Raw genomic sequence first — 455199 nt, 5'->3', positions numbered from 1 at the left:
CCGCCGCTACGTCTCACCGGCCTGCAAAGACATCCTCGGCTACGAGCCCGAGGAGTTGATCGGGACGAAGCCCATCGACATGGTCCATCATGACGACCGGGATGGGGTGGCCGCCCTCCTCGCGGAACTCACGGACGGACGGCGCAGCCAGGCGCTGATGCGCCAGCGCTACCGGCGCAAGGACGGCGCCTATGTCTGGGTCGAAGTCAGCTACCAGATGATTCACGACAGCATGGGTCAGCCCGTCGGCTGCGTCGCTTCAACCCGAAACATCACGCCGCGCGTCGAGGCCGAGCAGCGCATTCGGGAAAGCGAGCACCGCTTCCGCCTGCTGGCCGAGAACACCAGCGAACTGATCATGCTTGGCCACGATGACGGCCGGCGCTCCTACATCTCACCCGCCTCTGAGCGCCTCTTGGGCTACACACCCAAAGAGCTCGGCGCGATGCGGCTTCGCGATTATGTCCACCCGGACGACTTGGAGTCCCTGTTCACCGCAACTCGCCCCCTTGCTGACAGCCAGGCAGAGGCCACGTGCGAATACCGGTCGCTGCACAAGACTCGGGGTTGGATCTGGGTCGAGGGGGTGTTCCGTCGCATCCCGGACGCCCAACCGAACGAAGCGACGATCGTCGCAACATTCCGCGACGTGTCAGAACGCCGGGTGCAAAGAGAGGCCCTGGCGGACGCTAAGGTCGCCGCCGAACGTGCGAGCGCGGCCAAGACCGAGTTCCTGGCTTCGATGAGCCACGAGATCCGCACGCCTCTCAACGCCATCATCGGCTTCACCGACCTGCTGGTCACCTCCGGCCGCCTGCCGCAGGACCTGCAACGCCCGGCCGAGTTGGTGCGCACTTCAAGCGCGTCCCTGCTGACGATCGTCAACGACATCCTCGACTTCTCCAAGGTCGAGGCCGGCGCCATCGAGCTCGACCGGCAAGCCTTCGATCCTCGTGCCCTGATCTACAACAGCCTTTCGATCGTTCGCGGCACGGCGGACCAGAAGGGCTTGGAAGTCCGGGCCGTGATCGACCCGTTAATGCCCAAAGCATTGGTGGGCGACGAGTCACGCCTACGGCAGGTGTTGCTCAACCTCCTAAACAACGCCATCAAGTTCACTCATCGGGGCTCCATCACCTTGAACGTGCAGCACGGGGGCACCACCGATGCCGGCGAGCGCCTACGTTTCAGCGTATCCGATACCGGCATCGGCATCGCGCGCGACCAGCAGGAACGCTTGTTCAAGCGCTTCTCACAGGTCGATGGTTCGATCGAGCGTGATTTCGGCGGTACCGGCCTAGGTCTGGCCATCTGCAAGCAACTTGTCGACCTGATGGGCGGCGAGATCGGCGTCCTCTCCGAGGCCGGCATCGGCGCGACGTTCTGGTTCTCGGTCCTGCTGCCGCGCGGCACGGTGGCGCGCACCATTGCCCTAGCCACGGATGCACCGGCAGCACGGCGCTCTGGCCACCTGCTCCTTGTCGAAGACAACGTGATCAACCAGGAACTCGCGCGCGCCGTCCTGGAGGTCGGGGGCCACACTGTCGACGTGGTCGCCGACGGCGAGGCCGCGATTCTGGCGGTGGAGCAGAGCCGCTACGACATCGTCCTGATGGACGTGCAGATGGCCGGCATGAACGGCATGACTGCGACGCGGCGCATCCGAACCCTCGGCACCGCCGCCTCGACGATGCCGATCATCGCCATGACCGCCAACGTCCTGGCCGACCAGATCCAGACCTTCCGCGCGGCTGGGATGGACGACCATATCGGCAAGCCGTTCAAGCGGGCGGAACTCTACCGGCTGATCGACAAGTGGCTGGCATGGGGAGTTGGAACATCACGATCCGATACGGCCGATGCGAGTAACCATTCCGGTCTCCTGGATCAGCGGATCTACGACGAGACGGCATCCGTCATTAGCTCTGAGCGGTTGGCCGGTCTGCTAGAGGCCCTTGGAGACGAGCTCGCCGGGAGCTTCCTCGGGAGCAGCGCCTCGATCGAGGACCGCGAACAGCTTCGCTTCGAGGCTCATACCCTTATGACTTCCGCCGGAATGCTTGGTTTTTCGGCTCTATCCAACGCCTGCCGGGACCTGGAGAGCGTCAACGAGCAGCGCGTGGCCAACGAGGGAGAGAGGGTGTTCCAGCACCGGCTGGAGCAGGCGCGCTCGCTTTGTCGCGAATCCCTGACTTTGTCGCTCACCCTCCTTCAAAAAGAGAAGCACAAATCAGATATGTCGCAACAACCATCTGAAACTCACATGAATTACGAATTTGTGGCTTCCATTCATTGACCGCCCGCAATTGGTATTGGTGTGCCGACCTAGAGGCTATTATAGACCTGAGCGTTCTGGAATCCAGATGAGGAGGCATGACCTCTTCGCGCCAAGCCTACCCGTCCGACGTTTCCGATGATGAATGGGCGCTGGTCGCGCCGTACCTGACGCTGCTGCGCGAGGATGCGGGGCAGTGCGAGCATTCGCTTCGCGAGGCGTTCAACGGACTGCGCTACGTGGTGAAGACGGGGGCACCCTGGCGGTGGATGCCCCACGACCTCCCGCCCTGGGAAGCCGTCTACCAGCAGGCGCAGCGCTGGCTGGCTGCAGGCTGCTTCGAGCAACTCGCCGACGATCTGCGGGCGCTGCTGCGCCTGGCTTCCGGGCGTTCGCTTCAGCCGAGCACGGCCATCCTCGACAGCCGAACCTTGCGTTCGACGCCCGAGAGCGGCGAGTGGGCCGGCTACGATGGAGCCAAGCGCAAGAAGGGCTCGAAGGTCCATCTGGCCGTCGACACCCTCGGCCATCTTCTGGCCCTGCACATCACCCCCGCCGATGCCGACGACCGGGCCCAGGTCGGGCATCTGGCGCAAGCCGTGCAGGCCGCCACCGGGGACAGCGTCGATCTGGCTTAAGTCGACCAGGGCTACATCGGGGAAAAGCCGGCCAAGGCCGCTCGCGAACACGGCATCGAACTGGAAGTCGTCAAACTCCCGGAGGCCAAGCGCGGCTTCGTCCTGCTGCCGCGCCGCTGGGTCGTGGAGCGTTCCTTCGCCTGGGCGACGCGCTTCCGCCGCCTCGTCAAGAATGACGAGCGCTATCCCAGCACACTCGCCGATCTCCACATCGTCGCCTTCGTCTCCCTCATGCTCAAACAGGCCGCTCAACTGGCACCCGGTTCGTAACAGCCTCTAGAGCCGTTCCCTTCTGGATTGAGTCGGGGGTAGCGGTGACGGGCGCATTCTGATTCGATGGTTTGCTTTCGAAGGAGAGCACCATGCCGTCAGCTCTGTCAGTGGATCTGCGCGAGCGTGTCATCGAAGCGGTTGAAGCGGGATCGTCGCGGCGGCAGGCGGCCGAGCGCTTCGGTGTCGGGAAGGCCAGCGCGATCCGTTGGCACGCGCGCTTCCGCGACGAGGGCGAGATCGCGCCCAAGCCCGCGGGCGGCGACGGGTCCCCGCCTGCCATCGAAGCCCATGCCGAGACGATCCTGGAGATCTGCCGCGCGCATCCGCAGATCTTCCTCCGGGAGTTGCGCGACACGCTGGCCGAGCGGGGTGTCCGAACCAGCACGAGCGGGTTGTGGCGGTTCTTCGGTCGCCACGGCATCACCCGTAAAAAGGGGCTCTTCACGCAGACGAGCAACAGCGCGAGAACGTGAGGGCGGCCCGGACCGCGTGGCTCGACGGCCAGCTCGATCTCGATCCGGACAGCCTCGTCTTCATCGACGAGACGGCAGCCGCCACCAACATGGTGAGGCCCTATGGCCGATCCCTACGGGGCGAGCGCTGCCGCATCTCCGCTCCGCACGGGCACTACAAGACCATCACCGTCACCGCCGCCCTACGCACGAGCGGCCTCGTCGCCACCACCTTGTTCGACGGAGCGACGAGCGGCGAGCGCTTCCTGACTTACGTCTCCGACACGCTGGTCCCCGTGCTGAAGCGTGGCGACACGGTCATCCTCGACAACCTGAGCGTCCACAAGGTGGCTGGGGTGAGGGAGACCATCGAGGCGGCGGGTGCCCGCCTCCTCTATCTCCCGGCCTACAGCCCGGACTTCAATCCGATTGAGCAAGCCTTTGCCAAGCTGAAAGCGCTCCTGCGAACGGCCGCCGCGCGCACAGTCCCAGACCTACGGCGCGCGATCCGAAACGCCTTCAAAGCCTTCCATCCTCGCGAATGCCGAAACTACGTCGCTGCCGCCGGATACGATGCCTTCGACCCAACATGAATGGGAACGGCTCTAGGGACGAGACTACAGAGGGCAAAGTATGGTGGGGCACGCGACCAGTCCAAACCATTCTCTGGCGCCGTTTCCCTGCTAACAGGGAAAACAACAGGGAAAACGGGGTGATGCAGCTCCTAATCTCGGTTTTGACCAGCAATACCGCAGCGAATGCAATGACTTAAATGGCAATTCCGTGTGCTGCGGAACAGGGAGTTGGTCCCAGTTGAACAGGGATGCGTTTCGTCGAAACAGGCAATCCGATCGGCCCGAACAAGGATCGGCACGGGGGCAAACGGAAAAAAGCCGGAGAGCTGTGAGGCTCCCCGGCTGCATGCAGTTTTGCGGATCGGGACAGGACGCTCAGGTACCTACGGGCTCCGACGAGACGTCGCTTGGGCTGACGAACCGAACCTCGATGCTGGGCGGATACTTTGGTTGATCGTCCAGGACGTCCAGCCATTCCTCATGGGACATGCCGTCGGGCTCCGTCTTCGGGTCCAGAGCCTTGATGGTATCGAAGAGAAGCTTGGCGGCCTTCATGTCGCCCTGCATGGCCTTCCGGGTGAGTGCCGGGCAAGCGCCTCGATCTGGGTTGTCCGGAGCGTGCGGCCATCCTTGGTGACTGCAATCTGCTATCGTACTTCCTGGGTGAGCGCGTCCAGAAGATCGCGTCGGCCGAGTAGCGCAGAGCCGCCTCGGGGCCGGCCGCGGGGATTGCCAAACTGGTCCTTCCGGAAGCAATGGTCGGCTGAATGTCAACGTGTACGAGAGCTGAAATACGAGTTCCAAAAAAACAGCCGTCCGTTGTACAACTCTGACTCTCATCAACTTTTCCGAAAGAAGATTCAGATTTGTTAAACTCCCTGACGGCAACGTAAGGGACATAAAGACACAAGGTATTCGTTAATGTATCGCGCCCTTGTCTGCCTAACTGAGCAGCATGACGGCTGGGTCTTGCCGCTTGCCGCTATGGTATGCTGGGTGTCAAGTCACACCGCCCTTCGCCTTTCCCGCCAATCGTTTAAAAGCCAGGAGCTGGAACCTTGGGCGTGGCTGTTGGCAGCGAGCTTTTCTGCCGGAGCCGGAGTATGGAGCACGCACTTCATCGGCATGCTCGGTTATGACCCTGGAGTCGTCGTCGGTTACGATACCCGCCTTACGTTGTTGTCTTTGATAGCAGCGATACTGGCGTCAGTGATCGCACTGAGCTTCGCACGTTGGGCTGTCAATTCAACCATGGCAGCAGTCGCCGGGATTATTCTTGGGCTGGGCGTAGCAACCATGCATTATGTCGGCATGGCGAGCATTCAGTTTCCTGGGGCGTTTGCCTGGGACCGAAGTCTTGTGGTCGCCTCGGTAATGATAGGTTGTCTTCTTTCCGCCGCCGCTTTCGTAGCCTTCAGACATCGGGAATTGAAGTACCCTAACGCTGTGGCCGCAACGCTTCTGACTGCCGCGATTGCGGGGCTACATTTTACCGCGATGGGCGCGATTGTGATCACCCCTGATGGGGAAAGACCCAATTTGGAAACGGGCTTGCCCCGCCTCGCACTCGCCACCGGCATTGCCGCGCTCATGCTAATGATCCTAGGCTTTGCCGTGCTCGCACTATTTGCCGACCGGATGCGCCGAGCCAATCGGGCATTGCGTACCAGCGAGGCCGCCTATCGGCTGCTCGCAGAGAACACGACCGACGTGATCATCCGGTCTGATCTAGACACAACTCGCCGATATGTGTCGCCTGCCTCCTTTCAAGTTTTCGGTGTTAGTCCTGACGAACTGATTGGAACTCAGCCTCTCGACACCGTCCACCCCGATGATCGTCCAGCCTATCAGCGGGTGCTTACCGACCTGATCCAGGGTCGGATCGACGGTGCGATAACGAGGCAGCGTTATCGTCACAAGGACGGGCGCTGGGTGTGGATCGAAGCGTCCTTTAAGGTCACCCGATCAGGAGATAATGCCGATCCGACCGGCTATGTAGCCTCACTGCGAGATGTCAGCGACCGAATGTTGGCAGAAACGGCTTTGCGGATCAGTGAAGAACGCCTAGCGCTGGCGCTCGATAGTGGTAGCGACGGTCTCTGGGATTGGGACTTCACAACGGGAAAGGTTTGGTTCTCAGATCGTTGGCAGACCATGCTCGGCTACGATCCGGGAGAGATCGAGGGCCATGCGCGCTCTTGGATGCAACTCACCCACCCTGATGACGTGGAAAAGTCTCGCAGGTCACTGAGAGATCATATCGAAAGTAGAAGCGCGGTCTACGAATGCGAGCAACGCATGCGCACCAAGAGCGGTGCCTACACCTGGTTTTTGTCACGCGGCAAGATTGTTACGCGCAATCCAGCAGGGGAGCCGCAGCGAATCGTTGGCATACATATCGATATCGCAGCGCGCAAGCGGGCCGAACTGCAGATCGAGTATTTGGCATTGCACGATGCGCTTACCGGATTGCCCAACCGCACCTTGTTTCGCGATCGCCTTGACCGCGAAATGGTGAGCGCCGAACGACGCGGGCATGTCTTCGCGGTGCTGGCCTGCGATCTCGATCGATTCAAGTCGGTGAACGATAGTATGGGTCATCCGGCAGGTGACAGCCTCCTCCGAAAGGTTGCCGAGAGACTACAGGCGGCCATCCGCGAGGGAGATACTGTTGCTAGACTTGGCGGCGACGAGTTCGCGATCGTACTGAGAGGCCTCGACCGCCCGCAAAATGCCAGTACCACGGCGCAGCACGTGATAGATGCGGTGAAGCTGCCCTTCGATCTCGATGGCCGCACAGTCAGCGTCGGTATCAGCATTGGCATTGCGGTCGGACCACAAGACGGCGGCGATCCAGAGCAGTTACTCAAGAATGCTGACATCGCGCTTTACCGCGCGAAGGCCGCCGGGCGAAGCACATACCGCTACTACGAACCTGAGATGGACGTGGCGATGGCAGCGCGCAATGCCCTCGAAATGGATGTGCGCGAAGCCGTTCGATTGGGTGAGTTTGAGTTGTTTTATCAGCCGACTTTGAACCTTGAAACCAATGCGACCAGCGGCTTTGAAGCGCTTATGCGCTGGCGGACGCCCGATCGAGGCTTCGTGCCGCCTGCCGAATTTATTCCGTTGGCTGAAGAGATTGGCTTGATCGTACAGCTAGGTGCCTGGGCGCTGAAAGAAGCTTGTCATGAAGCTGCGAAATGGCCGGGCGACCTTATGGTCGCTGTGAACGTCTCCGCTTTGCAATTCGCCGAGCCGGGTTTGGAACATGCCGTTGTGGCGGCGCTATCGGCATCCGGTCTCCCGCCGCATCGTCTCGAACTAGAGATCACCGAGAGTGTGCTGATGGGTGACGCAGAGAGCGCGATCAGTTGCCTGCATCGGCTACATGGGCTTGGAGTGCATATAGCCCTCGACGATTTCGGCACCGGCTTCTCGTCGTTAAACTACCTTCGGCGTTTCCCATTCGACAAGATCAAAATCGACCGATCGTTCATCAGTGAAATCGGCGATCCCGATACGGCTGCAATCGTACGCGCCATCGTAGGTCTGGCTGAACGGCTTGGCGCGAGCATCACCGCGGAGGGTATCGAGGACGAGATACAGCTTGCCCATGTTCGTCGGGAAGGCTGTACACATGCTCAGGGCTACCTGATGAGCAAACCACTTTCAGCGTCAGATGCTCTCCAGTTCGCCTACGTCTCGAGAAAGCAGGCAGCAGCATGAGACATGGCCTGTTCCCCATGAGCCGCCCCAATTCGGTGGCCCAGCTTCGACGTTAGTGCATCGCCGGTAGGATGGATTCGACTCTGTTTATGGTCCACGTCCTATGAAAGTTTCGGGCTATGACAGCTTGGTCGGCGAATGCTCGGGGCTTTAAGCCACCCAGGGCCGTGTGGGGTCTATCTCCGTTGTAGCGGGACTTCCATTCCTCGATGCGCTCGCGGGCTTCGGCCGGCGACTGGAACCACGAGGCGTTCACGCATTCCGCGCACCAGTGGCCGTTGAACGATACGACATAGGCTTTGTCGGTCGGCTTTCCTGGCCGGGAGCGCCGAAGGCGGGCGCAGGGCGATCAATTCGATCTCGACCCCGTTCAGGTAAGCCTGCTGGTCGAGCATGCGGCCGGCGAACTCCGGTCCACTATCCACCCGTAGGCTTTTTGCTCAACCTTGCAGCCGAACCAAGGCGTTGAGCGTCTCGGTCACTTGGAAAGCACGGAAGTTGGCTCTCGGTGTGAGCGAGAGCGCCTCTTGCGTGTGGCAATCAACGACGGTCAGGTTGGTCATCGTGGTGTTCGCAGCGTCAGCCATCACGCAGCCTCCTCGATCAGTGCAAGGGCGGTACGGGCCGATCGAACCCCGTCCCAGGTCTCGTCGGTACCGTCGAGGATGGCGTCACGGCCCGTGAACGCCTGCTAGCGCCGAACGGCGACATCGACATAGACCGGGTCGAGCTCCAGCACCCGAGCCGCCCTCCCCGTCTTCTCCGCCGCCAGGAGGGTCGTGCCGCTGCCCGAGAACGGATCGAGGATGATTGCGCCACGACGCGTGACGTCCTTGATCGCATCGACGACCAGGGCCACCGGCTTCACCGTCGGATGCAGCGCCAGATCGCCTGCGCCCTTGAAGGTATTGACCCCCTAATAGGTCCACACGTTCGAGCGGTTGCGCCCGTGCCGGCCGAGCTCGACGTTGTTGGTGTGGCTGGCCGTGCCGACCTTGTAGAGCGCGATTAGCTCGTGCTGCGAGCGGTACAAGGACCCCTGCCTCGGGTTGGTCTTGCTCCACACGATGAGGTTCTTCTGCTCTCCGTAGAGCGGGCGGGTCTTTGAATGGGTGCGGGCGTTGCGCGGGTTGGCTCCGAGAGAGGTCGGAGCCTGTTCGAGTATGGTCAGTCCCGCCACCTGAAAGGCAGGCTTGTTCGTCGTCATGATGGGAATTTCCTTGGAAAAGCGAGCACGACGACGAGCCCGCGTACCGAAAGGCAGCAGGGTAAAGGTCGGCGCGGCGGTTAGGTGGTTGGAGAGAAGGGCCGTTCAGGCCCGGAGACAGAAACGCCCCGGGGCAGGTGCCGCGGGGCGACGGGACATGCAATCGGGCCGCGGGCTGTTCGGGCGCGCTGTTAGACAAGTTTGACGATTGCGGAAAGGTCCAGGCCGGTCCACTGCGGGCATAATACTCAAGATCTAATGAAAATGCATTGTTAAACCATCGTGTTTCAAGATGGTTTTACCAGCTTTTCGACCACAAAGTAAAGTAAAAATGGGTGAAATAAAATTCAAGCACACGTTCGAAAGCTGTCATTGGAATCAAAAAACTGATTTATCTCAATTTCTAGGTGCGTTCGTAAAAGTAAAATAGTGTTTGGTCTTGGTATTGCAATTATCGATAGAAGTTATGAGCCATTGCATGTGGCATAATTTGGGCAGAAGCGGCAGACAGGGAAACTTCTTTACCCTCGAATATCACCGTGCGGCGTCCTGCAATCCGGGCAACTGCCCCGTACCGCACACAAGTTATTTCATCGCCTACTGGGATGCCCATCCGCAGGAAATCAGCGCGTGGGCGCCTTGAGCGCCGCTGGATGATCTCGTTTGGGATCAGCCCAGGATTGTCATCCACCTCTACAGTAACGTCCTCAGCACCCGCTTCGGTGCCAAGCAGGTGCAATATGGCTTCGACTTGGTAAGGCTCGATTTCGAAGAACTCCCTGTCCTCGCGTCGCCTGTAAGGCTTGAAGACTTCATGAAGGGCTCGCTCGACCGTAGAGCCATTAGGCACGCGATAGGCGACTTCAATCTCAAAGGGCTCAGGGACGCCCGTTGTATGAAGCTCTGCAGCGCGTGCTTGAGCGGTTCGTGAGGTCCAGCCAATCTTTACGAGGCCGGGCATTGAGGGGGTCGTAAGTACGTAGACGATGCTCGTCTCGAAGGTGATAGTGTCTCGTGTCATGTGCAAGCTTTAGTTCAGGCCAATATTCGGGCGAGCGTGGATGCGATCTGGGAGCCGCGCCACACTAATTTCCCTTGTGTGATCGGGATTTCACGGCGGATTAGTCCCCGAGCAACCGCTCGGCTCGACATAACTGATGCCAGGAGGCCCTAGATCACCGGAGCTAGATCGCAAACTGCCCGCCTGCCTTGATGCCCCTCACCGCTGCACTGGCCGGTCGTGCAAGGTGCCTGGCACCAGCGATGCCGCTCCGATTTCCTCCGAGCCGGCGAGTGGTCGGGGTCCACATGCCACTTCCAGGTCAGGCTTCAGCACCCGTCTGGAAATACCGCCATCCCGGCCGCTCAACCCTTGCCGGACATTATCGGACAGGCTCTCAAGCTCTTCCCGTGGCTTCCACGATTAAATCGGCGATACGGACGGGCTGCGATATCAGGGCGAGGTGACTGGCCTTCACTTCGATGGTCTTTGCGCCCATACGCTTGGCCATGTATCGCTCCAAGTCTGGATTGATCGTCCGGTCCTCTGTCGAGACGGCGTAGTAGCTGGGCTTCGTCCGCCAAGCCGCGACGGTCGTCCTGCCGGTCAGCAGGGCCTTCTGGAAAGGCTGCTGGACGGCATAGAGAACCCTTGCCCGGGCTTCCGGCAGGTCGCCGGCGAAGTCGCGCAGGAAGGCTTCCTCGCCGAGTCGTCCCTCGTCGCCATCGAAGACGATGCCGGCACTAGCTGGGGACGTTGGATAGGTTTTGGCCAACGCGGCGTAGTCCTCTCCGGCGTCGGGTGCCCGCGCGGCGACGTAGACCAAGGCGGAGACTTTCGGATCGACGCCGAGCTCGGTGACGATCATTCCAGAAAACGAGTGGCCGACTAGTACGGTTGGGCCGTCCTGCCGTGCGAGGACGCGTTTCGCCGACGCAACGGCGTCCTCCAAGGTCGTGAGAGGGTTCTGGACCGCCGTGGCGTTAAGACCTGCGGCCTGTAGGCGTGCGATGACCTCGGCCCAGCACGACCCGTCGGCGAATAGCCCGTGCACCAGCAGCACGTTCTTGGCGACCGGACGCTCCTGCGCGCGAGCGGCGCCGGGGGCAGCGGATGTCACAGCCGCTGCGGCGAGCAGGGTCGAGAACTTACGACGGTCGATCATGGCATAGCCTCCAGAGTTACGGTGAGGGACGGCGACCGGACGCACAGTGAGGCCGGTCAAAGCCACCGCATTGCGGCGCAGGGTATGAGTCACGCCGGAGCCGTGCCAGCAACTTCGAAGCCGAACGGTCTGGCAGCAGGTCGATGGGACGTCGACGTTCTAGATTGAACAGGATGGGTCCACTGCGCTGAACGCCCGAACCAGTCGCGTCGCCGGTATGTACGCGAGAAATTGCGGGCTGACGCCTAACTTTAACCCTACTAGTTCAACAGCGGTAAGATGCAGACCTCGCCAACAATGTTCGTAGAGCACAGAGCTTGGATAAGATCGGTGCTCCACGATTGGGCAACAGGTCAATTCGGGATCAGCTCTCGGGCAGGACCGCCGGTCTCCTGGCCCCTACCGCGCTCGTCGGAGGGCAGAGCAGGGTCCCTCGCGTTGCCGCCGTCTTCGTCGCCTGCGTAGAGAGGAAGATCCGAGGTCGTTGCCGGAATCCGGGCGGCGGCGCGCATGTTCGCCCAGCGAAGCGACGGGCCATTCTGGTGAGCGCCGTCGGCGGGAGCCATGTCCTGCCGCGAAGACTGGTCCGGGCTTTCGACGTTGGCACCCCAGACATGGATGGTCCGGGCCCCGTCTGCGAAGGCGGGAGAAGCCATGCCGAAGACGAGTGCGAGAGTGGTGAGTAATTTCTTGGTCATGATAATCTCCTGTTCGCAGGATGGAGACGAAACTGCGTTTCTGCGATGAACATGAAATATCAACCCGCGACAAATACTGGAATACACACCTTATGGCGCGGCGATCATCCAATGATATCGATTTTCATACCTAAGTTTAGGATGACGAATGATAGCGCTCGCCGAAATTTCCGCCACGAATTGCATTCTTTGGCGGATGCGACTCGCAGCGCGTCAGGCTTCCGTTATGCCCAAGAGTCGCCGAAGGTCGGGGGTGACGGCAGATGCGAGGCAAACGCGAGTGCGATGGTGGCAGACGAGCCGGTCATATCGTGCGGTGATCGCCCTGAACGGCTCGAGACGGAAGACCATCCACGCGATGGCGGTGCGACCGCGAGCAAAGACCGGCGACAAGGGGGGGCTTTCAGCGGACGTCGATCCGGTCACCGGCGGGTGGCAGTCTCCATCCATCCCACGATGTCTGCGACTAGATCGGATTCCATTCCGAGGTATCCATGCGGCGAGAGGGAGCCGCACGGTCTAGCGCATGAAGCGCCGCCCCTGACATGGAGCACCGTCACCGCCGGCGAAGCAGAGAGAGCGGAAGCGATCAGGTCAGCGTCCGCAGGGGGGCTCACCGCGCAGGCATCGCGTTCATTGGCAACGATCAACGCGGGGACATGCACGCGGTCAGGCGAGGCATCGAACACGGTCTCTCCGGATTTACCCATGCGGGATACGGACTCCGTCATTATGACGCCGGCGATCTGATCCGGACCCAGGCGGCTCGCGCCGTTCATCGCGGCAATGGAACCCTGGCTGGTCCCGAGGAGAAAGACCGGGCCCGGGGATTGCGCGTGAGCCAGCCTCACCAGATCCGCTACAAACAACCCGTAGGAAAGGGTGCTTCGAGCACCACGAAGCGACGCGTGGGACATCGTGTCGGGGATCAGAACGACGTATCCCCGTGCCAGCCATAAGGCCCGCGTCCGAACGACGAAGTTGTTGCCGTGCCTCAGGCCGCCGTCGCGCGCGATGCCAACGTCGCCGTCGCCGCCGGGTAGCATGACGATTGCGCCGCGCGGCTTATCGGGCGTGTCCACGAGCACGCGGAATACGAACCCATGGGACGGCCTGATCGTCGCGATCTGCTCGTCCGCAACCGCATGTCGAGGGGCGAGGGGCAACGCCGCGATCAGGGCGGCAATGGCCCAATGGTAAGAGCGCTTCATGCGCCGGGCTCCTGAAGACGAGCCGGCGCGCGAATCGCCCCGGACGCACTCAGACATCGAGCGCGCATCGCAAAGTGCCTACTATACGAAGGTATATAATAAATACCTGCGTATGAATTCAAAGCCACCGACAACCAGATTAGCATTGCATCGCTGATCATTCCGATGGCTGCAATTCAACATTGAGCATCGGCCAAGCAAGAATTCCTCATGGCGCGTTGCGGAACCAGACAATTCGCTCAGAGGTTTCGCGGTTTGTTGAGATGAAGGGGGACTGACAATGGACGACATCACGAGGCGACTTGTTCTGCTCGCGAGTACAGTCTCCGGTATGGCGGCCGCCATGTCCGCGAGCTCGGCCGCCACGTTCGGAAATCCGGACGAACCTCCCCAGGGCGCGATCAACACGCAGGACAATCCGCGCGGCCTGACGATCCCCGGCCCGCAGAACCCAATACTGTCAGGACAATTCCCGACCTCCGTCTCACCACCCGCAACCGATGTCGGGGCTCTCCCCCAGTTCTGGGCCTCGTTCAACAACGCCCAGCGGCGCATCCATAATGGTGGCTGGGCCCGGCAGGTCACGCAGGAAAGCTTCCCGATCTCGACGACCATCGCCGGCGTCGACATGCGTCTGGCCGCAGGCGGCATCCGGGAGATGCATTGGCACCAGGCAGCCGAGTGGGCGTTCATGACCTATGGCAACTGCCGCATCACGGTGCTCGATCCCCAAGGCAGAGCCTACGTGGCCGACGTCAAGGAGGGAGACCTTTGGTACTTCCCGGCCGGCTATCCGCATTCGCTCCAAGGATTGGAGCCGGATGGGGCACAGTTCGTCCTCTGCTTCGACGAGGGGCACCAGTCCGAGTACGATACGCTTCTCCTGAACGAGTGGATGGCGCACACGCCTCCCGAAATTCTATCGCTCAACTTCGGCGTGCCGGCAGAGGCGTTCAAGAATATTCCCCTGAACGATACCTACATCTTCCAAAGCCAGCTCCCAGGCTCGCTCGCAGCCGACCAGGCTGCGGTTGCGAGCCCGGCGGGTCCGCCGCCCAACCCCTTCGTCTTCTCGTTGACGCGTGGGCCGATCACGAAGGAAACCAAAGGCGGCAAAGTTCAAATCGCCGACAGCCATAATTTCAAGGTGTCGACGACCGTAGCCGCCGCACTCGTGACCGTGAAGCCGGGTGGAATGCGCGAGATGCACTGGCATCCGAACGCGGACGAGTGGCAGTATTATATCAAGGGCACCGGTCAGATGACGGTGTTCCAGACGGGACCGAAGGCGGTCACCACGAACTTCAATCCCGGTGACATCGGCTACATCAAGCGGAATCTGGGTCATTACATTAAGAACGTCGGCGCGGACGATCTGGTGTTCCTGGAGGTGTTCAGGACCGCCGAATACCAAGACTTCTCCCTGTCCGACTGGATCACTCACACGCCTCCGCAAATGGTCTCGGCCCATCTCAACCTGCCCGCGGACATGATCGCGAGGTTTCCGCAGACCAATGCCGGGGTCATGCCCCTCTGAAGGTCGCGCTTTGTCTGGATGTGATGGGCGCGAAGTCCGGTGATCCGTCCCAAACTTCGCGATCCGGCCGACGTCGATGCGGCCGGATCGATGGGGGCATTCGTCACGCCCGTTCCGGATGCCACCCACCTCCCGTTCCAACGCGGAACACGCCCGTGCCTAGGCTGAGGAACCGATGACCCCAATCATACCTGACGCACAGGGTCAGCCAAGCGCAGCTTCGGGCCGCTCCGGACGGCTATGGATCCTCGTCGCGTTGCTTGTCGGCGTTGGCGCTGTCCTTGCGGGCTATGTGGCCCTGTCACCGAGGGCGATTCCCGCCCGGACCGAGGCAGAGCCCTCCGTTCCCGTCGTCACGGCCGCCGTGACGCAGGAGGACGTGGCCATCGCCCTCACCGGACTCGGGACGGTCCAGGCGCTGAACAAGGCCGTGATCCGCAGCCAGGTGACGGGACTGCTGGAAGCCGTCGACTTTACGGAGGGAAAGGCGGTCAAGCGCGGCGACGTCCTGGCGCGGATCGACCCCCGGATCTATCAGGCCAAGCTCGATCAAGCCAAGGCGCAGCGCGCGCACGACCAAGCCCTGTTGGCGAACCAGCAGACGAACCTCCAGCGGGACGAACCCTTGCTCAGGAGGGGTTATGCCACGGACCGGCAGGTGACAGGCGAGCAGGCGGGGGTAGCCCAGACGGAGAGCACGCAGCAGGCCGATCAGGCCGCCATCGACGCCGCCGCGACGGAACTCGACTTCGCCACGTTGCGGGCCCCCTTCGACGGGGTCACCGGCCTGCGCCTCATCGACATCGGCAATGTGGTCCATCCGACCGATCCCGGTGGGATCGTCGTCCTGACGCAGGTGCAGCCGATCAGCGTGGTCTTCACGCTTCCTACCCACGACATCGGCGCCGTCCAAGCCGCCCTCGACCGCGGTCGCGTCTCCGTCACCGTCTACGACCAAGCCGGAACGAGACAACTCGACACCGGCACCTTGCTGCTCGTCGACAACGAGGCGGCGGCGAATTCCGGGACGGTCAGGCTGAAGGCCACGTTCCCGAACTCCGGCCGGCAACTCTGGCCCGGCGCCTTCGTCAACGCGCAGGTGACGCTCTCCATCGTCAAGGCAGCGCTCACGGTACCCACCAACGCCATTCAGCGGAACGACACCGGTCAATTCGTCTTCGTGGTCGGCCCCGACCAGACGGTTTCACCGCGCCTGGTCGAGGTCTCCCAGCGCGTGCGCGGCGTCGCCCTCGTCTCGGAAGGGCTGAAGGCGGGCGAAACGGTGGTGGCACAAGGCCAGTATCGCCTGACCCCCGGGGTCACCGTCGTAGCCGAGAGCCCGGCGAAGGTCGCCGATACGACGACCGCCAGCGCCGGGATGCTGCCATGAACATCTCCGCCGGCTTCATCACGCGCCCCATCGCGACCGCGCTGCTGATGGTCGCCATCGTCGTGCTCGGGGCGATCAGCTACACGCTGCTCCCCGTGGCGGCGCTTCCGGACATCGACGCGCCGACCTTCCAGGTCACGGCCCAGTTACCGGGCGCGGACCCTCAGACCGTCGCCTCGTCGGTGGCGACCCAGCTCGAACGGCAGTTCGGGCAGATCCCCGGCCTGCGTCAGATGACGTCTAGCAGCGGCACGGGTTTCACGCAGATCACCCTGTCGTTCGACCGCAGCCGTACCGTGGACTCGGCCTCGACCGACGTTCAGTCGGCCATCAATGCGACGCAGGGTCAGCTCCCGGCAGCGCTCCTCAATCCGCCGACCTACCGCAAGACCAATCCGGCCGACACGCCGATCCTGCTCATCGCCCTCACCTCCGACACCCTGCCGATCATGACGGTGAGCGATTACGCGTATTCTATCCTCGTGCAGAAGCTGTCCCAGGTTCCAGGCGTCGGCACCGTCGGCATCGGTGGATTGCAGCAGCCCGCCATCCGGGTGCAGGTCAATCCGGCCCAGCTCGCCGCCGAATCGTTGGATTTCGAGACCGTCCGCAAGGCCCTGGCCGCCATCACCGTGCTACAGCCGAAAGGGCAGCTCTACGGTGGCCAGCAGGCGGTCTCCCTGCAGTCGAATGACCAGCTCATGACCGCCGCCGGGTTCGACGACGTCGTCGTCGCCGATCGCGATGGCGCGCCGATCCGCGTTCGCGACATCGGTCAGGCGATCAAGGCGCCACACGATACGACGCTTGCGGGCTTCCTGGGGGAAAGGCGCGCCGTCATCCTCGCCGTGCAGCGCGAGCCGGGCGCCAACGTCATGTCGACCGTCGCGGCGATACGCAAGGCGCTGCCGCAGCTGCGCGCCTCCCTGCCGCCGGGTATCCATTTAGAGGTCGCCTCCGACCGGACGCAGACGATCGCGGCCAGCGTCGCCGACGTGCGCACCACGTTGCTGCTGACAATCGCCCTGGTGGTCGGCGTCATCGCGCTCTTCCTGCGCAAGCTCTGGGCGACCGTGATCCCCGCCGTCTCCGTGCCGATCTCGCTCATCGGCACTTTCGCGGTGATGTACGTGCTGGGCTACAGCCTCGACAATCTCTCGCTCATGGCACTCTCCATCGCCATCGGGTTTGTCGTCGACGATGCCATCGTCATGGTCGAGAACATCGTCAGGCACATCGAGGACGGAAAGACCCCGTTACAGGCAGCACTGGCCGGAGCCGGCGAGATCGGCTTCACCATCGTGTCCATCTCGATCTCCCTCGTCGCCGTCTTCATCCCGCTGTTCCTGATGAGCGGCGTCGTCGGGTTGCTGTTCCGTGAGTTCGCCGCGACAGTGGCGATCTCGATCCTCGTCTCCGTCGTGGTCTCGTTGACCTTGACGCCGATGATGTGTGCGAAGCTGTTGCCCGCCGCCGGCGAGGGCAACCCCGGCCGGGTTTCCCGCGTCCTGGAACGCGCCCTCGATTGGCTCGTCGCCCGCTACGATGGCGGCCTTACACGCGCGTTGAAGCATCGCCGGATCACCCTCGGCGTCATGATCGCGACGGTGGCGGCCACGGTGGGGTTGTTCGTCGCGATCCCCAAGGGGTTTTTCCCCCAGCAGGATACCGGCCTGATCATCGGCATCAGCGAGGCGGCCGAGGACGTCTCGCCCGACGGCATGAAGCAGCGGCAGCAGGCGATCCTCGGCATCGCGGGCCGGGACCCGGCCGTCTCCGACGTGGTCGGTTACATCGGGCCGGGCGGGCCGACGGTCACCGAGAACAACGGACGCGTGTTCATCACGCTCAAGCCAAAGGGCGAACGCGACGTCACCGCCGATCAGGTCATCGCGAGGCTCGGCATCGCTTTGCGCCAGGTCCAGGGCATGCGGCTTTACATGCAGGCCGCTCAGGACATCACCATCGGCGCCCGTCTGTCCAAGACGCAGTACCAGTACACGCTAACCGAAGTCGACAGCGATGCGCTTAACCGCGAGGCACCCAAGGTCCTCGCGGCCCTGCAGGCGCTGCCCGAACTCTCGGATGTGGCCAGCGACCAGCAATCCATCGGTCGAACCCTGACCGCACAGATCGACCGTTCCGCCGCCGCCCGCCTCGGCATCGATCCGGCCACCGTCGATGCCACGCTCTACGACGCCTTCGGACAACGTCACGTCGCGAGGATCTACACCGCGCTGAACCAATACTACGTCATCCTGGAGGTCGATCCGCGCTACCAGCTCGGACCTGACGCACTCCAGCGGATCTACGCCCGTTCCCGGGACGGAACATCGGTACCGCTCAGCCAGATCGCCGAGCTCGTCTCCGGCGTCGCGCCGGTGGCGGTCAATCATCAAGGCCAGTTTCCCTCCGTGACCCTGAGCTTCAACCTGGTGCCGGGAGCGACCGTCGGCGCGGCGGTCGCGGCGGTCGATAAGACGGTGGCGAACCTGCATCTGCCGCCTTCGCTCGCCACGAGCTTCCAGGGCAGTGCCCAGGCCTTCCAAAGCTCGCTGAGCAGCACGCCGGTGCTGATCCTGGCGGCCCTGCTCGCGGTCTACCTCATCCTCGGCATGCTCTACGAGAGCCTGATCCACCCGCTGACCATCCTCTCGACCCTGCCCTCGGCGGGATTCGGCGCCCTGGCGACCCTGATGCTCGTCGGACGCCCCCTCGATGTGATCGGGATCATCGGGATCATCCTCCTGATCGGCATCGTGAAGAAGAACGGCATCATGCTAATCGACGTCGCCCTCGTCGGACAGCGCCAACGAGGTCTGTCGGCCGAACAGGCGATTCATGAGGCGTGCCTCCTGCGCTTTCGTCCGATCCTGATGACCACGATGTGCGCGCTTCTAGGCGGGCTGCCGCTCATGCTCGGCACGGGGGTCGGGTCGGAATTCAGGCAACCGCTCGGTTATGCCATCGTCGGAGGCCTGCTCGTGTCTCAAGTCCTTACGCTATTCACCACGCCAGTGGTATATATCTACATGGAAAAACTCAATCGATTTTCATCAGCTATAAGCAGCAACAAATCAGGACAAATCATTCCGTCTTAATGAAGACGCGTTGTTTCACCGTATCATCCTTCGCGACCGTGTTTTTAAAGCATGTGAGCTTTGGCGATGCGCGCGAGTCAGAGAACTTATAATCGCCCGGGCAGATCAGCCAGGCTGAGGCGGCATGTGCGTTATTATCGAAACAACCCCCGGTTCCCGTAGATTATTCCTGAGCTGCGGCCAACCACGTAACCTCTTCTCCTCTCGATCTTGCACTTCTGGCCGCAAACGATGCGTTCTTCAAACCTTTGTATAGTTCCATAGGCCTTTATCTAGAGGCATGGTTCTGGCGAACGTCGGTCCGGCGACTGGTCTCCAGGGTACGGTTGAGGGGAGGCAGCGAATGCCTCAGGCAGCATTCATGCAGAACAAAAGCGACCCGACAGAGGCCACCATTCGAGCCGAAGCCGCCTATATGGCGACGTCTCGGCTGCTAACAGTTGCGGGGCATGACTTGAAACAGCCGCTTCAGATCGCCCTTATGGCCATTGGGGGTGTTATTCAGCGAAGCGTCGACTCAGCGATTTCTGAACGCCTCAACGTTGCGACCCGTGCCTTTCAACGACTGGGATCCGAGTTGGACGACCTCGCGCGCTCCTCCCAACTCGGTCGCGAGCCGAAGATGGTCCTCCAACCAGTACCCCTTCCGAAATTTTCGTTGATCTCGATACGCATTGGCGGGGCTACGCACAGGCATCTGGGATCAAGGTCAGGCTGAGGCCTCATCGTTGATAGTCGAGACCGATCCGATCATGCTGGCCGCGATCCTTCGCCACCTCGTTGGCAACGCGATCAAGTATTCAGCGCGCAGCGGCGACGTCCTGATCGGCTGCCGTCCTCGTGGGGACAAGGTGATGATTGACGTCTATGATCAAGGATACGGCATTCCTGCCTCGCGTTTCGCGACGATTTTCGATGCCTTCGACCGTGGCGGCCGGGAACACACGGAGCAAGGGCTCGGACTTGGACTGGCCATCGTTCGACAAACCGCCATGCTGCTCGATCACCCCATCGCCATAAGATCGATAGAGGGGGTGGGCTCGACGTTTTCTGTTACCGTCCCCATTGCTGCCCCAGCATATGAACCACGGAATGCCTGGGTTTACGCTTACGAGACCGGGAAGCTCGATGAATGCGTTTGCGCTCACTGATCGGGCAATACATCGTCTGATCGCTTTTGGCGGGCGATCCACGACGAAGGTTCCGCGCCGGTCGCATGAGAGGGCGTTCGGTATTCTGGCCATCGGGCTCGCGCTCGGGATCTTTGTCATTGATGCGTTCACGCCCCTCGAAGGAGCGGTCGCGGTCCTTTACGTCGTTGTTGTCTTGATTTCCGCCCGAGGGTTCGAGCGCGGCGGCGTGATCATCACCGCAGCCGCCTGCCTAACTATGACGACGACGGCTTATCTTCTTGCTCATGGTTTTTTCCAGAGCGATTCGGCCCTTCTACGGGCCTTGGTAAGCTTCGCCGCTATCGCGATCAGCACGGGGCTTGTTCTTCGCAATCAGTCGGCATCCGAGATCCTCGCTGAACAGGCTGCGCTGCTCGAACTTACTCACGATCCCATCTTCGTGCGCGAGCTCAATGATGTCGCGAAGTTCTGGAATCGAGCCGCCGAGGATTTGTACGGCTGGAGCCGGGACGAGGTGGAAGGGAAGAACGTGCATGCCCTTCTGCGTACGGTGTTTCCAGGCGACGGTGCCATGATCCGCGCGGAACTCATGCGGACCGGCCGTTGGGAAGGCGAGTTGATCCAGACAGTCCGCTCAGGCTCCACCGTCACGGTGGATAGTCGCTGGTCTCTCCAACGCGACGCGCACGGCAAACCTGTTTCGGTCCTGGAGACGAATACAGACATCAGCGAGCGCAAGCACGCCCATGCCGCCCTGGTCGCGAGCGAGCGGCGTTACCGTACGATCTTCGACACCACACGCGTTTCAATCCTTCAGCAAGACTGGACTCCAGTGATGGCGGCCCTCGACGCCTTGGCACCTGAGGACCTTCCTGCGCTTGAGAATTACATGGGCGCCCACCCGGAATTCATACGGCAGCTGCGAAATAGCGTGACCATCGTCGATGCCAACGCGGTCATGCTGCGCCTCATCGGCACCGCAACGGACGCGCCCTCGCCGCGCACCCTCGATGAGTTCCTGCCCGAGGATGAGCCAACTTTCACCCAGTCCGTCTTGGCGCTTGTACGCGGAGACACCTTCTTCGAGGGCGAGACGACAATTCTGACGCAAGCCGGCGGTCGAATTCCAATCCTCTTCGGCATCACGTTCCCGAAACGGGCGGACGGTTTTGGGTGTGTTCTGGTGTTCGCCGTCGACATCACGGAACGCAAGCAAGCTCAGGAATCACTCCTTGCCGTACAGGCTGAGCTTGCCCATTCGGCGCGCGTGGCAACCTTAGGCGAGCTGACCGCCTCCATTGCGCATGAGGTCAATCAACCCCTGGCCTCCATCGTCACAAATGGCGAGGCAGCTCTACGTTGGCTGCGCCGCGATGTACCGGACTTGGAAGAAGCTTCAGCTGCGGTAACCCGGTTGGTAGCCAGTGGAACCCGAGCCGGTGAGATCGTATCTCGCATCCGCGCCTTTCTGACAAAAGCACCGGCCCGTCGAGAATGGATCGACGTGAAGGAGATGATCGCCGAAGCCGCACTTCTGGTAGAACGGGAGATGTTGCGCGGAGGGGTGCGCTTCAGGGTTGAGGTCGCGCCCGATCTTCCACATGTTCACGGAGACCGCGTGCAACTTCAGCAAGTTGTGATTAATCTGATGGTTAATGCGATCCAGGCAATGGCGACGATTGTGGAACGCACACGGTGGCTCACAGTGATAGCAGTTGTCAGCGACGCAGTAGATGTTTGCGTGACCGTGACCGACACCGGAAATGGGATAACGGGTGACGCCATGGGGCAGGTCTTTTGCCCTTTCTTCACCACCAAGGCGGATGGCATGGGAATGGGGTTGGCGATCTGCCGTTCAACCGTAGAAGCTCACGGCGGCCGCCTTTGGGCGTCGGAACACGTTTCTCTAGGCGCGAGCTTCTCCTTCACGATACCTATTGCTGCTGGGAGAACGCAATGATCCGCTCCTCCGCAACCGTCCCGCCTGCGACAAGCAGGCCGACCATCTTCGTCGTTGACGACGACCCTGCAATCCGTGAGGCGATTTCTAGTCTGCTACGCTCGGTCGATCTCGGGTGCGCCGTGTTTGCCTCTGTGGCGGAGCTCCTTCTAGCTACCCGTCCTTACGGGCCGGGGTGTTTGGTCGTCGATGTCCGCCTACCGGGGCTAAGTGGACTCGAGTTTCAGGCCCAGATGGCTGCACATAGCGTCGATATGCCGATCATTCTGATGACCGGTCACGGCGATATCCCGATGTCCGTGAAGGCGATGAAGGCCGGAGCGGTCGACTTCCTGGCCAAGCCATTCCGTGATCAGGATCTCCTTGATGCGATTGGGACTGCTTTGACCCGGGATGAACAGAAGCGCCAAAAGCATGCCGCGCTTGATGGTCTGACCGCGGCCTATCGGACCCTCACTGATCGTGAGCGCGAGGTTCTCGCCCAGGTGACGACCGGATTGATGAACAAGCAGGTCGCCGGCAACCTTGGGCTCAGTGAAATTACCGTGAAGATCCATCGAGGTCATGCCATGCGCAAAATGAACGCAAGATCTCTCGCAGAGCTCGTGCGAATGGCGGAAGCGCTAGGCATCTCGCGGGAGGCAGATATCACACAAAGATAAACTTCAGTATAATTCCAAGACGATGCCTCGAGGTTCATATCTATAATGAGGCAAGCGAGCTGCATTTGCAGTGATCGCAACAACGCCTGCAAGGTCAATCAGATGCCATCGATTCCGGTAATCGCCATTATCGATGATGACGAGGATGTTCGCAAAGCGACCGAGAGCTTAATCCGGTCTCTCGGCTACGTTGCCCGCACTTATGCGTCAGCCAGCGACTATCTCAAGCCGTCGCAACAAAAATCCGCCGACTGCCTAATTACCGACGTTCAGATGCCGGACATGACAGGGATCGAGCTTTACCAAAGGATAATTGCCACAGGGTCTAAGATTCCTGTGATTTTCGTGACCGCGTTTCCGACTGAGGCGTTACGAAATAGAGCCCTTGCAGCCGGCGCCTGTGGTTTCCTGAGCAAACCTTGCGATGGAGCAACGATTATACGTTCATTGGAGGAGGCATTGAGGGGGCACTGATTCCTCTTACGGAAAGCAGAGACCACGCAGCAATGCATTGTGGCGCAAAATATTGGGTTAACGGATCACCCATTGGCGATGATGCTTAAGCTACATAGTTCTTACGCTTCAGTTTTTCTCTGATCTACACGGCTGCCATGCAATAGGCCATCATTTCGCTCGGTCCAAAGTACCTGTCAGTCAGTGGCGCCCACGTAAATCGCTTCGTGCTACGTCAGGATGTCCCGGGTGTCCTTAGTGACAGATGTAGGAAACGCCGCGTTAACTTGATCAACGCACTTCTTTGCCGCTACGCATTTATTCGAATCACCGACGAACAGACACTACGGGCGTACTCTTGCGAGAACGGCGGCTGGCCGGACGACCGCTTTCGGGCCAAGTTCAAACGACCTTAAACGGCGAGGTTGGGTCGGTTGCTGAACGTCCGCTTCCGGGCAGGTGGCCAACTTCCTATTTTGGCGCATGACGTAAGCGATTCCGGCTCCGAACGCTCGAATGGCGTTGCCTCAGGGCATCCGTTTGAGGCGAGTCCGCGCTCAGGCGGGGATCGGCGAGCCGTCCCACGCGAAAACGCCGCCGGTGTCGTCCGCGCTTAGACCTTTCAGCACGCGCAAGAGATGCGCTGCACTCTCCTCGGGCGAGAAAACGCCATCGGCAGTCGGGTCTGGTCGGAAGGGCTGCGACAGGCCGGAGGCGACCGTCCCCGGATGCAGGCCCACGACGATCGCCTCCGGTCGGCTGCGGGCAACCTCGATCGCGAGCGTTCGCAGGATCTGGTTCAGCGCTGACTTCGAGGCACGGTAGGTATACCAGCCGCCGAGTCGGTTGTCGCCGATCGATCCGACCCGCGCCGACAGGGTCGCGAACACGCATCGCTCCCGTCGCGCCAGCAGGGGCACGAAATACTTGGCAACGAGCGCAGGGCCGATCGTGTTGACCGCGAAGACGGTTGCCATCGTAGAGGGGTCGAGCGCTCCGACCGTCTTCTCGGGCGAGACGCCCGCTCGATGAAGAAGGCCGGTGGCGACGATAACCAGACCCACCGGTCCGGCTTCGCCGACCTGGGCCGCCGCCGCGGCAACCGTTGCTTCATCGCTGAGGTCGATTGGGAGGGTTCGGACGCTCTGCGGGACTGACGCCCCCGATCGTGACAGCGCGAAGATCGGCGCGTAGGCTTCGCCCTCGGCGAGCGCGCGGACTAGGGCCCCGCCTATGCCGCCGGACGCACCGACGACAACCGCGCTTGTCAGGCACGAGGTGGTCAAAGCGTGACCTCTCGGTCGACGGCGGAGCCTCGGCGCCCTCGGCGAAAGATCAGGCTGAGGTTGTTGGCGGGCATCGTGATGCGCTCTGCCAGATGCAGATCGTACGCTTTTGCGGCAGCCACGACCGCCTCGGTGTCGCGGATGCCCCAAGAGGCATTCCTCGCGCGCAGGCTGTCGTCGAACGCGGCGTTGCTCGACGTGGTGTGCGCGCCTTTCTCTCGGAAAGGACCGTACAGGTAGAGCACACCTCCCTCTGCGAGCGTCGCTTCCGCGCCAACCATCAGCCCTATGGTCGCGTCCCAGGGTGCGATGTGGATCATGTTGATGGCGACGATCGCGTCGGCCTGTGCCACCGGCCACGGCTGACGGATCGCATCGATCGCCAACGGCGACCGGATGTTCGCCAGCCCGGCGGCGCTGGCATGAGCGACGATGCTGCGAAGGGCTGCTTCATCGGGATCGCTGGGCTGCCAGACGAGCATGGGCAGCGCACGAGCGAAATGGACGGCGTGCTCGCCCGATCCGCTCGCGATCTCGAGCACGAGGCCGATGGGCGAGAGAACGCGCTTAAGGACTTCGGCGATCGGGGCGGCGTTGCGGGCCGCGGCCGGCGAGAACAAGGCTTCAGGCATGGGATACTTCTAAGGGCGGCCGATGCCGAGTGCATGCTCTTTCGTGTCGGCACGCCTGCTCCGAGGCGACGACGCGGCTTCCGTCCATAGGGAACAATCGCGGCAGGGCGGATCGCGGTGAGATGCTGATGCCTCCAGCAACGGAGTTCTATCATGACTTCGACCATTGACCCCACTCGCCGACCGTGGAACCTCGGCCGCCTCATCGGCCCCAAACCGCCGTTCAAACCCAAGCACATCTGGGCGATCCTCACCCCTCTGCAGCACGAGGATCGCACGCGCGACATAGCCCTGTTCAACACCGCCATCGACAGCAAACTGCGTGGCTGCGACCTCGTCCGCCTGCGCGTGGCCGATGTCCATCTCGGCGACGGCGTCCGCCTGCGCACCACCATCGTCCAGCAGAAGACTGGCGGGCCCGTACCCTTCGAGCTGACCGAGACCACCCGTGAGACCCTCGCGGCCTGGCTAAAGCTGCGGGGGGGGGGCGGTCCGGCGAATGGCTGTTGCCGAGCCGTAGCCGACCGGGCAAGCATCTGACGACACGCCAGTACGGTCGGCTCGTCGAAGAATGGGTAGTGCTGATCGGCCTCGACCCCGCGGGTTACGGCACGCACAGCCTGCGACGAACGAAGGTCGCGCTCATCTACCGGCGGACGGGCAACCTAAGGGCCTGTCAGTTGCTCCTCGGTCATACCAATCTTGAGAGCACGGTATGCCACCTCGGCCTCGAGGCGGACGACGCGCTGATGATGTCAGACCAGACCGACATCTGACACTCACCGCGGTGGTTTCGGGGCCGCCGCACCTACCCTCCTTCGTCCGAGAAGGGTGGGAAGCGGATCCTGGCCCTTTGCCTGAAACCGGACAGTTCGCCTCCGCCCTAGTCCCGCGATCCAACCAACTGGCCGATCGCTACTCCCGCCGCTGTGGCACCACCTTGCCGAGGATACGCCCGAGCTGATCGGCCGAGTAAGGCTTGTGCAGCAACTCGAAGCCGTGCAGCCCATCCTGGGCCAGCACGTGACTGTAGCCAGAGGTCAGCAGGACCGGCAGGTCCGGCATCAGACGCTGAAGCGTCTTGGCGAGCTCGATGCCGCCCATGCCGGGCATCACCACATCGGAGAACACAACGTCAAAGCCGGCGCCGTCCGACCCCAGCTTCTCCAGCGCCTCCTCGGCGTTGGCGGCCCAGCTCGTCCGATAGCCGATGTCCTCCAGGATCTGGGTTGCGAACCTGCCGACCTCGACGTTGTCCTCGACGACCAGCACCGACTGACCGCCACCGGTTGGGAAAGTCTCCGCGCCGAGGGCGGGTACCGGGCGATCGGGGGCGACCGCCACGATCATCGGCAGGTAGAGCTTGAACGTGGTGCCCCGTCCGGGCTCGCTCTCGACCTCGATGTCCCCGCCGGACTGCTTGGCGAAGCCGAAGACCTGGCTGAGGCCGAGCCCGGTGCCCTTGCCGACCTCCTTGGTCGTGAAGAAGGGCTCGAAGATCCGGCCGATCTGGTCCGGTGCGATGCCGGCGCCGGTATCTGTCAAGGCGATGGACGCGAATTGGCCGGATGCGGCGGCATGCCCGCGGATGGTTGGCAAGTTGCCCGTGTCTTCGAGCCGGAGGGTCAGCGTGCCCTCCCCCTCCATGGCGTCGCGTGCGTTCACTGCCATGTTGACCAGCGCCGTCTCGAACTGGCTCACGTCGGCCTTCACGAAGCACGGCATATCCGGGATCTCGGTGATGACGCGGATACGGGTGCCGGTCACGGTGTCGAGCATGTCGGCAATGCTGCGGAGGCGGTCCCCGACGTCGAACACCTCGGGCCTCAGCGCCTGCCGCCGGGCGAAGGCGAGGAGCTGGCTGGTGAGCTTGGCGGCCCGGTCGACCGTGTCGGAGACGGCGTCCATGTAGCGGGCACGACGCTCCTCCGGCAGGTCCGGGCGCCGCAAGAAGTCGACCGAGGAGCGGATGATGGTGAGCAGGTTGTTGAAGTCGTGGGCCACGCCCCCGGTCAACTGCCCCACGGCCTCCAACTTCTGCGATTGGCGCAGCGCCTCCTCCGCCCGGCTCAGGGCTGCGGCCTGCTCATGCTCGACGGTCGTGTTGCGGCCGGTGGCGTAGACTTGTCCATCCTCGAATACTCCCGTCCAGGAAAACCGGCGATAGGTGCCGTCCGCGTGCTTGAGGCGGTACTCGTACGGCGCGACCATCGGGGCCTTCAGGATGCGGTCGAGGGCGGCCTGCGTCGCATCCAGGTCGTCCGGATGCGTGAACCCGACGAAGCTTTGCCCGACGAGGTCGGAGACCTCCCAGCCGAGCAACGCCTTCCAGGCCGCGTTGACGGCGAGGAATGTCCCCTGCCTATCGGCGATGGCCAGCAGATCCGGCGACAGCCGCCAGGCTTGCTCCAGGGCGCGTGCACGGTCCGCGACCCGGGCTTCGAGGGTGGCGTTCAGGTCCCGCAGCGCGGCCGTGGCCCGCTCCGCGGACCGTCGCGCCTCCAGCATCTCGCGCTCGTAGCGCCGGCGGTCGGACGCGTTGAACACGGTGATCCGGATGAACCGGATCTCGCCCGCCTCGTCCCGGCGCACCACGGCGTTGATGAGGACCGGCAGGGTCGTGCCGTCCGCGCGCACAAGGTCGAGGGCCACCTCGTTGAAGAAGCCCTGCATCCGCAGGAGCGGCGCGAAGTGGGTCTCGTAGTAGACCTTGCCGGCGATGTTCAGCAGGTCGAGGAAACGGCGCCCCACGATCAGCCCGGACGGGTGACCGAGCCAGGTCGAGAGCGTGCGGTTGACCTTGGAGATGCGTCCGTTCGGCAGGGCCGAGGCGTAGCCGCAGGGTGCGTTCTCGAACAGGTCCTCCAGGTCGTCCACGTCCGGCGCCCGAGGGGTGGCGAGTGTGTCATCCACCGACCGGCCCTCGAAGGAAGCGGTCGATAGCCGCGATGGTCTCCTTTGGCGCGCTCAGGTTCGGACAGTGGCCCGTCGCGTCGAGCAGGGCGAACGCGCTGTTCGGCAGGTGGCGGTGGACGTATTCGCCGACCTCCTGGGGCGCGATCACGTCCTCCGAGCTTTGCAGGACGAGGCAACGCGCCGTCACGCCCGCCAGGTCGGCGCGGTTGTCGGCGAGGAAGGTGGTGCGTGCGAACCGCCTCGCGATGTCCGGGTCCATGCGGCAGAAGCTGTTTGTGAGCTCCTCGCCGAGTTCGGGCCGGTCGGCGTTTGCCATGATCGCCGGCGCCATCGCCTGCGACCAACCCAGGTGGTTCGTGTCGAGGAAGTCGAGCAGTTCCTCAATCTGGGGCGGACTGAAACCGCCGACGTAGCCGTCGTCGTCGAGGTAGCGCGGCGACGGGCAGACCAGCACGAGGCTATCGAATAGCTCCGGGGCCTTTTTCGAGGCGAGGACACCGATCATCGCACTGACGGAATGGCCGACGAAGACCCCGCTGCTGACGTCCAGGGCATGGCAAAGCTCGATTACGTCGTCGGCGTAGCCGTCGAGCGAGGCGTATTTTTCCGCGTCGTAGGCCGACAGATCCGAACCACCCGCGCCGATATGGTCGAACAGCACCGTGCGGTAGCAGTCCTCGAACGCGGGCGCCACGAAACGCCACATGTTCTGATCGCAACCGAAGCCGTGCGCGAAGACCATGGCGGTTCCGTCGGTACCGGCCTGCCTGACATTGTGCCGCTGAATGACCGACAAGCTCGACTCCCCTCCAAGTTGACGATCAAGCATGCATCAGCAGGCGGCGCTGCTTATCCGTACTACGTCTTGGTGTTGACAGAAGCCATAAAGCGGACCTTCCGACGGCCCGCAATGGGTCGGACTGGGATTGGAAATGCCCCGTTTTTGTGGACGGTCAGGGGGCTTAGGTGAACAGGGGCTCGGGTAACGGGTCCGGCTGGGTTTCCTGCTCGTAGACGACGGGCGAGCGGTATCCGAGCGCCGAGTGCCGGCGCAGCGGATTGTAGAAGCCCTCGATGTAGCTGAAGCAGGCCATCCGTGCCTCGGCCTGTGAGCGGAAGCGGCGGCGGGCGAGCAGTTCGCATTCGAGGGTCGAGAAGAAGCTCTCGGCCATGGCGTTGTCGTAGGCATCGCCGCCCGAACCCGTCGAGGGTCGCACGCCCGCCTCCTGACAGCGGCTACCGAAGGCCAGCGACGTGTATTGTGCCCCCTGGTCCGAATGATGGATCACGTCGCGGGGCCTGCGCTGGGTCACGGCCATCTCCAGGGCGTCCAGGACGAGCTCCGACCGGAGGTGGTTGGCCATGGCCCATCCGACGATCCGGCGGCTGAAGGCGTCGAGCACGACGGCGAGGTAGAGGAAGCCGGCAGCAGTCGGCACGTAGGTGATATCCGCCACCCAGAGCTGGTTCGGGGCGGCGGCGGCGAAGTTGCGGTCGACGAGGTCGGGAGCCGGACGCGCCTCCCGGTCCCGCCGCGTCGTCAAAGGGCCACCGCGCCGATGGCTGGCCCCGACGAGGCCGGCCTCGCGCATCAGCCGGGCAATGCGTTTGCGGGAATGCCGCTCGCCCTGCTCGCGCAGGTCGGCGTGGACGCGCGGCGCGCCGTAGGTCTCGTGCGAGCCGAGATGGACGGTGCGGATCCGCTTCAGCAGGGCAGCGTCCGCCACGCGTCGCGCCGAGGGCTGCCGGCCGGCCCAGGCATAGTACCCGGCCTTCGACACGCCGAGGGTGCGCGCCATCACCGTGATCGGGAAGTCGGCCTGGTTGGCGCTCATGAACCGGAAGACCCCGACGGCAGAACTCCGGTCTCTCGCGCAAACCAGGCTGTCGCGCGAGAGAGGATATTGCTTCGCTGACCTTCGGTTCGCGCTCCAGCTTCAGCTGCCGGTTCTCGCGCCGCAGCCGGACGAGTTCATCGCGCTCGACCGCTGTCAGGCCAGGGTCGGCAGGCGGTGGCTTTGCATCACGCCGTCCTTCGCTGCGGTCGGCCTCGGCCACTCAGTTGCGGATGGCCTGTGCGGAGGGCTCGAACTCGCGAGCCAGATCGTTCGGATCACGGCCTGCGCGGACCAACTCGACCATCTGTCGGCGGAACTCGGCAGGGTATGGGGCGGCTCTGGGGCATTGGACAAACACCTCACGCGAAAGCGTTCTCGGTGTCCTCCAAACCGGGGCAATCCCAATCCCAGTTCTATGAGTGGTTGGACGGCCTGGCACAGGGCACTCTGCCTGAGGGGCCGCCCGTCTGGATCTGTGGCGATTGCCACGCGGGCAACCTTGGCCCCCTCGCCGATGCGGACGGTCGAGTCGATATCCAGATCCGCGACCTTGACCAGTCCGTCATCGGTAATCCGACCCACGATCTCGTGCGTCTCGGCCTTTCGCTTACCAGCGCAGCGCGTGGCTCGGACTTACCTGGCGTCGTCAAGGCTCAAATGATGGAAGAAATGGTTCCGGGTTATGCTTGGGGTTTGGGCGGACGAAGCCTGAACGAACCACCGCCAGAGCCCGACGTCGTTCGTACAGTCCGTCGTCGTGCCCTAGGCCGGCAATGGAAACACTTAGCGCGTGAGCGCCTAGCAGGCCGCTGAAGAAGTCTGGTTTGGCCCTCTGCATGGATGATGTTGGCTGTTGTGGCGGGGACCGGCGCTTTCGAGGCGGTCCGGTTCGTCACCTTCGGCGGCACCTCCGTTTCCGGAGGTGAGTCCCGGCCCCGGGCCTACCCCTCATCCCGCCGACTGGGCCAGGAGCTTGGGCAGGCGCACGAGGTTGTAGGCAGCCGCCGCGAAGGTGAAGGCCGCCTCGACCTTGGGCTTTGACCGGACCTTTACCTTGGCCAACCCCGCCTGGGCCTTGATCCAGCCGAAGACCTCCTCCACGCGCTTGCGGCAGCGCAGGCTGATCGCGTAGCCGGGATGGCGCGTGGTGCGACCATCGATGGCCGTTTTGCGCGGCTTGCCGGATTTGGACACCGCCCCGTTGATGGCGATGTGGGGCGTGACGCGGCGTGCCCGCAGGTCGCCGACGAAGGCCCGGATATCGTAGGCCTTGTCCGCCCCCAGAGTGATCCGGTGCCGGCGCGGATGACGGTCGAGCATCGTCAGCGTCGCCTCGCGCTCGGCGGTCCCCGTGGCATGGGTCAGCGTCGCGTCCACCACGAGCCCGTTGCGGTTCTCCATCAGGGCATGGCCCATGAAGCACAGCCGGCTCTCCTGGCCCGCGCTCTTGCGATAGAGACGGGCATCCGGATCGGTGGTCGAGGCGTGGGTCTCGTTCGAGCGCGTCTCCTTGCGGAAGTCGCGTTCGCCGTTGCGGCCGGGGCCCGGCGGTTCGCCCGAGCCGTCCTTGGGCCGGAAGCTCTTCATGCTCGCCCAGGCCTCGATCAGCGTGCCGTCAACGGAAAAGTGGTCGCTCGACAGAAGCCGCTTGACGGGCTTCAGGGCCATCAGGCCCGAGAGAAAGGCGCGGGCGACATCCGCCTTCAGCAACCGGTCGCGGTTGTGCGTGAACACCGTCGGATGCCAGGCCACGGCATCCATTTCCAGGCCGACGAACCAGCGGAACAGCAGGTTGTAATCGATCTGCTCCATCAGCATCCGCTCGGACCGCACCGAGAAGAACGCCTGCAGCAGCGTCGCCCGCAGCAACATCTCTGGCGGGATCGAGGGCCGCCCCGCCCCCGAATACAGCGCCTCGAACCGTCCGTTCAATCCGGCCAGGACCTCGTCCGCCAGCGCCCGGATCGGCCGCAAGGGATGATCGGCCGGCACGCGCGCCTCCAGACGAACATAGCTGAACAGGCTCTCCGACCGTTCCTTACGCCCGCGCATCGCTCGACCCCCAACCCGCCACGGACAGAGTGAATCATCTCAGAGACAAGCCGACCAGCGACTTCTGCAGCAGCCTGCTAAAGAAGCCGAATGGCGAGCTTGAGTCGAAGATACGGGAAGTCGCGCTTCAGTCCGACGATGTGATCAAGCTCAGGAACTCGGGCGGCTATTTCCTGGTCAACCGCAAGACCGGCGCCATGGATCTGATCAAGGGTGAGAGCCCCAAGGTCGACAGGATCTCATGCCGCAAGCACGACAGCCTCATCCCGATTCCAGTGGACAAGCGTCCGGCGAACAAAATACTGAGCGACCCGTTTTTGCTCCCGACGCATTCGAGGAGGCGAGTATCCCCGACGCAGCTAACCCGCGCACGCCCTCGCGCCTGCGATCCATCACGCGCCTGATCGCCGCCACCGTCCTGCTGCCGCTCGCCATCATGCTGCTTGGTCTCTGGGAGCAGCAGCGCGCAGTTGGTAACTGGGCCGGTTTCGACGAGGAGCGGTTGCATCTGACGCAGATCGTCGAGGCTCTGGAAGCGAAGGCGCCACGGGACGGACGCGTCGACTACAGCATGCAGTTCCGCCGTAATGGCAAGCTGTACGGCGGGCCCTTCGCCCTCGTGCAGGCCCGTGCGGCACTCAGTGAGGTCACGACTTTCACCACGGTGATGGAGTGGCGCAAGCTTCTGCCGCCCTTCGTCATCGTGGCCGGCGGGCTTGCCGCGGCCCTGTCCGTCCTCGTCCTGATTGGGGGCGCCGCCCTGGGACGGATGGGGCGGAACTCGCGCGACGTGCTGGTCGGCGGCTTCTCCCTGGTGCGCCGCCTGCTGCCCCCGGTGCTCGCCCTGCAGGTCCTTTTCACGACGGTGGGCTCCGTCGCCGCCGTGATCTTCGAGGCCGGCACGCTCGCGCGACCCGGGCTCGGCAGCGGTGAGATCAAGATGCTGCTGATGGCCGCCGTCGCTGTCGGGGCGGTCCTCCTCGCGGCGGGCGCGACCGTGCTGGGCCTGCGCCGCGCGCTCTCCGCCTTCGAACCAGACCCGCTTCCGATCCTCGGCCGAACGGTCTCGCCCGCCGAGGCTCCGGGCCTTTGGCGGCTGATCGAGGGGCTGGCCGAGCGCCTCGGCGCGCTCGAGCCCGAGGCCGTCGTGGTCGGCCTCACCGGAGGCTTCTTCGTCAGCGCCGGCCCGGCCTTGGTCGAGCCGAGCGGCGCGCGGCTGACGGGCCGGATACTCTACCTGCCGCTGCCCTACCTTGCACTTCTGCGCGGTGACGAGGTGGCGGCGATCATCGGCCACGAACTCGCCCACTACGCCGGCGGCGACACCGCCTACAGCCAACGCTTCCTGCCGATCTATGCCGGGGTCGGGCGCTCCCTCGACGCGGTAGCGGAGGGGCATTCCGGATCGTTCGGACTGCTGAGCCCTTCCCTGCACCTCGGCGTCTTCGTGATGGATCGGTTCCACCTCGCCGTGCGCCACTGGAGTCGGGCGCGCGAGTTCGCCGCCGACGCAGCGGGCGCCGGGCCGACCTCGTTCGACGCCGCCGCCCGGGCGCTCCTGCGCACCGGCGCGGTGGGACCACGCATCGCCGAGACCCTCGGTGCAGCCGCCGAAGCGCCCGGCTTGGCCCCCACCGATCTCGTGGCGGCCAGCCTCGATCATGCCATCGCCCGCGGCCTCGACGACCCGGCGGCGCATCTCGAAGCGGAGCAGGCCCACCCCACCGATACCCATCCGCCGACCCGTGAGCGCGTGGTGGCTCTTGGCCGGACCCTCGACGCGGACCTCCTGGCCGCCGCCGCCGCCGTGCCGCCCCCGCACGCGCTCGGCCAGCTCGCCGCCTACTTCGCGGATCCTGCCGGGCTCAGCCGTGCGGCAACGGCGGATTTCCTCGGGGCGGTGCGGGAGCAGGAGGCCGCTTTCCGTGCGCATCTGGAGGCCACGGTGGCGGAGATCGGCACCGAGGAACGGGCGCTGCGCGAAAACACCCGCCCGGGAGCCATTGCGCTGCTGGTGGCCGGCGGCTTCCTCGCCGGGGTCGCCCTCCTGTGGATCGCCGCCGGCCTGCCGGGCCTCTCTGCCGATCAGGCGCGGCTCGTGGTGGCAGTGGCGCTGGCGTGCGGGACCATCCTGGCGGGCTTCGGCGCTTTCCGGCTTTGGCGGGGCGAGCGGACCACCATGTTCCTGGGACCCGAGGCCATGGCCATCCCCGGTCTCGACCGGCCGATCCCTTGGGACAGCGTGGCCGACCTCGACATGACCCTGGGCCGGACCGGCGTCGTTACCCGCCTGCTCCTGCCGCCGGAGGCGCCATTCCCGCAGCGGGTGCCGGGTGGGCGGAAGGTCAAGCTCGACGCCAGGCGCGGCATCGTCACCATCACCGCCGGCCTGCCCCGCAAGATGACGGTGCAGGACTTCGCCGACCTCGTCGGACGCTACCGCCACGCGGCGGAGGCGCGCCGGATCCTTGCCGGGACCGACGTCTCGTCGGCCCGTCCTGCCAACACCGATATCCCGGTTTCCGTGAGGCCCGCACCATGACCGCATCCGCGAACCGCACCGAGCCCCTGCGCCTGCCGCCGCCCAGCCAGGGCTGGGGCAACATCTTCTGGACCCTGTTCGGCCTCGTTGCCCTCGCGGCCCTCCTCGTCGCCTGCGCCGTCTTCACGGCCCCGCCGATACTGTCGGATTGGCAGGTCCGCGACACGGCACGCCCCGTCGCCGAGGCGCGGGTGACCGACGGTAAGTGCAGCGCCAAGATCGTCCTGCACATCTGCGACGTGACGCTCAACCTGCGCACCCCCACGGGCACCGTGGTGCGCCGGGTGAACACCGTGTTCACCGGCTTTCACGTCGGCGATTACAACATCCGGGTGATGGCCGATCCGGCGCGCCCCGACCTCGTCACCACCGACCTCGCCCTTGATCGGCTGTGGAACCGCACCATCACCCTCCTGGTCGTCGCCGGTGCGCTCGCGAGCATCATCGTGGCAGGGATCGCCGCGATGATCCGGAACCGGCGAGCCGCCTCGGGGACCATCGGCTGAGACCAGGGCGCTATCTTCGTCCTCGCCCGGTGAGGACGCGTCGTGACGGAACGAGCCACGACCTCCCCGGACGACGGCATTCCGGCAAGTTGCGAGGGGCCGAGGTAGGACCCTGCGTCCTGAAGTGCCACTTGGGCTGAGCTACCCGATCCGAACCTCGCGAAACAAGGTTGGCACATGGTCGTCTTCTGGCAGGGCCGCGGTTACTGGGTCGTCTTCCTCGCCGCGGCGGCGATGTTCCTCCCCCTGATCCTCCTGAGACAAATCGAAGGGCCGGAGGTGGATCGTGCGGTCTGCCTCACCATGAGCCTTGCCGCGCTCGCCGTCCTCGTCCTCGGACTTCGCTGGAACCACGGCACGACTTTCGGCCCGGCAGGGCGCGATCACGCCTTCATGGGGCTCCCGATGCAGGTCTGGGCATTGCCGATGATCGTCTTCGCGGTCCTGCTCGGTACCGGCACGATCACCACGGCGGAGACGCCGCGGTCGCGACCGGCGGTCCAGGACCTTGGCGGACGCTCGATCCCATAGGGTGGCGTCGGCTAAACCGGGGTGTGTCCTGCGTCGACAGGTCCGGGCGTCCATCCCGAGGCGCACCGAAACGGGGTTCACCCCCTCGTGATGTAGAACCAGTTCGGCGCAAGGCGGCGATCATCCTCCGCCCCGGAGGCAGCCGGAAAGGCATCGTCGGGCCGATACACGAAGGACGTCCCCCATGGCGTCCCCCCCGGCATCGGTTCGTCCAACGAGATCTCTCCGTCGGCACCTCGGCTGAAGCCCGACAGCGAGAGGTGTTCGAGGGAGGTCGTGAGTGTCAGATACCGCACGGGGGAAACACCGAGGTCCCGCAGGAAGTCGGCCTCGTACAGGGTCGATTGATACGCATCGGGCGCGACCTGCTCGCGATACCGGGTGACGAGCTGGGCGTTGATGAAGCGGTAGCTGTCAGATCGGCCCGTTCGTCCGGACCCCGACGGCCAGGGCTCGTCATGACCCAGTTGAAGCGACGTGAGAGACGGAACCGCCGTGATCTCGGCCACGAGTCCCTCCAGTCGGGATCGGTTCAGCAGGAAGTATCCGGCCGTCGTTCCGAAGGCCATCCAGATCAGGGGGGCGCAAACCGCCGACAGGCCGAGGGAGACGACGAGCCGCCTTCTCGCCGTGAGGGAAAGGAGCGGGATCGCGGCGGCGACGGACAGGACCGCCGTCATCCGCGCGTAGGCGATGATGGCCCAGACGAACACGGCAAAGGCCACGCAACCCGCGACCAAAAATCCTATTTGTGCTTTCTCACGACGCAGGAGGTCCATGGGATTTTTCTCAATCCGATCAGGGCTTCTACCTGACCATCGAATGCAACGCGCCGCCGCCACCCCGCTCGGGGACCCGGGTCGTCGCTTCAACCATCCGCGTCGTGCGTCCGGTCGAGGGTTTTGAGCACATCCGGTTGTCGCCTGTAGCGGCGCCGCAGGCGCCGCCCATCCGCTTCGACGGTGTCGCAGCGTAGGCTTCTCACGGCTTCGCCAATCTCCCGGCCGCGCGCCGCGTCGTAGGCGTCTTCCCCACCCCAGTGGTTGCAATCCATCCGCCGCGTCACGTAGGCTCTCGCGTCCGTCGGCAGGTCGGGTCCGGCCCGGACGGGCTGCGGTTCGAGAAGCGGAACGGTTAGGAGGATGGCCAAGGCCGTCCTGAGGATCATCCCACCCTGCCTTTCATCGAATACATGGGCTGGAATAGCAGAGGGTCGGCGTGAGACGGAATTGTTTCGCCCCTTGAGGGGAACCTGTCGCCGTCATCGAACCGTCGCACTGGGCCCGCACTCCAACATCGCAACCATACCTAGGAACCGCTGAATGATCTCACGCCGTCACGCCCTTGCCGCTACCCTCTTGGTGGTTCTGTCCGCCCCGTTGGCCAGGGCCGAGCCGACGGTCGGCCTCGCGGAGCGCCGGGCCATCGCAGCCTACCGCCAGGACCGCTACCCCGCCCAGGAGAAGGCGATGCAAGAGGCGGCCGGCTTTCCCATTCCGGTGGAGGTCGCGTGGGATCAGCTCACGATTCCGGGCGACGCCAAGTATTATTCCGACGAGGGCTACTTCGAGAAAACCATCTTCGAGCCACTCGCAGCCGGGCTGAAGGAGGTCGGCAAGGACCCGATGGGACGCGAGGCTTTGGCCAAGAAACTTAAGGCGATCCGCGTTCGTTTCGACGAGAAGACCGCCCCCGCCTCGAATTACCCCAACGGCCTGAAGTTCGACGGCGGTACCCTCGACGTGAACTGGCGTCCCTTCTCCAATGTCGCGGAGTTCAAGGACCGGGTCGAGGCCGTGGTGAAGGTCCTGGAGAAGAACCTCTGATGGCGCGGGGTGAGGACCGGGTCGCGACGTCGCGAACGGTTTGGCCCGCCTTGGGCCTTGCCATCCTGCTGGCCACTTGCGAAGCGGCGGCAGCCGAGCCGGCCGCGCGATCCGGCAACTACGAGAGCTTGACCCTGGCGGTCTCCGGCAGCGCGGTGGCGGGCGTCTTCGCCGAGCAGCGCGGGACGGCCGATCCCGGCGGCCCGCAGTTCAGTTGCATCTTCCTGCTGCGCGGGACCCTCGCGGGCGACGGGGCAACGGTCGAGACGTGGTATCCAGGCGAACCAGAACGCATCGCAGGGCACCTCGATTTCACCCTAGGCGGGGCCGCACTGACCCTCTCGGAGAACCACGGCGGCTGCCTGATGACCACGGGCACCATGGTGGGAATCCCCTACGCGCTCTCCCGGAACGCTGGCGAGGCCTCGATGGAATGGGTCGGCGTCGGCTTAGTGACGGCCAAGCGCACGGCCTTCCGGCACGAACCCGGGCCGGCCCCGGCGCGCGCGCCCTACCTCGTCCAATACGATCCGGTCGCTGTGCTGGAACGGCGGGACGGCTGGTTGCGGGTACGCTATCGGGGCGAGAAGGCTCCCGTCATCGGCTGGCTGCCGGCGGTGGACCTCGCCGTGGTCATGCCCTGAACGGAACGGGCCGGAAGTGCGCTTCGGTCCGGTGGCCATCGCAAGACCAAAAGATAGGACTTCACATGCGCCGCCCCCTTCCGCACACCGTCCTCCTGCTGATCTTCGCGAGCGCCCCCGCCATCGCCCAGGCGCCCGCCATGCCGCCGCGTCCCACGACCGTCTGGGTACCGGTCGAGGAGCCGATGAGCATGCTCCTCAACGGCGGCCACCGCATCGTATCCGCCATGGGTCCCAGCTTTACCGTGGAGCGCGGCGGCAAGTACGTGGTTTGCGAGATCCGGTCGGCGGCCGGGATGCGCGGAACACCTGAGACCACTTCGACCTGCCACCGCCTGAGCTGACGGCCGACGTGGGCTCTCCCCTCCGCGCGCGCTTCACCGTCGACGGATAGGCCGGAGCGGGCCGTGAAGGAAACCGGGTTCCATACCCATCTCCGCAGCGCGCTCCCCGATCACGCCCAGGCCGCCCATTAGGCCGGCGATGGGTGAGTCCTGCAGGCCGGGATGGTTCAGGGCCTTTCCGATCTGGCGGCCCTCCCACCAGAGTTCCGCGAACAGCAGGGCCAGGAGCCCGAACAGCCACCAGGTCACCAGCCCCTGACCGAGGAAATAGACGCCGTAGGGCGGCGACAGGAAGGTGCTGAGATGCGACACGCCGATGATACCGGCAAAGCCCAGGACGAGGATCGCTGGGAGGCGAAACAACATGCGCCGGTAGAGGCGCAGAGCCAGATCGAGTTCCTCGACGGATGACTGGTCCAGCCTTAATTGCATTCGATGTCCTTGCGTGAATGGCCAGAAAGATATGGCCGACGGGCGAAACGCCCGCAACCGAAGCGCGGGCGATTGCGTCCGACGTGTCCGTGGACGACGCAGCGGGCGAGACCGGTCCCGTTGGGCGCCGGAGGCATCCGATGAGTGGCGCGGCGTTCGGCATTCGCGTCGCCCTGATCGCGACGGCCGTGCTCGCGTCTCTTCCCCTCCCGGCGCGGAGTGCCGAGGCGGCCACCTTTCCCCTCGCCTGCCGCAACGTCTACGCCGACCTCGACCGTTACGCGCACTGCGCCCGCCGCGATGGCGTGATGGTCCGCATCGACCCCGCCTACCTCGCGCGCATGTGCTTCCACGGTGGGCTGACTGAGATCGTCGTCGACGGGGTCGGTTGGCTCTGGGCGCGTCGCGACGGGCTGGCGCTGCCCGTTTTCATCCTCGATAACGGGCCGGACCCCTTCGCATCGGGGCGCGTGCGTGCCTGGCACGCGGGCAAGGTCGCTTTTTATGATCGACGCCTGCGTCGTGTCCTCACCACCGCATACGATTGGTCCTTCCCATTCAACGCCCGTGGCGAGGCCCTGGTGTGCCAAGGCTGCAGTTCTGACGGCCGCGTACCGTCCTCAATGGTCGGTGGTCTGTGGGGGCTCATCGATCGGCGCGGACGCATCGCGATGCCGCTGGCCGAGGGCGGGCAGGCGTCCGACCGGTATTTCAACCAGCCCTGATGGATCGTTGTACGGCATCGTCGGGCGCGCACGTGCGGGAGGCGCTTCGGCATGACACGCACGCTGGTCATGGTCACGCTAGTCGGCTTGGTCGTTCTGCCGCCATGCGCTCCCTCAATCGTATGCAGCCAGTCCGATGTCCGGACGGATCCGCGTGCCCGATCTGCCGGGCCGATAAGTACCGGCCCCATCGGGGTGGCGACACAGGACCCGGACGGCAGCCTCGTCCTGATCCTGCGTGCGGAATCGATTGGAGGCGCCATGGGAGATGCTCGAGTCCGCTACGCCCCGTCGGATCCGGCCTATGCCGGCATCGCCCGGCATCTCGGGCCGATCCAGCCGGGCGGCTCCGTACCGGTTCGCCCCTTCGAGGAGCGGTGATCGAGATGCGAACAGTGGAACGCGTTCTCGTCGCCAATCTTGCCGGCTGTACTCTGAGCAAAGGCGCCGTCCATGCCTGATTGATCGCCGGGGCCGATCTTGGCCTATCGCTGACGATGACGGCGTGATGGGACGGCTCGTCATCGCGATGCTGGGTGGCCGCGAAACCTGCGGTTTGATGCAGGACCTAGTAGTCAAAATCTAACGAATCGAGCCCGCCACGAACGTCCGCGATGGGTGGTTTCGCGACTGTCCGCTTTCGCGCAGCATTGCGTCGGAGCAGACTTCGGTTGCTATCGTGCCGGCCTGGGCCGAGCTTACCAGGAATCCGAAGTGGTCGACGAAGTTCGAGATGCGCAGTCCAAGCTACGCGTCGTAGGTTCCGGCACATACCTGACCTCGTTGCACCGTGTCCGCCGGATGCGGAGTGAGGCAGCTATATTCTGCCCCGCCCTCACTCGATCGTCTCAGGCGGCGCGGACGGCGGCCAAGAACCGATTCACCTCGGCGTTGAGGTGCTCGGACTGGCGTGACAGCTCGGAAGCGGCGCCCACCTCTGGGCCAAGGCAGCTTGCACTGGTGCATTGGCCACTTATGCCAGCTGCCAAGATGCACTCGCGGCCTAAACACACTCTGACTCTGGTAACCGAACCGTCGCGGAGGCTTGGGCGGCGAGGCCCTCGGCGCGGCCGACGAAGCCGAGCTGCTCGGTGGTCGTCGCCTTGATGGAGACGGACGAGAGCGGCACGCTGGCGATCTCGGCGATTCGTGCCCGTATCGCCTCGCGATGCGCTCCGATGCGGGGCGCCTCGGCTAGGACCGTGATGTCGAGGTGCTCGATGCGGCCGTCGCGCGCGCGCACCAGCGAGACCGCATGGGCCAGGAACTGGTCTGAGGCGGCGCCGCGCCATCTCTCGTCGCTTGGCGGGAAGTGGGTGCCGATGTCGCCGTCCGCGATGGCTCCAAGTAGCGCGTCCGTGAGGGCATGCAGGACGACGTCGCCGTCCGAATGGGCCAGCACACCGCAGTCGGCGGGAATGCGAATGCCGCCGAGCCAGACATGATCGCCTTCGGTGAAGGCGTGCACGTCAAAGCCGGTGCCGAGGCGGGTCAGGTATTGGGTCATTATTGTTCACTTTCTCATGGTGTGTCGCGGGGTACGGGGACGTTCACCGATGTATGAGCATCACAACCAGGGTCGCCGAAAGGGCGGCGATAAGGCAGCCCTCGATCAGAGAACGGGGACCGACTTGATCCAGCCTGTGTCCCGCATCCAGGACGAACAGCATGACCGCCACGGCCAGGACCCGTGCGACGAAGATCCTCATCTGGTCGCTCCCCTTTGGGTCATATCGGTTGCCCATGGCCGCACGTTCGAAGCCGGTGTCCCGCTTCCTTCAGCCCTCTGACGAAGACTCTGGTTGCCTGCGCGGAGCCGTGCCGTTTGAGTCACCGGCGAGCTCGACGCGGGACAGTGTTCGGTCCTGGCCCCCATGAACCGGCGCAGGGACCAGGCTACCTTGCACACGTCTGCCCACCCACTGCGGACGCCCGGCCCGCCGTGGTCGCCGTCACCTGAGGTCCGGGCTCGGACCAACCGACGCGAGACGTCAGCCAAGTTAGCCACCCGCGTCTGGAACGAGGCGATGGGACGACGAGGACGTCCGGCCCTTCCGTGGACAGGACATCGTCGGTGACGCTTCCGAGAAGCGCCTTCCCCAGTCGGCTTCGCGTATGTGTGCCGATGACAAGGAGGTCCGAAAGCCCATCCTCGGCGATCCTGGGGATGGTCTCGCGTGGGCCTCCCTCCTCTATCTGCCTGGTCCATTTCCAATCGGACAGGCCTGCGCCGGCGAGGAACGCCTCGACGTCCCTTGCGGCGCGGGAGCGGCATCCCTCGACATATCCGGCGATCTGTCCGCGCGAGACGCCGGAGGCGCGCAGTCTCGCCTTTCCCGGCGCGAAGAAGGCATGCAGAACTGTCACGCGCGCGCGGTTCGCGAGACCGAGGTGGACCGTACTCTGCAGTGCTCGCTCCGATGCGTCCGAGAGATCGACCGGAACCAGGACCCGCGCGTAGGCGGCGGCCTTGCGCCTCACGAACAGGATGGGGCACGGGGCGTCGCGGATCAGGCTTCCGACGGTTCGCCGTAGGCCGAAGGTTGGCGCCCCGCACCTGTATCCAGCCACGATCAGGTCGATGCTATGGACGGTCGCGGCGGTGCGGATCGCATCGGAGGGCCGTCCCCTGGCCACGAGTGGCACGCACGGGACGCGGTAAAGCTGCGGCACCACGGCAATCTGCTCGATTGTCATCAGCCGTGCCTCGCGAAAGTCCTGCGCCGTCTCGGCACAGTCGGGGCCTTCCACGACGTGCATCAGGATGACCACCCCACTGTTTTGGGCGGCCAGGATGCCGGCACGCCGAACCGCCCTCTGCGAACGAGGCGAGAAGTCGGTGGCTACGAGGATGCGCATGGGTGCCACTCCTGGACGCAAGGACGTCAGCGAAGGCCTTGGTGGATCGTCGGGGTTCGGGTCGCCACGTTCGCGTGCCGGGCCCGAGGGAACGCAGGCCGCCGTTCGGGCTCAAGGTGCCTTGGCGGCTAGCCTGTTCGTCTCCATCGCGACACGAGCGGCCTTCTCGCCCGACCGGATCGCCCCTTCGATGCAGGCGGGTAGACCCGTGTCGGTCCAATCGCCGGCGATGAAGAGATTCCGGAATTCTGTGCGCGTCCGCGAGCGAAGACGAGCGGCCCCGGGCGTCGCGGCGAAGGTCGCACGTTTCTCGCGGATGACCTGCCAAGGGGGAGGCGCGTCCGAAAGGCCTGTCATGTACCGGCCGGTGACGTAGGAGACCTCAGTCCAGATCTGATGCGCAAGCTCGCGCCGGCTCATGACGTCGGGGTTCGCCGCGCTGATGGTTACGGAGATCCTTCCCGGATGGGCGAAGATCCAGTCGGACAGTCCGTTCACCACGCCGGTCAGCCGCGGCATGCCAACCGGGCATTCCATGCGGAAGTGGATGTTCGCGATCCCCCGGTGATCCATCGGAGAGTCCAACCCCGGGACGACGTCCGCCGCCGCCTTTGGCGTAAGCGCGAGGATGATGCCATCCCCAGGCGTCAACGGGATCGAACCGTTGTCGAGGACGAGGCCAACGACGCGGCCCCCCTCGTATGCGAGCCGGCGCAGGCGGCTGCCGTAGCGGACTACCGCGCCGCGCTGTTTCAGGAAGCGCAATGCCGGATCGACGAAGGCGTCCGAGAGGCCGCCCCGGGCGAGGACGGGCCTGCAGGCTTGCCCGCCCTCGCCGAAGGTCTCGCGCAGCACCTGCGCGGCCAGGGTCGCATCGGCCTCCTTCGGGTCGATGTTCAAAGCCGCCAGGAGGACGGGGCGCCAAAGCCGCTCGTAGAGCGGGCCCTCGCAGGACAGAACATCCGATACGGTCGTGCCCGGCCTTGCCGACAGAAGGCGCAGGATCGATGCATAGTCGGTGGCTTGCGTGCCCGGGACGCGCCGGCCTGGATCAAGAATCCACCACGGCACCCGCCCCTCATTAATGCGCAGCGTCCAGCGCTCGCCCGAGGAGAGGTCGATGAAGGGAAACTCCGCACGCGCATGCACGGCGACCGCCTCGCGGCCGCCGACGAGGTTCAGAAAGGCGAATGTTGCCCCGTTGCCCGACAGGACAAGGTGGTTGCCGTTGTCGATACTCATCCCGAGTTGCGGGTCGTGATAGGATCTGCAGCGGCCGCCGGCATGGCTGGCGGCCTCATGGACCATCACCGTACGCCCGGCTTCCACGAGACGCACGGCCGCGGAGAGCCCCGACAGCCCGGCGCCCACCACGTGAACGACGCTCGTCATCGTGTACCCCTTAACGGACGAGCACGTTGCGGAACTGCCAGGGGTCGCTGGTGTCGATGTCCTCGGGGAACAGGCCTGGGCGACCGGTCAGCGGCGTCCAGTCGGTGTAGACGCCGATGACGGGACCGAGATACGGGCTCTGCACCTCAAGGCAGCGACGGAAGTCCATCTCGTCGGCCTCGACGATGCCGGCTTCCGGGTTCTCCAGAGCCCAGACCATGCCGGCGAGCACCGCCGAGGTCACCTGCAGGCCCGTGGCATTCTGGTAGGGGGCGATGCGGCGGGTCTCCTCGATGGAGAGCTGCGAGCCGAACCAGTAGGCGTTCTTCTCGTGGCCGTAGAGGAGCACGCCGAGTTCGTCGATGCCGTCGAGGATCTCGGTCTCGTCGAGGATATGGTGCTGCTCCTGCACCTTGCCGCCGTTGCCGAACATCTCGTGCAGCGAGAGCACGGCGTCGTTGGCGGGGTGATAGGCGTAGTGGCAGGTCGGGCGATAGGCGGCGCGCTCGCCCTCCAGCACCGTGTAGTAATCGGAGATCGAGACGGCCTCGCTGTGGGTCACGAGGAAGCCGAACTGCGACTGGACCGTGGGCGTCCAGGAGCGCACGCGGGTGTCGGCCCCGGGCTGGAGCAGGTAGATCGCGCAGCGCGAGCCCTTCTCCTGCTCGCGGCCGTTCTCCGGCATCCAGGTCTCGTGGGTACCCCAGCCGAGCTCGGCCGGCTGGTTGCCCTCGGAGACGAAGCCTTCCACCGACCAAGTGTTGACGAACACGCCCATCGGCTTGGCCGACTTGGCGCGCTGGGTGTCGCGCTCGGCGATGTGCACGCCCTTCACGCCGACCTCGCGCATGAGGGCGGCCCAGCCGGCGCGGTCCTTCGGCTCAGGAGTCTTCAGGCCGAGATCGCCGGCGACGTTGAGGAGCGCCTGCTTGACGAACCACGACACCATGCCTGGATTGGCGCCGCAGCACGACACGGCCGTGGTGCCGCCGGGGCTGGCGCTGCGCGCGTCGAGGATCTCCTGGCGCAGAGCGTAGTTGGTGCGGTCGCCCTGGCTCCTGTTCTTGTCGAAATAGAAGCCGGGCCAGGGCTCGGCCACGGTGTCGATGTAGAACGCGCCGAGCTCACGGCAGAGCTCCATAATCGCCCGCGACGAGGTGTCGACCGAGAGGTTCACGCAGAAGCCCTGGCCGCCGCCTTCCGTGAGCAGCGGCGTCAGCACGTCGCGATAGTTCTCCTTGGTCAGCGCCACCTGCTCGAAGCGCAGGCCATGCTTGTCGGCCAGGGACTTGTGCGCGTCGGATGGCTCGACGACCGTGAAGCGGGCCTTGTCATACTCGAAGTGCCGCTCGATCAGCGGAAGGGCGCCGCGTCCGATGGAGCCGAAGCCGATCATAACGATGGGGCCAGTGATGCGGCCATGGACGGGCCATATGGGTTCGGTCATTGGTCGTGTTCCTTTTCGTGGGGAATGTTTGGCGGCGCTTTAGCCGCAACCGCATTGTCATCCGACTGCCGGAGGGGTCGGCTTCGGGATCGGATCGGGTGCCCGGTTCACGACCGGTCAGTCATGGATCGAGGGTGGATGGATTACCGGTCCCCCGCAGCATCGCGCTCGGCGATGACACGCGACAACAGACCTAAATCGACAGCCATTCAGAGGGTTGGGAGCCGAGCAGCAGCGTTGGCGGGGACGGCGGGCGTTAGGCCCTTTCGAGCATCTCATCGCCAGACCACGCGAAACCGCGCGTTTACGCCGACCGAGCCGGGAAACGGCCTGCGGGAATGGACGGAATGCTCTGAGGTTTCATCCCTGGTGCGGGCCACGCCTGAAAAGGCAGGCCGGGCGCCAGGGCTTAAGAGCCTGCTTGCAGGCTGCCCGCGCGCCCCAAGAGGCGAATGCTGCGTAGAAGGTTCGACATCGTGACGCCAAGCATAGGCTAAGCCGTACGGGTGTCAACGAAGTCCCGTCGAGGGAATTTCCAGGGTTGAGGCATTCGGCGATACCGGAATTGACAAGCCGGAGAACTTCCCGGAGATATGGGGAACCATGCACAATCCTTGGCCTCCCCATCGTGGCCTGCTCCGGGCAGGTAGACTCATCGCGGGCGAGTAGCCCCGAGCCAGAGGCGCACGCCTGCGCCGGCCGCTCGGGGATTTCGTGACGGCTTCGGCCGGCACCAACCAACATCATCGCGTATCTATCGGCGGGTAGGAGCCTATGCGGCTCGCCTGTCGGCCAACCTGCGTCGCGTCCCAGCCGTCGGATCGGCTGATGGCGCGTCATTGCGGAGTTCAAGCCATGGAAACTTCTAAGTCCGAGCCAAAGGCGCGTCCTGCACCCGAAACCCACGACGGCATAGGCGATGCGGGCGACGCAGTACCTGCGCGGAACGTGTTTCCGCTAGCACGCAGGGTGATTCCGTTCGCGCGCACAAATTATCCGCGTCCGCCTATCAGCCCGGGGGATGGGCGGTCCGACGCCACCACAAGCGAAGACGACGATCCGGGCCCGCGCGCCGCTTGATCGTTCCGGATTCAAATAGCTGCAGGGATTAATCGACCGTGTCTCAGAAGATGATGAAGCCGTCCATCAAGATGACGGCGGACGACCATAAGCACTTGGCGCAGTTGGCCTCGTTCGCCGCGGATCGCACGCCCGAGGTGGCTTCCTTCCTCGCCGACGAGGTAGACCGTGCGAGGATAGTCGGTCCCAAGGCCTGCGTTGCCGGCCTCGTGCAGATGGGGTGCGCGGTCGAGTTCAGGGACGATGCGACGGGCAAGGTCCAGACGGTGACGCTGGTCTACCCTGGCGAGGCGGACATCGAGCAGGGACGGGTGTCCGTCATGACTCCCATTGGCGCGGCCCTGATCGGATTGAGCATCGGCCAGTCGATGGACTGGCAAACCCGAACGGGAACCGTGAAGCAGTTGACGGTCCTCGGCGTGAAGGTGCCCGAGAGGGTCTAGGGAATAGCCTGGACGGTCCCTTCTTCGCGATGCCGAACCTCTCCCTCGGTATGTTTGCTTATTGTCTGCTGTAGAGGACGGAGGCTTCGCTATGACGGATCATGTCGCCCTCGGAAGATTACCTCACTTGGTCATCCCGGACACAGATATCTTTAGTCTGCGTCGGGCAGTGGCATGCAATCCTCAAAGCGATCCGAAGGTAGCCGCACTTACCTTTCTCGCCTCGGAGTTGGACCGCGCCGAAATCGTCAAATCGGACGAGTTGCCCTGGAACGTCGTGACGATGCACGCTAGCGCCGAATATCGGGACGATGTCACCAACGATGTCGGACGCCTGAAGCTGATCCACCCGGACGAGGAGCAATGGGACGGGACATGCATCTCGGTCCTATCGCCGCTCGGCGCCGCCGTTCTGGGCTTATCCGAAGGCCATTCGATCAGGTGGCGTACCCCCTCGGGCGGCATACGAGGCGTAACGATCCTACACGTCCTCTTCCAACCGTATTGGAAGAAGCCGAATTGGTATGGCTGGCAGACCGACAGCGCGCTGTTGTGAGATGGCGTGACGACTGACGCCGCTAAAAGGCCACTTCTCACGCCATGCCGACGTGCGTCGCCGTCCGAGCGAACGTCTGATTTCTCGACTTTGTTTCTAAAAAGCAGACCGGCAGCAAACCACCCGACCCAGTCGTAGGGCTCAGTTCTATCGAGCGCCCGAAAGCGGACCTTCCGACCTTCTGCAAAGGGTCTTGAGCGGAAACGTCCGTTTGTCGATCGTCTATCGAACACGGCGGGAATGACCGAGTTGGCTCGACACCGGACGGTCGCATACCCAAACCTAAATGTCGGCTACTGGGCCGGAGGCCAACTTCCGCTCTTGGCGCATTGCTGACGGAGCAACATGGCGATGAGCGTCCGTCTGACAGGACGGCATGGATAGTCGGGGAAGCAATGCAAACGCTCCTTCACGCTCCATTACTGCTACGGGCATCAGTGTGTTCGCTCCAGATCATTGATGCGTTCATGAGCGCGGAAATGCCGGAACCCTCTGGCAGGCTCCCCTCGATTGCCGCCTGAATGACGGACGAAGCGAGGAAGGCGAGGTTGAGGGTCATGCGCACCGAGCGCTCGCTGCAGCCTTCCACTACGGCGATCGCGTGGGTGTCCGCCGCACGGCCAGCGACAAGATCGTCGAGCCAGCAGCGCGCCTTGGCGATCCCGTCAATGAGACGGTCCCGGGTCTCGGCCCGCATCGGTCGCAGCGACGCTGACCGTTCATCTCCCTCAGCGCGTATGATCTGGCGCCGACGACGGCTCGGTCGGGATGACCACGGTACATGGAGGTGAGAGGGCTCGACCGCTCCTACTCCTTCCGTCCGGTCGTCTTGTCCGGCCTCCTCCGGCTCGACGAAGATGATCGCAAGATGGCTCGGGTGAACGACGATGCGGCTGACCTGGGCGAGCAGGGACGTCTCGTCGGACGCAGACGTACGATCAGGGGAGGCGGTTGCTGTCAGCGCCTTTCGCACGGCCTGCTCGATTTCGGGCGCCGACACCCGCGGGACCGAGCCGGCCTCGCTGCGCTGTCCCGTCTCGAGTGCGCGCGAGACGTAATAGCGGTAGTGGAGAGCGCCCTTCCTGGCCGAGCTCGGCGTCATCCGGTTGCCACGGTCGTCGTAGAGCAGCCCCGCCAGCCAAGAGCCGGTGTTGCCCCGGACCGAACCTTGCGCCTGCGCCTTCTCGCTCAGCGCCGCCTGGACCGCATCGAACAGCTCGCGCGGGACGATGCCCTCGTGCTCGCCGGGGTAATGCCGGTCCTTATGGATCACCTCACCGATATAGACCCGGTTGCGCAGCAGATAGGCCAGCGGCCCCTTGGTGAAGGCGATGCCGCCACGGACCGTGCCATCCCGGCGCGGGGTTCGCTTGGTTAGAATGCCCCGGCCCTGCAGATCGGCCGCCAGCCCGTTGAGGCAGCCGAGTTCGAGATAGCGCTCGAAGATCGCCCTCACCTGCTCGGCTTCGATCGGGCAAGGCATCCGCTTCTTGTCATGAACGCGGTAGCCAAACGGCACGGGGCCGCCCATGCGCATGCCCTTGCGCTTCGAAGCCGCGATCTTGTCGCGGATGCGCTCGGCCGTGACCTCGCGCTCGAACTGGGCGAACGACAGCAGGACGTTGAGCGTCAGCCTGCCCATGCTGTTGGTGGTGTTGAAGGCCTGGGTCACCGAGACGAAGGAGACGCCGTGCGCATCGAACAGTTCGACGAGCTTGGCAAAGTCCGACAGGGCACGGGTGAGCCGGTCGACCTTGTAGACCACCACTACATCGACGCGTCCCGCCTCGACCTCGGCGAGGAGCCGCTGCAGGGCCGGACGATCGAGGCTGCCGCCCGAGACCCCGCCATCGTCGTAGGCCTCGGGCAGCAGGCGCCAGCCTTCATGCGCCTGGCTCTTGATATAGGCCTCGGCCGCCTCGCGCTGGTTGTCGAGGGAGGTGAAGGCCTGATCGAGACCGTGCTCGGTGGATTTGCGGGTGTAGATCGCGCAGCGCAGGATCTTGGGGGCCTGGGGTTTGGGGGCCTGGATCTTCGGAAGCTGGGCTTTGAGGTGCGACGGCTTGGAGAGGGATGCCATCACGTCATCCCTCCCACGGCCACAACTATCGATGCCGCTTCGGCCCCGCTTGGCGCTCTGGTGGCTACCTTGTCCCGCAGGCCGAAGAAGCGGGGTCCGTTCCAGCGGGTGCCGGTGATCGCGCAGGCGACCTCCGACAGGCTCGCATAGGTCGTCTCCCCCCAGGCAAACCCACCGGTCACCACGGTGACGGTGTGGACCTCGCCGCCGAACTCCCGCACCAGCAGCGTGCCGGGCCGAAGCCCAGGCGTCGGGATCGGCGGGACGAGGGGCGGTGCCTTCGGCTTGGCGGCCCGCTCGGCGGCGGCGCGGCGGCGCAGGCGCTCCTTCGCGATCCGATCGAGCAGTCGGGCACTGTCGCGATCGAGGTCGCCCAACGCCTTGGCCTGGATGCGGTAGGCCAGGAGCCGCACCATCAGGGGGCGGGACAGGTGCGGGGGAGGAGCGGTTCGCAGGTGCTGCCGCCAGCGGATGCGCAGGTCGCCCAGATCGAGGGAAGCGAGCGCCTCGATCTCACGCTTGAGCTCGGGGCTGATCACGGCGGCCATCACCGGGCCTCCGTCGTGGCATCGTCGGTCAGGCGATAGACGGTCCGACCCTCTGCATCGCATCCCTTCGTGAGGGTCATCCCTCGCTTGCGCAAGCCGGTCAGGGCGGCGCGCGTCGAATGGGCGAGCCAGCTGGTGGCGGCCATCAGGTCGGCGACAGTGGCGCCCTCGTCACGCTGCAGCATCGCGATGATCAGCGCTTGCTTCGTGCCGGATCGCGACTTTGTCCCAGCCTTGTCCGGTCCGGCGTCGAGGCCGAGGCTTTCCCGACCGGTTGGCGCGAGGCGCAGTCCGATCGGACCGCGCTCATCGCTGTGCCAGTGTGGCTCGTCCTCGGTGACGACGACCTCGACCGCCAGCGCGGTCTTGCGGAGCTTGGCAAGCAGCGCTTTGGCGGCTCGGGCGTTCAGCCCGGCTGGACGGGTGATCAGTTGGTCGTGCGATTCGGCGGCTGCCTTCAGCAGCGCATGGTGCGTTTCGTCGATCATGAAGGTGGCCCGTGCGATGGTTGGGCAGCGGGTGTGCTGCCACTAGCGCAACCCCGCGGATCGCGAGGGATCGGCAGGGGTCGAGTGCGCACCGCGTCGGTGGCCTTGCGAACACCGACAGTTCCGCTCCGTTCGCAGCGCAAGTCCAGTCCGAAGTGATGGGATTGGCTCACACGCCAGTGCACGGCCGCCAGCGAACCTAGGCTCCGCTGGCCTACGAACTGGTCTCCAGCACGGCGAGCCGAAATGTTGCGGAAGCTGCACCTGCGGCAGGCGAGAAACCGGCGAAATTCGCCTGGAATCAGGGCAGCAACATCGCCCCGGAGATGGGGCCGCCGAACAGCAGCTTTTCGCTAAGTCCTTGAGATGGCTATCATCTCCCGCGAAACGCGAATTCACGTCGTTCGCGGAGAGTGAGTGGTGGGCCCGGCAGGACTCGAACCTGCAACCAGACCGTTATGAGCGGTCGGCTCTAACCATTGAGCTACAGGCCCTGAAGTGCACTCGCGTCGGTGGTGTGTCGATATCCGACGATGCCGCGATTGCGGTCATGGACTCACCTTTACGGTGTCCGGCGGGCGTCGTCACCGTCTGCGTGAGCCAAAATCAGGCGGAGATCCCAGGGGAAGAGTCGAAGAGGAAATCGTCGGCGACCGGGATCGTCACGGACAGGCCCGAGCCGTAGGCGGCTTTCGACAGGCGCCAGGGGCGATCGGCCTGGGCGCGTATGGCTTCGGAGGGGCGCAGGCGCCGCAAGGTGCCTGCGTCACCCAGTTCCTCGACGGTGAGAAAGCCGTAGACTTGCAGGCGGGCGGCGATCAGCTTGGTTTCACGGTCACCGGCTGCGACGGCCAGGGTTCCGCTGGCATAGACCGCATCCATGAGGGCACGCTGGTCGACGCGCCGGGCGGCGAGGGAGGGTGAAACGACGGGAGCCTGGGGCTGTGGCCTGCCGGGTCGCCGGAAGGGAACCACGTTGTCGATCGCCGTCTGAGCGCTACGCATACACCACTACCCTCAAAACCATTCGCGGGGACCGACGAACGCAGTCGCGGCCCCGACAATCGCTAGGTTTCGACGAGTCGGATTAATGGGCAGTTTACGGTAAACGGTCGAGCTGTCTCACAGGCCCGCGGTCGCGTACCCGGCGCCGGGAACACCACGCCGACGCCGGCGCCCGAGACTCGCCTGCCATCGTGCACCATGACCGGCATGCGTACCCATCGTTTCGGTGCTCGGGCTGCGACAGCTGGCGTCGGGCTCTATAGCCGGCGCAACGCCGCATGGGCGGCGACCAAGTCTGATCGATGACGCGACAGTGCCTCGACATGGGAGAGGGCCCTGAGATAAGCCTCCGATGATCGCAGGGGTCAGTGGTGATGTAAGCCTTTGTAATCGCATCGATTTCATTCGAGACGCGGGCTCTGCTTTCGCGGTTGATCCTGCCAGGGGAGATGACGAGTGGCGAATGACGACGAGGTGCTGGCAGCGAAAACGTTCCTGACCTTTCTCAGGAATGGAGACCGGGACGCGTTCCTCGAACTGGAAGCCGAGTTGCTCGGCCAGTCGGCCGAGAAATGGGGCGCGCTCGTTTCGGCGTATCGCGCTCTGCTGACCTTCGATGACCTGGCGGCGGAAGCCGATCTCGACGAACGCTTCCGTCCGAAGATCTGGTGGATGCGCAGCCCGTTTCCGGGCAATTTCGGCGATATCCTGACGCCCTACATGCTCTGGCACGCCTTCGGCGTGATGCCCCGCTGGTTCGACGCGAAGCAGGCGGACGGTCTCTGCATCGGCAGCATCGCCAAGTTCGCCCGTCCCGGCATGCATCTGTGGGGGACCGGCATGCCGCGCAGCACCGATGACCTCTGCCCGACCGCGATCTACGCGGCGGTGCGCGGCCCGCTCTCCCGCGATGCCGTTCTGGCGGCGGGTGGGCAATGCCCCGAAATCTACGGCGATGCCGCCATTCTGCTTCCCGAACTCTATTCACCCATCGTGGAGAAGACCCACACGATCGGCATCATCCCGCACGTTTTGCAGGAAGCCCGGATCCGCAAGGCTCTGACGGCGATCGGCGCCGACCACGTCAAGGTCATCTCCCTCCTGGCGGTGACGTTCGATGATATCGAACGTGTGATCCGAGACATCCTCTCGTGCGAGGAGATCGTTTCCACGTCGCTTCACGGGCTCATCGTCGCACAGGCCTACGGCATTCCCTGCCAATCGGCGCGTCTGTCTGACGGGAAGAGCGCGGCAGAGGATTCCTTCAAGATGCGAGATTACAAACAATCGGTCGGTCTTGCCGACGCAGCACTCGACTTGCCTCGCAAGTTCAAAGACTTGACCTGGCTCGATCGCCGCGCATGCGTGCTCCCGCCCTCCCCCCTCGACCCGAAGCCGCTGCGGGACGCCTTCCCGTTCCCGGTCCGCGTTCACGGACGGTCGACCGCGCGGGCGTGAGCCCCGCTTATGCAAAAGGCTCCGGATGCGGCGGCACCCGGAGCCTTTTTCCAACGCCGAACCCTTCGACGGAGCCGCAGCTCAGTTCAGCGCGACGGTGAACGCACCCTCGGTCTTGGAGCGGATCTCATCCTCGGTGACGCCGTCGGCGAGTTCGATCAGGATCATGCCGCCATCGCCCTTCTTGTCGATCGTGAAGACGCCGAGGTCGGTGATCACCATGTCGACGACGGCGGTGCCGGTGAGCGGCAAATCGCATGCGGTGAGGAGTTTGGCGCTCTCCGAGCCGTCCTTGCCCTTGGCGGTGTGTTCCATCACCACCACCACCTTCTTCACGCCGGCGACGAGGTCCATGGCGCCGCCCATGCCCTTCACCATCTTGCCGGGGATCATCCAGTTGGCGAGGTCACCGTTCTCCGCCACCTGCATCGCGCCGAGGATCGACAGGTTGATGTGTCCGCCACGGACCATGCCGAACGAATCGGAGGACGAGAAGTAGCTGGTGGTCGCCAGTTCGGTGATCGTCTGCTTGCCGGCGTTGATGAGGTCGGGGTCCTCCTCGCCTTCGAACGGGAACGGGCCCATGCCGAGCATGCCGTTCTCCGATTGCAGCTGCACCGACATGCCGTCGGGGATGTAGTTCGAGACCAGGGTCGGAATGCCGATGCCGAGGTTCACGTAGTAGCCGTCGCGCAGTTCCTTGGCGGCGCGCGCCGCCATCTGTTCGCGGGTCCAGGCCATGATGGTGTCTCCCTAGGATATCAGACGGCGGCGGAGGGGATGGCGGCCTCGCCGCGCTTGCGCGTCGTGCGCTGCTCGATCCTCTTCTCGCGGATCGCCACGTGGATGAGGCGCTTGATGAAGATGCCCGGCGTATGGATCGCGTCACCGTCGATCTCGCCCGGCTGGACCAGATGTTCGACCTGCGCGATCGTCACCTTGGCGGCGGTAGCCATCATCGGATTGAAGTTGCGGGCGGTCTTCCGGTAAACGAGGTTGCCTTCGGTATCGCCCTTCCAGGCGTGGACGATGGCGAGATCCGCGAATAGGCCGCGCTCCATCACGTAAGTCTCGCCGTCGAACTCGCGGATTTCCTTGCCCTCGGCGATGAGAGTGCCGACGCCGGTCTTGGTGAAGAAGGCCGGGATGCCCGCCCCGCCCGCGCGGATGCGCTCGGCCAGGGTGCCTTGCGGGTTGAACTCGATGGCGAGTTCGCCGCCGAGATACTGCCGGGCGAATTCCTTGTTCTCGCCGACATAGGACGAGATCATCTTCGCGATCTGGCGGGTCTGCAGCAGCTTGCCGAGCCCAACGTTGTCGATGCCGGCATTGTTGGAGATGACGGTGAGGTCCTTGACGCCCGAAGCCTGGATCGCGTCGATCAGTTCATCGGGGATGCCGCAGAGGCCGAAGCCGCCGGCCATGATCGTCATGCCGTCCTTGAGCACGCCGGCGACCGCCTGCGTGGCGTCGGAATATACCTTCTTCATCTCAAGCCGTCCTCCCGGAATCCGGTCCCTGTGGCCGTTGCCGCCCGCCGTGCGAAACCCAAGCCAAGCCCGTCCCGCCAACTCACCCGGCTCAGTCGAGTCGCGCCAGCCGGCTTGTGCGGTGCTCAGGTATACCAAGGCGAGGCGCTCGCCTATCCGTACCGTCTCTGCGCCAGGAGACCGCGTTTCGGCAAGATCCTGCGGAAGACGATCCTCCGGGATCCGAGACTGAACGCGAGACTTGTCGCCTCTCCGGCGGATCGAGCGGTTCTCCGCCCTCTGGAAACAACCCGGCATCCCCGTGCTCCACTGCGGAGAAATGATGCATGGCAGACAAACCCCGTCGCGACCGCTATGGGATGGAACGGGGGGCAGGTTTTGAAGATCGATCACGGCGGCTCGGCGAGGCCGCCCGTGAGGCCGCTCGTCGCGGTTTTGCTCTAGTAGGGAGAGACATGTCGCTCCGCCGCCTTCTGCCGGCCCTGTGTCTCGGCATCCTCGTGCTCGCCCTCATCGGTGCCTGTTTCCCGTGGTCGGTCGCGTCCGTTCGCCTGACGCGGGCCGTCGGCACGTCGCTGACGACCCAGTACGGGATCGCGATGAAGGCCGACGGGCCGGCGGGGATCGCTCTGCTTCCCCTCCCCCGACTGGATTTCGAGGGCGTCCGGCTCAACGCCGGGACGGTGGACGGCCCGCTTCTCGCCGAGGGCGGAACGCTCATCCTCAAGCTCGGCATTCGCGCGCTGCTCGCGGGCCGCATCGAGGTCGACACCCTCTCGCTCGAACGCACCACGATCACCCTCCCCGTCGATGACGCGGACCGGCGATGGGCCGAGCCTGTCCGCCGCCTGAAAGCCCATCTGACCGAAGATGGCGGCTCGCGGCCCCGGCGCATCAGCCTCACCGATGCCACCATCGTGGGCCGCGATCCGCGCGACGGCAGCGCCCAGACCGCGAGCGACGTCGACCTGATCCTGTCCTGGCCGTTCTGGTCCTCGCAGACCAACGTCGCGGGAAGCTTCCTCTGGAACGACACCCCGACCCAGTTCTCCCTCAGCGGCCTCCGGCTGGACGAACTGTTCTCGGGCCGGGAATCTCCCTTCTCCGCCTCCGTGACCTGGCCGGCGGGCCACCTCTCGGCGGAAGGACGCGGTATCTACGCCGGAGGCGTATCGCTTCGCGGCCAGGGCAGCCTGCAGACCCGGTCCTTGCGCGAGACCATGGACTGGGCGGGGACGGACGTCGCCCTCGCGCCATTCCTGGAGACCTTCGCCATCGACGGCACATTCGAGAGTTCGGGCCGTAACCTGCTCCTGCCGTCGATGCGCCTTCAACTCGGCGACAACCGCCTCGAAGGTGCAGGCTCGATCAGCTTCGGCGAGAACCGCCCGGCCCTGCAGGCGACTCTGGCTGCGGAGAACCTGAACCTCGCGCCCGTTCTGGCCACCCTGATCCGGGTCTTCGGCCCCGACGATACGCTGAACGCCAATGGCTGGAGCCGCCAGAGCCTCGCGCTGCGGCCCTTCACCGGCGGAGATCTCGACCTGCGTCTCTCGGCGGGAAGCGCCCGCCTCGGTCCGGTCGTGATGGAGGATGTCGCCTCCAGTCTCCTCGTGCGCGAAGGCAGCGTCGAAGGCTCTCTCAGCCGCGCTTCCTTGAGGGGCGGTACCATCAAGGGGCGGTTCGGCCTCACCACCTCGGCCAGCGATCGCGGCGAGACGGAATTGCGGGCGCAGGGCGCCTTCGATCAGCTCGACCTCGGCACGCTCCTCGTCGATATCGGGCAGGAGGGTTGGATTCTGGGCAACGCCCAGGGACAGTTCATGCTGGAGGGAGCGGGCCGCACCGCAGCCGGCCTCATCGGGCATCTCAACGGACGTTCGTCCTTTGCCATGGAGGGCGGCACTCTCACGGGTCTCGACCTTGCCGATGTGGTCCATCGCAACGGAGTCGCCGCCGATGGTGCCCTGGCCCGCCGGAATGGCCGCACCCCGTTCGAACGAGCGGGGGTGACCCTGCGCTTCGTCGATGGGGTCGGGGACATCACCGACGGGATGCTGAAGACGGCATCGCTCACCGCCTCGCTGCGCGGAACCCTGTCGCTGCCCGAGCGCAGTCTCGTCGCGAGGGCGGAACTGATGCCGCGAGCGGCAGGCGACACGACCTTGCGGCCGGGCGCCTCCCAGGGGCCGCCGCAAGGGTCGCTCTTCGACATCGAGGGACCGTGGGACGCCGTCGCCGTCCGTGCTCTTTCCCGTGAGGGTGGCTCGGATCTCGATTCCCGTGGAGGCTCGATCGTCGCTCCCAACGCGCTGCGCGTGCCGGCGACGGGCACCTTCGACCTGCCGATGCGCGTAAGAGCCTACGCGCCCTGAACGCCGGCCGGGCGTCGTCCGGTGAGGAACGAGGCCATGAGCACCACGAGGGTGACGCCGCCGACGAGGAGCGTCGAGGCGGCGTTGATTTCGGGGTTCACGCCGAGACGGACCTGACTGTAGAGGCGCATTGGCAGGGTCGTCGCGCCCGGCCCCGAGACGAAGCTCGCGATGACGAGATCGTCCAGGGACAGGGTGAAGGCGAGGAGGAACGCCGCCGCCAGCGCGGGCGCGATCAGCGGCAGGGTGATGGTCGCGAAGACCCGGAACGGCCCTGCCCCGAGATCCGCCGCCGCCTCTTCGAGCGAGCGGTCGAGCCCTTTCAGCCGGGCGCCGACGACGACCGTCACGAAGCCCAGGCCGAGAGTGGCATGGGCGATGACCAGGGTGACGAGGCCCCGGTCGAGGCCGAGTCCGACGAAGAGCAGCAGCAGCGACAGGCCGGTGATCACCTCCGGCATGACCATCGGCGCGTAGACGAGCCCGGTGAAGCTACCCCGTCCGGCAAAGCGGCCGCTGCGGTCGAGGGCCAGCGCCGCCGTCGTGCCGAGGAGCGTCGCCACCAGGGCCGCGAGCGAGGCCACCTTCAGGGAGACCAGGGCCGAGGCGATGAGCGGGCCGTCATTGACGAGGATTCCGTACCAGCGTGTCGAGAACCCGCCCCACACCGTGACGAGGGAGGAGGCGTTGAAGGAGAACACCACGAGGACGGCGATCGGCGCGTAGAGGAAGACGAGGCCGAGACCGAGGCTGAGGCGGTTGAGAGGAGTCACCGGCCGAAATCCTCTCGCTGGCGCTCCGCATCGCGGAACAGCACGATCGGCCCGACGATGAGGATGAGCAGCAGCACCGCCACCGCCGAGGCGAGCGGCCAATCGCGGTTCGAGAAGAATTCACTCCAGAGGACGCGGCCGAGCATCAGCGTGTCGGAGCCGCCGAGGAGATCGGGGATGATGAACTCGCCGACCATCGGGATGAAGCACAGGAGCGCGCCGGCGACGATGCCGGGCCGGGCCAGCGGCAGCGTGACGGTCCAGAACGCCCGCGTCGGGGTGGCTCCGAGATCGGCTGCGGCCTCCGTCAGCGCCGGGTCGAGGCGGGAGAGCACCGCGTAGAGCGGCAGCACCATGAACGGGAGGTAGGCATAGGTCAGCCCGATCATCACCGCCGCCGGGGTGTCCAGGAGAGCGAGCGGGCGGGCGATCACGCCGCTCCAGAGCAAAGCGGCATTGAGCAGTCCTTCGGGCTTCAGGATCGCGATCCAGGCATAGATGCGGATGAGGAAGCTCGTCCAGAACGGCACGATCACCAGGGCCACGAGGATCGGCTGGAAACGGGCCGGTGACCGGGCGAGCGCATGGGCGATGGGCGTGCCGAGGATCACGAGGATCGCCGTCGCCGTTCCCGCATAGACGACCGAGGACAGGGCCGCGTCGCGATACAGGCTGTCACCGGCCAGCGTCTCGAAATTGGCGAAATCCAGGGCTTCGAGGAACGCCCCCCACCCGTCGATGCCTGCGCTCCAGTCGAGCACCGGGAGATATGGCGGCTGTGCCGTCGCCGGTGCGGACAGGCTGATCTTGAGTGTGATGAGGCAGGGCAGCAGCACGAAGGCGGCGAGCCATAGATATGGCGCGAGAGGCAGGAGGCGTCTCATCAGGCCGCCACGACCGTCGCGGCCTCCGGCGCGAAAGTGAGACGGATTGCCGTTCCGCTCCCGGTTCCCGTGGGCAGGGTCGCTCGGAGCGTGCTGCCATCGGTCATGCGGATCTCGAGCCGGGTGCGGTCGCCGAGATAGGTCGAGGCCTCCACGCGCCCGTCGAGCGCATTTCGATTCTCCGCCATCGTCGGGTCGACGGGCGAAGCCGTCAGGCGCTCGGGGCGCAAGGCGACCATCGCAGGTGCGCCGGCAGCCGGGGCGCCCTCCCCCAGGGCGAGGATCGGCCCAAGGGCCGTCTCGACCTGTACCAGCAGGCCGTCGGCTCGTCCGACCGTACCCGGAATGAGGTTCACGTCGCCGAGAAGGCCGGCGACGAAGCGGGTGGCGGGCCGTTCGTAGAGCGTCTCGGCCCGGCCGAGCTGGACCAGGCGGCCCTTGTCCATCACGCCGATCCGATCCGCGAGCGCCATGGCTTCCGAGGGATCGTGGGTGACGATGACGAAGGCGGTGCCGAGGCGGCGCTGGATCGCGCGCAACTCTCCCTGGGTCTGCTCGCGCAGGCCCCGGTCGAGGGCGCCGAGCGGTTCGTCGAGGAGGAGCACCTTTGGCTCGCGGGCCAGCGCGCGCGCGAGGGCGACGCGCTGGCGCTGCCCACCGGACAAGGTCTCGGGACGCCGGTCCCCGAAGCCTTCGAGACGGACGAGGCGCAGCAGATCGGTGACGCGGGCCGTCGCGGCCTCGCGGCCGAGGCCCTTCAATCCGTAGGCGATGTTCTGCGCCACGCTGAGGTGCGGAAACAGCGCATAGGACTGGAACATCATGTTCACCGGCCGCCTGTGCGGGGCGAGGCCGGCGAGATCGGTGCCGTCGAGGCGGATCGTGCCGGAGCTGGGCGTCTCGAACCCGGCGATCAGGCGCAGGAGGGTGCTCTTTCCGCAGCCCGAAGGCCCGAGCAGGCATAGGATCTCGCCCGGGGGCATGTCGAGCGAGAGATCCGCCACCGCCTCATGGGCGCCGAACCTCTTGCTGACCCGTTCTAGGGTCAGGAACGGCGCCACGGCGGTTTTGCCCGTCAACTGTCCTCGCGCAAGGCTTCGGCGACCCGCGCCTCCAGCAGGTCCGGCCGGCGGATGACGAGGGCGCCGCGCGTCCGGTCGATCAGGCCGTCGGCCGCCATGACCGTGAATTCGCGGGTCACCTGCTCGCGCCGGCAGCCGATGCGGGCGGCGAGGACGTGATGATAGGGCGGCGGCGTCACCACCCGCTCGCCGTCGCCACCCGCACGCGGCACCGACAGGCGCAGCAGCTCGGCATAGAGCCGATGGCGCAGGTCGAGGAGCGCGTGCTCCATCAGGCGTGTGTTGAGTTCGCGCACCCGCTTGGCGAGCAGCCGGAACAGCCGGTCGGCGATGGCCTCGGAGGCGAAGATCATCTGCCGGAAGATCGGGGCCGGGACCACGCAGACCTCGCCGCGGGTCAGGGCGGTGACGTTGGCCGAGCGGCCGATCCCGTCGAGGGCCGCGAGCTCGCCGAAGAAAGCGCCCCCGCGCATCTCGCCGAGAATGACTTCCTTGCCCGATTGCGAGCGGTTGAGGATGCGGACTTCACCGGAGGCCAGGAAATAGACGTCGGTCGAGATGTCGTCGTAATCGACCAGCACCTCGTTCTCGTCGAACCGGCGCCAATGGCAGCGGGTCTCGTAGGTGGACAGCTCGATTCCCGGCTCCTTGAAGAAGGGGATTGTCGCCAGCCGTCCTGTGGTCACGCGTATCGTCTCCTAAAGCCGACCGATCGTTAAGCTGCCGGTCCCGTGGGTCAAGTCACTCGGGCGGGCCATCCCTACCTAAGTCGTGCCGCCGAGCTGCGTCGCCGGTCGCGACCGGATCATCGGCCTTCATCTCCTTTCGCTCATCGCGCGAAGTTTACCAACCCTCGGCGCCACACCGGTTAACGTGTTCTCGCGCCGGAGAATGAGCCGTCTGTCTCACGCCGATCCCGGTTGTTCGCGCCGAGGAGTCGAGACGTGCCGGGAGGGTCGAAGCCATGGCGGGAGATCGTCGGCGAAACCTTAGCCCCTCCTCCTCTCGGATCCATGGGCTCGAAGCGACGGGATTGGCGTCTTGCGGAAGAATGGAGTCCTGCGGAAGAATGGAGTCCTGGCCGCGCAGGATCGGCCCGGTCGCCGACCTGCATCGCCTCGGACTCGGTCTCCCTCTCGTCGGCAGGGCATGACGCGATGGCGAAGTCCTTCGCCATGTCGGTCGCACCTGCGCGAGACGCGGCCCTGCCGGGAGCGGGGTCCCGGCAGGCGACGCTGGCCGCGAGTTTCGGGCTGACGGGCTACGGCCTGCATACCGGGCGCCGCGTCACGGTGACGGTGGCGCCGGCCTACGAGGATCACGGCATCGTCTTCCGGCGAACCCTCGCCAATGGACGCGCCATCGATGTGCCGGCCTCGTGGAGGTTCCGCGAGACGCAGCCGCTCTGCACCGCGTTGCGCTCGACCGACGGGCCGCTGATCCGGACCGTGGAGCATCTGCTGGCCGCGCTCAGCGCGTATCGCATCGACAACGCGCTCGTTTCCCTCGACGCGGAGGAATTGCCGATCTTCGATGGAAGCGCCCTGCCCTGGTGCGCCGGACTGCGCGCAAGCGGCCGGACCGAGAGCGATGCGACGAGGCGCAGCATCCGCGTGCTGCGTCCTCTGGAGGTGCGCCAGGACCATCGGACGTTGAGGATCGAACCGGCGGATGCGCTCCAGATCTCCGGCCATCTCCAGCTCTCCCATTTCGACGCCATGCACTGGTCCGGCACGGTCACGCCCGAGACATTCACCGAGCAACTCGCCCCCTCGCGCAGTTTCGGGCGGGCCAAATGGGCGCTCCCCGCCAAGATCTACGGCGCCCTGTTGCGCAAGCCCCTGCTCCGGGGAGCGAACCTGTCATCGACCGCCTGTATCGTCGGCGGGCGCATCCTCGGCGGGATGACAGTGCCCGATGAGCCGGTGCGGCACCGCATGCTCGACCTGATCGGCGATCTCGCGCTCGCCGGATATCCGATCCTCGGCCGAATCGAGGCCTCGCATACCGGCCACGAACTGAACCACGCCCTCGTCGAGACCCTGATGAACGATCCCGCCGCCTGGGAACTGGCCTGAAGCGGGCCCCGCCGAAATGCCCTCAGCCGAGGCCGGTCAGGGCCAGGACGACGGCCAGGGCTAGGGGAAGCGCCACTCCGGCGATCACCGTCTGCGTCGCCGTGATTCCCGCCATCAGCGGTGCATCCCCGCCGAGCTGGCGCGACATGATGTAGGAGGACGATGCCGTCGGCAGGGTCTGGAACAGCAGTGCCGTCACCGCGGCCGGTCCATTGAGCCCCAATACGAGGCAGGCGAGCACGGTGGCGATCGGCATCAGCCCGAACTTGATCAGGGACGCCACGGCCACCGGCCGGACCCAGCTTCGCGCCGCGCCGAAATCGAGAGCGGCACCGACGCAGAGCAGGCCCAGCGGCAGCGAAGCCTGACCCAGCGCTCGCAGCATCGGTTCGATCCCCGCCGGCAGGCCGAGGCCCGAGGCCTGGAGTGCGATGCCGCCGAGGCTGCCGACGACCAGCGGGTTGAGTGCGATCTGCCGCGCGAGGCCGAGGGCCGTGGGGCGGCCCGCCGTCCCGAACCGGGCGAAGACGAGCACGCAGAGAACGTTGACCGTCGGCACGATCGCGGCATTCGCCACCGCCGCCAGGGCGACGCCCTGAGCGCCGTAGAGGCCGGCTGCCGCCGAGACGCCCACGTAGTTGTTGAAGCGGATCCCTCCCTGGAACACCGAGGTGAAGGCCGGCCCGCCGAAGCCGAGGTGCGGCCGGGCCGCCAGCATCAGACCCGCCACCATCAGGGTGGAGACCACCAGGACCAGAGCGAGGGCGCCCACCGGAACATCGGCGAGGCGTGCCGTGGCGAGACTGTCGAGGAGAAGGCTCGGCAGCAGTACGTAATAGGCGAGGCGCTCGGCCTGCGGCCAGAAGCCCTCGGCGAGGAAGCCGAGGCGGCGCAGGGCTGCGCCGAGCCCGATCAGGAGAGCGATCGGCACGAGGGCGCCGAGAAGCGTCAAGGTCATGGCGGCCGCATTACAATGCCTTGCCTCCGCCGGATATGGCCGTCCGCCTCCCCGCCTCTCGGCGACGCTCCCTATGCCACCCGCCCCTTGCCATCCCCCTCCTGCCACCCGCCCCTTGCAACCGTTGCCGCGCGCCGCCAGAAGCCTTCCATGCTCCGCGTCAACGACCTCACCTACCGCATCGGCGAACGCCTGATCCTCGACGGCGCCACCTTCGTCATTCCGGACCGCGCCCGGGTCGGGCTCGTGGGCCGAAACGGCGCGGGCAAGACCACGCTGTTCAAGGCGATCCTGGGCGAGTTGCCCACCGAGGGCGGCACCGTCTCGATGCCCAAGGGCATGCGCATCGGCGCGGTGGCGCAGGAAGCCCCGGCCGGCCCCGAGACCCTGCACGCGGTGGTGCTCGCCGCCGATACCGAGCGCGGCCGCCTGATGGCGGAGGCCGAGCACGCCGACGGCCTGCGCCGGGCCGAGATCGAGACGCGGCTCGTGGATATCGAGGCGCATTCGGCCCCGGCCCGCGCGGCCGCCATCCTGCACGGCCTCGGCTTCGACGCGGAGGCGCAGGCGCGGCCCTGCTCCGACTTCTCCGGCGGCTGGCGCATGCGCGTGGCGCTCGCCGCCGTGCTGTTCTCCGAGCCCGACCTGTTGCTCCTCGACGAGCCGACCAACTACCTCGATATCGAGGGCACGATCTGGCTCTACGACTACCTCGAGCGCTACCCGCGCACCGCCGTGATCATCAGCCACGACCGCGACCTGCTCGACGAGTGCGTCGACCACATCCTGCACCTCGATCGCGGCAAGCTCAGCATCTATCGCGGCGGCTACACCTCTTTCGCACGACAGGTCGCCGAGAAGCGCGTGCTGCAGTCGAAAGCCAAGGCCAAGCAGGATGCCGAGCGGGCGCATCTCCAGAGCTTCGTCGACCGGTTCAAGGCCAAGGCGACCAAGGCGCGCCAGGCCCAGTCCCGCGTCAAGCGCCTCGCTAAGATGGAGATCATCGCCTCGGTGATCGAGGACGACGTGCCGGCCTTCCGCCTGCCGAGCCCGGAGCGGCCCCTGTCGCCGCCCATCGTCGCGATGGAGCGGGTGCAGGCCGGTTATCCCGACCGGATCGTGCTGTCTGGCCTCAACCTGTCGCTGGCACCCGACGATCGGGTGGCGTTGCTCGGCGCCAACGGCAACGGCAAGTCGACCTTCTGCAAGCTCATCGGCGGGCGCCTGCCGCCGCTCAGCGGCGAGATGCGGCGCTCGGGCAAGATGGAGGTGGCCTATTTCGCCCAGCACCAGCTCGACGAGTTGCGCCCCGCCGAGAGCGCCTACGCCCATGTCCGCGACCTGATGCCGGACGTGCCGGAATCGAAGGCACGCGCCGCCGCTGCCCGGCTCGGGTTCTCGGGGACCAAATCCGAGACGCCCGTCTCGCAGCTTTCCGGCGGCGAGAAGGCGCGGCTGCTGATGGGGCTGGCGGCCTTCAAGGGCCCGCATCTGCTGATCCTCGACGAGCCGACCAACCACCTCGACATCGAGAGCCGGCAGGCCTTGGTGGAGGCGATCAACGATTACGAGGGCGCCGTCATCTTGGTGAGCCACGACCGCTTCCTGGTGGAGGCCTGCGCCGACCGGCTCTGGCTCGTCGCGAACGGCAGCGTGAAGGCCTTCGACGGTGACATGGACGATTACCGCCGCTTCGTCCTCGCCGGCCCAGAACGCGAGGCCGAGAAGGGCGCGTCCGAGATCGCCGGCGGGGTGAAGGCGCTGGAGCGCCGCTCGAATGCCGACCGCCGCGTGGCATTGGCCCCCCTGCGCAAGAAGCTGGAGGGCGTCGAGGCGCGGATGAAGAAGCTCACCGACGCCATGACCAAGATCGACGCCGCGCTCGCCGACGGCACCGCCTTCCAGACCAATGCCGCCAAGGCCGGCGAACTCGCCAAGATGCGCTCGGACGCGGCCACCGCTTTGGAAACGGCCGAGGAGGAATGGCTGGAACTGAGCGGGGAGATCGAAGGCGCGACGGCGTGATGGGTGCGAATTCCGGGAGCAACCGCGATCGCTCCGCGTTTCCCGGAGCCTGAACCAAGACCCGGACGCTTCCATGCCCGCACCGACCCGACGCGACAGGTCCGAGCCCCGCACGGGCCTCGCCGCCAAGCTCGCGCTCCTGCCCCTGGGCGCTGCGGGCGCATGGATCGCCTACAGTCGGTTCGGCATCGATCATCGCCGGCCGCTCCACCCGGCCCTGCCTGGCCGGCATGAATGCCTCGAGACGCCGGCCGGCGGGATCGGTCTCTACGGGAGTACTGCTGCGCCGGGCGTGCCGCTGCTGCTGATCCACTCCGTCAACGCGGTGGCCAACGCCTACGAGATCCGGCCGCTCTACCGGCACTATGCGGGCAGCCGTCCTGTCTACGCTCTCGACCTGCCCGGCTTCGGTTTCTCCGAGCGCAGCGACCGCGTCTACACCCCGCGCCTGATGACCGACGCGATCCACGCCGTCGTCGCGGAAATCCGGCATCGACACGGCGGCGGGCGGATCGATGCGCTCGCCCTGTCCCTGTCCTGCGAGTACCTCGCCGCCGCCGCCTTGGAGGCGCCGGGCGATTATCGCAGCCTCGGTCTTCTCAGCCCGACCGGGTTCGATGCCCGCTTCGTCGGCCGGCATCGCGACCGGACCCGGCATGGCGGCGCCGTCGCCCGTGCCATGTTGAACACACCGCTTTGGGGAGAGCCGCTGTTCGACCTCCTGGTGAGCCGGCCGAGCATGCGCTTCTTTTTGGAGAAGACCTGGGGTTCCAGCGACATCGACGAGGGCCTGCTCGCTTACGATCATGCTTCCGCCCACCGGCCGGGCGCGCGGCATGCACCGTTCTCGTTCCTGTCGGGCGCCCTGTTTCCGGATGCGCCGGGCCACCTCTACGAAGCCCTGCCCCTGCCGGTCTGGATGATCCACGGCGTGCGCGGCGATTTCGTGGATTATCGCTACGCCGGCCGCGTCGCGGGGCGTCCGAACTGGGTCGTCGATGTGCTGCCCACGGGCGCCTTCCCGCATTTCGAGGATCTCCCGGCAGTGACGCGGCACTACGATGCGTTCCTCGCCGAGTTCGGCGGATGAGGCTGGGGCTGGTCCGGCGTCGAAGGGCGGGCTACGTCCGGTACGACACGTCACTCATCGCCCCGGTAAACCGATGCCCGACCTGACCCTCCCCGCCGCCCAGACCATCGTCGCTACTGCGCTCAGGACGGCGCGCGAGCGGAGCCTGAAACCCCTCGCGGTGGTAGTCTACGACGCGCGCGGCGCGCTCAAGGCGATGGCGGCCGAGGACGGCACGTCGCTGCGGCGGGCGGAGATCGCCATGGGCAAGGCCAATGGCTGCCTCGCTCTGGGCCTCGGTGGCCGCGCCATCCACAAGCGGGCCGAGGAGCAGGCCTATTTCGTGGCGGCGGTGAGCCATCTCGTCGGTCCGGCCGCTTTGGTGCCGGTGCCGGGCGGCGTGCTGATCCGTGACGGCGAGGGCGTGGTGGGCGCCGTCGGCATCTCAGGAGATACGTCCGACAACGACGAACTCTGCGCGCTCGCCGGGATCGAGGCGGCGGGCTTCACCGCGCAGACCGGCGCCTGAGCGCCACCATGCGCCCGGATCGGCGCGCCTGTCTTCTCGGCGGCGCGGCCATACTCCTCGCGGGCCGTAGCACGGCGCGCGCCGCTCCCGCATCCGTCTACAGGCGCGGCAACGATGCCGACCCGGAGACCCTCGATCCGCACAAATCCTCCACCGTGGCGGAGGCGCATATCCTACGCGATCTCTACGAGGGGCTCCTCACCTACGACAATCACGGCGCCATCATTCCCGGAGCGGCGACGCATTGGACCGTCTCCGATGACGCCCTGACCTACACCTTCCACCTGCGCGGGGATGGACGCTGGTCGAACGGCGACCCGGTGGTGGCCTCGGACTTCGTCTTCGGGCTGCGCCGGATCTTGCACCCGGCGACGGCAGCGAAATACGCCGAGGTCCTGTATCCGCTGAAGAATGCCCGAGGCGTGAACCAGGGCGAGGCGCCGCCGGAGACGCTGGGCGTCGTTTCTCCGGATGAGCGGGTCCTGGTCGTCACCCTCGAACAGCCGACGCCCTACTTCCTCGAACTCCTGACCCACCAGACCTCGCTGCCGGTGCATCCCGCCTCCGTCGCCAGGTTCGGCGATGCTTTCACCCGGCCGGGCAACCTCGTCAGCAACGGCGCCTACGCCCTCGTCGACATGGTGCCGAACGACCGCATCACGCTGAAGCGCAATCCCCATTTTCACGCGGCGGCCGGCGTTGCGATCGAGACGGTCGCCTTCCTGCCGACGCCCGACCTCTCCAGCGCGGTCCGCCGTTATGCCGGCGGCGAGATCGATTCGCTGGCCGACCTGCCGGGCGACCAGATGGCCTCCCTCAAGGCGCGGTTCGGCCGTCAGGTCGTCCTCGGCCCGTCGCTCGGGCTCTATTCCCTCGCCGTCAATACGAAAAAGCCTCCCTTCGACGATGTCCGCCTGCGCCGGGCGCTGTCCCTGGTGATCGATCGCGAGTTCCTGGCCGAGAGGCTGTGGGGCGAGACCATGTCGCCGGCCTATTCCCTGTGCCCGCCGGGCCTCGACAATTATCGCACGCCGCCGGAACTCGCCGGGCGGAATGCGTTGCCGATCGACCGCGAGGACGAGGCGCGTTCGCTGCTCGCGGAGGCCGGGTACGGTCCCGGGAGGAAGCCGCTCACCATCGAGTATCGCTTCAACACCACCGACAACAACCGCAACACGGCGGTGGCCATCGCCGATATGTGGCGCGGCATCGGCATCGAGACGCGCCTCGTCTACACCGACGCCAAGACCCATTTCGCCCATCTGCGCGACGGCGGCGACTTCGATGTCGCGCGCATGTCCTGGTTCGCCGATTATTCCGATCCGCAGAACTTCCTGTTCCTGCTGGAGACCGGCAACGATGGGCTCAACCCCGGCCGCTACAGCAATCCGGCCTATGACGGATCGATGCGCGCTGCGGCCTCCGAGCGGGATGTCGCCAAGCGGGCCGATATCCTGTTCCGGGCGGAGACGATCGTCCTCGACGACCTGCCCTGGATTCCGGTGCTGCATACCCGATCGAAAGCGCTGATCTCGCCGCGTCTCACCGGCTACCACCCGAATCTTCGCAACGCCTCGCCCACGCGATTCCTCAGGCTCGACGCGTGACGGCGGAGATGCCGGAATGATCGGCTTCGTCCTGCGCCGCCTCGTCCAGGCGGTCCCGACCCTGTTCCTCGTCGTCACGGGCAGCTTCTTCCTCATCCGCCTCGCCCCCGGCGGGCCGTTCGATCTGGAGCGCCCGCTGCCGCCGGCCGCGATGCAGAACCTCGCCCGCGTCTACGGCCTCGATCAGCCCCTCATCGTGCAATACGGTCGCTACCTCGCCGCGCTGATGCGGGGCGATCTCGGCCCCTCCTTCTCCTTCCGCGACCTCACCGTGGCCGACCTGTTCGCCCGCGGCCTGCCAGTCTCCATGATCCTCGGCGGCCTCGCACTCGCCGGCGCTCTGAGCTTGGGGATCGGGCTCGGAGCCTGGGCGGCGTTCCGGCGTGGCGGATGGATCGACCGGTCCATCGGGCTCCTCGCCGGGCTGACCCTGGCGGTGCCCAATTTCGTCGTCGCCCCGCTGCTGCAGATCGTGTTCGGGCTGAGCCTCCGCTGGCTACCGGTGGGAAGCTGGGAGGGCGGAGCACCCTCGCATCTCGTGCTCCCCGTTCTTACCCTCGCGCTGCCGCAGATCGGTGCCATCGCCCGGCTCACCAGGGCATCGCTCGTCGAGACGCTGAGCGCCCAGCCGATCCGCACCATGCGGGCCATGGGCCTGCCGCCTCATCGCATCGCCCGCCACGCCCTGCGCGGGGCGCTGCCGCCGGTGATCGCGATCCTCGGCCCCATCGCCGCCGCGCTTCTCACCGGCTCCGTGGTGGTCGAGACGATCTTCGGTCTGCCCGGCATCGGGCGCGCCTTCGTCGATGGCGCGCTCAACCGCGACTACACCCTGGTGATGGGCACGGTGGTTCTGGTCGCGCTCTTCGTCACGCTGCTCAACATCGTCGCCGACATCGCCTGTGCCGTCCTCGATCCGCGCCTGAGGAAGGCCCGATGATCCGCGCCGCGAACCGTCTCGCGCGCAACAGGGGCGCCCTCGCCGCCCTCGTTGTCCTGGTCGCGATGATCCTCGCCTGCCTGGTCGGGCCGCGCTTCACCGGCCACGAGCCGGGACGGATCTATCCCGACCTCGTCCGCACCGCGCCGAGCCTCGCCGCGCATCCCGAGCCCGGCGAGATCGCGCCCGCGCTGACCCGCCTCGCCTTCCGCATGCGGGTCACGGTCTCCGACATCGCCGTGTCCGGCGACCGCGTGCGCCTGGTGCTCTCCGACATGGCCAAGCCCATCGACGAGCGCGTCCTCGTCTATCTCCCCCGGTCCGACCTGTTCGGCCCGGCCACTGTCCTCGATCGTCAGGATGGCGGGCGGCGCCTCGTGGTCGAGGCGCCGCTGGGCCGCCTGCGCTTCCTTCTCGGCACCGACATGCTCGGGCGTGATCTTCTCACCCGCAGCCTCGTCGCCGGGCGGGTGTCCCTGCTCATCGGCGCCGTCGCCACCGCCGTGGCGCTGCTCATCGGAATCGCCTACGGCGCGCTCGCCGGCTATCTCGGCGGCGTGGCCGATGCGGTGATGATGCGCTTCGTCGACATGCTCTACGCCCTGCCCTTCGTCTTCTTCGTCATCATGCTGCTGGTGTTCTTTCGCTCAGGATTGGGGCTGATCCTGGTGGCGATCGGCGCGGTGGAATGGCTCGACATGGCCCGCCTCGTCCGCGCCCAGACCCTCTCGCTCCGTGCCCGCGACTTCGTCCGCGCCGCCGAGGCGCTCGGGCTTTCGACGCCGGCGATCCTGCGGCGCCACGTCGTCCCGAACACGCTCGGTCCCGTCACGGTGGCGGCGACCCTGCTCGTGCCCAAGGTGATCCTGCTGGAGAGCTTCCTGTCGTTCCTGGGCCTCGGGGTGCAGGAGCCGGCCACCAGTTGGGGCGCCTTGATCGCGGAAGGCGCGCGCGCCCTCGAATCCGCGCCATGGATGCTCGCCGGCCCGGCCTCCTTCCTCGTCCTGACCCTGATCGCCCTCAACGTGCTCGGCGACGGACTCGGCGACGCCCTCGACCCGCGCCTTGCGGAGAGGTGACGTCAGCGGTCGGCCAGAAGGCTGGGATAGACCATTCGGACGGCCCGCCGCTCTGCCGGGAGGTCGGAGACCGGTCGATCCTTGATCACGGGAATTGTCGTCCCCGTCGTCGTCACGTCGGCCGGGCGGAGCCGCCAGCGCTCGGCGCCGCTGGGCTGGCCATGCAAGGCTTCGCCGGCTTGGATCGGCAGCGGCGCGAGCGCGGGATAAGCGAGCGCAGTCGTGGCCAGGATAGCGGAGAGAAGGCGGGGATTCATCGGTCGCGGCACCCGGAGACGAGCACCTTGAGTGAAGCGTGAACAGGTAAAGACGCCGACGGAACCGCGAGGCTTGGCCGTTCATTGCCAACAGCAATCGTGTTCCACAGTTAATGAGGCGTCGATGACGAGTAAGGTCGAGGCGAAGCCAGGTTCCGCCGCCCCCGAGCGGGTTCCGATGGGGACGGTCATCGATACCGATATCTCCGCCCGTCTCGACCGGTTGCCCTGGGGGCGCTTCCACGTCCTCGTCATCGTGGCGCTCGGCATCACCTGGGTGCTCGACGGCCTCGAAGTGACGCTGGCCGGCTCCCTGGTCGGCGCACTCCGCGCCGCGCCGATGAACTTCACCGAATTCGATGTCGGCCTGGCGGCGAGTTCCTACCTCGTCGGCGCGGTCTTCGGCGCCCTCGGCTTCGGCTGGCTCACCGACCGGATCGGGCGCAAGAAACTGTTCTTTATCACCCTGGCCCTCTACCTCGCGGCGACCGCCGCCACCGGCCTGTCCTGGAACATCTGGAGCTTCTGCATCTTCCGCTTCCTCACGGGGGCAGGCATCGGCGGCGAATATACCGCCATCAACTCCACCATTCAGGAACTCGTGCCGGCGCGCGTGCGCGGCTGGACCGACCTCGTCATCAACGGCTCGTTCTGGATCGGCGCGGCGCTCGGCTCCTTCCTCTCCATCGCCGTGCTGCGTCCCGGCATGATCGACCCCGCCTGGGGCTGGCGCATTGCCTTCTTCGTCGGCGGGGGCATCGGCCTCGTGATCCTGCTTTTGCGGACCTGGATCCCCGAAAGCCCGCGCTGGCTCGCGACCCATGGCTACGTCGCCGAGGCCGACCGGGTGGTGACGGCAATCGAGAAGCGCTTCACCGACGAGGGCATCACCCTGCCGCCGGTGGATGAATCCAAGCGCATGAAGCTGAAGACCCGCAGCCACACGCCGCTCAAGGAAGTGTTCGGCACCATGCTGATCGGCCACCGCAAGCAGACGCTGGTCGGTCTCGCGCTGATGGTCGCGCAGGCGTTCTTCTACAACGCACTGTTCTTCACCTACGCCCTCGTGCTCCAGCGCTTCTATCAAGTGCCGGGCGACCATGTCGGCTGGTACCTGCTGCCCTTCGCATTGGGCTCCTTCCTCGGCCCCGTGCTCCTCGGCCGCCTGTTCGACACGATCGGCCGCCGCCAGATGATCGCCTTCACCTACGGCATCTCGGCGGTGCTGCTGACCGTCACCGGCTACCTGTTCAAGATCGAAGTGTTCGGTGCCGTGGGCCAGACGGCGGCCTGGATGGTGGTGTTCTTCTTCGCCTCCGCCGCCGCGAGTGCCGCCTACCTCACCGTTGCCGAGACCTTCCCGCTGGAAATCAGGGCGCTCGCCATCGCGGTGTTCTACGCGCTCGGCACCGGTATCGGCGGCGTGTCGGGACCGCTCCTGTTCGGCGCATTGGTGGAGACCGGGTCACGCGACAACGTGCTCATCGGCTACGGCATCGGTGCCGCGCTGATGCTGATCGCCGCCATCGTCGGCGGCATCTGGGGCACGGCGGCGGAAGGCAAATCCCTGGAGGATGTGTCGAAGCCCCTGGCGGCGGCCTGAGCGCACTTTCTGCGCTCAACGCTCGCGCGCTCCATCGCGGTCGATGTTCCTCTGAAACGTCAGAAGCGCTCCACCCACGGGCGGAGTTCGATCTCCGAGGTCCAGGCGCTGCGGTCCTGCCGCAGGACGTCCCAATAGGCCGAGGCGATGGCGTCCGGATCGAGCATGCTGTCGGGCGCATCCGCCGGCTCGGGGCGGGACGCGCTACGGATGCCGCCGTCGATGACGAAATGGGCGACGTGGATGCCCTTTGGCTGGAGTTCGCGCGCGAGGCTCTGCGACAGGCCACGCAAGCCGAACTTGCCCATGGTGAAGGGCGCGGATTCGGCAAAACCCTTCACGCTGGCCGATGCGCCCGTCAACAGGATGGCGCCGTGGCGCCCTGGCAGCATGCGCCGCGCGGCGGCCTGGGCCACGAGGAACCCGCCATAGGCCGAGACCATCAGGGATTGGCGAACCGCGTCGGGGTCTAGATCGACGATGGGGCCGCGCAGCCTGTTGCTGGCATTGTAGACCACCACGTCGGGCGGCCCACCGAGCGCCGGTTCCATCCGCGCGAACAAGGCCTCCACCTCCGCCGGATCGGCGGCGTCGCAGGAATGAATGGCGGCCCCGGTCTCCGTCGTCAGCGCCTCGAGCTTGTCGATGGAGCGTGCGGCGAGGCCGATCCGCAGGCCTTCGCGGGACAGGCGTCGCGCCAGAGAGGCGCTCAGCCCTTCACCGGCGCCGACGATGAGGGCGCGTCGATAGGTCGGGACCATGGGACATCTCCGGATTTCAGGGCATCGTCGGCGAACGTCTTCGTTGCCGAACCTCGGCATGGGGCGGAAAGCCTTCGCGCCTGTCGCGAAAAAAATCGCGCAGGAGGGCCGCGGCCTCCGCCTCCCGCAATCCACCATAGACCTCAGGCGCATGGTGGCAGGTGGGCTGGTTGAAGATGCGGGGACCGTGCTCGACTCCGCCGCCTTTCGGGTCGAGGGCGGCGAAATAGACCCGGCGGATGCGCGCGAAGGAGATGGCGCCGGCGCACATCGGGCACGGTTCCAGGGTGACGTAGAGATCACAGCCGACGAGGCGCTCGTCGCCGATCTCGGTGCAGGCGGCGCGGATCGCCAGGATCTCCGCATGGGCGGTGGGGTCGCGAAGCGCCCGAGGGCGATTATGGGCGACGCTCAGCACCTTTCCCTCCCTCACGATCACGGCGCCCACCGGCACTTCTCCCTCGCCGGCGGCGCGGCGGGCTGCGTCGAAGGCGAGGCTCAAGGGGTCGTTCACAGGCACACGGGAAGAAGGCGCGTTCACGATGGTCGAGCTCAAGCTTTTGTCATCAATAAGGAATTCATCAAGTCGAGCTCCCGTGATCGCGCCGCGCAGGAACATCGCCGCGACGTGGCCGTTTCCTTCCCGAAGCGGCAAGCCCGCAGCATCTTTTCAGGAGCAGACGATGAGCAGCACCACCGACAAGATCAAGGGTCTCGCTAACGAAGCCGTCGGCAACGTGAAGCAGGGCATCGGCAATGCGACGGATAACGACAAGCTCAAGGCCGAGGGCAAGGCGCAGGAACTGAAGGGCGAGACCCAGAAGACGGTCGGCGACGCCAAGGACGGCGTCAAGAACGCCGCCGACACGGTGAAGAGCAAGCTCTGAGCATCAGTCTCCGCTCATGGAATGACGATCGAGAAGGCGGCCGCGAGGCCGCCTTTTCCGTGTGCGGTTGCAAGGCGCCCTTGCGCGAGAGGAAGACCGCACTAAGCGCAAGTGCTCGCAACCTTGCTTCCGCTCTGTTATGGGGCTCGGATGAGCGACAAGACAGACGAACAGACGGGCGGGTCCGAGGACGCGCCCAAGACCGACAACGTTTCCAACGAAGCGTGGTCCCCGGCCACCGATGCAGGCGTGCCCGGCCCCTCGGCCGAGGAGCAGCCGAAGCCGCGCCGGGCCGCGCCCGCCAGGGGCGGCGACGCCCCGTTGCGCCGCAAGGCGGCGTTGCCGAGGCCGCCGGCCAAGGAGGCGGCGAGCCCTAGCGCCGCCGATTCCGACGATGACGCGGTGCACGAGGGCGACCGCATCGCCAAGGCGATCGCGCGGGCCGGCATCGCGTCCCGCCGCGACGTCGAGGTCATGATCGCCGAAGGGCGCGTGACCCTCAACGGCAAGGTGCTGACCTCTCCGGCGATCAACGTGACGCCCGAGGACGAGATCACCGTCGATGGCGAGCCCCTGCCCGCCCGCGAGCGGACCCGGCTGTGGATCTTCCACAAGCCGCGCGGCCTCGTGACGACGGCCCGCGACCCGGAGGGGCGCCAGACCGTCTTCGAAGCCCTGCCCGAAGATCTGCCGCGCGTGGTGGCCATCGGCCGCCTCGACATCAACACCGAAGGCCTGCTGCTGCTCACCAACGATGGCGGCCTCGCCAAGGTGATCGCGCATCCCGATACCGGGTGGCTTCGACGCTACCGCGTCCGTGCGCATGGCGACACGACCCAGGCCGAGCTCGACAAGCTGCGCAAGGGCGTGACCATCGACGGCATGGATTACGGTCCGGTCGATGCGGTCCTCGACCGGGCGTCGGGCGACAACCTCTGGCTGACGCTGGGCCTGCGCGAGGGCAAGAACCGCGAGGTCAAGCGCATCCTCGAACATCTGGGTCTGGCCGTGAACCGGCTGATCCGCCTGTCCTTCGGCCCGTTCCAGCTCGGTGATCTCGAGGTCGGGTTGGTCGAGGAGATCCGTACCAAGGTGCTCAAGGAGCAGCTCGGCCCGGCCCTCTCCGATCAGGCCGGCGTCGATTTCACCAGCCCGAACCGCGAGCCCATCGCCCCGTTCGGCTCGCCGAAGGTGACCCAGCAACAGGCGAAGCAGCCTGCTCGCAGCGCCTCGGCGGCCGCTGCCAGAAGCGCGGGACGCAGCTATGACGACGCGCCGCGCGGTGGCGAGCGTGGGGGCGACCGCGACCGTGGCGGTGACCGGCCCATGCGCAAGCCCGCAGAGCCGGCACGGGTGCCCACCGGCGGCAACAGCGCCGGTCCCCGCCGCTCGGTCTGGCGTGCCGAAGAGGCCGCGCCGCAGGAGGACGGTCCGCGCCGGGTCAAGATCCCGCGCCGCGGCGCCGATCCGAAGGCCGAGCGTGAAACCGCTGCCGCTCGCGGACGCGAGCGCGTCGGTGCGATCAACACCGGTGAACGCCGCGTCCTGGTGGAGCGCCTGAAGGCGAGCCCGCAGGAGCCGGCTCCCGAGCCTCATCGTCGCGACCGGGGTGCCCGCCGTGACGAAATGGGCGCAGCCGAGCGTCCGGTTCGGACGTTGCGCCAATCCGATGCCAAGGCGGCCCGCCGCGAGGACGCCGATGCTCGGCCGCCTCAGCGCCGCTTCGACAACGATTCCCGGCCTCCGCGCAGGGACGACGCTCCGCGCGGCGGATTCGGCCGGTCGGACGGCGCCGAACGACGTGGCCCGCCACGCGGCGGTGACGAGCGGCCACGCAGCTTCAAGCCGCGTGAGGCCGGCCCCCGCGATGGCGGCGGCTTCAACGATCGCGCGGAACGGCCGTCCTTCAACCGTGGAGAGCCGCGCGGCGAGAGGCCATCGGGATTCCGCGGCGACAAGCCCGGCGGTTTTCGCGGTAATGACGATCGTCCCGGCGGCTTCCGCCCCGGTGGCGGCAAGCCGGGCGGGTTCAAGCCGGGCGGTTTCAAGGGCGAGGGCTCCAGGGGAGACGGTTTCCGGGGCCGTGCCGACGATCGCTCGGGGGGCGATCGCGACATCGGCGCCGAGCGCTCGGGAGCGGATCGCGGTGGTTTCCGTGCCGGTGGCAAGCCCGGCGGGTTCGGCAAGCCCGGCGCATCCGGCAAGCCCGGCGGATTCGGTAAACCGGGCGGTTTCAACAAGCCCGGTGGATCCGGCAAGCCCGCCGGCGCGGGCAGACCCGGTGGCTTCAAAGCCGGTGGCTCGTCCCGTCCCGGCGGTTCGGGCAAGCCCGGCGGCTTCGGAAACCGTAGCGGCGGCGCGGGTGGTAAGCCCGGCGGCGGTGGCGGACGTCCGCCCCGCGGCGGCTCCCGGTGAGGATCGTCGGCGGCGACCTGCGTGGACGCCGCCTCGCCACCCCGAAATCGGATGCGATCCGGCCGACGTCGGATCGCCTGCGCGAGGCGCTCTTCAACGTCCTCGCCCATGCCTATGACGATGCGGTCGCCGACGCGCGGGTGCTCGATCTCTTCGCCGGGACCGGGGCGCTGAGCTTCGAGGCGCTGTCCCGCGGGGCGAGTTACGCCCTCCTCGTGGACGAAGGCGCGGAAGCGCGCGGGCTGATCCGCGAGAACATCGATACGCTCGGCTGCGCCGGAAAGACCCGCCTGTTCCGTCGCGATGCGACCAAGCTCGGGCCGGCCGGCACCAGCGGCAGCTTCACCCTCGTCTTCTGCGACCCTCCCTATGGCCGCGACCTCGCGCCCGCTTCCCTGGCCTCGGCGGCTCGGGGTGGCTGGCTCGAGCCCGGGGCGCTCGTGGTGGTGGAAGAGGCGTCGAGCGTGCAGATCGCTCTGCCTGAAGGTTTCGCCGAGATCGAGCGCAGGGACTATGGCGAGACCAGCGTGACGATCTCGCGCTATGCGGGCCGCGCCGCGTCCGCAAACCCTGACGGTGCCATCCGGGCCTGAAGCCTTCAGTTCCGGTCTTCCGTGTTCGGAATCCGAACGGTGGCGATTTCGTCCCGGACCGCGAAAATCACCGCCGCCCGAACAACCGCTCGATATCGGTGAGCTTCAACTCCACGAAGGTCGGCCGTCCATGGTTGCAGGTGCCGGCGAACGGGGTCGCCTCCATCTCGCGGAGCAGCGCGTTCATTTCCTCTGGACGCAGGCGGCGCCCGGCGCGGATCGAGCCGTGGCAGCTCATGCGCGAGAGGATCGCGTCGAGGCGTCGCCCGAGCGGTCCGCCCTCGGTGCCGTCCGCGCTCCCGTCTTCCAGGCCGCTATCGTCGAGCGCGTCGAGGATGTCCTCGAGGAGGCGGCGGGTCGACGCATCGGCCAGGGCGACCGGGACCTCACGAACGAGAACCGCGCCGGTGCCGAAGGGCTCGAGGGTGAGGCCGAGCCGGTCGAGATCCGGGGCGGCGGCGATCAGGCGCTCGGCGTCCTGCGGCGCCATCTCCACCACGTCGGGGATCAGGAGGCCCTGTCGGGCGATGCCCCCGGCGGCTCGCTCGCGCTTCAACCGTTCGTAGACGAGGCGCTCATGCGCCGCGTGCTGATCGACGAGAACGATCCCATCCCTGGTCTGGGCGACGATGTAGGTCTCGTGGAGCTGGGCACGGGCGGCGCCCAGGGGATGGTCGCCCAAGGGATGATCGCCAAGGGGCGGCTCGATCTCCGACGGGCGGATATCGGCACCGGGCGGAGCGAACTCGCCCGACAGCCGCGCTTGGCGCGCTTCCTCGAACACGGCATCGGATCGATCGAAAGCCGCTTGACCGGCCTCTGACAGACCTTCGGCGGCCTCGAAACGCCGTGCCTGCGCGTATCCGGCGGGGGCACCGAAGGAGGGAAGCCCCGGCTGGAGCGGCGCCCTCCCCGACCAGGCGCCCCGGCCGGAATGCGCCGTCATCGCCGGTCGCATCACGGGCGAGGGATGGCTCGGGCGTAGGGCATCGAGGGTCCGTGCGGCGCCCGTGCTGGCGCTGCGCGCGCCGGCCTGCCGAAGGGTCTCGTGGATGGCACTGACGATGAGCGCGCGCACGAGGCCGGGCTCTCGGAACCGCACCTCGGTCTTGGCGGGATGCACGTTGACATCGACGCGGGCGGGATCGCAGGTGATGGCGAGGCCGAGCACCGGATGCCGGTCCGAGCTCATCGCGTCGGCATAGGCGCCGCGCACCGCCCCGAGGAGCAGGCGATCCCTCACCGGCCGCCCGTTGACGGTGAAGTGGATCTGGTTGCCCGCTCCGCGATGGTAGCTCGGCAGGCCGATATGGCCGGACAGGGCGAAGCCTTCCCGCGCCATGTCGAGCGCGGCCGAACTGGCACCGAAATCCGGCCCCAGCACCGCCGTGAGCCGGCGCAGGGTGGCGTCCTCGCCGGTCTCGGCGGACAACACGAGCGGATTGCCGCTCTCGGAGCGGAGAGAAAAGCGGATGCCGGGTTGCGCGACCGCGAGGCGGCGCAGCCCATCGGCGATGGCCGATGCCTCGGCGCGGTCGGATTTGAGGAATTTCAGCCGTGCCGGTGTCGCCGAGAACAGGTCGGTGACCTCGATCCGCGTGCCGCGCGGGCTCGGGGCCGGGCGGACCTCGCCCTTGATGCCGGCATCGACCACCAGGGTCGATCCGGTCTCGGCATCGGCCGTTCGACTGGTGAGGGAGAGGCGCGCCACCGCGCCGATGGAGGGCAGAGCCTCGCCGCGAAAGCCCAGGGAATCAATGCGGGTGAGGTCGCCGCCGGGGAGTTTCGAAGTGGCGTGACGCTCCACCGCCAGGGCGAGATCGTCAGCGCTCATGCCGGCGCCGTCATCCACCACCCGGATCAGCCGGCGGCCGCCCGCCTCGATCGTCACCTCGATGCTGGAGGCGCCCGCATCGATGGCGTTCTCGACGAGCTCCTTCACGGCGGAGGCCGGACGCTCCACGACCTCGCCTGCGGCGATGCGGTCCACGAGGATCGGGTCGAGGCGACGGACGGGGCGGAGCACGGGTGGCATTTCCGCCAACATAAGCGAGCGCGCCACGCCCTCAAAGCGGGTCGCGCCCGTCATCAACCGATTGGAAAGGCGATTCCGGAGGCGGCCTGGACCCATGCACCGATCGTCAGGCCGACGAGAAGCGATGCCGCTATTGCCACGAGCAGAACCCGCCTGCGTAGATTGAGGGCAATGATACCGGCGGCGGCGAGCGGGATGATCTGTTCGCCATGCATGCCGAGGAAATGAGCGATCCTGAGATCTCCGCCGGACCGGTTCCAGCCGAGCAGCGGCAGCCCGGCACCGATCTGCCCGACGGAGTGGCCGTGATGGACGCTGATGGCGATGCCGGTGGCCGCGCCGAGGATCACCGTCATCGCGAGGCCGAGCACTACGGCGAGGCGCAGTCCCGGCTCCAGCCCCCGGACCGGTCGGAACGCGATCTCGATCGCGAGGGGAATCTTGGCAGCCAGCAGGGTCAGGGCCATGATTCCCATGCCGGCGTAGAGGATCGCGTGGACGGCGTCGCCGTCGTTGAAATGCGAGCCTTGTCCGAGGGCAGCCTGCAGGGTGATGTAGCCGAGTTCGAAACTGGCCGCGCCGGTCAGCATGAGGCGCCCGATCCGCAGGGGGCGGCCATCGCGGCGCTTCGGGCGGACATAGCCGGTGAACCAGGCGAAGGTCAGGGCGTAGACGCCGACCGAGAGGAAGAACTTCGCAGGCTTGGCCCAGACGGTGATGCCGCCGATCGACCGCTCGTCGACGAGAGGCAGGGTGAGAGTGATGGCGGCCGTCAGCAGGCAGGCGAGGCCGAAGGCGGTGAGGCGCGGATCGGCCGCGCGAAGCCGTGCGAGAACCGTGGACGGAGACATCTTTACCGTGATGGAGGGGGCGATCACGATCTGTCCTCCAGGGTGAGCGTGCCGGTGCTGGAGCCGATGACGAGGGCGAGAAGCAATCCCGCCGGCCCGACGAGGAAGGTGAGGACGAGGCAGGGCAGGATGAGCAGCGGCGAGCGCCCTGCCACGGTGCCCGTGCGGGCAATCCAGGTGCCGACGAACAGATCGAAGGCGAGGTAGTGGATCCAGCCGGCGGTCAGTGCGTGGTCGTTGGCGAACAGGGAGCGCACGGCCGCGATGGAGTCGAAACCACCCGTCGCTCCCCCGGCAAGCCCCGCCGCCAAGGCACCGATATAGGCCACGGCGAGGAACGCCGGGACGACGAGGCCGGTGCCGATCCACGTCGTGCGACGAAGCGAAGGAACGAACAGGGCGACCGCCATGGCGCTCCAGGCGACGAGGGCGAGGCCGTTGCAGAGCGAGAACAGGCCGGCTGCGGAGATCATACCTTGTCCGGCTTCATCTTTACATCGTATAGATCGACCATGACGAGAAATCTTTACAGCGTCAAGAAGCCCGAGGCTTCACCGGCGGGCAAGGCTGCCGCCTACCATCACGGCGACCTCCGTGCCGCCCTGATCCAGGCGGCGACCGCGATTCTGAAGGAACGTGGGATCGACGGTTTCTCGCTGCGCGAGGCGGCGCGGCGCGCCGGCGTCTCGCCCGCGGCCCCGCAGCATCATTTCGGCGATGCGCGCGGGCTCCTGACCGCCGTGGCGACGGAGGGCTTCCGGCTGTTGGGTGAGGCGCTGGCCCGGGCCGACTCGGCCGCTGCGGACCGGGACGGGCGAATCCGCGGTCAGGGCCGGGCCTATGTCGCCTTCGCCCTCGACCATCCCGCCGAATTCGACACGATGTGGCGCTGCGCCCGGATCGACACGAGCAACGCGGCCTACGGGGCGGCGGCCGGCCAGGCCTTCGGGCTGCTCAGGGCGGCGGTGGCCGGCATCCCGTTCGAGGGGGGACAGGTGCCGACCGCTTCGGATCCGAAGGCCATCGCCTGCTGGTCCCTGGTCCACGGGTTGGCACGGCTTGCTCTCGATGGAGCGTTGGGGCCGGGCGAGGCGGCTCGCGGCGCGATCGATGCGATGCTGGAACCGGTCCTCGACTGCCTGACAGTGTGAGGAGCCGGTCAACCCGGCCTGACTTGTCGCCCTGGCGAGGCCGAGAGTGGGAGTCGCACCAGCGGCTCCGCGAATGAGGGACGCCGCTCGTCGAGCGGATCGCGTCTACGGTTCCGGTCAGGCGACTCCGGCCCGCAGGAGGTCGTGGTAGTGGACGAGGCCGACCGGGCATTCGTTCTCGACCACGATCAACGAGGTGATCTTCATCGATTCCTGGATCTCCAGGGCCTTGGCGAGAAGGGTCTCGGGGTTCACCGTGCGCGGCCTGACGCTCATCAGGGCCTCGACGGCGAGGCTGTCGAGATCGGCCCTGAACACGTTTCGGCGCAGGTCGCCGTCGGTGAGGATGCCGGCGAGGCGGCCGTCCTCCTCCACCACCACCACCGATCCGAAGCCCTTGGCATCGATCTCGGCGATGGCCGCGCGCATGGCCGTGCCGCGCCGGACCACCGGCAACTGGGCGCCCGCATGCATCACCTCGCGGACCTGCCGGAGGGAGGCTCCCAGGCGTCCGCCGGGATGATAGATGCCGAATTCGCGGGCGGAGAATCCGCGCGCCTCGAGCAGGGCGATGGCGAGGGCGTCACCGAGCGCGAGCTGCATCGCCGTCGAGGTGGTGGGCGCGAGCCCGTTGGGGCAGGCTTCGCGGGCTTTGGGCAGGGTCAGGCAGATGTCGGCCTCGCGCCCGAGGGTCGAGCCGGCATTGGCCGTGATGGCGATGAGACCGACCCGGTAGCGCCGCGCATAGCCGATGATGTTGGCGAGTTCCGTGGTCTCGCCCGACCAGGACAGGGCGACGACGACATCCTCCGGCTGGATCATGCCGAGATCGCCATGGCTCGCTTCCGCCGGGTGGACATAGAGGGCCGGGGTGCCGGTGGAGGCCATCGTCGCCGCGATCTTGCGGCCGACATGACCCGATTTCCCCATGCCGGTGAGGATGACGCGGCCCTTGGCACCGGAGATGCGGTCGACGGCATCCGAGAAGGGCGTGCCGAGACCGTTGCCGATGGCCTCCATGAGGCAGCGCAGGCCCTCGCACTCGGTCCCGATGGTGCGCAGGGCCGAGGCGATGGCGGGCGCATGCTCGGAATCTGGCTGAGAGATCCGCTTCTCCGCTCCAGCACCGCCCATCCGTGATCCCCACATCGCCCGCGGCGCGCGCGCCGCCGTTCCACGCCGCCTATGCAATCCGAATGTGGTCGGATGGGGGCTTGGGGCCGCAGGGGCGGCGCGCCATCGACGGGAGGGTCAGGGACGTGGCGGTGCCGTGTGCATGGGCTTGTCCCGGCCCTGCATCTGCGGTTCCTCGGCAGGGATGCCTCCGGCGCCGGGCGGCACCGGCACGGCATCGCCGCTCCTGATGGCCTCGGCCTCGTTGCGAGGGCCGGCGATGCCCTCCGTTCCGCCGGGCGCGGTCGCGGCATCGCGGCCCGACGGCGCGCCGTAGCTCTGCGCAAGAGCAACTGCCGCTGTTCCCGTGACCAGCAGTGCGGAGAGCGTGACGACGGTCGAGAGACGGATCATGGCAGTGCCTCGGCTTTGGAAAGGATTGCGTAGGAGCGGCGAGCCAAGCGGGGAGTGACTGGTCAGCGTTTCCGCCGGTGCATCCGATGATGCCGGTGCCGGTAGAGGACGCTCCGTCCGCGCACGCCTCCCGGTGCCGTCACTCGCGTTTGGCCGCCCGGCGCGACGAGGGTGCCCTGGGCGCGCACCGGCGCCGTTGTCGACGTGAGCCCCGCAGCGAGGATCCCGACGAAGACCACGCTCGAACAGAGCCGCACGAGGGCGAGATTCCTGTGAGGTTTCAAACTCGTATCGTCCCGCCCGTTCGAGGTCGCGCTTCCCGCGTTCGATGAGGCAAGGCACGTGCCGATCCTGGCGACATCGTCGGCGGAACTGGCCGGATCGGAGGCCAGTAGGATTGCAGCGGCACGCCGATCCGAAGGCGCCGGCCATACGCGGGCTCGTCCGGGGCTTCGATCCGCGCGTCCGATCGCACGGGAATCGGCTCCGATGGCGGCGAGGCGCCTTTCCGGATGCGGGTAACGACGGATTGGCTGAACGGAAGTCTCAGCTCCCGCGATAGGTCTGGTAGCTCCACGGGCTGGCGACCAGCGGCACGTGATAATGGCCCTCCGGATCGCTCACCCCGAAACGCAGGGTCACGATATCGAGGAAGGGCGGTTCCGGAAGTCCGGGTTGGGTCCGCCGGAAATGGTCGCCGATACGGAAGCGCAATTCGTAGGCGGCGATCGGCACCGGCCGGCCTCCGATGAGAGGCGCGTCGGTGCGTCCGTCGGCATTCGTGATCGCGGTGGCGACCAGGGCCGCCCTGTCGTCGGAGACCCATTCGTACAGGGACACCGCGACCCCGGCCGCCGGCCGTCCGGACGCGGTGTCGAGGACATGGGTGGAGAGACGTCCCGTCGTATGCAGGGCGCCCTCCCCCTCGACCAGGGCATCGAGGCGGATCGCGGCGATGCGGAAGACTTCTTCCTCCGCCGTCGCCCGCTCTATCTCGGGCATCGAGGCCACGCGCCGCTCGAACGTGCCGAGGAGCGAGGCGCGGCCGTGCCGCTTGATGCACAGGATAAAAGGGAAGCCGAATTTCTCGCGATAGGCGGCGTTCAGGGCCTCGAACCGCGCGTATTCGGCATCCGACAGCCGGTCGAGCCCGGCCGAGGCCTGTTCCGCGATGGAATCCGGGGCGATGGCGCCGGAGCGGGCGGCGCGTCCGGCAAGCTCGGGATGCCCGGTGAGAAGCGCGATCCGGTCGCTGTCGGAGGCCGCTTCGACCGCCTCCCGCATCGCGGCGAAGAGGTCCGTCACATTGGCATAGGGGCGCCGTCTGGCCGCGGCTTCGGCTACCCAGGGTGCGTGCTCGAAGATCGCGCCGAGCGCCGACACGAAATCCGGAAGCGGTGCCGCGTTGAGGCTGGCAAGGTCGAGGGCGGCGGGATGGGTCATGGCGTCCCTCGCTGATGGGTCATGTCGCTGCGCCGGCTCGCCCGCTGCTCCGAAGGTCTCCTCGTAGCAGGCAACGGGCCAGGGCCGGCAATCCCGCCGGATGTCGGCACGACATCGGTGACGGAATCCGATGTCTCCGTTCGGTCCGCTGGCACAGCGCTTGCGGATCACGGGCCGAGTGGAGAGGCCGCGCGCCGGCAGAGCGGCGGGGCCATGCCGGGAGCTGTGGCCTTGATCGAAAGCTCTCCCTCCGACGCCACCCGCACCACCTCCCCCGACGCGCGGGCGGACGCGAAAAGTCCCGCGTCGGTGGCGCCGGCCGCATTGCTCTTCCTCGGCCTCCAGCACGTCCTCGTCATGTATGCCGGCGCCGTGGCGGTGCCGCTCATCGTCGGGCGGGCGCTGGGTCTGGCGCCGGAGCAGGTCGCCCTCCTCGTCAGCGCCGACCTCTTCGCCTGCGGTCTCGCCACCCTGGTCCAGTCCTGGGGCCTGCCCGGAATCGGCATCCGCATGCCGGTGATGATGGGCGTCACCTTCGCGGCGGTGACGCCGATGGTCGCCATGGGGACCAATCCCGAACTCGGCCTCGCCGGCATCTACGGGGCGGTGATCGTCTCCGGCCTGTTCGCGTTCCTCGCCGGCCCCCTCGTCGGCAGGTTGCTGCCGCTGTTTCCCCCCGTCGTCACCGGCACGGTGATCCTCGTCATCGGCATCTCGCTGATGCGGGTCGGCGTGAACTGGGCCGGCGGCGGCGTCGGCAACCCGCAATACGGTGCGCCGCTCTTCCTCGGGATCGCCCTCTTCGTCCTCGTCGTGATCCTCCTGCTCACGCGTTACGCCAGGGGCTTCGTCGCCTCCGCCTCGGTGCTCATCGGCATCGTCACCGGCATGCTGGCCGCCGGCCTGTTCGGCCTGGTCGACCTCACCCGCGTCGGCACCGCACCCTGGTTCGACATCGTGCGGCCCTTCGCCTTCGGCTGGCCGAAATTCGACCTCGTGGCGAGCCTGACCCTCTGCCTCGTGATGGTGGTGGTGATGATCGAATCCACAGGCATGTTCCTGGCGCTGGCCGAGATCACCGACGACCCGGTCGACGAGGAGCGTCTCGGTCGCGGCCTGCGCGCGGACGGCCTCGGGACGCTGCTCGGCGGTGTGTTCAACACCTTCCCCTACAGCTCGTTCTCGCAGAATATCGGCCTCGTCGGGGTCACCGGCGTGCGCTCGCGCTACGTGGCGGTGGTGGGCGGCTTCATCATGCTCGGCCTCGGCCTGATCCCGAAGCTCGCGGCCCTCGTGGAGGCGGTGCCGCAATGCGTCCTGGGTGGCGCCGGGCTGGTGATGTTCGGCATGGTGGCGGCCACCGGGGCCCGCATCCTCGGTTCGGTGGATTTTGCGCGCAACCGCAACAACCTCTTCATCGTCGCCGTGTCGGTGGGGTTCGGCCTGATCCCGCTCGTCGCCCCGAACTTCTTCAAGCAGATGCCGCATGCGCTGCATCCGCTGCTCGAATCCGGCATTCTGCTCGCGGCCCTCGCGGCAGTGGTGCTCAACCTGTTCTTCAACGGCCTCGACGACGCGGCTTCGGCGCGATCCGAGGCGACCCGCATCGCCCATGCGGCCGAAGCCTGAGCCGAACGAGAAGGAACCGACCATGGCCCTGACGGCGTCGACCTACGGCAAGGGACGGGTGCGGGTGATGCGGCTGGGGCGCGACGGCGACCACCATACCCCGCGCGAACTCGACCTGAAGGTGCTGATGAAGGGCGCTTTCGACCGCGCCTGGACGGAGGGCGACAACCGGGCCTGCGTCGCCACCGACAGCGTCAAGAACATCGTCAACGTGACCGCCGCCAGGAATCTCTCGGCGGAGAAGGAAGCCTTCGTCGGCGCCGTGGCGTCCGTCTTCCTCGACACCTATCCCCAGGTCGAGGAGGTCGTGATCGAGGCGCGTGAGACGCGGTGGCTGCGCCATGCCTTCGCCGGCGAACCGCACGGCCACACCTTCACCCTCGACGGCAACGGTGTCGGCTTCGTCAAGCTCACCGCGAACCGCGCCGGATCGGTGCTGAAATCGGGCCTGCGCGGCTACACGTTGATGAAGACGACCCAATCCGGCTGGGCCGATTTCGTCGACGACCATTTTCGCACGCTGGCCGACACCACCGACCGCATCGCCGCCACCAGCATGGATGCGACCTGGACCTGGACGGGAATTCCAGCGGATTACGCCACCGCCAATGCCCTCGTGCTGGCGATCCTGATCGAGGTGTTCGGCACCACCTACAGCCACGGCGTCCAGGACAGCATGTACCGGATGGGCGAAGCGGTGCTCGCCGCGATCCCGGAGATCGCCGAGATCGCCTTCGCCATGCCCAACAAGCACTACATCCCGATCAACCTCGCGCCCTTCGGCCTCGACAACCCGAACGCGGTGTTCCTGCCCACCGACGAGCCGCATGGACAGATCGAGGCGACGATCGGGCGGGAGGGGTAGCGCGACGCACACTCTGGCGGGGCTGGCCGCTCGTCGACGAGGTTTGTCCGCATGCAGCGCGTGATCATTATGGGGCCGCCGGGAAGCGGGAAATCGACCCTGGCGAGACGCCTCGGCGCCGCCCATCGCCTGCCCGTCTTTCACCTCGATCAGGCCTATTTCCGTCCGGGCTGGGAGCCCATGCCGCCGGAAGAGTTCCGCGCCGAGGTGGAGCGTCTCGCGACCCTCCCGCGCTGGATCATCGATGGGAACTACACCGACACCATCGGGCCGCGCTTCGAGGCGGCGGACACCCTGGTCTATCTCGATCTGGCCGCTTGGCTGACGATGGCGCGGGTGATCCGCCGCCTGGTGGCGAGCTTCGGCCGGGTCCGGCCAGATGCGGCACGCGGATGCCCGGAACGGCTCGATATCGAGTTCCTGCGCTACGTCTGGACCTGGAACCGCAAGAGGCGGGCCCGGAACCTCGCCCTGATCGAGCGGTTCCCCGGCAAGGTCGTCATCCTGGCGAGCCGTGCGGAGCAGCGCCGGTTCGAAGGGGCATGAGCCTCCACCGATGGGCGCTCGCGGATGCGAGGGACGGCTGTCATCGCCGGCCCGCTCTCGCTAGAGTCCTTGCCGACATCGCAGGAAACCCGCGCCCGCCCATGCCATCAGCCCGTCCCGCCGCCAAGCACACCGAACTCGGTCCCGATTTCTACGACGTCGTCGCCGCCGCCGATTTTCCGAAGACGATCCTGCGGTATCGCAACCGGCCCTGGTCGGCGCGTGTCGGGCTCGACGATCTCTCCGACGCGGAGTGGGTCGCGCATTTCGGCCGGTTCCAGCCGCTGGCGGGCAGCCTGCCCCAGCCCCTGGCGCTGCGCTACCACGGCCACCAGTTCCGCTCGTACAACCCCGATCTCGGCGACGGGCGCGGCTTCCTGTTCGCGCAGCTCCACGACCTCGCCGACGGGCGCCTCCTCGACCTCGCCACCAAGGGCAGCGGCACCACGCCCTGGTCGCGCACAGCCGATGGGCGCCTGACCTTGAAGGGAGGCATGCGCGAGATCCTCGCCACCTCCATGCTGGAAGCGCTCGGCGTCGACACGTCGAAGACCTTCAGCCTGATCGAGACCGGCGAGGAACTGGAGCGCGGCGACGAGCCCTCGCCCACCCGGTCCAGCGTGCTGGTTCGTCTCAGCCATTCCCACATCCGGATCGGCAGCTTCCAGCGCCTGCTGGCGCTCGACGAGCCGCACAACACCGAAAAGCTCCTCGATTATGCGGTGCGGACCTACCTGCCGGAGGCGTGGCGCGAGGAGACCGGTCCGCGTGCCGTCGCCTTTCTGGAAGAGGTAAGCCGCCGGGTCGCCCGCACGGGCGCCCAGTGGATGGCGGCGGGCTTCGTCCATGGGGTGCTCAACACCGACAACATCAACATCACCGGCGAGAGCTTCGATTACGGACCGTGGCGCTTTGCGCCGACGAGCGATCCCGGCTTCACCGCCGCCTATTTCGATGTCCACGGGCTCTACAGTTTCGGCCGCCAGCCGGAGGCTTTGTTCTGGAACCTCAGCCGTCTCGCGGAATGCCTGATGCCGCTCGCCGACCGCGATGCTCTCGAAGGGGCTTTGAAGGTCTTCCGGCCGAGCCTGCAGGATTCCTTCGCCGAAGCCCTGCTTGCCCGCCTCGGTCTCGCCAAGCCGGCGAACGAGGCGGACCTGCACCGGTTCGTCGCCGCCTTCTGGGGATTCCTCGCGAGAAGTCGGGCCCCGTTCGAGCAGACCTTCTTCGACTGGTATGGCGGCCTCGCAAGCGCGGAGCGTGCCGCGGCGAGCCCCTCCGCCTCTCTCTACGAGAGCGAGGATTTCGCCGCCGTTAGGGCCAGCCTCGCAGCCCTTTCTCCGGCAGTGGGAGTGCGGCTCGACCACCCGTATTTCGCGCGACGAGAGCCCTGCACCATGCTGGTCGACGAGGTCGAATCCCTGTGGGACCCCATCGCCGGGCGCGACGACTGGTCCGCGCTCCATGCCAAACTCGATGCCATCGCCGAGATGGCGGAGGCCTATGGCACGGCGCCTGCACCTCTCACCTGACGGAACGCCCTGTTTCCGACACACGGCTGCGTAGTTTTCGGCAATGGCGGCGGGTGACGTTCGCCGGGACGGCACGATGACGGATATTCGGATCACAGCAGGCTCCTTCGGCGAAGGGGCGGCCACCTACGAAGACGGCGTCTTCCGCATGCCCAATGGGGACGTCCTCGGCGTGGAGGATCTCTCCGATATCGGCATGCCCGCCGAGCCGGCGCCTGAGCCGCATTGGAGCGGCGACATCGTGCGCGGTCTCCAAGGGGCGCTCGCCACTTCCACCAAGGCATTGCCGTCTCCATTCGGCTTCGCGGCTTCCTTCGTCGGCATCGGGCTCGACGCTTTCGAGGCTTCGGCCAACACCGCGACGATCCTCGTGGCGACCTTCGCCGACGACGCCAGCGCGACGATCCTCGCCGACACCGCCGTCGCAGCCACCATCCGGCGCGATCGCGAGGTGACCCGCCTCGCTCTCCTCCGGAGAACACTCGTCGTGCCGGCTTTGCCGTCGCAGGCGCCCGAGCCCCCGGCCTCCTCGCCGGCCCTCAGCGATCCGACCCTGACCTCGATGTTCCAGTACGAGAAGCGCAAGGGCCGCCTGCGCCGCGTCGCGTCCGAGCCGACGCCTAAGGAAGGCTGAGCCGCTGCGGCGGTCCGTCTCGATACCGGATCCCGGATCATCCTCTGCTTCGGTCCCAGAGTCCGGGCAAGGTGAGACGGGCGCGCGCTGCGCTACCCGTCGATGACGCTCACATGGGCGGCCACGACCTTCCACCCGTCGGGGAAACGGATCCAGGTCTGGCTCTGCCGGCCGATCTTTCCCGGTGATCCCTCGCGCCGGAACAGCGTCATCGCCACGGCCGCATCGCGCCCGTAACTGCTGATCACGGTGTCGGAGAGGGTGCGCTCCAGCCCGGCCGGCGAGCGGGCGCGGCGGAAGGCGCGGATCGCGTCCATGCCGTAGAGGTTCTCGCCTCCGCCATAGCGGATGGTGCGGGGATCGTCGTGGAACAGGGCCTCGAGCGTCGCCACGTCGTTTCCAACGAGGGCGGTCTCGTAGGCCGCGAAGGCGGCCTCGACCTCGGCGATCACGTCGGGCGCATCGATCTGCATCGGATCTCTCACAGCGCGGCATGCGGCGCGGAGACGACGCCGTTCCGCTCGAGGTGCCTCGCGACCCGAAACGCCAGGTCCTCGCGCCACGGGGCGGCGATGATCTGGACACCGAGCGGCAAGCCGTCATCGATCCGTACCGGCACCGCCACCACGGGCAGGCCGATGAAGGAGATCGGCTGGGTGAAGACGCCGATATTCGCCCGCACCGGCAGGGTCACTCCATCGAGGACGAAGCTGATCTGACCGGATTTCGGAGCCCGGCACGGAGTCGAGGGAGCGAGGATGATGTCGACCTCGCGGAACAGGTCGAGCATGGCCGCCCTGTACCAGCGGCGGAAGCGCTGTGCACGTTCGACGAAGGGGGCTGGGATCATCGCGCCCGCGATCAACCGGTCACGCACGGCCGGGTCGAAATCGGCGGCCCGGCTCCGCAACCGGTCGAGATGGAGGGCAGCACCCTCGGCGGCGGTGATGACGTAGGCGGCGGCGCGCGCCCGCGCGGCTTCGGGGATTTCGACCCGGCGCTCACAGTCGAGCGCCGCGACGACGGTGTCCACAGCCGCGAAGGCCTCGGGGTCGCCGCCACGGGCGAAATAACCGCCGGCGACCGCGATGCGCAGGTCGCCGATCCCGTCATCGAGGCTCGGCATGGTGAGGTCGTGCGCGCGGGTCGTCGCCACCGGATCGTCGGGATCGGGGCCCTGCATGGCATCGTAGGACAAGGCGAGGTCGGTGACGCTGCGCGCCATCGGACCGAGATGGTCGAGGCTGCCGACGAAGGGGAAGCTTCCCGCCCGCGTCAGCCGGCCGTAGGTGGGCTTCAGCCCGAAGCAGCCGCAGAACGCCGAAGGGACGCGGATCGAGCCGTTGGTGTCGGAGCCGAGCGCCAGGGGAACGAGGCCCGCACCGATGGCGCCCCCCGATCCTCCGGATGAGCCGCCCGACATGTGTCCGAGATCGTGCGGGTTGCGAGTCGGGCCGTCATGGACGTTCTCGCCGGTGAAATCATAGGCATACTCGCCCATGTTGAGGCCGCCCACGAGGATGGCCCCGGCCGACTCCAGCCGTCTCACCAAGGCGCCGTCGCGCGTGGCGGGGGCGAGGTCGCGGTTGATCCTGGAGCCCGCCCGTGTCGGCAGGCCCTCGATATCGATGAGGTTCTTCACCGCAAAGGGGACCCCGGCGAGCGGTCCCATCGCCTCTCCGCGGGTTCTCGCCGCATCGAGGGCATCGGCCTTTCCGAGGGCGCGTCCCGGCAGGATGTCGGTGAAGGCATTGACCGACGCATCCACCCGCGCGATCCGCGCCAGCACGGCCTCGACCACGCTGCGCGCACTGGTAGACCCATTCCCGACGGACCGGGCAATGTCGGCCGCGTGCATCGTGCTCGGATCGCTGTTCTCGTCGCCTCGTCCGCCGCTCATGCCGTGAAGACCGGAGCCGGCTCCGCCACGTCGGGCAGGGGAAATCCAGCGACGAGGCCGGACGCCGCATGGAGCACGGTGAGGTTCGCGCCCACCGCCGCGACCCAGGCGGGATCGAGGGGGATGCCCAGCAGGGCCGAGGCAGCATCGATATAGGTGTGGAGCCCGCCCGGTGCGGGCTCTGCCTTCGGTGTCTCGGCCATCGTCATCGCCATCGTCCGCCTATTCCGCCGGCACCGCTGAGGCGACCGGCAGAAGCGGCTCCTTGGCGGTCGCGCGTGACGCCGCATAGAGGAGCCCCGCCACCATCAGATAAGCAAGGGCCAAGCCGGGCTTCACGGCGATTCCCACGGCGGGGCCGTGCATGAAGCCGAAGTAGGTCATCACCGCCCCCACGGCGGAGAAGGCGGCCGCCTTGGCGAAGTCCCGCTCGATGATGAAGACCGCGATGGCGCCGAGGATCAGGCCGCCGAGGATCGCGCCCTCGCCGAGCACTTCGAGCCCGCCGTAGAGCACGCCGACCTGCCCGAGCTTGTCGAGGCCCACCGCCGCCGCGCTGGTCCCGGCCGCGCCGAGCGCCCCGTCGATGAGGGTCTTGGCCCAGGCCGCGAGATGCGGCGCGAAGGCCAGGACGATGGCCGGCGCATGGGAATGCGGCGTCTCCTGGAACGCCTGCGCCCCGATCAGCATGCCGATGTAGAGTAGGATCGGTGCGATCGCGACCACCGGCACGAGGCTTGAGAGCAGCGAGACGAGGTTGAGCCAGCACAGCGCCAGGATGACGAGGCCCGTGGCCACCGAGTAGCCGATCCGCCCGCCCATCGCCTTCCAGCCGGGATGGCCGATATAGACGGCGTTGATGAAGGGGTTGCCCATCATGCAGCCGATCAGGCTGACGACGCCGTCGGCGGTGAGTACGCGCGTGGTCGGATAGGAATCTCCGGCGACCTCGGCGCTCTCGACATTGTCCATGGCCTCGACGAGGTCGTAGATGCCGAAGGGGATCGCGGTCACGAGGATCACCCCGATGAACTCGAACCCGCCGAAGACGTGGCCGAAGGCCGGCAGGGGAATCGAGAAGCCGATCCCCTGGATGGCGCTGACGAAGCCGGGGCCGCTGACGCCGCCCATGTCGATGCCGAACAGTTTGGCGCCCCAGGCCACCGTCATGCCGAACAGGATGGCGACGAGACCGGCGGGAAGCCTGCCCGGGTAGCGCAGGCCGCCGAACCAGGCGAGGAGGATGATGGCGAAGGAGACGACCCCGATGATCGGCGTCGTGATCATCTCCAGTGCGGGCCGCATGGCGATGAAGGTGACCGAGACGCCGGCAAGGGTGCCGAGAAGCGCGGCGCGCGGCGTGATCCGGCGGATGACGGGGGCGACGAAGCCGCCGATCATCAGGATGAAACTCTGGATGAAGACCCAGGCGAGGCCGGCCTCCCAGCCCTTCACCGGGTCGCCGGTGGCGAGCTTGATTGGCAGCATGATCACGAAGACGACGATGAACATGTGCGGCACGCTGATGCCGGACGGAAGGGCACAGACGTCGTCCCGGCCCGTCGCCTTCGCCAGGCGGTAGGCGAGCCAGCCGTAATAGGCGGTGGAGAGGCAGAGCATCAATCCGATGGCCGGCAGGATGCGCCCGAAGGTGATGGAATCGGGCATGCCGAGGACGAAGCGCAGCAATCCGGTGAGCACCAGGAGGTTCACCAGGATGTTGGTGCCGAAGCCGAAGAAGGCGTTCCAATCCCCCGGCACCCAGGGGGCGGGGCGGAAGGCGCCACCGATCCCCGATGTGTTTCCGCTCGCAGACGATCCCGACGCCATGATCCACCCTCCCCGTTCTGCCGTCGCCCCAGCGTGTCGCCGCGTCCTCATTTGGCCGCCGCCAGGGCCGCCAGGACGGCGCCTGACGACGAGACCCAGCCGAAGATGCCGCCCTGCGCCTTGATCATCTCCAGGCCGACGCGATGGAATTCGGGGAAGTAGGAGGCGCAGCAATCCGAGAGCGCGACGCAGCGATAGCCGCGGTCGTTGCCTTCTCGGATCGTCGTATGCACGCAGACTTCCGTCGTGACGCCGCAGACGAGCAGCGTGGCGATGCCTCGCTCGGTGAGCACGGCCCCGAATGCAGTGGCGTAGAAGGCGCCCTTGCCGGGCTTGTCGATGACGATTTCGCCCGGCACCGGCGCGAGATCCGGCACGATGTCGTGGCCGGGTTCGCCGCGGATCAGGATCCGGCCCATCGGACCCGGCGCGCCGATCCGCGAGGTCGGTTCGCCGCGCTCGAGCTTGGCTGGCGGCGCATCCGACAGGTCTGGCTTGTGACCTTCGCGTGTATGCACGACGAGCATCCCGACGCTTCGGGCGGCGGCGAGGACGAGCTGGCACGGCGGGACCGCGGCAAGGAGGAGCGAGACATCGTTCCCCAGCGTCTCGCCGAACCCGCCCGGTTCGAGGAAGTCCCGCTGCATATCGATGATGACGAGGGCGGTCGTAGCCGGATCGAAGGTGAGATCGGCGGGTTCCGCGCTGAGCGTGACACTCATGGTCTTGCACACCCGGTCGTCCGGCACAGCGTTTCCCGAACGCGGCGAGAGTGCCGATTCGGTCGCGGAGCTGACGGATCATGTATGCAAGGAGGCGATCGTACACGCCCAAATTATGCGCGACTCTGCGTCGTTGCGCGCCACGCTGTGGAATCTTTACGCGGGCTCAGCGCCGCGATCGTTCCAGCCTGCCGAGGGCTGGCGCCGGCCTGGTCATGGAGCGCCGCTCGTCCTCCCGCTCGCGGGCCGTTTCGCGCTCTTGGGCCGGTACCGAATCCACGGTCTCGAACACGTCCTCGACGATGCTCATATGGATCAGCATCGCGGCATTGGCCGCCGCCGCATCGCGCCCCAGCACCGCGCGGACTACGGCGCCATGCTCCGCATGCGAGCGATGCAATCGTCCGGGAGCCTTGAACTGGGCCTTGCGATAGGGCGTCAGCCTCCGTCGAAGGGAAACCGCGATCTCCTCGACGACGCTGTTATGGGCGCCAGCATAGAGGAGCCCGTGAAACTCCTGGTTGGCGAGGATGTAGCCTGCCCTGTCCTCCGTATCCGCGAGCCGGGCCATGCCATCGTGGAGGGATTGCAACCGGCTGCGCTCCGTCGGCGTCATGCTGAGGGTCGCGAGGCGGGCGCAGGTGGCCTCGATCTCGCCCATGGCGATGAACAGCATGTCGAGTTCGTCGAGCGCCATCCTGCGCACCATGGCGCCCGCGCGCGGTCGCAGATCGATGAGGCCGGTCCCGCTCAAGAGGCGCAGCGCGTCCCGCACGGGTGTGCGCGAGACGCCGAAGCGCTTGGCGAGGACTTGCTCGTCGAGATGAAAGCCCGGCGCGAAGACGCCGTTCAGGATGTCGTTCGCGATCTGGTCCGCCAGGTGTTCGGCGCGGGTCTGGAGCACGGGCACCGGTGTCTCGATGGAGCGGGGACGAAGACGCCCGGATGGACGCGGTCGCACCCTAACGCAGTTTCTCGGGCCTTGAATGCATCGTCTTGTGATAAACAGCTTCATGCACACAGGCGAGGTGCTGAAACATCGCCGCGACTGCACGCTGCAATGCTTCATCCGCCAAAATCTGCGCTAAAAATCTGTACTCGAAAATATTTATATATAGATCTTGATAAAACTATATTTATAGCTTCAAATTCGTCTACAAAATTTGCATTTATACAGTTTGAATTATAACTTAATCCATCGAGATGAGTGGATCGATCTCGTTTAGCGGCCGCGCCCGTGATCGCTCCGAGCTTGTGATCGACGGCTGATCCGTGCGTATTTGTTGCATAATTGCAAGTCGACGCTCACGCAGTCGCAGATTCTGTCTAGGGCGAGTGTCCTGGCATATGGGTTGCAGTCCTCGGTCCCCAATGAGCGCGAAGCGTTTCGGGGGATTGATGATGGTGGGCATCTCGAAGCAGCTGACGGCGGCTTTGTTCTCGTTCGTGGCGGTCATGCCGGCCGTCGCCGCCGATCTCGCGAAGGCGCCGACGCCGGCCCCGGTTCCCGATGCGCCGTCATCGTTCTTTCTCTTTTCCGATACGCAGTTCAGCTATCGCTATCAGTTCCCGGCTTCCGAGCCCGGCGTTCAGGTGCAGAACCGCGACGGCACGTTCAGCACGCGCGGCATCCCGAAGCAGATCTACAATATCTCGCATGCCGATGCCTGGGCCTACGGCACGAACTTCTTCACCCTCGACATCCTGAAATCGTCCTCTCAGGATCCGGGCGGCACCACCAACGCACCGGGCGGATTCGCGCAATACGATTACGGCGCGACCGAAGCTTACGGCCTCTATCGCGGCACCCTGAGCCTCAATGCGCTCACCGGCACGAAGGCATTCACGGTGCCCGGCCTCATTAAGGACGTCTCGCTGTCCTACGGCTTCGACGCCAATGCCAAGAACACGGCGTTCGGTCCGCGCAAGCGCGACGTGGTCGGCGGCCTGAACTTCGCCTTCGACGTGCCGGCCGGCTTCATCAACGCCTCGGTCCATGCCTACAAGGAGTGGAACCGGAACGGCTTCAACACCTATCCGAACCGTGACGTCAGCTTCGATACGGTCCCGGAATTCGAGATCGTCTACAGCCTGCCGCTGAGCTTCACCGGCCTGCCGCTCAGCCTAGCCGGCTTCAACAACATCGTCCTGCCCAAGGGCCGCGGCATTACCGATGTCACCGCCTTCGCCTTCAACCCGAAGACGGGCCTCGAATTCCTCTCCCGCACCAACCTCGTGCTCGACCTCGGCAAGCTCGTCTACGACCAGCCCAACCGCGTCGATGTCTTCATCGGCTTCCAATACTGGCTGAACAAGTTCGGCGCGCAGGAGACGGCGACGTTCAAGGGAACGGAAGAGAAGAGCTTCCTCGCCGGCGTCTCGTTCCACGTCTTCTGACCGGACCGCTTCCGGGAGGGCCGCGTCTAGGACGAGGCGTCCGCCCGCCGTACACCGATGCATGACGAGGCCGGAGCCCGCTCCGGTCGTCCTCCGGCGAAGGGAATGACGGACATCATGGTCGAGACCGGAACAGCGAGGCGAATCTGGATCCGTAATCCGCTGGCGATCCTCGCAGTCGATGCGGGGGGAGGCATCGTCGTCGAGGGAACGAGGATCGTCGAACGCGTCCCGGCCGGGGCGCAGCCGTCGAGCCCTGTGGACGAGAGCTTCGATGCCGGTCGCCACGTCGTCATTCCCGGCCTCGTCAACACGCACCACCATTTCTTCCAGACGCTGACGCGCGCCCATCCGGTGGCTCTCAACAAGCCATTGTTTCCATGGCTTCAATCGCTCTACACGGTCTGGGACAAGATCACCCCCGACGCGTTCCGCCTCGCGACCCGGCTCGCCTATACCGAACTCCTGCTGTCGGGCTGCACCACGGCGGGCGATCACCACTACCTCTTTCCCAAGGGGCTCGAATCCTCCGTCGACATCCAGGTCGAGGAGGCTGGGCCGATCGGCATCCGCGCCTTCGTCACCCGCGGCTCCATGAGCCTGTCGGTGCGCGACGGCGGCCTCCCGCCCGAATGCCTCACCCAGGACGACGACACGATCCTCGCCGATAGCGAGCGGGTGCTGCGCCTGTTCCACGATCCGAGCCCGGGCGCGATGGTGCAGATCGGGCTGGCGCCCTGCTCGCCCTTCAACGTGACGAAGCGACTGATGCGCGAGAGCGCGGCGTTGGCCGAGCGGTACGATTGCCGCCTCCATACCCATCTCGGCGAGACCCTCGACGAGGACCGGTATTGCCTCGACATCTTCGGCCAGCGTCCGGTCGATTACCTCGAGGAGGTCGGCTGGATGCAGAGCCGGGCCTGGCTCGCGCATGGCATCCATTTCAACGACGAGGAGGTGGTCCGGCTCGGCAAGGCCGGCGTCGGCGTGTGCCATTGCCCGACCTCGAACATGACGCTCGCCTCCGGCCAGTGCCGGACCTGCGAATTGGAGGCCGCCGGGTCTCCGGTGGGGCTCGGCGTCGACGGGTCGGCCTCCAACGACAATTCCAACCTGATGGAGGGCGTGCGCCACGCCCTCATGATCAACCGCCTGACCTATGGCGCGGAGCGGGTCACCCATCTCGACGCCCTGCGCTGGGCCACCGAGGGATCGGCCGCCTGCCTCGGCCGCAAGGATATCGGCCGGATCGAGGAAGGCCGCGAGGCGGATCTCGCGCTGTTCAGCCTCGACGAACTGCGCTTCTCCGGGGCGCACGACCCGCTCGCGGCGCTGGTCCTGTGCGGGGCCTACAAGGCCGACCGGGTCATGGTGGCGGGGACGTGGCGGGTGGTCGACGGCCAGCCGCTCGGCATCGAGACGGGCCAGCTGCGCGAGGCCCATACGAAGCTCGCTCATTCGCTGCTCGGGGGACTGTGATGGCAACGGGCATCCTCTCCCGAAACACGGCGCGATGGCCGATGGATGCCGCCGCTGACGTCGGCGGGGCTCGTCACGGCGGTTGGTCGCGCGCGGTCCTCTTTCGCCGAGCGGTGCGAGGGGATGCCCGACCGACGGATCGATTTCGGTGGGGCAAGCCAGCATGACGGACGCGGTCGCCAGTCCCGTGATGCGGTCCACGGAGGGGCCGACTCCGTTGTTCGGCGCCTATGGCATCGTCAAGCGCTTCGGCGACTTCAAGGCCAATGACGGGGTCGATCTCGAGATCCGCACGGGCGAGATCCACGCCCTGCTCGGCGAGAACGGCGCCGGCAAATCGACCCTGATGAAGATCCTCTACGGGCTCCTCGAGCCGACGGAGGGAGTCGTGACTTATCGCGGCGACATCGTGAAGCTCGCCAACCCGGAAGCCGCGCGGGCGCTGGGCATCGGCATGGTCTTCCAGCATTTCTCGCTCTGCGAGAATCTGACGGTGGCCGAGAACATCGCCCTCGTCATGCCGCGCTCCATGAGCGCGAAGGCGCTCAAGGCGAAGATGTCCAATGTGGGCGCCACCTACGGCCTGCATCTCGACCCGGATCGACCGGTCTGGTCGCTCTCGGCCGGCGAGCGCCAGCGCATCGAGATCATCCGCTGCCTGCTGCAGGATCCGCGCCTCGTCATCCTCGACGAGCCCACCTCCGTGCTGACGCCCGGCGAGGCGGAGGGGCTGTTCATCGTGCTGGAGCGCCTGCGCGACGAGGGTCGGGCGCTGCTCTACATCTCGCATCGCCTCGACGAGGTGCGTCGCCTGTGCTCGCGCGCCACCATCCTGCGGGCTGGCCGGGTGGTCGGGGCCTGCGATCCGCGCGAGGAGAGCGCCCGGTCGCTCGCCGCGATGATGGTCGGTGTTCAGGTCGGCGAGGTGAAAGCGCCTTCAGGCATCCCGCTCGGGCCGGAACGGCTCGTGCTCGCGAACCTGTCGCTCGCCACGTCCGGCCTTCACGGCACGGCACTCGACGGCATCTCCCTCGCCGTCGCCGGCGGCGAGATCGTCGGTATCGCGGGCATCGCCGGCAACGGACAGGCCGAGTTGTTCGACGCCTTGTCCGGCGAGGCCGCCGCGCCGGAATCCGGCATGATCACCTTCGATGGCAAGCCCGTCGGACGCCTCGGCATCACCGAGCGTCGGCGCCGGGGCGCCTGTTTCGTGCCGGAAGAGCGCAACGGCCATGCCGCGGCACCCACCCTGAGCCTGTCCGACAACGCCCTGCTCTCCCGTCACGCCACGGCCGGCCTCAGCCGCTTCGGTTTCCTGCGCAGCGCCGCCGCCAAGGCCCTGGCTCAGCGGGTGACCGACGCCTTCGACGTGCGCAAGGCCGGGCCGGACCCCGCTGCCGGCACCCTGTCCGGCGGCAACCTCCAGAAGTTCCTGATGGGGCGGGAGATCATGGCCGAGCCCGGCATCCTCGTGGTCAACCAGCCGACCTGGGGCGTCGACGCCCTGGCCGCCGCTCATATCCGGCAGGCCCTCCTCGATCTCGCCGGACGTGGTGCCGCGCTGCTGGTCATCAGCCAGGACCTCGACGAGCTGTTCGAGATCGCGGGTCGCATCGCGGTCCTGCATGACGGGACGCTGTCGCGGGCGGTGCCCGCCGGCGAGACCAGCCGCGAGGCGGTGGGGCTTCTGATGGGCGGCTCCGTCGTCGGCGGTACGGACGCCGTGGCTTCCGTTCCGGTGAAGGAGGCCGTGGCCCATGCGCATTGACCTGTCGCCGCGCATCAACCGCTCGCCGCTCATGGATGGGCTGGCGCCGATCGTCGCATTCGTCGTCGCCGTGGCCATCGGCGGCATCGTGGTCGGAGCGATGGGCCGTTCGCCGGCCGCCGCCTTCGTGACCTATTTCATCGCGCCCCTGAGCGAGGTCTGGTCGCTGCAGGAGGTGGCGCTCAAAGCGGCACCACTCGCGCTCATCGCCATCGGCCTCGCCTTCTGCTTCCGCGCCAATGTCTGGAATATCGGCGCCGAGGGCCAGTTCGTCATCGGCGGCCTGATCGGTGGGTGGATCGCGGTGGCGACCCATGGGACCGAGGGAAACACCTTCTGGATCCTGCCGCTGATCCTTCTGGTGGGTACCCTGGCGGGCATGGCCTATGCGCTCGTTCCGGCGATCCTGAAGGTCACCCTCGGCGTGTCCGAGATCCTCACCAGCCTGATGCTGGTCTACGTCGCGGAACTGCTCCTCGACTACATGGCGCGCGGCCCCCTGCGCGATCCGGCCGGCTATAACTTCCCCCAGAGCGTCACCTTCGACGATGCGGCCCGCCTTCCCTACCTGATGGAGGGCGACACCCTCCATGCCGGCGTCCTGATCGCCCTGACGGCCGTGGTCGTGGCGACCATCGTCCTCGCCCGTACCCTGTTCGGGTTCGAGGTCCGGGTGGTGGGGGCGAGCCCGCGTGCCGCGCGCTTCGCCGGTTTCAGCGACGCGCGCCTGACCTTGGCGGTCTTCGCGGTCTCGGGCGGTGCGGCGGGACTTGCCGGGATCGCGGAGGTGGCGGGCAAGATCGGCCAGCTCCAGCCGTCGATCTCACCGGGCTACGGTTTCACCGCGATCATCGTGGCCTTCCTGGGCCGGCTCTCGCCCATGGGGATCCTGGTGGCGGCTCTGGTGATCGCGCTCACGACGATCGGCGGCGAAGGCGCACAGATCGATCTGAAGCTGCCCCTCGACCTCACCCGTGCCTTCCAGGGTTTGCTGCTCGCGCTGGTGCTCGGAGCCGACGCCCTGTCGCGCTACCGCGTCCGGTTCGTGCCCGGGACGGCGACATGACTCGGCACCTTTCCCCTTTCCCCGGCCCGCCCCTCGGGATGAGGCGTTCGGACGGGTCGGCAGGCCAGGTCGGGAGACACGCAGCATGACCCCCGACATCCTGCAGATGGTGCTCATCACCATCGTCGCCGCCGCGACCCCGCTGATGATCGCCGCGCTCGGTGAACTCGTCGTCGAGCGGTCCGGGGTGCTCAACCTTGGCGTCGAGGGCATGATGGTGCTCGGCGCGGCCACCGGATTCGCGGTGGCGGTGGAGACGGGCTCGACCCTGGCGGGAGCGATCGCCGGCGCCGGCGCGGGGCTCGCCCTCTCCGCCCTGTTCGCGGTTCTCACCGTGGTGCTCGCCGCCAATCAGGTCGCTTCCGGGCTCGCCATGACGATCCTCGGGCTCGGTCTGTCGGGGCTGGTCGGAGCCTCCTATGTCGGCATGAAGCGGGAGCCGGCGCCACATCTCGCGATCCCCGGCCTCACCGACCTTCCCGTCATCGGCCGCCTCGTCTTCGGCCAGGACGCCTTCGTCTATGCCGGTTTCGCGCTGGTCGGCGCCATCGGGTGGTTTCTGTGGCGGACACGGCCGGGATTGGCGCTGCGCGCCATCGGTGACGACCACACCTCGACCCATGCCCTTGGGCTGCAGGTCCGCAAGGTCCGCTTCCTCGCGGTGCTGTTCGGCGGCGCCTGCGCGGGGCTCGCCGGGGCCTATCTCTCCCTCGCCTATACCCCGTTCTGGGCCCCGGCCATGACCGCCGGACGCGGTTGGATCGCTCTCGCCCTCGTCGTCTTCGCCTCGTGGCGCCCCGTGCGGGTGATGGCAGGAGCGATGCTGTTCGGCGGGGCGACGGTGCTCCAGCTCCATGCCCAGGCGGCGGGTCTCGGCCTGCCGGGCCAGGCCCTCTCCGCCCTGCCCTATCTCGCCACGATCCTGGCCCTCGTCTTGCTCTCCCTCGGGCGGCGGCAGGGTGGCTCGCTGGCTCCGGCATCACTCGGTCGTGTCTTCACGCCGTTTCGATAGCCATCGGCCCGCAAAGCGGAATCCGCTTTTCGAACAAGGCCGATGGACGACACAGACTCAGACACATCGGCGCTTTTTCACGAGGAAGACGAGATATGGGGATCATCAAGGGGGTCGCCGTCTCCCTGGCGCTCGCGCTGGGGATCGGTTCGGTCCAGGCGCAGGAGAAGCCGGCCGGCAAGCTCAAGGTCGGCTTCGTCTATGTCGGCCCGGTGGCCGATTTCGGCTACTCGTTCCAGCACGACCAGAGCCGCAAAGCGCTGCTGGCCGCGATGCCGGACAAGGTGGAGACGAGTTTCCTCGAGAACGTGCCCGAGGCCGATAGCGAACGCTCGATCGAGAGCCTGGCGCGCTCGGGCCACCAGCTGATCTTCACCACCTCCTTCGGCTTCATGGAACCGACCCTGAAGGTCGCCAAGAAATTCCCCAAAGTGAAGTTCGAGCACGCCACCGGCTACAAGCGCTCGCCCAACGTCTCGACCTATTCGGCGCGGTTCTACGAAGGCCGCTACATCTGCGGCGAGATCGCGGGCCGGCTCTCCAAGACGGGGACGCTGGGCTACATCGCCTCCTTCCCGATCCCGGAAGTGGTGAGCGGCATCAACGCCTTCATGCTCGGCGCCCAATCGGTGAACCCGAACATCAAGCTCAAGATCGTCTGGGTGAATACCTGGTTCGATCCGGGCAAGGAGGCCGAGGCCGCCAAGGCATTGCTGGCGCAGGGCGCCGACATCCTGTCCCAGCATACCGATTCCGCCGCTCCGCTGCAGGAAGCCGAGAAGCAGGGCAAGCTCGCCTTCGGCCAATCCTCCGACCAGATGCGTTTTGCGCCCAAGGCCCAGCTCACCTCCATCGTCGACGATTGGGACGGCTACGTGGTCGGTGAGGCCAAGGCGGTCCTCGACGGCACCTGGAAGAGCCACGACACCTGGGGCGGCATCAAGGACGGCATGGTCGTGCTCGCGCCCTTCGCCAACATGCCCGACGACGTGAAGGCCAAGGCCGAGGCCAGCAAGAAGGCGATCGCGGACGGCACGCTCCATCCCTTCCATGGCCCCGTGCTCAAACAGGACGGCAGCGTGGCCGTGAAGGCCGGCGAGACCGCTCCCGATCCGATGATCCTCGGCATGAACTGGTACGTGAAGGGCATCGAGGACAAGCTGCCGAACTGAGTTCGCCGCCTCCGGCACCCGGAACATCCATCATCGCCAAGAACCGGCGATCGCCCGCGAGGCGGTCGCCGGTTCTTGCGTGTGTGGGGACATTGAAGAGTTCGCGGGCGGGCCGGGACAGGTCCGCGAATTTCCCCGCCAGAATGCCGCTTGTCTTATATTCTCGATGCGTCTAACTAATATGCATCGAGCATATAAGGCTGCCCCGTGACCGAAGCAGAATTCCTGGCGGATTACGATCCCGCCGCCTACGAGCGCCCTGCCCTCGCCGTCGATCTCGTCCTGCTGGGGCTGCGCGACGGGCGCCCGGTGGCCCTGCTCGGGAAGCGGGAGCAGCTTCCGCATGCCGGCCGCTGGGCGTTGCCCGGCGGTTTCGTGGGGATCGACCAGACCCTCGATGCCGCCGCCCTGCATGTCCTGCGCGAGAAGGCCGGCATCTCCGGGGCACATCTCGAACAACTCTACACGTTCGGTGCGCTCGCCCGCGATCCTCGCATGAGGATCATCAGCGTCGCCTATCTCGCCCTGCTGCCGGAGGCCGCCCTCGCCGAGGCGCTCGAGCAAACGCCCTCTCTCGTCGCGGCCACCATCGATGTTCCTTGGACGGGCGAGGCGGGTGGAGAGGTGACGGCGCTTTCGCCCAAGGGCGAGAGGCTTTCCCTCGCCTTCGACCACGCCGACATCCTGGCGATGGCGATATTACGGCTTCGCGGCAAGCTCGATTACTCGGCAATCGGCTTTGCCCTGCTGCCCGAGCATTTCACCCTGCGGCAGTTGCAGGACGTGCACGAGGCGGTGCTCGGCACCACGCTCAACAAGCCGGCCTTCCGGCGCCGGATGCTCGATCGGGGCTGGCTGGCACCGACCGGTTCGCGCGAGGCCGGGACGTCGTTCCGCCCCGCCGAACTCTACCGCTTTCAACCGTCTCGCTGATTGGACAGGAGGGTACCCATGGCAACGATCCGTACGATCGGCCTGATCGCACAATTGAAGAGCGAGGCGAGCAATTACGTCATCCGCTATCGCAAGGGCCGCATCCGCCAGAGTGGCCGCGGCCTCGTCTTCTGGTTTCGCCCCGAGACGTCGAGCATCGCCGAGCTGCCGATGGATGATCGCGAGATGACGTTGTTCGTCCGTGGCCGCAGCCAGGATTTCCAGGCCGTCGCCGTGCAGGGGACGATCGGCTGGCACGTGGTCGATCCCGAACGGTTGGCCAACCGCATCGACTTCTCGATCGGGCTCTCCAGCGGGAAGCTGCAGGGCGAGCCGATCGAGAAGATCGAGGCGCGCATCGCCGGCATCGCCAGTCAGGCGGTGCTGCACTATCTCGGCGGCAAGCCGGTGCGCGCCATCCTCGATGCCGGACCCGAACCCCTGCGCGGAGGCCTGGAGACCGTGCTGGCGGTAGACCCGTCCTTGTCCGAGATCGGCGTCGCGGCGGTCTCGGTTCGGCTCACCAACCTCGCGCCGACGAGTGAACTCGAACGCGCCTTGCAGACGCCGACTTTCGAGGCGCTTCAGCAGAAGGCCGACGAGGCGACCTTCTCGCGCCGTGCCCTCGCGGTGGAGAAGGAACGCGCCATCGCCGAGAACGAACTCGCCACGAGGACGGAACTGGCGCGCCAGGAGAAGCTGCTCATCGCGGAGGAGGCGGAGAATGCGCGAAGCCGCGCGGAGGGAATCGCGGAGGCACAGGGTGTCGAGGCGATGGCGGATGCCGAGCGCATCCGCCTCGTCGAGGGAGCCAAGGCCCTGGCCGAGCAGCAGCGCGTCGCCATCTACCGCGATCTGCCGCCCGCCATCCTGCTCGGGCTCGCCGCACAGCAACTCGCGGGCAAGCTCGAGACGATCGAGCATGTCAGCGTGACGCCCGATCTCCTCGCCGCCGTGATGGGTGAGTTCCACAAGTCCCGCCCGTCGGTCGGGGTGCGCTGAGCGATGCCCGCCCTCACCCATCGCGCGGTCTTCGTCATCCGCGAGACCGATTACGAGGCCCTGATCGCCCGGCACGCCACGAGCGGGCAGGCCCGCTTCTTCCTGGAGAGCCGGGGTCAGCGGCTGGAAGACATCGTGGAGCGCCACGAGCGCTTCCACGCCGTGCTCGCCAGGGCGCGGGCCTCGGTGCCGGACGAGTGGCGGCAGGCCCTGGTGAAGCGCGCCGACCTCGACCGCTTCCTGTTCGCGCCGGACGACGTCATCGTCGCGGTGGGTCAGGACGGGCTCGTCGCCAATGTCGCGAAGTATCTCGGAGCGCAGCCGGTCATCGGCATCAATCCGGCACCCGACCTCTATGACGGGGTTCTCGCCCGCGTCGCCGTCGAGCGGCTGAACGGGCTCCTGCCCGCCAGCGTCAACGGCGCGGCGGTGATGGAGCGGCGCACCATGGTCCAGGCCGTACTCGACCATGGCGAGACGCTGTTTGCCCTCAACGAGATCTACGTCGGACATCGCAGCCACCAATCCGCGCGCTACAGGATCGAAGCGTCCGGCGAAGCGGAAGACCAGTCCTCCAGTGGGCTCATCGTGGCGTCCGGAACCGGGGTCACCGGCTGGGCACGCTCCATCGCCGAGGCGACGCATCTCGTCGTGCCGCTCGGCACGGAAGAAGCGGCGGTGGGCTATTGGGTGCGCGAACCGTTCCCCAGCGTCGCCAGCACCACGCGCTTGCGGGCCGGAAAGCTCACCGATGCCGGGCTTCTCGTCACCTCGCGGATGAACGACGGCGGCGTCGTCTTCGCCGACGGTATCGAGCAGGACTTCCTGACCTTCGGATGGGGCTGCCAGGTCAGGCTGTCGCCGGCGGCACGCACGCTCAACCTCGCGGTCGGCTAGATGCGGTCGGCGGACCACGACGATGTCCGGCGCCACGGCAAAACCGGATCGGGCAAAGAAAAACCCGCTAAGTCGCGGACTTAGCGGGTTAAAACCTTGGTAGCGAGAGAGGGATTTGAACCCCCGACACAAGGATTATGATTCCTCTGCTCTAACCAGCTGAGCTACCCCGCCATCACAAAGGAGCCCGCGCGATGCGGACGCCCCTGAAGAGATCGGCGGTATAGAGAAATCCGCCTCGGGGTGTCAACGGGGTGTTGGCCCGTGGCGGCCCGTGTTCGGGTTTTTCTCAGAGATGGGTCCCCAGGATCTCGGCGACCTGCGGGATGTCCTTGTCGCCACGGCCCGAGAGGTTGAGCACCATCAGGTGGTCGGCGGGCTTGGTCGGGGCGAGTTCGAACACCTTGGCGAGGGCGTGGGCCGGCTCGAGGGCCGGGATGATGCCCTCCAGCAGCGAGCACAGCTTGAAGGCCTCCAGCGTCTCGGAATCGGTCGCCGAGAGATAGGTGACGCGCTTGGCCTCGTGCAGCCATGCGTGTTCGGGGCCGATGCCGGGATAGTCGAGGCCGGCCGAGATCGAGTGGGCGTCGGCGATCTGGCCGTCCTCGTTCTGCAGGAGGTACGTCCGGTTGCCGTGGAGCACGCCCGGCTTACCGCCGGACAGGGAGGCGGCATGAAGGCCCGAGGAGATGCCGTGGCCGGCGGCCTCGACGCCGTAGATCTCGACCTCGCGGTCGTCGAGGAACGGGTGGAACAGGCCCATGGCGTTGGAGCCACCGCCGATGCAGGCGATGAGCGAATCCGGCAGACGCCCTTCCATCTCCAGCATCTGCTCCCTGGTCTCGCGGCCGATGATCGACTGGAAGTCGCGCACCATCGCCGGATACGGGTGCGGGCCGGCCACCGTGCCGATGCAGTAGAACGTGTCGGCGACGTTGGTGACCCAGTCGCGCAGGGCCTCGTTCATGGCGTCCTTGAGGGTCTTGGTGCCGGACTCGACCGGGATCACCTCGGCCCCGAGCATCTTCATGCGGAAGACGTTGGGAGCTTGGCGCGCAACGTCGACGGCGCCCATGTAGACGACGCATTTCAGGCCGAACCGGGCGCAGAGGGTGGCGGTGGCCACTCCGTGCTGGCCGGCACCGGTCTCCGCGATGATCCGCGGCTTGCCCATGCGGCGGGCCAGCATGATCTGGCCCAGCACGTTGTTCACCTTGTGCGAGCCGGTGTGGTTCAGCTCCTCGCGCTTGAAGAACACCTTGGCGCCATGGCCGGGCGCCGACTTCGCGCGCAGGTGTTCGGTCAGACGCTCGGCGTAGTAGAGCGGGCTCGGCCGGCCGACATAATGGGTCAGGTGGCCGTTCATCTCTTTCTGGAAGGACGGGTCGGCCTTCGCCTCCGTATAGGCCTTCTCGAGATCGAGGATCAGCGGCATCAGCGTCTCGGCGACGAAGCGGCCGCCGAAGATGCCGAAGCGGCCACGCTCGTCCGGTCCGTTGCGGAACGAGTTCGGAGAGGGGGCGATGGTCACGGTCTGTCGTCCTTCGCGTCTTCGGCCGGCGGCTCGGCGCCGGGCCTTTGCGTGCGGTCTTGGGTTGCGCCAATGCCTAGACCCGCGCGGGGGGGCGCTACAATGCGGCGAACGCGTCGATCTGTGAAATCGCGCGCTATTCATTCGTCCGAACGGCCGAGACGAAGGCCGCGATGCGTTCCGCGCTCTTCTCCCCCGGCCTCGTCTCGACTCCCGAGGAGACGTCGACGGCGCGCAGGCCCGTCCGCGTCAGCGCCTCGGCGACATTCTCCGGAGTGAGACCACCGGACAGCATGGTGCCCAGCGGCAGGTCCATTCCCGAGAGAAGCCCCCAATCGAAGGCGTGGCCGTTGCCTCCGGGAAGCGCGGCGCTCGGCGGAGGCTTGGCATCGAGGAGGATGCGGTCGGCCGCACCATGCGCGACGATTGCGGCCAGATCCGCATGGCTGGCGATGCCGATGGCCTTCATCACCGGCCTGCCGCTGCGGCTGCGGATCATCGCCACCCGCTCCGGAGTCTCGCGCCCGTGGAGTTGGATCCAGTCCGGATCGACAGCCTCCAGCGCCGCATCGACGAGCGCATCGTCGGGATCGACCAGCAGAATCACCCGCTCCGCCCTGCCCTTCGCCTGCTCTGACAGGAGCCGCGCCCGCTCCAAATCGACATGGCGCGGGCTTTTCTGAAAATGCACGAAGCCGACGAGGTCGGCTCCGGCCGACAGGGCCGCGTCGAGGGTGTCGGGGGTGCTCAGCCCGCAGATCTTGATGCGGATCGACGGCATGACGGCGATCGGTCTAGCGGGGCGCCGGGAGCGCGACGCGGCTGTCCATGCCGGGATAGCGCTCGGTCGGCGCAGCTTCGCTCGCCGCGACATGGGATTTCAGCCGCTCGGTCTCGCCCTCCAGGCGGCGGATCTCGCGACGGCGAGCGGCGCTCGTCCGCCGCGTGCTCGACTGGCCGAGCCAGCTGCCGATGCCGCCGCAGAGGATGCCGATGGCGATGCAGGCGAAGATCAGGACGTAGAGCGGCAGCGGCAGGCTGAAGGCCGGCGTATCCGGCGAGAACGGATCGAAGGAGAGGCGGACGACCTCCCGATTGGCGACGGCCAGGGCGACGACCACGATCGCGACGGGAAGCAGGACCAAACCCTTGAGAAAGCGGATCATCGAGACACTCCGGTCGATGGGACGAGGCTGGTCATGAGTTCAGGATTCCTCGCTCTCGGAGGATTCCTCTTCGCCGATCCCGGCCTCGTTGAGTCGCTGGCGCATCTCCTTGCCCGTCTTGAACACGGGGATGGCCTTCTCGGAGACGGCAACGGGTTCACCGGTGCGCGGGTTGCGCCCGCGGCGCGCCTCGCGACGTTTCACCGAGAACGCGCCGAAGCCGCGCAATTCCACGCGGTCACCGCGCGACAGCGCCTCGGCGATCGTGTCGAGGATCGCCTTCACGAGGGTTTCCACGTCGCGCTGGTAGAGATGCGGGTTCTGCTCTGCGATCCTGAGCACGAGCTCGGACTTGATCATGCGGCGGTCTTCCCTGACATCATGCGGGTCCGACACCCCTGCGAACGCGATCCATGCGGGGGTGGTACGGCGTCGCCCTCACGGCGCATCGGCGGTGCCCGGACGCCAGAGCACCAGCAATCCACCCTGCGCCATGCTCGCCGTCTCGTCGCCGACCTGACGGAGGCGAGTGGCGAGGCCGCCCATTCCCATGAGATCGGCACCCATTCCGAGAGCCGACCATAGTTTGAAATCACTCTCGGATTTCGGTTTCCAGTCGCGCACCGGCAGGCCCTTGGCGACGTTGCGTTCGGTCTCCAACCAGGCGACCGCCTGACGCTCGCCGCCCACGCCGTCCACCAGCTTCAGCGGCACGCTTTGGCGCCCGCTGAACACCCGCCCGTCGCTGACGGTGGCAAGTTCCTTCTCGGTCATCTTGCGGCGCTCGGAGACGAGGCCCTTAAACCATGCGTAGGTGTCGCCGACGACGGCGGCCAGGGCCGCGCGTGCCTCGGGCGAGGTCGGGGTGAAGCCCGAGGGCTCGGCCTTCAAAGGCGCCGACTTCACGGACTCGACCTTCACGCCGACCTTGTCCAGCAGGCCGGAGAGATCCGGGTATTGGAACAGCACGCCGATGGAGCCGACGAGGGCGGTCTCCCGCGCCACGATGTGATCGGCGGCGATGGCGGCGATATAGGCTCCCGAAGCTGCCGTGCCGTCGACGAAGGCGACCATAGGCTTCTTCTCGGAGAGCGCGCGAAGGTTGCGGTAGAGCTCCTCCGAGCCGGTGGTGGTGCCGCCGGGCGAGGAGATCGAGACGATCACACCCTGGACGGCGCTGGCATCGCGCACCCGTTCGATCAGCTTGGTGGTCGATTCGCTGCCGGCGATGAAACCGCCGATGGAGATGCGTGCGATCTGCGGCTTGATCGCCGAGAAGCCGAACCCCTCACCGCCGCGCACCCGGTAGCCCAAGGCCCCGACGGCGACGATCAGGCCGCCGATGCCGACGACACGCCATAGCGAAAGCTTGCGGCGCAGGCGCCGACGATCGATCAGAAGTTCGGCGTCTGCAGCCATGCGATCGTCTCGCTCCCTCGTGATCCGGCCATTGCGGTCGGGTCTTCGCCCTCGAGTTCGACGACACGCAGGCGTGGTGCGTCCGTCGTTCCGTCGAGTCTTGTTCCACACCTGCCGGCGATTTGCACCAAGCCTTTGGTAGCTCTCGCATCCTTCCGCCGGGAAGTCGGTGGACCCCGTCGGGACGCGATGGCAGGGCCGTGTTCTAGCGCTCCCTGCCGCAGACCGGCAAGGGGCCTCGTGGGCAGGGAAGGCGGCCTTGGAGAAAAGCCGTGCCGTGCGCCGAGCAAGTCGTGGATGTCATCGGGACGCACCGGCTCGGCGCTTGCACGAAGCCGAGGGTCCGTCTCGATCGACCGATGCGAATCCGCCGGTGCCGTCGTCGCGACATCGGCGGATTCGACGTCCCGATCTCCTCGCTCAGGGAGCGAGGTCGTGGACCGGGTTCGTCGACATGGTGCGGTTGCTGTTGAGGACGGCGTTGCTCGGAGCCGTCTGTTTCAGCGCCGCGACCTCGATCTGTGGAGGGGATGGCAGCTGCAGCTGCTCGCTCGTATAGGCCCAGGCCTGTGCGACCCGCTCCGGATCATCGTTCAGCTTCACGCCGTAGCTCGGGACGATCTGTCGAAGCTTCGCCTGCCATTCCGGTGAGGAGACCTTGGAAGCGAACACCTTCTCCAGCACCTTCAGCATGATCGGAGCGGCGGTGGACGCGCCCGGCGAGGCACCGAGCAGGGCCGCGATGCTGCCGTCCTTCGCGCTGACGATTTCCGTGCCGAGCTTGAGCACGCCGCCCTTGTCCTTGTCCCGCTTGATGATCTGCACGCGCTGGCCCGCCTGCCACAGGCGCCACTCTTCCTTCCTGGCTTTCGGGAAATACTCGCGCAGGGCGGCGAGGCGGTCGTCGTCCGACAGCATCAGCTGGCCGGCCAGATATTCCACCAGCGGATACTCATCCACGCCCACGCGGACCATCGGCCAGACGTTGCTGGTGGTCGCCGAGGAGACCAGGTCGAAATACGACCCTTCCTTCAGGAACTTGGTCGAGAAGGTGGCGAAGGGTCCGAACAGGATGACGCGTTTCCCGTCGATGACGCGCGTGTCCAGATGCGGAACCGACATCGGCGGCGAGCCGACCGAGGCCTTGCCGTAGGCTTTCGCCAGATGCCGCGTCGTCACGTCGAGATTCTCGTTGACGAGGAACGAGCCGCCGACAGGAAAACCGGCATAATCCTCACCTTCCGGAATGCCGGATTTCTGCAGGAGATGCAGCGATCCGCCACCCGCGCCGATGAACACGAACTTGGCGTCGACGCTCTGCTCTGAGCCGTCCTTGAGGTTGCGCGAGGTCACCCTCCAAGTGCCGTCGGGGTTCTTCTCGATGGTGCGGACCTCGGTCGAGAGCTTCAGCTCGAAGCTGTCCTGGCTCTTGAGATGAGACACGAACTGCCGGGTGATCTCGCCGAACTCGACGTCGGTGCCCAGCGATGTCCAGGTCGCCGCGACGGCCTGCTTGGGATCGCGCCCCTCCATCATGAGGGGGACCCATTTCTTGATCTGCTCCGGATCGGTCGAGATTTCCATCCCGGCGAAGAGAGGGCTCGCCTTCAAAGCGGCATGGCGCTTCTTCAGATAGGCGATGTTGTCGTCACCCCACACGAAGCTCATATGCGGCGTGTAGTTGATGAAGGATCGCGGATTCTTCAGGACGCCGTTCCGCACCTGCCACGACAGGAACTGACGCGTGACCTGGAAGGCCTCGTTGATCTCCACTGCCTTGGCGATCTCGATCTGCCCGTCCTTCTTCTCGGGCGTGTAGTTCAGCTCCGCGAGAGCGGAATGGCCCGTGCCTGCGTTGTTCCAGCCGTTGGAACTCTCTTTCGCCACACCGTCGAGGCGCTCGATCATCTGGATCGACCAGGCGGGTTCCAGTTCGCGGAGCCACACGCCGATCGTCGCGCTCATGATGCCGCCGCCGATCAGCAGGACGTCGACCTTCTTCGCTGCAGGGGCTGCCAGAGCGAGCGAGGCCGGCACGGCTGCCGCCGCGAGGCCGGTCAATGCGGTGCCGAGGATCTGCCTGCGGTTGAAGGGAGGTGCCGCGGGGGAGATGCCGTCGGACAGGCAGGTGTCGTTGTCGTCGGCGCTCATCGCCATACCTCGTTCTCTGGAATACGGCCGCAAGCCCTCGTCAGACGTCGGTCTGTCCCAGGGATCGGATCGAGAGGATCGGAGGAGCGCTTCTTCCCAGGGCCATTCTCGCCCGGTCTGCTGGCTGGGCCAGTCTGCCGGAGCGGTGCCGCGTGATCCCGGTCGATAGAGGGATCAGCGATAGCCTTCCAGCTATTGTTTTTTGAGCTTCGCGTTGCCCGGATTGTCTCAGGTTTTCTATCTGGAAGACTTGTAGAAAACGCAGTGAGGTCCAGGGCGACGCTCGGCCTCGTAAATGATTGCAGGACGGGCGACAATCGACGGGGTTGCCGCAATCCATTCAAATGCCGGGTTTTGAAACTGCCATTCACGGTGGCGATCGGCATCGGCGGCGCCGGACCGACCTCGCGGAAACGAAGAACGCCCGCGTGGGAGGCGATCCCGCGCGGGCGTTCAGCAGGTGTGGGCCGCCGGCTCCGAAGAACCGGCGGCCGTTCGTATCGGCGCCGGATTAATCCTGCGCGTCGTCCTTGTCGTCGCTGGTGCGGGCCTTCTTGAAGGCTGCGCCCAGGATCTCGCCGAGGGAGGCGCCGGAATCGGCGGAGCCGAACTGAGCCATCGCCTCCTTTTCCTCGGCCATTTCGAGGGCCTTGATCGAGAGCTGGACCCGGCGCGCCTTGCGGTCGAACTGGATCACGCGGGCATCGAACTTCTCGCCGGCGGCGAAACGCTCGGGGCGCTGGTCGCCACGATCGCGGGCGAGCTCGGCCCGACGGATGAAGGTGGAGAGGTCGGTGTCGACGATCTTAACTTCGACGCCCGAATCCTTCACTTCCGTCACTTCGCAGGTCACGATCTGACCCTTCTTGAGTTCGCCGGCTTCCGTGAAGGGGTCGCCGCCGAGCTGCTTCACGCCGAGCGAGATACGCTCCTTCTCGACATCGACGTCGAGAACCTGGGCGCGCAGCATGTCGCCCTTCTTGAACTCTTCGATGACCTGCTCGCCGGGACGGTTCCAGTCGAGATCCGACAGGTGGACCATGCCGTCGACATCGCCGTCGAGACCGATGAACAGACCGAACTCGGTCTTGTTCTTGACCTCGCCCTCGACCTCGGAGCCGACCGGATGCTGCTCGGCGAAGGCCTCCCAGGGGTTCTGGAGGGTCTGCTTGAGGCCGAGCGAGATACGGCGCTTGACCGGATCGACTTCGAGGATCTGCACTTCCACTTCCTGCGAGGTGGAGACGATCTTGCCCGGATGAACGTTCTTCTTCGTCCAGGACATCTCGGAGACGTGGATCAGGCCTTCGATGCCCGGCTCCAGCTCCACGAAGGCGCCGTAATCGGTGATGTTGGTGACACGGCCCTTGAGCTTGGCGTCGACCGGGTAGCGCTGGGCGATGCCCTCCCACGGATCGGCGAGCAGCTGCTTGATGCCGAGCGAGATGCGATGGGTCTCGTGGTTGATCTTGATGATCTTGACCTTGACCGTCTGGCCGATGGTCACGACCTCGGACGGATGGTTCACGCGGCGCCACGCCATATCGGTGACGTGGAGCAGGCCGTCGATGCCGCCGAGATCGACGAAGGCACCGTATTCGGTGATGTTCTTGACGACGCCGTCGATGACCTGACCCTCTTCGAGGTTGGCCACGAGCTCGGAGCGCTGCTCGGCGCGGCTCTCTTCGAGGACGGTGCGGCGCGACACGACGATGTTGCCGCGGCGGCGATCCATCTTGAGGATCTGGAACGGCTGCGGGGTGCCGAGCAGCGGGGTCACATCGCGCACGGGGCGGATATCGACCTGGGAGCGCGGCAGGAACGCCACGGCGCCGTCGAGATCGACGGTGTAGCCGCCCTTGACCTGATTGAAGATCGCGCCGGTGACGCGCTCGTTGGCCTCGAAGGCCTTCTCGAGCTTGACCCAGCTCTCCTCGCGGCGCGCCTTGTCGCGCGAGATGACGGCTTCGCCGAGCGCATTCTCGATGCGGTCGACATAGACCTCGACCTCGTCGCCGACGGCGAGTTCGCCTTCGCGGCCGGGGCCGTTGAATTCCTTGAGAGCGACACGGCCTTCCGTCTTGGCGCCGATGTCGATGACGGCCACGTCCTTCTCGATCGCGACGACGCGACCCTTGACGACGGACCCTTCGGTGATCTCGTGCTCGAGGAAGCTCTCCTCGAGGAGAGCCGCGAAATCGTCGCGGCTCGGGTTACGCTGCAGCGCGTTACCAGCGGTCATTCTGTCTCCTGACAGGCCTCTCGTGCGAGGCCGGCGTCGGCGGTTCGTGTGACGGGGCACCCTCGGCGATCGCCGCCCGCGGACCCCTTGGGGGACCCGACAGGCTCACCCCCCGAAGGAGGGCCGACGCAATCTGGAACGATGGTCGAGGGCCATTCCCCAACGGGTCGATGTCGGGACGATGAGCCCGCGCGCAGTCGAATCCGATTGGAGGACGGCGCTCCCATAACCGATCGCGTCCGTTTCGGCAATATACGGCATCGTCCCGGATACGGATCCGGGACGATGCCGTAGCCTGTGGATGACGTATCGTGGTCTTCGAAAAACGGTTCCCGCTGTTCGGGACGATGCTCCACCGCGACGAGTCCCCGGCGGGCGAAGCGGTCAGGTGAGCATCCAGCGCGGCGTATCGGCGTGGCGCAGCCAGATCGCGGAGGCGACGGAGAGCGGCTCGAGGGGCAGCACCACGTCGCCGCGCCGTTTGTCCCACAACTCGATCCCGGAAAACCCGACCTTGCGGATCGTCAGCCACGCTCCGAAGGGAAAGGTCGCGTCGGTGCCCTGGCCGGGGCCGAAACACTCTTCGAAGGCGAGTGGATCGACCATCATCTGATCGTACTTCTGGAGGTGCTCCGCCATCGAGACCTTGGAGCGGAACAGGATGCGATCGCGGCTATGGGACGAGAAGCACGGCTCGTAGTCCGTGAGCGTCATCCGAAGCTTGCCGCCGATGCGAAGATAGGGCGGGTTCGGGCCGGTCTCGTCGAAATTCAGAGGGCTCCAGCCCTCGTCTTGGATCAGCGATTCGGCCAGGGTCACCGGTTCCGATGCCACCGTGCGTCGGTCGGACTCCGTATCGGCCGCATCCATGCGGGGGGCGGCCGCCAGAACATCCGCCCCGAGACCGTAGCCTCCCGGCTCGTATTCCGCCACGTCGTGCCCTGTCTCGCGAGAGGCCATCATTCGCCCCGAAAAAGTATCCTCGTCGATCGAGTGAGCTCAATATTACGCATTTTCTTATGATTGGCGATCATGCACCGCACCAACACGAAAAAGGCGCCGCGAGAGCGGCGCCTTCGGAAATATCGGGCTGATCGAGAGACGGTCGAGGAGAGGATCACTCCTCGTCGTCATCCTCCGTGCTGCGCATGCCCTTGAGCTTGGCGAAGACTGAATCAGCGTTGAGCTTCTCGTCGCGCTCGTTGCGATGATGCGCGTCGGCCTCCTCGAAATTACCGGCCGTGGACACTTCGGTCGGCAGCAGGGTCGCGCCCGCATCCGTGGGCAGCACGGCCGGCCGGTCCTTGGCGGCACGCTGCACTTCGAAGTCGAGGTCGATCTGCGTGCAGAGGCCGAGGGTCACCGGATCCATCGGCTGCAGCGAGCCGGAATTCCAGTGGGTGCGCTCCCGGATCTGCTGGATCGTCGACTTGGTGGTGCCGACGAGACGGATGACCTGCGCATCCTTAAGCTCGGGATGGTTGCGCAGCAGCCAGAGGATGGCGTTCGGGCGATCCTGGCGGCGCGACAGCGGCGTGTAGCGCGGGCCCTTGGTGGTGCGCTTGACCTCGGGCAGCTTCACCTTCGAGACGGCGACCTTGAGCTTGTAGTTGGGGGCCTTCTGCGCCTTCTCGATCTCGTCGCGGGTGAGCTGGCCCGTGGTGATCGGGTCGAGGCCCTTGATCCCGGCGGCGACCTCGCCGTCGGCGATGCCCTTCACCTCGAGCGGGTGAAGCTTGCAGAAATCGGCAATCTGCTCGAAGGCGAGCGAGGTGTTCTCGACCAGCCAGACGGCGGTCGCCTTCGGCATCAGCGGACCTTGGGACATGCTCTGTGGCTCCGACGTTAGCTGTGGAACGGGTGGCGGCGGGCATCGGTCCGCAGGCTCCGGACGAATCGTTCCGGAAGTCCCGTCTCACGCTTTCAAAAGGGGATCAGCCTATATAGGCGGCGGCCGAAGGGGGCGCAATTGCCTTCACGCCGGCTCGTCGACGATGTGATGCCGGAGCCGCCCTGCTGTCAGGCATTCGAGGGCTGAGCGGCGGCCACGACCTCCGGGGCAGGCCGCCGGCACCGAATTCAGACGAACAGGCTCGACACGCTCGATTCCGTCGCGGTCCGGCCGATGGCCTCCCCGAGAAGCGGCGCGATGGTGGCGACGCGGATGTTGCGGGCGAGCTTGACCGCCTGGGTCGGCTGGATCGAATCGGTGATCACCAATTCCTTCATCCGCGAGGCCGCGATGCGGGAGACGGCGCCGCCCGAAAGCACTCCGTGGGTGATGTAGGCCGACACGTCCTTGGCACCGGCATTGAGCAGGGCTTCGGCGGCGTTCACCAGAGTACCGCCGGAATCGACGATGTCGTCGACGAGGATGCACGAGCGGCCCTCGACCTCGCCGATGATGTTCATGACTTCCGATTCGCCGGGGCGCTCGCGGCGCTTGTCGACGATCGCCAGCGTCGCGTCGATGCGCTTGGCGATGGCACGGGCACGGACCACGCCGCCGACATCGGGCGAGACCACCATCCATTCCTTCGGGTCGAGGCGCTCCTTGATGTCGCGCACGATCACTGGGGCGGCGAAGAGGTTGTCGGTGGGGATGTCGAAGAAGCCCTGGATCTGGCCGGCATGCAGATCGAGGGTCATAACACGGTCGGCACCGGCCTCGGTGATGAGGTTGGCGACCAGCTTGGCCGAAATCGGCGTGCGGCCGGAGGTGCGGCGGTCCTGGCGGGCATAGCCGAAATACGGAATCACCGCCGTGATGCGCCGCGCGGAGGAGCGCCGCGCCGCGTCGATCATGATGAGCAGTTCCATCAGGTGATCGTTGGCGGGAAACGACGTCGACTGGACGATGAAGACGTCCTCGCCTCGGACGTTCTCCTGCAACTCGACGAAAATCTCCATGTCCGCGAAGCGCCGGACCATGCATTTGGCGAGGGGAAGTTCGAGATAGGCGGAGATCGCCTCCGCGAGCGGACGGCTGGCATTTCCAGCGATGATCTTGATCGAGGACTTCATGCCGCCGTCTTCATCTCACGTTTTCCGCGCCGTGCCGGATGTCGGCCCCTCGGCGCGGCACCCATTACAGCCCCCAACCCGGTGTCACAATGCCTTCACTTCTGATTGGGGACTGCCCTGCACAGCTCACGGCTCCAGCAGGCGATGGAGATGGACGATGAAATAGCGCGTCTGAGCGCTGTCGACGGTGGCCTGCGCCTTCGATTTCCAGGCGCCCTGTGCGGAAGCATAGTCTGGAAAGATTCCGACGATGTCGAGCCCCTTCACGTCGCGGAAGTTGACGCCGTCGAGGTTCTCGAGCTCGCCGCCGAAGACGAGATGCAACTTCTGTCCGCTATCGATCGTGGTGGTCATCGTCTCTCCTTGGCAAGCTGTCGACGGGCCGACACACGGTGGAATGGGATCGCCGAGCCCGACTGCCGCGACGCGCTTTAACGGCGTTCTCGACGCCAGGCGAGGTACCACGCATCGATAAGCATCCCTCGCGCCAATCACCGCATCGAGGCCATGCGCTCGCGGCAGGACTCACGGCATGATTCTCCGCGCGAATCTCATAATTCGAATGAGGATTGCTGTGGCGGCGTGGTTGCCGGCTTTCGCGGTTGCCGCTTGCGTTTGGGTGGCTCGGCTCCGCCCGGCGCCGTGGCGTCGGGCGCTTCGGTTCGGGCGAGAAGCGTTCCGTCCGAGAATTCGAGGCTGAGGCGCTGGCCCGGCACCGTCGAGGACGCGGCGCGGATCGGCGCGCCCGCCTCGTCACGCACGAGGGCGAAACCGCGAGCGAGCACCGCGCGATAGCTCAGCGAGCCGAGGAGGGCGGAGAAATTGTCGAGCCGGTCGCTTCGCCGCTCGATCAGGCGACCAATCGCCTGTCCGAGCCGAGTCTCCAGTGCGCCGAGGCGTTCGTGCCGGCGGACGGCGTCCGAGCGGGCGCGGACGAGGGTCTGCTCGCGGGCGACGACGAGGCGACGACCGAGATAGGCCAGGGCCTCGCCCTTCCGGGTCGCATAGTTCTGCAGAGCGGAACGGGGGCGGTCCGCGACGAGGGCGAGGCGTCCGCGCGCCTGGGCCAGCCGCAATTCCGGTGGGTGACGCCCCATCCGTTCGAGCAGGCGTCCGAACTTCGCCCGGTGATCGCGGGCATTTCCGGCGAGAGCCGGCATGAGCCGGGCCTCGGCAAGGTCGAGCCGCTGGCGCTTTCCCGCGAGAAAGGCATCCGCTCCCGGCATGGCGCGAAGGAGCGCGCGCAGGTCCGAGCCTTCCCGGTCGAGCTTTCGCCGGACGGCCTCGAACTGTCGATGGCCGAGATCGCGGATCTCGGCGACGAGGTCGACGCGCACCGGGACGGCCATCTCGGCGGCGCCCGTCGGCGTGGGTGCGCGACGGTCGGAGACGTAGTCGATGAGGGTGGTGTCGGTCTCGTGGCCCACCGCCGAGATCAAGGGGATCGTACTCTCCGAGGCGGCGCGGACCACGATCTCCTCGTTGAACGCCCACAGATCCTCGATCGAACCGCCGCCGCGCGCCACGATCAGCACGTCCGGTCGCGGTATCGCTCCACCGGGCAGAAGCGCGTTGAAGCCGCGGATCGCTGCGGCGATCTCCTCGGCCGCCCCCTCCCCCTGGACCCGCACGGGCCAGACCAGAACCGGCCTCGGGAAGCGGTCTTCCAGGCGGTGCAGGATATCCCGGATGACCGCGCCGGTGGGCGAGGTCACTACTCCGACGACCCGGGGGAGATAGGGAATCGCGCGCTTGCGCTCGGCGGCGAACAGGCCCTCCGCCGAGAGGAGGCGCTTGCGCTCCTCCAGCAGAGCCATCCAGGCGCCGATGCCCGCCGGCTCCAGGGTTTCGACCACGATCTGGTAGGAGGACTTGCCGGCGAAGGTGGTGATGCGGCCGGTGGCGACGACCTCGAGGCCTTCCTGCGGCCGCTGGCGCAAGCGGTTGAACGTGCCTTTCCAGACCACCGCATCGATGCGGGCGGTGCCGTCCTTCAACGAGAAATAGGCGTGTCCCGACCCGTGCTGGCCGCGATAGCCGGAAATCTCGCCGCGCAGGCGGACGTGACCGAACGCGTCTTCCAGCGTTCGCTTCAGGGCCGAGGCGAGATCGCCCACCGACCATTCGGGCGCATTGGATGTCGTGGGAGGGGCCGTAGCGGGGGGAGGAACGAGAGCCATGTCGCGGCGGACGCTAGGCCCGGCGAGGACGCGGGTAAACCCCGGGCCGGCCCGTCAGAACAGCAGGGAGAGCAGCAGCATGGCCGACAGCACGGGAGCGACGCCGATGGCCAGGGCCCAGGGCCAGAAGGCCGACATGTAGGGCGGGCGGTTGTCGTTGACGGGCTTCACCGAAGGACGCCCGCTCAGGAGGTAATGCGACAAACGCACTCCCGACCCCGGATGCGGGGCCATGGGAGGGGCAGCGGAATGGCGACATCCTGGCATGACGTGTTTCAACTCGCAGACATCCCGCATCGTTCCTGCGAGTATCACCATTCGCGTGCGGGCGGAGGCCGATTTTCGCGAACCGAAGGCATCTTTGGTTCGAAGCACCTGCGCGCGGGACCGGCGATCGAGCCTTAAAATCATGACTTCGAAGCAAATGTCTTCCGGAAAAGGATGGCGTCCACGGCAAAAACCCTGTGCGGGGATGTCGGGCACTCCGGGACACGGACGATGTGATGATCCAGAATGGCGATGAGCGATCCGGCACCTTGCGCCGATCCTATCCATGCCAAATTCCGACGTCATGGCAGGCTCGGAATTCCGGCACGCCTCCACGTCCTTCGAAGCGCAGTTCATGAACATTCTCCTCATCGGCTCCGGCGGACGCGAACACGCCCTGGCCTATGCCATCGCCAAGAGCCCGCTCTGCGCCCGCCTGTTCACGGCGCCGGGCAATCCCGGCACGGCCGAGTTCGGCGAGAACCTCCCCGATCTCGCGGTCGCCGACCATGAGGCGGTGAAGCTGTTCTGCGACACGGCAGGGATCGGCCTCGTGGTCGTCGGTCCGGAAGCGCCGCTGGTGGCGGGCCTCGTGGACGATCTCCAGGCCGCCGGCATCCGCGCCTTCGGACCGACCAAGGCCGCGGCGCAGCTCGAAGGCTCCAAAGGCTTCACCAAGGACCTCTGCGCCGAGCGGGGCATTCCGACGGCCGCCTTCGCCCGCTTCACCGACCAGCATGCCGCCCTCGCCTATCTGGCGAAATCCGGAGCGCCGATTGTGGTGAAGGCCGACGGGCTCGCCGCCGGCAAGGGCGTCGTCGTCGCCGAGACCCTGGATCAGGCGGAGAGCGCCGTCCGTGCCATGCTCGGTGAACCGGGGGCCGAAATCGTCATCGAGGAGTGCTTGTTCGGCGAGGAGGCGAGCTTCTTCGCCCTTTGCGACGGCACCAATGCCGTCCCGATCGGGACGGCGCAGGACCACAAGCGCGTATTCGACGGCGATCGCGGCCCCAATACCGGGGGCATGGGCGCCTATTCTCCGGCCACCATCCTCACGCCCGAACTCGAACAGGCGGTGATGGAGACGATCATCGCCCCGACCCTGGCGGGGATGCGCGAGCGCGGGACGCCCTTCTCCGGAATCCTCTATGCCGGCCTGATGCTGACCGCCGACGGTCCCAAGCTCATCGAGTACAACACACGCTTCGGCGATCCCGAGGCGCAGGTGCTGATGCCCCGGCTCGCCTCCGATCTGGTGCCCGCCCTACTCGCCGCCTGCGAGGGCGACGTGACCGGCATCGCGCTGCAATTCGACGCTCACCGCGCCGCGCTCACCGTGGTGATGGCGGCGGCCGGCTATCCCGGCACGGTGATGCGCGGGTCGACCATCCGTGGCATCGCCGAGGCCGGCGCCAGCGACGAAGTCATCGTGTTCCAGGCCGGAACGCGGCAGGAGAACGGCCGGATCGTCGCCGATGGCGGCCGTGTTCTGGCGGTGACGGCCACGGGCGACAGCATGATGGAGGCCCAGGCACGGGCCTATGCCGCGGTTGCCCGGATCGACTGGCCGGAAGGCTTCTGCCGCCGCGACATCGGCCGCCGGGCCGTGGCGCGCGAAGTCGCCGGGGATGGGATCTGACACCGTCGCGCCCTCGCTATCCCGAGGCTCGCTGAAATCTCGCGTGCCCTTGAAATCCGAGGCGCCCGCTCATCTTGAACGTTGACGGCCGGTTCCGCGCCGGTGTGAGGGAGGATACGGATGGGCTACGTCTCGAAGACCGTCATGGAAGAGGGCAAGGCCGCCAAGATCGCCGGCCAGCCGGATGCGACCAATCCCTACCCCGCGGGTTCGCAGAACAGCGCCGACTGGCTCGAAGGCTACACCTACGACGAGGTCGAGCAGAACGTCGACAACGACTCGGACGAATAACCGTCCGGTTCAGCCCTTCGTCCAGACCTGCCCGTGATAGACGAACACCTCGGGCCGGTTCGCCAGGGCGGCGAGGCCCGCGAAGGCGGGATCCTGGACCGAGATCACGCTGGTGGGGATCGCCTCCATCTGGGTGACGAAGGGCGGCTTGTATTCGAAGGCCTTGCGGAAGCCGCCCGTCTCCAGGACGGGCAGGATCCGCGGGGCGATGCCGCCGCCGATATAGACGCCGCCCGTGGCGAGGAAGGTCAGGGCGAGGTCGCCGCAGACCCGTCCGAGGAGCTTTGCGAACAGAGCGACGGCTTCGGCCGCGTACGGATCGCTGCCATCGACGCCCATGGTGGTGACCATGGCGGGCTCGGACGTCTCGGCCTCCCGCCCGGTTCTCGCGAGATGAACGGCCCTGTAGAGCCGTGAGAGCCCCGGCCCGGAGAGCAGTGCCTCCACCGTGACCCGTCCGTCGATACGCTCGACATGCCGCCAGATCTCGTCCTCGCCGGCATCGGAGGGGCCGAAATCGACGTGGCCGGCCTCGGTGGAGACGATGGTGAGGCGATCCGCGTAGGGCACCACGGCCGCCGCGCCGAACCCGGTGCCCGGCCCGAGCACCAGTCGCGTACCCTGGTCGCCTTTCAGGCCGCCGTCCCGGTGAGGGCCGATCGGCGTCAGGTCGGTGGGGGCGATATCCACGGCGCCGGCGGCGACGGGCACGTAATCGTTGACGACGACCGAGCGCGACAGGCCGAAATCCTGCCCGATCCGCGCTCCCTCGATCACCCAATCGGCATTGGTGAGACGAACCGCCGGCCCATCGATGCGGGCGGCAACGGCGAGGATGGTCGAGCGCGGCGCCGGTCCCTCATGTTTCTCCAGAACCGACCTGATCGCCGCGCTCGGATCGGGAAAGGCGTTCGTCTGGACATGACCGAGGATCTTCGCCTCGGCACCCGCCTCCGCCACGAGCGCGAAGCGGGCGTTGGTGCCGCCGACATCACCGACGAGGACCGGGAATTCGAACATGCGGGCAATGGTCCTTCGGGTAGGAAACCGGGGTCCGGGATCTCGCCGGTCTGCGGGGCGTCACGGTCAAGTCTACAGCATCGGCCTCGGCGCGGTATCCCGGTCGATGTCTTCGAACGCGGGCTTTCGGGCGACCATTCCCGATCGCGCCTTCAGGCGGCCGGCAAGGCGTCCGGGTCGATCGGCGCGCCGTCGGCCCAGGCATAGATCAGCGCGCGCACGGCGTCGGGATCCGTGAGGCGTCGTGTGGCGATGGTGTCGCTGCCGCCGATGCGGACGCTGACCCCGCCGACTTCGTTGACCACGGCGAAGGCCTTCTCGTCGGTGAGGTCGTCTCCGAGGAACATCGCGCGCCGGCCGGCATAGGGCGCCGCTTCGGCCAGGGCGCGGATGGCGTGGCCCTTGGTGGCCGATGCCGGGACGATCTCACCGACCGCCTTGCCCAATTGCAGCCGATAGGCATCGCCGAGTTCGGCGGCCGCCGCCTTCACGGCCGCTTCGGCCTCCGCGGCATCGGAGGGCGTGGCGAGGCGCCAATGCACGGCGACCGAGGCGCCCTTGTCCTCGATCAGAACGGATTCGAGATTGCGCACGGCCTCGTGCAGACCCGCGATCCGGGCGCGCAAAGCGGGGTGGTCCTCGGCGCTGCCTCCCGACACGACACCGTCGACCCGTCGCTCGACCCCGTGGAGACCGGCGACATCGAACCGCGCGGGCGCCAGGAAGTCGTCGATCACCGCGATGGGACGGCCGGTGACGATGGCGAGGGCGCCGCCGAGCCGGTCCCGCAGCCGGAGCAGGGCCGGCGCCAGTTCGGGAGCCACCACCACCTGATCCGGCCGTGGAGCGATCTCCACGAGAGTGCCGTCGAAGTCGAGGAAGAGGGCGAAGTCCGTCACAGGCAAATTCCCAGAATGTCTCGCTCGTGCCGGCCGACCGGAGCGGCCGATAGGCCGGAGCAGGCAGATTCCGTAAGCGTCATCGCGAGCGGGGCTAGCATGGCCCGCGCCACGCGCAAACGCCGCCCTACCTAAAAGCGTCGCACTCCCCTCCGAGATGGACGGCACCGATGCATCCGAGACCTTTGCCCTGCGGCCCCGGCCAGGAGAGCGTGTGGGACTATCCCCGCCCGCCGCGGTTGGAGCGCGTCGCTTCACGCCTGCGCGTGATGTTTTCGGGGACGACCGTCGCCGACACGGTGTCGGGCTATCGCGTCCTCGAGACGAGCCATCCGCCGACCTATTACATCCCGCCCGGCGACCTGGCCGAAGGTGTTCTCGGGCCGGCGAGGATGGCGGGCATATGCGAGTGGAAGGGGCGCGCCGTCCTTCACGACGTCCTGGCCGGGGGTCGTCGCGCGGAGGGTGCGGCCTGGGCCTACCCGAAGCCGACACGGGACTTCGAGGCCATCGCGGGCTTCCTCGCCTTCTACGCGGGTGCGATGGAGTCCTGTTTCGTCGGCGACGTGAGGGTGGAACCCCAGCCCGGCGGCTTCTATGGCGGCTGGATCACGCCCGATGTCGTCGGCCCGTTCAAGGGCGGCCCCGGGACGATGGGATGGTGAATCGGCCGATTGGCGACGGCCGCGCGCGAGGCTAAAGCCGGAGGGTCCCATTCGCGGACACCGCCGCGCGGCGCGGCGAGGACGGAGCGGCTCGCATGCAGGACATCCCGGTGACCGACCCCAAGACGCTCGGTCTCTGTTCCGATAGGCTGGAGCGGGTCGATGGCTGGATGCGGAGGCTCGTCGACGAGGGGAAGCTCGCCGGCCTCTCGGTGATGCTGTCGCGGCGCGGTGAGACGGCGTTCTTCCGCGCCCACGGCCTTGCAGACATGGCTCGCAAGACGCCGTTCGCGGCAGATACGATCACGCGCATCTACTCGATGACGAAGCCGCTGACCTCGGTGGCGGTGATGATGCTCTACGAGGAAGGCCGCTTCCAGCTCGACGACCCGATCACCCGCTTCCTTCCGGAATTCGCCGACATGCGGGTCTTCACCGGTGGCAACCGGGTGAAGGCCGAGACCGAGCCGGCCCAGCGTCCGATCACCATCCGCGATCTCCTCACCCATACGTCCGGCCTGACCTACGGCTTCATGGAATCGACGCTCGTCGATGCGCTCTACCGGCAGAACGGCGTCGATTTCGGGGAGGCCCAGGATGCCGGTCTCTCCGAAGTGGTGGCGCGGCTGGCCAAGCAGCCTCTCCTCGCCCAGCCCGGTGCGGAATGGAACTACAGCGTCGCCACCGACCTGCTCGGCCATCTCGTGGCGGTGATCGCGGGCCAGGATTTTGGCGATTTCCTGAAGGCCAGAGTGATCGATCCCCTCGGCATGGTCGACACGGACTTCTTCGTGCCCGCCGACAAGGTTTCGCGGCTGGCATCCAACTACAGCCTGTTCCGCGACCGCAGCCTCAAGCTCTACGACGACGCGGTGGGAAGCCGCTTCACCTCGAAGCCGGCGATCCCCTCCGGCGGCGGTGGCCTGGTCTCGACAGCCTCCGACTACATGCGCTTCTGCCGGTTCATCCTGGGAGGCGGTGCCCTCGACGATGTGCGGCTCCTCGGCCGCAAGACCATCGACCTCATGCTGATGAACCATCTCGGCGGCGACCTCGCCTCGATGGGCCAGCCGCGCTTTTCGGAATCGACCTATACCGGGATCGGTTTCGGGCTGGGATTCTCAGTCATGATCGACCCGGCTCGGGCACAGATCATCGGCACTCCCGGCGAGGTCGCATGGGGCGGCCTCGCCAGCACGTCGTTCTGGATCGATCCGGCGGAAGATCTCGCGGTGGTGATGCTCGCCCAGCTCATCCCGTCCTCGGCCCTGCCGATCAGACGAGAGTTGCGGGTTCTGACTTACGCCGCCCTGGTTGATTGAGGGCCTGCGCGCCCGACGTATCGTCCCGGATTCCGGATCCGGGACGATACGTCGGCTGTCTGCCGGAGAATTACTCGGCGGGCTTGGCTGCCGGCGCCGGCTTCGGCGCGGCGGCGGCCGGTTTCGGAGCGCCGGCCGGCGCGGTGCCGGTCGCGCCCGCGGCCGAGGCGGGCTGTGCCTTGGGCGCCCACTCGGGGTCGGAGCGGGGGCCGCCCGGCCCGTTGGTCGGGCCGGTCAGCTGTCCAGGCACCGTATCGGTGACCTTGGTCCAGCCCTGGGACATGCACATGAAACGCAGCATGCAGCCGCGTACGGTGAGCTGGCCGGGCTGCTCGCTCCAGATCGTCACGTCGTAGAACGAGCCGTCCTCGGCGTTGTAGATCTTGCCTTCGTAATGATTGTCGGCGTTCGGCTTGATGCCCATGATGAGCTGGTGGCCGAGCGAGGCGCGGGCCTGCTTCTTCGGGTCGGGATTCTTGAAGTCGATACGCGGCTGGCCCTTGTCGTTCAGCGGGACCTTCAGCCAGACGACGTAACCGCAGACATGGTTGTTCTGCGCGCCGCACTTCTCGACGCGGACGCGGGCCCGCCCGTCCTCGGTGAGGAAGGTGCCGGTCGGGTCGTTGGGAGCCGCCATGGCGAGTCCGGACACAGCACTCAGCACGATCCCGGCGAGCGGCGCCAGGAGCCGACCGGCCATCGCCGAAATGGGTCGATTCGTCATCCAGAAAAATCCTTAAACCGCCCCGAAACCCGACCGCCCGTGCCCGTGCCGTGTGCCCGTCCGGACCGCGTGGCTCAGGATGCGGTGGCAGGAGCCGCCCGTCTCATGAAGGCCCCGCCTTCGGACGCGAAGGTGACCGGATCATGACCGGCTCGCGGCGTGCTAACGGATTTCGCGAGGGCGGCGAGGGAATTCTTCGTGAGAAACAGAGACGGTCGCGCCCGCGAATACCCATGAAAAAGGGCCGGCGCTCGCGCGCCGACCCCGATCTCGACACTCGCGAGGAGCGCGGCCTTACTCGGCGGCGGTCATCTCGGAAGTGAAATGGCCACACCAATCCTTGGACGCAACCACCGGCCACAGGCCCGGCGACTTCGGCTCGGGCTGGCTCACCGGCGGGTTGAAGCGGCAAAGCCCCTCGTCGCCCGATGACTGACCGCCATTGAGCTGATGGTCGTCGAAGAACCGGCAGCTTTCGCAGGCCGCGCTGGTGCTGTGTGCCATGTGTCTCTCCAAATTCTTCGGTCGGTCGCGAGGTGATATCCACCGCGCCGTCCACGCAGTTCCTAATTAGAATAACTCCATTGTAGGGTCAAGCGTTCCGCTGCGACGGTGGAAATCCGCGTCGACTTATCGATACAGGATAGTCCGGTGTAGCGATTTTCTCCTTCCTCGGTTTTACGACGACCTCCTATGCGCTCATTAGAGGGTGTTGATTTGCCACCCTCGAATGGATCGACTGGTTCAACACCCGCCGCTTGCTCGATCCCATCGGGAATATCCCTCCCGCTGAAGCCGAAGCGCGATACGAAGCCCAAACCGAGTCGCAAGCCTTGGCCGCATAATCCAAACCAAATCGGCTCCGGAAAATCCGGCGCGGTTCAGAGGGCTACAAAGGCGGATTGGGGCCGAAGTTCAGCTAATCGCGGTCAAGCGAGTCGGCCGCCTGGCGCTGCTGAGCCGCTACGTGCCCGGTTCCGCCTTCGACGAGAGCCTGTGCATGCAGATGCGCCAGACCTGAGGCGGAAGCTGCCCACAGCGATGCTGCCAACAAAGACAGCGTCGCCGATGGGGCACACGGCCCATCGGCGACGGAACGACGACCCGCGATGCCCTCGGCATGGCCGAGAGCGATCGAACCACGTTACTTGCGGGGACCGGACACCGGAACGGCGACGGGAACCACCGCGGCCTCGCCGGGAAGCGAGAGCGGGCCGGTGAGCGGCCGCAGGGCGACATTGATCGGCGCGATCGCAGCGTCGACGACGTGCAGGCCCTCGGTGATCGGCTTGACGATGATGCCGACCGGGGCAAAGACCAGGGCCATAAGGTCGGGTCCGAAGGACCGGCGCGACTTACCCACCGCCGCCACGGCCGCCTGATCGGCAGGACCCGCCATGAGATCGCTCTGTTGCCGCAATACGCGCTGACGGTCCCTCTGCAGATCGTTGGACCCGTCTTGTTCCATTCTCTGTGGCGGCCTTTGATCCGTCGTCCGGGACTGCCCCAGGGCCACGCCCGTCAGCGCCACCATCATGCTCAAGCTCGCCGCAATGATCGTCTTCATGGTCGTCCCCTTCTGATCCGTGGCATGGCCCGGATGGTTGTCCGCTTTTGCTGCCGCCCGGATCGGACGGCCTTTCAGGATCACAGGCCTGCCGGCTCGCCGGCGGCCGTCACGAGCAGAGCCCCGTCACCGAACAGGCGCTCGATGGTGCGGGCCGCGTCCGCTTCGGTCACGGCGGCGATCCGCCGATTGCGCTCGTCGAGCCAGCTCGGATCGCGTCCGTCGAATTTCAGCTCGAGCAGCAGGTTGGCGATCGAGCGGGATGTGTCGAACCGGAGACCATAGGAACCGGTGAGATAGCTCTTGGCCGCTTCGAGCTCGTCCGTGCCGATCCCCTCCTGGATGAGGCGCGCGACTTCGCCCTGAATCACGCCGAGGGCTTCGCCCGCCCGCTCGTTCGGAGTCGACGTGGCACCGATAATGGTTGAGCCCTCATCGCTGAAGCGCACCATCGACCAGACCGAGTAGCAGAGCCCGCGCGCCTCCCGGACCTCTCGAAACAGGCGGGAGCTGAAGGTGCCGCCGCCGAGGCAATGATTGACGACGACGGACGCCATGGCGTCATGATCGTGGCGTGCCAGCGCGGGGCGACCGAAGTAGATCGTCGTCTGCGGCGACGCCAATGGCGTCACGAACCGCGCGCCGAGATGCGCGAGGGAACAAGGAGCCACGGCCGGCGAGGTCCCGACCGGAAGCTCCGAGAAGGCGCGGTCGAGGAGCGCGACCAGAGCATCCGGGCCGATCGCTCCGACCACGGCGATCTCCAGATTGTCGCGCGTGACCATGCCTGCATGAAGGTCGACGATGTCGCTCCGGCTGATCGCCGCGAGGGATGCCAGATCGCCGCCCTTCGGGCGTCCGTACGGATGATCGGGAAAGCCGTGCGCGAAGAGCGCGTCCATCGCCACTTGATCGGTTTGCGTGAGGGATTTTCGAACCTCGGCGCAAGCCGCGTCACGGATGCGCTCATGGTCGTCCGATGCCAGGAGCGGGTCGCGCAGGGCGAGGCCGACCAGTTCGAAGGCCCTGTCGGCATTCCGGGAGAGGGACCGAAGAGTTCCTCTCAGACTTTCGGAACTAGCCGAGAACGAGAGCTGGATCGCCCGGTCGCCCATGGCACGCTGGAAGGCACTGCCGTCGAGGGAACCTGCGCCCTCGGTGAGCAGATCCGCGAGCATCCGCGCCGTGCCGGCCTTGCCGATGGGATCGCTGGCCGCGCCGCCGCGGAAGCCGAAGGCCATCGACAGGATCGGAAGGGTGTGATCCTCGAACAGCCAGGCCGTCACACCGCCCGGACTCGTCACGCGCTGGACGCGTTCGGCATAGGATTTGATCGCGGCGCACGAGTCGTTGGAAAGTGTCATGGTGAGGGGTCTCATGCGGCTCAGGCCGCTTCCAAGAGGTAGCCCGACACGCCGGTCTGGCGGTCGAGCATCCGGAGGGCGTTGCCCAGGGCTTCGGGCGTGACCGCCTCGACGGTGCGCTGCCAGGCGTCGAGATCGGCGATCGAGAGGCCGCAGCACAGCGACATGCCGTACCATTGGGCAAGTTGGGCCTGGCTATCGCGGGCATAGAGAGCGCGCGCCACGATCTGGGTCTTGGCCCGTTCGATATCCTCCGCACCGAAACCGCCGGACCGTAAGCCGAGCAGCACCTCGTCGATGGAATGGTCGAGCACTTCTGGAGAGATCCCGGCGGCGGGCGTCCCGGAAATGTGGAAGCTCGCCTGATCGTAGGCCGTGCCCCAATAGCTCACGTGGACGCCGGTCGCGCAGCCGAGGCCGCGCACGAGGCGTTCGTGGAGCAGGGAGGTCTCGTCGCCGCCGAGGAGGAAGGCCAGGACCTGCAGGGCTTCGGACTCGCCGGGCGCTCCGGTATGGGCGGAGGGCACCGCATGGAGCCGCTGCAGGATCGGCTGACGGACCTGATCGTCCCGCAGCGTGATCGCCCGATGCGTCCGAGCCGGCGGATCCTGCACGCGCTTGCGCACCGGAGCGGTCACGGTCGCGTCGATCGCACCATAGATGCGGGCCGCCATGTCGAACACCGCCTCCGGGTCGGCGTCGCCGGCCACGATCAGGATCGCGTTCGAGGGGGTGTAATAGCGCCGGTAATAGGCCAGGGCCTCGGAGCGGCCGAGACCCTCGATCTCGTGCCTCCAGCCGATCACCGGGCGCCCACAGGGATGGGCCGGGAAGGCTGCCGCCTGCACGGCCTCGTCGAGGAGCCCCGCAGGGTTGGCCTCGCACATCATCCCGCGCTCGGCCAGGACGACATCCCGCTCCGAAGCAACGACCGCGTCTTCGAGGACGAGGTTCGTCATGCGGTCGGCTTCGTATTCCATGCACATGGCCAGATAGGGCGCCGGGACCCGCTGGAAGAAGGCCGTGAAATCATAGGACGTGAAGGCGTTCTCCTGGCCGCCGATGGCGGCGAGACGATCGCTGAAGTGCCGGGCAGGGTGGCGTTCCGTCCCCTTGAACATCAGGTGTTCGAGAAAGTGCGCGATGCCCGACTGGCCCACGGGATCTTCGGCGGCGCCGTTCCGATACCAGACCATGTGGGTCACGATCGGGCTGCGCCGGTCGGGTATCACGATGACGTCCATCCCGTTGTCGAGGCGATGGGTCGAGACCGCGAGAGGAACCGCGTCCCCCCGGAGCGGGTCGGGACGGATGTCACGCGGCTGAAGCGTCGGTAGATGTGTCATCGAAAACTCACGTCTCACGTGCGTTGGCTGGGGACGGGTCGCCCCGAAACGGGGCGTCTCACATTGGATCCGCAGAGGCGGAGGTTCACGTCGGTCGTGCGCTCACTGGCGAAAGTTGAGGGGGACCATCAGCACGGTGGTCTTCCCGCCCGGAGGGATCGGATAGGGCGCGGCGCGGTACATCACCGCGACGGCTTCCGCGTCGAGGGAGGCATTGCCGGACGAGCGAACCAGCCGGGCGCCCGAGGCGCCGCCATTGGCTCCGAACGTCACGCTGACGACGGCGACGCCCGATTGGCCCCTCGCATCCGACGGGAATCGCTTGGCTCGCACGATCTTGCTGCGAACCTCGTTCTGCCAGCTCGCGCGGGACGCTTCGCTGACGGCCGAGCCGGCCGAGGACGCAGCGGTGACATCGGCGGTCTGCCGATCCGATTTCGGCCCGCCGCCGCTCTTCGAAGCCACCTGCGGCTTCTCCTGGGGCTTCGTCGGCTTCTTCGGCTTGTCCTTCTTTTCGACCGGCTTCTTCACCGGTTTCTCAGGAGGTTTCTCCGCCTTCTTGACGACGACGGGCGGCTTCGGTGCGAGGACGGCCTCGGACACCACGTTCGGCGGTGGGAGAGGCGCGTCGGGGACTAGCTCCGGCGCGGGCGGAGGCGGCGGTTCCTCCTCCTCGACCTTCTCGACCGCTTGGCTCTCCGCCGCCGGCGGCGTGTCCGACGCGTTGTCGACCTCCGATTTCGCCGAGACGGCGATCGGCGAGAGGTTGATCATCACCGCCGCGGGCATCTGGGGCGGCGGCACGGGGGGGGCCTCACCCATGCGCGTGAGCAACAGGTAGAGCCCCACATGCAACCCGAGGGTGACCGAGGCCGTGGCGCCCCAGATCAGGAAGCGGACGGGACGGGATGCCCCGTCGTCGATGGCCCGCGGGAGCGCGCGCGGGAGGGTAAAGGACCCGGGCGGCGGCTGGATCATGGCTTCGTGCCGCCGGAAACGTCCTCGAGACCGACGAGGCCGACCTTGAGGTATCCGGCGGACCGGAGGAGGTTCATCACCTGCATCAGTTCGCCGTAGGGAACGCCCTTGTCGGCCCGGAGGAAGATGCGCTCATCCTTGTTGCCCTTGGCGAGCGCATCCAGCGCCGGACCCATGGCCGGACGGGCCACGACTTCCTCGCCGAGCGCCAGGGTGAGGTCGGACTTCACGCTGACGAAGATCGGCTTCTCCGGCCGCGGCTGCTGGGGGGCGGCGGAGGTCGGAAGCTCCACCGCAACGTCGACGGTGGAGAGCGGTGCGGCCACCATGAAGATGATCAAGAGGACGAGGATCACGTCGATGAACGGCGTGATGTTGATCTCGGCATTCTCAGCCAGGTCGTCGCTGCTGTCGGATCCAAGACGAACGGCCATGGTCGGTCACTCCGCAGCGAGGCGCACGCTGACGTGCTGGTGTTGGAAGATACCGGATTCGCGCCGATCGAGGTCGCGGGAGAGATGCCGCATGATCAGGGCCACCGCGTCGCCCATCCGGGTGCGGTAGGCACCGATGGACCGGGTCAGGGCGTTGTAGATGACCACCGCCGGGATGGCGGCGACGAGGCCGATGCCGGTGGCGAGGAGTGCCTCGGCGATGCCCGGTGCCACCACGGCGAGGTTGGTGGTGTTGGAATTGGCGATGCCGATGAAGCTGCCCATGATGCCCCAGACCGTGCCGAACAGGCCGACGAAGGGGCCGATCGAGCCGATCGAGGCGAGGATGCCGGTGCCGACGGCCATGTGCTTGCTCTCGGCCACCTCAACGCGATGGAGGGCGATGGCGACGCGTTCCTTGATGCCCTCGCTCGGTAGACCGTGAGAGAGGCTGAGCTCTTCCTCGGTCTCGACGAGCAGGCGAAGGCCGACGCCGCGATGGACGCGGGTGCAAGCCTCGGCGAGACTCGACGCGGAGCGGATCGACGCAACCGCCCGGTTGAGGCGCCGCTTGGCGAGGACGAGGCCGACGATCTTGCCGAACAGGATGGTCCAGGTCGCGACCGAGGCCAGCGCCAGGCTGATCATCACAGCCTTCACCACCGGATCCGCATTCCAGAACATGCCCATGGGGGAGAGGTCGTGGTGTCTCTCCTTGGGAAGAGCCGCCTTGGCAATCGCGGGGGCCTCGCCGGAGACCGAGACAGGGGCGGCCGGAAGCGCTGCAGGGGCGGCTTCCGGGGACGCCGGAGCGGCCGATTCCTCGGCCAAAACTGGGATCGCCGGGGCGCTCGCGGCGGTGGGTGCCTCGGCCGACGGAACCGGGCGGGCCTCCTGGGCGATGGCTGAAGCAAGGCCGACTCCACTTACCAGCGAGATGACCGTAACCATCCGGAGGATGGATCGGATCACGGTGGTCTCAGTCCCGTTCGAGTTTGCGCGCTTCGAATGCGTCATCGCGATCCAACCTCCGTCATCGTGTCGTCATGAGGGTTCAGACCTTTTGTGAGCCAAGACGGCGGAAGCGACAGCGCCCGGTACGATTTTTTTATCCTTCGCGCGGAACGAAATCTGCGACATGGTCCGCAAGGGTCCGGACGCATCTGAATGGGCATGCGAAAGCATGCAGCCGGAGCTTGGCCTTTCCCTCGGCGCCCGGGTGTCGGGGGCTGAGATGCCCATGTTCGCGCGGGGGTCCGTGCCGTGATCGAGGAAGGCGGTCATCCCCGCATGGGCTGGTTTCCAGGCGATGCCGCGCTCCAGCAGCCAGGACTCGTCGAGATGGGTGCTGCGATAGCGCTCGCCGGAATCGCAGAGGAGCGTCACCACCGATCCGGCTTCGCCTCGCTCCGCCATGTCGCGGATCAGGAGGGCGGCGGCCCAGAGATTCGCTCCGGTCGAACCGCCGCAGGAGCGCCCGAGCTTCTCGGCGAGAGCGCGGGCGGCGCCGAGACTCGCGGCATCCGGCACGGCGATCCAGCGGTCGATGAGCTGCGGCAGGAACGAGGGTTCGAGGCGCGCCCGGCCGATCCCTTCGAGGACCGAGCAGGGGCCGGAGACGGTCGTGACCGTAGGATCGGCCAGATGGCGGTGGAACACCGAGGCTTCGGGATCGGCCAGACACAGCCGCGTGGCATGGCCCCGATAGCGCACGAACCGGCCGATCGTGGCCGAGGTGCCGCCGGTGCCGGCTCCGACCACGAGCCAGCGCGGAATCGGAAACCGCTCGCGGGCCATCTGGTCGAAGATCGACTGGGCGATGTTGTTGTTGCCGCGCCAGTCTGTGGCGCGCTCCGCATGGGTGAACTGGTCCATGAAATGGCCGCCGGTCTCCGCCGCGATCCGCGCCGCCTCGACATAGACCGCGCCGGGGTCGTTCACGAAGTGGCAGTATCCGCCATAGCGGGTGATCTGCGCGACCTTCTCGGCCGCGGTGCTCGACGGCATGACCGCGACGAAGGGTAGGCCGAGGGCCTCCGCGAAATAGGCTTCCGAGACGGCGGTCGAGCCGCTCGATGCCTCCACGATGGTGGTGCGCGGCCCGATCCAGCCGTTGCAGAGCCCGTACAGGAAGAGCGAGCGGGCCAGGCGGTGTTTGAGGCTGCCGGTGGCGTGGGCGGATTCGTCCTTTACGTAGAAGTCGATGCCCGGCAGGCCGCCGAGGGGAACCCGGAGCAGGTGGGTGTCGGCGCTGCGGGCAGCCTCGGCTTCGATCAGCGCCAGGGCCTCGGCGAGCCAGGCACGGTCGACGGGTGCGCCTTCCGCGCGGGCTCGGGTTGCGATCGGGGACATGCTGTTTTCCGCGAAAATCTGGGACGGGGATTTTTCGCGATGACCGGGTGACCGATCATCGTTGAAGCTCACTCGGCTGCGAGGGTTCGCGCGGAACCGTCGACGGGCTCGCCTCGCGGAACGGCCGCGCGCGGCGCGTCGAGGGGCCGTTGGAGGCTTGGGGCGAGTGCGATCCTGCGCGGGTGGAACGCCACGAGGCTTTCGCGATGGCCGATGGAGACCAGGGTGGTCTCGGGCAGGCGCCGCGCCAGGGCCGCGTAGACCTGCCGCTCGAAGGCGTCGTCCAGGGCGGCGGTGGCCTCGTCGAGGAGGAGCCAATCGGGTCGGCTCAGGATCGCCCGCGCAATCGCCAGGCGCTGCTGCTCGCCGCCGGACAGCCGCTGCGCCCAGATGTCGTCGCGGTCGAGTTCAGGCACCAGATGGCCGAGCCCGACATCCCTGAGGGCCTCGCCGACGGCGTTCGGGTCATAGGCGCCGACGGGGCGTGGATAGCTGACGGCGGTGAGAAGCGTGCCGGAGGGCAGGTAGGATTTCTGCGGCAGGACCAGGATCTCGGCGTCGCGCGGCCGGGTCAGGGTTCCGCTCCAGGCGGGCCAGATGCCGGCCAGCACCCGGAACAGGGTGGATTTGCCGGTGCCGGACGGACCCGTGATCAGCGTGTTCTCCTTGGCGACGAGGCGCAGGGACGGAAGCCGCGTCAGGACGGTCCCGTTCGGCAGGCGGATCTCGGCATCGCGGAGGGTGATCTCGGGCGCATCCCCGGTGGTCATGGTCCCGCCGGTCGGCCTGACGGAGGCCGCGAGGGCGGAGTCGAAGGAGGTAAGCCTGTCGAGGACGGATTTGAGCTCGGCCAGGGAGGGGAACGCGCCCATGAGGAAGGAGAGCGACATGGTGACGTTCCCGAAGGCGCTCGCGATCTGACCGGTCTCCCCCAGGGTGATCTGCTGGGTGAAGAAGAAGGCGGCGGTCAGCATGTGGGGAATGTAGACGCTGGTCCTCTCGAACAGGGTCCGGACGAAGTCGATCAGGGTATTGACCCGCGTCAGCGCGTAGAAATTCAACCGGACGGCGCGAAACTTGCTTGCCATCAGCAGGCGTTCGGTCGGCGCCCCCTTCATAAGGGCGATCTGCTCGCCGTATTCGCGCAGGCGCGAGAGTCCGAAGCGGTAATCGGCCTCCACGTGCTGGCGCTCGAAGGCCAGGGCCGGCAGGCGGCGTCCGGCGAGCACCATGCCCAGGCTGGAGAGGAAGGCGTAGAGGATGGCGAGCCAGAGGAAGAAGCCCGGCACCGCGACGGTGTCGACGACCTTGGCCGAAAGCCCCCACAGGATCACCGCGTAGGCGGTCACCGAACTCGTCTGGGAAATGAGCGAGATCGTCAGGTTGTGGACGCCATAGCCGCCATGCAGGCCGCCATTGATGAAGCGCGCGATGTCTTCCTGGATGCGCTGATCCGGGTTGTCCGCATCCCATTCGCCGAGGGACAGCCGGTAATGGGCATCGGAGCCGAGCCAGCGATCCGCGTAATTCGTGGTGAGCCAGTTGCGCCAGCGGAACGTCAGATGCTGGGTCGTATAGAAATCGATCGTCTCGGAGATCATGTACGGAATCAGAAGGCTCGGCAGGGTCACCAGAACCGCATGCCAGTAGAGGGCGGCGTCGCCCTTCATCATCGCATCGGAAGTGACGCTGAAGATCAGGAGCAGCTTGATATTGAAGAAGACCCGCAGCTGGACGAACAGGATGCTGAGGACGAGCAAGCCCGCCGCGAGGGAACGCTCGCGGATAGTGCCGACGAAGCGGATCGCGAGGCGGTCGTCATTGCGAAAATAGAGGTCGGCCACGTTCATGGCCCGGCGCACGATCGGAATCCGCAGCGCGAGATGGACCAGGACGCAGAAGAACGCGAGGGCCTCGACGAGGCTCGGCGGAGCCTCGAAGCCCGAGAGGCTCTCGGGCCATTGGCCGGCGGCCACCGCGCAGGCACAGAGGCCGAACAGGACCGTCTCAATCGCGAAGAAGCGGATAACGACCTTCAGATAAGCGGAGACGCCGCCCGACAGGCCGACCGCCACGGCGCCGGCGAAGACGAAGCCCGCGACGATGTAGAAATCCGGGCGCGCGGCCTGGTCGGCCACGAGGCAGGCCAGCAGGCCGAGACAGCCCATGGCCGATGCGATGATGATCATGGGTCCTACTCGCGCGGAGTTCACGCACGGAGGCCGGGCGCGACAGCGACCCGGCTTCATGGGGTGTCCTGTCCGATTTCGCCGGCCGGTGCGGGCGAAGTCCCCCGAAGCACCGGCTTCGGCGGATCGTCGTCATGGCGTCGGGTCCGGGAGCCAGGACCCGACGCCATCCGATCGTTTAGAACTTCATCTTCGCCGTCAGCATGGCGCTGCGGCCCTGGCCGATGCCGACGTAATCACCCGAATAAGACGGGGTGTAATAATACTTGTTGGCCAGGTTGTTGAACTTGAGATTGATCGAGTAATCGCCCTTCTCGTAGCCGATCATCGCGTTGAAGATCGTGTAGCCGCCAATCTTGTAAAAATCGCCGGTGAACGAGTTGATGATGCTGCTCGTCACGCTGCGGGCACCGAAGCCGAAGGTGAGACCGGCATAGGGCGTATCCTGGACCGTATAGGTGAGCCAAGCGCTCAAGGTGTTCTTCGGAATGCCGCTGGCCGGCTGGCCGCCGAGCACCTTGCCGCTGTAAGCCGCGTTGACGAAGCCGTAGCTGGTGATGAGGTTCAGGCCAGGCAGGATCTCACCCTGCGCCTCGACCTCGTAGCCGCGGTTCTTCTGCCCATCGACGAGGATGTAGCGCGTCCGCGTCGGGTCGAAGGGGTCCCGAACGGCTACGTTCGTCAGCGCGATGTCGAAGAACGAACCCGAGACCGTGAGCCGCTTGTCGAACCAGAAGGTGCGCAGGCCGGCCTCGGCCTGATCGCTGAATTGCGGCGGCAGGACGCCGTTGGGGCCAGCCGGGTTCACCTGGAAACCGGTGTTGCGGCTGCCATACACGGTCAGCCAATCCGTCACGTCGAAGGCCGCGCCGGCCGTCCAGGACAGGGCCGAACCGCTGTTTCGATCGACCCGGTAGCCTTCCTTGAAGACCCCGTTTTCGAAGGTGAAATCGGGCCCGCCGACGTCCTGCCTATACCAATCCTGCCGGACCATACCCAGGATATGAAGCCGGTTGTCGAGGGTATCGATCTTGTCGAGGACGTAGACACCCTGCACCGCCGTGACCGGCACGAAGGACAGACGCATATCCTGGGAACGGAAGAGTGGATCCGGCCGAATCTCGTCCAGGTTCTGAACGACGTACCTGTTGCGGAAACCTAGCTGCTGAAACGTCTTGCCCTGGCTCCGATCGTAATCGTAACCGACTTTCAACGTCTGCTTGAGGAAACCGGCATCGTAGGTCCCGGTGAGGTCGAGGCGGTTGGTCAGATTGAGCTGGGTGTCCCGACGAGCGACCTGAACGACACTGATTCCGGGGCCTTCGTTGAAGTTATCCGCGTCCTGGAGATAGGGCGTGACGCCGTAGGACGTGGCCCAGGTTTGGGCAACGTGGTTGTTCACCGTGAGATCGAGCCCGGCGAAGGTGCCGAGGTTATGCGAGATCTTCGAATAGACCGTGGTGGATTCGACGTTCGTGAAGAACCCGTCATTGATCAGCGCGGAGTCGCGCGGCATCCGCGCGATGATAGTCCCGCCCCGGAACCGGTTCGGGATCACCGTGGATAGAGGCGGCGCCTGACGCTGATTGATGTAACGCAGCCCCATGAGCACGCTGGTGTTCTCGCCCGTCCACTTGACCGAGGGAGAAACCAGGAGGTCCTTCGTCGGCCCGTACCCGGCGTAGTTGCGATCGGCGATGCCGCCCGAGACGTTGAGGCGATAGGTCAGCCCCTCCGTCTCCAGGACTCGACCGCCGAGGTCGATGGCCGCGATGGTGTTGGCATAGGTGCCGTGGCGCAGGGTCAGCTCGCGGATCTCACGGTCGACGGGCTCCTTCGTCGTGACGTTGACGAGGCCGCCCGGCGTGCTCGTTCCGGCCAGGATGCCGGTCGGCCCCTTCAGGACCTCGACCCGCTCCACGTCGTCGATGGGGATGGTGGCGAGGCCGGGATCGTTGGCGCCGTTGACCCGGTAGTTTCCTCCCGCGAAGCCGCGGATCGTGAAGAAGGGGACGCCAGGCCGGCCCTGGGTGTCGCCCTGGGCGATGGCCACGCCTGCGACGTTCTCGACGGCATCCGTCGTGGTGGTGAGGTTCTGCGAGCGGATGACATCCGACGTCACCGCGTTGATGGTGATCGGGATCTCCTTGACGGGCGCATCGAGGCGGGCGGCGACGCCGGCATCGCCGGCCTGGAAGCCCTGGTCGTGATACGGGCCGGTGCCGGAATCGGTGACGTCGATCGCGTCGAGGTCACCGACGGGCAGCGCGCCCTGGGCACCCGCGGGACCCGCCGCCTTGATGGTCAGGCTGCCGCTCGCGCCCGCCACCACTTGGAGGCCGGTTCCGGCCAGGGCCTGGGCGAGGGCGTCTCGTACCGACCCCCGGCTGCGAATCGGGCCAGCCGAGCGCGAAGCCGTGATGCCGGCCGGGAACGCGATCGGCGTTCCGGCGGTGCGCGCGATGCGCGTGATGACGGTGGAGAGGTCGCTGCGCGGCACGTCGAAATCGTAGACCTGCTGCGCGAAGGCGGATTGAACCCCGCCCGACAGAGCCACCGCTAGAGCGATCGCCGATACCGCGGCGACCGAGCGCCGTATCCCAGAATCAAATTGCACCGTCGAGCCCCCGTTTTCTTGTTCCTGCCAGGCTTGACGGTCGACGGCCGGAAAGCGTCAGCGACGCCGAAGATTTTTTCAGGATCGAGGGAACAAATTAAAGCATGCCCCGCGCAACACGCGCGATCGCTCAACGACTCAGCACCCGCCAACCGTCGATCCGGTCTGGCGGGTGCTGAGTCGTTGGGCAGTGTTGCTGAAAAGGCAGGACGTTCGCGGGAGGCGCGGCGTGCCGGCGCCCGGTCAGATGCGCGTGCCGGTCCCGGTCGGGACGTCGATCGCCACCCAATAGCCCGCGATCCGCGTGATCGACAGGTTCAGAGACTCGGCCAGGGCATCGAGGGCCGCATTCGGGTCCTTGAGGGAGAACACGCCGGTCGCATGGATCGGAGCCACCGCAGGGCTCAGCCGGATCACCCCGGGGAAATAGGGCCGCAGGGCCTCCACGATCGTGGCCACGGGCTGGTCGTTCGCCACGAGAAGACCGTCGAGCCAGGCGATGGCGGCGCCGGGATCGACCGTCTGGCGGATCGTATTGCCGCGCTGGAAGGCGATCCGCTGGCCGCGCGCGAGATCCTGCACCGTCCCGGCAACGCGCAGGACGCGGCCCGTCCCCTCGATGCCGGTCACCGCGGATTCGTCGCTCCACTTTTGGACCACGAAGGTCCCGGCCGTCGCCTCCAGGGCGAGGGATTCGGCGTCGACCCGGAACGACGCGGCGCGCGGCGCGACCCGTAACATGATCTCGCCGTCGATGAGGTGGATGCCCCGCCGGCCCGGCTCGTAGCGCAGGTCCACGGCGGTGCGGGCGCCCAGAACGAGTTCGCTGCCATCCGGCAGCGTCACCCGCTCCTGCTGGGCGGTGCGGGTGTAATGATCGGCGAACACGTCGCGCAAGGGAAGGAATCGGTCGGCCACCCCCAGCCCCACGGTAGCTGTCCCGCAGAAGCCTGCGAAGCTCGCCAGCATCGCCCGGCGGCTCGGGGGCCGCTTGGCCCCGCGCTTCACCAGGAACGCGCGGGCTCCGTCCTGCCGCGCCGCCACGCCATAGGGCATCAAACTGCCGTTGAGGCGAATCCAGGCAGCCTCGTTACACGCATCCTCGTGCAGCCAAGTCTCGAACGCCCGGTAATCCGCGGCGGACATGTCGCCCGAGGCGATCTCCACCATCCAGGCGACGGCCGCCTCCGCCCGCGGATCTTCGAGAATGCCCCCACGCGACATCAACGATGCCCCTTCGATCACGATCCCTGCCGAGCATTGGCCAAGTAGGCGGCCCGGAAGCCCTGGGCAACATATTTGCGAACCATGCTGACCGAAACCTTCAGTTCGACGGCGATATCGGCATAGCGCATCCCGTCGAGCTGACTCATGAGGAAGGCGGTACGCGCCTTGGTCGGCAGGGTCGCCAGCATCGCGTCCACCGCCTCGAGGGCCTGCACCACGATCAGGCGATCTTCCGCCGAGATCTCGCTGGCCTCCGGCATGAGGGCCAGCTCCGCCTCGTAGGCGCGCTGGAGGTCGTTGCGGCGGCGGGCATCGTAGACCAGGCGGCGCGCGATCGTCGTCATCATCGCACGCGGCTCGCGGATGCCGCCGATGGCCGGCATCTGAAGGAGCGCCAGAAACACCTCGGACGATAGATCTTCGGCGGAAATGACCGTCCAGCGCTGCTTCCCGACCCAAGAGGCCAGCCAACCGCTGTGCTCACGGAATATCCGATCGAGGACAGACGTTTGCTGCCAAATCACAGATGCCGCCATTACCGATCCTCCTGCTCACGTCCCCAATCGATGCTTAACGTCATGGTATGAACTTCAACACCACCGCCCTCATAACCTGTAAGTTCTCCACTATATTTAGCCTTCATCGAATTTTGGAGAACATCAAGGTTAGATGCAGATTCCATGCCATTTAAGCGGGAACTGAATTTATCTTTGGGCCCGATCGGGCGAACCGGTTGCTTCACCCCTATACGGCACGGACCACAAGTTGGGCCGCCGCCCGCGGCACAAAGCCCTTCTGAGCCGTCGCTCCCGCCAAGCAGGCGTCGCACCCAAACACGTCGGAGAGCCGCGAACATGAGCCCTCCCTGATCTCCGGCAGAGAGGTAAGCCGCCGAGGCTCCGGAGTTGCTCCGGTTTGCGATCCCAGACCTCCGCAAGTTCTCGTGCCATGACAGCTTGGCTGGCTAAGGCTCGGGGCGTCAAGCCACTCATGAACCGCCCCATGTTTCCCGGATACGATCTGGTCCGAGGCCGGCGGCCAAGTCTTGCACTTCGCCCTGAACATAGTAGCACGCTTCCGCCTCGGCGGGAGGGATATCGCCGATGAGTTCGAGCAGACGGCATGTATTAAACCAGTCGCCCTAATCCAGGGTTGCGAACTCGACAGTCTCGAAAGGCTGACACGGACCGCTTCGGTGGATGAACTCGTCCATGAACGGGATGATGGCCATCTCGGCGAGAGCCTTGACGCGCATAATCTTCGTCAAACGGCAACCGCGCTTACTACGATGCGACGAAGACGAATGCAGAGATGAGTTAAAGCTCGCAAGTGACGAATCGTTGGAGGCCGCGGACGATCCAGGGGTTCGTCAGACCTTCGGCATGTCGCTTGCCGGGGACGGCAAGGGTCGACGTGGCGATCGGCACACCTTGCAGATCGGCTCGGCTCCGTGGGCGGTGCGATGATCGTCGATGAGCGCAATCATGGCCCCTACCGGCAGGTTTGCGATCGGAGGTCGAGGTCGAGCTGGCAGACACCCAATAAGCCGAGGCGTCGCGCAGGATCTCGTTGGTTTGGCGCAACTCGCGGCTCTCGCATTCCAGCGCCTTGATCCGCTCGCGTGTGTCGGTCCGGCCCGCAGACTGTTGTCCCGCTCGGTCTGGCCGAACCATTTCCGTAGCATCTTCCCGAGCAGCCGATCTTAGCTGCGATCGAGTGAATCACCGCCTATGGCGAGCCATGCTCGCTTCTATGATCCAGAATCATCAATCCAGAATTATCAGCATCGCGCAGGCACGTGCCTCTAGGGAGTAGCGTAGAGCGCGCGTCGTCATGGATACCTCCTCTCAAGAAATGGAGCCTCCGATAGATCCGGCGCGGTTCAAGATTCCCTGAGTCCATTTCATGAAGTAATCGGCGAAACCCGGCCCTCTCAAAGCGATCGAAAGTTTCTTGATCTCGACACCGGAGAGCCTCGCCGACGGAATGTCCGTCCGGTCCGAAATTCGGCTCGACGAGTGACCGGCCCGTCTCCAGGGATAGCCGGTCTCGATCATGTCAGGCCGGCGGCTGCGCGCCGACGAGGACCGGCTCCGCGCTGGTGCGCTCGGGGAAGAAGCGCTGCAGGTCGCGCAGCTTCGGTGCGTCGTTGGCGACGATGTAGGAATGGCGCGGGTTCAGGGCCATGAAGTCCTGATGATACGCTTCCGCCGGATAGAACGCGCCGCGCTCTATCTTGGTGGCGATCGGCTTCGCATAGGCGTGGGCCGCATCGAGCTGCGCGACATAGGCCTTGGCGATACGGGCCTGCTCGGCATCGGCGGTGAAGATCGCCGAGCGGTACTGCGTGCCGCTATCCGGCCCCTGCCGGTTCACCTGCGTCGGGTCGAGGGCGACGGAGAAGAAGATCGTCAGCAACTCGTCGTAGCGGATGATCGACGGATCGTAGGTGATGCGCACGGCCTCCGCGTGGCCGGTGCGGCCCGAGCCGACGGCCTGATAGCTCGCGCTGTCTCGTGAGCCTCCGGCATAGCCGGACACGGCCTCCGTCACGCCTCGGACATGCTGGAACACCCCCTGCACACCCCAGAAGCAGCCGCCCGCGAAGACGGCGGTGCGAGGGCCGCTCTTCTCCTTGAGGGTCGCGGCGGCATCGGGCAGACGCCGACCCGGCTCCTCGGCGAAGGCCCTTCCGTCGAGCCCGGCAAGGGCGGCGAGCATGCCGAGCCCGGCGGTGGCGGACAGGGCGAAGGGCCAGAATCGGCGGAACGAGGCGGACGATCGCTCGAGCATCGTGAACTCCTCTTGGTTTTGCTGGTGAGGCGGCTTTTCGGGTGGCTTGGTTCTGCGGGTGAGTCGGTAGCAATCAGGCGGCGGCGAAACGGAGGGCCGCGCCGTTCATGCAGTAGCGCTGCCCCGTGGGCTTCGGCCCGTCGTTGAAGACATGGCCGAGATGGCCGCCGCAGCGGCTGCAATGCACTTCCGTGCGGCTCATTCCGAAGCTGCCGTCGGTCGTGGTGCCGACGGCGCGGTCCAGCGGCGCCCAGAAGCTCGGCCAACCGGTGCCGCTCTCGAACTTCGTCTCCGACGAGAACAGCGGCAGGTCACAGCCGGCGCAGGCGAAGCGCCCTGCCCGCTTCTCCGCGTTCAGGGGGCTCGACCCGGCACGCTCGGTGCCGTGGCCCCGCAGGATGGCGTATTCGGCGCTGCTGAGGCTTCGCTTCCACTCGGCGTCGGTCTTCACCACCGCGAAGGCCTCGGCCTGCGACAGCCCGCTCAGCCGGAGCGATGCGAGGATCGCGGCGACGGACGCACCTGCGACGACGATCTGACGGCGGTTCATGGCGCTTCCTCCAATGGCACGCGAGACGATGTCGTCTATTCGCGTGCGTACGGCCCGTGGTTACAGGCCGTTCGATGGGTAACGCGCGGGCCGGCGGTAGCGTCGTGCGAGAGGGTGGCGACGGAAGGGCGCAGACGGGCGGCGCCCGCGCCGGATTTCAGGCGATGCCCGGAGCTTCGTCGTCCTCTTCGATCAGGCTCAGCGTGCGCAGGATCGCGAGGGCGACCATCTCCGCATCGACCTCGCCTTCGACCGTCGCCGGCAGGATCGCCACGGTGCTGACCTCCTGCGCGTCGAGACGGCCGACCACGACCTTGTAGACCTCGCCCTCCGGAGCCTCGTCGTCGCGGACGAGGCAGACGCGGTGGTCGCCGGCTTCGCCGTAGACACGCTGCGTCGTCACCTCGACCCGGTCATCGTCTCCGGCGGGCTCGGGCCGGCGCGGCTGACCGAAAGTCGGTCGAATGATGTTGCTCATGTCGACCCTCCCGGTCGCTTTGGTTCAGACGTCGAGATTCGCCACGTTGAGCGCATTGTCCTGGATGAACTCGCGACGCGGCTCGACGACGTCGCCCATCAGCTTCACGAAAAGGTCATCGGCATCCTGCGTGTCCTTGACCCTGACCTGGAGCAGCGAGCGCACCTCGCTGTCGAGGGTCGTCTCCCAGAGCTGCTGCGGATTCATCTCGCCGAGCCCCTTGTAGCGCTGGAGCTGCAGGCCCTTTCGCCCGAAGGCCATCACCGCCTCGAACAGGCCGACGGGCCCGTGAAGCACGGTCTCCTCGCCCTTGCGGGCATAGATCACCGGTTCGCCGTAGATCTCGCGCAGGGCCACGGCGCGATCGGCGAGCCGCCGTGCCTCCTGGGAGGCGATGAGGGAGGCGTCGAGGGTCGCCACATGGCGCACGCCGCGCAGGGTGCGGCTGAGGATGTAGCCACCCTCGCTCACCGAGCCTTCCCAGCCCTGCTCGATATCGTCGGCGATGACGTCCATGCGCCGGGCGATCTCGGTCGCGAGCACTTCCGCTTCGGCCGGGTTCTCGTCCACATTGGTCCGGAAGGCGCCGGCGATCATCGCCTGCTCCACGGCGGCGCGGTCGTAGCGGGTGTGCAGCGCCTGCATCAGGCCGCGGAACTGGCGCGCCTCCTCCACCAGCACCTTCAATTGCTGGCCGCCGAATTCGGCGCCAGAGGCGAGCCGGAGCACCGCCCCGTCGACGCCGGCATCGATGAGGTAATCCTCCAGCGCGCGCTCGTCCTTGAGGTAGATCGCGCTCTTTCCCTTGGCCGCTTTATAAAGCGGCGGCTGGGCGATGTAGATGTAGCCGCGCTCGATCAGCTCCGGCATCTGCCGGAAGAAGAAGGTGAGCAGCAGGGTGCGGATGTGCGAACCGTCGACATCGGCATCGGTCATGATGATGATGCGGTGGTAGCGCAGCTTGTCCGGGTTGAACCCCTCGCGATCGGTGGAGGACCGGCCGATGCCGGCACCGAGCGCCGTGATCAGCGTGCCGATCTCGGCCGAGGACAGCATGCGGTCCGCCCGCACGCGCTCGACGTTCAGGATCTTGCCGCGCAGGGGCAACACCGCCTGGAAGGTGCGGTCGCGACCCTGCTTGGCCGAGCCGCCGGCGGAATCGCCCTCCACCAGCAGGATCTCGCATTTCGACGGGTCGCGCTCCTGGCAATCGGCGAGTTTGCCGGGCAGCGAGGCGATGTCGAGCACGCCCTTGCGGGTCACGGTCTCGCGCGCCTTGCGCGCGGCCTCGCGGGCGGAGGCGGCCAGGATGACCTTGCCCATGACGGATTTGGCCTGGGACGGGTTCTCCTCGAGCCAGTTCGACAGACCCTCGTTGAGTACGTTCTCGACGGCAGGGCGCACCTCGGAAGAAACGAGCTTGTCCTTGGTCTGAGACGAAAATTTCGGGTCCGGCACCTGCACCGAGATGACCGCGGTCAGGCCCTCGCGGCAATCCTCGCCGGTGAGCGTGATCTTCTCGCGCTTGGTGATGCCGGTGGATTCGGCGTAGCCGGTGATCTGCCGGGTCATGGCGGCGCGGAAGCCCGCCATGTGGGTGCCGCCGTCGCGCTGCGGAATGTTGTTGGTGAAGGGCAGGACGGTCTCGTTGAACGAGTCGTTCCACCACAGCGCCACCTCGACGCGGATGTTGTCGCGCTCGGCCCGTACGAAGACCGGCTTCGTCATCCCCTCGATGGGTTTGCGCGAGCGGTCGAGGTAGCGCACGAAGGCCTCGATCCCGCCCTCGTAGAACAGCTCCTCGCGCTTGTGCTCGGCATGGCGCGCGTCGGTGAGGACGATGCGCACGCCGGAATTGAGGAAGGCGAGTTCGCGCAGGCGCTTTTCCAGCGTCGCGTAGTCGAACTCGATCATCGTGAAGGTGTCGGTGGAGGGCAGGAACGACACTTCCGTCCCGCGCCGTCCGTTGCCCTCGCCGACGATCACCAGCGGCGAGACAGCGTCGCCGTGGCGAAACTCCATCGCGTGCTCCTTGCCGTTGCGCCAGATGCGCAGGCGGAGCCATTGCGAGAGGGCGTTGACGACCGAGACTCCGACGCCGTGCAGGCCGCCGGAGACCTTATAGGAGTTCTGGTCGAACTTACCGCCCGCATGGAGCTGGGTCATGATGACCTCGGCGGCCGAGACCCCCTCTTCCTTGTGGATATCGGTGGGAATGCCGCGGCCGTTATCGGACACCGTCACCGAGCCGTCGGCGTTGAGCATCACCGTCACGACGTCCGCATGGCCGGCCAGAGCCTCGTCGATGGCGTTGTCTACGACCTCGTAGACCATGTGGTGCAGGCCCGAACCGTCATCGGTATCGCCGATATACATGCCGGGGCGCTTGCGCACCGCATCCAACCCCTTGAGAACGCGGATGGATTCGGCGCCATAAGCCGTGGCCGCCAGATTGCGGGAAGCGTCGTCGTCGGTCATTTCGGACATGGAGTTCCTCGGGCAGGCGGGTCTTTTACTTGGCCTTGGTGCCCCGGCTCGAGCCTCGGGCGCGCCTGCGATTCGTCTGTGCGCCGTATATAGGCCTTGCGCATTGGGAATGCACGGTTTCCGCGCCTCGGCGGAGCCGGCTATCCATGCCCGTCCGGGAAAGCCCGGCAGTGGCCGCGGACGCGCTGCCGGAGCCCGCCGCCGCGCCCGCCTATTCCTGCAGGAACGGGTTGGTCATCCGCTCCTCGCCGAGCGTGCTCGTGGGGCCATGGCCCGGGATGAAGGCGATGTCGTCGCCGAGCGGCAGGACCTTCTCCTTGATGGCGCGGATGAGCTGATCGTGGTTGCCGCCGGGCAGGTCGGTGCGGCCGACGGAGCCCTTGAACACCACGTCCCCGACCAGGGCGAAGCGCGCGTCGCGGCTCACGAATACGACGCTGCCGGGGGAATGTCCGGGCGCGTGCAGGATGTCGAAGGCCAGCTCGCCGACGCTCACCTTGTCGCCCTCTGAGAGCCATCGGTCCGGGGTCACGGCCCTGGCGCCTTCGAGCCCGTAATTGGCGCCGGTCTCGGGCAGGGAATCGAGGAGGTAGCGATCGGCCTCGTGCGGCCCCTCGATCGGGACGCCGAGACGCTCTCTCAGCTCATCGGCGCCACCGGCATGGTCGATATGGCCGTGGGTGAGCAGGATCTTCTCGATGGTGATCCCCTGGTCGCGGATCGCGGCCTCGATCCGGTCGAGGTCGCCACCGGGATCGACCACCGCGCCGACCTTGGTCTCGTCGGACCAGATCAGCGTGCAATTCTGCTGGAAGGGCGTGACCGGAATGATTCCTGCGCGGGGCGTACCTGCCATCGGGACCGTCTCTCCGTTTCCGTGAAATCGTCGTTGCTGGAGGGCGCCGGTCCCGACCGCGAATGACCGCGATCGATCGGGCGCCTTGCGTGTATGCGGCCTGCCTAGAGCATCGTCCCGAGAACCGGGAACCGGTTTTCGGGACGATGCTCTAGGCCATCTTCGCACCGTCGATCGCGCCGAAGCGAGTCGGACGTGCGATCTCCGGTATGCCGGGATCCATTATGGCGGGATCCATGCCGGACCATAGGGCCGACCGAATTCCTGCCGGAATGGAAACGGTTCTAGCGCGCGGCGCGCGGTGGCGCTAATCCCAATGAATGCTGCCGATTCCGCCAAATTTCGGCCTCGCCGGCACCATAGACGAGACCTCTCCGGACACCGGCACGATCCGGACAGGCAGCCCGGCCTGAATTTTCGACGCGGCCACCTTCACGCCAGCCGGGGCAGTCCCTTGCGTACATGCTGAAAACCGCCTTCGTCGCCGCTCGGGACCGGCAGCGCCTGAGCGAGATCGCCGCCGTCCTAATCGGGTACGGCGTCACCAAGGTCGTGGAGCGCCTCGGCCTCGGCCATCTGGCGAGGTTCGCCAAGCGCCGCCGTCCGCAGGTGGACGTGGCGCGCCTGTCGCAGCCGCAGCGCGTACGCCGGGCGATCGAGGCTCTGGGGCCGACCTTCATCAAGCTCGGACAGATCCTGGCGAGCCGGCCCGACCTGCTGACGCCGGAATGGACCGAGGAGCTGGAGAAGCTCCACAGCCAGGTCAGGCCGATCGCCTGGGACAAGATCCGGCCGCAGCTGGAGGCCGACCTCGGTGCCTCGCCCTCCGAGATCTTCGCCGAGTTCGACACCGTTCCGCTGGCCGCCGCCTCGATCGCACAGGTCTACCGCGCTCGGCTGATGACGGGCGAGGAGGTCGTGGTGAAGGTCCTGCGCCCGGGCCTGCGCAAGATCATCGAGGCCGACCTGCGCCTCCTGGCGCACGCCACCCGTATCGTCGTCGACGAATGGCCGGAATTCGGCCGCTACCAGCCGCACGAGCAGATGCGCCACCTCGCCGGTGGCCTTTACGGCGAGCTCGATCTCGTCAACGAGGCGCGCAATTGCGAGACGATCGCGGCGATCTTCGCCGACCGGGACGACATCGTCATCCCGAAGATCCACTGGGAATGGACCTCCGAGCGCGTCCTCGTCCAGGAATTCATCCACGGCATCCCGCCCAACGACCATGCCCGCCTCGACGCGGCGGGGATCGACAAGGTCAAGGTCGCCCAGAAGGGCACCGACGCCTTCCTCAACATGGCGCTGATCGAGGGCGTGTTCCACGCCGACCCGCATCCCGGCAACATGCTGGTGATGCCCGGCAACCGCATCGGCTTCATCGATTTCGGCATCATCGGCCGGCTCTCCGAGCGCCGCCGCACCCAGCTTCTCATGCTGATCGGCGCCATGCTGAAGGAGGATTCCGATGGGCTGATGGCCGTGCTCCTCGATTGGACCGGATCGACCAACCCGGATCTCACCAAGCTCGAGGCTTCGTCTCAGGCCTTCATCAACCGGCATGCCGGCTCGGTGCTGAATTTCGGCGACCTGCTCACCGACTTCATGACCATGGCCCGCGAGAACGACCTCGCCATGCCGACCGATCTCGCCATCCTGTTCAAGGGGCTGGTGACGGCCGATGGTGTCATGCGCCATCTCGATCCGAAATTCGATCTCTTCACCGCCGCCGGCCCGACGGTGAAGAGCAAGCTCGCCTCGCAATTCTCGATCAAGGGTATTTCCCGCAAGGTCGAGGCGGTGGGGGCCGGCCTGTTCGGCGCCGCCTCCGAACTGCCGACCCTGATTCATCTCATGCTGGTGCGCCTCAAGCAGGGGCGCGTCACCGTCGAGATCGAGGTCAAGGGCATCGACAAGCTGACCCGCGGCATCGAGCGCGCCGCCGCCCGCGTCGCGGTGGCGCTCATCGTCGCCGCCTTCGCGACCCAGCTCGCCCCGCGCTTCATGGACCTCGGCACCCCGGCCTTCATCACGGTGGGCATGATGGTCTGCGTGATCGGGATCGGCTGGCTCGTGCTGCTGGGGCGGAACAAGTAGCGGGCCACCTTACCCCGCATCACGCTCACATGGCCGATCGTGCGGTCGGACGGACCCGCATGTCCGCCGCGCCGACCTCGTGAACCGCCGTCTCAGCCCACCCGGCGCTTCAAGGGCGCGTCGAGGCCGCCGACCCGGAACCAGTGGTAGCCGTAGCGCTCCATCATCAGGCAGTGGCGTCCGTCCGCGCTCGCCTCGCTGCGATGGCCGGTGAGGAGGTCGACGAGGACGCGGCCCTCCGGTCCCTCCACCTCGGGGGAGAGGGTCACCTCCGTCGGCTCGCTGCCGAGATTGTGCACGCAGAGCACCGAATTCCCTTCCCAATCGTAGCGGATCGCCAGGATCGCGGGCGACGGCGTCTCGATCACCGCGAAATCCCCCCAGCCGATTTCAGGGGCCTCCTTGCGGGTGCGGATGATGCTTTCCATCCAGTTGAGGAGCGAGCCGCGGTCGTGGCGTTGGACCGCGACGTTCACGTGCGGGAAGCCATAGGGTCCGTCCGCGATCACCGGCATGGCCGGCGCATCGCTCTTGGTGAAGCCGCCTTGCGCTTCCGAGGTCCATTGCATCGGAGTGCGGGCGCAGTCGCGCTCCTTCAGCGAGAGATCGTCGCCCATGCCGATCTCGTCGCCGTAGCGCAGCACCGGCGTGCCCGGCAAAGTGAACATCAGGCTGTAGGCGAGTTCGATGCGGCGCTGATCGCCGCCGAGCATCGGGGCGAGGCGACGCCTGATGCCGCGGTCGTAGAGCTGCATCTCCTTCTTCGGGCCGAAAGCCTCGAACACCCTTTGGCGCTGAGCCTCGGTAAGGCGGCCGAGATCGAGTTCGTCGTGGTTGCGCAGGAACACGGCCCATTGCGCCGAGGCGGGCCGGTTCCAGGTCTTGCGCATGGCCTTGGCCAAAGGCCGCCCGTCGGCCGAGGCCAGGGCGTAGAAAAGCGCTTGGTTGACCTGGAAATTGAACAGCATGTTCAGCCGGTCCGCATCGTCGCCGAAATAATCGAGGTCCTTCTTCGGCAGGATGTTGGCCTCGCCGAGGATGATCGCGTCGCCCTGGCGCCATTGCAGGAACTCGCGAAAGTCCCGCAGCATGTCGAACTGCTCCTGTGGCTCGCCCTTCACGTCCGCGCCCTTTTTGGCGATGACGAAGGGCACGGCATCCATGCGGAAGCCGGAGACGCCGAGCTCGATCCAGAACCCCATGATCTTCTGGATCTCGGCCTGAACTGCCGTGTTTGCCGTGTTCAGATCCGGTTGGAACGGCATGAAGCGGTGGAAGTAGTAGGCCTTCGCCTTCGCGTCCCGCGTCCAGGTCGAGGTCTGCACGCCGGGAAACACCATGCCCTCGTCGGCATTGGCGGGCTCCGTCTTCGACCAGACATACCAGTCGCGGTAAGGCGAATCCGGGTCGGATCGGGCCGATTGGAACCACGGATGCTGGTCGGAGGTGTGGTTGACCACGAGGTCGATGATGACGCGCAGGCCCCGCTGCTTGGCCGCGTGCGTGAAGGCGACGAAATCGCCGAGCGAGCCGTAATCGGGGTCGACCCCGTAGTAATCGGTGATGTCGTAGCCGCCGTCGCGCTTCGGCGACGGCTGGAACGGCATCAGCCAGATCGCGGTGATCCCGAGACCCTGGAGATAATCGAGCCGCCGTTCGAGCCCCTCGAAATCGCCGATCCCGTCGCCGCTCGCATCCAGGAAGGTGCGGATCGACAGGCAGTAGACGACGGCGTTCTTGTACCAGAGGTCCTTGATCATGCGGCTAGGCTCCGACGTGCCGCGCCGAGGGGCGCATCCTCCCCTAACCGCGTCGCCGGAGAAAGCGTTGCGGTTGCCCGCCGTCGAGGCGATCTCCTTAAATCAGCCGCCTTGTGCAGCCCTTCTTCGCTGCAATGCGTTGCGTGTCCCGATCGGATCGCTGCCAATTCTGTGACGCGTCCTGGAATCCGGTGCCTGCCCCTCGATGAACATCATCCTGATCAAGCTGTTTGCGACGGCGCTGACGCTCAGTCAGGTGACGACGCGGCCCGATGCCTTGAAGACGCAGTTCGATCCGATCGCCGACAAGGCGCAGGTGGTGCAGATCCTGCGCGACGGCTGCGCCCATATGCGCAAGTCCTTCGACATCGAGGACATCAACCTCGACGAGCTGATCTCCACCGCGATGGAGGACCCCTCCGCCATTGCCGGTGCTTCCGCGCCCAAGCTCCTGCACGGGCTCGATATCGGCGAGCTCAACACCAGCTACCGCCAGTTCTGCAAGGGCGAGAACCCGAAGGACTCGCCCTTCGACGCGGCCGAGGTCATCGACTTCTACAACAAGGCGGTGGCCGACCTGCCCTCCGCGCAGGACCTCAAGGACCGCAAGCTTCCCGGCGCCAGCCTGATCCTCGACGGCGCCGGCAAGCGCTACGCCGAGGCGTTCGAGGCCAACGGACGTCGCCTCACCGTGCCGATCTCCGAGGTGCCGGCGATGGTGCAGAAGGCCTTCGTCGCCGCCGAGGACAAGCGCTTCGAGACCCATCACGGCATCGACGAGCGCGGCGTCATCCGCGCCTTCATCGGCAACCTCGCCTCGCCTGGGCGCCCGGCGGGGGGGTCCACCATCACCCAGCAGGTGGTCAAGAACCTGTCGGTGGGCGACGACGTCACCTACGAGCGCAAGATTCGCGAGATGATCGTGGCCTCCCGCCTCGAGCAGATCCTGGCCAAGCCGCAGATCCTCGAACTCTACCTCAACGGGATCTACCTCGGCCGCGGCTCCTACGGGATCGAGATGGCGGCGAGGAGCTATTTCGGCAAATCGGTGGGGCAGCTCACCGTGCCGGAGGCGGCCCTGCTCGGCGGCATGCCCAAGGGGCCGAACTTCTACAATCCGGACAAGTACCCCGACCGCGCCAAGGAGCGCCGCGCCTATGTGCTGGCGCGGATGAAGGATGAGGGCGTCATCACCGATGCGCAGTTGAGCGAGGCCGCCAACGTGCCTCTCGGGCTGAAGCCGATCGAGACGACGCGGCGGGATTCGGGGTTCTACTTCGTCGATCACCTCGCCCGCGAGGCGCGCACCTTCGCAGGCATCGACTCCCTCACCTCCGCCTCGCACGTGGTCCGCTCGACCATCAATGCCGGCCTTCAGACCGCCGTGGAAAGCGCCCTCCAGGACGGGCTCGCCAATTACGAGCGCTCCACCGGGCGCCAGCGCTACGACGGGCCGGAATTCAACCTCGCCGATAGCATCGCCAAGCTCGGTGGGGCCACGCCAGCGGTGGAGGGATCGGTCCAGTCGGTCCCGCTGGTCGTCGGCGGCGAGGCGAAACCCAAGCCTCCGACGACGGTTGCCGGGTCGAAGCCGGCGCCGCAGAAGCCCGTCTGGCAGCGTGCTCTCGAGAGCGCGCGGCCAGTGCTCTACGACGTGCACTGGCCGCTCGCCGTGGTGCTCGATACCGGACGCGGCGCGGTCAAGGCGGGGCTCGCCGACGGCCGCATCGTCAGCCTCGATCCCGGCATCGCCAAGGGCCGTCTCCAGACCTACGACGTGGTGCGGGTCAAGCTGCGCGACGCCAAGGCCAAGGTGCTCCGCGCCGATATCCGCGTGCGTCCCTCCGTCCAGGGGGCCGCCATGGTGCTGGAGAACCGCACCGGTCGGATCCTGGCCATGGATGGCGGCTTCTCCTATCCGCTGAGCCAGCTCAACCGCGTGACCCAGACCGTGCGGCAGCCCGGCTCGACCCTGAAACCGCTGACCTACCTCGCGGCGCTGAATGCCGGCCTCCAGCCCAACACCCTGGTGATGGATGCCAGCGTCACCCTGCCGCCCATCGGCGGCGTCGGCCAGTCCTGGAGCCCGAAGAACTACGACGGCGGCGGGTCGGGCGCGACGACCCTGCGGCGCGGCCTCGAATTCTCGAAGAACCTCGTCACAGCGCGCCTTCTCCAGGGCGGCATCGCCGATACGCCACCCGCCAGCCTCACCCGCATCTGCGACCTCGCGCTGGAAGCGCAGCTCTATGCCGAATGCGAGCGCTACTACCCGTTCGTCCTCGGCTCGCAGCCGGTGCGCATGGTCGACCTCGCGGCCTTCTACGCGGCAGTGGCCAACGAGGGCGCCCGGCCGGCACCCTATGCGCTGGAGGCGGTCGAGCGCGACGGCAAGGTTCTCTACAAGCGCGAGCCCAAGGAGCCGGTGCGGATCGGCTCCGCCGACAAGGTCGCCTTCTACCAGCTCAAGACGATGCTGCAGGGGGTGACCAATCACGGCACGGCGGCGGCGCTCGCCCGGTTCTCGGGCTCGATCGCCGGCAAGACCGGCACCTCGGAGAACGAGAACGACGCCTGGTTCGCCGGATTTACCAACGAGATCACCATCGTGGTCTGGGTCGGCTACGACAATGCCGACGGCACCCGCAGGACGCTCGGGCGCGGCCAGACCGGCGGCCATCTCTCCGTGCCGATCGCAGGCACGATCCTCCAGGCCGCCTGGGCCAACGGAGTGGCGCGCACCAACCTCGCGCCGCCCTCTCCGGAAGCCAAGCGCTCGCTGGCCGACCTGCCCATCGACCCCCGCAGCGGCGAGCGGGTCTCCGGCGGCGGCTTCCTCGAGCATTTCCGGCTCAGCGACGGCCGCATGGCCGACACTCAGTACCGCCTACTGCCGCGCGAGGTGCAGACCGCCATGCGGCCTGATTCCGAGGATGGCGATATCGGCGGGCTCGACGACGGCGCCGATACGGCCGGCGACGTGTTCGGCAACCTCACCACCCGGCGCACGCCCGAGGCCGACCCGCTCGACCCGTTCGGCGAGCGCCAGGCCCAGCCGCGCAGCCGCCGTGCGCAGGGCGATGTCTATGAGGGCTCGCGCAGCCAGGCCTGGCCGGGGACCCAGCGCTCGCCCTTCGGCGACGACGAACCACCCCGCGCCCGGCGCCGCGATCCCGACTACCTGTTCGGCGATGACCCGCGCTACTGAGGCGCGGATCTCCTCCCTTCCTCAGCAACCGAGGCCCCGACGTGAAGACGCAGCTTCCGGCGACACGTGTCCTTGCCCAGACTCTTCTCCTCGTTCACGCCCTGGCGCTCGGCGCGCCGGCTTCCGCGCAGGAGGGGATGAAGCTTCAGGTTCCCGCCGACCGGATCAAGGAGGTGGCCGCGATCGAGCCGTCGGGCGTCGCGGGCCTCAAGCCCGGCACGATCCTGTTCACCGATCACCGGGACACGCCGTCGAACCCCGAGAGCGGCCTGACGCCTTATCTCGAATGGCGGAAGCTACGGCCGGCCGAACAGGCGGCGCTGGCGCCCTACCCCGCCTATGCCGAGCCCGACTACACCGTGACCCTCAACGGCGTCTCGAAGCAGCGGCACGAGACCCTGAAGGTCTACGTGGCGCAGGGTCGGTTCGTGGTGGCCAAACCCGCCGAGTCGATCGATCTCTCGGCCTTCGCCAATCTCGGCTTCGTCGCCAGGATGGACCCCGTCATCAAGCACAAGACCCTGAACCCCGCCGACGTGACGCCGACCAAGGACCCGGCCGCCGCCTTCGCCCGGCGCCCCGACCGGGCCTGGTGCGAGGGCGCCGCCGCCTGCATCGAATCCCGCTACGACCTCGAGGGGAAGCTGCCGCTCGGGGTGAAGCTCGCCAACAAGCTGGAAGACGGTGCCTCGAAGAAAGTCGCCGAGTTCGTCTCGTTCCAGAGCGAATTGCGGACCCTGCCGGCCTCGGAGGCTTCGAGCCTCGGCGCGCTCACCAGGATCGATACGCCGGTGGCCGGCGGCCTCGAACAGACGATCTTCTGGGTCAACCAGATCCTGCGCTTCGGCAAGTTCCTGGCCGTGTTCCAGCCGATGCCGAACGATCCCGGCAAGACCGTGGTCACGACCTATATGGCCCTCGCGATCAAGGCCGACGTCCTCGACCGCAAGCAGGAATATGCCCGCGTGCCGGTGCTGAAGAACCTCCTGCCGGCGCAGGTGCTGATGGGCAATTCGTCCTTCAATACCGGCACCTCGATCAGTGCCGGACTTCCTACCTACGCCCGCAACCGCATGATCGCCTTCGCGGACGCCCTCGGGAAGAACTGAGGGACCGCCTCAGCTGCCGCGGTTGATGATCGAGGGCATCGACGGGGCGGTGTACTGGCGGTTCACGTCGCGGCGGGTCTGGGTGCCGTTGGTGTCGTTCGAGCGGCGGTAGTTCTCGACGCTGAAGCTGTCCGAAAGGCCGCTGCGGTCGGCGCTGTTGCAGGCGCCGAGGGCACAGAGCAGGCTGGCGGCGACGATGAAGGCACTGGGACGCATCGGAGGTTCCTGGGCTGCTGGTCCTGCTGGACCGATCGGCCCTGTCGTGGTGCCGGGGAGGCAGTCGCGTCAAGCACAAGGATAACGAACCGTCTCAGCTTACCGGCAGAGTGATGTTCCCGCGCCACGAAAACGCTCACTACACTCCACGACAGTCGGTCTTCGGAGCCTCAATCGTGGGGAATGGCCGCTGCTGGATCTGGTGCTCCGCCCCGCTATCGGCGACACATTGTCCGACATGAACAACGTGGTCCCCTTCGCCCGCCCCCGAGCCGTCCCGGCCCCGCAGATCAGCGACGTGGTCGCGGTTGCCGACGATCTGTTCGCCGCCCTGGAGCTTCTGCAGGGTGTCACCGAGCGCGCCGCTGCCATGGGCCGCCCGCGCCGGGAAATGGAGCACACCGTGCGGAATCTGCGCGATGCGGTCAGGGCGGTGGAGCGGGCGCTCGATTGCATCGGCGAAGGCGACGAAGCCGGTCAGGGCTGAACCGGAGCCGCGACGGCTCGGCTGCCTGATCGCGATGCGAGCGGCGGCCGCCCGGACGAGCCGCGCTCCGGCGGTCCGCAGGGCATTCCGGAGCCTCAAATCGTGTCACGGAGACGATATTCTCAAGCGTTCGGTATATGAATAGACAGACGTTGCGACGCCGGTACGATATGCAACGATACAGAAGGTGAACACAGCGTATCCGATGCTACCGTCGACAGAGTCCTTCATCGAAGGCAATCTCCTCCTGAAGGCGCTCTCCCCCGAAGATCGGGGACTTCTCATTCCCTATCTGGAACCTGCCGTCGTCCGACGCGGCGATACCCTGTTCAGCGCCGGATCGAGCGTCTCGCTGATCTCGTTTCCCTGCGAGCAGACGGTCATCACGCTGATCGTCTCCATGCGTGACGGTCGAAGCGCGGAAACCGCCACGATCGGGCGGGAGGGCGCCGTGGGCGGGGTCGTCAGCCATGGCCGCCTGCCGGCCTTCAGCACGGCTCTGGTGCAGATCGGCGGACCGGTCCTGAGGCTCGATGCGGCGAGGCTGCAGGATGCCAAGCAGCGCTCGACGACCGTTCGCAACCTCTTTACCCGCTACGCCGACTGCCTTCTCGGGCAGGTACTGCAATCGGTGGCCTGCAACGCCCTCCACCCGATCGAGGAGCGCTGCCTGCGCTGGCTGCTGACACTGCAGGACCGGATCGGCACCGACGCGCTTCCGGTCACCCACGAACTCCTCGCCAACATGCTCGGCGTCCAGCGCACCTACCTGACCCGGATCCTGCGGACTCTGCAGGTGCAGGGGTTGATCGAGGTCGGCCGCGGACGCATCACCATCCTGAATCGAGCCCAAATCCAGCAGGTGGCCTGCGAGTGCCACGGCGCCGTGGTCAGCCATTTCGAGACCGTCCTCGGCGCCGTCTACGATGCAGACGGCCGCATGCTCTTCGTCGATCCGCCGACCCAGCCGCGCCAGACAGACCCGGTCCAGTCGGCGGAAGCGGTCTGAGGAGAGGCGGGCATCGCATGACGGCAGGGGCGAACGAGGTGGTTCGGTTCGGGACGTGCCGACGATGCTCAGGTGTTGATCCGACATGAGTGACAGGGAGAGCGGGATGATCTTGCGCAAGCTCGCGGCCAGACTTGTCCGATGCGCGATCTCACGGCATCTCATGTGACAGCGAGTGCCGGAGCAAGACCCGCATCCGATGACCACCGCGAACGCACCTCCACCCCGCCGAAGGAGCCGTCGCGATCTTGCGTCGCCAGCACTGGCGATGGCCGTCGATCCGATCGACGGCGGTGACGATTCGCGCCTGCTTCTGGCGCTGGAAGCCGCTGCCATCGGCGTCTACGACTACGATTTTCCGCGCGGGAGCATGTACTGGGATGGGCGGTTGCGCGGCATGTTCGGCGCTTTCGCCGAAGGGCCGGTCAGCTTCACCGACAATTTCCTGAACCGCCTGCATCCCGACGACCGCGACCGCGTCGACGGCGCGTTTCAGGCGTGTCTCGATCCTGCGGGCGACGGCGTCTTCGCCACCGAATACCGCATCGGCGGACGCGACGGGGAACCCGTCCGCTGGTTCGCCGACAGGGGCCGCTGCGCGTTCCGGGACGGTCGCCCCTCGCGCATGGTCGGCGTCGTCCGGGACATCACCGCCGACAGGCAAGGTGCCATCGATAGGCAAGATGTCATCGACGGGCATAACAGCATCGACGGGCAAGTCGCCATCCGCACGGGGGAAGCTCCCGATGGACCGTCTCCCATCGATGGGCGATCGGCCGATGAACGCTACCGGCTCTTGGCCGCGGCGACCAACGACGTGGTCTGGGACTGGGATCTGGAGCGCGATGCCATCGTCTGGAGCGAGGCGCTCCAGACAGCCTACGGCTGGCCTCCGGATCATGTCGGCCCCGGCTCCGCCTGGTGGGTCGGCAACATCCATCCCGACGATCGCGCCGTCGTCTCCGCCGGCCTGAACGCCGTGCTGGAAGGGCGCGTGGACAAGTGGAACCACCAGTATCGCTTCCTGAAGGGGGATGGGTCCTACGCGGAGGTGCTGGATCGCGGCCATCTCGTCAGAGATGCGGAGGGCGCGCCGCTGCGGATGATCGGTGCGATGCTCGACGTCACCGTGCGAAGCCAGCTCGAGGCGCAGTTCCGCGCGGTCTTCGAGGGCGCCAATGTCGGGATCGTCCAGTTCGATCCCCGCAGCGTCCTGGCTCTGAGGGTCAACGCCAAGCTCTGCGAGATCTGGGGCGCTCCGGAATCCGAGATCGTCGGGCGCTCCCTCGCCCAGTGGACTCCGAGCGAGGATGCCGCGCAGCGCGAGGCCCTGCACCAGCGTCTGGCCACCGGCGAGACCATGCAGGACCGCTTCGAGAAGCGCTACCGGCGGCGGGACGGCCGGATCATCTGGGCTCGGGTCAACCTCGTCTCACAGACGTTGGGCGATGCGGTCCATGCCACCGCGATGATCGAGGACATTACCGAGGAGAAGCTGGCGGATGCGCGCCGCGAAGCGCTGATCAGCCTCGGTGACCGTCTGCGCGACCTGCGCTCGAACGCCGACGTCGTGACCATGACGGCCGAGATCCTGGGCCGGACCCTCGGCACGACGAGTGCCGGCTACGGCACGGTCGACCTCGCGGCGGGGCTGGTGACGGTCGCCCATGCGTGGTCGTCCGACGGAGCGGCGCTTCCGACGCGAACCCTGAGGCTGGAGGAGTTTCCCGTCAGCATCGCCAGCCTCCGGCGCGGAGAGGTGCTGGCGGTGGCCGATCTCGGCAGCGCGTCCGATCTCGAGGCGGATGCGGAACTCTACATCGCCCGGGGCGTGCGGGCGGTCATCTCGGTGCCCCTGCTCCAGCGTGGCCGTCTCGTCGGCGTTCTCTACGCGACGGAATCGGCCCCGCGCGCCTGGACCCACGGTGAGATCGTCTTCGTTCGGGAAGTGGCGGAGCGGGCCTGGAGCGGTCTGACCCGGATCGAGGCGGACGAGCAGCAGCGCATCCTCAACCGCGAACTCAGCCACCGCATGAAGAACACGCTCGCGATGGTTCAGGCGATCGCCTCGCAGAGCCTGCGGAACGTCACCGATATCGAGGCCGCGAAACACGCTCTCGCCGCGCGCCTGATCGCCCTCGGCAAGGCCCACGATATCCTGCTGACCGGAGAGCGGGAGAGTGCCGGAATGTCGGCCGTCGTGACGAGCGCGCTGTCCCTCCACGACGACCACCAGCCCGGCCGGTTCCACCTGTCGGGGCCGGAGATCGTCATCGGCTCCAAGGCGGCCCTGTCGCTCGCCCTGATGATGCACGAACTCGCCACCAATGCGGCCAAGTACGGTGCCCTGTCCCGACCGGACGGCCGGGTGATCGTGGAGTGGAGCGTGGCGGGCGTCGGCGGGGACGACACGATCCACATCACATGGTCCGAACAGGGCGGCCCGCCGGTCCAGCCCCCGACCCGGAAGGGATTCGGCTCGCGCCTCATCGAGCGCGGGCTCGCCGGCGCCGTCGGTGGCGAGGTCTCCATCGATTACGAGCCGGGCGGCCTGATCTGCAGGGTCGTCGCGCCGTTATGCGGCTTTCAGGGCGGCCTTTAGACGGAAAGACGCCGCCCGGTACGCCCGTCAACGGGCCGGAGCGCGATCGCTCCGGCCGCAGGTCCTGCGATGGGGCGCTGTCAGCGGGCCAGAACCCGAACGGCGTTCTTGGTCGTGCCGACGGCGTCGGAGACGCTGAGGACGGATCCGGAGATGCCGCGGACATTCTGCGCGATCGTGCTGACCGCGCCTGCCGCCACCTGCATGTTCGAGGACATGTCACGGGTGACGACGCTCTGCTCCTCCACCGCCGCAGCGGTCGAGACCACGTGATCGCGCATCGTCTCCACCGAAGTGCCGATCGTACCGAGGGCGGCGACGACCTGCTTCGAGATCGTCTGAACGCTGTCGATCTCGCCGGTGATCCGCTCCGTGGCGCGGGCCGCCTGATTGGCGAGGTTCTTCACCTCCTGCGCCACCACGGCGAACCCTCGACCGGCCTCGCCGGCGCGGGCCGATTCGATCGTCGCATTGAGCGCCAGCAGATTGATCTGGCCGGCGATGGTGCGGATCAGGCCGACGATGCCGCCCATGGCGGTGGCCGCATCGGAAAGCTGCTGCGTGAAGTGCCCGGCCGCCTGAACCTGGATGCTGGCCTCGTCCGTCGCTTCCTGCGATTTCGCCATGCTTTGCGAGATTTCCGCGACGCAGGCTGCCAGTTCCTCGGCTGCCGCAGCCACGGTCTGCACGTTCTCGGCCGTCGACTGAGCCGCGTCGGTGGCTGACGACGAGGCATCGCTGGAAATGGCGAGAGCCTGGTCGATGGCGCTGAAATTCCGCTCGATGATGAGCTTGAGATCGGTGAGGAGCGTGATCTGCGCGGTGATGTCGGTCGAGAACTTCACCACCTTGTAGGGCCGTCCGCTCGCGTCGAGGATCGGGTTGTAGGATGCCTCGATCCAGATCTCGCGGCCGTCCTTCGCGATTCGCTTGAATTGCCCGGCCTGGTACACGCCGCGCTTGAGGGCATTCCAGAACTCGGCATAGGCCGCGCCCTCCCTGGCCGTCTCCTCCACGAAGAGCCGATGATGCCGGCCGACGATCTCGGGCAGCGTGTAACCCAGAGCCGTCAGGAAATTGTCGTTGGCGTCGAGGATGGTACCGTCGAGGTCGAACGCGATCACCGCCTGGGACTTGCCGATCGCCTCGACTTGGCCCTTGCGATCCGCATCCTCGATCTTGCGTCGGGTGACGTCGGTCGCGAGCTTGATCACCTTGTAGGGTTTTCCGCTCCGGTCGAGGACGGGGTTGTAGGACGCCTCGATCCAGATTTCCCGACCGCCTTTACCGAGCCGACGATACTCCGCGGCCTGAAAGCGTCCGGTGCGCAGATCGGCCCAGAATTGCAGGTAGTCGGGACTGTTCCTCTCATCCGCTTCGACGAACAGGCTGTGATGACGGCCTTTGATCTCGTCCAGCGTGTAGCCTACCGCATCGAGGAAGTTCTGGTTGGCCATGAGGATCGTGCCGTCGAGGGCGAATTCGATGATCCCGTTCGAACGATCGACGGCATCGAGCTTCGCTTTTGCTTCGATTGCCGACGTGCCCCAGCCATTGAACATGGTGTTTGACTCTTCTCGTCGGACGGTGATCGCGAGGATCGCAGATGAGATCTGAGCTTGACGACGGGTTCTTGCTTCGAGATCGATGTCGCCTGCGTTATGCATTCATTTTGTTTGTGGCGACATAATAAATCGTTAAATCTGAAACTCATCCGTGCATTCATTCGATAAATCTGATCGATTGCGTGTGCATCGGCTGGGCGATCAAATCTGAATACGCAGCGTTTCGATTGCGCAAAATTCATTGTTGCACCAGTCCGGCTCCGGATGCTTGTCGACGGCTTTCCGAATACGCTTCGCGAGTCTGACAGGTCCGATCCGTACGTGGATACTGCACTGAACGCATGACATCTCGGCGCCCGGCACCCGCATGCCGAACTGGCACTTGCCGATCCCGCCTGGGCGGACGACATATTCCCCGATATCCGGCGAGAGTTCCGGTGCCGCCGCTCGCCCATCCCACCGCGAAGAGACCTCATGGCCAGAGCCAAAGCCGCCGCGAAGCATGCCGATGCCGCGGACGACGCCAAGCTTCAGAAGCTGTTCGACGGAGTTCAGGATCGCCGTGTCATCGCTGTCCGCGGCGCGCGCGAGCACAATCTCAAGAACATCGATCTCACGATCCCGCGCGACAAGCTGGTCGTCTTCACCGGCCTGTCCGGCTCGGGCAAGTCGTCGCTCGCCTTCGACACGATCTACGCGGAAGGCCAGCGCCGCTACGTCGAATCGCTCTCGGCCTATGCCCGCCAGTTCCTCGAGATGATGTCGAAGCCCGATGTCGACCAGATCGACGGGCTCTCGCCGGCCATCTCCATCGAGCAGAAGACGACGTCGAAGAACCCGCGCTCCACCGTGGGGACGGTCACCGAGATCTACGATTACATGCGCCTGCTCTGGGCGCGGGTCGGCATCCCCTATTCGCCGGCCACCGGGCTTCCGATCGAGAGCCAGACCGTCAGCCAGATGGTCGACAGGGTGCTGGCGATGCCCGAGAAGAGCCGGCTCTATCTCCTGGCTCCGGTGGTGCGCGGCCGCAAGGGCGAGTACCGCAAGGAGATCGCCGAGTTCCAGAAGAAGGGTTTCCAGCGCCTGCGCATCGACGGCGAGTATTACCCGATCGATGACGCGCCGAAGCTCGACAAGAAGCTCAAGCACGATATCGACGTGGTGGTCGACCGCCTCGTCGTGCGCTCCGACATCGCGGCGCGTCTCGCCGATTCGTTCGAGACGGCTCTGGAACTGGCCGACGGCATCGCGCTGATCGAGTTCGCCGATCCGTCCGAGGGCGAGACCATCACCTTCTCCTCGCGGTTCGCCTGTCCGGTCTCCGGCTTCACCATCGCCGAGATCGAGCCGCGGCTGTTCTCGTTCAACAATCCGTTCGGAGCCTGCCCGACCTGCGGCGGTATCGGCCATGAGATGAGGATTGACCCCGAGCTCGTGATCTCGGACGTCAAGCTCAGTCTCAAGCGCGGCGCCGTCGGCCCCTGGGCGAAATCGACCTCGCCTTATTACGGTCAGACCCTGGACGCGCTGGCCGGGCATTACGGCTTCAAGACCACATCGCCCTGGTCCGACCTGCCGGAGACGGCGCACAAGGTGATCCTCTATGGCTCCGGCCGTGAGTCGATCCGCTTCGCCTATAATGACGGCATGCGCGCCTACGAGGTGAACAAGCCGTTCGAGGGCGTGATCCCGAATCTGGAACGGCGCTACAAGGAGACCGAGAGCGACGCCTCGCGCGACGAGATCGCCCGGTTCATGAGCGAGACTCCCTGCGCCTCCTGCGGCGGCAAGCGGCTCAAGATCGAGGCCCTGTCGGTCAAGGTCGCCCTGCAGGATATCGGCGAGGTCACCGGGCTCTCGGTGCGCGAGGGGCATCGCTGGTTCTCGGAACTATCCGACAAGCTCACGGACAAGCAGAACGAGATCGCCTTCCGCATCCTCAAGGAGATCCGCGATCGGCTGACCTTCCTCGTCGATGTCGGCCTCGACTACCTCACCCTCGCCCGCGGCTCGGGCTCGCTCTCGGGCGGCGAGAGCCAGCGCATCCGCCTCGCTTCGCAGATCGGCTCGGGCCTCACGGGCGTGCTCTACGTTCTCGACGAGCCCTCCATCGGCCTGCATCAGCGCGACAACGAGCGCCTGCTCGGCACGCTGAAGCGCCTGCGCGACCTCGGCAACTCGGTGATCGTCGTCGAGCACGACGAGGACGCCATCCTGCAGGCGGATTACGTGGTCGATGTGGGCCCGGGCGCCGGTATCCATGGCGGCCGGATCATCGCGCAGGGTACGCCGGAGGAGGTGCTGAAGAACCCGGCCTCGCTCACCGCCAAATACCTCACCGGCGAGATGAGCGTGCGCACGCCCACCGCCCGGCGCAAGGCGAAGAAGGGCAAGCTGACCCTCGTCGGTGCCCGCGGCAACAACCTGAAGGACGTCAGCGTCGATATCCCGCTCGGCACCTTCACCTGCGTCTCGGGCGTCTCGGGCGGCGGCAAGTCCACCCTCATCATCGACACGCTCTACAAGGCGGTGGCCAAATCCCTCAACGGCGCCATGGAGCACCCGGCCCCGTTCGACCGCCTCGAGGGACTCGAGAATCTCGACAAGGTCATCGACATCGACCAATCGCCGATCGGCCGCACCCCGCGCTCGAACCCGGCGACCTATACCGGCGCCTTCACCCCGATTCGCGATTGGTTCGCCGGTCTGCCGGAGGCCAAGGCGCGCGGTTACCAGGCGGGTCGCTTCTCCTTCAACGTCAAGGGCGGGCGCTGCGAGGCCTGCTCGGGCGACGGCGTCATCAAGATCGAGATGCACTTCCTGCCGGACGTCTACGTCACCTGCGACGTCTGCAAGGGCCGCCGCTACGACCGTGAGACGCTGGAGGTGAAGTACCGCAACCATTCCATCGCCGACGTGCTCGACATGACCGTCGAGGAGGCGGCCGACCTGTTCAAGGCGGTGCCGACCATCCGCGAGAAGATGGAGACGCTGGCCCGCGTCGGCCTCGGCTACGTCAAGGTCGGCCAGCAGGCCACCACCCTGTCGGGCGGCGAGGCGCAGCGGGTGAAGCTCTCGAAGGAACTCTCGAAGCGCGCGACCGGACGCACCCTCTATATCCTCGACGAGCCGACCACCGGCCTTCACTTCCACGATGTCGCCAAGCTCATGGAAGTGCTCCACGAACTGGTCGATCAGGGCAACACCGTTGTGGTGATCGAGCACAACCTCGAGGTCATCAAGACCGCCGACTGGGTCATCGACATGGGTCCCGAGGGCGGTGATGGCGGTGGTGTCGTCGTCGCCGAGGGCACGCCGGAGCAGATCGCCAAGTCGAAGGCGAGCCATACCGGCCGGTTCCTGCGCGACGTGCTGGCCCGCCGGCCCCTCGCCGAGATCGCGTCCAAGGGACGGGACGCGGCGGAATAGGCGCCGCGTCCCGTCCGGGCCAAGCTTGATTCGACCGTGGCGCGCGACGAGGGGCTTGTTGCGGCGCACAGGCCCTGGACGAAGCCCGGTTCCGGTCGCTCCGGCTTGCGCAAGCCGCCATATCCCGTTGCGCAATCGTCCCGGTCGCCCGGTCTGGCGCAACAGCTTGACCATTCAGCGCTATTTTGCCGACGCCTTGCTTAATGCGACGCCATGCCCGGCGGTTTCCTGCTGATAAAGTTAACAAAACCTTGCGCTGCACCGCGCCCAAATTGCGGCTTTTCCGCAACGGTCGATTTGGAACTGCCTCGATCCCAAGCATTGGACTGTCAATCCGATCCGTCCTGTAGAATAGTTCTGAGCGTTGAGACACGAATTCGGGCCGCAAGGGGGGCCCTACGAACCGGTTGCGAACAAGCTGCGAAAACGCAGCGCAACAGCAAGATGGTTCGTAGGACTGCGTGGCGGGCGCCTGAAATCCTTGGGAAGGACATAGAAAATGACGAAGAACTGGCTTGCCACCGGAGCGCTCGCGCTCACCATGGGCATGACTGCTACGGCTTCTTACGCTCAGACCACCACCGTTCCCGGTGAGCAGGTCGGCCTCGCCACCGGCGCTCCGCTGCCCGAGGGTATCTACGCCCTCAACACCTTCGTGTACCGCAGCAACGACGTCGGTGCCGTCGACGTCGGCGTGAACATTCCCGTGCTCGTCTGGTCGACCCCGCTGGTTCCGCTCGGCGGCCGCATCGAGTTGCTCGTTGCTCCCCCGACCGTCTTTGCCTTCGGCAAGCGCGGCGGCCCCACGGGCATCAAGGATCTCTCGATCAACGTCGGTACGTTCGTCGGCGGCATCTGGGCCTTCGATCTCGGCAACAACTTCGGCGTCAGCTTGCTCGGCGGCGCCTACCTGAACGACCTCAATGGCGATCGCGGCGTTCTCGTGCAGAACAACGGCGCATTTGCCGGCGCTCCGGTCCTCGGCCAGCTGTCCTCCAACACCTACCGCTTCGGCGTTGCCGGCAGCTACACCGGTGATGGCTACAACCTGACCGCCAACCTGACCGCCAACGTCTACGACTCGCCGGGTCGCTTCTCCGGCGGCGGCAACACGGTGGGCTTCGGCAACACCTTCGGTCCGTTCAACATCTCCGACTCGCTCAACCTCGACCTCACCGCGACCAAGAAGTTCGGCAAGTTCGAGATCGGCGCCATCGGTTACGGCACCTATAACTTCGACACCAGCGCGTTCAGCCTTGCTGCTGGCGACCGCGGCTACTTCCGCATGGGTGGCCTCATCGGCTACGACTTCGGACCGTTCACCGTCCAGGCCTACGGCGCCCGTACCGTCGCTTCCGCGACCCGCGCCGGCGAAGCCACCGAAGGCTGGTTCCGCATCATCGCTCCGCTGTACTCGCCGACCCCGGTCGCCGCTGCCGCGCCGATCATCCGCAAGTACTGATCAGAGACGTACTGATCACGAGCCATGCGGCGAGGTTCATCCTCGCCGCTACGCAAATCGCGAAAGCCCGCCCGACCTTCTGGTCGGACGGGCTTTCGTTTGCCTGGTCGTCGATGTCCGTGGCTCGTCGATGGGATCGGGCGCGAGTCGTCATCGGAGCAGCAAGTCGTCATCGGAGCAGCAAGTCGTCCCGGCCCCGCCGGCGGCTCGAACGGCGCGATCCACCGGCTCACCGCGACTTTTTCCAGCTCTTCCGAAACTTTCCTCTTCCGCGCTCCGTAACGAGCGATGACCCCCCTCGAAGGGGCATCAGTCCAAGAGGAAACGCTCCATGACCAACGCTCACGCCCGTCGCCCCATGGCTTCCACGATCGCCGCCGTCGCGCTCGCCTTCTCCATGGGCGCCGCCTTCCCGGTGGCCGCGCTCGCCAAGAACCCGATGGTCGGCGGCGCTCCGATGTATGCCTCCAAGAACATCGTCGAGAACGCGGTCAATTCGAAGGACCACACCACCCTCGTCGCCGCCGTGAAGGCCGCCGGCCTCGTCGACACCCTGGCCAGCGCCGGCCCGTTCACCGTCTTCGCGCCCACCAACGCCGCCTTCGCCAAGCTGCCGGCCGGCACCGTCGAGACCCTGGTGAAGCCCGAGAACAAGGCGACCCTCACCTCGATCCTGACCTACCACGTCGTCCCCGGCACCCTGACCGCCAAGGACCTCATGAAGATCGCCAAGGACGGTGGCGGTGAAGGCCAGATCAAGACCGTGCAGGGCACGCCGCTCGTGGTTCAGACCAAGGGCAAGGCCGTGTACCTGACCGACACCAAGGGCAACACCGCCAAGGTGACCATCGCCAACGTGATGCAGTCGAACGGCGTGATCCACGTCATCAACAGCGTGCTGCAGCCGTAAGCCACGTCGCTCCTGCCGACTCCGAAGAGTGCCATCCACCCTTCGGAGCGGTTTCAGACCCGAAACTTCACCCCCGGCCCTTCAGGAGCCGGGCTTTTTTACGTCCGGACCGGCGGATGCGCTCCGCTACTCCGCCCGGCTCAGCTTTCGCGCGCTGGAGAAACGGTTGAGGAAGCGCGGCTCCTTCTCGGGCGCCACGCGGATGGCGAGGTGGATGGTGCCCTCCTCCTCGGCGCGACGGTCCAGCACTTCCGCGTTTTCGTAGAGCCAGTTCAGTGCCGCGCCGTCTTCGGGCGCCAGGGTCACCGCGAAGGTCGAGCGCCGCTTGGCGATTCGCGCCTCGATTCGTCCCGACAAGGCCGCCAAGCCTTCCCCGGTCAGGGCCGAGACCAGGATCGGCACATCGCTGTCCCGGTCGCTTCGTCCCTGGGCGCTCAGGTTGAGCAGGCGGGTGCGCTCCGAATCATCGAGCAGATCGGCCTTGTTCCAGACCTCGATGATTCGCTCCGCCGTCGTCTCGATGCCGAGTTCCCGCAGCACGTCGCCGACATCCTCCGCCTGCGCTTCCGAATCGACGTGGCTGACGTCGCGGACATGAAGCAGGATATCGGCCTCGATCACGTCCTCGAGCGTGGCGCGGAAGGCGGCGATGAGCGCGGTCGGCAGCTCCGAGATGAAGCCCACCGTGTCCGACAGGATCACCGTCTCGCCGTGCGGCAGCTTCGTCGCCCGCGCCGTCGGGTCGAGGGTGGCGAACAGCATGTCCTTGGCCATCACCTCCGCCTTGGTCAGGGCATTGAACAGCGTCGACTTGCCGGCATTGGTGTAGCCGACGAGCGCCACGATCGGGTACGGCACCCGCGCGCGGCTCTCGCGATGCAGGCCGCGGGTGCGGGTCACGCTGTCGAGCTCGCGCTCGATCTTGGTCATCCGCTCCTGGATCATCCGGCGATCGGCCTCGATCTGCGTCTCGCCGGGGCCGCCGAGGAAGCCGAAGCCGCCGCGCTGGCGTTCGAGATGGGTCCAGGACCGCACGAGCCGGCTTCTCTGGTAGGCGAGATGGGCGTGCTCGACCTGCAGCGTGCCCTCGCGTGTCGAGGCTCGCCGGCCGAAGATTTCGAGAATGAGACCGGTGCGGTCGATGACCTTGCAGCCGAAGGCCTTTTCCAGGTTGCGCTGCTGCACCGGAGAGAGGGCGCAATCCATCACGACGAGGCCGATCTCCTCGGCCTTGATCCGTCCGGCGAGTTCCTCGACGCGGCCCTTGCCGAGATAGGTGGAGGGCCGGATGCGCGAGACCGGTGCGATGATCGCTTCGATCACGTCCAGCTCGATCGCGGCGGCGAGGCCTGCCGCCTCGTCGATTCTCGCGTCGCTGGAGCGTGTGACGAGGACCGGTGCCCCGCTCGCTTTGGGGGCGGCGGCACGCGTGAGATAGGGACCGATCACCAGCGTATGGGTCGCAGCCGCGATCTCACCCTCGGGAGCGGCCATTGCCTGGAGCCGGGCTTCGCCCGGCGTTGTCATTTGCGTCATGAAGTGTGGTTCGACCCTGTCCCCTGAATATCCGGAGAATGGGCTTTTACCGACGTCAAACAAGGGCAGTGTTCGATCTTCAGCCGTTCTTCGGCGTCTGATGGACGGTGACGTTTCGTCATGCGGAGACTAGCGACGCTGCCTCACGCCTTCTCGGGCGCCGTCTCGTCCGGTTCGAACAACTGGACCGGATGTCCGGGCATGATGGTCGAGATGGCGTGCTTGTAGACGAGTTGCGAATGGCCGTCGCGGCGTAGAAGAACGCAAAAGTTGTCGAACCACGTCACGACGCCCTGAAGTTTGACGCCATTGACGAGGAAGATCGTGAGCGGGATCTTGTTCTTGCGGACATGGTTGAGAAACGTGTCCTGCAGATTCTGAGCGCGTTCGCCCGCCATTTTTATTAATCCTTCTTGCAAACCTGATGCCCGCCGTGACTGACGGGTTCTTGTCGGTTCGAATGTCCGATCGCCCGGTGAAACCGGACAACCTCGGCTATTACACGGTCATTGTCGTCTACATGCAAGGGGACGCAGACGCATCGTCCATCAAGGTCCGATGCCGAGCGACTTCAACTTGCGGTGCAGTGCCGACCGTTCCATGCCGATGAACTCGGCGGTCCGCGAAATGTTTCCGGAGAATCGTGCAATCTGCGCGATCAGATACTCGCGCTCGAAGATTTCCCGCGCTTCACGCAAGGCGAGGCTCATCAGCTTCTCGCCACCCGCGCCGTTCGGCGTCGTCGGAACGAGCGCGCCGATCTCCGTGGGCAGCATTTCGGAGGTCACCTCCTGCTCCGGATCGGCATGGGTGAGGATCATCAGCCGCTCGACGTTGTTGCGCAGCTGACGGATGTTGCCGGGCCAGTCATGCGATTGCAGGACCGCCATGGCGTCCTCCGCGATGCGCCTGCGGGCGAGGCCGGTCGCGGCCGAGATCTGCTCCATGAAGAAGGTGATCAGTTCCGGCACGTCCTCGCGCCGCTCGGACAGGGACGGCACCCGGATCGGCACCACCGAGAGGCGGTGGAACAGGTCCTCGCGGAAGCGGCCGGCAGCGATTTCCTCGGCGAGGTCGCGCGACGAGGAGGAGATGATGCGCACGTCCACATGCACGCGCGTCGTGCCGCCGACGCGCTGGAAGTTCTGATCCACCAGCACCCGCAGGATGCGATTCTGGGTCTCGCGCGGCATGTCCGCGATCTCGTCGATGTAGAGGGAGCCGCCATGGGCCTCCTCGAGCGCACCGACCCGGCGGGCACGACCCTCCCCGGCTTCGACGCCGAACAGTTCCGCCTCCATCGTTTCCGGCGTGATCATCGCCGCGTTGATGACGACGAAGGGGCCGCTGGCACGGGCTGACGATCCGTGGAGGGTCCGCGCAGAGAGTTCCTTGCCCGATCCCGGCGCGCCGAGGATCATCACGCGGGCATTGGTCGGGGCGACCCGCTCTACCGTCTGGCGCAACTGGTTGACCGCCACGGACCCGCCGACGAGCCGGCTCGCCTGGCCGGACCGCGCCTTCAGGTCGCGTACCTCGCGCTTGAGGCGGGAGGCTTCGAGGGCGCGCTCGGCGACCAGGATGAGCCTGTCCGCCTTGAACGGCTTCTCGATGAAGTCGTAGGCGCCGGCCTTGATGGCCGCCACCGCCGTCTCGATGTTGCCGTGGCCCGAGATCATCACCACCGGCAGGTCGGGATGCCCGATCTTGATCTGGTCGAGCACCTGCAATCCATCGAGGCGCGAGCCCTGGAGCCAGATGTCGAGGAAAACGAGGTGGGGCCGGCGCGCCTCGATGGCGGCCAGCGCCTCGTCGGAGCCCCCGGCCGTGCGGGTGCGGTGGCCTTCGTCGTCGAGGATACCGGCGACGAGGTCGCGGATGTCGGCCTCGTCGTCGACGATCAGGATATCGGCGCTCATGACGTCATCTCCGCGATTGGGGGCGCCGTCGGTGCGGCAGCCTTCTCGGCCTGTGCGGAGGGGCGACCCTCCGGCGTCTTTTCCTGGGTGTCGAGCGGCACGCGCATCCGCACGCGACCGCCCCGACCGTCGGGATTGTCGTTCAGTTCGATGCCCCCGCCATGCTCTTCGAGGACCTTGCTGACGATGGCGAGCCCGAGCCCGGTGCCACCCTCGCGCGTGGTCATATAGGGCTCGAGCAGCCGCTGGCGCCCCTCCAACGGAAAGCCTTTGCCGTTGTCGGTGATCTCGATCACCGCGAAGCCGTCCTCGACGAGGAGGCGCAGATCGACCCTGCCCTTGCCGAGCTCGGCTTCGGGCACGGCCGAGACGGCCTCCACGGCATTCTTGAGGATGTTGGTGATCGCCTGCGACAGGAGCCGGATGTCGAAGGCGGCATGAAGGCGGTCCTGACCGGCCTCGGTGAAGCCGAAATCCATGTCGGGATGCGCCACCCGCATCATGAACAGGTTCTGCTTGGCGATCTCGCTGAGGTCGTTCCGGGCGATCGCGGGTTTGGGCATCCGCGCGAAGGACGAGAACTCGTCGACCATGCGCTTGATTTCGTCGACCTGGCGGATGATCGTCGCCGTGCACTGGTCGAACACGTCCTTGTCCGCGACGATCACCTTTCCGTACTTGCGCCGGATGCGCTCGGCCGAGAGCTGGATCGGGGTCAGCGGGTTCTTGATCTCGTGGGCGATGCGGCGCGCCACGTCGGCCCAGGCCGAGGTCCGCTGGGCCGAGACGAGGTCGGTGATGTCGTCGAGGGTCACCACGAAGCCACGGGCACCGCCCTGGGCCTGCTCGCTGGTGACGCGCACGGTGACGGTGCGCTCGCGTCCGTCGCGGGTCAGCTGGATCTGCTGCTGCAGGGCGCGGAGGCGCCCCTCCCCGCCCTCGGGAAGGATGGCCTGGAGTTCGGGCACCGCCTGGACCAGGGGCTTACCGACGATGGCATCCGCCGCGAGACCGAGGGTCCGTTCGACCGAAGGATTGGCGATGGTGACGATGCCCGCCGCATCGACGCCGAGGACGCCGGGCGAGACCCCGGACAGGACGGCTTCGGTGAATCGGCGGCGGCGGTCGATGAGGTCGCTCGCGGCCGTCAGCCCGTCATGCTGGCGGCGCAGCTCCTGGGTCATCTTATTGAAGCTCTCGCCGAGATGGGCGAGATCGCCGTCGCTCTTCCGGGCCGGGACCTGGGCGTAGAAATTGCCCGAGGCGACCTGATCGGCCGCGTTGATCAGCCTTCGGATCGGCGCCACGAACCGGTTGGCAAAGTTGAGCCCGAACCAGACCGCCGAGAGCAGCGCGATCAGGGCGATCAGCACGAAGATCGAGGCGAAGCTGATCTGGATCGAGCGCTTGAGCGAATCGTAGGTGAGGTATTCCGCCGCCGCCGCCCGCGAGACGCCGGGGAAGTCGACGGCGAGCTGGCTCACCTCGCGCTGCACCAGCAGCACGGCCCCGTCATAGGCGGGCATCCGCAGCAGGGCGGCGAAGATCCGTCCCTCGCTCGGCCTCAGGCAGATCGTCTCGTTGGATTTGGCCGCTTCCTCGAAGGCGGCGGCAGAGGGCAGCCGGCGCTCTTTCAGGACGTCGATCTTAGCCCGTGCCACGAGCTCGTTCGGCCCGCGCATGATCTCGGCGACGGGCAGGCCGAGCGCGGTCGCCCGGGTGGTCAGGAAGTTCTCGAACCATTCCCGGTTCACGTCGAAATTCGGCCGTGCCCGGGTGAGGTCGTCGGTGAGGATGCGGATTTCGCGGGCCAGCGACTGGCACTGGTTCTCCTGGTAGGCGTCGGCCACCTCGACCGATTTCAGCACCACGTCGCGAACGCGGTCGGTGAAGCCCAGCGACAGGCCTCGATCGATCGTCACCGCCGCGACGACGGCGAGCAGGACGGTGGGCAGGATCGCGATCAGGCTGAACAGGCCGACGATGCGGGTATGCAGGCGCGCCACCGCCGCATTGGCCCGGCGCGCATGCAGGAAGACCCGCGCCTCCCAGGCGATGATGACGAAGAGGCCGAGGACCAGGAAGACGTTGATGCCGAGCAGCGTCAGGCCGATCGTCGGCGTCGGCGTCACACGGATCACGCCGGCGAGGATCAGGAAGGTCGCGATGGCCGAGACGAGCGCCGTGCAGACGACGAGCGCGCCGACCCAGCCCGGCCCGCGCGGAGCGGCCCGGTTGGAATGCGGTTCAGTCTCGCCCTGCAGGGAGACGTCGTCTCCCTCGGCGGCCGATTTTCTGGAACGTCGAAGCCACGCCATGGCCTGATGCGTCGCCACAACAGTGTGGCGAAATTAATACGAATCGGGTGATCGCCTCGTTAGAAGCCGCGTGCGCCACCTCCGCCGAGGGTGCGCTTCCCGCGCCGAAATCGACGTTGCCGCAATGCCCTGCGACTGGTTCCTGCAGGGGAATGCCGCGGTCGACCCGCCGCAAAAATACATTATCCTCGCAGCGATCCCTCACACCGAGTTCCCGATGCCCGAAACCCCCGTCTATTCCTCCGCCGCCGTCGCCGCGCCTCATCATCTGGCCGCGAGCGCTGGACAGATCGTGTTGGCGCAAGGGGGCAATGCCATCGAGGCGATGGCGGCGATGGCGGCGACCATCGCCGTCGTCTACCCGCACATGAATGGAATTGGCGGCGACGGTTTCTGGCTGGTGCGCGAACCGGGTGGTCGCGTGCGCGGCATCGAGGCGTGCGGTCCGGCCGGCAGCCTCGCCACGGTCGGCCGTTATCGCAGTCAGGGCCATGAGACGATTCCCTCCCGAGGGCCGGATGCGGCGCTGACCGTGGCCGGCGCCATCGGCGGCTGGCGCCTGGCCCTCGACCTCGCCAAGGCGCTCGGCGGACGGCTCCCCCTGGAGACGCTGCTGTCGGATGCGATCCGCCATGCACGACAGGGCTGCGCGGTCTCGCCCTCCGAGGCGCGTTATGTGCCGAAGGAGATCGATACGCTGCACGACCAGCCCGGATTCGCGCAGACCTTCCTCGACGGGGGCAAGCCTTACGCCGCCGGCGCCGTGCGCCGCCTGCCGGCCCTGGCCGATACGCTCGAACAGCTGGCCCATGCCGGGCTCGACGATTTCTACCGGGGCGACCTCGGCCGCGAGATCGCCGCCGATCTCGACCGCCTCGGCTCTCCGGTGACGCGGGCCGACCTCGAAGCCTATGCGCCGCGAGAGCGCGAGGCCCTGTCTCTGCGCCGTCGCGACGCGACGATCTACAACTTCCCGCCGCCGACCCAGGGCCTCGCGGCGCTGATCATCCTCGGAATCTTCGACCGGCTGACAATCTCCCGGCCGGAGAGCACGGCGCAGTATCACGGGCTGATCGAGGCGACGAAGCGCGCCTTCGCCATCCGCGACCGCACCGTGACCGACTACGACCGGTTGAGCGTCGATCCGGCGAGTTTCCTGACCTCGGAGCGCCTCGACCGCGAGGCGGCTCGGATCGACATGCGCCGCGCCGCCTCCGTGCCGCTCAAGGGACCGGGCGACGGCGACACGGTCTGGATGGGCGCCATCGACAAGGACGGGCTCGCCGTCTCCTACATCCAGTCGATCTACTGGGAATACGGCTCGGGAATCGTCCTGCCGAAGACCGGCATCCATTGGCAGAACCGCGGCACCTCGTTCTCCCTCGACAAGGGCGCGGTCAATCCGCTGGAGCCGGGGCGCCGGCCGTTCCACACCCTGATCCCCGGATTGGCCGCTTTCGACGACGGGCGCGTGATGTCCTACGGCAGCATGGGCGGCGACGGGCAGCCCCAGTTCCAGGCCCAGATCTTCGCCCGCTACGCCGATTACGGGATGAGCCCGGCGGATGCCGTCGATGCGCCGCGCCTGCTCTATGGCCGGACCTGGGGCGCGGAATCGCTGAGCGTGAAGGTGGAGGACCGGTTCGACCCGTCCTGCATCGCCGAGCTTCGCGCGATGGGCCACGAGATCGAGGAACTCGGCGGCGCCTATATCGATTCGCTGGGCCATGCCGGCATGCTGATCCGTCATCCCGGCAACGGCCGGATCGAGGCGGTCCACGATCCGCGCTCCGACGGCGGCTCGGCCGGGCTGTGATCCGTCCCGCCGGATTGCCGTAGGATCGGCCGGGACAATGACGGAAGGGTCATGATGGCGAATGGCGGAATCACCCAGCGCGAATACTGGAACGGCGAGGTCGGGGCGCGCTGGGCTCGCAACCAGCGCCGGATCGATGCGGTCTTCGCGCCCCTCACCGCCGCCCTGTTCGCGGAGGCCCGCCCACGGGTCGACAGCGCCCTCCTCGATATCGGCTGCGGCGCGGGAGATTGCGCGATCGTCGCCGCGCGCCAACTCGGCGGCAGGGGGCGTGTGGTGGCGGCCGATCTCTCGGTGCCCCTGCTCGCCGTCGCCCGCGAACGGGCCGAGATCGAGGCTCTGGCCGGAGCTCCGATCGACTTCATCGAGGCCGATGCGCAGACCCACGATTTCGGCAGCGCCGTCTTCGAGCACGCGATCTCGCGCTTCGGGGTGATGTTCTTCGAGGATTCCGGCATCGCCTTCGCCAATATCCGCAAGGCCCTGGTGCCGGGCGGACGCCTGACCTTCCTGTGCTGGCGGCGGATGGAGGAGAATCCCTGGATCTCGGTGCCGAGGCGCCTGGTCCTGCCCCTCGTGCTGGAGCCCGAAGCGACACCGGCCGACGCGCCCGGCCCGTTCCGCTTCGCCGAATCCGAGACCATCGGCGCGGTCCTGGCGCAAGCCGGCTTCCTCGACATCACCGTCGAGGCCGTCGACCGGCCACTCACCCTCGCCAGATCCGCGGATGGTACGAGCCGGGACGCAGCGGAAGCCGCCGCCGATTTCGCCATCGAACTCGGCCCCGTCTCACGGCTCCTGCGCGATCAGCCCGATTCCGTCCGTGCCACGGCGCGGAGGCTCGTGGCGGAGGACTTCGCGGATCGTGCCCTGTCCGGCGCCGTCACTCTGGATGCCGGTTGCTGGCTGGTCTCCGCGAGGCGCTGAATACGCGTCGACCGCATCTGGTATACACTTTGCGTCTCCGTGCATGCAGCATGGAGTGCATAATGGATACGCCAGTCTCCCGTCACCGCTGGGTCCAGCTCGGACTCGGCCTCGTCGCCATGATGGCGATCTCCAGCCCCCAATATGTCTGGACCCTGTTCACCAAGCCGCTGATCGCGACGACGGGATCGAGCCTGCCGCAGCTGCAATGGACCTTCACGATCCTGATCGTGCTGCAGACCTTCTTTTCGCCGGTCCAGGGCTACCTGATCGACCGCTTTAGCCCGAAGCTGATGATCGCCATCGGCGCCATTCTCTCCGGCCTCGGCTGGGTGCTCGCCGCCCGCGTCGACACGCTCTGGGGCGTCTATGCCACCTACGGCCTGTTCTGCGGTCTCGGCACCGGCATCGTCTATGTCGGCATCGTCGGCCTGATGGTGAAATGGTTTCCCGATCGCCGCGGCTTCGCCGTGGGCGTGGTCGCCGCCGGCTACGGCATGGGCGCGATGCTGAGCACCTTCCCCATCAGCGACATGCTCACCGCCTCCGGCTACCGCCACACGCTGACGGTGTTCGGCATCGTCCTCGGTGCCATCGGCGCCCTCGCCGCGCTCGGCCTGCGGGCTCCCCGCGCCGATGAGGTCCTGCCCGCCCCGGCGGTCAACCTCGCCACCGCGACCCACGATACGGCGCCCCGGGAGATGCTGAAGACGCCGCTATTCTGGCTGATGTTCGCGATGATGACGATGATGTCCACCGGCGGCCTGATGGTGGTGGCCAACTTCGCGTCCTTCGCCCGCGACTTCGGCGTGGCCGACGCCATCATCTTCGGCTTCGTGGCCCTGCCCTTCGCCCTGACCTTCGACCGTATCACCAACGGCCTGACCCGGCCCTTCTTCGGCTGGGTCTCGGACAAGATCGGCCGCGAGAACACCATGGGCATCGCCTTCGCCGCCGAGGCCGCGGCCATCGCGCTGCTGCTCGTCTTCCGCGAGAATCCCTATGCGTTCGCCCTTCTCTCTGGCGTCGTCTTCTTCGCCTGGGGCGAGATCTTCTCGCTGTTCCCGTCGATCCTCACCGATACGTTCGGCACCAAGCACGCCACGACGAATTACGGCTTCCTCTACATGGCGCAGGGCATCGGCTCGCTCTTCGGCGGACCGATCGCGGCCTGGATCTACCTGGTCCAGGGCTCCTGGCTCCCGGTCTTCGCGATCATCATCACCCTCGACGTGCTGACCGCGATCCTCGCCTACTTCGTTCTCAAGCCGATGCGCCGCCGCTGGCTAGGCCTCGGCGACGAGCGGGCAAGGCTGACGAACCCCGCCCTGGCGTGACGACCTGTCCATCGAAACAGGAATGGCGCGGAGCGATCCGCGCCATTCCTGTTCGTGGGGGTGATCTTTGCCGGGGCGTGCTTCGCTACGCACGGAGATGCCCCTTCGCCGAGGGGGCGCGAGCGAACGTTGGAAGGCGCATGTTTTGGTGCAGGCCGAAGGCGATCTCGGCGCGGTCACGACGTGGTGTCCGCGCCCTCTTTTGAGTTTGAGCTGAAGAGCCGCGAGACGACGCGGCCGCCTTCACCGCGCGTTGCGGAACACCTGCAGGTCCAGATCGCGCACCTTCTTGCGCAGGGTGTTCCGGTTGACGCCGAGCAGCTCCGCAGCGCGGATCTGGTTGCCGCGCGTGGCGGCCAGGGCCGCGCCGATCAGCGGGCCTTCGATCTCGCGCAGGATGCGGTGGTAGAGGCCCGGAGGGGGCAGCGTGTCGCGGTAGCCGCTGAAATATTCGGCGAGGTGACGTTCCACGGCGGCCGATAGGGTTTCGTTGTCGCCTCCCCCCGATTTTCTCTGCGACGACCCGTTCGACAGCGGCTGGGCGAGGGGCAGCGTATCGAGTTCGGCCTCGATCACCGGGCCGGTGATCGTCTCCTGCGGGTAGAGGGCCGCGAGGCGGCGGACGAGGTTTTCGAGTTCGCGCACGTTGCCGGGCCAGCGGTAGCGCTTCAACCGCTCCATCGCCTCGCCGTCGAGTTGCTTGCGGCTGAGCCCCTCCTTCTCGACCAGGACGAAGAAGTGGCGGATCAGGTCGGGCACGTCCTCGGACCGCTCGCGCAGCGCCGGCAGGCGCAGCGGCACGACGTTGAGGCGGAAGAACAGATCCTCGCGGAAGATGCCCTGCTGGATCGAGACGCGCAGATCCTTGTTGGTGGCCGCGATGATGCGGACGTTGGTCTTGATCGGCACCCGGCCGCCCACGGTCGTGTACTCGCCCTGCTGCAGCACGCGCAGGAGTCGGGTCTGGGCCTCCATCGGCATGTCGCCGATCTCGTCGAGGAACAGCGTGCCGCCCTCGGCCTGCTCGAACCGTCCGGCCGAGCGCGAGAGCGCGCCGGTGAAGGCGCCCTTCTCATGGCCGAAGAGCTCGGATTCGATGAGGTCGCGCGGGATCGCGGCCATGTTCACCGGCACGAACGGTCCGGAGCGACGGCGGCCGTAATCGTGGAGCGCGCGGGCCACCAGCTCCTTGCCGGTGCCGGACTCGCCCGTGATCATCACCGTGAGATCGGTGGGCATCAGGCGGGCGAGCGCCCGGTAGATCTCCTGCATGGCGGGCGAGCGGCCGACGAGCGGGATATCCTCGTTGCCGGGATCGGCTCCCGGCGCGGGCGTGCCGCGAGGCCGCGAGAGCGCACGGCCGACGATGGCGATCAATTCCTTCAGGTCGAAGGGCTTGGGCAGGTATTCGTAGGCGCCGCGCTCGGAGGCGCGGATCGCCGTCATGAACGTGTTCTGCGCGCTCATGACGATGATCGGCAGTTCCGGCCGCACGCGCTTGATGCGTGGCAGCAGGTCGAACACGTTCTCGTCCGGCATCATCACGTCGGTGATGACGAGGTCGCCCTCCCCTTGCGCGACCCAGCGCCAGAGCGTGGCGCAGTTGCCGGTGGAACGCACCTCGTACCCGGCCCGCGACAGGGCCTGGTTGAGGACGGTGCGGATCGCGGCGTCGTCGTCCGCGACGATGATGTGGCCGTTGGGCATGACGCGACTCTAAAGCTCCACGACCGATTCGCGCCCGTCACGGGCGCTCGACATGGGAAGGAGGAGACGGAAAGTGGTGCGGCGCGGCACCGGATCGCATTCGACGATGCCGCCGTGGTCGCCGATGATCTTGGCGGCCAATGCAAGTCCGAGGCCGGAACCCTGGGCTTTCGTGGTCACGAACGGGTCGAACAGGTCGGGCAGCAGCTCGGCCGTGACCCCCGGTCCGTTGTCCCGCACCGCCACCTCGATGGGCAGGCTGACGCGCTCGCGCGAGCCCGGCACCTGGAGCTTCAGGCCGGTCCGGAAGGCGGTGGAGAGGGTGATCTCGCCGTCGACCGCGTCGGCGCCGATCGCCTCGGCGGCGTTCTTCACCAGGTTGAGGATGACCTGGATCAGCTGGTCGCGATTACCCAGGACCGGCGGCAGCGACGGGTCGTAGGTCTCCACGAAGCGGATGTGCCGGGCGAACCCGGATTGGGCCGAGCGCTTCACCTGATCGAGCACGCCGTGGACATTGACCGGCCCACGCTCCACCGGACGCTCGTCGCCGAACAGCTCCATCCGCTCGACGATGCGGACGATGCGGTCGGATTCGTCGCAGATCAGCCGGGTCAGCAGCCGGTCATCCTCGGTGGCCGATTGTTCGAGCAGCTGGGCGGCACCGCGAATGCCGGCGAGCGGGTTCTTGATTTCGTGGGCGAGCATGGCGCCGAGCGCGATCATCGAGCGCGCCGCGCCGCGATGGGTGAGCTGGCGGTTCATCTTGTCGGCGATGGTCCGCTCCTGAAGCATCATCACCACCGCGTCCTCCTCGTCGCCCAGCGGCGTCGCGAAGACGTCGACATTGCGCTCCAGGCCGGAGCGCGGCTGGACCAGCTCGACACCGTACTCGCTGACGCTCGCCTTACGACGGCGAACCTCGGCGACGAGGGCGCTGATCGGGGACGAGAAAGGGATGATGTCACGCAAATGCCGGCGCTGCATCAACCGGGCGGAGTGATCGAAGAAGGTCTCCCCCGCATGGTTCACGTGGAGGATGCGGTCGTCCGCGCCGATGGTGAGCACCGGCAGCGGCAGGGCGTTTATCACCGCCTCGCTCGTCGGCAGGGCGCGGGTTCTGGTGCCGTATTCCTTGTCCACGCTCACGCTGCCTCCTCGGTGATGGACGATGTGCGCGGCATCCGCATCGCCCTCAGGAGAAGGTCGGCTGCGATCGATGGATTCGTGGTGGTGAGCAGGCGCATCCGGTCTGCCGGGTCGAGCGCGCCGGACCCGTCCACGTAGGCGGCCAGATGCTTGCGCGCGTGGCGCACGCCCATGGCGGGGCCGTAGAGCGCGATCAGACCCTCGTAATGCTCCAGGGCCAGGGCGGCCCTCTCCTCGGCGTCGGGAGCGGTGACGGCACGACCCGCGAGGCCGGCGGCGATCTCGCCGACCAGCCAGGGCCGGCCGACCGCCGCGCGCCCGATCATCAGCCCGGCCGCGCCCGATGCAGCGAGGCAGGCACGCGCTCCGGCGAGGTCGGTGACGTCGCCATTGGCGATGACCGGGATCGAGACCGCCTCCACCACGGCGCGGATCGCACCCCAATCGGCCTCGCCCTTGTAGAATTGCTGGCGGGTACGGCCATGCACCGTCACCGCGGCGAGGCCGAGTCCCTCGGCGCGCCGGGCGAGGTCGGCCGCGTTGAGGCTCGCATGGTCCCAGCCGAGGCGCATCTTCACGGTGACCGGAACCGCCACCGCCGCGCGGACCGCGGCGAGGATGCGGGTGGCACCCTCGATGTCGCGCATGAGCGCCGAGCCCGCCTCGCCGCCGGTGACGGTCTTGGCGGGGCAGCCCATATTGATGTCGATGACGTCGGCGCCGTTGGCCTCGGCCAGCCGCGCGGCCTCCGCCATCGAATCGGGCGAGCAGCCGGCGAGCTGGACCACGTGCGGATCGATGCCGCTGCCCTCGGCCCGGAGCCGCGCCTCCTCCGAGCCGCGGGCGAATTCGGCGGCCGCCACCATCTCCGAGACGACGGCACTCGCGCCCATGCGACGGGCAATGCGGCGCATGTGCAGGTCGGTGACACCCGACAGGGGAGCGAGCAGAACGGGCACCGGAGGAGCATTGCACGCCCCGTCCCGGCCCCGCGACAGGCTCTCTTCCGAGCGCAGAACGCTCAAATAATCATCAGCTTTCATTCTGCCCAACAAATAGACAATCGCCGGGGCGACGCAAGCGCCTTGGGCGATTTGATTTCGCGCTATGCCCCGCTTAAACGACACCCCAGCCAAGAATGCGCGCCACTCGTAGGGACGCGCGGGAGCACTTTTCATGTCCGGCACCGCGTGGAACGCAGCGGTGGTCGTCGCAGCCGGCCGCGGAATCCGCATCGGCGGCGACGTTCCCAAGCAATATCGCAGCGTCGGAGGGCGCGCGGTCCTCACACGCACCCTCGCGGCACTGGCGGCCCATCCCGATCTGGCGGTGATCCAACCGGTGATCGCGGCCGATGCCGCGTCGTTCTACCACGCCTGCCTCGCTGAACTCGACCCCGTTCTGCGCGACAAGCTGGCGACGCCGGTCGAGGGCGGCGCCACGCGCCAGCAATCCGTCCGGGCCGGCCTCGAGGCGTTGAGCAGGAATGAAGCGGGAGACATCGGCGCTCCGGGCCTCGTCCTCGTCCACGACGCCGCGCGTCCGCATGTGGACACGGCCCTGATCGACCGGGCGCTCGCCGCCGGCCGCGCTCACGGTGCCGCCGTACCTGGGATCGCCGTCACCGATACGATCAAGCTGGTCGAGGATATCGGCCCGGGCATCGGCCGCGTACGCGAGACCCCCGCTCGCGAATCGCTGCGCGCCGTCCAGACACCGCAGGCCTTCGCCTTCGCCCCACTTCTCGCCGCTCACCGGACGGCGGCGGAGGCGGGCCTCCACGGCTTCACCGATGACGGGGCGCTCGCCGAATGGGCGGGGCTCGACGTGGTGGTGTTCGAGGGCGACCCGCGCAATCGCAAGATCACCCAGCCTTCAGACCTGATCGAGGCCGACCGCGGCTTTTCCGGCAGCGATGTCCGATCCTCCGAACCAGAGACCGATGCCATGACGACCTACGTGACCCGCCTCGGGACCGGCTTCGACGTTCATGCCTTCACCGAAGGCGACCATGTCTGGCTCGGCGGCGTGAAGATCCCCGCCGATCGCGGCGTCCTGGCCCATTCCGACGGAGACGTTGCGCTGCACGCCCTCACCGACGCTCTGCTCGGCGCGATCGCGGACGGCGATATCGGCACGCATTTCCCGCCGAGCGACGAGCAATGGCGCGGCGCCTCCTCCGACCGGTTCCTGGCCCATGCGGTGAAGCTCGTCCGCGACCGGGGCGGCCGGATCGACCATCTCGACATCACCGTGCTGGCGGAAGCCCCGCGCATCGGCGCCCATCGCGAGGCGATCCGCGCCCGCATCGCCGAGATCTGCGGCGTGCCGCTGACCTCAGTGTCGATCAAGGCGACGACCACCGAAAAGCTCGGCTTCGTCGGCCGCGCCGAGGGCCTTGCCGCCCAGGCCGCGGCGACGATCCGCCTGCCCGAGGCCGACGAGGCGTGATCGACGATCCGGCGCTCCTCGCCCGCGCCGAGGCGCTGGTGGCGGCCTATGCCGCCGCCGGGATCCGCGCGGCGAGCGCCGAATCCTGCACCGGCGGTCTCGTCGCCGCGCTGCTCACCGCCGTGCCCGGTTCCTCGGCCGTGGTCGAGCGTGGCTTCGTCACCTATTCGAACGAGGCCAAGGCCGAGATGCTCGGCGTTCCCGCCGATCTCATCGCGAGCCATGGGGCGGTGAGCAAATCCGTGGCCCGCGCCATGGCGGAGGGGGCGTTGGCGCATTCGCATGCGGATGTCGCGGTCTCGATCACCGGCATCGCCGGACCCGGTGGCGGCAGCGAGGCCAAGCCCGTGGGCCTCGTCCATTTCGGCCTCGCCCGGAGAGGTGCCGCGACGCGCCATATCGAGCGCCGCTACGGCGATCTCGGTCGAACCGAGATCCGCCGCGCGGCCGTGGCGGAGGCGCTGGAACTGTTCGGCAGGGCCGTGGAGCCCGTCGGGACGGATTGAGGCCTATTTCAGTTGCTTTTCCAAGGCTCTACCTCATCCTTTGAGGCCCGCTGCCGCGGGCACCTCAGGATGAGGCGGTCTGATGGGATGATCGACTTCGGTCTCACCATCCGCTGAGACATCCGATCAGACTGGCTTTCACTCGGCGACTTCGCCGAGAATCGCGCCCGTCTTCGGATCGGCATCGAACTTCATCTTTTGGCCGTTCTTGATGCCCTCGCCGTCCCAATGACCGTCATCGGCCTCGAGCTTCGTGATCTCGGTGTAGCCCTCGACCATCAGCGCCTTCTTGACCTGATCGATCGGCAGCCAGTCGGGGCCGGGCTGGTCCGCCACGGCGAAGCCGGAGAGGCCCGCATTCAAGGCGAGGGCGAGGGCGAGAATCGGGATCGGTCTCACGGCGGTGTTCTCCGGTGACGTTGCGCGCCTGTATCTAGGGCCCCGTGCGGCATTGTCCGCCTGTCCCGTTAAGCTACGGCGCCACACATCTCGCGGGCAGCTCGGGTCTCCTTTCCTGGAAGGAGAGGGAGACGGTCGCGCGTCTTGTCGACCCCTCATCGGTAGAGAAACGGCCGTCGCCCAGTTGTCGGCCTAGGCGCCGGAAATGCGGCGCAGATGGTCCTTGACGGCCTGACTGTAGCTGCTGCCGCTGTTGTCGTAGATCGACATGGTGCGCCCTTCAGCCGGCCATTCCGATCGGGAGCGCGACGTCCCATTTCGGGAAGATGTCGCCCATCGGCCGGAGCTTCGAGAAAAGGTCCGGTGAGAAATAGTGGTTCGTGGAAGTGCCCTTGAACCATTGCATTCCGCCCACGACGGATCGGTCGAGGTAGCCGAACTGGTCCTTGTCGATGGCGAGCGCGGACAGCCACATCGGCGGATTGAAGCGATAGACGCCGACCGGCTTGGGCAGCGGCTCGAGGGCGTTCGCGATCGGATGCGCCTCGCGCCCTTCGACGAAGGCGTCCTGCGCGAAGAAGATCTCGTAGCGACGCTCGATCGTGCCGTCGGTGCAGCGCACGTCGATCGGGAAGACGTGATGCCGGCCCGGCTCGACGGCCTCGATGGCGTCCAAGACACGCTCCGAGACGCGGGTCGAGTATTCGCCTGGGGAATACTCGACGCGGACGCGACCTGGCTTGGTCCATTTGGCCTTGATCGGCTCCTTCCATTCCGGAAGGATCGCCCCGTCCTCGTCGAATACGGTGCCGGACGTGAAGATGTCTTTTCCTGTCTTGAATCGATCGATCCAGAGACGATCGATGCGGGCCGGATCGTCCGTGAACGCGATCGGCTCACCGCTCGCGCCGACGACCGGGTGATACTGCGTCACGCGCCAGTATACCGGCCCGTCATAGGTCGGTGGGACGGCCCCGGCGGTCCGCATCGGCTTGATTTTGACCGTCATGACGCGGAGGCCTCCTCGGTCAGCATTGGCTCCACCTTCACGCCTCGATGCGTCAGCCGCGCATCCGTCTCAATGCACCCGGGAACGGCTCTAAGGCCCCGCCCGGCATCGTCCGCTTGTCCCGTTAAGCTACGGCGCCACACATCTCGCGGGCTGCTCGGGTCCCCTTTCCTTCCAGGAGAGGGAGATGGTCGCGCGTCTTGTCGAACCCTCATGGGTAGAGAAACGGCCGTCGAGCAGATGTGGGAATCCAGTAGCCTGGCAGAGAACGGGCACCGGGGCGTCAGGCAGCCGCTCCATAAACCCGGTCCGCCCGGCCCTCGAACGCATCGGTGAACTTGCGGAAGGCGCGGTCGAACATCGTACCCATGAGCAGGCCGAGTGTGCGACTCTTGAACTCGTAGGTGATGAAGAAGTCGACGTCACAGCCGCCGCCCGATCCGTCCTTGAAACCCCAGCGGTTTTCGAGGTGCCGGAACGGTCCGTCGATGTACTCGGCGACGATCTTGAGATTCTGCGGGTCGAGGGTGACGCGGGTGGTGAAGCGCTCGCGGATCGCCTTGTAGCCCACGCCCATCTCGGCGACGAGAACCTCCGTGCCGTCCGCGCCGGGCTGGCGGCGCAGGACACGCAGGGATTCGCAGAGCGGCAGGAATTCGGGGTAGCGCTCCACATCGGCGACGAGGTCGTACATCTGCTGCGGCGAGTGGCGCACCGCGCGGTTGATGCGGAAGGACGGCATCGGCCCTCAGGCGTTGGCGGGCACCAGGCGAGCGAGCCGGGCGGCCTTCAATCGTGAGAAATCCTCGCCGGCATGGTGCGAGGAGCGGGTCAGTGGCGTCGCCGAGACGAGGAGAAAGCCCTTGGAATAGGCAGTCGTCTCCAGGGTCTTGAACTCGTCCGGCGGCACGAAGCGCTTCACCTCGTGGTGCTTCTTCGTCGGCTGCAGGTACTGGCCGATGGTGAGGAAGTCCACATCCGCCGAGCGCAGGTCGTCCATGAGCTGGACGATCTCGTTCCGCTCCTCGCCGAGACCGACCATGATGCCGGACTTGGTGAAGATGGTCGGGTCGAGCTCCTTCACCCGCTGCAGCAGCCGCACCGAATGGAAGTAGCGCGCGCCGGGCCGGACGGTGAGGTAATTGCCCGGCACCGTCTCCATGTTGTGGTTGAACACGTCGGGCCGCGCCTCGACCACGATCTCCAGGGCGCCGTCCTTGCGCAGGAAATCGGGTGTGAGCACCTCGATCGTCGTGGCCGGGCTGCGTTCGCGGATGGCGCGGATGGTGCGGAAGAAGTGCATCGCGCCGCCATCGGCGAGATCGTCCCGGTCCACCGAGGTGATGACCACGTGATGCAGGCCGAGCTTGGCCACGGAATCGGCGATCTTGATCGGCTCGTCGGCGTCGAGGGCGTTGGGCATGCCGGTGCGCACGTTGCAGAAGGCGCAGGCCCGCGTGCAGGTGTCGCCCATGATCATGAAGGTGGCGTGCTTCTTCTCCCAGCACTCGCCGATATTCGGGCAGCCGGCCTCCTCGCAGACGGTGACGAGGCCGTGCTCCTTGACGATCGCGCGGGTCGCGTTCCAGCCGGGAGAGCCCGGTGCCTTCACGCGGATCCAGTCGGGCTTGCGCTGAATCGGATTGTCGGGGCGATGCGCCTTTTCCGGGTGCCGGGGGCGCTGGTCGTTTCGCAGGAGGTCGAGGACGACGGCCATGGCTTACCGCGGGAGACGCGCCGGCAACGTGCCGACGCTGAAAATCAGACTTAATCGCTCGGGTTCCGCATCGCAAACGATCGGGAAACGATCTGCCGAACCTGTCAGGCGATGAACGTCAGTAACTCGTCCCGCGTCCGCGGATCGCCCTGTAGATGGTGATGATGATCACCGCGCCGACCGTGGCCGAGAGCAGGTTGCGCCAGAACCCGTAGACGGGAATGTGGAGTTTCGCCGCGAGGTAGTTACCGAGCAGGCCGCCGAGGATGCCCATCACGATATTGGCGATGAGGCCCATATTCGACGCGGTGAAACGCTCGGCGAGCCAGCCCGCCAGGGCGCCGATGAGCACCGCCATGAACAATCCCATGCCGGGTTGCCCCAGCGCGCCGTAGACTTCGCCATCCATGCCTGTCGCTCCATGCCGTGATCGGGGCGTGCCGGAGGCCCCGCCGCCCGGAGTACCTGTGACGCTCTCCTCGGCGACGCAAGCCAAAGCGACCGGGACGACATCGAATATCCTCTCGGTCGGCCGTGACGGGTGCATGTTCCGATGCATCGGAGGCCGGTTCGTCGAACGACCCTGGGCCGAGACAAGACCTCGAAAGCATCGAGGTGATGTCATCGGCCCGGACGCGGCTCTTATCGTCGTCAAAGTCACCGCGCTCCGGTCGAGCGATGAACGCAGACGAGCAAGGGAGACCGACGCCGACCATCGAGGACGGGACGCCGACGCATCCCAGTAAAAAATTAACTATAAATCTTAACTCTGACCGAAATCATCGCGCGAATTTCGCGGAAAATCCTACGTATTCTTTTCCATATGCTTGTCAGCGACCCGTTAACGCTCGCTTAACTATCTCCGGGCCGCCGGGGCTTCGTTCCGAGTTCGGGGTCCGGGAGCGTGTGCCGTGAGCCGAATTCTACTGACGGGAGCGACAGGGCTCATCGGCGGTGCCGTCTTGCACCGCGCCCTGGCCGCGAAGACGGGGACGGAATGGGTCTGCCTGGTGCGGGCCTCCGATGCGGAAGCCGGGCGCCAGCGAATCGCGGCGCGCCTCGGCCGCTTCACCAGCGCCCTGAACGCCCAGCGTCTCGCGCAGCGTGTGGAGATCGTGGCGGGCGATTTCACCAAGGCCGATCAGATCGGCGATCCGCGCCTCGATTCGGTGACGCAGGTCCTGCATCTGGCCGCCGACACCTCCTGGTGGGCGCAGGAGAAGGTTCACCGGACCAACCACGACGGCACCCTGTCCCTCGCCAGGCGCGCGTCGCGGATGAAGAATCTGACCCGTTTCCTCCACGTCAGCACGGCGATGATCTGCGGCGGCAACCCGCCGGCGATCATGGACGAGACGCGCTACCCCGATGCCGAGGCCAGGCACCTCGTGCATTACAGCGCCTCGAAAGCCGCCGCCGAGACGTCCCTCGCCGCCCGGTTCGCGGACCTGCCGGTGGTCGTGGCACGCCCTTCGATCGTGCTCGGCCACTCGACGCTCGGCGCGCGCCCCGGCTCGAGCATTCTCTGGGTGATCCGCGCCTGCGACCGGCTGCGCCTCGTGGCCGGCGACCGCGACGGAACCGTCGACATCGTGCCGATCGATTGGGTGGCGAACACGCTGGTGGAGATGCTGGAGAGACCGGATCTCGCCCACAGGATCTATCACCTCTCCGCCGGACTGAAGAGCCGCACCCGTTGGAGCGACCTCGGCCGCACCCTCGACCTCGTCGACCCGGCCGACAGCCCGCGCCATTACGACGAATTCGCCGCCAGCGACCGGGCGACCCTCCAGGCGCGCTTCGCCGCGGTGTTCGGCATGGACGAGGCGATCAAGATCGCGATGTTCCGGGCGCTGCAGGCCTATTACCGGTTCTGCGAACTCAACGTGACCTTCGACAACACGCGCCTCCTGTCGGAGGGGTTCGCGGCCCCGCCCTCGCTGCCGCATTACATCGGCCGCTGCGTCGAGACGTCCGGCGACATCATCGATCAGTTTCGCGAGGATTTCGGCAACCTCGCGTCGGCACCTCTGCAGGGCGACAGGGCTCCGCGCACGCGGGTGCCGCTCTCCGATGGAATTGCGGCGCGCGCCGGTGCCGCACGCAGGAACGCGGCGCGACGGGGGTCGACTCCCGCCTGATCCACGCTTCGCCGGAGCCAAATCGCCCTTCGGCGCTTGTCCTGAGCGGATGGCGCCCATCGAGGGCATGGACATCGGCGCGGGGTCACTGTGATGCGAAATGGTTCGAAGCTCGGCCTCGCGGCCCTGGCCGTCGTGCTGCTCGGCGGGGCGGCGTTCGTCCGCTTCGTCGTCTACCCCGAGAAAGCGAGCCTCACGGCGTCGGCCGGGGAAGGCGCCAACCCAACCCTCCCCGCTCCCAACCCGACGCTGATGCCGACGGTGAACATTGCCCGTGTCGCCCGCTGGGAGAACGGCGCCAAGCCGAAACCCGCCGCCGGACTTCAGGTCGCGGCCTATGCGGAAGGATTCGAGCATCCGCGCTGGATGTATCTTCTGCCCAACGGCGACGTTCTGGTGGCCGAAACCAACAAGCCCAAGACCGATGACCCCTCCACCGGCATCGCCGATTGGGTCGCCGACAAGGTGAAGAGCCTAGCCGGCGCCGGCGTGCCGAGCCCGGACAGGATCGTGCTCCTGCGCGACACCGATGGCGACGGCCTCGCCGAGGAGCGCCACACCTTCCTCGGCGGCCTGCACTCGCCCTTCGGCATGGCGCTGGTCGGCGGCGATCTCTACGTCGCCAATGCGGATGCCGTGGTGAAGGTGCCCTATGCGCCGGGCCAGACCGAGATCACTGCGAAACCCGAGAAGGTCGTCGACCTGCCCTCCGGCATCAACCACCACTGGACCAAGAACGTCATTGCCAGCCCGGATGGCACCAAGCTGTTCATCACCGTCGGATCGAACAGCAACGTGGCCGAGAACGGAATCGACAAGGAGACGGGTCGCGCAGCGATCTGGGAATACACGATCGCGACCAAGCAGATGCGCGCCTTCGCCACGGGCCTGCGCAACCCCAACGGCCTCGCCTTCGAGTCCGCCACCGGTGCCCTCTGGACGGCGGTGAACGAGCGCGACGAGATCGGCAGCGATCTCGTGCCCGATTATATCACGTCCGTGAAGGAAGGCGGCTTCTACGGCTGGCCTTACAGCTACTGGGGCCAACACGTGGACGAGCGCGTCTCGCCGCAGAAGCCGGAACTCGTCGCCACGGCGATCGCACCCGACTACGCGGTCGGCACCCACACCGCCTCCCTCGGCCTCGCCTTCTCCTTCGCCTCCTCGCTACCGGAGGCGTGGAAGAGCGGGATGTTCGTGGCCCAGCACGGCTCATGGAACCGCCGCCCGAAGAGCGGCTACAAGGTGATCTACGTCCCCTTCAAGGACGGCAAGCCGGCCGGACAGCCGGTGGACGCGCTCACCGGCTTCCTCGACGCGGACGAGAAGGCGCAGGGGCGTCCCGTGGGCGTGATCCTGGACAAGACCGGCGCGCTGCTGGTCAGCGATGATGTGGGCAAGGTGATCTGGCGGGTGAGCGGTGCGTCGCGGACGCAGTGATGCCGACCCGGCTATCGGGGAGCGGTTCGGGGACGAGGGCACGCATCCGTCGAGTATGAGGAAGGGCGTCCCCTTCGCTAGTATCCGCCATCGTAAACGACGATCGGGCCATAGCCGTACCGCTCATCCAGCCGATCGCGGGATACGCGCGTGATCGGCGCAGTGTAGTAGTTTTCCGCCTCCCAGGCTTTGTCTCGTTCGCCTTGTGTCATGGCTCGGCGAAGACGGTCCGAGTGCCGCGCGACCCGCTGCGGCTCCGGCCTGCGGAGACTGGCGACGGGAGCGGAGGCGCTGCCTTCGACGACGATGCGCGTTGCCCCCATGCCCTGCTGCTTCACCAGTGTGAACAGCGTCGCGGCATTGCGCGGAGAGAGCCGGATACAGCCGTGGGAGGCCGGGCGGCCGAGATGGCGGGTCTGGTTGGTGGCGTGGATGGCGTGGCCGGCCTGGCTGAAGAAGATCGCATGCGGCATCGGCGCATTGTCCCATTCGCGGGAGAAATGCGTCGTCTCCATCCGGAACGGCCGGTAGGCCCCATTGGGCGTGTCGTAGCGGACCAGACCTGTGGAGACCGGCCAGCTATGGCGGACGTCGCCGTCCACGGCGACGCTCATCCGCTGGGCGTCCTTGTCGATGATCACGCGCAGGTCGGCGGAGGCCGGACATGCCACGGCCGCGAGGGCGAGGCCCGACAGCAGGGCGGCGAGACAATGGCGCATGATCGTCCTCGTTGAGATGCGAGGTACCATGCACCTGTTCGGCTGCCCTTCAACCGATGGGTTCTGCGTAGCTCCTCACCCACGCATCGCGGCGCGGACATAGCCGCGCGAGATCAGGCGGCTGGTCTCGCGCGCCCGGCGCTCGGCCTGCAACAGGTCGGACAGGGCATCGCTGATGGCGCAACGGAGGGCGATGCCCGCATCGCCCTCCGTGCTGCTGAGATAGGCTTGGGCGATCTCCTCGACCGGGCAATGGCTGCCCGGCATCGTCTCACCCTCGCTCCTGATTCCGGTCAGCGTCTTCGGCATGGCCCGTCTCCGACTCGCATTGAGAACGAAGACAGAACACGCCACAAGGGTTAACGGATCCTTACCTGGATCGTGAGAAGCCTGTGGACATCACCCGGGGCTCAGGAATGGATCACCTTGCCGTAGGCATCGAGCACGCTCTCGTGCATCATTTCGCTCAGCGTGGGATGCGGGAAGACTGTGTGCATCAGGTCCTCTTCCGTCGTCTCCAGGTTCATGGCGACGACGTAGCCCTGGATCAGCTCGGTAACTTCCGCGCCGATCATGTGGGCGCCGAGCAGCTGGCCGGTCTTGGCGTCGAACACCGTCTTCACCAGACCGTCCGGCTCGCCCAGCGCGATGGCCTTGCCGTTGCCGGCGAAGGGGAAGCGGCCGACCTTGACGGCGAAACCCTGCTCCTTGGCCTTGGCCTCGGTGAGGCCGACGCTGGCGATCTGAGGCTGGCAATAGGTGCAGCCGGGGATCTTGGCCTTGTCCATGGCGTGGGTGTGCAGGCCCTTGATCGTCTCGACGCAGAGCACGCCCTCATGCTCGGCCTTGTGGGCGAGCATCGGCGGGCCGGCGACGTCGCCGATGGCGTAGATGCCCGGAACGTTGGTCTTGCCGAGACCATCGGTGACGACGATGCCGCGCTCGATGGTGACGCCGACCTTGTCGAGGCCGAGATTCTCGATGTTGCCGACGACGCCGACCGCCGAGATCAGCTTCTCCGCCGTCAGCTGCTGGGTCTTGCCGTCCGTGGTCTCGATGGTGGCGGTGACGGAATTCGCCGCCTTCTCCACCTTCGTCACCTTGGCGCCGGTGAGGATCTTGATGCCCTGCTTCTCGAAGCGCTTGCGGGCGAGGCCGGCGATCTCGGCATCCTCCACGGGAAGGATCTGCGGCAGCAGCTCGATGACCGTCACCTCGGCGCCCATGGTGCGGTAGAACGAGGCGAACTCGATGCCGATGGCGCCCGAACCCATGACGAGCAGGCTCTTGGGCATCGCCTCCGGCACCATGGCTTCGTAATAGGTCCAGATCTGCTTCTTGTCCGGCTCGATGCCGGGGATCGCGCGGGGGCGGGCACCCGTGGCGACGATGATGTGCTTGGCCGAGTAGGAGCCGGCGGCGAGCGCGCCCTTGGGAGCCGGTGCTCGGCTGGTCTCCTTCACCGTGACCTTGCCGGGCTCGTTGCCCTTGGCGCCCGTCTCGATGACCGCTTCGCCCCAGATCACGTCGACCTTGTTCTTCTTGAGCAGCATGCCGACGCCGCCGTTGAGCCGGGTCGAGACCCCGCGCGAACGCTTGACGATGGCGGCGGTGTCGAACCCGACCTTCTCGGCCGACAGCCCGTAATCCGAGGCGTGTTGCATGTAATGGTAGATCTCGGCCGAACGCAGCAGCGCCTTCGTCGGGATGCAGCCCCAGTTCAGGCAGATGCCACCGAGATGCTCGCGGTCGATCACCGCGGTCTTGAACCCGAGCTGCGCCGCCCGGATGGCCGCCACATAGCCGCCGGGACCGGCGCCGATGACGAGGATGTCGTAGGTGTTGGACATGGCGCGCTCCTAATCCCTTCCCCCTTATGGGGAGGGGCCGGGTATGGGGGTGGTCTCGCTGCGAGCGTGATCCTTAGCTCCTGAGACCGACGCGCTTGCGAAGGTCGGCCAGGGTCGTCTTCTCACGAGGTAAGACGAACGGTACTTCTGTCCTGCCGGCTAATCCGAAGACGTCTCCGCTTTCACTTTCAACGGTTGTCAAAACCGCCGTATCCGATGGAATACATTCCGTCCCGCTGCGCCGACGCGACCAGGCATTGACGGTGTTCGGTCCGTAATCGAAACACAGGCTCGTCTCGCTCACAGGCTTCCCGGCATAGGGACGGAAGCCTCCGGATTCCTTGAAGCTCCACTTGCCCTGAAGCACCACGGGGTTGCCGGGAAACCAGAGATACACCGAGCCGTCCGGGGCCATGTAACTGACCTGCGAGCCGAACTGATACGCCTTGACGTTCCTCGTCTTGCCGACGAACGCGACCTTCGCGTCATCGAGGCTCATCCGCTTGCGCTCTGGACGAAGTCCGGCATCGTCTCTTGCGGAGAGAACCTTCGCCTCGTTCGCCGCACGATCTTCGGCCGAGACACAGGCCGAGAGACCGAGTCCGGCGAGCAAGGCCGAAACGAGCCGGAACGTCGGTCTGGTCACACCAGAAGCCCCATCGGGTTCTCGATCAGGCCCTTGAAGGCCGAGATCAGCTCGGCGCCCAGAGCCCCGTCGAGGACGCGGTGGTCGCAGGAGAGGGTGGCGGTCATCACCTGGACCACGGCCGGTGCGCCGTCCTTGACCACGACACGCTTCTCGCCGGCACCCACCGCCAGGATCGAGGATTGCGGCGGGTTGATCACCGCCGTGAAGTGCTTGATGCCGAACATGCCGAGGTTCGAGACGGAGGTGACGCCGCCCTGATACTCCTCCGGCTTCAGCTTCTTGGCCCGCGCCCGGCCGGCGAAATCCTTCATCTCGTTGGAGATGGTGGAGAGGGTCTTCTGGTCGGCCTTGCGGATCACCGGGGTGAACAGGCCGCCGTCGATGGCGACAGCCACGCCGACCTCGGCGTTGTTGAAGCGCAGGATCCGGTCCTCGGCCCAGACGGCATTGGCGGCCGGCACCCGCATCAGCGCGAGGCCCATCGCCTTGATGACGAAGTCGTTGACCGAGAGCTTGAACAGCGGCTTGCCGTCCTTGGTGGAGCCGGCGCTCTTGTTGAGCTGCTCACGCAGGGCCATCAGCGCGTCGAGTTCGCAATCCACCGTGAGATAGAAGTGCGGCGCCACCTGCATCGCCTCGGTGAGGCGCTTGGCGATGGTCTTGCGCATGCCGTCGAGGGGAACCTCTTCGTAGGCGCCCTTCTGGTAGAAGCCACGGACCTGATCGGTCGTGAGCCCCTGGGCCGCGGCCTTCGCGGGTGCTGCGGCCTGAGCCGGGGCGGCGGCCGGTGCGGATGCCGGAGCCGCCGCCTTCGGAGCGCCGACCTTGGCCGAGCCGCTGGCGATGGCGGCGCGGACGTCGCGCTCGATCACGCGGCCTTGCGGGCCGGACCCGGAGACGGCCGAGAGATCGATCCCTTCCAGCTTGGCGATGCGCTTGGCGAGCGGCGAAGCGACGACGCGACCGCCGGACGAGGCTGCCGAAGCTCCGGGCTTGGCCCCATCAGGTGCCTCGTTCACCCGCTCGTGGGACATGTGGCCGCCGCCGGGCGTCGTGTTCTGTGCAGCCGTGTCGGCCTTGGCCGGCTCCTTGGGAGCCTCCGCCTTGGCCGCGCCGTTGCCCGAGGCCTGGACGGTGGCCGGGTCCTCGCCCTCGGAGGCGATGATGGCGATGAGGTCGTTCACCGGCACGTCGGCGGTGCCCTCGGCCACGATGATCTTGGCGAGGATGCCTTCGTCGATGGCCTCGACTTCCATCGTCGCCTTATCGGTTTCGATCTCGGCGAGGACGTCGCCGGATTTCACCGCGTCGCCCTCCTTCTTGAGCCATTTGGCGAGGTTGCCCTTCTCCATCGTCGGCGACAGGGCGGGCATCAGGACGTTGACGGGCATGGGCAGGGTTCCTGATCGTCGGCGGGCGCGCGTATTGGGCGTTCAGTTCAGCGTGTTGCCGCCGGGCGGCATGTCAGGGTCGAAATTCTCGGATTCGAGGCCGGCGCGGATGCGGTCGAACGCCTCCTCCTCCGACATCTCCGTCTCAAGCGCGTAGATGCGCGCAGCCTGACGGGCGAGGTCGATGAGAAGTCGCCCCCAGGTAAAGGGATCGTCGAACGAGCGTCTCAGGGCCACGCTCACCGCGCCGTCCACGACGCTGGCGCGGATGACTTCGATGCCACCATTCTCGACAGCATCGGGGGGAGCGGAGAGTTCCTCGAACTTATCGGTCATGGCCTTGTACGCGCCCGTCTTCCCTCGAAGGTCTCAGTGGTCCGCCTCGTCATCCCGGGACCGCGATACAGCGCCCGGGATTCAGAAACGCAGGTCTCCGTCCCACCACCGACCCTATGCGGTTCCGGATTCCGGGATCGCCACTGGCGCCCCGGAATGACATCGCGCAGAGCGTCGATGGCGTGGCGGGGTATCACCGATAGCAGACCGCCTTCACCGCCTGGATCACTTCGGCGACGTTGGGCAAAGCGAGCTTCTCGAGGTTGGCGGCGTAGGGCATCGGAACGTCCTTGCCGGTGACCCGCAGGACGGGGGCGTCGAGGAAGTCGAAGGCGTCGGCCATCAGGCGGGCGATGATCTCGGCGCCGATGCCCGATTGCGGGAAACCTTCCTCCACCGTGACGCAGCGGCCGGTCTTCTTCACCGATTCCACGATCGTCTCGGTGTCCATCGGGCGGATCGTGCGCAGGTCGATGACTTCCGCCTCGATTCCCTCCTCGGCCAGGGCCTGCGCTGCCTTCAGCGCGTAGGTCATGCCGATGGAGAAGGAGACGATGGTCACGTCCTTGCCGGTGCGGTGGATGCGCGCCTTGCCGATGGGCAGGACGAAATCGTCGAGCTTGGGCACCGGGAAGCTTTGGCCGTAGAGGATCTCGTTCTCGAGGAAGATCACCGGGTTCGGGTCGCGGATCGCCGCCTTCAGCAACCCCTTGGCGTCGGAGGCGGTGTAGGGCGCGATCACCTTGAGGCCGGGGACGTTGGAGTACCAGGCGGAGTAATCGTGGCTGTGCTGGGCACCGACGCGGGCGGCGGCACCGTTGGGGCCGCGGAAGACGATGGGACAGCCGAGCTGTCCGCCGGACATGTAGAGGGTCTTGGCCGCCGAGTTGATGATGTGGTCGATCGCCTGCATGGCGAAGTTGAACGTCATGAACTCCACGATCGGGCGCAGTCCGGTGAAGGCGGCACCGGCCGCGATTCCGGCGAAGCCGTGCTCGGTGATCGGCGTGTCGACCACGCGGCGGGCGCCGAATTCCTGCAGCAGCCCCTGCGTGACCTTGTAGGCGCCCTGGTATTCGGCGACCTCTTCACCCATCACGAAGACGGATTCCTCGCGGCGCATCTCCTCGGCCATGGCGTCGCGGAGCGACTCGCGCACGGTCATGGTCACCATCTCGGTGCCGGCCGGGAACTCTTCCATCACCGGCGCGGGCGCCTTGTTGGTGATGACCGCCGGAGCGGCCGGCGCGGAGGCCGGGATATCGGCCTGTACGGTTGCCGAAGGAGCGGATTGCGGGGCGGAGGCGCCGTTCGACTTGGAGCCGCCGGCGGCTGCCGCGGCCACATCCTCGCCCTCGGCGGCGATGATGGCGATCGGCGTGTTGACCTTCACGCCCTCCGCGCCTTCCTCGATGAGGATCTTGGCGAGGATGCCTTCGTCGATGGCCTCGACCTCCATCGTCGCCTTGTCGGTCTCGATCTCGGCGAGGACATCGCCGGATTTGACCGTGTCGCCCTCCTTCTTGAGCCACTTGGCGAGCTTGCCTTCCTCCATCGTCGGAGACAGCGCGGGCATGAGGATGTCGGTCGCCATGAGGTTGATTATCCGTAGGTTGGCGGGCGGCCTTCTGGAGGAGAAGCTGCGGCTTTACACGGTCTCGATGCGTCCCTCCCTGCGCCATCGGGGCGAGGGAGGGCTTCCCGATGATCGGGAATGGCGCGAGCCGTGATTTAAGCGCGGGCTTCCAGCAGGATGTCGGTCCAGAGCTCGGAAGGATCCGGCTCGGGATCGTGCGTGGCGAATTCCGCCGCGTCGTTGACGGTCTCGCGGACCTTGGCGTCGGTGGCCTTGAGGTCGGCTTCCGGCACACCGTGCATCTCGATCAGGCGCTTGCGCACCATCTCGATGGGGTCGTGCTCGTCGCGCATCTTCGAGACCTCGTCCTTGGTCCGGTACTTCGCCGGATCGGACATCGAGTGGCCGCGATAGCGGTAGGTCTGCATTTCGAGGATGTAGGGGCCCTGGCCGGTGCGGGCATGCTCCACCGCGCGGCTCGCCGCCTCGCGGACGGTGCGCACGTCCATGCCGTCCACCTGCTCTCCGGGGATGCCGAAGGAGATGCCGCGCTTCGAAAAGTCGGTCTGCGCCGAGGCGCGTGCCACCGACGTGCCCATGGCGTAGCGGTTGTTCTCGATCACGTAGACGACGGGCAGCTTCCAGAGCTGCGCCATGTTGAAGCTCTCGTAGACCTGGCCCTGATTGGCGGCGCCGTCACCCATATAGGTCAGGCTGACCTTGCCGTTCTTCTTGTAGGCGTCGGCGAAACCGAGGCCGGTCCCGAGGGAGACCTGAGCGCCGACGATGCCGTGGCCGCCGAAGAACTGCTTCTCCTTGGAGAACATGTGCATCGAGCCGCCCTTGCCGCGGGAATAGCCCCCGCGCCGACCGGTCAACTCGGCCATCACGCCCTTCGGGTCCATGCCGCAGGCGAGCATGTGGCCGTGGTCGCGGTATCCGGTGATGGTCTGGTCGCCCTCGACCGAGGCCATCTGCATGCCGATGACGACAGCTTCCTGGCCGATATAGAGGTGGCAGAAACCACCGATCAGGCCCATGCCGTAGAGCTGGCCCGCCTTCTCTTCGAAACGCCGGATCAGCAGCATCTCGTGATAGGCGTGGAGGTCTTCCTCACGCGTGAACTGGGGCGTATTGGGTGCGGGCTCATGGGTCGGAGCATCACCGACCCCCGCACCTAAACTGGCCGAGCCCTTGGCTGAATCGGCTTTCGCCTGACCGGCTTCGTTGGCGGCATCCATCGGCTGTCCTCCCCGTGAACGTCTTTTCTGGAACCGGTTCTAAGACACGGTTTTCAGGAAAGCGAGGCCGTCTAGTCGACAGATCGACTGAGTTGTCAGGGACTATGAAGCGGGAAAATCATGATCAGGGATTGATGATGACCACATCGTTCGCGTGCACGCGGCCGAGAACGATGCGGGCGCGCTCCTCGAGGAGATCGCGGTCGATCTGCTCGCTGCGCAGAAGCGTCACTCGGTGCTCCCAGATCGCACGATCGGCCTTGGCCGCGGCGAGTTCCTGGTTCAATCCATAGGCCTGGATCTTGAGCGCGCGCTTGGCCTCCAAGCCGCGGTTCCCGCTCTCGGCCTGATGCACGAAATAGCCGACCACGAGCGCGGACACGGCGTAGAGGCCGAGCGGCATGAGGACGGAACGGACGCGACGACGGACCACCATGTCCCGACCATCGCGCGACAGGGTTAAGGATCTCTTTCCGATTTCGACGATGCCGGCTGTCGCGACGCTCGTCCGATGATAACCCTCGTCGCATGATGCGCTTCGATCTCGTCGATCTCGGCCTGTTCCGCCACGTGGCCGAGGCGGGGTCGATCACGCATGGCGCCGCACGGGCCAACCTCGCGCTCGCCGCCGCGTCGAGCCGGATCCGGGCGATGGAACTGTCCCTGGGGGCGGCTCTCCTCAGCCGCAGCCGGCAGGGCGTGCTTCTCACGCCGGCGGGGCGTGCCCTGCTCGCCCATGCCCGCACCCTGCTCGAGAGCGTCGACCGGATGCAGGGAGACCTCGCCGCCTATGCCGGCGGCACGATCGGCCAGATCAAGGTCCTGTCGAACACCCACGCGCTCACCGAATTCCTGCCGGAAGCGCTGAGCGCCTATCTCGCGCTGCATACCGGCGTCAGCGTCGACATCGCGGAACGGACCTCGGACGAGATCGTCGGTCTCGTCGCGGAAGGTGCCGCCGATCTCGGCATCGTTTCCGGCACGGTCGATACCGGCACGCTGGAAACCCACCCGTTTCGCGAGGACCGGTTCGTGGCGGTGCTGCCCTCCGGACATCCGCTGGGCGCGCGGGAGGGCGTGCTGTTCGCCGACGTGCTGGATTACGACCTCGTCGGTCTCGACAGGGCGAGCGCCATCACCCGCTTCCTCGCCGACAAGGCGATGCGCACCGGGCGGCCCCTGATGCGCCTGAGGGTGCAGCTGCGCGGCTTCGATGCCGTGTGCCGGCTGGTGGAATGCGGTGTCGGGCTCGGTATCGTGCCGGAGACGACCGCCCGCCGCGCCGCGCGCTCCATGGGGCTCGACATCGTGCCGCTCCTCGATCCGTGGGCGGCACGCGACCTCACCATCTGCCTGCGCTCCCTCGATGCGTTGCCGGTTTTCGCGCGCGAGTTCGTCGATCACCTGCGCGAGGGCGGGATCCGGTCCGGTTTAGGGCTCCCCTCCGGCGCCGGGCTTGTCTAAACACGGCTCGGGGCACGGGATGGTCCGTGTCCGCCACAGGCTTGAAGCAAGGGTTGCCCGGCATCATGCAGGATTCGTCGCGATCCGTGCCCGACGCTCCTTTGGTCGATCCGGACGTTCAGGTGGAGAGCTTCCGGCAGGCGCGGGAGGCGCGCCGCCTCGAACTCGTGGAAGATTACGTCGAGCTGATCGCCGACCTCATCGGCGATGGCGGCGAGGCGCGCCAAGTGGACATCGCCGCGCGCCTGGGCGTCGCCCAGCCCACCGTCGCCAAGATGCTCAAGCGCCTGGCGGAAGACGGATTCGTGCAGCAGCGCCCCTATCGCGGCGTGTTCCTCACCGAGAGCGGCCGCATGCTCGCCGTCCAGAGCCGCGAGCGACACCGCATCGTCGAGCATTTCCTCTGCGCGCTGGGTGTCAGCACCGAGACCGCGCGGCGCGATGCGGAGGGGATCGAGCACCATGTCAGCGCCGAGACGCTCGAAGCCTTCCGCTCCTTCACGGAACGCAAGGGCTGACGGGCCGGCATGGAGCAGGCAGCGCCCGGCGTTCCGCGATCTCCCGCATCGCCGTTAGGCTAGCGGGATCATGGAACTCAAATGGCTCGAGGACTTCGCCAGCCTCGCCCGGACGGGGAGCTTCTCCCGCTCGGCCGAGGAGCGTCACGTCACGCAATCGGCCTTCAGCCGCCGCATCCAGGCGCTCGAAACCTGGCTCGGCGTCGCGCTCATCGACCGCAGCACCTATCCGACCACGCTGACGGCGGCGGGCCGGGAGTTCCGTGAGACGGCCGAGGAGGCGGTCCGGATGCTCCATGGCAGTCGCTCCGCGTTGCAGGCGAGCGCCCGCCCGAATGCGCAGGTCGTGGCGGTGGCGGCCCTCCACACCCTGGCCCTGACCTTCTTTCCGCGCTGGTTCCGGCAGATCGAAGCGGCGACCGGCCCCTTGAGCAGCCGGGTGCTGCCCGACGACTTCCACAACTGCATCCAGGCGGTCGCGGAAGGCGGCTACGACTTCCTGCTGACCTTCCACCATCCGAGCGTGCCGATCCTGCTCGATCCCGAACATTATCCGCATCGCATCGTGGGCGCCGACAGCCTCGTCCCCGTGTGCTGCGCCGGTCTGGCGGACGAGAGCGCGGCCCTGCCCCTGCTCAGCTACCCGCAGACCTCGTTCCTCGGCCGGGTGGTGATCCATGCACAGGCCCGGGCGGGCAATCCGCCTGCCGTGATCGCCCATACCAACGAGAACGCCATGGCCGAGGCGCTGAAATTCATGGCGCTCGAAGGCCACGGGCTGGCATGGCTGCCCCGAAGCCTCGTCGCGCGCGATTTGGAGGACGGCCGCCTGATCGCCGTCGGCGAGGAGGCCCCTCTCGAGATCCGGCTCTATCGCAATGCCGGCCATCGCCGCTCCACCGTGTCGGCGGTCTGGCAGGCGGCGGCCGCCATCGCCGCCAAAACTATGCAGGATCGGAATAGCCCGGTCTGACACGGCATTGGACCGACCGAAGTGCCTCCCGCATCGTCCCCTCGCAACAGGAGGTCGCGATGCTCGGTGTTCTCGGTGGGATGGGTCCGATGGCGACCGTGGATTTCATGGCCAAGGTCGTGCGGAACACGCCCGCCACCCGCGACCAGGACCACATCCCGATGGTCGTTTGCTCGGCCGTGCGGATCCCGGATCGCAATGCCGCGATCCTCGGAGACGGCGCCGACCCGTTCCCGGCAATGCGCGAGACCCTGTTGAGCCTGGAAGCGGCGGGAGCCAGCTGCATCGCCATCCCGTGCAACACGGCGCATCACTGGCATACCGCCCTGCAGGCGGAAACGTCCGTCCGCATCCTGCATATCGTCGACGCGGTCGTCGACACGCTCGTCACGGGTGACGGCGATTGCATCGGCGTGCTGGCGAGCAGCGGCACGGTCGAGGCGGGGATCTACCGGACGCGCCTCGCCCGGCGCGGGTTCGCCTGCCGGGTTCCGGATACGGCCGGTCAGGCGGAGGTGATGCGAGCGATCCGGCTGGTGAAGGCCGGGCAGGTCGCCGAGGCGGCGATCATCCTGCGGGAGCAGGCCGAGGCCTTGGTCGCGGCGGGATGCGGCCGGATCGTCATGGCCTGCACCGAGATTCCCCTCGCCCTCGCCTCGATCGAGGGTGGCCTACATCCGCTTCTCATCGACGCGACCGAGGCGCTGGCGCGCGCGTGCGTCGAGGCCTGCTCGGTGTCCGCAAAGGCGCCGGCGCTGCCGCTCGCAGCCTGATCGCGCGGAATGCGAGGTATCAGATGTCCACGCGTCCGGCCGGTCCGATCGCCCGTGCGCTGCCGCCATCCACCAGGATCTCCGCCGGGCGGGGATGGCTGAGGAAACCGGTGGGGCTCGCCGTCAGCCCGTAGGCGCCCGATTGCAGCACGGCGACGAGATCGCCCGCCGCGAGATCGGGGAGCGGCGTCGCGCGGGCTAGCATGTCGAGGGGGGTGCAGAGCGGGCCGACGACGGCGCAGGGCGAGCGTGGCCCGCCCCGGTCCACCACTGCGGTCACGGGGTAATCGCGCCTGACCACCTGACCGAGATTGCCCGAGGCGGCGAGATGATGGTGCATGCCCCCGTCGGTGATGACGAAGCGGCTGCCCCGCGAGAGTTTCACCGCCCTCACCCGTGCCACGTAGAGGCCTGACGGACCGGCGAGGTACCGGCCGGGTTCGAGCACGATCCGCGCCCCCGAGAGGCGGGGGTCGGATGCCACGCGGGCGATGAGCGCGGGGATGCCGTCGCGGATGGCGGCGAGGTCCAGGGCCGTGTCACTGGAGAAGTATGGGATGCCGAGGCCGCCGCCGAGGTCGATCGTCTCGAGCGCGCGCGCGATCCGGTCGGCGACCCGCGCCGCCAGGGACAGGCCGTAGGCCCATTGCGAGAGCAGCGTCGCCGCGACGAGCCCTTGCGTTCCGGCGAAGAGATGGATGCCGGCCAGGTGCAGGCGCGGCTCGGCTTCGACAGCGTCGACGATGGCATCGAGCTCCTCCTCGTCGAAGCCGAAGGGCGAGGGCTTGCCGCCCATCCGCATGGCCCCCCCCTGCGCGTCCGGTCCTGGGTTGATCCGGATCGCCACCCGCTGCACCACACCGTGGCGCCCGGCGGCCTCGGCCACGCGCCGCATCTCCTCGATGTTTTCCAGATGGATCTCGCCGATCCCGCCGGCGACGGTGGCCTCGATGTCGAGATCGCTCTTGCCCGGCCCGGCGAACAGGATGTTCCGCGGATCGATTCCGGCCGCCCAGGCTGCCGCGAATTCCGCGCCGGAGGCGATCTCGGCCCCTGCCCCCTCGTCCCGGAAGACACGGATCACTGCCGGCGCCGGGTTGGCCTTCACCGAATAATCCACCACCGCGAAGCCCGAGACCGCCTGCGCCAAGTCGCGGTAGGACCGCCGCAGAAGGTCGGCATCGTAGACGAAGAACGGGGTACCGTGCGCCTCGGCAAGATCGCTGAGAGCGAGGCCGCCGACCTGGATCGCATCCTTCGTACGGGGGAAATGCGTCGCCACGAGGCGATCCGAGAGATTGTCGCTGGCCGTGTCAGACATAGCTCGTCCGTTCCGCCACGAGGCGCTTGTAATCGACCTTGCCGTTGGGCGTCGTGGGCAGGGCCGGGACGCTCTCGACGGCACGCGGCACCATGTGCGGAGCCAACATCCGCCGCACCGCCTGCAGGACCTCCGGCTGGGCCGGCCCAGTCCCGGCCGGCACCGCCACGGCGTGAATGCGTTGGCCGAGGCCCGCATCGGGCAGACCGATGACCGCCACCGCCCGGAACGCGCCGGTCTCCATCAGCGCCGCCTCGACCTCGGTGGGGCTCACACGGAACCCCGCGCTCTTGATCATCGCATCCTCGCGGCCGAGGAAGCGGAAATAGCCGTCCTCGTCTTCCACCACGAGGTCGCCGGAGCGGCAGACCAGGGTTCCGTCCTCCGGTTCACGCGGGTCCAGCACCAGGACGCGGGCGGTGTCCTCGGGCCGGTTCCAGTAGCCGAGGGACACGGTGGGTCCGCGATGGTGGAGGATGCCCGGCTCACCGGGCCGGGCCCGCCGGCCCTCCGCCGTGACGGCGAAGATCTCGGTCTCGGGGATGGCGCGGCCCATGGAACCGGGCCGCGCATCGATCTCGCCCGGTGGCAGGAAGGTGGAGCGGAAAGCCTCAGTGAGGCCGTACATCAGCACGATCCCGGTCTGCGGCAGGGCCTTGCGCAGGCGTGAGACGGTCTCGAGCGGCACCGCGCCGCCGGAATTGGTGAGCATGCGCAGGCTGGAGAGATCGGCCTTGGCGAGCCGCGGCGCCGCGCGGGTCAGCAGGGTCCAGAGGGTGGGAACACCGGCCAGGACGGTGATCCGATGCGCCTCGATGGCGTTCAACACCTCGTCTCCGAAGCGGAATTCGAGCAGGACGAGGCAGGCGCCCTGCTCGACGCTCGTGAGGAGCTGGTTGAGGCCGTAATCGAACGAGAACGGCAGGACCGAGAGGATGCGGTCGTCGCCTGCGATCGACAGGTAGGTGCGCACGATCCGGGTGCCGGCCAGAAGGTTGGCGTGGCTCAGCATCACGCCCTTCGGCAACCCGGTGGAGCCGGATGTGTAGAGGATCGCGGCAAGCCCGGGCGGCGGGCCCGTGATTTCCTCGGGGGCGAGGCGCAGGATCAGCGGAAGGTCCGGGGACGTGATGGGCGTTTCCCCTCCCGTCTCCGCCGGAGGTGGCGGCAGCGGGGTCGATGGGGCAGAGTTCAGGGCCGCCAGCAGGATCGCATCGGTCACGAGGAACCGCGCCCCGCAATCGGCGAGGATATGCTCCACCTGACGCGGGCGCAGGCTCGGATGGATCGGCACGAATACCGCCCCGACCGTACTGATCGCGAAGATCGCGATGCATTCGGCGATCGATTTCGGAAGCAGGATCGCGATCCGGTCGCCGGGCTCGGCGCCCTGTTCGCGCAAACGCCGCGCGAGGCGTTCGACCCCGGCCCTCAACGCGCCGTAGCTCAGCATCTCGGTGCCGGCGACGAGCGCGATCCGCTCTCGCGCGCAAGCCGGTCCGGCGAGGAGGTCGTGCAGCTGGGCGGGCGCGGGCATGGTCCTAGAGCTGTGCCTGAGCCCGTTTGGCCTCGACGAAGGTGGCCAGCGCGTCGATGCTCTCGAAATGCGCGAGTTCGAACGCGTCCTCCTCGATCTCGAAGCCGAACCAGTCGCCCAACTCCATCATCAGGTCGAGCACGCCGATGGAATCGAGGGCATCGCTGGTGACGAGGGAGGTCGCGCCGGTGACCGAACCCGGCACGAGGCCGGGATTGCGGCCGGCGATGAAGGCGAGGATCGCTTCGCGCGCGGCGGCAAACTCTTCGCTCGCGCCGGCAAGTTCATGGCGTTCGCCGGCAAGTTCCTGGCGTGCGCCGATATCTGTCTCGACCACGGTCCGGTCTCCCCAACGGCCGTCCCGTCGACCGTCGCCGCCCATAGCGATGTCGGCCGGGCAAGTCCATGAGCCGCGCCCGGATCGAGTTCCCCGAAGCGAGACGGCGAAGGCGTCCGCCAGCGTCCCCGGCATGGCAGGAGCGTTGGGACCTCGCGATGAGCGATCTGCGGCGGAGCGGATTTAGCGATTGCCAAGCGCCGAGCCGAAACCTAGGTTCTGCGCGCAAACATCAAGCAGAGCACCGATTCTTCGGCTGCGAATACCGAACAGTCGTCCTTCTGCACTGGAGCGGAGGCTGTCATGACAAATGATACGATCCGGCGAGCGACCGCTGAATTTTTCGGAACATTCTGGCTGACCTTCGGCGGCTGCGGCGCGGCCGTTATTTCTGCGGCCTACCCCGAATTGGGAATCGGATTTCTCGGCGTGGCCTTCGCCTTCGGGCTGACGGTGCTGACGATGGCCTATGCGGTCGGGCATATCTCGGGCGGGCATTTCAATCCTGCCGTCACCGTCGGCCTGTGGTCCGCCGGCCGCTGCGCCGACCATCACGTGATTCCCTATATCGTGGCGCAGGTCATCGGGGCCGTGTTCGGTGCGGGCGTCCTCTACCTCATCGCCTCGGGCAAGGCGGGATGGGTGCCGGGCGGCTTCGCCTCCAACGGCTACGGCGCATTGAGCCCCGGCAAGTACGGAATGCTCTCCTGCTTCCTCGTGGAAGGCCTCGCGACCTTCTTCTTCCTGTTCATCATCATCGGGACGACCTCGAAGGGCGCCGCCACGGGCTTTGCCGGCATTCCCATCGGCTTCGCCCTGGTGCTGATCCACCTGATCTCGATCCCGATCACCAACACCTCCGTCAATCCGGCACGCAGCACCGGTCCGGCCCTGTTCGCGAGTGCGGAGGCCGTGGGCCAGCTCTGGCTGTTCTGGTTGGCGCCGATGCTGGGCGCGGTGACGGCCGGGGCCATGGCGCGGTGGCTCTATGAGCCGGACACCATCATCGAGACCACGATCGTCGAGAAACGGTCCGTGGCTTAAGCGAGCGATCCGGGACCCGTCGAATCTCAGGCCGTCTCGGATTCCGACGGGGCGGTCGCTTCCGGCATGGCCTCTCCGTCGGGGATCACGTCGACCTCGACCTTGAGCTTCTGCGGGCCGGAGGAGGAGACGATGCCGTCGATGGGCGAGACGTCGGTGTAGTCACGTCCGCGCGCCACGACGATGTGGTCGTCGCAGGCGCCGATATTGTTGGTGGGATCGAGGCCGATCCAGCCATCCCCGCACCAGACCGAGACCCAGGCATGGCTGGCATCGGCTCCGCGCAGGCGCGGCCGTCCGGCGGGCGGGATGGTGCGGATGTAGCCGCTGACATAGGCCGCCGGCAGGCCGAGACCGCGCAGGCCGGCGATCATGATATGCGCGAAATCCTGGCACACTCCGGCCTTGAGGGCGAAGGCCTTGGCGAGCGGCGTGTAGACGGTGGTGGCCTTCGCGTCGAACGTGAAGTCGGTGCGGATGCGCCTCATAAGGTCGACGGCTCCGCCATAGGCGCTGCGACCGGGCGTGAAACTTTCACGGGCATAGTCGGTCACTTCCGTGGCGAGAGGAACTCTCACGCTCGGAAACACGAAATGCACGGGAGCGTCGGGCGCCATCGAGCGGCCGGAAATCGCCGCGTCGCGCACCGATTCCCAGGCCAGGCCGGATTCGGCCGGCGGCAGCGGCGGACGCTTCACCTCGACCCGCGACAGGGCTTCCACCCGCAACTCGCTATGCGGCGTGTCGATCAGGAACGACACCACGTCGAGGCCGAAATAGTCGCGCCGCACCGTGCGGGTCTGCGGCGTCGGCGAGATGCTCAACTCGCTCGACAGGACGCTCTGCCCCTCCCCGTCCCGCGGCTGCAGCCGCAGGGAGCAGCGGGCGTAACGGACGGGCTTGCCGTAACGGTAGGTGGTGAGGTGGCGCAGCGTATAGATCACGCGAGCCCCACGAGCTTCTCCGGCCGCATGGCGTGCGGGCCGTTGGGGAAGTAACGGGTCACGATCGCGTCGGCCAGGCCCTCGAAGGCATTCTCCAGCCGGGCCAGGGCGGCACTGTCGAGTTCGGAGGCTTCGCCGGTGGTGAACTCGGCGGCGAGCTTCAGGGCGAGGCGCTGGTGCGGCTCGGGCAGTCCGTCGACGCGCAGGGCGGGCAAATCGGCGAGATGCCGGCAGATCGCTTCGACCTGGAAGGCGACGGAGCGCGGATTGAACGGGTCGAGAAGCACCATGTCGCGCACCGGGTCGATCGCCACGCCCTGCATGTAGCGCGCGCCGAACGAGACGTGCGAATCGCACAGGGACAGCATGACGCCGAGATCCTCGGCCGTCGCAGCGTCCCCGGCGAAGCTGGCGGCGAAGGAGCAGGTGTTGATCGCCCGCTCGATGCGGCGGCCGAGATCGACGAAGTGCCAGCCCGCCGTGCGGTTCATGTTCTCCTGGGCGAGCCCGGCCAGGGCGGCGATATGGCTGAGAGCCCGCTCTGCCAAGCCGAGGAGCTGCGCCTCGGCGAGGCCCTTGGCTTCGTCGAGGTCGAGGAGGTCCCGCAGATCGGCCAGCACGCGCCAGGCCTCACCCGACAATCTCTCGCGCAGAGAGGCGGCGTTGTGGCGCGCCGACAGGCTGTGGGAGAGGGCCGAACCGTGGCTCTTGCGCCCGCTCAGGGCTTCCTGGGCGAGTTTCGCCGTCGGCATGTCCGGCGCTTCGATGGCGCCCCATTCGTCGAGGAGCGCGCGGATCCGCAACGCCGTCGGGGCCGTCTCGCCGCCGGCCATGTCGGCGATCACCGCGTTGCCGACGCTGCCGAGATGGGCGATGACGAGGCGGATCACCGCCTCCGCCCGCTCGACGTAGCGGCCGAACCAGAACAGGTTGTCGGCGGCCCGCGACGGCAGGTGCCCGGCGATGCGGCGGACGCGCGGCGCACCCTGTTGCATCAACGAGACGGGCTCGACCGGCCCATCCGAGAGCACCCAGACATCCGCCGACTTGATCCCGGCCCGCATCTCGATCGGGTTGACGTCGGGCCGTTCCGAGATGCGGCAGAAGCCGCCCGGCATCACCCGCCAGCCGTCGGGCGTCGCCGCCGCGAAGACGCGCAGGACGAAGGGGCGCGGCACGAAGCGCATCCCGTCCGGTCCGCGCTCCCAGCCCGGCATGGTCGAGAGCGGAGCCTGTTCCTGGGCGATGTAGTCGAAGGGCCGGTCGCGCAGGGCGGCCACCACGCGCTCGCGCTCCGCGCCGATGGCGTGCGGGCCGAGGATGGCGTCGCGCCCCATCCCCTTGGTCGGCGTCGCCACCGGCCGCAGGTCGAGGTGTTCGAGGTTGTCGCGGACATGGGCGAGCGCATCGGGATCGCCGCACCACCAGCTCTTCAGCCCTTCGAGGCTGAGATCGGTGCCGAGGAAATAGCGGGCGATGCGCGGGAGGTAGGCGCCGAGCGCTCCCGATTCGAGGATGCCGGAGCCGGGCATGTTGCCGACCACGAGGCTGCCGTTACGCAGGGCCTCGATCATCCCGGAAATCCCGAGCCGCGAGGCCGGGTTGAGTTCCAGCGGGTCGATATAGTCGGAATCGATACGCCGCCACAGCACGTCGGTGCGCTTCAGCCCGGAGACGGTGCGCACGTGCAGTGCGCCGTCCTGCATCACGAGGTCGTCGCCCTCCACCAGCAACAGGCCGAGATAGCGCGCCAACGCCGCCTGCTCGACATAGGTGGAGCTCAACGGGCCGGATGTGAGGAGCCCGATGCGCGGGTCGCTGCGCTGCGCGCCCATGACAAGCCCGTCGCGAAACGCCTGGAAGAACGAGGCGAGGCGTTCGACATGGAGGTCGGCATAGAGGTCCGGGAAGGCGCGGGTGAGCACCATCCTGTTCTCCAGCGCGTATCCGGGACCGGAGGGGGCCTGCGTCCTGTCGGCGAGGACGCGCCAGCGCCCGTCCGGCCCCCGGCCGATATCGGCGGCGTAGAGCTTGAGCCAGCGCCCGCCGGGCGGCTTCACCCCCGAGAGCGGACGCAGGAATTCCGGACTGCCGGCCACCAGGGCCGCCGGCAGCACGCCCTCCGACACCATCCGGCCGGCGCCGTAGATGTCGGAGATGATGGCTTCCATCAGCTCGGCGCGCTGGACGATGCCGGCGCTGAGGGTGCGCCACTCGTCGCTTTCGATCACCAGGGGGAGAGAGCTCAGCGGCCAGGCATGCTCGCGCTGGTCGCCGTAGATCCGGTAGGAGATGCCGGTATCGCGGATATGGCGTTCGGCCGAGGCGAAGCGGGCCGCGATGTCCGCTTCGCTCAGGGCTCCGAGCTTGTCGAGCAGGCGGGGCCAGGCACCGAGATGCGTTCCCCCCGCCCCCGCGAACTCGTCCGGAATGCCGGGCCGAGGCTGGTAGTCCGAGGTCCAGCGCGCGAGACGCTTCGCCCGTCCTCCGGCTTGCGCCTCGGCCACATCGGTCATTTGGGAGCGGGCGTCCTGAGATCGAGGGTGTGCGGGAACTCGCGGCTGATCTCCTCGACCGGCATCTCGACCCTGCCGGGCGTGTGGCCATGGGCCTGGAAGCGCGCGAGACGGCGCCCCTCGGCCTCGTAGGTGTTCACCGGGAAGGTCTCGTAATTGCGGCCGCCGGGATGGCTGACATGGTAGCGGCAGCCGCCGATGGAACGTCCGCTCCACGCATCGAGGATGTCGATGGTGAGGGGCGAATGGGCCGGAATCGTCGGGTGCATCGACGAGGCCGGCTGCCACGCCTTGAAGCGCAGGCCCGCCACCGCTTCGCCGGCCGTGCCGGTGCTCGTCATCGGCAGGCGCCGGCCGTTGCAGCTGACGACGTGGCGGCCGGGGACGAAGCCCTCGACCTTGACCTGCAGACGCTCCACCGAGCTGTCCACGTACCGCACCGTGCCACCGATCGACCCCTCTTCGCCCAGGACGTGCCAGGGCTCCAATGCCTGTCGCAGCTCCATCTTGACGCCGCCCTGCTCCACCGTCCCGAAGATCGGGAAGCGGAATTCGTACTGCGCCTGGAAGGCCGCCGGATCGAAGTCGTAGCCCGCCCCGCGAAGGTCTTCCAGAACACCGAGGAAGTCCGTCCAGAGGAAGTGAGGCAGCATGAAGCGATCGTGCAAACCCGTGCCCCAACGGACACAGCCGCCTTCCTGCGGCTCGCGCCAGGCCCAGGCGACGATGGCGCGCAGCAGCAATTGCTGGGCGAGGCTCATGCGCGGGTCCGGCGGCATCTCGAAGGAGCGGAACTCCAGGAGGCCGAGGCGACCGGTGGGGCCGTCCGGCGAGTACAGCTTGTCGATGCAGATCTCGGCCCGGTGGGTGTTGCCGGTGACGTCCACGAGGATGTTGCGGAAGATCCGGTCCACCACCCAGCGCGGGATGTTGGGCTCGTCGGGCTTGGGCACCTGCGCCAGGGCGATCTCGAGTTCGTAGAGCCCGTCATGCCGGGCCTCGTCCATGCGCGGGGCCTGGCTCGTCGGGCCGATATAGAGGCCGGCGAAGAGGTAGGACAGCGACGGGTGGCGCTGCCAGTAGAGCACGAGGCTCTTCAGCAGGTCCGGCCGGCGCAGGAACGGCGAATCCGTCGGCGTCGCGCCGCCGAGCACCACGTGGTTGCCGCCGCCAGTGCCGGTATGGCGTCCGTCGGTCATGAATTTCTGCGCGCCGAGGCGGATCTGGCGGGCATCCTCGTAGAGTTCGCTGGTGATGGTCACGGCCTCGCGCCATGAGGTGGCGGGATGCACGTTCACCTCGATCACGCCGGGATCGGGCGTGACCTTGATGACGTTGAGGCGCGGATCGAACGGCGGCTCGTAGCCCTCGATATGCAGGGGCTGCTTCAGTTCGGCCGCGACGATCTCGAGATGGCCGAGGAGTTCGAGATACTCGTCCACCCGCTGCAACGGCGGCATGAACACCCGCAGCACCCCATCCCGCGGCTCGACCGCGAGGGCCGTGCGCACGGCGACGCCGGTGACGCCCGATCCATTCTCGGTCTTGATTCCGGGATGGCCTTCGGGGAGCGCACCGCGCTCCTCGAGCGGGTCCTGGGGCTGGTAATAGGGATAATGCTCGGGCGGCACGAAGGGCAGCGAGCTCAGCGGCAGGCGGTAGCCCACCGGGGAATCGCCCGGCGTCAGGAAGGCGTGGCTGCGACGGAACTCCCAGGGTTCGGAGATCCAGAGGCGATCATCGGGATCGTCCTTGCCGAGGGGAAGGCTCGCGAGCGGGAGGGCGTAGCCGGCGGGCTCCCCGAGCCCGCGATCGAACACCCGCGCGATGCGGGCATTGGTCTCCGGGTTGGGGAACTTGGCGTCGGACGTGGTGACGTTGACGGGAAGCTCGTCCCGCTTCTCTTCCCAGTAGATCGGGTCCTCGAAGGCGGGGAACACGTATGAGGCGAGGCCGAGGCGTTGGGCGACCCCGTCGATCAGCGCCTTCGCCTGCGTGGAATTGGCGTCGCGCGGCCCGTCCTCCCTGGCGACGAGGTCGGCATTGCTCCAGATCGGCTTGCCGTCGCGGCGCCAGTACAGGGCGAAGGCCCAGCGCGGCAGGCTCTCGCCCGGATACCACTTGCCCTGGCCGTAATGCAGCATGCCGCCCGGCGCGAAGCGAGTGCGCAGGCGACGGATGAGCTTGTCGGCGAGACCGCGCTTGGTCGGTCCGACGGCGGCGGCGTTCCACTCGGCCGATTCGAAATCGTCGATGGAGACGAAGGTCGGCTCTCCGCCCATGGTCAGGCGCACGTCCTGCTCGGTGAGATCGACGTCGATCCGCTCGCCGAGCGCATCCATCTTCGCCCAGACTTCCTCCGAGAACGGCTTGGTGATGCGCGGGGCTTCCGCCACGCGGGTCACCGTCATCTCGAATCCGAACTCGACCTGGGCCGGCTCGGCGAGGCCGGAGATCGGTGCGGCCGATTGATAATGCGGTGTCGCGGCCAGCGGGATGTGGCCTTCGCCGCAGAGCAGGCCGGACGTGGCGTCGAGGCCAATCCAGCCCGCGCCCGGCAGGTAGACCTCGGCCCAGGCATGAAGGTCGGTGAAGTCGGTGGAGGTGCCGACGGGGCCGTCCACCGCCGTGGTGTCGGGAATGAGCTGGATCAGGTAGCCGGAGACGAAACGGGCGGCGAGCCCGATGCGGCGCAGCACCTGGACGAGGAGCCACGCGGAATCGCGGCAGGAGCCGCTCTTGAGGGTGAGCGTCTCGGTCGGCGTCTGGACGCCGGGCTCCATGCGCACGCCGTAGGTGATCTCGGAGGCGATCATGGCGTTGAGCGCCACGAGGAACAGCACCGTGTTGGGCTCGCTCGGCAGCCGCTCCAGGAGCGAGTCGATCTCCGGCCCGGTGGCATCGTCGGTGACGAGATAGGGCTTGAGCTCGGCCGTCAGGTCGCTCTCGTAGGTGAAGTTGCGGGCCTGGGCGTAATCCTCGACGAAGAAGTCGAACGGATTGATCACCGCCATCTCGGCGATGAGATCGACCTCGATCCTGAACTCCGTGGTCCGCTCGGGAAAAACCAGCCTGGCGAGCCAGTTCCCGTTCGGGTCCTGCTGCCAGTTGATGAAGTGGTTCTCCGGAAGCACCTTCAGGGAATAGGCGGGCACGGACGAGCGCGTATGCGGCGCCGGGCGCAGGCGGATCACCTGCGGCCCGAGCTGGATCGGCCGGTCGTACTTGTAATGGGTGACGTGGTGCAGGGCGGCTTTGATGGACACGGGGACTCCCGCTGGTTCAGACGTGGTGCCGGGCGCGCGGGGAGCGCGCGCCGGCGGCGGGAAGCCGGTGCGCCTCGACGTGGCGCTCCTCGGCTGTCATCGGCGTTTCGAGGTGGAATGACCATAGGCTGGGAACGCCGCCGACGGCAGTCGAATTCGGTGTTACTCTACGGCGAAGTTGCCCGACCGGGCGATGGAGGGTGAAGTCGTTCATCGCGTGACGAGATTGGTCCTGGCAGTTCAGACATACGGCGTGGCGAGGCGGCCCGACATCGGGCACGAAGCAAATTCCATGCATCGTGCCCCGACGCGTCGCGTCGCCGTGTCTTCCCGAGCGGACCCGACCGATGCGGGCATTCGTCCGACAGGCATGGCCGCTCGATGAAGATCTTCCAGTGTCAGGCCTGCGACGAGCCGGTGAGCTTCGAGAGCACGCAGTGTGAGAGCTGCCAGCGACGGCTCGGCTATGTCTGCGTCTCCCACGAGATGTCGGCGCTCGAACCGATGGGCTCGGTCTGGCATGCCTATGCCGACCCCGCCCGGAAATACCGGTTCTGCGCGAATGCCGAATTCAGCGCCTGCAACTGGCTGGTGCCGGAGGACGGCCCCGACCGGTACTGTACCTCCTGCCGGCACAACCGTGTGGTGCCGGACCTCACCCTCGCCTGGAACCTGACGCGCTGGCGCCAGATCGAGGCGGCCAAGCACCGGCTGTTCTACTCACTGCTCCGCCTCGACCTGCCGTTGATGACGCGGGACGAGAACCCGGCCACCGGTCTGGGCTTCGACTTCCTCGTCGATCCGGCGGAGAGCTACAGGGTCGGGCCTCCCGTGCTCACCGGGCATCGCAGCGGCCTCATCACCCTGAACATCGCCGAGGCCGACGACGTCGAGCGAGAGCGCCGGCGGATGCTGTTCGGCGAGTATTACCGCACGCTCCTCGGGCATTTCCGCCACGAGATCGGGCATTATTTCTGGAACATCCTCGTTCGCTACGACCAGAGCATATGGGCGTTCCGCGAGCTGTTCGGTGACGAGCGCGCCAGCTACGGCATGTCCCTGCAGCGATACTATGCCGACGGCGCTCCGTCGGACTGGCAGGAATCCTATGTCAGCGCCTACGCAACCAGCCATCCGTGGGAGGATTTCGCCGAGACCTGGGCGCATTACCTGCACATCGTCGACACCGTGGAGACGGCGAGCACCTTCGAGCTGCATGTGCGGCCGCGCCTGCGCAGCGGAGCGCCGGAGCCGGTGGTGATCGATTTCGACCCGTACCAGACTCCCGATCTCGACCGGCTGGTCTCGGCTTGGCTGCCGCTGACCTATGCGGTGAATTCCCTGAGCCGGAGCATGGGGCAGCCCGCGCTCTACCCGTTCAAGCTGACGCCCGCCGTGATCGCCAAACTCGCCTTCGTCCACGACCGGGTCGATGCCGTCCGCTCGACGACGAGCACACAGCCGGATTCGGATATGCTGAAGGCCGTCATCGCCGGGCTGCGCCAGCGCGTGGCGCCGCCCAACGTCTGACCCTCGCCCTCACCCGGTCGCGCGGACCGGACCTCATTCTCCGGGCTCCGTCTCGGGAACCGGGCGCGGACGGCCCTCGTCGTCGATGGCGACGAAGGTGAAGGTCGCCTCGGTGACCTTCTCGCGAAGCTTGGTGCGGAAGCGGCGGGCCCAGGCCTCGACCTGAATCTTCATGGAGGTGCGTCCGACGCTCTCGACCCGGGTATAGACGCAGAGCACGTCGCCGATCCGCACCGGGCGGATGAAGGTCATCGCGTCGACGGCCACCGTCACCACCCGGCCCTGCGCCCGGTCGACCCCGGCGATTCCCCCGGCCTGATCCATCTGCGACATGACCCAGCCGCCGAAGATGTCGCCATTGGCGTTGGTGTCGGCCGGCATCGCGCTGGTGCGCACGGTCAGGTCGCCGCGCGGTTCGCTGGTCTCGCCCATTCCGGTCTCCACCCATCATCCGATGCCGGGCCTTCGTTCGTCCGAGGCTCCGCTTGGCATCCTGCATCGGCCGACAGGGGGTATCAGGTCAAGAAAAAGGCCCGGATGTCCGTCTCGGGACATCCGGGCCTCGGCAGATGCCGGCGCTACGAACTCAGTAGTAGAAGCGGCGCGGGCCGTAGAACCGACGCGGGCCGTAATACGGACGGCGGTAGAACGGGCGCGGAGCGTAGAACGGACGACGGTAATACGGACGGCCGTAGAACGGACGGCGATAGTAGGGGCGGCGGCGGTAATAGTACTGGGCCTTCTCGGCGACGGCCGGCGCGGCCTCGCTCTGAAGGGCGGGGACCGGACCGATGGGCGCGGCCGTCGCGCCCTGCGGTGCAAGGGCGGCAAAGCCCAGGGCCAGCAGCGCGGCCAGCAGGAGTTTCCTCAGCACGTTCATGACTCCTCGTGTGATCGAACGATGTTCGTTACGGGGCCGCATGCACGGGAATGCGTGCTCAGCCGGTACCCAAACGCATCAGGTCGGCAAAGCGTTTCACGCGGTGCGAGATCAAGCTTAACAGCGGACTTCCGAGGGGCAACCGTCTCGACCGGTCTTTCCGAGATCGGCTCAGGCGATCTTCAGGGTCATGTCGACGGTGCTGGCCTCCGCCGAGCCCTTCACCAGCGCGATGCCGTGCTCGCAATCCTCCCGGCGGGCATAGCCCTCGCTCGAATCGGCGATGACGTTCCCGTTCGTGACCCTGAGGCGCCAGCGCCAGTCGCCACTCGAATCCCGATACAGCTCGAAGCGCATGTGCCCATCTCCCGCGCGGCAATGGCCGCCGACCTGTCAGATGGCGTGACAGCGGTCATCGGCAATGGCCGGCCCGGCCAAACGGAGGACGCCCGACACGAAAACGCCGCCCCGGAAGCTCCGAGGCGGCGTCAATTCACTCAAATCCCGTCGGGATCGGATCAGGAACGCGGAAAGCGGTCGAGCCAGCCGATGGCACGGCCTTCGCCGCCGGCATTGCCGCCACCGCCGCTGCGCGGGCGCTGTTCGCCCTGGCGGGGAGCGGCGCGTCCGTCACCGCGCTGGTCGGGACGAGGGCCGCGACCCTGTCCCTCGGAGGTGCGCTCGCCGCGTCCTTCCTGCGGGCGGCCCGAACGGGCCGGACCACCGGGCTGGCCGCCACGGCTCTCGCCGCCACGACCGCCGCCGGGACGACCGCCGAAGCCGGGACGACCGCCACCGGGGCGCTGGCCCTGGCGCTGGCCGGGACGCTGGCCCTGGGGCGCCGGACGGCGCTCCTCGGCCTGTGCGGCCTCGGCCGCTTCCTGGCGTGTCGGCGGGCTGAAGCCCTCGGGGAAGTTGCCCACGGGGATCTTCTGGCGCGTGATGCGCTCGATATCCCGCAGGTAGGCCTTCTCCTCATCGTTGCAGAACGAGATGGCGAGCCCGTTCGCCCCGGCACGCGCGGTGCGGCCGATGCGGTGGACGTAGCTCTCGGGCACGTTCGGCAGGTCGTAGTTGATGACGTGGCTCACCGCCTCGACGTCGATGCCGCGGGCGGCGATGTCGGTGGCGACCAGAACCCGGCACGAGCCGTCCTTGAACGCGGCCAGTGCCCGCTCACGCTGCGGCTGCGACTTGTTGCCGTGGATGGCCGAGGCCGCGATGCTCACCTTCTCAAGGCCGCGCACGACGCGGTCGGCGCCGTGTTTGGTCCGCGTGAAGACCAGCACCCGCTCGATCGCCGGATCGCGCAGGATGTGGTTCAGCAGGGCCTGCTTCGCGCCGGTATGGGCGAAGATGACCTCCTGCGAGACGCGTTCGGCGGTGGTGGCCACCGGCGTGACGGCGACCTGAACGGGATCGCGCAGGTACTGGTCGGCGAGGCCGGCGATGTTCTTCGGCATGGTGGCCGAGAAGAACAGGCTCTGGCGTTCCTTCGGCAGCATCTTCACGATGCGCTTGAGGGCGTGGATGAAGCCGAGGTCGAGCATCTGGTCGGCCTCGTCGAGGACGAGGATCTCGACGGCCTCGAGGGTCAGCGAGCGGCGCTCGATGAGGTCCATGAGGCGGCCCGGCGTGGCGACGAGGATGTCGACGCCGTTGGCCAGCGCCTTCTCCTGGCGGGAGATGGTGACGCCGCCGAACACCACGGTGTTGGTGAAGGAGAGGTAGCGACCGTAATCCGAGAAGCTCTCGGCGATCTGGTTGGCGAGCTCGCGGGTGGGCGAGAGCACCAGCACGCGGCAGCCGCGGCGGATCGCCTTGCGCGGGTTCTGAGCGAGGCGGTGCAGGATCGGCAGCGCGAAGGCGGCCGTCTTGCCGGTGCCGGTCTGGGCGATGCCGCAGAGGTCGCGGCCTTCCATGGCGGGGCGAAGGGCCTGGGCCTGGATCGGGGTCGGTGTCTTGTAGCCGGCCTCATCCAGGGCGCGCAGCACGGGCTGAGCGAGGCCGAAATCGGTGAATTGGGTCAAGGGTAGACTTTCAGGCAGCGGGACCGGCCGGACGCCATCGGAAACGATGGTCGTCTTGTCGAAGGGTCTGGTCCGTTGAGCTGGAGGTCGCCCGCGTGATGGGGCGATCCGGGTGCATGCACGTTGAAGAGAGGGGCTCAGGTCGCTTGGGTCGCGCTGACGCGCAATCGGCGATCCGTCACGCAGCCCTCTCAAGCGAACCCGTTACGGCCGCTGACGCTGCAAGTGCGATATGCGCTTTCGCGCCTGCGAAGTCAATCTCATGGCCGAGCCATACGCTGAGCGCGTGGACGCGGGATCTCACCAGCCGAATCGCGCCATCTGCGCGAGCTTGGCCTGGACGGCTTTCTCGTCCCTGCCGAGGGAGGCGAGGCTCTGGGACAGGCCGTAGCAGGTGCCGCAGAACGGAAGCTGGACGAGCGGCATCGTCTCGGCCCGGAACCGGGAGACGGAGCCGACCAGGCAGCCGATCACCGCCTCGTCCTCGGGGCCGCCGATGCAATCGCCGCGCGGGCTGCCGAACAGGGCGCGATTCGGAAAGGCCAGGGCGATCGTCGTGCCGCCCCGCCTGTCCGGGGCCGGAGGCAGGGTGTAGCTGCGCACGAACAGGCCCGCGAGCAGCAGCATGAGGCCGAGGCCGCCGAGGAATCGCATGGTCAGGCGGTCTCGTCGAAGCGGGTACGGTGGAAGACCTCCGTCCCGGCCCCGTCGATGACGCGCACCGCTTCGGCCGGGCCTCCCGAGCGCTGCGGCGCCCGTGCCCGCGCGAACAGCAGGAGTGCGCGTTCCGTGGCGCTTTCGGGCCCGCTGGCGCGGATCGACAGGCGCTGGCGGACGCGATCCTCACCCTCGTCGTCGGCGCCGAGAATCTCGATGTGAAACGTCTCGCGTGGCTTCACGATCGTGTCGACTCCGGATGGATTCTGGCGGGACGGTGCATCATGGAGCGGAGCTTTCGCCTCAACGCGCCGGCTGTGCAAGCCGGGGGCGGATGTGGTTGAGTGGCGCCGACCCGAATTCCGGGCAGACAGACATCGTGGACAGACCAGATATGGCGCTTTCGCACTTCGTCACGACCGACTGGCTCAAGGAGCGTCTCGGCGCGCCCGGCATCATCGTGCTCGATGCGTCATGGTACCTGCCCGCCCAGGGCAGAAACGCCGAGGCCGAGTATCAGGCCGCCCATATCCCCGGCGCGATCCGCTTCGACATCGATGCCATGAGCGACGAGGCGTCGCCGCTGCCGCACATGCTGCCCCGGCCGGAGGTCTTCGCCTCGCGCATGCGCAACCTCGGCATCGGCGACGGCATGCACATCGTCGTCTATGACGGGATGGGTCTGTTCTCGGCGCCGCGGGTCTGGTGGATGCTGCGCACCTTCGGTGTCCGCGACGTCCAGATCCTCGAAGGCGGTTTCCCGGCCTGGCTCGCTTCCGGCGGCAGGACCGAGGACGGCGACGGCCCCCACCGTGACCGGCGCCATTTCTCCGCCCGCCTCGACAACGGCGCGGTGGCCGATGCGGGCGACGTCGCCCGCGCCCTGGAGAACGGTTCGGCCCAGGTGGTCGATGCGCGCTCCGCGCCGCGCTTCCGTGGCGAAGAGGCCGAGCCGCGCCCCGGCGTGCGACCCGGCCACATGCCGGGCGCGCGCAACGTCCATTATTCAGCGCTCCAGGCGGATGGCCGGCTGAAGGACCCGGAATCCCTCCGCAAGGTCTTCGCCGAGGCGGGCGTCGATCCGGCAAAGCCCGTGATCACCACCTGCGGCTCCGGCGTGACGGCGGCCATCATCTCGCTGGCCCTGGAGACCCTCGGGCACCCGCCCCGCGCGCTCTATGACGGTTCCTGGTCCGAATGGGGCGTCGATCCCGCGCGGCCCGTCGCCACCGGACCGGCCTGAGGGGCGAAGCGCCGGGTCGTCACCCCCGTGGCCCCTGACAGGTCGAGCCTCGCCGCTCCCTTTCTCGATCCACCCCCGGCGCGGCAGCGCTCGGACGGGCGCGTCGCCGTGCGCGTCGTCCGCCACGGGGCCGGCACGCATATCGCCGATCTCTCCGAGGCCGGGCCGCTGCGGCTGCGCCTTCCGCGCCATGGCGAGGGCGTCTGCGAGGCGGTCCTGCTCAACACGGCGGGCGGCATCGCCTGCGGCGACAGGTTCCGGGTCGAGGCCGAAATCGGCGCCGGCTCGCATCTCGTCCTCACCACCACGGCCGCCGAGAAGATCTACAAATCCGACGGTCTCTCGAGTGAGGTCGGCACGAAGGCCGTGCTCGCCGAGGGGGCACGCCTCGACTGGCTGCCGCAGGAGACCATCCTGTTCGATCGCGCAAGGCTTGAGCGCCGCTTCGAGGCCGACCTCGCGGCGGATGCACGGCTGCTCGCTTTCGAGGCGGTCGTCTTCGGCCGCACGGCCCGTCACGAGCGATTGGAAACCGGCCTGTTCCGGGATGCGTGGCGCATCCGCCGGGAAGGGCGACTGACCTATGCCGATTCCGTCGCTTTCGATGGGCCGATCACGGCCCTGCTGCAGCGGACGGCCATCGGCGGCGGAGCACGGGCGATGGCGACCCTGCTCGACGTCTCGGCAGATGCCGAGGCCGGCCTGGAGCGGTTTCGCGCCCATCTCGACAGCCTCGGATCGCCGGGAGTGGATGTCGCGGCCAGTGCCTGGAACGGGAACCTCGTTGCCCGATTCTTGAGCGCCGACCCGGATGCGATGCGGGCGACGGCTGCCCGCGTGCTCAGCGCCTATCGCGGCGCGCCGATGCCGAGGGTCTGGCAGAGCTGAACTCCGACCTCAGCTCGTGCCCTCCCCCTGGAACGGATGGAGCTGTGGAATCAGCGCCGCGACGAGTTCGAGCCGCCCGGAAATGACGCCGCGTTCGGTGATCATCGTGTCGGCGATGGTCTGGAGCGTCGCCGCCGGCCCCTGAACCAGCACCACTTCGAGGGTCTGGTTGTTCGTCAGGTGGACGTGGAGCGAGGAGATGACCTCGGCGATGAAGCGCCGCTGCAGGTCGGCGAGGCGCTGCTGCACGCCGGGCGCGAGATGGTCGTAGAACAGCGTGATCGTGCCGACCATCACCCGGTCGCCAACCTCGTGACGATGCTCGACCAAGGAGCGGTGGAGGATCGTCGCCACCGCCTGCGAGCGGCTGGCAAAGCCGCGCTCCCCCACCATCGTGTCGAGCTCGCAGAGGAGGTCCTCGGAGAGCGACAGGCTGATCCGGCTCACCGGCTTGCGCCGTCCGTTCCCGCCCTCCTCCATGGGACCGCCCTCATCGGCCGTCGCTTCCGTCTCGTCGCCGCCAGCCATGGGGCCTCCCTCCTGCATGCCGGGCAGTTCCTGGCACGGCTCTTGTATGCCTGAAATCCAATCGGTATTACGATTTACAGAGATCGTACTACGCGGTTCGGAGAATGCAGATGCACCTTTCGACGATCCTGACCGCCGGACGCAAGGCGGTCGCGGGCTGCGCCCTCGCTCTCGGCCTCCTCACGGCCTCCGCTTCCATCCCCGCCGCTCAAGCCGCCGAGCCGCTGCGCATCGGCTACAGCGACTGGCCCGGCTGGGTCGCGTGGCAGGTCGCCATCGAGAAGGGCTGGCTCAAGCAAGCGGGGATCGACGCGACGTTCGAGTGGTTCGACTACTCGGCCTCCATGGACGCGTTCTCCGCCGGCAAGCTCGACGCCGTCACCTGCACCAATGGCGATGCCCTGGTGATGGGTGGCAATGGCGCCAAGAACGTCATGATCATGCTCACCGACTATTCGAACGGCAACGACATGATCGTCGGCAAGCCGGGCGTGAAGACGCTGGCCGATCTCAAGGGCAAGAAGGTCGGCCTCGAAGTCGGCCTCGTCGAGCATCTGCTCCTGATCAACGGCCTGACCAAGCTCGGCCTCAAGGAGACCGACGTCACCCTGGTCAACGCTAAGACCAACGAGACCCCCCAGGTCCTGGCCTCCGGCGACGTCTCGGGCATCGGCGCGTGGCAGCCCATTGCCGGGCAGGCGATGAAGGGTGCCGCCGGCGCCAAGCCCCTCTACACCTCCGCCGACGAGCCGGGCCTGATCTACGACGTGGTCGCCGTCTCGCCGTCGAGCCTGTCCGGGCGCCGCGCCGAATGGATTAAGTTCGTCGGCGTCTGGGACAAGGTCGTCGCCTACATCCAGGACCCGAAGACGCAGCCCGACGCGGTGGCGATCATGGCGGCCAAGGTCGGCATCGACGCCCCCACCTTCACCCGCTTCCTCAAGGGCACCAAGCTGCTCACCCTCGCCGAAGGCGCCAAGGTGATGAAGGATGCCGACGGCTTCGGCTCGCTTTACGGGTCCAGCCGCTACGCCGACGCCTTCAACGTCAAGTATGAGGTCTACAAGACCGCCCAGGACGTGAAGAGCTACATCGACCCGGCGCTGACCGACGGCAAATGACCGCCGAGATGCGCCAGGGCCTGGAGCGGGCGCCCCTTCTCCCCCCTGTGGGAGAAGGTGGCCCGCGCAGCGGGTCGGATGAGGGGAGCACCATCGCCGGAGAGGTCGCCCCCTCTCCCGGTCGCTCCGCGACCACCCTCCCCCGCGAAGGGGGGAGGGGCGCGGCGGCGCGGCGTGCGTCCAGGCGCCGCCGGTCTTGGATCGGCGTCGCGCGGCCGCTCTCGCCGCGTCGGCGGACGGCGCTGGCCATCCTCTCGTTCCTGATTCCGCTCCTGACCTGGGCGGCGGTCTCCTACGTCCCGTTCCTGTGGCATCCCCTCGTGGAAGTGACCGATCCGGGCGACATCGCCTGGATGGAGCCGGGGATGCGCGTTCCGAAGGCGGCCTTCGCCGACGAGGTCGCCTCGTCCAAGGCGGCCGGCACGGCCGAACCGAACGGCAAGCCGGCCAATCCCGTCTACCTGCCCGCTCCGCACGAGGTGGCGACGGCGTTCTGGACCTCGCTGACGGCGCAGCCGACGCAGCGCGACGCCATCCGCCTTCCCTTCAGCCTGTGGCACTCGATCCAGATCATCTTCTGGGGCTTCGTCCTGTCCTCTCTCGTCGGCGTCCCCCTCGGCATCCTCTGCGGCGCGCAGCCGACCCTGGCGCGCCTGACCGAGCCGGTCATCGAGTTCGTCCGCTACATGCCGGCGCCCGCCTTCGGGGCGCTGATGGTGGCGATCCTCGGCATCTATGACGGGCCCAAGATCGCGATCATCGTCATCGGCACCTTCTTCCAGCAGGTGCTGGTCATCGCCAACACGACCCGGCGGATCGAGCCGCTGCTGATCGAGGCGGCGCTGACGCTGGGTGCGCGCAACCTGCGCCTCATCCGGCGGGTGATCGTGCCGGCGATGCTGCCGCAGCTCTATCGCGACCAGCGCATCCTGCTCGGATGGGCCTGGACCTACCTCATCGTCGCCGAACTCATCGGCACCTCGTCGGGCATCACCTTCTTCATCACGCAGCAGGCCCGCTACCAGCATTTCGACAACGTCTACGCCGCGATCCTCATCATCGGCCTCGTCGGTTCGGCCACCGACCTCGCCCTCGCCTGGATCGGCCGCCGGCTGTTCCCATACGACAGGAGCGAAGCATGAGCGCGGGTGCTCCCCAGATCCCGCCGCTCGCGGTTCTGCCGATCGAGGCCTGCGACTACCGCACCCAGTGCGAGCCCGTCCGCGCCCGGTTCGAGAAGCTGAAGAGCCGCGACATCGCCTTGCGCGTCGAGAAGCTGACGAAGACCTTCACCAAGCCCGGCGGCGGCGTGACGGTGGCCTTGAAGGACATCGACCTCGTCACCCACCGGCGCGAATTCCTCTGCGTGGTCGGGCCTTCGGGGTGCGGCAAGTCCACCTTCGTGCGCATCCTCGCCGGGCTGGAGACCTCAACGTCGGGAATCGTCAGCGTCGAGGGCGTTCCGGTCTCGGGGCCGGGTGCCGACCGGGGCATGGTGTTCCAGGGCTACACCCTGTTCCCCTGGCTCAGCGTGCTGCGCAACGTCGCCTTCGGACTCGAGGAGAACGGCACGCCGCGCCGCGAGGCCGAGCGCGAGGCCCGGCAATGGCTGGCCCTGATCGGGCTGGAGGCCTTCGCCGATTCCTATCCGCATCAGCTCTCCGGCGGGATGAAGCAGCGCGTGGCGATCGCCCGCGCGCTCGCCACGCGGCCGCGCATCCTGCTCATGGACGAGCCGTTCTCGGCCCTCGACACCCAGTCGCGCGCCCGGATGCAGGCCTATCTCATCGAGATCTGGAAGAAGATCGACATCACCATCGTCTTCATCACCCACGACCTCGACGAGGCTGTGCATCTGGCCGACCGCATCCTGGTGCTGAGCGCGCATCCGGGCGAGGTCGCCGAACTGATCGAGGTGCCGGTGCCCCGACCCCGCAGCCACGGGCAGGCCCTCACTCCCGAATTCCGCGCCACCCGCGCCCGTCTCGATGCGCTGATCCACCCGCCGAAGGACGAGGGCGAGGAGAGTGTGGCCTCCGATGTGGTGACGCGGATGACCTCGGCCGGGGACGAGGTGGAATGAGCACCGTGCCGGACGTCCCGCGATCGTCCTCCATCCCGGCCCGGCATTCCGGAGCCGGCAACGGCGGTCCCGCAGCCTCGGGCGGAACATCGGCATGACGATGCCCGCATCCCCCCTCCTCTGGGCCGACCGCACCTGGGAAGAACTCCCCGGCGACCTGTCCGCCGTCGCCCATGCGGCGATCCTGCCGGTGGGGGCCACCGAGCAGCACGGGCCCCATCTCGGCACCGGCATGGATTTCGTCCTGGCCGAGGCCCTGACCCATGCGGTTTCGGCGCGGACCCGCGTGCCGGTGCTGCCGACCCTGCCCTATGGCTGCTCCCTCGGGCACAGCCGGCGCTGGCCCGGAACGATCACCCTCGATCCCGTCATGATGACGCGGCTCGTGGCGCAGATCGGCACCTCGGCCTACCATTCGGGCGTGCGGCGTCTGTTCATCGTCAACGCCCACGTCACCAATGCGGCGCCCCTGCGCTGTGCCCTCGAGATGCTGCGCGCCGCCCATGACGACCTCATGGTGGCGCTGGTGAATTCCGCCACGGTGAGCGAGCGCGTCCGCGCCGCGCATTTCGCCGATGCCGGGGATTGGCACGCCAACGCCGCCGAGACCGCGCTGATGCTGGCGATGGCGCCCGGACTGGTGCGCCCGGACCGCATCGCCGCCGCGGACGATCCCGACCGGACGGAGGGGCTCGTCTTCTCCCATCCGGTCAACCGCACCAGCCTGAACGGCGTCACCGGACGTCCCTCGCAGGCCAGCCTCGAAGACGGGAAACGCCTGTTCGGCTGGATGGTCGAGGACCTGTCGTCCCTCGTCCTGCGTGGCCTCTCCGAGACCCCGCCCCTCTCCCATTCCTTCTCCGTTTCCGCTTAAAACCAAGGAGCCGCCCGATGGCGCACGCCACCGAAATCGATCCCGCTATCGCCAAGCTGCAGGACGAGCTGCGCGCCAAGGGCGTGAAATACGTCATCGGTGCCTATGTCGACATCCACGGCGTGCAGAAGGCCAAGGTGGTGCCCATCGACCACCTGCCGCAGATGGCGGCAGGGTCCGAGCGCTATACCGGCTATGCCCTCGACGGGCTCGGGCAGGCCCCGAACGAGGACGAGCTCGCCTCGGTCCCCGACTTCTCAGGGCTGATCCAGCTGCCCTGGGAATCCAAGCTCGCCTGGTGCCCGGCCGACCTCACCTTCCAGGGACAGCCCTACCCGCTCTCCACCCGCGTCGCCCTGAAGACCGTCATGGCCGAGGCCGAGACCATGGGCTTCGGCTTCAATCTCGGCATCGAATGCGAGATCTTCCTGCTGAAGCAGGCCGAGGACGGCTCGCTGCACACGCCGGTCGCCGACGATAAGCTGGTGAAGCCCTGCTACGACGTGCGCGGCTTCGTCGACAATTTCTCCTGGCTCGACAAGGTCGCCACCACGATCAACGATCTCGGCTGGGACCTTTATTCCTTCGACCACGAGGATGCCTGCGGCCAGTTCGAGTTCGACTTCAACTATGCCGACGCTCTCACCATGTGCGACCGGCTGACCTTCTTCCGCATGATGGCCAAGCACTACGCCAAGGAGGAAGGCCTCATCGCCACGATGATGCCCAAGCCCTTTGCGGACCGCACCGGCAACGGCGCGCATTTCAACATGTCGCTCTCCGACAAGGAGACGGGCAAGAACGTCTTCGCCTGCGACCCGAAGGACGATCCGCGCGGCCTCGGGCTCACCGAGACCGGCTATCACTTCATCGGCGGCGTCCTGAAACACGGGCGCGCCCTCTGCGCCGCCTTCGCGCCGACGGTGAACAGCTACAAGCGCCTCGTGCGGCAGGGCTCGATGGCCGGGTTCTCCTGGGCGCCGGTGTTCAACTCCTACGGCTCGAACAACCGCACCAATTCGGTGCGCGTGCCGGCCGGCGGCGGGCGCTGCGAGAGCCGCAACGCCGATGGCGCGGTGAACCCCTATCTCGCCGCCGCCCTCGTCCTCGCGGCCGGGCTGGAGGGCGTGCGCGAGCGCATCGATCCCGGCGCGCCCAACGAGGACAATCTCTACGACCTCACCGATGCGCAGCGCGCCGAGCGCGGCATCGAGTTCCTGCCCCAGACCCTCGCCGAGGCGGTGGAGGCCTTCGCCGCCGACCCCCTGGTGGAGAAGACCCTCGGCAAGGCGTTGCGCGACGAGTTCATCCGCTACAAGCGCGCCGAATGGGAGGAATACCACCTCACGGTCAGTGCCTGGGAGATCGAGCGCTACAGCCATCTTTTCTAGTCGTTAACCGCCTCCGGAAACCGAGCCTCAACCCCACCATGCTTGCCTCTCCCCGATATTCGGATCGTCCGATGAGACGGCTGGGCCTCGCCCGGCCGGGGGCAGAGTCGCGAGGGGGGATCGGCCATGGAGATCGTGAGGCTGCTTCATACGTTCGGCGGTCCGATGCTGGCGCTGTTCGGCGGCATGGGCGCGCGGTCTGTCGGGACGCTCGTGACCGGACTCGGACGGAGTGTCGGGACCGTCGACTTTTCCGACGCGCCGCGCCCCTGCAAGCCCTACCGGCCGGAGCGGGAGCGCATCGTCTCGGGGGACCCCGCGCAGACGGTGAGCTTCGCGTTCAAGAGCGAGGACGGCCACTTCTCCGCCGGAACCTGGACCTGCCAGCCCGGCAAGTGGCACATCGACTTCGCCCAGGACGAGTTCGTCCACATCCTGGAAGGTGTGGTGATCGTCACCGACTCGGGCGGACTCGCCAAGACATACCGCGCGGGGGATGCGTTCATCTCCCCCGCCGGTTTCTCCGGCACCTGGGACGTGCGGGAGCCGGTCCGGAAGTACTTTACCCTGAGCGGTCCACCGGCTTAAAGCACCCCGCTATCGACGCATGCCCGCCGGGACGACCCGGCCGCGCCAGGGCTGTTTTTCCGGGACGACCCGGAGAACAGCCTTGAGGAGACGGGCATGACCGATACCGCCAGCATCATCGCCGAGAATCGGCGTCGCTACGAGGACTTGAAGGCGCAGGGCCAGGGCCATGCCCCCCGCGCCCTGCCGCCGCCCTCCCCGTTGGGACTGGCCCTCGACGAAACGGCGATCCTTCACACCGAGACCATCCCCGGCGGCTGGTACTGCACCTTCGAACTCAATGCGGGGGAGGCCCTGCGGATCGGCCTCGACCACGGCCCGTCGAGCGTCGTCCTGGTGGCCTGGAACGCCGCCGAGACCTCCGAGCGCCTGAACTACGCCGACACCGTGAAGGTGCAGTGGACCGCCGCCCTCCAGCGCGGCCGAGTGCTGTTCTCCGACATGGGCCGGGTGATGCTCTCGCTGATCGAGGATTCCTCCGGCGCCCACGATGCCCTGATGGGCGGCTCCAATGCCGCCTCGAACGCCGCGCGCTATGCAGGCGGCCCGTACCGCAACACCCGCGACAACCTCGTGCTCGCCGCGATGAAGGCCGGGCTCGACCGGCGCGACATCCCCGCCTGCGTCACCTTCTTCGCCCCCGTCACGGTGGGCGCGGAAGGGCGCTTCGCCTGGAACGAGGCGGGCCGGCGATCGGGCGACTTCGTCGACCTGCGCGCCGAACTCGACCTTCTCGTCACCCTCTCGAACTGTCCCCACCCCCTCGATCCGAACCCGGATTACGCGCCGAACCCTGTCGTGGTCACGCGCTTCCGGGCACCGGTCGCCATGGCGGACGACCTCTGCCGCACCGCCACGGTCGAGGCCGTGCGCGGCTTTGAAAACAACGCCGCCATCGGCTTCTGAAGGGAGGGACGCATCATGACGAACGCAACAGATCTCCTCCTCGACGAGGTCGTGCCGGCCCAGGCGCCCTGGTCCGGCCTCGTGCGCAAGGGTCAAACCCTGCGCATCACCGATACCGACGGCTGCCAGGCGGTCGATACGCTGTTCTACCGCGCCGGTGACATGGGCGAGCGCTACTCGTCGCAGGACACGCTGCGGGTCCAGGGCTCCGCCTATGTCACCACCGGCACGCGGCTCGTTTCCAACGAGGGCCGGGTGATGGCCATCGTGACCGCCGATTCCTGCGGCCGGCACGACACCTCGGCGGGCGCCTGCTCCTGCGAGGCGAACACCGTGCGCTTCGGCCACGCCACCAAATACCTCCATGCCTGCCGCGAGAACTTCGCCCTGGAGGTCGCGAAATACGGCCTGTCGAAGCGCGACATCCCGCCCAACATCAACTTCTTCATGAACGTGCCGATCGAGCAAAACGGCGAACTCGCCATCGTCGACGGCGTCTCCGGCCCCGGCGACTACGTGGAGGTGACGGCGGAGATGGACGTGATCTGCGTGATCTCGAACTGCCCGCAGATCAACAATCCCTGCAACGGCTTCAACCCGACCCCGATCCGAGTGTCGATCCGGGACGCGGGCTGATGTTCGAGAAGATCCTCATCGCCAATCGCGGCGAGATCGCCCGGCGCATCGCACGCACCTGCCGGCGCATGGGCGTACGGTCGGTGGCGGTCTATTCGGATGCCGACCGCTTCACCCGTGGCGTGCTGGAAGCGGACGAAGCCGTCCGCCTCGGACCGGCGCCGGCATCCGAGAGTTATCTCGACGTCGAGGCCGTCATCGCCGCCTGCAGGGCGACGGGCGCGCAGGCCGTCCATCCCGGCTACGGCTTCCTGTCGGAAAACGTGGTCTTCGCCGAGCGTCTCGCGGCGGAGGGCATCGTCTTCATCGGCCCTCGGCCCGAGCACCTGCGCGCCTTCGGTCTCAAGCACACGGCGCGCGACCTCGCCCGCGCCAGCGGTGTGCCTCTCCTGCCGGGCACCGGCCTGCTGCCGGATCTGGCCGCCGCCGTCGCGGCGGCCGAGACCATCGGCTACCCGGTGATGCTGAAAAGCACGGCGGGCGGCGGCGGCATCGGCATGCGCCTCTGCGCCTCGGCCGACGAGTTGCGCGAGCATTACACCAGCGTCGAGCGTACGGCGCGGGCGAGCTTCGGCGATGCCCGCGTCTATCTCGAACGCTTCGTCGGCGAAGCGCGTCACGTGGAGGTGCAGATCTTCGGCGACGGTCGCGGCCGTGTCGTGGCTTTGGGCGAGCGCGACTGCTCGCTTCAGCGCCGCAACCAGAAGGTCATCGAGGAGACGCCGGCGCCGGGCCTGTCGGATGCGGTGCGGGAGCGCCTCCACGCGGCCTCGGTCGCGCTCGGTGCCAGCGTGTCCTACGCCTCGGCGGGGACGGTGGAATACATCTACGACCCCGCCCGCGAGGATTTCTCCTTCCTCGAAGTGAATACCCGGCTCCAGGTCGAGCACCCGGTCACCGAGGCTGTGTTCGGCATCGACCTCGTCGAATGGATGATCCGACAGGCGGCCGGCGAGGATGTGATCGGCGCGGCCGGTCCTCTGGCCCCGCGCGGCGCGGCGATGGAGGCGCGCCTCTATGCCGAGATTCCGCACGCCAACTTCGCCCCGAGCGCCGGCCTGCTCACCGAGGTGAGGTTTCCCGCCGATGCCCGCATCGACGGCTGGATCGAAACCGGCACCGAGGTGACGACGCATTACGATCCGATGCTCGCCAAGATCATCGTGGCGGGCGAAGACCGCCAAGCCGCGCTCCTCGCCCTGCGCAAGGCCCTGGACGAAAGCGCGGTCTCGGGAATCGAGACCAATCTCGATTACCTGCGCGCCATCGCCGGGTCGGACCTGTTCGCTTCGGGGCGTGTCGCGACCACGGCGTTGCGCGACTTCTCCCATGCACCGCGCAGCATCGAAGTGCTGGTCCCCGGGGCGCAATCGAGCCTGCAGGAACTGCCCGGCCGCATCGGCCTCTGGCATGTGGGCGTGCCACCGAGCGGGCCGATGGATGCGCGCTCGTTCCGCGATGCCAATGCCCTCGTCGGCAACCCGCCCGATACCTGCGCCCTCGAACTCACCGTGTCGGGGCCGACCCTGCGGTTCCATGCCGCCGCCACCGTGGCACTGGCCGGAGCCGCGATGACGGCGCGCCTCGACGGCGTCGCGCAGCCCCATGGCCGGGCGTTCTCCGTCGAGGCCGGGCAGGTCCTGAGCATCGGTGCGATCGCCGGCCCCGGCCAGCGCAGCTACCTCGCCCTGAGCGGGGGCTTTGCCGCCCCACTGGTGCTCGGTTCGCGGGCAACCTTCGCGCTGGGAGCTTTCGGCGGTCACGCCACCGGCGTCCTGAAGGCCGGCGACGTTCTCCATCTCGGCGACGCGCCGGGAGGCGAGGCCTCGTCGCCCGAACCCGCGCCGCTCACCCATGCCTGGGAGATCGGAACCGTCTACGGGCCGCACGGCGCGCCGGATTTCTTCCGGGACGAGGACATTTCGGATTTGTTCTCAGCCTCTTACGAGGTTCACTTCAACTCGGCTCGCACCGGCGTGCGCCTCATCGGGCCGACACCCCGCTGGGCGCGGAGCGACGGCGGCGAGGCCGGTTTGCACCCGTCGAACCTCCACGACAACGCCTACGCGATCGGCGCCATCGACTTCACCGGCGACATGCCGATCCTCCTCGGGCCGGATGGTCCCAGTCTCGGCGGCTTCGTCTGCCCGGCGGTGATCGCCCGCGACGAGCAGTGGAAGATGGGCCAGCTCCGGCCGGGAGATACGGTTCGGTTCAAGGCGGTGGAGAGGTCGGGGGACGTCCCCCTTTCCCCTCTGCGGGAGAGGGTGCCTGCGGAGCAGGCGGGAGAGGGGGCGACCTCTGCGGATACGGCGAACCCCTCTCCCGACCCACTTCGCGGGCCACCCTCCCCCGCGGAGGGGGAAGGGAAAAGGGCCGCCGGCTCGCCCATCCTCGCCACCGACGAATCCGGCCCCGTTCGGGTGGTCTACCGCCGCCAGGGCGACGACAACCTGCTGGTCGAGTACGGCGAGATGGCCCTCGACATCGGCATCCGCCTGCGCGTTCATCTGCTGGCCGAGGCGGTCGCGGCGGCGAGGCTCCCCGGCCTGATCGATCTGACGCCGGGCATCCGCTCGCTTCAGATCCATTATGACGGCACGACGTTGCCGCGTGCGCGCCTGCTCGGACAGTTGCGCGAGATCGAGGCCGCCCTGCCGGCGGTGGAGGACGTGACGGTGCCGAGCCGCGTCGTCCACCTGCCGCTGTCCTGGAACGACCCCCAGGCCGAGCTCGCCATGCGCAAGTATCAGGAGCTGGTGCGCCCGAACGCCCCCTGGTGCCCCTCCAACATCGAGTTCATTCGCCGCATCAACGGGTTGGACTCGGAGGCTGATGTAAAACGCATCATCTTCGATGCGAGTTATCTGGTGATGGGGCTGGGCGACGTCTATCTCGGTGCCCCGGTGGCGACGCCGGTGGATCCGCGCCATCGCCTCGTCACCACCAAGTACAATCCCGCCCGGACCTGGACGCCGGAGAACGCGGTCGGCATCGGCGGCGCCTACATGTGCATCTACGGCATGGAGGGGCCCGGCGGTTACCAGCTCTTCGGCCGCACCATCCAGATCTGGAACACCTGGCGGATGACGAAGGATTTCGTCCCCGGCCATCCCTGGCTGCTGCGCCCGTTCGACCGCATCCGCTTCTTCCCCGTGAGCCACGACGAACTGACGGAGGCGCGGGCCGCCTTCCCGCACGGTGCCTACCCTCTGAGGATCGAGGAGGGGACGTTCTCCTATGCGGAGCATCGGGCGGAACTCGCCCGGAACGCGCCAGAGATCACGGCCGCGAAACTGCGCCAGCAGAACGCCTTCGAGGCCGAGCGGCAGCGATGGAAGGACCAAGGGCTCGACAGCTTCGTCGCCGACGAGGGTGCCCCCCATGGCGAAGACGATGCGGTGCCGGCGGGTCATGTCGGTGTGCCGACCACGGTTCCGGGCAATGTCTGGAAAGTGCTGGTCGAGGAAGGCCAGACCATCGCCGCCGGTGACACGGTGGCGATCCTCGAATCGATGAAGATGGAAATCGGCGTCGCCTCGCCCGTGGCGGGAATCGTGCGTGAGATCCGCGCCAAGCCGGGACGTACCCTGCGCGGCGGCGATCTCGTCGCCATCGTCGAAGAGATGTGACCGCGAAGAGACCTGACGTCGACCAATCTGACAGCCATGGACGAGACCCGACAGACATGCTGCCGACCATCCTCGATCTCGCCACCCTGCGCGACCTCTACGCTTCGGGCGGCCTCACGCCGGTCTCGCTGATGCAGGAGGTGGCCGACCGCATGGCGGCTTCAAACGATCCCGCCATCTTCATCACGGCCCTCGACCGCGCCTCCCTGGTGCGGGCCGCCGAAGACCTCCTGGCGCGCCACCCGGAGCCGAACGCGCTGCCGCTCTGGGGCGTGCCCTTCGCGGTGAAGGACAACATCGATGTCGCCGGCCTGCCGACGACCGCGGCCTGCCCGGCCTTCGCCTACGAGGCACAGGCGGATGCCGAGGTGGTCGCTCGGCTGAAGGCCGCAGGCGCGCTCTGCATCGGTAAGACCAATCTCGACCAGTTCGCCACCGGCCTCAACGGCACGCGCTCGCCTTACGGCGCACCGCGCAGCGTCTTCAGCGCCGAGCACGTCTCGGGCGGGTCGAGCTCGGGTTCGGCGGTGGCGGTGGCGGCGGGGCTCGCGAGCTTCTCGCTCGGGACCGATACGGCCGGTTCGGGCCGCGTGCCGGCCATGTTCAACAACCTCGTCGGGATCAAGCCGACACCGGGCCTGTTGAGCACAACCGGCCTCGTCCCCGCCTGCCGCAGCCTCGATTGCATCAGCATCTTCTCGGCCAGCGTCGGCGACGGGCTGGCGATCCGCCGCATCGCGGAGGGGTTCGACGCCGCCGATCCGTTCTCGCGGGAGGCGGTGCCGCATCCCCTGCCCGAGACCGGCCTGCGCTTCGGCGTCCTGACGCCGGGCGAGCGTGAGTTCTACGGCGATGCCGAGCGGGAGGCGCTCTACGATGCGGCCATCGCGCGTTTGGAGGGTCTCGGCGCCACGGCGGTGCCGTTCGACTACGCGCCGTTCCGCGAGATCGCGACGCTGCTCTATAACGGCCCCTGGGTCGCCGAGCGGCTGGCCGCCATCGCCCCATTCTTCGCCAAGCATGCCGACGCCCTCGACCCGAGCGTGCGCACCATCGTCGAATCCGCCAACGGCTACAGCGCGGTCGATGCCTTCGAGGGCCGCTACGCCCTGGAAGCCCTGCGGCGACGCACCGAGGCGACCTGGGCAAAGGTCGATATCCTGCTCCTGCCGACCTCGCCGACGACCTACACGGTGGCGCAGATGCAGGCCGACCCGATCCGCCTGAACAGCCATTTCGGGCATTACACCAACTTCGCGAATCTCCTCGGATACGCGGCGATCGCGGTACCCGGCGGGTTCGGCGCCGATGGCCTGCCCGGCGGCGTCACCCTCGTCGGCCCCGGATTCAGCGATGAGGCGCTCGGGTCCTGGGCAGATGCGCTCCACCGATCGGCGGCGAGCGGAATGGGCGTCGACCGCTCCGCCATCCTGCCTGACGCCAACCGCAATCCGGTCCCCGAGGCCCCCGCGATCGGCCTCGTCGTCGTGGGTGCCCACCTGTCCGGATTGCCGCTCAACCACCAGCTCACCGAGCTCGGCGGCCGGTTGATGACGCGCACGCGGACCTCGCGCGAGTACCGGCTCTACGCCTTGCCGGGCACCCATCCGGCCAAGCCGGGGCTGATTAACGAGCCGGGATTCGTCGGCCCGAGTCTGGAAGTCGAGGTCTGGGCCCTGCCTCCGGCCGGCTTCGGCCACTTCGTCGCCGCGATCCCCGCCCCCCTCGGGATCGGCAAGATCACCCTGGAAGACGGCTCGCACGTGTCCGGATTTCTCTGTGAATCTCATGCGGTCAGGGGCGCCGAGGAGGTCACCGGCCATGGTGGCTGGCGCGCCTACCTCGCCTCCCGCTGACGGTGTCCGTCAGTCAGGGAGCTGGGCAACGGCCTCAGGAGCCTCGGGCAGTCCGCCCGCCGGCGACCACAGCCGTTCGCCGAAGAAGCGCTCGCGCAGGAGCATCACCAGGGCCGCGCGCTTGTGCGGAAAATCGAAGGTCTTGATCCGGGCGAAGCCCGACCGCTCCAGATTGCGCAATTGCTGGGTATGGTCCGCCTTCGGCTCTCCGACGATCCGCTCCGTGCGCGGATCGTCGAGGAAGAGCGCATGCATCAGCGACGGTAACCAGGCGGAAATGTAAGCCTTTCCGCGAAAACGGCTTTCTCCGATCAGCACGTGCCAGCCGCGGTCGTAGTCGCGAACGTCGTAGAACGGCGCAAGGCGGTTCTCCTTGGCCCAGTAGATCTCGAAATAGCCGAACGGCTCGCCACCGATCGTCCCGATCAACGGGATCATGTGCGGGTCGGCGATCAGGCCCGCGAGATAGGCTTCGTGCTTGTCGCGGCTACCCGCCTCGCCCCAGGCGGCATCGACAACCGGATCGTTGAACCAGCGATGCAGTGTATCGACGTCGTCGAGGGTCGCGGCGCGAAAGGCGACCGCTTCGCCAAGCCAGGGGATGAAGCGTGAGTAGATCGTGCCGATGGGCTTCGGCGGCCGCCGCGGATGGCGCTTTCCATCGGTCATCACCGGGCGGGCGGGAAATTCGCGCGCTGCCAGATTGGCAAGCCAGGGTTCGGGACGCTGCCAGAGCATCGTCGGATCGACGGCGAGCGCCTCTCCCTCCCGCACGGCGAGTCCGCGTTCCGCCAGATGACCGGTCAGCGTGGCGAAGCTCGCCGGGTCGAGCCCGATCCGCTCGGCATCGGGATGGGTGGCCGACACCATCTCGAACGCCGCCGTCACGCTGACGAGGATCTCCGACGGATCGGGCCTAACCGGTTCCTCGATCGCGAGGTGTGGACCGTTCCTGTCCTGAAGGCGCAGGCGAAGACCGACCCGACCGTCGTCGACCACGCTCAATCGGTCGCCGTCGCGAAAAACCTCGAGGATACGGCCTGTCGCCTCGCCGCATCGAAAGGGAGCTGTTGTCCTGAGCATCGGGTCTCGTCGTTCGCCTCAATCGGCATCCGCGGCATGGATGCCCTCTCTCGGGACATGACGCACGGGCGGCGCGGGAATTTAGTGGCTCAGCTGAAACTCCGGCGGATCGAAATCGACGTGACCCAACGATCGCGCAAGAGGCATCGCGCGGCGACCGGGCGGCTTTCCACGATGCCGGCCTAGCGTTCTGTGCTCTGTGCGTGCAGGATCTGAAAGGTGCAACCCATCACGATCGAACGATCTCGTATCGTATGCGCGAGATGGCATGCACGTATGCAGCACCCCCGTTTTTGCTCATCCGGTGTTTCGGATCAGCATAAGCCCTTTCAGGATAGCCTAAATATCCGCTTCCTCGTAAATAAAGTCATTCCAAAACAAGTTTAGAAGACTTCTAATTCTAATTCTTTCTGACAATTACCCTCTTGTAAGATCGCAGAATTTGCCTCTTTAGCCTCAGCATCTGAGCAGAATGTGGGGTGTGCCCGGAGATTTCGCGCGGCTGGGCGGCTCCGCGCGTCTCTGTGGTGACCCGCGCATCATGAAAAGGTCGTCCATGGCACAGGGTCAGTCGCATATGGCGCAGGGCGGGATCGCCGCGCCGCTGCTTGCCGCACTCATCGCCGAGCAAGCCGGTCTCGTCGCCTATGCCACGCAAATCCTCCATGACCGCTCGTCGGCGGAGGATGTGGTGCAGGAAGTGGTGCTCAAGCTCTGTGAGGAGCCGGGTGCCGAAACGCTTCGCGGGCGGCGCGTCGAGGCTCCGCTCCACTACCTTCGTCGGATGGTCCGTAATGCCGCGATCGATTGGGCGCGGCGGTCAATCCGAGAACGCTGCCGCTTTGTGGCGGACGATCAGGCCGACGCCGTCGCCGCTCCCTGCACCTGCCCCCAGGACCGTCTCGAGCAGTGCCAAGCCCTGAAGGCGGCATTGGCGGCTCTCGAGACGACCTCGGAACGCACGCGCAGGGTGTTCCTGGCCCACAGAATCGACGGTGTCCCCCAGACCGTCCTCGCGCGCGAGAACGGCGTTTCGCCGACGCTGGTGAACTTCATGATCCGTGACGGCACGGCTCTCTGTCGTTCCGCTGCCGCCTGAGCGGCGCGGCTTATCGGAGCCTCGGGACAATCGCGCGCGGGTGGCACCGAGATCACTGCGCGGGCATGACGAAGGGGGTCGTGTCACACCGACGGGGCACGATCTCGACACGGCGCGAGCCGGAATGATGTTTGGGTTCCACCATTCGGCGGAGTGGCGGAAGCCTGCCTCGTCGCCCATGGAAACACAGCTCGGTCTGATGAAGACCGCTGATCCACCAGATGCTTGAAAGAAACCTGGTGGAGCTGAGCGGGATCGAACCGCTGACCTCCGCAGTGCGATTGCGGCGCTCTCCCATCTGAGCTACAGCCCCGTTCCGAGGTGCGGGCCTTGTAAGCGCGCGTCCCTCGGGCTGTCAATTCCGGAAATCCCGCCGTTGACCCTCGCCTCTCTGGCGGGGCAAACGAGGACATCAGAACCGCGCATGTACGCTCTTCTCTGGCTCTTCGACACCGTTGTGCAGCTCTTCATCTACGTGCTCATCGCCAGCGCCGTGTTGAGCTGGCTCGTCGCCTTCAACGTCGTGAATGTGCGCAACCCGATCGTGTCTCAGATCGGTGAGGTGCTGTATCGGCTGACCGAACCGGTGCTTCGGCCGATCCGTAGCATTCTCCCCAATCTCGGCGGCATCGACCTGTCGCCGATCGTCCTCGTGCTTCTGCTGCTCTTCGTCAGCCGCCTCCTGCATGAGTTCATCCCGCCCCAGGTCTCCGTCTATGGCGGCTGAGCCCGCGTTGAGCTGAAGGCAAGAGAACCAATCCGAGGGACGACCAAGAGATGAAGACCAATCCAGGCCGCTTCTTCGAGGATTATCGCCTCGGCGAGACGATCCGCCATGCCACGCCGCGCACCGTGACCAGCGGCGACGTCGCGCTCTATACGGCCCTCTACGGCCCGCGCTTCGCCGTGCAATCCTCCGACGCCTTCGCCAAGGCGATCGGCTATCCGCAGAGCCCGCTCGACGATCTCCTCACCTTCCACGTCGTCTTCGGCAAGACGGTGCCGGACATCTCCCTGAACGCGCTGGCCAATCTCGGCTATGCCGAAGGCGGGTTCCGCCGGCCCGTCTATCCGGGCGAGACCCTCTCCACCGTGTCCGAGGTGATCGGCCTCAAGGAAAGCTCGAACCGCCAGACCGGCGTGGTCTACGTGCGGTCCACCGGCTCGGACGCCAATGGCGAGACCGTTCTGAGCTATTGCCGCTGGGTGCTGGTGCGCAAGCGCGACCCCGAGGCGAAGATCGAGCAGGAGCACGTGCCCACCTTCGCCAAGGTGGTCGACCCGGCCGACCTGGCGAATGCCCTGCCGCCCCTGAATGCCGGCGCCTACGATTTCGATCTTGCCGGCAGCCCGCATCGGTTCGGCGACTACGTCGTCGGTGAAAAGATCGACCATGTCGACGGAATGACCGTCGAGGAGGCCGAGCACCAGATCGCGACGCGCCTCTACCAGAACACCGCCAAGGTGCATTTCGACGGTTTCGCCGCGAAGGACACGCGTTTCGGCCGCCGCCTGATCTATGGCGGCGTCGTCATCTCGCTCGCCCGCGCCCTGAGCTTCAACGGCCTCGGCAACGCCTTCGCCCTCGCCGGCATCAATGCCGGTCGCCATGTGGCGCCTCTGTTTGCCGGTGATACGGTCTATGCCTGGAGCGAGGTGCTGGAGAGTGCCGAGCTTCCCGGCCGCAGCGATATCGGCGCGCTGCGTCTGCGCACGGTCGCCACCAAAAACCAGCCTTGCGGCAGCCACCCGGACAAGACCGGCGATGGCTACGACCCCGCCGTGATCCTGGACCTCGACTATTGGGCGTTCATGCCGCGCTGAGGCGAAGGCCTCAACCGCCGGTGAACACTCCCACCACGGCGAGCCGTAGCGGGTTTTCCGGATTGGAGAGCAGCCGGATCGCCATCGCGCAGGCGATGGTGACGAGGAGCGGTCGGATCAGCTTCGCACCGAGCCGGATCGCCAGGATCGAGCCGATCTGCGCGCCGATGAAGGCCCCGAAAGCCATGGCGATGCCGATCGTCCAGACCACGTGGCCGGAGGCCGCGAACAGGGCGAGGCTGCCGAGATTGCTCGCCGCGTTGGCGAGCTTGGTATGGGCGGTGGCGCGGACCACGCCGAGGCCGAGCAGCGTCACGAACCCGATCATGTAGAAGGCGCCCGCTCCGGGGCCGAAGACTCCGTCGTAGAAGCCGACGGCGGGCGCCCAGGTCAGGGCGAACAGTCCGGGCCGCATCCGCGCGGTGGCATCCTCGCTGCTCATCCGCCGGGCCGTGGCGAAGTAAAGCGCGATCCCGATCAGCAGGATCGGCACGGCGGCATCGAGGACCGGCCGCGGCAACAGGCTGACACAGAGCGCTCCGCCGATGGATGCGAGACCGGCGCTGACGGCGATCTTCCACGCCGCAGGCCAGTGGATGTGCCCGCGCCGTGCGAAGGCGATCGTCGACGAGACGGCGCCGGCACTGCCCTGCAGCTTGTTGGTGGCGATGGCGCTCACCGGATCGAGGCCGGAAAGGAGCAGGGCCGGAACCGTGATGAGGCCGCCCCCGCCCGCAATCGCATCGACGCAGCCTGCTGCGATGGCCACAGCGAACAGGCCCGCGACGAGGCTGATGTCGACACCGAAGATCATTCCGCTTCCCACCACGTCCGGTCGCGACCGATCGGAGACCGGCGGTGAGCGGTTTGTACCTTCAGTTCCGCACGATCACCTTCGTGCCGACCTTCACCCGGTCGTAGAGGTCGACCACATCCTTGTTGGTCATGCGGATGCAGCCCGACGAGACGGCGGCTCCCATGGTTTCAGGCTCGTTGGAACCATGGATGCGATAGAGCGAGGAGCCGAGATACATCGCCCGCGCACCGAGCGGATTGTCCTGGCCGCCGGCCATGAAGCGCGGCAGGTCGGGTCGGCGCGCCAGCATCTGAGCCGGGGGACGCCAGGCCGGCCATTCCTTCTTCATCGTCACCGATTTCTGGCCGGACCAGGAGAAGCCCTGACGGCCGACCCCAACGCCGTAACGGACGGCCGCACCGCCACCGAGCACGTAGAACAGCCTGCGCTGGCTCGTCGAGACCACGATGGTGCCGGGCTTCTCGCCGCCCTTCCAGGCCACGGTCTCGCGCGGGATCGCCTGCTCCTTGAAGATGTTCATGAAGTCGGCGATCGGCCCGCTGTCGAACGGGTTGCCGGCGCTGGCGCTTCCGCCTGCGGCGAAGCTCAGGCCCAGCGCGAATGCCGTGGCGGGGAGGAGGGAGCGCATGCTCATGGTCGTCGTCTCCGGCCGGACCTGGAAGAGCCGTCGCCTCTGCGTTTCGGCGTCCATTCCGACAAGGTCCAGGCTCGGAGAGCCGGACGTCTGGTGATCGGACGCGCACACTTGGCCGGATGGTTAAGGGTGGTCAACCCGGATCGGTGCGAACGGATTATGCTGTGGGATTGCTGCAACGGCGCGGATTCCGACCGCTTCGCTGCTGTTCGACAGATTGCCGCAGGTTATTGCGCTGCGGGAACTTTCGCACCACCCTCCATTTTGTGACCTCTCCGCCGATCAAATCTGCCGTCGCTCCCCGCGATGCGGCTGGCCTTGTTTTGGCCTCCCTGCTTTCGCGGGCAGTCTCTCGGCCGCTCTCGGTTCTGATGGTTCTCCTCTCCCTTCTCGCGCTGGTGCTTCCGAGTATCCCGCAAGGCCATTGGGCGGGCGGGGTGTCCGTGCCGGTGGCGAGCCAGTGGCCCGATGGCATGTCGGGGCAAGCCGAGGTGCCGTCGGCGAATGCCGTGTCGCGTCTGGAAGCAGACGATGCGGTGATGCTGCGTCTATTTCCTGAGCCGCGGATGCTCGGCCTCTCGTCCGCGCCGAGTCTGCGTGGACGTTCGGCACTCTCGCTCGGGATCAACGCGAAGGCACCGCTTCACCGCCCTCCCAGGGTCGCCGCCTGAGTGCGGAGGCGCGGCTTTTTCAACCGAGCCGAGATAAATTCGCTCGTTTGCCGGCTGAGGTCGCGCGATTGCCCAGATCGTGAACGATTGCTGAAGCCTTGATGTGTGGGTTGGCCTTCCGACTGCCTCCGCATGCCCAACGACGCCATGGCCGCTTTCGCGTGGCCCAGCGATTGCCACGGTAACGATGCCGCCTCGCGGATTTTTGCCGGCGACTTGATTGCCAGAGCTGCCAACCCGCGATGCGGGTTGCGATCGACCGCGTATCGCACAGGAGCGAAATCATCGTGACGACCACTTCTCACCGCGTCCGACGTGTCTGGCCGGCCTCCCTGGCTGCAGCCTCCGTCATGGTCGCCCTGTCCGCCTGCAATCAGAAGCAGCAGGCCGCGGCGCCGGTGCCGACCCAGCCGCCCGAGGTCAGCGTCGTCACCGTTCGGGAACAGCCCATTCCTTATGTGCGCGATCTGCCGGGCCGGGTGGCCCCCCTGCGCATCGCCGAGGTTCGCTCGCGCGTGTCCGGTCTCGTGGTCAAGCGGACGTTCGAGCAGGGCAGCTTGGTCAAGGAAGGTGATATTCTCTACAAGATCGACCCTGCGCCGTTCGACGCCGAACTCGCCAGTGCCGAGGCCGCGCTCGCCCGCACGGAGGCCGCCCAGGTCCTGGCAGGCCAGCAGGCCGACCGCCTCGAACAGCTGCTTTCGCGGCAGACCGCCAGCCAGGCGCAGTACGACAGTGCCTATGCCGGCCTGAAACAGGCCCAGGCGGAGGTGGCCGGGGCCAAGGCCGCGCGCGACCGGGCCAAGTTGAACCTCAATTACACCGATGTGCGAGCGCCGATCTCGGGCCGCATCGGCCGCGCCCTTCTGACCGAGGGCACGCTGGTCGAGCAGGGCGCCACCGCCAACCTTGCCACGATCCAGCAGCTCGATCCGATTTACGTCGACATCACCCAGTCGGTGGGCGAGCTGAACAAGCTGCGTCGGGATCTCGCCAGCGGCGAGCTCTCGCGTCTGTCGAACGACACCGCCAACGCGCATCTCATCATGGATGACGGATCGCTCTACGGCTCGGCCGGAAAGCTCCTGTTCTCGGACGTCACGGCCGATCCGAGTACCGGTCAGGTCACCCTGCGCGTGCTCTTCCCCAACCCGCATGACGAGCTGTTCCCCGGCATGTATGTCCGCGCCCGCATCAAGCAGGGCATCGATGTCGATGCCATCGCGGTGCCGCAGCAGGCGATCCAGCGCACCAACGACGGCAAGGCCGAGGTCTGGGTCGTCGGCAAGGACGACAAGGTCATGCTGCAGCCGGTCGAGGTCGGCCCGGTGGTCGATTCCAACTGGATCATCCGCGACGGTCTCAAGGCCGGCGACCGCGTCGTGGTGGAAGGCGTGCAGAAGATCTCGGCCGGATCGCCGGTCAAGACCGTCGAGCTGAAAGTCGCCTCCGCCCAGGCCGAGGCGAAGCCGATCGATACCGATCTCGACGACAGGGCGCCTAACGCTCAGCCCGCTTCGGCTCAGGTCCGCTGAGCCATGGCCCGTTTTTTCATCGATCGCCCGATCTTCGCCTGGGTCGTCGCGCTGTTCATCTGTCTGGGCGGGATCCTGTCGATCCCGAGCCTTCCGGTGGCGCAATACCCGGTCATCGCGCCGCCCTCCATCGCCCTGTCGACAGCCTATCCCGGCGCTTCGGTCGAGAACCTCTATACCGGCACCACCCGCCTCATCGAGGATGAGCTCAACGGTGCCGCCAACATCCTGAGCTTCGAATCCGCCAGCGACGCGTTCGGCGTCGTCGAGATCACGGCCCAGTTCCAGCCCGGCACGGATTCGAGCCTCGCCGGCGTCGAGGTGCAGAACCGCCTCAAGCGCGTCGAGGCCCGCCTTCCCGCCGAAGTCCGCCAGCAGGGGACGCTGGTGGAGGAGGCCTCCGCCGCGACCCTGAACATCATCACGCTGATCTCGCCGGACAAGTCGATGGACGAGATCGCGCTCGGCGACTTCCTCATCCGCAACGTCATCAACGAGATCCGCCGCATCCCCGGCGTCGGCCGCGCGACGCTCTATTCCACCGAGCGCAGCCTTCGCATCTGGATCGATTCGGACAAGCTGCGCGGCCTGTCCCTCAATGCCTCGGACGTCTCGAAGGCGATCACCAACCAGAACGTCCAGATCGCGTCCGGCGCCGTCGGCGCCATGCCGAGCCCGGCCTCCAACACGGTCAACTTCCCCATCATCGTGAAGGGGCAGATGACGGCGCCGGAGGAATTCGGTGCCATCGTCCTGCGCGCCAACCCGGACGGGTCGAACGTACGCCTGCGCGACATCGCCCGGATCGAACTCGGCGGTGAGGATTACAAGTTCACCACCCGCCTGAACGGCGGCGAGGCGGCCGGTATCTCCGTGACTCTGGCTCCGGACGGCAATGCCCTCGAGACCGCGTCCGCCATCCGCGCCAAGATGGAGGAGCTGTCGCAGTTCTTCCCCTCCAACGTGCAGTGGGACATCCCCTACGACATCACGCCCGCCGTCGAGGCCTCGATCAAGAAAGTGCTGATGACGCTGATCGAGGCCGTCATCCTCGTCTTCGTGGTGATGTTCCTCTTCCTGCAGAACATCCGCTACACCCTGATCCCGACCATCGTCGTGCCGATCGCCCTGATGGGCACCTGCACGGTGATGCTGCTCGCCGGCTTCTCGGTGAACGTGCTGACGATGTTCGGCATGGTGCTCGCCATCGGCATCCTCGTCGACGATGCCATCGTGGTGGTCGAGAATGTCGAGCGCATCATGAACGAGGAAGGGCTGCCTCCGAAGGAGGCGACCCGCAAGGCGATGAGTCAGATCACCGGCGCCATCATCGGCATCACCCTGGTGCTGATCGCGGTGTTCATTCCGATGGCCTTCTTCCCGGGCTCGGTGGGCATCATCTACCGCCAGTTCTCCATCGCCATGGTCACGTCGATCGGTTTCTCGGCGCTGCTCGCGCTGACGCTGACGCCGGCTCTCTGCGCCACCCTGCTGAAGCCCATCGAGAAGGGTCACGGCCATTCCAAGGGCGGCGTGTTCGGCTGGTTCAACCGGGTCGTCGACCGCGAGACCGCACGCTACGGCCGCGGCGTCGCGGGGATGATCAAGCGCTCGGGCCGGGTGATGATGATCTACCTCGCTCTGGTCATCGGCCTCGGCTTCGCCTTCGTGCGGATGCCGGAGGGCTTCCTGCCGGTGGAGGACCAGGGGTTCTTCACCGTCGACATCCAGACGCCGCCCGGCTCGTCGTTCAACCGCACGCTCAAGGCGGTGAAGGCGGTCGAAGAGCACCTGATGGCCCAGCCCGGCGTCGCCACGGTGACGATGGTCAACGGCTTCTCGTTCTCCGGCCAGGGCCAGGTGACGAGCCAAGCCTTCGTGACCTTGAAGCCCTGGGGCGAGCGCGATGCCGCCAATTCCGCGGCCAACCTCGTCGAGGGGACCAACAAGGCGCTGTCCACTTATAAGGACGCCGTGATCCAGGCGCTGGAGCCGCCGCCGATCGACAACCTCGGCAACGCGTCGGGCTTCAGCTTCCGCCTGCAGGACCGTGCTCAGAAGGGCTATTCGGCCTTGATGGCGGCGCAGGAGCAATTGCTCTCGCTCGCGAAGAAGAGCCCGATCCTGCAGAAGGTCTATGTCGAGGGCCTGCCGCCGGCACCGCAGGCGGAACTCGTCATCGACCGCGAGAAGGCCGCGGCTCTGGGCGTCGATTTCGAGGAGATCAACAACACGATCCAGGTCAATCTCGGCTCGGTCTACACCAACGACTTCCCGAACCGGGGCAAGATGCAGCGCGTCATCGTCCAGGCCGAGGATACCCAGCGCCTGAAAGCCTCCGACCTGCTGAACTACGGTGTGAAGAACAGCCAGGGCACCATGGTGCCGATGTCCTCCTTCGCCGATCTCAAGTGGAGCGTCGGGCCGGCCCAGATCATCGGCTTCAACGGCTACCAGTCGGTGCGCATCACAGGCGAACCGGCGCCCGGCTATACGTCCGGCGATACCATCGCCGAGATGGAGCGATTGATGCAGCAGCTGCCCAAGGGCTTCGGCTACGTCTGGACGGGTCAGTCGCTGCAGGAGAAGCAGGCGGGAAGCCAGGCGACGCTGCTCCTCGCCCTGTCGATCCTCATCGTGTTCCTGTGCCTCGCGGCCCTCTATGAGAGCTGGTCGATCCCGTTCTCGGTGCTGCTCGTCATCCCGCTCGGCGTCATCGGCTCGGTGGCCGCCGTCTACCTGCGGGGTCTGCCCAACGACGTCTACTTCAAGATCGGCCTCATCACGATCATCGGCCTCTCGGCCAAGAACGCGATTCTGATCGTGGAATTCGCCAAGGACCTGTGGAAGCCGGGCACATCGCTGGTCGACGCGACGATCGAGGCATCGACGCTCCGCTTCCGGCCGATCGTGATGACCTCGCTGGCCTTCATCTTCGGCGTGATACCCCTGGCTATCGCTTCAGGAGCGGCCTCGAAGAGCCAGCAGGCCATCGGCACCGGCGTGCTCGGAGGAATGATCTCCGCCACCATCCTGGCGGTGCTCTTCGTGCCGGTCTTCTTCGTCTTCGTGATGCGCTTGTTCAAGACGAAGCCGGTCGGGGACGAGCCGAAGGCGGAGGGACGCGACGGTTCGGTGCCGTCGGGTCATCACGCGCCGGCGGAGTAGAACGTCCTTCGCCTCTTCCCGGTCTCGGGAAGAGGCCTCTTCAAAAGCAAAGGCCTGGAGCCGGATTCACATCCGGCTCCAGGCCTTTTTTCGTTGCCGACGACGTTGCTCGGCGCCGGGTTTCGAGCCCGGCGCCGAACGTCCATGAACCGTCAGGCGGTCTCGAGCAGGCGGCGGGCGATGACCTGGGCCTGGATCTCGGCGGCACCTTCGAAGATCGAGAGAATGCGCGCGTCGCAGAGCACGCGGCTCACGGCGTATTCGAGCGCGAAGCCGTTGCCGCCGTGGATCTGGAGGGCGTTGTCGGCCGCCGCCCAGGCGACGCGGGCGCCGAGCAGCTTGGCCATGCCGGCCTCGAGATCGCAGCGCTTGCCCTCGTCCTTCTCGCGGGCGGAGAAGTAGGTGAGCTGGCGGGCAATGTTGATCTCGACCGCCATCATCGCGATCTTGTCGGCGACGCGGGGGAAGTTGATCAGGGCCTTGCCGAACTGCACCCGGTCCTCGGCGTAGCGCAGACCCAGGTCGAGGGCGTTCTGCGCCACGCCGATGGCGCGGGCCGCCGTCTGGATACGAGCGGATTCGAAGGTCTGCATGAGCTGGGTGAAGCCCTTGCCCTCGACCTCGCCGAGGAGATTGGCCGCCGGCACCTCGAAATTGTCGAAGGCGAGCTCGTATTCCTTCATGCCGCGATAACCGAGGACATGGATCTCGCCGCCGGACAGGCCGGCCACGGGGAAGGGATCCGCATCGGTGCCGCGTGGCTTCTCGGCGACGAGAAGCGACAGGCCCCTGTGGCCCTTCTCCTCGGGCTTGGTGCGCACGAGGCAGGTCATGATGTCGGCGCGCACGGGGTGCGTGATCCAGGTCTTGTTGCCCGAGATCTTCCAGACATCGCCGTCCTTCACCGCCTTGGTGCGAAGCGAGGCAAGGTCGGAACCGGTGTTCGGCTCGGTGAACACGGCGGTGGGGAGCGTGTCGCCGGACGCGATGCCGGGCAGGAAGCGGTGCTTCTGCTCTTCGGTACCGCCGCAGAGGATCAGTTCGGCGGCGATCTCGGAGCGGGTGCCGAGGGAGCCGACGCCGATATAGGCGCGGGACAGCTCCTCGGAGACGACGCACATGGAGATCTTCGGCAGGCCCATGCCACCGTATTCCTCGGGGATCGTCAGGCCGAAGACGCCGAGTTCGGCCATCTTGGTGACGATCTCCATCGGGATGTAGGCGTTCTGGCTGTGCCACTCATGGGCATGCGGCGCGACTTCGGCGAGACCGAAGCGACGCATTTCCGACCGGATCGCCTCCATGTCCTCGTCGAGGCCCGACTTGCCGATGGTGGCCGAACCGCCATTGTCGCGGATACGGGCGACCAGCGCGGCGCGGTTCGCAACCGTATTCCCTTCCGCGATCATGGTCTCGACCGCATCGGTCCTGAACTTCGCGACCTCGCGGGCGGAGAGACCGAGCGATCCGGTGGCACGCACCATCTCGCCCTGGCTCATCGGGATGCCGGAGAACATCTGGTCGAGATACTCGCCGATGCCGATCTTCACGAGCAGCGCTTCGGTCTCGCCGAACTCTCCGGTCTCGGTGAGGCGAGCGGCATAGGCGCCGAGTTCGCGTACGCCTTCGGCATAGGTGGCGAGCCAGGCGAGGCCGTGGGTGGCGTGCTGCTCCGCTTCCAGCTTCTCGGGGGAGATCTTGCCGTCGGCGGCGAGCACCTTCGCCCGTACCCGGGTGGTCGCTTCGGCGACGAGGGCCTTGGCGGCGTCACCGGCGCTCTGAGCGAGCGTCAGGAGATCCTGCGGTTCGGTGGAGACGGCCGGAGATGCGGACATGGTTCAAATCTCTCAGATCAGAAGGAGGATTGGCCGTCATTATAGGCAGGTTTGTCGAGTCTGTAGAGGCGTCTCGCCGCAGCGCGGCAATATCCCGCTTGAATTCATTATTTGTTGCGACGGAAAACCTGTTTTTTCTCAACGAAACCAAGAGCGCTGAATTTTATTGAGAAGTGGATCAAAGAAAAAGTCATCTCCGACTGGCGATCGCGACCCCGACCGCCGCCACTGCCATGCCGGCCATCTGCACGGGGACCAGGCCCTCGCCGAACAGGGCATAGGCCATCGCTGCGGAGACCGGTGGGACCAGGAAGAGCAGGGATGCGACGCCGGCCACCTCGCCGCGTTTGATCAGCGCGAGAAGCAGCAGAATTCCGGCCACCGAGTTGACGAGGATCGACCAGGCGAGGCCGCCCCAGAGCGGTAGGGAGGCATCGAAACGGCCGGTCCCGAACAGCAACGCGGCCGGCACGGCGAGGAGCGAGGCTCCGACGAATTGGATCGCCGCATTCGAAAGGAGATCGGCCTGGCCCGAATGGCTCTTCTGCCAGAGTGTGCCGACAGTCATCGCGGCCATGGCCCCGAGGCAGGCGACGAGAGGAACGACCGGAATGCCGGACGCGTCTGCCGCACCGACTTTAGGGGCCAGCACGAGAAGCGCACCGGCAAAGCCCGTGGCGATGCCGAGCCAGCGGCGCAGGCTTACGATCTCTCCGAGGAAGGGCCGCGCCATCGCAGCTGTCAGCAGCGGCTGGAGGCTGCCGACCAGTGCCGCGATGCCCGAGGGAAGGCCGCGTTCCACGGACCAGAACACACCGATGACGTAGATACCCTGCATCAGTACGCCCGCGACGAGGGCATCGCGCCATCCCGTCCGGTGGCTCGGCCATCTTGCTCCCAGCGCGAACGCGATGGCCGTCAGGACGACGCTGACGCCGACGACGCGGATCGCAACGAAGGTGAAGGCTTCCGCATGGGGCGCCACGAAGCGCGCCGCGACGAAACCCGACGCCCAGATCAGGACGAAGACCGACGACACGACCGAAGCGGGCATGGAGCGGGTGCGCATGGTGGAAAGCTGAATGGTGCGAGGTTGAGAAAGTCAGCGGATCGGCTGAGATGATGGTGGCGCAGGCACCACACCGAACCGCCGAACACAAGCTGCACCGATGGCAGGCGGCGATGCATCGACACGATGTCGACCTGCGCATTGCGCCGCTACCCGGCCTCGCGTTTAGACAGACGGGATCGTCGAGACACCACATACGAGAAGTGCCCCAGCCGCCGTGAGCCGTCTCCGCAAAAGCGCCAACGTCGCCAGCATCGCCGCCCAGCGTTTCGTCGCCCATGACGGTTGGGCCATTGCGAGCCATATCGCTCTCTCGATCCTGACCTCGCTGTTCCCGTTCCTGATCCTGGTCGCGGCGCTGGCCGGCCTGTTCGGAACCAAGTCGCTGGCCGACGAGGCCGGCGTCCTGATCTTCGAGGCATGGCCGCGCGAGGTGGCGAAGCCCATCGCCGGCGAGGTCCACCGGGTGCTCACCGAGCAGCGCGGCGGGGTGCTCACGATCGGCGCCGTGCTCGCGCTCTACTTCTCCTCCTCGGGTGTCGAGAGCCTGAGGGTCGGGCTCAACCGCGCCTATGGCCTGCGCGAGATCAGGCCCTGGTGGCTCACCCGGCTCGAATCCATCGGCTACGTCATCTGCGGCGCCTTCGCCATGCTCGCCTTCGCGCTCCTCGTGGTCCTGGGTCCGTTGATCTGGCGCCGGGTCATCGACGTGGCCCCCGGGCTCGAACCGCTGAGCCTCACCGTCGCCATCGGCCGCATCGGCATCACCGCGTTCCTTCTCGCGGCGGTGCTCGTCATCGCCCACAAATTCGTGGCGGCGGGACGCCGCGCGATCCTGTCGGTGCTGCCCGGCGTCGCGGTGACGCTGGTGCTGTGGTTCCTCGCCGGCCTCGGATTCGGTTTCTACCTGGACCGGTTCTCCAACGCCTACGCATCCACCTACGGCGGCCTAGCGACCGCGATGGTGTTCCTGGTCTTCCTCTACTGGCTCGCCGCGATGTTCCTGTTCGGTGGCGAGGTCAATGGCACCGTCATTGCAGCACGGCGCCAGCGGCTCGAGGCTCGGATGTTGGCGAGGCAGGCCGAGGCGCGCCGGAACTGAAGCATCGTGCCGCAGACTGCTCGCCAAAATCCTGCTTGCCGACATCCACCTGTGACCTTGGCGGCCTATGCCGAACGGTCTCGCGCGGGCATTAGGGCGCCGGGGCTGGCGCGAGAGTCGGCCGGAGGTTCAAAGGTAATGCGCATCAGGTTCGGTTGCGAGATGGGCTACGACTTCGCGTTTCCGACCCCGATGATCGCCCGATTGACGGCGCATCCGAGCCGGTTCGCCCACCGGTCCGAGCCGGACCGGCTCAGTGTCTCGCCGGAGACCGAGCACGAACTGTTCATCGACGATTTCGGCAATCGCTGCTGCCGCCTGGTGGCGCCGGCCGGTCCGGTCACGCTCTCGGTCGAAGGGTGGCTCGACGATGACGGCGAACTCGATCCGCTGGTCCCCGACGCGATCCAGCACGCGATCGAGGATCTGCCGTTGGAGACCCTGCCCTTCCTGGTGGCGAGCCGCTACTGCGAATCCGATCTGCTCTCCAATGAGGCGTGGCGCCTGTTCGGCGACGTCCCGCCGGGCTGGGCTCGCGCTCAAGCCGTGTGCGACTGGGTCCATGGCCATATCAGCTTCGGCTACGGCTATTCCAACGTGGATCGGACCGCCGCCGATGCCCTGGCCGTCGGGCGTGGGGTCTGCCGCGACTTCGCCCATCTGTTCGTCGCCTTCTGCCGCGGCCTCAACATGCCGACGCGCTACTGCACCGGCTATCTCAGCTTCATCGGCGAGCCCGAACCCCATGCGCCGGGAGATTTCGCGGCCTGGACCGAAGTCTATCTTGGCGGTGCCTGGCACGTCTTCGATCCGCGCAACAACGCCCCGCGCCGCGGCCGCGTCCTCGTCGCTCGCGGCCGCGATGCGGCGGACGTTCCGTTGACGCACACGTTCGGTTCGAACGTGCTGACGAAATTCAGGGTTTGGGCAGAGGAAGAGTTGCCGGACGCCTGATCGGATCGGCTTTGTCATTCTCACCTCTCCCTTCGCGGGAGAAAGCGGAAGGTCGGCCACGCCAATCCAGGGGCACGCCATATCCTGAAAGAGCGACTTCGCCTTCTCAACGGAATCCCTCCCCCGTGAAGGAGGAGGGGTTCTCTCGATCAGGCGGCCAGTGCGAGATCGGGGGGCGATGCTTCCGCGCCTGCCATGAACTGGGCCCGGGCGAGATCTGCGAAGCGACCGTTCTCGGCGACCAGCTCCTCGAAGGTTCCGGATTCGACGATCCGGCCCTCGTGGAAGACGAGGATGCGGTCGGCGTTGCGGATCGTCGCCAGACGGTGGGCGATGACGAAGGTCGTGCGCCCTTCCATCACGGCTTCCAGTGCGCCCTGGAGCTTGCGCTCGGTGGTGGCGTCCAGCGCCGAGGTGGCCTCGTCGAGGATCAGCACCGGCGGGTTCTTGAGCAGCGCGCGAGCGATCGACAGGCGCTGGCGCTCGCCGCCGGAGAGCGAGCGGCCACGCTCGCCGATGATCGTGTCGAGGCCGTCGAACTGGCGGTCCATGAACTCCGTCGCCTGGGCACGGTCGAGGGCGTCGAGCATCTCGGCATCGGTGGCGTCGGGACGACCGACCTGGAGATTCTCGCGGATCGAGCGGGCGAACAGCATCGGCTCCTGAAAGACCACGCCGATGTTGTGGCGCAGCGACGAGAGGCCGATGTCACGGATATCGGTGCCGTCGATGCGGATCGCGCCGGTATCGGGGTCGAAGGCACGGTGCAGCAGACCCAGGGTGGTCGACTTGCCCGAACCTGTGGTGCCGACGAGGGCGATGGTCTGCCCGGCTTCCGCCGTGAAGGACACGCTTTCCACCGCCTTGCGGCGCGGGGTGTAGGAGAAGCCGACCTGATCGAACGAGACCTCGCCCTCGAAACGCGCAACCTGCTTGGCGCCCGGACGATCGTGCACGGCCGGGGTGGTGTCGAGGATCTCGAAATACTCGGCGATCTTGGGCATCTGCTGGAACAGGCCGTTGATGCAGGTGGCAACCTGATCGAGGCGGGCGACGAGCATGGTGGCGAGGCTCATGAAGGCCACGACTTCGCCGATCGAGGCCATGCCGTGCTGATGCAGGGCGATGCCGGTGATGAAGATCGCCGTCATGGTCAGGGTCGCGGCGGCGCGGGTCGCGACGTTGGCGAGCGCCCACCACGACAGGACCGGGATCTGGGCTGCGAGCAGGTTGCGGATGATGCCGTGCATCGCTTCCTTCTCCGCCTTGGCGCGGGTGAAGGATTGGATGACCGCGACGTTGCCGAGAGCGTCCGAAGCGTGGGCGGCGAGACCGGACTGATAGGCCTCGACCCGACCCTGCAGCATCTCGGTGCGGCGCATGACGAAGGTGGTGAGCGCGGTGAACATCGTCACCAGCACGACGAGGATCGAGCCGAGCTGCCAGTTCACGAACAGGGTCATCGGCAGGAGCACGGCCAGCGAGACGACGGCGACGAAATGATCGCGGAAGAAGCCCAGCCAGAGCCAGAACATGCCGTTCGAGCCTTCCAGCATCGCCTTGAGAACGCGGCCGGAATGGTTCGACGAATGGAACGCCAGGGGCAATTCGAGAACGTGCTCGAAGTAGTTCGCCATGGAGGTGAGGCGGTTGCGATGGGCCAGCCGATCGGCATGCAGCGCGATGGTGACACCGGCGGCGATCGTGAACAGACCGAAGGCGACCCATGCGCCGATGAGCGGCGCCAGCGTCGAGAAGGCGTTGCCGTTGCTGTTGAGGTGCGTCAACTGATCGATGATGCGGCCCATGAGGAGCGGCTCGGCGAAAGCTGCGACCGCAAGCGCCACATTGGCGAGAGCGAGCAGTACCGCCAGACGCCGATCGGCACCCAGAAGACCCATGACGCGCGCATAGAGACGAACCAACGGCATAATGACGTATGCTCCGATGCCAACCCCGGCGCGGTTCCTTTTGCCGGAACCTTCGCCCTAGACCCTTCGCCTCGGACCCGGCTCCCATTCGCGGGAATCCAGAAATCCTTTGGCGTGATCGGCTTATTGCAAAGCCACCCTGAACGGCGAATGACAGGAATGAGCCGGGCGGGGCGTTATCCTTTACGGTTCGTTTAGCGCGTCTGCCTAAGGCTGGACGGGTCGCTTTCCGCACGGGCCGATTCCGTGGTGCCGGGAGGCTGACCAGGGTTCACCATGGATCTCGCAACCGGTATCGGGCTCGTCGGCGGCTTCGGCGTCGTCTTCACGCTGATCATGATCGACGGCGGCAACTTCGCCGCCTTCTTCGACAAGCACGCGGTCATCGTCATCTTCGGCGGCTCGACCGCGGCGACGATGATCCGCTTTCCGTTCGCCACCATGATGCACGGTCTGCCCATGGGCATGCGCTACGCCTTCACCATGAGGGCGATCCGGCCGCGCGAACTCATCGAGGAAATCACCAAGATCGCCGACGTGGTGCGCAAATCCGGCCCGATGGCGCTGGAGAGCATGGAGATTTCCGACCCGTTCCTGGCTCAGGGCGCACGATACATCGCCGACGGCTACGATCGCGAATTCATCCGCGACACGATGGAGCGCGACCGCGACAACTTCCTGATGCATCTCGACGAGGGCTCGAAGATCTATCGCGCCTTCGGAGACTGCGCTCCGGCCTGGGGCATGATCGGCACCATCCTCGGCATGGTGACCATGTTCGCCAACATGTCGGATCCCTCGAAGCTCGGCCCCGCCATGGCGACCGCGCTGCTCGCGACCCTCTATGGCGCTTTGATCTCCAACATGATCGCCCTGCCCCTGGCCGACAAGCTTCACGTGAAGCTCGAGGAGGAGGACGTCTCGCGCTCGCTCATCATCGACGGCATTCTCCTCATCCGCGATTCCAAGAGCTCGTCGCTCGTGCGCGAGATGCTGATCGCCTACCTGCCGCACAACCATCGCGACGAGCTCGCGGCGGAAGCGGCCTGACGGGCGGGAGGTACGGACCGTGGCCAGGAAGAAGCGTGGAGGCCATGGCGGTCACGGCTGGTTCGTGACCTTTGCCGATCTCATGGCCCTGCTCATGAGCTTCTTCGTGATGATCGCGGCCTATTCCACCCAGGATCAGAAGAAGATGCAGGCGGTGGCCGGTTCCATGCGCGACGCTTTCGGCGTCAACAGGGAATCGCGTTTCTCCGGTATCATCGAGAAGGACGGCCTCCCGGCTCCGGGCCACATCAAGAACCGGCGCGACATCCCGCCGGAGCAGGCCACCGACCGGCCGAACCCGCCCAATCCCGAAGCGACGTCGGATGACGGGAATCCCGACAGCGGTTACCCCGACGCCTTCGGCCTCGCCGCCGCGAGCCTGCGCCAGGCGATGCAGGACATGCCCGAGATCGCGGAACTGTCGAAGAACATCATCGTCTCGCCGACACAGAAGGGCGTCGACGTCTCGCTGATCGACCAGGACGGCAGCACGATGTTCCCGGATGGATCGAGCCGCCCGAACGACCGCACCCGGCGCCTGCTCGAGAAGCTCGCTCCCGTCATCCGCAAGATGCCAAACCGGATTGCGGTGACCGGCTACACCGCGACTGACAGGCCCGGAGCGCGGCCCCCTGCCCCGCCCTGGGAACTCTCCGCCAACCGCGCGATCAGCGTTCGTGAGATCCTTGCCAGCGCTGGCGTGCCCGACGACCGCTTCGCCTCCGTTTCGGGCAAGGCGGATACGGAGCCGATGTTCCCCGACAACCCCTACCTGTCGTCGAACCGGCGGGTGACGGTGACGCTGATGAACGAACAGGCCCCGACACCGCGCTCGATGAAGCTTCCCTGAGGCCGGCTCACTCGGCGACGAGCAGAGCCCAATACACCTTGTATTTCGAGTTCGGTGCGTAGGCCGTGGCGATGCCCATCCGGGTGGCGCCAGGGGTGAGCATGACGGCATTGTGGGCCGGGCTGTCGCGCCAGCCCGAGAAGGCTTCCGCGAAGGTGTGGTAGCCGGCCGAGAGGTTGGCCTGTGCACCGGCATAGCCGAGGCGCTGGACCGCGACCTTCACCGTCTGGGCCTGGCTCGGCTTGTCGGCGGCAGCCATCGCGGCGGCCTCGGCTTCGGCGAGGCGCTGCAATTCGGGATCGATCCGCAGCGCCGCTCCGCCGGTCCGCGCACGATAGGCCGAGATCATGTCGCGCGCGGTGGCCGAATCGACCAGTGCGCCGGCGGTCGTCATCGGCCAGTACATGGGGAGCGTCCCCGTCGTCGGCGCATCGGTGGCACAGCCGGACAGCAGCGCCCCACTCAGAAGAGCGAGCCCGATCGCCCGAAATCCCACCGTCATCGTTGCCGCCTCGCGCTCTTCGTTCATCGTGCCGGTCTACGACACCTCCGCAGGGCTCCTACGCCGGTTCGGTTCACGAGGCGTTGCCGATCGGATCGGCTCGGCCTCCTCGTTCGCGGAAGGGGCACCTTCCCCGTCTTCGACAACCGCGCCTTGCACCGGACGATCCTGGTTCCGGGTCTGTGCGAAGGCGCCGGCAATCTGGCCGAGTGCATTCTGGACCGGCTCCAGGCCCTGGACGGTGACGACGCTCGATCCGGGCCCGAGAGCCGGAATGAACCCTGCGCCGGACAAGGCTTGAAACACCGAAAAGTTCAGGTCGCTCGTGACCTTGAGCCCCATGCTGACGTCGACGATCATCGCGATCAGCTCGAATTCGAGGAAGGGATCGCCGATCTTGCGGAACACGACCCGCGGCGCCGGCTCCTTCAGCACGTCCGGATGAGCCGCGGCGCAGGCGACCAGCATCTCGGCCGCACGCACCGGATCCTGGTTGCGCAGGACGTTGACGGTGATGGTGACCCGGCCGGTGCGGTCGCCCCTGACCCGGTTCTTCACGATGCCGGAGATCAGGTTTGAGTTCGGAACGATCACCGCCGAACGGTCGAAGGTCTGGATCTCGGTGGAGCGTACCGAGATGCGCTTCACGATGCCCTCGCTGTCGCCGATGAGCACCTGATCGCCGACGCGGATCGGACGCTCCCAGAGCAGCAGAAGTCCGGAGACGAAGTTGTTGACGATGGATTGCAGGCCGAAACCGATACCGACGGAGAGCGCGCCGGCGACGATGGTCAGCTTTTCGAGGCTCAGGCCGAGATAGGAGAAGGCGAGTGCGAGGGCGATGAGGAAGCCGCAATAGCCGGTGATGGTGGAGATGGAGTTGCGCAGGCCCGCATCGAGATCGGTGGCCGGCAGGTAGGTCTGTTCCAGCCAGCGCTGCACCGCGCGGGTGATGACGACGCCGATGACCAGAAGTCCCACCGCGTAGGCGATGGTGGAGAGCGAGATCGTCACGTCTCCGACCTTGAAGCCGAAGAACGCGCTGCGCACCGATGTGAATACGTCGGTGGAATCGAGACCCCAGGGCGCCAGCGCCAGCAGGGCCGCCACCAGGATCAGCAACACTCTGGCGATGCCGGTGGAGAGCACGGCGATCTGGTTGATCGAGCGCTTGCGCAGGCCGGTATTGGCCTGGAGCGCGGTGGCGAAGCGCGTCTCGTCCTTCAGCGTGCCGCCGATGAACGTGTCGGCGCTCGAGATGAGAAGGTAGAGGAGCACGATCAGGCACGCCGTCCAGACCAGCTGGTCGATGAGGAAGGCGGCAAAGGCGACATAGCCGATCAGCGGCGCGACACCGATGACGATGACGGCGGCCCATCCGAGGAGCCGGGCCGGTCCGCCGATCGTGGTGGTCGATTCCGGCGCCACGTAGGGGCCGAAACAGGCCTCTTCCTTGTCCGCCGTGTCGGCGAAGCGATGCAGGCCGATGGCGAGGATGAGGATGGTCGCGAGCGCGCCGATGCCGCGGGTGGCGATCGAGATCGACAGGGCGGCATAGATGCCGGAATTCAGCGCTTCGATGGATTTCACCACCGTGATCACCGTGGCGATGCCCACGGCGAGCCGGGTGAGGCGGGAGGCTGTGGAATCACCCACCGGAGCGGGACGCCAGGACGGCTTCTCGGGCGATAGCAGCGCATCGCACAGGGCCTCGACGAAGGCGATGAAGGCAAGGCCGGCGAGGATGGCGCCGGCGACCGGCATGAGACGCTGCGGCAGCAGGTCCGTGGCGTCGAGGGCATAATAAACGGCATAGCTTCCCACCACCGCCGGCACCGTGCCGAGGAGGAAGACGCGCCAGGCGGCCATCAGCTTCATGCGCTGAGACGGGTCGACCACGCTCTGGCTGCGGCGCCCGAGGCGGGGGGCGATGTTGCGGCGTCCGAAATACAGCGCGACCGAGATCCCCAGCGCGATGCCGAGCAGGAGAAGATTCCAGATCGAGCCGTTTCGGGTGAACAGTGCGGCGATGTCGCTGACGGCGGCCTGCAGGGCACGGACGTCGCGCGGAACGTCGTCGGCGATGCGCATCCACAGGTCGGGACTTACCAGTGCCGACGAGCGCTCGAACAGGCCGCGGGTGAAGGCGGCACGACGCTTGTTCGTGATCTGGTCGATGATCTGATCGCTTTGAACCAGCAGCGATTTCGCCAGGCGCTGGGTCTCGTCGATCTCGGCCACCGCGTGCTCGCGCTCGGCCCGTTCCTTGGCGACGTCCTCGCCTTCTTCGCCCTCCTTCGGCTTCGGACCGAGTTGCGTCAGGCGCTCTCGGGCTGCGTCGAGCCGCGGGGTCGTCGCGTCGATGATCTGCCGGATACGGTCGGCGATACCGTCGAGCCCGTCCCGCGCCTTGAGCAGGTTGGCGGAATCGACGTTGCGACCCGCGAGCAGCTTTTCGCGCTCGTCGAGATTGGCCTTGGCCTCGTCGAGCCGGTTGCGGACGTTCTGGATCGCTTCGGAGACCGCGGGTTTCGGCGCTGGCGGCTTTGCGACCGGAGCCGGCGCCGTCGCGGCGGGCGGTGCCGCGCCGCCGGGCGCCGGCTTGGCCGGGTCGGTCTGAGCAGGAGTGGCCGGCGCGGTCTGAGCCACCACCATGATGGGGTTCAGAAGGGACGCACCCATCCACGCGGCAAGGAGCGCTGCATGTCGCATTCTGCCCTTCGAGAAACCCAGTGTCATGTCATTCCCTTCATAGGCAGCGCCGCATGGCATTCGCCGATGCGCATTGCCGAGACCCTCCCTGCGCGAAGCAGGCCAATCGGGGCCGGATCACGTCGCCGGCTTGAACCGGGTACCATGATCGGATCGCAACCGCAGGCGCCGCACACGCACTGGATCGGGTCGAAAATCGAGGTGCCGGATGGCCTATCAATGGGGCGAAAGGGTGCCGCCGAGCTCCGATCGCCGCTACCCGCACGAAAGTTTGTGGGCCGCGACGTCGCGGATCCGCCGAACAACCTTCACAAGCATGTCACGCTGATATTAGACTAAGCGGTGATGGACAGGGCCTTTTCGTATCGACACGAGGAGGTGGCGTTGGCCGTCCACGTCGATGTGCCTCGCCACGAACCGGGCGTTCCCGCCCGATGCGACCGCTTTTGGCTAAGCCCAGGCCGGTCGATCTCGTCCGAGCACCGGCATTCTTCGCATCGCGCGCTGCCTCGGCGACCTCATTCCGGTCGCTCCATCCGCGCGCCGTCACCGAAGACACAGCTTCCGGGACCACCGATCTTTCATCATCCGGGGACGACGCCGCATCCCGACGCGTCGTGTCGTCCCCCTGTCGACCCGTCAAGAGAGTAGCACCATGCTGGATCTCCAAACGCTCGTCCTGAACGCGGATTACCGGCCGCTCTCCTATAATCCGCTGTCCTTGTGGTCCTGGAAGGACGCCTTCACCGCCCTCTTCCTCGACCGGGTCACGCTGGTGGCCAGCTACGATGTCGAGGCGCGCTCGCCGAGCCGGGCCTTACGGGTTCCGAGCGTGGTCGCCCTCAAGAATTACGTCACGCTGGCGCGCAGCCCGGCCTTCACCCGCTACAACATCTACCTGCGCGACACCTTTTCCTGCCAGTATTGCGGCCTGCGGATGCCCTCGGGCGGGCTGACCTTCGACCATGTGATCCCACGCTCGCGCGGCGGATTGTCGAGCTGGGAGAATGTCGTCGCCGCCTGCTCACCGTGCAATCTGCGCAAGGCGAACCGCACTCCGGCCGAGGCCGAGATGCCGCTCCTGCATGAGCCGCACCGTCCGTCCCGCTACGAGTTGCATCGACGTCAGCCGGAATTCGACCACCGCGAATACCATCATAGCTGGCTCGACTACCTGTACTGGGACAGCGAGCTCGAAAGCTGATGATCGGATCAGTAGGGCGTGAAGCGCGGCGGCGGTTCGTTATAGATCGGCGCGCCGAGATTGCGCGGCTGGACGGGTCCCTGAAGGACCGGCGGGCCATAGCCGTGCACCGCCGCGTGCCGGACCGGCCGGAAGCTCGGATCGCGATAGGGGATGTGCGGCGGCAACATCGCGCGGTGGCGATGGGCGTGAACATGCGGGCCGCGATGATACCCGGCATGGTAGCGCTGGTGATGGCCGTCCGCCACGGCATCCGGGACGGAGACGAAGCTCAGCGCGACGGCGCCGGCGGCGAGGGCAAGGCGGAGCATGATCTGTCGTCCCGACGGCGTGGCGGGCCATCTGACCCGACATCCGGGAGGATAACCCCAGAGATACGAGGAAGCGCTTAACGCGCCTGCCTCGCTCGATGCTCAGAATTTCACGGCCGCGCCACCGCGCACAGTGTTCAAGTTTACGGTATGGCCGCCGAAGTCGTCAAAGAGGACATACTGATATTCGCCGCGCAGGATAATGTTCTGCGTCAATGCATATTCAAGGCCGCCGCCAAGCGTAACGCCTGCAACGGTTTTGACGGATGGACCTTTTGTCAATGCGACTGCAGGAAGTGGCGTTGTTTGCCGTTGTCCTGACGGTGACGAGTTGACTTCCGGGTAGTTTGGATTGAACGTTTTATATCCGTGGTTGTACACCGCTAGTGCCGACCCCGATGTCGATGACTGGTTGGCAGAGTACGTTTTTGCGTCATAACCGTAATTTTGCACGAGTGCTTGATCGTTCACGACTGCACGGCCGATCGCGATACCGCCAGTGACGAATGGCAGAAAATTACCGATCACCCAGCCGCCGCGTGCCCTGATCGTTCCATAATCTTCGATTTTGGTGGTCGAGTCGCCGTATAATCTTACGACCTCTGACATTCCTGCGCTGGTTGTCAGTTGGCGCGATATCTCATTCGTTGACGTTCCTGCTTTATCGAAGCGCGTATAGTCAACTTCAACGCCTATAACAACCTCATCGAACTGATAGTTGTATCCCGCAAAGCCGCCAAAGCTTGTCCCATCCACCCGTGCCGACGGCATAACAAGGAACGATGAAACGCCAAATTGGCTTTCGATATCCCGTACGCGGAAATTGTCCGCGAGTACGTTCTTGAACGCCTTTTCTTGGTTCAGAGACGCTGACGTGTAGCCGGCATGAGCGCCGAAATAGAACCCGTTCCAGTCGATCTCAGCGGAGACCGGCTCATAATCGGGGCCGCGCAGGACTCCGTAATCGAGATCCGCAGCTTGAGCCGTCGAGAACCAGCCGATGGTCACGCTGGTGAGGAGTGCGAGTGTCGCGGTACGCATCGAGGTCGTCCTCAGGGCCGCAGCCCGACTGTTCTTTCCGAACCTTGCATCCTTACTACTTGAGTAACCTTAATAGTCCGTTGCGCTCGGCCTGAAAGGCTTTGAAGTCCGATATTCAGGATGTCGGGTGACAAGAGAAAGCCCGCTCGGCACTGGCCGGCGGGCTTTGCTTATTCAATGGTGCCGACGAAGACCGAGGCTAAGCCTCCAGTGGCATCGACCTTCTATCAGAACGGCGTCTGGGTGGTTCGGGTCAAATTCCTATTCGTAGGGATTTGCGCCGCCATAGCCCCCTGCCCCGTAGGAGCTCGTGCCACCGGCGAAGCTGTAGCGCAGGCCGACACGCATCTCGTTGGCCGAGAGATCCTTCAGGCGCGTGCCGTAGCCGTAATCGTCGAGGCCGGTCTTGGCGCGGCCGAGATTGACGTAGCGATAGCTCGCATCGAGGGCGAAGCCCGCACCGATTTCGTAGGAGACACCGCCGGTGAGGGCCCAGGCCAACGACGTGACGGATCCATTGCGACGCGCTGCGGCCGTACGCGGGCCTGCACCGGGCGAGCCGTCGCAAGCGGGAATGATGCAGGTGGTCTGCGTGTAGGCGCTGCGGAAGCTCTTGTCCGCGACACCGATGCCCGCGCCGATATAGGGCGTCAGGCCCCACCAGGTGCCGAGATCGGCGTAGACGTTGACGAGCCCGGTCAGCACGTCGAGCTTGCCGGCCTCGATGTTGTAGCCGGTGACGAAGTTCGAGCGCGACGAGTAGGTGCTGAACCGGCTCGGTCCGCGCTGATCGATGGTGGCGTCCATGCGAAGCCAGTTGTTGAAGCGGTAGCCGACGCCGCCGCCATAACCTGCTTCGTGGCTCAACCGCAGGCGCACCAACGGCGGCATGCCCGGATCATTCGGATCGGGCAGGGTCGAGTCCTTAGGGTGATCGTAATAGCTCTCGGTGAAGTCCGCACGCAGGTACCAGCCGCTGCCGATCTGCACGGGGGCGGGTGCCGGAGGGGGCGGAGGCGGCGGCGGCAGGTCTGCGGCGAAGACCGGTGCCGAGGTGCCGATCGCCAACCCGGCGAGAAGCGCAGCGACGGCTGCGGAACGGTTCGTGCGGGGCGCGATCATCATGATCCTCAAAGAGGCGTCCGCCAAGAACGCATGGTGTGGATGCATTCCGGCAGGGGCTCGACTAGCAACATCATGAATTTCAAAGGTTATGATCGCCTTAACCCTAACGGCGCTTCCGTCGTCTCCAGGACATCACGGTTGCGCAGTAACTTTGCGACTTGCCCTGACGATAGCGTTCGGTTGTCGAAACGGTTCTCATCGCTTTGGCACGAACGAAAACGGCGCAGATCGAGATCCGCGCCGTTGCTTCGAACCGAGTGTGCGAAACGATCAGTACTTGCGAACGATCGGGCCCGGCATCGGCTGGTAGTCGACCATCGGAGCTTCCACGCCGCCGAGTAGCCAGCGCATGCCGATCTTGACGTCGTGGGAGGTGAGATCCTTGACGTGGTAGGTCGTCTGAAGATTGCAGGTCGGCAGGCAGGCGACATTTCCGGTCTGCGCCGAACCCATGTTGAGATAGCGGTAGGCGAGTTCGAGCTTCAGGTTCGGCGTGACGGAATAGCCGAGGCCGGCATGGGCCGCCCAGGCGAAGCCGGTCTTGTCCCTGTCGGGTGCCTTGCCGAAGCCGCCCTGATAATCGCCGTAGCCCTGGTCGGTGACATTGCCGAACATGTGGTGGGCGAAGCCGACGCCGGCGCCGACGAACGGGGTCACGCCGTACCAGGTGCCGAGATCGACATAGCCGTTGGCGAGGCCGACGATGGAAGCGAACTTGCCGGTGGTGCGGTTATAGCCGGTGCCGTTCGGCCGGAAGGTGGTGTCCTGGGCTGTGAAGGTCCAATCCGTCTGGGTGCGGTACTCGCCGGTGATATCGAACCGGAGCCAGGGGTTGAACTGGTAACCGACACCGGCGCCGACGAAGGCCTGATCGCCGACATAATCCTGAAGCGTGGTGTATTTGTAGGCGGCAGGCGGCTGGGACACGTCCTGCGCGATGGTCTTGCGCAGGTCGAGGGCGCCGACGCCCACATCGCCGCGCAGGTACCAGCCGCCACCGATCTCGACCGGCGGGGGCAATGGTTCGGGCGGCAGGGACGGCAGCAGGTCGGCGGCCTGCGCGAGGCATGGCGCTCCCACGCTCGCAAGGAGCGTGATCGAGCGCGCCAAGGCGGAAAGCTTGGAGCGGCGCATAATGGGTCCTTCACTCGATCGTTCGCCGGGCGCGAGAGAAGACCGGCCGGGATGACGGATCGAAGATGTACCGAAGGAGTTAAATCGGGCTTAACGTTAAATGTTAGCCTTGCTGAATGATGTGCGAGCCGAGATCTTGCCGTATCTTACGGGATCTCTCCGACCTCGGTGCCGCCGCCATCTCGCGCTCGCAATACAAGGAAGTGGCGGATCGATGCGCCCGGACGATGTGCGTACCTTGGCAATGATGCTGCCGGCCGTGGAGGAAGGCGCCCATATGGGCCATCCGGATTTCCGGATCGGAGGCCGGATCTTCGCTACCCTTTGGGTCGACGAGGAGCGCGTCGTCCTGAAGTTCCCGGCCGAGCATCAGGCACTTGTCGTCGAGGCGGAGCCGGATTTGTTCGAGCCTGTTTCCGGCGCCTGGGGCCGACGCGGATGGACGAGCCTGTCGCTCGAAGAGGCGGACGAGGACACGCTCAGGAGCGCCCTCCTCGCCGCATGGCGATGTCTCGCTCCCATGGCATTGCAGCAGAAGAGCGTCAGCGCGAAAAGCTGATGCGGATCGGCGCGTTCAAGCCTCGCCTCGGATACGATATCCGAGGCGATGGTCTAGGCTGCGGCCTTGGTGACGGCATCCACGATGTCGTCGACGACTTCCGTGACGAGGCCGCGGTCGTCGCCTTCCGCCATGACGCGAATCACCGGTTCGGTCCCTGAGGGACGGATGACGACGCGGCCGGTATTCCCGAGCCGCTCGCGGCCATGGGCGATGGCGGTGACGACCGCATCCTGCTGGAGCGGCGTGCCGGAGCGGTAGCGGACGTTCTTGAGGATCTGCGGCAGCGGGTCGAAGCAGTGGCAGACCTCGCTCACCGGCTTCTCGCTGCGCTTGACCACGCTGAGAAGCTGAAGCGCCGCCACGAGGCCGTCCCCGGTGGTGGCGTAGTCCGACATGATGATGTGCCCGGACTGCTCGCCACCGAGATTGTAGCCGTGCTCGCGCATATGCTCGAGGACGTAGCGGTCCCCCACCGCGGTGCGGGCGAGGCCGAGGCCGATCCCTTCGAGGAAGCGTTCGAGGCCGAGGTTGGACATGATCGTCGCGACGATGCCGGGCTGGGTCAGCCGGTCGTCATCCTTCCAGGACCGCGCCACGACGGCCATCAGCTGGTCGCCATCGACCGACTGGCCTTTCTCGTCGACGATGAGCACGCGGTCGGCGTCGCCGTCGAGGGCAATGCCGATATCGGCCCGCAATTCCCGCACCTTTGCGGAGAGGGCCGCAGGCGCCGTCGAGCCGACATCGTGGTTGATGTTGAAGCCGTCCGGCTCGACGCCGATGGCGATCACCTCGGCTCCGAGCTCCCACAGGGTCTCCGGCGCCACGCGGTAGGCCGCGCCGTTGGCGCAATCGACCACCACCCGCAGGCCGTCGAGGGTGACGTTGCGCGGAAGCGTGCGTTTGGCGAATTCGATGTAGCGGGCATGCACGCTCTCGATCCGCTTGGCGCGGCCGAGATCGCGCGATCCCGCGAGCCTCTTATGCAGCTCGCCGTCGATCAGCGCCTCGATCTCGCGCTCGACCTCGTCGTTGAGCTTGAACCCGTCGGGCCCGAACAGCTTGATGCCGTTATCCTCGAACGGGTTGTGCGAGGCCGAGATCATCACGCCGAGATCGGCGCGCATGGACGGGGTGAGCATGGCCACCGCCGGCGTCGGCATTGGACCGAGCAACATCACGTCCATACCCACGGAGGTGAAACCGGCAACCAGGGCCGTCTCAATCATGTAGCCGGACAAACGGGTGTCCTTGCCGATCACCACGCGGTGACGGTGGTCGCCGCGCTGGAACACCAATCCCGCCGCCTGCCCCACCTTGAGGGCGAGCTCCGGCGTGATCACCCCGTTGGCGCGGCCCCTGATCCCGTCCGTTCCGAAATACTTGCGCACGTGCTTCATTCCCGATCGTGACGGCCCATCATAGCCGGTGGCGGTCGCTGAATGGTATCGAAGCATGGCAAACGAATGGTGGCCGGTATCAGGCCTCGTCGCGTGTCAGGAGGCCGGTGAACCCGGTGATGATCAGCGAGACGAGGACGGCACCCTCGATCTGCTCGGCGATGCTGAAGTAATACAGCGCTATTCCCTGCCACGTCGCCGTGTTCACCCGCCAGAACCGATCGGTTCCCGCGTCGAAGAGTGGCATGAACGTATCGAACGAGTAGGCCAGCGGATCGAAGGCCGGGTAGAGATTGACGAGCTTTTCCTTTGCTTCCTCCGCGCTGGTCACGCCGGGCACGAAATCGGCCGCTGCCGTTCGGACGAAGATTTCGCCTTCCTGGCAGAGCCGCGGCCCCATCTTGCAGGATTCGTAGGCCGCTCCGGTATACACGGCGGCCCAGACCACGATGACCACGACCGACCAGGCCACCGCCTTCCACGGGTTGAAGCCATAATCGGCGAGCACGTGCAGGAGCCAGCTGACGCAGCGCATGAATGTCGTGGTCTCGCGTACGTGACGCTCGGCCACGCGGCGGGCGATGGCGATGCGATGGGCGTCTTCCTCGTAGCCCTGACTCGCCAGGACCTTGGCGAGATGTCGCCATGGTTGCGGACGTAGCCGGGTGAACAGGTCGTCGCAGGATTGCCCGCGCAGCCAGCGCTGGCGAGCCGTATGCGTCGGCACCGCGGGCGTGGCGTCCCCATCTGGGTTGTCGAGGTGCTGGTACTCGAACCCGTCGAGGACGAGGTGATCGGCGTCGCGGTTCTTCGCGTCGCGGAACCGGCCCGGACAGGCTCGGCGGTAAAGGGACGCCGGAACGGGCCAGGCGGAGGCGAAATCGACATAGGTCCCGACCTTCAGTCGAGACAGGTCGACGATGCCGCGAGGGCGACCACAACCCGGATAGCGGATGTCGGCGGCGTCCGGCATGATCAGCTGGGAAATCTCGGACTCACTGAGATCGAGGGCCAGGAAACGGAGCGGATCCTCCTCGATGCTCATTCCTCCATGCGGCTTTTCGGTCCCGAGCGCCTCCTCGCCGAGCGCGCTCGATTGCAGCTGGCTCCCGGAGAGGTCGAGAGAACCGCGGATCTCGACACCCGAGAGCAGGATCGCACCGGTGATGTGAGCGCCGCGTCCGATGATGAACCGCCCCTTCGTCTCGATGCCGCGCGCGTCGAGCGCACCGAACGGACCGCCGACGAGGGTCGCGCCGCTGATCTCGAAATGATGCTCCACCGTGGCGCGACTGAAGTTCAGGCTGCCCGCGACGATGCCGGGAATAGGGGCATCGCCCTGTCCCAATCCGCTGCGCAGGATGACGCTTCCGATGCGGCTGCCCTGGGCGTTGATGGCGGTCCCGTTCGGGTTGTGGAACGTCGCTCCCTCGGCGGCGAACTGCGCCGCGATATGGGCGCTGACGAGGTGACAGACGCCGTGGATCCTGGCGCCGTCCAAGAACATCCCGGCCACGGTGATGTCCTGCACATCGATGGCGTCGCCGTCGGGATTGTCGAAGACCGCGCCCACGGCGACGAACTGCCCGCGAATGGTCGCGCCGAGAAACCGGCACCCTCCCCTCACCGTCGCGTGGTTGAGGAACAATCCCGCCATGGAACTGCGCTGGGCATTGATGGCGTCACCGGTCGGATGGTCGAACACGGCGCCTTCTGCCGTGACGGTACTGGCGATGGAGGCTCCGCTGAGATCGCAGGTGCCGGTGATGGTCGCGTGCGGAATGAAGAGCGGACCGGCGATGGTCACACCCTGCGCGCGCAGGCCGTTGCCGATGCGGCTCTTCTCGAAGGACAATGTCCGCGTATGGCTGTTGGTGAAGTCCAGACCGTCCGGGATCTCGGCTTCGTCGATCCAGAGCGGCCGAACGACTTCGCGGTCGGCGCAGGCGAGAAGGCCTTCCACGTGCCCGCCGACCAGTCGCACTCCTTCCGGGGCAACGGGCCAATCCATCCGCTCGGCACAGACAAGCGCCCGAATGACGCCCGCGCGAACGGTCTCCTCGGGGCCGAGCCTCAGGATCTCACCGGCGCGGCAGGCTTCGACCAAGCGCCGCTCAGGGTTGGTCAACTCGCCGATCGCACCCTGCGCCACTTCGTGCATCGATGGTCGCCGCCCTGAAGTCGCGCGTGGATCGGACGACTCGCACCGCGCCAGTCATTCGATCCGCGATGGCGCCCAAACCCTTGTTTGGCAATCAAAAGAAAAGCGGCGAGGTCTCCCTCGCCGCTTTGTTATCGTCTCGATGGCGCCCCGGCCTCAGGCCTGCGGCTGAGGCTCCAGCCCGCCCTCGCTGTCCCGCGGCCGGCCACGGCCAGCGGACGGGACGGAAGAGCCGCGGATCGGGGTCGGTCCGTCGCCCGCATCGCGGATGGGCGGCTTGCCAGCGATGAGGTTCTTGATCTCGTCGCCCGAGAGCGTCTCGTATTCGAGCAGCCCCTGGGCCAGGGCCTCGAGATCGTCCTTGTGCTCGCCGAGGATGCGGCGGGCTTCCTCGAGACCGGTCTCGACGAGGCGGCGAACCTCGGCGTCGATCTTCTGGGCCGTTGCTTCGGACACCGTCTGCTGACGGCCCATGGACATGCCGAGGAAGACCTCGTCGTTGTTCTCGCCGTAGGCCACGGTGCCGAGCTCGGGGCTGAAGCCCCACCGGGTCACCATCATGCGGGCGAGGCGCGTCGCCTGCTCGATGTCCGACTGGGCACCCGACGTCACCTTGTCGGCGCCGAAGGTCATCTCCTCGGCGATGCGACCGCCCATCATGATGGCGAGACGGGAGGTCATCTGCTCGAAGCTCATGGACAGCTTGTCGCGCTCGGGCAGCTGCATGACCATGCCGAGCGCGCGGCCGCGCGGGATGATCGTCGCCTTGTGGACGGGATCGGTGGCCGGCACGTTGAAGGCGACGATGGCGTGGCCACCCTCGTGGTAGGCGGTCAGGCGCTTCTCGTCCTCGGTCATGACCAGGGTCCGCCGCTCGGCGCCCATCATCACCTTGTCCTTAGCGTCCTCGAACTCGTGCATCGTCACGATGCGCTTGCCACGGCGGGCGGCGAGCAAGGCGGATTCGTTGACGAGGTTCATCAGATCGGCGCCGGAGAAGCCCGGGGTGCCGCGGGCGATGACCTTAAGATCGACATCCGGCGCCAGGGGCACCTTGCGGACGTGGACGCGCAGGATGCGCTCGCGGCCGACGACGTCGGGATTCGGCACCATGATCTGGCGATCGAACCGGCCCGGACGCAGCAAAGCGGGGTCGAGCACGTCGGGACGGTTGGTGGCCGCGATGATGATCACGCCCTCGTTGGCCTCGAACCCGTCCATCTCGACCAGCAGCTGGTTGAGCGTCTGCTCGCGTTCGTCATTGCCGCCGCCGAGGCCGGCACCACGATGGCGACCGACCGCGTCGATCTCGTCGATGAAGATGATGCAGGGGGCGTTCTTCTTGGCCTGCTCGAACATGTCGCGGACGCGCGAAGCGCCAACGCCGACGAACATCTCGACGAAGTCCGAACCGGAGATGGTGAAGAACGGCACGTTGGCTTCGCCGGCCACGGCCCTAGCAATGAGGGTCTTACCCGTGCCGGGGGGGCCGACGAGAAGCACGCCGCGCGGGATGCGACCACCGAGGCGCTGGAACTTCTGCGGATCGCGCAGGAACTCGACGATCTCCTGAAGGTCTTCCTTGGCCTCCTCGACGCCGGCGACATCGTCGAAGCTCACGCGGCCCGAGGCCTCGGTGAGGAGCTTGGCCTTCGACTTGCCGAAGCCCATGGCGCGGCCGGCCCCCGATTGCATCTGGCGGCTGAGGAAGATCCATGCGCCGATGAAGACGAGGATGGGCAGCCAGCTGACGAGCAACTGGATGAACCAGGGGGTGTTGTCAGACGGCGGACGCGCCGTGATCTGCACGCCCTTGCTCTGCAGCTTCGAGACCAGGCTCGGGTCGTTGGGAGCGTAGGATGTGAAGTTGCCACCGCCGACGTAAGTGCCGCTCACGTCCTGCCCCGAGATCGTCACCGTCTGGATCTTGCCGGAATCGGCGTCGTTCAACAGCTGGCTGTAAGCGATCTCGCTGCCGCCGCCGCGATGTCCCGGGTTCTGGAACAGGGTCACGAGCGCGAGCACGAGCAGGAAGATGACGACCCACAAGGCGAAGTTGCGGAAGTTCGGGTTCATCGATCAATCCCTGGGGGCGTCCGGTCCCGCGCGTTGAGGGGCGGATCACTCGGATGCATGTCGGCAATGTAGGCAGTGCCTGCGCCCTTGCCAAGTAAATCGGGCCAGCCTGCGGCAAGCCTGTCGAGGGAAAGGTGAGCGCGGCCCTAAGATGGCGGCCGTCGCGCCGGAGCCCTTTTGAAAGACAGGACGCCGTCCGCCGTCAGATCGACGAGGATGTCGCGGAGCGTTCGCCGGAACGGAGTGCCCGTGCCGAGTGCCGGACGCAGGCCTTCGAACACCAGCCGTTCCAGGCGTTCGAGGCGCCGGGTCCCCCCTCCCCCGGCCTCGCACAGGGCGAGATCGACAACCCGCAGCAGGATGGCGTCCGGGAGAACGACCAATGCTCCCGCATCGAGGGAAACCGCATCGGCGGACACCCGGCTCGCCGCGTAGGCGCCCGATGCGGCCATGAGCAAAGCCTCTTCGTCTCGGGTCATGCGCGCGGCGAGGCGGCAGAGGCGCTCCCGATCGAGGCCCTCGTTTTCGAGGTCGGGGATCAGGCGCCGCAACCGGGCGCGGGCGAAACGTTCATCGATATTCGACGGGTCGCGGATCGGCGTCAGCCCATGGGCGGCGCAATAGGCGACGAGGTCCGACTTGGGGATATGGAGGAATGGTCTCGCCAGGCGCAGGCCCGGTGCGAGCGTTCGGTCGCGTCGCATGCCGGCGAGGCCTGCCGGACCGCTTCCGGCGAAGAGCCGCATCAGGACGGTCTCGGCCTGGTCGTCGGCGGTGTGGCCGGTGAGAATGGTATCGGCACCGATCCGCGATGCGCAGTCGGCAAGGAGCGTATAGCGGGCGTTCCTTGCCGCTGCCTGGATGCCACGGCTCGGCTTGTCGCCTTCCCAGGTGAGGGTGTGGTGGTTCAATCCGAGTGATCGAGCAGCGAGGCCGACGTTCCGCGCTTCTACGGTGCTTTCAGGACGCAGGCCGTGATCGACGGTCGCCACATGGACGGAATGCGCCGCGCCAAGCCGGGCCGCCACGTGCATCAACGCTGTGGAATCCGGGCCGCCGGAAACGGCGATGAGCAGGCGGCAAGAGCTCAGGTAGGGGCGCAGCGCGGCAGCGAGCGGCGTGTCCCGATCTTCGTTCGTCTGCTCCGCGCTCAAGCGGCGCAGCGCGCGCGCTTCTGCTCGCGGACCACGCTCTGGCGGATGCCGGCCGAGGCGGAGGGAAACTTGCGCTCCAGCTCTGCGAGGGTCGCACAGGCCTGTTCGCGAGCGCCCAGCGCGTTCAGCGAGACGCCGAGCTTCAGCATGGCATCCGGCGCCTGGGGCGAACGGGCATAATCGGTGGAGACCTTCAGGAACTGCTCGGCCGCCTCGCGGTTGCGGTTGCGCTGGAGGTAGCTCTCGCCCAGCCAATAGGTCGCCGACGGCACCTGAGCATCTCTCGGATGCGATTGGATGAACTGGCGCAGGCTCATCTCGGCCTGCTCGTAATGGCGGTCGGCGATAAAGCCGTAGGCCGTCTCGTAATCGGCGCGCGCATCACCCGTCGTCGTCGCCGCGACGCTGGTCATCGGTCGCGAGGCGCTCGGCAGGGCGCCCGTCGTGGGTACGCGCGAGGGCGGAGTCAGGTCGACGGGGCCGCCGATGCCCGGAGGCGACAGGCCCGGCTCTTCGTCATCGGCCTCGACCACGGTCGGCGGCACGCTTGGTGCCCGCGATGGCGGAGCGGCGGCGATGGCGGCGGATGGCAGGGTTGTGCCGAGTTGCATCGACCCGCCGGAACGTCCGGGATTCTGATCCGGGTCGAAAGCGTCGCTGCGCTTCTGCGGCTTGGCCTGGCCCGGATTGGTGCCGGACGGAGACGCGGCCGGTTTTCCGCCGCCGCCCTTGCCTTCCTGAAGCCGGTACTCGACATCCTCCTGGAACTTGCGAAGCTGTTCCTTGAGTTGGCGGTTTTCGTACTGGAGCGTCTCGATCTGTCCCGCCATCTGGCGCGACTGGTTCTCGACGCGGTTCAGGCGAACGACGAATTCCGAGGCGTCCTGCGCCCCCGCCGGGGTGATGGCGGCGAGCGGAAGGAGAGCCGCGAGGAACGTGGACGCGAAAAGCAGGCGGCGGAGCATGGGAAACGGCACCTGTGGTCGGATCGAACGAGGATGCGGTCGCATCGACGGCGGACCGCCGATAGCAGATGCGCCGGCACGCGGCAAAATTGGGGCCGCGGCCGCGGCGACCGGCGCGCGCCGTTAGGAGCCCGCGCCTCGATCGAGAACGGTCACGGCGCGGCGGTTCTGGGACCAGCAGGAAATGTCGTTGCAGACGGCGACCGGGCGCTCCTTGCCGTAGGAGACCGTCCGCATCCGTCCGGCGGCGAGGCCACGCGACGACAGGTAGTCCTTGACCGATTGCGCGCGACGCTCGCCCAGCGAGAAATTGTACTCGCGGGTGCCGCGCTCGTCGGCATGGCCTTCGACCAGGAAGGTGTAGCGGGGATAGCGCTGCAGCCACTGGGCCTGCTTGTCGAGGGTTGCCGTGGCGGTCGGCGTCAGGTCGGTGGAATCCGATTCGAAGAAGACGCGGTCGCCGATATTGACGACGAAGTCCTGCGCGCTGCCCGGCGTATTGGCGCCGCCGGCGAACCCGGAGGCGTCGGCGAGGTCCTTGTCGTTGGTGCAAGCTGCGACGCTGAGCGCGGCACACAGGGCCGCCGCGAGCGGAAACACGCGAAAGCGCGCGGTCATGGACATGGTCTTGGTCTCCTCGGGCGGGGCGTCGGGTCCCGGAGCGTCCCCGCGGGGTCGTTCGGTGATGCGATCGTTGTAGGTCGAGCGGGTTAAGCGAAGGTTCCGTCAACCTTGACGGGACGTTTCAAAGGCCGATTTCCAGTCGCGGGATGTGTCGCCCGGCACCTCAACCCACCGGATGGCCTCGCTCCATTCGCGATGGCCTGTGTCGCGCCTCAAATGCGGCAAGCACGCGACAGATCACGGCTCTGCTCCGCTCGTCCGCTCTGTGTGTCATAGACGCAACGGATTGGTTCCGGTTGCACCTCGGCCGGGACAGCGACGGCCTTCAGCCGCGTGCCTCGAGAGCGGCAATCGCCACCAGGGCGCGTTCGGCTGCGACCCTTGCATCGTGCATCGGGATGGTGATGTCCGCGCCGTCCATGCAGGCTCGCTCGATCATGGAACAGCGTTGCGAAAGATCGAGGAAGCCGAGAGACCCGCTCGACGCCAGCAGCGCATGAGCATCGTGTCCGAGAGCAATCCGGTCGTCGTTTCCGCTCCGGAAACGGCCGCCGATCTCGGACTTGAGCAGGGAGAGAAGCTGCATCAGGTGGTCGCGTCCGAGAAGGTCTTCGATCTCGGCGAGCATGGCCTCATCGCAGATCAAGGCCCCGCCGCTGCCGACAGCCGATCTCTCCACGGCCGGAATCTGTTCCGCCAGCGCCTCGTTCGTCTCAGCTGGATGGTCGGACGATCGCATGTCCACGAGAACGGACTTTCCAATTCGATGCTACCGTTGATGGAAGCTTAACCATTAAAGCACTCTTTCGGAAGTGCATGAAGAGTTGATGGCTGGCATGAGTGTCGCACCGAGAGTTCTGATCGTGGAGGATAACTTCCTCCTGCTGGCTATGCTGACCACCCAGTGCGAGCGCGCTGGTTTGGCGGTGGTCGCTGCTTCCAGCGGCGAAGCTGCCCTCACCCTACTCAGGACTGGCGGCGGTGCTGTGGATTGGTTGCTGACCGACATCAATCTTCCGGGAATGATCGACGGATGGATGGTGGCCGATGCATTTCGTGAACTTCATCCCGACCGGCCGGTCATCTATGCATCGACGAATGCTCATTTCGACCGCAAGCCGTTGCGGGGGAGCCTCTCGGTCCGCAAGCCGTTCCAGATCCGCGAGATCGTCGCCCTCGCCCGTATGATGGCGACCGAGCGCGGCCTGCCCTCACCCCAGAATTCGCACCACGCCCCGGCCTGAAGCGGTCGCCGTCATTCTGCCCGCGGTGCCACACGGAACGTCCCGCGGCCTGCCGCCTTGGCGGCATAGAGCGCCGAGTCTGCCTGGGCGAAGACATCCACGGACGTCGATGACGACATCGTCGCGATCCCGACGGAGGCACCGATCGCGAAGGTCTGCTGTCCCCAGACGATAGGCTGCCTCAAGCAGCCGATGATCCGCTTTGCCAGGATGGCGAGGCCACTGTCGTCGATGGGAGCGTCCACGACGATTCCGAACTCGTCGCCTCCGATACGGGCGACGAACTCGGTGTGACGGCAGGTCTCCTCGAGGCGGCGCCCCACTTCGGCGAGACAGGCGTCGCCCGCCGTATGGCCATGGGTATCGTTGACCTGCTTGAAACCGTCGAGGTCGATCAGCAGAAGAGCGCCCATCCTGCCCATGCGAGCAAGCCGGGCATGGAAAACGCTGCGGTTGGGCAGGCCCGTCAGCGTGTCGAATTCCGCAAGATAGCGGGTCCGGTCCGAGAGGAGCTTCTCCTCGGTGATGTCCTGCTTCATGCCGAAAATGCGGACCGGAATGCCATCCTCGCATTCGACCGTCGCGGTCAATCGAATCCAGCGCCGGTTGCCCATCACCGTCACGATCTCGGCGTCGAGGGTGAAACCGTTGCGCTCGGCGATCGCGCGACTTCGCAATTCATCGAGCCGCGTCCGCGATTCCTGGCTGTAGCAGGCGAGCGTGGTCTTTCGATCCACCGCCGAGCCTGTCGGCAAGTCGAAGATCCTGTAGACGGTATCCGTCCAAGTCAGGGTCTCGTCTTCGAGGCGGCATTCCCAGACGCCGATCCTGGCGGCAGCCGAGGCGCGTTCGAAGATCTTGCGGCTATGCGCGAGGGAAAGAGCCTGCTCGTTGATGACAATTGTCTGCGCTTCGACTTTTGCTCGAAGCGCCGCGATGAGGGCCGTATCCCTGCTGTGTTCGATCGTGATCGCCACGTCATCCGGCGTATCCACATCGAGGTGGATCAGCACAGGCTGGCGGATCGACAGGTCGGGGGAGGCATCGTGCATCGGTGTTCCCGGTCCGAAGAACGTATGACAACACACAGAAGATACCTGATCAGCGCTTAACCATTCCTCTCACGTCCGCAAGTCGCGACGATGCCGCGCCCGACAGGGTCCGTAGCTTCGTTTGCGCTGAGCCGGTTACTGCAGATGTCGCGCGTAGGTGTCGCCCGCCATGCGCTTCAGTTCCGCGCCGGCATCCTGACCGATCCGGGCGGCTTCCGACACCGGCCCTGAGCGATGGACGGCCCAATGCGCACTGCCGTCGGGGAGGAACAACAAGCCGTCGAGGGTCAGCACGTCGCCGCTGATCCGCGCCAGGGCCGCGATGGGCGTGCGGCACGACCCGTCGAGTTCTGCCAGAAGTCCGCGCTCGGCGGCGAGTTCGGAGGTGGAGAGGGCGGATTCGAGTGGGGCCAGCAGGGCCCGAATATCGGAATCCGCTTCCCGGCATTCGATGCCGAGAGCCCCTTGCGCGACGGCGGGAAGCATCTCGTCCACCGCGAGAACACTCCTGGCCATGTCGGCCATCCCGAGGCGTTCGAGGCCGCAGAGAGCGAGGAGGGTCGCTTCGCAGGTCCCCTCCTCCAGCTTGCGCATCCGGGTGTTGGCGTTGCCGCGCATGGGCACGATGCGCAGATCCGGACGACGCATCAGCACCTGAGCGGCCCGGCGCAGCGACGACGTGCCGACACGCGCACCTGCGGCAAGGCCGGCGAAGCCCTCCGCTTGCGTGGACAGGAAGGCGTCGCGCGGATCGTCACGCTCCAGGATGCAGGAGATGACCAGCCCTTCCGGTAGCCAGGTCTCGACGTCCTTCATCGAATGCACGGCCACGTCGACCACGTCGGCGAAGAGCGCTTGTTCGAGTTCCTTCGTGAAGAGCCCCTTGCCGCCGATTTCCGAGAGTGGCCTGTCCAGGATGCGATCGGCCACCGTGTTGACCACCACGAGTTCCGCCTCGAGTCCCGGATTGGCCGCGACGATCTTGTCGCGGACCATGCCGGTCTGCGCGAGAGCCATCGGGCTGCCGCGGGTGCCGATGCGGAGGGGGCGCTGGATCATGGGCGGCTGACGCTTGTGCAGGACGCTACGGACAAGACCGCCCCTTCGAGGCGTCACACTTTACTAAGCAGTCGGCGGACGGCTGTCACCGTGTCGATCGCGGCACTTCACTGTTCGCGGCATCGGCTCGATTGCCTGTGAAGGAAGCATCGTTTCACGCGGGCGTGATCATTCGATCGTTACGAATCGGGGAGCACGGTGTCTCGATCTGCGGGCGAGTCGATAGTCATGGCCGGGAGCAAACTCGAACGATACCGTGACGCGAACTTTCCCGAAGAGGTCGACGAGGATGTTCATCGATCCTCCGGGCAGGCCGCCGCGTCGAGCCGCAGCGACCCGGCGCGATCCGAAAGGCCCTCTCGTCGGTCGAAGCGCGGCGTCTTCGGCCGTGCCTATCTGGGCTTCAAGCTCATCCTGACGCTCGGGCCGCTGGCTTTCCTGCTGCTGTCTGTCTTCGCCGAATGCGGGCCTCGCGCCTCATCGATCATGCCGAACTTCGTGCGGGAGGCGGCCTGCGCCCGTCGCGATCTCACCCGTCACGCCGTGTCGATCGGAGGGGCGCTCAAGGCCGTTGCGGACCGCATCCGCTGAAATTCTTCGGCCGCCGGCTCCGAGCGCGCCTGCTCGCAAGAATGCAATTAACTCTATTTCAGCGTGACGAGGGAATGCGGAGCTTCAGTCGGCATCGCGAGGGCGTCGCGTGATACAACTGTTGAGATCGCTTGCGAGGGTGCGATGCAATCAGACTCGGCCGTCCGATCCTTTGTGGTAACCGACCCCGACGATGCCGACATGCGTCGCAGGACGGATGTCGTCATGGCATCCCGAGGTGCGGCTCCCAACCTCGGAGGGCGGCTCTTCTATGAAGAGGCACCCATCCGCCGTGACGTCGACAAGCCGCGTCCGCGCCGAGGCTGGGCGCTGGGGGTCGTGCTGGATGTCAGCCTCATCGTCCTGCCCGTCCCGCTCGTGGTGATGGTGCCGCCCATCGTCGACTGCCGTTTCATCGAGACGAACGTCGGATTCTATGCAGGCGAATCCTTCAGATCTTGCACCCTCCACGGCATCTCGGAGCGCTGGGCGCTCCTCGACAGCCGCATCAAGATGCTTGTCCGTCAGTCCGGGCGCTGACCGCCTCGCGCGTCAGAATGCCTGGAGGGTCAGTTCGGTGTGCTCGACACTGGGTGGTCCCTCGAAACAGGGCGAGACCATCGCCCGGTAATCCTTCCAGGCCTGCGACCCGGTGAAGTGCTCGGTATGATCGGCGAGTGTCTCCCACTCGATCAGGAGCCGGTAGCGCTGGGGCTTCTCGACGGAACGGCGGACTGCGAAGCTCCTGCAACCCTTTGCGACCTTGAAGATCTCCGAAGCCTTGGCGATGTTCGCCTCGAACTCGGCCTCCATGCCGGCTTTGATGTCGATCTGTGCGATTTCGAGGATCATGGTGTGGTCCTAAATTCGGTCTCGATGGCGATCAGGTCTCACTGCAGCTTGCGTCCGAGCTTCCGTGCGAGGATGCGCTGTGGGCTGCGCTCGGGGTCAGCCTGGCTCGTCACCGGCAGATACGCGGTCTGTTCCAGCATGTAGCGGCCGCCCATGGCGCCATGCATGACGAGGTCGGAGAAGGTCACCCAGGTCTGTCCCGGCGTGAACTGGACGTCGGCTTGCGGACCTTTCTCCTGGTACTCCATGTCCTGCTTCAGGGCATCGTGGAGATGCAGCATCAGGTGATCGTATTCGGAGCGGCGGGCCTTGGTGATGCGCAGGGCCGCCAGCAGGCGCGCCGATAAGGGCGAATAGCCGGGCAGTCGCGGCAGGAACTTCTCCGCCATCGAGCCGAAATCCTCCCCCACCCGCCACAGGCGCGGCTGCCCGTTCGGATTGATGTTGCGGAAGATGCGCAGGATGCGCTTCTCGCCGATCGGGTTCGAAGGGAAGGCATCCACGTGCAGGCGGGTATCGTCGCGACGCCAGCTCAGCTTTCGTTGATCCACCTCGAACGGGCGGTAGGACGTACCGGCCAGGGTGACCTTGCCGGTATAGGCCGGCAGATGGCGGTCGATCAGGCCTTGCGCGAAAGCCTTGTAGCGGATGAGGAGCTGGCGCAGGGCCTCCTGCTCTTCCGGCGTTCCAGCGGCACCCCGGAGCGCCGCCTCCTTGCCGCGGATGTTGACGTTCTTGGCCTTCCCGTCGGCGAAGGGACGCTCGACGAAGCGCGTTTCGAAGTCGCTGAAGGGAAAGTCTTGGTCATTGAAGACCAGGACCGACCCGCTTTCCAGCGCATCGACCAGGGAGGGAGCGCCGGGAGCTGATCCGTCGCGGGCGACGGAAAGGATCGGGCTGATCATCGGGGAAGCGTCCTCAAAGCCGCGTATGGCGCGCGGTTTAACCGATGCTCGGGCTTTCCGCCAAGGGCGAGGTCGTTGGCCGTCTCTCCAGCCGCACCCTCGTCTGCGTTTCGATGCTTTAGCGGTGGACGAAGTCTACGGCCGGTTGTCATCGAAGGAAGGCCGGCCCAACCATGGTTCATCGACCGATGGTAATCGTCGCAACCTTGGCGCGCGCCCGACCGTTCTTTCCGGTGACGCGGTGGTCTTGAGGTCCGGCCGCGACGGCAACGAGGAAGCCGACGATGGCGACGTTGAAGGAATTCGAGGAGGCGTTGCGCGAGCACGGCATGAACATGGCGCTCGCCCTGCTCCAGCGGATGCGTGACCGCGACCGGGCGACCCGCACGATCAAGCCGGCCCGTCGCCTCACCGGCCAGAAGATGACACCGGATCTCGCGAGGGCGATCCTCGACCTACACGCCTCCACCGGGATGACCCAGCAGGAGATCGCCTTCAAGGTCGGGGTGAATCAGGGCCGGGTTAACGAGGTGATCAAGCGCGGCAAGTGGCTGAGCGACGATCCGAATGCCCCCGAAGCGGTGGCTCGGGACAAGGCGAAGGCCAGGATGCGGGGTGAGCCGAAGCGGTCCAGGCCGGCACCGAAGGCTCCTGTCCGCAAGGACAAGCCGGCACCGTCGCCCCGCAGGCAGAGCCCTCAGGGACAATTGATGTTCGGCGACGTCTGAGAAGATTTGGAAACCCGGCGGACCGAGCCCGCGTTCTCCCCGGCTGATCGCGCGCTCCTGTGCGACCGTGACGAGGTTCACCCGCTCGTGGTCAAGGTTTTCCGCCTCGCAGGTACGCTCGCGATCCTGGGCAGCGTCTGTCCCGCAGCCATCCAACCCGCCTTGGCGCAGCGAGCATCGACCCTCGACATGACCTGCGCTCAGGCGCGGGCGACGGTTTCGCGGAATCGAGGCATCGTCCTCGGCACGGGTGGGGCGACCTATGACCGCTTCGTGGGTGACCGTAGCGCGTGTGAGGTGACCGAGATCACGATCCCGGCCTTCGCGCCGGCTCGCGACGCGCCGGATTGCTTCATCGGCTATCGCTGCAGGGAACCGGGCCGGGGCGATCGGTTCGACGGGTTCTGATCGCAATAAGGGCACCCCGGCCTCGCGGCCGGAGCGCCCTTCGATCGTGGAGGAGCCGTTAGGCCGCCTGCTGGACCGCACCCTCGATCACCGGCGCCTTCACGGCGCCCGAGGTGGCGATCTGGATCTGTCGCGGCTTCTTGGCTTCGGGAATCTCGCGGACGAGATCGATGTGAAGCAGGCCGTTCTCCAGCGCCGCGCCCGTGACTTGGACGTAATCGGCAAGCTGGAACCGGCGCTCGAAGCCACGGGCCGCGATTCCCTGGTGCAGCACTTCCACCTTGCGGCTGTTATCGGGCTTGCGCTCGCCCTTGAGCGTCAGCGCGTTTTCCTTCACCTCGATAGCGAGATCGGATTCGGTGAAACCCGCTACCGCGACGGTGATGCGGTAGGCGTTCTCGCCGGTGCGCTCGATATTGTAGGGCGGGTAGGTCGGAACCGCGTCGGCGCTGACGAACTGGTCGAGAGCCGAGAAAAGGCGGTCGAAACCGACGGTGGAGCGATAAAGGGGAGCAAGATCGAACTGGCGCATGACATATTCTCCTTAAGAAGCAACATGTAACGTTATCGTCCGCCCAAGGGGCCGGACCGTTGCGCCGCCGTATCGGCCAGCGCTCCTCCAATATCGGAGGCGCGCCGGATGGCTTCAAGAGTTTGGATACCCAGACGGATGCAAAATTTGACGTCGCCCCTCTCGTTCGGATCCCATCGATGCTGACCCTTGCTTCCACGCCGGGAAATCCGGTTCCGCCGGGGGGGACGCTGGTCACGGTCCATGCCGATGATGGGATCGGGTTGAGGGTCGCCCATTGGCGCCCGACGACACGGCTGGTGAAGGGCACGGTATGCCTGCTTCAGGGCCGGGCCGAGTTCATCGAGAAATATTACGAGACCATCACGGACCTGCGGCGGCGCGGGTTTGCGGTTGTGGCGTTCGATTGGCGCGGTCAGGGCGAATCGCAGCGCCAGGTCGCCGATCCGCATTGCGGCCATGTCGCACGGTTCGACGATTATCGCCGTGACCTGAAGGCGATCGAGGACTCGATCTTGCGGCCGCTGATGCCGCATCCGCACCTCTGCCTCGCTCATTCCATGGGCGGCGCCGTGGCCCTCACCGGGGCGATGGAGGGGTGGTTGCCCTTCACCCGCATCGTCACCGTGGCACCGATGCTGTCGATCCGGATGATCCGTTTCCCGGCCGCGGCCTACCTTCTCGCTCGCGTTCTGCATGCGCTCGGCCTCGGGCGCAGGTTCATTCCCCGCGGAAAGCCCACCTCGATCGCCACGAACCCGTTCCTTGGCAACCGCCTGTCGGACGATCCGGCCCGCTATGCCCGCAACGCCCAGGCGGCGCGGGCTGTCGGGGCGGGTGCCGTGGGAGATCCCAGCGTGGCCTGGATCGTCGGCGCATTCCGGGCCATGGCGAAACTCGCCGATCCGCGTGCCGCAGCCTCGATCCGTATTCCGGCCCTCGTCATCGCCGCGGGCGCGGACCCCGTGTGCGACACCGCGATCACGGAAAGGTTCGTCGGCCGGATGTCCTCGGGCTTTCTTCTGGTCCTGCCCGATGCCCGCCACGAGATTCTCTCGGAGCGCGACGCGATCCGCGACGATTTCTGGGCGGCGTTCGATGCTTTCGTGCCGGGAAGTACGGCGGAAAGCACCGAAGCGGGTGAGAAGGTCGGCGCTCTCGCGATGGCATGACCGCACGTCCGGTCGAGCCTCTCCGAAGTCTCGCCGGACGGGTGGCGTGAAGCGCAGCCCGTCCCCGGATCGCCCTCCACGACCGCTACGACAGTCCGGGGCAGTGCGCCTTCACGGATTGAGATGGCGCAGAGCCGCCGCGTGCAGCCGGATATCCCCGGCGGCGACGATCCGGCCGCCCTTGGCGGCGGGGCCGCCATCCCAGGTGGTGACGATGCCGCCGGCACCCTCGATGATCGGGATCAACGCCACGATATCGTGCGGCTTCAGCCCGGCCTCGACCACGAGGTCGATCTGGCCGGCCGCGAGCATGCAATAGGCGTAACAATCGGTCCCGTAGCGCGACATCCGTACGGCGCTCTCGATGCTCTTGAAGCGGTCCTGCTCCTCGCCCTGCGCGAACAGGCGCGGGTCGGTGGTGGCCAGCAGCGCATCGGCGAGACGCTCGCAGCGACGGGTCATCAGCTTGCGCGGCCCGCGTATGCCGTGGAAGGTCGCGGTTGCCCCATCCCCGAGGAACCGCTCGCCGAGATAGGGCTGATTCATCAATCCTCGGACCGGTACGCCGTCATGGAGCAGGCCGATCAGCGTTCCCCAGGTGGGCAGGCCGGTGATGAAGGCGCGGGTACCGTCGATCGGATCGAGGACCCAGACACATTCGGCGTCCGAATGATCGGAGCCGAACTCCTCCCCGACGATGCCGTGGGTCGGAAACGTGCTCTTGATCCTGCCGCGCAGGATCGTCTCAGCGGCCCGGTCGGCTTCCGTCACGGGGTCGAATGCGCCGGTGCCCCTGCCCTTGTCGTCCATGCCGAACGAAGCCCGGAAGAAGGGCAGGATGGCCTGCCCGGATTCGGTGGCGAGGTCTTCCATGAACCGTGCGAGATCGACGACGCTCATCGAGAGGCCTCCTGTTGAACCGTGCCCGCAATCGAAGCGGTGGCGGACGACCCTCGTCAAGCCCGACCCGACAAGCAAGCGCCGTCGCACCCTATGGCGAACGACACCTCTACGATGGAACCGCCTCGTCGTTTCGCGCCCAGGGATTCGAGCGACGGCCATTCGCCGTTACAAAGCGACGGCTTCCGAAACCGGCATGATGGCAGGCTCCTCCGATGCGGACCGTTCCGGCTTCACGGCCGGTGCCGCCGTGCCGGCCCGGGACAGGACGGCCTGCAACCCGGCATCGAGCGAGGACACATGCCCGTCGGCGCCGATGGCCGCCCGCTGTCCCTCGTCGCTCAGGATCTCGTGGTCCGCCTGCCACAGGCCGACGACGATGGGGAGGTCCGGCATCCGCCGCTTCAGGCGCCCGACGAGACGGCGCAGATGCGTCGGCTCTCCATTGATCGCCAGCGACACGATGCAGATCATCCTGGCCGGGCCGGGATCGAAGTTGTCGACCTGGACCCTCGCGACATCGGCGAACGGAACGATCCGCGTGCCGATCCCGCGTTTGTTCAGAAGTTGCGCCAGGATCGCGCAGGCGGATTCGTCGACGAAGCTTCGTCCGGTCACGCACAACACCGCGCCGTCCTGCTTCCAATCGGCGGGGATGTCATCGGGAGCGGCGAAATCGTCGTCGGGCACTTCGGCGTCGCGACGGTCCATTTCGGCGATGAGGACGGCGACCGTGTCCCGGATGTCGGTTTTCTGGTCGGGGGTGAGAACGCCGCGGGCGGCATCGCGGGCGGCGAGTTCGAGGCCCTTCAGCACCACGTCGTCATAATAGGCGGAGAGCGAGCAATCCTTCAGGATGAGTTCGGCGTGCTCCTGGGCCTCCTCCGGGTCGTCGGCGAGGATACGCTGGTAGAAGTTCTCCACCGGGGTCAGCGCCGGGCGGTCGCCGAACAGGACGTCGAGAAATTCGAGCTTGTCCACGTGGCGGCCCAACACCACCAGGCAGACCGTGAGCGGCGTCGAGAGCAACAGCCCCACCGGTCCCCATAGCCAGGTCCAGAACAGGGCCGAGACGAGGACGGCGAAGGGCGACATGCCCGTGGACTGGCCATAGAGCATCGGCTCGATGACGTGGCCGGTCAGCGGCTCGAGGATCAGGAACACCGCCAATGTGGAAATGACCATCGACCAGCCGGGATCGACCGCTGCCGCGAGCGCCAGGGGGAACACCGCCGCCATGGCGGCGCCGATATAGGGGATGAACCGCATCAGCGCAGAAAAGATGCCCCAGAGCGCCGGATTGGGGACACCGATGACCGACAGGCAGATGCCGATGACGATGCCGAAGACGGCGTTGAGTGCGAGCTGGACCAGGAAATAACGGCTCAGACGTCGCGCGGCGTCGTCCATCGCCACGGTGGTCCGGTGCAGGTCGCTCGACCCGACGAGGCGGATCATGCGGTCGCGCAGATCCTCCCGCTGCATCAGCAGAAACAGGAGCACGATGAAGACGATGCCCGTGGTGGCGAGCGGATGCAGGATCGGTGAGAGGATGGTGTTGGCGAGAGCGATCGGGTCCGGCGCCCGCTCCTTCATCTCGACGATGACGGGTTTTTCAGGCGGCGGCGCGTTGGATTTCGCGCCGGACGCCTCGGGCTTGGCAGCTTCGGGCTTTGCCGTTTCTTCCCCGCCCTGATGCATGGTCCGGCCGATATTGGCCACGTAGTCGGCCATCCGGCCGGCCGGGCTGTCGCGGAGGCCTTCGATCTTGTGCTCGATGGTCGTGCGGTAGCGCGGCACGTCCTTGGCCAGATCCGCGAGTTGCACGCCGATGAGGGTGGCGAGCGCCGCCGCCACGCCGAGCGCCACGATGACGGAGGTCGCCACCGACAAAAACCGGCCGAAACGCAGCCGTCGCAGCAGGTAGACGATGGGGCCGAGGACGAAGGACAGCAGGACCGCGATGGCGATCGGAATGAGGACGTCACGGCCGATATAGAGGCCGGAGACGATCAGCGCGGTGACGATGAGTGGAGAGGCGAGCGAGGGCGGGATCGCCTCGGCCGCCGCGACGCGGGTCGCCCGTGGCGGCGGCAGGGAGACGTAGGCCGGCGTCGCAGGCGGGACGCCTTCCCTGGTGCTCACCGATCGAGCGGGCGGTGCCTGCTGCGATGCGATCTCAGCCGGTGTCGGTGTCGCCATCTCTGTTCCGTCTCGACGCTACGCACGCGATCCTGCGGCGGTATGACCGGCACAATCGTGGTGAGGAACGGAGTTTCGGAGCGAAACGATCCCTGATCGCCCGGCGCTTTGTATTCATTTCGTGATCAGGCGGCGTTGAAGGCGGTCAACACGAAGCCCGCCGCCATGAGCGCCTGCCGCACCGCACGCGCGGTTTCCACGGCATGCGGCGTGTCGCCGTGGACGCAGATCGTATCGATCGTCACGGCGATCCGATAGCCCGACAGCGTGATCACGGCCCCCTCCTCCACCATGCTTCGGACCCGCGCTGCGGCCTCCGCCGCGTCGTGTATGACGGCTCCGGCCAGCGAGCGCGCGCAAAGCTGCCCATCGTCGGCATAGGCTCGGTCGGCATAGATTTCCCGCGTCACGGAAAGGCCGGCATCCAGGGCGGCGCGTTCGGCGGCGAGGCCCGGCATCACTACGAGCGGCAAGTTCCGGTCGACGGCACGGACGGCCCGAGCGATGGCGCTGGCCACGCCCGCATCGGCATTAGACAGGTTGGCGAGCGCCCCATGCGCTTTCACATGGGTGACGCGATGGCCGGCGAGTGCCGCGCAGGCCTGGAGCGCGCCGATCTGGTAGGCGACGCCCGCCTCGATTTCGGCCGCGCTCTCGGCGATGACGCGGCGGCCGAAGCCGCGCAAATCTTGAAAACCCGGATGGGCGCCGATGGACACACCGCGCGCCTTGGCCGCCGATGAGGTCGCGACCATGATGGACGGATCCCCGCCATGGAAGCCGCAGGCGACGTTGGCCGAGGTGACGAGGCCGAGGAGGGCGTCGTCGTCGCCGAGCGTATAAGGACCGTAGCCTTCGCCGAGATCGGCATTGAGATCGATGCGCATGGCTCCCGCCTTTCTCCGCGATCTACCGCTTGCCGCGGGAGGAGTCACCGTGTTCGGTCCGCCAAAAGCGAAACGGAATCGACGTCACGGCCGAGGAATACTGCGAAACGAAATCGAACGGTCACCGATTTTCATCCGTCGTATCTGGGGGTAACGCCCCATTCTGCCGACGAGACGCGGGAATACGCCACATCGATGCCTATGACTTCTAAAATAGGCGACGTCTTGTACCATCGGTTGACGAGTTAACGACCGCCTGCATGACAATAATACCGACGTGTTCCAGATAAAGTGCTGAATGATATAACTTTAGCGAAGTCTTAGGCGGTTTGCTGTAGGGATGACCGATCGTTCGACAATCGGTAGACAGATGAGCGGATCGGTTTTCAATCAGGGTTTTCCGTCGCAGAGTCGCGAGGACGGTCCTGGCGACACCGGCCTGCAAGGCGTGGCGGCCGAGATGGCCGAGCTGAAGCGCATCTCGTCCGACAAGAGCCGCCGCATCCAGAGCATCACGGGCCAGGTCAAGATCCTGGCGTTGAACGCCCTGATCGAGGCCGCGCGCGCCGGCGAAGCCGGACGGGGCTTCTCCGTGGTCGCACAGGAGGTCCGCGCCATCGGCGCCGAAGTCGAGACCATCTCGCGGTCCCTCGAAGTCGAACTGTCGGACCGGATCGCCGCCGTGCAGTCCAAGGTCGAGACCCTGTCCGAGTCCTCGCGCAAGGACCGGCTGATCGACCTCGCCCTCAATGCCGTCGAACTGATCGACCGGAACCTCTACGAGCGCACCTGCGACGTGCGCTGGTGGGCGACCGATGCGGCCGTAGTGGCATGCGCCGCCGACCCGGCGCCGGAACGGATCGCCCATGCGACCGAGCGCATGTCCGTGATTCTCGGGGCCTACACCGTCTATCTCGACCTCTGGCTCTGCGGGATGGACGGGCGTGTGATCGCCCATGGACGCCCCGATCGCTACGGCGACGTGATCGGCCGCGACGTGTCCGACGAACCCTGGTTCAGGAAGGCGGCCGGCCTGCCGGACGGCGACGCCTACGTGGCCGCCGATGTCGCGCGCCAGCCGCGACTGGGAGGCGCCCAGGTCGCCACCTATTGCGCCAGCATCCGCGATGGCGGGGCGGGCCGGGCGCAGCCGGTCGGCGTGCTGGCGGTCCATTTCGATTGGGAGCCCCAGGCCCGCGCCATCGTCGAGGGCGTTCGCGTGGCGCCGGAGGATCGGGAGCGGACCCGGGTGCTGCTGGTCGACGCCCAACGCCGCGTCCTCGCCGCATCCGACCGTCGCGGCCTCCTCACCGAGATCCTGGCGTTCGAGCCGGGCAGCCGCGCCAGCGGCGCCGCTTACGAGGCTGTCTCCGGCGCCCTCACCGCGTTCCATCGCACGCCCGGATACGAGACCTATGCCGGGCTCGGCTGGTACGGGGTCATCGTGCAGAAGGCGATGCGCTGACGTGTCTCCCGCGACGACGGAGCGGTTCAGCGGACGTCGAAGGCCGGGGTGTCAGACCACGACCGGCATCTCCGCCATCTCGCCGATGCCGAAGACGCGTTTGTAGCGGGCGATCTCGTCGGCCGGGCCGATGGCCTTCGATGGGTTGTCGGAGATTTTCACCGTCGGCCTGCCATTGGCGGCGATGACCTTGCAGACGATGGAGATCGGATCGAGTCCGTGATCCGGCACCAAACCGCGAAAGTCGTTGGTCAGCAGGGTGCCCCAGCCGTAGCCGATGCGCATCCGACCGTGGAAATGGGTGTGGATCGCCTCGATCGTTCCGATGTCGAGCCCGTCCGAGAAGATCGCGAGCTTGGATGTCGGGTCGCAGCCGCGCGAGGCCCACCAGGCGATCGCCTCCTCCCCTCCTTCGATCGGGTCTTTCGAATCGATGCGGATGCCGGTCCAGGCGGTCATCCAATCGGGCGCGTCGGCGAGGAATCCGGTGGTCCCATACGTGTCCGGCAGCATCACCAGGAGATTGCCGGCGTAATCCTGCTGCCAATCGCGCAGGACATCATAGGGTGCCTGGGAAAGAGCAGCGTCGTCGCCGGCGAGGGCCGAATAGACCATCGGCAGTTCGTGAGCGTTGGTGCCGACCGCCTCGACCTCGCGGCGCAGGGCGATGAGGCAGTTCGATGTGCCGAGGAAGGCCTCGCCCAAGCCCTCGCGCATCGCCTCGACACACCAATCCTGCCACAGGTAGCCATGGCGACGGCGCGTGCCGAAATCGGCGATGGACAGGTCGGGAAGGCGCTTGAGCCGCTCGATCTTCTCCCAGACACGGGTCATCGCTCGCGCATACAGAACCTGCAGGTCGAACTTGCCCAGCGCGCGCAGGACTCCGCGCGAGCGCAGCTCGTTGAGGATGGCGAGCGCCGGCACCTCCCACATCGTGGTCTCGATCCAGGGGCCGTGAAAGGTGAGGACATATTGCCCGTCACGCGCCTCGAGTTCGTATTCCGGGAGCTGGAACCCTTCGAGCCAGTCCATGAAGTCGGACGAGAACATCTGGCGGTGGCCGTAGAACGTGTTTCCGCGCAGCCACGTCGATTCCCCCCTGCTCAGCCTGACGGTCCGAGCGTGGTCCAGTTGCTCGCGCAGCTCCCCCACATCGACGAAGTCGGCGATGCGGACAGAGCGGCTGCGGTTCTGGATGCCGAAGGTGACGTCGGTGTCGCGATGGCGGCGAAAGATCGTCTGCGCCATCAGTAGCTTGTAAAAGTCGGTGTCGAGCAGCGACCGGATGATCGGGTCGATCTTGAAGCTGTGATTGTAAACCCGCGTCGCGAGATCGAGCATGAGGGTGAGCGAGCCCGGCGCGGAACACGGTGCCCGCCGGGCTCAGAGGCACATGCGGGACAGGCCCGCGTCAACCGTCCCATGCGGGCGCTTCACAGCGAAGCGCCTGCATGGGACCCGGCCGATCTCAGGCGAGATCGACCTTCTGCGTCTCGGTCTTGGGCGATTCGCCGGTGAGCGCGGCCTTCACGTAGCCGAAGATGTGCAGGGCGGTGGCGTTGGGGCTGTCCCAATACTCGCCCTTCTCGGGATGGATGCGGATGAGGGCGACCTCCGGATCGTCCTTGCCCTTGGGGAACCAGGTCTTCATGCTCTCGCTCCACTTGTCGTCAACGATGGCCTGATCGGTGACGATCTCGGCCTTGCCGGCGATGGAGACGTAGGTCTGGCTGGACGGGTCGGAATAGGCGAGGTTGACCTGGTTGTCCTTGCCGATCTCCGCGGTCTTGGGCGAATGCAGCTTGGTGAAGAACCAGATGTCGCCGTTCTCGTCGGTATCCTGGCTCCACATCGGGCGGCTGTAGAGCTTCCCGTCCGGGTCCGCCGTGGTCATCATCGCGACCTTGATGTCCTTGACGAGCTCGAACAGCTTCTTCGCGCCCTCGTGGTCGCGGTGGTTGCCTTGATGCATGAAACGGTCTCCTGAAGGTCTTCCATCCGTATCGGGGCACGGCGCTTACCGTCGCGGGCCGGCCCCGAAGGCTGCTCTCACAACGGGCCAGGGCGGGCTTGGTTCAGCACCGCGGAAAGAAGAGGAAGAATGTCCTTGCATGGCGTGATCCGAGGAAGTCTCGGCCTTCTCCTGGGCGTGGCCTGCGCGTCCGCGCTCGTCACGATACCGGCTGCGGCGGAGGTCCGCTTCGGTCCTGGCGTGCGGATCGGCGGCCACGATTTCTCGAACCGGCGCTACGGCAGCGTCCATATCCAGCGGGTGAAGCGGCTCCCCGGTCCGCCCGGATGCCGCCACGTCCGCAACGGGATGTATCGGCGCGGCGACGGCTCGATCGTCAGAGGGCCGATGGAGCGCTGCAACCTCATCGCCATCCCGCCGTCGCAGCGGCGCTGAGGCGATCCGCTCCGCGCATATCGGATGGCCGAAGCCGCAACGGGTCTGGCGTTCTCGTCGACGTCGGTTACATGCAGGGTAATGTCCGGGCCGCCGTGCCGGCCTGTCCTGCCTGGAGAGATATCTTGGCCATTACTCGCGACGACGTGCTCAAGGCGCTGTCCGCTGTCACCGTCGATGCCGGCGGCACCACACTGCCTGCCTCCGGCCGCCTCTCCCAGGTCGTGGTCGACCCGACCAACCGGGTAATGTTCTCGATCCTGATCGACCCGACCGAGGCAGAGCGCTTCGAGCCGATCCGACGCAAGGCCGAGGGCACCATTCTGGCGATGCAGGGCGTATCCGGCGTGTTCGCCAGCCTCACTTCAGAGCGGGGTCCGAACCAGCCCGCTCCGCCCGCGCAGAATGCGGCGCCGCAGCCGCCCCAGCCGGGTCGGCCGGCGCCCCCCCGGACAGGGCCGGCCCTTCCCGGCGTGCGCCACATCGTGGCCGTCGCCTCCGGCAAGGGGGGCGTCGGCAAGTCCACCACCGCCTGCAACCTTGCCCTCGCCCTCTCCGCGCAGGGGCTGAAGGTCGGCCTGCTCGATGCCGACATCTACGGTCCCTCGGTCCCGAAGCTCTTCGGCCTGTCGGGAAAGCCGAAGGTGATCGAGGAGCGCCTGCTCGCACCGATGGACGGCTACGGCATCAAGGTGATGTCCATCGGTTTCCTGATCGAGCCCGAGACGGCGATGATCTGGCGCGGCCCAATGGTGCAATCCGCCATCACTCAGATGCTGCGCGAGGTCGCTTGGGGCGATCTCGATATCCTCGTGGTCGACATGCCGCCGGGAACCGGCGACGCGCAGCTGACCATGGCGCAGGCGACGCCGCTCTCGGGTGCCGTCATCGTCTCGACGCCGCAGGATCTCGCGCTGATCGACGCCCGGCGCGGCGTGACCATGTTCCGCAAGGTCTCCGTGCCGATCCTTGGTGTGATCGAGAACATGGCGACCTTCATCTGCCCGAATTGCGGCCATGCCTCTCACATTTTCGGTCATGGCGGCGCCCGCGATGAGGCTGCGCGGCTCGACGTCCCGTTCCTCGGCGAGATCCCCCTCGACATGACCATCCGCGAGACCTCCGATTCCGGGCGTCCCGTCGTGGCGGTGGACCCGGACGGGCCTCACGCGAAGGTCTATCGCGGCATTGCCGCGCAGCTCTGGGCCAACCTCACGGGTGGGCCGGCACCCCGCGCCGCGCCGCGCATCGTGATCGAGTAGCCCGCCCGTGGCGCCCGTCCTCGGCGTGATCCTGGCCGGCGGCTTGTCCCGCCGGATGGGCGGCGGCGACAAGCCGCTGAGGGTTCTGGCCGGGAGCACCCTGCTCGACCGGGTCGTCGAGCGATTCACTCCGCAATGCGGGGCGGGCGTCATTCTCAACGCCAATGGCGACCCTGCCCGGTTCTCTGAATTCTCTGGCCTCGTCGTGCCGGACGAGATGCCCGACCATCCGGGGCCGCTCGCCGGCATCCTCGCCGCCCTCGACCATGCGGCTTCGCATCATCCCTCCACGACCCATCTGGCCAGCGTCACGGGCGACGCACCGTTCCTGCCCCTCGATCTGGTGGAACGCCTGCATGCGGAAAGGGCTGGCTCCGCCATCGCCATGGCGTCCTCGGCCGGGCGAGAGCATTTCACCGTCGCGCTCTGGGCGGTGTCGCTGCGCGAGGATCTGCGCGCGGCCCTGGTCGAGCGCGGCGAGCGGCGCGTCGGCGCCTTCCTCGCCCGACATGGCGCGGTGGCGGTGGAATGGCCGGCAGAGCCCGTCGACCCGTTCCTCAACATCAACACGCCGGAGGATCTGGCGCTGGCGGAGGCGCTGCTGCGGTGAAGGCCGCCCGGGTCTCGACGTGGATCGGCCATCTCCACGTCCAAGCTTGACCATAGATTCGACGCGCGCGGGTCCGAACCTGGCTGACCTCTCGCGGCAGCCTCCATGACCCCCACCCTCCCGTCGGTCCGCATCGTCCTCGCCAAAGCGACGATCCTCCTCGCTCTCGGCGGCTGCGTCGCCGCCCCCGGCATCGACCTTGGCCTCGCGCGGATGCCGCCGAGCGAGGCGCCGCCTGCCGCCTATGCCGCTCTGACGACGGAGCCCTTCCCCGTCGAGGCGGTGGACACGGCCCGGATCGACCCGGCCTACCTGCGGCGCGAGGTCGACTACGTCACCTCGGAGCCGACCGGCAGCATCATCGTCGATACGGCGGCGCGCTACCTGTACCTGATCGAGCCCGGCGGTCGGGCGCGGCGCTACGGCGTCGGTGTCGGCGCCGAGGGGATGGCGTGGTCGGGAGTCGCGCGGGTCGAAGCGAAGCGGGAATGGCCGGATTGGTATCCGACGCGCGAGATGATCGCGCGTCGGCCCGACATCGACGGGATGCTGTCGCGGCTCCAGAGCGGACGCGGCATACCCGGCGGCAAGGCCAACCCGGTCGGCGCGCGTGGGCTCTATCTCTGGCGCGACGGCAAGGACACGCTGTACCGGATCCACGGCACGCTCGAACCCTACACGATCGGTGGAGCGGTCTCGTCGGGCTGCATCCGCATGGTCGATCAGGACGTCATCGACCTCTATGGCCGCGTCGAAATCGGCACGAAGGTCGTGGTGCTGCCGCCGGGTCCAGCGCCCGGAGCAACCGACGTGGCCGGCGAGACGGGCGAAGCGGGATAGTCCGTTCGGGGATTGCGAACCAGCGGGCATGAGTCGCTGCGGCGGATCGGCGGTTCGTGAACCGATGGCGCTGCGAGGGCTCTCGTCCGGCGCTCTCCGGTGATCCCGTCCGCCCGAGCGCCCCCAAAACGAGAGAGGGCGCCCGCACGACTTGCGCGGACGCCCTCTCGGCCCGTCGTCTTAGGCTCTCAGGCGGCTCCGACCGTCATCTTGACGATCTTGTCCGGCGAGCGCGGCGGCTCGCCCTTGTTGAGGCTGTCGACCACGTCCATTCCTTCGATCACCTTGCCCCAGACGGTGTATTGTTTGTCGAGGAAGCGGGCGTCGCCGAAGCAGAGGAAGAACTGCGAATTCGCCGAATGCGGGAAGTTGGTGCGAGCCATCGAGCAGGTGCCGCGCACATGCGGCTCATCGTTGAATTCGGCCTTCAGGTCCGGAAGGTCGGAACCACCCGAACCCGTGCCGGTCGGGTCGCCGGTCTGAGCCATGAACCCGTCGATGACGCGGTGGAACGGGACGCCGTCATAGAATTGCTGTCCCGCCAGCGTCTTGAGGCGCTCGACATGGTTGGGGGCGAGATCGGGGCGCAGTCCGATGACGACGCGGCCCTTGGTGGTTTCGAGGATGAGGGTTTCGGTATCGGCCATGGGGGTCAGACTCCTTGTCCCTGAGGACCTTGGTAGATGAATCGCAGGGCGATGGGACGCCCTGCGATGGCGGCGCCGAGCGCCGGCGTGATCGCGACCGGCGTACAGCGCCGAATCGCGTCGAGGGTTGCGCGGGTCAGGATGTCCCTGCCGCGGTGATCCGCATTCTGCATCGCGAAGGTGATGCGGGGCTCGCCGATGACGGAGCCGTCGCGGCGAAGGGCGAAGCGGGCGGTGATCTCGGTGCGCGCGAAGCCGGCCAGGCCGGCCGGTATCCGCCAACAGGCGGTAAGCCTCGGATAGAGCGTCTGGAGCGTGTCGGCCGGGCTCGCGGCGATGCCATCCTGCTGCACCCGTACGGTCGCCGGACGAGCCTCGGGATGCGTCGGCGGAAGGCCGGCACCGGCGATGGCCGTACCGAACGGAACGACGGCAGCCGCGGAGACGAAGGCAAGGCGCGCCGAGCGCCTCGCGTTCATGCTCCCCGTCATCGGGCCCTGTCCGTTCAAGCTCCGACCGTCCAAGCTCTAGCCGTCACTTGGAACCTTGGGCCATCTGCATCTTCACGATCTTGTCCGGGTTCTGGACCGCGCCGCCGGGAGCGCCCGCGGCCGCCTTCTTGATCTTGTCGACCGCTTCCATGCCCGATGAGACGAGACCGATCACGGTATACTGACCGTTCAGGAACGGCGCGTCGCCGAGGCAGATGAAGAACTGCGAGTTCGCCGAATTCGGATCGGAGGAGCGGGCCATGCCGAGCGTGCCGCGGCGGAAGGGCGATTGCGAGAACTCCGCCGGGATGTTCGGGAGTGACGAGCCGCCGCTGCCGTTGCCCTTCGGGTCGCCGGTCTGGGCCATGAATCCGTCCATGACGCGGTGGAACTTCAAGCCATCGTAGAACCCCTTATTGATCAGGGTCTTCAGCTGAGCCACGTGCTGCGGCGCCAGATCGGGGCGCAACTCGATGGTGACGCGGCCATCCTTGGTGTCGAGATAGACCGTGTTGTCGTCGGCGGCCCGTGCGACGGGAGCAAATCCGATCATGGCGGCGAGAGCCAGAGCGACGAAGGCGGTGCGCCGATGAAGGGTCCGTTGAATCATGGGTATGGGTTCTCCGGTTTGGGTAAGGTGTGGCTGAGGATCGGTCAGACCCTGGCGAAGCGTGCGCTGAGCCGTTCGGCCACGAGAGGCGGTACGAAGGGCGAGACATCCCCGCCCATGGCCGCGATCTGCCGCACTAGGGTGGCCGTGATCGGCCTGACGCCGGTCGAGGCCGGCAGGAAGACCGTCTGCACTTCGGGCGCCATGGCGCCGTTCATGCCGGCGAGCTGCATCTCGTAGTCGAGGTCGGTGCCGTCGCGCAGGCCACGGATGAAGATGCTGGCGCCGGAGCGACGGGCCGCCGTGACCGCCAGATCGTCGAAGGTCACGATGTCGAGGGTTGCACCTTCGTCCTCGGCCAGGGGCGCGCAGGTCGCCCGCAGCAGGTCGGCGCGCTCGTCCGGCGAGAACATCGGTGCCTTGCCCGGATGCACGCCGATGGCGATCACGAGGTGCTGCACGAGCCGGCATGCCTGACGGATGACGTCGAGGTGTCCGTTCGTGACCGGGTCGAAGGAGCCGGCGTAGAGCGCGGTGCGGATCATGGTCCGTGGGCGTAGAGCATTTCGTCCCGGAACGGAACCGCTCGCCGCCATCTCATCACGGTGGCCGACCGTCACGCGATTCCACCGGCGATCCCGACGCGACATGAAAAAGGGCGGGTGCCCCAATGGAGCGCCCGCCCGAAGTTTCGGTCTGCGAAGTCCCTTATCGATCGTCGTAACGAGGCTCAGGCCTCGTCGTCTTCCTAGTAGGAGCCGAACTTGTAGTTCAGGCCGGCGCGGGCGATGGCGCCTTCGGTCTTGAAGGTCGCGTTGTAGCCGACGCCCGGACCGCCGGTGGAGCCGACGAAGAGGTTGCGGCTGCCGAGGTCGTAGCGAAGATACTCGGCCTTCAGCGTGACGGCGCTGGAGCGGAAGAAGTTCAGGAACGAGTCGGTGGGGAGCGCGTATTCGATGCCGCCGCCGTAGGCGTAGCCGGTCTCCATGGTGGAGCGTGCGCCGGCATAGGTAACCGGCGCGCCGGTCTGGAAGCTCACGCTCTGCTCGACGCCGCCATAAGCGAAGCCGCCGGTGCCGTAGACCATGACCTTGTCGAAGGCGTAGCCGATGCGACCGCGAACGGTGCCGAGATACTGCAGGTCGGACCGGTATGAGTTCGTCAGCACGTTCGGGTTGAACTGGGGACGGAAGATCGTCTCGGTGCGACGGGTCTCCAGATCCATGTACTGGGCGTCCGCCTCGACGCCGACCACGAAGCCGCTGCCCGGCGTGAACTGGTAGTTGTAGCCGATCTGCGCGCCGCCGGAGAAGCCTTCCTGCGAGAGCTTGACGGCGCCCGACCGAAGGCCGCGATCGACGTTGAGCTGGAGGTTGGCCGGGTTCACCGCGCCGGCAACACCGAGGTTGTTCACGCCCGTGGTGCGGACCGTGTCGCTCTCGGTGTAGGCGTAGCCTGCATTGATACCGAAATAGAGGCCGGTCCAGGTGAAGACGGGGACCGGAACGAAGACGGGGGGAGCGGCGCGGCGGGGAAGATCGGCCGCGGAAGCCGCGCCGGTCAAGAGGGCCGCAGCGGCGCCGGCGAGGACGAGTGACTTGAACACGGTTGCGATCCTGGGGTGGGCGGCCTGTCTCTGAAAGCGAACTTAGCCATATCCGACCGAGTCAGATATGACTTGCTTGCAACACCGAAGATCAACACACCAAGTAAAACGCCAGCCAAGTCCTACGACTTGGTTGGCGTTTTAATCCAGGGCCTCAGAAATATTTTTTCGACTTCACATTAGTCTCGACCAAAGCTGAGGTCAGACGGCATCGCCGGGGGTATCGCCATTGGGCGGATCGCCGGCATCTTCCTCACCTTCACCCTCGATATGCTCCACCGAAACGACGCGCTCGGTCTTCTCGGTGTTGAACACCGTGACGCCCTGCGACGCCCGGCCAACGATGCGGATATCGTCCACCGGCACGCGGATCAGCTGACCGGCATTGGTCACCAGCATGATCTGGTCGGCGGGTTCCACGGGGAACGAGGCGATGAGGTTCCCGTTCCGGACGTTCACCTCCATGGCCTTGATGCCTTTGCCGCCGCGGCCCGAGGTCCGGTACTCGTAGGACGATGTGCGCTTGCCGAACCCGCGCTCCGACAGGGTCAGCACGAACTGTTCGGCCGCGCCCATGGTGATGTAGCGGTCCTGATCGAGGTCGATCGAGGCGCCGGTTTCCTCACCATCGGCTTCGGGCGCGGTGGGCAGGTCGACGGCTTCGCCCGTGGCGCGGCGGTCGGCATTGGCGCGACGCAGATAGGCTTGCCGCTCCTCGGGTGCGGCCTCGAACGCGTTGAGGATCGTCATCGAGATGACGCGGTCGTCCTTGGCCAGGCTGATGCCGCGGACGCCGGTGGAATCGCGACCCTTGAACACGCGTACGTCCTCGACGGGGAAGCGGATGCACTGTCCGGCCTGGGTGGTGAGCAGCACGTTCTGATCGGCCCGGCAGATCTCGACATGGACGATGTGGTCGCCCTCGTCGAGCTTCATCGCGATCTTGCCGGCACGGTTCACCTGGACGAAGTCGGACAGCTTGTTGCGCCTCACTCCGCCGCTGGCAGTGGCGAACATCACATCCAGCGTTTCCCAGGACGCCTCGTCCTCGGGCAGCGGCATGATGGTGGTGATGCGCTCGGTCCCCGCATCCATGGAGAGGATGTTCACGAGCGCCTTGCCGCGCGCGTTGGGGGCCGCCATCGGAAGGCGCCACACCTTCTCCTTGTAGACTTGCCCCTGGTTCGAGAAGAACAGGATCGGCGTATGGGTGCTCGCCACGAACAGGCGGGTGACGAAATCCTCGTCGCGGGTGGTCATGCCCGAACGGCCCTTCCCGCCCCGGCGCTGAGCCCGGTAGGTCGAGAGCGGCACGCGCTTGACGTAGCCGGCATGCGACACGGTGACGACCATGTCCTCACGCTGGATCAGGTCCTCGTCCTCGACGTTCGAATCCCAGTCGAGGATCATGGTCTTGCGCGGCGTCGCGTAGGCCTCGCGCACCTCCGCGAGCTCGTCCTTGACGATGGTCATGATGCGCAGGCGCGAGCGCAGGATGTCGAGATAATCGGCGATCTCGTCGGCGAGCTTCTGGAGTTCGTCGCCGATCTCGTCGCGGCCGAGGGCGGTGAGTCGCTGCAGGCGCAGATCGAGGATGGCGCGGGCCTGGATCTCGGACAGGCGATAATTGCCGTTCTCGTCGACCCGGTGGCGCGGGTCGTCCACCAGGGCGATGAGGGGGGCGATGTCGAGGGCCGGCCAATGGCGGCCCATCAGAGCCTCGCGGGCGGTGTTCGGATCGGGCGAGGTGCGGATGAGGCGGATCACCTCGTCGATATTGGCCACCGCGATGGCGAGGCCGCACAGGACGTGGGCGCGCTCGCGGGCCTTGCCGAGGAGGAACTTGGTCCGCCGTGAGACGACCTCCTCGCGGAAGTCGACGAAGGCCGTGAGCAGGTCCTTCAGGTTCATCAGCTCGGGGCGGCCGCCGTTCAGCGCCACCATGTTGCAGCCGAACGACGATTGCAGCGGCGTGAAACGATAGAGCTGGTTCAGCACCACGTCGGCCATCGAATCGCGCTTGATCTCGATGACGATGCGCATGCCGTCGCGGTCGGATTCGTCGCGCAGGTCCGAGATGCCCTCGACGCGCTTCTCCTTCACCAGCTCGGCGATCTTCTCCATAAGAGTCGCCTTGTTCACCTGATACGGGATCTCGGTGAAGATCAGCGCCTCGCGCTCCTTGCGAAGCTCTTCCACGTGGGATTTCGCCCGCATGATGACGGAGCCGCGACCGGTCGCGTAGGCCTGCCGCACGCCGGCCCGTCCGAGGATCGAGCCGCCCGTCGGGAAGTCGGGGCCGGGAACGTATTCGGTCAGCTGCTCGATGGTCAGGCCCGGATCGTCGATGAGGGCGATACAGGCATCGATGAGCTCGCCGAGATTATGCGGCGGGATGTTGGTGGCCATGCCCACCGCGATGCCGCCCGCGCCGTTGACGAGGAGGTTGGGGAAGCGCGCCGGAAGAACCTTCGGCTCCTCGCGCGACTCGTCGTAGTTCGGCTGGAAGTCGACGGTGTTCTTGTCGATATCGGCAAGCAGCGCGTTGGCCGGCTTGGCCAGACGCGATTCGGTGTAGCGCATGGCTGCCGGCGGATCGCCGTCGACGGAGCCGAAATTGCCCTGCCCATCGATGAGCATGAGCCGCATGGAGAAGTCCTGCGCCATGCGAACCAAGGCGTCGTAGATCGATTGGTCGCCATGCGGGTGATAGAGACCGATGACGTCACCGACGATGCGGGCCGACTTGACGTATTTCCGCTCGGGCAGATGCCCGCTCTCGTAGGCGGAATAGAGAATGCGCCGGTGCACCGGCTTCAGGCCGTCTCGCGCGTCGGGCAGCGCCCGGCTCACGATCACGCTCATGGCGTAATCGAGATAGGAGCGGCGCATCTCGTCGGTGATGGAAACGGGCTTGATGTCCGAGGCGGGCGGCGTCGCGCCGGCGCCGGTATCGTCTTTCTCTGCCAAGGTCTTCGATCTCTGCCTGTAACGGTCCCGGCGGGCCGGGTCCGCATGGAGCGCCGGGCGCTCGGGGACGTGGGGAGCGACGCGTTCCGTGTCGCCTCGCATAGGGCGGCATGGAGCGCCGTTTCTCGATGCTTTCTACATACGCCATCCGGCGTTTCGGCGCCACCGCTGGGACCATCGCGACGAGATGAGCAAAACGCTTCTCATTCAAGCGCTTAACGGTGCCGATATGCGGCCGCGATCACGGTGCTTCCAGCGAGCGGCGGCTTTCTCGGATCACTGCGACGGCGCGTCGATGAAATCGGACATCTCGAAGAGTGGCCGGATCTCGATCTCGCTGGGGCCTGGCATAGGGTTCGGACAGCGTTTCACCCACGCGACGGCCTCTTCCATGTCCCTGACCTGCCAGAGCCAGAAGCCCGCGACCAGTTCTCCGGTGGCGGCGAAGGGACCGTCGACCACGGAGCGATCCGCGCCGTCGAAGGCGATCCGCTTTCCCTTCTTGGATGGGTGCAGGCCCTCGCCTGCGAGGAGGATGCCGGCCTTGATGAGTTCCTCGTTGTACTGCCCCATGGCGCCGAGCAACTCGACCGAGGGCATGATCGCGGCTTCGCTGTCCTTCGTCGCCTTCACCAGAACCATCACGCGCATCGGATCATCTCCTCGACAGCTGTGGAGACCATCGAAGCACGAATGGGTGCCGGTTGCGATCCCGCTGCGACCGGATCGGTGTGTCAGGCGACCTTGCGCGGGACGAGGCGTTCGCTGCCCAGAGCTTCGTCGGCACCGGAGAATCCGGCCTCGGTGTATTCGGCATCCTCGTTCACGCGCCAGATGTCATGGCGCCGGTATCCGGCAAGGATGTTCTCGACCGTGAGCATCGCGGTCATCATCGCGTGATCCTGGTTGTTGTACTTGTGCATGCCGTTGCGGCCGACGAGGTGGAGCGTGGGATACTCGCGCTCCACCTCCATCCTGACCGTGGCGACGTTCTCGCGGTAGCTCTCGTCATAGACCGGGTAGGCCTTGGGCTGACGCACGACGCAGGCATCGATCACATCCTCCGGCGAGATCAGCCCGATCTTGCCGATCTCGGCCTTGGCCAGAGCCACGAGCCCCTCGTCCGGCATGGACCAGAGCCCGTCGCCCTCGAAGCAGAAGTATTCCAGGCCGAGACACGTATAGTCGTCGTTCGGCACCATTTCCGGCGACCAGGAGCGAAAGTTCTGCACCCGCCCGACCATCACGGACGGATCGTGGATGTAGATCCAGTTGTCGGGGAAATCCTCGCGGACCCGGGCGATCAGGGCCACGGTGAGGAAGTCGCGGTAATGCAGGCTGCGGGCGTGGAAGGTGCTGAGCGGTCTCGGCTTGATCGATTCGACGAGTTCGCGCACCGGAGCCGACGAGACGAGATTGCGCGCCGTAAAGGTCTCGCGCGTGCCGTCGCCCCGGATCGCTGAGACCGTCCAGATGCCGGTCGCGGCATCGAAGCTCAGCCCGTCGACGCCCCTGTCGAGGATAACCCGCCCCCCTTGCGCCTCGATCTTCGCGGCAGCCGCTTCCCAGACCATGCCCGGCCCCCGGCGCGGGTAACGGAAGGATTCGATGAGGGTCTTGATCACCGGCTCGCCAGGCTTCGCCTTGGCCTTCAGGCCGAGGGAACGCGCCAGACCATCGCGGATCGCCGAACCGAGGTCGAGGCCCTTGATGCGCTGGGCCGCCCAATCGGCCGAAATGGCGTCGCAGGACATGCCCCACACCTTCTCGGTGTAAGTCTTGAAGAAGATCGAGAACAGACGTTCGCCGAACTGATTGCGGACCCAGTCGTGAAAGCTCTTCGGCTCCGGGATCGGCCGGGCGCGGGCATAGAGATAGGACAGGACGCAGGCGGTGCTCTGTATCAGGCCGAGGTTGCGCAGGGCCTCGAAGGCTTTGAGCGGATAGGCGTAGTACTTGCCCTTGTAGAAAATCCGCGACAGGCGGGGCCTGTCGATGAAATCGTCGGGCAGGAGTTCGTCCCAGAGGTCGACCACCGCCTTCGATTTCGAGAAGAAGCGGTGTCCGCCGATATCGAACAGGAAGCCGTTATGCGAGACGGTGCGGCTGATGCCGCCGACCTGACGCGGGTCGCGTTCCAGCACCACCACATCGCGCCCGTGCTTCGACAGCAGGTAGCCGGCCGTCAATCCGGCCGGTCCTGCGCCGATGACCAAGGTCTCGGTGTGTTGGCTCATCGATCGCTCCGCTTGATCCCGCGTCGCGTCCGTCGTCAGACGGATATCGACACGTGCGGAGCATTCTTGGCGCAAGCATGGTTAAGGAAGCGCCAAGTCCCGTCGAACTCGCACCGGATCGGGCAGGATCGCCGAAAACCTAGAATGGGATATCGTCGTCGAGATCGTAATTCGGCTTCGTCGAACTCGCCGCCGCCGGACGGCGCTCCCCGCCCGAGGAGCGGCCGCCGCCATACTCTCCGCCGCGATCGCCACCCCTGTCGCCGCCGCGATCTCCGCCACGGCCACCGCCGTAATCGCCGCCACGGCTGATCTGACCGCCGCCCTCTTCGTCGGCGCCCATCTCACCGCCGCCGCGGCCGTCGAGCAGCGTGAGTTCGCCACGGAAACGCTGGAGAACCACCTCGGTGGTGTATTTCTCGACGCCGGACTGGTCCGCCCATTTCCGGGTCTGGAGCTGGCCCTCGATATAGACCTTCGAGCCCTTGCGCAGATACTGCTCGGCCACGCGGGCGAGGTTCTCGTTGTAGATCACCACCGAGTGCCACTCGGTCTTCTCCTTGCGCTCGCCCGACATCTTGTCCTTCCAGGACTCGGATGTGGCGATGCGGAGATTGACCACGGGATCGCCGGAGGCGAGGCGCCGGGTCTCGGGATCGCGCCCGAGATTGCCCACCAAAATCACCTTGTTGACGCTGCCGGCCATGCCGCTCTCCTCTCGATCGATCTCACCGACGGAGGGCCTCACATGCCGTCCGTCCCGTTGCCCCTTCATGGGCTTTGGCCTGTCGGCCGGCAATCGGTGGGGCGGGTTTTTCCCCACCGATCACAGTTCACATGTTCTATCTTTGTTCCATATCTCGTGCAAGGATCGGCAGATCTTGCGCGAGGATTGGCAGGTTGGCGCTCAGGCGATGCGGGCCAGCATCTTGCCGAAATTGCGCCCTTTCAGCAGCCCGATGAACGCCTCCGGCGCCGCGTCCAGGCCCTCCACGATGTCCTCCCTGTGCGTGACTTTGCCGTCCCTCAGCCACGTGCCGACCTCGCTGAGGAATTCCTCTTCCTGATCGGCGAAATCCCAGACGATGAACCCGCGCAGCGTCAGCCGCTTGGTCAGGATGTTGCGCATGAGGACCGGGCTGCGGTCCGGCCCGGACGGTAGTTCGGTCAGGCTGTAGCCCGAGACGAGGCCGCAGACGGGTACGCGGGCGAAGTCGTTGAGGAGCGGGAGGACGGCATCGAACACCGCGCCGCCGACATTCTCGAAATACACGTCGATTCCGTCGGGGCAGGCAGCGGCCAGCGCCGCTGGCAGGTCGTCGGTCCGATGGTCGACGGCGGCGTCGAAGCCGAGCGTTTCGGTCAGGTAGGCGCATTTCTCCGGTCCTCCGGCGATGCCGACGGCCCGAGCGCCTTTCAGCTTGGCGATCTGACCGACCAGGGAGCCCACAGGTCCGGCGGCAGCGGCCACGACGACGGTCTCGCCAGCCTTTGGCTGGCCGATGCTGAGGAGGCCGGTATAGGCGGTCATGCCCGGCATTCCGAGCACGCCGAGGGCGGTGCTGACCGGCGCGGCGGCCGGATCGAGCTTGCGCAGGCCGCGTCCATCGGAGACCGCGAATTCCTGCCAGCCCCCGAAAGCCGTGACGACATCGCCCTCGCGGAAATCCGGATGATGCGAGGCGACCACGTCCGAGACGGTGGCGCCGACCATGGTCTCGCCGATGGCGACGGGCTCGGCATAGGATTTCGCCGCGCTCATCCGCCCGCGCATGTAGGGGTCGAGGGAGAGGATGCGATTGCGCAGCAGCACTTCCCCGTCTCCCGGCGTCGGCGGACGACTCTCTGTGAGGCGGAAATGCGCTTCCGTCGGCTCTCCGTGTGGGCGGGAGGCGAGGACGATGCGGCGGTTCACGGCGACCATGGTCTGACGCTCCGTTTGAGGTGACGGATCCGGTGAGATGGCGTTCGAAGATCCGAGGACAATCCGGCGAGGCTGATCGAACGAGGGCATTCCCGGAGGAGAACCGAACACTCACGGCACTCGATGCGGCGAGCGGCGTTGGTCACCGGATGCCGGGCTTCTCACTCAACCATTGGAATACCTCGATGATCCGCCCTCTTCTTCTCTTTGCGGTGGCCGGCCTGCCCGGCTTCATGTCGCCGGCTTCCGCTAAAGACCCACTCTCCGCCTATCGCTGGACTTCCCGTGTCCTCGTCATCGCGGCCCCAGAGCGCAGCGACCCGCGAATCGATGTTCAAAAACGCGAAGCGCTGGCGCGACGAGCGGATTACGCGGAACGCGACCTCGTCGTGGTGGAGGCGGTCGGTAAAACCGCCGAAGCGGATCGGATTCGACGTCGGTTTGGTGTTTCCGCCGAAGAATTTCGTGTGGTTCTGGTCGGCAAGGACGGTGAACCGAAACTGTCGGAACGGGAGCCGATCCCTGTAGAGCGTCTGTTCGCGACCATCGATGCCATGCCGATGCGGAGAGACGAGCAACGCCGGCGATAGTGACCTGACAGGTCGAGCCCCACATGAAAAAAGGGACCGCCTCGGCGGTCCCTTTCCATCATCGTCGGTCGCAGAAGTGCCGCGTCGCCTAGTAGCAACGCTGGATGAGCACGCGGCGCGGACCGTAGGGGGTCCAGCGGGTACGCGGGACAGTGTAGCACTCGCCACCGTAGCCGCCGTATCCACCGTAGGCAGCCGGAGCGTAGCCATAGCCATAGGCCGGGTATCCGTAGCCGCCGCCATATCCACCGTAGCCGCCGTAGAGCCCACCGGCTGCCAGGCCGAGGCCGACGCCGAGACCCAGGCCACCGAGGCCATAGCCGTATCCGCGACCATAGCCGCGACCCCAGCCTCCACGGTATCCACCGCGATAACCGCCGAAGCCGGCGCTCCGGAAGCCGCCGCGATAGCCGCCGAAGCCGCCACGACCGAAGCCGCCGTGAGCAAATCCGCCACGGCCGAAGCCGCCGCCATGACCGAATCCACCACCGTGGAAGCCACCATGGCCACCGAAACCGCCGCGGGCCTCAGCCGTTGCCGGGATCATCGCCAGCGCGCCGACCATGGCGGTCGCCGCCAGAACAATGCGTTTCATCTCGTTGTCTCCAAAGACAGGTTCTTGTCCCCAGTGGAGGCAGAACGCGCTCCCTTGCCAAACGGTTCATGCTGCATTTTGTCCCGCGCCGGTCGAACCGATCACAGCTCAGTGACCGGTTCGGTTCGCAAGCCTTGAAAACATATCCCCTTTCGGGCGAGGAACCTCCGCGCCACCTCCTCCGCGCTGGCTGGCAGGTCGTTACTCCGCTCTCGGGACCCCACGATGATGTCAACGCGCCGCGTCCGTCCGCTTGTCGGAGCCATGTTGTTCGGAGCGGTGGCTCTGCTGGGGCCGTTGCCACTGCCGGCTCTCGCTGCTCCCGCTGCCCCGTCGCCCTGTAAGGCGGTGCAATCCGAGGGAGAGACGTTCACGGTCTGCACGGTGGATCTGCGCCGCGAGCGAGTGCGGGTGTTCTGGCTCGGGGCCGACGGGCTGCCCTACTCCTCGCTCTCGACCCTCGGTGAGAAGGTCGGGCCGAAGCTCAGCTTCGCCATGAATGGCGGCATGTTCGACAAGGGCCAGGCGCCGGTCGGCCTGTATGTCGAGGAGGGCCGCGAGATGAAGCGGATCTCCACCGCCAACGGGCCGGGCAATTTCCACCTCAAGCCCAACGGCATCTTCTACGTGAAGGGTGAGCGCGCGGGCGTCTCCGACACGGCCCGCTATCTCCGCCAGAAGATCAAGCCGGATTTCGCCACCCAGTCGGGGCCGATGCTGGTGATCGACGGCAAGATCCATCCGAAGATCTCCACCGATGGGCCGAGTCAGAAGATCCGCAACGGCGTCGGCGTGCGTGACGAGGGCTACACCGCGATCTTCGCCATCTCCGAGCGCCCGGTGACCTTCGGTTCCTTCGCCCGCCTGTTCAAGGACACGCTCGGCTGCGGCAACGCCCTGTTTCTCGACGGCAGCGTCTCAAGTCTCTACGCGCCGGGGATCAACCGCTCGGACATGAGCAGGCCGCTGGGACCGTTGGTGGGGGCGGTCGCGAAGTAGATCCTGTTCGAGGCCAGAATCCGGGCACCGGTTTTCCGAAGACCGGAATTCTGCTCTCGGCCCGATACCCCGATCACGCCAATCGAGCCCGCTTGCCGAAAGCGACCCGCAGCCGCGCCTTGGCGACTTCGGCGATCTCCGTCATCGATTCGATCCGCACCATCGGCATCTCCGATCCGATGGTGCTCGTCGGCTCGAAGCTGAAGAGCAGATGGCGCACGCCGATCTGCAGGGCGGTGACGCCGTCGGACTGGGTCAGATCCTCACCGAAGATTTCGATGAGCGGTCCGTCGGGGTCGCCCTTCTCGATCTGGATGATGAAGTAGCCGGCAGGCTCCTCCTCGTCGTCCGCGCCGGAGATCAGGCTTATGCCGTTCTCCTCGTCGTAGCGGACGCGCTGCACCGCGATCGTCGTGATATCGTCGTCCATTGTCATTGCCTGAAATCGGATCAGCGTTGCCCGAACTGGGTGTCGCGGAAGAGGGTCTTGAACTCGCGGGGCTGCGAGCGCCAATACTGCCTGGGCGCACTCACCTGTGCACCGAGTTCGGCCGCCGCATGCCAAGGCCAGCGCGGATCGTAGAGCATGGCACGGGCAAGCGAGACGGCGTCGGCCTTCCCCTCCGCCAGGATCGCCTCCGCCTGGGCCGCCTCGGTGATGAGGCCGACCGCGATGGTGGTGAGGCCGGTCTCGGCCTTGATCCTATCGGCGAACGGAACCTGGTAGCCGGGTGCGAGCGGGATCTCCTGGCGCGTGGACAGGCCTCCGGTGGAGACGTGGATCGCCGCCGATCCACGCCGCTTGAGCGCGTGGGCCAAGTCCACCGTCTCGTCCAGGGTCCAGCCACCTCCGACCCAATCCGTGGCCGAGACGCGCATCCAGACCGGCTTTCCGGCGGGCACGACCTCACGCACCGCCTCGAAACATTCGAGGGGGAAGCGCATCCGGTTCTCGAGGCTGCCGCCATACTCATCGGTGCGGCTGTTGGAGAGCGGCGACAGGAACTGATGCAGCAGGTAGCCATGGGCCGCGTGCAGCTCGAACCCGTCGATCCCGAGGCGAAGGGCACGCCGGGCCGTCGCAACGAAACCCTCGCGGATACGCTTCAGCCCTGCCGCGTCGAGGGCATGGGGAGGGACTTCGCCGTCGCCATGAGCGATGGCCGAAGGCGCTTCCGTACGCCAGCCGTCCGGTGCCTCCGGCGCGATCTGCGAGCCACCGTCCCAGGGAGCGCGGCTCGACGCCTTGCGGCCGGCATGGTTGATCTGGATCGCGATCGGGATCGGCGCGTATAGCCGCACGGAATCGAGGACGCGGCCGAGCGCCCGCTCGGTCTCGTCCGAATAGAGTCCGAGATCGGTGGGCGAAATCCGCGCTTCCGGCGAGATCGCGGTGGCTTCCAGGATCAGCAGGCCCGCACCCGACATGGCGAGCTGTCCCAGATGCATCAGGTGCCAGTCGCTCGCCTGCCCGGCATGGGCCGAATACTGGCACATCGGTGCAACGATGATGCGGTTGGCGAGGGTGAGGCCATCGAGTGCCAGGGGCTCGAACAGGCGTGCGGTCATGCGCGGGCTCCGGTCATCGGCGTGAGCATCGTCGGATATCGGCGTAGATGGCGCAGCCGGCGTGAAAGCGCCAGGGACGAGAGCATGAGTCGGATTCTCTACCCTCCGATCCCCCTCCCCTTCAAACTCTCGCCGATCTCGTCGAGGACGGCGGCGTCGTCGATGGTCGGTGGTGTGGTCCAGGCCTCGCCGTCGGCGATCTTCTTCATGGTGCCGCGCAGGATCTTGCCCGAACGGGTCTTGGGCAGCCGCGCCACGGTGAGCGCCAGCTTGAAGGCGGCGACGGGACCGATGCGCTCGCGGATCGAGGCGACGAGTTCGCGCTCGATCTCCGACGGATCGCGCGAGACACCGGATTTCAGCACCACGAAGCCGCAGGGCTGCTCGCCCTTGAGCGCGTCGCGAATGCCGATGACGGCGCATTCGGCGACATCGGGATGGGCGGCGAGCACGGCCTCCATCCCGCCGGTGGAGAGGCGGTGGCCGGCGACGTTGATGATGTCGTCCGTCCGCCCGAGCACGGTGACGTAGCCGTCCCTATCGACGATGCCGGCATCCGAGGTGTCGTACCAGCCGGGATACGTGGTGAGGTAGCTCTGGCGAAAGCGCTCGTCCGAGCCCCACAAGGTCGGCAGGCAACCGGGCGGCAGGGGAAGCCGCAGCGCGATCGTGCCCATCGTGTCCGCTGGCAGCGGCTTGCCGGCCTCGTCGAGGATGGCGAGGTCGTATCCCGGCATCGGCACACAGGCACTGCCGTGCTTCACCGGCAATTGGCCGATCCCGATGGGATTTCCTGCGATGCCCCAACCGGTCTCGGTCTGCCACCAATGGTCGATCACCGGCCGCTCCAGGGCCCGCTCGGCCCAGGCGACCGAATCCGGGTCGGCCCGCTCGCCGGCGAGGAACAGCGAGCGGAAGTGCTGCAGGTCGTAGGAGGCGACGAGTTCGGCGCGCGGATCATCCTTCTTGATCGCCCGCAGCGCGGTCGGCGCCGTAAAGAGGCAGGCGGCGCCGTATTCGGCCGCGACGCGCCACAGCGCCCCGGCATCGGGCGTTCCCACCGGCTTGCCCTCGTAAAGGATGGTGGTGCAGCCGTGGAGCAGCGGCGCGTAGACGATGTAGGAGTGCCCGACCACCCAGCCGATGTCGGAGGCACAGAAATACACCTCGCCCGGCCTCACGTCGTAGAGGTTGGGCATCGACCAGCACAGGGCGACGCAATAGCCGCCGGTATCGCGCACCACCCCCTTCGGCTTTCCGGTCGTTCCCGACGTGTAGAGGATGTAGAGCGGGTCGGTCGCCGCCACCGGCACGCAATCCGCGCCGATCCCGGCGGCTTTCGCCTGTGCCATGCTCGCCGCCCAGTCGCGGTCCCGGCCCTCGACCAGGGCCGCTCCGGCTTGCGGGCGCTGGAGGATGAGACAGGCGTCGGGCTTGTGCGGCGAGGCGGCGATGGCGGCGTCCAGCAGCGGCTTGTAGGGCACGACCCGGCTCGGCTCGATGCCGCAGGAGGCCGCGAGCACCACCTTGGGCGCCGCGTCGGCGATGCGGATGGCGAGTTCATTGGCGGCGAACCCGCCGAACACCACCGAATGGACCGCTCCGAGCCGCGCGCAGGCCAACATACCGAACAGGGCCTCCGGAATCATCGGCATGTAGATGACGACCCGGTCGCCCTTGCCGACGCCGAGCAGCGCGAGGATGCCGGCGAGCGTCGCCACCTCGTCCCGCAGCTCCGCATAGGTGATCGTGCGCTTCGTGCCGGTAACGGGGGAATCGTAGAGGATCGCCGCCTGCTCGCCCCGGCCATTCGCCACGTGCCGGTCGACCGCATTGTGGCAGGCGTTCAGCGTCGCGTCGGGGAACCAGCGACCATAGGCGCCGACCTCCGGATCGAAGGCGCGCGCCGGCGCGATCTCCCATTCGAGCGCCTCTGCAGCCTTCAGCCAGAAGCCTTCCGGATCGGCGAGGGAAGCGGCGTGAACCGGGCCATAGGGTTCCGGCAATCGTACCGGATCGGGATTCGTCGAAGCAACGTGCATGGCGTTTCGTCCCCGGTCCGCCGGTCGAAAGATGCCGGCTTCTCACTGGAGTGTAGCCCAAGGCATATGCGCCGCGACACAAACGAAAACCGCCGCGCTGGGCGGCGCGGCGGCTGATGGGTCGCTTGACCCGGAATGACTGGGAACTGGCTTTAGTGCACCGAGTCCGTTTCGGCTCGAAGCCGATTGATCTCGTCCTTCAGGTGAAGTTTGCGTCGCTTCAATTCAGCGATCCGTAGATCGTTCTCCGAGGGGCTTTGGATCGCAGAGTGGATTTCCCGCTCGAGGGCTTCGTGCTTGAGGGCGAGCTGGCTCAAATGCGTCTGCAGCGACATGAGTCGTTTCTCCTGTCATCGTTCCGACTCAGGCAGAGTGGCACAGGATGAGCCGGCTGTCGAAACCCGATTCACGACAAACGCAACATTGGTTAAATCCGTGCGGCCAGTCTTGATTCGGTGGAACAGGCTTCTTCCAGCGCGAATTGCGGCCACCGCCTTGCCGCAGGGCCGGGTGTGCCGCATGGTTTGTCGAAGGGCGTGTTGGGGCTGCAGGTGCGATGGCGGGTGAGTTCGAGGACAACGCGACGGCGGAGTTCGTCGAGGAACTGGCGCGGCTCCGCCAGGAGCATCGTGACCTCGATGGGGCCATCGATGCACTGGAACTGAGCGTTGCCGGCGACCAGTTGCAGGTCCAGCGTCTCAAGAAGCGCAAACTCGGCCTGCGAGACCGGATTTCCTATCTGGAAGACCAGATCACGCCCGACATCATCGCCTGAGTGCCGGCTTGCGGGCGGGCGGCCGCACGCGTATGCGGCGAGATCGGGTCTCCGGATGCTGTCCGGGATCGCGCAGTCTTGATCATGCGGCCGTGATCGTCTCGGGAAGCATGATCATCTCGGGAAGGAAGTGACGACGATGGCGGGAGCGCCCCCGGTCGCGATCATCATGGGGAGCCAGTCGGACTGGGCGACCATGCACCACGCCGCCGCTACCCTCGATGCGCTCTGCGTGCCTCACGAGGCGTTCATCGTCTCCGCCCATCGCACGCCGGACCGCTTGGTCGCCTTCGCCAAGACTGCGAAGGCTGCCGGTTTCAAGGTCGTCATCGCCGGTGCCGGCGGGGCCGCCCATCTTCCCGGCATGACCGCTGCCATGACGCCCCTGCCGGTCTTCGGCGTTCCAGTGGAGTCGAAGGCTCTGTCCGGCCAGGACAGCCTGCTCTCCATCGTTCAGATGCCGGCCGGCATCCCCGTCGGCACCCTCGCCATCGGCCGTGCCGGAGCCGTCAACGCGGCACTCCTCGCCGCTGCCGTCCTGGCCCTCACCGACACCGCCCTCGCCGAACGCCTCGATGCATGGCGCGCGGCACAGACCGCATCCGTGGCCGAAAGGCCGGAGACTCAGCTTCCGTGACCGACATGTCCCTTACGCCCGGTTCCACCCTCGGTATCATCGGGGGCGGCCAACTCGGCCGCATGATCGCGCTTGCCGCCGCCAATTACGGCCTCAGGGTCCATGTCTACGCGCCCGATGCCGAGAGCCCGGCCTTCGACGTCGCGGCCGAGACGACCTGCGCGGCCTATGACGATTCCGACGCGCTGGCTCGCTTCGCGCGCAGCGTCGACGTCGTGACCTACGAGTTCGAGAACATCCCGCGCCAGACCGCCGACCTGCTCGCGCGCCATGCGCCCCTGCGCCCGAGCGCCGACGCATTGTCCACCACTCAGGATCGCCTCTCCGAGAAGACCTTCATCAACGGCCTCGGCATCCCGACCGCGCCGTTCAGGCAGATCGATACACCCGACGATCTCGCCCGTGCGCTGGAGGCGATCGGCCTCCCCGCCGTGCTCAAGACCCGACGGTTCGGCTATGACGGCAAGGGCCAGCGCATCATCCGGACCGCCGAAGAGGGCGATCGCAATGCGATCTTCGCGGAGTTCGGCGGTGCTCCGCTCATCCTCGAAGGGTTCGTGCCGTTCGAGCGCGAGGTTTCGGTGGTCGCCGCGCGCTCGCCGGACGGCAGCTTTGCCGCCTTCGATCTCTGCGAGAACGAGCATCGCGATCATATCCTGGCGCTCACTCGCGTGCCGGCACCGAACCTGTCCGAGGAGACCGCCCGCACCGCCATCGGGATCGCCCGGCGGATCGCCGAGGCGCTCGATTATGTCGGCGTCCTCGCCGTCGAGATGTTTCTGGTGCGCGATGAATCCGGCGAGCACCTCATCGTCAACGAGATCGCCCCGCGCGTGCACAATTCCGGGCACTGGACCATCGAGGGTGCGGTGACGTCGCAATTCGCCCAGCACGTGCGCGCCGTCTGCGCCTGGCCGCTCGGTGATGCCTCGCGTGTCGCCGGTGCCTCGGTGGAGATGCACAACCTCATCGGCGACGATGTGGGGGAGTGGCAGGCCCTTCTGGCCGAACCTGGCGCGCACCTGCACCTGTATGGAAAGGGCGAGGCCCGTCCGGGTCGCAAGATGGGCCATGTCACGCGGGTCATTCCGACCGCATAGGCTGGTGGTTGGAGGCGACGAAACTGCGCCTTATCTGCCACACCTGCACCCTGCCTCGACCTGCGGCGGCCCCTTCTCGGCCCTGCCCGAGCCCGAGCCATACCTTCGCCACATCGCGCCGCTTGAGCGGTGGGACCGGCGCATTTTAAGCGCGTGTTCACCGCGATGCGAGACGGTGCCGGTGATCGTCGACCTGCATTGATCCGAAGCCCGTCGTGGCGTCGCGGAGGATGGGATGGTCGGCAGTAGCGGACGGGAGCGTGCCTCGGGGGCATGGCGATCCCGAGGGGAGAGGGGCGATGACGTTTGTGATGCCGCGCGCGAAGGCAGGTCTGGTCGGGGCCGTGGCGATTGCGTCGGCTTTGGCCGGGTGTGAGACCTATAGCGGCGGCGGCGCGGCGACGCGTCAATTCGCCGTGGTCGAGACCGATGCCACCGGCGCGACCAACGTCAACATCGCCTCACTCAGCGAGGTGATCCAGCGCAATCCGAACGATGCCGGTGCCTACGTCACTCGTGGCGCGGCCTATGCCCGCTCGGGCCAGTTCAACGACGCCATCGGCGATTTCTCGAAGGCCGTCCAGATCGATCCGAATTCGGCCTCGGCCTACAACAACCGTGCGCTGGCCTACCGCCAGACCGGCCGCAACGACGCGGCGCTCGCCGATTTCTCGAAGGCCATCTCGGCCGATCCGAGCTACGGCCCGGCCTATATCGGCCGCGCCAACGTGCTGCGCGCCCAGGGCGACCTCGACGGCGCCACCTCGGATCTCAACCAGGCGATCCGCCTGACGCCGGAATCGGCCGAGGCGTATCATGCCCGCGGCCTCGTGCGTCAGCGCCAGGGCCAGAACACCCAGGCCATCGGCGATTTCGACGCCGCCATCGATCGGAATCCCTTCGTCGCCGCGCCCTACGCCGCCCGCGGCCAGAGCCTTATCGCCACGAACCAGTTCGACAAGGCGATCGAGGATTACAACGCCGCCCTCAACGTCAACAACAAGGACGCCAGCTCCTGGGCCTATCGCGGCCTCGCCTACGAGAAGACGAACCGCAAGAAAGAGGCGATGGAGAGCTACCAGCGCGCCGCCCAGCTCGAGCCGGGCAATGCCGTGGCCAAGCAGGGATTGGGGCGCGTCTCCGGCGGCGTCGGCTCGCTCTTCAACTGAGCCTCCCGACGATGCACAGGACCACCGGGATCGTCGCCGCGGCTTTGGCGGCGCTCGCCCTGTCGTTTGGCACCGGTGTCGTCGCCCAGACCGATACCGGCCGTCAGGCCTCGTCCGATCTTGCTCTGATCGAGCAATGCATCGCGCTCGCGAAGGGCGATGCTGGCGGCAGCGCCTGTATCGGCCGCGTATCGAAGCCCTGCATCGATACGCCTGACGGCTCGTCCACGATGGGTATGAACGCCTGTTACAGCCGCGAAATCGCGGCCTGGGATACGCTCCTGAACCGCATCTACAAGGATGCCAGCGGCGCGATGGACGAGAACGGCAGCATTTATCTGCGCGACACGCAGCGCCTCTGGCTGAGCTTTCGGCAAAAGGCCTGCGAATGGCCGGCTCAGGTCTATCCCAACGGTACCATCCGAGGTCCGCTCAGCGGCGAATGCATGCAGATCGAGACCGCCCGGCGTGCGCTCGATCTCGGCCGGATCAAGGCGGCGTTGACCGAACAATAGGCGCCAACTAAGGGGCATGAAGCCCAGGGCTATGACCCCTGCCCCGCATCCGCCTACGGTCCGACCTGACCGTAGAAACTTCCGCGAGTTCGCGCTTCATTGAGATTGCGGCCTCGGCGGTCTATGCACGGACCCCATGGAACTCCAAGTGTCCGCCCCCCGATCCCCGGCGCCCCTCGCCTGGAAGCCACCGCCTCACGGACGGGCGGCGCCATTCCTGCCGATGAGCCGCGCCGAGATGGCGGCGCTCGGCTGGGACGCCTGCGACATCGTGCTGGTGACCGGCGACGCCTACGTCGATCATCCGAGCTTCGGCATGGCCATCATCGGCCGGCTGCTCGAAGCGCAGGGCTTCCGGGTCGGCATCATCGCGCAGCCCGACTGGCAATCGGCGGAGCCGTTCAAGGCGCTCGGTAAGCCGACGCTGTTCTTCGGCGTCACCGGCGGCAATCTCGATTCGATGGTGAACCGCTACACGGCGGACCGTCGCCTGCGCCACGACGATGCCTACACGGCGGGCGGGGAAGGCGGCCGGCGCCCGGATCGCAGTACCATCGTCTACACGCAGCGCTGCCGCGAGGCCTACAAGGACGTGCCGATCATCCTCGGCGGCATCGAGGCGTCGCTGCGGCGCATCGCCCATTACGATTACTGGTCCGACAAGGTGCGCCGCTCGATCCTCGCTGACGCGAAGGCGGATATTCTGATCTACGGCAATGCCGAGCGCGCCGTGGTCGAGGTCGCGAACCGCATGGCCGCCGGCGAGGCGCCGAACGAGCTCGACTCGATCCGGGGCGTCGCCCTGTTCCGCCGCGTGCCGGAGCATTACACCGAGCTGCCCGCCGACGATCTCGATTCGGCCGACGAGGCCGCCGCGCGCCGCCCCGGCGAGACCGTGATCCGGCTTCCCGCCTACGACGAGGTCAAGGACGACAAGGAAGCCTATGCCCGCGCCTCGCGCGTGCTGCACCGGGAGGCCAACCCCGGCAACGCGCGCGCCCTCGTCCAGCGCCACGGCGACCGCGACCTGTGGGTCAACCCGCCGCCGATCCCGCTCTCCAGCGAGGAGATGGATGCGGTCTACGACCTGCCCTACGCCCGAGCACCGCATCCCTCCTACGGCGACGCGAAGATCCCCGCCTGGGACATGATCAAGTTCTCGGTGACGATCATGCGCGGCTGCTTTGGCGGCTGCACGTTCTGCTCCATCACCGAGCACGAGGGCCGCGTCATCCAGAACCGCTCGGAGGACTCGATCCTGCGCGAGATCGAGCTGATCCGCGACAAGACGCCGGGCTTCACCGGCGTGATCTCGGATGTCGGCGGGCCGACCGCCAACATGTACCGGATGGCCTGCAAGGACCCGAAGATCGAGGCGGCCTGCCGGCTGCCGTCCTGCGTCTTTCCGGACATCTGCCCGAACCTCAACACCTCGCACGACGACCTGATCCGCCTCTATCGTAAGGTCCGCGAGGTGAAGGGCGTCAAGAAGGTGATGGTGGCCTCCGGCGTGCGCTACGACCTCGCGGTCCGCAGCCCCGAATATGTCGAGGAACTCGTGACCCACCACGTCGGTGGCCGTCTCAAGATCGCGCCCGAACACACCGAGCGTGGCCCGCTCGACAAGATGATGAAGCCGGGGATCGGCACCTACGACCGCTTCAAGGAGATGTTCGACGCCGCCGCCAAGAAGGCCGGCAAGAAATACTACCTGATCCCGTATTTCATCGCGGCGCATCCGGGCACGACCGACGAGGACATGATGAACCTCGCGATCTGGCTCAAGAAGAACGATTACCGCGCCGATCAGGTGCAGACCTTCCTGCCCTCGCCCATGGCGACCGCCACGACGATGTACCATACCGAAATCAACCCGCTGCAAGGCGTGCGGCGCGGCGGCAGCGAGCCGGTCGACGCAATCAAGGGGCTGCGGCAGCGGCGCCTGCACAAGGCGTTCCTGCGCTATCACGACCCCGAGAACTGGCCCCTGCTCCGCGAGGCGTTGAGGGAGATGGGCCGCGCCGATCTCATCGGCCCGAGGCCGGACCAGCTCGTGCCGTTCTCGCAGCCGCCGGGAACGGGCTCGGGTGCGAGCAAGGGGCGACCCATGCGCCATCCTGGTGCGCCGCGCTTCACGACGAAGGGCGTGCCGCTGAGGAAGTGACGGCCTGGTCGGCTTGCTTGGTTCGAAGCCCTGACGCGAACGTGCCGATCGCCAACCCACTCGGACATCGGGACCGACAACCCGATGTCAGGTTCCTGGGGCCAGCGCGTCCTTCTGGTCCGGGGTCAGGATCCGCCGGTACTGGATGAAGCCGGGCCGGTCGGCGAGCCTGTCATAGAGCGCGCGTGCCGGCGCGTTATCCTCCATCGTCAGCCAATAGACCCGGTCGGCGCCCGCGCGTTGGGCTTCCGTCGTCACAGCCTCGATCAGGGCACGGGCCGCGCCCCTACCTCGTGCTTGCGGCGCCGTGAACAGGTCCTGCAGGTAGCAATACGGACCGCGGGTCCAGGCCGAGGCATGGAAGATGTAGTGGACGAGGCCGACGAGCGTGCCGTCCTGTTCCGCCACCAGGGCATGGAGCGGCACCAGAGGATCGTGCAGGCGCGACCAGGTCAGGTCGCGGATCTCCGGGCGGATCGCGGCGCGGTAGAAATCGAGATACCCCGACCACAATCCCTCCCAAGGCTCACGCTCGTCGGGCCGGACGGGGCGGATCGTGAGGGCCGACATGGCGTTCAGGTCTCGAACCGCTCAGGGCGCCGATGCTCGCCGACGATGCGGCGGACCGTGCCGGTGGAGGAGCGGTAGACCACGGTCTCGGTCACGATCATGCCGGCCTTGAACCGCACGCCCTGCAGCAGCGCACCGTCGGTGACGCCGGTCGCGGCCACGATGACGTCGCCGCGCGCCATGTCCGCAAGCTCGTATTTCCGGTTCGGGTCGCTGATGCCCATGCGCGCCGCGCGCTCGCGCTTGTCGTGGGTGTCGAGGATCAGTCGGCCCTGCATATGGCCGCCGATGCAGCGCAGGACGCCTGCCGCGATGACGCCCTCCGGTGCCGCGCCGATGCCGAGATAGATGTCGGCGCCGGTCTCGTCGGGGCTCGTCGTGTGGATGATGCCGGCAATGTCGCCATCCGAGATGAGCCGGATCCCGGCGCCGGTCTCGCGCACGGCCGCGACCAGGGCCATGTGGCGTGGCCGATCGAGGATGATGGCGGTGATCTCGGCCGGGTTGCAGCCCTTGTGGCGGGCGAGCGCGGCGATGTTGTCGGCTGGGCTGGCATCGAGATCAACGAGGCCCTGCGGGTAGCCCGGGCCGATGGCGATCTTCTGCATGTAGACGTCCGGCGCGGCGAGCAGCGATCCGTGCTCGGCCAGGGCCATTACGGCGATGGCGCCGGGCATGTCCTTGGCGCAGAGAGTCGTGCCCTCCAGCGGATCGACGGCGATGTCCACCTTCGGGCCGGCACCGGTACCGAGTTGCTCGCCGATGAACAGCATCGGCGCCTCGTCGCGCTCACCCTCGCCGATGACGACGGTCCCATTGATGGGCAGGAGGTTGAGTTCGCGCCGCATGGCATCGACGGCGGCCTGGTCGGCCTCCTTCTCCCGGCCCTGGCCGCGCAGACGGGCGGCTGCGATGGCGGCGCGCTCGGTCACGCGCGCCAATTCGAGGCTGAAGGTGCGGGAGACCATGCTTCCCACCACCCCGACAAAGTCGTCCGCCATCTTGGTCCCGTCCCTCATTGATGTCTGGGCCGCGATGGGCGGCCTTCTTATTCGCGTTCGATCCTGATCAATTGCGGCGCTTCGGCAAGGAGCCCATCGGCTGCTATGGCGTCGAGCGCCGCGCGGATGGTGCCCTCGGTGGCGGCGTAGGTGATTAATACCAGCGGGACCGGCTGGCCGGAGCGGCCGTGCGGATCCTTGGTCGCGGCGCTCTCCGAGCGGCGCTGCAGGATGCTCTCGATCGAAATGTCGCGCTCGGCCATCCGCGTGGCGACGCCGGCGGCGACGCCGGGTCGGTCGTGGACGGTGAGACGGATGTAGTAACCGCCCTCATGCCGCTGCATCGCCACCCGCTCGGAGGCGGAGAGGCTCGCGGCGGGGCGACCGAAGGTCGGGCGCGCGACGCCGGTCGCGATGTCGACGATGTCGGCGACGACCGCCGAAGCGGTGGCCTCGCCGCCCGCTCCCGGACCGATCAGGGTGAGCTCGCCCACCGCATCCGCATCGATGGTCACGGCGTTGGTCACGCCCATCACCTGGGCGATGGCCGAGGATTTCGGCACCATGGTCGGATGCACGCGCTGTTCGATGCCGCCGACCGCGACCTGCGCGACGCCGAGGAGCTTGATCCGGTAGCCGAGTTCCTCGGCCATCTTCAGGTCGAGGGGCTGGATCGCCGAGATGCCCTCGACGGAAACCCCCTCTGCGTCGATCTCGACCCCGAAGGCGAGGCTCACGAGGATGGCGAGCTTGTGAGCGGTGTCGAAGCCCTCGACGTCGAAGGTCGGGTCGGCTTCGGCGTAACCGAGCGCCTGTGCGTCCTTCAGGCAGGCTTCGAACGTCAGGCCCTCACGCTCCATCCGGGTGAGGATGTAGTTGCAGGTGCCGTTCATGATTCCGTAGACGCGCGACACGGCATTGCCGGTCAGCCCTTCGCGCAGGGCCTTGATCACCGGGATGCCGCCGGCGACCGAGGCCTCATAGGCCAGCGTGACGCCCTTCGCCTCGGCCGCCTTCGCCAGGGCCGCACCATGATGGGCGAGAAGCGCCTTGTTGGCGGTGACCACGTGCTTGCCGGCCGCGATGGCGGCTTCCACCGTGGCCTTGGCCGGACCTTCCGAGCCGCCGATGAGTTCCACGACGCAATCGACCTCGCCCGAAGAGGCCAGGGCGACCGGATCGTCGAACCAGGTCACGCCGGCGAGATCGAGGCCGCGATCGCGGGTCTTGTCGCGCGACGAGACGGCGGTGAGGCGGACCTCGCGTCCCGTGGCGGCGGAAATCGCTTCGGCGCGGCGAGCCACCATCCGGACGACGGAAGCACCGACGGTGCCGAGACCGGCGACGCCGAGGCGGAGGCTCTGTGACATGGACGCGATCCGTATCTGACTGCGCTCGGCCGGACGCGGGTGGCGCGTCGGTCAGGCGTGTGCTCGATGCCGCTCCTTCGAACGGCCGGTTCTTCTGCAACGAATCCCTTGGTGGCGCAACAAAACCCGTGGTGATTCAGGAAGGCTCGGTCGCGCGAGACGATTGCGGATCGGAGCCGCTATCCGGCCGATACGGGCAATGGCGGATCGGCATCGGCGAAGTCCGTTTCGCCCTCCGATCATTCGGGCAAGCCCCTGTCTTCACGCCGCTGGCGTCGGAGTCTCCACTTCCGCCCTGAACCGCCATGCCGTGACGACGAGGCCGTAGAGGACGGCGGCGTTGAGACAATGCCAGAGGAAGTGCGTGCCCGCCGGCAGGCTCGGACACAGCACGGCATCCAGGGTCCGGAAGGTCAGGGACAGGGTGAACACGCCGGCGACGGCGAGGAGCGACAGGCCCGCGCGACGTCTCGCCGGCCCGAGCGCGCAGGTCTGCGGCATCAGCAATCCGCCCGCGACGCCGGCCAGGGCGAGGATGGCGGGAAGGTAGGCGATGGAGCCGTTGCTGAGCCTGTCGATCGAGCGGCCGGTCGTGGCGTCGAGGGCAGGCTCAAGCCCGGCCGCGAAGGCGACGAAGCCGAGTGTCGCGAGGATCGCCGGTAAGATGGAAAGCCCGAGAAGGCGCCGCAGGGCGAGGAAGAAGTAGGCGTAGATGAAGAGCGCGATCGGAATGACGTCGGCCAGCATCGCCCAGCGCACGGCAAAAGTGTGGAACAGGAACGAGCCGATGCCGACGATGGCGACGAGGCCGGACAGCGCCATCGTCGCCGGGTCGCGCGTCCGACCGACCGCGACGAGGCGGAAGGCCAGGAAGGCGGCGATGAGGAAGGCGGCGTTGGAGAGCGCGTTCAGCGGTTCGGCCCAGAAACTCGCATCGCCGCGCTCGCAATAGGCCCGGATCGGTGCGAACCAGCCGTCGGACATCATCGCCGTCCCCATGCTCACGCCTTCCGAAGCGGTCGACGCCTTCCGATGGTCGCCGACATCTTGCCAGCCCGGCGCGAAGGCCCGATGACGAGCAGCCTTCTCCGACCGGATCTCTGAGCCCATGCGGATTGCCACCTGGAACGTCAATTCGGTCAAGCAGCGGCTCGGCCATCTCGTCGGCTTCCTCGGCGAGGCCAAGCCCGATGTGGTCTGCCTGCAGGAGCTGAAATGCCAGGACGAGGGGTTTCCTCGCGCCGAGATCGAGGCGGCCGGCTATGCCGTCGAGACGCTGGGGCAGAAAGCCTATAACGGCGTGGCGCTGCTGGTACGGGCACCGCTCGTCATGAGCGAGATCCGCCGTGGCCTGCCCGGCGACGAGAGCGACGAGCAATCCCGCTACATCGAGGCGCTGATCACCGGCGAGGACATGGCGCCCGTGCGGGTGGCCTCGATCTACCTGCCCAACGGCAACCCGGCGCCGGGACCGAAATACACGTACAAACTCGGCTTCATGGACCGGCTCAGGGTGCATGCGCGCGCGCTTCTGGCCGAGGAAAAGGCCCTGGTGCTCGCGGGCGATTACAACGTGATCCCGGAGCCCGAGGATGCCGCGGACGCGGCTGCCTGGGTGAACGACGCCTTGTTTCTTCCAGAGACCCGCGCGGCTTTCCGCGCCCTTCTCGCCGAAGGGTTCACCGAGGCTCTGCGCGCCTGCGACCCGAAGGCGGGCCTCTACACGTTCTGGGATTATCAGGCCGGGTGCTGGCAGCGGAACCAGGGCATCCGCATCGATCACCTGCTGCTCTCGCCGCAGGCTGCCGACCGTCTCGTCTCCGCCTCGGTGCAGAAACACTTGCGCGGCCTCGAAAAACCCTCCGACCACGTGCCGGTGACGATCGAATTGCTGTCGCGCTGAAGCCGACCCGCAGGGGAGTATTTCGCGAGGGAGGACCGAAAGGACGAAAGAATCGTCCGTGACCGGCGCAGCCCATGGATCCTCCTCCGTCACCGGGCGGTCATGCGGATGCCGTAACGGCGCTGGCGTCGATCACGCCAACCAGCGACGCGAGACCCCGCATGACGCGCGCAGCACGGGCCATTCGCCGCGAGACCAGCCTCGGGCTCAACCAGGCGGTCCATCGCAATCGGGCTCTCTCGAGAGCGGGTCTGTCGGAGCGCCTGTTCACGGCGGCCTTCAGCGGCTTGGTCTATCCGCAAATATGGGAAGACCCCGTGGTCGACATGGCGGCGTTGCGGCTGCAGCCCGACGACCACGTCGTCACCATCGCCTCGGGTGGCTGCAACGCGCTATCCTACCTCACCGCCAATCCCGGCCGGATCAGCGCCGTCGACCTCAACGGCGCCCATGTGGCCCTGGGTCACCTCAAGCTCGCCGCCCTCGAACACCTGCCCGACCATGCCGGCTTCTTCGGTTTCTTCGGCCGCCCCTCCCGGCCCGAGAACGTCACCGCCTACGACGACATCATCCGGCCGCATCTCGATCCGGCCTCCCGCGCCTATTGGGAAGCCCGGCGCCTCGACGGGCGGCGTCGCATTTCGGCGTTCGAAACCGGATTCTATCGCCACGGCCTGCTCGGGCGCTTCATCGGTGCGGGGCATTGGCTCGCCCGACGCTACGGCTGCGATCTCGGGGCGGTGCTGAAGGCGCGCGACATGGAGGAGCAGCGGGCCATCTTCGAGGCCGATCTGGCCCCGCTCTTCGAGAAGACCTTCATCCGTTGGCTGATCCGCCAGCCGGCTTCGCTCTACGGTCTCGGCATCCCGCCCGCGCAATACGTGGCGCTTGCGGGAGACGAGGCCGGCGGGATGGCGGCGATCCTGCGCCACCGTTTGGAGCGACTGGCCTGCGGTTTCCCGATCCGGTCCAACTACTTCGCATGGCAGGCCTTCGGCCGCGCCTACGAATCCGCCCCCGACGCGTCGCTGCCGCCCTATCTTCAGGCCGGCCATTACGACGTGCTGCGCCAGCGCGCCGGCCGCCTCAGCTTCCGCCAGCAATCGATGACCGAGTTCCTGCGCGCGAGCCCGGCGTCGAGCGTCGATGCCGTCATCCTCCTCGATGCGCAGGATTGGATGACCGATGCCGACCTCACCGATTTGTGGACCCAGATTACCCGGACCGCGCGGCCCGGTGCCCGCGTGATCTTCCGGACGGCGGCCGACGAGCGCCGGCTTCCGGGCCGCGTTCCGGATTCCATCCTCGGCGCATGGGACTATGCCGAGGAGGAAAGCCGCCGGCTCGGCGAGGAGGACCGCTCGTCGATCTACGGCGCGTTCCACCTCTACCGCCTGGCCTCGGCATGAGCGAGGCGGCGCGCCTGATGGACCGGATGTACCGGCGCCAGCGCCACATCTACGATGCCAGCCGGAAATTCTACCTCCTCGGCCGCGATGCGATGATCGCGGAGCTTCAGCCGCCCGTCGGTGGCAGCGTGCTGGAGATCGGCTGCGGCACCGGGCGCAATCTCGTCCGCATCGCCCGGACCTATCCGGAGGCCCGCTGCTTCGGCCTCGACGTTTCGGCGGAGATGCTCGACACGGCGGGCCGCGCCGTCGCCCGCGCCAGTCTCGGTCATCGCATCCGCCTCGCCAGGGGCGACGCCACGGCCTTCGACCCCGCCGCCCTGTTCGGTGAAGCGGCATTCGACCGGATCGTGATCTCCTACGCCTTGTCGATGATCCCACCCTGGAATGCGGTCCTTGCCGAATCCGCCGGCCACGTGGCGCCGGCGGGTGCCCTGCACGTGGTCGATTTCGGGGATCAGGCCCGCCTGCCCCGCCCGGCGCGATGGGTGCTCAATCGCTGGCTCGCGGGGTTCGACGTGACCCCACGGCACGACCTTCCCCGCGCCCTTTCTGAGATGGCCCGGCAGGCGAGGCGTCGGGTTCGCGTGCGGCAGCTTTTCGGCGGCTACGCCCTGCATGGGGTGATCGAATGGGATCACGGCCCTATGTGATCATGAGTACGGCTCATGCCCCCGCAGGCAGCCGCATCGTCCCATCACAGCAGGTTTCTTCTCCGCATGATCCTCTACGGCACCAGTTACTCGCCCTTCGTCCGCAAGATTCTCGTGACCCTCGCCGAGAAGGACGTCGCCTTCGAGCACAGGCCGGTTTTCTTCCATGCTCCCGATGAGAGTTTTCAGGCCTGCAGCCCGCTCGGCAAGATCCCGGCGATCGAGGATGACGGCTTCCGCCTCGCCGATTCCTCGGCGATCTCCGCCTATATCGAGGCCAAGCACCCGGCCCCTGCCCTCTGGCCTCAGGCTCCGAAGGAGCGGGCCCGCGCGGTCTGGTTCGATAAGTTCGGCGATACCGAGATGTTTTCGGTGATGATCAAGCCGTTCTCGGAGCGGATCGTGAAGCCGGTGATGATGGGAAAGACCGGCGACGAGGCCGTGGTCGCCAAAGCGGTGACCGAAGATTTTCCGAAGCTCTTTGACTATCTGGAGAGTCAGATCACGGGGCCTTACCTCGTGGGCGACGCCTTCAGCATCGCGGACATCTCGGTCGTCACCGTCTTCCATAACCTTCGACTGGCGAAGGAAACGGTCGATGCCGGACGCTGGCCGAAGCTCGCCGCCTATGTCGATGCGACGTTGAACCGTCCGTCTTTCGTGACCGCCGTGGCGGCGAAGACGAACTAGATCGTCGAGAGACCGATCGAACCATCCAACATGGTCGCCGGGCTGACAGCCCGGCGCGCGCCTACCGTCTCCGTCTCGCCGAGCCGGTGACCTGCGCCTGAGCCTGCAGGGCTTGTGCCTGGGCTGCGGCCTTCTCCTCCTCGGTGGCGGTCGCCCATGCCTTGTCCGAGAGCGCGACGATCCAGTCGTCCTTGCGCCCCTGGGCCGATTCCCGCGCGAGCGAAAGCCACATCAGACCGCGAGCCCGTTGAGCCGGCACGCCCTGCCCGTTCATCAGCAGATCGCCCAGCAGCGCCTGTGCCGGAGCATGGCCCTTCTCGGCGGCGAGGTTGAACCACCGAGCCGCCTGACGCGGGTCGGCATCGACGCCGGTCCCTTCGAGGTAGAGGCGTGCGAGATTGTACTGCGCGTTCGGATCGCCGAAATACGAGGCCGCATAGTTGAACATGTCGTATGCCCGCTCCGGGTTCGAGCGCACGTAGGTGCCCTTGATCCCATCGAGGAAATACGTGCCGAGCGCCGTGAAGGCGCTGGCGACCACGCCCGAATTCTGGGTGTCCGGCCCGTCGTCGGTATTGTCGTCGGCGATGCGGGAGAAGAACTCGAACGCCTTCAGATCGTCATGGGGTACGCCGTCGCCTTCGGCATACATCCGGCCGAGCTTCCACAAGGCGAGAGCATGGCCCTGGCCGGCGGCGTATTCGAGCGCGCGGGCGGCGCCTTCCTTGTCGCCGGCATTGTAGTCGCGGACGCCGGAGCGCAGGGCCTCTCGAGCCGTGCGGTAGCCGCCCGTCGCCGGCACCGGCGTGCGCGCGGCGGGGTCCAGCGCTAGCGCCGAGGTGGCGCCGACGAGGAGCAGCCCGAGCGCCGCCACATGACGCCCCACCCGACGAGCGGTGCGACCGGGATCGGCCCCTGCCGGCCGCGCGGGCCGGCGAAGGTCAGTCCTAGACATCCGCATAGGTCTGAATCTCCTCGGCGCCCCCCGGATGGGTGACGGCACCGTCCACTGCAGGTCCGACAGTCTGCATGTACTTCCAGAGGTAGCCGGAGGTCGCGGTATTGGTCCGCGGCGTCCATTCCGCCCGGCGCTTGGCGAATTCCTCGTCGGTCACGGCCACGTCGAGCGTGCCCTTGATCGCATCGAGGGTGATCATGTCGCCGTCCTTGATCAGCCCGATCGGTCCGCCGATGGCGGCCTCGGGGCCGACATGGCCGACGCAGAATCCGCGCGTGGCGCCGGAGAAGCGACCGTCTGTGATGAGCGCGACCTTGTCGCCCATGCCCTGGCCGTAGAGAGCGGCGGTGGTCGAGAGCATCTCGCGCATGCCGGGACCGCCCTTCGGACCCTCGTAGCGGATGACCAGGACTTCGCCTTCCTTGTAGGTGCGCTTCTGGACCGCCTCGAAACAGGCCTCCTCGCCGTCGAACACGCGAGCGGGGCCGGTGAAGACCTGTTTCTCGGCCGACATGCCGGCGACCTTCACGATGGCGCCCTGCGGTGCGAGGTTGCCGCGCAGGCCGACGACGCCGCCGGTGACGGTGATGGGCGCATTGGCGGGGCGGACCACGTCCTGGTCCGGGTTCCAGGCGACGTGCTCCATGTTCTCGGCGATGGTGCGGCCGGTGACCGTCATGCAATCGCCGTGGATGAAGCCGTGATCGAGCAGCGTCTTGATCAGCAGGGGGATGCCACCGACCTCGAACATGTCCTTGGCGACGTAACGTCCGCCCGGCTTCAGGTCGGCGATGTAGGGCGTGCGCTTGAAGATCTCGGCGACGTCGAACAGGTCGAACTTGATGCCGCATTCATGCGCGATCGCCGGCAGGTGCAGGGCCGCGTTGGTGGAGCCGCCCGAGGCCGCGACGGCGGCCGCCGCGTTCTCGAGACTCTTGCGGGTGACGATGTCGCGCGGGCGGATGTTCTTGGCGATGAGCTCCATCACCTTCTCGCCCGCGGTCATGCAGAATCTGTCGCGGATCTCGTAAGGAGCCGGTGCGCCCGCCGAATAGGGTAGCGCGAGGCCGATGGCCTCGGAGACGGTCGCCATGGTGTTGGCGGTGAACTGCGCGCCGCAGGCACCGGCCGAGGGGCAGGCGACCTGTTCCAGTTCGTCGAGATCGTCGAGGGTCATGTCGCCGACGGCGTGCTTGCCGACCGCTTCGAACAGGTCCTGCACGGTGACCGGCTTGCCGCGGAACGAACCCGGCAGGATCGAGCCACCATAGATGAAGATCGAGGGCACGTTGAGGCGCACCATCGCCATCATCATGCCGGGCAAGGACTTGTCGCAGCCGGCGAGGCCGACGAGGGCGTCATAGGCATGGCCGCGCATGGTCAGTTCGACCGAGTCGGCGATGACCTCGCGTGAGGGCAGCGAGGCGCGCATGCCGGCATGGCCCATGGCGATGCCGTCGGTGACCGTGATGGTGCAGAACTCGCGCGGCGTGCCGTTGGCGGCGGCCACACCCTTCTTCACCGCCTGCGCCTGGCGCATCAGCGAGATGTTGCAGGGCGCCGCCTCGTTCCAGCACGAAGCCACACCCACCAGCGGCTGGTGAATCTGCTGCTTGGTGAGACCCATCGCGTAGAGATACGAGCGGTGCGGAGCCCGCTCGGGCCCTTCCGTGACGTGACGGCTCGGAAGCTTCGACTTGTCTGTGGTACGCGCGTCCATCGGCTCTCTCGGCCCCCGTCTCATACGCTTCGGGCGAAGCCCGGCTGTCGGTTATCAACGCGATGGCACGCGACGCCGGTGAAGCGTCGTTCGACACCGTGAAACGCAGTCTCGGAATTCAGCGGTAAAGCGTTGGGGAAACTGTCGTTTACCGCGGATGTTGAGGTGGTCCCGGTTTATGGCGGGATCGCGGCGAATGAGGGCGTGTCCCAAGGCGAAGTCGGGATGCTTTCGCGGTGTTGCGACCCCGCCACAGCCACGCTTGAGCCAAGAGCAGTCGAAGCTCTTCAGATCGATCCGGCCGGCAAGTCTCTCTGCAAGTCTGTCGGCACGTCTCTCCGGCGCGTGGGTAAGTCTCGGCAGGGCAAGGTAAATTCATCCGCGCATACGCAGAGGTCCCGTCCAGACCAGATCTGCGACAGCACAAGGTGCGGTTTCATGCGTGGTTCTCGGGGTCGCAGCACCGCTCGCCCCTGCATATTCCCAACACTGGGATTGCAGGGAAAGCAGACCTGACCGCCGAGACATCGCGAGGTCGTTCGACCGAAAACCTGCTCCCTCGATCACCGATGCGTGCCGTCGCCCGATCGCTCAGGCCTGCGAGGCGGTGTCGACCCCATTTTCCAACGCCTGCTGCCGCGGCGGGGGTTCGAGTTCGAGACCGCTGCCGTCCTTGAGGTTCACCCCGGTAATCCCGCGTATGAAGGCCTCCCGCAGGAGCCACTCGAGCTTGAACGCTGCGAGATCGTGGGAGAGTCCCGCGGGACGGACGTTGGAGATGCAGTTGCGTTCGGCATCCGAACGCCCGACGCGCGGGTCGAGGGTGAGGTAGATGCCGAGGCTGTCGGGCGACGACAGGCCGGGCCGCTCGCCGATGAGGACGGCCACGGCACGGGCGTTCAGCGCCGCGCCGATCCCGTCGCCGAGAGCGACGCGTCCTTGCGTCGCCACCACGATGGGAGCCAGGGTCCAGCCGGCCTTGTCGATATGCGGTTTGAAGGCGGCGAGGAAGCCGGCCGCACCCTCGTGCACCGCCCGGGCCGAGAGCCCGTCCGCCACGACGATGGCGAGGTCCACCGGCTCTGACGGTCGGTCGTGCAGGATCGTCGCGCTTTCGTCGCTCAGGGTCCGCCCGAGATCCGGACGGCGCAGGTAGGTCGCCCGGTCTGGTGCCGCCGAGGCGAGGCTGAGTGTGGGATAACCCAGGGAAGCGATCCCGGACGCCACCTCAGCGGCATCCATCGGCGTGTGAACCGCGTCCCGCGCCTGGGCATGGGCGAGCCCGAAGCGCAGCACCTCGATGGTGGGCATGCCGGTGCCGGCCCGTCCGAGTCCGATCCGGGCCGGTGTCAGCCGGCTCAATCTGGCCCAGGGGTCCATCGTCGCGTCGTCGGCGCTCATGCGGCGATTCCCTTCTCGGCGGACAGGCCGGGCGCGGCCGCGATGAGGCGGGCGCTCGGCCCCTCGGGCAGGAGAGCCCCATCCGCGTCGGTGAGGCCGATCTGTTCGAGCCACGCCTCGAATTCCGGCGCGCGCTTCAGGCCGAGCACCTCGCGCACGTAGAGCGAGTCGTGGAAGGAGGTGGATTGGTAGTTGAGCATCACGTCGTCGGCGCCGGGAATGCCCATGACGAAGGTGCAGCCGGCCGCCCCCAGCAAGGTCAGGAGCGTGTCCATGTCGTTCTGGTCGGCTTCGGCATGGTTGGTGTAGCAAACGTCGCACCCGAGCGGCAGGCCCATGAGCTTGCCGCAGAAATGGTCCTCCAGCCCGGCCCGGATGATCTCGCGACCGTCATAGAGGTATTCCGGTCCGATGAACCCGACCACGGTGTTGACGAGGAGCGGCCGGAACGGACGTGCCACGGCATAGGCCCGCGCTTCCAGGGTCTGCTGGTCGATGCCGTGATGGGCGTTTGCCGAGAGCGCCGAACCCTGTCCGGTCTCGAAATACATGCAATTGTCGCCCACGGTGCCGCGCTTCAGGGCGAGGGCCGCCTCGTGCGCCTCCTTCAGGATCGGAAGGGTGACGCCGAAGCTGGCATTCGCTTTCTGTGTCCCCGCGATCGACTGGAACACGAGATCTACGGGCAGCCCCCGGTTCATCGCCTCCAGGGTGGTGGTGACATGGGTCAGGATGCAGCCCTGGGTCGGGATCGCGAGGCGCTGGATCAGGTCGTCGAAGAGGTGGAGCAGTCCGCTCAGGGTGGAGACCGAATCCGAGGCCGGGTTGAGGCCGATCACGGCGTCGCCGCAGCCATAGGACAGACCGTCGACGATGGCCGCGGTGATGCCGGCCGCGTCGTCGGTGGGGTGGTTGGGCTGGAGCCGCACGGAGAGCCGGCCCGGCAGTCCGATCGTGTTGCGGAACTTCGTGACCACGCGGCATTTGCGTGCCACCAGGATCAGGTCCTGGTGCCGCATGATCTTCGAGACCGCCGCGGCGATCTCGGGCGTGATGGCTGGCGAGATCCGGGTCAGGGTCTCGGGTGAGGCCTTGATCAGGAATTCGCGAAAATCCCCTACCGTCAGATGCGCGATCTCCTTGAAGGCAACCGCGTCATGGGTGTCGAGGATGAGGCGGGTGACGTCGTCCTCCTCGTACGGGATGAGCGGTCTCGCCAGAATCTCCGACAGCGGCACCTCAGACAGGCACCAGCGCGCCGCCATCCCCTCCTCCGCCGATTCCGCGGCGATGCCGGCGAGGCGGTCTCCCGAGCGGAGCGGCGTCGCCTTCGCCATCAGCGCCGCGAGATCGGCGAAGACATGGGTCTTGGGGCCGACGATATGGCGATAGGTCATGTTTCAACGCTCCTGCGCCGCCGTCGCGTAAACCCGGCGTCGCGAAAATCGAGCCACCCGGCCAGATCTTTATTCCACCTCCCGGCCCGGGCTGAAAAGTCCGAGCGCGTGAAAGATCTGCGCTTCGAGGACGGAGCGGAGGACGAGGCCGAATACGCTGAAGAGCAGGATCAGGGTTCCACCGAGGATCACGGGCGGCGCCGTCCGACCATTCGTCGCGATGATCAGAGCGGCCAGGAGGAGCGCGATCGCCACGAGCGGGGCCGCCGCTCGGAATCCGATGGAAACGATGGTCCAGACCTGACCGGCGGTCGCGCGAAACGCGTCCCTGGCCGTGATTTCTAGACCCTCGATCGCGAGGGCCGGGCCCACGGGGAAGAGGCGGCACGTAAGCCAGATGGTGACGAGAAAGAAGGCCGGAAGGATCAGAAGACCGAGTCCCGACGGGAGATAGGCCACGCCCCGTGTCCAGGGGATGCCGAGCAGATACCAGCCGAGGTGATAGGCGACGAGATCCTTGCGCCGTATCGCCTCTCCGAGCAGAGCCCACATGCTCAGCGACCGCAGGCCCAATGCATGGCGATAGATCGCCATCGTGTAGGGGACGAGCAGGATGGTGACGGCGATGTCGAGCAGAACGTTCGACAGAGACCCGGTCGCGTTCCCAGGGCCGCCCAAGCGAGCGGTGAGGAGCAACTGGACGATCAGGACGAAGGTGACGAACGCCGTCTCGCGCCGCAGCGATCCGACCGCCCGAAATGCCGCGCGGTAGGCCGCAGATGTGGATCCACGCGTCTGAAGAGCAGCTGCCATCGTGCCTCGTTCCGTGATGTCTGTATCGGACGAGGCGAGCTATAGCCGATCGATTTACCTTCGGATTGAAAAAGCGACGGCAAATTCAATCGCTGCGGGATTACGCACAGTCGAACGAGCAGAGAAAAGCTCCTGTCCTTCCTCGCGAGAGTGGGCCGGACCGGGATCACAGGATCCTGTCGGCCCATGGCCCGGGGCCCTGCCCGGCCGCAGGGACCCGGGTCGCGCGAAGGCGTCGTCAGGCCGCTCCTGCATGCGGGGCCGGCAACTCCGTCGAGATCGCGTCCACCGTCCGCTGGGGTGGGCTGCCGAGACCGTCCGAGCGCGCGATGCGGATCTGCTGGTTGACCGGCTGCATGTTGCCGTAAGGCGTCGAGAACGCGATCTCGGCCGCATCCCGACCGACACCGATGCGCACCAACCCGTCGAGATCGGCCTGGCGCGTGGCGTCGAAGAGCCACCAGCGGCCGTCGAGATAGGCTTCGAACACCGCGTGGAAATCGCTCGGCACGAGGCCGTGGGCGTAGCAGCTGACGAAACGGGCGGGGATGCCCAACGCGCGGCAGAAGGCCGTGCCGATATGCGCGAAATCGCGGCAGACCCCAGCGCGTTTGAGCAGGCTCTCGTCGGCGGTGGTCTCGCCGTCGCTGGTGCCGGGCTGGTAGGTCAGATGATCGTGAATCCAGTTGCAGATCGCGTTGACCCGCTGATGTCCCTTGGGAAGCGCGCCGAACTCGGCCTGCGCGAAGGGCGTCAGCCGGTCGGACGAGACGAAGCGGCTGGGCAGCAGGAAAGGCAGGATATCGAGGGGAAGCTGGCCGATCGGCGTCTCGTTGATCGTCGCGGGATCGGCCCGGTGAACGGTGAGTTCGACCTCGGCATTGTATTCCAGCGAAAACTGGCCGGCGGGGACATTCACCCCGAGATAGCGGTTCTGCAGGTCGGGCGAGATGTAGACCTCGCGCTTCAGGTCCGGCTTGAGCGTCAGCGTCTCGCTGAGAATCTCGAGGCTCTTGAGACGAGCCACCTCGATATTGAAGATGAAGGTCGTATCCGACAGTATGTTATAAGACAGACTGCAGCCGAGCGTGTAGCGCATGGAAGCTCCTTCCTCCGTTGCCGAAGACCTAGCAAGGATTACGCCCGCCACAGCCACAAAGATCCTCCGGTGGAGGCTAAGCTTTGTCGCTTCTGGCGAACATATCCATGCACGGCGCCCCTCTCCGCGTCTCGTGTCCGATCCTGGCGTCCATTCCCGTCACGAACGCGGGAGCAGGATCACGGTCAGTGAGCGCACGCCTTGCGCCCCATGGATCAGCACCCCTTCGATATCGGCCGTCGCCGAGGGGCCGGTATGCAGCACGGCATAGGCGGCGGACGCGAAGTCGGGTCGGCGGTAGGCCGCCTGGATGTTGACGAGGATGTCGGCCGGATCGAGCAGGACGACGAGATGCTGGGCGAGGTACGCCACCGAATTCACCCGGAGCTCTTCCTCGGTGAAGAGGACGGACCCGGTCTCAGCAACTCCGAACACCGCGCGGACGATGGCGACATCCACGTCGGCGAGATCCTTGGGCAATGCGACCTGCGAGAGGTCGCGGTTGCCGGCGATTTCGGGCACCGCGGAGGCGATGACCTGTGCGGATGCCAGTCGCTCGCGCACGGAGGCGAAGGCATCCCCGTCTTCCGGCGAGCCGATCCGTCCGCCCATGCGCTTCAGGCGCTCGCCGAATTCCGCCACGAGGTCGTCGCCGACCAGGGGCGTGAAATCCGGTATCGGGGGAAGCGGATAATCGCCCTTGGGGCGGTTTCTGGCGATGCGGGCGAGGGTCTCGTCGCGGGCGCTCATTCGACGTCGCCCTTCTCCGTCTTCCCGGTCCTGGCCGGATCCATCCGGTTCTGCTTGTACCAGGCGTGGAAGCTCTGGCGCGGGGTGTCGGGCATCTCACGGCCCTTCCCCCAGGTATTGAGCGGGTTGTAGACCGCAAAGCGCGGCAGCACCTTCAGAGCGGAATCGGCCGCTCCGATGGCCGCGCGGTAGGTGGCCGGCCGGCTCAGAACCTGTCCCGCCGCCTTCATCATCCCCTGTTTCAGGAGCGGGATCTGGTGCTCCTCCGCCAGCACCTTGCGCCAGGCGAAGATCTGCTCGTGAATGTTGATCTTCACCGGGCAGACATTGGTGCAACTGCCGTTCATGGTCGAGGAGAACGGCAGGGTGGAGTATTTCCGCTTGTTGAAAGTCGGGTCGATGATGAGGCCGATCGGGCCGGAATACGTGGCACCGTAGGAGAGGCCGCCGCTGCGCCGGTAGACCGGACAGGTGTTCATGCAGGCGCCGCAGCGGATGCATTTCAGCGAGGTCCAGAACTCCTCCATCCCGAGCCGCTCGGAGCGACCGTTATCGACCAGTACCATATGCATCTCGCTGCCCTTGCGAGGCCCCCGGAAATGCGAGGTGTATTGGGTGATCGGCGAGCCGAGCGCCGAGCGCGCCAGCAGGCGCAGGAACACGCCGAGATGCTCGATCCGAGGGATCAGCTTCTCGATGCCGATGGAATGGATCTGGAGCTTCGGGACGTTGCCCGAGAGGTCGGCATTGCCCTCATTGGTGCAGGTCACCACCGTGCCGGTCTCGGCGATGGCGAAGTTGCAGCCGGTCATGCCCGCATCCGCGTCAAGGATGAGGGGCCGCGTATGCATGCGCTGGCTCTCGGCCAGGTAATGGGCGTCGTCGTTCTCCGGGTCGGTGCCCATGGTCTTGGCGAAGACCGCGGCCACGTCGAACCGGGTCTTGTGCACCGCCGGCACCACCACGTGGCTCGGCTCTTCGTTGTCGAGCTGCTGGATGCGCTCGCCGAGATCGGTCTCGATCACCTCGATCCCGGTTCCGGCCATGTAGTGGCGGAACCCGCATTCCTCGGTGAGCATCGATTTCGACTTGATCAGGGTCCTGGCGCCGTGATCCTTGAGTATGCCGTGGACGATCCGATTATGCTCGGCCCCGTCCGCCGCCCAATGGACGTGGACGCCGTTGGCCTTCGCATTCGCCTCGAATTCTTCGAGATACCTGTCGAGATTCGAGAGCGTGTGCGCCTTGATCTGCGAGGCGAGGTCGCGCAGCTCTTCCCATTCCGGGATGCCGAAGGCGGCGGTATCGCGCTTCCTGCGCAGGTCCCAGAGACGTTCGTCGTGGGCCTTCTGGTGAAGCGGAGCGGCGAGGAAGCGTTCGGCGGCCTCAGCCTGATCGATCGGGCGGTTGCCCCGGATCTTGGCGCCGCGCGGCTGAGCCTCGCGAGCGGCCTTCGCCCTGGGCTCCGCGCCGATCGGCCGCGTCGTGCCCTCGGCATGGTCGAGGCGGCGACCGTCCTGGCCGCGCTCGCTCTCGTCGTCGGACTTCGCGACCTCGGGATGGATCAGTCGGCCGCCGGCCTCGCTCTCCTCCTTAGCATTCATGCCGAGACTCCATTGAGGATGCGGGCGATGTGGATGAACTTGAGCGGTACGCCGATCCGGGCGGCACAGCCCTTCTGATGCATCATGCAGGAGGAATCGGACGAGACGACGTATTCTGCCCCCGCACGGCTGTGATCGCTCACCTTGTCGTAGCCCATCTTGGCCGACACGGCCGGCTCGAACACGCTGAACGTTCCGCCGAAGCCGCAGCATTCGTCCGGCCGCGCCGGCGTGACGATCTCGATGCCCTTCACCTTGGCCAGGAGGCCGAGGGGCTTCGAAAAGGCCGGCTTGTTGAGCTCGGACGGCCGCGCGTGATGGATGCCGCGCAGGGCGTTGCAGTTCGAATGGTAGCCGACCTTGTGCGGGAACTCGGCCCAGGGAAACGCATCGACCTTCAGTATATCGTGGAGGAACTCCACCAGTTCGAAGGTCTTGCTTCGCACCGCCTTGACCTCGTCGGTCTGGGGGATCGCGGTGAGGTGCTCGCGCACCTGATGCACGCAGGAGCCGGAGGGGGCGACGACGTAGTCGAACGGGGCGAAGTTCTTGACGAAAAGAGCTTCCGTGGCGGCGGCTTCGGCGTGGCAGCCGGTATTGGTCATCGGCTGGCCGCAGCAGGTCTGGTCGAAAGGATAGCTGACGTCGAGGCCGAAGCGTTCCAGCAATTCCAGCGTCGCGATACCGACTTCAGGCTCGAAAGCGTCGACGTAGCACGGCACGAACAGTCCGATGCGCATGGAAACCGGTCTTCTCTCCTGGGATGCGGCAGCCCCGACGCCCGGATGCCGCATCGTTGTTCAGTTTGGATACGTTCGAAGGTCCATCTTCGTCTACCGGATGATGTTCGTCTTGGCGAGATCGAGCACCGAATCGCCACGCCCGCTCATCACCGCGCGCAACAGGTACAGGCTGAAGCCCTTCACCTGCTGACCGTCGATCTTCGGAGGGATCGAGAGTTCCTGGCGGTTTACCACCACGTCCAGCACCGCCGGACCGTCATGGGCCAGCACGTCGCGGATCGCGCTCTCCAGTTCGGCCGGGTCTTCCACCCGCACGGCGTGGAGGCCGACGGCACGGGCCATGGCGGCAAAATCCGGGTTGTCGAGGGCGACGCCGGTCTCGAGATACCCGGCGGCCTTCATCTCCATCTCGACGAAGCCGAGCGAGCCGTTGTTGTAGATCACGACCTTGAGCGGCAGCTTTTCCTGCCGCAGGGTCAGTAGGTCTCCCATCAGCATCGTGAATCCGCCATCGCCCGACAGGGACACGACCTGTCGGCCGGGACAGGCCGCCTGCGCGCCGATGCCCTGTGCCATGGCATTGGCCATGGACCCGTGGACCCATGAGCCGAGAAGCCGGCGCTTGCCGTTCATCTTGAGGTAACGTGCGGCCCAGATCGTCGGCGTGCCGACATCTGCAGTGAAGATCGTATCGTCCGCCGCCGCCTCGCTCACGAGCTTGGTGAGGTATTGCGGGTGGATCGGGCTTTTGGCGGATGACAGGCCGAACCAGCCCTTGGTCGGCGCGCCGGTGGCGAGATCGTCGAGATCCTCACGGGCCTTGGCATAGTGCTTAAGGCTGGAATCGAGCCACGACCTATCGGATTTCACGCCGAGCTTCGGCAGCAGAGCAGTGATGGTGTCGCGCACGTCGCCGACGAGGCCGAGATCGAGCTTCGTCCGCCGGCCGAGCTGGTGCGGCCGCAGATCGACCTGCGCCACCTTGGCATTGGCCGGATAGAATTGCTTGTAGGGAAAGTCGGTGCCCAGCATCAGCAGCGTGTCGCAGGAATGCATCGCCGCGTAGCCGGAGGAGAATCCGATGAGGCCGGTCATCCCGACATCGTAGGGGTTGTCGTATTCGACATGTTCCTTGCCGCCGAGTGCATGGACGATCGGGCTCTTCAGAGCCTCGGCGAGCTGCAACAATTCGGCATGGGCCCCGGCACAGCCACGACCGCAGAGAAGCGTGATCTTGGATGAGCCGTCGAGGAGTTCGGCCAGAGCGTTGAGCTCCGCCTCCGCCGGTCGGACCATCGGCTTGGGCGGGATGAGGCCGGCATTGGGAGAGACGGCGCGGACAGGCGCATCCTTCAGAGCCACGTCGCCGGGAATGATCACGACGGCGACGCCGCCCTGACCGATGGCGGCGCGCATGGCGTTCTCGAGGACGAAAGGTAGTTGCGACGGGTCCGAGACGAGTTCGCAATAATGGCTGCATTGGGCGAACAGGGCTTTCGGGTCGGTCTCCTGGAAGTAACCCGAGCCGATTTCGACCGAGGGGATATGCGCGGCGATGGCCAGGACCGGGGTCCGGCTCCGGTGGCAATCGAACAGCCCGTTGATGAGATGGACATGGCCGGGGCCACAGGAGCCGGCACAGACCGCGATCTGCCCGGTGAGCTGACTTTCCGCGCCGGCCGCGAAGGCGCCGACCTCCTCGTGGCGCACATGCACCCAATCGATCACCCCGCGCGCGCGGATCGACTCGGTGAGTGCGTTGAGGCTGTCGCCGACGACGCCGTAGATCCGCTTGACGCCCACCTGTTGCAGCGTTTCGACGACGAGATCCGCGACGTTTTCGATTTTCATGGCCCGAGCTCCTGCTTCAGAAGCCGAACGATGATGCGCCGCACACGTTCCCGGAGCGTGCCCGTATCGCCAGGGCGCTCGGGTTCTCCGGGGTCCGGGATCTCCGGCCGTCGGAACAGCTCAGTCCGCGATGTCGGCCACGTTCGGCGCGATCACGGCGAAGAGATCGCCGAGCGTCGCGAGGCTCGCGGCCTGCAGCGCAGAGGCGGGCACCACCGAGCTGTCGAGGCCGGGCAAGGCACGGGTGGCGGTGGTGGAGGCCACCACGGTCGGGCTGAAGCCGAGGTTGAAGGCGCCGCGTGCCGTCGAATTGATGCACATATGCGTCATGAACCCGGCGAGCAGCACCGATTTCACGCCGGCCTCCTCGAGATGCTTCTGCAGGTCGGTGCCGACGAAGGCGTTCGGGTAGTTCTTGACGATGACCGTCTCGTCGCCCTGCGGCGCGACCTCGTCGCTGATCCGGCCGATGGCGGCCGAGATGTCGTAGGGCGAACCGGGTCCGGCATCGTGCTGGATGTGGAAAATGGGGATGCCGGCATCTCGCGCCCGGCCCAGGAGTTCCCGCGCGGAGCGAAGAGCGGGCTCCACCTGTTCGAGGCGCATGATGCCCTCGCGATAGGTGTTCTGCAGGTCGATCATGATCAGAGCGGAGCCTTGAAGCCGAGCCGGTAGGGGGCTCAGACCGGAGACATCGCGCAGGGTCTTGAGGTCTGTCATGGCGGGTTTCCAGGCTGTCGAAGGGGCAGGCGAGGAGAGCCTAATCGGCCCTCACGTCAACCCGCCCCGTCGCAATGGAGGTCGTCGCTCCAGCTGCGGTCGCGTCTCCCGGTCACGCTTTATCAATCACGAAATCGCGCGCTCAAGCTCGCTTGCGTCGGCGCCTCATCCGCAACGGGAAACAGTCAGAATTCGTTCAGCGATCGGGTGTCTTGATGCAGCACGCCCCGGGGTCAAGCTTTAATCCCGACGGGACGCGATCTGGAGTTCGTGTCATGAAGCATGTGAAGACTTTCGGCCTCATCGGCGCCGTCATCGGCGGCCTGACGATGGCCGCCGCCACCACCACGACGGCCGAGGCTGCCGGCGGTTGCGGGTACGGCTACTATCCCTCCGCCTATGGATGCCGCGCCACGTCCCGCGCCTATGGCTATTATGCGCCGCGTCCCGTGCCGGTTTATGGCTACGGCTACGGGTATCGCCCCTACGCCCGCCCCTATTACCGCCCTTACGCCTACGCTCCCCGCCCCTATGTGCGGTTCGGCTACTAAGGTTTAAGGCCGATGCTCCCGGCCGCCCGGGAGCATCCCCTCTTGTCAGGACGGCTGCACGGGGATGTCTCGACGCGTGCAGAAGCGCCTCCGTCGTCAAGGAGGCGCGACCTGCGCCACCGTGGATCCGACCTCAAGGTAGAGCTTTCGCCTAACCCAAACAGAGCAGTGAGAGCGCCTACCATCGCGGATCGGTATCGAAGCCAGTCTTGGAAGCGAGCGTGGCGACCCCGGTTGGGCTCGAACCAACGACCTGCCGCTTAGAAGGCGGCTGCTCTATCCAGCTGAGCTACGGAGTCGGGGCGTCGCGCGCCCCAGAAGCCACGGGTCAGGGTTCGGGTCAAGGCTTTCCACCGCCATGCGCTTTGCCCCTTCGACGGTGTTTCCGCGAGCGACTTTGCTCCATTGCGGGCTCGATCGTGGCAGGCTCGCGAAGCTCTGCCGCTGCCGAACAACGATCTGGGATCGGAGCGCTTTTCCTGGAGCCACCTCGGGCTGCAGATCCACTTCGCTATCTGGCGGCGCTCTTTAAATGAGCGCCGCATCGTCCTACGGGAGACAATCCGGGCGCTGCTCTGCCTTCCGTCCGGGTGCCGGTGTGACAGGCCTGGTGGAAGTGACCTCGGCGCGAATCACGGGTGTCAGCTCGGGACAGGGGTAAGGATCCGCCGAATTCTGGGCTTGGTGCCCGATGCGGGCTCGGACCTCTTGCCTTCGGCGTACCGATCGCGGCCACATCCGGTCCAGTTCTCGAAGGATCTGAGAGATGCGCCTGCTGGCGGGATTGATCGCGCGTATCCTCATCGTCACGCTTCTCTGCCTCGGTGCCGCGAGCCTCTGGGTCATGCGCGAGACCGGACGTGCCATCCGTGCCGAAACCGAAGCCTCGGCGGAGCGCGTCGTCCGCGATCTGCGGTTCAGCGCATGGCACGAGCTGATGTGGCGCGGCCAGGATGCCCGTTTCACCGGAATGCCGGCCTGGAGCGCAATCCCGCCTGATCTGGCGAAGGCCAGCGCGACCTTGAGAGGCTGGTTGCACATGATCGGCCCCGGTGTCTGCGTGGTAGTCAGGCTGACCGAGCCCGGAGCGGTCGCGGGGGAAGGCGCCGCGCCGATCTGCGGTGCCTGGGCCGGGCTGGGATCGCCCGCACCGCCCTGGTTCGGAGCCTTGCAGGAGCACCTGTTCGGTCGGGACGAGACGGTGACGCGGGCCGTGCTGGTGAATGGCCGCGAGGCCGGCCTCGTCAGCGCCAAGCCGGATGGCGATGCAGGGCTACGTCAGACCTGGCAGAGGGTGCGCGTCTCGGTGGGGGTGGCGGCCGCCATGGCGGCCGGAATCGCGATCCTGGCCTCGATCCTGATCGGCTGGGCCTTGTGGCCCGCCGGGATGATCGTCGATCGGTTGCGACAGCTCGCGCGGGGATCGGAGGCGCGACGTCTCCCACGTTTCCGCAGCGCCGAGTTCGATCGCATCGCCGGCGCGGTGAACGACCTCGGCCGACAACTGGCGGAAAACAGGAGCAACCATGCCAGCCTGATGCGGCGCCTCTTCGCCGTGCAGGAGGAGGAGCGTCGTGCCATCGCCCTCGATCTCCATGACGAGTTCGGCCAGTGCCTGACCGCGACCGAAGCGCTGGCGACCGCCATCGAGGTGAGCTCGGACGATCGCCCGGATATCGCCGCCGATGCCCGCATGATCGTCGCCACGACCATGCGCATGATGGCGGGCCTCCGTTCCGCCCTCGCCCATCTTCGCCCGCCGGACCTCGCCGAGATCGGCTTTTCGGCCAGTCTGCACCGCCTTGCCGCACAGACCGGCACCAGAGCGGGGCCCGCCTGCCGGATCGATCTCCAGGGTGATCTCGACGATCTGCCGGGGCCGCTCGGGATCACGCTCTACCGGATCGCCCAGGAGGGGCTGACCAACGCCATCCGCCACGGCCGGTCCCGCACGGTCTGGATGCGTGCCGAAGCGCGGCCCGGTGCCATGGTGAGCCTGACCGTCGAGGATGATGGCGGCGGGCATCCGTCGGGTCTGACCTCCGAGGCCGGGCAAGGCGTCCTCGGCATGCGCGAGCGCGTCGCGGCCCATGGCGGGAGCCTCGTCATCGAGAGGGCCGCTCTCGGAATCCGGCTCATCGCTACCCTGCCCCTGCCGCTCCCTCTCCCCCTGCCGCTCGCGAGCGGCTCGGCCAGTATCCAGGGAGCTTCGGCGTGAACGACGACGTCACCGTCCTCATCGTCGACGACCATCCGGTCGTCCGCGAAGGCTATCGCCGCCTGCTCGAGCGCCAGCCGGGCTTTCACGTCGTCGCGGATGCGGAGAATGCAGCCGACGCCTACCGACTCTACAAGCACCACGCCCCAACTCTCGTCCTCATGGACCTCAATCTGCCGGGTCCCGGCGGCCTGGAAGCGGTGCGCCACATCCGCCAATGGGATCGCGCTGCGCGCATCCTCGTCGTGTCGATGCACGAGGGTTCCGCCTTCGTGCTGAAGGCGTTCGAAGCGGGCGCGCTCGGTTACGTCTCCAAGGTCAGCGGATCACGCGAATTGCTGCGGGCGGTGAAGGCTGTCCTCGCCGACGAGCGGGCGATGAGTCCTGATATCGCGGACCTCATGGCAGCCGAGCGTGTCTCAGCGCCCGCGTCGCTCCTCGACGCATTGGGACCGCGCGAGACCGAGATCCTTCGCCTGCTGGCGATGGGCAATACGGACGAGGCGATCGCGCAGGCGCTGAACCTCAGCCTGAAGACGGTTCGCAACTACCATTACGAGATCAAGCAGAAGATCGGCGCCGATAACGACGCGCATCTGGTCTGGCTCGCGATGCGGGCAGGTTTGGTCGACCCGTCGTCGAACGATGCCAATGCTTCATTCCTCGGCGGGACGAAGCAGATCACTTAGTGGTCAACATCTGCGGATGGTACCCGCACCCTGCATCCGCTCCCGACCGAGGCTGTGTGAAAACGCCGAGGTCTTTGGTCGGTGAAGAAGGTTCTTCTTCGGAGTACTCTTGGGAGGACTGCCGGGCAACTGCCCGCGGTGTATCAGCCACCATCTGATGCGCCCGAATATGCGTTGTTCCGGCTGAACGCGGCTTTTTCACACAGCCTGCACCCTATACAGACCCTCGGAAGGTTCGCTTCCAAGCAGTTTGGTGGATGACGACCTGTAGATGGGTTGGATGGTTAGGAGACGAGTGAACCGTGTCCACGCACTCTAGTAGAGACACCACAATCGGCGTCGGCCTCGCCTTCGTCGCTGGCTTTGTGGACGCCGCCGCTTTCATCGCCCTGACCGGCCTTTTCACCGCCCACGTCACCGGCAACTTCGTCCTGATCGGTGCGGAGTTGATTTCTACCTCGACCGGCGTCCTCGCCAAGCTGCTCGCCCTGCCGACCTTCATCCTGGCCGTCGCCGCCACGCGCCTGATCGCCCTGGCCCTTGAGCGGAGAGGATCGTCGCCGCTGCGCCCCTTGCTGGCTCTCGAAGCGGCCGTCCTGTTCGCCTTTGCGATCGTGGGCGCTGCCATGTCGCCGCTCGGCTCACCGGATGGTGCGCGGGCGATCGGCGTCGGCATGCTCGGGGTTGCCGCGATGGGCATCCAGAACGGTATCGGGCGTCTCGTGATCGGCCACTTGGCGGCAACCACCGTGATGACCGTCAACGTCACGCAGGCCGTGATCGACCTGACCGACCGCCTGTGCGGTGCGAGGCTCAGTGATCAGGCCAGCACCCGGCTGCGGCGCACGCTGTCCGCCGTACTGGCATTCGCGGCGGGCGCACTGGCGGGGGCGTTCGGTATTGCCGCCTTGTCCTTCTGGTGCGTGCTCGTGCCCGCCTTCATCCTGGTCGGATTGTTGATCGTTCCCGACCGGAAACCGAGTTCGTGAATAGCCGCATGACATCGAAGCGGAGCGTCCGCTTGCCGATGATAGGCCGAGGTTTGTTCACTACCCGTCACCGACGCTCAGGACTGGGTGCCGAGTGTCAGAGCTCATTGTTAGCCCTGTGCCCGGGTAGGTCGGTTTCTTCCGAGCTCCGACGTGTCGAAGCGCTGTCGAATACGCCTGTGCGGCGGTTCGTTTCGCGCATCCAACCCAGATGCTCTAGCCTGTGCGCGCGCTTCACCGGAGCGAATTCCTGATCGACGCGCGCGCCAGGCCCATGTCCATTGGCGTCGAACGAGAAGCTGGCTCGGGAGCAGAATCAATACAATGCTAATCTGGAGAGATGATCGAGCGCCTCATGAAGCCTCAGGAATTGTGCGTCGTCACAATTCCTGAGGCCGGCGCTGATCTTTCCGAATCCATTCGCGAGCCTGCGAGGCGGGTCACCACATTTGTTCGGATGAGGCCGAAAAAGGCCAAGCCCGGTGCATGCAAGTGATCGAGAGGGTCGTATCCCACAAATAAAGGCCCACTCCACGGCAGTCTTGCCGGGGAGTGGGCCTTCATTCTGATGACTGCATAGAACAGACGACGTCCGGTCGGACCTCGTCGAAACCGTTTCAGGCAGCCTGCTTCTTGCGGGGACCGCGACGCTTCTTCTCAGGCGGAGCGACGACGGCTTCCTCGACCGGCGGAGCGACGACTTCCTCCGGAACGGCCTTCGTTGCGGTCTTGCGGCGCTGCTGGCCAAGACCGAGGGCCCGAGCCAGTTCCGAACGCTGTTCGGAATAGGCAGCCGACGTCATCGGGTAATCGGGCTGGAGGCCCCACTTGGCCCGGTACTGCTCCGGGGTCAGCCCACGCAGGGTGAGATGGCGACGCAGCGTCTTATACTGCTTTCCGTCCTCGAAACTGACCAAGTAATCGGATGTCACGGAACGGCGGATTTCCTGCGCCGTCGCCTTCGGCGGCCCGGTCTCCGCAGCCGGGGCACTGCTCGTGCTCACCGAGCGAATGGCCTCATGCACATCACTGAGAAGCTTAGGCAGTTCCGCGCTCTGAACGTGATTGTTGCTGACATAAGCGGAGACGATATCCGCCGCCAATGTGATGAGGCGTGCTGCCTCGGTATCGGAATCACTCATGATATTCAGCCATCGCTTGGTTATGTTGAACTCTATACAAGCCTAGGCTCAGTTATCGCATCTCGCAAGATGTTATCGAACGAATTTTGGTATTTTACCGGTCATTCGATCAAATGCTTCGGATGTTCGCGATTTTCGGCACCCACATCCAGCGATGGCCCACCCGTTTGGGCTATGGGGAAAGCAGAGTTTGTCGATGTTTCGCCGTCCTGAAAGCGTCCCGGCGATCCGATCACCATCATGCTCAGCATAGCCGGACGGATACAACTTTGACGTCGGGTTTAGTCGTCGCCGAAAGTGGTGACAACCGCGACTCGCACGTGAATCCGCACGGGAATCGCGAGAGGACGATCGACGTGATCATGCACCTTTGCGCTCTCACTGGGGCATGCGGGCAGTAGAGCGACCGGGAATGCTCGGTCCACAAATTGGGCCGCCTCTCACGCCAAAGCCCCGGTAAGCCAATTCCTCAAGAATGGTGTCGGTCAATGGAGATGGTCGCTGATCGTTGCGTCAGGGATCGCTCGATTCGTCGTGTTGAGAGGCTCGTACACCGAGTGTCCGATCCTCGCTGCGAGGGATATAATCCAAAAGTCCTGTATCGACCTTAAACGCAGAATACGAACTCAATAGTCGATCCTTGACGATGAACCCGCTCGAATCGCGGCTCAAGAGGGGATTTTATCGAGCTTCAAGCGTCATATGTCGGTATGTCCAAAGATTGCATTCACAGTCCGGTGATCGGCCGTTCGATCGAGCGTTGCTGACGTTCGCCGTTATTCTCGCCACGGGATTGTTCGGCGACATCCTCTCGGAAACATCGTGCGGCGCTTTCTTCAGCAAACGCTCGAGACGCATCAGACACAACGGAATGGCTCACGCGACGGGCTCGTCCGAATGAGGAGCCCGGCTAGGCCTCCACATCAGACATTTGGAAAGACTTACCCAGCCCGGCATCCTGCTAAAGGCGGCCGCGACTTCATAGTTTTGAAGATCGGCTGACGAAATATTTATCGGCGAACCATCCCGGCTCGTCAATCGATCCGTGATTATGCAACCGATACGCGTGGGGACAGTCGAGAGCGCGTCATTGGGGAGAAGACTACGAGACTATGCAAGACTGGATTTGCCAGATTCGCCGTGGCGGTCAAGACCGTCGCTCATCCAAGATCATACGCTGCGCTTGGCTCCCGCCGCGACGATGTCTCGTCGATGGCCTTACGACCAGCGCCCCAGTTCGATGCACCTGCCTAAAATGCTCCCCGATCGGGGAGCCTATCCTCGAGGCCATGCAGCGAGATCACGTCGAATGAGCAACTGGATCATCATTCCAGAGGCCGAACTTGGCGGTGCGCCTCTCTCCCGCGAGGCCATGTGGGATTTACAGACGCGACGTTCTGCCGCGATCATCTTCGATGAGAAGAGACGGGCAGATCGAGGTCGATCCGAAGGAGATCGCATGATCGCGACAGATCAGGGCATGGAGCCCGGCCCCGATCCGATTCGCTATTCTAATTCAGGCCGAGCATGAGTCCGATGTTCTGCACCGCCGCGCCCGATGCACCCTTGCCGAGATTGTCGAGGCGGGCAACGAGAAGCGCCTGTGCGTGATCCGGCGAACCATAGACCCGTAACTCGAGCCGGTCGGTATCATTGAGAGCTTCGGCGTCCGGCTTGTCGCTCGGATCCGTCGGGACCACCTTCACCAGATCCTGCCCGGCATAATGGGCGGCCAGAGCCGCTTCCAAGGCTGCCGCGTCCGGATGTCCCGGGAGGGTGTCGAGGTGGAGAGGGATGCTCACCAGCATGCCCTGACGGAAGTTCGCGACCGATGGGATGAAGATCGGCCGCCGGGTCAGCCCGCCATAGGTTTCCAGTTCCGGCAGATGCTTATGAGCAAAGCCGAGCCCGTAGAGTTGGAAGGCCGGTGCCGTTCCGGCTTCGTAATCTTCGATCATGCTCTTGCCGCCGCCGCTGTAGCCGCTGACCGCGTTGACGCTGATCGGCGTGTCGGATGGCAGCAATCCGGCATCGACCAGGGGCCGCAAGAGGGCGATCGCCCCGGTGGGATAGCAGCCGGGATTGGCGACGCGCCGCGCCTGGCGAATCGCCTGCGCCTGATCGGAGTTCAATTCGGCGAACCCGTAGATCCAGCCGGGGCTGACCCGATGAGCGGTACTCGCATCGAGGATGCGCGGGCCTCCATGGGGGAGGCTGTCGGCAAGGGCTACGGTCTCCTTCGCAGCATCGTCCGGCAGGCATAGGACGACGAGATCCACGCCGGCGAGAAGCGCGCGCTTGACCTCGGCGTCCTTGCGGCTCTCATGTGGAATGCTCTTCAGGGCAACACGGCCCTCGCGCTCCAGGCGTTCGCGAATGCCGAGGCCCGTGGTGCCGGCCTCTCCGTCGATGAAAACCGTGGGCTTCGCCGCGCCGCTCTCGCTCATTCGAAATGTCCTGTTTGTCTCGCATGGCGGAGCATCGCTACGCGCCTCCGCGAGGTGGAGGGTCCGGCTTCTCAAGTCAATGTCGCGGTCCTCGACACGCGATGGCCGCAGCCCCTGTATCGCCTTGTTTTCACACGGATTGATGACACGTCTTTCGCCGGGAACTGGCCCCTCCGGATGACGGTTGACCGCATTGAAACAAGCAAAGGCCGGAGCGATGGCAGCCAGCGCAGAAAAGACCGATCCTAAACTGTGGGACAGGGTCAAGTCGGAGGTGACCGCGTCCGACAAAGGCGGCAAGCCCGGTCAATGGTCCGCCCGTAAGGCCCAGGCGGCGACGAGGGCCTACAAGGAGGCCGGTGGCGGCTACAAGGGAAAGAAGTCCGACGACAACAGCCTCACTCAATGGTCGAACGAGGACTGGGATACGCAATCCGGCAAGCCCAGCGGTGAGACCGGCGAGCGCTATTTGCCGAAGAAGGCCCGGGACTCCCTCACGGACGAAGAATACGACAGGTCGACGAAGAAGAAGCGCGCGGATGCCAAGCGTGGCAAGCAGTTCTCTAGTCAGCCGAAGGACGTAGCCGAAAAATCGGCTTCCGCCAGGACAGGCGCCCCCGCTCACCGGAAAGCCTCGGGCGACAAGAACGGCGCGACGAAAGCCGAGCTGATGCGGAAAGCCAAATCCGCGAACATTCGAGGTCGCTCGACCATGTCCAAAAGCGATCTGGAAAAAGCCCTTCATACCTCGTGAACATGCCGGCCTGCGCCATTGCGTATTCGGCTTGGCCTGATCGGTTGAACGGAACTGAACCGCGCAGAGTTCTGATCCGTGCATGGCTCGCCGTTCCGGATCCTTGTTCGATGATCGTCAGACCCTTCGTCCTCACACCCTGCCTCGTTCTGCTGCAGGCAGAGGCGGTACTTGCGCGGGACATCGAAGCGCCGGCCGGTATCGGCACAGCTCTCTTGGCCCGTGATGATTCCGTTGAGGCACTGACCGGTAAGACTCCCGTCGGAGGTGCGGATGCAGCGTCGGGCGCTGGGGGCGGTCCCGGCACCGGCGGAACGTCGGGCGACCCAGGCGGAATTCATCGATGAGCACATCGATTTCGCCGCGGTGTTTCCAACTCAGTGATGCTCGCAATCCAGCAACGTGGAAGTTCCCGACATGACCATTCGCTCGACGCCGCTCCTCGCGGGCCTCGCCTCATTCATGGTCCTGGCGACCGGTGTCGGCCTGGCGGAAGCGTCATGCCTGCGGCAGGTCGCCAATCGGTCCAGATTGACTCTGGTCGTGGGCCAGGCGGGCGGTCCTGCCGTGACGGTTCGTCCCGGGACGTCACGGAAGATCCGGCTCGACGGGCCCGCTCCCGTCGATGTCTCGGCTTATTGCGGCGTCGGTTTGAGGGCAGGCGTCGCCCTTGGACAACCCGTCATCCAGCGTAGTTTCGCCGTCACTGCCGTGCAGGACCGTTGCTATTTCGAAATCGGCCGCGGGTTCTTCGAGCGCGAACTCGGCCCCAGCTTCTTTCCGCGAGAGGGCACGGAGCCTTTCGCTCTCAACACCCCGCGCCAGGGCGACCTCGCCCTCGGCCCGACCGGAGGACCGGCTTGCCCCTACGCCCGTTGAGCTTGGCAGGGGCACGCCAGCCCATGCAGGCCTGATTCATTCTGGTGGAAACGAGAAAGGCCCGCATGCCATGCATGCGGGCCTTTCTCGTTCGGACCCTCACGTCGTGGTCAGGCTGTCGCGGCCTTCCGATTGATCGCGAGTGCGATCAGCGTCGCGACGGCACCGGACAGCAGGTAGACGCCGACCCAGGCCAGACCGAAGCGGCTCGACAGGCTGAGCGCCACGAGCGGCGCGAAACCGGCCCCGATCAACCAGGCGAGGTCGGACGTGAGCGCGGCTCCGGTATAGCGGTAGCGCGTCCCGAGATTTTCCGTCACCGAGCCTGAAGTCTGGCCGTAGGAAAGTCCGAGCAGGCCGAAGCCGACCAGCACGTAGATCGTCTGGCCGGTCTCGCTGTCGCCGAAGAGCAGCGGTGCGAGGATGCTGGCGAGGCTGAACAGGCCGATCAGGCTCGCGGATATGCCGACCAGTCGACGGCGACCGACCTGATCCGCGACAATCCCCGAGATCACGATCGCACCGGCGAAGACGATGGAGCCGACGAACTGCACCAGCAGGAATTCCCCGGCCGAGCGTTTGGTGAACAGGGTGATCCAGCTGATCGGGAAGATGCTGACGAGGTGGAACAGGGCGAAGCTCGCCAGCGGCACGAAGGCGCCGATGAGCACGGTTCGTCCCTGGGCGCGAATCATCTCCCAGACGGGAGTCGGGGCGAGTTCACGGGTCTCGAGAAGCTGAGTGAACTCCTCTGTAGCGACGAGGCGAAGCCGGGCGAAGAGCGCGACCACGTTCACCGCGAAGGCGACGTAGAACGGATAGCGCCAACCCCAATCCAGGAAGTCTTCCATCGGCAGATTGGCGAGGAAGAACGAGAACAACGCGCTGGCGAGCCCGAACCCGATCGGTGCGCCGAGCTGCGGGATCATCGCATACCAGCCCTTGCGATTGCTCGGCGCCTTCATCGACAGCAGCGAAGCGAGACCGTCCCAAGCGCCGCCGAGGGCGAGGCCCTGACCGATCCGGAAGGCGGCGAGCAGCCAGACCGAGGCCATGCCGATACTGTGATAGGTCGGCAGGAAGGCGATCGACACGGTGGAGCCACCGAGCAGGAACAGCGCGACGGTCAGCTTGACGCCCCGTCCGTGCCGTCGGTCGATCTCCATGAAGATCACCGTTCCGATGGGCCGCGCGACGAAGGCGAGGGCGAAAAGGGCGAACGCGTAGAGCGTGCCTTCCAACGGGGACACGAAGGGAAAGAAGACCTTCGGAAAGATCAGTACCGAGGCGATGCCGAAGACGAAGAAGTCGAAGAATTCCGACGTCCGTCCGATGAGCACGCCGACGGCGATGTCGCCGGGTGCGACTTCAGGTTCAGTGGCGCCGGCCCGAGCGCCCGAACTCAGATGGGGCGGGGTCTGCAACGCATAATCTTGGCTCATGGAACGGCCATTCGCTGCTGTAAGGGTGGGAGGGCACGCCGCACTTGGCGCGCCCCTGTGTTCCTATTATGAAGAATTGCTGCACTGCGGCAAAGCGGTGCGGCGACACAAATCAGGATCATTTTTCTCATGCGATCCGAACGCGGCGCTTTCCTCCTTACTGCCTTGCGCGGGATAAAACAGCTATGCTCTCGACGCTCGACTGATTGAAGCGTCACGCACTTGTCAGTGTGGCTTTGCACTGTGCAGGAGAAACCCGTATCGAACCCGCGTCGCGCCAAGCGATCCGGTACGGACCGTCGCTTTTCGTAAACCAGATTTTTCCCCCGACGTTCCGTTCGCGGACGTCCTCACTGCAGCCGGTCGGATGTCATCCAGATCCTTGCGCGCTCTCGCCTTCCTCCCCGTGGCGGCCCTCCTCTCGGGCTGCAACATGGTCGTCATGCAGCCGGCGGGCGACATCGCCACGCGGCAGCGTGACCTGATCGTCGCCTCCACCGGGCTGATGCTGCTGATCATCCTCCCGGTGATCGCCTTCACGCTCTTCTTCGCCTGGCGCTACCGCCAGTCGAACACCGAGGCCGAGTACGATCCGGACTGGCACCACTCGACGCAGCTCGAGGTGCTGATCTGGTCCGCACCCCTCGTCATCATCATCGCTCTCGGCGCGCTGACCTGGATCAGCACGCATACGCTCGATCCCTACCGGCCCCTGAGCCGCATCGACGCAGCACGCCCGCTTCCCGCAGACGTGAAGCCGCTGACGGTGGAGGTGGTCGCCCTCGATTGGAAGTGGCTGTTCTTCTATCCGGATCTCGGCATCGCCACGGTGAACGAGCTGGCGGCGCCCGTCGATGTGCCGATCAATTTCAAGATCACGTCGGCCTCGATGATGAACTCGTTCTTCATTCCGGCGCTGGCGGGACAAATTTACGCCATGGCCGGCATGGAGACGAAGCTGCACGCCGTGATCAACAAGGAAGGCGTCTACGAGGGCTTCTCCGCCAATTACAGCGGCGAGGGCTTCTCGCGGATGAACTTCAAGTTCTATGGCCTGACCCAGGACGGGTTCGACCAGTGGGTCGCCAAGGCGAAGTCCGAAGGCAAGGAACTGTCTCGCGATGCCTACATCGCGCTCGAGAAGCCGAGCGAGCGTGAGCCGGTGATCTATTATTCCACCGTCGCTCCGGGCCTCTTCAACGCCATCCTCAACATGTGCGTCGTGGAGGGCAAGATGTGCATGGGCGAGATGATGAGCATCGATTCCAAGGGCGGTGCCGGCAAGGAAAGTCACGCCAACCACGATCGTCTCCGCTACGACGACCGCCATGCCGTGCGCGGCGAGGAGGCGCAGGCCGCGACGTTCCCCGCCTCCGAGAAGAAGCCGCGGTCACAGGAGGTCGATCGGGCCAAGGACCCGGCCAAGGGTCACGAGCACCACGACCATTCCATGCCGGGCATGAAACACGACGATCCTGCCCCGGCGCAGTTGAACCGCTAGGCCGACGCGATGACGCGCGGCCTTCGGGCTCGGCGCGGACGAGCGACGGCACCACTAAATTGAACCCTTGAGGGACGGGCACCGAAGCCATCGGTCTGCCCGTCCCCTCGCCGACAACCGGGAACGAAGCGATCCCATGTTTGCCAATCTCGATCTTCAGAAGCTCCTCTTCGGGCGCCTGACTCTCGAAGCCATCCCGTATCACGAGCCGATCCTGCTCGTGACCTTCATCGGCGTCGCCATCGGCGGCGTCGCGGTGCTCGGCCTCATCACCTACATGCGCTGGTGGGGTCCGCTGTGGCGCGACTGGTTCACCTCCGTCGATCACAAGAAGATTGGCATCATGTACGTGGTGCTGGCCCTGGTGATGCTGCTGCGCGGCTTCTCCGACGCGCTTCTCATGCGCGCGCAGCAGGCCATGGCCTTCGGCGCCAACGAGGGCTACCTGCCGCCGCACCATTACGACCAGATCTTCACGGCCCACGGCGTGATCATGATCTTCTTCGTGGCGATGCCCCTGGTCACCGGCCTGATGAACTTCGTCGTACCGCTGCAGATCGGCGCACGCGACGTGGCGTTCCCGTTCCTCAACAATTTCAGCTTCTGGATGACCGTGAGCGGTGCCATGACGATCATGGCCTCGCTCTTCGTCGGCGAGTTCGCGCGGACCGGCTGGCTCGCCTACCCGCCGTTGTCCGGCCCTGCCGGCAGTCCGGGCGTCGGCGTCGACTATTACATCTGGGGCCTGCAGATCGCGGGCATCGGGACGTTGCTCTCGGGCATCAACCTCATCGCCACCATCGTGAAGATGCGGGCGCCCGGCATGACCATGATGAAGATGCCGATCTTCACCTGGACCTCCCTGTGCACGAACATCCTGATCGTCGCCGCCTTCCCAATCCTGACGGCCGTTCTCGCGCTGCTCTCCCTCGACCGCTACGTGGGCACGCACTTCTTCTCGAACGACCTCGGCGGCAACCCGATGATGTACGTGAACCTCATCTGGATCTGGGGTCACCCGGAGGTCTACATCCTCATCCTGCCGGCCTTCGGCGTGTTCTCGGAGATCGTCTCGACCTTCTCCGGCAAGCGTCTCTTCGGCTACGCCTCCATGGTCTACGCCACGGTGGTCATCACGATCCTGTCCTACCTCGTCTGGCTGCACCACTTCTTCACCATGGGCTCGGGCGCCTCGGTGAACTCGTTCTTCGGCATCACGACGATGATCATCTCGATCCCGACGGGGGCGAAGCTCTTCAACTGGTTGTTCACCATGTACAAGGGCCGCATCCGTTTCGAGGTGCCGATGCTCTGGGCCATCGGCTTCATGGTGACCTTCACCATCGGCGGCATGACCGGCGTGCTGCTCGCGGTGCCGCCTGCCGATTTCGTGCTTCACAACAGCCTGTTCCTGATCGCCCACTTCCATAACGTCATCATCGGCGGCGTCCTGTTCGGGATGCTGGCCGGGATCACCTACTGGTTCCCCAAGGCCTTCGGCTACCAGCTCGATCCGTTCTGGGGGAAGATGTCGTTCTGGTTCTGGCTGGTCGGCTTCTGGTTCGCCTTCATGCCGCTCTACATCCTCGGCCTGATGGGCGTGACCCGGCGCGTGCAGCATTTCGACGACCCGTCGCTGCAGATCTGGTTCATCATCGCCGCCTTCGGTGCGGGGCTGATCGCGCTCGGCATCCTGTCCTTCATCATCCAACTCGTCGTCAGCTTCATGCGCCGCGAGCAGCTGCGGGACGTGACCGGCGATCCGTGGGGCGGTCGTACCCTCGAATGGTCGACCTCCTCGCCGCCGCCGGACTACAACTTCGCCTTCACGCCGATCATCCACGACCATGATGCCTGGTCGGACATGAAGCGCCGCGGCTATTCGCGCCCGCTGGAAGGCTTCAAAGCGATCCACATGCCGAAGAACACCGGCACGGGCATGATCCTGGGTATCCTCAGCATCGGCTTCTCGTTCGGCATGATCTGGTACATCTGGTGGCTGGCGGCGCTGACCTTCATCGCCATGGCCGTCGTCACCATCGGGCATACGTTCAACTACAACCGCGACTTCCACATCCCGGCCGATGCCGTCATCGGTACCGAGGGACAGCGGACCCGGTCGCTTGAAGGTCGGGTCTGAGAACCATGGCGTCGCACTCCCCCACCCTCGCCAAGGACGGCGAGGCTCCCTCCTTCTACATGGAGGAGGATCATCATCCCGAAGGCGGCACGATGCTGGGCTTCTGGATCTACCTGATGAGCGATTGCCTCATCTTCGCAGCCCTGTTCGCCACGTATGCGGTGCTCGGGCGCAATTACGCGGCAGGCCCTTCCCCGAAGGATCTGTTCGACCTGCCGCTGGTGGCTCTGAACACCTCGATGCTGCTGTTCTCCTCCATCACCTATGGCTTTGCCATGCTGGAGATGGCGAAGGGCAAGCAGGGGCGGATGCAGCTCTGGCTCGCGGTGACCGGCCTGTTCGGCCTCGCCTTCATCGGGCTCGAACTCTACGAATTCGCGCATCTCATCCATGAGGGCGCGGGGCCGCAGCGCAGCGCGTTCCTGTCGGCATTCTTCACGCTCGTCGGTACCCACGGCCTGCACGTGACCCTCGGCCTGGTCTGGCTGATCGTGCTGATGGTCCAGACTTCTCGGAAGGGACTGATCCCGGAGAACCAGCGTCGCCTTCAGTGCCTGTCGATGTTCTGGCACTTCCTCGACGTGATCTGGATCGGCGTCTTCACCTTCGTCTACCTCATGGGAGTGCTGCAATGAGCGCCGCCAGCCAATCCGCCCATGCCGCGGATCACGAAGAGGATGTGAAGGGCCACGGCGACCAGAGCGGTCACGGCTCGTTCAAGGGCTACGTCACCGGCTTCGTGCTCTCCGTCATCCTGACGGCGATCCCGTTCTGGCTGGTGATGGGCGACGTGCTCGGCGACGCGCGCCTCACCGGCCTCGTCATCATGGGCTTCGCCGTCGTGCAGATCGTGGTTCACATGATCTACTTCCTGCACATGAACACGAAGTCAGAGGGGGGATGGACCATCCTGGCTCTGATCTTCACCCTGACGCTGGTGGTGATCACGCTCACCGGCTCGGTCTGGGTGATGTACCACCTGAACACCAACATGATGCCGATGACGCCGGCGAGCCTGCATCAGCACGTGCATTAGGCTTGGCGTGGACCGCGCCGAGCCGAGGTCCGGCACGGCGCGGAAATCCGATGCGTCAGAACGCGTATCGGCCGGCTCGGCGATGGTGGATCTCACGATCGTCCGGCGACGCGGCCAGAGATGCACCGCCTGACCGATCGCGCACCTAGCCACCCCGCGCGTCAGGCTCGGACGAGATCGAGCCTGCGTTTTAGTTCCTGGCCGAATGATTCCGCCAAAACTCGAAGGTCGACGGGGCTGGGGTTCCAGACGATTTCCGACACCTCGTCCGGCGTATAGACCCTCGTCAAAGTCTGCAGAAAGCCGAACCGCGTATCCCGATCCTTGCGGCATAGGACGAGAGGAACGCCCATCGCGAGACAGGGCGACGCGACATGGAGCAACGGCGTCAGCACGAGACTCGCCTCATTGCGGTAGCGGTCGAGGATATCTTCCTCGTAGCGCTCGATCCAGCGCCGTGACGAGTCCGCTAACGGAAGCTCGCTCACGGGCAGGCGGTGAAAGAGGAATTCCGCGTCATCGAGCAGGTGATGCGGAATGTGCTTCAAGACGGTGGACGGCAGCTTGCCTGCGCCCGAGCCATGGACGACGAACAGGCGTTTCTTGCGCGGCTCGCGAACGCGAAGCGGAAACGTCATGGTCACGCATCCGGTGACCGATGCCTCGATGCCTTCCGCCTCGAACAGGCGCGCGGTCTCGATGTCTCGACATCCGATCGGCTCGTAACGTTTGAACCAGTCCCGGTACCGCTGAATCAGCTCGATGCTCTTGGTGCAGAACCCGACAAAGATGGGGATTACCGCGTTCGGGACGGGGAAGTTTCGTTCATAGAACACGCCGTTCATGATCAGGGCGACCGGCCCGCCGGAATAGGTCGGCAGGGTGTCCCGATCGACGGTCACGATATCGGATGTGTCACATCCCAGTCTGGACAGAAGCTGCCGCGCAGCGATCGATTGGGCATTGTCGCCGAGATTGACTGTATAAAAGGAATCCTCGTGGAGTTTGCGGATGGATTTTGCCGCATTGGCATAGCTGAAATCGAGAATGCCGATCTTCATATCGATATTATCCCTCTATCGATCGGCTCTGCTTTGACGTTGCTAACTTGGATCGGGCCCGACCGGCCGACGGTCGCTGGGCGGCATGTCGTCATGCCGAACGCGCACCGATGGAATGCTCGCACGGCGTCGATATCAGGGCGTCCAGCGCGGGAACTCGTCCATCCAATGGAAGAACTCTTTGAACATTTCGCGGTTGTCGATGGCCCAACGTAAGGTCGCATTGGCTTCGCGCACGGACGCCAGCACCGGAAGTGGAAACCCCGAAGCCCGTTTCAGACCCTCTACCTTGTGCGTGCTTCCGGCGACGGCGACAAAGGGGCGGCGCGCCACGCAAGCCGCGTACATGGCATGATGGCGCCCCGTGATGACGGCCCTGCATGTCCGCATCGACTTGATGAGCGACGACCAGCTCTGGTCGCGCAGATCGATATAGGTGCGTGCCGCCAATGGACCGCTGGTGACCCGGTACCATAGGCCGAGATCGCGAGCGAAGAAGTCGGTGATCAGCACTTTCCCCGACCAGTCGACGTGCTCCGCGTTCTGGTCGAGCTCCTCGTAATAGGAGAGGTCGAGGAACATGTCGGCATCGATTCCATGACGCGTCTTGAGGTCGCTCTGGCTCATTGCCTCGCGGACGGTGACGCCGCTGAGCTTCGCCAACGTGGAATCGTAGGTTTTCTCATTCTCCTGCCAAACCGTGTTGACGAGATAGGCTTTCCGGCCGCCGTCTATTGCGGACTTGATCGCTTCCATCTTGGCGACGAAATGCCCCGAATTGTGGTGCATCGATCCTTCGCCGTTGACGTAGAGGATGTCGTAATCCTCGCCCGCGACGATATCGTGTTTTTCGGCCAATGCGCGGGTAAGGGCTGAAAAGGCGGCTGCGGAGCCGCAATGATAGGCGGAATGGTCGCCCTCGATCTTGACCTTGGGACGGATCATGCGCGCTCCTCGAAAAGGCTATCGAAGATTTCGCGCTCTTTCTTCCACCGATGTAACATCGACGCTTTCGCCGGTTCGAAGTAATGGGCCGAAGCGGGGTTCGCATCGATCTGATCGATAAACGAGAAACCGAAGCAATCGTCGCGGTTCAGCGTTCCTCGAAGCGCCTTCAGAAGGTACACGAACGACAGACCCGAACTCGGGCTGCCCGAAAGCTTCTGCGACAGCTCAGTATGGATCGTCTGTGGAAACACGCAGAGGGTATGGCCTTCATCCCGAAGGCGCTTTGCCGCCCGCCAGGCGCGACCTCTGTAGAGCGTACTCCCCGAGGAGATGATGATGAGTGTCTCGGCGGGCAAATCGATGCCGATATCCGGCTTGTCGTTTCCCGCTCTCACGAGGATCGTCAGCCTCGAACCATAATCAGTGTCGAAGGGCGGATCGATCTTGAACCGATTGAAGCGAACGATGTCGTCGTGAGCATCGATCTTTGCGCCATGACCTCGGCCGATCTCGCAGGGTGAATTGCCGACGACGGCGCAGGACGACGACAAGTCGCCGAGCCGCTGTCTCAGGACGGCTTCGCTGGTGGCGAGGGCATCATATAGAGCGGCGTACGAGGCGAGATCCGGGTCGGGTTTTGACGGCCCGTCGAGTCGATGCCGATGAACCAGCTTGGCGACAGGAAGGCAGGCGGAAATCTTGGCGGTCAGTCGGGGATGCGTTCGCAGAACCTGCAGCGCGATGTCCTCGTTTCCGAGTTGCATCGCGAGGCACACCTTCATCAGCAGAAGAGCGTCGTTGTCGGCGTCCGGCATGCGTTCGAGATGGTCGTCGATTTCTCGAAGGAGCTCGTGAGACGGGCCGTTGAAGCGCCAAAGAAAGTCGACATGCTCTTCGACGAGTTCCGCACGCCGAGGAAAGTCCTCGACGGTCAGCAATCTATGGAAAAGACGATGTGTGGTGGCGTCATTGGCCGCATTGCCCGTTCTGATGATCAGCCGGTCGTAGAGAATGGCGTCGTCCTGGCCCTTGCCGACCCGACCGATGCGGCAGATCCAGTCGGCCATGTCGGGATAGCCGAAATTCAGCACGCGCCTTGCCAGGATCAGCCGGACGATGTCCGACAGGCCGGGATCGGGCGCTTTCGAGACCGCGCTCCTGGCATGGATCCTGGCTTCGTCGAGGTCGCCGTGCCAAGTAAAAGCAATTGCGGCACGGGCGCTGACGGCCACATGCCCGGGAAAAGCGATGAGCTTGGCTCTGACGTCATCCAGGCAATGCGCAATCGTATAGGAATTGAAATCCGAAAGGACATACATCTGAAGGATGCGGGTGTTTGCCTGGCCATTCGCAAAGGCGTCTTCGGCAAGTTGATGGGCGCGCCGAGTGTTCTTGGTGGCGATGAGGACACGAAGCAGCTTGATGACGATCTCTTTGTCGTCCGGATCGATCGCAAGGGCCCGCTCGTACGCCTCTTCGGCCAGGACAAGGTTTCCAGCCTCTTCGGCCTCCGATCCCAGCGCCTTGAGTTGACGCTTCGTCGGCGCGGCGGGGTTCTTCATATGCGGAATCCCTCTGACGAAATGTCTCGGCCGGTAGGCCGGGCAGCGAGCCGAGTGCTCCCACGAGCATCCGACGCTTGTCGAGGGTGAGATCGCAGCTTCTGGGCTATTCTGCTCAGGCCGTGTCTATATCGATCGAAAATTATCGTCACAATCCCATGCGCCGCTGGTGCATGGAGAGGGGGTGTAGCGGCAGGTCTGCCAGGGTCGGTCTGCCGGTCACGGCCATCCACCGTGGTTCGTGATAGGCAGCGACGCTACGGGTCAATCCGAGTACGAAGACGATGTCATTCCGCCTCTCTCGTTTTTCGATCTTCGTGGGTCTCGTCAGCATCGCCGTGGTGGCAGTGCTGGTTTCGCTCGGTACCTGGCAGATTCAGCGCCGTGCCTGGAAGCATGACCTGATCGCTCGGGTCGAAGCGCGGGTCCATGCCGATCCGGTCCAGGCCCCGGAACAGGCGAAATGGCTTGGATTCGATGCCGCATCCGAGGCCTATCGTCGGGTCTTTGCGGTCGGGACGTTCGCGCATGATCGGGAAACCCTGGTCCAGGCGGTCACGGAGCTCGGCGGCGGATTTTGGGTGATGACGCCTCTGGTCGGGGCCGACGGAGCCACGATCCTCATCAATCGCGGGTTCGTGCCGGCGGACAGGCGTGAGCCGGCTATGGGGGAGATCTGTCGGAGCGCGGGGGAAACTCGCGTCACCGGCCTGCTCCGGGTGTCGGAGCCGCGCGGTGGGTTCCTGCGTGCCAACGATCCGGCGAAGAATCGCTGGTACTCGCGCGATGTCGCCGCCATCGCCGAAGCGCGCGGGCTCGGCCCGACCGCACCCTATTTCATCGATGCCGACGCGACGCCCAATCCCGGCGGCTATCCCGTGGGCGGTCTCACCGTGGTCACCTTCAGCGACAACCACCTCGTCTATGCCTTGACCTGGTACGTGCTGGCGCTGATGGCCGCTGCCGGCGGCGCCTATGTCATCCGCGACGGGATGCGCAGCCGCGCCGCCTGAAGGATCAGGCCTCTTCCGGAGCCCAGCCGATGGACTGCCTGAGGAAGCCCATGCCGAGGGCGAGGAAGGCGGCGGTCTCGGAATTGTCCTTGCCGTAACCGTGTCCGCCCGCCGCCGGCTCGAAGAAGGCCGGATCGTAGCCGAGACGACGCAGCTTCTCCGCCATCTTTCGGGCATGGCCGGGATGAACACGGTCGTCGCGGCGGGTCGTGGCGATGAGGATCGGCGGATAAGGTCGTCCCGCCTCGGCCACGTGATAGGCCGAGATCGCGCCGAGGAAGTCCCAGTCGTCTGCATTGTCCGGGTCGCCGTACTCGGCGATCCAGCTCGCACCCGCCAGCAGCTTCGAATAGCGCCGCATGTCGATGAGCGGGATGGTGCAGAACAGGGCGCCGAAGCGCTCCGGGTAGCGGGTCAGCATGTTGGCGATGAGGAGACCGCCGTTGGAGCCGCCCTGCGCGGCGATGCGCTCCGGCTTGGTCACGCCGCGCGCAACGAGATCGGCGGCCACCGCCGCGAAATCGGCATGCGCCAGCGCCTTGCCCTCGCGCCGCCCGGCCTGGTGCCAGCGCGTGCCGAACTCGCCGCCGCCGCGGATATTCGCGACCACGCCGGTGCCGCCCTTCTCGAGCCAGAGTTTGCCGAGCACCGCCTGATAGGTCGGCAGCAGCGAGATCTGGAAGCCGCCATAGGCCGAGAGATGCACCGGCGCATCGCCGCTCTCGCCCATGGGGCCGACCTGGACATAGGGGATGCGCTCCCCGTCCACAGAGACCGCCTCGTGGCGGGTCACCTTCAGACCGTTCGTGTCGAAGGCGGGCGGCGTGGTGCGCAGGAGGGTGGGAGCCGCGAGATCTCCCGGAATCGACAGCAGAGTTGGCGGTGTCAGCGGATCCTGCACCATGGCGAGCAGCGAGCCGTCGGACTCGCTCGGCTCGGAATCGAAAGGCCAGACCGAGACGCTGCCGATCTCGGGCAGGCCCGGAAGGCTCGAGGACTTCCAGCCGCCCTCCCCCGGCTCGAACACGCTGTAGGAGGGCCGCAGATCGTCGAGGGCGTCGACGATGAGGCGCGGTCCGGCCCAGGACACGCCCTGCAGCGCCCTGCGTTCCGAGGGCTCCCACAGGACGGTAAAATTCCGATCGCCTTCGAGGAAGGCCGGAAGCGCGATGGCGAGGACCGAATCGGGGGCGTGGACCTTGCCGCCGACGCTCCATTCCGAGCGGGTGCGGATGGCGAGCCGATCGCGGCGCAGGGTGACTTCCGCGTCGGTGGGAACATCGAGGCGGTGCGTCGGGCCGTTGCGGTCGCCGATATGCACGCTGCCGTCGAAGAAGCCGGTGCGCTCCATGAACAGCACGCGCTCGGCCGGCGCGTCGTGGTCGACGCCGCCCCACAGTCCCATATTCTCCGGCGCGGTCTCGAACAGGACCGCCGCCGCCAGCGGGTCCGTGCCGCGCGGCCAGAGCCGCACCGTCCGGGAATAGCCCGACCGGGTCGCCATGCCCTCGCCGAGGGCGCTCGACAGAATTAGCGTGTCGCGGTCGAGCCAATCCGCGCCGCCCTTCGCCTCGGGCAGGATGAAGCCGTCTGCGACGAAGCTGAGCGTCGGCAGGTCGAATTCGCGCAGGATGGTGGCGTCGCCTCCGCCCCGGCTCAGATTCACCAGGGCGCGGTCGTGGCTGCCGGGGATCAGCGTGGCGCCGCCCCAGACCCAATCGACGCCCTCGGCCTTTGCCAGCGCATCGATGTCGATGAGGATCGTCCAGTCGGGAGCGCCGGCGCGATAGGAGGCCTCGTCGGTGCGCCGCCACAGGCCGAGGGGATGCTCGGCATCGCGCCAGACGTTGTAGAGCAGGGCGCCGCGGCGGCTGACGATGGGGATCTTGTCGGGCCGGTCGAGGATGGCCTTCACCGCCTCGCGGTCGCGCTCCATCGTCGCGTCGGTGAAGCGGGCCAGCGTCTCGGCATTGCGTGCCTCGACCCAGGCGACGGCCTCGGCGCCCTCCACCTCCTCCAACCAGAGATGCGGATCGTCGTCCGGCTGCAAGCGGGTGGGACGGGGATCGAAGGCGGGTTTCGTCGGCTGGTTCATGCTCTCGGAGATAGAGCGATTCCCTGCCGATGGCGACCGTGGCGGGACCGGTCGGCGTGTCGTCCGGGCCGGTCCGTCAGCCTTCTAGCGTACCCCAGCCCGGCTTCCAGGCGCTCTGCGGATCGATCACCACGATCTCCATTCCGCCCTCGTTGGCGACATGGACGGCGATGCCGAAGGCCTGGGCGACGGGAAGCGCGCCGGTGGTGCTGAACAGACGTCCGTCGGCGAGCTTGACCTCGCCCTTCACCTCGTCGCCGGCCTTCGACAGGCACAGCGTGACCGCGGTGACGACTGGGGCGTGAACGCGCCGGAAGACGTTGGACATCGAGGAACCTCGGGTCGGTCGTGACCGACATGTGCGTGACAAACGAAAAGGGCGGCACAAGGCCGCCCTTTCCAGGAACAAGATGACGAAGGGCTCAGCGCTTCGAGAACTGGAAGCTGCGGCGAGCCTTCTTGCGGCCGTACTTCTTGCGCTCGACCACGCGGCTGTCGCGGGTGAGGAAGCCTTCGCGCTTCAGGGGAGCGCGCAGCTCCGGCTCGAAGTAGGTCAGCGCCTTGGACAGGCCGTGGCGCACGGCACCGGCCTGGCCCGAGAGACCGCCGCCATGCACCGTGACGGTGATGTCGTACTGGTCGACGCGGTTGGCGATGGTGAGCGGCTGACGCAGGATCATGCGCAGCACCGGGCGGGCGAAGTAGGTCTCGACCGTGCGGCCGTTGACGACGACGGTGCCGTTGCCGGGCTTGATCCAGACGCGGGCGACCGCGTCCTTGCGCTTGCCGGTGGCGTAGGCGCGGCCCTGGGCGTCGAGCTTCTGAACGTGGACGGGAGCCGCGTTCTCGGGATCTTCGACGTTGGAGCGGTTCAGGTCGGAGAGGGACTGAAGGGTCGCCATGATCAAGCGCTCACGTTCTTGCGGTTGAGGCTGCCGACGTCGAGCGCCTGCGGCTGCTGGGCGGTGTGGGGATGCTCGTTGCCCTTGTAGACCCGGAGGTTGCCCATGATCTGGCGGAAGAGCGGGCCACGGGGAAGCATGCGCTCCACGGCCTTCTCGACAACGCGCTCGGGGAACCGGCCGTCGAGGATGAACTTGGCCGTCCGCTCCTTGATGCCGCCCGGGTAGCCGGTGTGGTGGTAGTACACCTTCTGCTCGCGCTTGCGGCCGGTGAACTTCACCTTCTCGGCGTTGATGACGATGACGTTGTCGCCGCAATCGACGTGGGGCGTGTACGCGGGCTTATGCTTGCCGCGCAGGCGCATGGCGACGATGGAGGCGAGCCGGCCGACGACCAGGCCCTCCGCATCGACGATGATCCACTTCTTGTCGACGTCGGCGGGCTTCAGAGAAAAGGTCTTCATCCCGTGGCGTTCCGTATGATGTCTGAAAACGATGCGCCGCCACGTTCGGGACGCGGCGGCGTTGGAGGGTGCAATACGGGCGATCGGATGAGTCGTCAAGATGCATTCGGGTGCCCGGAATGGCAAAAAGCGTAAGCCGTTGAAGGATTTCCGGTCAGTGGTATCAGGATACCGCATTGCTTCAGGGGCCATCCCAGCCGGGGCCTCATCTGAGATGCCCGCGTCAACGGGCCGGATGAGACGGTTGGGCGGGAGTGGAGACGGTCAAGCCGTTTGAGGTGGGCGTAATCGGTCGATCCCTTTAGCCGCGAGGATTTCCGGACTCCTTCTAGCAGGCGCCGGTTCCCCCTCTCCCCTCTGCGGGAGAGGGTGGCCCTCGCGTGAGCGAGGGTCGGGAGAGGGGAGCGCGTTCTCCGGAGAGGTCGCCCCCTCTCCCGGTCGCTCCGCGACCACCCTCCCCCGCTGAGGGGGGAGGGTAAGGTGTCGACTCACCGCTCCGGCGGGATCGAATAGGTCCCGGTCGCGTGGCAGACGAGGTCGTCCGAGCCCGGCGCGGTGAGAAGCGCTTCCCCCACCGCGAGGCGCTTGCCGAGCTTGAGCAGGCGCGCCTCGGCGACGATCCCTGTGGCGCCGGGCTTCCTCAGGAAGTTGAAGGAGAGGTTCGTCGTCACCGCGAGGCCGACGGGGCCGATATTGGCGAGGATCGCGGCATAGAGCGCGTAATCGGCCAGCGCCATCATCGCCGGGCCGGAGACGGTGCCGCCGGGGCGCAGGAAGCGCTCGTGATGGTCGAGCCGCATCCGCGCGGTGAGCGGCCCCACCGCTTCCAGATGGAACGCCGGGCCGCCATGGTTCATCTGCGGGAAATCCCGCTCCAGGAAGGCGATGGTCTCTTCGAGATTCATGCGGGTGGATGCGCTGGCGCTGGACATGCCGCGTCTTGCAGCACGGGGCGCGATGGCGGACAAGTCCAAGACACCCAAGTCCAAGATACCCAAGACCCCCGTGACATGAGCCCCGGCGATCAGCCCCGATGACCGAGACCGCCTCCCCTCGCCACGATCGCTATCCCGATGCGCTGATCCGCACGCTGCTGCGGGAGACGAAGACGATCGCCCTCGTCGGCGCCTCGGCCAACCCGGCCCGGCCGAGCTGGATCGTGCTGAAATACCTGCTCTCGCGCGGCTATGATGTGACCCCGGTCAATCCCGGCCTCGCCGGACAGATGCTGCTCGGCAAGCCGGTAGCGGCGAGCCTCGCCGACCTCCCCGGCCCCGTCGACATGGTCGAGATTTTTCGCAATTCCGCTGTCGCCGGCGGCCTCGTCGACGAGGCCCTGTCCCTGCCGGTGCTCCCGAAGATCATCTGGATGCAACTCGGCGTCCGCGACGATGACGCCGCCGCCCGCGCCGAGGCGGCGGGCGTCACCGTGATCATGAACCGCTGCCCTAAGATCGAGTACGGGCGGATTTCCGGCGAGATCGGCTGGACCGGGGTGAATTCTCGGATCTTGAGTTCGAAGCGGCCGGTTTTGGGGGGGAAGGGGGTGCAGAGGCTGACGATTGAGCGGGGGTGAAGCTATGATCCGGATGCAGCGATTTCTATAAATTTAAGATTTGTTTTATAAATATATATATTATATTAAGGGTTAGTTAGATTATGAATTTTCCAGATTCAATATTGCAGTCTGTTGCATTTATATTTGCAGATAATAGTACAACGCTTGTTCCTGTTGGGACCGGATTTTTTGTTACTATTTCTGAGTATTTTCGTGGTATTCAGTTAGGGACATTGTACTTTGTTACTGCGCGTCACGTCATAGAAAATTGTGCGGCATATTATAGCAATCGAGATGTAAATCTAAGGCTAAATTTGAAGTCGGGTGGGACCGAAAATATTTCTGTCCCCATCAGCGCATTTAAGCAAAGTCATATTGATTCCTCTGCAGATATAACTGCATGGCAGGTTTCAGTAGATGTAAGTCGTTATGCTCTTGCTGCGCTTGGTCCTCAATTTATGGCCCCACGCGATTTTTTATCAGGCCGAAAAATTTACAAAAATGGAATTGGAACAGATGCAATAATTGTCGGGCTATATCACAGGATGTATGGCGCAGATAGAAATATACCTATTGTAAAACGTGCTTCTATATCAGCTGTTCCTGAAGAATTAATTAGAACTAAATTGGGGCACGCTAAATTGTATATATTGGAGACTTTTTCATTTGGGGGGCTCAGCGGATCTCCTGTTTTCTCAGTTTCACGCGGGTACGAAAATGCAACGGCCAGCACGACGGCTAATTCAAGCCGGAGGAACGATCATGGTCTTGCTTTTCAGACGATTATCAAATTAGAGGAAAATTATAGCCTGCTTGGTGTCGTTCACGGTCATTGGGAAACTGAAGAGGAAAATTTTGGTACGGCGCAATCTCATAAATCAATAGGAGGCAGCAAGACTCTCAATGAAGGTATGATGTTAGTTACTCCAATTGAGTTATTTGAAGAAATAGTTAAAGAGGATCATTTCTGTGCGGGGAGAGATATTTCAAATAGACAACAAATAGAAAGAATAAAAATTAGCCATCCAGAACTTATTGAAAAATTTTTAACTGATTAATTATCAGTGTTTGATAGAAATTTGCCCCGTCTCCTCCATCAAAGCCACAGCCACAAAACTAACCCCAGCCGCCACAGCCAAATACAACCCCACCCAACCGATCCCACCCCACTCGCTCAGCCGCTGCGCCAGATACGGCGCGGCGGATGCGCCGAGAATGCCGGCGAGGTTGTAGGTCACCGAGGCGCCGGTGTAGCGGACGCGGGTGGGGAAGAGTTCGGGCAGCAGAGCGCCCATGGGGCCGAACAGCCAGCCCATGGCGAAGAGGCCGAGGCAGAGGAAGCCGAGCACCAGGCCGCCCTGGCCGCTGCCCAGCATCGGGCCGAGCAGCAGGCCGAGCGAGGCGGTGAAGGCGAGGCCGGTGAGGAGGACGGGGCGGCGGCCGTAGCGGTCGGCGGCCCAGCCCGAGAGCGGGATGCCGAAGCCCATGAACAGCACGGCGACGCATTCGAACAGCAGGAAGGTCGGCCGGGTGAAGCCGAGCTTCGAGACGCCGTAGCTCAGGGCGAAGACGGTGGAGAGGTAGAACACCGCGTAGCAGGCCACCATGGCGAAGGTGCCGAGTAGCGTCGCCTTGATGTGCTTTGTGAAGATGGTGGCGAGCGGCACGCGCTCGGGCGCGGCCTTCTCCATCGCCGCCTTGAACACCGGCGTCTCGGTGAGCTTGAGCCGGACATAGAGCCCGACGCCGACGAGCACGGCGGAGGCCAGGAACGGGATGCGCCAGCCCCAGGCCTGGAAATCGGCCGGGGTCAGGGCCAGCGCGAGGCCGAGGAAGCCGAGATTGGCGGTGATGAAGCCGACGGGCGCGCCGAGCTGCGGGAAGATGCCGTAGAGCGCGCGTCGCCCCGGCGGCGCGTTCTCCACCGCCAGTAGGGCCGCGCCGCCCCATTCGCCGCCAAAGCCGATGCCCTGGCCGAAGCGCAGCACGCAGAGCGCGAAGGGCGCCCACCATCCGGCGGTGGCATAGGTCGGCAGGCAACCGATCAGCACGGTCGACAGGCCCATGATCATCAGCGAGGCGACCAGCGTCGCCTTGCGCCCGACCCGGTCGCCGAAATGCCCGAAGAACGCCGCCCCCAGCGGCCGCGCGATGAAGGCGATGGAGAAGGTCGCGAAGGCCGCCAGGGTCTGCACGGCAGGGTCGTCGGCCGAGAAGAAGATCGGCCCGATCACCAGCGCGGCGGCGGTCGCGTAGACGTAGAAGTCGTAGAACTCGATCGCCGTGCCGACGAAGCTGGCGATGAGGATCCGCGCGGCGGGAACGGGAGGGGGCGGGAGCGGCTGGAGCATGGCCGGCGCTATAACCGGAGGTGCGGGCGCCGGCTATCGCCGATCCTGCAGGATCGCGCGCTTTTCCAGTCCGGACGCTACGTCTTCAACGGGTCGTGGCCCCAGTTCATCAGTGAGAGGCGCCAGGGCGAATCCTTCACCTCGTCCTTGTCGTCCGGCCCGCCCTGCTCGAGATGGCGTTTCACGTAGCCGATGACCTTGCGCATATGGGCGTAATCCTCCTCCGAGAGGTCCGCCTTCTTGGATTTCAGGATCTCGACGATGCGCCGGCCGGAGGCATGGCCGGTGGATTCGGTCGCTCCGCCCTTCTTCTGGCCGACCGCGCGGCTCTTCTCGCTCTCCAGGAAACGGTCGAGTTCCGATGCCGTCATGTTGACGGCGTCCTTGAACGCGCTCCACGTCTCAGCGTCATCGTGTTTGGCTGTCGTCACCGCTTCGTCTCCTCCGGCCCTGCTCGGATAGGCGCGAGGCGGCTCGCGGGTTCCAACGCAGCGACCGTGTGGCGGTGGACGAAAGCGCGCGGGTGCCTTGACCCATCGCACTCGTCCGCCATAAAGAACTTCTGTTCGTTTAAGCGGAACGAGGCGGTTCCTCCTCTTCCGTCTGGCCCGGCAGAGGCGTTAGAACGGAGTCCGTTCGTGCCGCCGGCCCCTGGAGGATGTCCATGACCGACCGTATCCCCGGCTTCAACACGCTGGCGATCCATGCCGGCGCCGCCCCCGACGCGACCACCGGCGCGCGCGCGACCCCGATCTACCAGACGACCTCCTTCGTCTTCGACGATGTGGACCACGCCGCCTCGCTGTTCGGGCTGCAAGCCTTCGGCAACATCTATTCGCGCATCACCAACCCGACCAACGCGGTGCTGGAAGAGCGCATCGCGGCGCTGGAGGGCGGCACCGCCGCCGTGGCGGTGGCCTCGGGCCACGCGGCCGAATTCCTCACCATGCATGCCCTGATGCAGCCGGGCGACGAGTTCATCGCGGCCAACAAGCTCTATGGCGGCTCGATCAACCAGTTCAACCATTCCTACAAGAGCTTCGGCTGGAACGTGGTCTGGGCCGATACCGACGATCCGGATTCGTTCGAGCGCGCCATCACGCCCCGCACCAAGGCGATCTTCTGCGAATCCATCGCCAATCCGGGCGGCGTGATCACGGATATCGCCGCGCTCTCGGTGATCGCCCGCCGCCACAATATCCCGCTCATCGTCGACAACACCATGGCGACGCCGTACCTCATCCGCCCGTTCGAGCACGGCGCCGACATCGTCGTCCATTCGGCCACCAAGTTCCTCGGCGGCCACGGCAATTCCATCGGCGGCCTCGTGGTCGACGGCGGCACCTTCCCCTGGGCTGGCGACGCGCGCTACCCGATGCTGTCGCAGCCCCGGCCGGAATATTCGGGCATGGTGCTGTCGGAGACCTTCGGCAATTTCGGCTTCGCCATCGCCATCCGCGTGCTGGGCCTGCGCGATCTCGGCCCGGCGCTGTCGCCGTTCAACGCCTTCCTCATCCTCAACGGCATCGAGACTCTGCCGCTGCGCATGCAGCGCCATTGCGACAACGCGCTGGAGATCGCCACCCATCTCAACGCCCACCCGGCGGTGGAATGGGTCAGCTATCCGGGACTGGAGACCGACAAGTATCACCAGCTCGCCCGGCGCTACTCGCCGCTCGGCTCCGGTTCGGTCTTCACCATCGGCCTCAAGGGCGGCTACGAGGCCGGGGTGAAGCTGGTGGCCAACCTGCAGCTGTTCTCGCACGTGGCGAATATCGGCGACACTCGCTCACTTGTGATCCATCCGGCCTCCACCACACACCGCCAGCTCACCGACGCGCAGAAATCCGCTGCCGGCGCCGGGCCGGAGGTGGTGCGCCTCTCCATCGGCATCGAGGACCCGGCAGATCTGATCGACGATCTCGACGCGGCCTTAAGCGCTTGATTTCATTGGAACCGGTCACGCATCCCTGGTCCGTTTCCGCCGATCTTGACCCTCAGGATCGGCGGGACTACCCCGCGAACCATTCCCCCTTCGAGATCGTTCGCATCGCATGACGCATGATCATTCCAAGACCGCGGCCGAGCCTCCCGTCATCCTTCTCGTGGAAGACGACGGCCTTCTCCTGATGGAAGCCGCCGATACCCTGGTCGATGCGGGGTTCCGCGTCCTCGAGGCTCCGCAGGCCGACAAGGCCCTGACGATCCTCGAGCGGCACGAGGAGATCGACCTGCTGATGACCGACGTGGACATGCCGCAAGGTTCCATGGACGGGTTCGCCCTCGCCCGCCTCGTCGCCCATCGCTGGCCGGCGATCCCGGTCCTCGTCGTCTCCGGAATGGGGACGCCCGGACCGCACGACATGCCCGACGGCGCACGCTTCATCCCGAAGCCCTATGCCCCCACCACGCTGGTCAGGACGTTGCGGGCCTTCGCCCGGCGCGCCGCCTGACCCAGACCTCACTCTTCCGGAAGATCGCGACGCCCATCATGGCCACCGAGACCCGCCCGCTCCGCTTCGCGACCCAGGCCGTCCATGCCGGCGCCGCGCCAGACCCCGCCACCGGTGCGCGGGTCCAGCCGATCTACTTCACCAACGGCTTCGTGTTCGAATCGACCGAGCAGGCCGCCGACATCTTCGCCATGCGGCGCACCGGCTTCTCCTATTCGCGCGGCTCGAACCCCACCGTGGCGGCCCTGGAACGCCGGGTGGCGGCGCTGGAAGGCGCCAAGGCGGCCGTGGCCGTCTCGTCCGGGCAATCCGCCCTCCTCCTCGTCCTGATGACGCTGATGAAGAGCGGGGACGCCTACGTCGCCTCGTCGCGCCTGTTCGGCGGTTCGCTCGGGCTGATGAACCGCCTCGATGCCCGCTACGACCTCAAGCCGCTCTTCGCCAAGGGGCTGACGCCGGCCGATTTCGAGGCGGCGATCACGCCCGAGACGAAGGCCATCGTCTGCGAGTCGATCGTCAATCCCTGCGCGACGGTGATGGACATCGCCGGCATCGCCGAGGTGGCCAAGCGCCACAACCTGCCGCTGATCGTCGACAACACCCTGGCCTCGCCGGCCCTGATCCGGCCGATCGAGCATGGCGCCGACATCGTCTTCCACTCGACCTCGAAATTCCTCGGTGGCTCCGGCCAGACCATCGGCGGCATCATCTGCGATGCGGGCACGTTCGACTGGACGGCGGCAGAGGGACGCTACAACCTCATCACCGAGCCCTGGGCCGATTACGACGGCCTCGTGGTCTCCGAGCGCTTCCCGGATTTCAGCTTCGCGGTGGCCTGCAGGCTGTTCGGTCTGCGCGATCTCGGCCCCGGCCTGTCTCCGATGAATGCGTTCCTGACGCTGACGGGCATCGAAACGCTTCCCCTTCGTATGAAGCGGCATTGCGCGAACGCCAAGGTGGTCGCGGCTTTCCTGAAAGATCATCCGGCGGTGAAGTGGGTCAGCTATCCCGCCCTCCCCGGTCAGGCGGGGGAAGCGCTCGCGGCCCGCTACGTGCCGGAGGGGCCGGGCTCGATCTTCACCTTTGCCTTGAAGGGCGGACAGCCGGCGGCGGTGAAGTTCATCATGAGCCTGGAACTCGTCTCGCACCTGGTCAATATCGGCGAGATCAAGTCGCTGGCGATCCATCCCGCCACGACGACGCATCGTCAATTGAGCGATGCCGACAAGGAAGCGGCGCTGGTCGGTCCCGAGACTGTCCGCCTCTCGATCGGCCTCGAGAATGTCGAGGACCTGATCGCCGATATCGCGCAGGCGCTCGATCAGGCCGCCGGCTGACCGCATGGGTCGCCGGTTCAGGCGATCTTGAGTTCTCCCGAGGTCGCGGCTTCCAGTGTGGCGGCATGCCCGCCATGCTCCTGGAGGAACCATGGGACCCGGCTCTGCGGCATGGGCTTGCTGTACAGGTAACCCTGCGCATAGGCGCAACCCTGTTCCTGCAGAAACCTGACCTGCGCTTCCGTTTCCACACCCTCGGCGGTCACGCTGAGGCCGAGGCTCTGACCGAGCTGCACGACCGCCGTGACGATGGCCGCGTCATTGGGGTCCCGCTCGAGATCGCGCACGAAGCTGCGATCGACCTTGATCTCGTCCACGGGATATTGCTTCAGGTGGGTCAGCGAGGCGTAGCCCGTGCCGAAATCGTCGAGCGCGACGCTGACGCCGGCGCGATGCAGGGTCGATAAAACCGCGGATACCCTGTCCCCATGGCCGCCGAGGAGTACCGTCTCTGTGACCTCGACACCGATCCTGTCGTGAGGGATGCCCGCCGCGGCGAGATCCGCGATCAGGCTCTCGGCGAGGCCGTCCTGCGCGAACTGGGCCGAGGACAGGTTGAGGAACACTCGCCCGGGATCGTATCCCCGCGCGATCCATCCCGCCATGTCGGCGAAGATCTGCCGCGCCAGCACGTTGCCGACCGCGATGCCGATCTCCGCATCGTCGAAGACCATCGCGAAACTGGCCGGTGCAAGCAGCCCGCGGCTCGGGTGTTGCCACCGCGCCAGCGCCTCGAAACCGACGATCTCCCCCGTCGCGAGGCTCACCTTCGGTTGGTAATACGGAACGAGACCGCCCGTTTCGAGCGCGGCCCTCATCTCGCGGACGATCGCGACGCGGTGCTCGATATCCGCCCGGAGCGCCGGAACGAACAGCGTCGCCCGGTTTCGTCCGGCCGCCTTGGCCGCGTAGAGGGCGAGATCCGCGTTGGTGAAGAGGTCCGCCGGATTGGCGGCGTGTTCCGGGAACAGGGCGAGGCCGAGACTGGCGCGAGGCGAGACGGCGCGCCCGGACACCGCCATCGCCGGACTCAGGACTTCGAGGATCGCCTGGGACAACACATGGATGCGCCGGCTCGGCTGGTGGTGGTCGTCCTCGCAGGCCGCGATGATGACGAATTCGTCGCCGCCGAGACGGGCGACCAGATCCTGCTGCCCGATGGCATTGCCGAGACGGCGGGCGACTTCCTTCAGCAGCGCGTCGCCGGCATCGTGACCGAGGGTGTCGTTCACCTCCTTGAACGCATCGAGATCGATCAGGATGAGTCCGACGCGTCGTCCCGAGGCTTCGGCCGCGCTCAGCGCGGCGTCGAGCGTCGTCTGGAAGAGGGCGCGGTTCGGGAGCCCGGTCAGGACGTCGTGCTGGGCGGCGAGCCGAATGCGCTCCTCCACCGCCTTCCGGCTCGTCATGTCGACGAGGCTCGAAATGATGCGCGTCGACCCCTCCACATCGACGGTGACCGCCGAGATGATGGCATCTCGCCGGACCCCGCCGAGGGTACCGAGGCGGATCTCGATATCGTTGGCGCTGCCGTTGCGGTCGAGCTCGGCCTGGATCAGGCGGCGCGCCTTCCTGTCGAGCAGATCCCGCGTCCGGTACTGCGTCAGGAGTGCGCCTCCCTCGAGTCCGAAGAACCGGGTCGCCGCATCGTTCGCATCGACGATCCGGCCGTCATCCAGCCTGGACACCACGATCGGGATCGGGACCGCCTTGAACATCGTCTCGAACAGGCGCCGGCTGTCCGCCAGTTCCATGTTGGCGCGACGCTCGGCCACGGCCGCATTCCATTCCATCCGCCGCAGGCGATTGGAGCGCGCTGCGACCAGCATCATGACGATATTGGACATCATCACCGCGAAGCAGATTCCGAGCGCCGTCGATGGCATAGGCGGCGGCAGAAGATAGCCGGCCGTCAGCGCGATCGATGCGATCGCGCTGCACGTCACGCTCCAGACGAAGCGGGTCGGCACGACGATCATGTACATCGCCGGCAGCAGCAGCAGGACGATCAGCGCGATATCGGATCGCGACGAGCACAGAACGGCGACGCATCCGGCGACGAGAAGCTCCCAGGTCACCATGACCGCCTGGAGTCTGCCGAAGGAGACGATGTTCCTGGTCGCGATCAGGCAGAGGCCGGAGACCAGGATCACGCAGAGCCGGGCCGGCACGGCCACCCAGAAATGCGTTTGCCCGGCGAACCGCCAATCGCTCGACAGGAAGATCGTATTGAGCAACACGGCGCACACGAAAAGCAGCCGCGCATAGCGCAAGGTCTCGGAGACGCGCTCATCCTGGAACGCGGCCTCCCGTTCAGGCGAAACGAATTCTCCGCTGATGGCGGCGAGACAGTGCTTCCACATGGCGCATCACAGTCTCACGCAAACGTCGCGCAGGAGTTAAGAGCGGAGATTTTCCCTAACATAAGCTATCTTTTCGTCGCGGGCGGGTCAGTGCGCGCAGGGCACCGCGAAACGTCCGGACATCCTGCTCCGTCATCGCCATGCGGTGGAGCATGTCGCGCATGTTGCGGGCGATGACATCCCGTTTTTCGGGTGGGTAGAATCGACCCGCATCGAGGCTTTCTTCGAGGCTCGCGACGAGCGATGCCATCGCTTCCCGCGTCGCCGGCGGGGATTGCATGTCGCCGGTGAACGGAAGGCTGGCCTGACCCGAGGCCTTGCGCCATTCGTAGCCGACGAGGAGCACGGCCTGGGCGAGGTTGAGCGACGGAAACTCGGCCGAGACCGGGAACGTCACGATCGCGTCGGCGAGCGAGACCTCGTCGTTGGTGAGGCCGATCCGTTCCCGGCCGAACATCACGCCGATGCGCTGTCCCGTCCGCGAGGCGACGTCGACCATCGCTTCCTCGGGTCCTTGGGCACGTTTCATCTGCCCGCGCTCGCGGGCCGTGGTCGCCAGGAGATAGTTGAGGTCGGCGATGGCTTCCGGAACCGTGGCGAAGACGGTGGCGCCGTCGAGGACGTGCGTCGCTCCGGACGCCGCCTCGCGCACGCCCTTCTTGGGCCAGCCGTTCTTCGGTGCCACGAGGCGGAGTTCGGACAGGCCGAAATTCGCCATGGCGCGCGCGACCATACCGATGTTCTCGGCGAGTTGCGGTTCGACCAGGATGATGACGGGGGCGATCATCGTCGCCCTCTGCCACGTGACGAGCCGGACGAACAGTCCGGTGATCGCGAAGGCTCGTCGGAGGGAGCCGCACCTGCGGTGGGCGGCACGGCTCCCCGCCCGTCGGGCGCGGCTCAGATCTTACCGTCGAGACCCATCTGGTAGTATTTGTGGATGATCTTGTCCTGGTTCTCCAGGAGCCAGTCGATCGAGGGCTCGTTGGTCATGGCCTTGCGGATCGCCTCCGTCATGCCCTTGCGCTGAATCTCGAACAACGCCTTGTGATCGACCGTCTCGGCCTCGATCACGCCGGGGCTGAGCCAGACCGAGCAGATGATGCCGAGATCGTTGGCCTTCTCCTTCGGGATATAGCCGAGTCGCACCGCATCGAGGACGCCGTTGGCGATGGCGAACTGCACCGTCCCCATGAGGATCGAGGTGTATTTCGAGGTCTCGACGCTGACCTTCGAGACGCAGAGCGTCACCGGCCGCACCATGATGTCGGTGTTGAGGAGGGCGAAGACACGGCTGTGGCCGACGACCTGGTCGCCGGTGAGGGTGGCGAGCGCCGTACCCACGGGGCCGTCGAGCTCCCCGATGATCACCTCCGGCTCAGCGGCGGTGTTGGGCGGCCCGCCGGCCACCAGGGCCTCGCCGGCCCGCAGGATGATGCGCTCGCTCATGGTGTCTCCTCACGAATTCTGGATCTGGGATGGCGACGCTCATTCCCGTTCGCCGCCGCAAAGTCCAGTCCCGACCCGTCGTGAAAGCATTTCCCGGGAGGTCGGGCCGGCGCCAGGGATGTGGGCGACGTGGCGACCGGGCGAAAAATCGGTGTTTGCCTCTGTTCGGTGAGTGGCGGTGTAAGGTGAACTTAAGATCTATGTCTCAAATCCTTGACCGACGCGGATGGAATCTAACCTGCCTACGGTAAAACGTAAGTTCTGCTGTACGACGACGATACAATTGAAGATTGAAATCATAACGACTTCGTGTTCGGGATCTCGCAAGGGACGAAGGTCTTGAGATAATGCGTTTCCTGAAAATTCATACGTTGTGGCGCCGGTTTGGCGCATCTCGGTCAGGAGCGACCGCCGTCGAGTTCGCGCTCGTCGGGCCGCTGTTTTTTCTCGCGCTCGTCGAGATTCTGCAGGGCGGATTATACCTCTTCTGCTCCGCCGCGATCGACAAGGCGACCGCCGATGCCGGGCGCGTGATCATGCTCGGTGCTTTGGATGCAAACTCTGCATCCGCGAACGGTTTCCGATCGAACGCGTTATGCGGAAACCTGCTCGCCGGCCTGTCCTGCGACAACGTGGTGACGAGCCTGCAATCGACCACGCTCGGCGGGACCGGTGGAGGCTATGCCATCTTCGTTCAGTCCGACGAGCGCGGTCTCGTGTCCGTTCCGATGGATAACAGCCAGACGAGCTACTGCACCGGCGCCCCCGGGACCTATGAATATCTTCAGGCCTTTTATGCAGTGCCGGTCTTCAGCCCGATATGGACGGTCCTGAACTCGACGACCTGGAACGGAAAGACGGTCGTCTTCGCACGTGCCGCGGCGACCTTCCGCAACGAGCCGTTCACGTCCGCCAGCGTTTCGAGCGGTTGTTAAGGTGGGCAGGCCGCGTTTCCGCCGGACCGATTTCAGCCGTGATCAGCGGGGTCTTGCGATCACCGAGTTCGCGCTGATCATGCCGGTGATGACCCTGCTCGCTTTCGGGGCATTCGACCTCATCCGCTATATCGACTTCGTCAGCAAAGTTGAATTGGCCGCCAGTACCCTCGCGGAACTGGTCTCGCGGAACGATACGGGCAAGATCTCGCAGACCGACATCGCCACGATGTCGAAGGCGCAATTGGTGATCTTTCCAGAGGCGATGAAGGTGGCCCGCGACCAGAACGTCGCCGTTTGGAGCCTTCTGAAATGGTCGCTGACCGGAATCCAATTCAAAGCGCCTGCGGGTTGCACGAGCAACTGTACCTACAGTGCCTACGTCGCCTGGACATCCGGACAGGGCCGGCCTTGCGCCACACCGATGAATTCGGCCGCGAATACGGCGGCGCCGACAGCGAGAACCTTGCCGAGCGATACCTTCGGACCGGGCTTTCTGATCGTCGCGGACGTCGTCTTCTCCTACACGCCCATCATGGCCCAATCGGTCATCGGCACGGTCAGCATCGCCAAATCCTTCTACATCTCTCCACGATACGTCTCCTCGATTGCGTTCGACGCAAGTGCGGGAATTGGGACGGCGTGGTCGTGCGTCGTTCCGTAAGGTTCCATCGATGTCCCTTGGTCTGGCTCGCTTCCTCTCCACGACAGTCGCGCGGCTTCATGCTCTGCGAACGAGACGAGACGGTAACGTCCTGATCGTCTTCGCCCTCTCGGCGGTTCCGATGATCGGTGTCGCCGGTATCGGCATCGAATACATGCGCGCCAACTATTATCGGACGCAATACGACAAGGCCGTCGATGCCGCGACGATCACCGCGATCACGACGGCCCGCGACTACATTTCCAGCAATCCGAACAACGAGGTCGATCCGACGGAATCCGCCAAGACTCTCGCGGTGACTCGCGGGATGGCCGCATTCCGCGTCAATGCCGGGCCGTTGCTGGCAAGCCTTCCCTTGACGCCGGTTCTGACGGTGACGCGGACAGCAAACGTCGTGTCGGCCACGGCGACTTACGCGACGACGTATGGATCGGCGTTCGGAAAGGTCCTCGGCGATGTCACGAACGTCCAGGTCGCCGGAAAATCGGCGTCGAGCCTGAGCCTGGGGAACTACACCGATTTCTACCTTCTGCTCGATACGTCAGGCTCGATGGGGTTTCCGACATCGAGTGCCGCTCAAGTCCAATTCGCCAAGCTGAATCCCGATATGAAGGATTCGAAGGGCAATAACTGCGCCTTTGCCTGCCATTTCTCGGGCTACAAGGGTTACGATCTTGCCAAGTTGAACAATATCGAGCTCAGAATCAAGACGGTCAGCAATGCCGTTCAGCAGCTGATCGCGAAAGCCAAAGCGCGTCAGACCCTGACCAACCAGTACAGGATCGGCCTGTATCCGTTCGTCAGCTTCATGGAGACGGCTGCCAATGCGACGAACAATCTCGACTCGCTCACCAGCATCGATCTCGAAAACTATATGGACATCGGCAATTCGACCGTCGCGAGAGGCAGCGGCGGCACCCACTACGAGAACATTCTTCCCGCGATCAGCGCGAAGATCACCCGGATCGGTGATGGATCGAGCGCCGCGAAGCCAGTTCCGTATGTGTTCTTGATCACCGATGGGATAGGCAATAACCAATACTGGTATAATGCCACTGGATGGACAGGATCGCAGGCCAAGCTACTCGATCCCTCTTTATGCACGTCCATTAAAAACCGAGGCGTCACGATCTCAGTGCTCTACATACCTTACGTGCCTCTAGTACAACCCTATAATGACAATGTCGGGTATGAAAACGTCGTCGTGAACGGTCTGATCCCCAGCGTTCCACAGACTCTCCAGAACTGTGCGTCACCGGGATTCTACCGGGCCGCGAGCACGGCGAGCGAGATCGAGGCCGCGCTCAACTCCATGTTCGACCAAGCGACGCGGCAGGCCCGACTCGTGCCTTGAGCAGGTACATTCTGACACGCCTGCCCGATTGTCATGCCTCTTGAGCGGGGCTTCGCCTTTCGTGCCGTGACGGCGCAGGCTATGGACTGCGCCGAGGATCGGCATCCGCCTTGCGTGGATGCCGCCAAATGGCTTGGCTCAGGAAGGTGCGGTAGACATGTCGAAGATCAAGGTGGCGAACCCGGTCGTCGAACTCGACGGCGACGAGATGACCCGGATCATCTGGAGCGAGATCAAGAGCAAGCTCATCCACCCCTATCTCGACCTCGACCTCGACTATTACGACCTCGGCGTCGAGCACCGCGACGCGACCGGCGACAAGGTGACCGTCGATGCGGCCGAGGCGATCAAGCGCCACGGCGTCGGCGTAAAATGCGCCACCATCACCCCGGACGAACAGCGGGTTGAAGAGTTCAAGCTGAAGGAGATGTGGCGCTCGCCCAACGGCACGATCCGCAACATCCTCGGCGGCGTGATCTTCCGCGAGCCGATCATCTGCAAGAACGTTCCGCGCCTCGTGCCCGGCTGGACGCAGCCCTTCGTGATCGGCCGTCATGCCTATGGCGACCAGTATCGCGCCACCGACTTCAAGGTGCCCGGCAAGGGTCGCCTGACCATCAAGTTCGAGGGTGACGACGGCACCGTCATCGAGAAGGAAGTGTTCAAGTTCCCGGCCGCCGGCGTCGCGATGTCGATGTACAATCTCGACGAGTCGATCCGCGACTTCGCCCGCGCCTCGCTGAATTACGGCCTCGCCCGCAAGTACCCCGTCTACCTGTCGACCAAGAACACCATCCTCAAGGCCTATGACGGGCGCTTCAAGGACCTGTTCCAGGAAGTGTTCGACGCCGAGTTCAAGGCGAAGTTCCAGGCCCTCGGCATCACCTACGAGCACCGCCTCATCGACGACATGGTTGCGTCCTGCCTGAAATGGTCGGGTGGCTACGTCTGGGCCTGTAAGAACTACGACGGCGACGTGCAGTCGGACACCGCGGCCCAGGGCTTCGGCTCGCTCGGACTGATGACCTCCGTGCTGATGACGCCTGACGGCCAGACCGTCGAGGCCGAGGCGGCGCACGGCACGGTGACGCGCCATTACCGCGAGCACCAGAAGGGCAAGGAGACCTCCACCAACTCGATCGCCTCGATCTTCGCCTGGAGCCGTGGCCTCGCTCACCGCGCCAAGCTCGACGACAACGCCGATCTGGCCAAGTTCGCGAACACGCTCGAGAAGGTCTGCGTCGATACCGTCGAAGCGGGCTTCATGACGAAGGATCTCGCACTCCTGGTCGGCCCCGATCAGAAGTGGCTCTCGACCACCGGCTTCCTCGACAAGGTCGATGCGAACCTCAAGACCGCGATGGCCTGAGACGCGAGCGGGACGAAGACTGGCGAGCGTCTCCCTGTTCTCTCCGGAACAGGGAGACGTTTTGGCGGATCAAGCCTGCGCCGCGTTGCGCTTGCGGGTCTCGGCGGCTTTCTTCGCCGAGGCCGAGCGCTCCGCGGCCGTGCGTGAGGCCGACGCCTTGCCGCCGGATTTTCCGCCCTTGCGGGCCGCCGGATGGGAACTAGCCTTGCCTCGGCCCGATCCACCCGGATGCTTGCCGCCGCCATCGTCCTTGTTGACGGTCGCCCAGGCGCGGGCCTCGGCTTCCTTCTCCGGCACGCCGCGTTTCTCATAAGATTCCGCGATGTGATCGGCCTTGCGAACCTGCTTATCCGTGTATTTCGACTTGTCACCCTGTGGCATGGCGGAGCCTCCTTCGGGCCCTCGCCGTTTCCTCAGCTGATGCCGGTCGGGCCGTCGAGAATGGCGCGAACGCGGCGGATCAGATCGGTACGGCGATAGGGCTTGTTCAGAAGGTCGAACTCCGAGCCCCCGGCATCGGTTCGTTCCAGGCTCGCTTCGGCATAGCCGGTCGTCAGCAGGACCTTGAGCTGCGGCTGGCGCCGCTTGGCCTCGCGGGCGAGCACGACCCCGTTCATGCCGCCAGGCATGATGAGATCGGTGAACAGCAGATCCACAGATCCCTGCGAGTCGAGGATGTCCAGCGCCTCGCGACCGTTCTGAGCCATGAGCAAGGTGTAGCCGAAATCGCGCAGGATGGTCCTGGCCAGTTCGGCCACGTCCTCGCGGTCGTCGACAATCAGGATCGTTTCCGTACCCTGGCGATCGACCGTCCGCTGGACCGCGCGATTGGGCTGCCTGTCATCGTCGGCGGCGGCCGGAAACGACAATCGGACGCTCGTTCCCTTGCCTACGACGGAATCGATCTGTGCCGCTCCGCCGGATTGCTTGGCGAAGCCATAGACCATCGACAGGCCGAGCCCGGTGCCCTTGCCTTCCTCCTTGGTGGAGAAGAACGGGTCCATCACGCGCGCCAGGATCGTCGGCGGAATTCCCACCCCGGTATCGGTGATGGTCACCGTGACGTAGCGCCCCTCGCGCAGGGGATCCGATCCGCGAAGATCGTTTGCGGCGACATCCTGATTGTCCGTCGAGATCACGAGTTCGCCGCCATCGGGCATGGCGTCGCGCGCATTGATCAGGATGTTGAGAAGCGCGACCTCCGCCTGTGTCGGATCGACCCGGCAATTCCACAGGCCTTCACGCAGATCGAACCGCACGCGGATCGCATCGCCGAAAGTCCGGGTCGCCATCTCCTCCATGCCCTTGACCAGGGAATTGAGATTAACCGCGCGTCCATCCAGCCGTTGCTTGCGTGCGAAAGCGAGGAGTTGCTGGGTGAGGGTCGTGGCGCGTTCGGCGGCGGTACGGATGTTGTCGGTCGCACGCCGCAGGCGGTTTCGGTCGGCGTCGGGATTGTCGAGACCATTGCTCAGGATGTCGACATAGCCGACGATGACCTGGAGCAGGTTGTTGAAATCGTGCGCGATGCCCCCGGTGAGCTGCCCGAGGGCTTCCATCTTCTGGGCCTGGCCCAAGGCCTCCTCGGCGTCGCGGCGGCGGGATACGTCGAGCTGCGAGGCGAAGAAGTAGACTAGCTCGCCCGCCGCATTATAGATCGGCGCCACGAACAGAGCGTTCCAGAAGGTCGAGCCGTCCTTGCGGTAGTTGAGGATTTCGGTGGCGAATTCCCGCCGGCCCTCGATCGCGAGGCGCAATTCGCTCACGACCCCTCGGTCGGTGTCGGGTCCCTGGAGGAAGCGGCAATTGCGGCCGATGATCTCTTCGAGGCCATAGCCCGTCATGGCGACGAAGGCCTTGTTGACGAAGATAATCGGATTGTCGTCCTGCCGCGGGTCGGTGACCACCATCGGCATGCGGGTGGCTTCGACCGCGGTGAAGAAGATATCGCTGTTGTGGTCCGCGATCTCCGACGCCGCCCCGGTTCTCACGCGCGGCTGTTCACCGGCAGGCGGTGTCTCGGGAGAAGTGGTCATGATCAATCGATCGTTGGGCCGTGGGATACGGGTCGGTCGGTAAGGTCCAACGGCTCGGATCGGATCCGTTTCCTTGGAGAGACCCGTGTTGACGACGCGGATCGGGAGACACCCGCGTCGTCGGACACGCGTGAGGCTTACGTCGCCGGATGGGCGAAGCGCACGCTCTCGATATTCGCCCGTTCGAAGGCCTGCATGACGTGCTGGTAGGATCGCTCCATTTCGGTCGATTCACCGCCATCCACATCCTCGGGCTTGAGGACGAACATCAGCATCGACCGCCCCGTGACGTCGTAGCGGTCGCCGATGGCCCAGGTGCCGGCCTCCTGGCTATCGGGCAGATTGGTGTCGAGTAGGCGCGTCCAGCCGCCACCGCCGACGGAACTCGGCAGGGTGAAGGAGACGAGGTCGCTATAGGCATTGTAGAGGATCAGGAGCGTGGCATCCCCGCCCCGACGGTGAATGCCCGATGCCTGGGCGCGGCCGTCGAGCAGGACGGCGATGGAATGCGCGCCCCCATCCGACCAATTCTCCGAAGACATCTCCTCGCCGTCCGGACGAAGCCATGTCACGTCCTTGACGCCGAGATCCTCGTCATAGGCTCCGCTCAGGAAGCGGCCCCGCGTGAGGATAGGGAGCGCCTCGCGCAGGATCGTCAGGCGCTGAGTGAACTCGGCGAGATCACGCCCCGCGTCGTCGATCCCCTCCCAGTCGAGCCAGGAGATCTCGTTGTCCTGGCAATAGGCGTTGTTGTTGCCGCCTTGGGTCCGGGCGAACTCGTCGCCGGCCAGCAGCATCGGCGTGCCACGCGACAGGAACAGCGTCGCCATCAGATTGCGCATCTGGCGCAGGCGCACCGCGCGGATCGCCTCGTCGTCGGTCGGACCCTCGACGCCGTAATTATTCGAGAGATTGTGGGAGTGCCCGTCCCGTCCGTCCTCGCCATTCGCGAGGTTGTGCTTCTCGTTATACGAGACTGTGTCGTTGAGCGTGAAGCCGTCATGGGCGGTCAGGAAATTCACCGAAGCCCAGGGCTTGCGTCCGCGCTTGTTGAACTTGTCCGCCGATCCTGTGATGCGCGAGGCGAGGCTCGGCAGCAGGCCGGAATCGCCGCGCCAATACCCGCGGACGTCGTCGCGGAAACGGTCGTTCCACTCTGCCCAGCCCGGCGGGAAGCCGCCGACCTGATAGCCGCCCGGGCCGCAATCCCACGGCTCGGCGATGAGCTTCACCGCGTTCAGCACCGGATCCTGCCGACACGTATCGAGGAAGCCGCCGCCCTCGTCGAAACCGTGCGGCTCGCGCCCGAGGATGGTGGCGAGGTCGAAGCGGAAGCCGTCGACCCGCATCTCCGTCGCCCAGTAGCGCAGGGAATCGGTGACGAGCTGCAGCACGCGCGGATGCGACAGGTTGAAGGTGTTACCCGTGCCGGTATCGTTGATGTAGTAGCGCTCGTCGCCGGGCATCAGCCGGTAGTAGGACGCGTTGTCGACGCCCTTGAACGACAGGGTCGGGCCCTTTTCGTTGCCCTCGGCCGTGTGGTTGTAGACCACGTCGAGGATCACTTCGAGGCCGGCGCCGTGCATGCGCGCCACCATCTCCTTGAACTCGGAGAAGGCGAAATCCGGCACCGCCGCGTAGCGCCGCGCCGGGGTGAAGAAGGAGATGGTGTTGTAGCCCCAGTAATTCACCAGGTTCTTTTCCTGGAGATAGTCGTCCTGCACGAAGGCATGGACGGGCAGCAACTCGACCGAGGTGACGCCGAGGCTCTTGATGTAGTCGAGCACGGCCGGATTGCCGAGACCGGCATAGGTGCCGCGCAGCTTCTCCGGCACGGCCGGATGCAGCTTGGTGAACCCCTTCACGTGGGTCTCGTAGAAGATCGTCTTCTCCCACGGCACGTGCGGCTTGCGGTCCCGGCCCCAGGTAAAGGCCGGATCGATCACGCGGCTGCGGCGGGTGAACGGCGCGGAATCGCGCTCGTCGAAGGTCAGGTCGTCGCCGGTCTCCATCTGGTAGCCGAACAAGGCCGGGTTCCAGGTGATGGAGCCGACGAGGCCCTTGGCGTAGGGGTCGATCAGCAGCTTGTTCGGGTTGAAGCGGTGGCCGGCCTTGGGCTCGTAGGGGCCGTGAACGCGGTAGCCGTAGATCGTTCCGGGCCGGGCATCGGGCAGATAGCCGTGCCAGATCTCATCGGTGTATTCAGGCAGTTCGATCCGCTCGAGCTCCTGCTCTCCGGCATCGTCGAAGAGACAGAGCTCGACCTTCGTCGCATGGGCCGAGAACAGGGCGAAGTTGACGCCGAGACCGTCCCAGGTCGCGCCCAGCGGGTAAGGCGCTCCCTCTTTGATGCGCGATCGCGCCGCCTTCGTCTGCCCGGCGGCCTGCTGCATCTGGGGGTTCTTCGCGACCATGATCACTCCAGGGGGGGCTCGCAGCGTTGCGCCGAGCCCGACGGCATGAAATCCGCCGAGTGAACGCTCACGCTTGGCCCTAAGGTCCGCGACGGTGGAAACTTTTTGCGGTGCGGGACGCTATTCCGGGCGAGGCCGTACTATGATCGGGTCGCTGTGCCGCGCGCGATACGGTCGCCTTCCTGGAGTCAGCCCATGCCCGACAGACCCTCCGTCCTGCAGACCGTCGCTGACCGGCATGGCGTCAGCATCGATGCCGTCCGCCATCTCATGCGTGCGCTCGAGGCGGGCCATGGCACGATGGCTCAGTTCAATCATCCGGAACTCGGTGGTTTCGGACAATGGTCGTCCGGCGGCATGACCATGATCGGCAACATGTTCGATGCAAACCTGAAATCACGGGTGGCGGCGATCTGCTCCGATCTGGCCGATTCCCTTCCCGCCGGAGGATGGGACGACGGTGCGGCCCCGGCGAATTGGTGGCCCGCCGAACTCGGCCGGCCGGCGACGTCGGGGTCGCAGAACAGCATGCGCTACGCATACTTCCCCGACAGCCGCCTGCTCGCGGTCGAGAGCGCGGGAACGCTGGTCCTCTACGATACCGGCCATTACGACATTTCCGGCGTGTCGCAGCAGCAAGGCAGTACCCAGAGCCTCCGATTCACCGGCCGCAGCGGTTATGTCGATCTCGAATCGCTTCAGCGGGTGAGCACGTCACCGGCACCCGAGAGATCCCTCGATCCAAAGCCGTTCCATCCCGATCCGATCGAGATGCCCGTCCGCAGCGAGGAACGCCCTCGCCCGGTCTCCGAGCCGGAAACCTACCAGACGAGCGCCCCCTCCGCCGACGTGCTCTCGACGCTGGAACGCCTGTCCGATCTGCATCGCAAGGGCGTGCTCACGGAAGCGGAATTCTCGGCCAAGAAGGCCGAACTCCTGGCGCGGCTGTGACCGTCCGCCGAGCGCGGTGACGCGACCTGTGGGCGCACGGGACCTGATCGACATCAGCACGATCTACCACGAGCCGGCCGTCGCCGAGTTCGCGCGCGGTCGTGCGATCTTCGACCGCTTTCCACAGGCGACGCGGATCGAGGTCCCGTCGCACTGGAACATCCCGAACCTGCACGGCAACGAGGGATCCGCCGAGGATTGGTTGCGGATCAAGCGATCGACGCTGGTGCTCGGCGTGAAGAAGGGGCTGGCGATGCGGCCGAACGGGCGCAGCGCCCATTTCATCGCCCCGTCCACCTCCAACGGTTGCGCGATGGCCTGCGCCTATTGCTACGTCCCGCGCCGCAAGGGCTTCGCCAATCCGATCTCGCTCTTCGTGAATGTCGAGCAGGTCTGCGGTGCGATCGCCCGGCACGCCGCACGGCAGGGGCCGCTCGTCACCCCTGATACGGTGGATGCGGCCCATTGGGTCTATGACCTCGGCGAGAACGGCGATCTCTCCGTGGATGCCTCGCTATCCGACAGCGTCCGCGACATGGTCGCTTTGTTTCGTGATCTGCCCAACGCCAAGGCGTCCTTCGCCACTAAGGCCGTGAACCGCGATCTCCTGACCTACGACCCTCAGGGCAAGACCCGCATCCGCTTCTCGCTCATGCCCGAACGGATCGCGAAGGTGGTGGACGTTCGCACCGCCCCGATGTCCGAGCGGATCGCGGCCATCGATGATTTCGTGGCGGCCGGCTACGAGGTGCACGTCAATTTCTCGCCCGTCATCCTCTACGAAGGGTGGGAGGCGGATTGGCGCGCCCTGTTCGCGGCCCTCGACGACGGGATCGGGCCGGCGGCCAAGGCCCAGCTCAAGGCCGAGATCATCCTGCTCACCCACAATGCGGACCTGCACGCGGTCAATCTGCGCTGGCACCCGCGGGCGGAGGACCTGCTCTGGCGCCCCGATATCCAGGAAGGCAAGCGCTCGGAAGGCGGCGGCGATAACCTGCGCTATCGCAGCGGCTGGAAGGGTCGCTGGATCGCCCGATTCAAGGCGCTGCTGGCCGAGCGCATGCCCTATTGTCAGGTTCGCTACGCGTTCTGAGAGCCACGATACGGAGATTGCCGTCGATGCCGGACGAGATGATGAACCACGAACGCCACCTGCGCGATGCGGTGATCCTCGCCACCAACAACGTCGCGGAGGGCGGCAGACCTTACGGCGCCGTGATCGTACGCGACGGGCAGGTGATCTGCCGCGCCGTGAACACCATCCATCGCAGCAACGATCCCACCGACCATGCCGAGATGGTGGCCCTGCGTGAGGTCTCGCAGACCCTCGGCCGTCCCAAGCTCGATGAGTGTATCGTCTATGCCAGCGGACGCCCCTGTCCGATGTGTCACGCGGCCATGCGGCTCGCCGGAATCAAGCAGGCGTTTTTCGCCTATACGGCCGAGGAGGCGGAGGTTCATGGCATGCTCGGTGCCGGCATTTACGCCGAACTCGCTCGTCCGCTCGACGAGCAGCCGATGAAGGTGCGTCACTTGCCCGTCGAGACCGGGACCAACCCTTATGCGGAATGGAGCGAGCGCCAGCCGGCTCGATAGGGATGACGTCGGACCGTCCCGACGGGGAAAGTCGGATTGGCGGCGGCGTCGGCAGGGATTAAGCTCGTTCGATGACCGATAACGACCTGCGCGAATCGCGCGCCGCTCTCATCCTGCTCGCCGTCGCCGTGTCGTCGGTCCTGATCTTCGGAGCGATCACCATCCTGATTCAGCTCTGATGCTGATGGGTGATCGCTCGCATGCCCGACGTATCAGTGCGTCCAGGGCGCCGTGCGGTTGAACTTGAAATTGTCCGAGTAGGACAGACCCTTGCGGATGGCGGGCTTCTGAGGCTGCTCGACCCGGTAGGTGATGCCGTTCCGGGTGGCGTAGGCAACGGCCTCGTCCTGGGTCTCGAACGAGAGGCGAACCTGCTGCAGCATGTCCGACGATCCGGTCCATCCCATCAGGGGGTCGGTGTCGCGCGGAGAATCCTGGTCGAATTCGAGGAGCCACGCCTTGGTGCGGGCCATGCCGGATTGCGACGCATCCTTGGCGGGCTGGTAAATCCGGGCGCTCGGCATCGTGAGTTCGATAGCTCCTGCAGGATGGAACGGCCGACGAACACGCGATTGGTCGGGGCGATAGGATTCGAACCTACGACCCTCTGGTCCCAAACCAGATGCGCTACCAAGCTGCGCTACACCCCGACACGCTCGCGCGCAGTTGCGGAAGTACGTTCTCTGATGGGAAACAGCAAGCGCGTCGGATCGATAAGCGGGGTGATGATGAACGAGGACGGCATTTTTCCGAGCCCCGTCGTCGTGACCGACGCAACGGGCGGGGGCGATGTCATACGGCGAACGCCACGCCGAGCTTGCGCTCCCGCCTCCACACGACCGTGCAGGCACGGGGCTTGGCGTAGGCCGTCATGACGAGGGTGAATTCGTTCGGAATCGCGTCCGGCGTCTCGACCTCGATCTGCGCGCCAGTCTCGGATTGGTCCCAGACGAGACAATCGATATCGGCCTGCCGATCTCCGAAGGAAAGCGCCCCGATGCGAAATGCATCTTTCCGGGACGCGCTGCGACGATTGGTGGTCACGTCATGAATCCCGCTTTAATCTGCAGCCGATCCTCGTCGCGCCAGGTTAATTTTTAGAACATCGATCCATCACTAGACCATCAGGTCGACGATACGGTCCTGACCTGTGGGGCGGGCCGACAGGGTCGGAGCCGTAGACGCGCCCACATTGACGGATACCAGTCTCGGCTCGGTCTCCCGCCTGTGCAAGGCGTCGGAGCGCGCGGTCATCACGACGTCGAGCGCTTTCAGGAGGCCGAGCGAGTTCAGCGAAACCGTGATCGTCATCGAGTGGATCCTCCGTCGATGGGGTCGGCCTGCCACGATCCTCCGCGGATGCTAGACGAGGATGTCGAGGACGCGCCTGTCGGTATCGAGGGATGATTTCAGCACGGCGGCGTTGATACCGAACTCGGCCTTGCTCTCGATCAGTTGCACCGCCGAACTCGACAGGTCCACCTGTGTCGCGCTCGGCAGGCTGGTGCCGACCGTGGCGATGGATTCCGCCGCATTGTTGAAGCGCTGGGTGGCCACCGCCATCCCGCCGCTGCTGATCGAGGTCGCGCTGATCATGGGGCTCGTCTCCCATGCGGGTTTCCCCGCGAACGCGGATGCAAGCACGCGACTCGTGAATCGATCGGACGGAAAATCCATCGCATTCGAGCCATCAGCACCGGCTTGATCTCGATGCCGCCGGTCTCCACCTCGGCGTTCAGCGCCGCTCGGTTATCAGCGGCTCGCTGGAAGGGATTCCGATGATCGACCTCCATTATTGGCCAACGCCGAACGGCCACAAGGTGACGATATTTCTCGAGGAAGCCGGGCTTCCCTACACGATCAAGGCGGTGAACATCGGCAAGGGCGAGCAGTTCAAGCCGGATTTCCTGGCCATCGCCCCGAACAACCGGATGCCGGCCATCGTCGATCATGAGCCGCGGGATGGCGGCGAGCCGGTATCGCTCTTCGAATCGGGCGCGATCCTGCTCTATCTCGCCGAGAAGACCGGGCGCTTCATCCCGTCCGACCTGCGGGGCCGGGCGGACGTCCTGCAATGGCTGTTCTGGCAGATGGGCGGGCTCGGCCCGATGCTCGGTCAGAACCACCACTTCTCCCAATACGCGCCGGAGAAGATTCCCTATGCCGTCGAGCGCTACGTCAAGGAAACCAACCGTCTCTACGGCGTGCTCGACCATCGCTTGGCCGACCGCGAATTCGTCGCCGGTCCCGATTACTCCATCGCCGACATGGCTTCCTATCCGTGGATCGTCCCGTGGGAGAAACAGGGCCAGAACCTCGATGATTTCCCTCACCTGAAGCGCTGGTTCACGGCGATCGGCGAGCGCCCCGCCACCAAGGCGGCCTATGCCCGCTCGACCGAGGTGAACCCCGACCATGGCAAGACCATGAGCGAGGACGCCAAGAAGGTGATGTTCGGCCAGACCGCCAAACGCGGCTGACTTATCGCCGGAGGCTGTCGAGCCTGACGGGGGCGGCATGCGGGCGGGTCGCCAGCATGCCGTCGATGAGCGCCAGCACTTCCGCCCGGCCGCAATTGGCGGCGGGTTCGAACGGCGTCCAGGTCTGGGTGAAATCGAGCTGGGAGAACACGTCGCGATAGCGCCGGAGTTCGTTCGTGGTCAGCGGCACGCCACGGACGAAGGCCTTGTGAGCCGAGATCGTCTCCGCCCTGCGAAAGTCCTTCGGGTCGAGTTCGAACTTCAGGGCGTCTCCGCAGAACAGGATCTTTCGCGATCGGTCGAACAGAACCGCATGGCCGTCGAAATGGCCGGCCGTGCGGTGGAGTTCGAGACCGGGAAGCGGTTCGAGAAAGTCGTCGTAGGGCCATGACACCTGGAGCGCGGCGCTCCAGATGAAGTCGGCCGCCGGAAGGCAGAGTTCCGGGTCGAACCTGTCCTGCAACTGCACCAGCGCGCCGTAGGCATGCGGGTGCGAGGAGGACAGCACCTGCATCCCGCCCAGCGAGGCGATGTGCTTCAAAGCGGCCTCGCTGAAAACCGGGCAGGCCTCGAACCCCATATTCCCGGCCGGGGTCTGGATCAGGAAGGCGCTCGGGCCGATGCCGGAGACGGGATCGTTCCAGAAGCGCCAGACGCCCGGCTCCAGCTCCTTCCAATGACAGGGGAACCGGTCCTGCGCCTCGCGCTCGCTCCAGAACTGCCAGCCCTTCTGCGGCACCACGTGACGTGCGTCGAGGCACATGGGACACGAAGCCGGCGGCTCGAAATGGCGCTGCCAGAACCCGCAATTGTCGCAGGTATAGGCAGGGAGATCGAGGGCGCCGGCGAAGGGCAGGTATCCGGGAGACACGGCGGCGTTGCTCTGGTTCGGGGTGGTGGTCGGAGCACAGCCATATAGGTCGACGGACGCTCGTGTCCCGTCCCGGATCGCCGGAGCCGACCGCCGCGCATGCCATCCCGGCCTCTGACGACGCTTGCGGAGCGGCGGTCGCGTCGCGATCTATCGGACGGGGGGGACGGTTTCACATCGGCGCGAGACGGCTGCCGACGCATACGGACAAGCGATTGATGATCCCACTTTCCGTTCTCGATCTCGCCTTCGTGCCGCAGGGTTCGACGATCGCGGATGCCCTTCGCAACGCGCTCGACCTGGCACGGGCCGCCGAACGCCTGGGCTACCGCCGATACTGGCTCGCCGAGCATCACAACATGGTCGGCATCGCGAGTGCGGCGACCTCCGTCGTCATCGGCCATGTGGCGGCGGGCACCAGCCGCATCCGCGTCGGGGCCGGCGGCATCATGCTGCCCAACCATTCGCCCATGGTCGTCGCCGAGCAGTTCGGCACGCTGGAGACCCTGTATCCGGGCCGGATCGATCTCGGCCTCGGCCGGGCTCCCGGCACCGACCAGCGTACGTTGCGGGCATTGCGGCGCTCGCCCGAGACCTCGGACCAGTTCCCGCAGGATGTCCTCGAACTCCAGGCGTTCCTCGGCGACCTGACGCCGGGGCAGGCGATCCAGGCGGTGCCGGGGACGGGCACCAGGGTTCCGCTCTGGATCCTGGGTTCGAGCCTGTTCGGCGCACAGCTCGCGGCCATGCTCGGCCTGCCCTATGCCTTCGCCTCGCATTTCGCGCCGGATGCGCTGCTCCCGGCGCTCGCCGTCTATCGCGAGCGTTTCACGCCGTCCGAGCAGATGTCGCGGCCCCACGCGATGATGGGCGTCAACATCGTCGCGGCCGAGACGGACGCGCAGGCGCGCCGCCTGTTCACCTCGGCGCAGCAGCAATTCACCAACATGTTCCGCGGCACGCGCGGCCTGCTGGCGGCCCCCATCGACGATATCGAGACCTACTGGTCGCCCGCCGAGAAGCGGCAGGCCTCGGGGATGCTCGCGCGCTCCATCGTCGGATCGCCGGAGACCGTGCGTCGCGGGCTCGCCGCCCTGATCGCCGAGACCGGCGCCGACGAGGTCATGGTGGCGTCGGCCATCCACGATCACGCCGCCCGCGTGAGGTCGTACGAAATTCTCGCGGAGGTCGCTGAAGGCGTGTCCCGCGGCGCGGCCGCGCCGGTGGCGGCGCTCGCCGAGGGCTGAACCGCCCGGTTTCGCAAGGTCTCGCATCGCCGGAATGGTGTGCCTATGGTGCGCCACCAAACCAACGGGCCGACATGATCAAGAAGACGCACCTCGCCTCCGACGCGACCCTCGTGGACGTCGTTCCCGCCCTGGAGGAGGCCGACGCCTACCTGAGCCGGATGCTCACCAACATGCGCTTCTGCCAGAAGCGGCACGGCAGCGCCTCCGTGCGCATCGCCGTCACCGGCAAGGGCGGCAACCCGTCCTATCGGGTGGATTACGTCAAGCCGGTCGCACCGGACCCGGACGGGACCGTCTTCGACGCCTATGGCGGCAAGGCCCATTACAGCTTCACCGCCATCAACATCATGGAAACCAACTGGAGCAGCCGCTCCATGAGCCTGGACGAGGTGCTGAAGCTGCAGGCGGAATTGAGAAAGCCCAAGTTCGAGAAGCGCTGATGTGCTTTCGGCTGCTTGGCTTGCATCTGCGTCCCGTATCTTGACTTGCGCAGGCTCACCGACTAACCCGCCAACCTCATATCAGACGACATGTCGTCAATACGAACGCCGACCGGTCCTTCGAGACCGGAGGTCAACGCCCGACAGCGCGATGCGCCCTCGGGCGAGTTTCGCGTTGGGAACAGGTCGTCGCTCCGCCGATCCAGTCGATTGAGTCTCACCCTGTCGCAGACGCATGAAACCCTACGCATCGAGGATGCGGTCAACGAGGTCTGCCCCTGGTCGGGCAAGCCGATCGCGGCCGATTCCCTGACGCTCTACAACGGCTCCGTGGTCGGGTTCTGCAATCCCGATTGCCGGGACAAGTTCGCTGCGGCGGTCAATGCCTTCGAGGCGGCGCTCCAGGCGCGCCGCGTCTCGTCCGCCGGCCTGTTCCAGTAGGGTTCGGGAGACCTAAACGATGTTTGAAGGCCTGTCCGACCGCCTCTCCGGTATTCTCTCCGGGCTCACCCGTCGCGGTGCGCTCACCGAGGCCGATGTCACCGCCGCCCTGCGCGAGGTGCGCCGCGCCCTCCTCGAAGCCGACGTCGCCCTGGAAGTGGTGCGCGGCTTCACCGAGAAGGTGCGCGAGAAGGCAGTGGGCGCCGTCGTCGTCAAGTCGGTGACCCCCGGCCAGATGGTCGTGAAGATCGTCAACGACGAACTCGTGGCCATGCTCGGCTCCGAAGCCGGTCTCATCGATCTCAATGCCCCCGCCCCCGTCGCCATCCTGATGGTCGGCCTCCAGGGCTCGGGCAAGACCACCACCACCGCCAAGATCGCGCGGCGCCTGACGAACCGCGACAAGCGCAAGGTGCTGCTCGCCTCCCTCGATACCCGCCGTCCGGCCGCCATGGAGCAGCTGGCGATCCTGGCGAAGCAAGTCGGCGTCGACAGCCTGCCGATCGTCGAAGGCCAGTCGGCGGTGCAGATCGCCCGTCGCGCCATGGATGCCGCGCGTCTCGGCGGCTTCGACGTGGTCATGCTCGACACCGCCGGCCGCATCACCCTCGACGAGGCGTTGATGGCCGAGGCCGCCGAGGTCAAGGCGGCGACGAACCCTCACGAGGTTCTGCTGGTGGCCGACGCGCTCACCGGCCAGGACGCTGTGGTGACCGCGCGCGCCTTCGACGAGCGCCTCGGCGTCACCGGCATCGTGCTGACCCGCATGGACGGCGATTCGCGCGGTGGCGCGGCCCTGTCGATGCGCGCCGTCACCGGCAAGCCGATCAAGCTCGTCGGTACCGGCGAGAAGGTCGACGCGCTGGAGGAGTTCCACCCCTCCCGCGTCGCCAACCGCATCCTCGGCATGGGCGACATCGTCTCGCTCGTCGAGAAGGCGGCCGAGACCATCGACCACGAGCAGGCGCTCCGCACGGCGGAGAAGATGCGCAAGGGCAAGTTCGACCTCGACGACCTGTCGATGCAGCTTGCCCAGATGGAGAAGATGGGCGGCATCGGCGGCCTGATGGGCATGCTGCCCGGCATGGGCGCCATGAAGAAGCAGGTCGAGGGCGCCAATCTCGATGAGAACATGTTCAAGCGCCAGCGCGCCATCATCTCCTCGATGACCGCGCAGGAGCGTAAGAATCCCGACATCCTCAAGAATTCCCGCAAGAAGCGCATCGCGGCGGGTTCGGGGACGAAGGTCGAGGAGCTCAACAAGCTCCTCAAGATGCACCGGACCATGGCCGACATGATGAAGGCGATGGGGTCGGGCAAGCGCGGCATCGGCCAGGCGCTCGGCTCGATGTTCGGCCTCGGCGGTGGCGGCGGCATGGGCGGCATGCCCGGTCTTCCTCCCGGCATGCCCGAGCCGACACCGGAGCAGATCGAGGCGATGCAGAAGCAGATGGGCGGCAAGCTGCCATCCATGCCGCCGGGTTTCGGCGGCGGAAAGATGCCGGGCCTTCCGGGGCTCGGAGGACCGAAGGGGCCGGGCGGTCTGCCGGGCCTCGGCGGTTTCCCGTTCGGGAAGAAGAAATGAGTTGAGCGGATGGCGAATGGCGAGTGGCGAAGAGGGGGAACGCGGTTCAGCGCTCCATTCGCCACTCACCATTCGCCATTCGCCTCATAGCAGACACACAAAGCTCAGGAGCCAGAACAATGTCCCTCAAGATCCGTCTCACCCGTGGCGGCGCCAAGAAGCGCCCGTACTACCGCATCGTCGTCGCCGATGCCCGCGCGCCCCGTGATGGCCGCTTCATCGAGAAGGTCGGCGTGTACGACCCGATGAAGGCCAAGGACGATCCGGCCCGTATCGTGCTCGAGTCCGAGAAGATCACGGCCTGGCTCGCCAAGGGCGCCCAGCCCACCGACCGCGTCCTGCGCTTCCTCGATGCCGCCGGCCTCGCCAAGCGCCCCGCGCGCAACAACCCGCAGAAGGCCGAGCCGGGCGAGAAGGCCAAGGAGCGCGCCGCCAAGCGCGCCGAGAAGGCCGCTGCCCCGGCCGAAGACGCCGCAGCCTAAGGCGTTCCCGCGATGGCGCGCCGTCCCGGAGGCAACACTCCCACCGGCGATGGCGGCCGTCGCGACCGCCCGAGCCGTATAGGCTCGGGTTCGGCGACCTCCGCGCATCGGCCCCGGCCGATGCCGGAGGTGCCGCTCCCCTCCACCGATCCGAGCCTCGTCCAGATGGGCGAGTTCGGTCGTGCGCACGGGCTCAACGGCGAGATCCGCCTGAAATCCTATACCGGCGACCCGCAGGCCATCGCATCCTACGGATTGCTGATCGGCGCGGGCGGCCAGCGCATCGAACTGACCGATGTGCGCCGGGCCGGCGGTGCTTCGCCCGACCTTCTCGTCGTGCGGGTCAAGGGCGTCTCCGACCGCACCGGCGCTGAAGCCCTGAACCGCCTCGCGATCTACCTGCCGCGCGACCGTCTCGGCCATGTCGAGGACGAGGACGAGTTCTTCACCGCCGACCTGGTCGGCCTCGAGGTGGTGGATACGTCCGGCGCGGTCCTCGGCACCGTCACGGACGTGCCGAATTACGGTGGCGGCGATCTCCTGGAGATCAAGCCGGCCCTTGGCGGCTCGACGGCGCTCCTGCCCTTCACCAAGGTCTTCGTTCCGACCCTCGACGTCGCGAACGGGCGGATCGTCATCGACCCGCCGGACGATCTGTTCGCGCCCGCCGGGCCGAAACCGGCCGACGAGCCCGCCTGAGGCGCGTGACCCCGGACCGGTGCGTCGTCAGGGCTTGACGCTCGTCATCGCCGTCCGCGCCGCCTCCAGGGGAGCCGACGTCACTGGCATCGGCCCGTCGAACGGGCGCTCGTGCAGCCCGATCATGCCCAGCGTCGTCACCGTGGCGACCGAGAACAGGATCATCGCCACGGCCTGCGGCACCGGCTTGTCCACATGGATCAGCCCGATGGACACCAGGGTGAGCAGCGCCAGCACCATCAGCGTCAGCCATTTCGACTGGTCGCCCTGCACGTCGGCGAGGCCGAGGCGTGTGCCGCGCTCGGCCCGCAGGTTCATCACCGCGTCGAGAAGGCTCGCATGCGCGGTGGCACCCGCTTCTGCGGTATGCCGGGGATCGGCCACGGATTGCATCAACTGGCCCAGGGCCTCGTTCGCCGTCGTCGAGGACTCGCCCACCGTCATCTTCGGCCATTCCTCGTCGATCAGGGCATTCGCGTAGGCGAGCAGCTTTGTGCGGATCGCGGACATGTCGGATGCCGTGGCGAGGCTCAGGTCCTGGACGGCGAGCAGGTTGGTCTTCTCCGATTGCACGATCTTCGTCGCCTGCCTCTGACGCTCCCAGGCGTCGTTCGCCACGAAGCCCGTGAGCAGCGCCAGCATCACCGAGATGGCGTTGAAGTAGGGTGCGACGACGCCGACCCCGAGCTTGTGCATGCCCGGCCGTGTCGCGGACCAGATCGAAAGAATGCTGATGACACCCATGCAGACCGCGAAGATTGCGCTCAGGAGCACGAACATCAGCCAGACAGGCTGATCGAGCCAAAACGTCAGGACCACGCACTCATTCTCCCGCACGGCATTCGAGGCGGTCCACGATAGCGGTTCGCCGCTACCGAACCGTGAATCCCGGCGCGATCATCGGCGGTTCGATCGTGTTGCCACGTCCTTGCATGGGGTGATCGAGGAGGGATCGAGACGCGCCTCGGCTGCCGGCGCCTCGAAGACAGCGAGATAGCCGACTCCGCCTTCGAGGACGGAAAAGCCGGTCTCGCGATAGCCCACGGCCGAAAGTTCACATCGCAGCAGGGCGGGTGGCGTTCCGTGCTTCGATGGCAGCGTGTCAGCGTCGACGATGCCGATCCGGCCTCCCGGCTTCATCGCGGCGGCGAGGTTGTGCAGCAGCCCGAACGGCTGAGTGATCTCGTGGTACATGTGGATCAGCACGGCGGCATCGAGGGACCCCGCCGGAAGTCGCGGATCATGCGCCTCCCCCCGCACCACCGTGACGGTGTCGAGCTTGGCACGCGCGATCCGCGAGGTCAGGTCGGCGAGATAGCGCGGCGTGACATCCTCCGCGAAGATCCGCCCGCTCGGTCCGACCCGCTCCGCCAGCCGGACCGTGTAATAGCCGCTGCCGGCGCCGATATCGGCGACGCTTTCTCCGGGCGAGATCTTCATCAGGCGCGCCACCTGCCCCACCTCGTCGACCTTGTCGCGCTCGGCCTCCGACGCCCAGAGTGGAGCGACGATCTCGGCGACCGGTCGGTCGGGTCGCGGGAATGCCGAGGCCGGCGTGCCGGGTGGTGCCAACGGCTCGGCGGCCTGGGCCGTCATCGAGAGGAGCAGGGACGTGAGGGAGAGCAGAGGGCGTTTCATGGCGGGATAACCGTCGCGGTGCCGGGGAAGTGCCGCCCCGGCTCGCGAGCCTTCCGGGAAATCTCGTCGCCGGCTGGCCCAAGCGTCCCGTTGACCCGGCGAGGCCTCTGGCGCCATCAAGCGCCATGACGAGCGCGCCCTGGACCGCCACGATCCTCACCCTCTACCCGGAGATGTTCCCCGGCCCGCTCGGGATCTCGCTGTCCGGCGATGCCCTCGCGCGCGGGACCTGGGCGCTCGACGCCCGGCAGATCCGCGAGCACGGCATCGGGCGGCATCGGGCGGTGGACGATACGCCGTCCGGGGGTGGGGCCGGCATGGTCCTGCGCTGCGACGTTCTCGGTGCCGCCATCGATGCGGTCGCGGCCCCCGCCGACACGCGCCCTCGCCTGCTGATGAGCCCACGCGGACGTCCCCTGACGCAGCATCGCGTGCGCGAACTCGCTGAGGGGCCGGGAATCGTCGTCGTCTGCGGCCGGTTCGAGGGCGTGGACGAGCGTGTGATCGCCGCACGGAATCTCGAGGAGGTCTCCATCGGAGACTACATCCTGTCCGGCGGCGAGATGGCTGCGATGGTCGTGCTGGATGCCTGTATCCGGCTTCTGCCCGGCGTCATGGGAAAGTCCGTCTCCGGAGAGGAGGAGAGCTTCGAGGGCGGCCTTCTCGAATACCCGCATTACACGAGGCCCCGCGAATGGGAGGGCCGCGCGATTCCCGAGATTCTCAATGGCGGAAACCACGGCGCCATCGCGCGCTGGCGTCGGGACGAAGCGCGGCGGATTACGCGGGAGCGACGACCGGACCTTCTTGGCCCGTCAGTGTCCTCACCGATAAAGCGCTGATCGGCAAAGACTTGATCGAAGAAGCAATCCTCCGACTTGTCCGCAGGACTGAATTTATCGGACCGGCATCTTGCTTATTCGGCGCCGATGGTTCATTGGCAGCGCCGGGCCACTCCTCCCCAACGAGGAGCATTCATCTGTAAGGATGGACTGATCATCATGACACGTCCCAACACGCGCCCTCGCGTGCCGAACTTCTCGTCCGGCCCCTGCACCAAGCGTCCCGGCTGGACTCTCCAGGCCCTTGAGAACGCCGCTCTCGGCCGCTCGCACCGCTCTCCCGTCGGCAAGGCCAAGCTGGTCGAGGCCATCGAGCTGACCCGCACCGTGCTGCGCGTGCCCGCCGATTATCGCATCGCCATCGTCCCCGCCTCCGATACCGGCGCCGTCGAGATGGCCATGTGGTCGATGCTCGGCCCGAAGACGGTGGAAGTCGCGGCCTGGGAGGCGTTCGGTTCCGAATGGGTCACGGATGCGCTGCAGGAACTGAAGATCTCGCCCATCGTCCACCAGACGCCCTACGGCGTGCTGCCGGACCTCGCGGCGATCGATACCAAGCACAACGACGTCATCTTCACCTGGAACGGCACCGCCGCCGGCGTGCGCGTGCCGAACGGCGACTGGATCGCCGCCGACCGTGAAGGCGTGACCATCTGCGATGCGACCTCGGCCGCTTTCGCCATGCCGCTCGACTGGGCGAAGCTCGATGTCGTCACCTTCTCCTGGCAGAAGGTCATGGGCGGCGAGGCCGCGCATGGCATGCTCGTCCTCTCGCCCCGCGCCGTCGCGCGGATCGAGAGCAACGTTCCCGCCTGGCCGATCCCGAAGGTCTTCCGCATGGCCAAGGGCGGCAAGCTGATCGAGGGCATCTTCAAGGGCGACACAATCAATACGCCCTCGCTCCTGGCCACCGAGGATTATCTCGACACCCTGCGCTGGGCACAATCGATCGGCGGTCTCGACGCGCTCCATGCGCGGGCCGATGCCAATGCCAGGATCGTCCACCATTGGGTGGCGCGGACCCCGTGGATCGGCCATCTCGCCGTCGACCCGGCGACGTATTCGAACACGGGCGTGTGCCTCGTCATCACCGATCCCGACGTCCTCGCCAGGGGCGATGCGACCGTGGCTGCGGTCGCCAAGGGCATTGCCGATACGCTCGACGCCGAGGGCATCGCCTTCGACATCGGCGCCTATCGCGATGCGCCGGCCGGCCTTCGCATCTGGTGCGGCGGCACGGTGGAGGCTTCGGATCTCGAAGCGCTGATGCCGTGGCTCGACTGGGCGTACGCGGCCCAGAAGGCCAAGCTCGCCAAGGCTGCCTGAGGCAATGCTCCCTCCCCCTCTCCCCCCTGCGGGAGAGGGTGGCCCGCGCAGCGGGTCGGGTGAGGGGAGCGCGCCGTCCGGAAAGGTCGTCCCCTCTCCCGGTCGCTCCGCGACCACCCTCCCCCGCAATGTGGGGGGAGGGTTGAGACCTGCCGCGCCGTCACGCCTCACCTCCGAAAAAATTCCCTTCCTCAAGAGCCGGAGGCCCTCATGGCTGCTCCCAAGGTGCTCATTTCCGATTCCCTCTCGAATGCTGCCGTTCAGATCTTTCGTGACCGCGGAATCGACGTCGATTTCTTTCCCAACCTCGGCAAGGACAAGGACCGCTTCGCTGCGGTGATCGGCCATTACGACGGCCTCGCCATCCGCTCGGCCACCAAGGTCACGCAGAAGATCTTGGCGCAGACCTCACGGCTGAAGGTCATCGGCCGCGCCGGGATCGGCGTCGACAATGTGGACGTCGCGGCCGCCACGGCGCGCGGCGTCATCGTGATGAACACGCCGTTCGGCAATTCCATCACCACCGCCGAACATGCGGTGGCGATGATGTTCGCGCTGGCCCGGCAGATCCCGCAGGCGGATGCCTCGACCCAGGCCGGCAAGTGGGAGAAGAACCGCTTCATGGGTGTCGAGATCACCGGCAAGACGCTCGGCATCATCGGCTGCGGCAATATCGGCGCCATCGTCGCCGACCGCGGCATCGGCCTCAAGCTCAAGGTCGTGGCCTACGATCCCTACCTCTCGCCCGAACGCGCCCTCGAGATCGGCGTGGAGAAGGTCGAGCTCGATGCGCTGCTGGCGCGGGCCGACATCATCAGCCTGCACGTGCCGATGACCGACAAGACCCGCAACATCCTGTCGGCAGAGAACCTCGCCAAGACCAAGCCCGGCGTCCGCATCGTCAATTGCGCCCGCGGCGGCCTCGTGGACGAGGTGGCGCTCCGGGCTGCGCTCGATTCGGGCCATGTGGCGGGGGCGGCCTTCGATGTCTTCATCGAGGAGCCGGCGAACACCAACCCGCTCTTCGGCCATCCCAACGTCATCTGCACGCCGCATCTCGGCGCCTCCACCAACGAGGCCCAGGAGAACGTGGCGCTGCAGGTCGCCGAGCAGATGTCCGATTACCTGATGACGGGAGCCATCACCAACGCGATCAACTTCCCGTCGATCTCCGCCGACGAGGCCCCGCGCCTCAAGCCGTTCGTGGCCCTCGCCGAGAAGCTCGGCTCGTTCCTCGGCCAGCTCACCGATGCGCCGATCAAGGGCATCCGCATCACCTACGAAGGCGCGGTGGCCGGCATGAACACCCGGGCGCTCACCGCGGCTGCGGTGACGGGTGCGCTCCGGCCCTTCCTCCAGGACATCAACATGGTGTCGGCCCCCGCCCTGGCGCGCGAACGCGGCATCGTGGTGGACGAGATCAAGCGCGAAGGCGGGGCGAGCGACTACGAATCGGTGGTGCGCATCACCATCGATGCGGAGGACATGCCGCGCGACGCCGCCGGAACGGTGTTCCATGACGGCAAGCCGCGCATCATCGAGATCCGCTCCATCGCCATCGATGCCGCCTTCGCGCCGCACATGCTCTACGTGCGCAACCACGACAAGCCGGGCTTCATCGGCCGGCTCGGCACCATTCTCGGCGAGGCCGGTGTCAACGTCGCCACGTTCAATCTCGGCCGCGAGGAAGAGGGCGGCAACGCCATCTGCTTCTGCGCCGTCGACGCACCGATCTCGGAGCGCGTGCGCGCCGAGATCGAAGCGATCCCTCAGGTGAAGCGGGCGCGGCCAGTGAGCTTCTGAAGCGGGACGGGTGGCATCACACCCTCCCCCTCCAGGGGAGGTGTGCCGCCTTCGCCCTACCCGAAGGTGCCGAGCTTCCCGTAATGCTCGGCCAGCAGATAGTAGAAGGTCAGTCGGGATTTCGACCGGCTGGCCTTCATCGTCTCGCACACGCTCTTGATCGAGGCGTCGAGGTCGTCGCTCGACAGGCCGAGCTTCTTCTTCAGGAAGTTCTCGCGAACCCGGTCAAGTTCCGCCTGGTCTGAGCAGGCAACATAGCGCGTATCCGCTTGCGACAAGACCAGCCGGTAGGTCTTCGCCATGCTCTCCAACGCCTTCTCATCGACGGCGGATTTGGCGTATTTCTTCACATCGGCGAGATGGTCGCTCATTGGACTGTGCTCCCTCGGGTCGCCGATTGCCGAAACGTCGGCGGATGCGACGAAAACGCAGCATGACCGAGATTCGCGGCTCCGCAAGTCACGCGTGTGCGCCCGACCAACAGGCTGGCTCTCCCGGCCGGATTGTGCGAGAGGCCCGCCCATGAACATCGATGGCAAACCCTACCGCACCATCCTGCCCGCCGCCGACGGCGCATCTGTCGCGGTCATCGACCAGACCCGCCTGCCCTTCGCCTTCGAGTTGAAGCGGCTCGCCACCCTGGACGACGCGGCGATCGCCATCCGCACCATGATCGTGCGCGGCGCTCCGCTGATCGGCGTCACGGCCGCTTACGGCCTCGCGCTCGGCCTGCGCGAGGATGCTTCCGATGCCGCGATCGAGCATGCGGTGGCGACCCTCGCGGCGACGCGGCCCACCGCGATCAACCTGCGCTGGGCGCTCGACCGCGTCGCGGCGAAGCTCCGCACGGTCGGTGTCTCCGAGCGCGCCGCTTTCGCTTTCGCCGAGGCCGGGCGAATCGCGGAGGAAGACGTCGAGAGTTGCCACGCCATCGGCCGCCACGGCGCCGAGATCCTGGCCGAACTCCACAAGGCCAAGGGCGCGCGCCTCAACGTGCTGACCCACTGCAATGCCGGCTGGCTCGCCACCGTCGATTGGGGCACGGCCCTGGCGCCGATCTATGTCGCGCACGAGGCCGGCATCCCGGTGCATGTCTACGTCGACGAGACCCGGCCTCGGAACCAGGGCGCCGCGCTCACCGCCTTCGAGCTCAACGCCCACGGCGTGCCCCACACCGTCATCGCTGACAATGCCGGCGGGCATCTGATGCAGCATGGCGAGATCGACGTCTGCATCGTCGGCTCGGACCGCACCACGGCCTCGGGTGACGTCTGCAACAAAATCGGCACCTATCTGAAGGCGCTCGCCGCTTCCGACAATCACGTGCCGTTCTACGCCGCCCTGCCCTTCTCAACGATCGACTGGACCCTCGACGACGGGGTCGCGCAGATCCCGATCGAGGAGCGCGACGGGCGCGAAGTCTCCCATCTCACCGGCCGCCTCGCGGATGGCGGCTTCGCCACGATCGAGGTGGTCTCGCCCGGAAGTCCCGTCGCCAATCCCGCCTTCGACGTGACCCCGGCTCGGCTGGTGACGGGGATCATCACCGAGCGCGGCGTGGCGCGGGCGGATGCAGAAGGATTGCTGTCGCTCTATCCGGAGCGGCGTTCGGTCGCTTAACGCTTACGCCTGCCACTGCCAGAACACCGACCCGGTGAACTCGAACACCCGTTCCCCGCGCTGGTTCTGCGCGGTGTTGTGGTGGGTGGCGACGCCCCAGCCCGGGCGCGAACTCGATTCCCGCTTGTCGAGCAGGGTGCAGCCGTAGCGGATCGTATCGCCGGCATAGACCGGGGCGAGCCAGCGTAGGTCGCGAAAACCCGGCGAGGGGCCGAGCTGGGGCACCGGCCCGTCCCGCTCGGTCAGCGCGATGTCGTGCTGCCGGGTGATGTGGAGGCGCTTCATCCAGACTGCTGCCGTGTGCCAGCCCGAGGCGCAGAGTGCGCCGAAATGAGTCTCGCGCGCCGCTGCTTCGTCGAGATGGAAGGCCTGGGGATCGTAGGCCCGCGCGAAGTCGATGATGGATTCCGGAGTGAAGACGTGGCCCCCGAGGTCGCGCAGGGTGCCGAGCTTGGCCTGTTTGAGGAAGAGCAGCGTCTCGGCATCCTCTCCCTCGATCACCGGGGCCGGGTCGCTGAGTTCCACCGCGCGCGGGGGCAAGGGGGCGGCGCCCCGCCGTGCGAAGATCACCGCGAAAGCCTGCGTCATCACGATGTCGTCGCGCCCGTTGAGGACGGTCATCGCGAAGCGAACGAAGCCGCGGTCGGGCTTCGAGCCCGAGGCGCGGCATTCCTCGACCTTCGTGACGATCCGCAGCGCGTCGTTCGGCAGGACCGGACGCAGCCAGCGCAGCTGCGCGATGCCGGGCGAGCCCATCGACGTGGCGCCGCGAAACACATGGGCCTGGAGCAAGCGCATCCCGAATCCGGCGGTCTGCCAGCCGGAGCCGATCAGCTGTCCCGCCAGCGTCGCCTTGGCCGCCTCCTCGTCGAGATGGAACGGCTGCGGATCGAACTCTCTGGCGAAGGCGACGATCTCATCGCGGGTCACGGTGATCGGACCGCCCTCGATCACGTCGCCGGGGCTGAAATCCTCGAAGGCGATACCGGTCATACGGTCCATCCTGGTGTGTTCCTGATCGGTCGCCGAGAACGCCGATCGCACGTCGTCGCCCCGGAAACGCCTCTCGACGCCCCGAGACGACGGGAGGGTGGCACGCCGCTCCGGCAACGCCTCAATTGGCGAAGCGGAAATGCAGGACGTCGCCGTCCTGAACCACGTATTCCTTGCCTTCGAGGCGGAACTTGCCGGCTTCCTTCGCGCCGGACTCACCCTTCAGGGAGGTGTAGTCGGTGAAGGCGATGGTCTCGGCGCGGATGAAGCCCTTCTCGAAATCCGAGTGGATAACGCCCGCCGCCGCCGGGGCGCGAGTGCCCTTCTCGATGGTCCAGGCGCGCGCCTCCTTCGGGCCCACGGTGAAGTAGGTGATGAGGCCGAGGAGGTCGTAGCCGGCGCGGATGACGCGGTTCAGGCCGGGCTCGGCGAGTCCCACCGCCTCGAGGAAGTCACCCTGGTCGGCGAGCGGCATCACCGCGATCTCGCTCTCGATCTTGGCCGAGACGACGACCGCCTTGGCGCCCTCCTCCTTGGCGCGGGCCAGCACCGCGTCGGAATAGGCGTTGCCCTTGTCGGCATCGGCTTCGTCGACGTTGCAGACGTAGAGAACCGGCTTGGCGGTCATCAGGCCGAGGGACTGGAACAGCTTCTCCTCCTCCGGCTTGCGGCTCACCATGCGGGCGGGCTTGCCCTCGCGCAGGAGCGGCAGGGAGCGGCTCACGAGGTCGAGCATCTCCTTGGCTTCCTTGTCGGCGCCCTTGGCCTTCTTCTCCAGGGCGACGACGCGCTTCTCGAGACTGTCGAGATCGGCCAGCATCAGCTCGGTCTCGATCGTCTCGATATCGGCCGCCGGATCGACCTTGCCTTCCACATGGGTCACGTCGCCGTCGGTGAAGCAGCGCACCACATGGGCGATGGCGTCGACCTCACGGATGTTGGCGAGGAACTGGTTGCCGAGCCCCTCGCCCTTCGAGGCGCCGCGGACGAGGCCGGCAATGTCGACGAAGGTCAGCCGCGTCGCGATGATCTCCTTCGACGCGGCGATCTTCGCCAGATCGTCGAGGCGCGAATCCGGCACCGCCACCTCGCCGACATTCGGCTCGATGGTGCAGAACGGATAATTCGCGGCCTGGGCCGCCGCCGTCTGCGTCAACGCGTTGAAGAGGGTCGACTTGCCGACGTTCGGCAGGCCGACGATGCCGCATTTGAAGCCCATGGTCTTTATGTCCGTCAGGTAAGGGCCAGCGCGGCGCTGGCGTGAGGCGTGGACGAGGTCGATGACACCGAAGAGTGGCGAGGCTCTGGCCGTCGGCCATGTCCTCCGAGCATGTCCTCGCGCAGGGAACACACGCCTTCATTCCCCAGCGATATCGTGTCCTCGTGTTTTCGTGTCAATCACGGCCGGTGGCTGCGGCATTGACCTGTTTGACGTCGTCCCAGCCGCGGCCCGCCATGGCGAGATGGACCTTGTTCTGGAAGCTCGCATCCTCGCTTTGAGCCAGAAGGTGAGCGTGGTCCGCCACGGCGCGGCAGAGATCCTCGACCCAGGCCCGCTCGCCCTTGCCGAAATCGTTCAGGACATAGGCATGGACCAGGGCCTTGTCGCCGGGATGACCGATGCCGAGGCGGACGCGTCGATACTCGTTGCCACATTGGGCCGTGATCGAGCGCAGGCCGTTATGGCCGGCATTGCCGCCGCCGATCTTCACACGGAGCTTGGCCGGCGCCAGATCGAGTTCGTCGTGGAGCACGATCACATCGGCGAGGGCAATCTTGTAGAAGCGCTGCGCTTCGGAGACCGAGCGGCCTGACTCGTTCATGAAGGTCTGGGGCTTCAGGAGCACGACGCGCTCGGTGCCCAGCGTGGCCTCGCTCACATCGCCCTGGAACTTGCGACGCCACGGTCCCGCGCGGTGGACGCGCGCGATCTCGTCGAGGGCGAGAAAACCGATATTGTGGCGGTTGCCCGCATAGCGGGCCCCTGGATTGCCGAGCCCGACGATCAGGCGCATGGCATCATCTCCAAGATGGCATCATCACCGAGATGGACGACGAACGGGTGGCATCAAACAAAAGGTGCCCCGACCTCGCGGCCGGAGCACCCGTGGATGGAGGCGAGACCGGGGCGTGAAGCCCCTCGGTCTCAATCCTCCTTCTTGTTCTCGGCAGCCTCTTCGGCGTCCTCTGCGGCCTCTTCGGCCTTCTCTTCCGCGGCTTCGGTCGACTGCGCTTCGGCGATCGCGGCCTCTTCGGCCTCGACCTCGGCGCCGAGCACGGTCGGCGGCACGACGTTGGCGACGGTGGCCTCGGCCTCGCCGGTGAAGGTCGTGTTGGCCGGGAGCTTCACGGCTTCGATGTGGATCGAATCGCCGATCTGGAGACCGGTGAGATCGACCTCGACCGCGTCGGGGATCGCGTCGGCGGGCACTTCGAGCGAGAGCGTGTGCAGGACGACGTTGAGGGTGCCGCCGTTCTTCTTGATGCCGGGAGCCTCATCTTCGTTGATGAAATGCACGGGCACTTCGACGGTGAGGTTCTGGCCCGCGACGACGCGGAGGAAGTCGACATGCAGGGGCACGCCCGTCACCGGGTCGAGCTGGAAGTCGCGCGGGATGGCGCGGGTCTTACGGCCGCCGGCATTGATCTCGAACAGAGTGGTCTTGAACCCACCGGCGTAGATCAGGGTGCGTGTGCGGACGAGGTCGATGGCGATGGCCTGCGGAGCCTGGCCGCCACCATAGATGACGGCGGGAACGTTGCCCTGGCGACGAACTTCCCGGGCGGCCCCCTTGCCGACCCGGTCGCGTGCCACGGCCTCAAGCGGCTTTACTGCGCTCATGGCGTGATCCTTCAGATGAAACAAAAATAAGCCGCGAAACGCCAAAGGCCGCCCGAAACGGACGGCCCTCACCGATCCACGACGCGCCCGTGCCTCCAAGGGTGTCTGGCGAGCGCGAAGGCTGCATACCCGCAGAAGGCGCGAAGTGCAACGTTCGGCTTCTCGCCGCGCGGTCGAGGACAGGCATCTCTCAGGCCGAGGGAGGGGCCGCTCGTGGGAGCCCAGTCAGGAGAATGCCACGTATCCGGCAAACGCTTCGCTCATCATGCGAGCGGTCGGCGCCGGCCTCCGCCCATCTGAGAGGGGTTTGTTCACCGGCCGGGACAGAAGAATGGCGGGTCAATTGGCGAGGTGACCAACTTGGCGAGGTGACAAACTTGGCGAGGTGACCAGCGATGACGCAACCGGTTCTTTGGGCATTGGGGGTGACGTCCGCCGCCGTCACCGTCGCCATGAGCCTGGTGACGCGATTCGAGAACGCGCCGCACCCGCGAGAGCGCGGCGAGACGGCCCTCAACATCGACAGTACGAGCCTCGGCGGCACCAACCCGACGCGCTTCGCGCCGAACGCCATCACCTTGTCGGCCGATTCCAACGGACATTTCGCCACCGATGTCGACGTGGCGGGCCGCTCCCTGAAGATGCTGGTCGATACCGGGGCCACCATCTGCGCCTTCAGTTACGAGGACGCACAGCGGCTCGGGCTGCGCGTCTACGAGCAGGACTTCACCCGCCGCATCGATACCGCCAACGGCACCGTCGCGGCCGCGAACGTGCGGATCCCGGTGATGCGCGTCGGCACGATCAGCATTCGCGATGTCGAGGCCGTGGTCCTGCCACGGGGACGCCTCGGCACGAGCCTCCTCGGAATGTCGTTCCTGCGGCGGCTCAACGATTTCAAGATGTCCGATGGCAGGCTGATGATGCGCGGCTGACGCGGCCTTCCCCCGCGGTTCCGGTTCCGGTATGGCGCTTGCTGTCGATGCTTGCTGTAGACGCTTGCAGATGGCGCTCGCTGTACGCCATTTGCCGATTGCCATTCGCTGAACGACCCGTCGCGGAGTGCCATCCGCAGAATGCGGTCGCTTCGAGACAATAAGGGCCCGCGATGTTTCCAAAGCCGCACGCTTCGCTGAAGCCCAATACCTTCGAGTTTGAGCAGTTTCCCCTGGTGAAGCCCACCGGATTTCGGGAATACGATGCCCGCTGGTTGTTCCCTCAGGAGATCAACCTCATGGGCGTCCAGGCCCTCGGAATGGGCATCGGGACCCTCGTCCACGAGATGGGCGTTCGCCCCGATATCGTCACCGGCCACGATTTTCGCGCCTATTCCTCCTCGATCAAGCTCGCGCTGATCGCCGGCATGCAGGCCGCCGGTCTGCGCGTGAAGGATGTCGGCCTCGCCCTCTCGCCCATGGCCTATTTCGGCCAGTTCGCCCTCGATTGTCCCTGTGTCGCGATGGTCACCGCCTCGCATAACGACAACGGCTGGACCGGCGTGAAGATGGGCGCCAACCGCCCGATGACCTTCGGCCCCGAGGAGATGGGACGCCTCAAGGAGATCGTCCTCGGCGGCACCTACATGTATCGTGACGGCGGCGCCTACGAGTTCGTCGAAGGCTTCGCCGAGACCTATCTCGCCGACCTGAAGAGCCGGGCGAAGCCGATCACCCGCAAGCTCAAGGTGGTGGCGGCCTGCGGCAACGGCACGGCCGGGGCTTTCGCGCCTAAGCTCCTCGAAGCGCTCGGCGTCGAGGTGATCCCCCTCGACGTGACACCCGATTACACCTTCCCGCGCTACAACCCGAACCCCGAGGACATGGAGATGCTCCATGCCATCGCGGCCAAGGTGAAGGAGACCGGCGCCGATGTCGGCCTCGGCTTCGATGGCGACGGCGACCGCTGCGGCGTCGTGGATAACGAGGGTGAGGAGATCTTCGCCGACAAGATCGGCGTGATGCTCGCCCGCGACCTGTCGAAGCTGCATCCCGGCGCGACCTTCGTCGTCGACGTGAAATCCACCGGCCTCTACAATACCGACCCGGAGCTGCAGGCCCTGGCGGTCAAGACCGATTACTGGAAGACCGGCCATTCCTACATCAAGCGCCGCGTGAACGAACTCGGCGCCCTCGCTGGTTTCGAGAAGTCCGGGCACTTCTTCTTCAACGAACCGATCGGACGGGGCTACGATGACGGCCTCCTCACCGGCATCGCGGTAATCGAGATGCTCGACCGCAATCCCGGCACGTCGATGGCCGATCTCTACCGGGCCTTGCCCAAGACCTGGGGCTCGCCGACCATGTCGCCGCATTGCGACGACGAGGTGAAGTACGGCATCGTCGAGAAGGTCACCGCGCGCTTCAAGGCGATGCAGGCGGCGGGCGAGCCGATCGCCGGGGCCAGGATCACCGACCTCGTGACGGTGAACGGCGTGCGCGTCTCCACCGAGGATGGGACCTGGGGTCTCGTCCGGGCCTCGTCGAACAAGCCTGAACTGGTAGTGGTGATCGAGAGCCCCGCCTCGGAGGAGCGCCTGCACGCCATGTTCAAGGCAGTGGACGACGTCCTGCGCGAGAGCCCGGAAGTCGGCGCCTACAACCAGACCATCTGAGCCGGACACGGCGACGAAGAACGGAAAAGGCCACCGTCACGACGACGGTGGCCTTTTCCGTTTCGATTGTCCGATAGTAGACTTCCCTGCTTCGGGCTTTTCCCGGAACCGGCTCCGTTACTTCGGGCCGCCTCCGGCCGTCGCCAGATTGCGGCGGCTGTCGGCCTGACCACTGACCTCGCCGAAATACTTCGTCGCGTCGCCGAGTTGCATCGACGGCATGCAGTTCGGCGTGCAGGAATAGGATTCGCGGTCGAGCCCGCGCTGTACCGTGACGATCGAGCCCTGCGGGGCCTGAACGCTGATGGTCGATTCCGCCAGCATCGTGCCGGTTGCGTCGAGGGCGATGAGGTTGGTGGAGCCGAAGCTCTTACCGGTCAGGATGACGATCCCGTTCTTCTGAAGCGCGACATCCGCAACGAAGGGGTTTCCGACGATGACCGTCTGGGTTCGCTCCGGCAGACGGATGACCTTGGCATTGTCGACTGTCACGGCCACGATGGCCGGTGCGGCCTCGGCGAGGGCCGACGATGCACCGAACACGATGCAGAGCGAGACTCCGATCGCCCGCGCGCGCCGCTTCCATGGCGACAATATCGTCATCGACCGGTAGTCCATGGCTCACGTGCTCTCGACTGCGACCGGAAGGTTTCGAGGAGATCGCCAACGCCAGATTTGGTCAGCGTCTCTCGTAGTCGCGACAGTCTTAGCGCCGTGTTGGTAAATGAACGGCTAAGGTCGGTGGCTCGTCGACGTCGATTGGCTCTTGTCGCGATGGCGTTTCGCATCTGCAACGAGCCAGTGCTCAACGGCCTGTACCAGATCTGGCCGATCGTCACCGATCCCTTCGGCAATGGCCTTCGCCGGGACTGATCCCGAGCATTTAACGTTTTTTTACCACACCAAGATCGAGAGCCGCCGGAGCCGGTTTCGGAGACCGGCTTAACCCAATTGCAAGACGAAACAGGCCATCTTCTTTTTTGTCGCCGATCGAAACGCAACGATCTTCGACGGCAACTTCGCAAGACGAACAATCAAGGGATACTGCTATGTCGAGCATTTTCAAGCGTTTTGCCGCCGACGAGTCGGGCGCAACCGCAATCGAATACGGTCTGATCGCTTCGCTCATCGCCGTCGCGGTGATCACCGTTCTTGGCACCATCGGAACCAACCTGAATGCGGCTCTGACCAAGATCGCCGGCAACATCAAGTAAGATCGTTTGATACGGTTTCCTTCGGAGCCGTCCAGACGTCTTGCGTGACCGGTGACCCACGCATCTCGCGTGGCCTGACTATCTCGCCGGACGATCCGTCGATCGTCCGGCAGAGATATCGACCAGGATCGGCGGGCGATCGCCCTCCGACTCGTCGCTATGAGCCTCCGGGCCGGCACTCTCCAGGAGCCGGCGGCGAGGCTCTTTCGCATGTCGATGGATCGGCCTGCGTTTCCCGGTGAAACCTATCCTCGCTCGAGCCAGAGACCGTCCCTATGGCGAGTGTCACGCTTCTGATCGTGTTCCCGTTCCTGATGGCCTATGCGGCCGCCCGGGATCTCCTGACGATGCTGATCCCGAATGCGGTGTCGCTCCTCCTGTTGCTCGGTTTCGCCGTGTTCGCCGCCGCGACCGGACTTTGGGGCTGGGATCTCGCCAGCCATGTCGGTGCCGGAGCCGCGACGCTGATCGTGACTTTCAGCCTCTTCGCCTTCGGGATCATCGGCGGCGGAGATGCCAAGCTCGCCGCGGCCGCCGCGGTCTGGATAGGCTTCGATCACCTGGCGGAATACCTGGTCGTCGCATCGATCGCCGGAGGCGCGCTCACACTCGCGATCCTCATCGCTCGCGCCCATCCGCTCCCTCCCCTGCTCGGCCGGCTTCCCTTCGCCCTTCATCTCCACGATGCGAAGACCGGCGTGCCCTACGGGATCGCTCTGTCCCTCGGGGCACTGATCGTCATTCCAGAAACGATGACCTGGGCACGGATGCTGGCATCGTGACGGGCGATGCAAGCATAAGGCGAGTTTGCGCGGCCGGGTTTCACCATCCCGGACAGCTCGGTCAGCTGTCTCGTGGTGAACATGAATTTAAACCGCAGCGCGTTGGAGAGTATTCGTTAACCGTAATTTGAGGATTCGCGGACGAGTGTAACCGGCGACGGCAATCGGCCGTTCTGTCAGGTTCGATCTCGGCGATGAAACCAGCCCGTCTTGCCGTCATCGCCATTGCGCTCACAGCCGGTGCGGGCGCCGCATTTCTGATGAGCGGAGGCGAAGCCCCTCCTCCGGTCCAGCCCGTGGTCGAGGCACCGCCTCCTGCGGTTCCGGTCACGGACGTGCTCGTCGCGGCCGCCGATCTGCCGATGGGACAGAACATCCAGGCGGCCGATCTGCGGTGGCAGTCCTGGCCCGATCAGGCGATCACCGTCGGCTACATCACGCGCCCGACATCACCCAAGGGCATGGAAACCGTCATCGGTTCGATCGCCCGCACCTCCTTCCTCGCCGGAGAGCCGATCCGTCCGCAGAAGCTCGCGCGGTCCGACGGCGGCTTCATGGCGGCGATCCTGCCCTCTGGAATGCGCGCGGTCGCCATCGTCACCGATACGCGCGGGTCGAGCTCGGCCGGCGGCTTCATCCTTCCCAACGACCATGTCGACATCATCCGCACCTATCGCGACGAGGATGCCTCGCGCTCCGGCGCCGGCGATGTCCAGATCTCGGAGACGCTTCTGACCGATATCCGCGTCCTCGCGGTCGGCCAGATCGTTCAGGAGAGGAACGGGACCAACGTCGTCACCGGCGAGACCGCGACCCTCGCACTGACGCCCGCTCAGGCCGAGGTCATCACGCTGGCCCAGAAGGTGGGACAGCTTTCCCTCTCCCTGCGCAGCCTCGTCGATGCCGGCCGTACCGCGGAGGCTGTGCCGGAGGCGCAGCACGATTCCGCCCTGACGGTCGTGCGGTTCGGTGTCGCCAAACAACAATCGCGTCGCTGAGAGGCCCGCTCGCGCGATGATGAAGGATTCGTCGATGACCACGACATACCGGGTTCGCATGGGCAGCCTGTCCGTGCTCGCAGCCCTTGCCGCCTCCGCTCTCACCGTTTCTCCGGCCGCCGCCGCACCGAGAGCGGGCTTCACCCCCGCCCCGGTCGTCGAGGTCGGCAGCGGCGAGTCCGGCACCTCGCGCCGTATCGAACTGACGACGGGACGATCCCTGGTGATCGACCTGCCACGCGATGCCAAGGAGGTCTTCGTCGCCAATCCGAAGGTGGCCAACGCCGTCGTGCGCTCGACCCGCAAGGTCTTCGTCATCGGCATGGAGGACGGCGCCACATCGATCTTCATCATGGATGCCGAGGGCCGCCAGATCACCGCCCTCGACGTGACGGTGGCCCGCGACCTGAAGCTCGGAACCTTGCGCCAGATCCTGCTCCAGAGCATCGCGGGCGGCCGTTTCGACATCCGGACCGCGGGGGATTCCCTGATCCTGTCGGGGAGCGTGGGCTCTGCCGCCGAGGCGACCCAGGCCATGGACATCGCGAACGCCTTCGTCGGCCAGTCCGGCGGTGGCGGCGGTGGCGGCGGCGCTGGCGGCGCTCCCGTCAGCAAGGGCGCCGTCATCAACAACCTCACCATCAGGGGCAAGGATCAGGTGATGCTTCGCGTCACCGTTGTCGAAGTCGCGCGGACCGTCCTGAAGCAGTTCGGCGTCAATCTCAGCGGCAACTGGTCCGGTCTCAACCTCGCGAACGTCGCGCCTTTCGCTCTCAACGGCGGACAATTCCCGAACGGCAACCAGCTCAAGGCGACGATCAACGGAAGCGGCGGGGCCAGCATCTCGGCGACATTGCGTGCCTTCGAGCAGGCCGGTGTCTCGCGCATCCTCGCCGAGCCGACCCTCACCGCGATCTCGGGCGAATCCGCGAAGTTCACGGCCGGCGGCGAGCTTCCGGTTCCCGCCTCGCAGAACTGCACCGGCGGCGTCTGCAGCATCGGAATCTCGTTCAAGACCTACGGCGTCACCCTGAACTTCACGCCCGTGGTGATGGCGGAGAATCGCATCTCCGTGCGCGTCGCGACGGAAGTGTCGGAGATCGACCAGACCAACTCCTTCACCTTCACCCAGGGCGATTCCGCCGTCGCGGTTCCCGGCTTCACCCTGCGGAAGACGGAGACCACGGTCGAGCTCGCCTCGGGCGGTACGATGATGACCGCCGGCCTGATCCAGCAGCGCAACAAGGCCGCCATCAGCGGATTGCCCGGCCTCGTCAACCTGCCCATCCTCGGCGCCCTGTTCCGCTCGCGCGACTACCAGCGCCAGGAAACCGAACTGATGATCATGGTGACGCCCTTCATCGCCAAACCGATGGAGGCGAAGCAGGTCACGCGGCCGGATGACGGGTTCATCGATGCCCAGGATGGCCAGGGCATCCTGCTCGGACGCCTGAACCGGGTCTACGGCTCGGCCGGGACCGCTCCGCTCGGTGCCGGTTACCGCGGCCGCGTCGGCTTCATCACGGACTGACGCGCTCTTCGAGAGCCCGGGACCGACGAGACGACGAGACAACAAGACCACGACCACCAGGACGAAGCGGCCCCGGCACCCTCAGGACCCGACCCCATGTCATTCATCCCGTTCCGCTCCCCCATCGCGGTCCTCGCGTCGATCGCCCTCGCCTCCGCTCTCGGCGCCTGCAGGGCGGACCGCGCGGAGACCACCGGTTCGCTGTACCCGACCGATTACCGAGCCCGTCATCCGATCGTGCTCGCCGACAACACCCGCTCGCTCGACGTGTTCGTGACCGGCACCGGCCATATCGATCCGCGCCAGACGGCGGATATCGAAGCCTTCCTGCTGGAGTTCCGGCGCTATGGGCGAGGCACCGTCATCCTCGACATGCCGCGCGGCGTCTCGCCATCGCTCGGCTCCGCCGTCGAGAGGACCGGTGCCGCGATCCGCAGGCTCGGAGCCGAAAGCGGCGTCGGCGGACGGCAGATGGTCGTCACCGGCTACGCAGTGGCGGACCCGTTCCTCGCCTCGCCCCTCCGCCTCAGCTTCCGGCGCATGGAGGCGAAGGTCGCCGGCCAATGCGGCGAGTGGCCCCAGGATCTCGGCGTCGGCAATGCCGCCTTCAACGGACGGAACGAGAGCCATTGGAACCTCGGCTGCGCCATGCAGTCCAATGTCGCGAACCAGATCGCCGATCCGATCGACCTCGTCCGCGGCCGGCCCGAAGGACGGATCGACTCGATCCGGCGCACCGGTGACATCAACAAATTGCGTGAGGGCAAGGATCCGTCAACCGTATGGCGTCAGGATGGGAGGACGTCGGTGAAGTCTGCCATCGACAACTGATCGGCGCTTGCCTTCCGTCGTTCGCCAGAGCTTCCGCTTACTTTCCCTTCAAGACCGGAACCCGCACCATGCCGGACTTCAACGAGACATCCGAGCGCATCATCGCTCCGGTGCCGCGTATCACGATCCAGGCCTTCTGCGAGACCAGCGAGACAGCCGCGATGATCGAGGCTGCCGGAAGCGACAGGCGGCTGCAGAAGGCACAGATCAAGATCCAGATGGGTGGCGGCCCCGCCGCTGTCGAAGCCTTCCGTCACGCCCCCACCCCGAACGTCGTGATCATCGAGGCCCACGGCACGAAGTCCCGTCCGCTGGAGAGTCTCGATTCCCTGGCGGAGGTCTGCGACGAGGGGACGAAGGTCGTCATCATCGGCCATGTCAACGACGTGCAGCTCTATCGTCAGTTCATCCAGCGCGGCGTGAGCGAATACCTCATGGCGCCGGTCGATCCGATCGTCCTGATCCAGGCCGTGTCCGACCTGTTCACGGCGCCCGGCGCCCGGCCGGTCGGCCGCACCATCGCGGTGGTCGGTGCCAAGGGCGGCGTCGGAGCGTCGACGATCGCCCATAACCTGGCCTGGACCGTGGCGCGCGAACACGCGGTGGCGACGGTCATCGCCGATCTCGACATCGCCTTCGGCTCGGCGAGCCTCAACTTCAACCAGGATCCGCCGCAGGGGATCGCCGAGGCGGTCTTCGCGCCCGAGCGCCTCGATTCCAATCTGCTCGACCGCCTGCTCTCGAAATGCAGCGACAACCTTTCGCTGCTCTCCGCGCCGGCCACCCTCGACCGGACCACGGACCTGACCGAGCCGGCATTCGACAACCTCGTCGACCTGCTGCGCGCGGCCGTGCCGTGCATCGTCCTCGATGTCCCGCATACCTGGTCGGCCTGGACCCGCCGGCTTCTGATCTCCTCGGACGAGATCATCGTCGTCGCCCAGCCCGAACTCGCCTCCCTGCGCAACCTCAAGAACCTGCTGACCCTGCTCCATCAGAACCGGCCGAACGACGCCAAGCCGCGCATCGTCCTCAACGGCGTCGGCGTGCCGAAGCGGCCGGAGATCTCGGCTTCCGAATTCGGCAAGGCCCTCGACGCCACGTTGACGGCGACGATCCCGTTCGACCCGGTCCTGTTCGGAACCGCGGCGAATAATGGCCAGATGATCGCCGAGGTCCAGGCGGGCGCCAAGGCGTCCGAGGTCTTCTCGGACCTCGCAAGCCGCATGATCGGCCGTCCCGAGACCCGCCGCGTCCGCGCGAATCTGTTCGAGCCTATCCTGTCGCGATTGTCCCGCCGCAAGGCGTCCTGATGGTCTTGCACCTCGAGGAGCCCTGTCATGTTCGGTAGAAGGAGCGCCGTCTCCGCGGTCCAGGCGACGGTTGCGCATGCGCCCGCGCCGCAGGTCTCGCTGCCGGTCTATGACGACAATGCGGGGGAGGCGAAGGCCAAGCGCGTGGAGCGGGTCGTCCCGATCCAGGAGCCTGTGAAGTCGGAAGACTATTTCCGCACGAAGAGCATGATCTTCGGCGCGCTCATCGAAGCCATCGACCTGGCGCAGCTCTCGCGCCTCGACGCGGAATCCGCGCGCGAGGAAATCCGGGACATCGTCTCGGAGATCATCGGCCTCAAGAACATCGTCCTCTCCATCGCCGAGCAGGAAGAGCTGCTCGACGACATCTGCAACGATGTCCTGGGTTACGGACCGCTCGAGCCGCTTCTGGCGCGCGACGACATCGCCGACATCATGGTCAACGGGGCCAGCCGGGCCTTCATCGAGGTCGGCGGCAAGATCCAGCTGACCAATGTACGCTTCCGCGACAACCAGCAGCTGATGAACATCTGTCAGCGCATCGTCAGCCAGGTCGGCCGGCGCGTCGACGAATCCTCCCCAATCTGCGACGCGCGCCTGCCGGACGGCTCCCGCGTCAACATCATCGCACCGCCCCTGGCCATCGATGGGCCGGTGCTCACCATCCGTAAGTTCAAGAAGGACAAGCTGACCCTCGACCAGCTCGTGACGTTCGGCGCGATCTCGCCCGAAGGGGCCAAGATCCTCCAGATCATCGGCCGCGTCCGCTGCAACGTCGTGATCTCGGGCGGCACCGGCTCCGGCAAGACCACCCTGCTGAATTGCCTGACGCGCTACATCGACGAGGACGAGCGCATCATCACCTGCGAGGACGCGGCCGAACTCCAGCTGCAGCAGGCCCATGTGGTGCGACTCGAAACCCGGCCTGCGAACATGGAGGGATCGGGCCAGGTCACCATGCGCGACCTCGTGAAGAACTGCCTGCGCATGCGGCCCGAACGGATCATCGTCGGCGAGGTCCGTGGCCCGGAGGCGTTCGATCTGCTCCAGGCGATGAATACCGGCCATGACGGCTCGATGGGCACGCTGCACGCCAATTCCCCGCGCGAGGCTCTGGCCCGTATCGAATCGATGATCACCATGGGCGGGTTCAGCCTGCCGTCGCGAACCCTGCGCGAGATGATCGTCGGCTCGATCGACGTGATCGTCCAGGCCACCCGATTGCGCGACGGCTCGCGGCGCATCACCCACATCACCGAGGTGATGGGTCTCGAAGGCGACGTCATCATCACCCAGGACCTGTTCGTCTACGACGTGCTCGGAGAGGATGCGAACGGGAAGCTCATCGGGCGCCATCGTTCCACCGGCATCGGCCGTCCCCGGTTCTGGGAGCGCGCGCGCTATTACGGCGAGGAGAAGGCCCTGGCGGCCGCCCTCGACGCCGCCTCCGACGGCGCCGGCCCCGCATGAGTGCGGCACAGATGCCTCTCGCCGTCGGGCTCGCGGCGGTCGCCGCCGGGGCGATCGCCTACGTCGTGCTGACGCCGCTGATGTCGGGCGAGAAACGCGCGGCGAAGCGGCGTCAATCGGTCAGCATGGTGACCTCTCCCGGCAGCCGCGCCGCCACGGTCAATCGGCGCGAGCAGGTGGCCAAGAGCCTGAAGGAAATCGACGCCAAGCGCGGCGGGACGAAGGTCACGCTCGAACTGAAGATCGCTCGTGCCGGCCTGACCTGGACGAAGCAGAAATACTACGTCGTTTCCGCGATCATGGCCGTGGTCGTCGGCCTGGCGATCTTCGTCATCACCTCGAACAAGATTGCGACCCTGGCGGCCATCTTCGCCGGTGGGTTCGGCCTGCCCCTGTATGTGCTGAGCTTCCTGCGCAAGCGGCGCATCAATGCCTTCATCACCGAGCTTCCCACCGCCATCGACATCATCACCCGCGGCGTCCGCGCCGGCATCCCGGTCGGCGACTGTTTCCGCATCATCTCGCGGGAAGCCGAAGAGCCGATCCGCGGCGAGTTCCGCCAGGTGGTGGAGTCCCAGACCCTCGGATTGACGCTCGGCGACGCCATGGTGCGCATGTACGATCGGGTGCCCGTCTCCGACGTCAACTTCTTCGCCATCGTCATCGGCATCCAGGGCAAGTCCGGCGGCAACCTCTCGGAGGCCCTCAGCAACCTCTCCCGCGTCCTGCGCGAGCGCAAGAAGATGGCGGGAAAGATCGAGGCCATGAGCATGGAAGCCAAGGCGTCGGGCGGCATCATCGCGGCCCTGCCCTTCATCGTGGCGACCCTGACCTACATTTCCAGCCCGGATTACATCTCGCTCCTGTGGACGACCGATACCGGCAAGATGGCCCTCGTCGGATCGGCGATCTGGATGTCGATCGGGGTCTTCACGATGAAGAAGATGATCAGCTTCGAGGTCTGACCGCCCATGTTGTCCGCCATCGGCGAAAAGCTCATCGATCCGCGTTTCGTCGGCATGCTCCTCGCGGGCGTCGCCGCCGCGGCGACAGCCTTCGCTCTGCTCCAGCCGATCCTGGAGCCCGACAAGCTCGACAAGCGCATGAAGCTGATCGGCGACGAGCGCGAAGAGTTACGCCGCCGCGAACGCGAGCGGCTCAACAACAAGACGACCCTGCGCGTGGCGCCGAAGGCGTACATGAAGCGGGTCGTCGACCAGTTCAACCTGAGCCGCTGGCTCGGCACCGATACCGCCCGGCGACAGCTGGTCATGGCGGGATATCGTTCCCCAGGTGCGGAAACCGGGTTCCTGTTCTTTCGGATGGTCACCCCGATCGCGATCGGGATCGCGGCGATCTTCTATATCTTCATCCTGAAGGTGGTGGATTACTCCGTTACCGTGCGCCTGATGATGGTCATCGCGGCCATCCTGCTCGGGATCAAGGCACCGGAACTCTACCTGCTCAACGCCACGAAGAAGCGACAGGCAGAGATCCGGCGGGCATGGCCCGATGCTCTCGACCTCGCGCTGATCTGCGTCGAGTCCGGCATGTCGGTGGAACATTCCATCCGCCGCGTGAGCGCCGAAGCCGTCACCCAGTCGATTGCGCTGGCCGAGGAACTGGCCGTCACGGCAGCCGAATTGTCGTACCTGCCCGACCGCCGCATGGCGTTCGAGAATCTCGGCAATCGTGTCGGCCTCGATCAGGTCAAGGCGGTCGCCACCGCGCTGATCCAGGCCGAGCGCTACGGAACGCCCGTGGGCCAGGCCCTTCGCGTCCTGTCGCAGGAGAGCCGCGACCAACGCATGAACGAGGCCGAGAAGAAGGCGGCCGCTCTGCCGCCGAAGCTGACCGTGCCGATGATCCTGTTCTTCCTGCCGGTGCTGTTCGTCGTCATCCTGACGCCGGCGATGATCCAGGTCTTCCGCTGACGTCGACACCACACCACCCCCATCCCGAACGACGAAGGCCCCGGACATCACTGTCCGGGGCCTTCGTCGTTCGGGATGGGGAGCGATCGACCCTCGGACGGTCCAGCGCCTAACCGCGCGGCATCTCCACGGGGAGCGAACGTCTCGAGGCTTTCGGCGATAGCGGCTGCCTGACCTGGGCGGTCAAGGCGCGGAGCGAGGCGGCGTTGGCAGCCGCCTCCTCGGGCGTCAGGTCGTTGCGGGTCATCTCCTCTGCCTCCGCGGCCTTGCCCCGCAATCCGAGGACCAGGGCGAGATTCTGGCGCACCCTCGCATCGGCGCGCGGCTGCGCCACGGCGTTGCGCATCACGGCCTCGGCCTGATCGAGCTGTCGCGCCAGGGCGTAGGAAAGACCGAGATTCGAGAGCACCGTCGGATCGTTCGGCTGGATCTTCAGCGCGGCCTCGTAGAAGCCCTGCGCCCGGGCGTGGTCGCCCATCTGGTCCGCGACGGCGCCCTGCGCCGACAGCACGCGCCAATCCGGTCGGGCCGGGGTATGCGCGTTCTGGAGCACTTCGGCGGCTTCCGTGAAACGGCCGACCTCCGCCAATGCCTTGCCATAGGCCGCCAGCACCGCCGGGTTCTTGGCGTTGCGCAGGGCGGTCTGTTGAAGCACGGCGACGGCCTGTGGCCGCTGGTTCGTGGCCTTGAGCGCTTGGGCGTAGCGCAGAGCCAGGCCGACATCGTTCTGGTCGGCATTGTACTTCTGGCCGAGATTATCGACGTCGCGCTGCGTCACCACATCGCGTGCCTGCGTGCGCCCGAAATTCTTGAGCGAGAACCCACCGATCGAACCGGTGGTTTCCGGTGACCGCGATTGGCAGGCGCTCGCCAGGAGACCGATCAGCGCCACGCCGGCCAGGCGCGCGGTGCGCGACCTTCCTGCGCGGACTCGCTCGGGAGAAAAGGGAGGTACCTGGTCTGAACGCAACGACGCCATGACGTGCTCCGCACGAGCCTTCCGGTCGGCGCTTCACGCCACCGGTCGCGCAGTGATAGAGCGTTAACCCTAATCGCCGGTTAACCCGAGTTAAGGGCTTCCACGGGGCCGGCGACCACACCACACCGACGCCCACGAGTCCCGACCCTGCCCCATTTCAGCGCCGAAACTCCCGCCGCCTTACCGATCTGCTGCATCCGCGGCGAGGAATGGAGCACCGTCGAGGCGGAGCTTAGCCCGAGGCACCGGGCCTTCGCCGAAGCCACCGACTTTCTTCCGAGAGCCGGGCGCGTCGCGCTCCTCCCGGCTGAGGACGGCCGCATCGATCGGGTCCTGTTCGGTCTCGGTGACGGATCCGATCCGTTCCTTGCCGGAAAGCTGCCGTCGCTGCTGCCGCCCGGAACCTATCGTCTCGAGCCACGACCCTCTCTCGACCGGTCCGCGGCTGCATTGGCGTGGCTGCTCGGAAGCTATCGTTTTTCGCGCTACCGCAAGCCCGCTTCCAAGGAGCCTCTCCTCGTCGCCCCCGAGGGCATCGATGCGACGGAGATCGGACGGATCGCCGAGGCCGTCGCCCTCGGGCGCGACCTCGTCAACACGCCCGCCAACGATCTCGGACCGGATGAGATCGAGGCTGCCGCCCGATCGCTGGCCGATCGTCACGGTGCGGCGATCACGGTGACGCAGGGTGCCGCCCTCGCCCGGGATTTCCCACTCGTCCACGCGGTTGGAGCCGCCTCCCCCCGCGCGCCTCGTCTCATCGACCTCACCTGGGGGGATGCCGGTGCTCCGAAGGTCACCCTCGTCGGCAAGGGCGTCGTGTTCGATACCGGCGGCCTCGATATCAAACCGTCGAGCGGCATGCTGCTGATGAAGAAGGATATGGGCGGCTCGGCCGCGGCCCTCGCCGCCGCATCGATGATCTTGGGGGCAGGCCTGAACCTGCGCCTGCGTCTCATCATTCCCGCCGTCGAGAACGCCATCGCGGGCAATGCCTTCCGGCCCGGCGACGTGTTCAGGAGCCGTGCGGGCCTGACCGTCGAGATCGGCAACACCGATGCCGAGGGCCGCTTGATCCTAGCCGACGCCCTCGCTCTGGCCGATGAGGACAAGCCCGATCTGCTCATCGATTTCGCGACCCTGACCGGAGCGGCGCGGGTCGCTCTGGGCCCGGACCTGCCGGCCTTCTTCACCGAAGACGACGATCTCGCCTTGGCGGTGACGGATGCGGGAACGAAGGCGGTCGATCCGGTCTGGCGCCTGCCGCTCCACAAACCCTATGCAAGCCTGCTCGATTCGAAGGTCGCCGATCTCAACAACGTCTCCGGCGGCCCCTTCGCCGGTGCGATCACGGCGGCCCTGTTCCTACGCCGGTTCGCTCCGGGCACGCGTTCCCACGTGCATTTCGACCTGTACGGCTGGAACCCGTCGACCAAGCCCGGCCGGCCGGAAGGCGGCGAAGTTCAGACAGCCCGCCTCGTCTATGCCCTGCTCAAGGAGCGTTACCCGGCTCAGTAGCCCTCGCCTCACGCCGCGATCGCCGCCTTCTCCACTCCATAGGCGATGCGAACGACGTCCTTGCCATAGGCCCGCTCCAGGCGGCGCACGGTGAAATGCGCGCGCGCCATGGCCTGGAAATGGTTCATGAAGGCGGTGTTCACGGCGGCGCCGCCGAAGGCGCCGAGGATCGGCACGGCCTGCGCGGCGACCTTCTGCGACACGACGAGGCCGAAACGCGCGGCGATCTGCGTCGAGAAGCGGATCAGGGCCGGAGCCGCCTCGTCGAGGAGCGCGCGGTTGCCGGCATAGCGGGCCGCCTCCGACATGGTCTTGGCGAGTGCCGCGCGCACCGCGAAATACCCGCTCTCGCTGAGCGCCGTCTCGGCACCGCTGCGACCGCCCAGCGCGAAGACCTGCACGCAGGCGAGCGCATTCTCGGGGTTGGACAGGTCCTCGCCCTCCTCGCGCGCGATCTGCGCGATGGAACGCAGCATCAGAGTGGTCGAGAGCGGCAATTCCACCGGCAGGGTCGCGATGCCGAAGGCACCGCCCACCGCCCCGGACAGGGCCGCCATCGCCTTGTGGCCGAAATCGCCCGTCGGCAGGAAGCGGGCGAAACGCTCGCCCGTCGTGGAGCCGACCGTTGCCGGCAGGTCTTGGATCGTCGCCGAAGCAGCCGTGTCGGAGGCCGTCGCGGGCACGATCGTCTTCTCCGCCTCCGGCAGCGTGGCGAGGGCGACGCGCAAGGCCGTCCGCATGGCGCCTTCGGTGGCGCGCGAGACGGCATCCGTCACGGGAGCCGGCAGGCTGCGGCTGATCATCTCGAGGGGGGCGCCTGCCGCCGCCGAGAGGCGGGAGGCGAGGCCGGGAATCTCCAGCGTGCGCACGGCACGGCCGAGGGCCGCCAGGTCGGCGTCGCTGAGGGTCGCGCCAGCGGCGGTCTCAGTCGGCATGGAGCGGGTATCGTCGACGAGGGAATTGGTGCTCACGTCTGCGGTCTCATCCGTGTTCCGGGCGTCGCGGCGCCGGGCCGATCGCTGGAAGCAAGCGTGAGGCCGGCAGGATGGTTCCCGCTCACGGTCTCGGTGTCCGCCGTTGCGGCCGCCTCGGCGGCGGCGCGGGCGGCACTCCGCTCACCCGCACGCCCGACGAACAGGCAGAGGATCACCACGGGAATGCCGACGGCGGCGGTGAAGGCGAAGAAGACCGGATAGCCGTAGCTCGCCGCGATGAAGCCCGACGTGCCGGCCACGAGTTTTCCGGGCAGCGCGTAGAGCGACGAGAACAGCGCGTATTGCGTGGCGGCGAAGCCCGGTGCCGTCAGGCTCGACATGTAGGCGATCAGCGCCATGCCGGCGAAGGACCCGCAGAAATTGTCGATGGAGATCGCCGCCGTCAGGCGCCAGACCTCCGGGCCGCCATAGGACAGCCACGAGAAGGCGAGGTTGGAGGCCGCCCCCAGGAATGCTCCCGTCACCAGGGTAGGAAACAGCCCAAGCCGGGTCATCGCCCAACCGCCGACGAAGGCGCCGGCGATGCCGACCCAGATGCCGTAGAGTTTCGACACCGCGCCGATCTCGGTCAGGGTGAAACCCACCTGCCGGTAGAGCGGGCTCGCCATCACGCCGGAGATGAAATCCGGCATGCGGTAGAACGCGACGAGGATGAGGATCGCCCACAGGCCGGGACCCAGGCGGGTATGCAGCTCGGTCAGGGGTTCGAGCACCGCGCCGCGGAACGTCCAGACCTTTGCCGGCGCGCTCTTCTGCTCCGCCGTCTGTGCCTCTTCAGCCCTGGTCTGCGCCCTGTCGTAGGCGGGCGCCACCAGGGCGGCGATCATGCCAATTCCCATCAGCGCGGCCATGCTGAAATAGGCGACCGACCAGCCGGCCCCGTCGGCGATGAAGAGCGCGCCGGCCCCGGCGCACATGAGCGCCAGGCGATAGCCGAGGTTCGACGTCGCCGCCATGACACCCTGGAGATCGGTGCCGGCCGCGTCGATGCGCCAACCGTCGATCACGACGTCCTGGGTCGCCGCGCAGATCGCCACCAGGAATGCGCCGAGACCGAGCAGGACGATGCTGGTCGACGGGTTCGCCGTCGCCATGAGCGAGAGCGCGAGGGCGACGGCGACCTGCGTCGTGATCATCCAGGAGCGCCTGCGGCCGATACGGGCGCTGAGGACGGGAACGTCGAACCGGTCGATCAGCGGCGCCCAGAGGAACTTCAGCGTGTAGGGCAGCGCCAGATAGCTGAAGAGGCCGATGGCCTTGATGTCCACGTCCGAGAAGGCGAGCCGGGTCGAGAACGTGCCGAGGACGAGGAGGAGCGGCAAGCCGGACGAGAAGCCGAGGGCCAGCATCAAGGCGATGCGCGGATCTTCGAATATATCCCGGAAGGCGAGCTTGGTGCGCACCTTTCCCGCTACCGCTGCAGTCTGAGCCATTCGTGGAACTCCTAGAGGCTTCTGACCCTTGAAGGTCGGCTGCCACGCTCAATCCGAGGGTGGCTCGTCCGTCAGTTCGTCACTGCGCTCCGGGGCGCGCCGCCACCCGTGACAGAGATAAAGAATGGTCACTAAGAACTTAATAGGCACCCGCACTTTGCAGGTAGCCATTGGCTCGCAATGGGACATATTCCGCATTGATGAGTCGAAATGACGAGACGACGTCATTTTCCTTTGTCTGCCAGGACGGTCGTATCGGTCTGTACCGTGGCTGTGCTTTCCTGTTGTGCGCGGCGACGGCGTAGGCGTGTGTTAGGATGATGGACAGCAGCGACGATCGAGGGACGGTCCAGCCCCGTCCGGTGGGTAACGCCGCCATCGACGCCAGGACGTTCGCCATGGCGTTCGATGCCACTCCCACGCCCATGGTGGTCACAGACCCGCGACTGGCCGACAACCCCATCGTCTGGGTCAACAACGCCTTTCTCGACCTGACCGGCTATAGCCGGCAGGAGTTGGAGGGCCGCAACTGCCGCCTGCTGCAAGGGCCGGACAGCGATCCGCGCGCGATCGACGCCATCCGCGACGCCGTGACGAGGCAAACCTCCGTCGAGGTGGAACTGCACAATTATCGCAAGGACGGCACCTCCTTCTGGAACGCGATGACGATCACGCCCGTCCGCAACGAGGCGGGGGACCTCATCTATTATTATGCCGCCCAGGCGGACATGACCGCCAAGCACGCGCTCGAACTCGCCATGAAGGGGACGAACGACGAACTCGAACGGCAGGTCAACGAGCAGACGGCCGATCTGCGCGCCGCCCTCGACCAGAAGACCGCGCTGCTTCACGAGGTCGATCACCGGGTCAAGAACAACCTCCAGGTCATCTCGTCCCTGGTCCTGCTGAAGGCGCGTCGTACTCCGCAGGGAGAGGCGCGCGATGCCCTCCAGGGCATGGCTGAGCGGATCGGCGCGCTCTCCATGGTCCATCGGATGCTCTATTCCGCCGGGGACGTGACCCGGTTCAACCTGGGGGAGTTCGCCGACGATTTCCTCTCGGACCTGATCGCCGGCATCGATCCGGCGCGCACGGCCGTCACCGCCGAGATCGACCCGATCACCCTGCCGGCGGCCATCGCGGCTCCCCTGGCGCTGATGCTGCACGAACTCGCCACCAACGCCGTGCGCCACGCTTTTCCCGACGAGCGCGGAGGACGCATCATCATTTCGGCGCGCCGCTGCGAGACCGGTCTGCGCGTCCTGATCGAGGATGATGGCATCGGGTTGAAGGCCGGGACGCCGAACCCCGCCGGCTTCGGCTGTTCCCTCGTCGAGATGGTGGTGAAGCAATTGCGCGGGGTCATCACCTGGCACGATCCCGGTCCGGGCACGCGCGTGGAGATCGTCATCCCGCTGCTGCAGGAGGCACCCGCATCGGCGCCGGGCGATGCGTCCGCAGGTCCCGTACAGTGAGTGACGAAGCCAGCTTGCGCATTCTCGTCGTCGAGGACGAGGCGCTCATCGCCCTCGAACTCGAATGCCTGCTGGACGACCTCGGCTACATCACCGTCGGCGTGGCGGGGAGTTCCACCGAAGCGATCGAGATGGGGCGGACGACCTCTCCCGACGTGGCGTTGGTGGATATCCACCTCGTCGACGGTCCCACGGGTATCGATGTCGCGAGGATTCTGAGCCTCGATCCGCGAACGAGCGTCGTCTTCATGACCGCCAACGACAAGCGCATTCCCGCCGACTTCGCCGGGGCCCTGGGCGTGATCGCCAAGCCCTATTCGGAGCGTGCCGTCGCCTGCGCGCTCCGCTACGTGGCGGCAATCCGAGCAGGTCGACAACCGCCGGCCGATGGCCTGGATGGGTTTCGGCTAGCCTCAGCGGACGTGCCGGACGATGCCCTCTGGTCGACGCCGTCCGGACCGGGGCATTGAGTGGGCCGATACGTCACTCGGCCGTGTCGCGCGCCGTAACCTTCAGGCGATAGAGAATGTCCAGCGCCTCTCGCGGGGTCAGCGCGTCCGGGTCGACCTGATCGAGCGCCTGTCGCAGACGATCCTCGCGCGGAGGTTCCTTAATCTCCGGCAGAGGCGGTGGTGCGAGGCTGGCGAAAAGCGGCAGATCGTCGATGCGCGGGCGGGTCGGACGGTCGCGCTCCGCCTTTTCCAGGTTCTTCAGGATCGAACCGGCCCGGGCGATGACCCCGGCGGGCAGACCCGCGAGGCGAGCGACCTGGAGGCCGTAGGATCGTTCGGCCACGCCCGGCACGACCTCGTGCAGGAACACGACTTCGCCCTTGTGCTCGGCCACCTTCAGCGTGGCGTTGTCGAGCCGCGTGAGCCGCTGGCTCAGGGCTGTCAGCTCGTGGAAATGGGTCGCGAAGAGCGCGCGGCAGCCGTTCTGTTCGTGGAGATATTCCAGGCACGCCCAGGCGATGGACAGACCGTCGAAGGTCGCCGTCCCCCGGCCGATCTCGTCGAGGATGACGAGGGAATGCCGGCTCGCCTGGTTCAGGATCGCGGCCGTCTCCACCATCTCGACCATGAAGGTCGATTGTCCGCGCGCGAGGTCGTCCGCCGCTCCGACGCGCGAGAACAGGCGGTCGACCACGCCGAGATGCACGCGGGCCGCCGGCACGAAGGCGCCCATCTGGGCGAGGACGGCGATGAGGGCGTTCTGACGCAGGAAGGTCGATTTGCCGCCCATATTCGGCCCGGTGACGAGGCGGATACGCCCGCGCCCTTCACCGGACAGGTCGCAATCGTTGGCGATGAACGGCTCGCCGGAGCGACGCAGGGCCGATTCCACCACCGGGTGGCGGCCGCCTTCCACGACGAAGCTGAAACTGTCGTCGACGAAAGGCCGGCGCCAATCCCGTTCCACCGCGAGTTCGGCATGCGAGGCGGTGACGTCGAGGCAGGCCAGGGCGTCGGCGATGGCGGCGATCGTGTCAGCCTGCGCCAGGATGCGCGCCGCGAGGGCGTCGAACACCTCGGTTTCGAGGGTGAGCGCGCGGTCGGACGCGCCCGAGATGCGGCTCTCCAGATCGTTCAGTTCCACGCTCGAGAACCGCATGGCGTCCATCATGGTCTGGCGATGGATGAACGTCTCGCGCATCAGGCCCTTGAGGCAGGTCTCGCCGACCGCCTGCGGTACCTCGATGTAGTAGCCGAGCATGTTGTTGTGCTTGATCCGCAAGGTACGGCAGCCGGTCTCCTCGGCGTAGCGCGCCTGCAAGCCGGCGATGACCTTGCGCGAATCCTGGCCGAGGAGGCGCACCTCGTCGATCTCGGCATCGTAGCCGGCCCGCACGAAGCCGCCGTCGCGGCGGTTGAGGGGAAGGTCGTCGGCGAGCGCCGCGCGGAGATGCTCGACGAGGTCGGCATCGACGGTGCCGAGCCGCTGGACGATGCCGGCGACATCGTCCGGCAGCGCCCTGACCTGCCCGCAGCGCTCCGCGATGGCCATGGCCGCGTCGAGGCCGTCGCGCAGGGCCGCGAGGTCGCGCGGGCCACCGCGTCCGAGGCCGAGCCGCGACAGCGCGCGGGCGATGTCGGGCGCCCGAGCCAGCGTGTCGCGCAATGTCCGGCGCAGGGGGCTGCCCTCGACGAGGAAGGAGACTGCCTCGTGGCGCCGGGTGATGGCCGACAAGTCGGTCAGCGGACCGGCGAGATGCTCGGCGAGTAGCCGCGCGCCGATGGCCGAGACGGTCCGGTCGATGGCGTCGAGCAGGCTGCCGGAGCGCTCGCCCGACAGGGTGCGGGTGAGTTCGAGGTTGGCCCGCGTCGCCGCGTCGATGGCCAGTGTCGCGCCGCTGGTCTCCCGTGTCGGCGGCGAGAGCGCCGGTCGCGCGCCGATCTGCGTGCGCTCGATGTAGAGCAGCGCGGCGCTCGCCGCGGCGAGTTCCGCCCGTCCGAACTGGCCGAACCCATCGAGGGTGGAGACGCCGAACTGTTCCTTGATCCGCCGCTCGGCCGAGGCCGGTTCGAGCTCCGCCTGCGCCAGCGGCGTCACCGGAGCCTTCACGTCGCGCCAGAGCCCGGCCAGCGAGGGGTCGGAATGGATCGCCTCGGACAGCACGATCTCGCGCGGATCGTGCCGGGCGATGGCCGCACCGAGTTCGCCGTCCGGCACCTCGCTCAGCGAGAACCGGCCGGTGGAGATGTCGACGGCGGCAATGCCGTAGGCATAGCCGGATTCCGACAGCTTGCGGCGGCCGACGGCCAGAAGGATGCTGGCCCTGGACGGATCGAGCAGGCGATCCTCGGTGATCGTGCCGGGGGTGACGAGGCGGACCACCTCGCGCCGCACCACGGATTTCGGCCCGCGCTTCTTGGCTTCCGCCGGATCCTCGGTCTGCGCACAGACCGCGACGCGATGGCCGAGGGCGATGAGGCGGCTGAGATAGTCGTCGGAGCGTTCCACCGGCACGCCGCACATCGGGATGTCTGCCCCGCCGTGCTTGCCGCGTTTCGTCAGGACGATGCCCAGGGCCCGGGATGCGATCTCAGCATCCTCGAAAAACAGCTCGTAGAAATCGCCCATCCGATAGAACAGGAGGCAATCCGTATTGGCCGCCTTGATCTCGATATACTGCGCCATCATCGGCGTGGCGCCGGCGATGTCGAGGGGAGAGGCGCTCACGCTCTCCTCGGCCGGGACGCCGGTCTTCGGGCTGGAGCGGGCGGCACGCTGGGACATGGCTGCATGATAGCAGAGGCCGTCCGACCGAATCAGCATCCGCCTCGCATCACCTGGGGAGAACCGTTCTCCCATGGAAAAAGGCCGATGCGTCTCCGCACCGGCCTTTCCGACGAGATACCTGAAATGGGTTGGTGCGACCGGCCTAGTAGCGCGGGCCGCCCGAGGTGGTGCCCTTCTGCTGCATGTAGCCCGGCTGCGACGGGTTGCGCGAGTTCGGGTCGCTCTGGCCCATGCGGTGACGGCGCATGCCGTGGCGATGGCGCATGCCGTGGTGGTGACGCATCTTGCGGTGGCTGGCATAGCCGGGGTGGTGGCCGCGCGTGACGACTTCGGTGGTGAGCGCTTCGCCGGCGATCACGGGTGCGGTCGGCATGGCGGGAGCGGCTGAAGCCGCGCCGAGACCGAGGGCGCTGAGGAAGGTTCCTGCTGCGAGGGCAAGTGCAATCTTGGTCATCTAGTCCATCCGTTCGGATCGCGCCGCGCGCGTCGAGGCAACAAGTCGCTTGTGCGGACTCCGTTCCCATTCTTTTCGACGCATGTTTCTCCACCGAAAACGTGCCGTTAATGCCCGGATCGTGGGATGATTTTCGTATCGTGCTCGTAGGCGTAGCGGCTTGGGCGGAGTGGGGTTGCGGATACCGCCGCTTCGTCCCAACAGCGCATCCGTGATGGCGACAGACCCCTTCCTTTCCGCTCCGCTGCCGATCGATGCGGCGCTGCCGCGTCTGCTCTCGGTGCTCGAGGCGCAATCGTCGGCGGTGCTGGTGGCACCTCCCGGTGCCGGCAAGACCACCCGCGTTCCGCTGGCGCTCCTCGCCGCGCCATGGCTCGGCGGGGCCGGCCGAATCATCCTGCTCGAACCCCGTCGCCTCGCGGCACGGGGCGCCGCCGAGCGGATGGCCGCCACCCTCGGTGAGCGTGTGGGTGAGACGGTGGGATTGCGCGTCCGCCTCGGCTCGAAGATTTCGCGCGCGACGCGGATCGAGGTGGTCACGGAGGGGGTCTTCACCCGCATGATCCTCGACGATCCCGAATTGTCCGGCATCGGCGCGGTGATCTTCGACGAGTTCCACGAGCGTTCCCTCGACGCCGATCTCGGGCTCGCCCTCGCCCTCGACGCGCAGGGGGGCCTGCGCGACGACCTGCGCATCCTCGTCATGTCCGCCACCCTCGACGGCGCGCGGGTGTCGCGCCTCATGGGCGACGCGCCCGTGGTGGAATCCGAGGGGCGGGCCTATCCCGTGGAGACGCGGCATATGGAGCGCGAGCCGAACCGGCGGATCGAGGATGCGATGGCCGACGTCATCGGAAGGGCTTTGCGGGCCGATACCGGTTCCATCCTCGCCTTCCTGCCCGGACAGGGCGAGATCCGCCGCGTGGCGACCCTCCTCGCCGAGCGCGTCGACGAACGCACCGAGATCGCGCCGCTCTACGGCGCCCTCCCCCCGGCCGAGCAGGACCGCGCCGTGGCGCCCTCTCCGGCGGGCAAGCGAAAAGTCGTGCTCGCCACCAGCATCGCCGAGACCTCGCTGACCATCGAGGGCGTCCGCATCGTGGTCGATTCCGGCCTGTCGCGGGTGCCGCTCTATGAGCCCGGCATCGGACTGACCCGCCTCGTCACCGCCCGTTCCTCCCGCGCCTCGGTGGACCAGCGACGCGGCCGCGCCGGGCGGACCGAGCCGGGCATCTGCTACCGGCTCTGGTCGGAAGCGGCCACCAACGCTCTCGAACCGTTCACCCGGCCGGAAATCCTGGCGGCCGACCTGTCGGGACTGCTCCTCGATTGCGCCGCCTGGGGCGTCTCCGATCCCGCCGCCCTCTCGTTCCTCGATACGCCGCCGGCCCCTGCCTTGGCCGAGGCACGGCTGATGCTGCGCGACCTGGCCGCCCTCGATGCCGATGGACGCCTGACCGGGATGGGGCGGGCATTGCGCGCCATTCCCCTGCCCCCGCGCCTGGCGCGGATGGTGGTCGCCGCCGTCGGATTCGGACGGGCACGGGAGGCGGCCGACCTCGCCGCCCTTCTGGTGGAGCGCGGACTCGGCGGCGACGATGTCGACCTGTCCGTCCGCGCCGACCGTTTCGCACGCGACCGCGGCACCCGCGCGTCCGACATGCGGCGGCTGGCACGCGGCTGGGCCGAGCAGGCGAACGGGGCCGCGACCGAGGCGCGCGGGGCCAAGATCGCGGAGGCCGGACCGCTTCTGGCTCTCGCCTATCCCGATCGCGTCGCCCGCTCACGCGGGCGGGACGGCGAGTTCGTCATGGCGAATGGCCGCGCGGGGCGCCTCGATCCGGCTTCCGCGCTGGCCCGAGAAGCTTTCCTGGTGGTGGCCGATATCGCCGGCACGGCGGCCTCCGGGCGCATCCTCGCCGCCGCCGCGATCACCCTGGACGAGATCGAGGCCCTGTTCGCGGAGCGGATCGAGTCGGTCTCCCAAGTGGCTTTCGACAAGGCCTCCCGGTCGTTGCGGGCGCGGGCGTCCCGTCGCCTCGGTGCGGCGACGCTCGGCGAGCGCATCCTGTCCGTGAAGCCGGATGCGGCATCCGCCGTGATCCTGGCGCGGGGCATCGCCGGCCTCGGCCTCGACACCCTGCCCTGGACGCCCGCCCTGACCCAATGGCGATCCCGGCTGAGTTTTCTGCGCGCCGCCGAGGGTGAGACGTGGCCCGATCTTTCCGATCAGGCCCTGGATGCGACGATCGAGGATTGGCTCGCGCCCGAGATCGAAGGGCGCACCAGCCTCGCGGCCGTCACCGCCGACGATCTCGGCCGCGCCCTCAACGCCCTGCTGCCCTGGGAGATGCGTCACCGGCTCGACGCCGAGGCGCCGACCCATGTTGAAGTGCCGACGGGATCGCGCATCCCCATCGACTACGATGCCGAGGGTGGGCCTGTCCTGGCCGTCCGGGTGCAGGAATTGTTCGGCCTCGACCGCCATCCCTCCATCGCGGGCGGGCGCGTGCCCCTCGTCCTCCATCTGCTGTCGCCGGCCTCGCGGCCGATCCAGATCACCAGGGATCTGCCCGGCTTCTGGCGCGGTTCGTGGAGCGCCGTCCGCGCCGAGATGCGCGGCCGCTACCCGCGCCACCCGTGGCCGGACGATCCCCTCGCGGAGCCGCCGACGCGTCGTGTGAAGCCGAGGGGAACATGATCAAGAAGCTTGCCGGGCTCGGCGCGATCCTCGATCCGCGCGGCAGGATGTCCCGCTCCGCCTACAATCGCCGTCTCATCCGGATCTTGCTGGCCTTCGTCGGCCTGGGCAGCCTTTCGATCCTGGCGGCCTCGCTGGATGTCCGGTTCGCGGCACTGATGATTCTCGCCATCGCCATCGTCGCGACCGGCGCGCTCGCCGTTGCGGCCACGATCCGCCGCCTGCACGACCGGGACCGGACGGGGTGGTGGCTGCTGCCCAACACGCTGGCGACGCTGGCCGGCTTCGCGCCGATCGAGACGTTCGCCGATGCCTATCCGGTGGCGGTGATCGTGGCGACGCTGGCGCTGACCGGGTTCAGCCTGTGGTTCCTGATCGAGACCCTCGGATATCGGGGCACGGCGGGGTGGAACCGCTACGGAGCGGAGCCCGCGCCCTGAGCCGGGTGTCAGTGCACCCGCGCCCGGTCCACCACGGCGCGGGCCGCCTCGAAGGCCTCATCGGGATCGAGGGCGGTGGTGTCGAGCACCACGGCGTCGGCTGCGGCCTTCAGGGGGGCCGTCGAGCGTTGCGCGTCGCGGGCATCGCGGGCGACGATGTCGGAGAGGATCGCGCCGAGGCTCGTCGGCTCTCCGCGCCGCATGAGTTCGAGGTGACGGCGACGGGCGCGCTCCTCGGCTGCGGCGGTGATGAACAGCTTCACCTGGGCCTGCGGACACACCACCGTGCCGATGTCGCGTCCATCGAGGACGGCGCCGCTGGCGCCCCCGGCAAAGCGCTGCTGCCACGCGAGCAAGGCGGCCCGCACCGCCGGGATCGACGAGATGCGGGAGGCCGCGTCTCCCATCGCCCGCTCGCGCAGGCGCGGGTCGGCGAGACGATCGACGATCAGGGTCGCGGCCGCCCGCGCCGCGGCGGCGTGATCGTCGAGGTTGCAGCCGGCATCGATCACGGTGAGCGCCACCGCCCGGTAGAGCAGCCCGGTATCGAGATGCGGCAGCCCGTAATGCGCGGCGAGCCGCTTGGCGAGGGTGCCCTTGCCCGAGGCGGCGGGCCCGTCGATCGCGATGACCATCGGCATGAGGCTCACTCTGCGATACGGCCGCCGAGCGCCCGCATCGTCGGCAGGAAGCTCGGGAAGCTCGTGGCGATCATGGCGCCGTCATCGACCGTCACGGGCTCTCGCGTGGCGAGGCCCATCACCAGGAAGGCCATGGCGATGCGGTGGTCGAGATGCGTCGCCACCGTGCCGCCGCCGCGCGCCACTCGTCCATCGCCCTCGACGATGAGGTCTTCGCCCTCGATCCGGTAGGACACGCCGTTCTCGCGCAGACCATCCGCCACGGCGGCAAGCCGGTCGGATTCCTTCACGGTCAGTTCGTGCAGCCCGTTCATGCGGGTCACCCCCTCGGCGAAGGCGGCGGCGACCGCGAGAACGGGATATTCGTCGATCATCGAGGGCGCCCGCTCTGCCGGCACGTCGACGCCCGTGAGGCGGCTGGCGCGGACATGGAGATCGGCCACGGTCTCGCCGCCCTCGTCGCGCTCGTTGCGGCGCTCGATATCGGCGCCCATCTCGATCAGCGTCGTGATCAGGCCGATGCGGAGCGGATTCATCATCACGCCCTGGATCGTCACCTCGGAGCCCGGAACGATCAGGGCCGCCACCAGCGGGAAGGCCGCCGAGGACGGATCGGCCGGCACGATCACGTCGGTGCCGCGCAGGATGGGCTGGCCGGTGAGGGCGATGGAACGGCCGTGGCCGCTCGGCCCGTGCGGGGTGACGGTCACCTCCGCACCGAACAGGCGCAGCATCCGCTCGCTATGGTCGCGGGTCGCCGCCGCCTCGATCACCGTGGTCATGCCCGGAGCGTTGAGCCCGGCCAGCAGCACGGCGGATTTGATCTGCGCCGAGGCGACGGGGGTCTCGTAGGTGATCGGAATGGCTTCCCGCGGCCCACGCAGGGTGAGCGGCACGCGGCCGCCCTCCTCCTCGCTTACCACCTGCGTGCCCATGCGGATTAGCGGATCGAGTATGCGGCGCATGGGCCGCTTGCGCAGGGAGGCGTCGCCGTCGAAGGTCGCCGTGACGTCCTGGCCGCCGACGACGCCCATCATCAGGCGCGAGCCCGTGCCGGCATTGCCGAAATCGAGCACCTCCGCCGGGTCTGCCATCCCGCCGATGCCGACGCCGCGCACGACCCAGCGCCCCTCGCCGACCCGGTCGATCCCGGCGCCGAGGGCTTTCGCGGCGGCGGCGGTGCGCAGCACGTCATCGCCTTCGAGCAGGCCTTCGACGCGGGTCTCGCCGATGCTGAGCAGGCCGAGAATCATCGCCCGGTGAGAGATCGACTTGTCGCCCGGCGGCCGCAACGCGCCGCGCAAGGGGGCGCCGGCGGAAGCGGTCAGGGGCTGCGGTTCGGAGTGATGCGACACGGGAATGATGACTTTTCGGCTTCTGGCGCAGTCGGGCCGTCAGAGGCCGGCCATTCAGCCGGCTACGACGTCATGGGGCCGGTTACCATGCACGCGGGCTTGCGTCATCCGACCCGGCGGGCCCCCGGAGCGGTTGAGTTCGGATAAGTCCGAGGTCGAACAAGGCCGATCAACGCGACGAGAGCATTTGACAGGACGGTTTCACCCGACTAACGGGGCGCCTCTCCCAAATCCCTATCAGAGGTTCGCCCGTGGCCAGACCGGAACTCGGCTTGAAGCGTCAATGCATGAGCTGCGGCGCGAAATTCTACGATCTCGACAAGGATCCGGCGACCTGCCCGAAATGTGGGACGATCTATCAGGCCGCCACGACATCCCGTGTCGCGGCTCCCGCACTGGCCGCTCGCGCCGCAGCCGTTCCGGCTGACGACGACGAGGATACGGACGCCGAGAAGGGCGGTCCCGAGATCGTGTCCCTCGACGAGGTCGAGGCCGCCGAGGACGAGGCGGATACCACGACCAGCGACGACGACACCGATTCGAACGATGGCGACGACACCTTCCTCGAAGAGGAGGATGCCGGTGACGACGACGTGGCCGATCTCATCGACGGCGACATCGAGAACGACGAGGAAAGCTGAGGCCCGTCCTCGGCGCGCGTCCCAGCTCCGAACGCGGATGCCGCAAAAATCTACGCGGCGAATGCGATTAGGGGCTTGAGTCCGGGCAAGCGCCCGAATATAGAACCGCCTCCGCCGGACGCCGAAAGGCAGGCCGGTCGGAACGACCACCGCGAGGGTTTTTGCGGTGGTCCCAGAAGTGGGGCCTTAGCTCAGCTGGGAGAGCGCTTCCATGGCATGGAAGAGGTCATCGGTTCGATCCCGTTAGGCTCCACCATTTCTTTTACGATCCGTGACGCGGATGCCGACCCATGGTCGGGCGGCGTCGATTCGGATCGGCACGATATCGCGGTGACACTCACCGGCGATGACGACGATCGCGAGACGATGTCGCGGTTGTCCCGGAATGTGGGGCCTTAGCTCAGCTGGGAGAGCGCTTCCATGGCATGGAAGAGGTCATCGGTTCGATCCCGTTAGGCTCCACCATTCGCTCATCCTGCACGACGCCCGGACAGGGCGCTCCCGAACGTCCTCCACGGCATGCCGCCGCGTTGCAGGCACACAGCCTATTGCGCCGCGGTGCTCGCGCGGCGCGGCAGATCCGCCGCGCCGGACATCCTCGTCAGACGATGTGGAAGTCGAGATTCGTCAGCGCGATCGGATGGTCGAGAACGGCGAAGACGACAGCCTTGGCGCTGCCGCTGCCATCCTTGTCGTAGGACAAGGTGCCGGTATCCTTGTCGTAGAGGATGCGGTCGGTGGTATCCACCGCGCCCGTGGACACGTCCTTGAATGCCGCTGCGGCCAGCGTGCCCACCGGCAAGGCCGTCGCAATCGCCTGCGCGATCTCGATCACGTCGATTGTCTCGAAATCGGTGATTTGATCCACGTTGGTGCTGGTGAAGGCCGTGCTGAAATGGAAAGTGTCGCTGCCGGTGCCGCCGGTCAGGACATCCTTGCCGGTACGGCCGTCGAGCCAGTCGGCGCCGGCCCCACCTGTCAAGGTATTCGCGCTCGCGCTGCCGGACATCGTATCGGCGAATACCGAGCCGACCACGGATTCGATCGAGGTCAGGGTGTCGGCACCGCTGGACGTGTCGGTGGCCGTGCCCGCCGCCAGATCGACGATGGCACCATGGGTCGCGCCGAAGAGATCGTCGTTGCGGAAGTCCAACGTATCGACGCCGGCCCCGCCGTCGATCGTATCATTCCCGGCATGGCCCGAGAATCGATTCGCCGCACTGCTTCCGGTCAGGGTATCGTTGGAATCCGTGCCGACCACGGCCTCGATCCCCGTCAGCGTGTCGGTGTTGCCGAACCCGTCCGTGGCTGTGCCGGTCGTCAGATTCACCACGACGCCGTGGGTGCCGCCACTCAAGGCGTCCCGGTCGTAGCGGACCTCGTCGAAACCGCCGCCGCCATTGATCGTGTCGTTGCCGGCAAGACCATAGAATGCTTCGTAGGCCGCACTCGCCGTGTTTCCGCCCGTGAGCGTGTCGGCGTACTGCGTCCCACGCACGGCCTCGATGCTGATCAGGGTATCATGGTTGCCGAAGCCATCCGTGGCGGTTCCCTGTGCCAGGTTGACCGTAACGCCCTGCGTGCCGCCGAACTGCGCATCCTTGTCGTATCGGGCCACGTCGTTACCGCCCCCGCCATCGAGGGTGTCGTCACCGGCAAGGCCGTACAGACTGTCGAAACTCCGATCGTTATCCTCGTTGCCGTGGAGTCTGTCGGCAAACTGCGTCCCGCGCACGCCCTCGATGTTGCTCAGCGTATCGGTGGCGCCGAAACCGTCCGTCGCCGTTCCCGCGGACAGATCGACGACGACGCCGCGCGTCCCGCCGAACTGGGCGTCCTTGTCGTAGCGGACTTCGTCATAGCCCGTGCCGCCGTCGATGACGTCGTTGCCGCCGAGCCCGTAGAAATACTCGCCGAAAATGTCGCTCGCTTGATTGCCGCCGATGAAGTGGTCGGCGAACTGCGTTCCTCGAACGGCTTCGACGTTCTTCAACGTATCGGTGTCGCCGAAACCATCGACCGCCTTGCCGGTCGCGAAATTGACGGTCACGCCGCTTGTCCCGCCGAAACCGGCATCCTTGTCGTAGCGCACCTCGTCGTAACCGGCGCCGCCGTCGATCACGTCTTTTCCAGCCAGACCGACGAAGAACTGGCTCCCGCCGTTATCGACGGTATCGCCGCCGGAAAGCCTGTCGACGAAGGCGGTCCCGCGCACGGCTTCGATGTTGCGCAGGACATCGACAGTCCCGAAGCCATCGACGGCCTTGCCCGTGGTGAGGTTGACGGTGACGCCGTTCATTCCTCCGAAGGCCGCGTCCTTGTCGTAGCGGACCTCGTCGTAGCCACTGCCGCCATCGATGACGTCCTTGCCGCCGAGGCCGTAGAAGTATTCGCCGGAGCCGTCGTTCAGAACATTGCCGCCCGTGAGCCGGTCCGCGAGTCTCGACCCCATCGCGCCTTCGATGCTGATCAGGGTATCGGTATTGCCGAACCCGTCGGTCGCCTTGCCCGTGGCGAGGTTGACGATGATTCCGCCTGTCCCATTCCGATCGAAATCGGTCGCGTAATTGGCAAAGTCGGTTCCGATGCCGCCGTTGATCGTATCGTTTCCGTCGCTGCCGGAAATCAGGTCGTCACCGGCCAGTCCGTTGATCGTGTCGCTGCGACCGAGGGGATTGACGTAGGTATCGCTATTGGACGTGAGGTCGACCACCGACATTGCAGCCCCGCTATCGAATAAATTAAGCTGATGGAATCGTTCTTGAATATTGATGTCGAAGTACGATGTCCCGCGAAGCCCGGTCAATTCAAATGGACGTGCGTCGGATACATGTCGCCGGTGGTCCACACAGAGTTCGGAGACGAGTTCGAGTCAGTCCCCGATGCCCTTCTCAGGTCAGCGCGCGCGGATGTCGGAAGGGTCGCCGACATGAGGCCCGGCGCTCGGGATCGATCTGACATTCCCGCCGTAAAGGTGGTGGTGCGCGGCGTGCATGGCCGAGGGACCGACGACGGCGTGTGCCGTCATCAACGGCGTGATAATCCGAGGCCATGAGCTTTCCCGCCGCACCCTTAGCCGTCGCGTCACCATCCGCCTCCGATGCCGAGATGTTGATCGAGGCGCTGACCACCCGGCTGCTGAGCGGCGACAGCGCCACCGCCATCCTGGAGGTCTGGTGCGGGGAGCGCCTGCTCGCCAGAGAGCCCCGCCTCGCGGCCAAGCGGGTCGCCGGTCCCGACAGACAGGCGAGTGCGGCTCAGACCGCGCATCTGAAGCTGATGCCGGGCGAAACCATCCGTTACCGGCATGTGAGTTTGAGCTGCGGCGTCCACATCCTGTCCGAGGCCGAGAACTGGTACGTGCCGGCCCGGCTGACGACGGAGATGAATCGGTTGCTGGACGCGACCGACGTCCCTTTCGGCAGGGTGGTCCACCACCTGTCGCCGACGCGGCGTAACCTGCGCGTCGAGCGGCTGTGGTCGGATGCGAGAACGCGCGGCGTTCCGGGACCCTCTGACCGCATCTTCGCGATCCAGGCAATCCTGTCGGATCGGTCCGGGCGTCCGATCTGCGAGGTCAGCGAGACCTATACCGGGGCGATCCTGGCCCGGGGCGAAGCCTAGGCGGGCAGGTCACTCGTCGAAGCGCTGCGACGGATCGAGCTTGGAGAGCTTGAGCAGGTTCTGGCCGTAGGCGGTCTTGGCGAAGAGATTGCCGCGCGCGATCAGCTGCTCCTTGTCGATGAAGCCCTGGAGATAGGCGATCTCCTCGAGGCACGCGACCTGCAGGCCCTGCCGGTTCTGCAGTGTGCGCACGAACTCCCCCGCTTCGAGCAGGCTGTCATGCGTGCCCGTATCGAGCCAGGCATAGCCCCGCGACATCCGCTGCACGTGGAGTTCGCCGAGGTCGAGATAGGCCTGGTTGACGGATGTGATCTCCAATTCGCCGCGTGAAGAGGGCTTCACGGCGGCGGCGATGTCGAGCACCCGGTTGTCGTAGAAATAGAGGCCGGTCACGGCCCAGGGGCTTTCCGGCTCCGCTGGTTTCTCGACGATGCGGAGGGGGCGCCCCTCCCGGTCGAGGGTCACCACGCCGTAAGCCTCGGGGTGATCGACGTGATAGGCGAAGATCGTCGCGCCGCTCTTCCGTTCGCGTGCCCGGTTCAACATGGCGCTCATGCCGGAGCCGAAGAACAGGTTGTCACCCAGCACGAGGGCCACGTCGTCCGAGCCGACGAAGTCGCGGCCGATGGTGAAGGCCTGGGCGAGACCTTCCGGACGCGGCTGGACCGCGTAGCTGAAGGACAGGCCGAACTGCTCGCCATTGCCGAACAGCCGCTCGTAATTGCCGAGATGCTCCGGGCTCGAGATGATCAGGATCTCGCGGATGCCGGCGAGCATCAGCACCGAGACCGGATAGTAGATCATCGGCTTGTCGTAGACGGGGAGCAGCTGTTTGTTGATCGACAGCGTCGCCGGATGGAGTCGCGTGCCGGAGCCGCCGGCGAGAACGATGCCCTTCATGACCGGGTCTCCGCTGAATGATTGGCCGGCTGGGTCGTCACGGGACCGACCAGCCGATCGAGAATGTCGGCGAGCGCGGCCTGCCATGGCCTCGGCGTCAGTCCGTAGGCCCGTGTCAGGCTCGCCGTCGACAGGACCGAACGGGCGGGACGCTTGGCGGGGGTCGGGTAGGCGCTGGTGGGGATCCCGTTGACGGGAACGTCGCGGCCGCCGCGTTCGGCCGAGCCGGCCACGATGGCTTTCGCGAAGCCGGCCCAGGTGGTCGCGCCGGCATTGACGAAATGGTGGGTCCCCGTGGGCGCGGCCGCGTCGCCGGAGAGCCGCAGGGCGATGGTGGCCAGCGCTTCGGCGAGGTCGGCGGCGGAGGTCGGGCAGCCGTGCTGGTCGTCGACGACGCCGAGGGCGTCGCGCTCGCCCGAGAGCCGCAGCATGGTCTTGACGAAGTTCGCCCGGTGCGGGCTCACGACCCAGGCCGTGCGGATGATCGCATGGCGCGGGTTGGCGGTCCGGATTGCCATCTCGCCGGCCGCCTTGCTGGCACCATAGACGCTCGAGGGACGCACCGGCGCATCGGGTTCATAGGCGCCCGGCGCGATACCGTCGAAGACATAGTCGGTGGAGACATGGACGACGGGAATGCCCTGGCGTGCCGTCTCGGCGGCCAGGATGGCGGGCGCGAGGGCATTGAGGCGCCAGGCCTCGACGATGTCGGTTTCGGCCTTGTCCACGGCCGTATAGGCGGCAGCGTTCACCACGGCCGCGAAACGGCGTTCGGAGAACAGCCGCGCCATGGACGCCGCGTCGCTGATGTCGAGGTCCGAGCGCGCCGGGGCGAACAGGGTGACGCCCTCGGGCCAGCGCCCGTGCGCCTGCAACTCCGTGCCGACCTGGCCCGCTCCGCCGAGGATCAGGACATCCATGTCAGGCGACGATCGCGGCGGAGGCGCCGAGGCCGAGGCGCTCGCCGGTATAGCGACCCTCGCGGATCGGGCGCCACCAGGCCTCGTTGTCGAGATACCAGCGCACGGTATCCTCCAGCGCCTGCTCGAAATTCTTGGTCGGAACCCAGCCGATCTCACGCTCGGCCTTAGTCGGATCGATGGCGTAGCGCCGGTCGTGGCCGGGCCTGTCGGCGACGAAGGAGATCAGGCGCTCATGCGGCCCCTGCTCCGGCCGCAGCCGGTCAAAGGCGGCGCAGAGCGCCTTCACCACGGCGAGGTTGTTGCGCACCGAGCGACCGCCCAGAAGGTAGGTTTCGCCCGATCTTCCACGCTCCAGCACCGCGACGAGGCCGCGCGCATGGTCCTCGACATGGATCCAGTCGCGCTCGTTGAGCCCGTCGCCGTAGACCGGCAGCGGGCGGCCCTCCAGCGCGTTGAGGATCATCAGCGGGATGAGCTTTTCCGGGAAATGCCGGGGGCCGTAATTATTCGAGCAGTTCGTCACCAGAACCGGCAGGCCGTAGGTCTCGTGCCACGCCCGCGCCAGATGGTCGGAGGCCGCCTTCGAGGCGGAATAGGGCGAGCGCGGGTCGTAGCGGCTGTCCTCGGTGAAGAAACCGTCCGGCGGAAGCGAGCCGTAGACCTCGTCGGTGGAGACGTGGAGGAACCGGAACGCGGCCCTCGCCTCTCCGGTCAGTCCCTCCCAATGCGTGCGGGCGCCGTCCAGCATCACCTGAGTACCAACGACATTGGTGCGGATGAAGGCGCCGGGATCGGTGATGGAGCGATCGACATGGCTTTCCGCCGCCAGATGCATCACCGCATCGGGCCGGAACTCCGCGTAGAGGGCATGCACGGCCTGCGGATCGCAGATGTCGCCCGTGACGAAGCGATGGCGTGCGTCACCGTCGAGGGGCGCGAGGGAGATGGGGTTGGCCGCGTAGGTGAGCGCATCCAGGGTCGCGACCTCGTGGCCGAGATCCCGGACGAGATGCAGCACCAGGGCCGAGCCGATGAAGCCGCAGCCGCCCGTGACCAGAATGCGCATGGGTTTGGCCTTGTCTCGCATGAGCCGCTCTGCATTTTTCGCCGAACCGTCTCGTCGCGGAGCCGCGGCGAGGCGAAGTCCTAGAATACCGAACCCAATTGGGCAAAGGCCGGCGCTGCGCGATCCTTGTCCGAGAGAACGGCCTCGTCCTTGGTGACCGGCCAGCGGATGGCGAGATCCGGATCGTTCCAGGCGAGGCTTCGATCGTGCTCGCGGCTGTAATAGGCGGTCACCTTGTAGGCGACCATCGTGTCGGGTTCCAGGGTGCAGAACCCGTGGCCGAACCCGACGGGAATATAGAGCTGCTCACCATCGGTCGCATCGAGCCGCACCGCGACGTGCCGTCCATAGGTCTCGGAATCCCGCCGAAGATCGACGGCGACGTCGAGGATCGAGCCGGAGAGGACACGGACAAGCTTGGCCTGTCCCGCGGGTTCGAGCTGGAAATGCAGGCCGCGAACGGTCCCGGTCAGCGCCGAGAAAGACTGGTTGTCCTGCACGAAGACGTCCTCGATCCCGGCACCGGACAGAATGTCCGCGCGGAAGGTCTCCGAGAACCAGCCCCTGTCGTCGCCGAAGCGGTTGGGCACGATCCGTTTTACCGCAGGAATCTGCGTCTGCTCGACACGCATCGTCAGATACAACCTCTCTTAGGGCTTGCCTCTAGGCGCGTGCCGGACCGCCCTGTCAAGGCGCGGGGCCTTGTTTCATCTCCGCATCGATCGTCCGCTTGCCCCTCCCGCTCGGGAGGGCTAACTCCCGCTTCCCTCGAAGCAAGGCCGCCGGAACAGTTCGAGAGACTGAAGGATGATGATGACGTTCAGACCGACCTCGTCGCGCTTTGCCGCCGCCGCCTTGATCGCGCTGGCTCTGACCGGAACCGCATCGGCCCAGAAGGGCGTCGACCCGACTGGGCTCTGGTTGACGGAGAACGGTGATTCGAAGGTGCGGATCGCGCGCTGCGGAGGCGGCTATTGCGGCACCCTCGCCAGCGTGCCGGGGCCGGGACTCGATTCCAAGAATCCCGACGCCTCGCTGAAGTCCCGCAGCCTCATCGGGGTGCAGATCATGAACGCCGCCACTCCGTCCGGCGACGGCTATGACGGCTCGCTCTACAACCCCAATGACGGGAAGACCTATTCCGGCAGCCTCAAGGTCAAGGGGCCGAACGTGGTCGAGGTCGCCGGTTGCGTGATGAGCGTGTTCTGCAAGCGGCAGACCTGGAAACGCGTCAACTGACCGTCAGCGCCTGGGTGATGGCGTCGATGGCCGCCTGGGCGCCCGAACCTTCGGGACCGCCGGCCTGCGCCATGTCGCGGCGGCCGCCGCCGCCCTTGCCGCCGAGATGGCCGGCGCCGGCCCTGACGAGACCGACGGCGTCGTAGCGGTCGGTCAGGTCCTCGGTGACGCCGACCACGAGACCGGCCTTGCCATCGGGCGACAGGCCGACGATGGCGACGATCCCGGAGCCGAGGCGGCTTTTGCCGGCATCGACCAGGCTCTTGAGATCGCGGGTCTCGACGCCTTCGACGACCTTGGCCATGAGCTTGATACCGGCGATCTCGACGATGCCGTCATCGCCGCCCGACGATCCGCCCATCGCCAGTTTCTTCTTCACCTCCGACAATTCGCGCTCGAGGCGACGACGGTCCTCGATGAGGGCGGTCAGGCGCTCGGGCACGTCGGAACTCTGTGCCTTCAGGAGCCCTGCGATCTGGCCGAGGGTGCGGCTTTCCTCGGCGCGGTGGCGGCGGGCCGTACCGGCCGTGAGGGCCTCGATCCGGCGCACGCCGGCGCCCACCGCGCTCTCGCCGAGCACAGTGATCTGACCGATCTCACCCGTGCGGGCCGCGTGGGTGCCGCCGCAGAGCTCAATCGAGAAGGCCGGGAGGCGGCCCGCCTCGGCGAGGTCGCCCGTGTCGTCGACGGGACGTCCCATGGAGACGACGCGCACCTCGTCGCCGTACTTCTCTCCGAACAGGGCGCGGGCGCCGGACGCCACCGCATCGTCCTGTGCCATCAGCTTCGTCACGACGGGCGTGTTCTGCAGCAGGACCGCGTTGGCGATGTCCTCGACGGCGCGGATCTCGGCCTCATCCATCGGCTTGGGATGGCTGAAATCGAAGCGCAGGCGGTCGGCCGAGACCAGCGAGCCCTTCTGGGCCACGTGGTCGCCCAGCACCTGACGCAGGGCCTCGTGCAGCAGGTGGGTCGCGGAATGGTTCGCGCGGATGGAGGCCCGGCGGCCGTGATCGACTGAGAGCTCGATGGCTCGTCCCAGGCTCAGACTGCCGTCGTCGATGGTGACGTGATGGACGAACAGGTCGCCGAGCTTCTTCTCCGTGGCGGTCACCCGCCCCTTGAGGCCGCCGCCGGCCACGGTGCCGATATCGCCGACCTGACCGCCCGATTCGGCGTAGAACGGGGTCTGGTTGACGAGGACGAGGCCGGTTTCCCCGGCGGACAGGGTGTCGACCTCGCCGCCGTCGCGCAGGATCGCCGTGACGATGCCCTCGGCGCTCTCGGTCTCGTAACCGAGGAACTCGGTGGCGCCGACGCGCTCCTTGATGCCGTACCAGACCGTCTCGGTGGCGGATTCGCCGGAGCCGGTCCAGGCAGCGCGGGCTGCCTTGCGCTGGCGGTCCATCGCCTGGCCGAACGCATCCGTGTCGACGCCGATGCCGCGGGCCTTGAGGGCGTCCTGCGTCAGGTCGAGGGGGAAGCCGTAGGTGTCGTAGAGGGTGAAGGCGGTGTCGCCGGACAGGTTCTGGCCCCGGACCAGCGTGCGGCTCTCGGAATCGAGGATGGCGAGACCGCGCTCGAGAGTGCGCCGGAAGCGGGTTTCCTCCAGGCGCAAGGTCTCGGAGATCAGGCCTTCGGCGCGGGTGAGTTCGGGATAGGCCTGCCCCATCTCACGGATGAGGGTGGGAACGAGACGGAACATCACCGGCTCGCGCGAGCCGAGCAGCTCCAGATGGCGCATGGCGCGGCGCATGATCCGGCGCAGGACGTAGCCGCGGCCCTCGTTCGACGGCAGAACGCCGTCAGCGATAAGGAACGAGACCGAGCGCAGGTGGTCGGCGATGACGCGGTAGGAGGCGACGTTGCCGGCCTCCGGCGGACGGCCGACCGCGTGGCTCACCGCATCGATGAGCGCCTTGAACAGGTCGGTGTCGTAGTTGCTGGTGACCCCCTGGAGGATCGCGGCCATGCGCTCCAGCCCCATGCCGGTATCGATGGAGGGGCGCGGCAGATCGAGGCGGTTGCCCGGTTCGATCTGCTCGTACTGCATGAAGACGAGGTTCCAGAATTCGAGGAACCGGTCGCCGTCCTCGTCCGGCGAACCGGGAGGTCCGCCCTGCAGGCCGGGGCCCTGATCGATGAAGATCTCCGAGCAGGGGCCGCAGGGGCCGGTATCGCCCATCTGCCAGAAATTGTCCGAGGTGCCGATGCGGATGATCCGGTCGTCGGAGAAGCCGGCGATCTTGCGCCAGAGGCCGGCCGCATCCTCGTCATCGGCATAGACGGTGACGAGGAGCCTATCCCTGGACAGGCCGAATTCCTTGGTGATCAGGTTCCAGGCCAGCTCGATCGCCTGCGGCTTGAAATAATCGCCGAAGGAGAAGTTGCCGAGCATCTCGAAGAAGGTGTGGTGGCGCGCGGTATAGCCGACATTGTCGAGGTCGTTGTGCTTGCCGCCGGCACGCACGCATTTCTGCGCCGTGGTTGCCTTGTTGTAGGGCCGCTTCTCGACGCCGGTGAAGACGTTCTTGAACTGCACCATCCCCGCATTGGTGAACATCAAGGTCGGGTCGTTGCGGGGAACGAGCGACGAGGACGGGACCACGGCATGGTCCGCCTTGGCGAAATAATCGAGGAAGGCCGACCGGATCTCGTTGACGCCGCTCATCGTGAATTGACTCTGTCGTGGGCTTTGGGCGGTCGTGACGATCACCCGGGGCTTCTTCGTGGCTTGCGTCCTCATAAGGAGGCCGGACCGTCGAGTCACGCCCGGTACTCTACGGTCGGTTTCGCTTTCTGCATCGCGCAGGCTAGGAACGGGCCGCCGCGTCCATTCTGCACCCCACCGATGGACCCCGAGGATCGGCCTTCCGAGGATCGCCCCATATGCCGGTTGAAATTCGTCTTCTCGCCTGGTCTTGCCTGCTCGGCCTCATCCACATCATCGTCGCCGCCGGCAGCGCCTTGCCCCAGCGAGGGGGGCTCGCCTGGAATACCAGCAATCGCGAGGGGAATGCGCCGGACCTCACCGGAGCCGCGTCGCGCCTCGAGAAGGCGTCGAAGAACTTCTTCGAGACGTTCCCGATCTTCGCGGCGCTGGTGCTCGCCTGCGCCGTCACCGGACGGCACAACACGGCGGTGGTGCTCGGCGCCTATCTCTACTTCTTCGCACGCCTGATCTACCTGCCGGTCTTCGGCTTCGGCATCCCGAAGCTGCGCACCGCCGTCTGGAGCGTGGCGATCGTCGGCATCCTGTTCGTGCTGTGGGGCCTGTTCATCAAGATCCTGCCCTATAGCGGCTGAGACCGGACCTCGATGGGCCTGTCCGATAGATCGGGCCCATCGAGACTTGGTATCCGCACCGGGACGGTGTGAACGCGAAAGAGGCCGCCGCGACGATCCGCGGCGGCCTCTTCGATTCGATCCCGGTCGGACGATCGGTCCGACGCGATTAAGCCTCGCCTTCATCCAGATCGTCGGCCGTGGGCTTGGCGGTCTCCAGGATCTTATCCGCGAGCAGCCCGGAATTCTGCCGGATCGCGGCTTCGATCTTGTTGGCGATCTCGGGGTTGTCGCGCAGGAAACCCTTCGAATTCTCGCGGCCCTGGCCGAGGCGCTGGCTCGCATAGGAGAACCAGGCGCCGGATTTCTCGACGATCCCGGCCTTCACCCCGAGATCGATCAATTCGCCGACCTTCGAGACGCCCTCGCCGAACATGATGTCGAACTCGACCTGCTTGAACGGCGGGGCGACCTTGTTCTTCACCACCTTGACGCGGACCTGGTTGCCGATGGCCTCATCGCGATCCTTGAGGGTCGAGATGCGGCGGATGTCGAGACGGACCGAGGCGTAGAACTTCAGCGCGTTGCCGCCCGTCGTCGTCTCGGGCGAGCCGTACATGACGCCGATCTTCATCCGGATCTGGTTGATGAAGATGACCATGCATTTGGAACGCGAGATCGAGCCGGTGAGCTTGCGCAGGGCTTGGCTCATCAGGCGGGCCTGAAGTCCGGGCTGGCTGTCGCCCATCTCACCCTCGATTTCGGCGCGGGGCGTCAGCGCCGCCACCGAATCGACCACGAGCACGTCGATGGCGCCCGAGCGAACCAGCGTGTCGGTGATCTCCAAGGCCTGCTCGCCGGTATCGGGCTGCGAGATCAGGAGGTCGTCGAGCTGCACGCCGAGCTTGCGCGCATAGACCGGGTCGAGGGCATGCTCCGCGTCGACGAAGGCGCAGACGCCGCCCTTCTTCTGGGCCTCGGCGATGGTGTGGAGGGCGAGGGTGGTCTTGCCCGAGGATTCAGGGCCGTAGATCTCGATCACGCGGCCGCGCGGCAGGCCGCCGACGCCGAGGGCGATGTCGAGCCCGAGCGAACCGGTGGAGATGGTCTCCACCTCCGCCACCTTGTCGTTCTTGCCGAGCCGCATGATCGAGCCCTTGCCGAAAGCACGCTCGATCTGGGACAGCGCGGCATCGATCGCCTTCGCCTTGTCCTTGTCCACCATCGGGGAATCCACAACTTTCAGCGCGGGCTGGGCCATTCGTCGGCATCCTTATGCATGGGGAGAGCTCAAGGCTCAATGCGCCTCGGATGCGAATGATGTACTTGTTTTGTTCTCATTACGCAAGGTCTGGAGCCGCGATTTTCCCGCATCCGGAGAGGTGACGCCGCCCTTATCGGGCGATCGTCTCCTTCACCGTCTCGACGAGCTGCTTGAGGCTGAAGGGCTTGGGCAGGAAGTTGAAATCCTCGCCCTCGGGCAGGTTCTTGCGGAACGCGTCCTCGGCATAGCCGGAGACGAAGATCACCTTCAGGTCGGGGCGGTGCTTGCGCAGCTCGCGCAGCAGCGTCGGGCCGTCCATTTCCGGCATCACCACATCCGACACCACCAGATCGATGGGCTGGTCGGCATCGCTGATGAGCGCCAATGCGTCGAGGCCTGAGGCCGCCTCCAGAACCGTGTATCCGCGCGCCGACAGGGCCCGGCTGTTGACCGCGCGAACCGGGTCCTCGTCCTCCACCAGCAGGATCACGCCCTGGCCGGTATGGTCGGGCGAGGGCTTGCGCGGCGCGGTTCTGTCGGAGCCTGCCGGGCGTTCCAGTTCCGGTGTCGCCTTGAGGCGGTTGGCGGCGATCTCGGCGCTGTTCTGCCCGGAGGCGGGCAGCAGGGCGGTGTCGGCGGCGGGCTCGGCGGCCGGCTCGTGGCGCGGCAGGTAGATGCGGAAGGCCGTGCCCTTGCCGACGACCGACTGCACGTCGATGGTGCCGCCGCTCTGCTTGATGATGCCGAAGACCGTGGACAGGCCGAGGCCGGTGCCCTTGCCGATGTCCTTGGTGGTGAAGAACGGCTCGAAGATCTTCTCCATCACGTCGGGCGGGATGCCCTCGCCGGTATCGAGCACCTCGATCAGGACGTGATCGCCGGCCGGTGCGCCGGATTGCGGCTCGCCGTTCTCCAGGCCCTGCAGGATGTTGGCGGTGCGGATCAGCAGGCGGCCGCCATTCGGCATCGCGTCGCGGGCATTGACCGCGAGGTTCACGATCACCTGCTCGAACTGGTTCACGTCGGCTTTGGTCGGCCAGATGTCGCGGCCATGCTTGAGGTCGAGGTCGACCCGCTCGCCCAGCAGGCGCTTCAGCAGCAGGGTCAGGTCGGACAGCGCCTCGCCGACATTCATCACCTCGGGGCGCAGGGTCTGGCGCCGCGAGAAGGCCAGCAGCTGACGCACCAGGCTCGCGGCCCGGTTGGCGTTCTGCTTGATCTGCATGATGTCCTGGAACGCCGGGTCGGTCGGCCTGTGGCTCGCGAGCAGCAGGTCGGAATAGCCGATGATGGCCTGGAGGACGTTGTTGAAGTCGTGCGCGATGCCGCCGGCGAGCTGGCCGACCGTATCCATCTTCTGGGTCTGGGCGATCTGCTGTTCGAGCTGGCGCTGGGCCGTTGTGTCGAGGGCGTAGAGAATGACCCGCTCGCGGTCGGCCTGCGAGGCGGGATCGGTCGCATCCGTCGCCGCGGAGGTATCGCCGCCGGCCGGGCTGAGCCAGACGCGGGCCGAGCGGTTGCCGGTCCCGGCCAGCGCGACCTCGATCGGCTGAACCTCCACCGTGCCGTCGGCGGCCTTCACCAGGGCGGCTTCGAGTGCGGCGCGATCGCGGTCGACCAGGGCCTCCCACATGGTCGGCTCGGTGCCGAGTTCGCCCCGGCCGTCCGGCACCGCCTGGCGCGGCGTGCCACCGAACAGCCGTGCGAAGGAGGCATTGGCACGGGCGATGCGCCCGGTGCGGTCGAGGGTCGCGATGGCGATGGGGCTGTTGTTGAGGAAGCGGGCGAGCCGCACCTCGGCCGCCCGCTGCGGCTCGTCGCTCTCGGCGCCGGCCGAACGGTTGAGCACGAAGGTGCGCGATGGGCCGGGCCGGCCGTCCTGGCCGAAGGCGACGCGGTGATAGAGCCGGGCGGGCAGCGGTTGGCCGTTGCGGCGCCGGAGGTCGAGGTCGAAACGGTCGGTGCGGACCTCGCCCGGCAGGCCTTCGGTGGCGGTGAGCACATCGGCGCTCGGCGCGATCTCGGGAAGGCGCAGACCGCCCGAGCCCACCGTGGCGAGGTCGTAGCCGAGCCAGGAGGCCAGCGTCGCGTTCATGTAGACGATGGAGCCCGCGGGATCGATGGAGAGGAAGCCGGCCGGCGCATGGTCGAGATAGTCGATCGCGTGCTGGAGTTCCTGGAAGACGTTTTCCTGGCGCTCGCGCTCGTGGGTGATGTCGGTGACCGTCCACAGGGTCGCCGGGAGTCTCGGTCGCTCGACCGCCCGCACGGAGATGCGGAACCAGGCGAAGGCGCGCTCGGCTCCGCCCTGGGGCGGGGGCGCCATGCGGATCTCCTCCACGTGACCGCGCCCGTCATGGGACGCCTGAGCGAGCCGATAGACCGCCTCGGACACGTCCGGGGAGCCGACGAAGACGCGCTCGACGGCGCGCAGGTTCGAGAAGGTCTCGCCGCCCGAGATCCGCAGATAGGCCTCGTTGGCGTAGATGAGCCGGCCGCCATCCTCGACGACGATGGCGCCTTCGGGCGAGGCGTCGACGATGGCTTTGGTGATGTCGTCGCGTCCGGTCTGGCCGGAAAGCTGGATCGCGCCGATCGCCAGCGCGAACAGGCAGAACACGCCGGCCATGGCCAGCAGGGCGAGGAGCCCGAGGATCAGGGGCTGCGCCTGCTCGTTGGCGACGAAGGACAGGCCCACGGCCGCGCCGACGAGAAGGCCGGCCAGGACGAGGAGCAATCCGACCCGCCCAGGCCTTTCGGACCGGTCGATGGCGCTCGACACCGGCTTCGTTGGTCCGCTCACCTCAGCCATCTCGGCGCCATTCTACCCTTGAGCGATCCCGGTTAGCGCCCAGGCCGCATCCGCAGCAAGGGGTATCCGTCGGACGTTACGGACAAATCTCGTCAAAAAAGGTGCATAAACCGTGGCGTTCTCACGCCGCCCGGCGCTTCAGCCGCATGACGAAGCCGATTACCTCGGCCACCGCGCGGTAATGCTCGGCCGGAATCTCCGCGTCGATCTCCACGGTCGCGTGGAGGGCACGCGCCAGCGGCGGGTTTTCCAGGATCGGCACATCGTGATCCTTGGCCACCGCGCGGATGCGCAGCGCGAGTGAATCGACGCCCTTGGCGACGCAGATCGGCGCCGCCATCCCGGCCTCGTAGCGCAGGGCGACGGCGTAGTGGGTCGGGTTGGTGACGATGACGGTGGCGGTGGGGACCGCGGCCATCATGCGCTTCCTCACCCGCGAGGCGCGGATCTGCTTCATCCGGCCCTTCACCTCCGGGTTGCCCTCGCTCTCCTTGTGCTCCTGCTTCATCTCCTCCTTGGTCATGCGCAGCTTCGAGCGCCAGCGGAAGCGCTGATAGAGCGCGTCGCCCATGGCGATGACCACGAAGATGGCGAGCATGCCGCCCATGAGCTTGAGCGCGATGCCGAGGATCGCCGGCAGCGCCGCCGCCGGGTCGAGCCGGGCAAAGACTTCGAGCCGGTCGCGCTCGTTCCATAGGATGGTGCCGGCGACGACGCCCACCAGCATCAGCTTGGCGAGACCCTTGAGGAACTGGACCAGGGCCTCGATGCCGAAGATGCGCTTGAAGCCGGACATCGGCGAGATGCGCTCGAATTTCGGCATCAGGGTCTCGGTGGTGAAGACCAGGGGATGCTGGACGAGGCCGCCGGCGATGCCGGCGATCAGGACGAGGGCCACCGGGATGACGAGCGCCTGGGCGCAGATCAGCAACGTCCGCACCCCCATCTCGGTATAGGCGGTCGGGTCGGACGGAACCTGATGCGCGTTCATGAGGAAGCCGCGCAGGCTGATGAGCAGGTCCTTGGCGATCGGCCCGGATGCCAGCAGCAGCGCCAGGGTGAAGGCCGACAGGATGAAGAAGGTGTTGACCTCGGTGCTGTTGGCGACGTTGCCCTGCTCGATCGCCTTGTCGATGCGCCGCTGAGTCGGCTCTTCGGTCTTGTCTTCCTGGTCGCTGTCGTCGGACACGGCTCAGCGCTCCCCTGTCCGGGCTAGGATCGCCGACCTCATCGCCCCGTCAACTCGCCGAGATAGCGCCCGAGATCGTCGAGGAAGACGCTCATCATGATGCCGAGGCTGCCGAACAGGATCAGCATGCCGATGAGGACGGAGGCCGGCACCGCCACGAAGAACACCTGCATCTGCGGCATCAGGCGCGAGAGCACGCCGAGACCGACATTGAACAGGATGCCGAAGGCGATGAACGGCGCCGAGATCTGGACCGCCAGCACGAAGCCGCGGGCCATGGCCCTGAGGGCGAGCTGTGCCGCCTCGCCCATGGCGAGCACGCCACCGGGCGGCAGCAGCATGTAGCTGCGGGCGATGGCGTCCAGCGCCACATGGTGCAGGTCGGTGGCGAGGATGAGGGTGATGCCGAGCAGCATCAGGAAGTTGCCGATCGCCGCCTGCTGGCCGCCCTGCGTCGGGTCCACGGTCATGGCGTAGGACAGGCCGAGCTGCTGGGACACGATGACGCCCGTGGTCTGGAGCGCCGCGAGCACCATGCGCACGGTGAGGCCGAGGACCAGCCCGATCATCAGTTCGCCGATGAGCAGCGCGATCAGCCCCGGCCCGGCAATCGCCGCGCCCTGCATCGGCAGGAGCGGCCTGACCATCGGAAACAGGATCAGCGAGACCAGGAGCGCGAAGGCGAGGCGGATGCGCGGCGAGACCGACTGTTCGCCGAGCCCCGGCAGCAGCATCATCAGCGTGCCGATGCGCGCGAAGGTGAGCAGGTAGGCCGCTGCGATGCCGGGCAGGAGCAGGTTCATGACTCTGCATAGCAGCGCTCGCGCCGGCGCGTCAGCCGCCGGACACGATGCGGGCGGCGATACGGGTCATGTAGCCGGCGAGCGCATCGCCCATGAAGGGCAGCATGAAGAGGAGCGCCGCGAAGACGGCGACGATCTTGGGCACGTAGATCAGCGTCTGTTCCTGGATCTGGGTCAGCGCCTGGAGCAGCGATACCGCGAGGCCGACCACCAGGGCGACGATCATCAGCGGCCCCGCGACCTTGAGGAACACGAAGATCCCGTCCCGTGAGACGTCGAGGATGGCGAGGCCGGTCATGCTTGGGAAACTCGTTCTATTCGGAGGCCAACGACGGTCGTGAGCGTCCGCCCCCTGCGACGGGGCGGGGATCATGCGTGCTAGATCTGCATCCGCATGATCTCTTCGTAGGCCGAGATCACGCGGTCGCGGACCGCGACCAGGGTCTGGAGGGCCGTCTCGCTCTCGGCGACGGCGGTCACCACGTCGACGACGTTCGCCTTGCCGCCCGCCACCGAGAGAGCCTGGGCGTCGGCCTTCACGCCGGTCTCGCCGATCTTGTCGATGGCCGAGGAGAGGAGCGAGGTGAAACCGCCATCCGCGCCCGATGTCGGGGCGATCCTGGGGGCTCCGCCCTTCATCCCGCCGATGTTCTGGACGGCGGCGTAGGCTCCTGCGGCGAAGGCGTTGGTCGGCATGGCGGCGGGCTTTCGGGAGGAGAGGAGCGTCAGGCCTTGAGGATGGCGAGGGTGGCGTTGATCATCTTGCGGGTCGCGGTGACCATGTTCAGGTTGGCCTCGTAGGAGCGCTGGGCCTCGCGCATGTCCATGTTCTCGATCAGCCCGTTGACGTTGGGCATCCGCACCTCGCCGCGCGCATCCGCGCTCGGATTGCCGGGATCGTATTTGGTGCGGAACGGCGTGGTATCGCGCCGGACCCGGCCGACATCGACCATCGAGGCGCCGGTCTCGCGGTCCACGTGCTGGCTGAAGGTGGGGATCTTGCGCCGGTAGGGTTCGGCGCCCGCGCCGGCAGGGGCGGAATCCGCGTTGGCGATGTTCTCGGCGATGATCCGCATCCGGCTCGACTGGGCCTTGAGCCCCGATGCGGCGATGGTCAGGGATTTGAGGAAGTCCACGGCGCGTGCTCCGCAAGCTCGAGGGTCGAAACGATCAGCGCTTGCCGATGGCGATCTTCAGGGTATCGAGGCTCTTCTGGTACATCGTCGCGGCGAGCTGATAGTCGGCTTGGTTGTCACCGGCCTTCATCATCTCCTCCTCGAGATTGACCCCGTTGCCACTCGGCCTGATCTCGAAACCCTTGAACCGGCGCGGGTCGGCGCCCGGACCCTCGGGCCCGGAATTGAGCGCGATATGTGCCGGGCTGGTGACGGCGAGGCCGGAATTGGCCTCCATGGCTCCGGAAGGCTGTGCGAGTTCGCCGGTCTTGCGATCGAAGTTGGGGCTCGCGAGGTCGCGCGGCCTGAACCCCGGCATGTCGGCGTTGGCCACGTTCTCCGAGAGCAGCTTCTGGCGCGTCTGATGCCACTGCATCCGCGTGCGAAGCATGGAGAGAATGGGAAGGTCGATGACGGACACGGCGCTCGAAGCCCCTTGGCGCCACCGGACGACCCCGGAGCGATGGGCAAAATCTGCCGCCTCCATGGTTAACGCCCGGTTAAGAGCCTCGGTATGAGCGGCAAGTGTCCGGTCCCGAAGTTGCCTGTTAACGAAGTCTTAACGTTATTGCCTGGGGCCGGCCCGGCCGTGGTATCAGGAAAGCCTGTGCTGCGTAGGGCCGTTGGCCCGGAACCCGAAAGAGCCCGATCTTGTCAGCGTTCTTCAATTCGGACGGCTCCTTCCCGCTCCAGTTCCTGATCATTTTCGTCGTCATCTTCGTGGTGCTGGCCGCTATCGTGCTGGTGTTCCGGCGCTTCTCCGGCAAGGGCATGGCACTGTCGAAATCCGGCCCGCGCGGACGTCAGCCCCGCCTCGGCATCGTCGATATCTACGAGCTCGATCGGCAGCGGCAGCTGATCCTGCTGCGCCGGGACAATGTCGAGCACCTGCTCCTGGTCGGCGGTCCCAACGACGTCATCGTGGAGCGCAACATCAACCGGGGTGCCAGCGCTCGGCATGCCCTCGACGACGGAGCCAGGGTGGAGCCGCTGCCCGAGGAGCCGGCTATCGAGCCCGCCCGGCCGGCCGATCCGCCGGCGGCGAGCGCCCCGCCCGTTTTCCAGCCACCCGTCTTCCAGCCACCCGTCTTCCAGCCACCCGTCTTTCAGTCTCCGGTCTACCAGCCCCCGGTCTCGGACGTCCCGGTCCCGGAACGGCCTGAAGCCAGGCCGCCGGAACCCGCCGCGAACATGTCATCCGTGACCGCTGACGAGGCCGCGACCCGCCGCAATGATCCGGTGGAGGCGAGGCCGGCCGTCCGTCCGTCCCGGGCCGAGATGATCGCGGCGAAGGTGGCGCGACGCAATCCGCCGCCCCTGGCCAACCTGAAGGCGGAACCCGCCGAACGGCCGCCCGAGCCGACCCTTCGCGTGGACAGCGATGTCGGCCCGCGCGTCGATGCTCCCGAAGCGCCGGCACCGGAGGCTCCGCGCGCTCCGATGTTCCCGGTCTCGCCGGTTCAGGTCTCGCCGGTTCAAGTCTCGCCGGAGAAGCCTGCGCGGCCTCAGCCCGCCCCGGAACCGGCACCCGCCGTCGAGCCGGTCGTTCCCGTGCCGCCGCCGCTGGCCCGGCCGACGAATTCCCGTCCCGTTGATGCGGCCATCCTGTCCGATATGGCGCGTCAGCTCGAAGAGGCCCTGCGCCGCCCGTCCGCCGCGGTCTCCCCTTCCAATCCGGCCGTGGCGCCGGCTCCGCCGACCGAGCGCAAGGCCGCGGTGAAGCCGGAGCCGGGCCCCGAACCGGTGATCGAGGATTCCGCGCAGTCCGAGCGGCCGATCGATCCGATGGCCGCTGCCATGGCTGCGGCGCCGGACGTGCCCTCGGAGCCCGCACCGGCCGTGAAGCCTCGGGCCGTCGGACCGGTGCAGGATGAGCCGGCGCCGAATGAGCCGGCGCAGAGCGAGCCCGAGCCGTTCCTGCCGGCACCTCCGCCTCCCGCCCAGCCTGTGCCCCCTCCGCCCTCCCCGCCCGCGCCTCCGCCGGAACCGGCCGTGTCTGCCCAGCGCAAGCCGCCCGCGGCGAGCCAGAACCCCTTCTCCGTCGAGGAGATCGAGGCCGAGTTCGCGCGCCTGCTCGGGCGACCGCTCGACAAGAAGAACTGATCCCGGCGGCTACTCCGCCGCCGCCCGCGACGGAAACGGCTTCCCGTCGTTGGCGAGTTTGGCCGGAAGGGCGAACTCGCCCTCCGTGGGCTCGTCCTTCTCGCCGATGAAGCGGCTGAACAGCCGGACGACGAGGCGGGAGAGGTCGTCCACCAGGACGAAGATCGCCGGCACGAAGATCAGCGACAGGCCGGTGGAGACGATGAGGCCGCCGATCACGGCGACGGCCATGGGCGCGCGGAACTCGCCGCCGATGCCGAGCGCCATGGCTGACGGAACCATGCCCGCCGCCATGGCGATGGTGGTCATCACGATGGGGCGCGCGCGCTTGCGGCCGGCATCGATGATGGCGGTGGCCCGGTCGACGCCCCGCGCCATCTCCTCGATGGCGAAATCCACCAGCATGATCGCGTTCTTGGTCACCACGCCCATGAGCATCAGGATGCCGATGACCACCGGCATCGAGATCGGCATGTGGAAGATCAGCAGCCCCAGGATCGCTCCGCCGATGGAGAGGGGCAGCGAGAACAGGATCGTCAGCGGCTGAAGGAAGTTGCCGAACAGCAGCACCAGCACGCCGAAGACCATCATCAGGCCCGCGCCCATGGCCAGCGCGAACCCTTCGAACACCTCGCCCATGATCTCGGCATCGCCGGTCTGGCTGATGGTGACGCCCGGCGGCAGGTTCTTGGCGGTGGGCAGCGCCATCACCGCCTCGATGAGGGAGCCGAGCGCGTCGGAGCCTTCCATATCCGCCTCGAGGGCCACGCGGATCGAGCGGTCGTAGCGGTCGATCGCCGTTGGGCCGCGCCCGAGGCTGAGATCGGCCACGGTCGAGAGCGGGACCGAGGCTCCCCCCTTCACCGGCACCTTCAGGGTTTCGAGTTGCGACAGGTCTCCGCGAAGGCCGAGGGGCAGTTGCACCCGGATCGGTACCTGCCGGTCGACGGCATTGAACTTGGCGAGGTTGGCGCCGATATCGCCGATCGTTCCCACCCGCACCGTCTCGGCGATCAGGTCGGTCGAGACGCCGAGATCGGCCGCGACTCCGGCCTTCGGGCGGATGCGGATCTCGGTGCGGTCGAGCGGTGCCGTCGAGAGCACGTTGACGAGGTGGGGCACGGCGGCCGCCTCGCGCTGCAATTGCGCGGCGGTGTCCGACACGAGACGCAGATCGGGCCCGGACACGATCAGCGCGAGATCGCGCTGGCCGTTGTTGCGAAGCGACCAGAACCGGATGTCGGGCTCGTCCCGCAGCATCGCACCGATGACGACGTTGAGCTCCTTCTGGGTGCGGTGACGGGCGTTCTTCGGCGTGAGGTTGATGGTGAAGCTCGCGAGCCGCACCTCCTTCTTCGACGGCAATTGGCGGCCGCCATCCACGAAGACGCTGCGGACCTCCGGCAGGGCCCTGATCTTGTCGACGATGCCGTCCGTGACGCGGGTGGTGTCGGCGAGCCGGGCACCCGGCGGCAATTCGACCACGAAGATCGTCCGCGCCGCATCCTCCGCCGGCAGGAAACCGGCCGGCAGCAGCCCGGTCGACATGATCGAGGCGGCAAAGCAGGCGAGTCCGAGGACGAGGGTGATGAACTTGTGCCGCACCGACCAGGCGACGACGCGGGTATAGGTCCGCATCACCCGTCCCTCGCGCTCATGGTCCGGGCCATGGTCGCGCAGGAAATAGGCGGCCAGCAGCGGTGTGATGAGCCGCGCGACGAGCAGCGACATGAACACGGCCGCCGCGATGGTGAGGCCGAACTGCTTGAAATACTGCCCGGCGATGCCGCTCATGAACGAGACCGGCGCGAAGATGGCGATGATCGTCGCGGTGATGGCGATGACCGCGAGGCCGATCTCGTCGGCCGCCTCCAGGGCCGCGCGATAGGCGGATTTGCCCATGCGCATGTGGCGGACGATGTTCTCGATCTCGACGATGGCGTCGTCCACCAGGATGCCGGTGACGAGGGTGATGGCGAGCAGGCTGACCGCGTTGAGCGAGAAGCCCAGGGCGCTCATCGCCCAGAAGGTCGGCAGCACCGAGAGGGGCAGCGCGATGGAGGCGATCAGCGTCGCCCTCCAGTCCCGAAGGAAGATGAAGACGACGAAGACGGCCAGAGCCGCGCCCTCGATCAGGCTCAGCATCGCCGAATGGTAATTGCCCACCGTGTTGGTCACGGAGGTATCGATGAGATCGAAGCGGACGCCGGGGTTCTTTGCGGCGAGGTCGGCGATCTTGCGCGCGACGGACGCCGCGACGTCGGCATCGCTGGCGCCCGTCGAGCGTGAGATCGCGAAGGCGACCACCGGCTCGCCGTTGAAGCGCGCGAAGGTGCGCGGCTCCTCCGAGCCGTCGACCAGCGTCGCCAATTCGTCGAGACGAACCTTGCGGTTGCCGGGTACGACGATGGAGGTCTGGGCCAGGGTGTCGAGGCTCGCTGCACCAGCAAGCGTGCGGATCGACTGCTCCTGGCCGCCGAGTTCGCCGCGCCCGCCCGCCATGTCGGCCGAGGTGAGGCGGAGCTGCCGGTTCACGTCGGCCGCCGTGATGCCGAGCGCCAGCAGGCGGTCGGGTTTCAGCGTGACGCGAATTTCGCGGGCGACGCCGCCGAGCCGCTCGACGCCGCCGACGCCCTTCACCCCCTGGATCTGGCGGGCGATGACGTCGTCGATGAGCCAGGACAGGTCTTCGGGCGTCATGGCCGGCGCCGATGCGCCGTAGACCATGATCGGCAGGCCGGCGATCTCGACGCGGCTGATGATCGGCTCGTCGATGGTGCGGGGCAGGTTCACCCGTACCTTGGCGATGGCGTCCTTCACGTCGTTGACCGCGCGGTCCACGTTCACTTCGAGGCGGAACTCGATGGTGGTGGCCGAGACGCCTTCCGAGATCGTCGAGATGACGTGCTTGACGCCCTTCACCCCGGCGACGGCATCCTCCACCACCTTCGTCACCTGAGTCTGCAGCTCGGAAGGAGCCGCGCCGGCCTGGGTGACCTGGATCGCCACGATCGGGATGTCGATATTCGGGAACTGCGTGATCGGCAGCGAGCGGAAGCTGACGAGTCCGAGAATCATCAGGACGAGGAAGAGGACGATCGAGGTGATCGGCTTGCGGATCGCCCAGGCGGAGACGTTGAGGCGCATGACGGTCCGTCCGATCTCAGCGCGGGGTCACGGTAGCGGCAGCCTCGGCCTTCGGCTGAACCGGCCGCACCCGGTCGCCGTGGCGCAGGAAGCTGCTGGCCCGCGCGACGACGGCCTCACCGGATCTTAATCCGTCGCGAATTTCCATGAAACCGTCCGCCGCGAGGCCCGATTCGACCTTGCGGGCCTCCACCTTGCCGTCATCCACCACGTAGACGAGGGCCGATCCGTCGATCCCGTAGAGAACGGCGGAGAGCGGGACCGCCACCGAGTTGCGCCGCGCGACCTCGACCTTGCCGCGGGCGAAGGCGCCGATGCGCAGGGAAGGGTCGCGGTCGAGGCTGATGCGGATCTTGCCGAGCCGTGTCAGCCGGTCGATCTCGGGGTCGATCCGTCGGACCTTGCCGGTCACGATCCGTCCCTGCTCCGCCTCGAGCCGCACGATGTCGCCGCGCTTGATCCGCGGCATCCATGTCTCCGGCACTTCGCCTTCGAGCTCGATCTCGCCGCGCGCGATCAGCCGGAACAGGGGTTCGCCGGTGGACGTCGCCGCCGCGCCGATCCTGGCGGTGCGGCGGTTGACGATGCCGCTCTCCGGCGCCTTGATGTCGGTGCGCGCGCGCTTCAACGCGATCTCAGTGCTCTGCGCCCGCGCCGCGGCGAGATCGGCCTCGGCGAGCTGCAGCCCGCCCTTCGCGGAAGCGAGCCGGCCCTCGCTGCCCTGAGCCGCCGAGACCCGCTGTTCCAGCACCGCCGCCGTGGCATTCCCGGTCTTGATGAGGGAGCGGGCGCGCTCCAGCGACAGGTTGGCCTCGACCTGGGCGGCCTCCGACTGGACGATCTGGCTGCGGGCCTGGACGATCGCCGCCTGGCTTTTCGCGATGGCGGCGAGGTTGGCGGCTTCCTGGGTGGCGATCATCTCCAGGGAGAGCCGCGCCAGGACCTGGCCCTTCTCGACCTCGGCGCCCTCTTCCACGAGCAGTTCGGTGATGCGGTAGCCCTCGATCTCCGGCGCGACCAGGATCTCGTCGCGCGGAACCAGCGTTCCGGTGACGACGGCCTGCTCGACGATCTCACGCTCGGCGGCCGGCACGATGGTGACGGCAGGGGCCGGAGCCGTTGCATCGATGGCCGGCGGTGCCTCGACCGCGTGGAGCGCACCGGACATCGTGAGGAGAGGCAGAACCGTGAGGAGCCGAAGCAGGCGCATGGATACTTGGCTCACCATTCGGCGGATCGTACCGGGTAGATCGGGCGATGCGAGGGCGCTCCTGCACCGCGACACCGGCGTTTTCATGACGATCCGGGCGTTAAGGTTTCGTCTTTTGCACGTTTTGTCGATGCGACACGCCTACTTGCCTGTCATCTGAAGGCTCGAATTCCGTCGAAAGGAGCCGGGCCTCCTCACCGCCTCGCCGCCAGGGCCTGTTCCAGGAACGCCGCTGCGGAGAGCGCTCGCTCGTCATGTCCGAAACCCGCGATGATCTGGACGCCGAGCGGTGGGCCGTCTCCCGGCACGGGCACGGTGACACAGGGCACGCCCATCATCGTCCAGAGCCGGTTGAATCGGGAATCGCCGGTCGAGGCGTAGCCGTCCGGCGCAAAGCCCGGTGCCGAGAGGGTGAGGACGACGTCGATATCGGCGCTCCGCAGGATGTCCCTGAGGCTGCGCCTCGCGTGATGCGCGACACGCCTCGCCGCGTCGTAGGAGGCGGCGTCGATGGCCTGCGCCGCGTCGAGATGGGCGCGCAGCAGCGGCGGCAGGTCATCGCGGTGAGCGGCGTATTCCCAGGCGAGAGCCTGAGCGGATTCGAAATCCTGGATCGTTGCGTGCTGGTCGAACGCCTCCTTGAACAGCTCGGGCAGCGTGAAGGCACGGATGTTCGCGCCAGCAGCTTCCGCCGCCGCCCGTGCGCGGTCCAGGGCGCCGAAAGCTTCCGGCTCGGCCGGATCGCAGTATTCCGGGAGCAGCAGCCCGATCCGCGGCACCGAGGCCGGCCGCTCGATCTCGGGCCGGCCGGCGATGAGCGCGAGGGCGCGGGCGGCATCGGCCGCGCTGGCCGCGAACAGGCCGAGCGTGTCGAGCGTCCAGGAGAAGCATTTCACCCCCACCGTCGGCAGCAGCCGGAACGACGGCTTCACGCCGACCACGCCGCAATAGGCCGCCGGGCGGATCACCGAACCGCCGGTCTGCGTGCCGAGGGCCAGCGGCAGCATGCCTGCGGCGACCGCCGCCGCCGAACCGGAGGACGAGCCGCCGGGAGTCCGGCCGGGCGCGCGCGGGTTGCGGGTCTCGGTCGGGTCGATGAAGGCGAAGGCGGTCGTGGTGGTCTTGGCGAGGGGCACTGCGCCGAGGCGCTTCAGCCGCGCCACGATCGCCGCATCGGCGCGCGGCTGCCAGCCGGCATGGATCGTGGACCCCATCTGCGTCGGCAGATGCGCGGTGTCGATGATGTCCTTGATGCCGACGGCGATACCGGCGAGGGGACCCGTCTCCGGCACGACGGGATCGGGATCCGTCGCCACGAGGGCGCGAACCGCCGGCTCGTGCTCGGCCATCGCCTCCCTGGTCAGCGCGACCGCCTGCGACGGGGTCAGCGAGCCCGCCTCGATACGGGCGCGCAGCGACAGGAGCGAGAGCATCGGCATCGTTTGGCTCGCAGGGTGACGGTCGGTCGGAGATGGGCCGGCACGCGACCCGAGGCGGGAAGGAGTGGGAGGCCCGTACGGGTTCGGCGTCGCGAGGTTACCGCGAGGCCCCTCCCCCGATGGTCGGGGTGATGGCAGGAACCTCGGGAGAGGTCCAGCGGAGGGGCCATCAGAGAGCCTTCGGAGGGACTCGCGCCCGCGCAAGACGGACCGGGCTGCGGAAGACTCGGTCCGACTTGTCACTGCCCGGGGCCTTGCGGCTCCGCTTTGGTCTCTCTCATGCATCCCGCTTCGGCTAGAGCATCATCCCGAAAAGCGGGAACCGGTTTTCGGAAGAAAACGATGCCGTAGGGAGATGAATCGCGGTTGCGTGCTCGGGATGCACCCGTGGTCGAATGCTTTCCGGGCGAGGGATGTGGGTGGACGATGGTGGAGGTTGAGACGCAGGCGGCCAAGGATCGCGTGGGGATGATGAGCCAGTCCCTGCGCCGTGCCATCGTCGAGCGCGCCTTGGCGCCCGGCGACCGCCTGCCGGAGGATGCTTTGGGCGAGCGCTTCGGCGTCAGCCGCACCATCGCGCGGCAGGTGCTGGGGCAGCTTGCCGGAGAGGGGCTGGTGGAACTGCGCCGCAACCGGATCGCCATCGTGGCGACGCCGAGCTGGGAGGAGGCGCGCGACACGTTCGAGGTCAGGATTTCGCTCGAACGGCTAGTGGTCCAGCGCCTGGCCGGCCGCCTGACGCCGAAACAGGAAGCCGCCCTGCTCGCCCATATCGACGAGGAGGATGCGGTTCGCGGCGGACCGGATGCGCCCTCCATCCGCCTCGCCACCGAGTTCCACCTGCTGCTGGCGCGGATGACCGGAAGCCCGGTCCTCGTCCGCTACGTGGCCGAACTCGGCTATCGCTGCGCCCTGACGCTGTCCCTCTACAGCCGCCCGCATTCCTCGGATTGCGCGGTCAACGAGCATCGCGAGATCGTGGCGGCCCTGGTGGCCGGCGATGTCGACCGGGCGACGCACCTGATGGATCATCACCTCGACGCCGTCGCCGTGCGCGCCCGCATCGTCGCCGAACCGCCGCGCGACCGGGACCTGAGCCGGGTCCTGGCTCCCTACGTCACCGAGAGGAGCGGAACGCGGCGGCGGACCGGGTAAGGCAAGGGGTCGCTCCCCCCGTCAGGCTGCCTCCTGCTCGAACGGCGTAATCCTCTCGATATCCGCGCCGATCTCCCGGAAAAGCGATTCGATCTCGAACTGCTTCTGCAGGTTGATCCAAAGGTCGGGACTGGTCTTGAAGAAGCGCCCCAGACGCAGCGCCGTGTCGGTGGAGATGCCGATTTCCTCGGCGGCAATGCGCTCGATCCGGGTTCGCGGCACCCCACAGGCCCTGGCGATCTTACCGGCGCTGAGGCCGAGGGGGACCATGAACTCCTCGCGCAGAACCTCCCCGGGATGCATGGGCGGAAGAACCGCCTCGGTGTGGTCGTCGAGCGGCATGGCGCTGGGATCCCTCATGGCCGGCGGTCGTCTCAATGATAATCGATGATCTCAACCTCGGTCGGCCCTGCCTCGGTCCACCGAAAACACACGCGATAGGCGCCGTTGATCCAGATGGCGTGCGTACCAACCCGGTCATGAAGCAGCGGGTGCAGTTTGTTTCCCGGCGGCTGTTTCAGATCGTTCAGCGAGCTCGCTGCATCAAGGTAACGAAGCTTGCGGCGGGCGGCGCTCAGGATCGACGACGGAATGCCCTTCGGCTGACGACCGTGGAAGACGGCTTCCGTCGCTTCGTCGGCAAAGCTCAGGATGGCCACCACGTCACCGTCATTCGTCGCGAGAATATGTATCTGTAGACGATACACTTTGTCAAGAGTGCGTATCTGTCGATGATACATCGTCATTCAGCCGCGACGTGATTTTTGGGGCGTCGCCGCAAAGCTGCATCACGCCGCCGATCATCCGGCCTTAACACCTCGGCAACCCTGAAAGCTTAGGCCCCTGTCCTCGGAAAGCCGGCCCTGACAGGAGATGCACGCCTTGCGCGATCCCTTCGTTCCCGATGCGCTGGCCGAGCGGCTCCGGGCCAAGCGGCGCAACACGAGGCCGGTCGCCGACCTCGTCTGCGAACCCGCGAGACCGCTCTTCGCCGAGTTGCTCGACGGGCGCGGGCACGGAACCGGACAGTTCGTCCGGCTGTCGCAGGGCATGGTCGAGCGCATCGCCAGGGTGATGCGCGAGGAAGTGACGCGCGAGGAAGCCTGACCGTCCGGGCGGTGCCGCATCCCGCCGCCCGCTGTTCCGGTTCGCCGCGAACGGCCGTACAGAACCGGCGATGGACCTCAGACCCTACCAGCGCGCCAGCCTCGATGCCCTCTACGCCTCGTGGCGCAACGATGCCGGCGACGGGCTGATCGTCCTGCCCACGGGTGCGGGAAAGGCCTTCGTCATCGCCGCCCTGGTGCGGGAGGTGATCGCCGATCGCCCCGAGGCCCGGATCGCCATCGTCACCCATACCCGCGAGCTCATCGCCCAGAACTACCGGGAACTCGTGGCCTATTGGCCGCAAGCGCCGGCCGGGATCTATTCCGCCGGCCTCAACCGGCGCGATACCGCGACGCAGATCCTGTTCTGCGGCATCCAGTCGGTCTGGAACCGCATCGAGGCCATCGGCGCCTTCGACGTCGTCGTGGTCGACGAGGCCCACCTGATCCCGCGCAATGCCGAGACCCGCTACGGTCGGTTCCTCGCCGCCTTGCGCGATGCGCGGCCCGACCTGCGCGTCGTCGGTCTCACGGCCACCCCGTACCGTCTCGATAGCGGCCGCCTCGACGAGGGCGAGGGACGGCTGTTCGAGCGCATCGTCTACGAGGCCAATGTCGGCGACCTGATCTACCAGGGCTATCTCGCCCCGCTGATCTGCAAGGCGACCGCCACGGCGCTCGATGTCTCCGGCGTCGCCAAGCGCGGCGGCGATTACATCCCCGGTGCGCTGGAGGCGGCGGTGAACCAGGATTGGATCACCCGCGCCGCGGTTGAGGAGATGGCCACCTTCGGGAGCGACCGCCGGGCATGGCTCGCCTTCTGCGCCGGCGTCGCCCATGCCAAGGCGGTGCGCGATGCGGTCCGGGCGGAGGGTGTCAGCTGCGAAATGGTGACGGGCGAGACCGGCAAGCGCGAGCGCGACCGGATCGTGCGCGACTTCACGGCCGGGCGCCTGCGCTGCCTCACCTCCGTCGGCGTCCTGTCCACCGGGTTCAACGTGCCGCGCGTCGACCTCATCGCCCTGTTGCGGCCG

General features: G+C 66.4%; 412 protein-coding genes, 7 tRNA genes and 10 pseudogenes (2 of these 429 running past the window's edge). 188 read left to right on the top strand and 241 right to left on the bottom strand.

Annotated elements, in window-relative coordinates; all coding sequences use genetic code 11:
- The 3 genes and pseudogenes from A3OK_RS23245 to A3OK_RS23465 all read left to right on the top strand — a co-directional run.
- Positions 1-2296: the 3' portion of a PAS domain S-box protein gene (locus A3OK_RS23245; protein ID WP_196805420.1), read on the top strand. Its footprint begins 1493 nt before the window's first position; the window shows 2296 of its 3789 coding nt (coding positions 1494-3789); its start codon lies beyond the left edge, outside the window; the stop codon is at positions 2294-2296.
- A gap of 77 nt (positions 2297-2373) precedes the next feature.
- Positions 2374-3183 (top strand): annotated as a pseudogene (locus A3OK_RS0103655) (IS5 family transposase).
- Between the two features lie 92 nt (positions 3184-3275).
- Positions 3276-4231, top strand: a protein-coding gene (locus tag A3OK_RS23465) for an IS630 family transposase (protein ID WP_155911912.1) whose coding sequence is annotated in 2 segments (ribosomal slippage) — positions 3276-3627 and positions 3627-4231 — 957 coding nt in all. Because the reading frame shifts where the segments join, the coding sequence is not laid out codon by codon here.
- A 357-nt stretch (positions 4232-4588) separates the two neighbouring features.
- Here A3OK_RS23465 and A3OK_RS0103635 read toward each other — a convergent pair.
- Complete coding sequence (locus A3OK_RS0103635) at positions 4589-4780, bottom strand: hypothetical protein (RefSeq protein ID WP_019903572.1); 192 nt, start codon at positions 4778-4780, stop codon at positions 4589-4591.
- A 504-nt stretch (positions 4781-5284) separates the two neighbouring features.
- On the opposite strand from A3OK_RS0103635, the gene A3OK_RS0103630 reads away from it, so the two are divergent.
- Positions 5285-7942, top strand: a complete 2658-nt coding sequence (locus tag A3OK_RS0103630; RefSeq protein WP_280791127.1) for an EAL domain-containing protein — start codon at positions 5285-5287, stop codon at positions 7940-7942.
- A 52-nt stretch (positions 7943-7994) separates the two neighbouring features.
- Here A3OK_RS0103630 and A3OK_RS23460 read toward each other — a convergent pair.
- The 6 genes and pseudogenes from A3OK_RS23460 to A3OK_RS0103595 form a co-directional block, all read right to left on the bottom strand.
- Positions 7995-8496, bottom strand: a pseudogene (locus A3OK_RS23460) (integrase core domain-containing protein); the annotation flags it as partial.
- 32 nt (positions 8497-8528) lie between these two features.
- A pseudogene (locus tag A3OK_RS23455) lies at positions 8529-9035 on the bottom strand (site-specific DNA-methyltransferase); the annotation flags it as partial.
- 565 nt (positions 9036-9600) lie between these two features.
- A complete protein-coding gene (locus A3OK_RS23450; protein WP_081631150.1) occupies positions 9601-10170 on the bottom strand; it encodes a GIY-YIG nuclease family protein in 570 nt (189 codons plus the stop codon).
- A 376-nt stretch (positions 10171-10546) separates the two neighbouring features.
- Positions 10547-11314: an alpha/beta hydrolase gene (locus A3OK_RS0103605; RefSeq protein ID WP_019903567.1), complete on the bottom strand. Its 768-nt coding sequence runs from the start codon at positions 11312-11314 to the stop codon at positions 10547-10549.
- A 353-nt stretch (positions 11315-11667) separates the two neighbouring features.
- The gene (locus A3OK_RS22300; RefSeq protein WP_019903566.1) at positions 11668-12012 is read right to left on the bottom strand and encodes a hypothetical protein; all 345 of its coding nucleotides are present in this window, start codon (positions 12010-12012) and stop codon (positions 11668-11670) included.
- 422 nt (positions 12013-12434) lie between these two features.
- Positions 12435-13223 (bottom strand): hypothetical protein, encoded by a 789-nt coding sequence (locus tag A3OK_RS0103595; RefSeq protein ID WP_019903565.1) that lies wholly within the window; start codon positions 13221-13223, stop codon positions 12435-12437.
- A 280-nt stretch (positions 13224-13503) separates the two neighbouring features.
- Between A3OK_RS0103595 and A3OK_RS0103590 the strand changes: the two genes are divergently transcribed.
- The 7 genes from A3OK_RS0103590 to A3OK_RS0103560 all read left to right on the top strand — a co-directional run bounded on the left by A3OK_RS0103590 (position 13504) and on the right by A3OK_RS0103560 (position 23480).
- Positions 13504-14760, top strand: a complete 1257-nt coding sequence (locus A3OK_RS0103590) for a cupin domain-containing protein (protein ID WP_026596897.1) — start codon at positions 13504-13506, stop codon at positions 14758-14760.
- Positions 14761-15016: 256 nt separating this feature from the next.
- A complete protein-coding gene (locus A3OK_RS0103585; RefSeq protein ID WP_019903563.1) occupies positions 15017-16150 on the top strand; it encodes an efflux RND transporter periplasmic adaptor subunit in 1134 nt (377 codons plus the stop codon).
- Entirely contained in the window at positions 16147-19251 is a 3105-nt protein-coding gene (locus tag A3OK_RS0103580) for an efflux RND transporter permease subunit (RefSeq protein WP_019903562.1), read from the top strand. Before A3OK_RS0103585 ends, A3OK_RS0103580 begins: the two co-directional genes overlap by 4 nt.
- Before the next feature lie 752 nt (positions 19252-20003).
- Entirely contained in the window at positions 20004-20402 is a 399-nt protein-coding gene (locus A3OK_RS0103575) for a sensor histidine kinase (protein WP_155911934.1), read from the top strand.
- The gene (locus A3OK_RS0103570) at positions 20380-22344 is read left to right on the top strand and encodes an ATP-binding protein (RefSeq protein ID WP_019903561.1); all 1965 of its coding nucleotides are present in this window, start codon (positions 20380-20382) and stop codon (positions 22342-22344) included. The genes A3OK_RS0103575 and A3OK_RS0103570 overlap by 23 nt, the downstream gene beginning before the upstream one ends.
- Positions 22341-23006 carry a response regulator transcription factor gene (locus A3OK_RS0103565; protein ID WP_019903560.1) on the top strand — a complete coding sequence of 222 codons (666 nt, stop codon included), beginning with the start codon at positions 22341-22343 and terminating at the stop codon, positions 23004-23006. Before A3OK_RS0103570 ends, A3OK_RS0103565 begins: the two co-directional genes overlap by 4 nt.
- 45 nt (positions 23007-23051) lie before the next feature.
- Positions 23052-23480: a response regulator gene (locus A3OK_RS0103560; protein WP_019903559.1), complete on the top strand. Its 429-nt coding sequence runs from the start codon at positions 23052-23054 to the stop codon at positions 23478-23480.
- A 536-nt stretch (positions 23481-24016) separates the two neighbouring features.
- On the opposite strand, the gene A3OK_RS0103555 is transcribed toward A3OK_RS0103560, so the two are convergent.
- Both A3OK_RS0103555 and A3OK_RS0103550 read right to left on the bottom strand, forming a co-directional pair.
- Entirely contained in the window at positions 24017-24745 is a 729-nt protein-coding gene (locus tag A3OK_RS0103555; RefSeq protein ID WP_081631149.1) for an SDR family NAD(P)-dependent oxidoreductase, read from the bottom strand.
- Complete coding sequence (locus A3OK_RS0103550) at positions 24742-25377, bottom strand: DUF938 domain-containing protein (protein ID WP_019903556.1); 636 nt, start codon at positions 25375-25377, stop codon at positions 24742-24744. Before A3OK_RS0103550 ends, A3OK_RS0103555 begins: the two co-directional genes overlap by 4 nt.
- A gap of 153 nt (positions 25378-25530) precedes the next feature.
- Here A3OK_RS0103550 and A3OK_RS22295 point away from each other — a divergent pair.
- Positions 25531-26153: pseudogene (locus tag A3OK_RS22295) on the top strand (tyrosine-type recombinase/integrase).
- A 139-nt stretch (positions 26154-26292) separates the two neighbouring features.
- Here the strand turns inward: A3OK_RS22295 and A3OK_RS0103540 are convergent.
- The 3 genes and pseudogenes from A3OK_RS0103540 to A3OK_RS0103530 form a co-directional block, all read right to left on the bottom strand.
- Positions 26293-28290: a PAS domain S-box protein gene (locus A3OK_RS0103540; protein ID WP_155911933.1), complete on the bottom strand. Its 1998-nt coding sequence runs from the start codon at positions 28288-28290 to the stop codon at positions 26293-26295.
- A complete protein-coding gene (locus A3OK_RS0103535; protein WP_026596893.1) occupies positions 28283-29089 on the bottom strand; it encodes an alpha/beta hydrolase in 807 nt (268 codons plus the stop codon). The genes A3OK_RS0103540 and A3OK_RS0103535 overlap by 8 nt, the downstream gene beginning before the upstream one ends.
- Positions 29090-29255: 166 nt before the next feature.
- Positions 29256-30435, bottom strand: a pseudogene (locus A3OK_RS0103530) (IS3 family transposase).
- A gap of 74 nt (positions 30436-30509) precedes the next feature.
- Between A3OK_RS0103530 and A3OK_RS23445 the strand changes: the two are divergent.
- Positions 30510-30938 (top strand): annotated as a pseudogene (locus A3OK_RS23445) (DUF2252 family protein); the annotation flags it as partial.
- 141 nt (positions 30939-31079) lie between these two features.
- Here the strand turns inward: A3OK_RS23445 and A3OK_RS0103520 are convergent.
- Positions 31080-32183, bottom strand: a complete 1104-nt coding sequence (locus tag A3OK_RS0103520) for an IS5 family transposase (protein ID WP_019903552.1) — start codon at positions 32181-32183, stop codon at positions 31080-31082.
- A 29-nt stretch (positions 32184-32212) separates the two neighbouring features.
- Between A3OK_RS0103520 and A3OK_RS24495 the strand changes: the two genes are divergently transcribed.
- From A3OK_RS24495 to A3OK_RS0103500, 4 genes are all read left to right on the top strand, one after another.
- Positions 32213-32587: a hypothetical protein gene (locus A3OK_RS24495; RefSeq protein ID WP_036302133.1), complete on the top strand. Its 375-nt coding sequence runs from the start codon at positions 32213-32215 to the stop codon at positions 32585-32587.
- 32 nt (positions 32588-32619) lie between these two features.
- Entirely contained in the window at positions 32620-34725 is a 2106-nt protein-coding gene (locus A3OK_RS0103510; RefSeq protein WP_036302130.1) for a M48 family metallopeptidase, read from the top strand.
- The gene (locus A3OK_RS0103505; protein ID WP_019903549.1) at positions 34722-35231 is read left to right on the top strand and encodes a hypothetical protein; all 510 of its coding nucleotides are present in this window, start codon (positions 34722-34724) and stop codon (positions 35229-35231) included. Before A3OK_RS0103510 ends, A3OK_RS0103505 begins: the two co-directional genes overlap by 4 nt.
- Before the next feature lie 177 nt (positions 35232-35408).
- Positions 35409-35762, top strand: a complete 354-nt coding sequence (locus A3OK_RS0103500; protein ID WP_019903548.1) for a hypothetical protein — start codon at positions 35409-35411, stop codon at positions 35760-35762.
- Positions 35763-35839: 77 nt separating this feature from the next.
- Here the strand turns inward: A3OK_RS0103500 and A3OK_RS0103495 are convergent, their stop codons facing one another.
- Both A3OK_RS0103495 and A3OK_RS0103490 read right to left on the bottom strand, forming a co-directional pair.
- Complete coding sequence (locus A3OK_RS0103495; protein ID WP_019903547.1) at positions 35840-36541, bottom strand: hypothetical protein; 702 nt, start codon at positions 36539-36541, stop codon at positions 35840-35842.
- A gap of 89 nt (positions 36542-36630) precedes the next feature.
- Entirely contained in the window at positions 36631-36912 is a 282-nt protein-coding gene (locus tag A3OK_RS0103490; RefSeq protein ID WP_245259301.1) for a hypothetical protein, read from the bottom strand.
- 172 nt (positions 36913-37084) lie between these two features.
- Between A3OK_RS0103490 and A3OK_RS0103485 the strand changes: the two genes are divergently transcribed.
- The 3 genes from A3OK_RS0103485 to A3OK_RS0103475 all read left to right on the top strand — a co-directional run bounded on the left by A3OK_RS0103485 (position 37085) and on the right by A3OK_RS0103475 (position 38576).
- Positions 37085-37588, top strand: a complete 504-nt coding sequence (locus A3OK_RS0103485) for a hypothetical protein (RefSeq protein WP_019903545.1) — start codon at positions 37085-37087, stop codon at positions 37586-37588.
- Positions 37588-38232 (top strand): hypothetical protein, encoded by a 645-nt coding sequence (locus A3OK_RS23440; protein ID WP_019903544.1) that lies wholly within the window; start codon positions 37588-37590, stop codon positions 38230-38232. Before A3OK_RS0103485 ends, A3OK_RS23440 begins: the two co-directional genes overlap by 1 nt.
- Before the next feature lie 65 nt (positions 38233-38297).
- Complete coding sequence (locus tag A3OK_RS0103475; RefSeq protein ID WP_019903543.1) at positions 38298-38576, top strand: hypothetical protein; 279 nt, start codon at positions 38298-38300, stop codon at positions 38574-38576.
- Between the two features lie 33 nt (positions 38577-38609).
- Here A3OK_RS0103475 and A3OK_RS0103470 read toward each other — a convergent pair whose 3' ends face one another.
- The gene (locus A3OK_RS0103470) at positions 38610-39008 is read right to left on the bottom strand and encodes a hypothetical protein (RefSeq protein WP_019903542.1); all 399 of its coding nucleotides are present in this window, start codon (positions 39006-39008) and stop codon (positions 38610-38612) included.
- Between the two features lie 140 nt (positions 39009-39148).
- Between A3OK_RS0103470 and A3OK_RS0103465 the strand changes: the two genes are divergently transcribed.
- Positions 39149-39733 carry a hypothetical protein gene (locus A3OK_RS0103465; protein WP_019903541.1) on the top strand — a complete coding sequence of 195 codons (585 nt, stop codon included), beginning with the start codon at positions 39149-39151 and terminating at the stop codon, positions 39731-39733.
- Positions 39734-39928: 195 nt separating this feature from the next.
- Entirely contained in the window at positions 39929-40114 is a 186-nt protein-coding gene (locus tag A3OK_RS0103460) for a hypothetical protein (RefSeq protein WP_019903540.1), read from the top strand.
- Positions 40115-40736: 622 nt separating this feature from the next.
- On the opposite strand, the pseudogene ispF reads toward A3OK_RS0103460, so the two are convergent.
- The 4 genes and pseudogenes from ispF to A3OK_RS0103435 form a co-directional block, all read right to left on the bottom strand.
- Positions 40737-41240 (bottom strand): annotated as a pseudogene (gene ispF / locus A3OK_RS0103455) (2-C-methyl-D-erythritol 2,4-cyclodiphosphate synthase); the annotation flags it as partial.
- A gap of 389 nt (positions 41241-41629) precedes the next feature.
- A complete protein-coding gene (locus tag A3OK_RS0103445) occupies positions 41630-42592 on the bottom strand; it encodes a universal stress protein (RefSeq protein ID WP_019903537.1) in 963 nt (320 codons plus the stop codon).
- Positions 42593-42703: 111 nt separating this feature from the next.
- The gene (gene hpnE / locus A3OK_RS0103440; RefSeq protein WP_026596892.1) at positions 42704-43984 is read right to left on the bottom strand and encodes a hydroxysqualene dehydroxylase HpnE; all 1281 of its coding nucleotides are present in this window, start codon (positions 43982-43984) and stop codon (positions 42704-42706) included.
- Positions 43985-43994: 10 nt separating this feature from the next.
- Positions 43995-45431, bottom strand: a complete 1437-nt coding sequence (locus A3OK_RS0103435) for a saccharopine dehydrogenase NADP-binding domain-containing protein (RefSeq protein WP_019903535.1) — start codon at positions 45429-45431, stop codon at positions 43995-43997.
- A 1118-nt stretch (positions 45432-46549) separates the two neighbouring features.
- On the opposite strand from A3OK_RS0103435, the gene rnk reads away from it, so the two are divergent.
- Together rnk and A3OK_RS0103425 are read left to right on the top strand one after the other, a co-directional pair.
- Positions 46550-46954, top strand: a complete 405-nt coding sequence (gene rnk, locus A3OK_RS0103430; protein WP_026596891.1) for a nucleoside diphosphate kinase regulator — start codon at positions 46550-46552, stop codon at positions 46952-46954.
- Between the two features lie 91 nt (positions 46955-47045).
- Positions 47046-47510 carry a GreA/GreB family elongation factor gene (locus A3OK_RS0103425; RefSeq protein ID WP_019903533.1) on the top strand — a complete coding sequence of 155 codons (465 nt, stop codon included), beginning with the start codon at positions 47046-47048 and terminating at the stop codon, positions 47508-47510.
- A gap of 409 nt (positions 47511-47919) precedes the next feature.
- On the opposite strand, the gene A3OK_RS0103420 is transcribed toward A3OK_RS0103425, so the two are convergent.
- The 5 genes from A3OK_RS0103420 to A3OK_RS0103400 all read right to left on the bottom strand — a co-directional run bounded on the left by A3OK_RS0103420 (position 47920) and on the right by A3OK_RS0103400 (position 51631).
- A complete protein-coding gene (locus A3OK_RS0103420; protein WP_019903532.1) occupies positions 47920-49590 on the bottom strand; it encodes a recombinase family protein in 1671 nt (556 codons plus the stop codon).
- The gene (locus A3OK_RS22275; RefSeq protein WP_019903531.1) at positions 49590-50138 is read right to left on the bottom strand and encodes a DUF2924 domain-containing protein; all 549 of its coding nucleotides are present in this window, start codon (positions 50136-50138) and stop codon (positions 49590-49592) included. The genes A3OK_RS0103420 and A3OK_RS22275 overlap by 1 nt, the downstream gene beginning before the upstream one ends.
- A complete protein-coding gene (locus A3OK_RS0103410; RefSeq protein WP_019903530.1) occupies positions 50138-50626 on the bottom strand; it encodes a DUF3489 domain-containing protein in 489 nt (162 codons plus the stop codon). Before A3OK_RS0103410 ends, A3OK_RS22275 begins: the two co-directional genes overlap by 1 nt.
- A gap of 418 nt (positions 50627-51044) precedes the next feature.
- A tRNA-Ile gene (locus tag A3OK_RS0103405) sits at positions 51045-51120 on the bottom strand.
- Between the two features lie 112 nt (positions 51121-51232).
- Positions 51233-51631, bottom strand: a complete 399-nt coding sequence (locus tag A3OK_RS0103400; RefSeq protein WP_026596889.1) for a hypothetical protein — start codon at positions 51629-51631, stop codon at positions 51233-51235.
- Between the two features lie 456 nt (positions 51632-52087).
- Here A3OK_RS0103400 and A3OK_RS0103395 point away from each other — a divergent pair, with 456 nt between their 5' ends.
- On the top strand, positions 52088-53089 hold the full coding sequence (locus tag A3OK_RS0103395) for a polysaccharide pyruvyl transferase family protein (protein ID WP_019903528.1): 1002 nt from the start codon (positions 52088-52090) through the stop codon (positions 53087-53089).
- A gap of 81 nt (positions 53090-53170) precedes the next feature.
- On the opposite strand, the gene A3OK_RS0103390 is transcribed toward A3OK_RS0103395, so the two are convergent.
- Together A3OK_RS0103390 and A3OK_RS0103385 are read right to left on the bottom strand one after the other, a co-directional pair.
- Entirely contained in the window at positions 53171-53830 is a 660-nt protein-coding gene (locus tag A3OK_RS0103390; RefSeq protein ID WP_019903527.1) for a 3-oxoacid CoA-transferase subunit B, read from the bottom strand.
- 20 nt (positions 53831-53850) lie between these two features.
- Positions 53851-54579 carry a CoA transferase subunit A gene (locus tag A3OK_RS0103385; RefSeq protein ID WP_019903526.1) on the bottom strand — a complete coding sequence of 243 codons (729 nt, stop codon included), beginning with the start codon at positions 54577-54579 and terminating at the stop codon, positions 53851-53853.
- 455 nt (positions 54580-55034) lie between these two features.
- On the opposite strand from A3OK_RS0103385, the gene A3OK_RS0103380 reads away from it, so the two are divergent.
- Positions 55035-56954 carry an AsmA family protein gene (locus A3OK_RS0103380; RefSeq protein ID WP_019903525.1) on the top strand — a complete coding sequence of 640 codons (1920 nt, stop codon included), beginning with the start codon at positions 55035-55037 and terminating at the stop codon, positions 56952-56954.
- Here A3OK_RS0103380 and A3OK_RS0103375 read toward each other — a convergent pair.
- The 4 genes from A3OK_RS0103375 to A3OK_RS0103360 are packed head-to-tail and all read right to left on the bottom strand — an operon-like array spanning position 56942 to position 60379.
- Positions 56942-57727: an ABC transporter permease subunit gene (locus tag A3OK_RS0103375; protein WP_019903524.1), complete on the bottom strand. Its 786-nt coding sequence runs from the start codon at positions 57725-57727 to the stop codon at positions 56942-56944. The genes A3OK_RS0103380 and A3OK_RS0103375 overlap by 13 nt on opposite strands.
- Entirely contained in the window at positions 57724-58611 is an 888-nt protein-coding gene (locus A3OK_RS0103370) for an ABC transporter permease subunit (protein WP_019903523.1), read from the bottom strand. Before A3OK_RS0103370 ends, A3OK_RS0103375 begins: the two co-directional genes overlap by 4 nt.
- A complete protein-coding gene (locus A3OK_RS24785; RefSeq protein ID WP_019903522.1) occupies positions 58611-59690 on the bottom strand; it encodes an ATP-binding cassette domain-containing protein in 1080 nt (359 codons plus the stop codon). The genes A3OK_RS0103370 and A3OK_RS24785 overlap by 1 nt, the downstream gene beginning before the upstream one ends.
- Positions 59687-60379: a Crp/Fnr family transcriptional regulator gene (locus A3OK_RS0103360; RefSeq protein WP_019903521.1), complete on the bottom strand. Its 693-nt coding sequence runs from the start codon at positions 60377-60379 to the stop codon at positions 59687-59689. Before A3OK_RS0103360 ends, A3OK_RS24785 begins: the two co-directional genes overlap by 4 nt.
- A 489-nt stretch (positions 60380-60868) precedes the next feature.
- Here A3OK_RS0103360 and A3OK_RS0103355 point away from each other — a divergent pair, with 489 nt between their 5' ends.
- Positions 60869-61771 carry a UDP-3-O-acyl-N-acetylglucosamine deacetylase gene (locus A3OK_RS0103355; protein WP_051092962.1) on the top strand — a complete coding sequence of 301 codons (903 nt, stop codon included), beginning with the start codon at positions 60869-60871 and terminating at the stop codon, positions 61769-61771.
- Positions 61772-61793: 22 nt separating this feature from the next.
- On the opposite strand, the gene A3OK_RS0103350 is transcribed toward A3OK_RS0103355, so the two are convergent.
- Positions 61794-62729 (bottom strand): AEC family transporter, encoded by a 936-nt coding sequence (locus A3OK_RS0103350; RefSeq protein ID WP_019903519.1) that lies wholly within the window; start codon positions 62727-62729, stop codon positions 61794-61796.
- Between the two features lie 150 nt (positions 62730-62879).
- On the opposite strand from A3OK_RS0103350, the gene A3OK_RS0103345 reads away from it, so the two are divergent.
- The 6 genes from A3OK_RS0103345 (at position 62880) to A3OK_RS0103320 (ending at position 69978) form a co-directional block, all read left to right on the top strand.
- The gene (locus A3OK_RS0103345) at positions 62880-64754 is read left to right on the top strand and encodes an ABC-F family ATP-binding cassette domain-containing protein (protein WP_019903518.1); all 1875 of its coding nucleotides are present in this window, start codon (positions 62880-62882) and stop codon (positions 64752-64754) included.
- Positions 64755-64827: 73 nt separating this feature from the next.
- Entirely contained in the window at positions 64828-65844 is a 1017-nt protein-coding gene (locus tag A3OK_RS0103340) for an alpha/beta hydrolase (RefSeq protein ID WP_019903517.1), read from the top strand.
- 73 nt (positions 65845-65917) lie between these two features.
- A complete protein-coding gene (locus A3OK_RS0103335) occupies positions 65918-66352 on the top strand; it encodes a heme-binding protein (RefSeq protein WP_019903516.1) in 435 nt (144 codons plus the stop codon).
- Positions 66353-66360: 8 nt separating this feature from the next.
- Complete coding sequence (locus A3OK_RS0103330) at positions 66361-67959, top strand: peptide ABC transporter substrate-binding protein (RefSeq protein WP_019903515.1); 1599 nt, start codon at positions 66361-66363, stop codon at positions 67957-67959.
- Positions 67960-67975: 16 nt separating this feature from the next.
- Positions 67976-68899, top strand: coding sequence for an ABC transporter permease subunit (locus tag A3OK_RS0103325; RefSeq protein WP_019903514.1), 924 nt, complete (start codon positions 67976-67978; stop codon positions 68897-68899).
- Positions 68896-69978 (top strand): ABC transporter permease, encoded by a 1083-nt coding sequence (locus A3OK_RS0103320; RefSeq protein WP_019903513.1) that lies wholly within the window; start codon positions 68896-68898, stop codon positions 69976-69978. The genes A3OK_RS0103325 and A3OK_RS0103320 overlap by 4 nt, the downstream gene beginning before the upstream one ends.
- A 2-nt stretch (positions 69979-69980) precedes the next feature.
- Here the strand turns inward: A3OK_RS0103320 and A3OK_RS0103315 are convergent, their stop codons facing one another.
- Positions 69981-70235, bottom strand: a complete 255-nt coding sequence (locus A3OK_RS0103315; RefSeq protein ID WP_019903512.1) for a hypothetical protein — start codon at positions 70233-70235, stop codon at positions 69981-69983.
- Between the two features lie 124 nt (positions 70236-70359).
- On the opposite strand from A3OK_RS0103315, the gene A3OK_RS0103310 reads away from it, so the two are divergent.
- Entirely contained in the window at positions 70360-71838 is a 1479-nt protein-coding gene (locus A3OK_RS0103310) for an MFS transporter (protein ID WP_026596887.1), read from the top strand.
- Between the two features lie 59 nt (positions 71839-71897).
- Here the strand turns inward: A3OK_RS0103310 and A3OK_RS0103305 are convergent, their stop codons facing one another.
- Positions 71898-72599 carry an SDR family NAD(P)-dependent oxidoreductase gene (locus tag A3OK_RS0103305; protein WP_019903510.1) on the bottom strand — a complete coding sequence of 234 codons (702 nt, stop codon included), beginning with the start codon at positions 72597-72599 and terminating at the stop codon, positions 71898-71900.
- A gap of 16 nt (positions 72600-72615) precedes the next feature.
- Positions 72616-73113, bottom strand: a complete 498-nt coding sequence (locus A3OK_RS22270) for a nucleoside deaminase (protein WP_155912113.1) — start codon at positions 73111-73113, stop codon at positions 72616-72618.
- 169 nt (positions 73114-73282) lie between these two features.
- Here A3OK_RS22270 and A3OK_RS0103295 point away from each other — a divergent pair, with 169 nt between their 5' ends.
- The 3 genes from A3OK_RS0103295 to rsmD all read left to right on the top strand — a co-directional run bounded on the left by A3OK_RS0103295 (position 73283) and on the right by rsmD (position 76494).
- Positions 73283-73486: a CsbD family protein gene (locus A3OK_RS0103295; RefSeq protein WP_019903508.1), complete on the top strand. Its 204-nt coding sequence runs from the start codon at positions 73283-73285 to the stop codon at positions 73484-73486.
- 150 nt (positions 73487-73636) lie between these two features.
- Entirely contained in the window at positions 73637-75901 is a 2265-nt protein-coding gene (locus tag A3OK_RS0103290) for a pseudouridine synthase (protein ID WP_155911931.1), read from the top strand.
- Complete coding sequence (rsmD, locus tag A3OK_RS0103285; protein ID WP_019903506.1) at positions 75898-76494, top strand: 16S rRNA (guanine(966)-N(2))-methyltransferase RsmD; 597 nt, start codon at positions 75898-75900, stop codon at positions 76492-76494. Before A3OK_RS0103290 ends, rsmD begins: the two co-directional genes overlap by 4 nt.
- 67 nt (positions 76495-76561) lie before the next feature.
- Here rsmD and mutL read toward each other — a convergent pair whose 3' ends face one another.
- The 3 genes from mutL to A3OK_RS0103270 are packed head-to-tail and all read right to left on the bottom strand — an operon-like array spanning position 76562 to position 79853.
- Positions 76562-78529: a DNA mismatch repair endonuclease MutL gene (mutL, locus tag A3OK_RS0103280; protein WP_026596885.1), complete on the bottom strand. Its 1968-nt coding sequence runs from the start codon at positions 78527-78529 to the stop codon at positions 76562-76564.
- A 53-nt stretch (positions 78530-78582) separates the two neighbouring features.
- Positions 78583-79407, bottom strand: a complete 825-nt coding sequence (locus A3OK_RS0103275; RefSeq protein ID WP_019903504.1) for a hypothetical protein — start codon at positions 79405-79407, stop codon at positions 78583-78585.
- Positions 79404-79853 (bottom strand): ABA4-like family protein, encoded by a 450-nt coding sequence (locus tag A3OK_RS0103270; RefSeq protein WP_019903503.1) that lies wholly within the window; start codon positions 79851-79853, stop codon positions 79404-79406. Before A3OK_RS0103270 ends, A3OK_RS0103275 begins: the two co-directional genes overlap by 4 nt.
- A 39-nt stretch (positions 79854-79892) precedes the next feature.
- On the opposite strand from A3OK_RS0103270, the gene A3OK_RS0103265 reads away from it, so the two are divergent.
- Positions 79893-80531: a TetR/AcrR family transcriptional regulator gene (locus A3OK_RS0103265; RefSeq protein WP_019903502.1), complete on the top strand. Its 639-nt coding sequence runs from the start codon at positions 79893-79895 to the stop codon at positions 80529-80531.
- Between the two features lie 117 nt (positions 80532-80648).
- On the opposite strand, the gene A3OK_RS0103260 is transcribed toward A3OK_RS0103265, so the two are convergent.
- The 4 genes from A3OK_RS0103260 to uraD all read right to left on the bottom strand — a co-directional run bounded on the left by A3OK_RS0103260 (position 80649) and on the right by uraD (position 83501).
- The gene (locus tag A3OK_RS0103260; RefSeq protein ID WP_019903501.1) at positions 80649-81665 is read right to left on the bottom strand and encodes a KpsF/GutQ family sugar-phosphate isomerase; all 1017 of its coding nucleotides are present in this window, start codon (positions 81663-81665) and stop codon (positions 80649-80651) included.
- 117 nt (positions 81666-81782) lie between these two features.
- On the bottom strand, positions 81783-82058 hold the full coding sequence (locus A3OK_RS0103255) for a hypothetical protein (protein WP_019903500.1): 276 nt from the start codon (positions 82056-82058) through the stop codon (positions 81783-81785).
- 62 nt (positions 82059-82120) lie between these two features.
- Positions 82121-82342, bottom strand: coding sequence for a hypothetical protein (locus A3OK_RS23860; protein ID WP_155911930.1), 222 nt, complete (start codon positions 82340-82342; stop codon positions 82121-82123).
- A gap of 262 nt (positions 82343-82604) precedes the next feature.
- Positions 82605-83501, bottom strand: a complete 897-nt coding sequence (gene uraD, locus A3OK_RS0103250) for a 2-oxo-4-hydroxy-4-carboxy-5-ureidoimidazoline decarboxylase (RefSeq protein WP_019903499.1) — start codon at positions 83499-83501, stop codon at positions 82605-82607.
- 309 nt (positions 83502-83810) lie between these two features.
- On the opposite strand from uraD, the gene A3OK_RS0103245 reads away from it, so the two are divergent.
- The 5 genes from A3OK_RS0103245 to A3OK_RS0103225 all read left to right on the top strand — a co-directional run bounded on the left by A3OK_RS0103245 (position 83811) and on the right by A3OK_RS0103225 (position 88707).
- On the top strand, positions 83811-85130 hold the full coding sequence (locus A3OK_RS0103245; protein WP_036302517.1) for a nucleobase:cation symporter-2 family protein: 1320 nt from the start codon (positions 83811-83813) through the stop codon (positions 85128-85130).
- Positions 85131-85152: 22 nt separating this feature from the next.
- Complete coding sequence (gene pucL, locus A3OK_RS0103240) at positions 85153-85995, top strand: factor-independent urate hydroxylase (RefSeq protein ID WP_026596882.1); 843 nt, start codon at positions 85153-85155, stop codon at positions 85993-85995.
- 51 nt (positions 85996-86046) lie between these two features.
- Positions 86047-86541: a hypothetical protein gene (locus A3OK_RS23235; RefSeq protein WP_019903496.1), complete on the top strand. Its 495-nt coding sequence runs from the start codon at positions 86047-86049 to the stop codon at positions 86539-86541.
- Positions 86542-86642: 101 nt separating this feature from the next.
- Positions 86643-88073, top strand: a complete 1431-nt coding sequence (locus tag A3OK_RS0103230; protein ID WP_019903495.1) for a protein adenylyltransferase SelO — start codon at positions 86643-86645, stop codon at positions 88071-88073.
- A 76-nt stretch (positions 88074-88149) separates the two neighbouring features.
- The gene (locus A3OK_RS0103225) at positions 88150-88707 is read left to right on the top strand and encodes a hypothetical protein (protein ID WP_245259300.1); all 558 of its coding nucleotides are present in this window, start codon (positions 88150-88152) and stop codon (positions 88705-88707) included.
- 92 nt (positions 88708-88799) lie between these two features.
- On the opposite strand, the gene hpxZ is transcribed toward A3OK_RS0103225, so the two are convergent.
- The 6 genes from hpxZ to A3OK_RS22260 form a co-directional block, all read right to left on the bottom strand.
- Positions 88800-89180, bottom strand: a complete 381-nt coding sequence (hpxZ, locus tag A3OK_RS0103220; protein ID WP_019903493.1) for an oxalurate catabolism protein HpxZ — start codon at positions 89178-89180, stop codon at positions 88800-88802.
- Between the two features lie 8 nt (positions 89181-89188).
- A complete protein-coding gene (locus tag A3OK_RS0103215) occupies positions 89189-90607 on the bottom strand; it encodes an AtzE family amidohydrolase (protein ID WP_019903492.1) in 1419 nt (472 codons plus the stop codon).
- On the bottom strand, positions 90604-90816 hold the full coding sequence (locus A3OK_RS0103210; RefSeq protein ID WP_019903491.1) for a DUF4089 domain-containing protein: 213 nt from the start codon (positions 90814-90816) through the stop codon (positions 90604-90606). Before A3OK_RS0103210 ends, A3OK_RS0103215 begins: the two co-directional genes overlap by 4 nt.
- Positions 90817-90829: 13 nt before the next feature.
- Entirely contained in the window at positions 90830-92437 is a 1608-nt protein-coding gene (locus tag A3OK_RS0103205) for a xanthine/uracil/vitamin C permease (protein ID WP_019903490.1), read from the bottom strand.
- Between the two features lie 47 nt (positions 92438-92484).
- Complete coding sequence (locus A3OK_RS0103200) at positions 92485-93159, bottom strand: isochorismatase family cysteine hydrolase (protein WP_026596879.1); 675 nt, start codon at positions 93157-93159, stop codon at positions 92485-92487.
- Between the two features lie 166 nt (positions 93160-93325).
- Positions 93326-94069, bottom strand: a complete 744-nt coding sequence (locus A3OK_RS22260) for a GntR family transcriptional regulator (RefSeq protein ID WP_019903488.1) — start codon at positions 94067-94069, stop codon at positions 93326-93328.
- 461 nt (positions 94070-94530) lie between these two features.
- Between A3OK_RS22260 and A3OK_RS0103190 the strand changes: the two genes are divergently transcribed.
- From A3OK_RS0103190 to A3OK_RS0103150, 9 genes are all read left to right on the top strand, one after another.
- Complete coding sequence (locus A3OK_RS0103190) at positions 94531-95556, top strand: hypothetical protein (protein WP_245259299.1); 1026 nt, start codon at positions 94531-94533, stop codon at positions 95554-95556.
- A gap of 117 nt (positions 95557-95673) precedes the next feature.
- Positions 95674-97035, top strand: a complete 1362-nt coding sequence (locus tag A3OK_RS0103185; RefSeq protein ID WP_026596878.1) for an 8-oxoguanine deaminase — start codon at positions 95674-95676, stop codon at positions 97033-97035.
- A gap of 163 nt (positions 97036-97198) precedes the next feature.
- Positions 97199-98803: an ABC transporter ATP-binding protein gene (locus A3OK_RS0103180; RefSeq protein ID WP_019903485.1), complete on the top strand. Its 1605-nt coding sequence runs from the start codon at positions 97199-97201 to the stop codon at positions 98801-98803.
- The gene (locus A3OK_RS0103175; protein ID WP_019903484.1) at positions 98793-99869 is read left to right on the top strand and encodes an ABC transporter permease; all 1077 of its coding nucleotides are present in this window, start codon (positions 98793-98795) and stop codon (positions 99867-99869) included. The genes A3OK_RS0103180 and A3OK_RS0103175 overlap by 11 nt, the downstream gene beginning before the upstream one ends.
- A gap of 85 nt (positions 99870-99954) precedes the next feature.
- Complete coding sequence (locus A3OK_RS0103170; RefSeq protein WP_019903483.1) at positions 99955-100881, top strand: ABC transporter permease; 927 nt, start codon at positions 99955-99957, stop codon at positions 100879-100881.
- Positions 100882-100976: 95 nt separating this feature from the next.
- Positions 100977-102053: a BMP family ABC transporter substrate-binding protein gene (locus A3OK_RS0103165; protein WP_019903482.1), complete on the top strand. Its 1077-nt coding sequence runs from the start codon at positions 100977-100979 to the stop codon at positions 102051-102053.
- A 207-nt stretch (positions 102054-102260) separates the two neighbouring features.
- On the top strand, positions 102261-102986 hold the full coding sequence (locus tag A3OK_RS0103160; RefSeq protein WP_019903481.1) for an NUDIX domain-containing protein: 726 nt from the start codon (positions 102261-102263) through the stop codon (positions 102984-102986).
- A gap of 18 nt (positions 102987-103004) precedes the next feature.
- Positions 103005-103988: an SPFH domain-containing protein gene (locus tag A3OK_RS0103155; protein WP_019903480.1), complete on the top strand. Its 984-nt coding sequence runs from the start codon at positions 103005-103007 to the stop codon at positions 103986-103988.
- Positions 103989-103991: 3 nt separating this feature from the next.
- Positions 103992-104885: an NAD(+)/NADH kinase gene (locus A3OK_RS0103150; RefSeq protein WP_019903479.1), complete on the top strand. Its 894-nt coding sequence runs from the start codon at positions 103992-103994 to the stop codon at positions 104883-104885.
- A 97-nt stretch (positions 104886-104982) separates the two neighbouring features.
- Here A3OK_RS0103150 and A3OK_RS0103145 read toward each other — a convergent pair.
- The 14 genes from A3OK_RS0103145 to A3OK_RS24255 form a co-directional block, all read right to left on the bottom strand.
- Positions 104983-105059: transfer RNA gene (locus tag A3OK_RS0103145), tRNA-Met, on the bottom strand.
- A 115-nt stretch (positions 105060-105174) separates the two neighbouring features.
- Positions 105175-106416 (bottom strand): tryptophan synthase subunit beta, encoded by a 1242-nt coding sequence (trpB, locus tag A3OK_RS0103140; protein WP_019903478.1) that lies wholly within the window; start codon positions 106414-106416, stop codon positions 105175-105177.
- Between the two features lie 136 nt (positions 106417-106552).
- Positions 106553-107197 (bottom strand): phosphoribosylanthranilate isomerase, encoded by a 645-nt coding sequence (locus A3OK_RS0103135; RefSeq protein WP_019903477.1) that lies wholly within the window; start codon positions 107195-107197, stop codon positions 106553-106555.
- Between the two features lie 13 nt (positions 107198-107210).
- Positions 107211-107582, bottom strand: coding sequence for a lipopolysaccharide assembly protein LapA domain-containing protein (locus tag A3OK_RS0103130; protein ID WP_019903476.1), 372 nt, complete (start codon positions 107580-107582; stop codon positions 107211-107213).
- Between the two features lie 39 nt (positions 107583-107621).
- Positions 107622-107942 carry an integration host factor subunit beta gene (locus A3OK_RS0103125; protein WP_019903475.1) on the bottom strand — a complete coding sequence of 107 codons (321 nt, stop codon included), beginning with the start codon at positions 107940-107942 and terminating at the stop codon, positions 107622-107624.
- 78 nt (positions 107943-108020) lie between these two features.
- On the bottom strand, positions 108021-109001 hold the full coding sequence (gene sppA / locus A3OK_RS0103120) for a signal peptide peptidase SppA (protein WP_019903474.1): 981 nt from the start codon (positions 108999-109001) through the stop codon (positions 108021-108023).
- Positions 109002-109421: 420 nt separating this feature from the next.
- Positions 109422-111158, bottom strand: coding sequence for a malate dehydrogenase (quinone) (mqo, locus tag A3OK_RS0103115; protein ID WP_019903473.1), 1737 nt, complete (start codon positions 111156-111158; stop codon positions 109422-109424).
- A gap of 505 nt (positions 111159-111663) precedes the next feature.
- Positions 111664-113394, bottom strand: a complete 1731-nt coding sequence (rpsA, locus tag A3OK_RS0103110; RefSeq protein WP_019903472.1) for a 30S ribosomal protein S1 — start codon at positions 113392-113394, stop codon at positions 111664-111666.
- A 384-nt stretch (positions 113395-113778) separates the two neighbouring features.
- A complete protein-coding gene (locus tag A3OK_RS0103105) occupies positions 113779-114357 on the bottom strand; it encodes a hypothetical protein (protein WP_019903471.1) in 579 nt (192 codons plus the stop codon).
- Between the two features lie 154 nt (positions 114358-114511).
- On the bottom strand, positions 114512-115222 hold the full coding sequence (locus A3OK_RS0103100) for a DUF1013 domain-containing protein (RefSeq protein ID WP_019903470.1): 711 nt from the start codon (positions 115220-115222) through the stop codon (positions 114512-114514).
- Between the two features lie 251 nt (positions 115223-115473).
- Positions 115474-116418 carry a ribose-phosphate pyrophosphokinase gene (locus A3OK_RS0103095; protein WP_019903469.1) on the bottom strand — a complete coding sequence of 315 codons (945 nt, stop codon included), beginning with the start codon at positions 116416-116418 and terminating at the stop codon, positions 115474-115476.
- A 126-nt stretch (positions 116419-116544) separates the two neighbouring features.
- Positions 116545-116772, bottom strand: coding sequence for a DUF4170 domain-containing protein (locus A3OK_RS0103090; protein WP_019903468.1), 228 nt, complete (start codon positions 116770-116772; stop codon positions 116545-116547).
- A gap of 197 nt (positions 116773-116969) precedes the next feature.
- The gene (gene xseA, locus A3OK_RS22255; protein WP_051092899.1) at positions 116970-118598 is read right to left on the bottom strand and encodes an exodeoxyribonuclease VII large subunit; all 1629 of its coding nucleotides are present in this window, start codon (positions 118596-118598) and stop codon (positions 116970-116972) included.
- Between the two features lie 54 nt (positions 118599-118652).
- Positions 118653-118802, bottom strand: a complete 150-nt coding sequence (locus A3OK_RS24255) for a hypothetical protein (protein ID WP_196805417.1) — start codon at positions 118800-118802, stop codon at positions 118653-118655.
- 418 nt (positions 118803-119220) lie between these two features.
- On the opposite strand from A3OK_RS24255, the gene purD reads away from it, so the two are divergent.
- Positions 119221-120504: a phosphoribosylamine--glycine ligase gene (gene purD, locus A3OK_RS0103075; protein ID WP_026596876.1), complete on the top strand. Its 1284-nt coding sequence runs from the start codon at positions 119221-119223 to the stop codon at positions 120502-120504.
- Positions 120505-120624: 120 nt separating this feature from the next.
- Positions 120625-120795, top strand: coding sequence for a hypothetical protein (locus tag A3OK_RS24250; RefSeq protein ID WP_019903464.1), 171 nt, complete (start codon positions 120625-120627; stop codon positions 120793-120795).
- A 9-nt stretch (positions 120796-120804) separates the two neighbouring features.
- On the opposite strand, the gene A3OK_RS0103065 is transcribed toward A3OK_RS24250, so the two are convergent.
- Together A3OK_RS0103065 and otsB are read right to left on the bottom strand one after the other, a co-directional pair.
- Positions 120805-121815 (bottom strand): glucokinase, encoded by a 1011-nt coding sequence (locus A3OK_RS0103065; protein WP_019903463.1) that lies wholly within the window; start codon positions 121813-121815, stop codon positions 120805-120807.
- A gap of 152 nt (positions 121816-121967) precedes the next feature.
- Positions 121968-122714 carry a trehalose-phosphatase gene (gene otsB, locus A3OK_RS0103060; protein ID WP_019903462.1) on the bottom strand — a complete coding sequence of 249 codons (747 nt, stop codon included), beginning with the start codon at positions 122712-122714 and terminating at the stop codon, positions 121968-121970.
- A 170-nt stretch (positions 122715-122884) separates the two neighbouring features.
- Here otsB and A3OK_RS0103055 point away from each other — a divergent pair, with 170 nt between their 5' ends.
- Positions 122885-123379: a DUF427 domain-containing protein gene (locus A3OK_RS0103055; RefSeq protein WP_026596875.1), complete on the top strand. Its 495-nt coding sequence runs from the start codon at positions 122885-122887 to the stop codon at positions 123377-123379.
- 95 nt (positions 123380-123474) lie between these two features.
- Complete coding sequence (locus tag A3OK_RS0103050) at positions 123475-124701, top strand: serine hydrolase domain-containing protein (protein WP_019903460.1); 1227 nt, start codon at positions 123475-123477, stop codon at positions 124699-124701.
- Between the two features lie 70 nt (positions 124702-124771).
- Here the strand turns inward: A3OK_RS0103050 and A3OK_RS0103045 are convergent, their stop codons facing one another.
- Together A3OK_RS0103045 and A3OK_RS0103040 are read right to left on the bottom strand one after the other, a co-directional pair.
- A complete protein-coding gene (locus A3OK_RS0103045) occupies positions 124772-125425 on the bottom strand; it encodes a DUF2147 domain-containing protein (RefSeq protein ID WP_026596874.1) in 654 nt (217 codons plus the stop codon).
- Between the two features lie 294 nt (positions 125426-125719).
- Complete coding sequence (locus A3OK_RS0103040) at positions 125720-125929, bottom strand: hypothetical protein (RefSeq protein WP_019903458.1); 210 nt, start codon at positions 125927-125929, stop codon at positions 125720-125722.
- Between the two features lie 171 nt (positions 125930-126100).
- On the opposite strand from A3OK_RS0103040, the pseudogene A3OK_RS23855 reads away from it, so the two are divergent.
- Positions 126101-126270, top strand: a pseudogene (locus A3OK_RS23855) (IS3 family transposase); the annotation flags it as partial.
- Positions 126271-126569: 299 nt separating this feature from the next.
- Here the strand turns inward: A3OK_RS23855 and A3OK_RS23850 are convergent.
- The 18 genes and pseudogenes from A3OK_RS23850 to A3OK_RS0102950 form a co-directional block, all read right to left on the bottom strand.
- Complete coding sequence (locus tag A3OK_RS23850) at positions 126570-126824, bottom strand: hypothetical protein (RefSeq protein WP_155911929.1); 255 nt, start codon at positions 126822-126824, stop codon at positions 126570-126572.
- A gap of 248 nt (positions 126825-127072) precedes the next feature.
- On the bottom strand, positions 127073-128356 hold the full coding sequence (locus tag A3OK_RS0103030) for a pitrilysin family protein (protein ID WP_019903456.1): 1284 nt from the start codon (positions 128354-128356) through the stop codon (positions 127073-127075).
- Between the two features lie 20 nt (positions 128357-128376).
- A complete protein-coding gene (locus A3OK_RS22250) occupies positions 128377-129702 on the bottom strand; it encodes a pitrilysin family protein (protein ID WP_081631148.1) in 1326 nt (441 codons plus the stop codon).
- Positions 129703-129804: 102 nt separating this feature from the next.
- Positions 129805-130680, bottom strand: a complete 876-nt coding sequence (locus A3OK_RS0103020; protein ID WP_019903454.1) for a TonB family protein — start codon at positions 130678-130680, stop codon at positions 129805-129807.
- Positions 130677-131114: a TonB system transport protein ExbD gene (gene exbD / locus A3OK_RS0103015; protein ID WP_019903453.1), complete on the bottom strand. Its 438-nt coding sequence runs from the start codon at positions 131112-131114 to the stop codon at positions 130677-130679. Before exbD ends, A3OK_RS0103020 begins: the two co-directional genes overlap by 4 nt.
- A 6-nt stretch (positions 131115-131120) precedes the next feature.
- A complete protein-coding gene (exbB, locus tag A3OK_RS0103010; RefSeq protein ID WP_245259298.1) occupies positions 131121-132086 on the bottom strand; it encodes a tonB-system energizer ExbB in 966 nt (321 codons plus the stop codon).
- 72 nt (positions 132087-132158) lie between these two features.
- Positions 132159-133466 carry a pyridoxal-phosphate dependent enzyme gene (locus A3OK_RS22245; RefSeq protein WP_019903451.1) on the bottom strand — a complete coding sequence of 436 codons (1308 nt, stop codon included), beginning with the start codon at positions 133464-133466 and terminating at the stop codon, positions 132159-132161.
- A gap of 68 nt (positions 133467-133534) precedes the next feature.
- Entirely contained in the window at positions 133535-135655 is a 2121-nt protein-coding gene (locus tag A3OK_RS22240; RefSeq protein WP_019903450.1) for an SbmA/BacA-like family transporter, read from the bottom strand.
- Between the two features lie 178 nt (positions 135656-135833).
- A complete protein-coding gene (locus A3OK_RS0102995) occupies positions 135834-138272 on the bottom strand; it encodes a TonB-dependent receptor (protein ID WP_081631146.1) in 2439 nt (812 codons plus the stop codon).
- Positions 138273-138515: 243 nt separating this feature from the next.
- Complete coding sequence (locus tag A3OK_RS0102990; protein WP_019903448.1) at positions 138516-139496, bottom strand: FecR domain-containing protein; 981 nt, start codon at positions 139494-139496, stop codon at positions 138516-138518.
- 17 nt (positions 139497-139513) lie between these two features.
- Complete coding sequence (locus A3OK_RS0102985; RefSeq protein WP_051092898.1) at positions 139514-140035, bottom strand: sigma-70 family RNA polymerase sigma factor; 522 nt, start codon at positions 140033-140035, stop codon at positions 139514-139516.
- 452 nt (positions 140036-140487) lie between these two features.
- Positions 140488-140706: pseudogene (locus A3OK_RS24480) on the bottom strand (hypothetical protein); the annotation flags it as partial.
- Between the two features lie 219 nt (positions 140707-140925).
- A pseudogene (locus A3OK_RS23845) lies at positions 140926-141266 on the bottom strand (IS3 family transposase); the annotation flags it as partial.
- Between the two features lie 291 nt (positions 141267-141557).
- Positions 141558-142220, bottom strand: a complete 663-nt coding sequence (gene msrA, locus A3OK_RS0102970) for a peptide-methionine (S)-S-oxide reductase MsrA (protein WP_051092960.1) — start codon at positions 142218-142220, stop codon at positions 141558-141560.
- Between the two features lie 145 nt (positions 142221-142365).
- Positions 142366-142842: a peptide-methionine (R)-S-oxide reductase MsrB gene (msrB, locus tag A3OK_RS0102965; protein ID WP_019903444.1), complete on the bottom strand. Its 477-nt coding sequence runs from the start codon at positions 142840-142842 to the stop codon at positions 142366-142368.
- Between the two features lie 157 nt (positions 142843-142999).
- Positions 143000-143320 carry a hypothetical protein gene (locus tag A3OK_RS0102960; protein WP_019903443.1) on the bottom strand — a complete coding sequence of 107 codons (321 nt, stop codon included), beginning with the start codon at positions 143318-143320 and terminating at the stop codon, positions 143000-143002.
- 24 nt (positions 143321-143344) lie between these two features.
- Positions 143345-145807 (bottom strand): DNA topoisomerase (ATP-hydrolyzing) subunit B, encoded by a 2463-nt coding sequence (gyrB, locus tag A3OK_RS0102955; RefSeq protein ID WP_196805416.1) that lies wholly within the window; start codon positions 145805-145807, stop codon positions 143345-143347.
- Positions 145808-146018: 211 nt separating this feature from the next.
- Positions 146019-146663, bottom strand: a complete 645-nt coding sequence (locus A3OK_RS0102950) for an MBL fold metallo-hydrolase (protein ID WP_019903441.1) — start codon at positions 146661-146663, stop codon at positions 146019-146021.
- Between the two features lie 462 nt (positions 146664-147125).
- On the opposite strand from A3OK_RS0102950, the gene A3OK_RS0102940 reads away from it, so the two are divergent.
- Positions 147126-148760 (top strand): AarF/UbiB family protein, encoded by a 1635-nt coding sequence (locus A3OK_RS0102940; protein ID WP_019903440.1) that lies wholly within the window; start codon positions 147126-147128, stop codon positions 148758-148760.
- A gap of 92 nt (positions 148761-148852) precedes the next feature.
- Here A3OK_RS0102940 and A3OK_RS0102935 read toward each other — a convergent pair whose 3' ends face one another.
- The gene (locus A3OK_RS0102935; protein ID WP_019903439.1) at positions 148853-150520 is read right to left on the bottom strand and encodes an alpha-amylase family protein; all 1668 of its coding nucleotides are present in this window, start codon (positions 150518-150520) and stop codon (positions 148853-148855) included.
- A gap of 205 nt (positions 150521-150725) precedes the next feature.
- Here A3OK_RS0102935 and A3OK_RS0102930 point away from each other — a divergent pair, with 205 nt between their 5' ends.
- Positions 150726-153728, top strand: coding sequence for a transglycosylase domain-containing protein (locus tag A3OK_RS0102930; protein ID WP_019903438.1), 3003 nt, complete (start codon positions 150726-150728; stop codon positions 153726-153728).
- Between the two features lie 137 nt (positions 153729-153865).
- Positions 153866-154837, top strand: coding sequence for a hypothetical protein (locus A3OK_RS0102925; RefSeq protein ID WP_245259403.1), 972 nt, complete (start codon positions 153866-153868; stop codon positions 154835-154837).
- A 9-nt stretch (positions 154838-154846) separates the two neighbouring features.
- Here A3OK_RS0102925 and A3OK_RS0102920 read toward each other — a convergent pair whose 3' ends face one another.
- The gene (locus A3OK_RS0102920; RefSeq protein WP_019903436.1) at positions 154847-155053 is read right to left on the bottom strand and encodes a hypothetical protein; all 207 of its coding nucleotides are present in this window, start codon (positions 155051-155053) and stop codon (positions 154847-154849) included.
- A 202-nt stretch (positions 155054-155255) separates the two neighbouring features.
- Between A3OK_RS0102920 and A3OK_RS0102915 the strand changes: the two genes are divergently transcribed.
- From A3OK_RS0102915 to A3OK_RS0102905, 3 genes are all read left to right on the top strand, one after another.
- On the top strand, positions 155256-155540 hold the full coding sequence (locus A3OK_RS0102915; protein ID WP_348625421.1) for a hypothetical protein: 285 nt from the start codon (positions 155256-155258) through the stop codon (positions 155538-155540).
- 205 nt (positions 155541-155745) lie between these two features.
- Positions 155746-156549 carry a Crp/Fnr family transcriptional regulator gene (locus A3OK_RS0102910; protein WP_019903434.1) on the top strand — a complete coding sequence of 268 codons (804 nt, stop codon included), beginning with the start codon at positions 155746-155748 and terminating at the stop codon, positions 156547-156549.
- A gap of 268 nt (positions 156550-156817) precedes the next feature.
- The gene (locus A3OK_RS0102905) at positions 156818-159151 is read left to right on the top strand and encodes a PAS domain-containing protein (protein WP_019903433.1); all 2334 of its coding nucleotides are present in this window, start codon (positions 156818-156820) and stop codon (positions 159149-159151) included.
- A gap of 80 nt (positions 159152-159231) precedes the next feature.
- Here the strand turns inward: A3OK_RS0102905 and A3OK_RS0102900 are convergent, their stop codons facing one another.
- Positions 159232-160713, bottom strand: coding sequence for a PAS domain-containing methyl-accepting chemotaxis protein (locus A3OK_RS0102900; protein WP_019903432.1), 1482 nt, complete (start codon positions 160711-160713; stop codon positions 159232-159234).
- Positions 160714-161190: 477 nt separating this feature from the next.
- On the opposite strand from A3OK_RS0102900, the gene uvrA reads away from it, so the two are divergent.
- From uvrA to A3OK_RS0102885, 3 genes are all read left to right on the top strand, one after another.
- Positions 161191-164148 carry an excinuclease ABC subunit UvrA gene (gene uvrA, locus A3OK_RS0102895; RefSeq protein WP_019903431.1) on the top strand — a complete coding sequence of 986 codons (2958 nt, stop codon included), beginning with the start codon at positions 161191-161193 and terminating at the stop codon, positions 164146-164148.
- A 499-nt stretch (positions 164149-164647) separates the two neighbouring features.
- Complete coding sequence (locus tag A3OK_RS0102890) at positions 164648-165610, top strand: transporter (RefSeq protein WP_019903430.1); 963 nt, start codon at positions 164648-164650, stop codon at positions 165608-165610.
- A 331-nt stretch (positions 165611-165941) separates the two neighbouring features.
- On the top strand, positions 165942-166520 hold the full coding sequence (locus tag A3OK_RS0102885) for a fasciclin domain-containing protein (RefSeq protein WP_196805415.1): 579 nt from the start codon (positions 165942-165944) through the stop codon (positions 166518-166520).
- Positions 166521-166646: 126 nt separating this feature from the next.
- Here A3OK_RS0102885 and hflX read toward each other — a convergent pair whose 3' ends face one another.
- The 4 genes from hflX to A3OK_RS0102865 all read right to left on the bottom strand — a co-directional run bounded on the left by hflX (position 166647) and on the right by A3OK_RS0102865 (position 172293).
- The gene (gene hflX, locus A3OK_RS0102880; RefSeq protein ID WP_026596871.1) at positions 166647-168056 is read right to left on the bottom strand and encodes a GTPase HflX; all 1410 of its coding nucleotides are present in this window, start codon (positions 168054-168056) and stop codon (positions 166647-166649) included.
- A gap of 143 nt (positions 168057-168199) precedes the next feature.
- The gene (hfq, locus tag A3OK_RS0102875; RefSeq protein WP_003600267.1) at positions 168200-168454 is read right to left on the bottom strand and encodes an RNA chaperone Hfq; all 255 of its coding nucleotides are present in this window, start codon (positions 168452-168454) and stop codon (positions 168200-168202) included.
- 150 nt (positions 168455-168604) lie between these two features.
- Positions 168605-169975 (bottom strand): sigma-54 dependent transcriptional regulator, encoded by a 1371-nt coding sequence (locus A3OK_RS0102870; protein WP_019903427.1) that lies wholly within the window; start codon positions 169973-169975, stop codon positions 168605-168607.
- The gene (locus A3OK_RS0102865; protein ID WP_036302500.1) at positions 169972-172293 is read right to left on the bottom strand and encodes a PAS domain-containing sensor histidine kinase; all 2322 of its coding nucleotides are present in this window, start codon (positions 172291-172293) and stop codon (positions 169972-169974) included. The genes A3OK_RS0102870 and A3OK_RS0102865 overlap by 4 nt, the downstream gene beginning before the upstream one ends.
- 217 nt (positions 172294-172510) lie before the next feature.
- On the opposite strand from A3OK_RS0102865, the gene A3OK_RS0102860 reads away from it, so the two are divergent.
- The 3 genes from A3OK_RS0102860 to oxlT all read left to right on the top strand — a co-directional run bounded on the left by A3OK_RS0102860 (position 172511) and on the right by oxlT (position 176373).
- Positions 172511-174109 carry a gamma-glutamyltransferase family protein gene (locus tag A3OK_RS0102860; protein WP_026596870.1) on the top strand — a complete coding sequence of 533 codons (1599 nt, stop codon included), beginning with the start codon at positions 172511-172513 and terminating at the stop codon, positions 174107-174109.
- A 51-nt stretch (positions 174110-174160) separates the two neighbouring features.
- Positions 174161-175036, top strand: a complete 876-nt coding sequence (locus A3OK_RS0102855) for a class I SAM-dependent methyltransferase (protein WP_019903424.1) — start codon at positions 174161-174163, stop codon at positions 175034-175036.
- A gap of 62 nt (positions 175037-175098) precedes the next feature.
- Positions 175099-176373, top strand: a complete 1275-nt coding sequence (gene oxlT / locus A3OK_RS0102850; RefSeq protein WP_019903423.1) for an oxalate/formate MFS antiporter — start codon at positions 175099-175101, stop codon at positions 176371-176373.
- Positions 176374-176616: 243 nt separating this feature from the next.
- On the opposite strand, the gene ntrC is transcribed toward oxlT, so the two are convergent.
- The 3 genes from ntrC to dusB are packed head-to-tail and all read right to left on the bottom strand — an operon-like array spanning position 176617 to position 180272.
- Entirely contained in the window at positions 176617-178080 is a 1464-nt protein-coding gene (gene ntrC / locus A3OK_RS0102845) for a nitrogen regulation protein NR(I) (RefSeq protein ID WP_019903422.1), read from the bottom strand.
- A gap of 9 nt (positions 178081-178089) precedes the next feature.
- Positions 178090-179229, bottom strand: a complete 1140-nt coding sequence (locus A3OK_RS0102840) for an ATP-binding protein (RefSeq protein WP_019903421.1) — start codon at positions 179227-179229, stop codon at positions 178090-178092.
- A complete protein-coding gene (gene dusB, locus A3OK_RS0102835) occupies positions 179226-180272 on the bottom strand; it encodes a tRNA dihydrouridine synthase DusB (protein WP_019903420.1) in 1047 nt (348 codons plus the stop codon). The genes A3OK_RS0102840 and dusB overlap by 4 nt, the downstream gene beginning before the upstream one ends.
- A gap of 133 nt (positions 180273-180405) precedes the next feature.
- On the opposite strand from dusB, the gene A3OK_RS0102830 reads away from it, so the two are divergent.
- Together A3OK_RS0102830 and A3OK_RS0102825 are read left to right on the top strand one after the other, a co-directional pair.
- The gene (locus tag A3OK_RS0102830; RefSeq protein ID WP_019903419.1) at positions 180406-181680 is read left to right on the top strand and encodes a bifunctional 2-C-methyl-D-erythritol 4-phosphate cytidylyltransferase/2-C-methyl-D-erythritol 2,4-cyclodiphosphate synthase; all 1275 of its coding nucleotides are present in this window, start codon (positions 180406-180408) and stop codon (positions 181678-181680) included.
- Positions 181677-182186 carry a CinA family protein gene (locus A3OK_RS0102825; protein ID WP_019903418.1) on the top strand — a complete coding sequence of 170 codons (510 nt, stop codon included), beginning with the start codon at positions 181677-181679 and terminating at the stop codon, positions 182184-182186. The genes A3OK_RS0102830 and A3OK_RS0102825 overlap by 4 nt, the downstream gene beginning before the upstream one ends.
- A gap of 138 nt (positions 182187-182324) precedes the next feature.
- Here the strand turns inward: A3OK_RS0102825 and A3OK_RS0102820 are convergent, their stop codons facing one another.
- The 5 genes from A3OK_RS0102820 to A3OK_RS0102800 all read right to left on the bottom strand — a co-directional run bounded on the left by A3OK_RS0102820 (position 182325) and on the right by A3OK_RS0102800 (position 185720).
- Positions 182325-182585 (bottom strand): PepSY domain-containing protein, encoded by a 261-nt coding sequence (locus A3OK_RS0102820; protein WP_019903417.1) that lies wholly within the window; start codon positions 182583-182585, stop codon positions 182325-182327.
- Between the two features lie 280 nt (positions 182586-182865).
- Complete coding sequence (locus A3OK_RS0102815; RefSeq protein ID WP_019903416.1) at positions 182866-183594, bottom strand: hypothetical protein; 729 nt, start codon at positions 183592-183594, stop codon at positions 182866-182868.
- 283 nt (positions 183595-183877) lie between these two features.
- Complete coding sequence (locus A3OK_RS0102810; protein ID WP_019903415.1) at positions 183878-184336, bottom strand: type II toxin-antitoxin system RatA family toxin; 459 nt, start codon at positions 184334-184336, stop codon at positions 183878-183880.
- Between the two features lie 6 nt (positions 184337-184342).
- Entirely contained in the window at positions 184343-185311 is a 969-nt protein-coding gene (gene lipA / locus A3OK_RS0102805) for a lipoyl synthase (RefSeq protein WP_019903414.1), read from the bottom strand.
- Positions 185312-185429: 118 nt separating this feature from the next.
- A complete protein-coding gene (locus A3OK_RS0102800; RefSeq protein WP_019903413.1) occupies positions 185430-185720 on the bottom strand; it encodes a GlsB/YeaQ/YmgE family stress response membrane protein in 291 nt (96 codons plus the stop codon).
- A gap of 502 nt (positions 185721-186222) precedes the next feature.
- On the opposite strand from A3OK_RS0102800, the gene A3OK_RS0102795 reads away from it, so the two are divergent.
- Together A3OK_RS0102795 and A3OK_RS0102790 are read left to right on the top strand one after the other, a co-directional pair.
- Complete coding sequence (locus A3OK_RS0102795; protein ID WP_245259297.1) at positions 186223-187452, top strand: SDR family oxidoreductase; 1230 nt, start codon at positions 186223-186225, stop codon at positions 187450-187452.
- A 93-nt stretch (positions 187453-187545) separates the two neighbouring features.
- Positions 187546-188892 (top strand): sorbosone dehydrogenase family protein, encoded by a 1347-nt coding sequence (locus A3OK_RS0102790; protein ID WP_019903411.1) that lies wholly within the window; start codon positions 187546-187548, stop codon positions 188890-188892.
- A 77-nt stretch (positions 188893-188969) separates the two neighbouring features.
- Here the strand turns inward: A3OK_RS0102790 and A3OK_RS0102785 are convergent, their stop codons facing one another.
- The 9 genes from A3OK_RS0102785 to A3OK_RS0102740 form a co-directional block, all read right to left on the bottom strand.
- The gene (locus tag A3OK_RS0102785; protein ID WP_019903410.1) at positions 188970-189611 is read right to left on the bottom strand and encodes a L,D-transpeptidase; all 642 of its coding nucleotides are present in this window, start codon (positions 189609-189611) and stop codon (positions 188970-188972) included.
- 75 nt (positions 189612-189686) lie between these two features.
- Positions 189687-189920 (bottom strand): hypothetical protein, encoded by a 234-nt coding sequence (locus A3OK_RS0102780; RefSeq protein WP_019903409.1) that lies wholly within the window; start codon positions 189918-189920, stop codon positions 189687-189689.
- Positions 189921-190021: 101 nt separating this feature from the next.
- Positions 190022-191461, bottom strand: a complete 1440-nt coding sequence (gene lpdA / locus A3OK_RS0102775; protein WP_019903408.1) for a dihydrolipoyl dehydrogenase — start codon at positions 191459-191461, stop codon at positions 190022-190024.
- Positions 191462-191534: 73 nt separating this feature from the next.
- Positions 191535-191960 (bottom strand): hypothetical protein, encoded by a 426-nt coding sequence (locus A3OK_RS0102770; protein WP_155911927.1) that lies wholly within the window; start codon positions 191958-191960, stop codon positions 191535-191537.
- A gap of 143 nt (positions 191961-192103) precedes the next feature.
- A complete protein-coding gene (locus tag A3OK_RS0102765) occupies positions 192104-193501 on the bottom strand; it encodes a pyruvate dehydrogenase complex dihydrolipoamide acetyltransferase (RefSeq protein ID WP_019903406.1) in 1398 nt (465 codons plus the stop codon).
- 42 nt (positions 193502-193543) lie between these two features.
- Positions 193544-193837, bottom strand: coding sequence for a DUF5076 domain-containing protein (locus A3OK_RS0102760; protein ID WP_019903405.1), 294 nt, complete (start codon positions 193835-193837; stop codon positions 193544-193546).
- Between the two features lie 193 nt (positions 193838-194030).
- Positions 194031-195431: a pyruvate dehydrogenase complex E1 component subunit beta gene (locus A3OK_RS0102755; RefSeq protein ID WP_019903404.1), complete on the bottom strand. Its 1401-nt coding sequence runs from the start codon at positions 195429-195431 to the stop codon at positions 194031-194033.
- A gap of 137 nt (positions 195432-195568) precedes the next feature.
- Positions 195569-196654: a pyruvate dehydrogenase (acetyl-transferring) E1 component subunit alpha gene (pdhA, locus tag A3OK_RS0102745; RefSeq protein ID WP_019903402.1), complete on the bottom strand. Its 1086-nt coding sequence runs from the start codon at positions 196652-196654 to the stop codon at positions 195569-195571.
- A gap of 124 nt (positions 196655-196778) precedes the next feature.
- Positions 196779-197090: a septum formation initiator family protein gene (locus A3OK_RS0102740; protein ID WP_019903401.1), complete on the bottom strand. Its 312-nt coding sequence runs from the start codon at positions 197088-197090 to the stop codon at positions 196779-196781.
- 95 nt (positions 197091-197185) lie between these two features.
- Here A3OK_RS0102740 and A3OK_RS0102735 point away from each other — a divergent pair, with 95 nt between their 5' ends.
- From A3OK_RS0102735 to A3OK_RS0102720, 4 genes are all read left to right on the top strand, one after another.
- Positions 197186-198118 (top strand): LysR substrate-binding domain-containing protein, encoded by a 933-nt coding sequence (locus A3OK_RS0102735; RefSeq protein WP_036302498.1) that lies wholly within the window; start codon positions 197186-197188, stop codon positions 198116-198118.
- Between the two features lie 65 nt (positions 198119-198183).
- Positions 198184-198636 (top strand): manganese-binding transcriptional regulator MntR, encoded by a 453-nt coding sequence (mntR, locus tag A3OK_RS0102730; protein ID WP_026596868.1) that lies wholly within the window; start codon positions 198184-198186, stop codon positions 198634-198636.
- 70 nt (positions 198637-198706) lie between these two features.
- Complete coding sequence (locus A3OK_RS0102725; RefSeq protein WP_019903398.1) at positions 198707-199609, top strand: LysR family transcriptional regulator; 903 nt, start codon at positions 198707-198709, stop codon at positions 199607-199609.
- A 59-nt stretch (positions 199610-199668) separates the two neighbouring features.
- On the top strand, positions 199669-200382 hold the full coding sequence (locus A3OK_RS0102720) for an amino acid racemase (RefSeq protein WP_019903397.1): 714 nt from the start codon (positions 199669-199671) through the stop codon (positions 200380-200382).
- 19 nt (positions 200383-200401) lie between these two features.
- Here A3OK_RS0102720 and A3OK_RS0102715 read toward each other — a convergent pair whose 3' ends face one another.
- The 3 genes from A3OK_RS0102715 to A3OK_RS0102705 are packed head-to-tail and all read right to left on the bottom strand — an operon-like array spanning position 200402 to position 203577.
- On the bottom strand, positions 200402-201703 hold the full coding sequence (locus A3OK_RS0102715) for a type III PLP-dependent enzyme (protein WP_019903396.1): 1302 nt from the start codon (positions 201701-201703) through the stop codon (positions 200402-200404).
- The gene (locus A3OK_RS0102710) at positions 201696-203240 is read right to left on the bottom strand and encodes an AMP-binding protein (RefSeq protein ID WP_019903395.1); all 1545 of its coding nucleotides are present in this window, start codon (positions 203238-203240) and stop codon (positions 201696-201698) included. Before A3OK_RS0102710 ends, A3OK_RS0102715 begins: the two co-directional genes overlap by 8 nt.
- Positions 203241-203244: 4 nt before the next feature.
- Positions 203245-203577, bottom strand: a complete 333-nt coding sequence (locus A3OK_RS0102705; protein ID WP_245259296.1) for an acyl carrier protein — start codon at positions 203575-203577, stop codon at positions 203245-203247.
- 303 nt (positions 203578-203880) lie between these two features.
- On the opposite strand from A3OK_RS0102705, the gene aqpZ reads away from it, so the two are divergent.
- Entirely contained in the window at positions 203881-204621 is a 741-nt protein-coding gene (aqpZ, locus tag A3OK_RS0102700) for an aquaporin Z (RefSeq protein WP_019903393.1), read from the top strand.
- A 26-nt stretch (positions 204622-204647) separates the two neighbouring features.
- Here aqpZ and A3OK_RS0102695 read toward each other — a convergent pair whose 3' ends face one another.
- Genes A3OK_RS0102695 through A3OK_RS0102685 form a run of 3 tightly spaced genes read right to left on the bottom strand, consistent with a single transcriptional unit; the run spans position 204648 to position 211347 of the window.
- On the bottom strand, positions 204648-205565 hold the full coding sequence (locus tag A3OK_RS0102695; RefSeq protein ID WP_019903392.1) for a transglutaminase family protein: 918 nt from the start codon (positions 205563-205565) through the stop codon (positions 204648-204650).
- Positions 205562-208081, bottom strand: a complete 2520-nt coding sequence (locus tag A3OK_RS0102690; protein WP_019903391.1) for a circularly permuted type 2 ATP-grasp protein — start codon at positions 208079-208081, stop codon at positions 205562-205564. The genes A3OK_RS0102695 and A3OK_RS0102690 overlap by 4 nt, the downstream gene beginning before the upstream one ends.
- Positions 208078-211347, bottom strand: coding sequence for a transglutaminase family protein (locus A3OK_RS0102685; RefSeq protein ID WP_019903390.1), 3270 nt, complete (start codon positions 211345-211347; stop codon positions 208078-208080). The genes A3OK_RS0102690 and A3OK_RS0102685 overlap by 4 nt, the downstream gene beginning before the upstream one ends.
- Between A3OK_RS0102685 and A3OK_RS24690 the strand changes: the two genes are divergently transcribed.
- Both A3OK_RS24690 and A3OK_RS0102675 read left to right on the top strand, forming a co-directional pair.
- Positions 211340-211468, top strand: coding sequence for a hypothetical protein (locus tag A3OK_RS24690; RefSeq protein ID WP_280791118.1), 129 nt, complete (start codon positions 211340-211342; stop codon positions 211466-211468). The two genes, A3OK_RS0102685 and A3OK_RS24690, sit on opposite strands and share 8 nt — an antisense overlap.
- Before the next feature lie 260 nt (positions 211469-211728).
- Positions 211729-212877: a putative zinc-binding peptidase gene (locus A3OK_RS0102675; RefSeq protein WP_019903388.1), complete on the top strand. Its 1149-nt coding sequence runs from the start codon at positions 211729-211731 to the stop codon at positions 212875-212877.
- Between the two features lie 33 nt (positions 212878-212910).
- Here the strand turns inward: A3OK_RS0102675 and A3OK_RS0102670 are convergent, their stop codons facing one another.
- From A3OK_RS0102670 to A3OK_RS0102645, 6 genes are all read right to left on the bottom strand, one after another.
- Positions 212911-213309, bottom strand: coding sequence for an acyl-CoA thioesterase (locus tag A3OK_RS0102670; protein WP_019903387.1), 399 nt, complete (start codon positions 213307-213309; stop codon positions 212911-212913).
- A 154-nt stretch (positions 213310-213463) separates the two neighbouring features.
- Positions 213464-213751 carry a hypothetical protein gene (locus A3OK_RS0102665; RefSeq protein ID WP_026596865.1) on the bottom strand — a complete coding sequence of 96 codons (288 nt, stop codon included), beginning with the start codon at positions 213749-213751 and terminating at the stop codon, positions 213464-213466.
- A 177-nt stretch (positions 213752-213928) separates the two neighbouring features.
- Positions 213929-214114, bottom strand: a complete 186-nt coding sequence (locus A3OK_RS0102660) for a DUF1508 domain-containing protein (RefSeq protein ID WP_019903385.1) — start codon at positions 214112-214114, stop codon at positions 213929-213931.
- A 161-nt stretch (positions 214115-214275) separates the two neighbouring features.
- The gene (locus A3OK_RS0102655; protein WP_019903384.1) at positions 214276-215787 is read right to left on the bottom strand and encodes a DEAD/DEAH box helicase; all 1512 of its coding nucleotides are present in this window, start codon (positions 215785-215787) and stop codon (positions 214276-214278) included.
- Between the two features lie 300 nt (positions 215788-216087).
- A complete protein-coding gene (locus A3OK_RS0102650; RefSeq protein WP_019903383.1) occupies positions 216088-216441 on the bottom strand; it encodes a hypothetical protein in 354 nt (117 codons plus the stop codon).
- 2 nt (positions 216442-216443) lie between these two features.
- The gene (locus A3OK_RS0102645) at positions 216444-216686 is read right to left on the bottom strand and encodes a hypothetical protein (protein WP_019903382.1); all 243 of its coding nucleotides are present in this window, start codon (positions 216684-216686) and stop codon (positions 216444-216446) included.
- Positions 216687-216838: 152 nt separating this feature from the next.
- Between A3OK_RS0102645 and sseA the strand changes: the two genes are divergently transcribed.
- On the top strand, positions 216839-217687 hold the full coding sequence (sseA, locus tag A3OK_RS0102640) for a 3-mercaptopyruvate sulfurtransferase (protein ID WP_019903381.1): 849 nt from the start codon (positions 216839-216841) through the stop codon (positions 217685-217687).
- Positions 217688-217714: 27 nt separating this feature from the next.
- Positions 217715-218575, top strand: coding sequence for an urease accessory protein UreD (locus A3OK_RS0102635; RefSeq protein WP_019903380.1), 861 nt, complete (start codon positions 217715-217717; stop codon positions 218573-218575).
- Positions 218576-218584: 9 nt separating this feature from the next.
- Here A3OK_RS0102635 and nikR read toward each other — a convergent pair whose 3' ends face one another.
- Positions 218585-219103, bottom strand: coding sequence for a nickel-responsive transcriptional regulator NikR (nikR, locus tag A3OK_RS0102630; RefSeq protein ID WP_019903379.1), 519 nt, complete (start codon positions 219101-219103; stop codon positions 218585-218587).
- A gap of 104 nt (positions 219104-219207) precedes the next feature.
- On the opposite strand from nikR, the gene A3OK_RS0102625 reads away from it, so the two are divergent.
- The 10 genes from A3OK_RS0102625 (at position 219208) to atzF (ending at position 232190) form a co-directional block, all read left to right on the top strand.
- A complete protein-coding gene (locus A3OK_RS0102625) occupies positions 219208-220224 on the top strand; it encodes an ABC transporter substrate-binding protein (protein ID WP_019903378.1) in 1017 nt (338 codons plus the stop codon).
- Positions 220221-221366: an ABC transporter permease gene (locus tag A3OK_RS0102620; protein WP_019903377.1), complete on the top strand. Its 1146-nt coding sequence runs from the start codon at positions 220221-220223 to the stop codon at positions 221364-221366. The genes A3OK_RS0102625 and A3OK_RS0102620 overlap by 4 nt, the downstream gene beginning before the upstream one ends.
- On the top strand, positions 221363-222307 hold the full coding sequence (locus A3OK_RS0102615) for an ABC transporter ATP-binding protein (protein ID WP_019903376.1): 945 nt from the start codon (positions 221363-221365) through the stop codon (positions 222305-222307). The genes A3OK_RS0102620 and A3OK_RS0102615 overlap by 4 nt, the downstream gene beginning before the upstream one ends.
- Positions 222308-222401: 94 nt before the next feature.
- Positions 222402-223181 (top strand): creatininase family protein, encoded by a 780-nt coding sequence (locus A3OK_RS0102610; protein WP_019903375.1) that lies wholly within the window; start codon positions 222402-222404, stop codon positions 223179-223181.
- Between the two features lie 17 nt (positions 223182-223198).
- Positions 223199-224572: a type III glutamate--ammonia ligase gene (glnT, locus tag A3OK_RS0102605; protein WP_019903374.1), complete on the top strand. Its 1374-nt coding sequence runs from the start codon at positions 223199-223201 to the stop codon at positions 224570-224572.
- Between the two features lie 126 nt (positions 224573-224698).
- On the top strand, positions 224699-225160 hold the full coding sequence (locus A3OK_RS0102600) for a cupin domain-containing protein (RefSeq protein WP_019903373.1): 462 nt from the start codon (positions 224699-224701) through the stop codon (positions 225158-225160).
- Between the two features lie 96 nt (positions 225161-225256).
- Entirely contained in the window at positions 225257-226066 is an 810-nt protein-coding gene (locus A3OK_RS0102595; protein ID WP_019903372.1) for an urea amidolyase associated protein UAAP1, read from the top strand.
- A gap of 15 nt (positions 226067-226081) precedes the next feature.
- Positions 226082-226702, top strand: a complete 621-nt coding sequence (locus A3OK_RS0102590; protein WP_019903371.1) for an urea amidolyase associated protein UAAP2 — start codon at positions 226082-226084, stop codon at positions 226700-226702.
- A complete protein-coding gene (gene uca, locus A3OK_RS0102585; protein WP_019903370.1) occupies positions 226702-230334 on the top strand; it encodes an urea carboxylase in 3633 nt (1210 codons plus the stop codon). The genes A3OK_RS0102590 and uca overlap by 1 nt, the downstream gene beginning before the upstream one ends.
- A 56-nt stretch (positions 230335-230390) precedes the next feature.
- Positions 230391-232190 (top strand): allophanate hydrolase, encoded by a 1800-nt coding sequence (gene atzF, locus A3OK_RS0102580; protein WP_019903369.1) that lies wholly within the window; start codon positions 230391-230393, stop codon positions 232188-232190.
- Positions 232191-232199: 9 nt separating this feature from the next.
- On the opposite strand, the gene A3OK_RS0102575 is transcribed toward atzF, so the two are convergent.
- On the bottom strand, positions 232200-233078 hold the full coding sequence (locus A3OK_RS0102575) for a GNAT family N-acetyltransferase (RefSeq protein ID WP_245259295.1): 879 nt from the start codon (positions 233076-233078) through the stop codon (positions 232200-232202).
- Positions 233079-233129: 51 nt separating this feature from the next.
- On the opposite strand from A3OK_RS0102575, the gene A3OK_RS24475 reads away from it, so the two are divergent.
- Together A3OK_RS24475 and A3OK_RS0102570 are read left to right on the top strand one after the other, a co-directional pair.
- Entirely contained in the window at positions 233130-233459 is a 330-nt protein-coding gene (locus A3OK_RS24475) for a hypothetical protein (RefSeq protein ID WP_245259294.1), read from the top strand.
- A gap of 370 nt (positions 233460-233829) precedes the next feature.
- The gene (locus A3OK_RS0102570; protein WP_026596859.1) at positions 233830-234372 is read left to right on the top strand and encodes a sigma-70 family RNA polymerase sigma factor; all 543 of its coding nucleotides are present in this window, start codon (positions 233830-233832) and stop codon (positions 234370-234372) included.
- Between the two features lie 237 nt (positions 234373-234609).
- Here A3OK_RS0102570 and A3OK_RS0102565 read toward each other — a convergent pair.
- A tRNA-Ala gene (locus tag A3OK_RS0102565) sits at positions 234610-234685 on the bottom strand.
- 111 nt (positions 234686-234796) lie between these two features.
- Here A3OK_RS0102565 and A3OK_RS0102560 point away from each other — a divergent pair.
- The gene (locus A3OK_RS0102560; RefSeq protein ID WP_019903366.1) at positions 234797-235099 is read left to right on the top strand and encodes a YggT family protein; all 303 of its coding nucleotides are present in this window, start codon (positions 234797-234799) and stop codon (positions 235097-235099) included.
- Between the two features lie 50 nt (positions 235100-235149).
- Positions 235150-236196 carry a MaoC family dehydratase gene (locus A3OK_RS0102555; RefSeq protein WP_019903365.1) on the top strand — a complete coding sequence of 349 codons (1047 nt, stop codon included), beginning with the start codon at positions 235150-235152 and terminating at the stop codon, positions 236194-236196.
- Between the two features lie 10 nt (positions 236197-236206).
- Here A3OK_RS0102555 and A3OK_RS0102550 read toward each other — a convergent pair whose 3' ends face one another.
- Positions 236207-237010, bottom strand: coding sequence for a TSUP family transporter (locus tag A3OK_RS0102550; RefSeq protein ID WP_019903364.1), 804 nt, complete (start codon positions 237008-237010; stop codon positions 236207-236209).
- Between the two features lie 61 nt (positions 237011-237071).
- Entirely contained in the window at positions 237072-237647 is a 576-nt protein-coding gene (locus A3OK_RS0102545) for a L,D-transpeptidase (RefSeq protein WP_026596858.1), read from the bottom strand.
- Between the two features lie 371 nt (positions 237648-238018).
- Here A3OK_RS0102545 and A3OK_RS0102540 point away from each other — a divergent pair, with 371 nt between their 5' ends.
- The 3 genes from A3OK_RS0102540 (at position 238019) to A3OK_RS0102530 (ending at position 243021) form a co-directional block, all read left to right on the top strand.
- Positions 238019-238318, top strand: a complete 300-nt coding sequence (locus A3OK_RS0102540; protein ID WP_245259293.1) for a hypothetical protein — start codon at positions 238019-238021, stop codon at positions 238316-238318.
- 287 nt (positions 238319-238605) lie between these two features.
- Positions 238606-239853, top strand: a complete 1248-nt coding sequence (locus A3OK_RS0102535) for an efflux RND transporter periplasmic adaptor subunit (RefSeq protein WP_245259292.1) — start codon at positions 238606-238608, stop codon at positions 239851-239853.
- 3 nt (positions 239854-239856) lie between these two features.
- Positions 239857-243021, top strand: a complete 3165-nt coding sequence (locus A3OK_RS0102530) for a multidrug efflux RND transporter permease subunit (protein WP_019903360.1) — start codon at positions 239857-239859, stop codon at positions 243019-243021.
- 152 nt (positions 243022-243173) lie between these two features.
- On the opposite strand, the gene A3OK_RS0102525 is transcribed toward A3OK_RS0102530, so the two are convergent.
- On the bottom strand, positions 243174-244856 hold the full coding sequence (locus A3OK_RS0102525) for an acyl-CoA dehydrogenase family protein (RefSeq protein ID WP_019903359.1): 1683 nt from the start codon (positions 244854-244856) through the stop codon (positions 243174-243176).
- A gap of 190 nt (positions 244857-245046) precedes the next feature.
- Entirely contained in the window at positions 245047-245910 is an 864-nt protein-coding gene (locus tag A3OK_RS0102520) for a DMT family transporter (protein ID WP_155911926.1), read from the bottom strand.
- Positions 245911-246142: 232 nt separating this feature from the next.
- On the opposite strand from A3OK_RS0102520, the gene A3OK_RS0102515 reads away from it, so the two are divergent.
- Complete coding sequence (locus A3OK_RS0102515; RefSeq protein WP_019903357.1) at positions 246143-247027, top strand: YihY/virulence factor BrkB family protein; 885 nt, start codon at positions 246143-246145, stop codon at positions 247025-247027.
- Between the two features lie 138 nt (positions 247028-247165).
- Positions 247166-247981 carry a transglutaminase family protein gene (locus A3OK_RS0102510; RefSeq protein WP_019903356.1) on the top strand — a complete coding sequence of 272 codons (816 nt, stop codon included), beginning with the start codon at positions 247166-247168 and terminating at the stop codon, positions 247979-247981.
- A 149-nt stretch (positions 247982-248130) separates the two neighbouring features.
- Here the strand turns inward: A3OK_RS0102510 and A3OK_RS0102505 are convergent, their stop codons facing one another.
- A complete protein-coding gene (locus A3OK_RS0102505; RefSeq protein ID WP_019903355.1) occupies positions 248131-249912 on the bottom strand; it encodes a glucan ABC transporter ATP-binding protein/ permease in 1782 nt (593 codons plus the stop codon).
- 276 nt (positions 249913-250188) lie between these two features.
- Here A3OK_RS0102505 and A3OK_RS0102500 point away from each other — a divergent pair, with 276 nt between their 5' ends.
- Together A3OK_RS0102500 and A3OK_RS0102495 are read left to right on the top strand one after the other, a co-directional pair.
- Positions 250189-250962, top strand: a complete 774-nt coding sequence (locus A3OK_RS0102500) for a MotA/TolQ/ExbB proton channel family protein (protein ID WP_019903354.1) — start codon at positions 250189-250191, stop codon at positions 250960-250962.
- A gap of 19 nt (positions 250963-250981) precedes the next feature.
- Entirely contained in the window at positions 250982-251812 is an 831-nt protein-coding gene (locus A3OK_RS0102495; protein ID WP_019903353.1) for a flagellar motor protein MotB, read from the top strand.
- 7 nt (positions 251813-251819) lie between these two features.
- Here A3OK_RS0102495 and A3OK_RS0102490 read toward each other — a convergent pair whose 3' ends face one another.
- A complete protein-coding gene (locus A3OK_RS0102490) occupies positions 251820-252341 on the bottom strand; it encodes a CAP domain-containing protein (protein WP_019903352.1) in 522 nt (173 codons plus the stop codon).
- 9 nt (positions 252342-252350) lie between these two features.
- Positions 252351-255026 carry a DUF3772 domain-containing protein gene (locus tag A3OK_RS0102485; RefSeq protein ID WP_245259291.1) on the bottom strand — a complete coding sequence of 892 codons (2676 nt, stop codon included), beginning with the start codon at positions 255024-255026 and terminating at the stop codon, positions 252351-252353.
- Positions 255027-255681: 655 nt separating this feature from the next.
- Here A3OK_RS0102485 and A3OK_RS0102480 point away from each other — a divergent pair.
- Positions 255682-256230: an HNH endonuclease gene (locus tag A3OK_RS0102480; protein WP_019903350.1), complete on the top strand. Its 549-nt coding sequence runs from the start codon at positions 255682-255684 to the stop codon at positions 256228-256230.
- A gap of 8 nt (positions 256231-256238) precedes the next feature.
- Here A3OK_RS0102480 and A3OK_RS0102475 read toward each other — a convergent pair whose 3' ends face one another.
- The 4 genes from A3OK_RS0102475 to A3OK_RS0102460 all read right to left on the bottom strand — a co-directional run bounded on the left by A3OK_RS0102475 (position 256239) and on the right by A3OK_RS0102460 (position 259841).
- Positions 256239-256541 carry a hypothetical protein gene (locus A3OK_RS0102475; protein WP_019903349.1) on the bottom strand — a complete coding sequence of 101 codons (303 nt, stop codon included), beginning with the start codon at positions 256539-256541 and terminating at the stop codon, positions 256239-256241.
- Between the two features lie 102 nt (positions 256542-256643).
- Positions 256644-257582, bottom strand: coding sequence for an outer membrane beta-barrel protein (locus tag A3OK_RS23430; protein ID WP_081631145.1), 939 nt, complete (start codon positions 257580-257582; stop codon positions 256644-256646).
- A gap of 261 nt (positions 257583-257843) precedes the next feature.
- On the bottom strand, positions 257844-258707 hold the full coding sequence (locus tag A3OK_RS0102465; protein WP_155911925.1) for an outer membrane beta-barrel protein: 864 nt from the start codon (positions 258705-258707) through the stop codon (positions 257844-257846).
- 270 nt (positions 258708-258977) lie between these two features.
- Entirely contained in the window at positions 258978-259841 is an 864-nt protein-coding gene (locus tag A3OK_RS0102460) for an outer membrane beta-barrel protein (protein WP_019903346.1), read from the bottom strand.
- 214 nt (positions 259842-260055) lie between these two features.
- Between A3OK_RS0102460 and A3OK_RS0102455 the strand changes: the two genes are divergently transcribed.
- Positions 260056-260400: an MmcQ/YjbR family DNA-binding protein gene (locus A3OK_RS0102455; RefSeq protein WP_026596855.1), complete on the top strand. Its 345-nt coding sequence runs from the start codon at positions 260056-260058 to the stop codon at positions 260398-260400.
- Between the two features lie 53 nt (positions 260401-260453).
- On the opposite strand, the gene glmM is transcribed toward A3OK_RS0102455, so the two are convergent.
- The 7 genes from glmM to A3OK_RS0102420 form a co-directional block, all read right to left on the bottom strand.
- The gene (glmM, locus tag A3OK_RS0102450; protein WP_026596854.1) at positions 260454-261794 is read right to left on the bottom strand and encodes a phosphoglucosamine mutase; all 1341 of its coding nucleotides are present in this window, start codon (positions 261792-261794) and stop codon (positions 260454-260456) included.
- Between the two features lie 88 nt (positions 261795-261882).
- Positions 261883-263964: a hypothetical protein gene (locus tag A3OK_RS0102445; RefSeq protein ID WP_019903343.1), complete on the bottom strand. Its 2082-nt coding sequence runs from the start codon at positions 263962-263964 to the stop codon at positions 261883-261885.
- 156 nt (positions 263965-264120) lie between these two features.
- The gene (gene ftsH / locus A3OK_RS0102440; protein ID WP_019903342.1) at positions 264121-266040 is read right to left on the bottom strand and encodes an ATP-dependent zinc metalloprotease FtsH; all 1920 of its coding nucleotides are present in this window, start codon (positions 266038-266040) and stop codon (positions 264121-264123) included.
- 146 nt (positions 266041-266186) lie between these two features.
- Positions 266187-267194: a tRNA lysidine(34) synthetase TilS gene (gene tilS, locus A3OK_RS0102435; protein ID WP_019903341.1), complete on the bottom strand. Its 1008-nt coding sequence runs from the start codon at positions 267192-267194 to the stop codon at positions 266187-266189.
- Positions 267191-268159 carry a tol-pal system protein YbgF gene (ybgF, locus tag A3OK_RS0102430; RefSeq protein ID WP_019903340.1) on the bottom strand — a complete coding sequence of 323 codons (969 nt, stop codon included), beginning with the start codon at positions 268157-268159 and terminating at the stop codon, positions 267191-267193. The genes tilS and ybgF overlap by 4 nt, the downstream gene beginning before the upstream one ends.
- A 123-nt stretch (positions 268160-268282) precedes the next feature.
- Entirely contained in the window at positions 268283-268783 is a 501-nt protein-coding gene (pal, locus tag A3OK_RS0102425) for a peptidoglycan-associated lipoprotein Pal (protein WP_018043035.1), read from the bottom strand.
- A gap of 325 nt (positions 268784-269108) precedes the next feature.
- Positions 269109-269522 (bottom strand): hypothetical protein, encoded by a 414-nt coding sequence (locus A3OK_RS0102420; RefSeq protein WP_019903339.1) that lies wholly within the window; start codon positions 269520-269522, stop codon positions 269109-269111.
- Positions 269523-269619: 97 nt separating this feature from the next.
- On the opposite strand from A3OK_RS0102420, the gene A3OK_RS0102415 reads away from it, so the two are divergent.
- Positions 269620-270027, top strand: coding sequence for a response regulator (locus A3OK_RS0102415; protein ID WP_026596853.1), 408 nt, complete (start codon positions 269620-269622; stop codon positions 270025-270027).
- An 11-nt stretch (positions 270028-270038) separates the two neighbouring features.
- Here the strand turns inward: A3OK_RS0102415 and A3OK_RS0102410 are convergent, their stop codons facing one another.
- On the bottom strand, positions 270039-271079 hold the full coding sequence (locus tag A3OK_RS0102410) for a diguanylate cyclase (protein WP_019903337.1): 1041 nt from the start codon (positions 271077-271079) through the stop codon (positions 270039-270041).
- Positions 271080-271214: 135 nt separating this feature from the next.
- The gene (gene hemC, locus A3OK_RS0102405) at positions 271215-272138 is read right to left on the bottom strand and encodes a hydroxymethylbilane synthase (RefSeq protein WP_019903336.1); all 924 of its coding nucleotides are present in this window, start codon (positions 272136-272138) and stop codon (positions 271215-271217) included.
- Between the two features lie 228 nt (positions 272139-272366).
- On the opposite strand from hemC, the gene A3OK_RS0102400 reads away from it, so the two are divergent.
- On the top strand, positions 272367-272729 hold the full coding sequence (locus A3OK_RS0102400) for a hypothetical protein (RefSeq protein WP_019903335.1): 363 nt from the start codon (positions 272367-272369) through the stop codon (positions 272727-272729).
- A gap of 225 nt (positions 272730-272954) precedes the next feature.
- Positions 272955-273269: a hypothetical protein gene (locus A3OK_RS22235; RefSeq protein ID WP_155911923.1), complete on the top strand. Its 315-nt coding sequence runs from the start codon at positions 272955-272957 to the stop codon at positions 273267-273269.
- Positions 273270-273281: 12 nt separating this feature from the next.
- Here the strand turns inward: A3OK_RS22235 and A3OK_RS0102390 are convergent, their stop codons facing one another.
- Together A3OK_RS0102390 and A3OK_RS0102385 are read right to left on the bottom strand one after the other, a co-directional pair.
- Complete coding sequence (locus tag A3OK_RS0102390; protein WP_019903333.1) at positions 273282-273581, bottom strand: antibiotic biosynthesis monooxygenase family protein; 300 nt, start codon at positions 273579-273581, stop codon at positions 273282-273284.
- A gap of 38 nt (positions 273582-273619) precedes the next feature.
- Positions 273620-274486, bottom strand: coding sequence for a Kdo hydroxylase family protein (locus A3OK_RS0102385; protein WP_019903332.1), 867 nt, complete (start codon positions 274484-274486; stop codon positions 273620-273622).
- A 284-nt stretch (positions 274487-274770) separates the two neighbouring features.
- Here A3OK_RS0102385 and A3OK_RS0102380 point away from each other — a divergent pair, with 284 nt between their 5' ends.
- Together A3OK_RS0102380 and A3OK_RS0102375 are read left to right on the top strand one after the other, a co-directional pair.
- The gene (locus A3OK_RS0102380) at positions 274771-275214 is read left to right on the top strand and encodes a DNA-directed RNA polymerase sigma-70 factor (protein WP_019903331.1); all 444 of its coding nucleotides are present in this window, start codon (positions 274771-274773) and stop codon (positions 275212-275214) included.
- Positions 275215-275301: 87 nt separating this feature from the next.
- Entirely contained in the window at positions 275302-275622 is a 321-nt protein-coding gene (locus A3OK_RS0102375; RefSeq protein WP_051092956.1) for a hypothetical protein, read from the top strand.
- A gap of 58 nt (positions 275623-275680) precedes the next feature.
- On the opposite strand, the gene A3OK_RS0102370 is transcribed toward A3OK_RS0102375, so the two are convergent.
- Positions 275681-276154, bottom strand: coding sequence for an Hsp20 family protein (locus A3OK_RS0102370; protein ID WP_019903329.1), 474 nt, complete (start codon positions 276152-276154; stop codon positions 275681-275683).
- 179 nt (positions 276155-276333) lie between these two features.
- Between A3OK_RS0102370 and A3OK_RS0102365 the strand changes: the two genes are divergently transcribed.
- Positions 276334-277326 (top strand): alpha/beta hydrolase, encoded by a 993-nt coding sequence (locus tag A3OK_RS0102365; protein ID WP_019903328.1) that lies wholly within the window; start codon positions 276334-276336, stop codon positions 277324-277326.
- Between the two features lie 111 nt (positions 277327-277437).
- Here the strand turns inward: A3OK_RS0102365 and hisN are convergent, their stop codons facing one another.
- The 3 genes from hisN to A3OK_RS0102350 form a co-directional block, all read right to left on the bottom strand.
- Entirely contained in the window at positions 277438-278226 is a 789-nt protein-coding gene (gene hisN, locus A3OK_RS0102360) for a histidinol-phosphatase (protein WP_019903327.1), read from the bottom strand.
- 168 nt (positions 278227-278394) lie between these two features.
- A complete protein-coding gene (locus A3OK_RS0102355) occupies positions 278395-280428 on the bottom strand; it encodes an AI-2E family transporter (protein ID WP_019903326.1) in 2034 nt (677 codons plus the stop codon).
- A 125-nt stretch (positions 280429-280553) separates the two neighbouring features.
- Positions 280554-281315, bottom strand: coding sequence for a 5-oxoprolinase subunit PxpA (locus A3OK_RS0102350; RefSeq protein ID WP_019903325.1), 762 nt, complete (start codon positions 281313-281315; stop codon positions 280554-280556).
- A gap of 370 nt (positions 281316-281685) precedes the next feature.
- On the opposite strand from A3OK_RS0102350, the gene A3OK_RS0102345 reads away from it, so the two are divergent.
- Positions 281686-282780, top strand: a complete 1095-nt coding sequence (locus tag A3OK_RS0102345) for a methyl-accepting chemotaxis protein (protein ID WP_019903324.1) — start codon at positions 281686-281688, stop codon at positions 282778-282780.
- 51 nt (positions 282781-282831) lie between these two features.
- On the opposite strand, the gene pncB is transcribed toward A3OK_RS0102345, so the two are convergent.
- Together pncB and A3OK_RS0102335 are read right to left on the bottom strand one after the other, a co-directional pair.
- On the bottom strand, positions 282832-284124 hold the full coding sequence (gene pncB / locus A3OK_RS0102340) for a nicotinate phosphoribosyltransferase (protein WP_019903323.1): 1293 nt from the start codon (positions 284122-284124) through the stop codon (positions 282832-282834).
- Positions 284125-284251: 127 nt separating this feature from the next.
- Complete coding sequence (locus A3OK_RS0102335) at positions 284252-284755, bottom strand: pyridoxamine 5'-phosphate oxidase family protein (protein WP_019903322.1); 504 nt, start codon at positions 284753-284755, stop codon at positions 284252-284254.
- Positions 284756-284884: 129 nt separating this feature from the next.
- Between A3OK_RS0102335 and A3OK_RS0102330 the strand changes: the two genes are divergently transcribed.
- The 4 genes from A3OK_RS0102330 (at position 284885) to A3OK_RS22230 (ending at position 287902) form a co-directional block, all read left to right on the top strand.
- Positions 284885-285190, top strand: a complete 306-nt coding sequence (locus tag A3OK_RS0102330; protein WP_019903321.1) for a hypothetical protein — start codon at positions 284885-284887, stop codon at positions 285188-285190.
- Between the two features lie 125 nt (positions 285191-285315).
- Complete coding sequence (locus A3OK_RS0102325) at positions 285316-286452, top strand: Mrp/NBP35 family ATP-binding protein (RefSeq protein WP_019903320.1); 1137 nt, start codon at positions 285316-285318, stop codon at positions 286450-286452.
- A 7-nt stretch (positions 286453-286459) separates the two neighbouring features.
- Positions 286460-287062 (top strand): molybdenum cofactor guanylyltransferase MobA, encoded by a 603-nt coding sequence (gene mobA, locus A3OK_RS0102320; RefSeq protein WP_019903319.1) that lies wholly within the window; start codon positions 286460-286462, stop codon positions 287060-287062.
- Between the two features lie 105 nt (positions 287063-287167).
- Positions 287168-287902 carry a L,D-transpeptidase gene (locus A3OK_RS22230; RefSeq protein WP_081631144.1) on the top strand — a complete coding sequence of 245 codons (735 nt, stop codon included), beginning with the start codon at positions 287168-287170 and terminating at the stop codon, positions 287900-287902.
- Positions 287903-288090: 188 nt separating this feature from the next.
- Here the strand turns inward: A3OK_RS22230 and A3OK_RS0102310 are convergent, their stop codons facing one another.
- From A3OK_RS0102310 to A3OK_RS0102265, 10 genes are all read right to left on the bottom strand, one after another.
- Positions 288091-288549, bottom strand: coding sequence for a peptidylprolyl isomerase (locus tag A3OK_RS0102310; RefSeq protein WP_019903318.1), 459 nt, complete (start codon positions 288547-288549; stop codon positions 288091-288093).
- Positions 288550-288554: 5 nt separating this feature from the next.
- Positions 288555-289040 (bottom strand): hypothetical protein, encoded by a 486-nt coding sequence (locus tag A3OK_RS0102305; protein WP_019903317.1) that lies wholly within the window; start codon positions 289038-289040, stop codon positions 288555-288557.
- Between the two features lie 43 nt (positions 289041-289083).
- The gene (locus A3OK_RS0102300) at positions 289084-289650 is read right to left on the bottom strand and encodes a peptidylprolyl isomerase (protein WP_019903316.1); all 567 of its coding nucleotides are present in this window, start codon (positions 289648-289650) and stop codon (positions 289084-289086) included.
- Positions 289651-289694: 44 nt separating this feature from the next.
- On the bottom strand, positions 289695-290195 hold the full coding sequence (gene coaD / locus A3OK_RS0102295; RefSeq protein ID WP_019903315.1) for a pantetheine-phosphate adenylyltransferase: 501 nt from the start codon (positions 290193-290195) through the stop codon (positions 289695-289697).
- Positions 290196-290398: 203 nt separating this feature from the next.
- On the bottom strand, positions 290399-291256 hold the full coding sequence (locus A3OK_RS0102290; protein WP_019903314.1) for a porin family protein: 858 nt from the start codon (positions 291254-291256) through the stop codon (positions 290399-290401).
- Between the two features lie 201 nt (positions 291257-291457).
- Positions 291458-294226, bottom strand: a complete 2769-nt coding sequence (gene gyrA, locus A3OK_RS22225; protein ID WP_051092952.1) for a DNA gyrase subunit A — start codon at positions 294224-294226, stop codon at positions 291458-291460.
- Positions 294227-294502: 276 nt separating this feature from the next.
- Positions 294503-294877 carry a YciI family protein gene (locus A3OK_RS22220; RefSeq protein ID WP_019903312.1) on the bottom strand — a complete coding sequence of 125 codons (375 nt, stop codon included), beginning with the start codon at positions 294875-294877 and terminating at the stop codon, positions 294503-294505.
- 83 nt (positions 294878-294960) lie between these two features.
- Positions 294961-296463: an NAD(P)/FAD-dependent oxidoreductase gene (locus A3OK_RS0102275; RefSeq protein ID WP_019903311.1), complete on the bottom strand. Its 1503-nt coding sequence runs from the start codon at positions 296461-296463 to the stop codon at positions 294961-294963.
- 139 nt (positions 296464-296602) lie between these two features.
- Positions 296603-297169: a single-stranded DNA-binding protein gene (gene ssb / locus A3OK_RS0102270; RefSeq protein ID WP_019903310.1), complete on the bottom strand. Its 567-nt coding sequence runs from the start codon at positions 297167-297169 to the stop codon at positions 296603-296605.
- A 201-nt stretch (positions 297170-297370) separates the two neighbouring features.
- Entirely contained in the window at positions 297371-298387 is a 1017-nt protein-coding gene (locus A3OK_RS0102265; RefSeq protein WP_019903309.1) for an NADP-dependent oxidoreductase, read from the bottom strand.
- 185 nt (positions 298388-298572) lie between these two features.
- Between A3OK_RS0102265 and A3OK_RS0102260 the strand changes: the two genes are divergently transcribed.
- Positions 298573-298977: a DUF4174 domain-containing protein gene (locus tag A3OK_RS0102260; RefSeq protein WP_051092951.1), complete on the top strand. Its 405-nt coding sequence runs from the start codon at positions 298573-298575 to the stop codon at positions 298975-298977.
- A gap of 88 nt (positions 298978-299065) precedes the next feature.
- On the opposite strand, the gene A3OK_RS0102255 is transcribed toward A3OK_RS0102260, so the two are convergent.
- Positions 299066-299572 (bottom strand): hypothetical protein, encoded by a 507-nt coding sequence (locus tag A3OK_RS0102255; RefSeq protein WP_019903307.1) that lies wholly within the window; start codon positions 299570-299572, stop codon positions 299066-299068.
- Positions 299573-299800: 228 nt separating this feature from the next.
- On the opposite strand from A3OK_RS0102255, the gene A3OK_RS0102250 reads away from it, so the two are divergent.
- A complete protein-coding gene (locus tag A3OK_RS0102250) occupies positions 299801-300571 on the top strand; it encodes a phosphodiester glycosidase family protein (protein WP_155912101.1) in 771 nt (256 codons plus the stop codon).
- Between the two features lie 73 nt (positions 300572-300644).
- Here A3OK_RS0102250 and A3OK_RS0102245 read toward each other — a convergent pair whose 3' ends face one another.
- The 4 genes from A3OK_RS0102245 to A3OK_RS0102230 all read right to left on the bottom strand — a co-directional run bounded on the left by A3OK_RS0102245 (position 300645) and on the right by A3OK_RS0102230 (position 304517).
- Entirely contained in the window at positions 300645-301001 is a 357-nt protein-coding gene (locus A3OK_RS0102245; protein WP_019903305.1) for a hypothetical protein, read from the bottom strand.
- A gap of 20 nt (positions 301002-301021) precedes the next feature.
- Positions 301022-302140, bottom strand: a complete 1119-nt coding sequence (locus A3OK_RS0102240; RefSeq protein WP_019903304.1) for an NADH:flavin oxidoreductase/NADH oxidase — start codon at positions 302138-302140, stop codon at positions 301022-301024.
- A gap of 98 nt (positions 302141-302238) precedes the next feature.
- Entirely contained in the window at positions 302239-304182 is a 1944-nt protein-coding gene (locus A3OK_RS0102235) for a propionyl-CoA synthetase (RefSeq protein WP_019903303.1), read from the bottom strand.
- Between the two features lie 152 nt (positions 304183-304334).
- Positions 304335-304517, bottom strand: a complete 183-nt coding sequence (locus A3OK_RS0102230) for a DUF465 domain-containing protein (RefSeq protein WP_018042998.1) — start codon at positions 304515-304517, stop codon at positions 304335-304337.
- Between the two features lie 221 nt (positions 304518-304738).
- Between A3OK_RS0102230 and A3OK_RS0102225 the strand changes: the two genes are divergently transcribed.
- The 6 genes from A3OK_RS0102225 (at position 304739) to A3OK_RS0102200 (ending at position 310542) form a co-directional block, all read left to right on the top strand.
- Positions 304739-304957, top strand: a complete 219-nt coding sequence (locus A3OK_RS0102225; protein ID WP_019903302.1) for a DUF465 domain-containing protein — start codon at positions 304739-304741, stop codon at positions 304955-304957.
- Between the two features lie 139 nt (positions 304958-305096).
- The gene (purE, locus tag A3OK_RS0102220; RefSeq protein WP_019903301.1) at positions 305097-305594 is read left to right on the top strand and encodes a 5-(carboxyamino)imidazole ribonucleotide mutase; all 498 of its coding nucleotides are present in this window, start codon (positions 305097-305099) and stop codon (positions 305592-305594) included.
- Between the two features lie 5 nt (positions 305595-305599).
- On the top strand, positions 305600-306694 hold the full coding sequence (locus A3OK_RS0102215) for a 5-(carboxyamino)imidazole ribonucleotide synthase (protein WP_036302478.1): 1095 nt from the start codon (positions 305600-305602) through the stop codon (positions 306692-306694).
- Positions 306695-306993: 299 nt separating this feature from the next.
- On the top strand, positions 306994-307863 hold the full coding sequence (locus tag A3OK_RS0102210; RefSeq protein ID WP_019903299.1) for a tetratricopeptide repeat protein: 870 nt from the start codon (positions 306994-306996) through the stop codon (positions 307861-307863).
- 44 nt (positions 307864-307907) lie between these two features.
- Positions 307908-308378 (top strand): lysozyme inhibitor LprI family protein, encoded by a 471-nt coding sequence (locus A3OK_RS0102205; RefSeq protein WP_245259290.1) that lies wholly within the window; start codon positions 307908-307910, stop codon positions 308376-308378.
- 223 nt (positions 308379-308601) lie between these two features.
- Positions 308602-310542, top strand: a complete 1941-nt coding sequence (locus A3OK_RS0102200) for a YgiQ family radical SAM protein (protein ID WP_019903297.1) — start codon at positions 308602-308604, stop codon at positions 310540-310542.
- Positions 310543-310629: 87 nt separating this feature from the next.
- On the opposite strand, the gene A3OK_RS22215 is transcribed toward A3OK_RS0102200, so the two are convergent.
- The 4 genes from A3OK_RS22215 to A3OK_RS0102180 all read right to left on the bottom strand — a co-directional run bounded on the left by A3OK_RS22215 (position 310630) and on the right by A3OK_RS0102180 (position 314467).
- Positions 310630-311112: a GNAT family N-acetyltransferase gene (locus A3OK_RS22215; RefSeq protein ID WP_019903296.1), complete on the bottom strand. Its 483-nt coding sequence runs from the start codon at positions 311110-311112 to the stop codon at positions 310630-310632.
- Between the two features lie 5 nt (positions 311113-311117).
- Positions 311118-312113, bottom strand: a complete 996-nt coding sequence (gene glpX / locus A3OK_RS0102190) for a class II fructose-bisphosphatase (protein ID WP_019903295.1) — start codon at positions 312111-312113, stop codon at positions 311118-311120.
- A 47-nt stretch (positions 312114-312160) separates the two neighbouring features.
- The gene (locus A3OK_RS0102185) at positions 312161-313483 is read right to left on the bottom strand and encodes a homoserine dehydrogenase (protein WP_019903294.1); all 1323 of its coding nucleotides are present in this window, start codon (positions 313481-313483) and stop codon (positions 312161-312163) included.
- Between the two features lie 261 nt (positions 313484-313744).
- Positions 313745-314467, bottom strand: a complete 723-nt coding sequence (locus A3OK_RS0102180; protein WP_026596847.1) for a ceramidase domain-containing protein — start codon at positions 314465-314467, stop codon at positions 313745-313747.
- A 124-nt stretch (positions 314468-314591) separates the two neighbouring features.
- Here A3OK_RS0102180 and xth point away from each other — a divergent pair, with 124 nt between their 5' ends.
- The 4 genes from xth (at position 314592) to A3OK_RS0102160 (ending at position 318138) form a co-directional block, all read left to right on the top strand.
- A complete protein-coding gene (xth, locus tag A3OK_RS0102175; RefSeq protein ID WP_019903292.1) occupies positions 314592-315386 on the top strand; it encodes an exodeoxyribonuclease III in 795 nt (264 codons plus the stop codon).
- 161 nt (positions 315387-315547) lie between these two features.
- Positions 315548-316795 carry a DUF3419 family protein gene (locus A3OK_RS0102170; RefSeq protein ID WP_019903291.1) on the top strand — a complete coding sequence of 416 codons (1248 nt, stop codon included), beginning with the start codon at positions 315548-315550 and terminating at the stop codon, positions 316793-316795.
- A complete protein-coding gene (locus A3OK_RS0102165) occupies positions 316792-317448 on the top strand; it encodes a class I SAM-dependent methyltransferase (RefSeq protein WP_036302101.1) in 657 nt (218 codons plus the stop codon). Before A3OK_RS0102170 ends, A3OK_RS0102165 begins: the two co-directional genes overlap by 4 nt.
- A 66-nt stretch (positions 317449-317514) precedes the next feature.
- A complete protein-coding gene (locus tag A3OK_RS0102160) occupies positions 317515-318138 on the top strand; it encodes a glutathione S-transferase family protein (protein WP_026596846.1) in 624 nt (207 codons plus the stop codon).
- A 61-nt stretch (positions 318139-318199) separates the two neighbouring features.
- Here the strand turns inward: A3OK_RS0102160 and A3OK_RS0102155 are convergent, their stop codons facing one another.
- The 11 genes from A3OK_RS0102155 to A3OK_RS0102105 all read right to left on the bottom strand — a co-directional run bounded on the left by A3OK_RS0102155 (position 318200) and on the right by A3OK_RS0102105 (position 331194).
- Positions 318200-319099, bottom strand: coding sequence for a tetratricopeptide repeat protein (locus A3OK_RS0102155; RefSeq protein WP_026596845.1), 900 nt, complete (start codon positions 319097-319099; stop codon positions 318200-318202).
- Positions 319086-320816 carry a dihydroxy-acid dehydratase gene (gene ilvD, locus A3OK_RS0102150; protein ID WP_019903287.1) on the bottom strand — a complete coding sequence of 577 codons (1731 nt, stop codon included), beginning with the start codon at positions 320814-320816 and terminating at the stop codon, positions 319086-319088. The genes A3OK_RS0102155 and ilvD overlap by 14 nt, the downstream gene beginning before the upstream one ends.
- A gap of 591 nt (positions 320817-321407) precedes the next feature.
- Complete coding sequence (gene eutC, locus A3OK_RS0102145; RefSeq protein ID WP_019903286.1) at positions 321408-322217, bottom strand: ethanolamine ammonia-lyase subunit EutC; 810 nt, start codon at positions 322215-322217, stop codon at positions 321408-321410.
- Complete coding sequence (locus tag A3OK_RS0102140; RefSeq protein ID WP_019903285.1) at positions 322214-323614, bottom strand: ethanolamine ammonia-lyase subunit EutB; 1401 nt, start codon at positions 323612-323614, stop codon at positions 322214-322216. Before A3OK_RS0102140 ends, eutC begins: the two co-directional genes overlap by 4 nt.
- Before the next feature lie 69 nt (positions 323615-323683).
- Positions 323684-324427 (bottom strand): hypothetical protein, encoded by a 744-nt coding sequence (locus A3OK_RS0102135; RefSeq protein ID WP_019903284.1) that lies wholly within the window; start codon positions 324425-324427, stop codon positions 323684-323686.
- 238 nt (positions 324428-324665) lie between these two features.
- Positions 324666-325526 (bottom strand): transglutaminase family protein, encoded by an 861-nt coding sequence (locus A3OK_RS0102130; RefSeq protein ID WP_019903283.1) that lies wholly within the window; start codon positions 325524-325526, stop codon positions 324666-324668.
- Positions 325527-325685: 159 nt separating this feature from the next.
- The gene (locus A3OK_RS0102125; RefSeq protein ID WP_019903282.1) at positions 325686-326276 is read right to left on the bottom strand and encodes an LUD domain-containing protein; all 591 of its coding nucleotides are present in this window, start codon (positions 326274-326276) and stop codon (positions 325686-325688) included.
- Positions 326273-327880: a lactate utilization protein B gene (locus tag A3OK_RS0102120; protein WP_019903281.1), complete on the bottom strand. Its 1608-nt coding sequence runs from the start codon at positions 327878-327880 to the stop codon at positions 326273-326275. Before A3OK_RS0102120 ends, A3OK_RS0102125 begins: the two co-directional genes overlap by 4 nt.
- Complete coding sequence (locus tag A3OK_RS0102115) at positions 327877-328620, bottom strand: (Fe-S)-binding protein (RefSeq protein WP_019903280.1); 744 nt, start codon at positions 328618-328620, stop codon at positions 327877-327879. The genes A3OK_RS0102120 and A3OK_RS0102115 overlap by 4 nt, the downstream gene beginning before the upstream one ends.
- Positions 328621-328713: 93 nt before the next feature.
- Positions 328714-330474 (bottom strand): ubiquinone-dependent pyruvate dehydrogenase, encoded by a 1761-nt coding sequence (poxB, locus tag A3OK_RS0102110; protein ID WP_019903279.1) that lies wholly within the window; start codon positions 330472-330474, stop codon positions 328714-328716.
- Positions 330475-330594: 120 nt separating this feature from the next.
- Complete coding sequence (locus tag A3OK_RS0102105) at positions 330595-331194, bottom strand: isochorismatase family protein (protein ID WP_019903278.1); 600 nt, start codon at positions 331192-331194, stop codon at positions 330595-330597.
- A 275-nt stretch (positions 331195-331469) separates the two neighbouring features.
- On the opposite strand from A3OK_RS0102105, the gene A3OK_RS0102100 reads away from it, so the two are divergent.
- A complete protein-coding gene (locus A3OK_RS0102100) occupies positions 331470-331745 on the top strand; it encodes a hypothetical protein (protein ID WP_019903277.1) in 276 nt (91 codons plus the stop codon).
- Between the two features lie 222 nt (positions 331746-331967).
- Here the strand turns inward: A3OK_RS0102100 and A3OK_RS0102095 are convergent.
- Positions 331968-332044: transfer RNA gene (locus A3OK_RS0102095), tRNA-Arg, on the bottom strand.
- Positions 332045-332511: 467 nt separating this feature from the next.
- Between A3OK_RS0102095 and A3OK_RS0102090 the strand changes: the two genes are divergently transcribed.
- From A3OK_RS0102090 to A3OK_RS0102080, 3 genes are all read left to right on the top strand, one after another.
- Positions 332512-333963, top strand: a complete 1452-nt coding sequence (locus A3OK_RS0102090; RefSeq protein WP_019903276.1) for a histidine kinase — start codon at positions 332512-332514, stop codon at positions 333961-333963.
- Entirely contained in the window at positions 333960-334652 is a 693-nt protein-coding gene (locus A3OK_RS0102085; RefSeq protein WP_019903275.1) for a response regulator transcription factor, read from the top strand. The genes A3OK_RS0102090 and A3OK_RS0102085 overlap by 4 nt, the downstream gene beginning before the upstream one ends.
- 302 nt (positions 334653-334954) lie before the next feature.
- Complete coding sequence (locus A3OK_RS0102080) at positions 334955-335641, top strand: YoaK family protein (RefSeq protein ID WP_036302096.1); 687 nt, start codon at positions 334955-334957, stop codon at positions 335639-335641.
- 617 nt (positions 335642-336258) lie between these two features.
- Here the strand turns inward: A3OK_RS0102080 and A3OK_RS0102075 are convergent.
- Together A3OK_RS0102075 and argC are read right to left on the bottom strand one after the other, a co-directional pair.
- On the bottom strand, positions 336259-336783 hold the full coding sequence (locus A3OK_RS0102075; protein ID WP_019903273.1) for a MucR family transcriptional regulator: 525 nt from the start codon (positions 336781-336783) through the stop codon (positions 336259-336261).
- A 1511-nt stretch (positions 336784-338294) separates the two neighbouring features.
- Positions 338295-339230 carry an N-acetyl-gamma-glutamyl-phosphate reductase gene (gene argC / locus A3OK_RS0102070; protein ID WP_019903272.1) on the bottom strand — a complete coding sequence of 312 codons (936 nt, stop codon included), beginning with the start codon at positions 339228-339230 and terminating at the stop codon, positions 338295-338297.
- Between the two features lie 217 nt (positions 339231-339447).
- Here argC and A3OK_RS0102065 point away from each other — a divergent pair, with 217 nt between their 5' ends.
- Together A3OK_RS0102065 and A3OK_RS0102055 are read left to right on the top strand one after the other, a co-directional pair.
- Positions 339448-339984, top strand: a complete 537-nt coding sequence (locus A3OK_RS0102065; protein WP_026596843.1) for a DUF5872 domain-containing protein — start codon at positions 339448-339450, stop codon at positions 339982-339984.
- Between the two features lie 417 nt (positions 339985-340401).
- Positions 340402-340863, top strand: a complete 462-nt coding sequence (locus A3OK_RS0102055; protein WP_019903269.1) for a hypothetical protein — start codon at positions 340402-340404, stop codon at positions 340861-340863.
- A 110-nt stretch (positions 340864-340973) separates the two neighbouring features.
- On the opposite strand, the gene A3OK_RS0102050 is transcribed toward A3OK_RS0102055, so the two are convergent.
- Positions 340974-342305 carry an MFS transporter gene (locus A3OK_RS0102050; protein ID WP_019903268.1) on the bottom strand — a complete coding sequence of 444 codons (1332 nt, stop codon included), beginning with the start codon at positions 342303-342305 and terminating at the stop codon, positions 340974-340976.
- 367 nt (positions 342306-342672) lie between these two features.
- On the opposite strand from A3OK_RS0102050, the gene cyoA reads away from it, so the two are divergent.
- The 4 genes from cyoA to cyoD all read left to right on the top strand — a co-directional run bounded on the left by cyoA (position 342673) and on the right by cyoD (position 346982).
- Positions 342673-343806 carry a ubiquinol oxidase subunit II gene (gene cyoA / locus A3OK_RS0102045; protein ID WP_026596842.1) on the top strand — a complete coding sequence of 378 codons (1134 nt, stop codon included), beginning with the start codon at positions 342673-342675 and terminating at the stop codon, positions 343804-343806.
- Positions 343807-343942: 136 nt separating this feature from the next.
- Positions 343943-345946, top strand: a complete 2004-nt coding sequence (gene cyoB / locus A3OK_RS0102040; protein WP_019903266.1) for a cytochrome o ubiquinol oxidase subunit I — start codon at positions 343943-343945, stop codon at positions 345944-345946.
- 5 nt (positions 345947-345951) lie between these two features.
- Positions 345952-346581 (top strand): cytochrome o ubiquinol oxidase subunit III, encoded by a 630-nt coding sequence (gene cyoC / locus A3OK_RS0102035; protein ID WP_019903265.1) that lies wholly within the window; start codon positions 345952-345954, stop codon positions 346579-346581.
- Complete coding sequence (gene cyoD / locus A3OK_RS0102030; protein WP_019903264.1) at positions 346578-346982, top strand: cytochrome o ubiquinol oxidase subunit IV; 405 nt, start codon at positions 346578-346580, stop codon at positions 346980-346982. The genes cyoC and cyoD overlap by 4 nt, the downstream gene beginning before the upstream one ends.
- Before the next feature lie 161 nt (positions 346983-347143).
- Here cyoD and A3OK_RS0102025 read toward each other — a convergent pair whose 3' ends face one another.
- The 3 genes from A3OK_RS0102025 to A3OK_RS0102015 form a co-directional block, all read right to left on the bottom strand.
- Positions 347144-348043: a polysaccharide pyruvyl transferase family protein gene (locus A3OK_RS0102025; protein WP_019903263.1), complete on the bottom strand. Its 900-nt coding sequence runs from the start codon at positions 348041-348043 to the stop codon at positions 347144-347146.
- Between the two features lie 135 nt (positions 348044-348178).
- Positions 348179-348988, bottom strand: a complete 810-nt coding sequence (locus tag A3OK_RS0102020) for a polysaccharide pyruvyl transferase family protein (RefSeq protein ID WP_019903262.1) — start codon at positions 348986-348988, stop codon at positions 348179-348181.
- The gene (locus tag A3OK_RS0102015; RefSeq protein WP_019903261.1) at positions 348985-350553 is read right to left on the bottom strand and encodes a tetratricopeptide repeat protein; all 1569 of its coding nucleotides are present in this window, start codon (positions 350551-350553) and stop codon (positions 348985-348987) included. Before A3OK_RS0102015 ends, A3OK_RS0102020 begins: the two co-directional genes overlap by 4 nt.
- A gap of 284 nt (positions 350554-350837) precedes the next feature.
- Between A3OK_RS0102015 and A3OK_RS22210 the strand changes: the two genes are divergently transcribed.
- Positions 350838-351566: an SURF1 family protein gene (locus tag A3OK_RS22210; protein WP_019903260.1), complete on the top strand. Its 729-nt coding sequence runs from the start codon at positions 350838-350840 to the stop codon at positions 351564-351566.
- A 4-nt stretch (positions 351567-351570) separates the two neighbouring features.
- Here the strand turns inward: A3OK_RS22210 and A3OK_RS0102005 are convergent, their stop codons facing one another.
- The 5 genes from A3OK_RS0102005 to A3OK_RS0101985 form a co-directional block, all read right to left on the bottom strand.
- Positions 351571-353661 carry a prolyl oligopeptidase family serine peptidase gene (locus A3OK_RS0102005; RefSeq protein WP_019903259.1) on the bottom strand — a complete coding sequence of 697 codons (2091 nt, stop codon included), beginning with the start codon at positions 353659-353661 and terminating at the stop codon, positions 351571-351573.
- A 76-nt stretch (positions 353662-353737) separates the two neighbouring features.
- Positions 353738-353989, bottom strand: a complete 252-nt coding sequence (locus A3OK_RS0102000; RefSeq protein ID WP_019903258.1) for a hypothetical protein — start codon at positions 353987-353989, stop codon at positions 353738-353740.
- Between the two features lie 94 nt (positions 353990-354083).
- Positions 354084-354563 carry a 30S ribosomal protein S9 gene (gene rpsI / locus A3OK_RS0101995; RefSeq protein WP_026596841.1) on the bottom strand — a complete coding sequence of 160 codons (480 nt, stop codon included), beginning with the start codon at positions 354561-354563 and terminating at the stop codon, positions 354084-354086.
- A 2-nt stretch (positions 354564-354565) separates the two neighbouring features.
- Positions 354566-355027: a 50S ribosomal protein L13 gene (rplM, locus tag A3OK_RS0101990; protein ID WP_019903256.1), complete on the bottom strand. Its 462-nt coding sequence runs from the start codon at positions 355025-355027 to the stop codon at positions 354566-354568.
- Positions 355028-355515: 488 nt separating this feature from the next.
- Complete coding sequence (locus tag A3OK_RS0101985; RefSeq protein WP_019903255.1) at positions 355516-355959, bottom strand: PaaI family thioesterase; 444 nt, start codon at positions 355957-355959, stop codon at positions 355516-355518.
- Between the two features lie 101 nt (positions 355960-356060).
- Between A3OK_RS0101985 and A3OK_RS0101980 the strand changes: the two genes are divergently transcribed.
- Together A3OK_RS0101980 and A3OK_RS23840 are read left to right on the top strand one after the other, a co-directional pair.
- A complete protein-coding gene (locus tag A3OK_RS0101980; protein ID WP_019903254.1) occupies positions 356061-356603 on the top strand; it encodes a CoA-binding protein in 543 nt (180 codons plus the stop codon).
- A gap of 83 nt (positions 356604-356686) precedes the next feature.
- Positions 356687-357643, top strand: a complete 957-nt coding sequence (locus A3OK_RS23840) for a serine protease (RefSeq protein WP_155911922.1) — start codon at positions 356687-356689, stop codon at positions 357641-357643.
- Between the two features lie 3 nt (positions 357644-357646).
- On the opposite strand, the gene A3OK_RS0101975 is transcribed toward A3OK_RS23840, so the two are convergent.
- Both A3OK_RS0101975 and A3OK_RS0101970 read right to left on the bottom strand, forming a co-directional pair.
- On the bottom strand, positions 357647-358936 hold the full coding sequence (locus A3OK_RS0101975; RefSeq protein ID WP_019903253.1) for an MFS transporter: 1290 nt from the start codon (positions 358934-358936) through the stop codon (positions 357647-357649).
- A 77-nt stretch (positions 358937-359013) separates the two neighbouring features.
- Positions 359014-359367, bottom strand: coding sequence for a DUF3140 domain-containing protein (locus A3OK_RS0101970; RefSeq protein ID WP_019903252.1), 354 nt, complete (start codon positions 359365-359367; stop codon positions 359014-359016).
- Positions 359368-359600: 233 nt separating this feature from the next.
- On the opposite strand from A3OK_RS0101970, the gene A3OK_RS0101965 reads away from it, so the two are divergent.
- The 3 genes from A3OK_RS0101965 (at position 359601) to A3OK_RS0101955 (ending at position 362726) form a co-directional block, all read left to right on the top strand.
- Positions 359601-360881, top strand: coding sequence for an O-acetylhomoserine aminocarboxypropyltransferase (locus A3OK_RS0101965; protein ID WP_019903251.1), 1281 nt, complete (start codon positions 359601-359603; stop codon positions 360879-360881).
- 109 nt (positions 360882-360990) lie between these two features.
- Positions 360991-361389, top strand: coding sequence for a response regulator (locus tag A3OK_RS0101960; RefSeq protein WP_019903250.1), 399 nt, complete (start codon positions 360991-360993; stop codon positions 361387-361389).
- A gap of 38 nt (positions 361390-361427) precedes the next feature.
- Complete coding sequence (locus A3OK_RS0101955; protein WP_019903249.1) at positions 361428-362726, top strand: aminotransferase class I/II-fold pyridoxal phosphate-dependent enzyme; 1299 nt, start codon at positions 361428-361430, stop codon at positions 362724-362726.
- 17 nt (positions 362727-362743) lie between these two features.
- On the opposite strand, the gene A3OK_RS22205 is transcribed toward A3OK_RS0101955, so the two are convergent.
- The 3 genes from A3OK_RS22205 to A3OK_RS0101940 form a co-directional block, all read right to left on the bottom strand.
- Positions 362744-365089: an EAL domain-containing protein gene (locus A3OK_RS22205; protein WP_051092896.1), complete on the bottom strand. Its 2346-nt coding sequence runs from the start codon at positions 365087-365089 to the stop codon at positions 362744-362746.
- Positions 365090-365144: 55 nt separating this feature from the next.
- A complete protein-coding gene (locus A3OK_RS0101945) occupies positions 365145-365876 on the bottom strand; it encodes an RNA methyltransferase (RefSeq protein ID WP_019903248.1) in 732 nt (243 codons plus the stop codon).
- A gap of 113 nt (positions 365877-365989) precedes the next feature.
- Positions 365990-366538 carry a formaldehyde-activating enzyme gene (locus A3OK_RS0101940; RefSeq protein WP_019903247.1) on the bottom strand — a complete coding sequence of 183 codons (549 nt, stop codon included), beginning with the start codon at positions 366536-366538 and terminating at the stop codon, positions 365990-365992.
- A gap of 347 nt (positions 366539-366885) precedes the next feature.
- Here A3OK_RS0101940 and A3OK_RS0101935 point away from each other — a divergent pair, with 347 nt between their 5' ends.
- From A3OK_RS0101935 to A3OK_RS0101920, 4 genes are all read left to right on the top strand, one after another.
- Complete coding sequence (locus A3OK_RS0101935; RefSeq protein ID WP_019903246.1) at positions 366886-367473, top strand: TadE/TadG family type IV pilus assembly protein; 588 nt, start codon at positions 366886-366888, stop codon at positions 367471-367473.
- Positions 367412-368137, top strand: coding sequence for a TadE/TadG family type IV pilus assembly protein (locus A3OK_RS23230; protein ID WP_348625420.1), 726 nt, complete (start codon positions 367412-367414; stop codon positions 368135-368137). Before A3OK_RS0101935 ends, A3OK_RS23230 begins: the two co-directional genes overlap by 62 nt.
- A gap of 10 nt (positions 368138-368147) precedes the next feature.
- Complete coding sequence (locus A3OK_RS0101925; protein ID WP_019903244.1) at positions 368148-369491, top strand: pilus assembly protein TadG-related protein; 1344 nt, start codon at positions 368148-368150, stop codon at positions 369489-369491.
- A gap of 157 nt (positions 369492-369648) precedes the next feature.
- Entirely contained in the window at positions 369649-370860 is a 1212-nt protein-coding gene (locus tag A3OK_RS0101920; protein ID WP_019903243.1) for an NADP-dependent isocitrate dehydrogenase, read from the top strand.
- A 69-nt stretch (positions 370861-370929) separates the two neighbouring features.
- On the opposite strand, the gene A3OK_RS0101915 is transcribed toward A3OK_RS0101920, so the two are convergent.
- The 3 genes from A3OK_RS0101915 to glgX all read right to left on the bottom strand — a co-directional run bounded on the left by A3OK_RS0101915 (position 370930) and on the right by glgX (position 375310).
- The gene (locus A3OK_RS0101915) at positions 370930-371241 is read right to left on the bottom strand and encodes a hypothetical protein (RefSeq protein ID WP_019903242.1); all 312 of its coding nucleotides are present in this window, start codon (positions 371239-371241) and stop codon (positions 370930-370932) included.
- A gap of 32 nt (positions 371242-371273) precedes the next feature.
- Positions 371274-372896, bottom strand: coding sequence for a hybrid sensor histidine kinase/response regulator (locus A3OK_RS0101910; protein WP_019903241.1), 1623 nt, complete (start codon positions 372894-372896; stop codon positions 371274-371276).
- A gap of 137 nt (positions 372897-373033) precedes the next feature.
- The gene (gene glgX / locus A3OK_RS0101905; RefSeq protein WP_245259289.1) at positions 373034-375310 is read right to left on the bottom strand and encodes a glycogen debranching protein GlgX; all 2277 of its coding nucleotides are present in this window, start codon (positions 375308-375310) and stop codon (positions 373034-373036) included.
- A gap of 195 nt (positions 375311-375505) precedes the next feature.
- Here glgX and A3OK_RS0101900 point away from each other — a divergent pair, with 195 nt between their 5' ends.
- Genes A3OK_RS0101900 through A3OK_RS0101890 form a run of 3 tightly spaced genes read left to right on the top strand, consistent with a single transcriptional unit; the run spans position 375506 to position 377857 of the window.
- Entirely contained in the window at positions 375506-376261 is a 756-nt protein-coding gene (locus A3OK_RS0101900; protein ID WP_019903239.1) for an SHOCT domain-containing protein, read from the top strand.
- A 28-nt stretch (positions 376262-376289) separates the two neighbouring features.
- Positions 376290-377354, top strand: a complete 1065-nt coding sequence (locus tag A3OK_RS0101895; RefSeq protein ID WP_019903238.1) for a spore photoproduct lyase family protein — start codon at positions 376290-376292, stop codon at positions 377352-377354.
- A 38-nt stretch (positions 377355-377392) separates the two neighbouring features.
- Entirely contained in the window at positions 377393-377857 is a 465-nt protein-coding gene (locus A3OK_RS0101890) for a nucleoside deaminase (RefSeq protein ID WP_026596839.1), read from the top strand.
- A gap of 212 nt (positions 377858-378069) precedes the next feature.
- Here the strand turns inward: A3OK_RS0101890 and A3OK_RS0101880 are convergent, their stop codons facing one another.
- From A3OK_RS0101880 to A3OK_RS0101860, 5 genes are all read right to left on the bottom strand, one after another.
- On the bottom strand, positions 378070-378381 hold the full coding sequence (locus A3OK_RS0101880) for an ETC complex I subunit (protein WP_019903235.1): 312 nt from the start codon (positions 378379-378381) through the stop codon (positions 378070-378072).
- 49 nt (positions 378382-378430) lie between these two features.
- A tRNA-Pro gene (locus A3OK_RS0101875) sits at positions 378431-378507 on the bottom strand.
- Positions 378508-378649: 142 nt separating this feature from the next.
- The gene (locus A3OK_RS0101870; RefSeq protein ID WP_019903234.1) at positions 378650-378901 is read right to left on the bottom strand and encodes a PilZ domain-containing protein; all 252 of its coding nucleotides are present in this window, start codon (positions 378899-378901) and stop codon (positions 378650-378652) included.
- A 72-nt stretch (positions 378902-378973) separates the two neighbouring features.
- On the bottom strand, positions 378974-379168 hold the full coding sequence (locus tag A3OK_RS0101865; RefSeq protein ID WP_019903233.1) for a hypothetical protein: 195 nt from the start codon (positions 379166-379168) through the stop codon (positions 378974-378976).
- 51 nt (positions 379169-379219) lie between these two features.
- The gene (locus A3OK_RS0101860; protein WP_019903232.1) at positions 379220-379453 is read right to left on the bottom strand and encodes a hypothetical protein; all 234 of its coding nucleotides are present in this window, start codon (positions 379451-379453) and stop codon (positions 379220-379222) included.
- 182 nt (positions 379454-379635) lie between these two features.
- Between A3OK_RS0101860 and A3OK_RS0101855 the strand changes: the two genes are divergently transcribed.
- Positions 379636-380337, top strand: a complete 702-nt coding sequence (locus tag A3OK_RS0101855) for a glutathione binding-like protein (RefSeq protein WP_019903231.1) — start codon at positions 379636-379638, stop codon at positions 380335-380337.
- Between the two features lies 1 nt (position 380338).
- On the opposite strand, the gene A3OK_RS0101850 is transcribed toward A3OK_RS0101855, so the two are convergent.
- Entirely contained in the window at positions 380339-381208 is an 870-nt protein-coding gene (locus A3OK_RS0101850) for an MBL fold metallo-hydrolase (RefSeq protein ID WP_019903230.1), read from the bottom strand.
- Between the two features lie 218 nt (positions 381209-381426).
- On the opposite strand from A3OK_RS0101850, the gene A3OK_RS0101845 reads away from it, so the two are divergent.
- The 6 genes from A3OK_RS0101845 (at position 381427) to rimM (ending at position 386105) form a co-directional block, all read left to right on the top strand.
- Complete coding sequence (locus A3OK_RS0101845) at positions 381427-382455, top strand: LLM class flavin-dependent oxidoreductase (protein WP_019903229.1); 1029 nt, start codon at positions 381427-381429, stop codon at positions 382453-382455.
- 74 nt (positions 382456-382529) lie between these two features.
- The gene (locus tag A3OK_RS0101840; RefSeq protein ID WP_019903228.1) at positions 382530-382898 is read left to right on the top strand and encodes a hypothetical protein; all 369 of its coding nucleotides are present in this window, start codon (positions 382530-382532) and stop codon (positions 382896-382898) included.
- 210 nt (positions 382899-383108) lie between these two features.
- A complete protein-coding gene (locus A3OK_RS0101835) occupies positions 383109-383339 on the top strand; it encodes a glutathione S-transferase (protein ID WP_019903227.1) in 231 nt (76 codons plus the stop codon).
- Between the two features lie 19 nt (positions 383340-383358).
- On the top strand, positions 383359-384924 hold the full coding sequence (ffh, locus tag A3OK_RS0101830) for a signal recognition particle protein (protein WP_019903226.1): 1566 nt from the start codon (positions 383359-383361) through the stop codon (positions 384922-384924).
- A gap of 119 nt (positions 384925-385043) precedes the next feature.
- Positions 385044-385406 carry a 30S ribosomal protein S16 gene (rpsP, locus tag A3OK_RS0101825; protein ID WP_019903225.1) on the top strand — a complete coding sequence of 121 codons (363 nt, stop codon included), beginning with the start codon at positions 385044-385046 and terminating at the stop codon, positions 385404-385406.
- Positions 385407-385418: 12 nt separating this feature from the next.
- Positions 385419-386105 carry a ribosome maturation factor RimM gene (gene rimM, locus A3OK_RS0101820; protein WP_026596837.1) on the top strand — a complete coding sequence of 229 codons (687 nt, stop codon included), beginning with the start codon at positions 385419-385421 and terminating at the stop codon, positions 386103-386105.
- Positions 386106-386132: 27 nt separating this feature from the next.
- On the opposite strand, the gene A3OK_RS0101815 is transcribed toward rimM, so the two are convergent.
- Both A3OK_RS0101815 and A3OK_RS0101810 read right to left on the bottom strand, forming a co-directional pair.
- On the bottom strand, positions 386133-386924 hold the full coding sequence (locus tag A3OK_RS0101815; protein ID WP_019903223.1) for a DUF4239 domain-containing protein: 792 nt from the start codon (positions 386922-386924) through the stop codon (positions 386133-386135).
- A 78-nt stretch (positions 386925-387002) separates the two neighbouring features.
- Complete coding sequence (locus A3OK_RS0101810) at positions 387003-387743, bottom strand: methyltransferase domain-containing protein (protein ID WP_019903222.1); 741 nt, start codon at positions 387741-387743, stop codon at positions 387003-387005.
- Between the two features lie 125 nt (positions 387744-387868).
- Here A3OK_RS0101810 and trmD point away from each other — a divergent pair, with 125 nt between their 5' ends.
- The 3 genes from trmD to serA all read left to right on the top strand — a co-directional run bounded on the left by trmD (position 387869) and on the right by serA (position 391714).
- Positions 387869-388585, top strand: a complete 717-nt coding sequence (gene trmD, locus A3OK_RS0101805; RefSeq protein WP_019903221.1) for a tRNA (guanosine(37)-N1)-methyltransferase TrmD — start codon at positions 387869-387871, stop codon at positions 388583-388585.
- Positions 388586-388744: 159 nt separating this feature from the next.
- Positions 388745-389911 (top strand): phosphoserine transaminase, encoded by a 1167-nt coding sequence (locus tag A3OK_RS0101800; protein ID WP_019903220.1) that lies wholly within the window; start codon positions 388745-388747, stop codon positions 389909-389911.
- 210 nt (positions 389912-390121) lie between these two features.
- Positions 390122-391714 carry a phosphoglycerate dehydrogenase gene (serA, locus tag A3OK_RS0101795; RefSeq protein WP_019903219.1) on the top strand — a complete coding sequence of 531 codons (1593 nt, stop codon included), beginning with the start codon at positions 390122-390124 and terminating at the stop codon, positions 391712-391714.
- A 56-nt stretch (positions 391715-391770) separates the two neighbouring features.
- Here serA and A3OK_RS0101790 read toward each other — a convergent pair whose 3' ends face one another.
- Complete coding sequence (locus A3OK_RS0101790) at positions 391771-392085, bottom strand: DUF2853 family protein (protein WP_019903218.1); 315 nt, start codon at positions 392083-392085, stop codon at positions 391771-391773.
- A 151-nt stretch (positions 392086-392236) separates the two neighbouring features.
- On the opposite strand from A3OK_RS0101790, the gene mtnA reads away from it, so the two are divergent.
- Positions 392237-393334 carry an S-methyl-5-thioribose-1-phosphate isomerase gene (mtnA, locus tag A3OK_RS0101785; RefSeq protein WP_019903217.1) on the top strand — a complete coding sequence of 366 codons (1098 nt, stop codon included), beginning with the start codon at positions 392237-392239 and terminating at the stop codon, positions 393332-393334.
- Positions 393335-393337: 3 nt separating this feature from the next.
- Here mtnA and A3OK_RS0101780 read toward each other — a convergent pair whose 3' ends face one another.
- From A3OK_RS0101780 to A3OK_RS0101765, 4 genes are all read right to left on the bottom strand, one after another.
- Positions 393338-394327 (bottom strand): MaoC family dehydratase, encoded by a 990-nt coding sequence (locus tag A3OK_RS0101780; protein ID WP_019903216.1) that lies wholly within the window; start codon positions 394325-394327, stop codon positions 393338-393340.
- Between the two features lie 121 nt (positions 394328-394448).
- Positions 394449-395546, bottom strand: coding sequence for a redox-regulated ATPase YchF (gene ychF, locus A3OK_RS0101775; RefSeq protein WP_019903215.1), 1098 nt, complete (start codon positions 395544-395546; stop codon positions 394449-394451).
- Between the two features lie 175 nt (positions 395547-395721).
- Positions 395722-396342, bottom strand: a complete 621-nt coding sequence (pth, locus tag A3OK_RS0101770) for an aminoacyl-tRNA hydrolase (RefSeq protein WP_019903214.1) — start codon at positions 396340-396342, stop codon at positions 395722-395724.
- A 131-nt stretch (positions 396343-396473) separates the two neighbouring features.
- The gene (locus tag A3OK_RS0101765; RefSeq protein ID WP_026596835.1) at positions 396474-397169 is read right to left on the bottom strand and encodes a 50S ribosomal protein L25/general stress protein Ctc; all 696 of its coding nucleotides are present in this window, start codon (positions 397167-397169) and stop codon (positions 396474-396476) included.
- Between the two features lie 395 nt (positions 397170-397564).
- On the opposite strand from A3OK_RS0101765, the gene A3OK_RS0101760 reads away from it, so the two are divergent.
- Positions 397565-398104 carry a TIGR02281 family clan AA aspartic protease gene (locus A3OK_RS0101760; RefSeq protein ID WP_026596834.1) on the top strand — a complete coding sequence of 180 codons (540 nt, stop codon included), beginning with the start codon at positions 397565-397567 and terminating at the stop codon, positions 398102-398104.
- A gap of 173 nt (positions 398105-398277) precedes the next feature.
- Complete coding sequence (locus A3OK_RS0101755; RefSeq protein WP_019903211.1) at positions 398278-399780, top strand: phosphomannomutase/phosphoglucomutase; 1503 nt, start codon at positions 398278-398280, stop codon at positions 399778-399780.
- A gap of 117 nt (positions 399781-399897) precedes the next feature.
- On the opposite strand, the gene A3OK_RS0101750 is transcribed toward A3OK_RS0101755, so the two are convergent.
- Entirely contained in the window at positions 399898-400383 is a 486-nt protein-coding gene (locus A3OK_RS0101750; RefSeq protein ID WP_026596833.1) for a pilus assembly protein N-terminal domain-containing protein, read from the bottom strand.
- Between the two features lie 446 nt (positions 400384-400829).
- Here A3OK_RS0101750 and A3OK_RS0101740 point away from each other — a divergent pair, with 446 nt between their 5' ends.
- The 9 genes from A3OK_RS0101740 to A3OK_RS0101700 all read left to right on the top strand — a co-directional run bounded on the left by A3OK_RS0101740 (position 400830) and on the right by A3OK_RS0101700 (position 409853).
- Positions 400830-400994, top strand: coding sequence for a Flp family type IVb pilin (locus A3OK_RS0101740; protein ID WP_019903208.1), 165 nt, complete (start codon positions 400830-400832; stop codon positions 400992-400994).
- A 275-nt stretch (positions 400995-401269) separates the two neighbouring features.
- A complete protein-coding gene (locus A3OK_RS22195; protein ID WP_019903207.1) occupies positions 401270-401776 on the top strand; it encodes a prepilin peptidase in 507 nt (168 codons plus the stop codon).
- 194 nt (positions 401777-401970) lie between these two features.
- Positions 401971-402774, top strand: coding sequence for a Flp pilus assembly protein CpaB (gene cpaB / locus A3OK_RS0101730; protein WP_019903206.1), 804 nt, complete (start codon positions 401971-401973; stop codon positions 402772-402774).
- A gap of 34 nt (positions 402775-402808) precedes the next feature.
- The gene (locus tag A3OK_RS0101725; protein ID WP_026596832.1) at positions 402809-404305 is read left to right on the top strand and encodes a type II and III secretion system protein family protein; all 1497 of its coding nucleotides are present in this window, start codon (positions 402809-402811) and stop codon (positions 404303-404305) included.
- A gap of 96 nt (positions 404306-404401) precedes the next feature.
- Positions 404402-405136, top strand: coding sequence for a CpaD family pilus assembly protein (locus A3OK_RS0101720; protein ID WP_019903204.1), 735 nt, complete (start codon positions 404402-404404; stop codon positions 405134-405136).
- A 68-nt stretch (positions 405137-405204) separates the two neighbouring features.
- On the top strand, positions 405205-406449 hold the full coding sequence (locus tag A3OK_RS0101715) for an AAA family ATPase (RefSeq protein WP_019903203.1): 1245 nt from the start codon (positions 405205-405207) through the stop codon (positions 406447-406449).
- 27 nt (positions 406450-406476) lie between these two features.
- On the top strand, positions 406477-407919 hold the full coding sequence (locus tag A3OK_RS0101710) for a CpaF family protein (RefSeq protein ID WP_019903202.1): 1443 nt from the start codon (positions 406477-406479) through the stop codon (positions 407917-407919).
- Positions 407916-408884 (top strand): type II secretion system F family protein, encoded by a 969-nt coding sequence (locus A3OK_RS0101705; RefSeq protein ID WP_019903201.1) that lies wholly within the window; start codon positions 407916-407918, stop codon positions 408882-408884. The genes A3OK_RS0101710 and A3OK_RS0101705 overlap by 4 nt, the downstream gene beginning before the upstream one ends.
- A gap of 6 nt (positions 408885-408890) precedes the next feature.
- Entirely contained in the window at positions 408891-409853 is a 963-nt protein-coding gene (locus tag A3OK_RS0101700) for a type II secretion system F family protein (protein WP_019903200.1), read from the top strand.
- A gap of 109 nt (positions 409854-409962) precedes the next feature.
- Here A3OK_RS0101700 and A3OK_RS22190 read toward each other — a convergent pair whose 3' ends face one another.
- The gene (locus A3OK_RS22190) at positions 409963-410745 is read right to left on the bottom strand and encodes a tetratricopeptide repeat protein (protein ID WP_019903199.1); all 783 of its coding nucleotides are present in this window, start codon (positions 410743-410745) and stop codon (positions 409963-409965) included.
- A gap of 282 nt (positions 410746-411027) precedes the next feature.
- Here A3OK_RS22190 and A3OK_RS0101690 point away from each other — a divergent pair, with 282 nt between their 5' ends.
- Entirely contained in the window at positions 411028-412350 is a 1323-nt protein-coding gene (locus tag A3OK_RS0101690) for a leucyl aminopeptidase family protein (protein ID WP_245259402.1), read from the top strand.
- A gap of 8 nt (positions 412351-412358) precedes the next feature.
- On the opposite strand, the gene A3OK_RS0101685 is transcribed toward A3OK_RS0101690, so the two are convergent.
- Both A3OK_RS0101685 and A3OK_RS0101680 read right to left on the bottom strand, forming a co-directional pair.
- Positions 412359-413321, bottom strand: coding sequence for an EcsC family protein (locus tag A3OK_RS0101685; protein WP_019903197.1), 963 nt, complete (start codon positions 413319-413321; stop codon positions 412359-412361).
- A complete protein-coding gene (locus A3OK_RS0101680) occupies positions 413318-414778 on the bottom strand; it encodes an AmpG family muropeptide MFS transporter (protein WP_026596830.1) in 1461 nt (486 codons plus the stop codon). The genes A3OK_RS0101685 and A3OK_RS0101680 overlap by 4 nt, the downstream gene beginning before the upstream one ends.
- A gap of 398 nt (positions 414779-415176) precedes the next feature.
- Here A3OK_RS0101680 and A3OK_RS0101675 point away from each other — a divergent pair, with 398 nt between their 5' ends.
- Both A3OK_RS0101675 and A3OK_RS0101670 read left to right on the top strand, forming a co-directional pair.
- Positions 415177-416253, top strand: a complete 1077-nt coding sequence (locus tag A3OK_RS0101675) for a PAS domain-containing protein (protein WP_051092948.1) — start codon at positions 415177-415179, stop codon at positions 416251-416253.
- A gap of 14 nt (positions 416254-416267) precedes the next feature.
- Positions 416268-416723: a response regulator gene (locus A3OK_RS0101670; RefSeq protein ID WP_019903194.1), complete on the top strand. Its 456-nt coding sequence runs from the start codon at positions 416268-416270 to the stop codon at positions 416721-416723.
- Between the two features lie 13 nt (positions 416724-416736).
- Here A3OK_RS0101670 and mutS read toward each other — a convergent pair whose 3' ends face one another.
- Both mutS and A3OK_RS0101660 read right to left on the bottom strand, forming a co-directional pair.
- Positions 416737-419490, bottom strand: coding sequence for a DNA mismatch repair protein MutS (mutS, locus tag A3OK_RS0101665; protein ID WP_026596829.1), 2754 nt, complete (start codon positions 419488-419490; stop codon positions 416737-416739).
- 145 nt (positions 419491-419635) lie between these two features.
- On the bottom strand, positions 419636-419947 hold the full coding sequence (locus A3OK_RS0101660) for a hypothetical protein (RefSeq protein WP_019903192.1): 312 nt from the start codon (positions 419945-419947) through the stop codon (positions 419636-419638).
- A 214-nt stretch (positions 419948-420161) separates the two neighbouring features.
- Here A3OK_RS0101660 and hrpB point away from each other — a divergent pair, with 214 nt between their 5' ends.
- Together hrpB and A3OK_RS0101650 are read left to right on the top strand one after the other, a co-directional pair.
- Complete coding sequence (gene hrpB, locus A3OK_RS0101655; RefSeq protein ID WP_019903191.1) at positions 420162-422648, top strand: ATP-dependent helicase HrpB; 2487 nt, start codon at positions 420162-420164, stop codon at positions 422646-422648.
- Positions 422645-423088 (top strand): DUF805 domain-containing protein, encoded by a 444-nt coding sequence (locus A3OK_RS0101650; protein ID WP_019903190.1) that lies wholly within the window; start codon positions 422645-422647, stop codon positions 423086-423088. The genes hrpB and A3OK_RS0101650 overlap by 4 nt, the downstream gene beginning before the upstream one ends.
- 8 nt (positions 423089-423096) lie before the next feature.
- Here the strand turns inward: A3OK_RS0101650 and cmk are convergent, their stop codons facing one another.
- A complete protein-coding gene (gene cmk, locus A3OK_RS0101645; RefSeq protein ID WP_051092947.1) occupies positions 423097-423729 on the bottom strand; it encodes a (d)CMP kinase in 633 nt (210 codons plus the stop codon).
- Between the two features lie 5 nt (positions 423730-423734).
- A complete protein-coding gene (aroA, locus tag A3OK_RS0101640) occupies positions 423735-425084 on the bottom strand; it encodes a 3-phosphoshikimate 1-carboxyvinyltransferase (protein ID WP_019903188.1) in 1350 nt (449 codons plus the stop codon).
- 251 nt (positions 425085-425335) lie between these two features.
- On the opposite strand from aroA, the gene A3OK_RS0101635 reads away from it, so the two are divergent.
- From A3OK_RS0101635 to A3OK_RS0101625, 3 genes are all read left to right on the top strand, one after another.
- Positions 425336-425725 carry a TIGR02300 family protein gene (locus tag A3OK_RS0101635; protein WP_026596828.1) on the top strand — a complete coding sequence of 130 codons (390 nt, stop codon included), beginning with the start codon at positions 425336-425338 and terminating at the stop codon, positions 425723-425725.
- 180 nt (positions 425726-425905) lie between these two features.
- Positions 425906-425981 (top strand) — tRNA-Ala (locus A3OK_RS0101630).
- Between the two features lie 133 nt (positions 425982-426114).
- Positions 426115-426190 (top strand) — tRNA-Ala (locus A3OK_RS0101625).
- Between the two features lie 136 nt (positions 426191-426326).
- Here A3OK_RS0101625 and A3OK_RS0101620 read toward each other — a convergent pair.
- Entirely contained in the window at positions 426327-428444 is a 2118-nt protein-coding gene (locus A3OK_RS0101620; protein ID WP_019903186.1) for a calcium-binding protein, read from the bottom strand.
- A 332-nt stretch (positions 428445-428776) separates the two neighbouring features.
- On the opposite strand from A3OK_RS0101620, the gene A3OK_RS0101615 reads away from it, so the two are divergent.
- Positions 428777-429349, top strand: a complete 573-nt coding sequence (locus A3OK_RS0101615; protein ID WP_026596827.1) for a hypothetical protein — start codon at positions 428777-428779, stop codon at positions 429347-429349.
- A 9-nt stretch (positions 429350-429358) separates the two neighbouring features.
- On the opposite strand, the gene rfbA is transcribed toward A3OK_RS0101615, so the two are convergent.
- The 4 genes from rfbA to rfbC all read right to left on the bottom strand — a co-directional run bounded on the left by rfbA (position 429359) and on the right by rfbC (position 432870).
- Positions 429359-430249 carry a glucose-1-phosphate thymidylyltransferase RfbA gene (gene rfbA / locus A3OK_RS0101610; RefSeq protein WP_019903184.1) on the bottom strand — a complete coding sequence of 297 codons (891 nt, stop codon included), beginning with the start codon at positions 430247-430249 and terminating at the stop codon, positions 429359-429361.
- Positions 430246-431169, bottom strand: a complete 924-nt coding sequence (rfbD, locus tag A3OK_RS0101605; protein WP_019903183.1) for a dTDP-4-dehydrorhamnose reductase — start codon at positions 431167-431169, stop codon at positions 430246-430248. Before rfbD ends, rfbA begins: the two co-directional genes overlap by 4 nt.
- A 1-nt stretch (position 431170) precedes the next feature.
- Positions 431171-432238, bottom strand: a complete 1068-nt coding sequence (rfbB, locus tag A3OK_RS0101600) for a dTDP-glucose 4,6-dehydratase (RefSeq protein WP_026596826.1) — start codon at positions 432236-432238, stop codon at positions 431171-431173.
- A gap of 80 nt (positions 432239-432318) precedes the next feature.
- Positions 432319-432870 (bottom strand): dTDP-4-dehydrorhamnose 3,5-epimerase, encoded by a 552-nt coding sequence (gene rfbC, locus A3OK_RS0101595; protein ID WP_026596825.1) that lies wholly within the window; start codon positions 432868-432870, stop codon positions 432319-432321.
- A gap of 175 nt (positions 432871-433045) precedes the next feature.
- Here rfbC and A3OK_RS0101590 point away from each other — a divergent pair, with 175 nt between their 5' ends.
- Entirely contained in the window at positions 433046-433477 is a 432-nt protein-coding gene (locus A3OK_RS0101590; protein WP_019903180.1) for a DUF2147 domain-containing protein, read from the top strand.
- Here A3OK_RS0101590 and alaS read toward each other — a convergent pair.
- Positions 433470-436148 (bottom strand): alanine--tRNA ligase, encoded by a 2679-nt coding sequence (gene alaS, locus A3OK_RS0101585; protein WP_019903179.1) that lies wholly within the window; start codon positions 436146-436148, stop codon positions 433470-433472. The two genes, A3OK_RS0101590 and alaS, sit on opposite strands and share 8 nt — an antisense overlap.
- Before the next feature lie 218 nt (positions 436149-436366).
- On the opposite strand from alaS, the gene A3OK_RS0101580 reads away from it, so the two are divergent.
- Positions 436367-436783 carry an MAPEG family protein gene (locus A3OK_RS0101580; RefSeq protein ID WP_019903178.1) on the top strand — a complete coding sequence of 139 codons (417 nt, stop codon included), beginning with the start codon at positions 436367-436369 and terminating at the stop codon, positions 436781-436783.
- A gap of 148 nt (positions 436784-436931) precedes the next feature.
- Here the strand turns inward: A3OK_RS0101580 and recA are convergent, their stop codons facing one another.
- From recA to flgB, 8 genes are all read right to left on the bottom strand, one after another.
- Positions 436932-438023: a recombinase RecA gene (gene recA, locus A3OK_RS0101570; RefSeq protein ID WP_019903177.1), complete on the bottom strand. Its 1092-nt coding sequence runs from the start codon at positions 438021-438023 to the stop codon at positions 436932-436934.
- Between the two features lie 133 nt (positions 438024-438156).
- A complete protein-coding gene (locus A3OK_RS0101565) occupies positions 438157-440838 on the bottom strand; it encodes a response regulator (RefSeq protein WP_026596824.1) in 2682 nt (893 codons plus the stop codon).
- 121 nt (positions 440839-440959) lie between these two features.
- On the bottom strand, positions 440960-442027 hold the full coding sequence (flhB, locus tag A3OK_RS0101560; protein ID WP_019903175.1) for a flagellar biosynthesis protein FlhB: 1068 nt from the start codon (positions 442025-442027) through the stop codon (positions 440960-440962).
- Between the two features lie 38 nt (positions 442028-442065).
- Positions 442066-442830 carry a flagellar biosynthetic protein FliR gene (gene fliR, locus A3OK_RS0101555; protein WP_019903174.1) on the bottom strand — a complete coding sequence of 255 codons (765 nt, stop codon included), beginning with the start codon at positions 442828-442830 and terminating at the stop codon, positions 442066-442068.
- A 31-nt stretch (positions 442831-442861) separates the two neighbouring features.
- Complete coding sequence (gene fliQ, locus A3OK_RS0101550; RefSeq protein ID WP_019903173.1) at positions 442862-443128, bottom strand: flagellar biosynthesis protein FliQ; 267 nt, start codon at positions 443126-443128, stop codon at positions 442862-442864.
- An 80-nt stretch (positions 443129-443208) separates the two neighbouring features.
- On the bottom strand, positions 443209-443526 hold the full coding sequence (gene fliE, locus A3OK_RS0101545; protein WP_019903172.1) for a flagellar hook-basal body complex protein FliE: 318 nt from the start codon (positions 443524-443526) through the stop codon (positions 443209-443211).
- A gap of 29 nt (positions 443527-443555) precedes the next feature.
- Positions 443556-443966, bottom strand: coding sequence for a flagellar basal body rod protein FlgC (flgC, locus tag A3OK_RS0101540; protein WP_019903171.1), 411 nt, complete (start codon positions 443964-443966; stop codon positions 443556-443558).
- A gap of 34 nt (positions 443967-444000) precedes the next feature.
- Complete coding sequence (gene flgB, locus A3OK_RS0101535) at positions 444001-444426, bottom strand: flagellar basal body rod protein FlgB (RefSeq protein ID WP_019903170.1); 426 nt, start codon at positions 444424-444426, stop codon at positions 444001-444003.
- 230 nt (positions 444427-444656) lie between these two features.
- On the opposite strand from flgB, the gene A3OK_RS0101530 reads away from it, so the two are divergent.
- Positions 444657-446108, top strand: coding sequence for a hypothetical protein (locus A3OK_RS0101530; protein WP_019903169.1), 1452 nt, complete (start codon positions 444657-444659; stop codon positions 446106-446108).
- Positions 446109-446117: 9 nt separating this feature from the next.
- On the opposite strand, the gene A3OK_RS0101525 is transcribed toward A3OK_RS0101530, so the two are convergent.
- The 3 genes from A3OK_RS0101525 to A3OK_RS0101510 form a co-directional block, all read right to left on the bottom strand.
- Complete coding sequence (locus A3OK_RS0101525) at positions 446118-449255, bottom strand: efflux RND transporter permease subunit (RefSeq protein ID WP_019903168.1); 3138 nt, start codon at positions 449253-449255, stop codon at positions 446118-446120.
- A 16-nt stretch (positions 449256-449271) separates the two neighbouring features.
- Entirely contained in the window at positions 449272-450423 is a 1152-nt protein-coding gene (locus A3OK_RS0101520) for an efflux RND transporter periplasmic adaptor subunit (RefSeq protein ID WP_245259400.1), read from the bottom strand.
- A gap of 236 nt (positions 450424-450659) precedes the next feature.
- A complete protein-coding gene (locus A3OK_RS0101510) occupies positions 450660-451898 on the bottom strand; it encodes an amidase (RefSeq protein ID WP_019903165.1) in 1239 nt (412 codons plus the stop codon).
- Positions 451899-452330: 432 nt separating this feature from the next.
- On the opposite strand from A3OK_RS0101510, the gene A3OK_RS0101505 reads away from it, so the two are divergent.
- Positions 452331-453059, top strand: coding sequence for a GntR family transcriptional regulator (locus A3OK_RS0101505; protein ID WP_019903164.1), 729 nt, complete (start codon positions 452331-452333; stop codon positions 453057-453059).
- A gap of 21 nt (positions 453060-453080) precedes the next feature.
- Here A3OK_RS0101505 and A3OK_RS0101500 read toward each other — a convergent pair whose 3' ends face one another.
- Positions 453081-453401 carry a HigA family addiction module antitoxin gene (locus tag A3OK_RS0101500; RefSeq protein ID WP_026596823.1) on the bottom strand — a complete coding sequence of 107 codons (321 nt, stop codon included), beginning with the start codon at positions 453399-453401 and terminating at the stop codon, positions 453081-453083.
- A 32-nt stretch (positions 453402-453433) separates the two neighbouring features.
- Positions 453434-453721: a type II toxin-antitoxin system RelE/ParE family toxin gene (locus A3OK_RS0101495; protein ID WP_019903162.1), complete on the bottom strand. Its 288-nt coding sequence runs from the start codon at positions 453719-453721 to the stop codon at positions 453434-453436.
- Between the two features lie 220 nt (positions 453722-453941).
- On the opposite strand from A3OK_RS0101495, the gene A3OK_RS0101490 reads away from it, so the two are divergent.
- Positions 453942-454166, top strand: a complete 225-nt coding sequence (locus tag A3OK_RS0101490) for a hypothetical protein (protein ID WP_155911918.1) — start codon at positions 453942-453944, stop codon at positions 454164-454166.
- Positions 454167-454236: 70 nt separating this feature from the next.
- Positions 454237-455199, top strand: partial view of a DEAD/DEAH box helicase gene (locus A3OK_RS0101485; RefSeq protein ID WP_019903160.1) — the 5' portion only. 669 nt of this gene lie beyond the right edge of the window; only the first 963 of its 1632 coding nucleotides appear in the window; it begins with the start codon at positions 454237-454239; its stop codon lies beyond the right edge, outside the window.

Source organism: Methylobacterium sp. 77 (assembly GCF_000372825.1).
Taxonomy (GTDB): Bacteria; Pseudomonadota; Alphaproteobacteria; order Rhizobiales; family Beijerinckiaceae; genus Methylobacterium.
The sequence above is the reverse complement of the archived record's forward strand: the minus strand, read 5'-3'. Positions and strand labels throughout refer to the sequence as shown.

Excerpts from the sequence above, each read along its gene's own strand:
- A3OK_RS0103635 (WP_019903572.1), bottom strand. The coding sequence starts at position 4,780 with ATGCAGGGCGACATGAAGGCCGCCAAGCTTCTCTTCGATACCATCAAG.
- A3OK_RS23450 (WP_081631150.1), bottom strand. The coding sequence starts at position 10,170 with ATGACACGAGACACTATCACCTTCGAGACGAGCATCGTCTACGTACTT.
- A3OK_RS0103605 (WP_019903567.1), bottom strand. The coding sequence starts at position 11,314 with ATGATCGACCGTCGTAAGTTCTCGACCCTGCTCGCCGCAGCGGCTGTG.
- A3OK_RS22300 (WP_019903566.1), bottom strand. The coding sequence starts at position 12,012 with ATGACCAAGAAATTACTCACCACTCTCGCACTCGTCTTCGGCATGGCT.
- A3OK_RS0103595 (WP_019903565.1), bottom strand. The coding sequence starts at position 13,223 with ATGAAGCGCTCTTACCATTGGGCCATTGCCGCCCTGATCGCGGCGTTG.
- A3OK_RS0103590 (WP_026596897.1), top strand. The coding sequence starts at position 13,504 with ATGGACGACATCACGAGGCGACTTGTTCTGCTCGCGAGTACAGTCTCC.
- A3OK_RS0103580 (WP_019903562.1), top strand. The coding sequence starts at position 16,147 with ATGAACATCTCCGCCGGCTTCATCACGCGCCCCATCGCGACCGCGCTG.
- A3OK_RS0103575 (WP_155911934.1), top strand. The coding sequence starts at position 20,004 with ATGCTGGCCGCGATCCTTCGCCACCTCGTTGGCAACGCGATCAAGTAT.
- A3OK_RS0103570 (WP_019903561.1), top strand. The coding sequence starts at position 20,380 with ATGAATGCGTTTGCGCTCACTGATCGGGCAATACATCGTCTGATCGCT.
- A3OK_RS0103565 (WP_019903560.1), top strand. The coding sequence starts at position 22,341 with ATGATCCGCTCCTCCGCAACCGTCCCGCCTGCGACAAGCAGGCCGACC.
- A3OK_RS0103560 (WP_019903559.1), top strand. The coding sequence starts at position 23,052 with ATGAGGCAAGCGAGCTGCATTTGCAGTGATCGCAACAACGCCTGCAAG.
- A3OK_RS0103550 (WP_019903556.1), bottom strand. The coding sequence starts at position 25,377 with ATGCCTGAAGCCTTGTTCTCGCCGGCCGCGGCCCGCAACGCCGCCCCG.
- A3OK_RS0103520 (WP_019903552.1), bottom strand. The coding sequence starts at position 32,183 with ATGCGCGGGCGTAAGGAACGGTCGGAGAGCCTGTTCAGCTATGTTCGT.
- A3OK_RS0103510 (WP_036302130.1), top strand. The coding sequence starts at position 32,620 with ATGCTGCTTGGTCTCTGGGAGCAGCAGCGCGCAGTTGGTAACTGGGCC.
- A3OK_RS0103505 (WP_019903549.1), top strand. The coding sequence starts at position 34,722 with ATGACCGCATCCGCGAACCGCACCGAGCCCCTGCGCCTGCCGCCGCCC.
- A3OK_RS0103500 (WP_019903548.1), top strand. The coding sequence starts at position 35,409 with ATGGTCGTCTTCTGGCAGGGCCGCGGTTACTGGGTCGTCTTCCTCGCC.
- A3OK_RS0103495 (WP_019903547.1), bottom strand. The coding sequence starts at position 36,541 with ATGGACCTCCTGCGTCGTGAGAAAGCACAAATAGGATTTTTGGTCGCG.
- A3OK_RS0103485 (WP_019903545.1), top strand. The coding sequence starts at position 37,085 with ATGATCTCACGCCGTCACGCCCTTGCCGCTACCCTCTTGGTGGTTCTG.
- A3OK_RS23440 (WP_019903544.1), top strand. The coding sequence starts at position 37,588 with ATGGCGCGGGGTGAGGACCGGGTCGCGACGTCGCGAACGGTTTGGCCC.
- A3OK_RS0103475 (WP_019903543.1), top strand. The coding sequence starts at position 38,298 with ATGCGCCGCCCCCTTCCGCACACCGTCCTCCTGCTGATCTTCGCGAGC.
- A3OK_RS0103470 (WP_019903542.1), bottom strand. The coding sequence starts at position 39,008 with ATGCAATTAAGGCTGGACCAGTCATCCGTCGAGGAACTCGATCTGGCT.
- A3OK_RS0103465 (WP_019903541.1), top strand. The coding sequence starts at position 39,149 with ATGAGTGGCGCGGCGTTCGGCATTCGCGTCGCCCTGATCGCGACGGCC.
- A3OK_RS0103445 (WP_019903537.1), bottom strand. The coding sequence starts at position 42,592 with ATGCGCATCCTCGTAGCCACCGACTTCTCGCCTCGTTCGCAGAGGGCG.
- hpnE (WP_026596892.1), bottom strand. The coding sequence starts at position 43,984 with ATGACGAGCGTCGTTCACGTGGTGGGCGCCGGGCTGTCGGGGCTCTCC.
- A3OK_RS0103435 (WP_019903535.1), bottom strand. The coding sequence starts at position 45,431 with ATGACCGAACCCATATGGCCCGTCCATGGCCGCATCACTGGCCCCATC.
- A3OK_RS0103425 (WP_019903533.1), top strand. The coding sequence starts at position 47,046 with ATGACGGATCATGTCGCCCTCGGAAGATTACCTCACTTGGTCATCCCG.
- A3OK_RS0103420 (WP_019903532.1), bottom strand. The coding sequence starts at position 49,590 with ATGGCATCCCTCTCCAAGCCGTCGCACCTCAAAGCCCAGCTTCCGAAG.
- A3OK_RS22275 (WP_019903531.1), bottom strand. The coding sequence starts at position 50,138 with ATGGCCGCCGTGATCAGCCCCGAGCTCAAGCGTGAGATCGAGGCGCTC.
- A3OK_RS0103410 (WP_019903530.1), bottom strand. The coding sequence starts at position 50,626 with ATGATCGACGAAACGCACCATGCGCTGCTGAAGGCAGCCGCCGAATCG.
- A3OK_RS0103400 (WP_026596889.1), bottom strand. The coding sequence starts at position 51,631 with ATGCGTAGCGCTCAGACGGCGATCGACAACGTGGTTCCCTTCCGGCGA.
- A3OK_RS0103390 (WP_019903527.1), bottom strand. The coding sequence starts at position 53,830 with ATGGCCTGGACCCGCGAACAGATGGCGGCGCGCGCCGCCAAGGAACTG.
- A3OK_RS0103385 (WP_019903526.1), bottom strand. The coding sequence starts at position 54,579 with ATGAAGAAGGTATATTCCGACGCCACGCAGGCGGTCGCCGGCGTGCTC.
- A3OK_RS0103380 (WP_019903525.1), top strand. The coding sequence starts at position 55,035 with ATGTCGCTCCGCCGCCTTCTGCCGGCCCTGTGTCTCGGCATCCTCGTG.
- A3OK_RS0103370 (WP_019903523.1), bottom strand. The coding sequence starts at position 58,611 with ATGAGACGCCTCCTGCCTCTCGCGCCATATCTATGGCTCGCCGCCTTC.
- A3OK_RS0103355 (WP_051092962.1), top strand. The coding sequence starts at position 60,869 with ATGTCGGTCGCACCTGCGCGAGACGCGGCCCTGCCGGGAGCGGGGTCC.
- A3OK_RS0103350 (WP_019903519.1), bottom strand. The coding sequence starts at position 62,729 with ATGACCTTGACGCTTCTCGGCGCCCTCGTGCCGATCGCTCTCCTGATC.
- A3OK_RS0103345 (WP_019903518.1), top strand. The coding sequence starts at position 62,880 with ATGCTCCGCGTCAACGACCTCACCTACCGCATCGGCGAACGCCTGATC.
- A3OK_RS0103340 (WP_019903517.1), top strand. The coding sequence starts at position 64,828 with ATGCCCGCACCGACCCGACGCGACAGGTCCGAGCCCCGCACGGGCCTC.
- A3OK_RS0103335 (WP_019903516.1), top strand. The coding sequence starts at position 65,918 with ATGCCCGACCTGACCCTCCCCGCCGCCCAGACCATCGTCGCTACTGCG.
- A3OK_RS0103330 (WP_019903515.1), top strand. The coding sequence starts at position 66,361 with ATGCGCCCGGATCGGCGCGCCTGTCTTCTCGGCGGCGCGGCCATACTC.
- A3OK_RS0103325 (WP_019903514.1), top strand. The coding sequence starts at position 67,976 with ATGATCGGCTTCGTCCTGCGCCGCCTCGTCCAGGCGGTCCCGACCCTG.
- A3OK_RS0103320 (WP_019903513.1), top strand. The coding sequence starts at position 68,896 with ATGATCCGCGCCGCGAACCGTCTCGCGCGCAACAGGGGCGCCCTCGCC.
- A3OK_RS0103315 (WP_019903512.1), bottom strand. The coding sequence starts at position 70,235 with ATGAATCCCCGCCTTCTCTCCGCTATCCTGGCCACGACTGCGCTCGCT.
- A3OK_RS0103310 (WP_026596887.1), top strand. The coding sequence starts at position 70,360 with ATGACGAGTAAGGTCGAGGCGAAGCCAGGTTCCGCCGCCCCCGAGCGG.
- A3OK_RS0103305 (WP_019903510.1), bottom strand. The coding sequence starts at position 72,599 with ATGGTCCCGACCTATCGACGCGCCCTCATCGTCGGCGCCGGTGAAGGG.
- A3OK_RS0103295 (WP_019903508.1), top strand. The coding sequence starts at position 73,283 with ATGAGCAGCACCACCGACAAGATCAAGGGTCTCGCTAACGAAGCCGTC.
- A3OK_RS0103290 (WP_155911931.1), top strand. The coding sequence starts at position 73,637 with ATGAGCGACAAGACAGACGAACAGACGGGCGGGTCCGAGGACGCGCCC.
- mutL (WP_026596885.1), bottom strand. The coding sequence starts at position 78,529 with ATGCCACCCGTGCTCCGCCCCGTCCGTCGCCTCGACCCGATCCTCGTG.
- A3OK_RS0103270 (WP_019903503.1), bottom strand. The coding sequence starts at position 79,853 with ATGATCTCCGCAGCCGGCCTGTTCTCGCTCTGCAACGGCCTCGCCCTC.
- A3OK_RS0103265 (WP_019903502.1), top strand. The coding sequence starts at position 79,893 with ATGACGAGAAATCTTTACAGCGTCAAGAAGCCCGAGGCTTCACCGGCG.
- A3OK_RS0103260 (WP_019903501.1), bottom strand. The coding sequence starts at position 81,665 with ATGGGCGGTGCTGGAGCGGAGAAGCGGATCTCTCAGCCAGATTCCGAG.
- A3OK_RS0103255 (WP_019903500.1), bottom strand. The coding sequence starts at position 82,058 with ATGATCCGTCTCTCGACCGTCGTCACGCTCTCCGCACTGCTGGTCACG.
- uraD (WP_019903499.1), bottom strand. The coding sequence starts at position 83,501 with ATGACCCATCCCGCCGCCCTCGACCTTGCCAGCCTCAACGCGGCACCG.
- pucL (WP_026596882.1), top strand. The coding sequence starts at position 85,153 with ATGGCCCTGACGGCGTCGACCTACGGCAAGGGACGGGTGCGGGTGATG.
- A3OK_RS23235 (WP_019903496.1), top strand. The coding sequence starts at position 86,047 with ATGCAGCGCGTGATCATTATGGGGCCGCCGGGAAGCGGGAAATCGACC.
- A3OK_RS0103230 (WP_019903495.1), top strand. The coding sequence starts at position 86,643 with ATGCCATCAGCCCGTCCCGCCGCCAAGCACACCGAACTCGGTCCCGAT.
- A3OK_RS0103225 (WP_245259300.1), top strand. The coding sequence starts at position 88,150 with ATGACGGATATTCGGATCACAGCAGGCTCCTTCGGCGAAGGGGCGGCC.
- hpxZ (WP_019903493.1), bottom strand. The coding sequence starts at position 89,180 with ATGCAGATCGATGCGCCCGACGTGATCGCCGAGGTCGAGGCCGCCTTC.
- A3OK_RS0103215 (WP_019903492.1), bottom strand. The coding sequence starts at position 90,607 with ATGAGCGGCGGACGAGGCGACGAGAACAGCGATCCGAGCACGATGCAC.
- A3OK_RS0103210 (WP_019903491.1), bottom strand. The coding sequence starts at position 90,816 with ATGACGATGGCCGAGACACCGAAGGCAGAGCCCGCACCGGGCGGGCTC.
- A3OK_RS0103205 (WP_019903490.1), bottom strand. The coding sequence starts at position 92,437 with ATGGCGTCGGGATCGTCTGCGAGCGGAAACACATCGGGGATCGGTGGC.
- A3OK_RS0103200 (WP_026596879.1), bottom strand. The coding sequence starts at position 93,159 with ATGAGTGTCACGCTCAGCGCGGAACCCGCCGATCTCACCTTCGATCCG.
- A3OK_RS0103190 (WP_245259299.1), top strand. The coding sequence starts at position 94,531 with ATGAGCGCGAAGCGTTTCGGGGGATTGATGATGGTGGGCATCTCGAAG.
- A3OK_RS0103185 (WP_026596878.1), top strand. The coding sequence starts at position 95,674 with ATGGTCGAGACCGGAACAGCGAGGCGAATCTGGATCCGTAATCCGCTG.
- A3OK_RS0103180 (WP_019903485.1), top strand. The coding sequence starts at position 97,199 with ATGACGGACGCGGTCGCCAGTCCCGTGATGCGGTCCACGGAGGGGCCG.
- A3OK_RS0103175 (WP_019903484.1), top strand. The coding sequence starts at position 98,793 with ATGCGCATTGACCTGTCGCCGCGCATCAACCGCTCGCCGCTCATGGAT.
- A3OK_RS0103170 (WP_019903483.1), top strand. The coding sequence starts at position 99,955 with ATGACCCCCGACATCCTGCAGATGGTGCTCATCACCATCGTCGCCGCC.
- A3OK_RS0103165 (WP_019903482.1), top strand. The coding sequence starts at position 100,977 with ATGGGGATCATCAAGGGGGTCGCCGTCTCCCTGGCGCTCGCGCTGGGG.
- A3OK_RS0103155 (WP_019903480.1), top strand. The coding sequence starts at position 103,005 with ATGGCAACGATCCGTACGATCGGCCTGATCGCACAATTGAAGAGCGAG.
- A3OK_RS0103150 (WP_019903479.1), top strand. The coding sequence starts at position 103,992 with ATGCCCGCCCTCACCCATCGCGCGGTCTTCGTCATCCGCGAGACCGAT.
- A3OK_RS0103135 (WP_019903477.1), bottom strand. The coding sequence starts at position 107,197 with ATGCCGTCGATCCGCATCAAGATCTGCGGGCTGAGCACCCCCGACACC.
- A3OK_RS0103130 (WP_019903476.1), bottom strand. The coding sequence starts at position 107,582 with ATGATCCGCTTTCTCAAGGGTTTGGTCCTGCTTCCCGTCGCGATCGTG.
- A3OK_RS0103125 (WP_019903475.1), bottom strand. The coding sequence starts at position 107,942 with ATGATCAAGTCCGAGCTCGTGCTCAGGATCGCAGAGCAGAACCCGCAT.
- sppA (WP_019903474.1), bottom strand. The coding sequence starts at position 109,001 with ATGGCTGCAGACGCCGAACTTCTGATCGATCGTCGGCGCCTGCGCCGC.
- mqo (WP_019903473.1), bottom strand. The coding sequence starts at position 111,158 with ATGGCGATGAGCGCCGACGACAACGACACCTGCCTGTCCGACGGCATC.
- rpsA (WP_019903472.1), bottom strand. The coding sequence starts at position 113,394 with ATGACCGCTGGTAACGCGCTGCAGCGTAACCCGAGCCGCGACGATTTC.
- A3OK_RS0103105 (WP_019903471.1), bottom strand. The coding sequence starts at position 114,357 with ATGATGGCCTCTCGCGAGACAGGGCACGACGTGGCGGAATACGAGCCG.
- A3OK_RS0103100 (WP_019903470.1), bottom strand. The coding sequence starts at position 115,222 with ATGTCCCAAGGTCCGCTGATGCCGAAGGCGACCGCCGTCTGGCTGGTC.
- A3OK_RS0103095 (WP_019903469.1), bottom strand. The coding sequence starts at position 116,418 with ATGAAGTCCTCGATCAAGATCATCGCTGGAAATGCCAGCCGTCCGCTC.
- A3OK_RS0103090 (WP_019903468.1), bottom strand. The coding sequence starts at position 116,772 with ATGACCACCACGATCGATAGCGGACAGAAGTTGCATCTCGTCTTCGGC.
- xseA (WP_051092899.1), bottom strand. The coding sequence starts at position 118,598 with ATGGCTCTCGTTCCTCCCCCCGCTACGGCCCCTCCCACGACATCCAAT.
- purD (WP_026596876.1), top strand. The coding sequence starts at position 119,221 with ATGAACATTCTCCTCATCGGCTCCGGCGGACGCGAACACGCCCTGGCC.
- A3OK_RS24250 (WP_019903464.1), top strand. The coding sequence starts at position 120,625 with ATGGGCTACGTCTCGAAGACCGTCATGGAAGAGGGCAAGGCCGCCAAG.
- A3OK_RS0103065 (WP_019903463.1), bottom strand. The coding sequence starts at position 121,815 with ATGTTCGAATTCCCGGTCCTCGTCGGTGATGTCGGCGGCACCAACGCC.
- A3OK_RS0103055 (WP_026596875.1), top strand. The coding sequence starts at position 122,885 with ATGCATCCGAGACCTTTGCCCTGCGGCCCCGGCCAGGAGAGCGTGTGG.
- A3OK_RS0103050 (WP_019903460.1), top strand. The coding sequence starts at position 123,475 with ATGCAGGACATCCCGGTGACCGACCCCAAGACGCTCGGTCTCTGTTCC.
- A3OK_RS0103045 (WP_026596874.1), bottom strand. The coding sequence starts at position 125,425 with ATGACGAATCGACCCATTTCGGCGATGGCCGGTCGGCTCCTGGCGCCG.
- A3OK_RS0103040 (WP_019903458.1), bottom strand. The coding sequence starts at position 125,929 with ATGGCACACAGCACCAGCGCGGCCTGCGAAAGCTGCCGGTTCTTCGAC.
- A3OK_RS23850 (WP_155911929.1), bottom strand. The coding sequence starts at position 126,824 with ATGGCGGGTCCTGCCGATCAGGCGGCCGTGGCGGCGGTGGGTAAGTCG.
- A3OK_RS0103030 (WP_019903456.1), bottom strand. The coding sequence starts at position 128,356 with ATGACACTTTCCAACGACTCGTGCGCCGCGATCAAATCCTATGCCGAA.
- A3OK_RS22250 (WP_081631148.1), bottom strand. The coding sequence starts at position 129,702 with ATGACACATCTACCGACGCTTCAGCCGCGTGACATCCGTCCCGACCCG.
- A3OK_RS0103020 (WP_019903454.1), bottom strand. The coding sequence starts at position 130,680 with ATGATCCAGCCGCCGCCCGGGTCCTTTACCCTCCCGCGCGCGCTCCCG.
- exbD (WP_019903453.1), bottom strand. The coding sequence starts at position 131,114 with ATGGCCGTTCGTCTTGGATCCGACAGCAGCGACGACCTGGCTGAGAAT.
- A3OK_RS22245 (WP_019903451.1), bottom strand. The coding sequence starts at position 133,466 with ATGTCCCCGATCGCAACCCGAGCCCGCGCGGAAGGCGCACCCGTCGAC.
- A3OK_RS22240 (WP_019903450.1), bottom strand. The coding sequence starts at position 135,655 with ATGATCATCATCGCATCGGCCATGGGCTGTCTCGGCCTGCTGGCCTGC.
- A3OK_RS0102990 (WP_019903448.1), bottom strand. The coding sequence starts at position 139,496 with ATGTCGCGTGGGGGCATTCTCGAAGATCCGCGGGCGGAGGCGGCCGTC.
- A3OK_RS0102985 (WP_051092898.1), bottom strand. The coding sequence starts at position 140,035 with ATGGCGGCATCTGTGATTTGGCAGCAAACGTCTGTCCTCGATCGGATA.
- msrA (WP_051092960.1), bottom strand. The coding sequence starts at position 142,220 with ATGCTCGCCGCCCTTGCCGGGCTCGACGGAAGGGCCTTCGCCGAGGAG.
- msrB (WP_019903444.1), bottom strand. The coding sequence starts at position 142,842 with ATGAACCGCCGTCAGATCGTCGTCGCAGGTGCGTCCGTCGCCGCGATC.
- A3OK_RS0102960 (WP_019903443.1), bottom strand. The coding sequence starts at position 143,320 with ATGAGCAACATCATTCGACCGACTTTCGGTCAGCCGCGCCGGCCCGAG.
- gyrB (WP_196805416.1), bottom strand. The coding sequence starts at position 145,807 with ATGTCCGAAATGACCGACGACGACGCTTCCCGCAATCTGGCGGCCACG.
- A3OK_RS0102950 (WP_019903441.1), bottom strand. The coding sequence starts at position 146,663 with ATGGCAGGTACGCCCCGCGCAGGAATCATTCCGGTCACGCCCTTCCAG.
- A3OK_RS0102940 (WP_019903440.1), top strand. The coding sequence starts at position 147,126 with ATGCTGAAAACCGCCTTCGTCGCCGCTCGGGACCGGCAGCGCCTGAGC.
- A3OK_RS0102935 (WP_019903439.1), bottom strand. The coding sequence starts at position 150,520 with ATGATCAAGGACCTCTGGTACAAGAACGCCGTCGTCTACTGCCTGTCG.
- A3OK_RS0102930 (WP_019903438.1), top strand. The coding sequence starts at position 150,726 with ATGAACATCATCCTGATCAAGCTGTTTGCGACGGCGCTGACGCTCAGT.
- A3OK_RS0102925 (WP_245259403.1), top strand. The coding sequence starts at position 153,866 with ATGAAGCTTCAGGTTCCCGCCGACCGGATCAAGGAGGTGGCCGCGATC.
- A3OK_RS0102920 (WP_019903436.1), bottom strand. The coding sequence starts at position 155,053 with ATGCGTCCCAGTGCCTTCATCGTCGCCGCCAGCCTGCTCTGTGCCCTC.
- A3OK_RS0102910 (WP_019903434.1), top strand. The coding sequence starts at position 155,746 with ATGCTACCGTCGACAGAGTCCTTCATCGAAGGCAATCTCCTCCTGAAG.
- A3OK_RS0102905 (WP_019903433.1), top strand. The coding sequence starts at position 156,818 with ATGGCCGTCGATCCGATCGACGGCGGTGACGATTCGCGCCTGCTTCTG.
- A3OK_RS0102900 (WP_019903432.1), bottom strand. The coding sequence starts at position 160,713 with ATGTTCAATGGCTGGGGCACGTCGGCAATCGAAGCAAAAGCGAAGCTC.
- uvrA (WP_019903431.1), top strand. The coding sequence starts at position 161,191 with ATGGCCAGAGCCAAAGCCGCCGCGAAGCATGCCGATGCCGCGGACGAC.
- A3OK_RS0102890 (WP_019903430.1), top strand. The coding sequence starts at position 164,648 with ATGACGAAGAACTGGCTTGCCACCGGAGCGCTCGCGCTCACCATGGGC.
- A3OK_RS0102885 (WP_196805415.1), top strand. The coding sequence starts at position 165,942 with ATGACCAACGCTCACGCCCGTCGCCCCATGGCTTCCACGATCGCCGCC.
- hflX (WP_026596871.1), bottom strand. The coding sequence starts at position 168,056 with ATGACGCAAATGACAACGCCGGGCGAAGCCCGGCTCCAGGCAATGGCC.
- hfq (WP_003600267.1), bottom strand. The coding sequence starts at position 168,454 with ATGGCGGGCGAACGCGCTCAGAATCTGCAGGACACGTTTCTCAACCAT.
- A3OK_RS0102870 (WP_019903427.1), bottom strand. The coding sequence starts at position 169,975 with ATGAGCGCCGATATCCTGATCGTCGACGACGAGGCCGACATCCGCGAC.
- A3OK_RS0102865 (WP_036302500.1), bottom strand. The coding sequence starts at position 172,293 with ATGGCGTGGCTTCGACGTTCCAGAAAATCGGCCGCCGAGGGAGACGAC.
- A3OK_RS0102860 (WP_026596870.1), top strand. The coding sequence starts at position 172,511 with ATGCCCGAAACCCCCGTCTATTCCTCCGCCGCCGTCGCCGCGCCTCAT.
- A3OK_RS0102855 (WP_019903424.1), top strand. The coding sequence starts at position 174,161 with ATGATGGCGAATGGCGGAATCACCCAGCGCGAATACTGGAACGGCGAG.
- oxlT (WP_019903423.1), top strand. The coding sequence starts at position 175,099 with ATGGATACGCCAGTCTCCCGTCACCGCTGGGTCCAGCTCGGACTCGGC.
- ntrC (WP_019903422.1), bottom strand. The coding sequence starts at position 178,080 with ATGCCCAACGGCCACATCATCGTCGCGGACGACGACGCCGCGATCCGC.
- dusB (WP_019903420.1), bottom strand. The coding sequence starts at position 180,272 with ATGAAAGCTGATGATTATTTGAGCGTTCTGCGCTCGGAAGAGAGCCTG.
- A3OK_RS0102830 (WP_019903419.1), top strand. The coding sequence starts at position 180,406 with ATGTCCGGCACCGCGTGGAACGCAGCGGTGGTCGTCGCAGCCGGCCGC.
- A3OK_RS0102815 (WP_019903416.1), bottom strand. The coding sequence starts at position 183,594 with ATGACGGTCAAAATCAAGCCGATGCGGACCGCCGGGGCCGTCCCACCG.
- A3OK_RS0102810 (WP_019903415.1), bottom strand. The coding sequence starts at position 184,336 with ATGCCGTCCTTCCGCATCAACCGCGCGGTGCGCCACTCGCCGCAGCAG.
- lipA (WP_019903414.1), bottom strand. The coding sequence starts at position 185,311 with ATGGCCGTCGTCCTCGACCTCCTGCGAAACGACCAGCGCCCCCGGCAC.
- A3OK_RS0102800 (WP_019903413.1), bottom strand. The coding sequence starts at position 185,720 with ATGGATGGCGAAGTCTACGGCGCGCTGGGGCAACCCGGCATGGGATTG.
- A3OK_RS0102790 (WP_019903411.1), top strand. The coding sequence starts at position 187,546 with ATGCGAAATGGTTCGAAGCTCGGCCTCGCGGCCCTGGCCGTCGTGCTG.
- A3OK_RS0102785 (WP_019903410.1), bottom strand. The coding sequence starts at position 189,611 with ATGCGCCATTGTCTCGCCGCCCTGCTGTCGGGCCTCGCCCTCGCGGCC.
- A3OK_RS0102780 (WP_019903409.1), bottom strand. The coding sequence starts at position 189,920 with ATGCCGAAGACGCTGACCGGAATCAGGAGCGAGGGTGAGACGATGCCG.
- lpdA (WP_019903408.1), bottom strand. The coding sequence starts at position 191,461 with ATGTCCAACACCTACGACATCCTCGTCATCGGCGCCGGTCCCGGCGGC.
- A3OK_RS0102770 (WP_155911927.1), bottom strand. The coding sequence starts at position 191,960 with ATGAGCCTCGATGACGCGAAGGTCGCGTTCGTCGGCAAGACGAGGAAC.
- A3OK_RS0102765 (WP_019903406.1), bottom strand. The coding sequence starts at position 193,501 with ATGCCCGTCAACGTCCTGATGCCCGCCCTGTCGCCGACGATGGAGAAG.
- A3OK_RS0102760 (WP_019903405.1), bottom strand. The coding sequence starts at position 193,837 with ATGACCGATAAGTTCGAGGAACTCTCCGCTCCCCCCGATGCTGTCGAG.
- A3OK_RS0102755 (WP_019903404.1), bottom strand. The coding sequence starts at position 195,431 with ATGGCGACCGACATCCTCATGCCCGCGCTGTCTCCGACGATGGAGGAA.
- pdhA (WP_019903402.1), bottom strand. The coding sequence starts at position 196,654 with ATGGATGCCGCCAACGAAGCCGGTCAGGCGAAAGCCGATTCAGCCAAG.
- A3OK_RS0102740 (WP_019903401.1), bottom strand. The coding sequence starts at position 197,090 with ATGGTGGTCCGTCGTCGCGTCCGTTCCGTCCTCATGCCGCTCGGCCTC.
- A3OK_RS0102735 (WP_036302498.1), top strand. The coding sequence starts at position 197,186 with ATGCGCTTCGATCTCGTCGATCTCGGCCTGTTCCGCCACGTGGCCGAG.
- mntR (WP_026596868.1), top strand. The coding sequence starts at position 198,184 with ATGCAGGATTCGTCGCGATCCGTGCCCGACGCTCCTTTGGTCGATCCG.
- A3OK_RS0102725 (WP_019903398.1), top strand. The coding sequence starts at position 198,707 with ATGGAACTCAAATGGCTCGAGGACTTCGCCAGCCTCGCCCGGACGGGG.
- A3OK_RS0102720 (WP_019903397.1), top strand. The coding sequence starts at position 199,669 with ATGCTCGGTGTTCTCGGTGGGATGGGTCCGATGGCGACCGTGGATTTC.
- A3OK_RS0102715 (WP_019903396.1), bottom strand. The coding sequence starts at position 201,703 with ATGTCTGACACGGCCAGCGACAATCTCTCGGATCGCCTCGTGGCGACG.
- A3OK_RS0102710 (WP_019903395.1), bottom strand. The coding sequence starts at position 203,240 with ATGCCCGCGCCCGCCCAGCTGCACGACCTCCTCGCCGGACCGGCTTGC.
- aqpZ (WP_019903393.1), top strand. The coding sequence starts at position 203,881 with ATGACAAATGATACGATCCGGCGAGCGACCGCTGAATTTTTCGGAACA.
- A3OK_RS0102690 (WP_019903391.1), bottom strand. The coding sequence starts at position 208,081 with ATGACCGATGTGGCCGAGGCGCAAGCCGGAGGACGGGCGAAGCGTCTC.
- A3OK_RS24690 (WP_280791118.1), top strand. The coding sequence starts at position 211,340 with ATGGACACGGGGACTCCCGCTGGTTCAGACGTGGTGCCGGGCGCGCGG.
- A3OK_RS0102675 (WP_019903388.1), top strand. The coding sequence starts at position 211,729 with ATGAAGATCTTCCAGTGTCAGGCCTGCGACGAGCCGGTGAGCTTCGAG.
- A3OK_RS0102670 (WP_019903387.1), bottom strand. The coding sequence starts at position 213,309 with ATGGGCGAGACCAGCGAACCGCGCGGCGACCTGACCGTGCGCACCAGC.
- A3OK_RS0102660 (WP_019903385.1), bottom strand. The coding sequence starts at position 214,114 with ATGCGCTTCGAGCTGTATCGGGATTCGAGTGGCGACTGGCGCTGGCGC.
- A3OK_RS0102650 (WP_019903383.1), bottom strand. The coding sequence starts at position 216,441 with ATGCGATTCCTCGGCGGCCTCGGCCTCATGCTGCTGCTCGCGGGCCTG.
- sseA (WP_019903381.1), top strand. The coding sequence starts at position 216,839 with ATGGCGCTTTCGCACTTCGTCACGACCGACTGGCTCAAGGAGCGTCTC.
- nikR (WP_019903379.1), bottom strand. The coding sequence starts at position 219,103 with ATGGCTGGCGGCGACGAGACGGAAGCGACGGCCGATGAGGGCGGTCCC.
- A3OK_RS0102625 (WP_019903378.1), top strand. The coding sequence starts at position 219,208 with ATGCAGATGCACCTTTCGACGATCCTGACCGCCGGACGCAAGGCGGTC.
- A3OK_RS0102620 (WP_019903377.1), top strand. The coding sequence starts at position 220,221 with ATGACCGCCGAGATGCGCCAGGGCCTGGAGCGGGCGCCCCTTCTCCCC.
- A3OK_RS0102615 (WP_019903376.1), top strand. The coding sequence starts at position 221,363 with ATGAGCGCGGGTGCTCCCCAGATCCCGCCGCTCGCGGTTCTGCCGATC.
- A3OK_RS0102610 (WP_019903375.1), top strand. The coding sequence starts at position 222,402 with ATGACGATGCCCGCATCCCCCCTCCTCTGGGCCGACCGCACCTGGGAA.
- glnT (WP_019903374.1), top strand. The coding sequence starts at position 223,199 with ATGGCGCACGCCACCGAAATCGATCCCGCTATCGCCAAGCTGCAGGAC.
- A3OK_RS0102600 (WP_019903373.1), top strand. The coding sequence starts at position 224,699 with ATGGAGATCGTGAGGCTGCTTCATACGTTCGGCGGTCCGATGCTGGCG.
- A3OK_RS0102595 (WP_019903372.1), top strand. The coding sequence starts at position 225,257 with ATGACCGATACCGCCAGCATCATCGCCGAGAATCGGCGTCGCTACGAG.
- A3OK_RS0102590 (WP_019903371.1), top strand. The coding sequence starts at position 226,082 with ATGACGAACGCAACAGATCTCCTCCTCGACGAGGTCGTGCCGGCCCAG.
- uca (WP_019903370.1), top strand. The coding sequence starts at position 226,702 with ATGTTCGAGAAGATCCTCATCGCCAATCGCGGCGAGATCGCCCGGCGC.
- atzF (WP_019903369.1), top strand. The coding sequence starts at position 230,391 with ATGCTGCCGACCATCCTCGATCTCGCCACCCTGCGCGACCTCTACGCT.
- A3OK_RS0102570 (WP_026596859.1), top strand. The coding sequence starts at position 233,830 with ATGGCACAGGGTCAGTCGCATATGGCGCAGGGCGGGATCGCCGCGCCG.
- A3OK_RS0102560 (WP_019903366.1), top strand. The coding sequence starts at position 234,797 with ATGTACGCTCTTCTCTGGCTCTTCGACACCGTTGTGCAGCTCTTCATC.
- A3OK_RS0102555 (WP_019903365.1), top strand. The coding sequence starts at position 235,150 with ATGAAGACCAATCCAGGCCGCTTCTTCGAGGATTATCGCCTCGGCGAG.
- A3OK_RS0102550 (WP_019903364.1), bottom strand. The coding sequence starts at position 237,010 with ATGATCTTCGGTGTCGACATCAGCCTCGTCGCGGGCCTGTTCGCTGTG.
- A3OK_RS0102545 (WP_026596858.1), bottom strand. The coding sequence starts at position 237,647 with ATGAGCATGCGCTCCCTCCTCCCCGCCACGGCATTCGCGCTGGGCCTG.
- A3OK_RS0102540 (WP_245259293.1), top strand. The coding sequence starts at position 238,019 with ATGGTTCTCCTCTCCCTTCTCGCGCTGGTGCTTCCGAGTATCCCGCAA.
- A3OK_RS0102530 (WP_019903360.1), top strand. The coding sequence starts at position 239,857 with ATGGCCCGTTTTTTCATCGATCGCCCGATCTTCGCCTGGGTCGTCGCG.
- A3OK_RS0102525 (WP_019903359.1), bottom strand. The coding sequence starts at position 244,856 with ATGTCCGCATCTCCGGCCGTCTCCACCGAACCGCAGGATCTCCTGACG.
- A3OK_RS0102520 (WP_155911926.1), bottom strand. The coding sequence starts at position 245,910 with ATGCCCGCTTCGGTCGTGTCGTCGGTCTTCGTCCTGATCTGGGCGTCG.
- A3OK_RS0102510 (WP_019903356.1), top strand. The coding sequence starts at position 247,166 with ATGCGCATCAGGTTCGGTTGCGAGATGGGCTACGACTTCGCGTTTCCG.
- A3OK_RS0102505 (WP_019903355.1), bottom strand. The coding sequence starts at position 249,912 with ATGCCGTTGGTTCGTCTCTATGCGCGCGTCATGGGTCTTCTGGGTGCC.
- A3OK_RS0102500 (WP_019903354.1), top strand. The coding sequence starts at position 250,189 with ATGGATCTCGCAACCGGTATCGGGCTCGTCGGCGGCTTCGGCGTCGTC.
- A3OK_RS0102490 (WP_019903352.1), bottom strand. The coding sequence starts at position 252,341 with ATGAACGAAGAGCGCGAGGCGGCAACGATGACGGTGGGATTTCGGGCG.
- A3OK_RS0102485 (WP_245259291.1), bottom strand. The coding sequence starts at position 255,026 with ATGCGACATGCAGCGCTCCTTGCCGCGTGGATGGGTGCGTCCCTTCTG.
- A3OK_RS0102480 (WP_019903350.1), top strand. The coding sequence starts at position 255,682 with ATGCTGGATCTCCAAACGCTCGTCCTGAACGCGGATTACCGGCCGCTC.
- A3OK_RS0102475 (WP_019903349.1), bottom strand. The coding sequence starts at position 256,541 with ATGCTCCGCCTTGCCCTCGCCGCCGGCGCCGTCGCGCTGAGCTTCGTC.
- A3OK_RS23430 (WP_081631145.1), bottom strand. The coding sequence starts at position 257,582 with ATGCGTACCGCGACACTCGCACTCCTCACCAGCGTGACCATCGGCTGG.
- A3OK_RS0102465 (WP_155911925.1), bottom strand. The coding sequence starts at position 258,707 with ATGATGATCGCGCCCCGCACGAACCGTTCCGCAGCCGTCGCTGCGCTT.
- A3OK_RS0102460 (WP_019903346.1), bottom strand. The coding sequence starts at position 259,841 with ATGCGCCGCTCCAAGCTTTCCGCCTTGGCGCGCTCGATCACGCTCCTT.
- A3OK_RS0102455 (WP_026596855.1), top strand. The coding sequence starts at position 260,056 with ATGCGCCCGGACGATGTGCGTACCTTGGCAATGATGCTGCCGGCCGTG.
- A3OK_RS0102445 (WP_019903343.1), bottom strand. The coding sequence starts at position 263,964 with ATGCACGAAGTGGCGCAGGGTGCGATCGGCGAGTTGACCAACCCTGAG.
- ftsH (WP_019903342.1), bottom strand. The coding sequence starts at position 266,040 with ATGAACCCGAACTTCCGCAACTTCGCCTTGTGGGTCGTCATCTTCCTG.
- ybgF (WP_019903340.1), bottom strand. The coding sequence starts at position 268,159 with ATGCTCCGCCGCCTGCTTTTCGCGTCCACGTTCCTCGCGGCTCTCCTT.
- pal (WP_018043035.1), bottom strand. The coding sequence starts at position 268,783 with ATGTCCATGACCGCGCGCTTTCGCGTGTTTCCGCTCGCGGCGGCCCTG.
- A3OK_RS0102420 (WP_019903339.1), bottom strand. The coding sequence starts at position 269,522 with ATGCGATCGTCCGACCATCCAGCTGAGACGAACGAGGCGCTGGCGGAA.
- A3OK_RS0102415 (WP_026596853.1), top strand. The coding sequence starts at position 269,620 with ATGAGTGTCGCACCGAGAGTTCTGATCGTGGAGGATAACTTCCTCCTG.
- A3OK_RS0102410 (WP_019903337.1), bottom strand. The coding sequence starts at position 271,079 with ATGCACGATGCCTCCCCCGACCTGTCGATCCGCCAGCCTGTGCTGATC.
- hemC (WP_019903336.1), bottom strand. The coding sequence starts at position 272,138 with ATGATCCAGCGCCCCCTCCGCATCGGCACCCGCGGCAGCCCGATGGCT.
- A3OK_RS0102400 (WP_019903335.1), top strand. The coding sequence starts at position 272,367 with ATGGCCGGGAGCAAACTCGAACGATACCGTGACGCGAACTTTCCCGAA.
- A3OK_RS22235 (WP_155911923.1), top strand. The coding sequence starts at position 272,955 with ATGGCATCCCGAGGTGCGGCTCCCAACCTCGGAGGGCGGCTCTTCTAT.
- A3OK_RS0102390 (WP_019903333.1), bottom strand. The coding sequence starts at position 273,581 with ATGATCCTCGAAATCGCACAGATCGACATCAAAGCCGGCATGGAGGCC.
- A3OK_RS0102385 (WP_019903332.1), bottom strand. The coding sequence starts at position 274,486 with ATGATCAGCCCGATCCTTTCCGTCGCCCGCGACGGATCAGCTCCCGGC.
- A3OK_RS0102380 (WP_019903331.1), top strand. The coding sequence starts at position 274,771 with ATGGCGACGTTGAAGGAATTCGAGGAGGCGTTGCGCGAGCACGGCATG.
- A3OK_RS0102370 (WP_019903329.1), bottom strand. The coding sequence starts at position 276,154 with ATGCGCCAGTTCGATCTTGCTCCCCTTTATCGCTCCACCGTCGGTTTC.
- A3OK_RS0102365 (WP_019903328.1), top strand. The coding sequence starts at position 276,334 with ATGCTGACCCTTGCTTCCACGCCGGGAAATCCGGTTCCGCCGGGGGGG.
- hisN (WP_019903327.1), bottom strand. The coding sequence starts at position 278,226 with ATGAGCGTCGTCGATCTCGCACGGTTCATGGAAGACCTCGCCACCGAA.
- A3OK_RS0102355 (WP_019903326.1), bottom strand. The coding sequence starts at position 280,428 with ATGGCGACACCGACACCGGCTGAGATCGCATCGCAGCAGGCACCGCCC.
- A3OK_RS0102350 (WP_019903325.1), bottom strand. The coding sequence starts at position 281,315 with ATGCGCATCGATCTCAATGCCGATCTCGGCGAAGGCTACGGTCCTTAT.
- A3OK_RS0102345 (WP_019903324.1), top strand. The coding sequence starts at position 281,686 with ATGAGCGGATCGGTTTTCAATCAGGGTTTTCCGTCGCAGAGTCGCGAG.
- pncB (WP_019903323.1), bottom strand. The coding sequence starts at position 284,124 with ATGCTCGATCTCGCGACGCGGGTTTACAATCACAGCTTCAAGATCGAC.
- A3OK_RS0102335 (WP_019903322.1), bottom strand. The coding sequence starts at position 284,755 with ATGCATCAAGGCAACCACCGCGACCACGAGGGCGCGAAGAAGCTGTTC.
- A3OK_RS0102330 (WP_019903321.1), top strand. The coding sequence starts at position 284,885 with ATGTCCTTGCATGGCGTGATCCGAGGAAGTCTCGGCCTTCTCCTGGGC.
- A3OK_RS22230 (WP_081631144.1), top strand. The coding sequence starts at position 287,168 with ATGACCCCCACCCTCCCGTCGGTCCGCATCGTCCTCGCCAAAGCGACG.
- A3OK_RS0102310 (WP_019903318.1), bottom strand. The coding sequence starts at position 288,549 with ATGGCCGATACCGAAACCCTCATCCTCGAAACCACCAAGGGCCGCGTC.
- A3OK_RS0102305 (WP_019903317.1), bottom strand. The coding sequence starts at position 289,040 with ATGACGGGGAGCATGAACGCGAGGCGCTCGGCGCGCCTTGCCTTCGTC.
- A3OK_RS0102300 (WP_019903316.1), bottom strand. The coding sequence starts at position 289,650 with ATGATTCAACGGACCCTTCATCGGCGCACCGCCTTCGTCGCTCTGGCT.
- coaD (WP_019903315.1), bottom strand. The coding sequence starts at position 290,195 with ATGATCCGCACCGCGCTCTACGCCGGCTCCTTCGACCCGGTCACGAAC.
- A3OK_RS22220 (WP_019903312.1), bottom strand. The coding sequence starts at position 294,877 with ATGCGCGTGATGGTTCTGGTGAAGGCGACGAAGGACAGCGAAGCCGCG.
- A3OK_RS0102275 (WP_019903311.1), bottom strand. The coding sequence starts at position 296,463 with ATGAGCCAACACACCGAGACCTTGGTCATCGGCGCAGGACCGGCCGGA.
- ssb (WP_019903310.1), bottom strand. The coding sequence starts at position 297,169 with ATGGCCGGCAGCGTCAACAAGGTGATTTTGGTGGGCAATCTCGGGCGC.
- A3OK_RS0102265 (WP_019903309.1), bottom strand. The coding sequence starts at position 298,387 with ATGGTCGCCGTGAACCGCCGCATCGTCCTCGCCTCCCGCCCACACGGA.
- A3OK_RS0102260 (WP_051092951.1), top strand. The coding sequence starts at position 298,573 with ATGATCCGCCCTCTTCTTCTCTTTGCGGTGGCCGGCCTGCCCGGCTTC.
- A3OK_RS0102255 (WP_019903307.1), bottom strand. The coding sequence starts at position 299,572 with ATGAAACGCATTGTTCTGGCGGCGACCGCCATGGTCGGCGCGCTGGCG.
- A3OK_RS0102250 (WP_155912101.1), top strand. The coding sequence starts at position 299,801 with ATGTCAACGCGCCGCGTCCGTCCGCTTGTCGGAGCCATGTTGTTCGGA.
- A3OK_RS0102245 (WP_019903305.1), bottom strand. The coding sequence starts at position 301,001 with ATGGACGACGATATCACGACGATCGCGGTGCAGCGCGTCCGCTACGAC.
- A3OK_RS0102240 (WP_019903304.1), bottom strand. The coding sequence starts at position 302,140 with ATGACCGCACGCCTGTTCGAGCCCCTGGCACTCGATGGCCTCACCCTC.
- A3OK_RS0102235 (WP_019903303.1), bottom strand. The coding sequence starts at position 304,182 with ATGCACGTTGCTTCGACGAATCCCGATCCGGTACGATTGCCGGAACCC.
- A3OK_RS0102230 (WP_018042998.1), bottom strand. The coding sequence starts at position 304,517 with ATGTCGCTGCAGACGCATTTGAGCCAGCTCGCCCTCAAGCACGAAGCC.
- A3OK_RS0102225 (WP_019903302.1), top strand. The coding sequence starts at position 304,739 with ATGGCGGGTGAGTTCGAGGACAACGCGACGGCGGAGTTCGTCGAGGAA.
- purE (WP_019903301.1), top strand. The coding sequence starts at position 305,097 with ATGGCGGGAGCGCCCCCGGTCGCGATCATCATGGGGAGCCAGTCGGAC.
- A3OK_RS0102215 (WP_036302478.1), top strand. The coding sequence starts at position 305,600 with ATGTCCCTTACGCCCGGTTCCACCCTCGGTATCATCGGGGGCGGCCAA.
- A3OK_RS0102210 (WP_019903299.1), top strand. The coding sequence starts at position 306,994 with ATGACGTTTGTGATGCCGCGCGCGAAGGCAGGTCTGGTCGGGGCCGTG.
- A3OK_RS0102200 (WP_019903297.1), top strand. The coding sequence starts at position 308,602 with ATGAGCCGCGCCGAGATGGCGGCGCTCGGCTGGGACGCCTGCGACATC.
- A3OK_RS22215 (WP_019903296.1), bottom strand. The coding sequence starts at position 311,112 with ATGTCGGCCCTCACGATCCGCCCCGTCCGGCCCGACGAGCGTGAGCCT.
- glpX (WP_019903295.1), bottom strand. The coding sequence starts at position 312,113 with ATGGCGGACGACTTTGTCGGGGTGGTGGGAAGCATGGTCTCCCGCACC.
- A3OK_RS0102185 (WP_019903294.1), bottom strand. The coding sequence starts at position 313,483 with ATGTCACAGAGCCTCCGCCTCGGCGTCGCCGGTCTCGGCACCGTCGGT.
- A3OK_RS0102180 (WP_026596847.1), bottom strand. The coding sequence starts at position 314,467 with ATGTCCGACGGCTGGTTCGCACCGATCCGGGCCTATTGCGAGCGCGGC.
- xth (WP_019903292.1), top strand. The coding sequence starts at position 314,592 with ATGCGGATTGCCACCTGGAACGTCAATTCGGTCAAGCAGCGGCTCGGC.
- A3OK_RS0102170 (WP_019903291.1), top strand. The coding sequence starts at position 315,548 with ATGACGCGCGCAGCACGGGCCATTCGCCGCGAGACCAGCCTCGGGCTC.
- A3OK_RS0102165 (WP_036302101.1), top strand. The coding sequence starts at position 316,792 with ATGAGCGAGGCGGCGCGCCTGATGGACCGGATGTACCGGCGCCAGCGC.
- A3OK_RS0102160 (WP_026596846.1), top strand. The coding sequence starts at position 317,515 with ATGATCCTCTACGGCACCAGTTACTCGCCCTTCGTCCGCAAGATTCTC.
- A3OK_RS0102155 (WP_026596845.1), bottom strand. The coding sequence starts at position 319,099 with ATGCGGATGTCTAGGACTGACCTTCGCCGGCCCGCGCGGCCGGCAGGG.
- ilvD (WP_019903287.1), bottom strand. The coding sequence starts at position 320,816 with ATGGACGCGCGTACCACAGACAAGTCGAAGCTTCCGAGCCGTCACGTC.
- eutC (WP_019903286.1), bottom strand. The coding sequence starts at position 322,217 with ATGAGCGCCGACGACGCGACGATGGACCCCTGGGCCAGATTGAGCCGG.
- A3OK_RS0102140 (WP_019903285.1), bottom strand. The coding sequence starts at position 323,614 with ATGACCTATCGCCATATCGTCGGCCCCAAGACCCATGTCTTCGCCGAT.
- A3OK_RS0102135 (WP_019903284.1), bottom strand. The coding sequence starts at position 324,427 with ATGGCAGCTGCTCTTCAGACGCGTGGATCCACATCTGCGGCCTACCGC.
- A3OK_RS0102130 (WP_019903283.1), bottom strand. The coding sequence starts at position 325,526 with ATGCGCTACACGCTCGGCTGCAGTCTGTCTTATAACATACTGTCGGAT.
- A3OK_RS0102125 (WP_019903282.1), bottom strand. The coding sequence starts at position 326,276 with ATGAGCGCCCGCGACGAGACCCTCGCCCGCATCGCCAGAAACCGCCCC.
- A3OK_RS0102120 (WP_019903281.1), bottom strand. The coding sequence starts at position 327,880 with ATGAATGCTAAGGAGGAGAGCGAGGCCGGCGGCCGACTGATCCATCCC.
- A3OK_RS0102115 (WP_019903280.1), bottom strand. The coding sequence starts at position 328,620 with ATGCGCATCGGACTGTTCGTGCCGTGCTACGTCGACGCTTTCGAGCCT.
- poxB (WP_019903279.1), bottom strand. The coding sequence starts at position 330,474 with ATGAAAATCGAAAACGTCGCGGATCTCGTCGTCGAAACGCTGCAACAG.
- A3OK_RS0102105 (WP_019903278.1), bottom strand. The coding sequence starts at position 331,194 with ATGACAGACCTCAAGACCCTGCGCGATGTCTCCGGTCTGAGCCCCCTA.
- A3OK_RS0102100 (WP_019903277.1), top strand. The coding sequence starts at position 331,470 with ATGAAGCATGTGAAGACTTTCGGCCTCATCGGCGCCGTCATCGGCGGC.
- A3OK_RS0102090 (WP_019903276.1), top strand. The coding sequence starts at position 332,512 with ATGCGCCTGCTGGCGGGATTGATCGCGCGTATCCTCATCGTCACGCTT.
- A3OK_RS0102075 (WP_019903273.1), bottom strand. The coding sequence starts at position 336,783 with ATGAGTGATTCCGATACCGAGGCAGCACGCCTCATCACATTGGCGGCG.
- argC (WP_019903272.1), bottom strand. The coding sequence starts at position 339,230 with ATGAGCGAGAGCGGCGCGGCGAAGCCCACGGTTTTCATCGACGGAGAG.
- A3OK_RS0102065 (WP_026596843.1), top strand. The coding sequence starts at position 339,448 with ATGGCAGCCAGCGCAGAAAAGACCGATCCTAAACTGTGGGACAGGGTC.
- A3OK_RS0102055 (WP_019903269.1), top strand. The coding sequence starts at position 340,402 with ATGACCATTCGCTCGACGCCGCTCCTCGCGGGCCTCGCCTCATTCATG.
- A3OK_RS0102050 (WP_019903268.1), bottom strand. The coding sequence starts at position 342,305 with ATGAGCCAAGATTATGCGTTGCAGACCCCGCCCCATCTGAGTTCGGGC.
- cyoA (WP_026596842.1), top strand. The coding sequence starts at position 342,673 with ATGTCATCCAGATCCTTGCGCGCTCTCGCCTTCCTCCCCGTGGCGGCC.
- cyoB (WP_019903266.1), top strand. The coding sequence starts at position 343,943 with ATGTTTGCCAATCTCGATCTTCAGAAGCTCCTCTTCGGGCGCCTGACT.
- cyoC (WP_019903265.1), top strand. The coding sequence starts at position 345,952 with ATGGCGTCGCACTCCCCCACCCTCGCCAAGGACGGCGAGGCTCCCTCC.
- cyoD (WP_019903264.1), top strand. The coding sequence starts at position 346,578 with ATGAGCGCCGCCAGCCAATCCGCCCATGCCGCGGATCACGAAGAGGAT.
- A3OK_RS0102025 (WP_019903263.1), bottom strand. The coding sequence starts at position 348,043 with ATGAAGATCGGCATTCTCGATTTCAGCTATGCCAATGCGGCAAAATCC.
- A3OK_RS0102020 (WP_019903262.1), bottom strand. The coding sequence starts at position 348,988 with ATGATCCGTCCCAAGGTCAAGATCGAGGGCGACCATTCCGCCTATCAT.
- A3OK_RS0102015 (WP_019903261.1), bottom strand. The coding sequence starts at position 350,553 with ATGAAGAACCCCGCCGCGCCGACGAAGCGTCAACTCAAGGCGCTGGGA.
- A3OK_RS22210 (WP_019903260.1), top strand. The coding sequence starts at position 350,838 with ATGTCATTCCGCCTCTCTCGTTTTTCGATCTTCGTGGGTCTCGTCAGC.
- A3OK_RS0102005 (WP_019903259.1), bottom strand. The coding sequence starts at position 353,661 with ATGAACCAGCCGACGAAACCCGCCTTCGATCCCCGTCCCACCCGCTTG.
- A3OK_RS0102000 (WP_019903258.1), bottom strand. The coding sequence starts at position 353,989 with ATGTCCAACGTCTTCCGGCGCGTTCACGCCCCAGTCGTCACCGCGGTC.
- rpsI (WP_026596841.1), bottom strand. The coding sequence starts at position 354,563 with ATGGCGACCCTTCAGTCCCTCTCCGACCTGAACCGCTCCAACGTCGAA.
- rplM (WP_019903256.1), bottom strand. The coding sequence starts at position 355,027 with ATGAAGACCTTTTCTCTGAAGCCCGCCGACGTCGACAAGAAGTGGATC.
- A3OK_RS0101985 (WP_019903255.1), bottom strand. The coding sequence starts at position 355,959 with ATGTCCAGCGCCAGCGCATCCACCCGCATGAATCTCGAAGAGACCATC.
- A3OK_RS0101980 (WP_019903254.1), top strand. The coding sequence starts at position 356,061 with ATGACCGAGACCGCCTCCCCTCGCCACGATCGCTATCCCGATGCGCTG.
- A3OK_RS23840 (WP_155911922.1), top strand. The coding sequence starts at position 356,687 with ATGAATTTTCCAGATTCAATATTGCAGTCTGTTGCATTTATATTTGCA.
- A3OK_RS0101975 (WP_019903253.1), bottom strand. The coding sequence starts at position 358,936 with ATGCTCCAGCCGCTCCCGCCCCCTCCCGTTCCCGCCGCGCGGATCCTC.
- A3OK_RS0101965 (WP_019903251.1), top strand. The coding sequence starts at position 359,601 with ATGACCGACCGTATCCCCGGCTTCAACACGCTGGCGATCCATGCCGGC.
- A3OK_RS0101960 (WP_019903250.1), top strand. The coding sequence starts at position 360,991 with ATGACGCATGATCATTCCAAGACCGCGGCCGAGCCTCCCGTCATCCTT.
- A3OK_RS0101955 (WP_019903249.1), top strand. The coding sequence starts at position 361,428 with ATGGCCACCGAGACCCGCCCGCTCCGCTTCGCGACCCAGGCCGTCCAT.
- A3OK_RS22205 (WP_051092896.1), bottom strand. The coding sequence starts at position 365,089 with ATGTGGAAGCACTGTCTCGCCGCCATCAGCGGAGAATTCGTTTCGCCT.
- A3OK_RS0101945 (WP_019903248.1), bottom strand. The coding sequence starts at position 365,876 with ATGATCGCCCCCGTCATCATCCTGGTCGAACCGCAACTCGCCGAGAAC.
- A3OK_RS0101940 (WP_019903247.1), bottom strand. The coding sequence starts at position 366,538 with ATGAGCGAGCGCATCATCCTGCGGGCCGGCGAGGCCCTGGTGGCCGGC.
- A3OK_RS0101935 (WP_019903246.1), top strand. The coding sequence starts at position 366,886 with ATGCGTTTCCTGAAAATTCATACGTTGTGGCGCCGGTTTGGCGCATCT.
- A3OK_RS0101925 (WP_019903244.1), top strand. The coding sequence starts at position 368,148 with ATGTCCCTTGGTCTGGCTCGCTTCCTCTCCACGACAGTCGCGCGGCTT.
- A3OK_RS0101920 (WP_019903243.1), top strand. The coding sequence starts at position 369,649 with ATGTCGAAGATCAAGGTGGCGAACCCGGTCGTCGAACTCGACGGCGAC.
- A3OK_RS0101915 (WP_019903242.1), bottom strand. The coding sequence starts at position 371,241 with ATGCCACAGGGTGACAAGTCGAAATACACGGATAAGCAGGTTCGCAAG.
- A3OK_RS0101910 (WP_019903241.1), bottom strand. The coding sequence starts at position 372,896 with ATGACCACTTCTCCCGAGACACCGCCTGCCGGTGAACAGCCGCGCGTG.
- glgX (WP_245259289.1), bottom strand. The coding sequence starts at position 375,310 with ATGGTCGCGAAGAACCCCCAGATGCAGCAGGCCGCCGGGCAGACGAAG.
- A3OK_RS0101900 (WP_019903239.1), top strand. The coding sequence starts at position 375,506 with ATGCCCGACAGACCCTCCGTCCTGCAGACCGTCGCTGACCGGCATGGC.
- A3OK_RS0101890 (WP_026596839.1), top strand. The coding sequence starts at position 377,393 with ATGATGAACCACGAACGCCACCTGCGCGATGCGGTGATCCTCGCCACC.
- A3OK_RS0101880 (WP_019903235.1), bottom strand. The coding sequence starts at position 378,381 with ATGCCGAGCGCCCGGATTTACCAGCCCGCCAAGGATGCGTCGCAATCC.
- A3OK_RS0101865 (WP_019903233.1), bottom strand. The coding sequence starts at position 379,168 with ATGACGATCACGGTTTCGCTGAACTCGCTCGGCCTCCTGAAAGCGCTC.
- A3OK_RS0101860 (WP_019903232.1), bottom strand. The coding sequence starts at position 379,453 with ATGATCAGCGCGACCTCGATCAGCAGCGGCGGGATGGCGGTGGCCACC.
- A3OK_RS0101855 (WP_019903231.1), top strand. The coding sequence starts at position 379,636 with ATGATCGACCTCCATTATTGGCCAACGCCGAACGGCCACAAGGTGACG.
- A3OK_RS0101845 (WP_019903229.1), top strand. The coding sequence starts at position 381,427 with ATGATCCCACTTTCCGTTCTCGATCTCGCCTTCGTGCCGCAGGGTTCG.
- A3OK_RS0101840 (WP_019903228.1), top strand. The coding sequence starts at position 382,530 with ATGATCAAGAAGACGCACCTCGCCTCCGACGCGACCCTCGTGGACGTC.
- ffh (WP_019903226.1), top strand. The coding sequence starts at position 383,359 with ATGTTTGAAGGCCTGTCCGACCGCCTCTCCGGTATTCTCTCCGGGCTC.
- rpsP (WP_019903225.1), top strand. The coding sequence starts at position 385,044 with ATGTCCCTCAAGATCCGTCTCACCCGTGGCGGCGCCAAGAAGCGCCCG.
- rimM (WP_026596837.1), top strand. The coding sequence starts at position 385,419 with ATGGCGCGCCGTCCCGGAGGCAACACTCCCACCGGCGATGGCGGCCGT.
- A3OK_RS0101810 (WP_019903222.1), bottom strand. The coding sequence starts at position 387,743 with ATGAAACGCCCTCTGCTCTCCCTCACGTCCCTGCTCCTCTCGATGACG.
- trmD (WP_019903221.1), top strand. The coding sequence starts at position 387,869 with ATGACGAGCGCGCCCTGGACCGCCACGATCCTCACCCTCTACCCGGAG.
- A3OK_RS0101800 (WP_019903220.1), top strand. The coding sequence starts at position 388,745 with ATGACACGTCCCAACACGCGCCCTCGCGTGCCGAACTTCTCGTCCGGC.
- serA (WP_019903219.1), top strand. The coding sequence starts at position 390,122 with ATGGCTGCTCCCAAGGTGCTCATTTCCGATTCCCTCTCGAATGCTGCC.
- A3OK_RS0101790 (WP_019903218.1), bottom strand. The coding sequence starts at position 392,085 with ATGAGCGACCATCTCGCCGATGTGAAGAAATACGCCAAATCCGCCGTC.
- mtnA (WP_019903217.1), top strand. The coding sequence starts at position 392,237 with ATGAACATCGATGGCAAACCCTACCGCACCATCCTGCCCGCCGCCGAC.
- A3OK_RS0101780 (WP_019903216.1), bottom strand. The coding sequence starts at position 394,327 with ATGACCGGTATCGCCTTCGAGGATTTCAGCCCCGGCGACGTGATCGAG.
- ychF (WP_019903215.1), bottom strand. The coding sequence starts at position 395,546 with ATGGGCTTCAAATGCGGCATCGTCGGCCTGCCGAACGTCGGCAAGTCG.
- pth (WP_019903214.1), bottom strand. The coding sequence starts at position 396,342 with ATGCGCCTGATCGTCGGGCTCGGCAATCCAGGGGCCCGCTATGCGGGC.
- A3OK_RS0101765 (WP_026596835.1), bottom strand. The coding sequence starts at position 397,169 with ATGAGCGCAGTAAAGCCGCTTGAGGCCGTGGCACGCGACCGGGTCGGC.
- A3OK_RS0101760 (WP_026596834.1), top strand. The coding sequence starts at position 397,565 with ATGACGCAACCGGTTCTTTGGGCATTGGGGGTGACGTCCGCCGCCGTC.
- A3OK_RS0101755 (WP_019903211.1), top strand. The coding sequence starts at position 398,278 with ATGTTTCCAAAGCCGCACGCTTCGCTGAAGCCCAATACCTTCGAGTTT.
- A3OK_RS0101750 (WP_026596833.1), bottom strand. The coding sequence starts at position 400,383 with ATGACGATATTGTCGCCATGGAAGCGGCGCGCGCGGGCGATCGGAGTC.
- A3OK_RS0101740 (WP_019903208.1), top strand. The coding sequence starts at position 400,830 with ATGTCGAGCATTTTCAAGCGTTTTGCCGCCGACGAGTCGGGCGCAACC.
- A3OK_RS22195 (WP_019903207.1), top strand. The coding sequence starts at position 401,270 with ATGGCGAGTGTCACGCTTCTGATCGTGTTCCCGTTCCTGATGGCCTAT.
- cpaB (WP_019903206.1), top strand. The coding sequence starts at position 401,971 with ATGAAACCAGCCCGTCTTGCCGTCATCGCCATTGCGCTCACAGCCGGT.
- A3OK_RS0101725 (WP_026596832.1), top strand. The coding sequence starts at position 402,809 with ATGACCACGACATACCGGGTTCGCATGGGCAGCCTGTCCGTGCTCGCA.
- A3OK_RS0101720 (WP_019903204.1), top strand. The coding sequence starts at position 404,402 with ATGTCATTCATCCCGTTCCGCTCCCCCATCGCGGTCCTCGCGTCGATC.
- A3OK_RS0101715 (WP_019903203.1), top strand. The coding sequence starts at position 405,205 with ATGCCGGACTTCAACGAGACATCCGAGCGCATCATCGCTCCGGTGCCG.
- A3OK_RS0101710 (WP_019903202.1), top strand. The coding sequence starts at position 406,477 with ATGTTCGGTAGAAGGAGCGCCGTCTCCGCGGTCCAGGCGACGGTTGCG.
- A3OK_RS0101705 (WP_019903201.1), top strand. The coding sequence starts at position 407,916 with ATGAGTGCGGCACAGATGCCTCTCGCCGTCGGGCTCGCGGCGGTCGCC.
- A3OK_RS0101700 (WP_019903200.1), top strand. The coding sequence starts at position 408,891 with ATGTTGTCCGCCATCGGCGAAAAGCTCATCGATCCGCGTTTCGTCGGC.
- A3OK_RS0101680 (WP_026596830.1), bottom strand. The coding sequence starts at position 414,778 with ATGGCTCAGACTGCAGCGGTAGCGGGAAAGGTGCGCACCAAGCTCGCC.
- A3OK_RS0101675 (WP_051092948.1), top strand. The coding sequence starts at position 415,177 with ATGGCGTTCGATGCCACTCCCACGCCCATGGTGGTCACAGACCCGCGA.
- mutS (WP_026596829.1), bottom strand. The coding sequence starts at position 419,490 with ATGTCCCAGCGTGCCGCCCGCTCCAGCCCGAAGACCGGCGTCCCGGCC.
- A3OK_RS0101660 (WP_019903192.1), bottom strand. The coding sequence starts at position 419,947 with ATGACCAAGATTGCACTTGCCCTCGCAGCAGGAACCTTCCTCAGCGCC.
- hrpB (WP_019903191.1), top strand. The coding sequence starts at position 420,162 with ATGGCGACAGACCCCTTCCTTTCCGCTCCGCTGCCGATCGATGCGGCG.
- A3OK_RS0101650 (WP_019903190.1), top strand. The coding sequence starts at position 422,645 with ATGATCAAGAAGCTTGCCGGGCTCGGCGCGATCCTCGATCCGCGCGGC.
- cmk (WP_051092947.1), bottom strand. The coding sequence starts at position 423,729 with ATGCCGATGGTCATCGCGATCGACGGGCCCGCCGCCTCGGGCAAGGGC.
- A3OK_RS0101620 (WP_019903186.1), bottom strand. The coding sequence starts at position 428,444 with ATGTCGGTGGTCGACCTCACGTCCAATAGCGATACCTACGTCAATCCC.
- A3OK_RS0101615 (WP_026596827.1), top strand. The coding sequence starts at position 428,777 with ATGAGCTTTCCCGCCGCACCCTTAGCCGTCGCGTCACCATCCGCCTCC.
- rfbA (WP_019903184.1), bottom strand. The coding sequence starts at position 430,249 with ATGAAGGGCATCGTTCTCGCCGGCGGCTCCGGCACGCGACTCCATCCG.
- rfbD (WP_019903183.1), bottom strand. The coding sequence starts at position 431,169 with ATGGATGTCCTGATCCTCGGCGGAGCGGGCCAGGTCGGCACGGAGTTG.
- rfbB (WP_026596826.1), bottom strand. The coding sequence starts at position 432,238 with ATGCGCATTCTGGTCACGGGCGGCTGCGGCTTCATCGGCTCGGCCCTG.
- rfbC (WP_026596825.1), bottom strand. The coding sequence starts at position 432,870 with ATGCGTGTCGAGCAGACGCAGATTCCTGCGGTAAAACGGATCGTGCCC.
- A3OK_RS0101590 (WP_019903180.1), top strand. The coding sequence starts at position 433,046 with ATGATGATGACGTTCAGACCGACCTCGTCGCGCTTTGCCGCCGCCGCC.
- alaS (WP_019903179.1), bottom strand. The coding sequence starts at position 436,148 with ATGAGCGGCGTCAACGAGATCCGGTCGGCCTTCCTCGATTATTTCGCC.
- A3OK_RS0101580 (WP_019903178.1), top strand. The coding sequence starts at position 436,367 with ATGCCGGTTGAAATTCGTCTTCTCGCCTGGTCTTGCCTGCTCGGCCTC.
- recA (WP_019903177.1), bottom strand. The coding sequence starts at position 438,023 with ATGGCCCAGCCCGCGCTGAAAGTTGTGGATTCCCCGATGGTGGACAAG.
- A3OK_RS0101565 (WP_026596824.1), bottom strand. The coding sequence starts at position 440,838 with ATGGCTGAGGTGAGCGGACCAACGAAGCCGGTGTCGAGCGCCATCGAC.
- fliR (WP_019903174.1), bottom strand. The coding sequence starts at position 442,830 with ATGAACCTGCTCCTGCCCGGCATCGCAGCGGCCTACCTGCTCACCTTC.
- fliQ (WP_019903173.1), bottom strand. The coding sequence starts at position 443,128 with ATGACCGGCCTCGCCATCCTCGACGTCTCACGGGACGGGATCTTCGTG.
- fliE (WP_019903172.1), bottom strand. The coding sequence starts at position 443,526 with ATGCCGACCAACGCCTTCGCCGCAGGAGCCTACGCCGCCGTCCAGAAC.
- A3OK_RS0101525 (WP_019903168.1), bottom strand. The coding sequence starts at position 449,255 with ATGCGCCTCAACGTCTCCGCCTGGGCGATCCGCAAGCCGATCACCTCG.
- A3OK_RS0101520 (WP_245259400.1), bottom strand. The coding sequence starts at position 450,423 with ATGTCCGGTGCGCTCCACGCGGTCGAGGCACCGCCGGCCATCGATGCA.
- A3OK_RS0101510 (WP_019903165.1), bottom strand. The coding sequence starts at position 451,898 with ATGCTCTCGCTCCTGTCGCTGCGCGCCCGTATCGAGGCGGGCTCGCTG.
- A3OK_RS0101505 (WP_019903164.1), top strand. The coding sequence starts at position 452,331 with ATGGTGGAGGTTGAGACGCAGGCGGCCAAGGATCGCGTGGGGATGATG.
- A3OK_RS0101500 (WP_026596823.1), bottom strand. The coding sequence starts at position 453,401 with ATGCCGCTCGACGACCACACCGAGGCGGTTCTTCCGCCCATGCATCCC.